A 461,373-nucleotide genomic window follows, 5' to 3' on the forward strand; every position below is an offset into this window, starting at 1 on the left:
TCAAATTCATAGATAGCCTCCATACCCAACTCTGGAAAAGCAATAACATCCGCTTTTTTGATCGCTTTCGAAACGAGGTAAGCGGCGCCACCAACTGCCATTAAATAAACAGCACCGAATTCTTTAATCGCCTCAATAGCAACAGGACCACGCTCAGACTTACCGATCATACCAAGAAGACCAGTCTTATCTAGAATTGTTCGGGTAAATTTATCCATTCGAGTTGCTGTTGTAGGACCTGCAGGACCAACCGCTTCATCTCTTACCGGATCAACAGGCCCTACGTAGTAAATAAAGCGTCCTTTCAAATCAACAGGAAGCTCTTCACCATTCGCCATCATTTCGACCATTTTTTTATGAGCAGCATCACGACCAGTTAACATTTTACCATTTAGCAAAATAGTCTCACCCGGTTTCCACTCTTTCACTTGCTCTGGGGTAATTGTATTCAAATCAACACGACGAACACTCTCACCTACTTCCCAAGTGATTTCTGGCCAATCATCAAGTGATGGTGGCACCAAGTCAGCTGGACCAGAACCATCAAGCACAAAATGCGCATGACGTGTAGCCGCACAGTTAGGGATCATTGCCACAGGCAAAGATGCTGCGTGCGTTGGGTAATCCATAATTTTCACATCAAGCACGGTCGTCAAGCCACCAAGCCCTTGAGCACCAATACCCAAGTTATTTACGGCATCAAAAATAGCAAGTCGAAGCTCTTCAACACGCGTTTGAGGGCCACGCTCTTTTAATTCATGAATATCGATTGGCTCCATCAGAGATTCTTTCGCCATAACCATGGCTTTCTCTGCCGTACCACCAATACCTATACCCAGCATACCTGGAGGACACCAGCCAGCTCCCATAGTAGGAACCGTTTTCTTAACCCACTCAACGATATCATCAGAAGGGTTTAGCATGGCCAGTTTGGATTTATTTTCTGAGCCACCACCCTTAGCCGCGACATGCACTTCAACAGTATCGCCAGGCACTACTTCCATATGAATAACAGCAGGCGTGTTATCCTTAGTATTTTTACGAGCGCCAGCAGGATCAGCAAGAATAGAAGCACGCAATACATTGTCAGGGTGAAGATAAGCGCGACGAACACCTTCATTAATCATATCAGTAACACTTTGCGTACCTTGCCACTGAACATTCATGCCGATTTTAACAAACACAGTAACGATACCTGTATCTTGACAAATCGGACGCTTACCTTCCGCACACATACGTGAGTTGATAAGAATTTGAGCCATCGAGTCTTTCGCAGCTTTACTTTCCTCACGTTCGTAGGCTTCATGCACCGCTTTTACAAAGTCTAAAGGGTGGTAATAAGAGATAAACTGTAGTGCGTCTGCCACGCTATCAATCAGATCATCTTCTTTAATAATGCTCATGCTTCTCTCCTGCCGAGTATTACGATTGAGTCGAAAATGAAATGGTAAAAGATGCTGCCCCGCAAAGAAAGCATTATGGCGACTTTTAAAGAAATATACCCTTCATCAATTTAATGAATAAAGGGCATACAAAGGAAAAATTTTCGACCGAAAAAACTTAACGATTTGCTTTTTGCTCTCGATCTGATTTAGGTTTTTGAACAGAGTGCTGAATGTACTCTTCGAGAATTTGCGCTGTAAACTTTTCGCGATCTGGCAGTGACGCAATTCGCTCAGCTTCCCAATTAATCAAACGGATAAAAACCGAATATTTTTTGATAAACCCATAGCCTATATCCCTTACCCCAACACCGTTGGTTTCCATCAAATAAATAACTTGCTCTAGGTTTTTCTGCGTTTCAAATTGGCCACCCTCACTCGCCGCAACCAATAGTCGCTGAATATGCTGGATAGGATTTTCAGACGCGCGTGTTTCTTTTTTGACCTGACTGGACGTAAGAAATTTATCCAACATCTCTTCCGTGTGTGTCTCACGCTCATGAACATCCGAAATAAGCGCAGACTCACGCTCCAGCAAGCGAATAAACAAACTTTTATTCTTAATGTCTGAGAACTCCAAATCCTTGAGCGAAAGACCATTTTCTTCCATGATCTCGATGACTTTTTCATAAGAGCCTGTCGCCTCTACGCCAACAGACACAGCAAGCACAAGATGACGACGCAACTCATGCATTATCTTGGCGGCTCTATAATCCTCTTTTCTTTGAAGATGTTGTTTTAGAGATTCCTTACTACTTGTTAGTGCGTGACTAACAGCATCGTAGCCTTGAACTGCTTCTTGCTCATCTCGCAGTCGAGCAATACGCACTTTAGTACATCCATCTTCCCACGCCTCATAAGACTTGGCCCTTGCTAGAAACGCTCTCTCTATGGCCTCTTCAAAGCTTTGCTCGATACGAGCACGCTCGGCGCGCTCAAGCACCTCCGCTTGCTCTTGCTCATGACGCTTCTGTTTTTTCAAAAGCAAACTCTCTTGAGCTAAAGAAAGTTGCTTATCCAGCGCTTCAATTTCAGCTTGCGCTTTCACCTCATCAAAATCAGCCAACTTGTCATATACACCTGACCAATACTGATCGTCCGAAAACGGCACATTTGGATCACTTGTCGCATACTGAGTTTTTAACGTTTCAGCAAAGCCTTGGCCAACCGGACGAAATGCTTGAGCAGCATTAATAACATTATCGTTCGAAGAGTAACTTGTAACATTGTCAAACTCCTGCTCAGGTGAAACACCAACCTCAACGTTATCACTATTAGTTATATTTTCAGCTGCCATATCACTCTCATCAACACCATCATCGTTTAAAGTTCCAACTTCAGATTCAGATACACCACAGTCAACCGAGTGACCAACACTCTCTTCCTCGACTATCCTATCAGAGCCATCAAAGCCGCCAAGCTCCATATCATCCAAAATTGTTCGTACAGACTCATAAGCTCTGTCCGCATCGTAACCCTTCTCACTAAATCGGCGCTGATAAACAGATGTATCAGATGACGACTTAACCAAGGTTTCTTTCAGAAAACGCGGCGCGGCACCACCCCAACTCACTCGGTAAAGCATCGAACGATCGCACAACTGCAAAATTGGTAACTCTCGTTGAGCTATCTCATATTGCCTAATCAGCGTTTCTGCATGGCGAAGAGCCATCGTCGATTCACTGGCATTAGAAGAAGTCGCTAAATTTAACAACTTAACCACTTTATGTATGGCCTTTTTTCTTTTGCGTATGCTCATAAAACATGCTTTCCGTGTTGGCTAAACGTCATCTATAGAAACCCCGCCCCCATCCAACTTTAGTAATAAAGATCGGCATCTCCGCCCGGCAGTCTCAAGTCATCACTTAGTAATGATTGAACCTTTTGCAAAATTTCAGCCAACTCTTCGTCTTTGTAAGAAATCGCATCCACCTTTCCCCAAATAGGCCCCGGCCAACACAGATCAGTCTTATAGCGAACAATATGATGAAGATGTAACTGAGGAACCTGATTACCCAAAGCGGCAATATTTAGCTTGGTGGCAGAAAATGCGTCATGCAGAACCTCTGCCAGCAGGCAACTTTCTGCCAGTAATTGCAAACGGTCTTCTTCAACAAGCTGATAGATCTCAGAAATATCATTGCGCTGAGGCACTAAAATAAACCAAGGAAAATTGGCATCATTAATTAAGCGTAACTGACACAAAGAGAAGTGCCCGACTAAGATAGAATCACGACTTAACACAGGATTTAACTCAAACATCTTTACATATTCCTATTTACAAGAAAGGCTTTCATAAGCACTATAGCACCCTATTTCTAAAAACTCTCAGAGACTTGGAGCTCGCATGACTGATGTGCAATGTGCTTTAGACGCACAAGCAAAATTAGCCGAATGTCCTCGTTGGGACGAACGTACTCAAACGCTCTATTTTGTCGATATAGATTCCTTCATTCTATATGCTTATGATACAAAATCAAAAAACCTAACAAGCCGAACATTTGATGAAGAGATTGGTTGTTTTTCTCTTGATAAAAACGGCGGTTTTATCGCTGCATTCCGCTCAGGCGTTTATACATTTGACAACATTAACGCGGAATTAAAGCCCTATTGGCTGGCAACATACGATCAAAAAACCACGCGATTTAATGATGGGCGATGCGATGCAAAAGGACGCTTTTTAGCGGGCACAATGTACTCTCCAAAAGACGCGTTCAAAGGTGCACTACATCAATTTAGCAAAGGGCACGAGTCCCTTTTAGATCAAGCTGCTTGGACATCAAATGGTTTAGCCTTCTCTCCCGACAACACAATCATGTACTACTCTGACACACCAAACCATGTGGTGTATCAGTTTGACTACAATATTGAAAATGGCGAAGCAAGCAACAAACGTGTTTTCATTCAGTTTCCTCATGGAAATGGCCGACCTGATGGTGCGGCAGTAGACAGCGAAGGAAATTACTGGTCCGCTCTTTATCAAGGGCAGCGAGTAGTAAAAATCAGCCCTAAAGGTGACATTCTCGAAGAGTTCCCAATTCCTGCGACCTACCCCACCATGGTTGCCTTCGGCGGACCTGAGATGAAAACACTTTATATCAGCACTTGTCGTGGCGCCCAAACAGCAGAAGAACTGGAAAAATTCCCTCAAGCTGGCGGTATATTCGCCCTTGAAACAAATGTAAAAGGCCAGATCGAACACCGTTTCGCAGGCTAAAATCGTATTTTTCGCAATTTAACTTACTTTAAAGAAACAGACATTATTATGCGCGCAAGCAACTATTTATTTTCTACCCTACGTGACGCACCAACCGATGCCGTCGTAACCAGCCATCAATTAATGGTTCGGGCAGGCATGATCCGTCAGATATCAAAAGGCCTATACACCTGGCTACCAACAGGACTCAAAGTTTTCCGCAAGGTAGAAAACATTGTTCGTGACGAAATGGAAAAAGCCGGCTCCCTTGAAGTCATCATGCCCGGCGTACAACCCGCAGAATTATGGCAAGAAACAGGACGCTGGCAGAAATACGGCCCAGAATTATTACGCCTCCAAGACCGCCACGGACGCGACTACTGCCTCGGCCCAACCCACGAAGAAGTTATTACCGATCTAGCACGCAACGAATTGACCAGCTATAAACAGCTGCCAATGAACTTCTTCCAAATCCAAACCAAATTCCGCGACGAAGTCCGCCCTCGCTTTGGCGTAATGCGTTCACGTGAATTTTGCATGAAAGACGCTTATTCATTTCACGTTGGCGCCGAATCATTGCAAGAAACATACGATGTGATGCATCAGGCTTATTGCAATGTTTTCGACCGCATTGGGCTGGACTACCGCCCAGTACGCGCAGACACAGGAAGCATTGGCGGTGCCTATTCACATGAGTTTCATGTGCTAGCCGACTCCGGTGAAGACGATATTGCCTTTAGTGACTCTTCTGATTTTGCTGCCAACATTGAGCTAGCAGAAGCGGTTTGCCTGAAAGAAAAAGCTGACGCACCCACCCAAGACATCGCTGAAGTCTTTACGCCTGACTGCAAAACCATTGCAAAAGTCGCCGAGTTTTTAAAACTGGACGTCACCAGCACTGTAAAAACCATGCTAGTAAAAGCGTTGGATGAAAACGAACAACCTACCATCGTAGCGCTTGTTCTTCGCGGCGATCACAACATCAACGAAATCAAAGTCGAAAAACTTTCTGGTGTCGTGTCGCCATTCGAGTTTGCCGATGAAGCCGACATTGTTGCGCAAATTGGTTGTGCCCCAGGATCTATCGGCCCTAAAGGCTTAGCAGAAAAAGGCATTCGCGTTATTGCCGACCGCTCAGCTGCCGTTATGTCTGACTTTTGTGCTGGCGCAAACAAAGACGACTACCACTACACCGGCCTTAACTGGGAGCGTGATTGCGCAGCCCTTGAAATTGCCGACATCCGCAACGTGGTTGAAGGCGACCCATCTCCAGACGGACAAGGCACCATCGTCATCAAACGCGGTATCGAAGTCGGTCACATTTTCCAACTTGGCCAGCAATACGCCGAAGCACTTAAAGCCACTGTTCTAGATGAAAACGGTAAGGCACAAGTTATGCACATGGGCTGCTACGGAATCGGAGTGTCACGCATTGTTGCCGCCGCTATTGAACAAAACTTTGATGAAAAAGGCATTTTGTGGCCGGAAAGCATCGCCCCATTCGACATCGCAATCGTCGCAATGAACTACGATAAATCTGAAGCCGTGCGCAATGAGTGCGATCGTCTGTACGCAGAACTAAAAGCAAAAGGCTTGGATGTATTGCTAGACGACCGCAAAGAGCGCCCAGGCGTTAAATTTGCAGATTGTGAACTACTTGGCATACCACACCGCTTAGTTGTAGGTGACAAAGGCCTAGAAAAAGGCACTTTAGAATACAAACACCGCAAAGCCGGAGAGAACGAAGATATCGCTATTGCTGACGCAATTGATTTCATTCTAAATAAGAAGTAACACTTTCACGCCTAAGCCTAACGAAAACATCCTTTTCGTTAGGCTTTTTACTGGCAAAAAAAGGAACCCAAATGACCACAATCTTCCACAACCCTCGCTGCTCAAAATCCCGCCAAACACTGCAACTTCTAGAAGAAAACGGCATTCACCCAGAAGTTCGCCTATACCTTCAAAACACACCAAGCATCGAGGAAATAAAAACGTTACTTGAGCAACTGGCGATAACCCCCGTTGAGCTCATGAGAACAAAAGAAGCCATTTATAAAGAGCTTGGATTAAACAAGGACTCCACTGACGAAGAACGTCTTCAGGCCATGCACACAAACCCAATATTAATAGAGCGCCCCATAGTCATACACAACAATAAAGCAAAAGTTGGCCGCCCACCGGAAGCCGTTCTGACTTTATTTAAATAAGCACTACTGAATAGGAGCCTCTTAATGACTCAGTCACCTTATGTATTGGTTTTATTTTACAGTCGACACGGATCAGTATCCGAAATGGCGAAGCATATTGCGCGTGGAATCAATAAAGTGAACGGCATGGAAGCAATGATAAGACAAGTGCCAGACGTGTCCGACACAACCAAAATGGCCTCACCAGCGCTACCTGAAAACGGCTCCCCCTATTGCACTCTAGAAGAATTGGCCGGATGCTCAGGCTTAGCCATTGGCTCCCCATCGTATTTCGGAAGCATGGCAGCACCACTAAAACACTTTATAGACCAAACATCGACGCTTTGGATGACGGGGCAACTGATAGACAAACCCGCCTGCGGTTTTACCAGCGCCAGCACTATGCACGGAGGTCAAGAGCAATGTATTCACAGTATGATGACGCCACTCCTTCACCATGGAATGCTCTGGCTTGGTCTGCCTTATAAAAACAAAGAACTCATCAGCACGCAATCAGGCGGCACACCATATGGTGCAAGTCATTTAGCCAACAGCACTTATGAAATATCCTTAACCAGCGATGAAAAAGTACTTTGCGAAGCTCAAGGTAAACGCCTTGCAGAAACCGCGTTAAAGTTAAAAAAATAACTCACTTATTTGATCCGTTTTAGAGACAAAAAAGCCGCAGCATCTAAACAGGCTGCGGCTTTAATAGCGCCTAACAAGCACAATCAGTGGCGAGGAAGCACAACATCTTTGAACAACAGCTCAACATCTTGTCGATTACCAGCCTCCATTGCAGCCATCACAACCTCTTTTGTGAGATGCGGAGCAAACGATTCAATAAACTTATACATGTAACCGCGAATAAACGTATTACTACGAATGCCGATTTTTGTGCAACTGTCCGCAAAGAGGTGGGATGCATCTAACGCAACCAAATCTGCATCTTGCATTTCATCATGAGCCATCGACGCAACAATCCCAACCCCAAGCCCCAACCTTACATACGTTTTTATCACATCGGAATCGGCGGCCGTAAACACAACATTAGGCTGCAACTCCGCCTCCTGAAAGGCCTGATCAAGCTGCGAACGACCAGTAAAACCAAATACATAAGTGACAATCGGGTATTCAGCCAACGCCTGCAAAGTTAACTTGCCAATACTGGCTAGAGGATGATCTTTTGGAACAACAACAGAACGATTCCATGTGTAGCATGGCAACATCACCAAATTCCCAAACAATTCCAGCGCTTCCGTTGCAATCGCAAAGTCAACCACGCCATCATTCGCCATTTCAGCAATTTGCATGGGTGTACCTTGGTGCATGTGCAAACTCACTTCAGGGTAACCATCAATGAATTGATTAATCACCTTAGGCAACGCATAACGAGCTTGCGTATGCGTCGTGGCAATATCCAAAGAACCTTTACGCTCATCACTAAATTCTTTGGCTACACGTTTGATGTTTTGCGTTTGATTCAGCACCTCTCCCGCTAATGCGATGATCTTCTCACCGGCAGGAGTGACGTGAGTTAGATGCTTTCCACTTCGGGCAAACACCTCAACACCCAACTCATCTTCCAAAAGACGAATCTGTTTACTCACGCCTGGTTGTGACGTATACAAGCTTTGCGCCGTGGCTGAAACATTTAAGTCATGACGCGCCACTTCCCATATATACCTAAGCTGCTGTAACTTCATCGCCTGCCTTATTCGAAAAAGAGTTAAAAACATAAGAAAATATTACTTTATAGAATAGTAAAAAACCTCTAGTGTTGCCAGCTTAAATCACTTTTATATGGCTTTTCGATGGATTTTCTTTGGTACATTTTTACTGGCGCAGCAGTGGGTTTGGCAGTAGGGATAACAGGTGTTGGAGGTGGCTCCCTAATGACCCCTCTTCTATTAATATTTGGCTTCCCACCGCACATCGCAATTGGTACGGATTTGATGTACGCGGGAATTGCAAAAAGTACCGGTGTGGTCATGCATGCCAAACGTGGGCATGTAAATTGGCGCATCGTTTTCGCGATGGCTGCGGGAAGCCTACCCGCATCATTTATTACTGTTTGGGCGTTATCACAATTTGAAAAGCCTGATCATTACCAAGAAATTCTAACCAGCACCTTGGGTGTCATGCTTGTACTGACCGCCATTGTCATTCTGTTTCGAACACGGTTAACAAAAGCACTTAATTTCTCAATCTCTGAAGACAAAAGCACTCGTATAATATTTGTTTGCGGCTTCGTTTTAGGCACGCTTGTTACCCTGACATCCGTTGGCGCTGGTGCATTAGGCACCGCTATTATGATGATTTTGTTTCCTGTCATGAGAGCAAAAAACATCGTAGGAACAGACCTCGCTCATGCCGTCCCTCTAACACTGGTTGCAGGCATAGGACACCTATTTTTAGGTAACGTAGATTACACACTACTTGCCGCCTTATTGATCGGCTCGATCCCCACAATCTATGTTGGGACGCGAATCGCAAGCCATGTCCCTAATCATGTTTTACAACCCGTACTAGCAACCGCACTGCTCTCATTTGGCGTGAAATATCTTTTCTTTTAAAAAATGAAAAAATGACGGCTCAGCGGTTCATTCAGATGAGAAAACACGATATTGTAAGCGGCTATAACTAAAAGCAAAAAAGCAGGAAACCCCGCAATGAGTAACAAACGTCTTGAAGACCTAAATATTGCCTCTTTTACCTCTTTGGTAACACCGAGCCAATTAAAAAAAGAGCTGCCCGTAAGTGACCACGTCAGCAGCCATGTTGCTGAATCTCGCGACATCATTAAGAACATCATGGATGGCAAAGATCACCGTCTTGCTATCGTCATAGGCCCATGCTCCATTCATGACCCTAAAGCCGCTTTAGATTATGCTGCACGTTTAAAAACATTAGCTGAAAAGCTAGACGACACATTGTATATCATCATGCGCGCCTATTTTGAGAAGCCTCGTACTACAGTAGGCTGGAAAGGCCTGATCAATGATCCAAATTTAGATGGCACCTTTGATATAGACAAAGGCATTCGCATAGGTCGTAAATTATTGATCGACCTTGCAGAACTTGGACTTCCGTTAGCAACAGAAGCTTTGGACCCAATTTCTCCGCAGTATATTCAAGATCTAATTAGCTGGTCTGCCATTGGCGCACGCACCACGGAATCACAAACTCACCGTGAAATGGCATCTGGCCTTTCTGGTCCAGTAGGATTTAAAAACGGCACCGACGGCGGATTAACCGTGGCTGTTAATGCCATGCAATCTGTATCGCACTCACACTCATTCTTAGGTATTAATGAAAGTGGTGAAGTTAGCATTGTTAACACCAAAGGAAATGCTTACGGACACCTTGTCCTTCGTGGCGGTAATGGCCAACCAAATTATGACGCCAAAAACATCGCTTTAAGCGAAGAAGCATTAACCGCGGCAAAATTGAAACACAACATCATGGTTGACTGCTCTCACGAAAACTCGAACAAAAAACCAGAGCGTCAAGTCAATGTAGTAGAAGATTCAACCCAACAAATCATTAATGGCAACCAGTCCATCATGGGATTGATGATTGAAAGTAATATTGGCTGGGGCAATCAAAAAGTGCCTGCCAATTTAAACGACCTTGAATACGGCGTATCTATTACAGACGCCTGTATCGACTGGGACACCACTGAAAAAGCACTGACAGACATGGCCAACGCTCTACGTGATGTATTGCCTAAACGCCAACGTGGATAACACTCTCTAGAGAACATCCACACACAAAAAAGGGGCGCCAGTACTGGCGCCCCTTTTTTCATCATCAAACAACACTTACATAAAAGCATTATCCGTAACACTGTGATCTGTAGAATCTTTAACCGCCGTCAGCGCCGGTACTTTTTCAATCAAGGTTTTCTCAACCCCTTCTTTTAGAGTCAAATCAACCGCACTACAACCTTGGCAACCGCCACCGAATTTCAATACGGCAACCGTACCATCAACAACTTCCAACAAGCTGACTTCACCACCATGAGCCGCCAAACCTGGGTTGATATCAGAATAGAGCACATAGTTAATCTGATCTTCAATTGGGCTATCTGCAGTCACTTTTGGCATCTTAGCGTTAGGTGCTTTAATCGTTAGCTGACCGCCCATTTTCTCAGTGGCGTAGTCAACAAATGCCTCATCCAGAAAATTCACCGAATTTTTTTCGATATAGACTTTCAGTTTCGGCAAATTCAAAATCTCGTCCGTCTCATTTACTTCATCAGGACGACAGTAGGCAAGGCATGTTTCGGCATATGGTGTGCCTGGCTGCTGGATAAAAATTCGCACAGCAATACCTTCTACTCCTTGCTTCTCAAGTAAAGAAGAAAGATATTCTTGGGCACCATCCGTAATTGTAATATTCATAATAACCCTTTCTAAATCTATACAACGATCAATGGGGGCTATATTACAGCAGATAATCCACAAAGCCAAAGACCAAGTAAAAAAGTAGGGTATTTTTCCTTTATCTATTTTTCATGGAGAAAAATATTTTCAAATAAGCCTTATTAGGAAAACCCCTAAAGATATAGATAAATATTCATTTTTAGAATAAAGGATATTTGCTAATATGCTTTCACTAAAATTTATTAACCATGGTTCATCCTACTATGTATCAATACGACGCCATTGACCAACAGCTTGTTGAAGAACGTGTAGCACAATTTCGCGATCAAACACGCCGTTACCTAAATAAAGAACTAAGCGAGCAAGAATTCTTGCCTTTACGCTTACAAAACGGCCTTTATGTTCAGCGCTATGCACCTATGCTACGTATTGCCATTCCATACGGCATGCTATCGAGCACTCAACTGCGTAAATTAGCAGACATCAGCTGCCGCTATGACCGCTCGTACGGTCACTTTAGTACTCGTCAAAACTTACAGCTTAACTGGCCTAAACTTGAAGACGTGCCAGATATCTTGGCGGAACTTGCTGAAGTACAAATGCACGCCGTTCAGACAAGCGGAAATTGCATTCGTAATACAACAACCGACCAGTACGCTGGCGTTATCTCTGATGAAATCGTAGACCCACGCCCATACTGCGAGTTGATTCGTCAATGGTCTACTTTCCACCCTGAATTCGCATTTTTGCCTCGTAAATTTAAGATTGCAGTGAACGCAACAGAATCTGCGGATCGCGCTGCAACACAAGTTCATGACATCGGCCTTCATATCAAGAAAAACGAAGCCGGTGAAGTTGGTTTTAAAGTTATCGTCGGTGGTGGTCTTGGCCGTACTCCAATGGTTGGTGTAACCATCAGCGAATTTATTCCACGCGCTGATCTACTTACCTATTTAGATGCCATTATTCGTGTTTACAACCAACAAGGTCGTCGTGACAACAAGTACAAAGCACGTATCAAAATATTGGTAAAAGCACTTGGTATTGAAGAGTTTCGCTCTCGCGTTGACGCTGAATGGGCCCACCTACGCGGCAAAGAAAGCACCGTACCAATGAGTGAGTTCGAACGCTTACAAGGCTTCTTTAGTGAGCCAAGCTACGAAGCGCTAGACAACAACCCTGCCAGCTTAACAAGCAAACTAGCAGACAGCGCAGGCTTTGCTCGCTGGTTCGAACGCAATACGTTTGAGCACAAAAAAGCAGGTTACCGCATCGTCACATTGACACTGAAAAAAGCAGGCCAAGCACCTGGTGACGCAACAGCAGAACAAATGCACAAAGCCGCAGACCTTGCCGACAAATACAGTTTTGGCGAATTGCGTGTTAGTCACGAGCAGAACCTTGTGCTTGCCGACGTACGACAAGAACAACTGGTCGATCTTTGGGAAGCAGCAAAAGAAGCGGGTTTCGCAACACCAACGCTAGGCTTACTAACGGACATGATTTGCTGCCCTGGCGGAGACTTCTGTGCACTGGCTAACGCCAAATCCATCCCTATCGCCGCACAAATCCAAGAAACGTTCAACGATCTTGATTACCTATACGACTTAGGGAATATCGACTTGAATATTTCTGGCTGCATGAATGCCTGCGGTCATCACCATGTAGGCAACATCGGTATTTTAGGTGTCGATAAAAAAGGTGAAGAGTTCTACCAAATTTCCATTGGTGGCGCTTCTGGTCACGACGCAAGCATCGGCAAGATCCTTGGCCCATCGTTTGCTCAAGAAGAAATTAGCAGTGTCATTCAAAAACTTATGAACGTTTATGTTGAAAACCGTTCAGAAGAAGAACGCTTCATCGACACTTATCGCCGCGTTGGCATCACACCATTTAAAGAGGCCGCTTATGCCAAAGCTAATTAAAAACGGCGAGATCATCGACAACAATAACCAATGGTTACAAGACGCAGACCAAGAAGTTACGGCCAGTAGCATTGTTGCCGCTCAAAAATGGCTTGCTGAAAAAGACAACATTGGCCATATTGCTGGCATTTGGTTGGAAGCTGGCGATGGCGTTGAATTTTTGAACGACGTAGACCTTAATCAGTTCGAAGTCATTGGCGTCCACTTTCCGGCATTTACCGATGGCCGAGGCTTCAGCTACGCTCGACTTTTAAGAGAACGCCTCAACTTTAAAGGTGACATAAGAGCACTGGGCAATTTTATCCCAGATCAATTAGGCTACCTTTTGCGTGTTGGATTTAACAGTTTCCAATTCAACGAAGACGTTGATCTTGAAAAGGCACTGGCACTGCATAAGCCCTTTTCAGTCGCTTATCAAGGTGACGTTGCAGACCCTAGACCGTTATTCTTACGTCGCTAGACAAAACATTTTCAATATAATCACGATAAAAGGCCATTACGATGGCCTTTTCTATTGCGTAATACTCCGCTCATGATTATCGTATAAAAAAGATAAAGTGATTGATTGTTAAAGGAACTTAACGTGTCTAAGAAGCGTATTACTGGCCTAATTGTTGGCTCACTACTTTCGGCCACTGTGCATTCTGCAACAGTGTATATTTCTGACATTCAATTTGTTGCTATTCGAGAAGGTCTAGACAACAGCACAAGAGCGGTAGAACGCGGTCTAAAAAGCGGCACCCCTTTGGAAGTTCTTGAACAAAGTGAAGGCTACACAAAGGTTCGAACTCCCTCAGGAAACGAAGGCTGGGTGGCTGATTACTTCCTTAGCGAAGACATGGTTAGCAGGGATCAATTAGACGCACTGCAGACTCGGCTGAATAAAAGCAACGAAACTCGAACTGAAATCGCCAATGCTCTCAATCTCAGCCAGCAAAAAATACAAAGCCTGAACAACATCAACACCAACCTTCAAAATGAAAACCAGCAACTCAAACTGAAACTTCAGAATGCCGCTGAACTTTCTGAAAAAGCCCAAGCCATTGTTTCGCAAAATGACGATGCCGGATATCAAATAGAAAGCCTTAAACAACAAGCAGCGGCTGCAGTAGCGAAGTCAGAAGAGCTACAAGACACAACGCAACAAAAATGGTTTATGCTGGGTGCATCAACCTTATTTGGCGGGTTATTATTGGGCATACTAGCACCAATGCTTAGACGTAAGAAAACCGGTACTGGATCTTGGTCTTAATATAGAGAGCACTGAATGGAAGCTTCGATAGTACACTCCTTTTTTCTCATCTTTGCTGGAGCCGCTGTCGTCGCTTCGGTTGCTTTATACACTAGGCAACCAATGATCATTGCTTATATAGCCCTAGGCATCTTATTTGGCCCTTCTGCATTATCGCTAATCAATGAACCTAAGCTGATGGATGAAATGAGCCATATTGGCATCATTTTTCTGTTGTTTTTACTAGGGCTGGACATGCAACCCAGCCACCTAATAAATATGCTCAAAAAAGCGTCTTGGATCGCCCTACTCAGCTCAGCTGTTTTTGCTCTGCTAGGCTACATCATTGCCTTATCTTACGGTTACAGCAATACAGAAAGCCTCATCATTGGCATTGCCATGATGTTTTCAAGCACCATTGTTTGCATCAAACTATTACCAACAACAGTATTGCATCACAAACACACTGGGGAACTGGTTGTAGGCTTATTGCTTTTGCAAGACATAATCGCCATTGCTGTACTGCTTGTTCTATACAGCATTTCTGACAACGACAACAATGGCGCCTTAGCGTATTTGAAACCCATTATCGGCCTACCTTTGGTAATCGCTGGCGCTTTCTTATTTGTAAAATACGTCTTATTAAAACTTATCGCTCGCTTCGACCGTTTTCACGAATACATATTTTTGGCTTCTATAGGCTGGTGCTTATCAATGGCCGTACTTGCTGAAACCACTGGGCTGTCCGCTGAAATGGGTGCATTTATTGCGGGTGTCGCCTTGGCGACTAGCCCCATATCGCAATACATCGCCACGCATTTAAAACCTCTGAGGGATTTTTTCCTTATCTTGTTCTTTTTCTCCATCGGTGCCAGCTTCAACCTAAATCTACTAGGGTTAGTGATTCTGCCAGCCTTAGTTCTGGCAATTAGCTCAATGCTCATTAAGCCTGTGGTCTTTCGCTACTTACTCAAAGGCATAAAAGAAGACGCCAGCACCTCTTGGGAAGTTGGCTTCCGTTTAGGGCAAGTGAGCGAGTTCTCATTACTGATTGCATACCTAGCAGCAAACATTGGCCTTATTGGCTCTGAAGCCTCTCATGTCATTCAAGCAACGGCCATTCTGAGCTTTGCCTTATCCACATATATTGTCATTTTAAACTTCCCCAATCCGATTGCCATTTCAGATAAATTGAGGCGTGATTAGCCTCCGTACTGGCTTACCACAAATTCACTTTATTAGGTTGATACACATTTATAAAATGCTTTTCGCTTTCCCCTTCCTTTGAACACATAAATTATAATAGAATAGCGCGAAATACTTGACTGCAAATGCAAAAAGTCTTGTATACTAACGCGCAAATTTCGTCCTCACTTATTTAGAGTAATGTAATGGCTGACTTATCAAAATACAGAAACATCGGTATTTTTGCTCACGTTGACGCGGGCAAAACAACCACAACAGAACGTATTCTTAAACTTACCGGTATGATCCACAAAATCGGTGAAGTACATGAGGGTGAATCTACTACTGACTTCATGGAACAAGAAGCTGAGCGTGGTATTACCATCCAGTCTGCGGCTGTTAGTTGTTTCTGGAAAGATCACCGCTTTAACGTTATCGACACACCTGGACACGTTGACTTCACAGTAGAAGTTTACCGTTCTCTTAAAGTTCTTGATGGTGGCGTTGGTGTATTCTGTGGTTCTGGTGGTGTTGAACCACAATCAGAAACTAACTGGCGTTATGCTAACGAATCTGAAGTTGCTCGTTTGATCTTCGTAAACAAACTTGACCGTCTAGGCGCAAGCTTTTACCGCGTTACTGAACAAGTACAAAAAGTACTAGGTGCAACTCCTCTTATCATGGTACTTCCAATCGGTACTGAAGATGAGTTCTGCGGTGTTGTTGACCTATTGTCTCGCAAAGCATACATCTGGGATGATTCTGGCCAGCCAGAAAACTACAGCATCGAAGACGTACCTGCTGACATGGAAGAGATCGTTGAAGAATACCGCGAGAAGCTAATCGAAACAGCGGTTGAGCAAGATGACGACCTAATGATGGCGTACATGGACGGCGAAGAGCCATCTGTTGACGATCTAAAACGTTGTATCCGTAAAGGTACTCGTGACCTAGCGTTCTTCCCAACGTACTGTGGTTCTGCATTCAAAAACAAAGGTATGCAGCTTCTTCTTGATGCCGTTGTAGATTACCTACCAAGCCCTACAGAAGTAGATCCTCAAGATCTTACTGATGAAGAAGGTAACCCAACAGGCGATAAAGCTATCGTATCTGCTGATGAGCCACTTAAAGCGCTTGCGTTCAAAATCATGGACGACCGTTTTGGTGCCCTAACTTTCGTTCGCGTATACTCTGGCGTATTGAACAAAGGCGACACTATCCTAAACAGCTTCACGGGCAAAACTGAACGTGTAGGCCGCATGGTAGAAATGCAAGCAGACGACCGTAAAGAAATCAGCACAGCGCAAGCTGGTGATATCATCGCGATCGTTGGCATGAAAAACGTTCAGACTGGTCACACTCTTTGTGATCCTAAGCACCCTTGTACTCTTGAAGCAATGGTATTCCCTGAGCCTGTAATCTCTATCTCTGTTACTCCTAAAGACAAAGGCGGTAACGAGAAAATGGGTATTGCGATCGGCAAAATGGTGGCAGAAGATCCAACATTCCGTGTTGAAACTGACCAAGATTCTGGCGAAACCATCCTTAAAGGTATGGGTGAGCTTCACCTAGACATCAAAGTAGACATCTTGAAACGTACTTACGGTGTAGATCTAATCGTTGGCCAACCACAGGTTGCTTACCGCGAGACTATCACTAAAGCAGTTGAAGATACTTACACTCACAAGAAACAATCTGGTGGTTCTGGTCAGTTCGGTAAAATCGACTACCGCATCAAACCAGGTGAAGTGGGTTCTGGCTTCAAGTTCACTTCTACTGTTGTTGGTGGTAACGTACCAAAAGAATTCTTCCCTGCTGTAGAAAAAGGCTTTAAGTCTATGATGGAGCAAGGCGTTCTAGCTGGCTTCCCAGTATTAGACGTTGAAGTTGAATTGTTTGACGGTGGATTCCACGCGGTTGACTCCTCTGCAATTGCCTTCGAAATCGCTGCTAAAGGCGCATTCCGTCAGTCAATTCCAAAAGCGGGCCCTCAGCTAATCGAACCTATCATGAAAGTTGACGTGTTCACTCCAGATGACCATGTTGGTGATGTTATCGGTGACCTTAACCGTCGTCGCGGCATGATCAAAGACCAAGAGAAAGGTTTGACTGGTGTTCGCATCAAAGCAGACGTTCCTCTATCTGAAATGTTTGGTTACATCAGTACTCTACGTACAATGACATCTGGTCGTGGTCAGTTCTCTATGGAGTTCTCTCACTACCTACCATGTCCATCTAACGTAGCTGAAACTGTTATCGCTGCAATTAAAGAGAAGAAAGAAAAAGAGAAGAACTAATTTCTCCCTATTCTTTCTGATCTGAAAAAACCCGATACATAAGTATCGGGTTTTTTATTGCCTATAAGAAGCCAAATAGCCGTTACAAAAAAAAGCGCCTAAGCGCTTTTTTTAAAGATGAAAGGCCTTCTATTTATCTGGATTAAAAAGGAACCGGATACTCTTTAAAGACTGCCATAATGTCTTTTAACGCTTCCTCTGACAAAGTCATATCAAATGCAGACATATCCTCTTTAAGCTGCTCTAAAGAAGTAGCACCAATGATTGTCGAACTGACACCATCAACCTGGTCACACCAAGCCAAAGCCAATTGAGCCGCTGTAAAACCATGCTTCTTTGCTACCTCTAGGTAGGCACTTACCGCTTTATCAACTAATGGCGTATCGCGAAAAATGCCGTTACGTTGCGCATAAGTCCAACGACTGCCTTCTGGTCGAGCACCACCAAGATATTTACCCGTCAATGCGCCCGCCGCCAATGGAGACCAAGGCAAATACGCTACATCTTCATGTACACAGTTTTCAATCAAGTAAGGCCAATCTTTCGCATGCAATAAACTAAATTCATTTTGAATGGAGGCAACACGCGGCAAATTATGCTTTTCACTTAAACGAATAAACTCGTTAATACCCCACGTAGTATCGTCAGACAACCCGAAATGACGAATCTTACCTGCCTTAATACACGCATCCAACCCCTGCAGAATATCCAACATTTGCGCCGATTGCTCATCACGATCGACGTGAGTAAAACCAATCGCCCCCGGGAAATGTTTGGCAAAATGTGGTGTCGTGCGATTAGGCCAATGCAATTGATATAAATCGATGTAATCCGTTTGAAGACGCTTTAAAGAAGCATCCACGGCCTCAATAACCGTTTTGCCAGAAATATTGCTGCCATCACGCACATAATGCAAACCTGGCCCGGCAATCTTGGTGGCTAAAATAAACTCTTTACGACGAGACGGATTACGCGAAAGCCAATTTCCAATAATCGACTCCGTTTTGCCGTAAGATTCAGGTGTTGGCGGTACGGAATACATTTCCGCTGTGTCAATAAAGTTCACGCCATTCGCTAAAGCATACTCAATTTGAACATCAGCATCAGCTTGGTTGTTTTGAGTGCCCCACGTCATGGTACCCAAACACACTCGAGAAACTTCTAAGCCGGTACGGCCAAGTGGTACGTATTTCATTAGATCAACCTTTTAAATTCAAACGGCACATACAAGATGTGAAAAATAACCAAAGGGTCAATGTAATAAAATTTTGTCTTTCTGACCAGTTTTATCAACGAAAACAATAAGGAGTTATATCTGAGCATTCAGAACAGCTCATCTATTCGCTGAACTACTGCCCATTAAGCAATGGCTCGTAACGCTGATCGGTTAAGGTCTTAAGAAAAGCCACGATCGCATCCACTCGCCTATCTGGTAAGGCAGGCGCCTTTTCCAACGTTGCCAAATCCACTTTCTCAGGCACCTCAGGCTCACCCCATAGCTGACCTGTTTCCGGGTTAATTACACGTTTCGGGTTGTTGTATTTATCATAAAAAAGCACAACAGTACGCAGATCTTGAAACACCCCGTTATGCATATAAGGCCCAGTCACAGCCACATTCCGCAAAGACGGCACTTTAAATTTACCCGCCTGTCTAGGGTCATTGATGGCAGGATTATCCAATAATCCGAAGTCTTTTTTATTGCCATTTTGCGCCATCAAATCGGGGTTGGCTGGCACACCAATATTCCGGTATTCGTAATTTGTAAATGTCTCTTGCGGGTTAAATGGTGACGAACTCAGTTGGTGACAAGCATTACAATTTGTAAATTGCTGAGAGAAGAACAAGGTCTTTCCCAGCTCCTCTTGCGGCGTAAGCTTAATTTCGCCCCGCAACGCCCGATCATACCGAGAATCAAACGGCATAAACATGGATGTTTTTTCAAACGTAGCAATTGCATCGGCAATAGCGGCATACCCCTTATCCGAGTCGTTTAAAACATCTTGCCCATAAATGGATCGAAATACATTGTCATAACGCGAGTTTTCTTTGACTCGACTCACTACAGCGGCGCTGTCTGGCATTGCCATTTCGACGGGATTTACTAATGGCCCCTCCGCTTGTTTAGCCAAACCAGAGGCGCGCCCATCTAGGAATTGCCCCCCCCCGATATTCGCCGTTAGGCATACGATGAAATGACGGAGAAAATGCCGCATACGCCGCTGTCGGCGTATTTCGACTCCCCATAGACAATCTATCACTGCCTAACGAGACAGCACCCAGCAGCGCATCCTGCCTTTTATCTACAAATCCATTTGCCAAGTCATGACAAGTAGCGCAAGACTGATTTCGCTCTTTAGACAAATTCACATCAAAAAATAACTGCGCCCCCAGCATCGCCTTTGGGTCAGTCATCGGAATAGGAAGTTCGGCAGAAAAATGCGCTGATTTAGGTTTCTCTGCTAAATGTTTGGGCTCACTACAAGCCGAAATAAGCAGAGCAACAGCAACAACCCCAAATGAAAAACGCAACATTAAAATGCACTCTATAAATCGATAATGAATGGGGTGAATTGTACACCGATGATAATAGTTCGCAAAAGCATGACCTTTCAATTTACCTAAATGATAAAAAGCAGCCGGGCCACTCAACAAAAAAAAGCGCCAGATAACACATGAAAAGTGTTATCTGGCGCCTTCCCAATCAATCCTTACCAGCAGAATTAGAACTAATTCTGCTCTGGCAAAGTAACATTCAACTCCAGAACCGAACAATCGTCCGTATTATCCAACTGGATCTGCACGTCCTCATTGCCAATGTTTACGTACTTCCGAATGACATCAATAATTTCTTGCTGCATCTGAGGCAAATAGTCTGGCTGATGGCGCTTACTGCGCTCATGGGCAACAATAATTTGCAAACGGTCCTTCGCAACAGACGCTGAGGTAGGTGCACTTTTACTTTTAAAATAATCAAAAATTCCCACTCTAACCCCCTAACAAACGTTTGATAAAGCCTTTTTTCTGCACCTCTAAGAAACGCAGAGGACGCTCTTCACCCATCAAACGATCAACGGCATCCATATAAGCCAAGCCCGCTTCCGAGTCTGTATCCAAAATCACAGGCGTCCCTTGGTTAGACGCCTTCAAAACTGCCTCAGACTCAGGGATCACACCTAATAATGGAATCGCCAAAATATCTTCCACATCAGAAACACTCAGCATTTCACCCAAAGCAACACGTCCAGGGTGGTAACGCGTTAGCAACAAATGCTCTTCTATCGGTGATCTTCCTTCTTCCGCACGTTTAGACTTACTCTGCAAAATGCCAAGGATACGATCCGAATCTCGAACAGAAGACACCTCAGGGTTAGTCACCACAATGGCCGCATCGGCGAAGTAAAGCGCCATCTGAGCGCCTTTTTCAATGCCTGCTGGAGAGTCACAAATGATGTAATCGAATTCTTTAGCAAGCTCTTCGAGAACCTCCTGAACCCCTTCAATCGTCAGTGCATCTTTGTCACGAGTCTGAGACGCTGGCAATATAAACAAATCTTTCGTGCGCTTGTCTTTAATTAACGCTTGAGACAACGTGGCTTCTTTATTAATAACGTTCACAAAATCATACACGACGCGACGTTCGCAGCCCATAATCAAATCCAGATTACGCAAGCCCACGTCAAAATCAATAATAACGGTTTTATGTCCTTTTAACGCAATTCCAGTCCCAATAGCAGCACTGGATGTTGTCTTGCCAACACCACCCTTGCCTGAGGTGACTACTATGATCTTTGCCAATGCTATATCCCCCGATAAACTCACCTGAGTTTATCCAAATAATAAAATAAATAATGAACCTTAAAGCGGTACGATTTCTAAGCTATCGTCAACTAATAACACTTGCGCGCTGTCTTTCCAAACGATATTTTGCAGCGCATCACTCAACATAAAATTACCCGCAATGGAAACCAACTCGGCCTCCATGCTTTTACAAAAAATTCGTGCGTCCACATCGCCTTTCACACCCGCTAAAGCTCGGCCTCTTAACGCACCATAAACATGTATATTGCCGTCTGCCAATACTTCAGCGCCCGCACTGACTTGCGCCAGAATAATCAAATCGCCTTCGGCATAAACTTGCTGACCCGACCGAATAGGTTTTGTGATCACCTTAGTCGCCTGCGGGACTAAACGCTCTTCAACAACCGTTTTTACTACCACATCAGGGCTAGCTTCTTCTTTCACTGTCGGCGCCGCGTTGATAGACCTCGCTTTGCTCGCGGGCAAAAGCGGAATAGTCACGGACGATTTCCATGCAGGAAGATTATCGGGATCGCAACGCCAACCAATCACTCCTAACCCAAGAGCACTGACGGATTGAATCAACGTTTCGAACTCATCAAGGATAATTCCTCTTTTCATTTTCGAAATATCGATAATGATCGGCGCTTGATGAAAGAAATGCGGCACTTGCTCAATCTTTTCTTTGAGATGAAACACAATGTCATCCAATGAAAACACCTGAACTTCTAACAAAACCGTTGTAACGACACTTCCTTTAAGCCGGAAGCCTGAGTCTGTCATGCAAACTGTCCTTTTTTAATACCTTAAATGGCTCTAAATACAACCAAGCCGTGCCAAACTTTCATCAACAGCAACGAAAAACCATTCTATCAAGCTGAACGATTAATGAAAGTCAGCACAACACTCTCTTTACAGTAATGAAAAGCAGTCACCTGCTCCCTTATAGTGCTAAGGATAACGTAAAATGCGCAATAATGAACGAAAGATTAACCATTTGATTTAGTTAATATTTTACAACTTACTTACATACTTGTTCCCATTAATCTGGGGAAAACTTTTGCACCATAACTAACCAGCAAAACACGCTTCAAAACAACCTACTCCTCTGCAGAACGCACCGCAAATTCAGCGGCAAGACGGCTCACCCCCAATCCACTCTGCTTGGTCAGTTTAATCTGCACCGGAATGCGCTCTTTAAGCGCACTGATATGACTAATAATACCAATGGTTTTACCTGAAGAATGCAAATTATCCAAGGCATCAAGAGCGGATTCCAACGTTTCGCTATCCAAGGTGCCAAAACCCTCATCCAAAAACAAAGAGTCAATGCTGGTTTTGTGGGACACCAAATCAGACAGCGCCAACGCCAACGCCAAACTCACTAGGAAAGACTCTCCACCAGACAAGGTTTTTGTGTCTCGTGAGGCGTTGGCTTGCCACGTATCCACCACCAACAAAGACAAAGCCTCTTCGTTTCGAACCAATTGATAGCGACGATGCAAGATATCCAAATGTTGATTGGCCAAATAGACCAAATGATCCAAGGTCAAACTCTGTGCAAAGCGGCGAAATTTTGCGCCATCCGCCGAACCGATCAAATGGTTCAAACGCTCTAAATGTATGAAAGCGTCTCGACGTACCTCTAACGCTTCCTTAGATTTCGCCACTTGCTCCCTGCGTTGCGTCTCCTCTTGAACCTGCTGAGTAATCCCCCCCCACTGACGATGCAATGCCTGACGTTCTGTATCAAGTTGGGCGTATTTCTCTTCTAGTTCTTCAAGCGAAAACTCACCAAAGGACAAACACTCCGCGCGTTTTTCAATATGCTTCGACAAAGAATCATCAGACTGAGTAAACAATGTCTGCAACCTAGAAACCGCTTCCTGAAGGTGTTTAAGCGTTGCTTGGTGCTGAGCGATTTCTTCTGTAGGCAAACTCGCCTGCTGCCAAGCCGAATCACTCTCGAACCCTTTCTCAGTCAGTAGTTTTTGCCAATGAACAAGCACAGCATCGTATTCTTCCGTCAACGCCAGACGGGTCTTATTCAATGCCTCTAGTGTTGCTTGGCTCGATGCCAACGCTTGAGCAAGCTGCAGTCGTTCCGCTTCGACTTTCTCTAACTTTTCCTGAGCGTGATCCGCCAGATGCTGCGTTTCTTGACGAAGTTCGCTAACACTCTTATCGCCTAGCAAGTGATACAACTGCTGAGCAATATCCGCCAGGCTCGCATCCAGCTTAGTCACCTTACCTTGCGCATCATCGCGTAACTGCTGATTCTCTTTGAGCGTGCTTTCTAAATTATTTCTTTCATAGCCAAACTGCTCACGCTGCTGCAACAAAGCATCATAACCCGCCTTGCTGTCACGCCATTGCTGCATCGCTTCTTGCAATTGCACTAACGACTCAGCCAGCGGCAAATCAAAATAGCCATCTGGCACACCTGCCTTTTGCATGTCGTGACGTAAATGCCCAATGATTTGTTCTTGCTCACTTTTCCTAGCAACCAAATTTTGTTGATTCGCTTCTAAGGTTTGCCAGAGCAATTGACATTGATTCTGATCTTGCGAAACCTGCTGTTGTGTCATTTGCTGCTGAGCCACTAGCTCCTGTAACTCAGCTTCTAAAGCCACACGAGACTGGTGTAAGGCTTCGAGCTTAGGCGCAATGTCTTGCAGCGCCAGCCAATCTTGCTCAACCTTTTGCACCAGAGCAGAGATCTGTTCTCTGTCAGACAAATTAACACCCTGATCTTGATTTAATGACGCCACCCATTCTTTCAGATCTTTTTCGGTTGCCAATAAACCCTCTATTAATGGCTGTCGTCGCGCTTGACCAGACGCCAACTCGCGTTGCATGGATTCCAAGTCAGCCGCCAACTGCATACCTTGAGCCTTCAAATTATCCAGCTCTTTGCCCAATACAGCGAACTCTTCTTGGCTGCCAGAATCTGTCTGATACAAGGCATTGGCAAGATTGTGCTCTTCGGCACCGCACAACGGACAAGCATCATGCTCACCTAACTCGTTACGCAGCTGCGTTAGAGCGACAATATGACGCTCCGCCTCAGCGAGTTTTTCAATTGTTTTTTGATGACGAAGCTTGTCTTTGTAGGTTTGTCTTTGTTGCTCTAACTGGCTTTGCTGTTGCTCAATACGGCTTGCCATTGCAGTCAAATTCGCATCCAGCTCGGCCAGTTGTGACTGCTGATCTTGGTAGTGATGAAACTGCTTCCAAAGAGATTTCGCGTTATACTGAGCACGTTCAGTTTGGTGATAACCTTTCTGCCAATCGGCATACTCACGTTGCGATGACATTTGCATGAAAGCACCCACTGCGCTTTGCAATGCTTGCTGGCGCTCACCTATACTGGCTTGCTCCTGCTCTAACTTGGCCTGATTATTTCCATGGACAGAGCGAGCGGCCTCATAGTTTTTTGAGCCTTGATCAATGCTCATCTCAAGCTCGGCAATAGCGCGTGCATTCACCTCTGTGCTTTGCACCTGATGCTGCCAATTTGCTAATTGAGCTTCAATTTTTTCGGGCGATACCCAACGATTCAAAATGGCTTTGGTTTCGTCACACGCCTTATCAATGTTCGCTTGCTTCTCAGTCACGGCTTTTAGCTGCGCCTGCTGATTATCGGCTTTTTCTGCCGCTTGCTGTAATCGAGCCACCCCATCCTGATGCTGAGCTTTCACACTTTCTTGGCGAGATAAGATAGGCTGAATGTCATCATTGATCTTATTATTCAAGGCCTCCAAATCCGCTCGCGCTCGCGACAATTTCTCTTTTGCTTGCTCAACGGACTCGGTCAATATCTGGCTTTGCTTCAGCTGTGCCTGTTGTGTTTCGGTGTATTGACTGACATCCGCCTGATTCTGATCCAAACGCGATTTTAAGCTCTGCTGCTTGTCATAATCTGGCTGCAAAACCTGCGCCGTGAGCGCTTGTTCAAGCTGCCATTGCAAAGGCGAAAAATCCGCCAACGCTTGCTTAGCCTCATCAACCTGTTGCTGATATTGAATCACTTGCTCTTGCAGTTTCTTTTCTGTACGCCGCCACTCTAATGCCGCTTGGTGTTGCTTTAACGCGTCAGCATTGGCTTTTTCATTCGATTCAAAACTCAGCTCGGCCTTTTTTAGCTCAGCAAAGGCATCTTCGGTTAATAGTTGGGTTTGCTCATTAAATTGCTCAAGTGACGCGATGGCTTGCTTCTCGAGCTTGTGCTTATCAAACACCCACTTGGATACATCACCATAAATTTCTGTGCCAGTGAGCTCTTCTAACAGTTCTGCCCTGTCATTGGCAGAGGCATTCAAAAAGGCCGAAAAGCCACCTTGAGCCAGCAACATAGACTTGGTAAAACGCGAAAAATCCAAACCTGTGAGGTCGGCTATCTTATCGATTTTCTCGTTGATTTTGGTGGTAATGATGGTGCCATCACGCTCGCACAATTCACACGTCATTGGCTGCAACTTACCATCGCTTTGGCCGCGAGCACGTCGCTGACTCCAAAAAGCACGATAGCCTTTGCCTTTTATTTCAAATTCCACTTCCGCCAAACATTCTGACGTGTGGCGCGTCATCACATCGTTCTGGCTTGGTGACACTTTTAAACGCGGTGTTTCATGGTACAAAGCCAAACAGATTGCATCCAACAAAGTCGACTTACCTGCGCCCGTCGGCCCGACAATGGCAAACACCCCAGCGTCATCAAACGGCGCTTTGGTAAAATCGATTTCCCATTCGCCTTTTAGGGAGTTCAAATTCTTCAGGCGCAGTTTGCAAATTTTCATGATTGCTTCTCCTCACCGTCTTGCTGATGCTCTTTCAGCTCCACCAAGCACGTATTAAACAGCTCGGTCAGGATGTCAGATTCGTCTTCGTCCAGTTCTAAATTGGATTTAAGACTCTGCTCAAACACATCACCAACGGTTAATTCCGACAAGGTTTTACGCGCCTCAAAGCCTTCATTCTTTTTCTCGATCGCACTGCGGCGCATCACGCGCAGCAACTCAATAGGTTTGCCGTCAATGACCTCCAGCAAGCGCTTATGCACATCACTCAAATACTCATCAGCGATCACAGTCACCTCTAACCAAAGGATCTTGTCTTCTGCCAATTCCAACGCTGAAATCTGCTTGATTACCTCTTTCAAATTCCCCTTCATACTCGCCATAGGCTGGAAATTCGGAATCGTTACCAACTGAACTGGGTCCACAGACTCAGCAAACAAATCTTCAACAAAAGTGTCTGCATCTAACAAAGCGGTATCGAATATCACCACGGTTTTGTCACGCCCTAATTCGTCAAAACTCAATGGAATCGGCGAACCGCTGTAACGAAATCGACCACTTTTACTGATTGGCTGAGCACGATGAATGTGCCCCAGCGCCAGATAATCAAACGCCGGAAACACCGATGTCGGCAAGGCTTCCAAAGTGCCAACGTAAAGGTCACGAACCGACTCGCTCACTTGCCCACCTACTGCGGTTAAATGCCCAGTACCAATAATCGGCACAGGTGTTTTCAGTGCGTTATTTTTCTCACAGGCAGCATCAAACACTCGTTGGTAAAAATCACCTATCATCTGCAGCAAACCAAGTTTCTTATCTTGTTCGGATTGCCCTGCAACGCTTTGCATCACGTCTTTTGGTCGTAAATACGGCACAGCACAAACCCAAGCGGAAACCTCGCCCTTCTTGTCTTTTAACGGAATGACATGTGAGTCGATATCGTCAAGATTGGCTTGGCTAGACACTTGAGTATCGAGATAGGTCAGCAAGCTCTTGGATTCGTTTAGCATACTGACCGAATCGTGATTCCCCGCGACAATCACCAACTGGCATTGGCGCGCTTTCATATCCAATACCAGCTGATGGTACATTTCTCGCGCGTAGCTTGGTGGCGAACCGGTATCGAAAACATCCCCCGCGATAATCACCGCATCAATAGACTCTTTGTCCACCAGCGCCAATAACCAATCAATAAAGGCTTTGTGCTCATCACGTCGGGATTTCCCCATGAAATGCTGACCAAGATGCCAGTCTGAGGTATGTAGAATTTTCATTTATAGAATCCGTTGAATATAAAAATAGACATAAAAAAAAACGGTCGAACTACCGAACAAAATGCAGCTGATTCGGATGAATCCGCAAAGGACGCAACACCCTATTCCAATCCTGAGCAGACACGTTTTGACCATGATAAATAAGCTGTAACGAAGCACCGCCAGAATTAGCCTGCGCCGTTTGGAGAAAAGCCGTCAACGCATCATCCGCCAAACTCTCGGCTAATGTCTCATTCGCCAGCAAGGTAAAATGCCCGAGAAACTTCGCCGTGTAATCCAACAAAGACTCGCGCCAATAAGATTCCAGCAAGGCATTGTCAGGAGAAGCGATCACCACCACGGGCGCATCGGCGATGTCCATTTCAAACAACAAACGCCCCTTTCTAATGCCCTTTGATAGCTGAACCGCCAACGGATCACCCGCAGACAACATCAAGGCTTGCAACCAATCCTCATCGGAAAGGCGTTCCTTCTGAAGCACAATTCTCAACGGCGCTCCCGCCGAGTTTAGAACCATGCACTCATAAACATTCGATGACTGGCGAAATAGATTTCGAGAGGATTCACAAAACGAAAAAGACACAACAACACGATCGCCAAACGATTCATCGCTAGGCCCTAAAAGAGTCAACTCGATAGAATCGCCATTAAGAGAAAGAGTGTTTAACACAGAAAAAGTAGAAGTCTCAGCCGGGATTTGCCGAGTTAATGACATAGACGAAGAAATCGCGGTTTGGCAAGACAGGATCGACTCGCCATTGCTCGTATCATAAAGACAACACGCCCCACACGCGCCAGCACAACAACCGTAACGAACATCCGCACCCTGAGAAAGCAACGACGACAACAAATTATCACCCAAAACCACCTCAAACGGCTCATCATCCAATTCTATTGTCAGCGACTGTGAATCCATCATTCCACCTCATCTTTGATCAGGCTATTATGACATATTCTAACGTTTCACCCTCGCCCTTTATTAAAATGCATCCCCAAAAAGAAAATCACTGTTTCACAGCATTTAAAACACGTTTGGCAGATCGTTCCATCTTGTTGTATAGGCTGGCGATAAATGCTCGCGCTTCATGACCCATTGCGATGAAACGCCTTGCGAAGCAAAAAAAACACTCCCAAGACCACTATGATTGATTTGATCCACCACATTCATGAACGCTTTTGATTTAATTTGGTGTGCCGCTGGCCGAAATAAATCTTCTTGGACAGCGCCATGTTCATAGAAGTCAGTGAGCATGACTCCTGCTTTCATATAGCGAAAACCATCACGCCAGAGTCGCGAAAACAGCACGCCAGCGACTTCTAATAAATCTCGCGTGTCATCGGTTGGATTAGGAAGTTCAGCAGAAAGCGTTTGCGAGTACTGCGGTTCGTTTGGGATAAACGGACTAGTACGAATAAACACACTCACTACTCGGCAAAGACGTTTTTCACCGCGCAATTTCTCGGCAGCGCGCGTTGTGTACTTGGCGATCGCTTCCCGTAGTTCTTGCTTATCCGTCACCTTATGACCAAAAGATCGACTGCAAATGATTTGTTGTTTGGTTGGCCTGACTAATTCCAAATCCAAGCACGACACGCCATTCAATTCTCGAATGGTTCGCTCCAACACCACAGAAAATTCGCTACGAATGGATTTCGGATCAGCATTAGCAAGATCCAACGCAGTATGAATGCCTCTCGCCTTTAGCTTTGCCGTAGTACGACGGCCAACGCCCCATACGTCACTCACATCTAACAAAGCCAGCAAGCGCCTTTGTCGCTCAGGGTCCGTTAAATCAACCACAGATCCGGTTGCAGGGTATTTCTTCGCGGCGTGGTTGGCGAGCTTCGCCAGCGTCTTAGTTGGCGCGATACCAATACCAACGGTAATGCCCGTCCATTGATCGACCTTGGCTTTTACATGCTTGCCAAATGCCAGCAAATCCGTCACGTGATCCACACCTGTTAAATCCATGAAAGCTTCATCGATGGAATACACTTCCAGGCGTGGTGCCTCCTCCTCCAAGATCGTCATCACCCGATTCGACATATCCGCATACAAAGCATAGTTGGATGAAAAGCACACAATGCCGTGTTTTCTTATCTCATCCTGCACCTGAAACATCGGCACCCCCATCTTAATTCCCAGCGCTTTCACTTCCTTAGATCGCGCCACAATGCAGCCATCGTTATTCGACAACACCGCAACAGGCGTATGCCTTAAATCTGGACGAAACAACTTTTCGCAACTGGCATAAAAATTATTACAATCAACAAGCGCAAAAACCGAAGCCATCAGCCACGCTCATACTTTCTAATCACACTAGTAACAACACCAAAAATCTCAAACTCAGACTCTTCCGTAATCAAAATAGCCTTGTAGGCTTTGTTTTTTGGGCGCAATAGAACATTGGGCTTCAGTTCCAATGTTTTCACCGTCATCTCCCCATAAATACAAGCAATCACAATATCCCCATGACGAGCCGTCAACGACTTATCCACCAACAAAACATCACCAGATAAAATACCAGCGTCCATCATAGAATCGCCTTGGGCACGCACATAAAAGGTCGATGCCGGGTGAGAGACACAAAACTCATTAAGATCTAAAGTACGCTCAACAAAATCTTGAGCAGGCGATGGAAAACCAGCAGAAACCCCTTCAACATAAAGAGGAATGCGGACACTGTTTGCCGCAATAAACGAAGCCGACTCAGAAACACCAAGATAAGAAACACGCATAAGCCACCATAAATACTGTATATTTATACAGTATAGTTTTAAGCGACACGAATGACCAAGTGAATTTTTGTAAGAAGAGCATTCAACGCAAAACAGCTGCCTATTCGGCAAACATAAAAAAACCACCCGAAGGCGGTATTTAAAAGGTATATAAGATTTTTCAGTTATTTCACTTAAGTATTTTTGTACATCCGAAAAAGGCAATAAAGGCGACCATAACACCTTTGACTCGCCCAATGATTTGGTCGACCCATGCGAGTTTGGTTGGGATTCTGGCGAGTTGTTGGTAGTTCAGATGGTTTAAATCATTTATATGGTATCGATGACGGGTACAACGGTGATGCTTTCTACTATGAAAAAGGGCTTGGCTGCATCGTTCACAATCAATTTTTCATCTGACCCCAAATTCACATAAAAGAAAGCTGCACTTTCACGGCAGACTGCGCTTCGCTTATCCTGCCCTACAAGTGATGTTGTTTAGGTTCAGCAGCGAGGGGCAAGGCAAGTTCGAGTCAGTGTAAAGGCACTAGAGACGTGACGGCACATCGTGAAAATATTTATAGAAACACAAAAGAATGAAATAAGTATTGGTGTAAAAAAAAGGAGATTTTAGAAATTTAGGGGAGATTAAGGTGGCATCTCTACCAGCCGCACCTCGGCACACAAGTCCACCGCTGTGGCTGCTTCCTTCCGGACCTGACCAGATTAACGGTTTATCGTTGCGAGGGGACCAGCAGAGACACCATAAAGGAGGCCTGTTGACCTTGGGGCGCAATTATACGCAGCCAATACGAAATATCAACCGCCTTTCTTATGTATTTTCAAATACTTAAATCTTTTTGCTTATCAAGCGCCCTTTCCTTCTCTTATCCTGTGCTTGCGCTTTTTAGCCTCAGCCTATAACGCGGGTAACATTTACGGTAAGATACGCGCCATTAAGAATCATAGGAGTAGCGAGTTGAAGCTATTTGTAAAAAACCTAACCCACGTGGATTTTTCCTACTTTGACGCCAAGCGTGGTTTGTTGGGCGAAAGCTGGCAGACAGACATTGTACTGACCGGCAAATTAAACGATGAAAGCATGATTTGTGATTTCAGTATCGTGAAAAAACAAATCAAAAAATGGCTGGATGACAATATCGATCACATGCTGGCGATTCCTGCCGTGCACAACGGATCTACTCTCACGTCATTGGCTAGTGATCGTGTTTCTTTTCATTTTGATCACAGTAAAGAAGCCGCTGACGACAAGCGTGTGTTTCAATGCGATGCGCCAACTCAGGCTATTTGCGTTTTACCCATGACAGAAATCACACCAGAAGCGGCGGCTAAATGGGTTGAGTCACAAATTCTTAATCTGCTGCCAGCGGAGTTAGAAGCCGTTAGCGTGCGTTTTACACCAGAGCACATCGCTGGCGCGCAGTATCAATACAGCCATGGTTTGAAGAAGCACGCAGGTAACTGCCAACGTATTGCTCACGGTCATCGCTCTACGGTAGAGATTTACGCCGATGGCGCACGTAATGCGGCAATGGAACACGATTGGGCAAAACGTTGGGAAGACATCTATTTAGGTACACAAGAAGACTTGATAAGCCAAGCGACTGAAAACGACGTGAGCTATCACTGTTTCAGTTATACCAGCCAGCAAGGTTTGTTTGAGCTAAAAATAGACAGTAATCAGGTTTACATGCTGGATTGCGATACCACGGTTGAATCGCTTTCCGCACACATTGCCGATGTATTAGCAGAAGAGAATCCAGGTGTGCACATTGAAGCTCACGGTTTTGAGGGTATTGGTAAAGGCGCAATTTCAGAAAAAGTAAAGGCAAGAGTATGAGCTTAAAAGAGTACGAGAACCTCGCTCAAGGCGAAAAGTTATCGCTAGACACGGTATTAGCCAATTTAAAAACAGACGAACATGGTTTGATCGCCGCCATTGCGCAGCAGCACGATACTGGTGAAGTGTTAATGCTTGCCTACATGAATGAGAAATCCATTCGTGAAACATTAGAAACGGGGCAAGTGTGTTACTGGTCTCGTTCACGCCAAACTTACTGGCGCAAAGGCGAAAGTTCTGGGCACCGCCAAACATTAGTGTCTATGTCATTTGATTGCGATGGCGATGCCATCTTGATAAAAGTTGATCAAAAAGGCCCTGCCTGCCACACCAACCGTCGGGATTGCTTCTTTTTTACCGTTGATGGGAAAGATGTCGTTATCAGTACTGCCCCAGAAAAAAACAAATAGTTGCAAAAAAACGCACAAAAATAGAGCATCCCAACAAAATAGCACTAGGCTTTTGCTAACCTTTCACGCTATCTTAAGAGTAGACTTCTTTTCTTGCACATTAAGAGCAGGAAAAGCGGTCAATAAAATAACAAAATAGATGACTCTTTCTGGAGCACTCTGCACTATTGCCAACATGCTCCCCCCAAAAGCTCACGCTTTCTAAGAGCTATAAATAAATGTTATTTCCGTAAAGTAATGTAACTTAATTGGCATAACTATTGCTGATCAATAGCCATTGACTTCCACTCTTATTCATTGGATTAGCTATGTTGAATCTGTCCGTAAGAACAAAAATACTTTCTCTCATTGCTCTGTTTTCGCTAGTGATCATCGGCGTGAGCGTTAGCTCTGCACTAACCAGTAAATCTGTTTCGTCCGAGCTACAAAGCCTTTCTTCGCAAAGCTTACAACTCGTCAAAAACCTAGAAAAAAGCCGTCAACTTCTTTTACAACAATCCGTAGAGTTTGAACGCGGTTTTTTTCAAGTATCCATTGCTAAATCCATTGGGGGATATGGCGTTGAGCAAATCACAGAATCCTCCGATAAATTTACCACTTATACCGCAGAGCTTCTTACCAGCATTGAAAATGTCAAAAACATTTTAGCCACCATGCCAGTGCATGATGGGCTGGATAATCTATTTACTCAGATCACGGCTCTAGAAGAGCAGCAAGCCATCTTCCTAGAGGCCAGCACCGAAACGTACAGCTGGTGGGTTAAATTAAATACATTAAAAGCCAACAAATCTCGCCGCGCGGCAGACGAAAGCCTGATAGCGGTTAATAAACAAATGGAAGACATTATTGCAGCCATTAATGATTACAGCACCGCCGTTGCTGACATTCAAAACCACAAATTAGACCAAACCATATACGCTAGCGGTGGACTTGCTGCGGCACTTATTATCATCGGCATTATTGTCAGCATTGTTATTGTTAACGGCATTTGCCGTCCGCTCATTCGTGCGGTTCGCAGAGCAGAAGAAATTGCGTCAGGCGACTTGGTCAAATCAAAAGTAGCAAGCAAGCGTAAAGATGAAATCGGCATGCTAGAAACAGCCATGGACAAATTAGTGATCCAGCTAAGCAGTATTTTGCATGATGTTGCCGAGTCCAGCACTATGCTGACCAAGGCAGCCAATGACCTAAACAAAATAACAGATGAATCATCTGAAATGGTCGAACGCCAACAAGAAGAGACCAATTTCATTTCGCAGGCAATACAAGAAATACAATCCACAGCGGTACATGTTTCAGAAGCGACCACGGACGCAAGTCAAGCGGCGCACAGTGCCGAAAGTGCTGCAAATGAAGGCACCGCCATTGCCACGAAGACGATCAACAGCATCCAAGAACTAGCATCTGAAATTGCCAGTTCAGCGTCCACTATTAACGAATTGCAATCTAACACCAAAGAAATCAGTAACATTTTGAATGTGATTTTGGGCATTGCAGAACAGACAAATTTACTCGCATTGAACGCTGCCATAGAAGCCGCTCGAGCAGGCGAACAAGGGCGTGGCTTTGCGGTAGTGGCAGACGAAGTCAGACACCTTGCACAAAACACGCAAAATGCGACCCAAGAAATCGAAAAAATGATCACCTTATTGCAAAGCGGTACCAGCTCTGCGGTGAAGGCAATGACCTCCAGTCACCAGCGCTCAACTGATGCGGTAAGCCAAGTGAAACACGAGGAAGAGTCATTGCGAAACATCAATCAGTCTGTCACTAAAATTCGCGACATGAACGACCGAATCTCAGCCACAGCAGAAGAACAAGCGTCGGTTACGGCGGACGTCAGCCGCAATGTGGAAAATATTACCGAGATCACGTCACGCACAACAAAATCCATCCATTCTATTAGCAACTCCGCTGGACAGCTGGCTTCGTTAGCCACACAATTGTCGGAGAAAATCAGTTACTTTAAAGTATAGTAACTGCATGGATTACCACCTTAAGGGGGAAGTCTTTACTTCCCCCTTTTTTATGACTGCTTTCATTTTTAGGAGAAAATCATGTGTCGTTGGATGGCGTATCAGGGTGATCCTGTTTACCTTGAATCGTTGCTTTTCAAACAAGAGCATTCTTTAATTCATCAAAGCCTGAGCGCGAGAAAATCCGAAGTCACGGTCAATGCCGATGGCTTTGGCTTAGGCTGGTACGATGAACGAGAAGAGCCCGGCTTATACCACGAGGTGTTACCGGCTTGGAGTGACAGCAACTTAAAAAGCCTAGCCAGACACATTAAAAGTGGCTTATTTTTCGCGCACGTTCGCTCTTCTACAGGAACAGAGACCAACCGCTCGAACTGCCACCCTTTCAGTTACAAAAACTGGCTATTCATGCATAACGGTCAAATTGGCGGTTACGAATCGTTGCGCTGGCAACTGGATCGTTTGATCCCAGAACACCTTTACAACCATCGGCATGGCGCAACCGATTCGGAAGTCATCTTCCTGCTCATGATCGCCAATGGATTAGAGCAAAAACCAGAACAAGCCATTGAAACAACCTTGGCACAAATTCTCGACATGATGAAACAAAAGAAAATACAAGACCCCTTGCGATTTACAGCGGTATTTTCAGACGGCGAAGAAATCACGGCCATTCGCTTCTCCAGCGACGAACACGCTCCTAGCCTGTACTGCAAACAGTTTGAAAAGCACATTGTGATTGGTTCAGAGCCTCTCGATCACTCGAGCGACAGCTGGACGCAAGTGCCAGCAGGACACATTGCGAAGATAAAAGGTCAAGAGTATCAAATTCAACCTTTGACTGAATTATTAAAAATGACCGCCTAGCGGTCATTTTATGCTTTAAATAATAAAATTATCTTTTATATCATTGAGCGACATCGTTACGCCCCCTTGCCCGGTCGCTTTAATTAAACAGGCTCTTTCTCTCTGTAAGCATACGTGGCGTCAAAACGAGACTGAATCCAGTCACCGCTCAAGATGGCATTGTATTTTGCTGGTGCATCAGCAGTAGCACAACTCGGCACACATTCAACATTCGTTTCGTAATCCGGCTCCACAAAAAAGGGAAACGAGTAACGATGCACGTCAGGCAATGAGGCTCGCACTCTGTGTGCAGTGGAGACGTATTCATCATTGGTCCAGCGTTGCATCAGATCGCCAATATTCACCACCAAAGCGTTGTCGATTGGCGTCGCATCGACCCACTCGCCTTGGCGATTTTTGACTTGCAAGCCACCAATCTGATCTTGTAACAGCAAGGTGACACAACCGTAATCGGTATGCGCTCCTGCGCCATTGTCATGGTCGTTGGCTGGACGTGGTGGATAATGAATCATGCGCAAAACCGTAACGTGATCTTTAAAGCAGCGGGTGAAAAAATCGTCTTCCAAAGACAAAGCCTGCGCCATAGCGGTCAACAATTTTTGAGCCACCTGAAAAGCTTCAACATAATAATCCTGCAACACTTCAACGGTTTTAGGGTCGCTTGGGTTCTGATTTGGCCCATACATGGTTGGGTATTTTGCAACCAAAGGATGATCTTTTGGAAAATCCAAGGCCATATCAAAAGTTTCTTTCCAATCTGCATGGCCAATTTCATCCAGTTGCTCTTCACCGATATTGCCATACCCTCGATGATTCACACTGCTTTTAATATCAATGGCATTTTTCGCGTCTTGTGGCTGATTAAAAAAGCGCTTGGCTTCTCGCATCAGTGCGGCCATCAATTCGCTCGAAATGCCAGTATTGGTCAAATAAAAGAAGCCAATTTCACGACACGCTTTGTCTAACGCGTTAATTTCACTTTGACGAATGGCACCGCTGTCATGGGTCAGTTTAGATAAGTCGATCAATGGAATAGACATTCATGCGTTCCTTAAGCTCTGGAAGATATTTTTATAAGTTGTGTGTGCTTAGGGTTGAAGCGTTTTAAACCCACCTCACCAAAATCCACAAAGATCATTTGTTTATCGTCACGCTCTTGTCGGACAACAATACCTTGCCCAAATTGATCGTGGCGCACCTTGTCTCCGGGCTGCAATGCACTTTTTCCTTCAACTCGATGACGAAAGGTCAAGGACGGCGAAGGATCAACGGCACGCAAATAACGCTGAAACACGGCGCCTTTTTCCGTAGCAATTGGTGTGCCAGTGTCTTCAGCATACCACGCCTCACAGATACGACTGACGGCATACGGCTGAGCTTCAAAAACAAAACGCGACAAAGACAAACTCTTTAACGCAGCACGAGGAATATCGCCTTGCTTCATGCGTTTATGCTCGTCAGTGCTTGGGGATTCAAGCAAGACTAACTTCTGTTTGGCACGGGTAATCGCCACATAAAACAAACGCCGTTCAGAAGCCAAATCACTGGAGGCTTGCTTGTCTATGGCGCTTAAATCCTCGTCATAATACGGAAAACGCCCTTCCTGTAAGCCAGACAACAACACCTGATCAAACTCCAAGCCTTTCGACTTGTGAATCGTCATCAAATGCACGCCATGACTGTCGTCTGTTTGCTTTTCATTTAAGGTCGCCAGTTGCTCCAAAATCGATTTCGCGTCACCGCCAACACCTCGTACATACGCCATAAACGCATCGCAGGTCGCGATTTTTTCTTGGGTCTGAATGTCTTTGCTGCTGGTGCTTTCGAAGTAGCGATAAATGCCCAACTTTTCCAACGTATGCGCCAAACCTTGCCCAGGATCAGTGCGATACTGCTTATTATAAGCGTCAGCTAAACTGCGTAACCAATCAGCACGTTCGTAGAGTTTTTTCGCTCGCCAACCTTCAGTAGCGTCCGCAACCGATTCAATAATTTGCGGCAATAAATGCGGAGATTGTTTGGCTTGTTGAATCAAGGTTTTACGCTGCGCCATGGAACCACCAAGACTCGGCACCGTCAGCAAATACTCAATGTCATCTGGATGAAAAAAAACACTTGGACTTTCCAAACCGCCAGCAATCACGGCAAGGTACGCCATTAGCATGCGAATTTGGCGATTTTCCAACAACGGAGAATCGCCATGCAATTGATACGGTACGCCTTTGTGCATCAAGGCGAGTTGCACTGGCACCATGTCGCTGTACAAGCGCACTAACACCGCGGTGTCGCTCAATGCACGACCTTCATCAACCCAAGATTTCAGCTCGCCCAACAGAGCTTTGCCCGTCTTCGGAGCGCGAGCAAAAGACACTCGCGTACGCTCACCCGCCCCGATTACTAAGGCGTCAGGATCGTTTTCGCTAATGACACTCGACGCCATGAGACCAACCGCATGGCCAAAACGAAAGCTGGTACTTAATGGATACGTCGCCACGTTGGCAAAGTCTTGGTCAAATTGCGTGGCCATAATGTCTGGACTGGCACCGCGCCATTCGTAAATACATTGCTGCACATCGCCGACAATCATCCATTGGCAAGGTGCAGGATAAAGCAATTTGAGCAATTCATATTGGCAAGGGTTAATGTCTTGAAATTCGTCAATCAACAGGTAACGAAAATCCGGCACCAAACCACGCACTCTCACGCGCTCCGCGTCGTCTAATTCGCTGATTAATTCGTAAGGATCGCTGAGTAAATCGGCAAAGAAACGTATGTTATTGCGCTTGCGCAGCTTCTCTAATTCGTCATAAAGGGCAGGGAAAAACTTACGTTCTTTCGACCAACCCAAAGCCTCAAAAACGATTTGTGCTGGTTGATCGGAGGCTTTGACTTGATCAACAAATAACAGCACGTCTTCAAGCCACTCTTTCTCGTCCAAAATCGCAATTTTCTCGCCACTTCGCACCAAACGTTGCAAGGCTTCGCGCAACATTTTCACCAAGCTAAAATCGTCGGTGACCAACTTCGCAGAAGTCAGCCAACCTTGCTGCTCCAAGCGTCGACAGAACTTCATACCAAAGGCATGAAAGGTCATCACGCTCGGGGAACGCAAATGCCCCGCCGCCATGAGTCGCTTACTTAAACGCTCAGAAAACTCTTCTTGGGCGCTTTTGTTAAACATAAACACGCCAATGTGAGACGGGTCCACGCCTTGTGCTAACAAATGCTCAATACGAGAAATTAACGTCGTTGTTTTACCTGCCCCCGCGACCGCAATGACTTTTGCTGGCGAAATGAGGTCATGAGCTACCACACAATGTTGTTCGTCTGTTAACGAGGTGGTTGACTCGATGTTAGGTTGTGCTTGTATCAAAATAGTCTTGCCTTATGAATCTTCGAAGCACTAGTCTTCAAATAAATGGCCAATTTCACGAAACGCAAGATGCTCTCTGCCGGCGATCTTAGCAATAGATTCGCCACATACGACTAAACGTCGTTGCACTCGCGCAAAAAATACGCCATTGGTGCGCGCAATCAGCGGGTAACTGGAGGTTTCCACGTCATCGTCCATTAGGTTCACGACTTCGCCAATCACCTCGCCTTCTTCTACTTCGTCGCCAATGGCTTTGTGATAACAAACAATGCCGGCGCACGGCGCTTTCACTAAATCCATAGCGTCTAATGGGTAATATTCGACATCGCTGTCATCAATCACTGGCGCTTTCCCAGAAATCACATCACGCAACACCAAATAATCAAACAGCGCTTGCGCGTCTTGTTCTGCAAAGTCGTTGGAAATGTCGTTTTCACCGCGCAACTCAAGTGTCAATGAACGGCTGCCCCAAGGAATTAAATGGGCATAATGGGCTTTTAAATCGCGCCACACACTGACATTGGTTTCGTCAAAAGACGCTGCGCCGGTTTCCAGTTCAGACAAACCGACTTTCGCCCCTAATAACGCCAATAATGGCTTAAAGTGGCTTTCAAATTCTTGCGCCACATAGGCGTGCATACTGGCTTCCCCAGAACAATGCAGGTCGAGCACTTCATCGGCGTCCATAGACAAAGCCAGTAGCGTTTTCTTCATGCCTTGCAGCTCGGTGGTTTCTGGCAACAACACCAACTCGTCGTGAATCGCTTGGCGAACCAGGTCAATATTGCTTTCAATATCCCCCGTCACATCCCCTTTGATGCGCTTCTCAACTTTTGCGCCTAACTGTGGCCAGTTGCGGTTAAAATTGCCACCGCCATCAGAAAACGCAAAGCGACCAGGAATATAGCCATGAAAGTTTTGCGCCAAACCAATCGGGTTTGCGACAGGCACGATCACAATTTCACCTTGAATCAAGCCTGCGTCATCGGCTTTCTTCAGCTTTCTCAACAGGGTATTCAGTACCAAAAAGCCCGGCCATTCGTCGGCGTGCAATCCCGCCTGAAAATACACCTTCGGCCGCGCACCAGTCTCGCCAAAATGGTGCGCCTTTAAAATTCGCTGGGTGCCCGGTGTCGCGCTTGGTAAAACATGAGAATAAATTTGATAAGACATAACACCTCGCATAATCCACTGAAACACTCGCCCAATTTTAGCCAGCACATGGTACGCTAAAACCCATTCTTAATAAAAAACAATTCCTTAAAGAAAAGGTTCTGTAATAAATTGCTATTAACTTACGTCTAATAACGACAACCCCACCCTAGCCCCTTGAAAGACATAAGGGGAGGGAAAACATACTAACTCCTCCCAAGCTAAATAAGGGAAGAGGTTAAATTGTACTTAGCTCCTCCCCAAACTAAATAAGGGAGGATGCTAAATTGCACTTAGCTCCTCCCCCTGTTAAGGGGGAGGCTGGGAGGGGGTCAATTGAAAACAAAACATTAGGAGAAAGGAATGAAAAAATCGTTAATCGCGGCGACGGTTGCAGCCAGCTGTATGCTAGCTAGCGTTTCTACCCAAGCCAGCTCGCTTCAGACGTGGCAGGACACACTTAATAAAGCCAAGGGCCAAACTGTGTATTTCAATGCATGGGGTGGAGCCGACAACATTAACGATTACATTCAATGGGCCGCCGATCGTATTAAAGAAGAGTACGATGTGACGTTAAAACAAGTAAAATTGACCGACACATCAGACGCAGTCAATCGCGTATTGGCTGAAAAAGCCGCAGGGAAAAACACCCAAGGTTCGATTGACCTTATCTGGATCAATGGCGAAAACTTTCGCGCTATGAAAGACAACAATTTGCTGTTCGGCCCCTTCTCAGAAACACTGCCTAACTACAAAACCTACGTAGACGCCTACGCGCACAAAAGTCTCACTCGTGATTTCGGTACATCCGTCGACGGTATGGAATCGCCTTGGGGAATGGCGCAAGTTATCTTTATGCATGACACCGCCACGTTAGACACGCCACCTAAGTCCATTGCCGAATTACTAAGCTACGCGAAAGAACACCCGGGACGCATCACTTACCCTGAGCCTCCGCAATTTCTTGGATCGACTTTTCTAAAACAGGCACTGTACGAATTAACACCGCATAGAAAAGCGCTGGCTCAACCGGCCGACAGTGTCGACTTTGACAAGATCACCGCCCCTTTATGGGCGTACTTAGATCAGCTTCACCAAGTTGCATGGCGCAATGGCCAAACCTTTCCCTCCAGCTCAGAAGAAATGATGCGCTTGTTGGATGACCAAGAAATAGATGTTGCACTGAGCTTTGACGTGTCCGCTGCATCGGTTCAGATAGACAAAGGCAATTTACCCGACACAGTTCGCTCTTATGTGTTTACTGGCGGCACAATTGGTAATACGCATTTTTTAGCGATTCCTTATAACAGCGGGGCGAAAGCCGGCGCTCAAGTCGTTGCCAACTTTATGTTGTCACCAGAAGCACAAATCAAAAAACAAACGCCGACCATTTGGGGCGATTTAAGTGTTTTATCTTACACAACGCTGAGCGCGAAAGATCAAGCAGCGTTCGATGCCTTGCCTCGCGGCATTGCCACCTTAAGCATTGAGCAGCTGGGTAGAACATTACCGGAACCACACAGTAGTTGGGTGGATGCTCTAGAAAAAGAGTGGCGTAAGCGTTACGCACAATAATTAGCAAGATAAGAAGTAGTATGCCGTTAAAACACGCGAAATGGATCACTGGGATAATTAGTCTGTTATTGGTACTTCCCATTGCCATTGGTTTGATCGGCACATTGCTTCCTGCGTTTGCGTATTTTCCGCCCCTTGGTGAATACGACCTTTCTCTCTCCCCTTGGCGTGACTTGTTTAGCCAAGGGGAATTTTACGCCAGTGTAAAACTCACTCTCATAACGGGAATTGCCGCGCCTCTGCTCGCCCTTTGGTTCGCTCTGTCGCTATTGGCTTGGGGTTATCAACGACCGTTTTTCCGCAAAATTGAAGCACTGCTGTCGCCAATTCTGGCGATTCCCCACGCCGCTATTGCCATTGGCTTGTTGTTTCTATTAAGTCCATCGGGCTGGTTGGTGCGTATATTTAGCCCTTGGCTGACAGGGTTTGATCGGCCGCCTAATTGGATTACTGTGCAAGACCCTTATGGGATATCGTTGATTCTTGCCTTGGTCGTCAAAGAAATGCCTTATCTTTTATTCGTCATGCTCGCCACGATGAAAAGCATCAAGGCGCAAAAAAGCTTACAAGTCGGCCAAGCCCTCGGTTACAGCCGCTTTACCTTGTGGCGCAAGGTGTTAATTCCTCAGTTATATCCAATTATTCGTTTGCCTATTTTCATCGTCATTGCCTTTAGTTTGACTGTAGTGGATTTGGCTTTGGTGATCGGCCCCAACACACCGTCAACGCTGGCGGTGACATTATTACGATGGTTTAACGATCCTGATTTATCCATGCGATTAATGGCCAGCGCTGGCGCAGTTACTCTTATGCTAGTCATTGTTGTTGTATTGGCGGGCTGGGAACTCTCGCACTTGTTGTTTAGCCGCTTAACTCGTGCCGAACGCAGTAATGGCAAGCGCTTTGGTTTAACTGACAGCGTGCTCAGATTGGGAGTTGTTCTAGGTATATTCGCCTTGCTAAATGCCTTTGTGGCTCTGGCTTTGCTGCCGATTTGGTCGCTTACTCGTCGCTGGCGTTTTCCCGATGCATTACCAAGCCAATGGACATGGGATAATATCGACCGCGCCACACCACTGCTGATGGAACTCACATCAAATACGCTAACCATTGCCTTAGTGGCAACTCTCATGGCGTGCGTGATTAGCCTTGTGATGCTGGAAACCAAACGCCATTCTCACTCCGCCGACCATGGCAAACAGCAAGTATTCGATTGGCTGATTTATGTGCCTATTCTTTTGCCCCAAATTGGCTTTTTGTTTGGTTTGCATGTGCTGCTGATTTATCTGAACCTTAATGGCGACCTGTGCGCCATTATTGCCCTGCATTTAATGTACGTTTTGCCTTATGTGTATCTAACCCTAAAAGGCCCCTATTTGGCCTACAATGAAGAATACTTATGGCAAGCCAATCGGCTGAATAATCGACCTTGGCGAAACTATCTCTCGGTCAAAATCGCCATGCTAAAACCCGCTATATTCACCGCCTTTGCGATTGGTTTTTCCGTCAGCATTGCCCAATATTTACCCACTCTTATTGCCGGTGAAGGCCGCTACAGCACGTTAACAACAGAAGCCGTGGCACAAGCTGCATCGGGCGATAGAAAACAAGTCGGCAGCATGGCCATGCTGCAAGCGTTCTTTCCCATCATGGTATTTTGGCTCGCACAGTTCATTCCGCCACGCTGGACAAAATGGCGACTGGCATTAAAAAAGGTGTTTAGCAAAAGGAATACATCGTGCTCAGTGTAAACGCGTTCTCTCTGTCATTGGACGGCAAGACATTCATCAAAGACCTAAGCTTCGAGATTGCCAATGGCCAAGTCTTGTCCATCATGGGGCCAAGCGGCATTGGCAAATCCAGTCTATTGCACTTTCTCAGCGGCTCAATGTCACCAAATTTGACCATCACAGGTGAGGCCTTTTTAAACGACCACGCCTTACACACAAAAGCCACCCAAGATCGAAAAGTCGGTTTATTGCAACAGATGCCTTTGTTGTTTCCACACATGAGCATCATGGAAAATCTACTCTTTGCCATCCCTGCCGACATCAAAAAATCGGCACGAATAGACATGGCGCAACACGCCTTGGAAAAACTCGGCATTCCCGACAAAGCCAACGCTTTACCGAAAACGCTTTCCGGCGGACAACAAGCCCGCGTTGCCCTGCTCCGCACACTTCTCTCCAAACCCGACTATCTGCTTTTGGACGAGCCTTTCAGCAAGCTCGACCCAGCCCTACGACGTGACGTAAGAGCCTTCGTACTTAGTGAAATACAAAAAGCCAACATACCCGCGCTGCTGGTCACACACGATCCTGAAGATGCGAAAGCCATGGAAGGGGACTGTTTGGAATTAAAAAAAGAGGCTATTTAACCAAACCCAAAAAAACAATAGTGAAAAACGCATCACCAGATGCGTCCACATAAGAACAACATTCACAAACGATGTATAAGGACAATCACCTACTGCCTTCATGGCCAATCTGAAAAATCAGGGGGATTTTCGCCGTTTTTAATGACGTCTTTTTCTGTGTGATTACGCTTGAACTGGCTAGGTGAAATGCCCGTTTCTTTCTTAAAAAAGTGACTAAACTGACTGCCGTCGCTGTAGCCCAAATCATTTGCAATGGCTTGTATCGACCCTGCTGATTTTTTTAGCCTCGACGTGGCTTCAATTAACACTCGGTTATTAATCAGTTGTAAAGGCGACTTTTTCAGGTTGCGCTGGCAAATGGCGTGCAGCCGATCGTAGGTCATGATCAATTCCTGACAATAGTAAGATACCGATCTTCTATTTCGATATTCCACTTCAACAAGTTGACGGAACTGTTGCAACACCAGCTCATCAGGAGAATGCGTCAATCGAATGGATTCGATATTACTCAGTCGATAAATGCCAATCAGCAACACACGGATAATCGAACAAATCACCGTACGTGAGCGCTTATTGGCTGAAGAGATCTCAGCCTTTAACAACCTCAGCAGCGGCAAAAACTCGTCATCTATATCCTGCTTTGAGCAAGATGTGATGGTGAACTGTCGCATCAAGGTTTCTAATTTAGCGCTGTCCAAGTCCGAACCTGTCACCAAAGAACCAAGCTCATCTCGATAGCCTAACAACCACACCTGACTGCCTGCAGGCACCAATACCTTGGCGTTTTTTTTATGCGGAATACAGAAAATTGAAGACTCTAATACCGGATGCCTTTCTTCCATCAATACGGTCGCCTCGCCTCTCTGAATGAGGCCGATCAAATTGAAGTCAGAAAAATTGTCATTGCCCGTACTGAATACTCTAGATTGTAAACCGGGCTGAATAGACTCAAACCGCACCATCGAGCCAATGATATTCGTCAACATCGTATTCCCTTATAAATCACCAAATAAACCAGAATTTAACAAGATTAAGCCATAATTTAACATGTTGATAGGAAAGATAGCTGTTAATCTCTTAAAGGTTACTCATCGACCGATAACAAATCTAATAACGGCAAGGTGAAATTTTGAGCATTATGTACAACAACACAGACCTATCGATAACCCCTGAGGTGAACTTATTCATTGGTGGCGAATTCACCCCAGCCATGGCTGGTGGCTATTTTGATAGGTTAGACCCAAGTACCGATTTGGTAGCCTCTCGCGCGGCATCCGGTCGTGCAGAAGACGCTGAGCACATGGCAGCCGTAGCGGCGGCTAACTTTTCAAAATGGTCAACTACCGACGTCACCGAGCGTGCTAACATTCTGCGTCGTGCTAAACAACTCATGCCAAAATACAGAGATCGCTTTGCTCAATTAATGCTCAAAGAAATTGGCGCGGTTAATGACTGGGTCGATTTCAATATCAAAGTAGCGGGCGAAGCGATTGAAGCCGCGGTGGCGCTCGCACTGAAATACCCGACCATTCGCCCTATCGATGAAGCATCCGATTCTTATACTGTCCGCCAACCCGTTGGCGTATGCCTTGCTATTGCGCCTTGGAATGCACCAATTGTGCTGGCCATGCGTGCGGTCGTCTTCCCATTGGCCTTTGGCAACAGCGTTATTCTTAAAGCCTCTGAATTGTCCCCTGCAACGCATTCGCTAATAGCGGAAGTACTGAACGAAGCTGGCGTTCCAAAAGGGGTTATTTCGGTGATGACCAATGCGCCAGAACATTCAGAAGAAGTGATTGCGAGTTTGATTGCCAACCCATCAATACGACGCGTTAATTTCACAGGCTCAACTCGCATTGGGAAAGTCATTGCGGGGCTGGCGGCACAACATCTCAAGCGTTGTCTCTTAGAGCTGGGTGGTAAATCGCCGCTGATCGTATTAAAAGACGCCGACTTACCATTAGCGGCCAAAGAAGCCGTTTACGGTGCGTTTTTAAATCAAGGTCAGATCTGCATGGCAACAGACCGAATTATTGTCGAACAAGCCATCGCTGAAGAATTTATCGGCATTTTAAAAGGTATGGTTGCAGAGCTGGTCTCAGGCGACCCTCGTCGAAAAGGCGTTAAACTTGGCCCGGTTGCCAGCCCTTCTATCGCATCGCGGTTGTCTGCACTGATTGAAGATGCGCTAGACAAAGGAGCCACTCTCATTTCAGGCACCCAGCGTAGAGGCCAGTTTATTGACGCAACGCTGCTAGACCACATTACTCCCATGATGCGAATTTACTCGGAAGAATGCTTTGGGCCCATTGCAGGAATATACCGAGTTGATTCACCAGAAGAAGCCATTACCGTCGCGAATAATTGTGAATACGGCCTTGCGGCTGCCATTTTTACTCGCGATCTGGCGCTTGCCAGAAGCATGGCAAATCAGCTGGAATCCGGCATGTGCCACATTAATTCCGCCACCGTCAAAGACGACCCCGCGATGCCGTTTGGCGGGCTTAAATCCAGTGGTTACGGCCGCTTTGGTGGTGACGCATGCGTGGACGAATTCACCGAAGTGCGCTGGATCACGGTCGCCCCACCCTAACACTCACTCCACTCCCTATCATTTAAAACCACAACAATAAAAAGAGGTTCTTATGAAAGCACGTCTACTAGCTCCGTTCGCGCCAAATTTGGCGAAGTTAGCCATTTGCACAGCCATCGCAGGCGGTGTCATCTTGTCTGGTCAGTTATACGCTGCCGTAGACGATGACACCATCCGCATTGGGTTTATCAGCCCAAGAACCGGCCCATTGGCCAGTTTTGGTAAAACCGATGGTTTTATTTTAAAGCAAGCTCGTCAAGCCTTAGCCAGTGGCATGACCGTCGGTGGTAAACATTATCAGGTTGAAATCATTGATCGTGATAGCCAATCGGATCCAGCTCGTGCCTCGCAATTGGCAAAGGAGTTAATTAACCAAGATGTCGACTTGATGTTGGCCATCTCGACTCCTGAAGTCATCAACCCCGTAGCGGATGCCAGTGAGGCTGCAGGCATTCCATTTATGTCCACAGTTATGCCTTGGGAAGCTTGGTACTACGGTCGAGGAGCAAAACCAGGTGAAGCAAGTCCATTCAAATGGACGTATCACTTTGGCTTCGGTGCGGGGGAGTTTTATCGCACTTACATTTCCCAGTGGTCTCTGATCGACACCAATAAAAAAGTGGGCGTTATGTATCCTAACGATGCCGACGGAAATGCGATTCGTGCGGTTCTTGCTCCGCGTCTTGCAAACGCCGGCTACACCATCATCGACCCAGGCGCGTATGAAACCGGCACGTCTGACTTTTCGAGCCAAATAGCCTTATTTAAACGAGAAGGCGTTGAGATTATTAACTCTTTCCCGATTCCACCGGACTTTGCCGCTTTTTGGCGACAAGCCGCGCAACAGGGCTTACACCGCCAAGTCAAAATCATTCAAATTGCAAAAACTGGTTTATTCCCTGCGGATATTGAGGTGCTAGGCTCACTGGGACCGAAAATTGCCTCTGCCGCTTATTGGCATAAAACCTTCCCATACACCTCTCCCTTAACTGGATTGAATGGCGAACAATTAGCCAACATGTGGGAGACAGAAACCGGCGAACAGTGGACACAACAGTTAGGTGCCACCTTGTCGCTGCTTGATGCAGGCACAGAAGCGTTGAAACAATCGACCAATCCACTATCGCGCACCTCAGTACGTGACGCCATTGCCAAACTGAATGTAACGACCATTGGCGGTCAAGTGGATTTCACTTCTGGCCCAGTTCCGAACGTCGCCTCCGGCCCAATTATTGGCGCCCAGTGGGTTAAGGGAACAGGGAAATTCAAGCTTGATTACGTGATTACAGAAAACGTCACCGATCCTAACGTTCCCGTCACGCATAAGTTGCTTCAGTACAATGCTAAATAGGAGCAACAACGTGATACAAACACCATATTCACAACTACAAGCAACCGGGATCCACAAATCCTTCGCGAGCGTGCAAGTACTGAATGGGATTGATTTTTCTATGGACACCAACGATGCCATTGGCATCGTTGGACCCAATGGCGCAGGAAAATCGACACTACTCAGTGTTTTGTCTGGCGCTCAAGCTCCCACAAGCGGCCAGATCATTCTCAACAACCACGACATTACCTCATTGCCTGCTCGTGAAAGAGCCAAGCAAGGGTTGGTCAGAACACATCAAATTCCAAAACCCTTTTCGGGCATTAGTGTCTTCGAGAATGTCTTCGTAGCGGCGATTCATTCGGCGACAAACAATCGTGAAGCGGCCTATGACATTGCCCTTGAATCCATCACCTTATGCGGCATGTTGCCCTTAGCAAACCGTGAAGCCGACAGTATCGGACTGCTTGATCGCAAACGATTAGAACTCGCCCGCGCGTTAGCTACGCAGCCAACATTGCTGTTTCTGGATGAAATTGGTGGAGGTCTTACTGATGCTGAAGCCTTGCAGCTCGTTGATACCATTCTCACCCTACGCGAACGTGGCATTGGCATTGTCTGGATCGAGCACATTGTCCATATCCTGCTCCGTGTTGCAAAAACACTCATTTGCATGGACAGCGGTCGCATTATTGCTCAGGGCGACCCTCACGACGTGATGTCAAATCAACAAGTAATGAAAGCCTATATGGGAGGTACAGACCATGCTGTCGGTGAGTAATTTAGACGTGCGCTACGGCCAGTTTCGTGCTGTACAAGGCGTGTCAATGAACATTGACCAAGGTGATATTGTGTCACTTATCGGTGCCAATGGTGCGGGGAAATCCACTTTACTAAGAGCCATAGCAGGCGCACTGCCGATCCATTCAGGAAGGGTGTCATTCAAACAACACGATGTGACCACGACCTCGTCCAGTGCGCGCGTAAAACAGGGGCTGTCATTGGTGCCAGAAGGCCGCCGTTTGTTTGCAGACATGACGGTGGAAGAGAATCTCTTACTAGGCACCACGGTTAAGCGTTCAGGTGATTGGAGCATAGAACGGATTTTTGCCACCTTTCCCAATCTGGTCAAACGTCGCCATGCCAAAACAGGCAACCTCTCTGGCGGCGAACAACAAGCCACTGCCATTGGCCGTGCGCTTATGTCGAACCCTGACTGTTTGATTTTAGACGAAGTCAGTCTAGGTCTTTCGCCTCTGGTCGTTGATCAGGTCTATGCCTCCATCGACAGTCTGAAAGACGCAGGTACGACTATTTTGCTGGTAGAACAAGATTTAGAACGTGCTATTCGTTTTTCTCACCGAGCGATTTGCATGTTAGAAGGCAAAATTGTCCTCGACAAACTAACGAGTGATACCAACAAAGAAGAAATTACCCACGCGTATTTCGGTCTACAGCAATCGAAACACCAGGAGGCATCACAATGATGAACAGTCTGGTACAAGCCATATTGCTCGGCGGTTATTACGCTTTAATCGCCTGTGGACTGGCCTTTATGTTCCAAGTTATGCGCATCATTAATTTAGCGCATGGGTCATTGGCAATTTTGAGCGCTTACCTAGTATGGGAAATCACAGATGCCTTGGCGCTGTCGCCTTTTATCAGTGTGTTGATGATTCTTCCTATCATGGCCATCATCGGATTACTGCTACAACGGGTAATCTTAGAAAGAGCCACCAAAGGCGGAGAGTTACTTCCCGTATTAACCACCTTTGGCCTCGCCATCGTCATTGATAATTTATTGTTCCAACAATTTGGGGCGAATACTCGTTCTTTGTCGCCTTATCTTGGCGATTTAAGCTGGGAATCGTATGAAGTATTCGGCTTATGGATTGGCAAACTGCCCGTTATTGTCTTGATAACGGCTATCGTGATCATTGGTGGATTGGATCTTATTCTGCGCTTTACACCGCTTGGCCGCCAAATAAGAGCCACCGCATTTGACCCTGACACAGCGGGATTGGTTGGCATTGATGCTCGGAAAATAGCCGGTATTTCCGCCGCCATCGCCATGATGACAGTGGCCATTTCTGGCACAGCACTGGGGTTAAGAGGCACCTTTGATGCTTACGCTGGCGGCCCCCAACTCTTGTTCGCTTTCGAAGCCACCATCATTGGCGGCGCAAGCTCCCTATGGGGCGTATTTATGGGCGGAATCATTCTTGCCATTGCACAAAGCATCGGGGCGCTTATTCATCCTCAGGGTTTTTTACTGGGTGGCCATTTCATGTTTTTGATCTTTTTGTTTGCTCGAATTTACTTCAATAGTGATGTTTTTTCGCTAAAACATTGGCTCTCTAAACGCAATGAAAAGGAAAACGCCGCATGAAAATACAACGCTCTAATGCTTATTCAAAAATGACGTTATCTGTTGTGGTCATCGTTTTCATTTTGCTGATCCTAGCTCCTTTTATTGCTTCCGATAATGCAATAGAAAGGCTTACGGTGCTGTTCATTTACATCATCATGGCCGCCATGTGGAACACACTGGCTGGTTTTGGCGGTCTGATATCGATTGGCCAACAGTTGTTTTTTGGTTTGGGCGCGTACGCCACAATTCGCATCACTAATATGGGCGTATCCCCTTTTGTCGCGCTGTTGATGGCAGCCTGCTTAGTTGGGTTGCTCAGTTGGCCGATTTCGAGCTTTATGCTGCGGCTGAAAGCTGGTGAATTTGCGATCGGCATGTGGGTACTTGCTTCCATTGGGCATTTGTTGGTTAACCTGGACCCCTTGATTCAAGGCGAAACAGGCATCTCACTGATCGCACTCAATCAGTATTCCATTGAACACCGTCGTCAGTTCATTTACTTGGCCGCATTGATCGGCATGTCAGGACTATTGCTAGGATTGTTTTACGTGCTGCGCTCCAAAGCAGGTATCGCCATGCAAGCCATACGTGACAATGAAGAGGCTGCTGATTCGATCGGCGTAGACGCTGAAAAAGTCAAAAAATGGTTCTTCATTTTCGCCGCATTTGGCACCGCATTGGCGGGTGCTTTATGGCTGGCACAAGCTTCATCCTTTCAACCTAAAACCTACTTTTCAGTGCAATGGACAGCCTACATGATTTTCATGGTGCTGGTTGGTGGGTTAGGTCGCTTTGAAGGTGCCATTTTAGGCGCTCTGCTGTTTTTCGCCGTGGAAACTTGGTTTGCGGCCACAGGGGTTTGGTACCTCGTTGGTTTAGGTGCGGTTGCTATGTTGTGCTCTCTATTCCTGCCAAAAGGTATTTGGGGAGCGATTGAAACTCGTTTAGGTATCACCTTAATTCCTGTGGGTTACCAGGTCACAGGGCTGATATCTGACACTCATTCAAAACACAAATAAGGAGATCATCATGCTATTTGGTAAAACCATCGTTGTTACGGGTGTCGCCAGTGGAATTGGCCAACGCACCGCAGAACTGGCCGCTCAAATGGGCGCTGATGTTATCGGTATTGATGTGGTAAAGCCTGCTCACCATATCGGCACGTTTTTACAAGGCGATATTTCAAACCAAAGCGGTGTTGATCAAATTATCAACGCCCTACCTAATGGTATTGACGCGCTATGCAATGTCGCGGGTGTATCAGGAACGGCTGGCGCAGCGGTTACGCTTGCTATTAACTTTTTTGGGCTGAAAGCACTCTCTGAAGGCTTAGCAACCAAGATTCGTACTGGTGGAAGCATCATTAACGTAGCGTCCATGGCCGGATTTGGATGGCGACAAAACGCCCAACGCGCCGCTGCAATCGCCAAGTTAAATGGCTTTCCAGATTCCACACAATTATTAAAAGACTTTTCTATACCAAACGAGCTTGGCTACCCTATTTCCAAAGAAATACTCTTGGTTTGGACCATGCTCGCGGCTCATCAACCCATGTTTAAATCACGCAACATTCGCGTCAATGCCGTGTCACCGGGCCCTGTCGAAACACCTATTTTGACCCAGTTCCGTCAGGTTCTTGGTGATAAACGAGTCAATTCAGACGTAGAACGAGTGGGTCGCGCGGGTACCGCCGCCGATATTGCGCCGGTTATTTTGTTCCTCTGCTCAGATGCTGCACGCTGGATTAACGGAAACAACATCGCAACAGATGGAGGATTAGAAGCCTCCGTAACCATTGAAGAATTGAATCTATAAAAACAAGGAGAAATACCATGACTGTTTTATTAAGCCTTGGTGGAAATGACCTAACAGCCAGTAACCACAAAGAATATCATCGACTTGACCCTGTCACAGGACAAGTCGCCTCGACCTCAGCGGCCGCCACGCTGGAAGATGTCAAGACAGCGACCAAAGCCGCGCACAACGCTTTCCCTGCTTGGGCGCAATCGGGTCCGGCTGAACGTCGCCACTTACTCAACAAAGCGGCAGAAATTATGGAAGCTAAACAAGAGGAGTTTATTGCGGCCATGATCACCGAAACCGGAGCAACTGGACCTTGGGCTGGTTTTAACGTGATGCTGGCCGCTGGGCATATCCGTGAAGCCGCCGCTTTGACCACACAAATGGGAGGCGAGGTGATCCCATCGAACAAACCGGGAACATTGGCCATGTCAGTGAATAAACCCAAAGGCGTGTGTTTGGCTATGGCACCATGGAATGCACCCATTATATTAGGCGCCAGAGCCATTGCGACACCTTTAGCCTGCGGCAATACTGTGATTCTAAAAAGCTCGGAGTTTTGCCCCCTTACCCACCGCTTAATCATCGATTGTTTTTTAGAAGCGGGCTTCCCCGCTGGCGTTGTAAATCTTATTTCGAACGACCCAAGCGATGCGGCTAGCATCGTCAAAGCGTTAATAGAAGCGCCTGAAGTGCGTCATGTGAACTTTACTGGTTCTAGCCCTGTTGGCCGCATTATCGGCCGCCTTGCGGGTGAAAACCTGAAACCCGCTTTGCTGGAGCTTGGCGGCAAAGCACCGCTTGTCGTACTGGCGGATGCCGATATAGACGGGGCGGTCAATGCCGCTATTTTTGGTGCGTTCATGAACCAAGGTCAAATTTGTATGTCCACCGAACGCGTCATTGTTGATGAAGCGATAGCGGACGAGTTCGTGGCAAAATTAGTCGCTCGCGCATCAGCACTACCATGGGGAAACCCGAGAGACGCAGTGGTTTTAGGCTCTCTCGTCAACCCAGAAGTTGCCGATAAAATGCACGCCCTGATCGATGACGCTGTCTCTAAAGGCGCCAAACTGGTGTGCGGCGGTGAAAACGACGGCGCGATATTCTCAGCAACACTGTTAGACGGTGTAAACCAAACCATGCGAATTTACGCAGAAGAAAGCTTTGGCCCCGTCAAGTCAATCATTCGCGTCAATGGCGATCAAGAAGCGATCAAGGTGGCTAATGACAGTGAATATGGCCTATCCGCGGCGGTCTTTTCACAAGACATTAATCGAGCGCTGGCCTGCGCCAATGCTATTAAAAGCGGTATTTGCCATATCAACGGCCCAACCGTCGGCGATGAACCACAAATGCCATTTGGCGGTGTCGGTGATTCTGGCTATGGTCGTTTTGGAGGGAAAGCGGGCATCGCCGAATTTACCGATTCACGCTGGATAACAATAGAAGACCCAAAGCAGCATTATCCAATATAAAAACACCGTTTTTTAATTAACTCTAAGCCAGTCTATTACTTAATGGACTGGCATTTTTATGCTCAATTAAAAAAACAGCTCTATATAAAACCTTAGATATATAATCTTTATCTCATCCAATCCTTACGTTACTAATCATTAGACATAACAAGGGTTTCATAAAATAAATTTGACGGCGAAACGCTTATTTTTAGGACGTTTACGCGCTTTTTTAGCGCGCAAAAAAATTCACATTATATTGATTAAATTAATGTTTTTTAATGGCCATACCGCGACTCTGTTGGCAACAGCGCGGTGGCTAAAACAATTTGAAGCAGAGTTACCTCAGCCCGTGGTACTTATCTTTCAGCCAGCCGAAGAAGGTTTTCACGGTGCGCGTGAATGAAACAAGGTAATTCGGCGATGCTAAAAGCCGTTGCGGTTTCGCTACGGGAAAACAAACAGGAACTGGCCGATTTAATGGCGCTGGAACTAGCAAATGACACCGAATACGGACTTGGCGCGAGTATTTGGAGCAGCAGCCAAGTGACCATAGATAGAGCCATTGAAACCCTAGAATCCGGACAAATCGCCGTAAGCGGTATCGTAAAAAGCGATCCCAAATTGCCATCTGGCGGGATTGGTGAATCCGGTTATGGCCGTGAACTTGGCCCGCAAGGCATAAGGGAATTTGTCAACGTACAACAGATTTGGATTGCGTAGCCATTCGTGCCTTTCACAGACAGCAAAAGAGCCTCATGTTAGGCTCTTTCTTCATATCAAAGTCTAAAAAACTGGCTGTATTTTATTCGCTAAACTTTTAAAGTGTGGCGGTAAATACTTTAGAGAAACTGGTTTTTTCTTGAATATCGATATTAAGACGCAGTCTGCGCGAAATATCACTGGCAGAGAAAATGCCGCGAATCTTGTGATTCTCACGGTCCATAACAAGACAGTGACGTTCACCATCATTTTTAAGGGCGGTGATGACATCAGAAATACTGGCTTTGGAAATGTCCTGCCAATCCAATGCTTTTAAATTCTTTTTAGCTGTCATTAGGTCAGCAACGACGATTTCAGATCGCTCTAAGCCTTCCGATACTTTTTGAACAATTTTTCGTTCAATAATATCATCAGCACTAACAACACCAATAAAATGCTTATTTTCATCAATGACAAATTTTAAGCGCACGTGCTCTTTTTGCATCAGCTCTTTTACGTTTAATACAGACCATGTGGACTCAACAATCAAAGGTTTGTTGCTTTGAAAATCAGTAAAAAAACTCAGTGCTGGGGAATCGATAGTAAGGTCGTAATTTTCTTCAGGCCAAGCCAATTCGTCGATGTCAGTTGTTGGGTAAAAGTCTAATGTTTTCATATAAAGGCACTCCGTAGCGCGGTCTTGTCGTAAATCTAAAAGGCAATGAGACTGCTAATAAGCATATCTAATCATTTTACATAGAGTAATAGATTGGTACTAAAAATAACAATTACAAGGCTAGGAAGTACGCCAATTCCATATTCCGTGCTGTTTTCCTCGGATACCAATTCGTTCTTTCTCAACAGGCACACTGCCAAAATTGCCATAGGAAATTGCTAGTGGAAAACAGTCGAGCTCAAGCACCGGCTAATGCTAAAGTGACCCACAATAAACAGGGCGACACCAAGATAACGGAGAGAAAATGAACGCTGCAAAAAAGCAATACAAGATGAAAGGCATGCTCATTACTGAATTCGAATTAGAGGTTCCTTTGGATTGGCATTCCTCTGACAGGAACCATAACGCCCCCATTAAACACCGTCCAACGATCTCTGTGTTTGCGCGTGAAGTGGTAGACGTGAACCACGCGAGTGATGAGCTGCCTTTATTGCTGTTTTTACAAGGTGGCCCCGGTGGTAAATCCCCTCGCCCAATGCCGGGCTCTCCTTCTTGGATGGCGGAAGCGTTAAAAACCCATCGCATCATTTTGATCGACCAGCGTGGCACTGGCCGCAGCAGCCGGATCGATACGAACCTCATCAGAAAAATGTCTGCCGAAGAAGGCCGAGATTATCTACTTAACTTTCGTGCCGACAGCATTGTCGCCGACTGCGAATATTTAAGAAAAACCGTTTATGGCGGCCGTTTGTTCGAAACCTTAGGACAAAGCTACGGTGGCTTTATCACCTTAACGTATCTATCCCAAGCACCAGAAGGCCTAGCGGCGTGCTATGTAACAGGCGGTTTAGCTGGATTGGAAGAACCCGCACAAGAGGTGTATCAGCTAACCTATCAGCGCGTGATCGAAAAAAACCAAGACTATTATGCGCGCTATCCAGAAGATGCCAACGTCATGGCAAAAATTGCTGACTGTTTAACCAACAACAAAGTGCTGCTGCCTGATGGCGATCAACTGACTCTAGAACGATTCCAAAGTATTGGCATTCTCTTGGGCATGGGGCCTGGAATTGACCAAGTACATTGGTTAATTGATGAGGCCTTTGCGGGCAGTGATAAGACACAACTCAGTGATGTGTTTTTGGAGCAAGTGATGAACCTCACAACTTACCACGAAGGCCCACTTTTTGCGGTAATTCATGAGAGCATTTACGGCCAACCAAACAAAAGCACCGCGTGGTCGGCTCAACAATTGCGTGCGCAATTTGGTGAGTTTGACGCAACACACTCGCCTTTGATGCTTACTGGCGAAATGATCTATCCATGGATGTTTGAGCAAATCGCTTCATTGCGCCCTTTTGCTGGGGCAGCAAACGCACTAGCGGAATACCAAGACTACGCGCCACTTTATGATCTTGAAAAACTTGCTAAAAACAAGGTGCCCGTCGTAGCCGCGGTGTATCAAAACGACATGTATGTGCCGCGCGAGCTGTCATTAAAAACAGTGAAGCAAGTTGCCAACACGCAAATTTGGCTAACCAACAGCTACGAACACGACGGCGTTCGTCAATCGCCAGAAGTCTTCTGTAAATTACGTGAACTATTGCTAGACCAAGGCGGCCCATTAAAAGTCTCGAAATAAGACAATCACAATGTTATGCAATTTTTCCGCATTGTTTAGACGACAAACCGCTAAGATCGTCAAATCGAACCTACATTGATAAGGAATTTTTATGAGCCATCCATTGAACCTAACCGTTAATAACATCCAAGGCAAAAGCGTTGATCTATCAGCCTACCAAGGCAAAACCGTTTTGGTGGTTAACGTTGCGTCAAAATGTGGTTTAACACCACAGTACGAAGGCCTTGAAGCCTTGTACAAAAAATACCACGAGCAAGGCTTGGAGATTTTAGGATTCCCTGCCAACGACTTTGCAGGTCAAGAACCAGGTAGCGATGAAGACATTCAACAGTTCTGCAGCCTTACCTACGATGTAACCTTCCCCATGTTCAGCAAAATTGTTGTGACGGGTGAAGACAAGCATCCCCTGTACAAGAACTTAATTGAAGCAGCGCCAGTGACACCCAATCGAGATGCTATGGTTAACATGTTGGCAGGTCATAAAATCGAAGCCACAAAAGCACCAGAAGTGGTTTGGAACTTTGAAAAATTTTTGATCACCAAAGATGGCAAGGTTGAGCGCTTCTCTCCTGATGTGACACCAAAAGACGATGCACTGGTTGCATCGATTGAAGCCGATCTATAAGCGTTAAAGCAAAGCCTAGACAAAAAAGAGTCACGCCAATAACGTGACTCTTTTTTTTGGTTATGAAGACCGGATTTGTCTAAATATCTTCATGCGGTTCCATTTCTGTCGATTCAGTTTTTTATACATCCACAAACAGCCAATATCAAACCCAAAGTAAAACACACTAATACCACTCGGCGGATTGCTACTCACAATGAAAGGCACCTTACCGAACCAAGTGTCGGGCCAAAACCAGCACTGGTAATAGGTTCCCAACAGTTCCAAATACACCACCATGAAAAACATAATCAGAAAAAACAGCTCGTTACCGGTTTGCTTTCTTAATAGCAATACAATCACCAGCGTACAAAGAAAGCCAAAAACATCCTGATCGAACAGCAGCCAAAGGCTTGAATAGCCAATCATTGCCCAATATAAAATCGAAATGACACGCGCCTTGTTACGCTGAATGATGTTTTCCTTTTGAATATAAAACACAGCAGCGTAGATCAGACTGTGACCAAGCGGCACATAAATAGGGACATTCTCAAGCCGATATTCGTACATGCCCAAAAAAATGGAAAAGATCACCTCCCCAATCAGCGCCAGCGCAACACCATAAAGCATCAGCTTTTTTATTTTTGCGGTAACACGCAAATAGACCCAAACAAAGCAGATCAATACCAAGAAATTAGTAGTCCACTGATTAAACAGAATGTGCTCGGCCACCATGCTGCTATCGAGAAACAAACCAAGCCAGAGAACCATAAAGACAGGAAAATAAATCGATGAATAACGAAGTGTCGGCATTGTCACAAAAAGCAGTCATTGGATGAGGAGAGAGTATTAAAACGGAAAAAACGAAATAAAACACGCTTAGCGCGCTTTATTTCGTTTTGAAAGGGCAATCTTTATCAATCAGCGAACAAACTGTTCAGCCCAAAACGCCACGGGCGAAGCGATGAGAATCGTTAAGGCCACACGCTGATACCAAACGATCAGCATTTGTTTAATACTCAGTGGGATCTCGGTCGACAAGATACACGGGATTGAAGCAGAGAAAAAAAGTATGGATGAAATAGACACCACACCAACCACGAACTTCACAACGAAGACGCTTTTCGCGGCGATTAAGGCTGGCAAGAACATTTCAGCCAAACCCGTTGCCGAGGCCGTCGCCACCATCATTGGGTCTGGCAATTGTGCGAGCCATGCGAACGGGTAAAACAGGTAACCAATCCATTCAAACACTGGCGTGTACTTCGCCAATAACAAACCACATAAACCCACCGACATAATAGAAGGCAAAATACTCATTGCCATTAACATGCCTTCTTTGATGTTTTGCAGGATATTCCGACCAATGGGCGCGGCGTTGCTTGCAACTTCAAGCCCTTCCAACGCAGCATGTTTGAAGCGCGAATGCTCGAATTTTTCGACTTCACGGCTTTCTGCCGTGTCGTCCATTTTGCTAAGCGGAAAAATGCGTACTGTGATTGCCGTCACCACAAAAGTGATCAATAAAGTGGCCCAGAAAAAAACATTCCAAACATCCATCAAACCCAGTGTTTTCGCCACGATAACCATAAAAGTAGCCGAGACAGTAGAAAAGCCAGTCGCAATAATCGCCGCTTCTTTTGCGGAATACTGACCCGACTTATACACTCGGTTGGTGATCAACAAACCAATAGAATAACTGCCAACAAAAGACGCAACCGCATCAATTGCTGATTTACCTGGCGTTTTAAACAGAGGCTTCATAATCGGCTGTAAAAGCACGCCAGCAAATTCAAGCAATCCGTAACCAATCAAAAAGGCAAGAAACACCGCGCCAATCGGCACGATCAGACCAACCGGCACCACCAATTTACTAAACAAGAACGGCAACATGTCTTTTTCGAATAAAAAAGCCGGCCCCACTGAGAAAAATGCCATGACAGCGGTTACCACGCCCAATACTTTAAAAATAGACAAGACGGTTTGGGTTTTACTGGCACGCCAGTTACCCGAAACGAAAGGGTAAGCGCCACCCGCCAGAACAACTAAAATCGCGTACACCTCAGCCATTCCGGCAAAGTCTTTACGTAACCAAGAAACAATATGATCCAGCGGGATTGTCGTTTTTCCGCCAATATCGATCGGAATGAAAAAGACAAAAATACCAATGCAGCTATAAGCAATAAGTTTGAGAAGAGACAGCGGCGTGACAACGCCAGTCTTTGAGTCTGTAACGTTCATATTAGGCTTCCTATAAGAAGGTGAGTAGTCAAAAAGAGAAAAAGCAAAAGACATACCAACATGTATATACATATAAAAATGGGGCAATAAGCTCTTTTATCTGATGACTTCTCGTATGTTGTTTTTATTTTAAAGCACCTGAATCGCCAATATCGCACAGAATAAGCGCAATATAAAGCCCTCAGCACGCATTTAGGTCATTCTGATAGTGGGGAATTAAAAGACGGTTAAGAAAAAACGTTTAGGAAGAAGTTCCACTCAATCGAACAGCTTGTATATACATAGATTTTGATTTATTCATAATGAACTCAACAGCGTATCGTACTGGTCAAGTAAGTTTTCGGCATAAAATGCTCTGACTGAGGGCGCTTCGGTGTTTTCTGTCGCATGTCGCTGAATCAAATTCACCGCGTATTTGGCTTCATTTTCAATGTTCTTTAAGTCACTCTGATACAGATAAGACTTTGCGCTCAACGACTCACCAAACAATTCAGGATACACCTGTCGATTAGGAAGCACAGGCACGCAACCCAAGGCCACGGCTTCGAGAACGGCAAGACCTTGAAACTCATGCAGCGCAGTCGACAACACCATATCTGACGAAGCCAGAAAAGCCAAATAATCCGCTCGGCTTGGGGCAAAGCCAAATTGCGTGATTCGATGAGAAAACTTGGCTTGGATCTGATCAAACTCTTTTGGAACAGAGCGAAACTGCTCACCAAGGATGGCAATTTCGTAGTCTACATCGCGGCGCTCTAGTTCTTCTAAAATAGCCAACAGTCGATCAGGCCCTTTGTCGAATTCCCAACGCGCAGACCAGACCAATTTGATTCGTTTCGACGCTTTTGTATTCACGCCCTCTTCTGGCATGAAAACCTCAATCGAAGTGGACATTTCTAATGGCACAGGAAGCACTTGAGCGTTGGATTCTGTGCCATGCAACCAATCTGGTGAGACATAATCAGGCAGCTTTTTTAGTAAAGCACGCGCACCACCAAAGAAAGTGTCCTTATTAAATTGGCTATTAAATACACAGACATCTGCAGCCAATGCGCTGTACATAGTCACCATCTGCATTTCCACCAAGCCTTGCTGCTTGTCGCTGGCCGGATAGGCAAATTGATTTTCGTGGAAATACAGCAGCCAAGGAATGTTCTGTAAGTTTGGGCAAAAGGCTTTCAGCCCAACAACGTCTGTCATAGACGTCGCAATCACGACATCGTATGACTGCTCTATCACGGACTTAAATTGCGGATCAAACGCAAAACTCATGGCGTTACCGCGAATCCGCCACGCAAAGTGTCGAGCAGGCAAAGACACATACTCCCAATCATGCTGACTCATTCCGCTCATTAAAGTCTTCGCCCACGCTTTATGGCTGCTGGCTTCGTAAGCACTGATCAATAAAATTCGCACGATTGAGGTCTCATTTGTTGGTTTAATTTGGTCTTTGTCGCTGGCTCAACGGCCATGGGTCGAATATCATGTAGGAAAATAACGAATCCTTTAAGGAATAACATGATCATTCAACGTCACGATCAAGATATTAACACGCCAACAGGCCTGATGCGCTGCACCGTTTACCGCCCTCAAGCAGAAGGTCGCTTTCCGTGTGTCTTCTTTTATTCTGAAATTTTCCAACAAACTGCTCCGATTGCTCGCTCCGCTGCCATCATGGCAGGACACGGTTTTGTGGTTATTGTGCCTGAAGTGTTTCATGAACTTAACCCGATCGGTACCGTATTAGGTTATGACGACGAAGGCAAAGACAAAGGCAACGCAGACAAATTTACCAAAACACTGGAAGCCCACGACAGCGACACGGTTGCGATGCTCGAATACTTTGAACAACAAGAGTATTGCACAGGACAATTTGGCAGTATGGGCGTTTGTTTAGGTGGTCATTTGGCGTATCGTGCGGCGTTAAACCCTCGCATCCAAGCGTCCTTTTGTTTGTACGCAACAGACATTCATTCGAATACCATTCCATGTGACGAAGGCAATGACTCTTTCACTCGCACCAAAGAGATTCAAGGGGAATTGACCATGGTGTGGGGCAAACAAGATCCGCACGTATCAACAGAAGGTCGTCAGAAAATTTACCAGCAATTAATCGACACTGACCGTTTATTCACTTGGCATGAATTCAACGGCCAGCATGCGTTTATGCGCGACGAAGGCGATCGTTACGACCCTGCCCTCGCCTTAGAGTGTTACAACAAAGCCGTTGCGCTGTTCCAACGCACCTTGCATAAAGCCTAATACGCTAATTTTTCGTTTCGTGGTCGTCGGGGTGAGCTTATTGCTCGCCTCGCCACATTGGCGTCATAGCACACTCGCCTAGCTCACCAGAGATCCACATTTCGCTGTCTTGAATAGTCACGTTCAATTGCATAGAACGAGTGCAGATTTTTGCCAAGGCTTCGACTTGAGACTCAGGGAATTGCAATACTCTTAGGTTATCGAAACGACTATTCTTGCCTTTGTTCTGTTCCCACCAGATGTCAGATTTGTCGTTGTAATTCACAACGATCACTTGTTGAGCTCGACCGCAAGCTTTGCGTAAACGCTTTTCATCGGGCTGACCTAACTCCACCCAAAGCAAAATTTCATCGGAATAATTCTTTTGCCAAAGATCCGGTTCATCTTCTGTGCTGATGCCTTTGGTAAAACTTAATTGTTCGCCGCCTTCTTTTTCATCAGCTAATAGCGCAAACGCCGCCAAACGCACCATCATGCGCTCTTCGGTTTCAGAGGGATGTAACGCCAAAGTTAACTCATAACTTTGATAATGATTTCGATCCATATCAGACACTTGAACCGATGCTTTATAAACTGTTGCTTTCGTCGCCATGAGCTCACTTACTACGTTATTGCCTACAAAAAATTAACCACAAGAGTTAACTGCAAAAAGTTGACTACAAAACTTACTAAAAAGAAGCCAAGAAAATCGCGACGAATTGTACAGCAAAAAACACTCACCATACCCTTATATGCAGACTGTTTTTCGTCATTATGCAAACGGCGTAATGTGTGCAAAAAAAGAATGATTATTTCGATATAAGCAATTGACATAAGACACGAAAAAAGGCTCAATCAAGAAGCTCATTCGAGCAAATATTACACAATTGACACCAAACAACGTTAAGGAGAAGCACCATGATCACATTTATTCGCAATCATTCTACTTACTCCATGACGACTCGCTGTAATAACCGAGTTCGCTCAACGTTGCCTGCGCGTTCAATGCCTGTGTAATTCACCATTGACCGCGGAATTTACGCGGTCACCTCTATTAGACACAACCCCGTAAGTTCCGCCAAAAAAGCACCATTAAAACGACTATTTTGGAGAAAACTTATGAGTATCATCGCCCTATTCAACGCCGCTAAAGAATATTTTGAAGCGCGCCGCACCAATCAACTGTTTCGTCAATTGGACGACCATTACCTAAAAGACATTGGCTTCTATCGCGACAACGGACACATTCGTCCATTGGCAGGGAAAAAAGACCTCGAGAGCCAACCTTTAGAACACGCTTACATACCGCCGGGAGAACAACCGAGCGACGGGTGACCCGATTGTCACCTTAGATGGCTCTAAGGTGACGGTAAGCAATGGGTAGGATAACCACAACGCCTTTCGTTACTTAGTAGCGAAAGGCGTTTTTGTAGGAATGCTCATGTTGGAGTAAATGGCTTGGAATAAGCCAATGGAAAATTAAGGCAATGAACGTTGGTTAAATTCACAACCTATTTTCATCTGACCCCAAATTCGCCAAATTCGAACTTTAATGTTCGATCAGACGCTTAGAAATCTTGTAATTTTATGACATAATGTTGTGCATCTGTCGCAGAGCGTTTTAGCTCTTTATCGCGGCGCTTTTTTGAACTTATTCGATAGCATAACAATGTCACTAGATAATGGGGCTGCCCCAGTAAATTCAAGCGCTGAGCTTGATCGTCGATTCTCCATCGCACCCATGATGGATTGGACCACCAGCGATTACCGTGTTTTTGCGAGAACGTTAACTAGGAATACGCTGCTTTATACCGAGATGGTGACAACGGGTGCTTTGCTGCAAGGCAATCATCCTGAAAGATTCTTACGATATGATGGTTGTGAACACCCTATTGCGTTGCAGTTAGGTGGATCTGACGCGGTTGCGTTGGGTAAATGCGCAAAAATGGCGCAGCAAGCGGGCTTCGATGAGGTTAACCTTAATGTGGGTTGCCCAAGTGACCGAGTACAAAACAGTTTAATCGGTGCGTGTTTGATGGCTTACCCAGATAAGGTAAAAGACGCCATGCGAGCAATGCAAGATAACTGCGATATTCCAGTAACGATCAAACACCGCATTGGTTTAGATGACCAAGAAGATTACAGCGTGGTGCGCGATTTTGTTGGTGATGTGGCGACCACGGGCGTGAGTACTTTTATCGTCCATGCTCGCAATGCGATTTTGGAAGGCTTAAGTCCAAAAGAAAACCGTGAAGTACCGCCACTGAAATACCACTATGTCCACCAACTAAAGAAAGATTTCCCAGACCTTGAAATCATTGTGAACGGTGGCATTAAAACCCTAACAGAATGCAAAGACCAATTAGCTCACGTGGATGGCGTTATGGTTGGCCGCGAGGCTTATCACAACCCTTGGTTATTAAGCCAAGTGGACGAGCAACTTTTTGGTAACCCAGCGTTAGTGACGAGTCGCTACGAAGCACTAGAGGCTTTCGTTCCGTATGTGGAGCGCAAGCTAGAAGAAGGCGAACGATTATTGCACCTCACCCGACATATTTTGGGTATTTTTCAGGGGGAAGCCGGCGGCAAACAGTTCCGTCGTTATCTTTCTGAAAATGGTCATAAAGCCGACGCAAAGATAAATGTATTATTAGAGGCCATCGATTTGGTCAAACATCATCAACACAAAGGATAAGAGCAATGAGCAATAAGTTATCTCAGTTAAAAGAGTTCACGACCATTGTGGCCGACACCGGTGATATCACAGCCATCAAAGACTTTTTACCAGAAGATGCAACGACCAACCCATCTTTGATGCTAAAAGCGGCACAAATTCCTGAATACGCGCCTTTCCTTGACCAAGCGGTTGCTTGGGCAAAAACACAGAGCGATGACAAAGAGCAGCAAATTCTAGACGCTGGCGACAAGCTTGCGGTTATTGTTGGTACGGAAATTCTAAAATACGTTCCAGGTCGCATTTCCACTGAAGTCGATGCGCGTTTGTCTTTTGACAAAGAAGCGACTCTGGCGAAAGCCCGTAAATTGATCGCACTTTATGAAGAAGCTGGCGTGTCTCGTGACCGCGTTCTAATTAAAGCCGCGTCTACTTGGGAAGGCATTAAAGCCGCAGAAGAACTAGAAAAAGAAGGCATCAACTGTAACCTGACTTTGCTGTTCTCTTTCGCTCAAGCACAGGCTTGTGCGGAAGCGGGCGTTTACCTGATTTCTCCATTCGTTGGTCGTATTCTTGATTGGTACAAAAAATCGACTGGCCAAGAGTACACGGCAGAAACCGATCCTGGTGTGGTTTCTGTGACTGAAATCTACAACTACTACAAGCAACACGGTTACAAGACTGTTGTGATGGGCGCGAGCTTCCGTAACATCGGCGAAATCGAGCAGCTTGCTGGTTGTGACCGTTTGACGATCAGCCCTAACCTGCTTGAAGAATTGAAGAAAGATGAAGGCAAACTAGAGCGTAAATTGACACCAACAACGGATGTGAAACCTGCGCCGGCGGCGATCACTGAAGCGGCGTTCCGCTGGGCGATGAACGAGGACGCTATGGCAACTGAAAAGTTGTCTGAAGGCATTCGTAACTTCGCAGCGGATCAACGCAAACTAGAAGTCACTTTGGCGTCTATGCTTTAATCGTAGCACCATAACGATTTAACGCTTCGGCGTACTAAAAAACGCGGCCTTGGTCGCGTTTTTTTTAGTTTCCACAAAAAAGAACGCATTATGACCGAAAGAACAGAGTTAGAAAAAATGATCCAAGGCGAGCCGTTTAACGCGATCGACCTCGATCTTCGCCTACGCAGAGAAGCGGCTCGTCTTGCCTGTGCTAAATTCAATGCGCACCCAAGCAAGGGCAACCTTCGCCATGTGACTCGTTTGTTTGCGGAGTTTGGCAGCGTGGTGATTGAACCCGGTTTTCAATGCGACTATGGGTCACAGATTCACCTTGGTGAACGTGTCTTTATTAATTTCCAATGTATTTTCTTAGACAGTGCCAATATCTATGTTGGTGATGATGTATTAATTGGCCCCGGCGTTCATCTCTATACGGTAGATCACCCAAGGGATGCAGACCAACGCGCGTCTGGCGAATGTTTTGCACGCCCTATTACCATAGGCAATAAAGTCTGGATTGGCGGTGGTGCCAAAGTTCTCCCCGGCATTGAGATTGGCAATAACGCCATTATCGCCGCTAATGCGGTAGTAACGCGAAATGTCGCGGAAAACGAACGCTTCTTCGGCTAATCTATTGTCACTTTTTGTCGGTAATATTTGTGCATAATTCCATCAATATACACGCGTTGAGACCTTAATTAAGGCCTATCTGAATACTTCATCCAACTAGGCAAGCATTCCGCAATTGTTGTGGAAATAGCCTCGCACATCCTCTTCTTTCGACTATTTTGTATATACTGCACGCAAATTCGCGAGAATGAGGTCGCCTTATGAAAACACTAATTTTATTTCTAGCTAGCCTGTTGGCGCTCAATGCTAGCGCCTCTGATACGGTCGTGGATGAAGCATTAAGCATCAAAAACATCACACAGTTTGATGGTATCCCTTGGGGGATCGCCATGATCAATGATAACGAAGCGATTATTACGATCAAAAAAGGCACAGCGTTTAAAGTCAATCTTAATAATGGACAGAAACAACCGCTTTTGGGCTTACCAAAGGTTGATAATCGAGGCCAAGGTGGCTTGTTGGATGTGGCTAAATCGCCACAGTTCAAAGAACACAATTGGCTGTATTTTACCTACGCTAAGCCAACTGACGACGGTTCAAAAACCACACTAGCCAGAGCCAAATTGCTCGGAAATACACTCGCTGACTGGCAAGATCTGCTGGTCACTGACTCTGCCACAAAAGAGTCCAAGCATTATGGTGGACGCATTGCCTTTGACGATAATGGCCATGTTTTTTTCTCCGTGGGTGATCGTGGCGTTCGAGAAAATGCACAGGATTTAACCAATCACGCAGGGAGCGTCATCCGCCTGAATTTAGATGGAAGCATCCCTACAGATAACCCATTTGTGACCCACGCTAATATCCGAAATGAAATCTGGAGCTACGGACATCGTAACCCTCAAGGATTATTTTACGATACAAATAGCCGCACGCTGTGGTCCAATGAACATGGCCCACGAGGCGGCGATGAGATCAATTTGATCCGCCCAGGCGCGAATTATGGTTGGCCTATTGTGTCCTATGGTAAAGAGTATTGGGGGCCGATTAGTGTGGGAGAAGGCACAGAAAAAGACGGCATAGATAACCCGGCCAAGGTGTTCATTCCATCAATCGCACCCAGCAGCTTAATTCGCTATAAAGGAATGCTATTTTCTAACTGGAACGGTGACTTTTTGTCTACTGCGTTGGCGTTAAGGCATCTAAACAGAATTAAAATCGAGAAAGATGGCGAAACAACAGAAACACGTTACTTGCAGCATTTGAATGAACGCCTTCGATCGATTGCTCAAGATTCTGAAGGCGCTCTTTACATCGGGACAGATTCGGGAAAGCTTTTAAAGATAACACTGGATATCTTGCCTGAAGAACACTAAAACCGTCGCGTCAAAGATTGCCTTTATTGCTGTAAACATAATACCAATTTTCCAGCTCATCCAAGGTCATTGGTTTCGATAACCAATAGCCTTGGAAGAAATCACAACCTGCCTCTCTTAGATTCTTATACTGAGAGGTGTTCTCTATGCCTTCCGCGGTCACAACAATATCTTGCAAGTGACACAGCTCGATGAGTGCAGGCAACAACTTTGCGTATTCGGGCTTGGTCACTCTTTCGGTGAGAACCTTGTCTAGCTTTACCTTATCGACTGGATAATCGATCATATGAAGAAGCGGCGTATAGCCTACCCCAAAGTCATCTATCGCAATACTGAAGCCCGCCTTTTGCAATCCATTCAATACATCAAATACGGAACTCGTTTGCACATAACTGAATGTTTCGGTCAACTCAAGTTCAATACTTTTGTCTTCAATGCCATATTGTTCCTTCAGCTCAATAAGGCGGTCTAGTACAACATGATGACCCAGTTCAGCCGCTGAGATGTTAATCGATAAAACACACTCTTCACCGAAAACATCACGAATTTTGGGAAGGCTTTTAAACGCGGTTTCAAACACCCAATGGTCTATTTTAGCGTAGGTTCCGGTTTGCTCTGCGATGGGAATAAATTCATCCGGATGAATCTCACCTAGCTCCGCAGAATGCCAGCGAATCAGCACTTCAAAGCCTTTAATTTGCATGTTCGCCGACGTGTAAGGCATGTACACAAGTGAGAACTCTTTATCGCAATCGATCATTTTCAGCTGTGTTTCGATGCTTTTGGTACGGCGCGCAGCGGAAGCGATGTTTTCGGAATAATGTTTGTAGCGATTTTTTCCTGAACGTTTTGCGTTGTACATCGCCATGTCTGCATTAGCGATCAACTCTTTTAAGTTATGGCCATCTGCAGGGTAAGTGGCAATACCCATGCTCGCAGAAACAGGAAAATAGTAATGATCTGACTGGTAGCCCCCCTCGAAAAGAGCGACCACAGACTGAGCCAAGTCATCCGCCTCATCCACGGCAACTTTATGAGTCAGCACAATGGCAAACTCATCGCCAGACAAGCGAGACACCATGCAACCACCTTGGCTTTGTAAAATTGGTTTAATCAACCGCTGCAAATCGTTTGCTAAAAAACACAAGAGGTCATCGCCCGCTTCGTGACCTAACTTATCGTTTACAAATTTAAAGTTGTCTAAATCAATGTATATCAAGGAGACAAATCGTTTGTCTTGCTCTGCTTTAATCAATGCACTTTTTGCATACTCATAAAAACGAAAACGATTTGGTAAGGACGTCAAGGTATCCGTAATGGCCATCTCGTGGTTTTTTTTCAAGTTATTTTGCAACTGCTCAAATAACACGTAAAACTTCTTACTTAACTGGCCAATTTCACTTCTACTTTCGGTGGGGGAAATGTTTTCTTTTTGGTACTCCATCACCTGCGTGAGTTCGTTATCAAGAGCGCTAATCGGCGCGGTGATGAATCGAGAAATCAAATATATTAATAATCCGTAAGTTATCACGCCAAGAAAAAATGCGACAAATATAAGCTGTATCCGTAAATTCAATAACGGCCTTGCCAATACCGAAGCATTTGGCTTAATAGTAAGAAACTGGTTAGGCGAAAGCTGTATCGAGTGAGCGAATACATTCTCAACGGGTAAAATCTGATTGGACCAAACAAGCGTTGCGTTGTACGACTGTTCCAACGTCGACAAATAGTCGGAAAACTGATCCATACGAACTGCAAAAGACAGCTGAACACTGTCATTAATATCACGACCTTTAAATGGCAGAAGCGCCACCCTGTCCAATAAGCGCCCCTTCACTACGCTTATATCTGAGCTGTTATGAAACAGCTCCCAGCTAGACGTTATGTGATGAGCAATCATTTTTTGGGTTACCCCAAACTGCTCATTACTTATGGTGGCAAAAGGGTCAGCGCTTCGCTCATAATAAAATAATTCGTCGCCACTTCCGTTGTATAAAGCAAACGAAAGTCGGCTATTGGGTTTATTAGACAAAATCTGGGAGGTCAGTACATTCAACCCCTGACTGAGTGCAATATCACGATAACTAGAAGAAGCCGAGGTTAAAAAGTCCGATAAATACCCGCCCTCCAAAAAGAGGGCCATTGCATTGTCTACAGCAGAAGATTCTTCTTTAAAGACACTTTGCAGCTGAAACATGCGTTGCTCTAGTTTCGCTTGTTCTAACTCAATTACGCTGCTTTTTTGGTATTGATACACAAAAAAAGTAGCGATCCCGTACCCAAATAGAATGATTGGGAAGAGTAAAAGAACCAATCGCTTATTTAGATTCATGAATAACCTTGATCGCTTCTTGTATTCGAATGCGTTTTCTTATGTTCGCGTCTGATAACATTTGAAAAGAATACAAGCCATCTAAAACCTCTTGTGATGGATAAATTAATTCATCTTCTCGCATTTCTGAGCTTTGTAATTGGTAAGCTCTTAGGTCTACTGTGGCAACGCCGATGCTTTCAGAGTTCGCAGCGGCAACATCAGCTCGGCCAATATAATCAATAAATGATTGAGCTAACACCTTTTTTTCGGAGTTAGCGGGAATCACCCAGCAATCCAACCAGAGAAAAGAGCTTTCTTTGGGTAGCACATACTTCCAAACGTCTTTTCCAATGCTGTCGTTCATGGTGTATTGATCACCACTGTAAACAACTGCTGCGTACATATCGTCTTTGTTTTCCGCGTCCAGTAGATAGGAAGGAGCGTAATCATAGGTGAGAACATCATCACTTTGCTGCTTTAAAAGTTCATACATTTTTTTTAAATCTTGTTCTTTGTCTGTATAAGGCGACAAGTTCAAATGTATTAAAGCGGGTGCGCTCAGTCCGTAATAATCGCCCAACATTGCGATATGACCTTTTAGGTCTTGTCTAGAAGAAAACAAGTCCGCCCACGAATCGACAGGAGAAGTGACTTTATCGGTTCGGTATGCAATGCCTAACGTTCCCCATAAATACGGGACAGCATGATCACCACATGTTTCGAGCCATTTCGGTTCGATATTGCCTTTAAACTGCGCAACATTCAGATCAAACAAGTAGCCCAAGTTCGCTAATTTATTGGCGGATTGAACATCCACAATCGCAAGGTCAATTTGATGCTGTTTGGTGTCCGTGAGAAGCAAATCTCTCATGTCTTCATTGTCATACGTTATTAGTCGTATTTTTGAATCAGTGAGTTTTTCCCATTCGTTGATGGTTTGCTCTGAAAGATAGTCATCCCAATTCAAAATATTCAGCGTTGGCTGCTGACTGTGGGCGTCAAATGATAAAACCAATGAGGTATACAGAAAGAAAGAACCAAGATGTGATGTCGCGATCATACGTAATTTCTTCATGGGTTCTCTCAAAAATATAAAGTAAAAAAGTATCGTATCTAGATCAGATTAAATACACAAAAAGGGTAAACCTTTGTTAAAAATCATACAATCTTTCAATAACAATACATAAACCTCACCCATTCATGGTTTTTCGATCACAACACACGGCGATCAATAATCGGCTTCCTCACCCCAGCTAGAACCACTGTCCGCTTCCTCACCCCAACTGTCTTCCGCCCAGCTGTCATCCCCCTGATTCGCATCCTGAGCCACGGGTTTGCTTGGGACATTACCATCATAGACTTCGTAAGCGCGATTTTGCAGATAGATATCACGAATAAAGCTATAGCGGTCCCCGACTATCATGCCTTCAGCATTAAGATAGCGAGCCCGCGTATCAATCACTTTCAGCCCTAATAAGCCCAACTCTTCATCACTATTCAAATCCAAAAGCCCCGTTTCATCGACATAAGTGTATTCCACGACAAAAGCAGAACCATCCCGTACCGTGGACGGGCCAAAGAACGGCATAACCAGGTATGGGCCCGACGATACCCCCCAATAACCTAAGGTTTGCCCAAAGTCTTCATCGTACTTTTTCAGACCCATTTCACTGGCCACATCAAAAATACCAAACCAACCCGCGGTACTGTTTATCAAAAAACGAAAAGTTGAAGACGCCGTACCATCCCACTTCCCTTGCAATAAGTTATTGGCAATATTGCTTATTTCCCCCAAGTTAGAGAAAAAATTACTCACGCCTTTTTGCACCGGCGTGGGCGTGATCGCCTTGTACCCTTGCGCCACGGGTTTAAGCACAGCGCCATCGATGGTGTCATTAAACGCGAACATGGATCGGTTAAACCCTTCCCAAGGGTCTTCTTCTGTCGCTGCAAAGACCGACTGAGAAAACAAAAAACTCATACTTAGCAACCATGTAGCCATTACTTTCAGCATTCTTCACTCTTCCTTATTATCTATCATCGAATACCAGACAGCCGCCCGATCCAATCACTAAACCAGTTTTTTCACTTCGCTCCATTGTTTCGCCAAGCGCTTTTCAGAAATGGGTTCCAAAGTGCCCACGGACTGCGCAAACAAGGAGATGCGATACTCTTCTAACATCCAACGGTACTTCACCAATTCTGGATCATACAATGCTTTGTCTTCGTGTGCCTTTCTCTGTTGGGTATATTTCAACCAAAGTGCTTCCAATTCAGACACAGCGGCGTTTTCTTTGTTCAAATGATTTTGAAAACGCTCCAACCGCACTTCGATGCCTTTAAAGTATCGTGGCAATTGCCCCAACCAAAAAAGCGGCGTATTGCCAATAAAACCGGGGTAAATAAGCTGCTCTAATTGCACCTTTATGTCCCCATACACTCGCGTCCAAGGCAGTGGAATAGTGCCTTTCATTTTTTTCGCAACCCCTTGATAAGAGGATAAGACACGATACAGCTGCTCTGCCATTTCGTTGGCAACACTGATTAATCGAGGTTTATGAGTGCTAACGCACGATTCAAACTCCGTTCTGGTACGCGGCAGCGCACGACCTTCCAGAAATACTTTTTCTAGTACTGCATTAAGCAAATCCTCTAGCAAGGTTTCTTTCTGCCCCAACGGGGAAAAGATCAGCATAGATTCTTTTAGGTGAGGTAAGTTTTTCTGCATGTAACGCATGTCTTTGCTGAGCGTCAATTTCAGTAACGTCACCACGCCTTTACGATGCGTGTCCAGCGCGGTGTTCAGATCGTCAAACATTTTAAGAGACACACTGTCACCTTGGGAAACCAAGGCAGGAAACGCGGTCACTTTGATGCCCGCTTGCTTGATCTCCTGACGCTCTGGAATGTCTTGATCCGGCCAAGCGCTTAGCCCTTCTTGCTCATGCTGCTTCGTGCCAAATTTGGCAAAGCTCTCTTCCACCAGATCGCTAAACTGCGCCTGTAGCTGCGCTAGATTCTTCCCAACACCTAAAATTTTTCCGCGCTCGTCCACCACTTCTAAATTGAGTGTCAAATGCGAATCCAGTTTTTCAGCATTCCATTCGTTTAATGGAATATCGATTAAGGTTTCGCGCTTAATCTGCAAACTCAGCTGTTCGAGCAAATCGCCTTTGTCTTTCGACAAATTGGGGTACACACGCTCAACAAACTGCGGAATTGGCACAAACCGACGACGCAACGCTTTTGGGAGACCACGCAATAACGCCTCACAACGCTCTTTAATAAAACCGGGAACCGCCCATCCCAAATCGTCTAAGCTCAACTGGCGCAACAAACCAACAGGCACTTTTAAGGTAGCACCATCACTGGCTTGGCCGGGGTCGAACTTATAATCAATCGGCAAAGCAACGCCATTCAAACCAAAAGAATCTGGAAACGCAGCCGCGTCGACATTTACGTCTTGCTGAACCAGATCCTCACGAGTCATGAGCAGCGCTTCAGGCGAGGTTTTTACAAAGTGCTCTAAACTTTTTAGATTGCGCACATGATCAGGCAGCCTAGCGTGATAAAACGCAAAAACTGTCTCGTCATCCACCAAAATATCGCGAGTCCGCAGCTTGGCTTCTTGCGTCTCTAGCGATTCAATCAGGGCTTTATTCTTACGAAAAAACGCTTGCTTCGTTCTAAGCTCGCCTTCCACCAGCCCAGAGCGGATAAATATCTCACGCGCGTCCTCTGGATTGACGTGGCCATAATCCATACGACGTTTCGCAACAATCACCAAGCCATACAAAGACACTTGTTCATTGGCCATGACACGACCTTGATTCCGCTCAAAATGCGGATCGAAGTATTGTCGTTTAACAAAGGGTGCGGCGTATTCTTCAATCCAAGCAGGATCAATACGAGCGGCAACGCGCGCGTACAATTTGCTGGTTTCCACCAGCTCTGCGGCCATGATCCATTGTGGTGGTTTTTTAAATAACATGGAGCCTGGAAAGATAGACAGCTTACGAGATCGACAACCCAGCATGTCTTTACTGTCTTCCATTTTATTCGCCACGTGCGTAAACAACCCCGCCAGCAATGAACGATGAATGGCTTCGTAATGACGTTCTTCGTGCTGAACTTCTTTAAAACCAAGCTGCTTACAAGCGATCATGATTTGTCGATGAATATCTCGCCACTCACGCATGCGCATGAAATTCAAAAACTGTTTTCGACAATACTGACGCAGCTGATTCTGCGACAAGGCTTGGCGCTGCTCTTCAAAACGTTCCCACAAGTTTAAAAACACGGCGAAGTCTGAATCTTCGTCTTTGTCGACGGCATGCGCTTGATCAGACTGGGTTTTCTTATCTTGTGGGCGCTCACGAGGATCAGGAATAGACAAGGCACTGACAATAATCGCCACTTCTTTGAGCACACTGTGTTGTTCAGCTGCGATCAAAATCCGCCCTAATTTTGGGTCAATTGGTAATTTGGCGAGCTGACGACCAATCGGAGTCAATCGGTCTTTGTGCAACGCGCCCAACTCGGTTAATGCGCGATAACCGTCATTGATCATGCGTTTTTCGGGCATTTCAACAAATGGAAATTTTTCAACTGCGCCCAGTTTCAAGTTGGCCATTTGCAAAATAACCGACGCTAAGTTGGTGCGGAAAATTTCCGGATCGGTAAATTCTGGTCGATTGTTAAAATCGTTTTCATCATACAAACGAATGCAAATACCGTCGGCCACACGACCACATCGCCCTGCTCGCTGATTGGCACTGGCTTGGCTGATTTTCTCTATTGGTAGCTGCTGAACTTTGGAGCGCACACTGTAGCGGCTAATTCGCGCTAAGCCAGGGTCAATGACATAGCGAATGCCCGGCACCGTTAACGAGGTTTCCGCGACGTTCGTCGATAACACAATCCGACGACCTGAATGGGATTTGAAAATGCGTTGTTGCTCGCTGGCGCTCAAACGCGCATACAGCGGCAGCACTTCAGTGCCACGTAGCTCAGCTCGTCGTAGAATCTCCGCTGTCTCACGAATCTCTCGCTCACCCGGTAAAAACACCAAAATATCGCCCGCTCCGCGATATCCTGACTGCCGTTCTTCGGCAATAAGCAGCTCAACCGCATCTAAAACGCCTTGCTCCATGCTTTGGTCTTCGTCTAACTCCTCTGAGTCGGACTTGCTTAACAAGGGCTGGTAACGGATTTCAACCGGATACGTTCGACCCGATACTTCAATGATCGGCGCGTTTTCAAAATGCTGGGAGAAACGTTCAATATCAATGGTTGCCGAGGTCACAATCACTTTTAGATCTGGGCGTGCGGCCAAGACTTGCTTTAAATACCCAAGCAGGAAGTCAATGTTCAAACTGCGCTCATGGGCTTCGTCTATGATGATGGTGTCGTATTTATACAGGCGTTTATCTTGTTGAATTTCAGCCAACAAAATACCGTCGGTCATCAACTTGATCAGTGTTTCTTCGTTACTTTCATCACTAAAACGAACCTGAAAACCCACTTGTTCGCCAAGGTTAACCTGCAACTCATCACTGATACGTTCCGCTACGCTGCGCGCCGCAATACGTCTTGGTTGCGTATGGCCGATCAGACCCGCGATGCCTCGTCCGGCTTGCAAACACATTTTCGGCAACTGTGTGGTTTTACCTGACCCCGTTTCACCCGCAATAATAACGACTTGGTTTTCTTGGATCGCTTTGATGATTTCATCCGCGCGTGCGGCAACAGGCAAACTTTCGTCGTAGGTGATCTTTGGCAGACGAGACAAACGAGCTTGGTGTAGTGTCTCCGATTTTTCGATAAGTTCGTTCAATTCAGATTGCATGCGATCAAATGGCAAACCGTCTTTTTGACGTTGTCTCAGTTGACCTTGTTTTTGATGGATAAGATGACGATCGCGCGTCATTACAGCATGTGTCGGCATGATAGCTAAACTAGTATCCTTTTGCTTGTCGCAGAGAAAGTATGGGCAAGCACAATTGTTGTGCAAAGGTCTCTATCTATATAGTTGTAAATTCTAACATCAATCCCAACCTAAGGGTTATAGTGAACGACATTCGCAAAGTGTCTTATACGGCGCTATCACTCAAACAGACCAAAAAAAAGGAAATGGTATGTCTCATCAAGTCTTTGAAGATAACTCTCTTACCATTGGCAACACGCCACTTGTACGTTTAAACCGCATTGGAAATGGGAATATTTGGGCGAAACTTGAGTCTCGCAATCCCGCTTTTTCCGTTAAATGCCGTATTGGCGCCAACATGGTGTGGGACGCTGAAAAACGCGGCGTTCTTACCAAAGGAAAATCGTTAGTAGAACCATCCAGTGGCAACACTGGTATTGCCTTGTGTTTTGTTGCGGCTTCTCGTGGTTATCCGATCACCATTACTATGCCATCAAGTATGAGCGTCGAGCGTCGTCAAGTGATGAAAGCCCTGGGTGCAAACATCGTCTTGACGGAGCCTGCCAAAGGCATGAAAGGCGCAATCGAAAAAGCACAAGAAATCGCCCAAGATGACAATTTCGTTTTATTGCAGCAGTTTGATAACCCAGCCAACCCAGAAATTCACGAAAAAACCACGGGACCAGAAATCTGGCAAGACACCAATGGTGAAATCGATGTATTCGTAGCAGGCGTTGGCACTGGCGGTACCATTACTGGCGTAAGTCGATATATTAAAAACACTCAGGGCAAAGCGATTGTCAGTGTGGCGGTAGAGCCAACCAGCTCTCCGGTTATCACGCAAACACTTAACGGTGAAACACCCGCCCCTGCCCCACATAAAATCCAAGGCATTGGTGCGGGATTCGTACCAAAAAACCTTGATCTTTCTATCGTAGATCGCGTTGAGCAAGTGTCCAATGAAGACGCGATAGCTATGGCGAAACGTTTAATGCGTGAAGAAGGCATTTTGTGTGGTATTTCATGTGGCGCTGCAGTCGTTGCGGCTGAGCGTTTAAGCCAACTTGACGAATTTAAAGATAAGAAAATCGTTGTTGTATTACCCGATTCTGGTGAGCGCTACTTATCTACTGCGTTGTTTGAAGGTGAATTCACCGACAACGAATTGGTACAATAAAAACACGCGACACCCATAGAAAACAAAATCCCCGCTTAGGCCACAACCTAGCGGGGATTTTTTATGCCTTTACTCTCGCCTTTTTGAATGAGAACGGAGAGGCACCTCATTAGTTAGACGATTAATGCGGTTTTTTCGCGCCATAGCGCACGATGTCTTTGCCATTTTCAAACACATCGGCCGTTACCCAACGTCCCAGTACTAACTGCTGGTTGTCGTCCAAAACCGCGACAAAAGGGCGACCATTCGCATTGTTAGTTGCCAGTGCCACACCCGACACGTTATCCAGACCTAAACCGCCCATTTCAACCAAACGCAAAAAGGTTTCTAGTTCATCTAAGGTTTCGATCACATCGTTATCATTAATCATTTATTTTACTCTGTTACATCAATAATGGCCTTAGAATAACAGGTCTCGAAGCCAGTGAAAAATACCGTGACCGCCAAACCTAAACTGTACAGATACGCTAAAGCCGAAAACGAGCATAACCTACACGAGCGTAGCCTACAAAGCGGTGGTTAAATGCGCCGCTTTGATCTGACAAACCACTTCGCCGCCTTCAAACACACAAAGTTCACCCTCTTCCATTTGCTGCCACTGTTCATCATGCGTCAGTGGCTGGGTTGCAATGACGGTCACAACGTCTTTGTCTGTGGTGACTTCTTTAAAGTCGACGATCACATCTTCATCGGACAGGGTGGCCTTTTTAAACGGCGCCCGTCGGGTAATCCAGTGCAATTTTGTGGTACAAAAGCAGTATAAACGCACGCCATCAGACAACATCATATTGAAGACACCACGCGATTTCAGCTGTAATGCTAAATCTGATAACGCTTCTGACACCGCGACGACGCTTGGCTCTTGATCACCAAAACGAATTTGCAATTGCTCTACAATCCAACAAAAAGCACGCTCTGAATCTGTACTACCTAATGGATGGTAATGTTCGATTGGCAACGATTCCGATGACTCAAGTTGCCCATTATGGGCGTAAGTCCAAGTCTTGCCCCACAACAAACGATTAAACGGGTGGGTGTTTAATAGACTTACCGCGCCGACGTTTGCTTGACGAATATGACTGATCACAATGTCACATTTTAGTGATGTGTTACTGATGACTTCTGCCATGTCCGAATCGGCACTTGGCCTTGGATCGTGGATCGCCCAGACATAGCCGTCACGGTACATGGCCATTCCCCAGCCATCTTTATGGGGACCTGTTCGACCACCGCGGGCTCGCAGCCCCGAAAAACTAAAACAAATATCCGTTGGCACATTGGCGCTCATGCCTAATAACTCACACATCGTTTATATCGTCTCTGTCTGTGGATTTATGTTTTAAGCGACGATATAAGAAAATACCGCCCGCTATTGCGATAATGCCGCCAACGTTTAACAAGGCATACAAGATCCATTCTTGCTCTGATAAATTGCCCGTATTCTCTGTCACTGGCGAGCTTTCTTGATCGGGTTTTAATCCCTCTGATTGTGTTTCTATCTGTTCTTGGGCATCCGTCACAATGGAAATAGCCGGTGGAACCATGACCGGCATCGCGTCTTTTTCTAAAATGGGAGCCGACAATAAAACAGCACCCACACTAGAAACTTGCCCTAATCCAACTTCTAACGAGTTATCCGCTTGTTTATTAAAATGCCAAAAAGGCGTCCAGTATTCGAACTCAGATCCGGTTTGTGTAACGCCAGATAACTGTGCACGAACCTTGACGGTATCGCTTGTTTCAACGGGTATTATTTTTTCCCAATAACCTTGCCCCACTAAGGGCATCTCTTCCATTTTGGTGGTGCCATTATTGTAGGTAAACTCAAGCATGATGTGCGAACTCAGGACATCCAATCGCAAATTCACAGGCTTAGCTGAAAAAGCAATCAAGTTCCCACTCGGGTTCGTTCCGCTAAATTCGATCGCAGGATTCACGGTAAAAAACTGACTCATCTGTCGAGAAAACGTTTTACCGTCCACCAAACTAATCAATTCATAATTGCCTGGCTCAGAAATGGCACCAATGGTCTGAACAAACGTATCGTCTTTAAGCGCCATGTTATGAATAAACACTGTCTCCTTTTGCTCCCCACTTAGACGAACCAAGGTCTGTTCTACGTTAAGCAAGCCAAGCACGTCTAAATCTTGAATAAGAGCATTTTCTTGAAACACGCCAACCGAGGACGCTGTTGCCTCGCCTTGAAATACAATCGGCGGAATAGTCGAAGCCTGTATGCCTAAATCCGTCATTACTCTGACACTGCTTCGCTCTAAATCCACGTTACTGACCGTCCAATTCCCAGCGGCTGGACGACGCACCGTGAGCAATGTGTAATGCTCAGCCGCCGATACAGACACGCTATTACTGTTCACCAATGCCAACGCACTACCGTCTGGTTTGGTGATACGAGGTTGACGCCCTCCGTCATGAAACACGACCAAAGTCAGCTCATCGATTGCGTCATCAACTAAAAAGTGGTCACCATCAAACGGCAGCTCATCAGAAGGCGATGCTTGTGAAAAAATACGATCAAAGGTATCGAGTAAATCTTCTGGAATGGCCACTTCCGTATGGGTCGCGTTGGTTCTAAGTGACAAGGATTCCAGCAGCGCTTTGTCTGTGTAACCCGTCATAGAAACGGTATGAAGATGAATCCCTCTGTCTTCCAGTTCAGAAGTAAGTTGATTTAAAATTCGATCTCGCGAGGCTTTATTAACGCTGTCTTCTAAGCTGATGTCCACCATGCCATCGGTTACCAATATCCAGTGACGGCTGAAACCAGACGCCAAATTACCACTATCGGGTGTTTTCAAAAGCAGCTTAATAATGGCTTCCAAGTCGGTTTTCACGTCTTGTGTAACGTAACTGTTCACGTAGCTTGCTAACTTGGCTTTCGTGGCTTTATTGACAGTGGATTCGGGCAATAAGACTCTCGGCTCCTCACCAAATAGCCAAATGCCGAGCGTAGCTTGCTCTTCTGGGGCGAGATTTGAAATAAGACGTAATGCCTCAGACGTCAGCTTATCAGGGTCGCTGATCAGCATACTACCAGAGGCATCAACAATGACACGGAATTGTGTATCCGCTTGGCTTACCGGCATCCAAAAGGATAAAACAGCCACCAACAACACAGTATTTATTTTCAACCACTTCACGTTTGCGAACTCCTTGAACTACTTTACTTTGCTGAGATTAGCGACCGTTCGCTGTATCACGTTATATCATACGGCTCCGGCATACCATGTACCCATTTTATAATATGAGTTTCCCAATCTTCTTCATCCACCGACTGCTCATTGATCGCATAATGTCGAACCGTTAAGCCCTGACGTAGCATCTCTTTGTCATTACCCACCACTAATGGGTGCCAGTTAGGCAGCTCTTTCGTTTCATATAAAACACGATAACTGCATGTGTCTGGCAACCATTGAAACTGATCAATTTGATCCGCTGTCAAAGTAATGCAACTTGCGACTTTTGCTTGGCGAGTGTCGTAGACTTTGCATTGGCACGAGGTAATATTCAACTGATGACACGCAAGATTGGTGTAAAAGACCTCTTCAGTGTCATCGTCTTGTAATTTCTGTAGACAACATTTGCCACAGCCATCACAAATCGACTCCCACTCGGCTGGCGACATTTTTTCCAGCGGCGTGGTTTTCCAAAACGGTTCGTAACGCTTTGCAATCATTCTTTCAATCCAACTCGTTAATAGACAGCTTCTGTTGGCGTCTTATAAAGATCCAATAAATAGTCGTCTTTCGCTGGTGGTAATTGCAAATAAAAGCCTTTTTCACGAATCCCTTCAATCACTTTCTCTGGGGTAGCGCGAGCCAATTTACTTTCGTTAGTCAATAACATTGTCATTGCACTGATACCTTTGCCAAAACGGGCCATTAGCTCTTCTGGTATGTCTTTCAGGCCTTTACTTTTTTCCACATACAAGTACATGCCATCATGTTTACTAGAGCGAAATACTTCTACGATTAAATGCTGTTTCATAATGTTCTCTTGGCGTGTCACGCCATGTTTTGCCTTTTAAAATTAAGACTTCTTAAATTTTTCTAACACTGGATCTACAATGACGTCACGTCGCCATCCCGTAATGGCTGGGTTTTGCCAATCCACATCAGTACCATCAAACAAATGACGCACCAATGGATCCAGTAATTTTCGCTTCATCATGGCTTCTGGAGCGATATTTAATGCTTCCGCCTTTTTACGAACGAACGCTTTAATGGATTTCGTTAATTCCCCAGCTTGTGATGGCAGAGGCGCTTCCAAAGGCAATTGATATTCATCCGGAGACAGTTCATTTACCAAAGCCACTTGCTCTAAAATCACTTCTCCGTACAAACGATGTTGACGGCCTGTTAACTCTTCTGCTTCTGACACCGCTTTATGATGCGTGGGCAATGTTTTCGCCAACGACCACAACGTGCGATCCTTTAAAATTTGGCCTTTAGGGACATTTTCTTTGCGTGCTTGGCCATCTCGCCAAATAAACAACAAGCGCAATAACGTCAGACCTGCAGGAGACAAACGCCAAGCGGTTTTTATGCCATCCCAGTTCTGCTCAGGATCCGAGTTCATTTGATATTGCCACTTAAGCGATTCGCAATCTTCCAACACCCATTCAAGCATGTCTTTTTCTTGCAAACGGGCCACTTGCATTGGGTACACTTTCGCAAGATAAACCACATCTAAAGCCGCATAACGCTTTTGCGCATCCGTTAATGGGCGTTGTGTCCAATCGGAGCGCGTCTCATCTTTGGCGACTTCAATTTGCAAATACTCATGAATCAACTTCACGTAACTTAACGACCATTGTGCGCTCGCGTACGCCTCACCAATTTGCGTGTCGTAAAACGGCGTCGGTAGTACCCCTAGCAATCGGTCAAACACATCTAAGTCTTCTGAACAAGCATGGAAAACCTTCATCACAGAAGGGTTTACCATCAAGCTACGCAGCGGCTCCCATTCATCAATACTCAAAGGATCAATCAATACCGCTTTATCGCCTTCGCTAATTTGAATCAGCCCCGTAATTGGAAAATACGTTGTACGACGAATAAACTCAGTATCGACAGCGATTACAGGCAGCTCTGCCCAGTAATGACACCAGCTCGATAGCGATTCATTGTCAGCAACCCACACAATATTCAGGGCATCATCATTTAGAGCATCATCTTGATCATTCATCTTAGAGTTTTTTCCGTCCCTCTAGCGCCAAGGCCAGAGTGTTACCATCAACGTATTCCAATTCGCCGCCCATTGGCACACCATGAGCAATACGGCTCACGTTGATGTTTAATGTTTTTAATTTTTCGGCGATATAATGACAAGTCGCCTCGCCTTCCACCGTTGAGTTAGTGGCAATAATAGCTTCTTCCACTTCGTTATGCTGAACCAGTGCCTCTAAACGATCCAAACCAAGCTCTTCTGGACCAATACCGTCAATCGGTGACAAATGCCCCAACAATACAAAATAACGCCCAGTAAACGTACCCGCAGATTCTATTGCGACCACGTCGGCAGGCGTTTCGACAATACACAAACGCGTTGCGTCCCGTTCTGGGTCTTGGCAAAGCTCGCACTCTGACTCTTCCGTCAAAATGCGACAACTTGAACATCGACCTACCTTATCTAGTGCTTCACGTAAGCCGTTCGCCAGTCTATCCGCCCCTTGATGATCTCGTTCTAATAGATACAACGCCATCTTTTGCGCCGACCTTGGCCCAACACCAGGTAAACAACGCAGTGATTCAATCAATTCTTTTATTAAGGGACTAAACAAAGCTCGCTCCTAGAAAGGCATTTTAAAGCCAGGTGGCAACGACATTCCCGCCGTTGCTGACGCCATTTTTTCTTTTTGTGTTACTTCAATGTTACGAACAGCATCGTTTACTGCCGCGGCAATCAAGTCTTCCAACATTTCTTTATCGTCAGCAAACAATGAGTCATCAATAGACACTCGTTTCACATCATGACGGCCTGTCATTAGAATTTTGACCAGACCAGCACCCGCTTGACCTTCGACTTCCATGTTGGCGATTTCTTCTTGCGCTTTTTGCATGTTTTCTTGCATCTGCTGCGCTTGGCGCATCATGTTACCCATACCACCTTTGAACATAACTTTTTCTCCAATTTAAGCTTTAACTTTAACCGTATCATAAACCAATTGTGCGCCCATCGTTGCCGATAACGCTTGCACAACTGGGTGTGAATTTAAATGTTCTATAGCCACTTGCAGAGCCTCTGCTCGCTTGCTGGCAGCAAATTCTTCTGCAGTGACGCCATTCGTGTCTTCCACCGTATCAATAATTAGGGGCACCGTCATTGCGAAAAAATCGCTCAGTGCGCCTTGTATTTGCTCGTAACGCATTTGATTAAGCATGTGGCCGTATTCTAACGGCACCTCGAGACGAATACCCTGATCACTGGCGTCTACTAAGCTGGAATTCATTAGTATGTTTTGCACCAAGCCCTTCAAGGGCAATCGAGGTGCCACCAGCCACCAAAGCTTCATGGTCAATTCATTATAATGACTCATTTCTGGCAACGGCATGCCCATTGCAGGCTGGGCAATCGTGTCTGGTACTTTTGCTAAACGCGTGTCTGCTTCTGAATTGTCGTCACTGTCAGGAGCATCCACCGGATCTGCCGCTAAGGCATCCACCAAATCTGCCGCAGGGTTGAATGGGTCAACGATGTCGGCAATCGCACGCTCTTCTGCTTCGTCCTCGTCTTCATCATCATCGTCACTCTCATCCAGAACACCGTTTACAAACGGAGTGTCTGTGACAGCGGACGGTTTAGACTGGCCTTGATCGACGGGCTCAGCGGTTTCGACAACGTCACCGAAGTCTGTAGCTGGCGAATCGACAGCTTCTTGAGCCTCGTCATTTGGATTTGATGTGTGTTCAACCACAGCTGGCTCAGCTGCTTCACCACCAAAAGAGCCATTATCTAAAGTGCTCTTGTCTAAAGTGCTCTCTTCTAAACTGGTTTCTTTTAAAGAAATATCATCTACATAGCTGTTTTCTATAGAGTCATGTTGAACATCGCTTTCTGCATCAACAACATGCTCAACCGCTCTTTCAACCGAACTTTCAACCTTTTCTTCAATAACGTCAGCATCAGGTGCGTCTTCCCATGGTGGGCGCTCCTCCTGAGACATCACTTGTACCGGTTCGTCAACGATGGGCGTTTTTTTTTCTGTGCTTTCTTCCGGCACCTGAGTGGCTTTCGGTTCAGCAGGCACAATTGGTTGTGCTATGACTACAGGAGGCGCATCATGATTCACCATCATAGGCGGTGCAGGACGGAAGGCAATCAGCCTTAGCATTAACATTTCAAAGCCTGCTCTCGCAGAATGCGCAAGATACAAATCTCGACGCCCTATTAACAAGCTTTGATACATCATTTGAATTTCTTCCGCGCTCACATTGGCCGCCATTGCCTGAATGCGCGCCAAATCCCCTAGCTGATCAACTAAGGCTCCAGGCACTTGCTGCTCTATTGCAATGCGATGCAAAACATCCAATAAACTGCCACAAATCGCCGTAAAATCCGGCTGATAATCTGCCAATTGTTCAATACGGCTCAAGACTTGCGCCGCATTTTTAGAGGCAACACTTTCTAGTAAATCCAATACTTGCGCTTGATTCACCAAGCCCAGCATCGCCGTTACACCCGACTCTGAAATGGTACCATTACCAAAGGCAATGGCCTGATCCGTTAAACTCAAGGCATCACGCATACTGCCATTCGCCGCTTGACCAATCTGCCACAATGCTGGCTGATCAAAGTTAACCTGCTCAGTGTTCAATACCGTTTGTAAATAATCGACCACACGTTGCGGTGACATATTTTTGAGATTGAATTGCAAACAACGGGACAAAATCGTGACAGGTAGTTTCTGCGGATCTGTGGTGGCCAACAGAAATTTAACGTGAGCGGGTGGCTCTTCTAATGTTTTTAATAAGGCGTTAAAGGAGTGAGTCGACAACATGTGTACTTCGTCTATTAGATAGACTTTGAAGCGACCACGAGTTGGCGCATATTGTACGTTTTCTAATAATTCGCGAGTGTCTTCTACTTTGGTACGAGAAGCCGCATCTACCTCAATTAGGTCAACAAAGCGGCCTTCAGCAATTTCGCGGCAACTATCACAGGTACCACAAGGCTCTGGTGAAATCCCATTGGTTTCACAGTTTAAGCATTTAGCGAAAATACGCGCAATGGTGGTTTTACCAACACCGCGTGTTCCGGTAAATAAATAAGCGTGATGCAAACGCTGCTGGCGCAACGCATTGACCAACGCTTGAAGTACATGGTCTTGCCCAGCCATTTCAAGGAACGTCTGTGGGCGCCATTTACGTGCTAAAACTTGATAACTCATGATAGATACTGGCTGATAAAAAGCGATTTTTTATTGTACGGCAGTACGAACAATTTCGAAACCACTCTTAGTGCGCTGTGAGGTCGGTTATGAGATGAAATACCAAAAAACTTCGCGATAAAGATCAATAGGTTAAATTTACAACACCGAACCGTGTATATCGCCCATGAATTTTTCAGCGACATACACAGAGTTCGGCTTAGTGTTAGTTGACTTTGGCTTCTCGCACTTTGCGTTGACGTTCTTTTTCTAACGCTTTCTCTAAACGGTGTTTTTCCACCGCATCCAAAACTTCTGCGCCAATGTGCTCTTCACCACGAGAACGAGCAAGCTGAACCTGACGTTCGCGTTCAATAAAACGCTGACGCTGCTCATCAGTGAATTTGTCAACACAATGCACGCAGCTTACGCCCTGAATATAGTGCTCGCTCTGTTTTTCTTCTTCGGTAATTGGCATACGACAAGCGTGGCACTGATCGTACTCACCCTTTTGTAGGTCATGATTAACAGACACACGATTATCAAAAACAAAGCACTCACCTTCCCATAAGGTTTCTTCTTTTGGCACTTCTTCTAAGTACTTCAAGATACCGCCTTCAAGGTGATAAACCTCTTCAAAGCCTTGCTCTAGCATGTAGGCCGTCGATTTTTCACAGCGGATTCCACCAGTGCAAAACATGGCAACTTTTTTGTGTTTTGCAGGATCCATGTTTTCTTTCACGTAAGCAGGAAACTCACGAAAAGTATCCGTTTTTGGGTTGACCGCATTTTTGAATGTGCCTATCTGCACTTCGTAATCGTTACGAGTGTCCACCAAAACCACATCAGGATCGGAGATCAAAGCATTCCATTCCGTCGGCTTTACATAGGTGCCAACAACACGTTTAGGGTCAATTCCCTCAACGCCCATGGTCACGATTTCTTTCTTCAATTTTACTTTGGTGCGGTAGAAAGGCATGTCTTCGTCATAAGACTCTTTGTTAACGATTTTATCTAAACCAGGCTGCTGATCTAACCATGACAACATGGCGTCAATGCCTTCGCGCGTTCCCGCTACAGTGCCGTTGATTCCTTCACTGGCAAGCAACAAAGTACCACGAATACCATTGTCTTCTAAGGTTTTCTGAAGAGGCTCTCGAAGAGATTCGAAATGAGGCAGTTCAACAAATTTATAAAGGGCACACACTACGACTTTTGACATATCTTTCTCCTATGCGATCTGGAACGTAAAACCAGAGCAATTAAACAAGGCGCGCATTATAAAGACTCTAGCCATAAAAATGAAGAGAACACCCACAGGAGAATTTACTGGTCTGGATCAAGTGTCGCCCCAGTTGTATTATTGACACGAAACCAGCCAGCAATACTGTGGCGAGTGCGTTTTGCAACAACGACTTCATGATAAAAGCATTCGCTCAAGAACACCGCCAGCCGCCCTTTCTTTGGAAAAAAGCGACCGACCTCAACAGAAGGGTCATGCTCGTCATAAATCACCAACTCGCCACCATCGCCGTCTTGCCAATCTTCATTCAAATACAACACGGTAGACAAAATGCGGTTACTTTCCCCTTTAAAAGCATCAATGTGCTTTTCATAAAAAGCGCCTTCTTCGTAACGGGCAAAGTGCGCCTCATAATCAAATAAGCCAAGAAACAGACGACGATTTAATGCAACACGCAATTCCGCCATCATTTTCAAAAAATCGGTTCGAATTGGTTTATCTGGATCAATCCACTGAATGTAATCACGGCGCGCATCCAATACAATTTGATGATCTTGTTTTCGACCAATACCAGCCTGCAACATAAACGCATTTTGTATGCTTTCTGCTTCATCCACCAAGGCTTGGGTGAAATCCGTTGAAAAAAAGTCATCCTGAACACTCCAGCCTTTTGTCTGCAGATCCATTAGCAAATTAGAAAATGGCTCCTCTCGACTAAAAGCAGGAATCGAATTTTCAACATACAGACGTTTAGCAGGCAGGACTTCGGTAGACATAGATAGGGTCGTCACTTATAAAAAATCACACAAAAAGGCAAAATCACTTAGAGCGCTATGATACTGTAGCCCCCGGCACAACACATCATGAATTCACCAGATAGATTTAAATAAAATGACGCCAGCCTTCCAATTACGAGATTACCAAGTTCACGCCGTCGAGGCGTCTTTGACACATTTTCGTAATAGCAACGACCCTGCCGTTATCGTCCTTCCTACTGGGGCAGGAAAAAGCCTAGTCATTGCCGAATTAAGCCGACTGGCTAAAGGCCGTGTAATCTGTCTCGCCCACGTAAAAGAACTGGTTGAACAAAACCACGCGAAGTTTCTCGCAACTGGCGCTTCCGCAGGTATTTATTCGGCAGGGCTCAAGCAAAAGTCCAGCACAGAGAAAACCACGTTTGCCAGCATTCAATCTCTGTCAGCCAATCTTGAAGACTTTAATGAACCTGCCAGCCTCATAATCATTGACGAATGCCACCGTGTCGGCATGGAAGACGGTGGCCAATACAACAAAACCATCGAACATTTTCGGGCACTAAACCCCACCGTAAAAATTCTTGGTTTAACCGCGACACCTTATCGATTAGGCAGTGGCTGGATCTATCAAACCCATTACCATGGCTACGCCAGACATTGCACCCACTCACTTTTCAAAAAGTGCATCTTTGAATTACCACTGCAACACATGGTGAAAAAAGGTTTTCTAACTCCCCCAATCCACTACGATGCGGCCATTGCGCATTATGATTTCAGCTTACTGACCGAAAGTTTGGATGGTGAGCAAAACACCGACGACATTGCATTAAACGAACTCATTCACAAACATCCTCGCGTCACAAAGGCGGTCACCGAACAAATATTACAGCTCAGTGAGAATCGCCAAGGTGTGATGATTTTTGCGGCGACGATAGATCACGCCAAAGAAATCGTCAGCTACTTACCAAAAGAACAAACGGCTTTAATCACCGGAAAAACAAAACTGCAGCAAAGAGACAGGTTAATTGCCGCGTTTAAATCCAAACAAATTAAATACCTCGTCAATGTTTCGGTATTGACCACAGGATTCGACGCGCCACACGTGGACGTGATTGCGATATTACGCCCAACACAATCCATCAGCCTATTCCAACAAATTGTCGGGCGCGGGTTGAGACTCAGCCCAGGAAAAAAAGACTGCCTAGTATTAGACTACACCAACAATGGCTACAATATTTTTCAGCCAGAAATAGGCGAAAAACGACCGACCCAAGATTCCGTTGCCGTACAAATACACTGCCCAACTTGTGACTTTGCCAATACTTTTTGGGGACGAAAAGACGCCGAAGGGAACATTTTGGAACATTTTGGACGTCGATGCCACGGACTAGTAGAAAACGAAGAAGGTGAAGAACAACAATGCACGTATCGCTTTCGCTTTAAACGCTGCCCTCACTGCAATGAAGAAAACGACATCGCCGCTCGACAATGCCAACATTGTGCCGAAAAGCTCATCGACCCAGATGACCTATTAAGAAGCGCACTCAACCTAAAAAACAACAAAGTCCTTCGTTGCTCTGCCATCACCCCTACGCTTAATGTCAAAGACAAAAGCATACAAATCACTTACCACGATGAAGATGGCCTAACACTATCCGAAACCTTTCGTTTTAATTTCAAGAAGTCTCGGCAAGCATTTAATGACCTATTTGCCCGTAGAATCGCCAACGGTATCCAATCTGTTGAGTTTGATCACATTGAAGAAGTCGAACGGTTTCTTCCGTATCTGCCAGCCCCAGACTTTGTGATCGCAAAAAAACAAAAACAACATTGGCAAGTAACAGAACGACTGTTTGACTATCAAGGCCCTTACCGAAAAGCCAACGAGCTCCGCTAAGAGTACTAACGAGCTCCACTAAGAATACTATGCGGAGTTTTTTAAGGCGTTTCTGTATGACACCTCAAATGGCAAATTCATTCGCTTAAGGTGGTCAATGGCCGCCTGTCCTAAAACACCTTTTGGTACGCCCGTTAATAAAACAAACCAATAATTAGAAATCATATTTTCCGCAAAGACATTGGCCGTTTTTTCATCGACCTTTACTTGTCTAAAACGCTTAACAATTCCATCTGTGATCACAGACATTTGATTAGTATGGAAGCCACCTTTAGCCAAGCTATCCAAAAGCACCAAACGTGAAAACTCAGCGTACTCGTCATAAAAATCGAACAAGACCTGAGCCGTCTGCAAAAGATAATCAATAGGAGACGCACTGGCTTTTTGCGCCGCCGCTGCCGCGCGCAATGCAGCATCCATTTCATCAAAGAAAATATCTTTTACTAAAGAGAGTTTATCCGGGAAATGAACGAACAAGGTACCAACCGCAATGCCGGCTTTATCACTCAAATAGCGCGTACTGGTTGACTCTATTCCTTGTGTAAGAAAGGCGTGTTTTGCAATCGTTTTAATTTTGGCGCGCGTATTGGCTTTTTGCTGTTGTCGAAGACTCACCCTACATTCCCTCTGAGAAAGATATCTGAGGAGTCTAGCGTGTCTGAATTTCGATGACGAGTGGTAATTTAGCGGAGCGTACTGACACTTGGCATGGAAGAACGATGTAAGGCTTCAGACAAATCCGCCATGAAAGACTCGATACGTTCAGCGTTCACGCCATAATCCCCTCGACCAACTCGAGAGCAAGAGCGCATATCAATACGAACTTTATTTGGAGCCAACTGAGTCACTCGGATAATAACGTCATCTCTAAAGCCAAATATTGGCGTGCGCGCCGTCGCCTCAACAATGCCAGCCCCTGAGTAGGTAGCAACCACATCCCAGCCACGCTCACTGACTAATTCAGACACGGTGGCAAATACGACAGATTTGCTTTTGGTAGAAAAAAGAGGTCGAACATCTGGATAGAACTTATGCTGAATAGAGGCCCATTCGTCATTATAAGCAAGATCATTTTCTTTGGACTTTCGAATAAAATTCACATTGAGGAACGCAGGAGGAATATCAGTATCGGTCGTTATGTCGTTAATATCGGGCAGCCCGGCTCGTTGAAAATAAAAGCCAATCCACATAACACTGTATAAAAATGACACCATTAGGACGAGAATAAAAAATCGCTGCACCCCAATGTTTTTTTCCTTACGACAAGCGCCCAATGAAATCGCAGCTAGCAGAGACAAAACCAAAGACGCAAACACACTTTTGCGCAACATGGAGAAACCTGTCAACGGCTCAAAAATCCCCACTCTTACTCCGGCAATCGATATAAACGCAACACATCCGACCAGCATGAGGAGAATGTATAAAACCGGGGAGATATAACGACTCATAAACAACTCATAGTGAAAAAATAATATCTCACACCTTATCGTGACTTGATGACAACGAACAGCAGCAACAAGCCCGTTTCAACTCATTCCTTTGTATTTGCATATTTTCTGTAAGGTTTTTGATAAGAAGGATAAAAGATGTGTCTGATTTACCTTTAAAAACAAGCCGAAGGAGTCGTCAACATGATAATCCCACCCCTTCAAAAAAACACCCTCGAACTAGATATATTTCACGAATCATCGATAATAGCGCGACCAATCCAAGAGCCATATTTTCCATGAAGCACGAAAGCCAAAAACACTGCGTCGATCAACTGCGCGAGGCGTGTAAAGCCACATCCAAGCGCCCTTTTATCGCCAGAGGCGCCAACGCCGTACGATGCGACCACTGCTTAATGGCTGAGTTCGCCTGCTTTTGTCATCATAGAAAGGCAACGTCATCGCCTGTTGATTTTATTCTGCTCTATCACCGAGATGAGATACACAAGCCGACCAACAGCGGTAGATTAATCGCAGATCTGTTTCCCAATAACACCCAGGCTTTCCTTTGGAGCAGAACCGAGCCAAACGAGGCGCTGTTACAGACGCTCTCACAGAAACGAAACCGCTGCACTGTGCTGTTTCCAAATACAGAAACGGCGCAACGGCAAAGCCGGCCACTCAGGGCACACACTGAACTTGTCGACGCCATACAAGAGCACACTTTTATCATTCTGGACGGCACTTGGAAGCAAGCCAGCAAAATGTTTCACCAGAGCGAATGGCTAAAAAACATCCCTCACTTTGAAATCAGCAGCGAGGCTCAACGCTCTTTTTTGGTACGTCATTCAAGTCACGACATGCAATTTGCCACCGCAGAGGTCACAGCCATGTTGTTGGATGCATTAGGCCACCATTCAGAAAGCCGGCGTTTGATTAGCTATTACCAAACATTTAACCAACACTGTTTGCTCAGCCGTCATCGCGCTAACAAAGAGCAAACATGAAATTAAATTACATAAAAACCAGAATACAATGCAAAAACAAGCGACACTAAGACTCTCGAAATAACAAATTAGCCCACCCATTTGAATGAAATTGTGCGGCTTGTTTCTTTTTCTTACCCACCAATACAGGACCATTATCTAAGAACAAAAACGCTTTCCAAGTACGCTGAAACACGCCCCAATTCATTTCAAATACCAGCTCATTATGGCAACAAAAAAACACGGTCGTATCCGCACCCCACACAGAAAAATGTGCCCGCATTTCATCAGGCAAAGATGCATCGTCGCGATCCCATGCTTTTTCCCATTGAAACTTGCCGTCCGGCGCTTGAGCGCTATTCTTCTTTAACCAATCTCGGTCAGAAAAATGATCCGGATGCACCTGCTCATCACTAATATAATCACGCCACACTTGCGAGGCACGAGACTCATCTAACAAGCGAATACCTTGCAAATCTTCATCTGCCACTTTTGGGTCATTACGCTTAAAAATCCAATACTTTGAAAACTGTTCTAACGGTTGGTACAAGTGGCGCTTCCTATAGAAATATAAAGGGTGAAATAAACTAATCTAACAAGTGAAAAAGGATCGTTTGTTCAATTCCCTAAGCTTAACTAATATTTGCATTGTTGTAATAAAACAACATTTTAAAACATCAGTCAGTTAGGAGTACATTATGGATTCTCAAGAACAATACGAAGCATTACTAGCAAAATGGGGCTATGCGGACAATTCTGTCGAAAACCACGCTCGCCGTCAAAGACGTGCTCGCCGCGTAAAAGCCGTTGTATCATTCATGAAAGCAACACTGAAAAACATCAAAAAAATGAGTGCTCGACCACAACAAATCAGCCAAGCAAGCCACTAAATCGATACAAAACATCCCATCATAATAGCGGATAAGGCTATCGTAAACAGCGTTTTTTAAGGGGAGAAAAATAATAAACCCCCTCCCTTCCTTAACCCCATTAAAATTCGTTATGATCAAACTTCACTCACAACGAAGTTCTATCTATGATTTTTCCCTATAAAGCCATTATTTTCGATTGCGATGGTGTCATTGTCGACACAGAAAACATATCCAATACCATTCTGAAAAACATGTTAAGCGAATGTGGTTTAGAGCTGGATGACGACACTTTGCATGCGAAGTTTACCGGATTCACCAACCAAGAAAACTTGATCAACGCGGAAAAGCTGCTTGGGCGACCACTGCCTACCCATTTCGACGAAGAATATAGACAGCGCTTTCACGCTATTATTGACGCCGAATTGGAGCCAATAGACGGCGTTAGAGAGCTGCTAAGTAAAATTAGCGCCCCGATAGCAATGGCAACCAATGCACGCCGCAAAGAAATGAACTTCAAGCTCGACAAAATACAGCTATCTGAACGTTTCGCTACTCGGTTTTGCGTTGACGACGTGCAGCATGGCAAGCCTGCCCCTGACCTGTATCTAACCGCTGCAAATGCGTTAAATATTGATCCTAAAGATTGTTTGGTAATTGAAGACTCTATTGCGGGTATTACAGCAGGAAAAGCAGCCGGAATGCGCGTGCTTGCATTCAGCGAAACCCTTGATGAAAACATGCAAATGGCCGCGGGCGCGACCCGTTGCTTTAAAACCATGAAAGAACTAGAGGGTTTGTTAGGTCTTTAACAACCCCCTCTCGCATTTGTTCAGGCAAACCAAGTGTAGTGCGCTGGTTTAATTAGACATAGCTTGTAATTGTTTTAGCAGACTCTTTGGTAAATCTTTAATCGTCAACGTACCAGTGTCAGCATCAAAGGCAATGGACTCATTCAGCAACTCACTGTCAAAGCTGATGGTTAACGCGCGCGAACTGCCAGATAAACGCGTCAGTTTTTTCAAAGCTGCTTTTTCAACGAAGATTTCTTTTTCCATCTTGAAACTGTCAGAGTCAGCTATTTCAAGAAACTTATTTGCTTGTTCAACTGAGAATCGAGACTCAACCTGAGAGGCAATTTCTTTAATGGCTAACGGTTCACGATCCTGGGCTTTGGCCTGACAATGTTCAGAAACTACTTTTTTAAATTCATTCGCTTGCTTGGAAGGCAACCCTTCTGACTGACAAAACGCGGCAGTAAGATCCACCAATTTCCGAGTTTCTTTTGCAGCCACTTTCGGCTCATCGCAACCAATAAACTGAGTAAAATATTCACTTTCAAATTTTGGCGCACGCCCAAAACGGAAAGAAATATAGCGCCCTTCATCACCAGATTGCCATGCACTCAAATTAATGCGCAATGACATGTGTAGCTTTTCCATCTCAATCTGTTCTATTTGAGACAAACTAAGATCCGCGCCAAGGCCAATGCCTTTTTTACGCTTTAACATAACGATGTACAAAAAATGCGTATCGTGCAGTTCGTAATGATTAAACCATAACAGACCACCCTCTGCCTCTTCCACTGGCTCTAGGTATTTAAGGTATTCCGCCGCACAATCTTTAGTGAACCCGGCAAAATCGACAAAGGTATCGTTCTTAAAATGCTTAAACAACAGAGCGGGCAATTGCGCGCCCTCTTCGCTTCCTTGAGGGTTAACAAAACGCCCAGTGTTCATACCAGAACGGTTAAATAAGTTCGTTACCTGAGCGGATAATGCCTCGGCTTGCCCATCCACTGGGTTTTCATTTGGACGTGCGATCAGTATCGCCTTACGCTCGCCTTCATGTTTTTGAATTTCATGGACAATTAAGTTGCTAATAGACACCAGCTACCTCTTACGTTTAATATGGAAAATTACGGTCAAATTTTAACCCATCGACTTACAGGATAATCCCCGACTAAAACACTATGATCAAACCCAAAACCACAAAAAGAGACACACGAGAAGAACTCGAATCTCTGGTAGATCAATTTATCAAGAAAAACGGAACGATCCAGCAAATCAATATGGGCGAATCCGGCTTGATTGATGGCAAGTATAACATGAGCCACATAGGCTTTAACGAGCCAAAACAAGACCGCACACCATTAAATCATGTTGTTGCTGCGATACAACAACGAAAGCAAAACAAAACCACCACTACGCCCCCTATAAAAAAGCGCCCGAAAAAGAAAGTTATATACGATGATTTCGGCGACCCTATTCGATGGATTTGGGAAGAATAAGAAGATAAAAAGGCAGTTTCGCCTACCGCTTTGAATTGCCTCAGTAATACTGCAATAATGCCTCCCTATCATTTAATCTTATTCGGGAGTTGCTATGTCCATTAAATATCTACACGCCATGATAAGAACAGACAAACCAGAAGAAAGTCACACATTTTACACTGACGGTTTAGGACTGATTCAAACAAGACGCATGGACAGCGAAAAAGGCCAATTCTCACTTATTTACTATGCAACAGAACAAGGCGCTCCAGAAGTAGAGCTAACCCACAACTGGAGCGACAGAAGCTACACAGGCGGAGACCAATTTGGTCATTTAGCGTTTGAAGTAGAAAACATTTACCAAGTCTGTGAAACACTACAATCGCTTGGTGTTACTATTTTACGCCCACCTCGCGACGGCCACATGGCATTTATAAAGGACCCCAATGGCATCTCCATTGAGCTTCTTCAAAAAGGCGGTTCTCTCGAAACCCAAGAACCTTGGGCATCCATGGAAAATACGGGTAGCTGGTAATTACAAAAAATTACAAAACGGCCCAATTGTTAAACAACGCTACAAAAATACGGTAGTTATCTTGATGGCTTTTTCCTAAGCTGATTAAATAATGTATTTTTATAAGGGAAAGATTGAAGGTAATGAAGACATTCATCAAAACCATCAGCCTGATTGCAGCATTATTTGCTTACAATCAGTCACTAGCCGCAGAAAGCCTGTACGCTGCAAATGTACAGTCGCGCCTTGCTGATAGTGATAAAGATGGTGTCATTGATGCTCGCGATCTTTGCCCTGATACAACAGAAGGGTCAGCTGTAGACAACTACGGCTGCCCAAATGAAAGCACCAAGCTACTCTCAATCGAACTGAATGTACTTTTTGATTCGGGTAAATCCGACATAAAACCCCGCTTTTATACGGAATTAAAACAGTTAGCTAAATTCTTGCAAGATCACCCAACAAGCAATGTGGTCATTGAAGGACACACTGACAGCAAAGGCTCGGCAGAACTTAACCGCGAATTGTCACAAAGACGGGCTACCGCAATAGCGGATGTTTTGGTTGATAGTTTTAGGATCAAAGCAGACAGAGTAAAAGGCATAGGTTACGGTGAAACACGCCCTATCGCTGATAACGACACAGAAACAGGTCGAAAGCTGAACCGACGAGTGGTTGCTGAAGTCTTTGCAAAACAACAATTTGCAAATGAACGCTGGACAATCTATAGCGTAGATAAAAACAGCAGCACGGCTTTGAATAACAGAAATTAAAAACGTCAAAACGCTCACAGTATAAAAGCCAGTCATTTTCATGATTGGTTTTTATGCTTTCATCATGGCACTCCTTCTTAATCCTCATATGTAAACGCACCATAGTGCTGTCAGTCAAACTTTCAAGCAACTCTGTTCTTTCTATTTGATACACTGTCTGAAATAACATCAAAAAGAGAGAACAATATGAAAAGCATAGGTTTTTTGGGTTTAGGCATCATGGGCAACGCCATGGCAGCCAATTTAATAAAAGCGGGATTTGACGTCACTGTGTGGAACCGAAATTCTGCAAAATGTGCTGAGCTAGTGTCATTAGGCGCACACCAAGGCGACTCCCCTAAAGCCGTTGCCGCAAGTTGCGATATGACCTTCGCCATGGTGTCCGATCCAGAAGCCGCCCTAGCACTTTGCCAAGGCCCAGATGGGGTTATGGCAGGCATTGGTGATAATCGTGGTTATGTTGACATGTCTACCGTAGACGATAAAACCTCAAAAACTATTGCCGCGTCAATCACCCAAGCAGGCGGACGTTATTTAGAAGCACCTGTTTCAGGAACCAAAAAGCCAGCCGAAGATGGCACACTGATTATTCTCGCCGCTGGGGATCAATCTCTTTATGACGACGCTAAGCCCGCGTTTGAGGTAATGGGTAAAATGTCACCCTACCTTGGTGACGTCGGTCAAGGTGCGAACATGAAGCTCGTCGTTAACATGATGATGGGCGGCATGCTGAGCATATTTAGCGAGGGAATGTCTTTAGGACAAAAAGCCGGTTTAGACGGTCAGCAGATTTTAGACATCGTCGATGCTGGCGCCATGGCAAATCCGATGTTTAAAGGCAAAGGAGCCATGCAGCTAAAGGAAGACTACACAACCAGTTTTCCACTAAAACACATGCAAAAAGACCTGCGCCTTGCCATTGCCCTAGGCGATCAACTTGATCAGCCTTTGCCAACCGCCGCGATTGCCAATGAAGCATTCAAACAAGCAATAAAGGCAGGCTTTGCAGACGAAGACATTGCCGCAGTTTATAAAGCGATCAGATAAAGAATAAGAAATAAAGGTAGCCGGATTATTTGGCTACCCTTACTCAACTTTACTCTTCACACATACTGTCCAGCACAAAAGCCACTCGCCCACGCCCATTGGAAATTATAACCACCAAGCCATCCCGTTACGTCGAGTACCTCACCTACAAAGTAAAGTCCGTTTTGTTTTTGTGATTCAAAGGTTTTAGAGGAGACTTCGTTGGTGTTTACGCCACCAAGGGTCACTTCGGCAGTGCGATAACCTTCTGTGCCATTAGGCGCAATGTTAAAATTGACCAGATACTGAAACAAGCTGTCGATCTGCTCGTTAGAGGTTTGCGCACTGCGTTCAGTCAACCAAGGAAATTCTACTTTAATCAGTTCCACCAATCGCTTTGACAATAAGTTTGACAGGAAGCCTTCATAGCTTTTTTTCGGAGTGCTTTGCCGAACCTCAAGTAGCTCGTCTAACGATAAAGTTGGGGCGATATTAATCGTAAGCGCTTCGCCCGGTTGCCAAAAATTGGTTATTTGTAAAATAGATGGACCGCTAACGCCGCGGTGAGTAAATAGCATTGGCTCCTGGAAGGTAACCCCACTTGCTGTGGCGGCTATTTCACAAGCAATACCTGATAGCTCAGCCAATTGCATTTTTCGGTTTGGCTGTATTGTAATTGGTACCAAACTAGCACGAGTAGGTAAAATTTCGTGTCCAACTTGTTTGGCAATGTCGTAACCAAAGCCAGTTGCCCCCATGGTTGGAATCGACAACCCACCCGTGGCAACCACTAGGGATTTGCATGTAAAACTCCCTTGGTTAGTTTTGACAACGGTCTGTCCGTCTTGAAAATCAATATTATAAATTTTGGTGTTTAATTTTAATTCGGCACCAGACCATTCAAGCTCTGTCAGCAATATTTCCAGTAAATCTTTGGCAGAATGTTCGCAAAATAATTGACCGGGAGCTTTTTCAACATAATCCAGTCCGTGACGATCCACCAAATCCACAAAGTCTTGCGAAGAAAATCGTCGGAGTGCGGAAATGCAAAAATGAGGGTTGTCCGATAAGAAATGTTTCGGAGCAGCGTCCATGTTAGTAAAGTTACAACGACCTCCACCCGACATGAGAATTTTCTTACCTGCTTTATTTGCGTGATCCAACACCACCACTTTTTTACCTCGGTAGCCTGCTGTCGCTGCGCACATCAAACCCGAAGCACCCGCACCAATCACTACCACATCCACGTTATCCACAACCGACCTCACCTCTTTCTGATGGCTGCATTATAGTGGCTAGCTGATTTATTACCATCGAATAAGGCGAGTTTTGTATCAATTTCAAGCAAAATAACAATGACAGAATCTTGTCCACAGAAACCGTTAAGAAGGTTGTGGGAATCACGTTTTTTTCCTTTAAATACAACGAACTAAATAAAATCAAACATTATTTATCAAATTTCCAAAAAACTTTTCATAGCCCATATCCAAAAATTTTTTAATAAATTGCAAACAATTTTTGAAAAAAAGCACTATACAAATAAACTGTTCAGATATACAGTACTGTATAAATAAACAGTAAATATTTTTTAAAGGATGTGAATATGATTAAGCTATTAAGCCCTTCTCGCAATATTCATAAAATTGCATTATTGGTTATTATCGCTCTGGCCATTTACGCTCCTGCTAAAGACCTTATTAAGTTTGCAGAAGCACAACTTGCAAAAGAAAGCATCCAGATTGTTGATGCTTCTTTTGGTACCAACATGCCTTGGCAAGAAGCCACTTCCTCTTATGTCAAAGTGAACCAAAATGCACAAACAAGCTTAGCTCGGTCACAAATTATTTATACAAAGCTGCGCTTTACCAATCCAACAGCGGAAACACAGACCTATCGAAAAATTTGGTTAAACTTCTCACACGCCAATGGTGATCAGGAGTACACCACAGATTACACGTTATACAACACTGAAACGCGTCAGAGACTGATCGGTCAATCAATACAATTAGGACCAAATAGCACGATAGATGTTGTGGCTGCTTATCGCTTTATTCCAAGTTACAAAAATGCATCACCAGTTAGTATGAGCGTTTCTTGGGAGGGGCAAAACCTTCTAAGAGACAAAGCATGCGAGTACAGCTTACACAATGCAGCTGGCAGTACCTTTCAATATCAATGTGGACTATGACACTGATTCTTTGTGAAGATTAAATAAATGCGCGACCCAAGTCATTGATAATCGTTTTCATTTCTAATACTATGTTTACACAAAACAATATTGGAGCCATAGAAAATGAAACGATTGTTAACCCCTGTCGCCATTTGCATCACTGGTGCGATGCTTGCAGCTTGTAGTTCATCAACTGTTAAAAATGAATCCAGCGAAGTAACCGCTGATTCAGTCGTTGTTCATTATGCCGATATTGCAGAAGCGGTATACAGTGACTCACTTACAACAGCACAAACACTTCGATCTTCAATCGACGCCTTGTTAAACAATCCTACTGAACAAACTTTAAAAGCAGCTCGTACTGCTTGGATTGCTGCTCGTGTTCCTTATCAGCAAAGCGAAGTATATCGTTTTGGTAATGCGATCGTTGACGATTGGGAAGGTAAAGTAAATGCGTGGCCATTAGATGAAGGTTTAATTGATTACGTTTCAAAAGATTCATATGGTTCAGAGTCTGACCTTAACCCACTGTATGCAGCCAATGTTATTTCCTCAAAAAGCTTGATGATCGGCGGACAAAAGGTCGACACTTCCGAGATCACTCCGGAACTGATTGCTGAAAGCCTTCAAGAAGCCGATGGCGTAGAAGCGAATGTGGCAAGTGGTTACCACGCCATTGAATTTTTATTATGGGGCCAAGATCTACATGGAACCAACCCAGGAGCGGGTGAACGACCAGCCACGGATTTTGACCTAAATAACTGCACAAACGGCAACTGTGACCGTCGTCGCGACTATTTGGTTGCCGCTACAGATTTGTTAATTTCTGACTTGGAAGAAATGGCAAATAACTGGAAAGTGGGCGGTGATGCTCGTGTCGCTCTTCTTGAGCAATCACCAGAAGAAGGGCTATCGACCATTCTTACCGGTATGGGCAGCTTAGCCTACGGGGAATTAGGTGGAGAAAGAACAAAACTTGGTCTCATGCTTCATGATCCAGAGGAAGAACATGACTGTTTTTCTGACAATACTCACTGGTCTCATTATTATGACGCCAAAGGCATTAAAAACGTATATTTAGGTGAATACCATCGCGTTGATGGCAGCTGGTTAAAAGGCGCATCTTTGTCAAAATTGGTTGCAACACAAAACCCTGAGCTTGATTCAGAAATGCAGCAAAAGCTAAACAACACAGAAGCCGCCGCTCAGGCAATGGTTGATGCTGCTAGCCAAGGCCAAACGTTTGATGTTCTTATTGCTATGAACAACACGAAAGGCAACCAGCTTATCCAAACATTTGTTGATTCCTTGGTTGATGAAACACGCACTACAGAATCTATTATTCATCAGCTAGACCTGCAAGGTATCGCACTTGAAGGCTCTGATAGTTTAGATAACCCAAGTGCCGTATTTGAATAAGCTCAATCGTTAAATAATAATTACATAAATGAGCAGCAAGGAAGTCAGTGTCATTTAGTCAGTTAATGGTATTTGTCTACTTATGACAGAAAATTTGAGAAATGGTTTTTTTTTCGTAGCTGGCGTTTTCGCCAGCTTTTTTTGTTTTCAGAATACAGTCTTCGCCAGTGATTTTTCGACACCACTTAGCAATCTATCTAACAACGAAAAATTTGAGTTTTATATTGGTGAAAATGTTTTCAAAAAATTTTGGGTTCCATCTCCCTCTTCAACTACTGCCAGTGATGGATTAGGCCCGCTATTTAATACCCGCTCTTGTAATAACTGCCACATCAACAACGGGCGAGGCCATGCGCCAGAAGCCAATATAAATGGCATTAGCGTTCCCTCTTTTCTGATTCGTTTAGGGAAGTCGTACCCAAATCAAAATACGCCTTCCAACCATGTTTATCCCCATATTGGCGATAAAACATATGGCCATCAGTTTCAAAGCCAAAGCACAACGGGTATTTCACCAGAAGGCGATTACTATCTGACCTATCAAACACATACTGAAGTGTTAAGCGACGGAACCAAGATAGAATTGCGCAAACCCCAACTTCACTGGCGCACTTTGCATTATGGTAACTTTGAAGAAAGTACCGGATTTACCATGCTTACTTCGCCAGTTCTCGTTGGTATGGGACTGTTAGACAGCATTCCAGATAAATCAATCCTGGCGAATGCCGATCCCAATGACAGCAACAATGATGGCATTAGTGGACGTGTAAATTGGTTAGACGAAGAACAAACCGTTATTGGACGATTCGGCTATAAAGCGTCTGTTGAAACGGTGGATCAGCAGAACCAATCCGCATTTCATACAGATCTTGGCTTGTCCACTCCTCTTAACCCAACCGCTTCGGGGGACTGCACTTCACGCCAACGTGATTGTTTAAATAGCCCGAATGGTAATAGTCCGCACTTAGATAATTTAGAAGTTGATGAACAACAAATGAGATTGGTCAATCTATTTGTGTCATTATCATCGCCACCAGCCATGCGGAATCTTAAGACGACAGCATTTCTGGAAGGCAAACGCGTGTTCGATGCGGCTGGCTGCGCTGGATGTCATACACCAAAAATGAAAACGGGAAATGACTCCCCTTTGAAGGCATTAAATAACCGTACATTTTATCCCTTTACCGATCTACTTTTGCACGATATGGGGCCTGAACTCGCCAGTGGCTTCCCCAGTTTTTCGGCTTCACCCAGTGAGTGGAGAACCGCCCCATTGTGGGGATTAGGGTTATCGGAACAGATCTCTGGTCGCTCAGGCTTTTTGCACGATGGCCGAGCAAGAAACATAGAAGAAGCCATTTTATGGCATGGCGGCGAGGCAACCTCAAGTCAACGACATTTCAAAGCATTAACACGCGAGAACAGACAAAAACTCATCTTTTTTTTGGAGTCACTTTAAATGAAATATGCACCTAAACTGATGGCTTTGGCAATTAGCGCCACGGCCCCTTTATTTGCTTCTGCCGGCCAATGGGCTGGCCCTCTTGATGGTATGGTGAATAATGTTGTTAAGCAGGGTTACGAATCATACTCTGAGTCCTCTAAAACATTACAGCAAAGCACGCATGCGCTTTGCTCTGCCCCTTCCGAAAAAACACTAAAATCGGCACAAGATGCTTTCCAAGCAAACGCCTTAGACTGGCAACAAGTGCAATGGTTAAACTTTGGTCCTGTCACCTATTTCATGCGCTATTACGCATTTGAATACTGGCCTGATAAAAAAGGCGTGACTCAACGACAGTTAAGAGCATTAGTTCAAGGTGATCCTGCCGTCATGGAAGCCAAAAAGTTTTGGACTTCTGCCAGTATTGCAGTTCGAGGACTAACCGCCATCGAAAGCCTACTTTACCACCCAGACTTTGAGCCAGTGCATTCTGCAGACCATTGTCACCTTTTAGAAAAAGTCACCGCGCACCACCTTGAAAGCGCTAATGCTGTATCAGAGCAATGGAAACAAGGAACCGCCCAAGATTGGGTCTTTGATGAAGAAGGTACTGGTTTTGATCCAGAGGAAGTCGCATTAGAGCTATTTTTGCAGCAGTGGATAGAACACATGTCCGCGGTAAAAGACTCCAAATTAGAAACACCGATTGGTTACAATAGTCGAGAAAACTTAAAGCTTGCTGAATTTTATCGAAGCGATTTATCACTTCGATCCATTCAAAAGAACCTTCAAACTTACCGACGAATGTATCATGCAGGTTCGCCATCCCTGTATGACATAGCAAAACAAAACAATCCAGAATTGGCTACGCAGTTTGATGAGCAATTGTCACAGAATATAAAGTTGGCATTGCAATTACCAAGCGATTTTTTCCACACAAACTACACGCAAGAAAATAGGATTACCTTAGCAAAGCCTTTGGTTAAATCCATTTCGAACAGCCAATCCTACTTGGCCAGCATGGTCACCCAACTTGGCTTCCAAATTGGATTCAACAGCAGAGATGGGGACTAATCATGCTATCAAGACGGTCTTTTCTCACGCTAACCGGCGCAGCACTCACTGTGCCATCGTGGGCATCGATAACACTGCAAAAAAACGGCACTCAACTCTATGCTTCTGCGTATTCGACTAACAAACAAGAACACTACTTTGGTTTATTTGATGAAACTGGCAGCGTGATCTGGAATACCCAACTTCCAGCTCGTGCGCATGCCCCCGTTGTGCACCCTAGTCAAAGTATTGTAGGAATAGTCGCAAGACGACCTGGTTTCTTTATGGACTTTTTTGACGTTTCAACACATCAAACAATCTTGCGTATAGAACCCGCGAAGGACCATCATTTTTATGGGCACGCTGTGTTTACCGACACAGGTGATCGGCTTATCACTCAAGAAAACCACTACCCTTCAGGGCAGGGTAAAATCTTCATTCGCGAATGGCCTAGCGGAAAAATACTGCATTCTTTTAGCAGCAATGGTATTGGCCCTCACGAATCGGTTTTGTTCAATAAAAATACATTGATTATTGCCAACGGTGGCCTAAAGACTCACCCCAACGAAGATCGAAAAATTTTAAACTTGGACACAATGAAACCTAACGTGACGTACTTAGATATAAATGACGGGAGGGTCTTACATCAAGCGGCTAACAGCGAAGACTTACATCAATTAAGTATTCGTCACCTTGATGTTAATCAACAGGGCATCGTAGCTCTTGGTTTTCAATATCAAGGTGAAATATGGGATCAAGTACCCCTTGTTGCGTTATCTCGTTATGGACAAAATGAGTTGGAATATCTTCCAATTCCTGAACAAGTGAGAGTGCGCTTTAAACAATATTGCGGCAGTGTTTGCTTTGATAAATCAGGAGAAATCCTTGCTATCAGCACACCAAAAGGAGGCTTGGTTGCATACTGGCATGTCAATTCAAAGACCTTTATAGGCGTTGAAAACTGTCGTGATGTGTGTGGAGTAGTTGCAACGACTGAGTCGCATGAGTTTTTACTTACCAGTGGCACAGGTACTCAACTTAGAAGCAACCCTGTGCAAAACACAACCACCACGATCAAAAATCAAACAAATCTACACTGGGATAACCATTTGCGACAAATAACCACGTGAATTTTTCAACTAAATGAAAATCCCTGAATTCAAGTCCGAAGTGCGACACTTTCACTTCAAGCAACTAAGCACATTTCTTTAAACACTACGGCTGGTTGCTTGAACCCTAAACACTTCCTTGGACGATTATTTATTCGTCTCATTGCGAAGTGTATTCTCTCTTCTGTAACACGTCTTAAATCGGTACCTTTGGGCACATATTGCCTTAGGAGTCCGTTGCTATTTTCGTTTGCTCCACGTTCCCAAGAACTGTATGGATGAGCAAAATACACTGTCGTTTCTAATGCTTCGGCTATCTCAGCGTGATACGCGAACTCTCGACCATTATCTGCTGTGATCGTGTGAACATGATCTTTAAAAGGCAGCAATAGCTCTATGGTTGCTTGAGTCACATCTTTGGCTGATTTCGAATCCACTTTCTTTATAAGGTAAAAACGTGTCTTTCTTTCTAGCAAGGTGACAATTGAGCCTGAGCCGTGCTTACCTAAAACAGTGTCTATCTCCCAGTCTCCAAAGCGCTTTTTGGTATCAACAATCACAGGCCGATCATCAATGGATACCTTATTCTTGATCACTTCAGCTTTTGTTCTCTGGCCTTTCCGGTAGCGTTTTCTTCCTTGCCTCAAATGGCGGTAAAGTGTCCCTTTGTTTCTTTTGTCATCATGGATATATTGGTAAATCCATTGATGACTGACGGGAACACCGCAGTTTTTGAGTACGTTAGAGACTTGCTCAGGACTCCAGTCGATTTCAATTAAAATACGAATAAAATCAATTGTCTTTGATGATATGCGATATTTTGCCGCTGTCTTCCGCCTTATCAAACAGGCTCTTTGGGCTTTGTCAGGGCAATATTCTGTTACTTTTTTATTCCGCTTTAACTCACGGTAAATCGTAGCTCTATGACAATTCAGGATGAGTGCAATATTTGCCACTGATATTTCTTGCCCTAAAAGAGCGGAAATCTGGTATCTTTTGCCTTCGGTCAACTGCTGATAATTCATGTTGGTACTGCTTTATCTGTGGTAAGAAGAAGTGTATCAACTTCAGCAGTTGGCTTCTTCTACACCTGATTTGCAGTGTCGCACTTATTATCTGAATTTAGGATCTAACGTAGTCAACCTAAAGCTTTTTAGGTAATGTTTATTACGAGCCGCAAATAACTGCGGCTTCTTTTTTCTTATAATGAAGTTAATTGATGTTTATTGATTTCCTTAAAAAATATTTTTTTGTAGATTCTCATTCTTCGTTTGGAGAAGACGAAAAGACATTTCAACAAAGCGCCTTACGAATATTACTCGCGCTTACCATCAGTATTTTTGCCATATCAGAGCTGCATTCTCTGCTTACACAGAGTGATCTTGTTCTGCTTGGCGCCAATAGCGTTTACCTTGTCTTGTTAGTGGGCTTGTTAGCATTAAGCCACCGCCATACAAAAGTTTCTGCCGTCTTGTTTCTTACCGCTCTTGTTACAACCAGTTTTCTGCTACTCACCCTGAGCAATGAACCGTACGCAGAAAAGTACGCACTGGTTTCTTTGTATTCATTGCCACTGATTACTCGTCTGTTATTCAGCTTTAAAGCATCGCTAGCGGCCATGGCCATTAACATCTTTCCATTTTGTCTGATGGCAATAAATAGCTCCGACTTTGGTCAAATAGACACGTCCTCTTTTTACTTTCAGCTACTGACCTTTGTGACGTTAAACATAGGGCTACCGCTGGCGGTCTCCAGAATCATTCAGACACTCGAAAACAACGCCTCTCACATGAAGCTACTGTATAAGAAGCTCAACAATAACTACGCCATGTATGAAGAGTTTTTTGAAAACACAGGCACACCAACGTTATTGTGTGATCAGCGTGGCAAAATTTTAAAGGCCAACCAATTGGCACGTGACTTATTGACCGATTCTGGGCAGCACAATTTTACAGACAGCAGAATCGTAGATTGGCTTACTCCCGCCAACGATACGAAAGGCTTATTTTGGCAATCTAACTTAGCGGAATGCACATTAAAACAGCGAGCAGAGGTACACATACAAATTCGTAGAGTCGCTCTTAATCAACATGGCCATTATGCGCTTCACCTACAAAACAACACGCAATTACACGCCATCCAGCAAGAGCTCGAAAGCACACAAGAAACCAATAATCGACTCGCACGCTTAGATCTTTTGACCCTTTTGCCAAATCATAGGCACTTTTGTTGTCAGATAAACCAACGTATAGCAGAGCAAGATCAGCACTTAACGGGCGCAATGTTTATTATTCGCATCAGTCAGTTCAAATTGCTTAATAAGCAATACGGAAAAGACAGCGCCAACAAAGTGATTCTAAATTTTTCGAAAACACTCCAGAAGAAACTTTCTGAACAAGCCATTATTGGCCGTTTACGCGGGGTTAAATTTGCCTGTTTCGTACCATTGGGTCAGACTTACCTAATCCAGAAAAATTTATCGACGCTTATTCGCTCTGTACTTCCTAGCCAAGTAACCGTAGATGGCAGTCGATTAAACATGGATTATCAGGTCGGCATCGCCTACTACCATACCGATGGGAAATCGGCCGAAGAACTGCTTGAACACTGTGAAATGGCATTAGAGTATTCAACCAGCACTGACCGTTTTTCATACTACAATCATAGCCTTGAAAATAAACTTATCGAAGAACATAAGTTAGGGCTAAAACTCAGCTCAGCCATTAAAAATAAAGAGATCAAGATTTGGCTTCAGCCTCAGGTGTCACCCAATGGCCAAATTTGCTCTTTCGAAGCGTTAGCAAGATGGCAAAATAATGGCACATTTGTTCCTCCTACCAGTTTTATTAAAATCGCAGAAAAACTCGGCTTACTGCCTCTATTGGCTGAAAACTTAGTAAGAGAGCTTGTGGCAACGCTCACAGTCTGGCACGAAGAGCATATCTACACCCCAATTGCCTTTAATTTAGCCGGCCAAGAATTGATGAATGACGGTTTCTTTGCATTATTAATGTCGCTAATTGCTGACAATCCATGGCTAGCAAGCATGCTTGAGTTAGAAATCACAGAAACAAGCCCTGTAATGACTCACCCACTGATACACAAACGCTTAAGAAGCTTGTCTCAATATGGTTACTCTATTGCCATTGACGATTTTGGTACCGGTCAAGCCTCCCTCGGGCAGTTAATCGACATTCCAGCTAACATCCTAAAAATTGATCGTCGCTTTGTGTCCCCTCTACCGGAAGACCAACGACATATAGACATAGTAAAATCCACGATACAGTTAGCCGACTCTCTTGGCATGAAAGTCATCGCAGAAGGCATCGAAACCAAAGAACAAGCCAACCTTCTTACTGCTTTAGGCTGCCAAACACTGCAAGGCTATTATTTTGGTAAACCTTCCCCACTTACCGACTGGACTGCAAAAGACAATGCGAAAGCCAAAGATCTGCGCATGGTGTATTAGTTTTTGGTTAAGACAATCACACGCTATAAAAAAACACCTCAAAAATCAGACATAAAAAAGCCAGAGTTCATTATGAACTCTGGCTTTTTTAAGCAATCATTCTAAAAGGGCTAGATTAGAACGCCATGTTCATAGCGACTGAGATTACATTTGCAGACGATTTGTAATCAGCATCCAAAGTACCGCGCCCAGCATCCTCTTCGCCCGATGCAGTGAAATCACGATCTACCGATACGTCATCAATCATCACATGAGTAAACGCGAATGTCGCTGATGTCATGTCATTAAAGTCATAAGTCCCACCAATAGATATCCACTTACGATCGCCATCAGGCGTTCGCGCAGAGCGGTATTCATCCGTAACAGGGGAATTGTCCATTGCCACACCCGTGCGTAATGTTAGCTTGTCTGAATAAGCGTAGGTTAAGCCCGCAGAATACATCCACTGATCTTCAAAGCCGAAAGTAAGTTTAGAGTTTGGCTGATCGCTATCAAAGTCAATATTAATGCCATCCATTGACCCCCAGCCCGTTCTTATTGCAGTAAGACCTAGAGTCACTTTGTTACTTAAATCATGCTCAACACTCAAAGTTAACACCGATGGAAAGGTGATAGAGTCAGTTACATCTGCATTAACCAATTGGTAACCTGCACCTAAGGCACTAAGACCACCGTTAACACCCGCAACATCGGTGTATTTGACATCGCCTTCGAAATCAAACTCCACTTCACTACGGTAACCCGCACCAAGACGAGTCCCTTTAACGGGTTCAAACATTACACCAAGACTGAAACCAAACCCTGTAGCATCAGCTTCAATACGGCCAATACCCTCGCTTCCTGATCGACCAACAGCTGATTCCAACACTACCTCAGCACTGTGTAACTGAACACTGGCACCAGCTGACAACTTATCAGATACTCGATGAGCCAAAGCAAAACTCAAAGCGATATCTTGAATACCTGTCTCTGTCGCATGGAAACGACCCGCCCACTCTTGACCATAGTCACCAGATAAGCCAAAAGGGACATTTAAAGCAATACCAGCCACCGTTTTATCGGAAAGTGGTTTAGCAAAATACAATGACGGCACTAAAGTATCATCAACAGAATCTTGCGTTGCCCCATCGCTGGTGATATCGACTGGACCTGTCAGACCAAAAGCAGGAACAGTAGGTGTCGCATCACTAGCAGAATTAACCGTCACATCCATACTCGGCATAACATAAGCACCCGATACATAGACGGTCGTTTCTTTCGCATTCACAAATAAAGCAGGGTTCCAAAAACTCGCTGAGATGTCTTCGTTTGATGCGGCTACGCCCGCTAACGCTTTACCAGACGCGGTCGCACTGTGGTCATTTAAAGCAAATCCTGCGGAGAACGCAGAAGACGCCGCCGCCACGGAAACCGTGACAAGGCTTACTTTAAATAAGGATTTTGAAGGTGTGGTCATAATAGGCTCCATTGTTATTTTTATTGGGACTTATGTTTTTTTATACGTTATATCAATTATACGCCTCAAGTATAGAAGCACATAACCTGATATTACCAGTAAGTATGTCTTACGCAATACCATATTTGTAAATCATTGCATCAAAATAAAAAAGGATGAACACCTCCACAACGAGATGTTCATCCTAAAATGATGGCAACGCAAACCACCGGTTTACTCACCCATCAAAACGCCATTTAATGACTGCCCTACTATATGTAGCCAAATAACCTTGGCAAATACAGCGCTAAAGGCGACCAATAGGTTGTTACCAACATCACTGGTAAAGCCGCAAAAAACATAAAAAACAAAGCCGGTTTCATAACCTGACTCATCCCCACCCGACCAACGACTCAACAAAATACACCAAGCGGGAGGCCATGCCACCTGCCCGCATTAGGTACCGCGTCATAACAAATAACGGTAACACTAACAAAATAATAGAGTTAACTGACCAAAAACCAGTTTTCATCAAAGATGATGACATCAACTTATTAAACCTTGGCAAGCTCCCTCTTCTTTTGATTCGCTGTTTCATTACTTAATGAAAGAATCCAATACTTTTAGGAAGCATTGTTTTGATCATGGGAAGTTGGATGATTTTGCGGACTCTGCGCAGTCATGCACATTACCATCATCACTTACATGAACATGAGACAGAGGAAATCAAACAGCGCGTTGAACATAAACTTGCAACTAACCTGCAGGTCCCTATTTTCGGCCTGACAGGAGAGCTTATTCCATTTCCAACTGCTGCGACAGTGCTTGTAATCTGATCGCGACCCGTGCGCCCTATCTTTCAGGCACACTGCTCTGTGTGGTGACTAGCGCCAGCGTACTATTTTTTTAATGCGTCTTTGACTTGCTCTGCTGGTGCTTCGATCAAGGCTTTTTTACGCTTTGGTCGAAGCTCGCTAAGCAGCAGTCCAATCACTACCAAGACGCCCCCTAGTAATGCCATCGCAGGTAAGCGTTCTCCCGCTATGCGGCCGATGATACCGGCCCAAACAGGCTCACCCGCATAAATAATGGCAGCGGTAGAGGAATCCACACTGCGTTGTGCCCAGTTCATGGTGAGCTGAATACAAGCGCTGGCCAAACTTAATCCACCAATAATGCCCACTAACGCCCACGAGAACTCCGGAAGTTCTCTTTCCCCGACGATTGGCATGCTGATAAAGGCAAACACAGCAGCAAAGAACAATTGTAGAATCGTGACGTTTTTAAGGTTCACGCTGGGTGCAAAGTGACTAATTAAAATAATCTCAATCGCTAGTGCGATGGTGCTCAGCGCCGTAATAATGTGACCAAAGTTCATAGATTGAGAGCTTGAACCACCGCCGGATAACATCACTAATCCCATAAAGGCCACCAACGCACCGATACACGTCATGTAATGGGGGACTTTTTTGAACACCAGAAACAAGATAAATGGCACCAAAGGAACATACAGAGCCGTAATAAAAGCGGATTCGCTACTTGTTATGTATTGCATCCCCACGGTTTGAGAGCCATACCCCGCTGTGATAGAGAGCCCAATGGCTATTGCAGCAATCAGATCAGCTTTTGTCGTACGTTTTAACGACTGATAGGACAACAGCCCAATCGCCAAAGCGGCTACGAGAAACCGGCACGCCACAAAAAACATGGGAGAGCTCAAAGTCAGGCCAAATTTCACCACCACAAATGTCCCACCCCAGACCACTGTCACCATAAGCAAAGCGGTTTTAGGGCCTATCCAACGTGCCAACAATGGCAATACTGTGTTTTGAAACATAGCTGTTAACTCTTATTGATTTGTGTAATATAGTGCACAAATTAACACTCATTAACGGATTGTGCAATATACTGCACACGCAATTTATGGAGTTTGCTTTGTCCAACTCACACCCTACCGAAGCCCCCGCTGTATTGGAGTTCGTGGCTGAAAATGTAAAGCGCCTTCGCAGCGAGCGCCATTTGACCCAACAACAACTGGCCGACCAATCCGAGGTCAGCCGCAGAATGGTGGCTTCTATTGAAAATGGTCAAGCCAACATCAGCCTCGCAAAATTAAACCAACTGGCAGTAGTGCTTGGCGTGACGTTCTCTGAAATTGTTCGTCCTGCTATCGACAACACGACTCAGCCAGAACAGATTTTGACTTGGAAAGGTGCGAAAGCTGGCAGCGAAGCCTATTTGGGTTGCTCAGTCATCTCACAAAATGAAGTGGAATTATGGTCTTGGAAACTCGCAGCAGGCGACTTTTACCAAGCAGAGCCAGACCCACAAGGCTTCTATGAAATGCTTTACATCATCGAAGGTGTTTTGCATCTAGAGCTTAGCGATCAAACCCATGTTCTTCAGGCGGGTCAATCCATCAGCTACCCGAGTGACCAATGCTATCGCTATGTTAATCAACAAACGTCCCCTGCTCGCTTTATCCGTAATGCGATAGTCGTTCGCTAGTCAGTACTGTACTCGTTGGTCATAGTGTATCGCTCCGATTCAACCCCTACTTTTGCTTTAGGCATGGCCACTAGTGAGATGGAATGGACTACGCCAACCAATCTCAGCATCTTATATTGTATTAAAAACGAGTTAACCAATCGAATCGCTCAATTATATAATTTACGTTTTGCTCAGAAACACTTAACAATTGAAACTTTGGTTGGGTAAATAGACATTAATCGCCACTAGTTCCTCATCCTCTGCCCGAGGCCTAGCCAGACAGCCAACAAATTCAATAACGCCCTCAAGAAATTTCGTAATTGAAGCAATCGCTCAAAAAACCAATCATTCATAGGAACAAAAATAACAACAATCAGGAGATCTGATATGAGTGAGTTTTTTAAGAACGTGCCGCAAATAACGTACGAAGGCGCAAATTCAACTAACCCTTTTGCTTTCAAACATTACGATGCGAATAAGGTGCTAATGGGCAAAACCATGGCAGAGCATTTGAGAATGGCGGCCTGTTATTGGCACAATTTCTGTTGGCAAGGAAGCGATGTCTTTGGGGCAAATACCTTTGATCGACCTTGGTACAAAGCGGCATCCGAAATGGATGCAGCGAAGCTAAAAGCCGATGCGGCGTTTGAGTTCTTCACAAAATTGGGCATTTCTTATTACAGCTTTCACGACATTGATGTCAGCCCAGAAGGCCGTTCGTTAAAAGAATACATTAACAACTTCGCAGAAATGGTTGATGTCCTTCAAGCTAAGCAAGAAGCTACTGGCGTGAAGCTTTTATGGGGAACGGCAAATGCCTTTTCCAACCCAAGATACATGTCTGGCGCCGCTTCCAATCCTAACCCTGAAATTTTTGCCTACGCGGCGACTCAGGTGTTTCATGCGATGAATGCAACCAAAGCATTAGGCGGTCAAAACTATGTTCTATGGGGCGGTCGTGAAGGTTATGAAACCTTACTAAATACCGATTTGAAACGTGAACGCGCCCAACTTGGTCGCTTTATGCAAATGGTGGTTGAACATAAATACAAAATCGGCTTCAAAGGCACCTTATTGATCGAACCAAAACCGGCTGAGCCAACCAAACATCAGTACGATTACGATACCGCGACGGTGTACGGTTTCTTAAAAGAGTTTGGTCTTGAAAAAGAGATCAAGGTCAACATCGAAGCCAACCACGCCACATTAGCGGGTCACAGTTTCCATCATGAAATCGCCACGGCATGCTCTTTGGGTCTTCTCGGTTCTGTCGACGCCAACCAAGGTGACGCGCAACTCGGTTGGGACACAGACCAATTTCCAACCAGTGTTGAAGAATATACTTTAGTTACCTATGAGATTCTGAAAAACGGCGGTTTCCAAAACGGCGGCTACATGTTCGACACCAAGCTACGTCGTCAATCGATGGATTTGGAAGATTTATTCCACGGTCACATTGGCGCCATGGACACTTTGGCGTTGTCATTAGAACGGGCGGTGAAAATGATCGAAGATGAAAAACTGGCGAAGTTTGTTGATCAGCGTTATGCGAAATGGAACGACTCTTTGGGTGCGGATATTTTGGCTGGTAAGCATACACTGCAAGATCTTGCTGAATATGCAGAGAAAAACAATATTGACCCTCAACCTGTTTCTGGTCGTCAAGAGATGCTAGAAAATATAGTGAACGGTTTTATCTATAAATAACACCTAAACAGTCAGTACAAAATAAAAAACACAGGCCAGTGACACTGACCTGTGTTTTTTTATGTTTGATCTTATCGTCTCATTTATTTTTCAAACGCATTAAGCGTCTTTACCAAGCCGCGACGACACTCTGTATTCCCCTGGCGTCATGCCTAAGTTTTTCCGCGATACCGTGTACATGTATTGTACGGAAGGGTAACCACAAGTGCGGGCGATTTCGTCAAATGGGAGATTGGTCGAGGTGATCAATTCGCACGCTCGATAAAACTTGGTCATGTGCAATTGCTCATGCATGGAGCAGCCGATTTCGTCGATAAAGCGAGTTTCTAGGTTGGTTCTGGAAATGCCTATGTAATCCACCACTTGCGCGACTTTCACACCTCGACAGGCGTTATGACGTATAAAATGCATGGCTTGAATCACATAAGGATCACGCAACGCTCGATAGTCAGACGACTGCCTTTCTTCTACACCAATCGGATCGACCACCACCAACGAGTCTTCCACAGGGTAACCCAGCAACATGCGATGCAGCATCTTCGCGGCTTCATAGCCCATTTGCTTGCAGCCCTGTTCGACAGAAGACAGCGCGGTGCGATTTAAATAGCGCGCCATGTTTTCATTGTCGATCCCGACAATGGCAACCTGTTCCGGCACCATAATGTTCAAATGGTCACAGGCTTGCAGTAAGTGACGCGCTCGGGAATCCGTCACCGCGACAATGCCAATCGGCTTAGGTAGCCCTTGCAGCCACGTTTCTAGATCGTGTTGCGCTGTTTCCCAAAGCTCTGCAGTGGTAAACAAGCCTTGGTGAACATGGGGTTCAAAACCATCAGAACCCACTTGCTCGATAAATGCGTGTTCGCGCTCGCTCGCCCAACGACTGTAGTCTGTGCTTGGCACACCATAAAACGCGAACTGCGGCAGACCTTTGCGCTTTAAATGCTCATACGCGCATTTCACTAACGCCGCGTTGTCTGTGGCAACGTAAGGCAAACGGGGATAGTCACTTTTATGATGATAAGAACCACCAACGGCGACGGTCGGAATGTCGGTATTTCTTAACAGTGCTTCTACTTCAGGGTTATCAAAGTCGGCAATAATGCCGTCGCCCTTCCAATGGTTTAAACCATCCAAACGATGGCGAAAGTCATCTTCAAAGTACACATCCCAATCACATTGAGCGGCTTGCAGATATTCGCCAATACCTTCAATGACTTGTCGGTCGTAGACTTTATTGGCATTGAACACAAGGTTAAGGCGGTAGCGTTTTTCAAACATACAAAGGCATCTCTAATTTTTATTTTTACAATCAGAATCATAACCTCAGAAGGTTCAGCCGTCCTAGGGAATAGCAAAAATCAGAAACAAATTAATAAAAATCGTAATTTTGAATACACAGACCATCGGGAAGGGAAAGGGGGAGGAAAAAAACACCGTGGTAAAACAGTGAAAAAGCGGTACAAGGCGGTACCGCTTTTCGTGATTAAAGACCTTTTAGTCTTTGGTATAAATCATGAAAACGCTCTCGTTTTTTCGCATAACGCGCCGAGTTCTCTAGGTTTGGCTGATACCGTTTGATCAAGGTAGGCTTCACACAAATTTCGTTCAACGCCTGCTGACCTTGATGACCCAACGCGGCCAACCGTGCGGCACCTAATGCAGGGCCAACCTCTCCGCCTTCGCGGTAATCCATCGGAACAGCAAATACATCCGCCAGCAATTGCAACCAATAGGTACTTTTTGCACCACCGCCAATCACATCAATACTGTCATGAATATTCTGAGCCGAGCGCACGGCGTCTAAGCCATCGAGCAAGGCAAAGGTCACGCCTTCTAACACCGCATGAACCAGATCCGCTGGCGTAGTTTCATGGGTCATCCCCCAAAAAACCCCCTTTGCATTGGCATCATTATGAGGGGTTCGTTCTCCGCTTAAATAAGGTAAAAACGTCACGTTACTCGCATGATCAACACGGTTTTCGGCGGACAATAACGCGGCTTCCACACTGTTAAATTGCGTCAATTTAGTAACCCAATCAATGCAGCTCGCCGCACTTAACATCACCGACATGGTGTGCCATGTATTTGTAATCGCATGGCCAAAACTGTGCAACGCAACCGCAGGATTCGCTGTAAAACCATCGCTTACCGAGAAAATCACGCCAGACGTACCAAGCGACAACATGGTTTCTTCCGGTTTGATAATCCCCATGCCAACCGCGCCTGCAGCGTTATCACCACCGCCCGCCGCCACAGACACAGCCGACATAGACCAACGTTTCGCTAAGGCCTCGTTGATCGTGCCCGTGATTTCTGACCCTTCATACACCTTTGGCATTTGTTGTTCATTTAGACCTGTTGCTTGCAACATGGTGTCGCTCCAAGCTCGTTGTTCCATGTTCAACCAAAGCGTGCCTGAGGCATCCGAGACATCCGTCGCAAAATCGCCGGTCATTCGAAATCGCAGATAATCTTTTGGCAGCAACACTTTATCAATTTGCGCAAAAACATCTGGCTCGTGTTGTTTCACCCACAATAATTTCGGAGCGGTAAAACCTGGCATGACCAAGTTCCCCGTGATGGATTGCACTTCTGGACAACGCCTTTGCAGCAACAAACATTCTTCATAGGAACGGCCGTCGTTCCAAAGAATCGCCGGACGCAACACCTCGCCCAGCTTTCCTAGCAAGGTCGCGCCATGCATTTGCCCTGATAAGCCAATGGCTTTCACCTCTTGGAGGTTATTTTCTGCAGCCAGTTGTAACATGGCCAAATCCGTTGCTTGCCACCAGTCTTCTGGGTTTTGCTCAGACCAGAGATCAAAAGGACGCGACACCGAAAGAGGTGACGAACAGCTCGCTACGACATGTCCCTCTTTCGCCATAAGAATGACTTTTACGCCTGAGGTGCCGAGATCTATACCGATATACATACATTACCTATCCATAAATTCGCTATGATGAAAGACCGTCTTACTGCGCTTTTTTGGTCTTAACGTCCAACCAAACCGCGAGCAATAAAATCATGCCTTTGACGATCAATTGCCAAAACGTCGGCACGTCCAACATACTCATACCATTGTCCAAACTCGCCATGATCAGTGCGCCCATAATGGCACCGAATACCGCACCGACACCGCCAGCCAAACTGGTTCCGCCGATCACACAAGCGGCGATTGCATCCAACTCAGCCATGTTACCAGCTGCTGGCGAACCCGCGCCAAGACGAGAGGTTAGAATCAAAGCGGCGACCGCCACCATCATGCCGTTAAAACCAAACACCAACATTTTGGTACGCTCAACGTTGACGCCAGACATGCGAGTCGCCTCGATGTTGCCACCAATCGCGTACACTCGACGACCAAATGAGGTGCGTTTTGCCACGTAAGTGGCGATAAGAATTAGCCCGCCCATGATTAAAATTGGCGTTGGAATACCACGATAGCTTTCCAAGATGAACAACAAGCCCATCAACACAGACACCGCAATCGTGGCTTTGGCGTATTCAAATTTCGCCGATTGATTTTCCACACCGTGCTTTTGTCTTGCTTGACGACGAGTATAAACACGCGCGACCAGACCAAGGCACAATAACGCCACGACACTAATGCCCCAACCGGAAGGTATGTAACTTTGCCCAACAATGGCAAGTGAACTGGACGTTGGAGCGACGGTCGCACCATCTGTTAACCCCACCAAGATGCCACGGAACGCTAACATTCCAGCCAAGGTCACAATAAACGACGGCACTTTTTGATACGCAACCCACCAGCCGTTAAACAAGCCCAAGACTAAGCCAGACACCACGGTGATTAAGATTGTGAATAAAATGGGAAAGTGAAACCAAACATCCAAAATCGCCGCAATGCCACCCAATAACCCCATCATGGAACCAACAGACAAATCGATTTCGGCGCTGATAATCACGAACACCATACCAATTGCCAACACACCCACAATGGCCGTTTGACGTATTAAGTTAGAAATATTTCGCGGTGACACAAAGGCACCGTCCGTCGCAAATGAAAAGAAGACGACGATCAACAACATGGCCGCCAACATAGCAAACAGTTGTAATTGACTGGTTTTTATTGTTTTAAACATTCGCTGTATCCTCTTTGATCGCGCAATTCATTATCATTTCTTGAGTCAAACCTTGGTGGTCAAATTGACCTTTTAGTCGTCCTTCGTGCATCACCAATACTCGGTCACTGATCCCTATGACTTCGGACAATTCAGACGACACCATGATGATCGACATACCTTGTTTGACGAGCGTAAACATCAGTTTATAAATTTCGTATTTGGCGCCCACATCAATGCCACGAGTCGGCTCGTCTAGTATCAAAATTTTGGGATGCGTTAATAAACATTTGGCGATGATGGCTTTTTGCTGATTACCACCACTCAAATTTTTAATAGACAGTTCAGACGACGCCGTTTTTACTTTCAGTTGCGCAATATAATTATCGATGTCTTGGCTTTCTTGATCTTCATTGATCGCACCAAACCATGACGAATATTGACTTAAAACCGAAAGGGTGATGTTTCGTCCAACGCTCATAATAGGAACGATGCCGTGACGCTTTCGGTCTTCTGGCACCATGGCAATACCGGCTTCTAACGCTGTGCGCTGAGAACGAATTGCTAACGACTCGCCATGCAACTCAATCTCTGCTTCGTAGTTACCATCGTAAGAACCATACAAACATTGCATCAGCTCTGTTCGACCAGAACCGATCAACCCTGCGATGCCAAGAATTTCACCTTGCCGTAATTCAAAACTTACGTCTTCTACTTGAGCACGCGAGGCACCGGCTTGTTTCGCCGTCGCGTGATTCACTTTCAGTATGACGTCGCCAATATCGTGCTCTTCCCGTGGGAAAAGCTCGTCTAATTCGCGTCCGACCATCATGCTGATAATGTCATTTTGCGTCAGATTCTCAGCGGATCGCGTGTCGATATGGTCGCCATCACGAATCACTGTGACCCAATTGGATAAGGCCAGCACTTCTTCCAATTTATGAGAAATATAAATGCAAGCGATGCCCTGTTGTTTCAGCTCGCTCACAATGTTCAATAGGATCTCGATTTCTGTGGTGGTCAGAGAAGACGTTGGTTCATCCAGAATCAATAACTTCACGTTTTTGTTTAACGCTTTGGCAATCTCGACCAATTGCTGCTGACCCACACCAAGATCTCTGATAGGCGTATCGGGCAATACATCCAGTTTGACCCGTGCCAAAAGTTCCGAAGTACGACGATGCATTTCTTCGTCATTGAGTCGTGCAAACGAGCCAAGTTCGTTGCCAAGAAAGATATTTTCTAAGACGGTCAATTCTTTAACGAGTGCCAATTCCTGATGGATAATGACAATCCCTAGCGCTTCGGTATCTCGAATGCTGGATGCCTTGACGAGATTCCCTTCAAAATAGATTTCGCCTTCATAAGAACCAAAAGGCCAAACGCCGCTGAGTACCTTCATCAATGTGGATTTGCCAGAACCATTCTCGCCACAGATAGACAAGGCTTCACCAGGATCAAGCTGGATACTCACGCCATTTAATGCACGGACACCGGAGAAACTTTTTATAATCCCACGCATGTCCAATAATGGTTGCTTCATATTTACACCTTTATGAAAAGCAAATGGCACTCTTTCGAGTGCCATTAATAGGAATGAACTAAGGATTGTAAACAGCGTTACGCGTGTGGTAACCGTCAGCAATAACGGTGGAATCTAGGTTATCTTTAGTGACAGCGATTGGCGTTAACAATAAAGCATCTACATCTTTCTTGCCGTTATTAACGTGGCCTGTAACCTGGATTTTTTCCCCACGAGCCAGTTTAACCGCCATTTCAGCACTGGCTGTTGCCAGTTTAGAAATCGGTTTGTACACCGTCATGGTTTGAGTACCAGCGACAATACGGCGCATGGCAGCGAGATCCGCGTCTTGACCAGAGATAACCACTTTTCCACTCAAACCTTGAGCTGCTAATGCTTGAATCGCACCGCCCGCGGTGGAATCGTTGGACGCCACAACCGCATCGATTTTATTGGCGTTGGCGGTTAGACCATTTTCCATAATGTTCAATGCCGCTTCAGCAGACCAACCCATTGCCCATTGATCGCCAACAATCTGAATTTGTTTCGCATCAATAGCTGGTTGAATCACGTTCATTTGCCCTTGACGGAACATTTTCGCGTTGTTGTCAGTTGGAGACCCACCCATTAAGAAGTAGTTTCCTCTTGGCTTACGCTTAAGCAAAGCTTCGGCTTGCATCTCACCCACTCGGATGTTGTCAAAAGACACATACAGGTCGATGTCAGCAAATTTGATCAATCGGTCATACGCCAAGACTTTGATACCTTCCGCTTTCGCTTCCGCCAACACATTACCTAGCACTTCGCCGTTTTCAGGCACGATAACCAACACATCTACGCCACGCGAGATCATGTTTTCGATTTGGGAGATTTGAGTAGTGACGTCACCATTTGCAGATTGAGTATAGACTTTTGCGCCCATGGCTTCTGCTGCGGAAGTGAATATATCTCGGTCTTTCTGCCAGCGTTCTAAACGCAAGTCAGACATTAACAAACCGATCTTTTCACCAGCGGCCAAAACAGGTAGTGAGGTCGCTGCGCAAAGGGTGGCAAGTAAACTCATAGATACGATTTTTTTCATCTTGTCATTCCTTGTTATTTTTATTAAGTGAACGAGCTCCTGTATGGAGTCAGTAGAATGTAAAATGATGACTCAAGAAGCGGTATTACCTTTTTTTGTTTGCGTGTAGCGTTTTTTATAAAAAAAACATTATGGATATTTTTTTCATTATCAGGCATCTATTGTTGCTCATCTCTTAGGAATATGAGATAGATTCCCCAACGACATTCTTGAAATAATATTGATAAACAGGGGTAGCCAAAACAAAATTTATTGACATGTTTGTAGTATCTTTAGTTGACTAACAAAAAACATGTCTATCATTATTTTTGAAAGGACACTTCCGTGAACCTAGCTCCAGACTTAAACCAAGTTCAATCTATCACGCTAAAAAACGCACAGCTTAAAGTGTCCATTCTGACACTAGGTGCAAGCATTCAATCTATATATCTAAATGGCTACGAACATTCTTTAGTTTTAGGCTCACCAAAGCTTAGCGATTATATTCAAGGCGCAAAATACTTCGGTGCAATCGTTGGGCGAGTGGCAAACAGGACTAATAAAGGCCATGCGATAATTGACGGTAAAACTTATCAATTACCACCCACCTTACCTGAATCTCACCATTTGCATGGAGGGCCAACTGGTACTGGTAGTAAGAATTGGTCTGTTATTGAGCAAATCGACGACATGGTGCAGCTGCAAACTAAACTTGCTGACGGTGAAATGGGTTATCCAGGAAATATGACTGTCGATGTGTTTTATCGTCTACTCGATAGCACTTTAGAAATGGAAATTACCGCCACCACCGACAAGCTAACTATTTGCAATTTTGCTGGTCACAGCTATGTTAACCTTGATGGCAAAGGTTCTATTTTAGATCATCAACTAAGCATCAAAGCCAATCATTATTTGCCAGTCAATAACGAGCTAATTCCAACAGGAGAAGTCACCCCAACCGCTGGCAGCGCTTTCGATTTCCATCAGCTTCGCACCATAGGCCGTGAAGACTACCCAGGACTAGACACGAACTTCTGTCTTTCTCTTAATAGTAACCGCCCAGTGCAAACAGTTGCGACACTCAAAGGCCCAATTACTGGGCTAACGCTCAACTACCAAACAACTGAACCGGGTATACAAGTTTACGATGGCCGTCATATTCAACTCGACGCGCAATCAAATATAAACCAAGGGCCATTAACAGCTTACGCTGGCCTTGCTCTTGAAGCTCAACATTGGCCAGACGCCACTAATCAATCTCACTTCCCTCCTATCTCACTTGCACCTGAAGATACTTACCGACAAATTACGCGGTATGTATTCGGTTAACACTTAAATTCAAAGATTGAATCGCCACTAGTTAGCTAGTCGCTGTGCACCATATCTCAATTGTTGAGATACTTGGCTTCGGTTCAATAGGTAACAGCTCAAGTATATTGATGTATCCTATAACAGAGTTCATCTCAATGACCAAATTTTACTTTTAAAAAAGCAACAATACATCACTTGGTAAATATCATCCATAAACGGTACTAGAAGAAGCCACAAGACGTATAAACGTAATTATCACGTCTCTATTAGAGGCGATGACTTTTAACACTATAAAGCGTCATATCACTTAATAGAATAAAAATACAATAAGGTACAACAAGGTGTATGAACGAGAAGAAATATTATAAGTGGGGCTGTTCTGGATAAATTTCAAAATCAGCAAGATGCAAACAGAAAAATCGAGCTAACATGAGGCCATATTGATCAATAGAGTCACAAATCGGTCACACCAAAGTCACAAACGGAACTAGTGAAATTGTGAAATTGTGAAATTGTGAAATTGTGAAATTGTGAAATTGTGAAATTGTGAAATTGTGAAATTGTGATCAAAAAATGGTCGCAAATTAAATAAGTGTCTATATAGCAAGAAATGCTGTTAAAACAATGAGATAGGAGACTTTAGAAAAATCTAAACGATGGTGGGTGTGGAGAGGTTCGAACTCCCGACATTCGCCTTGTAAGGGCGACGCTCTCCCAACTGAGCTACACACCCAAATCGTAGTTTTACATCTTATCGAAAGATGGCGGAATGGACGGGACTCGAACCCGCGACCCCCTGCGTGACAGGCAGGTATTCTAACCAACTGAACTACCACTCCAACATGGTCTAGTACTTTTGCTTCTACCTGAGTAAAAGCCCACTGTCTAGTTAGTGGTGGGTGTGGAGAGGTTCGAACTCCCGACATTCGCCTTGTAAGGGCGACGCTCTCCCAACTGAGCTACACACCCAAATCGTAGTTTTACATCTTATCGAAAGATGGCGGAATGGACGGGACTCGAACCCGCGACCCCCTGCGTGACAGGCAGGTATTCTAACCAACTGAACTACCACTCCAACATGGTCTAGTACTTTTGCTTCTACCTGAGTAAAAGCCCACTGTCTAGTTAGTGGTGGGTGTGGAGAGGTTCGAACTCCCGACATTCGCCTTGTAAGGGCGACGCTCTCCCAACTGAGCTACACACCCAAATCGTAGTTTTACATCTTATCGAAAGATGGCGGAATGGACGGGACTCGAACCCGCGACCCCCTGCGTGACAGGCAGGTATTCTAACCAACTGAACTACCACTCCAACATGGTCTAGTACTTTTGCTTCTACCTGAGTAAAAGCCCACTGTCTAGTTAGTGGTGGGTGTGGAGAGGTTCGAACTCCCGACATTCGCCTTGTAAGGGCGACGCTCTCCCAACTGAGCTACACACCCAAATCGTAGTTTTACATCTTATCGAAAGATGGCGGAATGGACGGGACTCGAACCCGCGACCCCCTGCGTGACAGGCAGGTATTCTAACCAACTGAACTACCACTCCAACATGGTCTAGTACTTTTGCTTCTACCTGAGTAAAAGCCCACTGTCTAGTTAGTGGTGGGTGTGGAGAGGTTCGAACTCCCGACATTCGCCTTGTAAGGGCGACGCTCTCCCAACTGAGCTACACACCCAAATCGTAGTTTTACATCTTATCGAAAGATGGCGGAATGGACGGGACTCGAACCCGCGACCCCCTGCGTGACAGGCAGGTATTCTAACCAACTGAACTACCACTCCAACATGGTCTAGTACTTTTGCTTCTACCTGAGTAAAAGCCCACTGTCTAGTTAGTGGTGGGTGTGGAGAGGTTCGAACTCCCGACATTCGCCTTGTAAGGGCGACGCTCTCCCAACTGAGCTACACACCCCTTTCTTTTAACATCATTACCACTCTATTTATAAGTGGTGCCGCCACCAAGAGTCGAACTCGGGACCCTCTGATTACAAGTCAGATGCTCTACCAACTGAGCTATAGCGGCTTAACGCTAAAATCTTTTTAATTTACATGCTCAAAGCAAGTAAATGGTGCCGCCACCAAGAGTCGAACTCGGGACCCTCTGATTACAAGTCAGATGCTCTACCAACTGAGCTATAGCGGCATTACATGACGCAGTTTACTTTTAACACTTCCTAAGAAGTGGTGCCGCCACCAAGAGTCGAACTCGGGACCCTCTGATTACAAGTCAGATGCTCTACCAACTGAGCTATAGCGGCTTTAATAAAAGCCAAAATCTTTTTTTATTTCTCTTCAACACTTCTGATGAAAAGAAACTTTGACCAAAACTGGTGCCGCCACCAAGAGTCGAACTCGGGACCCTCTGATTACAAGTCAGATGCTCTACCAACTGAGCTATAGCGGCATTTCTCAAATTTTGGTCGGGACGGCAGGATTTGAACCTGCGACCACTAGCACCCCATGCTAGTGCGCTACCAGGCTGCGCTACGCCCCGAAACCAACAGCTAAAAAGTTAAACCTTGTCGCTGTCAGCGGGTGCGTATATTACTATAACGAATTGAAAAGGGAAGACTTTTATAAACTTTTTTTCGAATTAATCGTAGATCTATAATTTATAACCAAAACCGCTTAAACATTGATCTAAATATCATTCTAATCCAGCGATAACATCAATATCACTACCAAAACAAGACAATAGAACCTGCAAGCCACTTTCATAAGAAGCATCAACAGGTAAAGCGCCAAAATTAAAAAGCCACCCTGCAGGGTGGCTTTTAATGAACAAAAAGATCACATCATTCTTGCATATAATCTTCTACTTTCGACTTAAGCTTCTGTCCAGGTCGAAAAGTAACAACGGTTCGAGCCGTGATTGGAATCTCTTCCCCTGTTTTTGGGTTTCGACCGGGGCGCTGACTCTTCTCACGCACTTCAAAATTACCAAAGCCCGATAACTTCACTTGCTGCCTTTCTATTAGCGAACTGCGTACGACATCAAAAAAACCTTCAACAAGGTCTTTTGCATCTTTTTTACTCAGACCAATCGAATCTACTAAGTTTTCAGCAAGGTCCGCCTTCGTCAACGATCCCATAAATCTACCCCCTTACAACAGCCCCAAGTCTTACAGACAAAGCTGCGATAGTTTTCTCAACAGAGTTGTTCACTTCTTCATCACTAAGAGTGTGTGAAGGATGCTGCCACGTCAAGCCTAATGCGACACTTTTTTTCGTCTCATCAATACCTTGCCCTTGATAAACGTCAAAAACCAACACTTTTTTGAACCCCTCGCCTGCCGTTGTTGAGATCACCTTCTCTAGCTCACTTACCGGCACAGAACGATCCACTAGCAACGCAAGGTCACGACGCACCTCAGGAAAGCGAGACACCGCTTTATATTCAGGCAAAGTGGCTTTTAACACGGCATTCAAAGCAATATCAAAAACATAAATAGGCTGATTCGCACCCAATGTTTTAGACAACTGCGGATGCAGCTCCCCCATCAACCCCACAAACTGGCCATCTAAAAAGATATCAGCGGAACGACCAGGGTGTAAAAACTCGCAAGTTGAACGCTCGTAAGTTGGCTTACCACCATCATTGAGCGCAAACATAGCCTCGACATGCGCTTTAAGATCATAAAAATCGACCTTCTCACTACCGTGGTACCAAGCTTCAGCATGACGAGTGCCAGCAATTAAGCCTGCCACTTGCTGCTGTTGATCCAAATCGGCCAACGCATCAACAGAACCAATAAATCGACGACCTGTCTCAAACAAGCGAACGCGTGACTGCTGACGATTTTGGTTATAAAGATACGCTTTGACCAATCCTGGCACCAAACTTGGACGCATAACACCCATGTCTGCTGAAATTGGGTTAGACAATGGCACTGGGTCAATGTGAGGTAGAAACTGCTTACTTAATACCGGATCAATAAAGCTATAAGTTACAGCCTCTTGATAACCTTGAGAAACCAAGATAGAACGCAACACTTGAATCTGCGTTTTTGTCTCAGACAAAGGCGTAAAATTCACGGCCGCCTGAGGCATAGAAGATGGAAGGTTATCGTAACCATAGATACGCGCAACCTCTTCAATCAAATCCGCTTCTATCGCAATATCAAAACGATGGGACGGCGCTTTCGTCGTCCAAGCTTCGTCAGTTACCTCTATCATCTCAAGACCAAGACGCGTCAAAATATCTGTCACTAAATCTTTATCGATAGACACAGCCAAATACTGATCAAGTTTTTTGCGACGCAAGGTTACCAATGACGCAGATGGCAAAGTAGACTCATTAACCGTATGCGTAATCGGACCAACTTGGCCGCCGGCAATCTCAACAACCAGTGCCGTTGCTCGCTCAATTGCCCGCTCTTGCAAAGTAGCATCTACGCCACGCTCAAAACGATGAGAGGAGTCGGTATGCAAACCATAAGAACGCGCCTTACCAGCCAAAGATAATGGCGTAAAGAAAGCACTTTCAAGAAATATATCTTTTGTCTCTTCGCTAACGCCAGAACCTTCACCACCCATTACACCAGCGATGGCCAATGGCGTCTTCTCATCCGCTATCAATAACGTATCATCACGCAGCGATACTTCTTGGCCATCAAGCAGGACAATTTTCTCACCTTTATTGGCCATTCGCACAACAATTGAACCAGACAAATTCGCCAAGTCAAAGGCATGCATCGGCTGACCAAGCTCCAGCATCACATAATTAGTGATATCTACAATTGGATCAATTGAACGAATCCCACTGCGACGAAGCTTCTCAACCATCCACAGCGGAGTCTGAGCTTTAACATCAACACCACGCACAACACGGCCCAAATAACGAGGACATGCATCAGCCGCGTCCACTCTTACTGGAAAGGCGTCATCTATAGCAATATTAGCAGGAGCAACACTAACAGGTGTTACATCTGCCTTATTCAACACTCCCACTTCGCGGGCTAAACCCGCAATGCTTAAACAATCACTGCGGTTAGGTGTTAGGTCGACATCTATAATCTGATCATCAAGATTCAAAAAAGCACGGAAGTCTTCACCCGCTTTGGCAATATTGGGCAATTCCATAATGCCATCATGATCATCGCTCAAGCCTAATTCAGAAGCCGAACACAACATCCCAAAAGATTCTACTTGGCGAAGTTTCGCTTTTTTGATTTTAAAATCCGCACCTAGAACAGCGCCAATTTTAGCAAATGGAATTTTAATGCCTGGACGCGCATTCGGCGCACCACAAACAACCTGAAAGATCTCAGCACCATCAGACACCTGACAAACTTGCAGTTTATCAGCATTCGGATGTGGCTCAGCACTAACAATCTCACCTACCACAACTCCTGAAAATTCAGAAGCAACCGGCAAAACCTCATCGACTTCAAGGCCAGCTAAGGTTATCTGAGCAACCAAATCATCGCTACTGATGTCTGGATTGACCCACTCTCTTAGCCAATTCTCACTAACTTTCATAAAAACATCCTGGATTGACTGGTTACTTGAACTGCTTAAGGAAGCGTAAATCGTTTTCAAAGAACATACGCAAATCATCTACTTTATAGCGCAACATGGCAAAACGCTCTACGCCCATACCAAAAGCAAACCCCGTGTATTTCTCAGAATCAATTCCTGACATCTCAAGCACTTTTGGGTGAACCATGCCACAGCCCAACACTTCCAACCAAGACTCTTCACCTTTACTGTTCGTTCGCATGATATCCACTTCAATGGATGGCTCAGTAAATGGAAAATAACTAGGACGGAAACGTACCTTCAAATCATCTTCAAAAAAGACGTTCAAAAATTGCTGCAAAATTCCTTTTAGGTCTGCAAAAGAAATATTTTCGTCAATCAACAAACCTTCAACCTGATGAAACATTGGCGTATGCGTCTGATCCGAATCACAACGATAAACACGGCCAGGACAAATAATTCGAATGGGCGGCTGAGAGGTTTCCATCGTACGCACCTGAACAGGAGATGTATGCGTTCTTAGTACTGTTGATGGATTAAAGTAGAATGTGTCTTGCATTGCTCGCGCTGGGTGATGCGCAGGAATGTTTAGAGCTTCAAAGTTGTGATAATCGTCTTCGATTTCTGGCCCTGAGGCCACATCAAAACCAATACCACGGAAAAAAGTCTCGATACGCTCCATAGTACGAGTCACAGGATGCAAACCACCCACTTCTTGACCTTTACCAGATAGAGAAATATCAATGGTTTCAGTTGCCAGCTTCGCGTCAAGCGCGGCTTTAACAAGAGAAGCTTTGCGTTCAGTGATTTTCTCCTGAACTTGGTCTTTTGCTTCGTTGACCATTTGACCGAATTTCGGTCGTTCCTCTGCAGAAACATTACCAAGCTGTTTCAACAAAGCAGTCAGAGCGCCCTTTTTACCCAAATAATGCACACGTACATCATCCAGTGCGGACTCACTCTCAGACGCAGCCACTGCGCTCAGCGCATCAGCAAGAATCTGCTTTAGGTTCTCCATTTACACACTCCAAAAAATAAAATAGGGGAAGAACCAATGGCTCTTCCCCTATCAAAGACTGCATTGAGCAATTCGTTCTATTAAGACTAAATCCATCAAGATCGAATCACCCTAAGGCTACGTCAGAAATTAAGCCAAGCTTGCTTTCGCTTTTTCAACGATAGCAGCAAAAACTTCTTTCTCGTACACAGCTAGGTCAGCCAAAACCTTACGGTCAATTTCAATTGCAGCTTGTTTCAAACCTGCAATGAAACGGCTGTAAGATAGACCATTGATACGTGCAGCAGCGTTGATACGAGCAATCCACAGTGCGCGGAATTGACGCTTACGCTGACGACGGTCACGGTACTGATACTGACCAGCTTTGATAACAGCTTGTTTCGCTACACGAAATACACGACTACGTGCACCGTAGTAACCTTTAGCTTGCTTTAAAATCTTTTTGTGACGGCGACGAGCCTGAACACCACGTTTTACGCGAGGCATAATATAAACCTTATACTAATAAATTAATGAACTAAAAAAATCTAGACTTAGATGTATGGCAACATGCGTACAATTAACGCTTTGTCGCTTTGCGCAATCTGGTTCATAGAACGAAGATGACGCTTACGCTTAGTCGATTTCTTAGTCAAAATGTGACTAGTATGAGACTGCTTATGCTTAAAACCATTCGCGGTACGTTTGAAGCGCTTAGCTGCGCCACTGTGTGACTTAATTTTGGACATGATAAAACCACTCTCGCATTCGTTAATGTTAGTGTAATTTTTTAATACACATCACGTAACAAAAGCATTGCAATCATTACGTGCGTCTATTTAAAACTACTTCTTCTTTTTGGGGCCTAGCACCATAGTCAATTGACGACCTTCCATTTTCGCAGCTTGCTCTACTGCACCATATTCCTCTAAGTCTTGAGCGACTCGATTCATAAGTTGCATACCAAGCTCCTGATGGGCCATTTCACGACCGCGGTATCGTAGCGATACTTTGGCCTTATCCCCGCCTTCAAGGAAACGTATCAGGTTGCGGAGTTTTACCTGATAATCCCCTTCCTCCGTCCCTGGACGGAATTTCATTTCTTTAACTTGAATTTGCTTCGCATTTTTCTTTTGAGCAGCTTTTGCTTTCTTTGCTTCAAAAATATGCTTACCGTAGTCCATGATCTTACAAACAATCGGATCTGAATCAGCAATTTGCACTAGATCTAAAGCCGCTTCTTGAGCTGCTTTTAGTGCCTCTTCAAGAGAGACAACACCAACTTGTTCACCATCAGCTGCGATCAAACGCACTTCGGTTGCTCGAATGTTCTCGTTGATTAGAGGGCGCTGCTTACTAGCAGTACGTCCACGATTCATATTACCTTTTATAGTACTATCTCCACTTCTTGTTTACGGCTACGGCGAGCAACTTCTTTTTGAAGCAAATTCTCGAAATCGGATATACTCATCACACCAAGATCTTCGCCAGTACGAGTACGAACGGCAACTTGTTGCTGTTCAACCTCTTTATCACCAACTACAATCATATATGGTACGCGTTGAAGAGTATGCTCGCGAATTTTAAACCCGATCTTCTCGTTTCTCAAGTCAAGTTTTGCTCTAAAGCCATTTGAATTCAATCTTTTTGCCAAATCAGCACAATAATCTGCTTGGCGATCTGTAATGTTCATGATAACAACTTGTTCAGGTGCAAGCCAGACTGGAAATGCCCCTTCTGTCTCTTCGATCAAAATACCAATAAAACGCTCAAGAGACCCAACAATAGCACGATGCAACATAACTGGAGTTTGGCGAGAGCCATCTTCAGAGACATATTGCGCTCCCAAACGAGTCGGCATCGAAAAATCGACCTGAATAGTACCACACTGCCAAACGCGCCCGATGGCGTCTTTTAGTGAGAACTCAATCTTAGGCCCGTAAAACGCGCCTTCGCCTGGCAATTCTTCCCAATCCAACCCTGCTGAATCCAATGCTTCAGATAATGCTTTCTCAGCCTTATCCCAAACCTCATCGGAACCAACTCGTTGCTCAGGGCGAGTCGACAAACGATAAACGATATTATCAAAGCCGAAATCCGCATAAACCTCGTGCAACAGATCAATAAATTCAAACACTTCTTGCTGAATTTGCCCTTCTGTTACAAAGATGTGTCCGTCATCTTGCACAAAATTACGCACACGCATAATACCGTGCAACGCACCTGACGGCTCGTTACGATGACAAGAACCAAATTCAGCCATACGGAACGGTAAATCACGGTAACTTTTAAGACCTTGATTATATACCTGAATATGACAAGGACAGTTCATTGGTTTTACTGCGTAATCACGGTTTTCAGAATGTGTGGTAAACATATTCTCGTGATACTTACCCCAATGCCCTGATTTTTCCCACAACACCCTGTCAACTATCTGAGGAGTCTTAACTTCTTGATAGTTGTTATCAAGCTGTTTCTGGCGCATGTATTGCTCAACCGTTTGATATAAACGCCACCCTTTAGGGTGCCAGAAGACCATTCCTGGTGCTTCTTCTTGAACATGAAACAGATCCAATTTTTTACCTAACTTACGATGATCGCGTTTTTCTGCCTCTTCGATACGTGTCAGGTAGTTTTTAAGCTCTTTTTTATCATTCCAAGCTGTCCCATAGATACGCTGTAACATCTCGTTATTGGAATCGCCTCGCCAGTAAGCACCAGCCAACTTCATCAATTTGAAATGACGTAAAACACGTGTATTAGGCACATGTGGTCCGCGACACATATCCATGTATTCTTCATGATGGTATAGGCCAACCTCAGTTGTTGACTCATTCATATCATCAATCAAAGCAACTTTGTATGTTTCTCCACGATCAACGAATTGTTGGCGCGCTTCCGCTATCGGTGTCATTTTCTTAACAACATCGTAATCTTTCTTAACCAATTCAGCGATGCGTTTTTCAATGGCCACTAAATCATCAGGCGTAAAAGGACGTTCATACGCGATATCGTAATAGAAACCTTCATCAATCACAGGGCCGATTGCCATCTCAGCAGTCGGATACAGCTGCTTGACCGCATGACCAACAAGGTGAGCAAACGAGTGTCGAATAATTTCCACACCTTCAGGGTCTTTCCCCGTGATGATGCTCAATTTCGCGTCGTCAGAAATAAGTTCGCATGCATCGACAAGCTGACCATCTACACGACCCGCAATGGTCGCTTTAGCCAAACCAGGACCAATATCCTCGGCAACTTGCATTACCGACACGGCGTTTGAGAAAGAACGTTGGCTGCCATCAGGCAAAGTAATTACAGGCATTTTATTCCCCTATCGGAGTCAGTGGTGCTCCATACCAAAGAGCACATGTAAATTTCAGGGCATAAATTATCATTTTTCGATTATTCATGCGAATCTAATTTAAATAGGTGTTTTTTCTGCTAGTAATGGACATCCGCAAAAATCAAGCCTTTTTTCTGCCTTTAAGCCATAGACATTCTCTTCACGCAGAGTAAAATTGGCGTCCGTTTCACACAGACTTCAGTAATTAAAAGGCACTATGGATTTCAACGATCTTGACGACTACTGCATTGAGACCACTCAATCAGAACCCGAGCTACTTATCGAATTGGTTGAAAAAACCTATTCAGATATGGGCTACCCGAACAAGTTATCAGGAAAAACCATTGGTCGAACTCTGAAGCTTTTGGCAAAAATCGCCCAACCTAAACGCGCCCTAGAAATTGGCATGTTTACTGGTTATTCAGCCCTTTCTATTGCAGAAGGCATGCCGAGTGATGGCGAACTAATTTGCTGTGAAACCAATCCCCGAGCAATAGAGTTTGCTCAATCTTATTTTGATCGTAGCGAGTACGGCAGTAAAATCAAAGCCATCTTCGGCCCCGCACTCGACACAATCAAGTCACTTGAAGGTCAGTTTGACTTTGTCTTTATTGATGCAGATAAACGCAATTACCTAAACTACTACGAAGCGGTCCTACCGCTGGTTAGATCAGGCGGGCTTATCATTATCGATAACTCTCTATGGCAAGGAAGAGTGCTAGACCCAATAGAAAACAGCGATATCGCTGTCAACCAAGTCAACCGCTTAATTGCGAAAGACCTACGAGTTGAGAACGTTCATTTAAATGTTCGTGACGGTCTTAACATCGTCGTAAAACACTAACCCTATTTCTTATAGTCCCCATTCGCCTTTGATTCTACTCAGGCGAACGGGGGCTATGTGCTATTAAAAAGATATTACGTAAGAGGCAGCGATTTTGGTCGTTTTTAAAATCACAAACAACATTTCTGGAAAGCATTATATTGGCACTTCTTTCAACAGCGGCTTTCAACGATTCGAACAATACGTAGAAGCCACAAATGAAGGCCTTGATTTCCCCCTATACAATGACATTAGAGAAAATGGCATTGAGGCTTTTACTGTTGAAGAGCTTTTCGAAACAACCGACAAACAAGAACTGTACGAACTAGAAACCGACTATATCTCTATTTATAACGGCGAAAGTTTGCGCGGCTACAAAATCGCCCAAACGGCGGAAAAGTCGGCCAATTTAAGCTTTGGCAAAAAAGCACTGTTTGACGCCAATGGCGTATCGACGGCAGAGCAACCAAAGAAAACACGAAAAGCAGCCACAAAAAAAACCGTTGAATTACCTAAAAAAACAATTGAACCTAGCCCAACAGCAAAATCTTTTTTTGGCGAACTCATTGGCGAAGACAGAGTGGACGCACCACTCCCCCCCCCTGTTGTCGAAAAGAAAACCGCTCCAGCTCGCACCAAAAGCAAAGCAAGCATCCAAAAAATGCTAAGTGAAGCTGAAAAAATGTCGAAAAAAGAGCGTGAAGAAAAACTAAAATCACAACAACAAGCAGAAGCAGAAGAGATGGCCCTCATCATGGCAAAAATTGATGTGACATCCAAATCTGCCACCTCTGCATTTCGTCGCCGCAAAGGCTAACCCAAGAAACTAGACACAAAAAAGCTCAGTTAGGTATTTAACTGAGCTTTTTTAATGACTGAATTTTGTCTACCCGCAGATTGACAAAATAAACACATGAAAAATTAGGACCTTGCCTTCTTAAGCGTCTCAGAAATCATGAACGCCAACTCCAGAGACTGATCCGCATTTAAACGAGGATCACAATGCGTATGATAGCGATCCGCTAGATCCGCCTCAGTGACCTCGAAAGCACCACCAACACACTCTGTCACATTCTGACCCGTCATTTCAAAATGCACACCACCAGCGTAACTTCCTTCTGCGTTATGAACTTGGAAAAACTGCTGCACCTCTCTCAAAACATCATCAACTCGACGCGTTTTATAACCTGTAGAGGCCTTAACAGTATTACCATGCATTGGATCACTGCTCCAGACGACATTTTTACCTTCACGCTGAATCGCCTGAATCAGTTTCGGCATTCCGCTTTCTACTTTGTCAGCCCCCATACGCACAATAATATTCAGGCGGCCCGCCTCATTATTTGGATTCAAAACATCGCAAAGCCTCAATAAATCCTCTGGATCCATTGTTGGGCCTGCTTTAACCCCAATCGGATTCTGAACGCCACGCAAAAACTCAACATGCGCACCATCTAGCTGACGCGTTCTATCGCCAATCCATAACATATGAGCAGAACAATCGTACCACTCGCCAGTCAAACTGTCTTTTCGAGTCAGCGCTTGCTCATATGGCAACAAAAGCGCCTCATGCGAAGTGTAAAAATCCGTTTCTTTAAGTTGAGCTAGACCCGGCCCAATTCCACACGCTTCCATAAACTGCAAAGCATCATCAATTTTATCCGCAACACCTTGAAAACGACTACCTGCAGGGCTCGCATTCAAGAAATCTAAATTCCACTGGTGCACCTGATGCAAGTCGGCGAAACCACCTTGAGCAAAAGCACGAAGCAGGTTCATTGTCGACGCACTTTGATTATAAACCTGCACTAAACGATCTGGATCAGGAACCCTAGCTTGCTTTGTAAAATCAATACCGTTGATGATATCACCGCGATAACTCGGCAACTCAACACCACCAATAACCTCTGTTCCAGCAGAGCGAGGTTTAGCAAATTGCCCAGCCATACGACCTACCTTTACAACAGGGCATTTTCCTGCGTACGTTAATACCACTGCCATCTGCAGCATCACCTTAAACGTATCGCGGATATTATTAGCATGAAACTCAGCAAAACTTTCCGCACAATCTCCGCCTTGCAGTAAGAATGATTGACCATTCGCTACTTGAGCCAGCGCTTTTTTCAGCTGGCGCGCCTCCCCTGCAAAAACAAGTGGAGGCATTTTACCCAAAGTCTCTTCAACCCGAGACAAGTGCTCTGCATTTGGGTAAACCGGCTGCTGTAACGCCGTTTTTTCTCTCCAACTTGCTAATTCCCACTGTGACATAACCGTATACAACCTTTTTCTAAATATTTTCTGAAATTAACGAGCAACAACCCAGAGTATCTCTGCATCCTTAACTGACAACGAAACCACCGCATGCCCCATAGACGCATCATAATACACACTGTCACCCTCTTTTAACTCAATAGGTTCATAGAGCTCAGAGAAAAACGTAATTTTTCCCTGCAGCACAAGCAAAAACTCTTCACCGTCATGCCGAACCCATTCCTTAAACTCCCCAAACGACCTAGCTCTGACTGTCGTTTTAAATGGAACCATTTTCTTACGACTAATCGAGTAGTTCAACAGCTCATGCTCATAAGTCGCAGTTGGGTGTGGCTCACCCCGCCCCTTACGCGTAACGTCCCTGCGCCCAGCAATAGAGTGCTCACTTGCCTCAACAAACAGTTGAGGCAAGTCCATTTCTAAGCCATTAATCAGCTTTTGAACAATAGTAAAACTGGGGGAAACCTGGTCATTTTCAATTTTGGACAATGTCGAACGAGCAATTCCCGTTCTCTTTCCCACTTCCTCTAATGTCCAGCCCCTTGCTAGGCGAATCTCTTTTACACGCTTTCCCAATTCTAAAGGCTCAACAAATCGATCCGGATCTGAAGCGGTAGCTGTTTCTAGTGACGGACGACTAACCATAATTTACCAATACTGCCTATTTAAAACACTCAAGAGCTTACACGCTCCAGACCTATCAAAGAATAAACGCTATTTAGCCTTCAACAAAGGCGCCATCGCTGACGAGCAACGTGACAGATCAAAGCCTTTAGACGACACATAGGAAGTTAATGACTCGACCTCTTTACCTTGGCTGTTTTCAAGCAACACCCATAGCACCGAAGAGCGAGTTCCTGTGCGACAAAACGCCAAGGTTTTCTTATCACCATTAAGCGCTTTCTCTTGCAAATCAACCTCAACCTGAGACAACGAAGGAAGCGCTATTGGATTACTTATATACTCCAAGCCGAGCGCTTCAGCCACGACACGCAAACTCTCTCCGCTCGGCTGACCATCCGACTCCGCATCAGGACGATTATTAATAACCCTCTCAAACCCCATTGCTTTGAGCTCACTCAGGTCGTCAGCAACTATCTGAGGTGCGACAAAATACAACGCATCCAGTTGAATTGGACTCTCCATTTACACACCCCCTTTACGAACGATACAAGACTTTAATCAGGTGGAAACCAAACTGTGTTTTGACTGGCCCCTGAATTTTGTACAAAGGGCCACTAAATACCGCCTTATCAAAAGCGGGCACCATATCACCCTTACGAAACTCACCAAGATCACCGCCCTTCTTGCCAGATGGACAAGTAGAATACTGCTTAGCGAGCTTATGAAAATCGGCACCTGCATCCAATTTGGACTTTAACGATTCCGCCTCGGCTTTTGTTTTCACCAAAATATGACATGCGCTTGCCGTAGACATTACAACTCCTACCTTTCAAATAGACTAGATAAAACATGGTAACCTATTTAGTATAATCATATTAACTACTAAGCAACCATAAACCTTAAAATAGTCTGAGCAAAAGCAGTATTAACACCAACAAATAGGCGACCTTACAACATGAGTACTTACGCAGCGATAAATGACCTATCTTTCCTCCTAGTAGAACCGTCAGACATGCAAAGGAAAATAATCACCAAGGCGCTAGAAGATGCTGGTATTCGACAGATTGAATACGCAAACACAATCCAAGAAACTTTAGATTCATTAAGCCGCTTCCCTCCAGATCTCATTATCTCTTCCATGTATTTGCCTGATGGAACCGCAAACGACCTGATCGACAAAATCAGATCCAATGAAGACACCGAAAACCAGTGCTTCATGTTGATTTCAAGCGAGCGAAATCGCGAACATTTAGAACACCTCAGACAATCTGGCGTACTCGCGATTCTTCCAAAACCGTTCAACCAAAAAGACCTAAAAAGAGCCATTCACGCCACACTAGATTTAATTGTCGAAGAAGAAATCGATCTAGAGTTATTCGACCCAAAAACACTCAGAGTACTGGTGACAGACGATAGTCGCATGGCAAGAAAGCATGTCAGCAAGACCCTCAACACAATGGGGATTGAAGACATACAATTTGCGGAAAATGGCAAAGAAGCGATTTCGCTTCTCAATCAAATGGAATTCGACCTCATTGTGACCGACTACAATATGCCCGAAATGGATGGAAAAGAATTAACCGAAGCCGTCAGGCTCGATCCCGCAATAGCTCACATCCCTATTCTCATGGTCAGCTCAAATTCAGAAGACAGCCAACTTGCGAACATTGCACAAGAAGGCGTAGATGCCATTTGCGGGAAGCCCTTTGAACCAAGTGTCGTTAGAAAACTATTGGCCAAAATTTTAAACTAAGCGCAAAAAAAGAGCTTCAACTTGAAGCTCTTTTTTTTGAAAGGAAAACCTTATTTGGAAGAGGAAACTAATTCGTTCACAATTTGCAAGTTTGCATCAGGAAACTGATATTTCAATAAATCAGAAATCGCAACCCAGCGAACTTCTTGCCCCTCTTTACCCATTGGCTCACCATCAAACTCTGTTACTTTATAAAAACAGAGCTCAACTTTATTATCACCGTAATCATGAGAGATAACCTTAAAAAACGAGCAAGCCTTAACCAAAATACCACACTCTTCTTCAAGCTCTCTCACCAAAGCGGCTTCCGCAGATTCCGAGGGCTCACATTTACCGCCAGGAAACTCCCACATTCCACCTTGATGTTGACCTGCCTTCCTAAGCGCTAAAAAAACAAAGTCATTACGTAAAACAATACCTACCGCAACCTTTACTAACATTAGGTGCGATACTCAGCATTTATTGTCACGTACTCATGAGAGAAATCTGTTGTCCAAACCGTGTCAGACTCAGCCCCCATACCTAAATCCAATACAATATGAATTTCAGCAGGCGCCATTGCCTTCTTGCCATGCTCTTCAAGATAATCCGGCGAGCGGCCACCGTCACGAGCCACTTCAAAACCATTAATATGGAGTTGAACGCGGTCCACATCTAAACCCTGAACACCAGCACGACCAACAACAGCCAAAATTCGCCCCCAGTTCGGATCAGAAGCAAAAAGAGCCGTTTTGACCAATGGAGAATGCGCAATCTCAAAGGCTACTTTTGTTGCATCAGACTCAATCGCAGCACCAACGACTTCCACAGTAACAAATTTAGTTGCGCCTTCACCATCACGAACAATCGCGTGAGCCAACTCTTGCATCACTTCTGTAAAAGCAGTAATAAAAGCTTGAGCGAGCGGCTCATCAATCGAGGTAACTTGCTCGTTACCCGCCATGCCTGTTGCCACCGCGACACAAGAATCATTTGTTGAAGTGTCACTATCAACCGTTATGCGATTAAAGCTTTTATTGACAACGTCTTTTAGTATCGACTGAAGAACATCGACGTTCATTGCAATATCACTGCAAACATAACCCAGCATAGTCGCCATATTAGGGCGAATCATGCCTGCACCTTTAGAGATACCAGCAACAGTATAGGTTCGACCTTCAAAATCAAACGTTCTGACAGAACCTTTCGGTAAAGTATCCGTTGTCATAATACCAACACCGGCCGCATGCCAATTATTCGCAGATAGATTAGCAAGCGCCGCCGGTATGGCCGCTACTATTTTGGATACCGGCAAAGGCTCACCGATGACACCAGTAGAAAAAGGTAAAACGGACTCAACAGGGACACCAACACTGTCAGCAAGGGCTTCACATGTTTTAAGGGCTGTCTCTAAACCTGACTTCCCAGTACCAGCATTGGCATTACCCGTATTAATGAGCAGATAGCGACTACCAGCCAAACCTAAGTGCTTTTGACAAATACGCACAGGCGCAGCGCAAAAGGCATTCTGAGTAAACACACCAGCAACCGAAGCACCTTCACACAACTCGAAAATAACAACGTCTTTCTTGTTAGGTCTTTTAATACCAGCTTCCGCAACACCAATACGAACCCCTTTTATTTCAGGGATAATTGGAAAATCATGCAACCCTACAGCCATTTAAATTATCTCCACTTAAATCAGACTACCGTGACACTGCTTATATTTTTTACCAGATCCGCATGGGCAAGGCTCATTCCTGCCTACTTTGGGGTATTCTTGGACACTATCAGACGCCGCATCCCCATCATCAGCTAATGAATTAGCGGAATCATGAATCATGTTTACCGTGGTTTTTTCTTCCTGCTTTCGGCGTGCTTCTTCAATCTTTTCAGCTTCTTCGGCAGACTGAACTTTCACACGAGTAATAATTTGAATAACTTCAAATTTAATTTGCTCTAACAAACCTTGAAACAATTCAAACGACTCGCGCTTATATTCCTGTTTTGGGTTCTTTTGAGCATAACCACGCAAGTGAATACCCTGTCTTAGCATGTCCATCGTCTGAAGATGCTCTTTCCAAAGAGTATCTAGAACCTGAAGAAGAACTTGCTTTTCAAACGCTCTGAACGACTGCTCACCCGCAACCTCTTCTTTTGCCTTATAATCACTCACAAAGGCATCCAAGATTTTTTGGCGCAAAGGCTCTTCGTAAAGCTTCTTATCTTCTTCAACCCATTTTGAGACAGGAAGATCTAAGCCAAACTCATGACGCGCTTTTTCTTCAAGACCCTCAAGATCCCACATATCAAATATACTTTGCGGTGGAATAAACTCATCAATCAGTCCAGTGACAACCTCTTCTCGCATAGCAGAAATCGCTTCAGAAAGGTCTTCCGACACCATCATATCGAAGCGCTGACGATAAATTACCTGACGTTGATCGTTCGCAACATCATCGTATTCAAGTAACTGTTTACGAATATCGAAGTTGCGCCCTTCCACTTTTCGCTGGGCTTTTTCAATCGCGTTTGACACCATCTTATGCTCAATGGCTTCACCTTTTTCCATTCCAAGCGCGAGCATCATTTTTTTGATGCGATCAGACATAAAGATGCGCATCAAGTTATCTTCAAGAGATAAGTAAAAACGCGAAGAACCCACATCACCTTGACGACCTGCACGACCGCGCAACTGGTTATCAATTCGACGAGATTCATGACGCTCTGTACCGATAATATGCAAACCGCCGGCCGCCAATACTGACTCGTTACGAGACTTCCAGTCAGCCGTTAATGCATCAATGCTTTCTTGGCTAGCAGATTCACCAAGTTGCGCAATTTCAACTTGTAAATTACCACCTAGAACAATATCGGTACCGCGACCAGCCATATTGGTCGCGATAGTAACAGCACCAGGACGGCCAGCATCCGCAACGATTTCAGCTTCACGCTCATGCTGCTTAGCATTCAACACATTATGTTTTACATTCTTTTTAAGAAGGTAATTTGATAGGAGCTCGGAATATTCAATCGATGCCGTACCCACCAACACAGGACGACCTTGCTTGACGATATCTTCAATATCCAAAACAATGGCTTCAAATTTGTCTTCGGTAGACATATAAATCAAGTCATTGAAGTCTTTACGCTGAACTTGACGGTTTGTAGGGATTACAATAACGGATAAGCCGTAAATCTGCTGAAATTCAAACGCTTCAGTATCCGCCGTACCAGTCATACCAGACAGCTTGTCATACAAACGGAAGTAGTTCTGGAATGTCGTTGACGCCAAAGTTTGACTTTCCGCCTGAATGGTTACCCCTTCCTTCGCCTCTACAGCCTGATGAATACCTTCAGACCAACGGCGACCCGCCATCGTTCGACCAGTGTGCTCGTCAACGATAACAATTTGATCACCTTGAATAACGTAATCAACGTTCTTTTTGAATATAACATGTGCCTTCATGCAAGCATGGACGTGATGCAATAGCGACAAATTGCCAGCAGCATATAAACTTTCGCCCTCGCCTAACAACCCTTGCTCCACAAGCCACTCTTCTACAAAAGAGTGACCCGCTTCTGTTAGCTCAATGCTGCGCTGAGATTCGTCATAAACGTAATGACCTGTCTGCTCATCACCTTCTTCTGTCTCGTCTTGCTTAACCAGCAAAGGCGCTAATTTATTAATCTTACGGTATTGCTCAGAACTGTCTTCAACAGCGCCAGAAATAATAAGAGGAGTTCTCGCCTCATCGATTAAAATCGAGTCGACTTCATCCACCACAGAAAAGTTTAAATCTCTTTGCACACGATCTTCTAAACGAAAAACCATGTTGTCGCGAAGGTAATCAAAACCAAACTCATTATTTGTACCGTAGGTGATATCGCATAAATACGCCGCTTTCTTATCTTCACGGTCCTGACCAGAGAAAACGATACCAACACTCATGTCCAAGAATTCATACAACGGACGCATCCAATTCGCATCACGCTTTGCCAAATAATCATTTACTGTGACTACATGAACACCTTTAGAGGACAACGCATTCAAATACACGGCCAACGTTGCCACAAGTGTTTTACCTTCACCTGTGCGCATTTCCGCGATTCTGCCTTCGTTTAGCACCATGCCACCAATGAGCTGCACATCAAAATGACGCATTCCCATCACACGACGACTGCCCTCTCGAACAACCGCAAACGCCTCTGGCAGCATAGAATCGAGAGACTCTCCCGCATTAAAACGCTCGCGAAACTCACCCGTTTTCGCGGATAGCTCATCATCAGAAAGCTTGCTAAAAGATTCTTCGATTTGATTGATTTGCGAAACAATTTTTTTGTATCGTTTTACTTCTCGGTCATTCTTTGTGCCGACAATTTTTTTAATTACAGTTCCTAACATCTTGAACTCAACGTAGCCAATTAGTAATGAAGACAGTCTATCACGGTAATGTGTGACAAAACATGAAATATCAAGCCCCTAGAAACAAAAAAACCAGACATAAAGTCTGGTTTTTTGAATTGCGATCAAGAATTAATCACTTAATTATGCACCAACAAAAGCTGGCTCAACATAAGATATCGGGTTAGTTTGAGCTTCATCCTCAAAAACCACATATTCCCAAGCATCCTGATGCTCAAGTAGCGCCAATAACAATTTGTTATTCAAAGCATGACCTGACTTGTAAGCTTTATACTCACCAATCAAGCTATGCCCAAGAAGATACAAATCACCAATGGCATCAAGCACTTTATGGCGAACAAGCTCATCACGGTAGCGCAACCCTTCGTCGTTTAAAACGCGATAATCATCAAGAACGATTGCGTTCTCCATATTCGCGCCACGAGCAAGGTTGTTATTCTTGAAGTACTCAAGATCTTTCATGAAACCAAAGGTTCTCGCTCGACTAATTTCTTTTACGAAAGTAGTCGTTGAAAAGTCAAACGATGTACTCTGAACATCCTCGCCAATTGCAGGGTGCTGAAAGTCAATCGTGAAAGACAAACGAAAACCAGAATGAGGCTCAAGAGAAGCGAACTTATCACCTTCATCAACTCTGATCGGTTTCTTGACTCGTATAAATTTCTTCGGTGCATTTTGAGCTTCCAATCCAGCAGATTGAAGAAGAAACACAAAAGGACTAGCACTTCCATCCATTAAAGGAATTTCGCTAGCACTTACTTCTACGTAAGCATTATCAACACCCAAACCAGCCATTGCAGATAACAAATGTTCTACAGTACTAACCTTCACATCACCCTGACATAAAGCCGTAGCAAAATTTGTTGAACCGACCGCTTTCGCATCACCATGAATCTCTACAACTGGATCCAAGTCAGTGCGAACAAATACGATACCCGTATTTACAGGAGCAGGCTTTAGTGTCAAATACACCTTCTCGCCGGAGTGTAAACCCACCCCAGTTGCTCGAATAATGTTCTTTAGTGTGTGTTGGCGTACCATTTGATTCCTACATTTTTATGACTGGATACTATTCTTTACAAAATAATATCAATAACACATTTTTTATACAATCCAACATTTTAACATTGCATCGTTTTTGCTAAAACTAATCAGCTTGTCGACGCAAAAAAGCCGGAATGTCCAGATACGATAATTTATCGCCACTCGAAATAGAGGAGGAATCAACCGATTCACTCTTTTCATCCAAGTTTTTCTCTACCACTTCCACCTTTGGATTTGACAAAGGCTTCGACACTGGTTGAGGCGCTGCTACTTCATTTTTTTCAGCAGCTTGCTCCACCTTTGCCATCACTGGTTGAGAGACAACAGACTCACCAACAGCAGACTTCAACTCCACTGCAGAACGACCCTCTAAACCAGTTGCAACTACCGTAACTCGCATCTCATCCCCTACACTAGGGTCAATTGCACAACCAATTACGACAGTAGCATCTTCCGATGCATATTCTTCAATAATGCCACCAACCTCAGTAAACTCAGACAAACCCACTTCTTCGTTTGCCGTGATATTTACCAGTACGCCTCGCGCACCCCTCAGGTTAATGTCTTCAAGTAAAGGATTATGAATGGCCGCCTCAGCAGCCACTCTCGCCCTATCCTCGCCAGATGCAGAACCCGTACCCATCATCGCCATACCCATTTCGGACATAACGGTTCGCACGTCAGCAAAATCGACGTTGATTAGACCAGGACGCATAATCAAATCGGTAATACCTTGAACAGCATTAAATAAGACATTATTTGCCTCCCCAAATGCTTTCAATAAGGAGATATTCTTCCCTAATACAGGCAACAATCGTTCGTTCGGCACGGTAATCAATGAATCGACATTCTCACGCAATTCTTTAACGCCATCTTCAGCCACTCTCGCTCGACGACGACCTTCAAACGGAAAAGGTTTTGTAACAACCGCCACCGTTAAAATACCCAGCTCACGAGCCACTTTCGCAATCACTGGAGCCGCCCCCGTACCCGTACCACCCCCCATTCCTGCTGTGATGAAGACCATGTCCGCACCCGTTAGCAATTGAGTGATTTTTTCTTGATCTTCCAATGCCGAGTCGCGCCCAACCTCTGGATTCGCACCCGCACCTAGACCTTTTGTAATCGTTGAACCAAGCTGCAAAGAGACGCCTGTTTCAAAGCCAATCAGCGCTTTAGAATCCGTATTGGCACATATAAATTCAACACCTTCCAATCGATTCTCTAGCATGTGGCGAACAGCATTACCGCCACCGCCACCGACGCCTATTACTTTAATAACAGCATTATCTGATAAATTATCTTCGGCTAAATCAAAGACATTCATGGGCTTATCGCTCCTCAATAAATTCATAATCAATTCTGACTAAATATAACTTTGAAACCAGTGTTTTAATTTCTGCCACACCTTCGTTGCACTGAAGGATGGCCCGATTTCATTAGGAGCCAGAACTGACGTTTCTCGTTTAGTTTGCGCCTTAGACATCATCCGCTTCGAGATTTCGGTTACTTCCGCCTCTTTACTACCATAAGCCAATAATCCAACACTCGTTGAATATATAGGGTTATCGACAATGTCTGACATTCCTTTAATACAATCTGGCAAAGATAACCTAACGGGCATTTGAAAAACCTTTTCAGCCAGCTCAGCCGCCCCTTCCATTAATGACGTACCACCAGTAATTACAATACCTGCAGGGATTCGCTCTGCGTATCCACTACGCCTTAACTCATCCAAAACTAAATTGTAAATTTCTTCATAACGAGCCTCAACCACTTCAGTCAACGCATGACGAGTTATTGATCTCGGCTGACGATCACCAACACTGGGAACCTGCAACACTTGGTCTGCAGACGCCATGGATGACATCGCACATGCATATTTCACTTTAATATCTTCAGCGTGCTGAGTAGGAGTACGCAAAGCCATCGAAATATCATTAGTAACCTGATCACCTGCGACAGGCACAACCGCCGTATGATGCAAAGCACCATCAAGCCAAACCGCAATATCCGAAGTACCAGCACCGATATCAATCAAACAAACACCCAAGTCTTTCTCATCTTCACTTAATGAAGACTCGCTTGATGCAAGCTGAGACAAAATAACGCCATCCACACCCAAACCACAGCGTTTAATGCATTTTTCGACATTCATGACGGCATTCACTGCGCCAGAAATAAGGTGTACATTTGCTTCCAAGCGCACGCCAGACATTCCTAGAGGATCTTTAATCCCCTCCTGAGAATCAATATGGTACTCCTGAGGAAGAATGTGTATGACTCGCTGATCTGATGAAATAGGTACTGCTTGTGCTGCATCAATTACGCGATCAATATCTTCTTTCTGCACTTCACCATTTTTCACAGCAACAATACCGTGAGAATTCAGGCTTCTAATATGACTTCCCGCCACACTCACATAAACAGAGTGTATGTTGCAGCCCGCCATTAACTCAGCCTCTTCAACGGCACGCTGAATGGATTGAACGGTTGACTCGATGTTGATAACAACACCACGCTTCATACCCTTTGAACTATGAGAGCCAATACCGACAATTTCTAAACTACCATCAGCCAGAACTTCGCCAACCAAACAGATAACTTTCGATGTGCCTACATCCAAACCGACTATCATTTTACCTTCCCGGCATTACGTTTTGTTATGATTAGACCTTCACTTCTGTATAAAAAAGCAACAAACAGGCCAATATCATTTATTTTTTTTCCAACCCACAGCCACCCCATGGGGATAGCGAGCATCGACTGACGTTATCTGATCTATTCTACCCGATAAATCACTTTTATACACCGCTATAAAACGCTGTAATCTCTCTAAAATCTCATCTCGACCAAGCTTCACAACAACCCCATTCGTGAACCGAATACTCCACGCCCCTCTCGGCTCCAAGGTCAATGAAAAGACCCGTAAAGAAGAGGAGGCAAGCACCTGGCTTATTAACCCGAACTGCTCAAGCACAATATCGCTTGAGTCTTCCGGACCATACAGTCTAGTAAGCGGCAAATCCGGTACAGTCTTCGGCGTAATAACCACCGCAGAAGTGGAAATAATCTGCCCATCCCCCCAGTATGCTAGAGGCGTATGTTCATGAACAAGCACCTGCAATGTATTTGGCCAAACTTTACGAATCTCTGCATTTTCGACCCACTCAGAGGCCAAAGCAACAGACAGTGCATCGGACAAAGAAACACTTAACAAACTGCGCCCCAGCAAAGCGGAGTAGTCTGATTGCAGCTCATCAACTGTTGCGTTTTTTAAATCACCTTTTATCTCGATTTTCTGAATAGCAAACCAAGTATCGGGGGAATCATTCCCTTGAAAGATGGCAACTACGATCAACAACACAGCCCCAATGAATGCCGCTATCCTCATAAATCAGTCACACTCAGCCTTAGTCCACGCATTCTGAGCAATTTTTTCCACTAATGAAGCGTAGTCGATACCTACATATTTGGCCGCCATCGGCACCAAACTGTGAGACGTCATACCAGGCGCCGTATTCACCTCTAACACCCAGAACACACCATTGTGGTCACGCATAATATCCACACGCCCCCAACCAGAACATCCAAGAGAACGATACGCATCGAGCGCCAACATTTGCAGCTCATTCTCATCGTCTTCACTTAAGCCACAAGGCAGCAGATATTCAGTATCATCCGCTATATATTTTGCCTCATAGTCATAGAGCTTGTGGTCTGGAGCAGGTTTTAAACCTATCGCCGGATACGCTACATCATCAATGATCGTAATAGTAAACTCGGGGCCATCGACAAATTCTTCAACCAAAATATCAGAATCATACTCAAGCGCCTTCAGAAGAGCATCATCAAGCTCAGCCCTATTCATCGCCTTATTAATACCAATAGTAGAACCCTCTCTAGAAGGTTTAACTATCACTGGATAAGACATCTGCTCCTCGATTACATCCGCATTCGCATGATCGACAAAAGACAAATAAGCAGGAGTTGGAATCCCAATGCCATTCCAGAAACGTTTAGTTAAGACTTTATCCATAGCCAGACCGCATGCCAAAGGTGAACTACCTGTATACGGCTTACCCAACATCTCAAGTAACGCCTGAACGCGCCCATCCTCCCCTTCACCGCCATGCAGAGCAATAAAAGCAAAATCAAAATCAATGGATTGCAATTGAACCACAGGATCAAATGCCGCATCAGGACCATAAAGATCCAACTCAGTCACCTGATACCCTTTTGAACGAAGACCTTCAGCAACCAGCGGCCCACTTTGCATGGAAACGTCACGCTCAGCCGATCGACCACCATAAATGACGGCAATAACAGAGTCTTTTAGAGTTTTAGACATTTTAAATCCCGCTCACAGATAAATTTTTGGACACCATGCCAATGTCGCCAGCCCCTTGCGTGATCAACAAATCCCCCTCACGCAACACATTACTCAAAATGGAACGCAAATCCGACTCACTGCCTACGTGTATTGGATCAACATTACCTCGTTGACGAATACTGCCACATAAAGAACGACTGTCTGCGCCATTTATCGCCGACTCACCAGCGGAGTAAACATCCAGCAAAAGCAACACATCAACCTGCGACAAAACACGAACAAAATCTTCATAAAGATCACGCGTCCTAGTGTAACGATGCGGCTGATACACCATGACCAAGCGTTTTTCAGGCCAACCAGCACGAATGGCTTTGATCGTTGCCAATACTTCGCTGGGATGATGCCCATAATCATCCACAAACATGACATTCGATCCATTAGGAAGCGATAACGGTTTTTGCTCCTGAAAACGGCGCCCAACACCTTCAAAGCCCATCAAACCTGCCTGAATGGCTGTGGGCTCAACGCCAAGGTCAGTTGCCACAGCAATCGTCGACAAAGCATTTAATACGTTATGGCGCCCTGGCATGGGCAATCGAATTTTCAGCGGCTCACCCTCTGGTCGATGCGCCAGAAATTCACAGAAACGCCCTGTTTGAACAATATCAGTAGCATAAAAATCCGCCACTTGATCAATACCGTAAGTAAGCACTGGACGGCTTAAGGACGGGAGAATTTCACGCACATTTTCATCATCAATACACAACACAGCCAAACCATAAAACGGTAAATTATGCACAAACTCAATGAACGTGTGTTTCACCTTTTCGAAATCACCGTCATAGGTGTCCATATGATCGGCATCGATATTAGTAATGATCACTGTCTGTGGCTGCAAATGCAGAAAAGACGCATCACTTTCATCCGCCTCTGCAACAAGGTACGAACTGCTTCCCAATTGCGCATTGGCGCCTGCACTGGTCAATCGACCACCAATAACAAACGTTGGTGCCTCACCCGTTGCCGCCAACACAGACGCCATCAGACTCGTCGTCGTTGTCTTGCCATGCGTTCCAGCGACCGCAATACCATGACGATAGCGCATCAATTCAGCCAACATTTCGGCACGTCGAACGATAGGGATTCGGTGCTCTTTCCCCCAAATAATCTCGGGATTTTGTTCATTAATGGCTGTTGACACCACAATAACATGCGCGTCGTACACGTTTGCTTCCAAATGCCCTAGGTAAATTTTTATACCCAACTCTTCAAGACGCTCTGTGGTTGACGATGCTTTAAGGTCAGACCCTGACACCTGATACCCTTGATTATGCAATACCTCGGCAATGCCACACATTCCAACACCACCAATCCCAATAAAGTGGATATTTTGAATACGACGCATCGTTGGGATATCGTACTGAGCTTTATTATCAATCATGATTTAATTAACCTTAAACAATGTGCAACAACGTCTTGTGTCGCGTTTGGGTGAGCGACCAACTTAGCTTGCTCTCCCATTTTTAATAATGCGTCTTCCCTTTCCACAAATTCAGAAAGCAAAGAAATAATTTTTTCGCCATTCAATTGTGACTGAGGCAGCAAATACGCGGCTCCTACTTTTTCTAAGGAACGCGCATTGGCCGTTTGATGGTCATCAATCGCATGGGGGTAAGGCACTAAAATAGAAGGCAACCCTGCAATTGCCAATTCACTCACGGTCATAGCACCAGCTCGGCACAGAACCACATCCGCCCAATAATACGCTTTATCCATACTATCCAAATAGGCATCCACCCGAGCCTCAACGTTGGCCTCACGGTAAAGTGATACCACCGATTCATAATTGCGCACGCCAGTTTGATGCCAAACATCCAATCGCTGAGCAAAAGGCCACGCGGCTAAAACTTGGGGCAGTACATCATTAATCGCCTTAGCCCCTAAACTTCCGCCAACCACCAACAATCGCAATGGTCTTGCACTGTCTTTTCTCGAATCCCTGACAGTCTGTTTCAAAATATCACGTCGAACAGGATTCCCTACACTGACAGCATTTGGCAAGGCCCCATCAAACGCCTGAAGCTTTGCGCTGGCAACCTTCGCAAGTAACCTGTTAGTGGTTCCCGCAACTGCGTTTTGCTCATGAATAACTAGAGGAATACCCAAAAGGCGAGCTGCCACACCACCAGGACCGGCAACAAAGCCGCCCATCCCCAAAACAACATCAGGCTTAATTTTTTGCAACACCGCGACCGCTTGGCCAATTGCGTGCAATATTCTAAACGGTGCCGCCAAAAGTCCAGTCAACCCTTTCCCTCTGACGCCTTTGATAGACAACGAATGCAAGACAATATTGTGCTTTGCCACTAGCGACTCTTCCATTCCCCCTTTGGAGCCGAGCCACTGAACATCTAACCCCTTATCTTTAAAGCTCTGTGCACAAGCCAATGCCGGATAGATGTGACCGCCGGTTCCGCCAGCCATAATAATGACTTTTTTTATACTACTCATGCCGTACTCTCTTTCGCAGCAACGCCTTTCTCTGTTCTTTGGGATTGTTCAATTCGTCTGTTCTCAATATCCACTCGGGCAACCACAAACAAACTTCCCAATGTAATAATCAAGCTACTTCCACCATAACTAATTAATGGTAACGTTAACCCTTTAGTCGGCAAGAAGCCGGTATTTACGCCAATATTAATAATAACTTGAGCCAAAATCAGAATAGAAAAGCCAAAGCACATATAGGCGGCAAAAGGTCTGGACAGCGCCATGGCTTTATGACCAATTTTGAACGCACGACTTACCATCAGAGCGAACAGAAAAATCAAAAGAACGCCACCCACCATACCTGTTTCTTCCACCCAGATGGAAAAAACAAAATCCGTGTGCGCCTCAGGAAGATAAGAAAGCTTCTGTACACTATTGCCTAACCCCAGCCCAAACCATTCCCCTCTACCATATGCAATCAAGGCCTGACTCAGCTGATACCCTTCATTAAAAGGATCAGCCCAAGGATCAATAAAGTTCATCAAACGCTTCATCCGATAACTTTCAGAAACCGCTACACCCGCCAAGACAAGTACCGCCATCCCCATAAGAGCAAGAAACTGATAAAGCGGCGCACCACCTAAAAAAAGCAGCGCCATTACTGTACCAAGCAGCACAACAGACGCCCCGAAATCAGGCTCCAAGAGTAGAAAAAGTAGAAACACACCACATAAACAAAGCGGCAACATAAACCCAATCCAGCCTTGACGAAGGCGATCAGCACGGCGAACTAAATAGCCAGAGATATAAACCACCATACAGACTTTAGCCACTTCGGATGCTTGAAGGTTAAACACCACCAAATTAATCCAACGTCGACTACCATTCACACTCTTACCGATACCCGGTAGCAATACAAATATCAGCAACATAAGAGACAACCCCATCATCAGGATGCCCCATTTTTGCAACTGCTGGGTTGGTAATGACAGCAACACCCAACCAAACACCAAACCTAAAACAAGATAAAGTGCCTGACGCCCCATAAAGAAATAAGGGTGGCCATGAATTGTCTCGGAAATGGAAATTGAAGCACTTGAAACCATCACCATCCCAAGCGCTAGAATCGACACAACTGAAGCAACAAAAATAGCGTCTACTTGAGCAAACTCTTTTAAAGAAACTCGATCAAACAGCGACAGCCATGTCATAAAGCAGAAACCAAATCAGCAAAGTGCTGACCTCGCACCTCATAATTTTTATACATATCTAAGCTTGCGCAGGCAGGAGAAAACAACACAATGTCACCATCTCTAGCGTCTTCAGCAACACTTGCCACGATCTGATCAAGCGTATCAAAACGCCTAACTTCCGTATCCGAGGTTAATACGTCCGCAATACGATCCGCGTCCTTACCAAAGAGATAGACAATACGCACCAAATCACTCACAGGCTTGGTAAGAGCACTGAAATCCGCGCCTTTTCCTTCTCCACCAGCAATAAGCACAATGTTCTTCGCCGAAGCCGACCCCAACCCCTGAAGCGCCGCCAGCGTTGCGCCAACATTGGTTCCTTTGGAATCGTTAATGTAAGTCACACCATTTAGCGTTTGTACTGTTTCGCAGCGATGAGGCAAACCGCCAAATTCCAGCAACACTTTTTCCACGCCAGCCGATTTCACATCCATGCCCAGCAACTCAATCATGGCCAAAGCCGCCAAGACATTCGCGTGATTATGAGAACCTTTCAAAGCAATTTGAGACGTGTGATACAGTCTTTCAACACCACGACACAACCAAGCACCATCACTGTCCTTGAGCATGCCATACTCCTTCAGATCTGGACTCTTCGTAGTGAAGGCACGAACTGGCACACCTTCCGCTAACAAAGGTGCTGTCAAAATATCCTGTTTGTTGCAGACGGCCGCCTTACAGCCTCGATAGACTTTTTGTTTGGCTCGTTGATATTCATAAAGATCTTTGTAACGATCCATATGATCTTCAGAAACATTAAGAAGACAGGCAAGGTCAGCCTGTAGGGCATGAGTTGTCTCAAGCTGAAAGCTCGACAACTCAAGCACATAAAAATCAGTATTAGGAGAAAGCAAATCCAACGCTGGCAGCCCTAAATTGCCACCCGCTTTGGCATCTTTACCGCATGCTTGAAGCAACATCGCCACCAACGTCGTCACGGTACTTTTGGCATTCGAACCAGTAATAGCCACGAACGGAGCATCTACGTAGTCACAAAACAAATCAATGTCACCACGCATAGTAACGCCACGCGCAGCCAAACGCTCTAACACAGGCGTTCGAAGGGCAATACCTGGGCTAACAAACAGCTCCGTCACGCCCAGTGTTTCCAGCACCGCTAGGTCGCCAGTAAAAATCCGATCCTCCGAGCAAAACCCTTTGGCTTGCTCCAATCCCGGAGGATTCTCACGAGAATCAACCACATAAAACTCGATCCCTTTGCTTGCCAAAAAGCGTACGCAAGACAAGCCTGTCGCCCCCAAGCCGACAACGGCTCTAACCCGATCTGACCCGATCAACGACATTTAACACTCCTAACGTACTTTTAACGTAGCAAAACCAACAAGAACAAGACAAACGGTAATGATCCAAAACCGCACAATAACTTTTGGCTCAGCCCACCCCTTTAATTCGAAATGATGGTGAATCGGAGCCATCCTAAATATCCTGCGCTTCGTCAACTTATAAGACGCGACTTGCAAAATAACGGAAACGGTTTCCATTACAAAAACACCGCCCATAATAAACAACACCAATTCCTGACGAACGATAACAGCAATCGTACCTAAGGCAGCACCTAATGCCAAAGAGCCCACATCCCCCATAAATATTTGGGCTGGGTACGTGTTAAACCACAAGAACCCCAAACCGGCGCCAGCCAATGCGGCACAAAACACCAACAACTCACCAGAACCATGCACATACGGAATCAACAGATAATCTGCAAAACGAACATTACCGGTCAAATAGGCAAAAACGCCCAATGCACCACCCACCAACACAGTCGGTAGAATTGCCAATCCATCCAAACCATCCGTCAAATTAACCGCATTACTGGTTCCAACGATAACAAAATAGGTAAGCACAATAAAAAATGCCCCCAAAGGAATGGCCACATCTTTAAACAAAGGAACAATTAGCGCGGTTTCAGCTGGCGTACTGGCGGTGTAATACAAATACACAGCTGCCGCCAAGCCAAATATACTCTGCCAGAAATATTTCCAACGACCAGGAAGGCCACGTGGATTTTTTTCAACTACTTTTCGGTAGTCATCAACCCAGCCGACCACACCAAATGCCAACATCACCAAAAGCACAACCCAAACATACTGATTGCGCAAATCCCCCCAAAGAAGCGTACTGACTGAAATGGAAAAGATAATCAGCGCACCACCCATGGTTGGCGTTCCCGCTTTTGATAAATGCGACTGAGGGCCATCATTTCGAACAGCTTGGCCAATTTGCAAACGCTGCAATAACAAAATCACCTTATTGCCAATCAGTAAAGAAATAGCCAACGCAGTAAGAACACCCAAGATGGCACGTAGAGACAAGTAATTAAATACTGAGAAAAAAGTATGGTACTTACTTAAATAAGCCGTTAGCAGAAGTAACATTGTTAAGGATTATCCTAATTAATTAATGCTTCAATGACGTTTTCCATTTTAGCGGAGCGGGAGCCTTTCACTAAAATGGCGTGTTTTTTATCAAGAGGACGAACCACCGTTGCCGCCTCCTCATGGGTATTACAAAAAATAGCGTTACCACCCAACTCTTTAAACGCTTCACCCGCAATACCCGCTATAGGACCGACACAAATCAAATGCGAAACCCCCTTGTTTTTTGCATACACACCTAATCCATGATGTATCGCATCTCGTTGAGAGCCAAGTTCGCCCAGCGCACCCAAAACCAACCAGGTTTCATTAGCAGATTGCATAGACAGAACATCAATAGCGGCTTCAACCGATTTTGGGCTAGCATTGTAACAATCATTAATTAGCAGAGCGCCATTTTTTGATGTTAATCGCTCCAATCTACCTGACACCAAGACGGGCGCGGCTAATTTATCAGTCGCTCGTTTAAAATCAATCCCCATTAGCAACATAGCCAATACAACCGCCATGCCATTGGCAATTTGATGCTTCCCGGCACCAGCAATTACGACTGGCAATGAATGCCCGCCATAATGAAACACCGCTTCACTGAATTCGGCATCCAATTCAACCTCAGACGCGTAAAGATCAGCCGCACTCGAAAAGCCAAAAGAATACACTTTGCGACCAGAAGCCAAGCCGCACCAATATGAAAAATATTGATCATCCGCATTCAACACAATACTGGCGTTGGGAGCCGATCCTGAAATCAACCCACCTTTTTCTTGCGCAATGGCCTCAAGCCCACCAAGCCCTTCAAAGTGACTACCGCTTGCGTTGGTCAATATCACAATATCCGGAAATGCCACGTTGGCAAGCAAAGGTATTTCGCCAGTAAAACTGGTTCCAGCCTCGATTACTGCCACATCATAAACACTCTCTAATTCAAGAAGCGTTTGCGGCACACCCACTTGATTGTTCAAATTGGCGCGTGTTTTTAACACATTTCTGTCATCAAGTGATTGAGCCAGCCAATCTTTTACGGTTGTTTTACCATTACTGCCGGTAATACATACAACAGGCCCTTTAAATGCCTCTCTTACTAAGCGAGCAATCGCACCATAAGCCAAAACGGTGTCGGCAACCTTGATGTAATTTGACGAATCAACATCGCGGCTCACTACCGCAGCAACAGCACCATTTTGCATCGCTTGAGAGACATAATCATGACCATCGAAGCGATCGCCTTTTATAGCAACAAAGAGCGCCCCGGCAACTACTTTTCTAGTATCAGTCACCACAGACTCTAATACACGATCAGGCCCAAACAACTCACCGCCACAGGCTTTTGCAACATCCGATAACGTCAGCTTAATCAACATACGCTTCCACCGCTTTCAACGCCTCTTCTTTGTCATCAAAATGATGCTTCACGCCCTGAATATCCTGATAAGATTCATGCCCTTTTCCAGCAATTAGAATCACATCATTAACACTTGCAGATGCAACAGCATGGCGAATAGCCTTTCGACGATCTGGCTCAAAACTGTATGAGTCGCCAGATTTTGTCTCAGACAAAACGTCCGAAAATATTTGATCGATCGACTCAGTTCGCGGATTATCAGACGTCAGCCAAACATAATCGGCATATTGCATGGCCGCTTCCATCATCAATGGCCGCTTACCTCGATCCCTATCACCACCACAGCCAAATACACAAATAAGTCGGCCTTGGGAATGCTCCTTTAGCGCCTGCAGTGCGACTTTTAAAGCATCTGGAGTATGGGCATAATCCACCACCACCAGTGGTGCCCCTGACAACTGTACCTTGTCCATTCTTCCTGGCGCCCCACACAACATAGACAAGCCGGCAATCAACGTATCTTTATCGGTTACGTCATACCAAAGACTCGCCAATGCCGCCAACGCATTTTGCACGTTGAAGCGCCCTAGCAAAGGTAAAAAAACATCGCTCTCACCATCTGGGTGACATAAAGTAAAACGACAACCCGATGGCTCAAATGTCAGCCCTTTCACATAAAAATCAGCCTGGCTGTTTTGCTCGCTATAATAATGACACTCTGAACCAACAGCCGCTTCAGCCATAAAGCCAGCATATTCATCATCAAGGCAAAAAACAGAATGAGATAAACTGTCAAACGCAAACAATCGCTGTTTTGCTGCAGCATAAGACGCCATGTCTCCATGATAATCTAGATGGTCACGAGAAAGATTCGAGAATACCGCCGTTTGAAATGGCACACCGACAATTCGCCCCTGATCCAGCGCATGAGATGACACCTCAAAAGCCACAAAATTCACACCCGACTCAGCAAGAGACATTAACGTATTGTGCATTGACAACAGATCCGGTGTGGTTTGTTTCGCTTCCGACAACGCCCCCAGCGAACCAACGCCAAACGTACCCACTAAGCCACTATTAAAACCAACATATTTGGCTAATTGAGCAATATAAAAACAAATAGAAGACTTACCATTGGTACCTGTCACCGCCACCATTTTCTGAGGCATTGCACCAAAATATTGATGCAGGCAATCCACCAACAGCATTGCTGGATCAGCCACTGCCACAAGATCAATGTCCTGACGCGTCAAGTTTAATTCAGCAGGAACGACCGCAATCTTACAGCCAAGCGCCACCACCGCGTCCAAATAGTCCCAACCATTTGAAGAAACGCCAGGCAAAGCAAAAAAAACACTGCTAGCATCAACCTTTCGGCTGTCGGTTTCGAGTCGGCTATATAAAGCAGAATGCGGATTACCCTGTGAAGGATAACCCGCCAAATTAAGCAATTGCGTATGTGTTAATTGCCCCATCTAACCACCTTGTACAACTTGGTAAGGAACTTTCTTAGGTTCTAAGCGAACTTCTCGCAGACCTTCCGGTAGATCGGGATATATATTCAAGGTAGTCAATGCACCCTCCATCACGCGAGAAAATACCGGAGCCGCCACTTCGCCACCATAATATTCTCTCCCTTTAGGGTCATTAATCATCACCACCATAGCCAATCTTGGGTTTGATGCAGGCGCAACCCCAGCAAAAAGAGCGATATATTGATCATATTCATACCCTTTGGTGCCCACTTTATGCACAGTACCTGTCTTTCCAGCAACCCGATAACCTGGAATTTTCGCCGCTTTACCAGAACCTTTCTGCACAACAGATTCCATCATTTTCACAACATCTTGAGCAATTTTATGAGGTATCACTTGCTTTCCATCCGCCGGAACGTCCTGCTTAAAGATGGTAACAGGTACTCGGTAGCCTCCATTTGCCAATGTCATGTAAGCTTGAGCCAACTGCAACGTCGACACAGACAACCCATAGCCATACGACAAGGTCGCAATTTCTGATGGGTGCCATTTAGGATGAGAAGGAAGAACGCCAGATGCTTCGCCGGGAAAACCAATACCGACGGGTGAACCAATACCCAGTTCGTAGTCCATATTCCAGACCGCATCTTGGGGCAGGGACAGGGCAACTTTAGAAGCGCCCACGTTACTTGACTTAATCAGCAATTTTTCAAAATCAATGACGCCGTAATTAGCCGCATCACGAATGGTAAAACGACCAAATCGCAAATACCCCGGCGACGTATCGATTGTCGTTTCAGTACTGTACTGACCTGACATTAAAGCCGCTGATATAGTGAAAGGCTTCATGGTAGAACCAGGTTCAAATAAATCGATGACAGCACGATTTCGCAATTCTTCATATTCCAGTTTTGAACGATCATTTGGGTTGTAGGATGGCTGGTTCACCATCGCTAAAATCTCACCTGTTTTCACATCCAATATAACCGCAGAAGCCGAGGTAGCACGATGCTCTGTTACTGCAGCCTTTAACTCTCGATAAGCCAAATATTGCAACCTAAGATCAATACTCAACTCAATGTTTTCACCAGGATGCTCAGCCTCTTCGACCCCCACACCACGAATAATATTACCGGACAGGTCTTTCACATAGCTTCGACGGCCAGGTTGACCTTCTAGTGCTTGGTCATAGGCAAGCTCTATTCCCTCTTGACCTTTATCATCAATATTTGTAAACCCAACCACATGAGAAGCCACCTCTCCTGCTGGGTAAAAGCGCTTATACTCTTTCGTTTTACTGACGCCCACCACATCCGCCGCCATGATAGCATCCGCTTCATGAGGTGAGATTTGACGTCTTAGATACATGAAGGAACGCGTTTTATTGGCCTCAAACTTCTCTTGCAACCAAGCTCGACCCACCCCCATCACTTCCGCTAAGCGTTTGATCTCTTGCTCAGGCCCCATATTTGATGAAGGATCAACCGGCATTTTCCACAACGCTTTGGGGTTCGCAATAATCGTCCAGGTTGGCGTGCTAACAGCAAGAGGCTCACCCCGACGATCCAAAATCATCCCTCTTGTCGCGGGAATGGACTCCGTTCGCACAGCACGAATTTCACCTTGATTTTGCAAAAAAGCCTTGTCAACGACCGTCAAATAAAACAGACGACCACCTGCAACAAGAAACAGCAACAAAGCAATGCCATATACAAACCTAAAGCGCCATTTTCCTGGGGTGTGAACACTATTTTCAATATTCATGGCTTCACTATTATCAATTCATCCTGAGAGGGTGCATGCATGTTTAAATCTTTAATAGCCGCTTGCTCTAAACGACTAGGCTGGGTCAGCGCACTTTGTTCTAAAAGCAACTGCCCCCATTTCACTTCGTAATCCACTTCATCTTGTTTCAATGTCTGCAGATAGGAAAAATCTTTCCTAAAATCATACACTTGAATAACCACGCCGACAGACACCATCGACAAAAGCAAAACGCCGATAGCAAACAGCAACGGCGAAAAGCGAAACTTAATCACTCACTCGCTCCAAAACGCGCAATACAGCACTACGAGAGCGAACGTTCTCACTGACTTCCGATTTTGATGGCTTGATGGCCTTACCTACCGTTTTGAACTTGATATCCAAATGCGCGTTCTGAATGGGCAAATGTCTTGGCAACTCAGGCCCCTTCGATTTCAACTTCATAAAGCGTTTAACAATACGATCTTCAAGGGAATGGAAGCTAATAACCGCCAAACGACCACCCACTTTTAACGCTTCTGCCGCGGCATCAAGGCCAACTTCCAAATCACCCAATTCATTATTAATATGAATTCGAATACCCTGAAATGCGCGTGTTGCTGGGTTCTTGCCTTTCTCCCAAGCGGGATTTGCCTCTGCGACAATTTTAGACAGCTGGAGAGTGGTAAGGATGGGGGTATGAGCTCGATATTCGCAGATAGCTTTTGCAATACGACGAGAAAACCGTTCTTCTCCGTATTGGTACATCACATCCGCCATGTCTTTTTCACTTACGGTCGCAATCCACTGTGCTGCACTTAGCCCTTGATCTGGGTTCATCCGCATATCGAGGGGGCCGTCATTCATAAAACTAAAGCCGCGTTCCGCATCATCAATTTGGGGGGATGAAACACCCAAATCCATCATCACACCGTCCACTTTATCTACACCAAAGACGGCAGATATGTGTTCAGACATATTCGCAAAGCTGTCTTGCACAATAGAAAAACGACTGTCTTCTTGTTCTAACGCTCGACCATGACCAATAGCGACTGGGTCTTTATCAAAACCAAGCAACCGCCCTTGATCAAGTCGATCCAAAACCAAACGAGTATGCCCTCCTCGACCAAACGTCCCATCAACATAAAGGCCGTTGGTATCAGTAACCAGCATATCGACGGACTCATTAAGCATGACGCTAATGTGTTCTGCCATCGTCTTTGTCATAAAGAAATATCCATCATGGTTTCAGTTTGTAAGTCCTCAAGAGCATCTTGAGACAAGTAATCTTCACGCTGTGCTTCCCACTCTTCTTGGCTCCAAATCTCTAACTTTTTACCTTGGCCAAGGATCGTTATTTTTTTGTCTAATCGAGCAAATTCACGCAGAGGAGCAGGCAGTAAAATCCGTCCCGCTTTATCCACTTCTAAATCCGTTGCATGTCCCACCAAAAGACGCTGAAGACGGCGTGCTTGAGGCTGGAAAGTAGGCAACTTATCCAATTTCTGTTGAATCAACTCCCATTCAGACAAGGGATACAGCAACAAACATCGAGAAACAGGATCAATGGTCACAACAACGCCATCGTCATCATATTGGGCAAGATCATCGCGTAAGCGTGCAGGGAGCGACATTCGCCCCTTCACATCGACACTTACCTGATGAATCCCACGAAACATTTCCATATCCCACTTATCGACACTTTATCCCACAATTTAACACTATTTATGAAAAAGAGTAAAAAAAATCCAACCAAATAGGCAAAAATAGATGCAATGATTTTGTAAAGGAGATAAAAACCAGAAAAAGAGAGAAGCAAAACAACGAAAAAGCAGCCAAACATCCCCTAACGCTAAAAGGACATTTAGACAAAATATTTATAAGATAAGAAAAAGAAATACATACCAAGGAGTGGTATTTTCGAAAACCAGAAGAGTAACTAGAAATGAAAATGTGCAAGTTGGCCGATAAGCCGGGTTCTGTCGTGGACAGTCATTCATCTAATACGTACATCACTGCACGTCTTTAGCAACCTACCCGAACTCAGTGCGGGTCACACCAATGAGTTCCTATTTGGTCTTGCTTCAAGTGGGGTTTACCTTGCCACGAACAAGACCATCAATTATTCAGCAACACGTATTAACTAGGTAAAATTGTACCACTTTTTGTACTAAGCAAACAACGCTAGAAAAACATACGAAAAAGTCAAAAGACATCGCGCATCATTTATAAGCAGATAAATCATGTTGTAGCAGTTCAGCATACAAAGAATGCGAAGTATGATGGCAAGTAAATTGGGGCGAAGGCCGTCACTAGGCTTGAGATAGAAAGATTAACTCGTACTGTAAGTTGCTTTCATGAAATCAGTTCATTCATATAACCAGGCAATAGTTCTTTACGGTTTTACGACACTTACAGGTAAAGCAGCATCGACACATGAGAGATGATTCATAGTAGATTCGCCACTCTGATGAGCTTAAGTCGACATAATTAAACCATATTTAATTTGTTTCCTATTACCAATCTATTTAATATAAGCATAAATGGAGATCACCCATTTAAGTTTGACATAATTTTGTTAATGACAGTGAGATATGTGAAGGAAAACATGAAAATTTTAAACTTAGAGGCATTTTTAATCCAAGCCGGAACTGAAGTACCATACAAAAGAGATATGTCTGCTTACGATGGAAAGCCATTTCAGTGTGCATGTGGAAATGAGCATGAATTTCAATCCTACATGGATTACCGTAATTTTGGCGCATCTGGAGCGAACGCAAAAATGATTGTTGCTTGTCCAATGAACCCTAGCCTCTCGACATTGATTGAAACAAAATATAAATTTCTAGTTATTTTCGACAAATTTATATCGTTGGCCGGATGCAAGACTAATTGAGACAGAATTCAATGATTTACTGCCAATGCAGATGAGGGTGCACACCCACCTAAACAAATACAATTAGTTGATATGCGATTAAGTCAGCCAATTAACATTTAATTACAGCTGACTTAATTTTTACTAATCCCCCCTTAAACTTATTTTCCCAACCTCTCACTAATCTTAGAAAAAACGTCTTCTTTTTTTGCTACACTTATTGAAGTCGTGCCGTTTAACTGATCTCGCATCATCAGAACAAAAACATCTTCGCCATTTACCCTCATATCAAGGGAGAAGGAAGGAGGCTCGTTATAATAGCGTTTAACCTCAACCCCCCTATCCAAAGCAAACCTTTCCGCAGCCTCCCAATAAATAGGCGTATCAATCCAATCTCGCCCTAATTTAGTGTTAGCGATAAAAGCCCTACCTATTGCATCTTTTATAGTATGCTCTCTTCTTGCTCGACCAGTTGCTAACCGCCATAAAAACCAAACTACTACTAATCCAACAATCCACCACATCACTAAACGTCCTTATAAATATTATAACTTTTCAAAAATCAACACTTGGCATTTAAGATATTTACACAACGACATCAATTAATTAAAGTCGATTCGATTATCGCTTTCCTACCTAAAGGTTCACGATTCACTACCACCTCATACTCACTCCCTTTAACATTAGCTATAAAAGTAACCATTTCTCCTTGAACATCAATAATACTCTCACTACCCTGAGCATAAGCCACCACTTCGCTGTAAGGAATATTAACGCAACAATGCCCCCAGCCTTCACTTGCCACTTGAGCAATGACTGACTCGACCCTTAAATGTTTGGTATAAAACTTTATAAATAGATAAACAGCAAGCCCCAGAAGCGACAAGCCAGATGAGGGAATTAGAAAGACCAGAGACAGCACAACTACTATTACAGTGAACATATTCATCCTTAAAAGCTCAATAAACACACATCAACTTAAGTAGAATACAATGCATTTTACTGGTTTCCAATAACACTTTAATCTGAATATATTTTTTCGTCGCCACACCAACAAACCACCCCGAACAAGTCAACAACTGTAAGCAGACGTAGGTAAAATATCATTCATGCAACATCTCTAGCTGTACTCAACACTTAGTATCATGGATAGCCGACATCTTCTAATTGATACATGTTTACATACACATACCGCTAGCTCACGAAACATTTTGAACTAGGGAGACATTCACCACTCAAAAATTTACATTATAGTTAAATTAAATCAGAGAATAAATTCTGATAGTTTAAAATCAGAAACAGTGTGGGGGGATGGTGTAACGACATCTGAAGAAGAAACAAGAACTACGCCTTTAGAAAATTCAACCAGATCTCATATACCGCAAAGTGTACGCTCAAGTATGCAGCCTTAAACTCCACCCAAACTGCGAGACTGAAGGGAAACTAGGGGCGATTAAAGTACATTTGATCCAATCACCTAGATAAACTCGGACGGATGTATCTTTCCTAAAGAATATCCGTCCATCCATTTTATTTGCAGTGGAAGTCAAACAAATATGGGCATACCAACCCCCAACCGACACTAGCAAAACAAACAGTTACCACATTCACCACTAGATTGCCTTTAGCTCATCATTGAGCTTCAATTAGCTGCCAACCTAGCAATTAGACAAACTGAAATGACAATCAACATTAGGGATCTACTAAAGATCACAGAAGCATCTACAAAACACAAAAAAGAACCAAGAGACATACTCTTCGAAGCCCTAGAAGGAAATTGCTCGCTGTACGTCATTTCGGACAAAGACATCCGCGAGACATTAGTACCCTGCAGAGCTGGCGAGCTTCATCATGTCGTACCAGGCGAGTTCATAGACCAATATCAGCCAATGTTAAACCATCTACAGTACGTTGATATTCAGTTAGGCCAACCCTTAGCTCTCAATAAGACCGCTATCAAGCATTTAATCATCAACCAATGTTTCTCAGAAGTTGAGCTATTCCGTGAGCAAGCAACAGTGGTAGAAAACCAAGAATTTGATTTTTGGAAAACCGAGCGTGAAATTTATGACTGGGAAGAAAACCTACCTGAGTACGCTTCGATTACCCTAGATCATGTACTTGTATCCAAATCCGCACCAACTAGCCAGACACTCGGTAACAAGCCTACAACAAGCAACACAAGGGATAACGCGCCCAGAACAGCCCTCAAAGTTATAGCGTTACTTATGCATCATTTGGCAAAAAATCCAAAATACGCTTCTGGAAAATCTCCAAACAAAAGCCAAATCAAAGAACTGTTAATTGAACTAGCAGCAGATCTAGGAGTTAACAATTATGGTCTCAGCAAAGTGGACGAGCGCCTATTAACTGATGCAATGAAACATCTTGAGGAACAAAAGAACTAACAGAAATATCCCCACCTAGGGAATTACCTTTCCCCACCTGTGAGGGAGCAAAATTTTAAAAGCTTTGTAATGCACCTACGCCAACAGCGGCGCAACAATTAATTTAGAAGGTGCATTACATGACAAACAAAAAACCCATCCTTAAAACACAAAATCAAAAATACACACAAGCTGAATTAGTTCTTGCGGTACTTCAATCCAGAAAAACAGTTACAACGGACATACTTGAAGACCTTGGAATTAAGTGCCCTAGTGCAGTCATCTGCAAATTAAATAATTCAGGTTACCGCATTGAGTCAGAGTTGATCTGCAGCAATACATCAGGCTTATCCAACAAGAAACGCCAAGCTGAATATAAATTGATTACTAGCCCAGAGCCAACCAGCCAGACCTCTGACTGCACTAACAATGCGACGGAGGAAATGTAATGAACCAAGTTATTCACTACAACTTCATCAAGCTTAATGAACTATACAACCAACCTTTAGAAATCGACTGGTTGATCGAAGACATCATTCCAAGCAATTCTGTAGGTATGATTTACGGCGCTTCGGGCTCAGGTAAATCCCACATCATCCTGAGTATGGGTGCTATGATTGCCAACGGTCTTCCATGGTTCGACAAAGATACAAAGAAAGGTAATGTTTTGGTAATGGCTGGAGAGGGTCTTAGCGGCCTTGCTCGCCGCCTCAAAGCAATTGAAAAGGAATACAACCTAGAAATTGATCGTGAAAAGCTTCATATCTCTAACCGAGCCATTGGACTAGACACTTCCGATGGATACAAACTGGTTGAACAAGCAATCAAGGAACTAGAGACTCCGCCTGAAGTCATCATTATAGATACTCTGTCACGTCACTTGATGGAGAGTGAAGAGAACAGCAATGACGACATGGCTAGGTTTATTAACAGGCTTGAAGATATCCGCCTGAAGTATGGGTGTACCATCATCCTAGTTCACCACACAGGCAAATCCACTAGTAACGGAGCCAGAGGTGCCTCTGCTTTAAAAGCCAACGTAGACTTCAGCTTTGAAGTTGCCGGGAAGGATAAGAAATGCTCGTTTTCATGCGACAAAATGAAAGACGCTGACGATTCTATTTCTGTTAAACATTTCGAGATTAAAGCAGTTGATCTAGGACTAGTTAGCAGTAAAGGAAAATCTATTACAGGAGCTTGTGTGGTCACATCAACAGCCTCCACTAGCTCAAATGAACAGAAGCAAAGTAAGGAAGATTTAGCACAATCTTGCTTTAATTCAGATAAGAAGAAGTGGCAGCAGGCGTACATTGAAGCCTGTACAGACTCGATAAGTAATGAGTCAAAAGGAAAGCAGTACAGGGAAGCTCGCAAAAACCTAATTGCAGCCAACAAAGTTAGAGAGAACGAAGATGGCAGCTACTCAATAAATGAAGCAGCTTAAGTAAAAAACGGATGGATGGATTTCTATAAATAGTAATCCGTCCATCCGTTTTATGACTTACCAACAAAAGAAATCAGGCAAGAAAGACTTTACGTAGCTAAATTTAAGATCAACTTCATTTGTCCAATATTGAATTAACGTGATACATTCAATCACATCAAATTTTAGTATTGATAATAAAAGGAAGTTTTATGTTTGGTTTTTTTAAAAGCTCAAAATCTAGCGATGTAGCTGAACTAGTTCAATTAGGCTTATCTAACATTTCCATGGATGAGCATTGCCATATATCAGAACTGACCAAACCGGAAATAAGCACACTGGCAAAAAAATTAACCACTGCATGGATGAAATCCTTACCTAAAGAAGCAATCAATGACTGTCACATTAAAGTTCTAGCTGCATTTGTATTAGTAGGTGAGGCTAGGGTTTATGCAATTGAACTATCCCATACAGATCAAGCAGAGTTTTATATAAATGCAGCAAAGTTGGTTACTAAAGGAATTGGTCTACATGCCGCATCAAGAGGCCTTCATCAATCGGACTTAATTCTTTTAAAGTCCTGTGCTGAACTAGCAAAAGGTATAGGATTAGATTTTTACGAGCAATTATTGACTGTAAGGGCTTAGGTAACACACCATTAAGCTGATAACTTTGGATAATCTAAGGTTCACAAAAACGGATGGATCTCCCCTTCGAAATATCAGTCCATCCGCGTTTTCCCTTAAACTTTTAACCTGGCAGTATATCTAGCCTCCAGATCAACTAGCAGTCGACCATATCACACCCCAACTCAGGGCGAATTTTAAGCACTAAAGGACTCGATAACTGATCACATCACAGACTGACACTAAACTTCCCACAGTAAACCTATGCGTATAACGATCCGTTACACCTCCACCAGTTAGAGAATGCCCAACATACTGTTGAACTAAACTAGTGGATAGACCCGCCATCCTAGCCTTAGTGATAAAGGTGTGACGCAATGAATGAAACACCAGTCGATCTCCATACATATCCTTCGCACTAGGTACCAATGAGCCAAACAAATCAGTGACTCTGTTAGGGCTCCTGTATGCCGTATCAAACACCCTTTCCTGCTCAACTGATGACAAATATTCCATAAAGCCAGAATCTAATAGTTCACGGCCAAGTGGAACAATCCTGACAGAAGAAAGCGTTTTACCCTCCTTAATACGAAAATAAGCTCTTCCAGTATCTCGACACACATCAAAGTCAGACTTCATTAAACCTGCAATTTCTGACCTACGCGCACCGGTATAAGCCCCCATCATTGCGAACCAATAAAACCACTCAGGCTTTTCTTTGGCACCATCAAGGATTTCACTTACCTCCGAATCAGAAAATGAGCCAAATCGCTTAACTGCTGATTTGAATGTCACACCTTCAGTTGGCGATGTCACTAAGACCTTTACCTCTTTAACCAAATACTCAGAGAACAAACCAATCATGATCTTTAAATGCTCTTTTACAGTTTTGTCTGAAATTCGCAGCTCTTCAGGAACATACAGATCAATCATATCCTGCAAAGGCATTTCACTATACGGCTTGCGATTCCTCTGAGGCAGCTTTGCTATTGACGATAAGGCTTCAATAATGTCTGTCTGCCTATATGAATCAACAGGCTGATCACGCAAAAACAGCTGAATATTTAAGAACATCTGCTCAACATTTTTTCTATGCTTATCCTTCCAAGTCTTTCCTTGAAGATATTGCACCCAAGCTTGGCTTAAAGTCATGCAACTAGCAGGATGATTCTGAGTCCAAACCAGAGGGCTTTCAGTGACAGAAAATGTTGAGGATCCTAGTTGATCATAAAGCGACTCTAGTTCCATTAATGATGTTGCTATTGAAGCTTGCTCTATAAGAGCCCAGAAAGCCCCCAAACGAGTCACAGCAAGAGACTTGGAGTTAGTCCTAAGGCTTGTCTTTATCTGCTTAGGAATGCGCTGAGAGAGCCTTCTATGGCTTTGCGGAGGAACATATCTGAAGTAGAAAGTTTCATTCAACCTAAACAGATATCTGACACCTGTAGACTGTAGCGAGAACCTTCTTCGATTTGATTTTTGTACCACTTTTCGTCTTACCCAATATCATCACGCCATAAAAAAACACGTAACACACTGAATAAATTGATAAAAAATCAGAGGGAGAGAATGTGCAAGTTGGCCGATAAGCCGGGTTCTGTCGTGGACAGTCATTCATCTAATACGTACATCACTGCACGTCTTTAGCAACCTACCCGAACTCAGCGCGGGTCACGCCAAAGAGTTCCTATTTGGTCTTGCTTCAAGTGGGGTTTACCTTGCCACGAACTGTTGCCAGTCGCGCGGTGCGCTCTTACCGCACCATTTCAACCTTACCGGCAGTAAACTGCTTAGGCGGTGTATTTTCTGCTGCACTTTCCGTAGGCTCACGCCCCCCAGGCGTTACCTGGCACTTTACCCTGCGAAGCCCGGACTTTCCTCCCCCCAATAAATTGAGCGGCGACTGCCTGGCCAACTTGCGATGCGCATACTACTTAGGTAACAAGACAATGACAAGTGGTTTATCGAGAAGATCACTTTTGCCATTAAGCGACAGGCAATTGAAAACACACTTCCAAGCCGCCACCATCACGATTTCGTGCCGCTATTTGCCCCTTATGAGCTCGAATTATACGCTGAGAAATGGTGAGCCCGACACCAAATCCGCCACTGTTTGCCTCACGAGCCTCGGAGGATCGATAAAAAGCATGAAAGATCTTTTCCAGCTTATCGTCCGACACGCCTGGACCGTTGTCTCGCACGTAAATATAAGCCACACCCGACTTTTCTTGAGTTTCAACTTCAATAACACCACCACTGCCCGCGTAGAAACAGGCGTTACGCAGCACATTTTCAATGGCGTGCCTTAATTGAAGCGGGTCACCTAAAATAGTTTTTGGTACACGACCCAACTTAGTCACAGAGATCCCTTTTAGCTGACTCTCAAAACTCACATCATCCACGATGTCACCCAACCACTCCTGAAGATCCATCTCTTCTTTGATCAGTGACGCTGCCTCCAGACGACTCAAAGTAAGCACCTGACCAATCAGCTCATCAAGCTCATGCAATTCCGTACGAATTCGACACAGATAGCCCTTTTGGGACTCGATCGCATACTTGTCTTCTGCGATTGTTAGAGCCACCTCAATTCTTGCCAGCGGCGTTCTCAGCTCATGGGAAACATCTCGCATCAAACGCTCTTTCGATGATAATAAAGTCTCAATACGAACCGCCATCTCATTAAACTCACGAGCCAGCTTACCCACCGCATCACTGCGGCGAGCAAGTTTATTCTCAACTCGAGCAGACATATCGCCCTGCCCAAAAGAGCGCGCAGCACGCTGCAACTTAAGTAAAGGACCCAACAACCAATAAGCCAAGACTCCGCTGGACACCAATAAACCCAATAACGAAAACCCCACCACAACTTCAGGAGCTAGCGAATTAATCTCTGGATTTGGCTTAAAAATCAGCAAATATTGGATATTGTTGCCGCCAATCACCTGAATAAACTGACTGTGCAAAAAATCAGCCGCAGGACGACCTGAAACACTCGGTGCGTTTTGCTCCCTAAAGTTACGAGGCAATGGATTCAATAGAGGACGACCATTTTCCTGATAAAGATAGATAGTCCCGGACAAGCGCTTCTCGGCCTTTTTTGCCTCTTCCTTTAAGGAAGCAACACCAAACTTTTCATAACCAGCCACCAACTGAACACCGACATCACCTAATAAGTCAGCTGAAACCTGATTGCGTTTTTGGATAAATTGAACCATTCCCAATCCAATACTGACGACAACAATATTGGACAGCAACACCACCAAAAACACACGCAGAAAAGTATTTTTCATGAAAACCTAAGCACCTTGCTCATTTGACACAAATATATAACCAACGCCCCGTACGGTTTTAATGCGAGGATCACCATTGTCTAAATTACCAATTTTTTTACGCAAGTTACTAATGTGCATATCCAGACTTCGATCATACATAGTCAATTTACGACCCAACGCCTTCTCAGACAGTTCCTGCTTGGTCAAAACCTGCCCCGGCACCATCAACATACACTCAAGCAGTGTGTATTCAGACGTCGTCAACTCAACCAATTCACCTTCAAGATAGACCGTTCTATCTTTTCGACGCAACAACACACCAGACAGCTCAATATCCGCCGTTGGATCATCTTCACGCTCTTGACTTGCTCTTCGCAAAATAGCCTTTATACGAGCCAACAACTCACGAGGGTTAAATGGTTTAGATAAGTAGTCATCCGCTCCCATCTCCAAACCAAGAATGCGATCAATATCATCCCCCTTGGCCGTCAACATAATCACTGGAACAGCACTTTTATTACGGATCTGCTTTAGCGTTTCAAAGCCATCCAATTCCGGCATCATCACATCAAGAATCACAATATCTGGCATATCTGCAGCCATCAGCTCTAACGCTTCTCTACCATTCCAAGCATGAGTAACATCATAACCCTCACCATCAAAGTACTCTTTAATTAGATCAGACAAACGAGCATCATCATCAGCAAGCAACAACTTAACCATAAATATTCCCTCTTGATTTCCATTATTCAGACAGCAACCACGTTGCTATAAATTCAATTGTAAATATTACCCTAGCCCTCCTCAAACGCAGCCCCCTCTTTTCACTCTATTTACAAAGAATACTAATATGGTGAACTTAACCTGTAATATAAACAAAAAAAGCCGCTAAAAGCGGCTTTTTGAAAAACAAACAGTACCAATTAACTTATTGCTTGAACGGGTCACGTAAGACAATTGTCTCGTTGCGATCAGGACCCGTCGAAATAATATCAATAGGGACACCCACTTGCTCTTCCAAGAAGCGGATGTAGTCTTGAGCATTTTTAGGCAGCGCTTCAAAATTAGGCGCCCCAACAGTCGATTCAGTCCAGCCAGGTAACTCAACATAAACCGGCTTAGCCTGCTCATAACCCTCACTGTCCACCAAAGAACCAGCAACTGGGTTACCCTCTGCATCAGCGTATGAAACACATACTTTAATAACAGAAGAACCATCCAAAACATCAAGCTTGGTCAAACACATACCAGATACAGAGTTGATTTGAACAGCGTGGCGCAAAGCAACCGCATCAAACCAACCACAACGACGAGAACGCCCAGTAGTGGCACCAAACTCATGTCCGCGGCGACCTAAACGCTCACCATCCTCATCAAAAAGCTCGGTAGGGAAAGGACCTGAACCAACGCGAGTGGTATACGCTTTGGTAATGCCCAACACATAATCCAAGTACAACGGGCCAAAACCTGTACCAGCAGGAGCACCACCAGCCGTCGTATTTGAAGACGTCACATACGGGTAAGTACCGTGATCCACGTCCAACAACGACCCTTGAGCACCTTCAAACATAATGTTCGCACCCGCTTTGCGCAAATCATGCAACAAAGTAATGGTGTCAGCCACCATTGGACGCAAGAACTCAGCCATTTCCAAACCAGCAGCATAGACTTCATCAAACGAGATAGGCTCAACTTTATGATACTGAGTCAGTACAAAGTTGTAGTACTCCAACACTTCTTTTAATTTTGCTGCAAAGCGCTCAGAGTCCAACAAGTCGCCAACACGAATTGCTCGACGAGCCACTTTATCTTCATAGGCAGGCCCAATACCACGACCAGTAGTACCAATCTTTTTCTCGCCTTTCGCAAGCTCACGAGCTTGGTCAATAGCAATATGGTAAGGAAGGATTAGAGGACAAGCCGCACTGATTTTAAGACGGTCAACCGCTGGCACGCCCTGCTCAAGAAGCTCAAGAACCTCTGCTTTCAAAGCCGCAGGTGACAACACCACACCATTACCAATGATACACTGAACACCTTCACGCAAAATACCAGAAGGAATCAAATGCAAGACAGTTTTCTTGCCATCGATAACCAAAGTGTGACCAGCATTGTGACCACCTTGAAAACGCACTACCGCAGCAACGTCTTCTGTCAGTAAATCAACAACCTTACCTTTACCTTCGTCACCCCATTGAGTGCCTAGAATAACAACATTTTTACCCATAATTTCAGGTCTCATTTAGATAGTTCTTAAAGAAAAGTCTAGCTCTGAGCTGGCATCAACTGCCAAGTCTCACCAACAAATTCCAGCTTAAAATCAGCATCTCCAGTGTAAATGTCATCCAAAACCTCTACCACTCGATATCCCTCAGCACGCAAGGAATTTGCCTTCTGCCAAAGCTCATCACTTGAGCAAACTGGCGACAGAACCGTTTTTGGCTTATTAACCGTTACATCAGTCAAAGCCACCAAAGCCTTCACATCCGTACTAAAACCAGTTGCAGGACGAGATCGACCAAACACTTGCCCGATATTGTTATAACGCCCACCACGAGCAATCGCATTACCGTGACCAGGAACATAAGCCGCAAAAACAACACCAGTGTGATAGCTATAAGACACCAAATCACTCAGATCAAAGTGCAAACCAACACCAGGGAAACGCTGGCCAACCTTGCTGCTTATTTCCGTCAATAAAACAATCGCGTCTCTGATAGATTCATTAACATTGCCCAGTAGTTCCATTGCTTGTTGCAATACTTCCTTACCACCGCACAAACGGGGTAAGCCAACTAACCACTGTCTTTGGGCGACCGTCAGACAAGCAAGCTCTTCAACGTAACGATCAAGTTCTGGGAGGTCTTTCGCCTTATACAACTCAATCAATTTACCTTCTTGGTCCGCATTTAGATCACACGCAGCAAGAACACCACTCACAACATCAACATGCCCAAGATCAAGAACAAGACTAGACAAGCCGGCCGCGGACAACGTTTGCAACATCAAGGACAACACCTCAACATCACTCTCAACGCCACCATGACCATAAATTTCTGCACCTAACTGAATAGGGCTACGGGTACCATCCAAACCTGCAGGCATAGTCCGTAAAACACTGCCACAATAACTCAAACGTTGAACGCCATCATCTTTAAGGCAATGAGCATCAATACGAGCAACTTGGGATGTAAAATCGGCACGAATACCTAAGAGTCGACCTGATAACTGGTCAATAACTTTGAATGTTTCAATCTCTAGGTCTGAGCCAGCTCCCGTAAGAAGGGAGTCTAAATACTCTAAAAGAGGAGGTATTACTAAGTGGTATCCCCAACTTTCATGGAGATTAAGCAGAGTTCTTCTAAGGTGCTCGATTTTAGCGGCCTGCTCAGGCAACGCCTCATCAACCCCTTCGGGAAGTAACCAGCGATCTGCTAATGTCATTCAATTATCCTCTTAGCTTCGAGTCAGCAAAAGAAGCATTAATCCAAGAAACATACTAACCGCACCCAGAATACGCAAATTCAAATCCGAGCTAGCGATAGCTTTCACCATAATTTCCCGCCAAACATTTGGAACAAGAAATGGCAAAACTCCCTCTGCGATCAATAAAAGGCTGACGCCAACCAGCAGCGACTGCAACAATTCCTGCATAGATTCTCTTTATTTTGACCATTAAAAAACCGGGCCTGGCCCGGTTTGCGTAATAGTACCATGTTTCCCATTTTAACAAATAGGCCTCATGTACGATTATTGATGATTATCTACTCTATTTAGCATTACCAGTTGTAGAACTGTTCAAATACTTGAAGAATTCACTGTCTGGTTCAAGCACAAACAAATCGCTGCTTCCATTAAAGCTTTCACGATACGCCTGAAGGCTACGGTAGAACTCGTAGAACTCAGGATCTTGCTTGTAGACTTTGGAGTAAATCGCCGCTGCCTTTGCATCGCCATCACCGCGAATCATCTCCGCGTCTCGCTGCGCTTCTGCTTCTAGAACAACCTGCTGGCGGTCAGCGTCAGCACGAATACCTTCGGCCAGCTCCAAGCCTTTCGATCTATGCTCACGCGCTTCACGCTCACGCTCTGTTCTCATTCGCTGATAAACAGATTCACTTACATCAGGCGGTAGATCAATACGCTTGACTCGAATATCCACGATAGAGATACCAAGTTCATTCTGAGCAACTTTATTCAAGTCGTCACGCAACTCAGTCATTAGCTGATCACGCTCCCCAGAAACCACCTCATGCATCGTACGCTCACCAAACTTATTACGCAGTCCAGTATCAACACGAGAAGATAAGACACGGTTCGCTACAAACTCATCACCAGACGTTGCCTGGTAAAATTTTGCAACAGAATCGATCTTCCACTTAACGTACGAATCAACCACAACCGCTTTTTTCTCTAGCGTTAAATAACGCTGAGGACGCGAATCCATGGTTAAAATTCGAGCATCAAACGCTTTAACTTCATTCATAATTGGCAGCTTGAAATGAATACCAGGCTTTACATCATCCTGAACAATCTCACCAAACTTAAGCACCACAGCACGCTCTGTTTCGTTGACAACGAAAAGTGTCTGAGAGGCAACCAAAGCACCGAGAAGCACAACAAATAAAACTGAAAAAGAAAAACCTTTCATTAGTTTCTGCCCTCTCTACGGATGGTTGCACTTTGACGCTTACGAATCTCATCAAGAACCTGATCAGTCAACGCCCCAATATTTCCAGAATTCACAACACCAGCCCCTTTAGACGAGTCAGCTCGTTGCTTCATCAGCTGATCTAAAGGCAAATACATCATGTTATTTCCACCTTTCGTATCAACAACAACTTTATTCACATCTTTATAAACCGATTCCATCGTCTCGATATACAAACGACGACGCGTTACGTCTGGCGCTTTCGTATACTCACGATACAGTCGATCAAAACGATCCGCCTGACCACTGGCACGAGCAACAATCTCAGAACGATAAGCTTCCGCTTCCTCTCTAATACGCTGAGCACGACCGCGAGCTTCTGGAATAATGCCATTTGCGTAAGATTCGGCCTCATTGCGCACTCGCAACTCATCCTCTTTCGCTTTAATAACATCATCAAATGCCTCTTGAACCTGAGTCGGCGCTTGAGTATTTTCAACGTTCACTTTCGAAATCAGCAAGCCAGTACCGTAGGCATTGCTGTAATCCTGAATACGCGCTTTAACCTCTGTCGCCAACAACTCACGACCTTCCGTTAAAATCTGATCCATTTCAGAACTGCCCACAACATGACGAAGCGCACTCTCTGTAACCTGAGCTAGAGACTCCTCTGGGCTACGAACATTCAACAAGAAATCTTTTGGATCTTGAACAGAATATTGTACAGATACACCCACCTCGACAATCGCATCATCCACTGTCAACATCAGCGCTTTGTGATCATGAGAACGAACCTTAGTAACATTTACCTTACTAACCGTATCAATCATCGGTGGATTCCAATGAAGACCAGGCATCACGGTAGAATGGTATTTGCCCAAGCGAAGCACAACACCACGCTCTTGCTGATCGACCTGATAAACGCCCGTAGCCGCCCAAAGCGCAATCAAAGCCAATAAAATAACAACAATCAGACCACCACCAAATTTGCTAGGCAAATTAGAATCACCGCCATTCGAGCCGCCAGACTTGCGAGCTTTTTTCACTCCCAACATGTCCATCAACTTACGAAAGGCTTCATCCAAATCTGGTGGACTCTGATCACGACCGCCGGCTTTTCGCCCCCACGGATCATTATTAGTCTCTTTCTCACGACCCCCATCAGGGCGTCCAGCACCATTTTCACGGTTTTTATCTGGATTCCATGGGTCATTGTCGTTATTACCCGGTTCATTCCAGGCCATACTACATCTCCACTTTATTTTAATGATAATCCTGACAGCCTACACAGCCTCAATCTGATCCTCAGACATACCTGCGCGAGCCAAAATCTGCAAATAATCTTTTTTAGGCAACTTTACATCGAGCACAAACCGCCCCACTTCATCAAAGTGTTCCGACTTAACCGCCCCATGCTCAAACAACATGGCCCGTAAACGACCATATTGATTTGATAAACAAAGCGTTTCATTAAAAACATCTTCCGCCAACAGTTCAGCAATGGCCTGCTTAAGCAAATCAATTCCCTGACCATCACGAGCAGACAACCAAACACGCAAAGGGTTCCCGTCTGCATCACGATCAATTCGAGGCTCCGACGTTGGCAATGCATCAATTTTATTGAACACTTTAAGAGTTGGAACCTCATTCGCTCCAATTTCTTCCAACACCGAATCCACGTGCTTCATATTCTCATCACGTGAAATATCAGCGGCATCAACAACATGCAACAACAAATCGGCTTCAGAAGATTCTTTTAATGTAGCCTGAAATGCCTTAATCAATCGGTGTGGCAGTTGACGAATAAAACCAACTGTATCCGCCAAAACAACTGAACCAACTTGTTCAATATCTAAGCGTCGCAATGTTGGATCAAGCGTTGCAAACAACTGATCCGCTGCGTACACCTCCGCTCCAGTCGCTCGATTGAATAGAGTCGACTTGCCTGCGTTAGTATAGCCAACTATTGACACTGTCGGGACGGAAGATCTATCACGAGAACGACGATTTTGATCTCGCTGAGATCCTACTTTTGCCAATCGTTTTTGAATAGCTTTAATTCGTTCACGAAGCAAACGACGGTCCGTCTCTAACTGCGTTTCACCTGGGCCACGCATACCTATACCGCCTTTTTGGCGTTCTAAGTGCGTCCAACCACGGATTAGTCGAGTAGACATATGCTGAAGTTGAGCCAACTCTACTTGCAGTTTACCTTCGTGTGTACGAGCGCGCTGTGCAAATATATCCAATATCAGACCTGTACGATCCAATACTCGACACTGCAAAACACTTTCTAAGTTACGTTCTTGGGAGGGAGACAAAGCGTGATCGAAAAGAACCACTTGGGCTTCTTCTCGATCAACAATGTCTTTTATTTCTGCAAGTTTGCCAGTACCGATAAAGTACCTAGCATCAGGACGCTGACGCGACCCTGATACCACAGCTACAGGATCCGCACCAGCAGAAATAGCAAGCTCAACAAATTCTTCAGGCCCATAAGATTCACTCTGGTCATTAAAATCTATATGAACTAATACCGCTATTTCACCACTATCAGGGCGTTCAAAAAACAATCTAGTATTCCTCTGTTCGTCTCAATTCAGACAAACTATTCAGCGTCATCTTCCGGCTGATCAGGAGACGGGATGCGAATTGTACGGGAAGGTACAACTGTAGAAATGGCATGTTTATAAACCATCTGACTAACAGTATTTTTCAATAGAATCACAAACTGATCGAATGATTCGATTTGACCTTGAAGCTTAATTCCGTTTACAAGAAAGATAGAAACTGGCACTCTTTCTTTACGTAAAATATTCAGATAAGGGTCTTGTAATGATTGCCCTTTTGACATGGTGATCTCCTTAAACAAGCAAAAAATATTAAATTAAATATTGATAAAACAATACTGTAGATACTACACCAAATTTTTATCTATTTCCCCTATATAATCCTGCTTTCTATGTAATTCAAGGCCTCCGGCACAAGATCTTTTGACAAACTATCAAAAATCATTAAATCGTCCCATCCCCTCAACCAAGTAAGTTGCCTTTTCGCCAATTGACGAGAAGCAACCACACCTTTAAAGATAGCATCTTCCAGCAAATCGACACCGTCTAAATATTGCCACAGCTGTCGATACCCAACACAACGCATGGAAGGCATATCAGCAGTCAAGTCACCACGACGATACAACCCTTCTACCTCATCCAAAAAACCCTGATCCATCATGTCATAAAAACGCTGCTCAATTCGCTCATGCAAGACACTTCTTTCCTTTGGCATCACCGCCATATTGATCATATCGAAAGGCAGAGAAACAGCGTCTTGCTCAGCCCAATACTGCGTCATTGTTTTTCCTGTTAAACGATACACCTCTATAGCACGCTGAAGGCGCTGAGGATCATTAGGGTGAATACGTGACGCTGCATCGGGATCAAACCTCTGCAACTCCTCATGCAATGCATTCCAGCCCTTCTCAGCCGCCTCAGACTCAATCAATGCCCGAAGCTCAGCGTCAGCCTGAGGCATTTCAGCCAACCCCTTCTGTAACGCATTGAAATACATCATAGTGCCACCCACTAAAAGGGGGGTTTTCCCCTTAGCGAGAATCTCTTGCGATTGCTCAACCGCATCCAAGACAAAATCCGCAGCCGAATACGACTCCAAAGGGTCAATAATATCGATCAGTCGATGAGGTGCTTTAGCAAGCAACTGCGCATCAGGTTTAGCCGTACCAATGTTCATACCCTTATAAACTAAAGCGGAGTCCACACTAATAATTTCAAAATTATGGCGCTGCACAAGCTCAACAGCCAACCCTGTTTTCCCCGAAGCCGTAGGCCCCATTAAACAAACAACATGTGGTTTCGTCATGCCTCAACGCCCTCTTAAGAATAGTTTATCTAGGTCTGACATACTTAAATGCGCCCAAGTAGGCCGACCATGATTACACTGCCCACTGCGCTCGGTCACTTCCATATCACGAAGAAGGCTATTCATCTCAGCAATGGTCAGTTTGCGATTGGCTCTCACCGCACCATGACACGCCATAGAAGCCATAAGCTCATTCGCTCTCGACTCCATTAAGTCGGACACGCCATTTGTTGATAAGTCACTAATAACGTCACGAACCAGACCTTCAACATCCCCACGAATCAGTATAATAGGAACCTCACGAACCATCACACTTTCTAAGCCTGTCCTTTCCACACGAAATCCGAACGTCTCAAAAACATCACCGCTTTCTTCAACAAGATCCGCCTCACTTTGTGAGACAGAAACGTTAATCGGCACCAACAAAGGCTGAGACGCAATATTTTTTTGATAAAACGCCGTTTTCATCCGCTCATACACAATACGCTCATGAGCCGCATGCATGTCTACCAGTATTAAACCCTGCTCACTTTCAGACAGAATATAGACACCATGCAATTGCGCTACCGCAAACCCCAAAGGCGGCACTGCTTGATAATCGCCATCCGATCGCGCAAATGGATTTTCGGTCCCTCCCAATGAACTCGGAGGTGAAACCTCTCTAATTTCACCCGTGTCAGGATCAATCTCTTCTGTTTTAGACGCATAATCTTGAGCAAAACCCGACAGACGACGCATACCATCTAGCTGACCACGCACCTCTGACGCACCCAAAGAGCTCGAAGGAGAATTCGATTGCATCCACTCCATACCAGAAGCCGCAGGACGATTCGATAACTGCAAAGCAGATTGCTCTGTCATACTTGACCCGTATGAAGAAGGCTCACTAGCAGCAACGTCTTGCATACCCGTTGGCGCTCCATCCGATTCAGGACGCACATCAGCAATGGCCTTATGAATTCGACTAAACAGGAAATCATGAACCAATCGCCCATCACGAAAACGAACTTCATGTTTGGTCGGATGGACGTTAACATCAACAGTAGAAGGGTCCAGTTCAAGATACAAAACAAAAGTCGGATGGCGGCCATTGTATAAAACATCGCGATAAGCTTGACGAACAGCGTGAGCCACCAACTTATCCTTCACAACTCGCCCATTCACGAAAAAATACTGCAAATCGGCCTGAGAGCGAGAAAAGGTTGGCAACCCAATCCACCCCCACAAACGAAGACCTGCCGCCTCCACATCCAGCGTCAGTGAGTTTTCAATAAACTTTTTACCCAACAAGGTCGCCAGCCGATGTTCCGCGTGCAATTGGTCGGTCACTGGACGAAGGTCATACACCTGCTTGCCATTATGACTCAACCTGAAACCCGTCTCGTAGCGACTGAGCGCCAAACGCTTCACCACCTCTTCAAGATGGGCGAATTCGGTTTTTTCGGTTCGAAGGAATTTTCGTCGCGCTGGCGTGTTGAAAAACAAATCTCTTACATCTATGGTCGTTCCCTGCGGATGCGATGCTGGGCGAATGGCCGTCGCCATATCTTTCCCTTCTGCCTCAACACGCCATGCCTCTACTTCGTTTTCTGCCTGCGACGTAAGGTGCATCCGTGAAACAGAACTAATACTCGCCAAGGCTTCACCACGAAACCCCAAAGTACGCACAGCCTCAAGATCATCTAATGTGATGATTTTACTGGTCGCATGTCGACTTAGCGCCAATGACAAATCTTCTTTAACAATCCCAGTACCATTATCACGAATCTTTATTCGCCTAACGCCACCTTGCTCAACGTCAATGTCGAGCTGCGAGGCTCCGGCATCCAAGCTGTTTTCCAACAACTCTTTCACGACAGATGCAGGACGTTCAACCACCTCACCGGCGGCAATCTGGTTTGCTAATCGCGGTGACAAAAGATGTATTCTTTGCATGAATGACCTTTAATATATGCGCCCTTAAAATAAAGGGCTAAAGACTAACGCTGAATTCTAGCCGGCAGGAATAACAAGCTTCTGACCAATCCAAATAACATCATTACTCAAATTGTTCGCTTGCCTTAAAACCGGTAAGGAGACCTGATTACGTCGAGCGATTTCAGACAAGGTGTCGCCCTTATTTACAATGTATACGTAATCCGAATGTTTCTTTTGCTTCCAAGCAACCAACGTCCCGTCCGGTGCATTTCTAGTAAAATACTCGATCACACCTTTCGAAATGGACTCAGCCAACTTCACCCGATAAGTACGGCTAGAAAGATTTTTTGCTTCTGTCTTATTCGAAACAAACCCCGTTTCAATTAAGATAGATGGTATATCAGGCGATTTAAGAACGACAAAACCGGCTTGCTGCACGCTGTCTTTGTGCAAAACCGCCACACCTTTCATCTCACCTAAAACACTTTTACCAATATTCAGACTCATCTGAATCGTCGAGTTCATCGACATATCCAAAAGCACTTCAGCCAACAGCTGATCCTTATCATCCAAGGATATGCCACCCACCAAATCGGCCGAGTTCTCTTGCTGAGCCAACCAACGCCCCATTTCTGAACTCTTCCCACTCAATGACAACGCCCAAACAGAAGCCCCGCGCGCGCTCGATTTCGTAAACGCATCCGCATGAATTGAGATCATCAAATCCGCATTCGCTTCACGCGCCACACGGGAACGATCCCTCAACTGAAGAAAAGTGTCTGTAGAACGAGTAAGGACCGCCTTAAAGCCATCAACCGCATTAATCCGACTGGCCAACTCTTTACCGATGGACAAAACAACGTCTTTCTCTCTGACACTGTACTGCCCCAACGCCCCCGGATCTTTTCCACCATGCCCAGGATCGATCGCAATAACAATATCGCGCTTCTCCTTAGACAAGTTCGCTAAGCTTTTCACAACCGTAACAGGCTTCTGCACACCGTACTCAAGCTCAACCAGTATTCTTGGGCCGTAGGTTCCATTCGCAGCCAAAACAGTGCTTTTAGCCTTAGCCTTCTGCGCCAAATCCAAAACAAAACGAACACCATTCTCTCGCTTCGCGTAACGCACACGCATTAACACATCGGAAGACAGCGCTGACAGACCATTTACGACAGAGTTGTTCAGATCAACACCACTAATATCAAGAACAATACGCTCAGGATTAGAAAGTGGGAATATACGGTGCTCGGACGCATCAGAAAGTTCAAAAACCAAACGTGTCACCCCCTCTTGCTGGGCAACACGAATATCTCGAACGTCTGCAGCGAACGCGTTAACCGCCACCACAGACACAACAAAATGAAATAAAACGAATATAAAAGTATGAAATTTAGTATGCATATCAGACAGCTAGCTAGTATATCTGACACACTATAACTGCTGATCAAATGGATCTCAATCTTACTTATGGTAAAGAAGTCTATACATCAAGGTGTTATCACCCATTAAGCAATGACAAAGCCGCCAAACCCTTTTTCGAACCCGCCTCAATCACAACATGACGTCCCTGCTTAATCAAAGACAACGAAACAATCAAATCCGCCTCAGGCAAAATCGCACGCCCCATTTCAGCCCATTCAATAAGACACAGACTATCGTCAGTGAAATAATCACGAATCCCCATAAACTCCAACTCTTCTGCATCCGCTACACGATATAAATCAAAGTGATACACTTCTAATGCTGCCATCTCATAGGGTTCAACCAGTGTATAGGTCGGACTTTTTACCGGACCAGTATGACCAAGCCCGTGCAAAACACCGCGAACCAAGGTAGTTTTACCCATACCAAGATCCCCTTCTAGGTACACAACCCCACCACCCAACAATGCAGACGAAAGCGCACCACCCAATGCTTCCATCGCCTCTTCACCATACACATCTTTTTCTATTTGCATTACGCTCTAACCCTTCATATCGTTTATTTCAAATAAAAATAAACACCAACCACCAATGAATTTATCTCATTATTCTAATGCAGAAGCCTTTTGAAACAAGCCGCAATCCGCCATAATTCAAACCAATCAATAAAAACAACCGTTAAACCAGAGGCTATCTATGGATTGGCTGCTTATCTCACTTATCGCCATCGCTGTTTTCATAACAGGGATTTCCAAAGGCGGTTTTTCAGGCGCCTTCGGCATCATTGCCGTACCACTAATATCACTACAAACATCGCCCACTACGGCCGCCGCCATCATGCTGCCTATTTTATGCATCATGGACATTTTTACCGTGCAAAAATTCTGGAAAAAGTGGAACACAGAACAACTCATCAAATGCATACCCGCAGCCATTGCCGGAGTAGTGGTAGGAGGTTTAACGGCATCATGGTTTTCAGTGGATTGGCTTAAAATCATGGTAGGCATTATTGCCGTCGGATTTACACTGAACTCATGGCCAAGAAAAAACAAAACCGCTCAGTCAGCACCACTGCACGCACTCGCAGGAAAGCTATGGTGCGCACTCGGCGGATTTACCAGCTTCATCGCTCACGCAGGCGGCCCACCTATGAGCGTCTATTTGCTGAGAGCGAATCTCGACAAAACACAATACGTAGCAACCGCAGCGGTCATATTTACCGCCATTAATTATGTAAAATTGATTCCGTACGGCCTGTTAGGACAACTCAACAGCACCAATATTTTGCTGTCTCTTTGTTTTATACCCGTAGCATTTATCGGGGTTCAACTTGGCGCTTGGCTACATTACAAGCTACCCACAACACTCTTTTTCAAATACATGTACTGCTTTCTTTTCTTAACCGGCATCAAACTCATCTGGGATGGCGTTAGCGCCCTAAACTAACAAGCCCCCCTCGTTGGGGGGGGGGGGCTGTAATTATAACGAGAAAAACGTTTACCTAAACGTTATCGCACAAGCCAAACATGGTGCGACGATAGTGCTGCAGCTCTCCAATAGACTCTAAAATATCGTCCAGCGCCAAGTGAGAACCTGATTTACTAAAGCCTTCTAACGCTTCTGGTTTCCAGCGCCTTGCCAGCTCTTTAATCGTACTTACATCCAAATAACGATAATGGAAAAACGCTTCCAATTGGGGCATATAGCGATACAAGAAACGACGATCTTGACCCACACTGTTACCACAAATTGGTGACTTCCCTGCAGACACGTATTGAGATAAAAACTTGATAGTTTCTTCTTCCGCTTGCGCCATACTGATGGTCGAAGACAAGACTCTCGCCGTCAGCCCTGAATCACCATGATGCTGCGTACACCATTCATCCATGGCATCCATCACGGATTTTTCCTGATGAATCGCCAAATTCGGGCCTTTCGCTAAGACATTTAAATGCTTGTCTGTTACCACAGTAGCAATTTCAATAATTGTGTCCGTGTCAGGCTCCAACCCCGTCATTTCAAGGTCAATCCATATTAAATTTTCGTCATTTACACTCATAATCTTCCAAGTCCTTTATTATCAATGCCAAGCATTATACTCTATGCGCCTTACTATATGACCAGACGAATCTAATGTCGAAGCGAAAACTTACCAAGCAACAAACGTGGCGAATTGAAAGAATTCAAAAAGAGCGTGTAGAACGCACTCAGAAACGCGGTGATATTGCCGAAGAGCTACTCCAATCCTCGGATCTTGGCTCTGAAACGGAAGGCATCATCATCTCGCATTTTGGCACCCAAGTAGAAGTAGAAGGCACCCAAGAGCCCTTTATCGGCATTTCTACGCGCTGTAACTTACGCGCCAATTTGGGCCAACTGGTTACTGGCGACAAAGTGGTCTGGCGCCCAAAACAAAATGAAGGTGGCGTTGTTGTCGCTACCACACCTAGGCACACGTCACTGTCTAGGCCAGACATGCACGGCCGCTTAAAACCTGTCGCTGCCAATATCGATCATATTGTCGTGGTAATTGCAGCTGAGCCCGTAGCTCATGCCAACCTCATTGACCGCTATTTAGTGGCGGCCGAAACCGTGGGCATCCCCCCCGTCATATTGCTTAATAAATGCGACCTAATAGACGAAACAAACCAAGCTGATCTAAATGAGCTACTTAAAACCTACGAAGACTTAAACTACAACATCATTAGAACTTCGATCAAAAACCAAGCAGGAATGGAAGCGCTCTATAATTTCTTACAAGACAAAACGAGTGTTTTTGTTGGTCAATCGGGTGTAGGAAAATCGTCCTTGATCGGAACGCTGCTACCTGGCATCGACATCAGTGTGGGAGAGCTTTCTCAGAAACGCAAAAAAGGCGTACACACCACCACGACAGCCAGACTATTTCACATGCCTAAGGGCGGAGACCTCATTGATTCCCCCGGGATTCGTGAATTCGGATTGTGGCATATTTCAGAAGACGAACTGCTAAATGGCTTTATTGAATTCCGACCGCACATTGGTTATTGCCGTTTTCGTGATTGCGCACACGAAAAAGAACCGGGGTGCGCTATTCTAGACGCACTGGAAAAAGGCGAAATAACCGAACACCGGTTCCAAAGCTTTTTAAGAATCAAACACTCTATTAGAGAAAACCAAGCATTTTAGAACACCGTTTCAGGGGTAAGCTTTAAATCTGATTGCTGGGCAGGATTACCGAAAAAACGACGATTCTGATCCAGCAATTTTCGATACGCTTCATCCGTCAACAACGTAATACTAATACGGCGGTTTTCGGCGCTGTCTGTATCAAATCGATTGTATGGAATCGTATCAGATAGCCCGATAACTTGAGCGAATCGCTTATCAGCCACACCACCCTCTTCCAAGATCCGGCGCGCCGCATTAGCTCGTAGCGCAGACAAATCCCAATTATCCAATCTATCACCACTAAATTTAGATGAGTCAGTATGCCCGGTAATAACAATTGGATTAGTAATCCGATTAAATATAGGTGACATTGTCAGCAACGTATTTTCTATATCCGGCATCATACGCGCACTGCCACGCTCAAACATAGGCTTGTCTGGATTATCCAGCAAGGTAATACGGACACCAAGAGGGGTGATTTCAATGCGCAAATTTTGCTGCTGAGAAAGCAAAACGTTCGTATTGCTCATTGCCTCTTGCAACATATTATTCAAACTGTTTGATTCAGCTGAATCTGGCCCATTACCCAACAACTCATCCTTCATCGGCAAATCCGTACTGCCGGGATCGGGCAACTGCAAATCCAGTTTTTTCTCGGGACTTTTGGCTGGACTGCCACCAAGATCGATAGGGTTAGCACTAAAGCCCGCCGTCGAAGGCCCCATCGGATCATGAAAATAACCTTCAATGCTAGCAAGCTCTTCAGGGGAAGCCACGCTCAGCAACCACAGCACCAAAAACAACGCCATCATCGCCAAAGCAAAGTCAGCAAGCGCAATTTTCCACGCTCCGCCGTGATGTCCGCCTTTCTTAATTTTTTTGACTCTGCGAATGACCAAGCCATTTGTACCTAGAGCCATGACCTACTCTCCTTTTTCTTGGCGAACATCCACATTAGCGATACTGCTTAAGACCATCAGACAGCTCAATAAAGCTCGGTCTCATTTCAGGTGGCAATAATTTGCGACCCGTTTCCACAGCAACAGGCGGCGCATACCCAGACACAATCGAATTCAAGCACGCCTTAATACACAAATACGCCTTTAATTCGTGCGCCCCCAAACTTTCTAAATGAGAAGCCGCTGGCCCAACAAAGCCATAACCAAAAAAGATACCTAAAAACGTCCCTACCAAAGCCGCCGCAACATGAGCACCAATTTCTTCCAGTGGCCCACCAATCGATCCCATTGTGATCACAATCCCCAATACGGCCGCAACAATACCAAAGCCGGGAAGAGCCTCAGCCACACGAGTCAACGCATGGCTCGGAGCAACCAATTCCTCTTGTATTTGTTCTATTTCATTGTCCATGATGGCCTCAATCTCATAGGCAGGCAAACCCGTTAACGTGAAAATACGATAATTATCGGTTAAAAAGTTCACCACCTCATGGTCACGAATGACATCTGGAAAACGACCAAATAACTCACTTGTCATCGGCGATTCAATGTCTTCTTCTATTGATAAGAAACCCTGCTGTCGGCTTTTTTGAAAAAGACAATACATCAAGCCCAACAACTGCAAATAAAACGCTTTATTGTGACGGCTGCCAGAAAAAACTTGCGGCAACATCGTCAGCACTTTTTTCTGTACCACAAAAGGATTTGCCACCATAAATGCGCCCAATGCAGCGCCACAAATAATGAGCACTTCGAATGGTTGCCATAACGCCAGCATATTACCGTGAGACGCTAAATAGCCTGAAACAACACTGACGATAACCACTAGCAAACCCGCTAATGCAAACATATTACCTTCCTTAATACTGACAAAGTATGCTCTTACCTCAATATACAGTATGATTAATGAGATCAGAAATATAAGAGCATTTAATTAGTCACTTACTACGAGCCATCAATGTAACCAGCTATGAAAGACAAGTCACCATCTGGCCTAAATGAATGGCTACATTTCTTACAAAATAAAAAATTTCCCGTAAAAGCGGTAAATCTAACTCGTCTTAAGGCGCAAATTTCAAGAACAGAAGACACGCTTGATGACATGCAAAGTAATATCGCCTCAGATCCTTTGCTCGCGTTTGCCATACTGAATGAAGCAAACAGAGTCACTCCGAACAAAGACAACGAAATCAACACCCCTTTTCACGCAGCAGCCATGGTGGGCATGAACGGCATTGGGAAACTGTTTTCACGCTTTGAGTCTTACAGCACACAATCCAGACACACGCCTCCTCATATCGTCGCTTTTTTACATGAAATACAAACCAGCTACGAAGCAGCAACCATTGCAAGACACTGGTCCATCGAAAAACTGACCAGCCATGAAGACGATATTTTCTGGATCACCCTGTTTCGAGATGCCGCACGATGGTTACTGTGGTTTTACGCCTACCCAACCATGGTCGAGCTAAAACAAAAAATCAGCCAAGGCGAAAAACCGGGCCAAGCAGAACTCAGCATACTCGGCTGTCGAATTGATGAGCTGACCGTTCATTTATGCAAGCACTGGCATACACCAAGCAAGGTCATGGAGTCATTCCTAACTAAACACATACCAACATCCAAAGAACTGCAAACCTTGGCACACCTTGCACATCACCCTGATGAACTGCCGCATTTCCCAGAGGACAAAAGACTGACCATACTCATTAATAACCCGCTTATTTTCTCTTTCTGTGCAAATAAAGTGGCGCACGAAGTCAGCCTAATGGGATGGGATTCTAAAAACCTGCCTTTTTTCTATCGGGTCATCGCAACCGTCATGCATCGACACATTGGCGACATAATCCAAACCACACACCGCGCCAGTGTCGAAGCCGCAACGCTGTTTAATACCAAAGGAACGATCCCACTGGCCTTACAATTGCTTGACCCGTACCTATATACAGGAAAAAAAGCACCGAAGCCGAAATCAGACAAAATCTCCCCTATTGCTCAGCTTAAAAAAGCACTAGGAAAACACGATATTTATGATACAAAACAAAAAACAAATTTGGCTCTTCAGACAATAAAGCAAGCCATTCCAAACGCGCAACACTGCATCATTTTCAAAACCGTCAACCAGAAAACAACACCTCTGTATCAATTCGGATACCATGCCGACACGATTAAGAAGATCAAATGGAACGCGCCCTCTAGCGTCTTTAATAAACTCACCAACGCCCGATCCGCCGTCCATCTTTCTGGTAAAAAACTCAATGGGTTAGTAAAAGATTTACCGCACACTTCAGATCAAATAATCGATACCAATAGCCACCTCATTCTCGCGTCAACACCGACATCAGAAAGAGAAATGGCAATATTTTGGCTAGAAACACGAACCGAATTTAGCGACAAAGATTACAGCAAGCTAAAACAAATAGTGTCTTTAATAAGCCATCGCACAACATGACATTCTTTTTAACCACTTTATTTACATCAGGACAAACAGCGTGACTAAAGATCAACTTTTTGCATTTGCACAACACATCACCCCACAAAAACTACTGTCAAGAAGCGTCGGCAAAATTGCAGAGTGTGAAAACACCTGGGTGAAAAACATCTTCATCAGCCAATTCGTCAAGAAATACCAAGTAGATATGTCCGAAGCGGTAAACAGCGATGCGCTCTCTTATCGCAATTTCAACGACTTTTTCACTCGTGCCATTCGACCTGAATTACGCCCTATCTGCCCTGAAGAAAATGGCATTGCCTGCCCTGCAGATGGCGCAATCAGCCAGCTAGGCAAGATTGAACATGGCACATTATTTCAAGCAAAAGGTCACCATTACAGCCTAACCAGCCTACTTGGTGGCGACGCCTCTTTATCTAACCAATTTCTCGGTGGATCTTTCGCCACAGTGTATCTTTCACCAAAAGACTATCATCGTGTTCACATGCCATTGACTGGCAAACTGACCAAGATGATCCACATCCCTGGGAAGCTTTTCTCGGTAAACAAAGTCACTGCCGAACAAATTCCTAACGTTTTCGCCCGCAATGAACGTACTGTATGCCTGTTTGAAACAGAAGCTGGCCCTATGGCAGTGATCCTGGTTGGCGCCATGATTGTGGCCAGCATCGAAACCGTGTGGGCAGGTCAAGTCACACCATTTAATAAAAACGTTGTGACGTGGGATTATGATCAACTGAGTAACATCGAGATTAAAAAAGGCGAAGAAATGGGCCGCTTTAAGCTTGGCTCCACCGCTATCGTTTTATTTGGCAAAGACGCCATTCATTGGGAAGACTCCCTGCAAGCCGAAACCCCCACTCAAATGGGCATGCACTTCGGCAAAATAGCCGACAAATAAAGCAACTTGTCGTTTTTAAAATAGACAAAACAAAGCACCCAACAACAAAAAAAGCCTGCTTCAAAGCAGGCTTTTTTTGTTGTTCATCAAATACGAGCTGCCAAATTAAGGCAAATCGTCTTCTAACTCTTCTTTAGGCGCTGGAATCAAATCTTCTTTCTTTACATCCATTGCCAGCAATAAATTTGCCGCAACAAAAATAGAAGAATACGTACCAATCACAATACCCACAAGCAAAGCCATAGAGAAGTTATGAATAGCCTCACCGCCAGCCACAAACAAAACCACCAACACAAACAAGGTTGTCAAAGAGGTGATCAAGGTACGGCCCAGTGTTTGATTGATAGACTCATTAACCAAATCGTACGGCTCAGTATCGCGCATAATCCGGAAATTCTCGCGGATCCGATCACACACAACAATGGTATCGTTAAGCGAGTAACCCACTACAGCAAGCAACGCCGCCAGCACCGTTAAGTCAAATTCCACTTCAAAGATAGAAAAGAAACCTAATGTGATAATAACGTCGTGAATCAACGCCGCAACAGACGCCAAAGAGAACTTAAACTGGAAACGTACCGCCACGTAAATCATCACAATAGCCAAGGCAAGTAACATGCCCAACCCACCCTGTTCACGCAACTCTTCCCCTACTTGAGCGCCCACAAACTCAGAACGCTGAAGCGAGACCGTTGTTTCACCATGATTCTGCAAAGTAGATAACACTTCATCACCCAGCGTCGGGGTGTACGCGTTAGCCATTCGCACAACAACGTCTGTCGGTGAACCAAAGTTTTGTACCACGACATCGGAATAGCCATTGGCGCCCAGCACATCACGAACATCGTCTAATTTTGGCGCTTCTTCGTAAGCCACCTCAATCAAGGTCCCGCCCGTAAAATCAAGACCGAACTGCAACCCCTTCGTCGCCAAAGACCCAAGAGAGATAATGATCAGCGTGAGCGAAAAAACAGCGACGATTTTACGCATTGCCATAAACGGAATATTTGTCACTTTCATGGCACCCTCCTATATATACAGTTTCTTGTTTTTACGACCACCGTACACAAGATTGACTTGCGCACGCGTTACAACAATCGCTGTAAACATAGAAGTAATAATACCCAGCGACAAAGTAACGGCGAACCCTTTCACAGGCCCCGTCCCAACAGCAAACAAAATCACAGCCACCAACAAAGTCGTAATGTTGGCGTCAAAAATGGTTGTGAATGCACGGTTAAAACCAGAATGTATCGCCTGCTGGCTAGGCAAACCATTTGCCAATTCCTCTTTTATTCGAGAGAAGATCAGCACGTTTGCATCCACGGCCATACCCATTGTCAACACAATACCCGCAATACCCGGCAAGGTTAACGTGGCAGACAACAACGACATGCACGCCATCAACAGCACAATATTCAATGCCAACGAGATATTGGCAAAAATACCAAACACCTTGTAATAAACCAGCATGAACAACATAACCACTAACAAACCAATCTGAGCAGAACTCACGCCCAACTTGATGTTTTCAGCCCCTAGGCTTGGCCCAATTGTGCGCTCTTCCACAAAGTAAATTGGCGCAGCCAAAGCACCAGCACGAAGCAACAACGCCAACTCAGAAGATTCACGCGGACTGTCTAAGCCAGTAATACGGAACGAGTTTCCTAGCGTAGTTTGAATCGTTGCCAATGAAATAATGCCCTTTTCACTGTAACTGCGACGCACCTCTTCCATTTTGCCGTCTTTTTCGACAAAGCGACTACGAGATTTGTGTTCAATAAACACAACGCCCATATTTCGGCCTACCGCAGCACGAGTCACTTTGCTCATCTGCTTGCCACCCTTAGAGTCCAAGCTGATGTTTACTTGAGGTTGACCATTTTCATCAAAAGAGGAGCTGGCATCAGAAACACTGTCACCAGTAATAATGATATCGCGCTCTAAACGCGCGGTACGACCACTGCCATCGCGGAATGTCAGCGTTTCAATATCTGCACCCTTGTCGTCTAAACCAGCTTCCAAGTGGAATTCAAGGTTTGCTGTCGCACCGATAATACGTTTCGCAGCCGCAGTATCTTGCACACCAGGAAGCTCAACCACGATACGGTTACTACCCTGACGCTGAACCAGAGGCTCAGCCACACCCAACTCATTCACACGATTACGCAGGGTTGTTAAGTTTTGCTGCAACGCATAAGACTCAATTTCCTTCTTAGCGGCTTCAGTGAAGCTCACATCCAAGAAGAAGTCACTGCCCTCTTGTCGAGTCGCGTAACGATATTCAGAAAAATCACGCTTCAATAGCGTTTCAGCCAAATCAAGATCCGACTGCTGCAAGAAACGAATCGACAAAACACCGTTATCGACATCCACACTGCGGTAGCGAATGCGGTCGCTGCGCAATGCAGCTTTCATCTCACTAGAGCTAACATCCAACTTCTGTTTCAATGCCGCTGGCGTATCCACTTCCAACAAAAAGTGCACACCACCACGCAAATCAAGGCCCAATTTAGCAGGACCCGCTCCCAATGATGACAACCAATCTGGCGTCGTCGGAACAAGATTAAGCGCCGTTACAAAATCATCACCCAAAGCCGCCGCCACAACAGGCTTAGCAGCAAGTTGGTCCTCGCCACTATTAAAGCGCAAGGTACCACCAGCAGAAGTCAACTCTGCTTGTTTTAAATCTATATTAGCTTTCGAAAGCGCAGTTTTTGCTTTTTGCAACGTCTGCTCATCAACAACAGCCGTGCTTTTTTGGGTAGATAGTTGTAGCGCTGGATCATCCGGATAAAGGTTTGGGAAGGCATAGAGTAGCCCCAAAGCCAAAACGAGAAGAATTAGCAAATACTTCCACAAGGGGTACTTGTTAAGCATGAAAAATCCTTTACACCTAAAAAATTAAAGGGATCGATAAAGAAGAAAAGCGCCTAAAAAGGCGCTTTTCTGAGAAAGTTAAATAGACTTTAACGTTCCTTTAGGCAATACAGCAGCAACAGAAGACTTTTGGAATTTCATTTCAACGCCTTCAGCAACTTCAAGCACTACGTAGTTATCATCTACTTTAGATACTTTACCTAGAACACCACCGCCAGTTACGACCTCAGTGCCTTTCGCTAATGATGCAATCAAGTTTTTATGCTCTTTTGCACGTTTCGCTTGTGGGCGCCACATAAGGAAGTAAAAAATAACAACGAAGCCAGCAAGAAGTACTAGGTTAAAAATACCTGCATCTGCTGGTGCGCCGCCTTCAGCGTAAGCTGGTGAGATCAATGCGATCATGAGTTAACTCTCCAATGGTTTATGAAACTCTCGCCGTTCCTAACGTTAAGAACATGCATATTTTGTTTATTATTCACTCAAAGACGGCGTTTCTAAGCCGCGCTTTGCATAAAACTCGTCAACAAAGGCGTCAAATCTACCTTCATCGAGCGCCTTACGCAATCCCGCCATGAGCGTTTGGTAATATCGTAGATTATGAATGGTGTTTAATTGAGCACCGACCATTTCTTGACACTTATCCAAATGATGTAAATAAGACCGAGAAAAGTTTTTACAAGTGTAACAATCACATTCTTTGTCTAATGGCCCCACATCGTGACGATATTGCGCATTACGAATACGCACCACACCATCCGATGTAAACAAATGTCCGTTACGAGCATTACGCGTAGGCATAACACAATCGAACATATCAACACCACGACGAACACCCTCAACCAAATCTTCTGGTTTGCCCACGCCCATCAAATAACGAGGCTTATCGGCCGGCATTTTTGGTGTAGTGTGGTCTAACACCTTCATCATTTCGTCTTTCGGCTCGCCCACGGACAATCCGCCGATCGCATAGCCATCAAACCCAATATCAACCAAACCCTCTAAGGATTCATCACGAAGGTTCTCGTACATGCTGCCTTGAATGATCCCAAACAAAGCAGACGGGCTATCTCCGTGTTCGTCTTTCGAGCGCTTCGCCCAACGCAAACTCATGCGCATGGACTTAGCCGCCACTTCCGGTGTTGCCGGATAAGGCGTACATTCGTCGAAAATCATCACGACATCAGAGCCAAGGTCACGCTGAACTTGCATGGATATTTCAGGGCTTAAAAATACTTTAGAGCCATTTATTGGCGAACGAAAGCTAACACCTTCTTCCGTAATTTTACGCATTTCGCCAAGTGAAAAGACTTGAAATCCACCGGAATCCGTCAGAATTGGCTTTTTCCATTGGGTAAAATCATGCAAATCTCCATGGGCTTTCACCACATCTGTCCCCGGACGCAACCAAAGATGAAACGTGTTACCCAAAATAATATCGGCACCAATTTCTTCAATGTCTTTGGTCAACATGCCTTTCACCGTACCGTAAGTACCAACAGGCATAAAAGCGGGTGTTTCAACCTTCCCACGTGGAAACGTCAAAGTCGCTCTGCGCGCCTTCCCTGACGTAGTGTGAAGTTCAAAATCCATAAAACATTCTGGACGCTTATCAGACATACGTCTTATTCCTCACTTTGCGGGCCTTTGGCCTGCGCATTTCGTGTAATAAACATGGCATCACCATAACTAAAAAATCGATATTTCTGCTCTACTGCCGCTTTATAAGCCGCCATTACATGATCGTAGCCTGCAAACGCACTAATCAGCATAATCAACGTGGATTCAGGCAAATGAAAATTTGTCACCAACGCATCCACGGTTTTAAATTCATAACCTGGGTAAATAAAAATACTGGTGTCGTCCTTCATCGGCGCTATTTCACCACTTTGACTCGCCGATTCAAGGCTACGCACACTGGTCGTCCCAACCGCAATCACTCGACCACCACGCGCCTTTGTGGCTTTTACCTGTTCAACCACACTGGGCTCAACTTCCACATATTCAGCGTGCATTATATGGTCTTGCACATTTTCCACCTTCATCGGTTGGAATGTCCCAGCACCGACATGTAAGGTAACAAATGCCGTTTCAACCCCTTTTGCCTTCAGTTTTTCAAGTAACGCCTCATCAAAATGCAACCCCGCTGTAGGCGCTGCCACCGCTCCGGGTTTTTGATTATAAACCGTTTGATAACGTTCTTGGTCGCTGTCTTCATCAGGTCGCTCAATATATGGAGGCAGCGGCATGTGCCCCACTCGAGTCAACACATCCAAAACCGGCTCATTAAAAACAAGATGAAACAACGCGCCAGACCGAGCCACCATAGTGGCTTCAATTTGTTCGCCTTTATCTTGCCCCAAAATCAGCTTGCTGTTTTCTTTCGGCGATTTACTCGCACGAACATGCGCCAACGCCTCGTTGGTGTTAATCACACGCTCAATCAAGATCTCCACTTTTCCGCCGGATTCCTTTTGCCCAAAAACACGCGCCGCAATAACACGCGTGTTATTAAACACCATCAAATCACCAGGCTGCACCAAGTCCAGCACATCCGGAAACTGACGATGCGCAAGCTCACCACTAGGACCATCGAGATGCAATAATCGACTCGCGGTTCTATCTGGCGTGGGATAGTTGGCAATGAGAGAATCGGGTAAATCAAAGTGATAATCTGAAACGAGCATGAAAAGAAAACTACCTAGAAAAAATGACCCAGTATTCTAGCGAAAATCCGTTGAAAAAGGTACTTCCAAGCAACACCTTCGTAAAAAGATAAAATTATTTATAAAGATGTGTTGACTAATATTAAAAAAACATCTATTATACGCCTCACCTTTTTCAAGGCCAGTGTGGTGGAATTGGTAGACACGACGGATTCAAAATCCGTTGCCTTCGGGTGTGGCGGTTCGAGTCCGCCTACTGGTACCAACATAAAAAAGCCCTGATCGTTGATCAGGGCTTTTTTTTCGTTCCTTGAATGTCATTCTTGGACCATTAACAAGACAAGCCCCATGTGCTATTACTGTTGCGCATCGGTCTACAGCATCATTTTAGGAATACACATGAATCGCCGCAAAAAAATCAAAGACATTTACGACAAGCGTATGAAGCAGGCCAACCTAAAGGCGAACCCAAAAAAAGCAAAGCCTAAATACATTTCTAAAGCTGAACGCGCAAAAATGGAAGCCGAAGCCGCTGCCAATCAAACCGACGCAGCAGATATCCAAGCTATTGAAACAAGCGAAGCGTCAGAAACAATCGACACTAAACACGCTTAAAACCGCGCCCTAAAATGCCAGTCACCTTCGTTCATATCATTAGTGATAGACTGGCAAATATCTTCATCCAACTCGTCATCGTTAATGTCATACAACCCGCATTGAGCCACCGCACGCTGTTTGTTGATATTTTTACCTAAATATTCATACACCACGCGCACGCAACAAGGCGCTCTCTCGCCACTGCCCGACACCCCCAAACGCAAACCGGTCAAGCGCTCAACACGATTTCGAAACGATGGGTACAGAATCGTTTGCGTCATCTCAACGTGAGTCTGCACCTCATAATCGATTAAAAAAAGCCGATCTGACAACAGCTGAACCACACCTCGGTAAATACCATGAAACGACTTTTTTGCATTTCTGGGATTCAAACGTTCAGTACGCTGGTAATAGGTTTTGTCACCTTGTGACTCTATATGCACCAAAGTCCGTAGAATTTTCCCAGGGCAAGCCATGGAAAAATAATACTCAAAATAATAGCCACAATACTTTGATAGCCCGTGCTGACCAGACTCATTAAGCACATTAAATTGCTGCTGCTCAGGCGACACGGTTGTTATGTCGTCGTTCAGGCGGATTGGACGAGACTGTACCAATTGCGCGAACTCTGCACTTGACAGCATCATCTCAGCAGGTTCCACCCCGAAAAACTCACCAATACGTCGCAGCGTACTGTTACTGGGTACTGTGGTGCTATTTAAGTAACGATTGAATTGAGCACGATTAATATTCAAGCGCCGACATACATCTGCTACCGATTTGTAATAACTGCACAACAACTGCAAATTCGACGCTAGATTTTCAACCATGTTTTAATCCACCCCATTTCCACCACTAGAAAGCGTCAGTGTAATCAATAACCCTCTCAAAAACACGCCAAAAATGATGCTACTTGATACTCACAAAGCATCACATAGCATCACATAGCATCACAAAGTACCTTTTTACGAACTCCCTTTCTGACTGTTTTTTCGTTCCAATGAGCGCTCTAACAAACTCAGTTTTTCTCAATAATAAATCTAAAAATAGGAGCTCAACCTATCATGCTATCCCTTCTCACCGACTTGCTTTGGAGCAAGGTTCTTATCGCCGTATTAATCGGCATTGGTATCTGGTTCACCGTTGCGACCCGTTTTGTGCAATTTCGCTATTTTGGCAACATGTTTGGCATTCTGACGGCCAAACACCATGAAGCCGATGGCAAACACTTAAGCTCATTTCAAGCCTTAATCTTATCCGTGGCCGGCCGCGTTGGCGGTGGCAATATTGCTGGTGTGGCCGTCGCCATTACGATTGGTGGCCCAGGCGCGATTTTCTGGATGTGGGTGGTTGGCCTAATGGGCATGGCAACCAGCTTCGTGGAATGTATGCTGGCACAAACATATAAAAAGGCAGAGAACGATGGCACGTATCGTGGCGGCCCTGCTTACTATATTGAGCGCGGTCTAGGCAAAAATTGGAAATGGCTTTCTGTATTATATTCCATCTTGCTGTTGGCAACGTTTGGTATCGCCTTCACCACATTACAGTCGTATTCTGTCGCAACGTCATTAGAAGACGCTTTCGGCATCCAACCTTACTACAGCGGCATTGGTATGGCCCTCATTGTTGGCCTAATTATTTTTGGCGGCGTAAAGCGCATCGCGCAAGTTGCTGAAGTGTTGGTTCCTATTATGGCAGGCGGTTACTTACTGATTGCCCTGATTGTTCTAGCCATGAACCTAGAAGCCATTCCAGATACGTTACTTATGATAGTAAAAAGCGCCTTTGGACTAGAGCCTGCCTTTGGCGGCGGCATTGGTGCAGCGATTTTGATGGGCGTAAAACGTGGGCTTTTTTCTAACGAAGCAGGCCTTGGTAGCGCGCCAAACGTAGCCGCTGTGGCGTATATTCCGCACCCAGCTAACCAAGGTATTGTTCAAGCCTTCTCTGTTTTTATCGACACTATCGTACTGTGCACTTGTACCGCTTTGATCATTCTTCTTGGCAGTGCTTATGACCCAAGCAGTACAGACACCATTCAAGGCGTTGCACTAACGCAAGCCTCATTAGCGACGCACATGGGCGATTATGGGCGCATGTTTGTCAGTATCGCTCTGCTGCTATTTGGCTTTAGTACGATTTTATACAACTACTACTTGGGCGAAAACAGCGTAAGTTACCTAACCAAATCAGACAATCATGGCTTCTACATGAACGCCTTCCGCGTCATCATCATTTGCCTTTGCTGCACCGGCGCCATTCTTGACCTGGGCACAGTGTTCGCGTTTGCAGATTTAAGCATGGGCTTATTGGCACTGGTTAACTTATTCGCGCTCGCCTTGCTGTTTAAAGTCGCCAAACGCGTCATGAAAGATTTTGACGATCAACGTAAGCAAGGCAATAACATCCCCACATTTGAAGCAAACCGTTTTGCCGATTTGGATCTAGACCAAGAATCTTGGCCAAATAACGACAACACAAACAACCAACCATAATCCAACCTAGCAGACGTCTCACCGTACTTCGGTGAGACATCGGGAAAATCATCATGAATACTCGCTCTGAATACGATTTACTTGGCAATATGGACGTTCCCGTTGACGCCCTGTACGGCATACAAACATTGCGCGCTGCTCAGAATTTTTCGATCACTGGCGTCCCTATCTCGCATTTCCCTGAACTGATTAAAGCGCTGGCCATGGTAAAAGCGGCGGCGGCTCGAACCAACCAAGAAATGAAATTGTTGTCGGCCGAAAAAGCCGATGCGATTGTCTATGCCTGCCAAGATTTAATCCAAGGTCAATATCACGAACAATTCATTGTCGACGTTATTCAAGGCGGCGCCGGCACATCAACCAACATGAACGCCAATGAAGTCATTGCCAACATTGCCTTAATGAAATTGGGTCATGAAAAGGGCGAATACAAATACCTACACCCAAATGACGACGTAAACCGCTCACAATCCACAAATGATGCGTACCCAACGGCGGCATGCCTAGGCATTCAATTTGCGGCAGACAACTTTGTCCCCAGTCTTGCCTCACTAAAGGAAGCGCTAGAAGCCAAAGCGCGCGAGTTCGCGCACATAGTGAAAATGGGGCGCACGCAACTGCAAGATGCCGTACCAATGACATTAGGCCAAGAATTTGATGCCTTTGCCGTTACCCTTGGTGAAGACATTGATCGCATCAGCGAAGCTTGCACCCTACTTTGCGAAGTGAACCTTGGTGGCACCGCCATCGGCACCGGCATCAACACACCGGAAGGGTACGCTAAAATGGTCGTTGAGAAATTAGCCACCATTTCAACAAAACCCCTTGTCCCTGCCAGCAACCTAGTCGAAGCCACCTCCGACATGGGCGCATTCGTATTCTTTTCTGGGATTTTAAAACGCCTTGCGATCAAACTAAGCAAGATGAGCAATGACTTACGCTTGCTATCCAGCGGACCAAGAACCGGTTTAGGCGAAATCAATTTACCTCCTATGCAACCGGGCTCTTCTATTATGCCTGGCAAAGTAAACCCAGTGATTCCCGAGGCAATGAACCAAACCGCCTATCAAGTCATTGCCTCAGATCTTGCGGTGACACTGGCCGCTGAAGCTGGCCAGTTACAGCTAAACGCCATGGAGCCCATGATCATTTATAACGTACTCAATTCGTTAAAAATGCTCAAAGAAGCCTGCCAAATGCTGGAAACACGCTGCATACGCGGCATCACGGCCAACGAAGCAGTATGCGCAGGTCACGTTGAAAACAGCATTGGCATCATTACAGCGTTGGTTCCGCACATTGGTTACGCCAACGCCTCCCGCATTGCCAATACGGCACTGCATACGGGCAATACCGTGAAAGCCTTGGTCATCGAAGAAAGCCTACTTACCGAGGAGCAAGTGAACATGTTACTCAGCCCACAGTCCATGCTGTCGCCTAGCAAGGTGGTCATATGAGCGCTCAAGTTCTAATTTTATACACAGGCGGCACCATAGGCATGGTGCAAACAGAGCAGGGCTTGGCCCCTGCTTCTGGCTTGCAAGAGCGCATCGAAATGGCATTAGGGGTAAGCATAAACACACTACCCTCTTTTGAAGTGCTGGAAATTTCACCACTAATAGACAGCGCCAACATCACACCTCAGCACTGGACAAAATTGGCGTCTATTCTGGCGACACATTGGCAGGATTACGATGGCTTTGTGATTTTACATGGCACGGACACCATGGCTTACACTGCTTCGACGTTGTCTTTTATGCTAGGAGCTTGTGCGAAAAACATCATCTTAACTGGTTCGCAAATTCCGCTCGGCATGAACCGCAGCGATGCCACCTCCAACCTGCAAGCGGCGTTATCGCTGGCGGTTTCCCATAGAATTGCGGACGTGAGTCTGGTCTTTGATGGCAAACTCATGCGCGGTAATCGGATCCAAAAAATCAGCAGCGGCCGCTTTGAAGCGTTCCATACGCCAAATGACGATCTGCTTGGAGAACTTGCGATTGACGTTCAGCTATACCCAAATCGCATGACCCAGAGTGACACCACGACCCCACACTCATCACTGGACAACAACATTGTCAGTTTCAAAGACGGCGCCGTTGGAGTAATCACATTGCACCCTAGCCAGCCAGCGTCAATCTACCAAAGCGTATTAGACGATGACCATTGCAAAGCCATCGTGCTGATGACCTACGGCGCCGGCAATGTGCCCGATCAAAATCCGGCGTTTTTGTCGTTCTTAACAGAAGCCATGTTACGCAAGAAAAACATCGTCAACCTAACGCAATGCTTGCATGGCGGCGTATCCCAAGGTGCGTACGCTGCAGGATCGATTTTATCGTCGATGAATGTCTTAAGTGGCAGAGACATGACCTTAGAGGCCGCGTTCAGTAAGCTTCATTGGTTGATCGCAACAGGCGAACACTATTACAGCATATTGGAAAAGTGGAATATCAATTATTGCGGCGAATTCACACCGCAATAACGATTCAACATAATCATGTATGGCCTTTTCAATTGCGCGCAAAGGCCATTCTTTTTACTCGCTTGGCTCACTCCACACCGCCCATTCATTCCCACACGGATCAAGAAAGTGAAACCGTCGTCCGCCCGGAAAATCAAAGATCACCTGCTCTATCGTCCCACCCGCTGCCTGTACTTTTTCAAAGACAACCTCTAACTCATTGCTGTACAAAATCACCAACGCCGCGCCGTTTTGTGGCCTTGAGCAAAAATTTGCCTTAAAAAATCCGCCATCCAAACCAGCATTTTCAAAGGCAGAGTATTCCGCACCGTAATCTTTAAACCCCCAACCAAACACTTGACTGAAAAACGCTTTATTTAACGCCAAATCTCGTGCTGGCAGTTCTACGTAATTGATCTTATTAGGTTCCATGCATTCCTCACTTCACTGTCGATGTTACGACTAAAACAACGCTCATTAAAATCATAGCGCCGCCAACCCACTGTTGCTTTGTCATTTTTTCGGCAAAGCGCACTTTCGAATAGTACAGGGTTCCAATTATTTCAATCTGCCCTAACGTTTTCACCAAAGCCGGATTCACTAACGCAAAGCCTGTAAACCAACCAATAGAACCCAAAGAACTCAACACTCCTACTTTGCAACTTAGCGCAAATTCATGCTTAAAAGGAGCCAGCAAATCTTTGCTTTTATACATCTGAATACCGCATAGAATAATAGACTGCAACGCCAACACATACCAAAGCGTCACGCCAGCACTGGTTACTAACGACCCCGATAAGGCATGACTGGCCATCGACGCCGTAACAGACGTAATCGCAAAACAAAGCCCGCTTGCTAACCCAAGCAACAAAGAGATGTCTTTATGCGCTTGTCTAATATTCTTCCACTTCACACTCATGACAACCGCGCCCAATACACCTAAAAATATACCAGCCCACGACCCTATCGTCAGAGTGTAATGCAACAAAGGCAAGCCAATCAGCGCGGCGAGCACCGCTTCGGTCTTCGCCAGTAAAGTCCCCATTGCAAAACTGCCGGACTGAAACGCTCTTAACATAAAATACGTCGCCATAATCTGTGCAACAGCACACACACTGGCAGCAATAAAAAAGCGCGGGGGATTGCCCAATGATACCCAACCAAATAGCGACCAACAAATAACCAGATACACACTGACCAATGGCAAACCATATAAAGACCGCGCCATCGTGGCATGTAAGAAGCCAGCTTCACGAGCCAGAGTGTTTTGATACGCCGTTCGAACCGACTGACAACCCGCCGCAAACAGAGTAATAAAGATCCACATACCAACGCCTTATAGAGTCATTTGAAAGCGCTAGCATGCGGTTAAGAAAAGTATTTGTAAAAGGAATTAAACTTATATTTTGGATTCCTATTAGGAATCCATTTTGCTATTTTTTTCTCAATTCGGTGACCTGCTCGCCAGCAATCCCCCAGTTATCTGTGCTCACTTCATCAATCACCACCACCGTCGTCGCGGGATTTTTGCCAAGCACATCCACCAGCAAATCCGTCGTGCCTTTTATCAGTGCTTGCTTTTGTTCTTTGGTCACACCTTCATCAGTAATTCGTATATTTACATAGGGCATAATGGCTTCCTTGTTATTTTCAGCTCGTTAAATTTCATATTTTTTTAATATGCAGGCCTTTAGAATGGCATTATGCAGCGACTTTTTAAACACACTTTTATACGTTTTGCCCTTGTTGGCGGCATCGGCTTTTTGGTCGATCTTGCAAGTATGCTGCTGCTTTCCATTTGGCTGCCTCACATTGCCGCCCGTGCTCTGGCTTTTTGGGTTGCCGCTACCTCGAATTGGTGGTGGAACCGAACAATGACGTTTCGTCACACGACATCGCCCAACAACAAAAAAGCCGCCGTACTGCAATGGATGCAATTTATCGGCGGCTCTTTGATTGCCTTCATCCCTAACTGGGGGTGTTACCTTGCACTCATGGCGCAACCCCCTGCTTTTTCGGATTCCACACTGGACCAATTGTGGCCATATATGGCGATGGTACCCGGCGTGTTAATAGGCATGATACTGAACTATCTTTTGTCGCGCTTTTGGGTCTTTTCCCCAGCCAAACTAGACACGTAAACGCATCCGTTTACACAAAGAAAAACACCCAAGGCCATTATTTAAGACGCCTCGCCATGCTCAGCAAAACGGCCTTTTGACTTATCGTGCACTTGGTCGTGACGAGGCCAAGGCCAACCACCAAACTGCGTTCGTTGGTAGTCGTTAAAAGCTTGCTGAAGCTCCGCTCTGGTGTTCATCACAAAAGGACCATGTTGTTCGACATGTTCGCCAATAGGACGACCCTGCAACAATAAAAATCTGGCTTTTTTGCCCTTGTTCTTCAATACCAAGGACGCATCGCTTTTTAAGACAAACGCTTCATTAATAGGGGCATTACTCTCATTTAATGCCACCTTTTCACCTTCGAAAAAATACAGAGTACGACTCAGGTTCGCGGCAGCCGCTGGCAATGTCCACTCACCTTGTTCAGGTAAATCAATCAACCAAATAGCGACATCATTTTTACTATCCGCTGCCCATGAGTTTGGCGGACATGGTGACGGTTCAACATTTTGAAACGCCCCAGCCACGACTTTAACTTGAGTTTCTAGACCTTGACTGTCAGCCACACTCACCACTGGCGTGTCTTCATTCCACAGCATGGTAAAATGCGGCGGTACCATTTTATTCTTACTTGGCAGGTTTAACCAAATCTGAAAAAGCTCCAACGGATTAGGGCCTTCCTCATTCAGCAAAGGGAACATTTCAGAATGCTGTACACCTTCGCCCGCAGTCATCCACTGAGTGTCACCTTCGCCATAGCGCCCAGCGGCACCGATTGAATCCGCGTGGTCCACAAAACCTTTGTTTACGATCGTGACCGTTTCAAACCCGCGATGCGGATGCGCTGGAAAACCTGGAATACTTTTTCCGTGATACATGCGCCAGCCATCAATACCACCAAAATCTTGCCCCAAAGGACGGTTATTCAGCGGTGCATCTGGCCCCATAGACCCATTGGCTTTAGGGTAAGTATCGTTATGAAATGCACAAAATAGGAAAGGATCAAACGTTGGCCAAAACATTTGCAACGGAATACGCTTTAAAATTGGTGAACTCACAGAATCTTCTCCATCAACATCTTTATCAATATAAGAGAAATAATAACATCAAAAAACTTGATTGTTTTATGCTGATATTGGATCTAACTTATCTGTTATTTCAATATATTTACCAGCAAACAAGCGTTTTCCAGCGCCGTAAATCCACTTATGGGTACACAGGAAACACCACACTTGCAGTGCAACCGGCCAACTCATTATCTTGCAAACTAAACGTACATTTATATTTTTCGCAAATATCCCGAACAATCATCAGCCCCAGCCCATAGCTCTCGCCTCCTGGCTTACCACTGAGGCCGCAACCCGTATCAACAACAGACAAGACATTGTCTGAAACAACCAGATCAACCCGCCCCTCTTCGGTACACGCCAACGCATTTTTCACCAGATTTCCCACCAAAATATGAAAAGTCGGAATGGGGAGTTTCGTGATGATTTGCCCTTCCAGCACCACGTTCACCGACACATCAGCCGCCATCACGTAGCCCAAATGCATTTGCCGGATATTTTCTAGCTCACTCGGCTGTACCGTGCGTGTTGCGATGGTGTCCAAATCTTCATCACGCGTCAGAGACAACAAGGTCGTTATGTAATCTTCCATTTCTTGGCAGGCTTGAATCATTCGTGCGCGTTGACGCTCCAAAAAGGCTTTTGAATCGGATTTGCCAAGTAACGTCGTCGCACCTTTCATAACCATCAGAGGCGTTCGTAATTCATGGCTAGCGTAGCGATTAAACGCCCGCTCTCGCTCTATCAAATCACGAATTTGTATTTGATAGCTGTTCAAGCGATCCACCAATTGACGAATTTCCCGCGTCGCCGCTCCCTCTGGCAATTCGATCGCGCTTAGGTTAGCAGGACTGCGCTCGCCAAGACGTTGAGACAACAGGGAAAGCGGCTTGGTTAAGCGATCAGAAATTCGCATAACCACCCACAAACTGACAATCAGCAAAAGCAAAGACAGCATCAGCTGAGTACTTTGCGTTTCAAACATTTGCTCTTCGGATATTTCATAAATTTCGTCGTAATGAATGACGTAGATTTCTTTCATCTCACCGTTCAACATCACTTGCGAGCGCATGGAAAACATTTCTTCCGTGGTGTCAGAGTCTTCGTCTAGCTCAAACGGCTTGTCATCAATGATATTGGCGGCCAACACAATGCCGGGAGGCAAGTTTTCTTTCCCTACATACACTTCCGAAAATGGCGGAACGGACACATGCGTTTTTTGTGTTCCATTCAACAATGACACCGCCGTGTTTTTGTCTTTCAACATTCGATTTTCAGCGTAAATCATCTCTATGTTTTCTATCATCGACGTAAACATAGAAAAGTGAAACGCGATAATGGCAAACGCCACGATAGAAAAATACGTAAACGTCAGCTGTTTTGCGGTTTTAATTTGTTTCATTCATCACCTTCGGCGACCAAACGATAGCCTACTTTAGACACAGTGCGTAAATACGCATGGTCGAATGGGCGATCAATTAAGCTGCGTAATTGATAAATATGACTGCGCAGGACTTTACTATCCGGCTCCTCGTCCCCCCATAACGCATCACAAATTTCATCTTTTGACACCACATCAGGGGCTTTTTGAATCAGGCATTTCAGAATCGTGTACTGAGACGGATTCAATGAATATCGGCCACCTTCACGCTGCAACACACGAGTATTCATATCCAACGAAAGCTGACCAAAGCTCAATATACGATTGGCAACACTGCCTTTACGACGTCTGACCAAGGCTTGCAATCGAGAGTCCAATATTTCCAAATCAAACGGCTTTACCAAGTAATCGTCGGCTAAATGGTCGAAGCCCGCCACAATGTCGTCTTTAGTATCCCGCGCGGTGAGCATCAAAATGGGCGTGTCGATCCCCGCTTCTCTTAATGATTTGCATACTGTGAGACCGTCCATTTTGGGCAACATAACATCCAGAATGATCGCATCATAATGGGCGGATTTTGCCAACTCGTACCCTTGTAGGCCATTACTCGCATAATCCAAAACATAATCTTTGATCTCAAAATAATCAAAAATCACGCCAGCAATGTCCTTATGGTCTTCTACTAACAGTAATTTCATTTTTGTCTTAGCCCTGCATCATTTATCACTCAAATAGAAATGAGCTTATGGAATCAGATTGTCACATAAAGACATGAAAATAAAGTGAACGACCTTTTTGCGACACAGGCCACTTTACGATGCTCAAATGAATTTTCATCGTATCTGGAGGTCAATAAATGAGCGCCATTCCGTATAGACAATATGCACACAGTGAACCTGTAAAAAAGCCAGTAACAAAAGCGCAACCTTTGGTTACGGTGATTATTCCTTTTTTAAACGAAGCCGATGTACTCACCATTTGTCACCAACGCGTTTGTGACGCGCTTGATCAACTTCACCAACACTGTGAAGTCCTGTATATCGATGACGGCAGTCAAGACAACAGCTGGACATTGGTCAGCCAACTAAAACATCCATTGCACCAGATTCGATGCCTTCGCCTCAGCCGAAACTTCGGCAAAGAAGCCGCCATGAGCGCCGGCATGAAATCGGCCTCTGGACGCTGTGTTATTTTATTGGATGCCGATTTGCAAGATCCACCGGAATACATTCCTGCCATGGTTGAAGCGTGGCAAGCAGGCGCCCAAGTGGTTGAAATGCAACGTCGCGAGCGACACGGAGAAAGCTGGATCAAACGCACCACGGCCCATTGTTTCTATCGTTTTATGTCAAAAATAAGCGATCACCCCATCACGGAAAACGTGGGTGACTTTCGTCTTATGGATCAAAAAGTCGTCAACGTCATCAACACCTTGCCAGAACGCACTCGTTTTATGAAAGGGCTACTTGCTTGGCCAGGCTTCACCCGCAAAATATTGACTTTCGATCGTGACCCACGATTAGCGGGCGACACCAAATGGAATTATCCGAAACTCATCCATTTGGCACTGGAAGGCATCACCTCGTTCAGCACTAAGCCATTACGCTGGGCGACCATGGCTGGCCTAACAACATCCGCCATTGCGTTTGTCATGGCACTGGTCATTTTCACGAAAACCATTGTGTGGGGCGACCCAGTAGCAGGCTACCCTTCAACCATGTTAATCATTTTATTTTTGGGTGGCATTCAACTGCTGTCCATTGGCGTTTTGGGAGAATACATCGGCCGTTTGTTTATCGAATCCAAACAACGTCCTTTGTACGTCCTAATGGAAGACGCCACAACTAAACCAACTTTTCATACTGTGGACTCTGAGTAATGCCAAAAATGACGACACTAATGCCTTCAGTTAAATGGGCGCTAACCTTATTGATTAGCTGCCTAGTGCTACGATTTATTTCTTTATCTCTGTATCCGCTTATGGACACAACGGAAGCGCGCTATGGGGAAATGGCTCGCATCATGTTCGAAACCGGCAACTGGATCACGCCCATGTTCGACTATGACATCCCATTCTGGGGAAAACCGCCCATTTTCACTTGGCTAAGCAGCGTGGGATTCAGCCTATTTGGCATAAACGAATTCGCCGCACGCGTTCCACATCTTATTGTCGGTGTCGGTGTGATTTGGCTAACCTATCAACTGGCAAAAGACTACTTTCAGTCCACTCTCAGCGGCCTGTTTACCGCAGCGGTATTGGCGTCTACCGTGTCTTTCATCGTGCTAAGTGGTGCAGTAATGACAGACACCGCACTCACCTTTTCGATCGCGCTCAGCATGATCAGCTTTTGGCAAGCTTGGCGTAACAAAGGCAAACACTGGGGCTACCTGTTTTTCGTCGGCTTGGCACTGGGCATGCTATCCAAAGGCCCCTTGGCGATCGTATTAATCGGCATCAGCTTGACCATATGGCTGATCCCAAATGGTCGCTGGAAGCGACTCTGGGACATATTACCTTGGGGGTATGGAACGCTGGTGTTTCTGGTTATTTCAGTGCCATGGTACGCCATTGCAGAATACAGAACACCGGGTTTTTTAGACTACTTCATTGTCGGCGAACACATCAAACGCTTCATTGTCAGCGGCTGGCAAGGCGACCTGTATGGCACCGCTCACGAACGTACGCGCGGCACCATTTGGGTCTATGCCTTGATTTCAATGCTACCTTGGAGCCCATTACTCATTTGGCAATGGATCCGCTCTATAAAAGAAGACAAGGACATAGAAGAAAGCGCCGATGGATTTGGCAGCTATTTATTGTTTTGGATGCTGTCCCCAATGCTGTTATTCAGCTTTTCAGGCAACATATTGGCCAGCTACGTGATGCCTGCCTTACCAGCGATGGCGCTTTTGGTCGTGCATTTACACACTCAACGTCCGCTCGCGACTTGGCTTTATAAAGCAGGATTTATCACGCCGATCTTACTCATTGCTCTGATCAGTGCCATGCAGTTTGATTGGGTAACCAAACGCTCGGAAGACAAGATACTTGCCGTTTGGAAACAACAGCCAGAAGCCACACAAAGCGACTTGTTTTACCTACACAAACGCCCATTCTCTGGTCAATATTATTCGTCCGGCAAAGCAAAACAGCGCGTTGCGGATGTGAGCACTTGGCTGCCGTTGCAGGAAAAACCCTTTTTTATGGTTCAGTCGGCACAAGACACGACCCAATACGATCAATGGGACTGTGAACAACGAGGAAAAATTGGAAAAGAAGTATTAATCTACTGCCAGTAAGGTTTGCTTAGCAGCCGCTTACATCACACAAAAAAGCCTGACTCTTAACAAAGGGTCAGGCTTTTTTACGTCATAACACGCGGGACACCCTACACGACAACCGACCCATAGCTCGGCTCAGTATGTGATTGACTGAGCGCATCATGAGCATGGGGAATATACACAATGGCGTCACCAGACTCAGCGTTCACAGCAAGATCAGGCACCTCACCCTTCCACGCGGTTTTGCGCTCATCGCGAGGAGATACGCCAATGTGCTTACGATAACAGCGACTAAAATGCGGCGTCGAAATGAAACCACACGCCATCGAAATCTCCACAATGGACATGTTCGATTGCTTCAACAGTTTACGCGCTCGCTCAAGTCGCAAACGCAAATAAAAACGCGACGGAGAACAATCCAAATGACGATGAAACATTCGCTCAATCTGACGACGAGAAACGTCCACAAAGGTCGCCAATTCGTCCAACTCTATCGGCTCTTCCAAATTGTTTTCCATTAACTCAATCACATCCACCAACTTAGGCGTACACACTCCTACGTTGCTAAACTGGCGCATTGGCATGCGCTGCTGATCCGATTCATTACGAATGCGGTCACAGATAAACATATCAGAAATAGCGTTCGATAACTTAGGGCCATGCTGTTTCGTCATCATGTTCAAAAACATGTCCATGGGCGCACTGCCGCCAGACGATGTCATACGGTCTTTATCGATGGAAAACAGTTTGTTGTTGCAGTTCACTTTCGGAAAGGTTTCTTGCAGCGCCGTCAAACATTCCCAATGCACGCTGCATTGATAGCCATTCAACAACCCCGCATAGGCCAGCACATAAGCACCGGTGCAAATACCACCAAGCTGAACCCCTTTACGAGATTGCTTTGTCAGCCAAGACACTTGCTTCGCAGTAAAGGTTCGAGTGATATCGATACCGCCAGCCACGATAATAAGATCAAACTCGGCGCTGTTTTCAATGGACATATCTGGTGCCAAACTCAAGCCATCGCTAGCGGTTACTGATTTTCCGTCCTCAGAAATCAGACTCCAACTGTACAATTCCTCTGCCGATAACTGATTCGCCATACGCAGCGGTTCAATGGAAGAAGCAAGCGCAATCATCGTAAAATGATCGAGCAATAAAAAACCTACTTTTGTTGTGCTTCTTGCATCGAAAGCAAGACCAGAGCCATTCGCCATTACCATATTAGTGTCCTCATATGTGTACTCCCTTAAGCTAGGCAAAATCCAGACCACATTCACTTATGCTAACGAGAAATACTTTTATTATTTTTAAGGAGATACAAAATCCAAGGCATCATATCGTCTATTTACGCATTCAAAGCGGATGAAAAACGACACCGCGTTTTCCCCATTCGTAAAACTTAACACCATGCACTAATATAGAACAAGATTGCTCTTTTATTGAACGCTTATTTAATAAAAAATACATCATAGTGCCGATTAATATTCCACCACCACGTTCGACTTCGGCACAGTACAACATGACAGCACATACCCCGCTTCGACGTCGTCGTCTGTAATCCCACCATTATGATCCATCTGAGTCTCCCCTTCCTTCACCAAGACTTTGCACGTTCCGCAAATACCCATACCGCAGGCCTTAGGAATCATCAGATCCAGTTTAGCCGCCGCCGTATGAAGCGTTTCGCCCGCGGCAATCTGAATGCTCTTACCACTTCCAGTGAACTCAACACGGACTAAATCTTCCTGATTTACGGCATCGGCTTCAGCTTGGGCCACTTCCGCCTGCTCAATAGCGTCTTCCACCACACTTGCCGGTGTCGCACCAAAAGACTCCTCATGGTAGTGGCTCATGTCGAAGCCTCTGGACTCAAGCAGATTCCTCACTGCCCGCATGTACGGTGCAGGGCCACAGCAAAAGATCTCACGCTCCATAAAATCAGGCGAAATCATATCCAGCTTCGCCGCATCCAAGTAGCCACGATACCCCTGCCAAGGCAAGCCATTTTCCATGCGCTCGACAATCAAATACAACCCAAAGTTGTCCAAACGCGCCGCCATGTGGTCTAACTCACGGGTGTAAATCACATCTCGTGGGGAACGCGCACTGTGGATGAACGTCATATCCACATCCGCATTCGTATCAAACCACCAACGCGCCATCGACATCACCGGCGTAATGCCCACGCCACCCGACAACAACAACACTTTTTCAGCAGGGAAATCGATACAGTTAAACTGTCCAACAGGCCCATGAACCGCCAACTCTGAACCCACGGTCATGTTTTCATGCAACCAATTCGACACCTCGCCGCCAGGCACACGCTTCACCGTAATGGAAAAACTGTACGGCACAGAAGGCGAACTCGAAATCGTGTAAGAACGCATCACCTGCTTATTCTCAATCTCCAACTCTAAGGTAACAAACTGCCCCGGCTTGAAGAAAAACATCACTGGCTGCTGAGCCATAAAACAAAACGTTTTGACGTCCCATGTTTCATGAATGACTTTCACACAACGGACATTGTGTCGTCCGTTTACCCAAGTTTGAGTATTTACCGGCGCTAAATAATCAGCATTTACCATAGCAGTCGAAGAGTTGGTCATATTGAAATCTCTTAATTGAAGTAGAGTACCTAAAATGGCATAACACCTTTTCGAGCCATTTTGGGTGCAGTCGGATTAAGCAAATTAACTCTAAACGACAATTAGTTGCTCATAGCGACCAAACCTAGACCAGCCAAGCCATTGCGAGTCGATTTATGTATCACCCAATGTCGTGAATGGTCATTTTCTGAGGAGGCGATTAAGCGACTATAGCTTCGTCGTTCACACACAACGCAAATGCAGCCCATCAATCTTTTTGTCATGAAGGTCCAGAAAGATGAATCAACACGATTTACTGAATGTTCGTCACGCTTCCCTAAACGAAGCAAAAATCACCATGGCCGAGATCCTAGAAAAACGTCCTAGCAATTATTCACTAGACGCTCAGCTTTATAATGACCCACATATGTTCAGAATAGACATGGAAGAAGTCTTCCAAAAAGAATGGCTATTTGTTGGTATGACCAGCGAAATCCCAAAAAAAGGCGACTACTTCACCGTAGAAGTTGGGCAAAACCCAGTATTAATCGTGAGAGATGGCGAAGGTAACGTTCGCGCCTTTCACAACACCTGCCGTCATCGTGGCTCCGTTATTTGCACAGAACACCGAGGCAAAGTCGCCAACCTAGTCTGCCCGTATCACCAATGGACTTATGACTTAAAAGGCAACCTACTGTTTGCGGGCACCGAAATGAACAAAGATTTCGACATGAAGCAACACGGGCTCAAATCCGCATTCTGCAAAACCGGCGGCGGCTTCATCTACATCTGCCTAGGCAAAACCGAACCAGAAGACGGCTTTGACGACTACCTCGCCACGCTGGACGCTTACATGGAACCTTATGACGTTGAGAACACCAAACTCGCCGTAGAATCCACCATGTACGAACGCGCAAACTGGAAGCTGGTACTAGAAAATAACCGTGAATGCTACCACTGCGCCGGCAACCATCCAGAACTGCTGAACACACTATTAGAGTGGGACGACACCGAAGACCCGCGCGCACCGCAAGACTTTCACGACCATTACAACGCCCAAGCAGCAAAATGGGACGAAGAAGGCATTCCTCATAAACACCAAAGCTTCGGCGCCGTACAGCGTAACCGCATCGTGCGCATGCCACTGAAAAAAGGCACCGAAGTGATGACAATGGACGGCACCAAAGCCTGCACCAAAACACTGGGAAGAATACAAAACCGCGAGCTAGGCTCCATGCGTATCCTGCACCTACCAAACTCATGGAACCACATGCAATCTGACCACTTTATCGTGTTTCGCGTATTGCCTATTTCAGCCCAAGAATCCATCGTCACCACCAAATGGTTCGTCCACAAAGACGCCGTAGAAGGCGTTGACTACGACACCGACAACCTACGCAAAGTATGGGACGCCACCAACGAACAAGACAAAGTGCTGGGCGAGCGTAACCAACTTGGCATCAACTCCATTGGCTACCAGCCGGGGCCGTATTCAGAAACCTACGAATTTGGTGTCATCAACTTCCTAGACTGGTACTCCGCTACCGTACAGAAAAACCTAAAGGAGAAATAACACAATCGGCCAACTTTCACGATCTTGAACCACCAAAAAACACAAACCAAAAAAACAAAAAAAGCGAATCCTAGAATTCGCTTTTTTTGTTTTGCTGCCGAGCCGTTACAACGGCAATCACAACTACAGAATACGTTTTAACAATCGATCCGCCCGAGTACGAATGATCTTTTTCAGCAAACGCTGTGTCTTCAATGGATAATCCTGCATCGCCTCGAAATCAGCATAAGACGCCACACGCTGAGTGTGCTGATAAATATTGTCATATTCCGCCGTGAATTTACCCAACAAATGGCCATGAGGATCGTCCACCAACAGACCATTTTCCAAATCCAACGCCCACGCTCTTGGATTCACATTATTCCCCGTCAGCAGCATGGTTCGACGATCCGCCCACAACCCCTTCAAATGAAAACTATTATGGTCGTGTTTCCACAAATGAATAGACAAACCGCCCGATTGAATATGACGCTCATTGACCTGGGCGAACTTCCGCAAATTCATTTCATACAAATACGGCAAACCACCAATGGCTTTAAAAGGCTGATCTGGCGCGATATAAAAATCATTCGCCGTCTTATCACCCACAATAATACTCACCTTAACGCCACGACCAATGGCGCGTTTCAACTCTCTTAGCACCACTTTAGGCAGGTTAAAATACGGCGTGCATAGAACGAATTCGCTCTTCGCCTCAGCCAACATCGACACGATTTTCTGGTTTAGCTCATTACGACGTTTGCCAATCCCCACCATCGGCGTAACCGCCACCTTCGGATCGCCTTCGGATGAATTATCGGCTTGATGCCCTACAGCGCTTTCTACTTTGTAAAACGCCTTACCCAAAGACACACGAAACTGTCGAATCGCCGGTCTCAACTCCTTTGTCGTTGGTAACGCCGTTTGCGACAAATCCTTCACTGCAGGCTGCAAAATCATCCCATCACGAATAAACCCCACCATACTGTCCGCCAACGCCGAATGTTGAATCACATGGTAACGGTCAAAACGGTAACGGTCTTGCTGATGAAGATACACATTATTAAAACTGGCACCGGTGTAGATCACCGAATCATCAACAATGGATCCCTTAAGATGCAACACACCAAACACTTCACGGTTACGCACCGGCACCCCATAAACAGGAATGGCGTGCTCGTATTTCTGCGCAAACTCCTGATACATGCCCGCATTTCCTTTGGACTTCACCGCGCCAATCAAACCGCGTTGCGCACGATGCCAATCCACACAAATCGCAATGTCTAAATCAGGATTACGTTGCTTCGCCTCATACGCCGCGGTCAATATTTCTCGGCCAGCGTCATCCGCTTCAAGATACAAAGCGACAAGGTAAATTCGAGACGTCGCATTACGAATGGCGTCTAATAAATATTCACGAAAACGAACAGCAGATTGCAAAACATGGAAATGGTCAGGCTCAACCGCAAAAGTAGGCGAAGAACCGAATGGAGATCGAATGGGCATAATACAGAAATGCTACCTTATTTTTGACTAACGACAGACTGTAACAAATTCGCCGTGTATTTTCTAAAAAATAATTATATTGCAGGAAAAGTAGACAAAATGTCGATAAAACGTCGCGCCTAGACATGAACCTCCTCCATATCTGGGTGACGCGCTAAATACGTCGTCCAAGACGCATCAATCCCCTTCACCTCGCCTTCGATCCAGTGTTTAAACTTCACCACCTTCTCGTACTTAAAATGCGGCGCAGGCGCAACCAAATAAAAGTCATACTGTGACTTCATATAAATCGGCAACGGACAAATCAACTGACCTTTCTCGATCTGTTCATACACCAAACCATACCGCATCATGGCTATGCCTTGTCGAGACAACAGCGCCTCCACCAAAGACGTAGAATCCGCCACATGCAAATGCGACTTCATTGGCATATCGTACAGGTCTAAAAAACGCTGCAACACAGGCCACACATGCCGAACGTCTGGCCCAGTGTCGGTAATAATCGGAATATTGATCAACTGTTCTTTCATCGGCGCGTCCATATTAATCATCGACGGATGACACACCAGCACCAAATGTTCCTTGAACAACAGCTGCGACGCTAAACCAGCGTATTCACCTCGCCCTAAGCGAATGCACAAATCCAAATCACTGTCCGCAAACGTCGACAATTCAATACTCGGACTCAAACGAAGATTAATCTCCGGCTCTTGCGCTTGAAACCCACCCAAACGCGACACCAACCAACGGCTTGAAAACGACGGCACCGAACTGATCACCAAAGTACTGGGGTTCGGGTCTTCCGTAATGCCTTTCACACCTTCTTCTAATAAACCAAACGCCTTCTCAACGTAGTCAAACAAATACTGCCCTTCCGACGTCAACACCACTTGGCGAGTGTGTCGTTCAAACAACTCAACATTCAATGCCTGTTCCAAGGTTTTAATCTGCTGACTCACCGCCGCCTGCGTCACAAACAACGACTCCGCCGCCTTCTTAAAACTCAACGACTGAGCCGCATAACGAAACGCCTGCAAAGATTTAAGCGGCGGCAAAGCTCGACTGGAAGACATGAAACACACCTTTTATAAGTAAGATTTTCTTAACTATAAAACACTTTTTCTCGTTTGTCGCAGTGCAATGATTAGACGATTATTTACCTACAGAGTCTCAAAAACAGACAAACACAAGGAGCAACACCATGAGAAACGGCACGTCAGAAACACTCAGCAACAACCCATGTCACCAAATAGGCATAAGCCAATGCTGCAAAGCAACATTAGAAAACCTGAAAGAAAAGCCATGGAAAGCGATTATCAAGAAAATCGCCCACAACTGGCGCACGAGAAACCGACTCAGCCGACTGAACGACGCCCAACTGAAAGACCTCGGCCTCACCGCTGCCGACGTGGATCACGAAGTGAGAAAGCCGGTTTGGAAGTGATTTTTTTGGGTGGGAAAGGAATAAGGGCGCTTTGGGGAGTGCCCTTGTAGGAGGGTTAAATCTAAATTCCTTTTAAGTATTATCGCATTTTCAATGATTTATGCATTATTTGATGGTAACTTCGAATTAAAGCCATGGAAAAAGGATTAGAAGGTGAAATTATCAAATATATTATCTGTAGTGAATCAGGTAGAAAAATCGAAATTTATTAATTTCTTAGATCGTGTTTGTAGTGAAGCAATTGTTCATGACAAAGAACTAGCAAAGAGAGTAAATAACTTAGATGGACAAATTAAAAACGCTTCAAGCGGTGAGATTATCCAACTTTTTGAGCTAGTTCTGCCCTATTTCGAAAAAAGTGTTAAAGAGCAACTTGCTATGCTTGGTGCCCAGGCAACATTACTCACAAATATAGTTAGTCGAGATGGAAACTGTATTGCTCGCTTATCATGGATTGAAGCACTGTACATTAAAGAATGGAACGCAATAGACTCACAATCTAAAGAAGTTAAAAGTCTAATTCTTGAGTCATTGAATGCTGAAGAGTTTAATGCTTCAAAGCGACTTGAAACATATTACTCATGCGTCAAAGAAGCTTATACTAATGATGAAAAAAACAATCGTGAATCAAGAATTACCGATGATGAAAGAAGTATTTTAAATGTTTTGGCGAACAAATTAGACATTACAGCAGAGCATAGATCAGCTGTAGAACACTTAGTTGATGCTATCCCCCAAACCGGAGTACAGGACTGCCTTAACACTTTAAGAGAAGTTGGACTTGTCTTTGTAAGTCGAAAAAATCTCACAGTTTATGTAGCCGATGAAATAGTTTCAATGCTGAATAGGATGCAAGGTAAAGAATTAGCTGATAAGCATTTGTTACGTATTTTACGTACACTCAGTGATTCTGAGTTATCTAACATTTTAAAAACACATGGAAAGCGCATCCGTGGTAAAGAAAGAACGGAGAAAGTAGCTGAAATCATAAAGATGGGACTGCACACTTCCAAAATATTACAGCAAGATATTTTTAACCCTGACACCAATATTAATGACAGAAAAGAGCGCTTAAAAACTCTTATCTCAGACCTAGACCTTGGGCTAGAAAAAATAGGTACAACATTAGATGAGAGAACAGATTTAATAAAATCATCATTAAACTCCTCAGCAGATAATGAATTCAATGCACTAAGTGCAACAGGTTTCAAAGAACTATTCTCTACGTTGAAAACTCACTTCCCAAAATTAACATCTTTATTACACAAAGATTTTGAAATTGAGGAAAATGAAGAGCTAGACGTTGATAAGCTAAGAGCATTAAGCATTACACCACATGACATTCTCTATATGCTCTCTAATGAAGATATTAAATTAGTACGTGACAGTATGGGGGTTAGCAAACGAGGAAATCCACGTTTGATCATTCTTGAAAGCTTTGCTGATGCTACTGACAAATTAATAGAAAATTATGCTTTGTTAGCGAAAAGAGATCTAACTGGGTTAAAAAGTGAAGGCATAGAAATTGCGGAAACTGATATCGGAATCAAATTCGAAGAAGTTACAAAAGCAATATTTGAACAACTTGGTCTTGATGTGGACGAGGACTTGAGACGCTCAATAAACACCTCAAAAGATAAGGCAGATATCATTCTTTCATTGAGTGAAGATGACATCATAATTGGTGAAGCTAAAACCTGTAAGAACGGCGACTTTGCGAAATACTCAACAACCTCACGCCAGGTAAAAGCATATGTAAATCGATGCGAGTCTTCAGGAAAACGTGTTGCGCAAGTCTTAATCATCGCTCCATCATTTTCTACCGATTTCGTCGAATCTGCCGAAATGGATACAGAGATTAATATTTCCTTATTAGAAGCTGCTGGCCTTAAGCAGATATTAGATGCATTTAAATCAAGAAGAAATCCGAATTTTTCAGCTAAATTATTCACTAAAGGAGGGTTGTTAAAAGCAGATCTAATAGCTAAGAATGTTTAAGATCGGTATTACGACATTAGGGTCAGATAAAAACAATTTTTTATTTTTCATCTAATGGAATGGTCCACCCCGCCCCATATCGGCTTCAAATGAGCCATGATGAAGTGAGTTGTGTGAACAATGTCATTCATCAAAAGAAACGGAGCGAACCATGAACGAGCATAGCAAAAAAGGCCAGGTATGTACTCTCGGAGTTGATTTGAGCAAAACCAGCTTTCAATTGCACGGCGTAGATAACCATGGGAAGGTGGTTTTCAGAAAAAAGCTCAGCCGTAGCAAGCTGTTACCCTGCATCGCTAATCTTCCACCTTGTGTCATTGGCATTGAAGCCTGTGGCGGTGCGCATTATTGGTGCCGTCAATTTACGGCCTTGGGGCATTCGGTTCGTATTATTGCCCCTCAATTTGTTAAACCCTATGTCAAATCAAACAAGAATGATGCCGCAGATGCAGAGGCAATTTGTGAAGCGATCCAGCGCCCGAGTATGCGCTTTGTGCCTACGAAAAGTATTGAGCAACAGGACATCCAGAGCATTCACCGTGTGCGTAGCCAAGCGGTTGCCCGAAGAACGGCGCAAGCCAATCAGATCAGGGGGCTACTGATAGAATACGGCATTATCATTCCCAAGGGGATTTCTTATGTTCGAAAACACATCCCCCTTATTCTCGAAGAGAGAGACAATGGATTAAGTGATGTATTTCGGGCCTTGCTCAGCACGCTCTACGATGAGATGGTTCATTTAGATGATCGGATTGAGGCACTTGAGTTACAACTGGCAACCATCGCCAAAAACCATGACGATTGCCAACGTTTGCTCACCATTCCGGGCGTCGGCCTGTTGAGCGCCACCGCACTGATCGCGGCGATTAGTGATGTGACCGTGTTCAAAAACGGCCGTGAGCTGGCCGCTTGGCTTGGGCTGGTGCCTAGACAACATTCCACCGGAGGAAAACCCACCTTGCTCGGCATCAGTAAGCGAGGGGATACCTATCTAAGAACCTTGATGATCCATGGTGGCAGGACGGTTGTCAGGGTGGCCGACAAACATGATGATCGCCGTAATCGTTGGGTGAAGGAGCTTGATAACCGCCGTGGTAAGAATATTTCAGCCGTTGCGGTCGCCAATAAAAATGCGCGTATTGCTTGGGCGGTCTTGAGTAAAAAGGAATCTTATCAGGCAGCAGCCTGATCCCGACCGAGTTGGTCATGAGATGCAAAGAAAAGTTAAACAGAAAAGCGGTTAACAAGGTAGATCAGCAACGAGTTGCGTGGATAAAGTACAAGTGATGGCATAAAAGGTAAGACCTGCGTTCCTAAAACCTGCTAGGGTCTAGGGCTCATAGAGGCCGATCATCTGATGAGGTAGGAGCGAGCGAATTCCATCAGGGCCAGAGGTTACAAAAACCTCAGTTAAAGGCCGGATATATGGAAGCAATATCTTTCTGTCATACCAGTAACTTTATCTTGCATCGCGGGATGGACCATATATGACCCTAAATCCCTCACAATGAGTGCAAGGAAATGCATGGTGCTGATTTTTTTCACGCCCTAACGTAATCTTGAGAAGGTGCTTAGTCTTACATGTTGAGCATATGATGGAATGCGTAATTACCATTTAAAGTATCCTCAATATGATCGAAACAATTAGGAGTTAACGCTGCCATAATTTGCAGTTTTGGAGTGGAGACTTTTGTGCTATTTTTAAGCACAAAAGGCGTAACGGAAAAACTGTCAAATTGATGGCCTTGTTAGGCTATACCAGTCCCCATTCTTGATGAGCTTCGCGAGTGTAGTAACCATACCCATTTGTAGGATAATTTTTGTTGGTTATATCGAATTGACTCAAGGCATCTAAAACGGGTGCTTTTCTAAAAGGTATATGAATAGCTCTTGCTGAGCCGTTCTCGATTCTGGTTTTTAGTGCCGGAGGCCAATAATCGGATAATTCATCCGGAGCCATTATTGAATCGTAATCAGGGTATGCCAGTATTAATGGCAACTCACAATTGTCGACAGCATAGGCAATCTCGAATGGAACCCAATCTGTATCATTTTTTGTGGTTTTTGTGAGTATCAATAGAAATTGCTTAGAATTTCTAAGCCTTGTAATCAAGCTTCTTTTCAGAGTTTCTTTTTTTGACGAGTCTCGTACTGACGAAGTTTTTTCATGGCTATTACATAGGCTAAATTCAATATGCTTGCTAGCATCCCACATCTTCATTGTATTGTAATACTTTATATCTGACTTAGTTGGGTCTGTGGTTCCGCCTGCGTGAAAGGCCACATATGTTCCGTTACGATATGCCATTTTTAGCTCCAAATAATACGCTTAATCTATTCTTACAATGCTGCTACTATCTAAACTTAAATACCGTTTCTAGCCGACTTTATGTCCAGAAGATTAATTTTATCAATCTTGTCCTTGTGGATAATAATGGTAAGTCTGGCTGGGTATTTAAAACGCATTTCGCTAATCCTAAAGGTCCAGAGCATGATTTTAAGTAGGTCTTCATCACTTATATTTTTATGCCCTTGAATTCGTGTTATGCCTGATCCGAATATAGGTGTTGACACATTTTTTTGTGCATAAACTCTATTCACCCGATCCCAGAAGTTAATCAGAAACTCTAAATACTCTGGCATTGTAATTAATGCTTTGTTTGAATCATCAAACTTAGTAAAGGCTGTCAGCAGATAATCTTTGTAAATACAAATAGAACCAATTTGGTGCCGAAGTTTCTTGCCTTGCTTTCTGTTCTCATTAGCGCCCAAAATTTCATCTTTATCAAAATCATAAGCAGCAATATGTTCGTCCAGATCTGAAACTGCAATATCGAGATGCTCTTTAATAAATACTCCATTCAGCGAGCCTTCTGAAATTATTATATTATCTACCTGAGTATCGAAGTACTCATTGAAAGCAATAACCTTAAAATCAGGCTCTTGAAAAATGTCACCCACCTTTATAGTCACATCGCTTCCTTCGATAGTGACATTGATATTTGTAAGTTTATTTGACCAAACCCATATCCCAAAATAGATAAGCAACAAGCTTATTAAGAAAATCCCTCCATATACTTCCTTACACTCTTTTGGTATATCAACGAAAATTACAATCAATGATAAAGCAGTGCTTATGAAAGCGGTGACCTTGAGAAAGGTCTCAATTACTCTTCGATCAAAAAAGCTAACCTTAGTCATTAATGTATGCCCTTATCATTTCTATACATCTACATGTTCGGATTGTAGTCACAGGCTTGAGCCCTAACGCCTCAAACACCGGCTTGGTGAAGTTGGCGGCAATTTTGGAACAAAATTGATGACAGCTTTACCAAGTCCGCGTGCTTTGACTTGTTAGCCGATTTTAGTTTCCAAGCACTCTTTTAGAGTTGGTAATAAAGTTTGTTTTTGATAGTGGAGACTTGTAATAGTCTTCATCAAGGAAACGCAATAACTTCTTGAGGTCAGACTTATTGTCTGGAATTTTGATCAATTCATCACCGTTTTCGGTAACGGTAATAAAAGGAATGCTAAATTCTGTAGCAACAGCTTTCATTTCATTAATTGGTACATTTTGAAGAATACCACTTTGCTGAATGAGTGATATCTTTCGCCTAACCCATGAGTCTGACATTTCCAAGAGTTGATTATTATCTACGGATTTTATTAAATCCATATTTGAAAGCTCAATTACATCATCGTCGGTTGCTTCTTTGTAATATTCACTTAAATCAAAAACCTGTCTGGCATTATGGAAGCTAAAAAATTTTAGTTTACCTTCTTCTAGCGTAGCGGTTAGCTTATGGTCGATGGTGAGGCCAATACCCTCTATTTTTTTATATACATTAGCTGAGTGAAAAATTGATAACCCATTCGTAGATATGATTTTTCTTCTGTCGAAGTTTTGAAGTAGTACTTTAACTCCACCAGTTGCCAGTATATAACCAGAAAATAACGCCTTTATATCATGAAAAAAATCTTCACTTGGATCAACTAAATCCAAGCTAGTAGGGTTTCTTATGGCGCTTTCAAGATTATCAATGTCGTCATAGTTCTCAATACAAAGAACTTCACCTGCATCGGGCTTATATTTTCCATCAAAGACAATTTCATCTTGCTGAAGGTCAAACGAGGATTCTTGGTCTTTTAGGTATGCCGTGAGGTCAGCTTGCACATCATTGGAAAGGCTAAATTTAACAATTCTTTTGGCTGGATCACTGGTTAATGCAAAAAGGCTAAGCGCCATGTTCTACTCCATTAGCATGCTGTTTGATATTTGTTTTACTACGGTTATGTTTTTAGGGCTTCTAATTTCTCTTCTGGTTATCAACGTATATACCATGCCGCTTTCTGATTCGATTTTATAGAATCTAAATTTTGCGAGGTACAAAACTGGGTGAGATGGAATATTAGAAACAACCCAAGCCACTAAAAAAATCACACCCACTGTTAATAACATCAAGCCGAAGTCAATCTCTGCTATTTTCATTATTATTGGCGATGCATAACTTCCCAGAAAGACCAACAGATAATAATCGGCAGATTCAACTTTTTTGGCCGTGAAGTTAAGGGATTCTGTCTGACCCTTAACCCAAGATAATATCAAAAACGGAAGAGTTATCCCGATAAGAGAAATTACTATTAGCTGATACAGAAGTGCATCAACCATACCTGAATAGTACCTTACGCCAGCTAGTACAAGCAGCGTTGGTGAAAAAGCCGATACGAAGAGTATTGTTTTTAACCAGTTTCTCAAATTTATTCCTCATACGGCTAACGCTTCACATCAGTCGACCGGAAACCGCGTAGCGGTTTTTGGGTCGGTTGGATGTGATTGTTATGTGCTTTTCTCTCCAGGGAACATGCGATTAAGTCGGTAACATGAGATAATCTCGCCGACTTAAGACAACTACGACGCCTACCGATCATGAACCAGCTTTCCTTCGCCGACACCGAATTTACCAGCAAACGCCGCAAGACTCGCAAAGAACTCTTTCTTGGTCGAATGGATGAATTGATTCCTTGGCAGCAGCTTGAAGCCCAAATTGAACCCTTCTATCCAAAAGCAGGTAATGGACGTCGCCCATATCCTTTGTCTACCATGTTGCGCATTCACTTTATGCAGAACTGGTACAACATGGGAGACCCTGCAATGGAAGACGCTCTTTATGAGATTACCTCTATGCGGCTTTTTGCTGGGTTATCCTTAGAAGGTGCGATACCTGATCACACAACTATTATGAATTTCAGGCACTTACTGGAAAAGCATAAGCTTGGACGAAAACTATTTAAAGAAGTCCATAAATGGCTATCAGACTCAGGTATTTACTTCAAAGAAGGCACCATCGTTGACGCGACTATTATTGAAGCCGCTAGCTCGACCAAAAATAAAGCCAAATCACGTGATCCAGAAATGCACCAAACTAAGAAGGGAAACCAATGGTTCTTCGGATTAAAAGCACATATTGGAGTCGATGCTAAACGTGGCTTGGTGCATAGTTTCACCACCACTTCTGCCAATGAACACGACCTAAACCAAATCACTGAGCTCATGCATGGCGATGAGACGTTTGTCTCTGCTGACTCGGGCTACCGTGGCGTGGAAAAACGTGAGGAAACAAAAGATAAGACGTTGGAGTGGTTGATTGCGGAGATGCCAAGCAAGGTTCGGGAATGGAAAAAGCATCCCCGTATTAATAAAATCCCCATCAATACTGAGTACATAAAAGCGAGCATCAGAGCAAAAGTAGAGCACCCGTTTCGGATACTGAAGTGCCAGTTTGGCTTCCGCAAAGTGGTCTATAAAGGTCTATCAAAAAATGACAACAAGCTCGCGGTGTTGTTTGCACTGGGAAACATACTGCGAGTGGATCAGATGATAAGGTCTGCACGGGGTTAATCCGTCTTGATGGTGGTAGTTGGAGCTTTTAAGCCTCCAACTAGGGAATAAGACACACTAAAAACCGAGGTTTTTAGTAAATTAAAGAGCGAATCAGGCCAGCTGCGACTTAGTGCTAATAATCTGACTTAATCGCACGTTCCTTACAAGGGCCATGCCCACAGTAAAAAACCACCTATTACTAGTAACCAAATGCATATAATTATAATCCCTGCTCGCCAATTCTTTGGTAAAGATAAAGATTCTTTTTCAGCTGTGATTTGACATTCAAGCCAGACAGCATTGGGAATAATCTGGATAGCAAGCCAGATGCCTATTGGCAAAATGAGCAAATCGTCTAAATAGCCAATAACTGGAATAAAATCCGGGATTAAGTCTATTGGGCTTAAGGCATAAGCAACCACGAACCATATAATTATTTTCGCTGTCCAAGGTACTCGTGAATCTTTCGAGGCAAGATAGAGGGCATATGTATTCTTCTTTAATTCTCTTGCCCACTTCTTCCATGCACTTTGCTTCATTCATGCCCCATTGTCATTTCAGCACATAACATTTTAATAGTGCGCATGCGCATCTACACTGTTTTTGATTTCCATATAAATCCCTATAAAAAACTGATTCTATGGCACTTTTTAACCTTTCCCACAGGCTGATTAATTGGAAATCCGAGCGTGCGGGTTTACACATTTATTCACAGCCTGTTATTTCGTCTGCCAATATTCTTATCCATTGATACTAAAGGTCTTTCTGGATTGCTGCCAGTACAAACAGGCAAAGTTATGATTATTTTTTAGACAAACCGTGCCAATAATTGGTAATCACAAAAATAAACTGTATATTTGTACAGTTATAGGTCAATTATCCACAAGGAGTGTGTGATGTCTTCTAGCCCTTTTCTCAATTTTATTCGTCAAGAGCTGCGCCTACGCGGTTATAGCTTAAAAACAGAGAAATCTTACCTTTATTGGATTAAATACTTTATTCGTTTCCATAAGCTACAACACCCACAAAACATGGGCGCGGAAGAGGTAAGAGCGTTTTTATCGTTTCTGGCAGTAGAACAAAATGTCGCCATTAATACACAAAAATCGGCCTTGAATGCCCTGGCCTTTTTGTACAATAAGTTACTGGAACAACCATTGGGAGATTTAGGCTTTCAGCATGCTAAGCAAGGCCGACGCTTGCCCATTGTTTTGGCTCCAAATGAAACTCAAAAAATCCTAAACTGTTTGAATGAACGGGATCATTTGATTTTTTCGTTGCTGTATGGCTCGGGTCTTAGGATTAGCGAGTGTTTGCGTATTCGCATTCAAGACATTAATTTGGATCAAGGCAGTTTGGCTGTTCGGTGCAGCAAAATGATAACGCTAACGGATATGGTCCATCTTTACCCTTTGCGTTGTCTAGAAAGTACCCAAACGCCTTTCGTCAATTCAGTTGGATGTTTTTATTTCCTTCTACATCCATCAGCCCACACCCTTTAACAGGTGAATTATGCAGGCATCATTTACATGATTCTGTGCCTCGCAAAGCATTGAAAAGAGCGGTTAATGACACGGGGATTAACGAAAAAAGAGTAAATTGCCATACTTTTCGGCACTCCTTTGCGACCCATTTATTAATGGCAGGACGAGACATAAGAACCGTTCAAGAATTATTAGGCCATAACGATGTGTCGACCACACAAATTTATACTCATGTTATAGGTCAGCATTTTGCAGGAACAAATAGCCCGCTCGACCAAATCTTGTAAAGCATAAGAGAATAATTACGTTGTCGGACTAAAACCGCGATCTACAAAAATTGTTAAATCAATAACTTATAAGGTTAATGTGGAGTAAGGCGAACGCCAAGAGCAAACCTAATTGTTTTTATATACAGAAGATCTGTGTGCAACTTTAATCACGTTTATGATCAATACGTCATCTCTTATCTGATAGATGATCCGATATAAACCTTGCCTTACACGATAATTATCTAAACCCGATAGCTTGATGCAGCCTTCTGCTCTTGGGTTATCAGCTAGACTTTCAATTTTTTGAAGTATTTTGGGGACGTCTTTTTTAGGGATATTCTTAAAATCTTTGCTGACCGACTTTTTGAAAGTAATCTTATATTTTGCCATTCGCTTTCAGCTCGTTTAGAAAAACTTCATAAGTCACTTCTGGTTCATTCACTCGTTCTGACATGGCAGCGAGGTCTTCTTGATCTTCTCTCATAAGCAAACGGACCGCTTCATCAATTAGTTCTGAAATAGAAACATCTGATGATGCCGCTCGCATTTTTAGCGCTTGATGGATAGCAGGCTCAAAGTAAACGGTTGAACGTTTTGATAAATTACTCATGTTACACCTCGACGACTTTTGGAGTTTTAACATTGTAGCGCTATAGCGTTAAAACACCAAAGTAATAACCCCTCCCTAACCCTCCCCTTGGAAGACATAAGGGGAGGGAATCATTACGTTGATGCGGAGCAAGGCGAACCAAGAGCGAGGTCAAACGATAGTGTCGAGCGGTGGTGTTTGGTTTGCTCGCGTCTCCAGCGGAGGTCAGGGTCAAAGCTCCGAAGAGCCAAAGTAACAACCCCTCCCTCACCCTCCCCTTGGAAGACATAAGGGGAGGGAATCATTACGTTGATGCGGTGCAAGGCGAACACCAAGAGCGAGGTCAAACGGCAATGTTGGATATTAACGTCCGAGGGGGTGTTTGTTTATGTCTCATTATCTGTTAATTCAAGTTGTCTCTCACTTCGCCAGACGCGTATGAGTACAATCTCTTTGGCTTGTCTGAGGTAGACAACCCGAAATGGCGCGTGAATCAGTTCGCGAATGTGATCCATGTTGAATTCAGGAACAACTCGACCTGCATCAGGGTGAGTTGGAAGCATGCCGCAATGTTTCAATATAGCAGCGACGAAGTCATCACCGATATGCGGCACATCTTGTTCTCGGTAATACTCCTGAATAGCCTGTAAATCTTCAACTGCAGACTGTGCGATGCGCAATTCCATTTACTTAATTCCCAAGGTTTTCTTGGCGTCCTCCAAGGAGACAGTGTTACCTTCGCGGGCATCCATTAGTCCCTGCGCCACCGCTTTTACAAACCGCAATTCCTCTGCGGTTTTCTCATAATCTTCGAGCCCCTGAACAACCGCTACGCCGCGGCCGCGACTGGTAAGCAGAATTGGGCGATGCGTTTCCTGCGTTCGACCAACTACCTTTCCGGGATTGATCTTCAGGTCTGACAGAGGAATAACATCCTCGGAAAATTTAATCTGCATAGTGACTTCCTAGCGTGCAATCGAGTGCTATTAATAGCACCCGTTAACAGGTGCGGTCAAGGAGCATAATGCTCGTGGAAGTCAGGAACAAAGCTCCGAAGAGCCAAAGTAATAACCCCTCCCTCGCCCTCCCCTTGGAAGACATAAGGGGAGGGAATCATTACGTTGTCGGGCTAAAGCCGCGACCTACAGAAAATAGGTAAATCCATAATTTATAGGGTTGATGCGGTGCAAGACAAACGCCAAGAGCGAGGTCAAACGACAGTGTCGAGCGGTGGGGTTTGGTTTGCTCGCGTCTCAAGCGGAGGTCAGGGTCAAAGCTCCGAAGAGCCAAAGTAATAACCCCTCCCTCACCCTCCCCTTGGAAGACATAAGGGGAGGGAATAATTACGTTGATGCGGAGCAAGACGAACGCCAAGAGCGAGGTCAAACGATAGTGTCGAGCTGTGGTGTTTGCTTTGCTCGCGTCTCCAACGGAAGTCAGGGTCAATGGATCCCCGCCTTCGCGGGGATGACGGCGGTAGTCGCCTAGGACTGTTTGCTTTGCTTCTGCTACCAAACAACCTAGATGTGAGCCTTCTCTTCACTTAAAGCATTGTTGATTTCTTTCCAAGTCAGTCCACTGCCTTTTTTCGTTTCTGTTTTGGTTTGGGTGATTTGGATGATTTGCCCTGCGATGGAGATGGCGATTTCGAAGGGTTTCTTGCCTGCGATTTCGTTTAGCCCCACTGGGCAGTGAACCGAGTCGATTTCCGCTTGGCTGAAGGAAGCGCTGACGAGGCGTTTTTTGAAGCGCAGGGCTTTGGTTTTCGAGCCGATTAAGCCGATGAATCGGCAGTCTTTGCGATCCAATAACGCTTCCACTAGCTGATAGTCCAAGGCGTGGTCGTGGGTCATGACTAAGGCGATTTCGTTATGGCTCATGTGGTCGATGTGTTCCAACATGGATTCATACAAAAACGGCGTGACGTTGCTCGGTAGGCCTTGGATGTTGTGGTCTTGAGCTAGGTTCTCGCGGCTGTCTACCCATGAGATTTTCGCCTGCATGTTGCCCAATACATTCACCAAAGTGGTCGCCACGTGTCCCATTCCAAAGATAGTGATCTTTGTGGCGGGTTCTGGGAAGTACTCTAGCAACACGCTAACCGTACCGCCGCAGCATTGGTTGGTTTTGGCGGCGAGGGGAAAGTTTTCCAATACGTGTGAAGGCGACGCCGCATCTTGCAGCATGACACGGGCTTTCTGGCAGACCGCGTATTCCAGCTGTCCGCCGCCGATGGTGTCGAAGCTGTGTTCCTCGGTAATAATCATCTTGCTGGATGATTCCCGCGGAGCAGAACCTTGGGTGCCGATCACGGTGGCGATCACCCAAGCTTGCCCTGCCTTTTCCACTTCCTGTAACGCCTGAACCCAGCTCATAGAAGACATCATAGGCTGGTTTCCTTAGCCGCTTGCATGGCATAAAACACCGCCTCTGGTGTGGCTGGCACGGCCAATGGTGGCGAGATTTTATGATCGGCCACGGCAGCGCAGGCGTCTTTTAACGCACACCAAACGGAAATGCCCAGCATGAGCGGCGGTTCGCCTACGGCTTTAGAACGATAGACGGATTCTTCACTGTTAGGTCGATCAAACAGCTTAACGTTGAATTTCTCTGGAATGTCCGCCGAGGTGGGGATTTTGTAATTCGCCGGGCTGTTGGTGGTGATGCGCCCTTTGTCATCCCAGCTTAGCTCTTCTGACGTGAGCCAGCCCATGCCTTGTACAAACGCACCTTCAATCTGTCCGATGTCGATGTCAGCATTAATCGAATCGCCCACGTCGTGGAGGATATCCACCTGAGTGACTTTGTACTCACCAGTGAAGGTATCCACGATCACTTCGGACACGGCCGCCCCATTGGCAAAGTACAAGAAAGGTCGGCCTTTGGCGGCTTTGCGGTCGTAGCCGATTTTCGGGGTTTTATAAAACCCTGTCGACGACAAAGACACGCGGTTCATGTAGGCCAGTTTGATGAATTCAGGAAAGCTCATGGTCTCACTGCCTAGGATCACTTGATCGTCTTCAATAGCAAAGGCATCGGCGGCGATGCCGAAGTGTTCCATAGCGAATTCTTGCAAGCGGCTTTTGATCGTCATGGCCGCATCCAACGCCGCCATGCCGTTCAAATCCGTTCCTGCGGAAGCGGCGGTGGGTGATGCATTTGGCACTTTGTCAGTACGAGTAGAACCAACGTTGACACGTTGGTAATCGATACCAAAAGCCTTGGCGACAATTTGCGCTACCTTGGTATAAAGCCCCTGCCCCATTTCCGTTCCGCCGTGACTCACATGAACGCTGCCGTCCGTGTAGATGTGCAGCAAAGCACCGCCTTGGTTTAAGTGTTTTGAGGTAAAGGAAATACCGAATTTTACAGGCGTGAGCGCGAGACCTTTTTTCAGGAAAGGGTTTTTCTTGTTGAAGGCCTTTATTGCTTCACGGCGAGCGCGATAATCTGAGCTGGTTTCCAATTCTTCGATCAAGCTCAGCAAGACATCGTCTTCGATTTTTTGACCGTAGGGTGTGGTGTTCTTCTCACCTTGGTAGCAGTTCAACTTACGAATATCTAAAGCATCTTTACCGACCGCACAGGCGATTTCCTCAATGACGTTTTCAGCTAAGATCACGCCTTTTGGCCCACCAAAACCTCGAAACGCGGTATTGGATACTGTGTGGGTTTTCCCACGATAGCCACTGATACGAGCATTCGGTAAGAAGTAAGCGTTGTCCGCATGAAACATGGCGCGGTCAACAACGCCGTCGGACAAATCGGCGGTACAGCCACATTTGCCCACCATGTCGTATTCCGCGGCGATAATTTCACCCTCATTGGAAAAGCCTACTTCGTAACTGTTCCAGAAGTCATGGCGTTTGCCGGTTTGTACCATGTCGTCTTGGCGCGGCATGCGATATTTCACCGGACAACGGTTGCGCACGGCGAGTACCGCCGCCATACAGCCCAACACCGCGGCTTGGGATTCTTTACCGCCAAAGCCACCGCCCATGCGTCGTACTTCAACAAGCACTTGTGCCACAGGTAAACCCAGCACACGCGCCACCAGCTTTTGCACTTCAGCAGGATGCTGGGAAGACGCAAATACTTGCACGCCACCGTCTTCATTTGGGGTGGCCACACTGATCTGCCCTTCCAAATAAAAATGCTCTTGGCCTTTGATGTACATGTCCGATTTAAGCTTATTCGGCACGCTTTCCAGCGCGCCTTTGGCATCGCCACAGCTAATAGTGTGCGTCGGTAAAACGAACTCTTGGCGCTCTAAGGATTGGCGAGGATGCAAGGTTGCTTCTCGCGGTTTGTACTCTATTTCCGCCAAGGCAACGGCTTGTTTCGCCGCACGTAAGCTAGTCGCCGCGACCGCAAAAATGGCTTGCCCAATGAAGTGAACAAAATCGCCCGCCAAGAGTAAATCACCGCTCAATACAGGCGATACATCCACTTCACCGGGAATATCGGCCTGTACAATCACGTCCACAACACCAGGATAAGCGCGAACTTTGTCCAAATTGATCGACACAATATCCGCATGGGCTTCGGTCGATAATCCCGTTGCCACATGCAATTCATTTGGCCATTCTGGCATGTCGTCAATATAAACCGCTTGGCCTGTTACGTGCTTAATCGCCGATTCATGAACAGGCAGAAGCCCCTTTTTAAAGGCTTTTGTGTCGAGAGTAAAATCTTGTGGAAGTTTACGCATGAGTGCTGCCCTCCAAACCGGTCGATAAAATGGAATCGCTGACAGCGTGACCAGAGAAAGTCACCACGTCGGTGCCGTTTAGTTCCAACCATGCTTTGCGAATCAGGTTGCAGGCCATATCCAAACGGTATTTCGCACTGGCTCGCATGTCGCTCATGGGCGTTAATTCACTGCGTAATGCGTCGATGGCTTGGTTTAAGGCTTGCTCGTCGTTAATGGCTCTGCAAGTCAGCGCTGCTTCGGCATTTAATCCGCGAATCGGTGTGGCTGCCATGCCGCCAAATGCAAAGCGTACATCGCTTAACGTGCCGTTATCGACTTCAAATCGAACCGCTAGCATGACGCTGGAAATGTCGTCTTCCATGCGTTTTGATACTTTATAAAAGCGATGAAATTGCGCCAGCTTGTCGAGAGACAATTCGAAGGATGCGATCATCTCATCAGCGGCTAATTGGGTTTGTTTGTAACCTTGGTAAAAGTCCGCGATGTTCACGGCTCTGGTGCTGCCGTCGTGTTTCAATAATTGAATATCGGCATCAAACGCCAGTAATAAAGGTGGTAAATCGGCAATTGGGGATGCGTTCGCTACGTTGCCACCGATCGTTCCACGGTTACGGATTTGTCTGGATGCGATGCGACTTAACAAGGCATTCACCTGCGGATAAAGTGTCTTACTAAAATCTTCCAACTCGCTGTAAGTTACCGACGAACCGATGGTCAACGACGTTTCACCAATGTGTAGATGTTTAAGCTCAGTCACACGAGACACATCGATCAAGGTGTCAAAGTCACGATAACGCTGAGTGTTTTCTAGCATCAAATCGGTTCCACCGGCTATCAGACTCGCCTCAGGGTAAGAGGTCAGCGCGTGAGCGAGTTGCTCTAAATCGATGGGTTGTAAATAGTTGCTGCTGTTATGACTATCAAACTGAATGTTTTCCAGCTGTGTTTTGATGCTGTCGTTCTTACTCATCAGCTCGACATAAGGTGTTTGTTTTGATTCTTGCACCTTGATCATGTGCTCTTTAGTCATGGACAAGCCCGCCTCAATGATCGGGCGGTAGCCAGTACAACGACATAAGTTGCCAGAAATTGCATCGCACACCGCTTCGCGGTCGATTGCTTGCTCGCTGCTCTGTTTGTTTTCATAAAGCCCAGCCAAAGACAGTACAAAGCCCGGAGTGCAAAAACCACACTGGGAACCATGTGATGCCACCATGGCTTGTTGAGCAGGATGCAATTCTCCCGATTTAGACAAATACTCCACCGAGACAATGTGCTTGCCCGCCAAAGATTGCATTGGCGTGATACACGAATTGAGTGTCGAATACGTCAGCTCACCGTCTTCCAATGCACCAACAAGAAGCGTACACGCACCGCAATCGCCAGATGCGCAACCTTCTTTTGTCCCTGTTAATCCACGCTTTTCTCTTAGGTAACGCAAAGCAGTAAAGTCGCTAGGGAGCGTGTTTTCGTCGATGAGCTCATCGTTCAGTATACATTTCAAAGCGCTCTCCTTATTTATTCGGCTTTTATGTTGGTTTATGTCTTTAGGATAGTAGCGTAAATGCAAAAACCTGACCAATCGTACAAAGTTTTATTAAAAACCAATCACGTTACCTTAACAATACTTTTTCGTTGTGGATTTTTTCACTCAATGTGCAGACAGACGTTTACGACCCTGTATATCTCAGACATTGATAATTTGCTGACAGGCAGGATAATGGCACGCTCTTTCCCATCGCCAGTTTTATTCATCATGCGTCTTGATAAGTTTGTTTGCAAAAGCACAGAATTCACCAAAGCAGAAGCCATCCGCTGCATTCATTCTGGGGAAGTGTCTGTCAATGACCAAACCATCATAGATGAAGCCACTCAGGTTCATGAAAACAATACGGTGTTGCTGCATGGCAAGCCGCTCACCGCCCGCCCATTTCGTTATCTTTTGATGAACAAACCGGCCGGCACCGTCTGTTCGAATATTGATGAAGTGTACCCTTCCTTGTTTCGTTATCTCGATATTGAAAACGTCTCCGAGCTTCATATTGCAGGTCGGTTGGACGCCGACACAACAGGGCTTGTGTTAATTACAGACGATGGACGTTGGTCTTTTGGCATCACTCAACCCACCCGTCACTGCCCAAAAGTGTATAACGTGACCTTATCCAGAGCATTATCTGCCACACAAGCGGACGATATTGCAAAACAGTTTCGCCATGGCATTGCATTACAGGGCGAAGCCAAGCTGACCCGACCGGCCATTCTAGACATCATTTCTGACAAGCAAGTTCGATTGACCATTACTGAAGGTAAGTTTCATCAAGTGAAACGCATGTTTGCTGTCGTGGGCAACCGAGTTGTGGCACTTCATCGTGAAAAAATCGGCGATGTTCGACTCGATGTGGACAGCGGCCAATGGCGATATTTGACCCAAGATGAAATACGGTCTTTTCTCTAACACCGACGCCTTTTTCCAACTGCGGATACTTTTTGCACCATTTTAGAAACGCCCACCGCGCTATTTTTGCGCGCTAAGAAAGCTCAAATTCAAACAGTTGTTTTACCAACCCCTTATCCTTTATTAATTTTTATTTAATAAATTCAATGCGTTAAAAAAATATCGGCAAAAAAATACAAATATGGAACAGTTGTTGCTCTAATTCAACACAGTGAAACAAGCGAATCTTTACTCACTTTCTATTACGCGGAGCCTACTTATGAGAACAGCAACAAAAACAAGCATTCGATTGACTCTTTTAGCCAGTCTTATTTCCAGCACTGCGGCGATGGCGGCAGACAAAGTGACGTTTCAATTGGATTGGCTACCGGGTGGTGATAAAGCGCCTGTTTATGTGGGGATTCAACAAGGCTTCTTTGCAGAAGAAGATTTGGACGTCAAAATTGCCAGCGGTCGCGGCTCCACCGATGCGCTAACCAAAATGGCAACGGGGCAATCGGATATTGGCAGTTCTGATATTGGCGCTTTGATGGCAGCGAAAGCGCAGGACAATGTCCCTGTTGTGGCGGTTTATCCTTACTTTACGCAAGCGCCACACGCGTTTTTCGTACTGAAAAGCAGCGGCATTAAGTCCATTAAAGATTTAAAAGGCAAAAAAGTCGCCACGTCGCCTTTTACCTCTTCTAACGCTTTTTTACCCTTGGTGCTAAAACAAAACGGTCTTAGTGAGAGTGACATCAAACTCGTAAAATCCGATCCAGGTGCGCTCGCACCAATGATGATCACCGGCAGCACAGACGCTATTATTGCATGGGTGACCAACACGGCACTTTATGACGCACAAGCCAAAGGCGCAGGCAAAGAATTGATCGAAATGCCGTGGTCAAACTCTGGCTTATCCTTGTACAGCTCGTCTGTTTTGGCGTCGGAAAAATTCTTAGAAGAACGCCCAGACGTTGCGAAACGCTTTATTAAAGCCTTTGCCAAATCCATTAAATTCACTTACGCGAATCCAGATCAAGCGGGTATCGACCTTCACAAAATGGTGCCTGAAGTGGATGCGACCATTGTCTCTGAGCAAATAAAAAGCATCTATAACTTGGTCTACAACGACGTGACCAACGAGGACGGCTTTGGTAATTTCACCGACAAACGCATTCAAAAAACCTGGGAATACGTGGCAGAAGCCAATGGCTTAGCACTGGATGCTTTAGACCCTGCAACAGCAGTAAACAACCACTTTAAGCCGGAGTAACGGCATGGATAACCAAAAACCAATAGACGACAACGGCAAAGCGGCTTACGTCAGCATGAAGGGCGTAGGTCATAAATTTGACCCTCGTCCAGAAGCCCCCATGGTGGTGCAAGGCATCGATTTAAACATTCACCGTCACGAGTTCGTGGCGGTGGTTGGGCCTTCTGGTTGCGGTAAATCAACGCTACTACGCATGGTCGCAGGCTTATTGATTCCGTCTCATGGTGAAGTGTCCGTATTCAATCTACCCGTCACCGAACCTCGTGATGACGTGGGGATTGTGTTCCAAAAAGCCAATTTACTACCTTGGTTAACAGTCCGTAAAAACGTCTTGTTTCCTCTTAAACACAAATACGGCAGCTATTCCGCCGGCGATGAAAAGCGCGCCAACGAATTGTTAGAAATGGCGGGCTTAACGCAATTTGCCGACAAAATGCCAGACGAGCTGTCTGGCGGCATGCAGCAGCGCGTGGGCATTGTTCGTGCCTTATTACTCAATCCAGACATTTTATTGATGGACGAACCCTTCTCGGCGCTGGATGCCTTAACGCGTGAGCAAATTGGTTTTGATTTGCTCGACATCTGGAAAGAGCATCCGAAAACCGTGTTGTTTATCACCCATTCCATCAGCGAAGCCGTGTTGTTGGCGGATCGCATTTTGGTCATGAGCAAACGCCCCGGCTCGGTGTTGGATTTGATCGAGGTGGATCTCCCTCGCCCTCGTTCATCGAAAACCATTAATTCTCCCCGCTTTGCAGAACTAACCGACAAAATTAGAGGCTACATTTATGAACCCAACGTACCAGCCTAAATCGTGGCTTGCTGAACAAGCGAATCGTTTCGCACCGGCGTTGTTTTTCATCGGCCTTGTGCTGCTTTGGGAATTGGTCTGTCGATTTGGCCATGTACCAAACTACATTCTGCCCTCTCCTTCGGCGATCTTTACGGCGTTTTTTGACGTGGAGTTTTCTCGTTGGCTGACGCACCTTTGGGCTACATTGCGTGTGGCCTTGATGGGCTTTGCGCTGTCTATCATCATCGCGATTCCCTTGTCTATCGGCATGATGCGTTCTGAGCTGATGAACCGCGTTCTGTATCCCGCTTTGATCGTGATTCAGTCAACGCCAGTGGTCGCGGTTGCGCCTTTGATCATCGTCTTACTTGGCACAGACGATCCGTCTCGCGTGCTGATAACCTGCCTGATCACCTTCTTCCCTTTGGTGGTTTCTACAACAACGGGCATGCTGGAAACACCGCCAGAAATGATCGAACTGAGCCAGTCGTTGCGTGCTCCGCGATACCGTGAAACGTGGCAGATCCGCATTCCTTATGCGATTCCTCATATTTTTAGCGGCCTTCGCGTCTCTATCACCTTGGCGATTATCGGTGCCGTGGTGGCGGAATTTGTCGCGGCAGAAGAAGGCTTGGGCTATTTCATCCAGTTCTCCACGTCGTTCTTTAAAATTCCACAAGCATTTGCTGGGCTGATCTTCTTGTCGGTTATTAGCTTGCTCTTGTTTAAATCGATCCAGTGGATTCAGGCGTGGTGGTTTCCGTGGAGCCTTCCTAAAAAGAAATAAAATAGAGACAGATATGACATTAAATACTAAAGACACAGACTTTTTGCGCCAAAGCTTTGCCTTGGCAGAGGAAGCCAAACAACAAGGTATCCACCCGTTTGCGGCGATTTTAGTCGACGATGAAGACAATGTACTAATGACGCAAGTAAACGGCTACTTGCCCGATTTCGATATGACAGGCCACGCCGAGCGCAAGTTAATGACGCGCGCTAGCAAGGCGTATCGTCCTGACTTTCTGGCGAAATGCACCCTGTACGTTTCTGCCGAACCTTGCGCCATGTGCGCAGGTTCCGCTTATTGGGCAGGATTAGGACGCCTTGTGTATGGATTGAGCGAAGACAGCTTGAAAGAGATCACAGGCAATCACCCAGAAAACCCAACCTTGGCGTTGCCTTGTCGCACCGTATTTGCATCGGGGCAACGAAAAGTAGAAGTGATTGGGCCTTGCCTTGAAGAAGAGGCCGCAAAATTGCATGAGGGTGTTTGGTAATATTCATTAAGCAATAGAAAACAATCGGAGTAGAAGCAGTCAGATGTATTTCATAGGAAATACATTCGGTCATTGCTCCATTTTCCACTAGGCAAAAACGCCTAGTTATTTTAAACCTAGGAGAATGGGAGAAACCATGACTGATTCATACTCACTGGAAGAACTGCAACGCGAAACCACTTTTGGCGGAGCTGGTGAAGACACCAACGACCGAGAAATTCGCATCATCGACATGAGCGATTTTGAACATCGCCGAGAAGAAATCACCGAGCAACTTTGGCTCGCGGCCACCGAGATTGGCTTTTTCCAATTAAGTAACCACGGCATCGATCCTGAAGAAATAAAAGCGGCCTTTAAAGAGTCCGAGCGTTTCTTTAACCTTCCAGAAAGCATTAAAAGCAAATACCCAAGACCAAAAAGCGTCAATGCAGGCTGGGAAAGTCGCAGCCAAATTCGCCCTTCTACTGGCACCAAAGATCAAAAAGAATCCTACCAAATCACTCAATACCACATGGATAATTTGTGGCCAACGGAAGAAGAACTGCCAGACTTTCAGGCGAATACGCTGCGTTTTGAAAAACAGTGCTGGGAAGTGGGCATGAAGGTATTATCTTGCTTTGCGGACAAGCTCGGCTTTGATCGAGACTTCTTTAGCAAAGCCCACGACCCACGTAAGCCCGATTATCAAAGCACCTTGCGCTTGTTGCATTATTACGCCACAGAAGGCGTCACCAAACAGGGCAATATGTGGCGTGCTGGCGCTCATACGGATTTCGATTGTTTAACGCTATTGTTCCAACACGAAGGCCACGGCGGCTTACAAGTCTGCCCCGGCGCCGAAGCTGACACTCAACGCTGGACCAGCATTCCGCCCCTTGGCGGCGTAATCACCTGCAACATCGGCGATATGCTCATGCGCTGGAGCGACGATCAGCTAAAATCCAACTTGCACCGTGTTCGTCAACCACGAGTCGGTGAATACTGCGGCAGTCGCCATTCCATCGCTTTCTTTTGCCAAGCCAACAAAACGCAGATCATCCAAGGCCCAGCAAAACGTTACCAACCGATCAGCGCAGCCGACTTTTTAACACAACGCATTCAAGCTAACTTTGTCGATAAATAAGCCTGCTATTTTCATTTCCCACTAAAAAAGCCGCCATCGGCATTTATACATCGATGGTGGTTTTTATATTACTAAGCATTCTAATAAAAATTTACGGACGCACACAGTAAACAAAAAAGATTACTTTTGATTTTACTTAGTAAACATTTTTGATTACTCTATATTCAGTTCATCAGCATGGAGGCAAGATGAAGCAAAGTGAATTCAGACGATACTTGGAAAGAATGGGCGTAGAGGTCAAACAAGGCACAAACCACTTAAAACTCTACTACGAAGACAAGCGATCTGTTATGCCAAGACACCCAAATAAAGAAATTGCAGAAGGCACTAGAAAAGCAATTCTCAAACAACTAGGAATAGACGATTGAAACCTATCTTAAAGGTACTCTTTCCAACAAGCTGGAGAAGAATATGAAATACCCAGTCATTATTGAAAAAGATGGAAATGGCTACAGCGTCAGCTTTCCAGATATCCCTGAGGCACTTACTTGTGCTGACACTTACGAAGAAGCGTTAGCCGAAGCTGCAGACGCCTTGATTACAGCTTTCGAGTTCTATTTTGAAGACGAACGCTCCGTTCCCTTGCCATCTAAAGTAAAAGGTGAATCTGTCAGCGTACCACTTAGTATTTGGAGTAAAGTACTATTGCTAAACACCATGCTTGAAGAGCACGTTTCGCAAGCAGAATTGGCGAAACGTATCGGTAAAAAGAAACAAGAAATGCAAAGAATTATCAACCTTGGTCACAACACAAAAATCGATACATTAGTCGCGGCACTAGAAGCACTAGGGAAAAGAATATCCTTCTCTGTTGTTTGAGCTTATTTTGTTTACCCAAGAAAAAATAGTAAAGATCAAACAACAAACCGCCATCGTTTCTTATAAAGCGATGGCGATTTTTATTTCAACAACGAAGTAATGTTTTACAAATCCGCCAATCTGAACCCTGCAATTTTATGAACTTCGCTCATGGCTCGGTCAAACTCAGTTTGCCAGTCATTGGGGGTTCGTTCGATAAAGCCTGCCAATATTTGCTCTTTGGTCGCGCCTTTCACAGCCATGATGAAGGGAAAACCAAACTTCGCTCGATAGGTATCGTTCAGCTGGAGAAAGTACGCAAGTTCCTCTTCTGAACATTGATCCAGCCCTGCCCCCGATTGCTCTGATGTGGATTCCTGAGTTAGCTCTCCCGCCAAAGCCGCTTTACCAGCAAGGTCTGGGTGGGCACGCAACAAAAGCAATTTTTGCTCTTCTGTACTTTGCTCAACGATCTCAATCATGGCCTCTTTAATCTTCTCAATTTGATCAAAGTAATCACTCGGATATTCCGATTTGTGACGCCAAAGCGCTTCAGCAACCCAAGCAGAATGCTCATAAATACGGCTAAACAACGAGACAAAATCCGCTTCATTCAGTTGACCGAACGCAGCTAACTGATCGCTCATAAGACTTCTCCAAATGTCAGTAACGCCATCGCAAACAGAAACAGATGGCACAAATATTGATAACAATGAAACAACATTTTCAAAAACATGTCACTTCCTACTGCAGCCTTTGCAAAAATTAGGCAAGATAAGACATATATTTAGACATCACATGAGGCAACACAATGGGATATTTAACCACACACATTTTAGACACGACACAAGGCATCGCCGCGGCAGGCGTTGAAATTCATCTTTATCGACATCTCGACAATGGCCAGCGTGAACGCATTCACCGTACTTTTTCAAACGATGACGGACGTTGTGATCAACCGCTGTTAGAAGGAGATCGCTTTACGAATGGGGTTTACGAGCTAGAATTTGTAATTGATGCCTACTTTTCAAAACAGTCCAGCAATGAAGAAAATTCTACTAGCACCGCTCCCCATTTTTTGAATACGGTAGTGATACGTTTCGGTATCAATGACGAGAACGCTCACTATCATATTCCGCTATTGGTATCGCCCTATTCTTACAGCACTTATCGAGGCAGCTAATTTCACCCCGGCAATGTCAGTCACGATACGAGCCGAAATAGCGCAAATATCTAAAAACCGCACCAAGATAAAACAAAACCTGCCCCATCGGTCAAAGAAGTCATTGATAGCTCACTTCTTTGGCCAACCGACTAAGATTCCACATCCCGCTAAAACAAAGGTTTCACAAAATAAATAACAGGTTCGTTTGTTTCATGGCATATTTATTGCGAATGCTCTCTCTTATTAGTCATTAAGAGTCTGAGGAAAACCCTATGAAAGCACTGATTATTGGCGCCGGTATTGGCGGCATGTCTGCTGCGGCAGCCTTAAAACAGCAAGGTATCGAGTGCGATATTTTTGAAGCCGTAAAAGAAATAAAACCCGTTGGTGCGGCGCTTTCTATTTGGTCTAACGGCGTAAAATGCATGAACCATTTGGGCATGGGCAGCATTATGGATGAGCTTGGTGGCCCGATGCACAACATGGCGTACCACGATGGTTTTACTGGCACCGTCATGACGCAATTCAGCCTTGCACCATTAGTGGATGCGGTTGGCGAACGGCCCTGTCCGGTATCACGGGCAGACTTACAAAGCCAAATGATCGATTGGTGGGGACGTGACAAAATCCAATTTGGCAAGCGCATTGAAAAAGTCGAGCAAAGCGAAACGGGCGTTATGGCGTATTTTACGGATGGTACCAGCGCCATTGGCGACTTTATGATCGCGGCCGATGGCACTCACTCTGCTGTGCGAACTCATGTGCTGGGCTATCAAACTGAACGCCGTTACGCTGATTATGTGAATTGGAATGGCTTGGTTGAAATAGATGAAAACATTGCCCCAGCCGACCAATGGACCACCTTTGTTGGTGATGGCAAACGTGTTTCCATCATGCCAATAGCCGATGGACGCTTTTACTTCTTCTTTGATGTGCCATTACCAAAAGGCCTTGAGCAAGATAGAAGCACAGTGATTGCAGACCTAACAGGTTACTTTGCGGGTTGGGCTGAGCCAGTGCAAAAGCTGATTGCCGCTATTAATCCAGAAACCACCAACCGTATTGAGATTCATGACATAGAACCATTCGATACCCTAGTAAAAGGCAACATCGCCCTACTCGGTGATGCAGCTCACAGCACAACGCCAGACATTGGCCAAGGCGGCTGTTCCGCCTTGGAAGACTCTGTGGTGCTTGGTCAATGCTTCGCGGATCAATTCAAAGGGAAAGGCAAAACGGTTTCAGGTGTGCTTGCTGCTTTGAAGCAATACGAAGAAGAGCGCCGTTTTCGCGTCAAAGACCTCGTTTTAAAAGCACGCAAACGCTGCGATGTTACTCATGGTAAAGACATGCAAGAAACCCAAGCGTGGTACGACGAACTAAGACACGAAACGGGTGAAAATATTATTGCAGGATTACGTACTACTATTATTGGCGGGCCATTGGCGTAGACGTTTTCTCGTCTGTTTTATATTGATCTCCCTGTTCCAGCCAGATAAATACGGCAAACAAAAAAGGCGTTCCACCGCATGGTAGAACGCCTTTTTGTTATTCAATAAGTCGCTTTATGCCTACTAAAATAAATGTCAATAACGCTTATAACGCGAGAACGAATGTCCCCTCCGGCGTTACAGGAAGGTATTTCTTATAGAAATCCATATACGCTTGTTCTGGGTTCAGATCGGAGAAAACCTCTGGATACATTGCTTTGGCGTAGAATTGGATCATGGCAGCGTCCAAAATTGTACGACATGCACCGTGGTACGCGCTGTATAAACGATTGTTTTTCACCGCTGAAATAGAAGACCAACCTAAGCGGTCTTTGTAGCCCGCTAGGCGCTTACGAGCTTCTGTTGCGTCTACGCCTTGACCCATAATCATTGAATCTGTGCCTTTACCCGTCTCATAACCCGTAATGACAACGATGTCAGGGTTTGACGCAATGACTTGCTCTGGGTTTAATTTACCCCACCATTCAACAAATGGAGCGGAAATGTTGTCGCCACCCGCCATGGTTGAAATCGCTCCCCACATGTTTTTACCAAAAGTGAAGCCCAGCTCTTGGATACCTGAGGCACCAAATTCTGTGTAAACCTTAGGCTTTGGAAGGTTCGCATCGGCCAATCGTTTGCTGATCGAGTCTACGGTTGCTTTGTATTCCGCGGCGATTTTCGCTGCACGTTTTTCTTGACCTGTGATCACACCAATCAACTCTGTGCTCTTGATGTGGCGTTCTAGCGTCTGTGCGTTGTAATCCACTACAACCACTTTAATACCGGCACTTTCAAGGCGCTCAATATCAGTTGCTAGACCTTTAAACTGCCAATCGGCCAACATCAATACGTCAGGATTCAAACTGATGACTTTTTCTACCGAAAATGTCTGTGTGTCCACTCGACCGATTCCAGGAATATCGTCTAAAGAAGGACGATGTTTTACATACATATCCCAGTTCGCTGAACGCGCCTGCCAAATGTATTTGGACATACCAACAACCTTGTCATAAGCGGCTTCCGTACCGATGGCCATGTAGTCTTCAGGATAGAACCCAACAATGACACGCTGCGCTGGCGCATTAAAAGTAACATCACGTCCCAATACATCTTGGACAGTGACTTGACCAGCCCATGCTGCACTCAAAGAAAAAGTGAACAGAAACATTATGAACGATTTAACCATACTGACACCCTATTAGTAAATTTAGGCGCTCATGATAATCGTTATCACTAAAGTTTAAAATAAAACATTCAAAAAAATGCAAATAAAAAGGCCGCAATAAAAGCGACCTTTTGGATAACTCAATACAGTATGAAAGAAAGCGCTTATTCGGTTCGGAAACGCACCACCATCACATGCAATTGCTTGCTTAATTCGTCTTGTTTACGACACAAGTCAGCCACATCACCCGAAATATCAGACACACGATGCGCCGATTCACTGATTGCATTGATGTTTTCATTCACCCCTTCAGTTACCGCTCTTTGTTCTTCCGCTGATGCTGCTGTTTGCATGGTCATATCACGCATTTGCTTAACAACTTCTTCGATCTGCTCAAAAGACACCAATGCTTGATCGGACAAGTTAATGGCATTTTCAGACTCAGACACACTGGTCATCATCGAATCCGACGCTTGCTTGGTACGATTCGCCAATAAACCCAAGATACTACTGATCTGCTCCGTTGACTCTTGCGTGCGCCCAGCCAAAGTGCGCACTTCATCCGCCACCACCGCAAAGCCTCGACCTTGTTCACCTGCGCGCGCCGCTTCAATGGCGGCGTTTAGCGCCAGTAAGTTTGTTTGCTCTGCAATCGCCTGAATGGTGGATAAAATTTGATTAATATTGACCGTTTCTTTTTGCAATTCGGTAATGATGTTATTGGACTCTTTTAAACGAGCACCTAGGCGATTGACCCCTTCGGCGCTGTTTTTAAGAAGCGTCTTACCTGCAATGGTGGTTTCTAGCCCTTTCTCAGAGAATTGCGCAGAATTCGCGCAGCTTTCTGCGGCCTCGTTGGAGGCGATTAACATCTGCTGCCCTGCTTCGGCAATCAACTCGATAGATTGCAATTGTTTTGTCGCCGACTGAGCCACCTCGCTGGCTTTTGCAGAGGTTTCTGCCGCGATCTTATCGATCTGAATACTGGATGTTTTGATGCCTAGAATCAGTTTTCGAGTGGTCTCTATAAATTGATTAAACCAATTCGACAAACTGCCTGTTTCATCATTGGTTTGAATGTCGATTTGCGACGTCAAATCTCCTTCACCTTCAGCAAGCGTACGCAAATGGTTAGAAACTGATTCAATGGGTGTAATAAAACCTTTCGCCATCAAGTAGGCCACAAAACCAAAAACAATCAAAAGCAACACACAAACAATCGCGGTGGTTTTGACCATTTCAACCGTGCTTAAGTAAATCTCAGACGCAGGCATCAAGCCAACAAACTTCCATTTTAGATTTGGCGAAGTGTAAATATTCGCGTAGTAGTTTTCGCCATCAAGCGAGAAATTCACCACGCCAGCCGATGATTTCGCAATCATCTGATAAGCATCGCCGTCTAATTCACCAATGGGTTTGAAATTATTTTCTGGATGAATGGCATCCACCAAAACGGTTCCCGTGTTCTCGATCACCATGATGCTGCCGGAACTGCCCAGTTTAGTTCGATTAGCCATTTCCGTTAGTGTTTTAATAGACACGTCCACGGCCACCACACCGCCGATTTTATTGCCTTTATTGTAGGTACGCACCGCCGATACATAGACAGCATCATCAGGCTCCCAATAATAAGCATCACGCAATACCACTTCACCCGGTGTTTGCATCGCTCTTGTGTACCAAGCGCGCTGTTTTGGGTGCCATTCATTGTAGCCGTAAGTACCTGGCCATTCTAAATAGCCATCAGCATCATCACCGATGTAAACGTAAACATAGTTGGGATTGTTTTTACCAATGTCTTCAAAAAGGTTAAAAACCCCTTCTTCACGTCCACCATTTTGTTTGGCGACTTTACTCGGGGCTTTGCCTTCTTTTTCATGGTAGGTCGTTAAAGGCTTGGCATTGGGGTCGGACACTAGGTCACTTTCCGCCATGAAGCCGACAACGTATTTAATATCGGTAAGAAATTGGTCAAACGTTTCTTCTACTGCACCTAACGTTTGACCACTGTTTTTAGCAAAGTCTTTCAGAGCTTGGTCAGAAGCAAGGAACCCCGTTATTGCACTAACGACCAAAACAGGCAACACAGTGGCAATTGAAAAAGCAATCAACAGCTTCGTTTTGATTTTCATAAACTTCGTCCAAAATGTCTCAATAGCATGAAAAGCAGTGGTGTAAAAATACTCGTTAAAAAACGATAGTTTTTAATACCATTTACCACTTTTAAACGACTATTAATCAGGGCTTTATACTTCCTTACTTTTTACTTAATTCCATCGATTTAGCTAAAATACTGTATTACTCTTATATTGACTATAGCTAATTTTGAAAAAACATAAGTAAAATTCTACAAGAAAAATGTATTAAAAATGTAGGAGGGAAAAACTAAAAAAACTGACAAAAAGCGCCCACTTAATGTCGTTAAGCGTGCTTTATTACCGTTGAAGAAGAATGGATAAAACAGAAGAAGAACAGACAGATAAATAAACAGTTAAAATAACTAACCAAAAGCGCTCATCACCCGATACACTTCTGGCAACACGGTGGTGTTGTCTTTTTGCATAGACTCGCATAGCTCTTTAATGAAGGGGGTTTGCTCAGGGTATGCTTGCAACCATGCCAACACGGCTTCTTGTACTTCCAGCAAACTCTGCTCGTGTGTGACGGGTGCACCTAGGGCAATAAGTTTTTCTTTAAAATCAACTTCATCAACCAAGTCTACAATCATCATAGCGTATACCTATTCTGCAAAATCTGCTCAAACAACCATCAGCGGGGTAAACAGCTTATACCCAAAACCCTGTTTAGCGCACCACTTTTTCTTCTAATAATAAATCCAAAATCGCTTGTGCCTTTTCAGCTGGCGTTTCGTTCTTCATGATTTTCCCACCACCGCCGACGGGTTTTGCGGTAGCGGCCTTCATTCGGTCTGCGGCGGTCTTGGCCTTCACGACTTTTAATCGTTTAGGGCGCGGTTTTGCGGCACTCATTTCCCATTGGATTGCGGCATCGTCCACAACACTGTCTACGGTTTCTACATGGAGTGTGGCACGCAGGCCCGGACCGAAAGCGGTTTGACGCGCCTCCTGAGCCGCATTGTCGACGCTGGCAATGAATGGCAAAGTCACTCGTACAGAACGTCGTTGACCGCGCGGCAGCGCCAACAGCACTTCGGCTTGGCCATCCTTGATGTGTAGAATTTCAGCCACGCGAGGCACCAATGGCCAACCCAGTGCTTCAGCCAACAAATACGGCAGCATGCCAGAAGATTCACCACTTTCAGATCGCACCCCCGTTAAAACCACGCTGGGCAATTGCGCTTTTAAAAACGACGTCAGTACAGGCAATGCGTCACATTCTTTTCCCTGTGACAAGACCGTCATCGAGGGCAACCCCATTCCTGCGTATTGTCGCAGAACAGGGTCTTGATCCTCCCCTACATGCACAACGGTTAACGCCTCACCCACCAATGAAAGCCCCAATTCAACGGCTCTGCCATCTTGTTCGGCACGACGTGAGCGGCCAGATTGAGGGTGACGACCAATGGATACCAAAGAAACCACATTCACGTTAGGCTGCATCACTTTCCTCCTCTTCCTTTGATAACTCTCGCTGTTGAGCCAATCTGGTTAACTCTGCCAAAATCGCCTCACTGTCTGCAATCACCGCTAAATCAGCCCGTTTCACCATGTCACAGCCTGCATCCGTATTAATAGCAACCACTTTGTCGCACTGACCAATGCCTTGCATGTGTTGAATCGCCCCGGAAATACCCACCGCCAAATACACGCGAGCTGTCACCCACGTACCCGAAGCGCCCACCTGACGCGAACGAGGCATAAAGCCGTCGTCGACCGCCACGCGACTTGCCCCTTCCGTCGCACGCAATGCGGCAGCGGCAGAATGGAATTGATCCCAGTTGTGAATACCATTGCCAGCAGACAAGATAAATTCCGCTTCGGCCAAGGGCACTGCATTCGAATCTACGTCAATTTGCCCCTGATCAATCAGTCGATGGTCCCCTTCTGCCATCGAGACGTCATACTCCAACGCCAATGGCAAAGCTTCATGACGCGTGTCTTCCACTGCATTCGCACATTCTTCCATCAGCATAAGAATACGGGGCGTTGTTCGGCTGATGTCTTGGCTGCCTGACGCGCCTCGGCTTATCGTTTTTTCGCTGGTCACTTGCCACGCTTGTGTCGCCGGTCTTTCACCTAATCGCGCCGCCAAACGGCTGCCCAAATCGCTTCCACCGTGTACGCTATCTGGAAATAACCAATGCATTGGCTGGTAGCTCGTTTCAATTTGCTGCAAGACGGACAGCCTGGCTTCGGGAGCAAACCCTTCAAAGACATTGTCTTCAAGATGAATCACTCGATCCACTCCAGCCAAATCGCATTGCGTTTCTTTGTTCTCTCCAAAACACACCAGCACAACAGCGACTTTGCTTTTCTCTGCAGCCAACTGATGTGCCAAGCCAAGAATGTCTTTGTCATGGCTGGTCAAACGACCACCAATCATGTCACCCACCACCATGATATAGCCTTCTGGATTTTCAACCAGGTGCAGCGGACGTTGTGAGTCTTTCGCGCTCGGCACGCGTTTCTTTCCGCCAATGGCAACAAAAGAGCCATTCGCTCTATCAATGCGTTTTAGGCCATTTGGCCCGATAAAACCTACTACATGAGGATTCTTACGCAGCAAACCCGTTGGGCCACGCACTTCACCACCCTGTTGAGCAGACACCACACTGTCATGCAAAGGGTGCAAACGGTTTCGAGCAATCCACTCGGTTCTTGGGTCTCGTCGAAACACCGAATGTAAAGCATCGTCATTAGAAGAAAAATTACTCATTAGTGCATCTCCTTCAGTTGACCGGCCAAAATCTCAGCAATGTCTTTTACCACCGGACGAGGTTCTACCACGCCTTCCAACATCGCCGTACATTGTTGACACCCTACCGCCACCATCTCAGCACCCGTACTGATCACGTCTTCCATACGCATGTCGGCAATACGGCGTTCGCCCGGTATATCGGTAATTGGCGCACCACCGCCACCGCCACAACAACGTGAGCGATAGCCAGAACGTTCCATTTCAGCGACCTCAATACCCAAGCTCGCCAACAATTCGCGTGGGGCGTCGTATTCGCCATTGTAACGTCCAAGATAACAAGGGTCGTGATACGTCACTTTGCCACCGCTAAAGGCGTCCAATTGCAAACGTCCTTCTTTGATCAAACGATTTAGGAACGTCGTGTGATGCAACACTTCTACGCCATCCAGCGCCGTCGATCCAAAGTCGCCGTATTCATTTTTTAAACAATGAAACGCATGAGGATCGGTTGTCACGATGGTGTTAAAACGGTACTGAGACAAGGTAGCCAAATTGCGCTTTGCCAAGCTTTGGAACGTCGCGTCGTCCCCCAAACGGCGAGCAACATCGCCACTGTCTCGTTCTTCGTCACCCAAAATTGCCACATCCACTTTAGCGGCTTTTAGCAGTGTCACAAAAGAACGCAATATCCGCTGACTGCGCATATCAAACGCACCATCCGAAACCCAAAACAGCACATCCGCTTGCTTTACCTCTTTCATGACATTCAAATTCTGATCAGCCGCCCAGTGAGTGCGACTCGCGGGGGAATAGCCATTGGGATTGTCTGTCGCGATAATATTTTCGAGTACCTGGGCGCCTTTGTTTGGTGTGTCGCCTTTTTCTAGCGTTAAAAAACGACGCATATCCACAATCGCGTCTACGTGCTCGATCATCATCGGGCACTCTTCCACGCACGCTCGACAAGTAGTACACGACCAAAGAGTGTCGGGATTGATCAATCCATTCGTGATAATTTGATCTTTTCCGCCCACGGCGTTACCCACGTCTTGAACACCACCTGAGCCATCAGGATAGGGGCTACCTGCGTATTTTTCGTCCGTGCCGCCCGCAAACCCCACCACCATATCTTGAATGAGTTTTTTAGGATTCAATGGCTGCCCCGCCGCGAACGCAGGACACACCGCTTCGCAACGACCACATTGCACACACGCGTCAAAGCCTAATAACTGATTCCACTTAAAATCCGTTGGTTTTGAAACCCCGTGCACATCGCCACCCAACACAGCAGGCTTTAGACCCGTTGAACGACCGCCACCAAAACGCTCTGGACGACGATGAAACGCAAGATGCAACGCCCCCGCGAAAGCGTGCTTCATTGGCCCGCCCCATGTCATGCCAAACAGCATTTCACCAAGACTCATTAAGATCAAAACGGACAAGACTACAGTAAGCAGCCAACCGCCAAAGCCTTCGGGCAATATGCCCGCCGCTGGCAAGGTCAGTACAAAAAAGGTAATGGAAAACGTCAGCAAGCTTTTTGGCAAACGCATCCACGGCCCTTTTGAAAGGCGTGATGGCGGATTCATTCGGCGCTTATAGACAAATAACGCGCCACAGAACATGATCACCAAAGCCGCCAATAGTGCCCAAGCGAGAATCTCGCTTCTCACCCCAAACAGGTGAACAAATACCACCAGCACCATCGCCAAAACAAAACCACCACCTGTCGCCACGTGGGTACGAGACATATATTTGTCCCGCTCCACCACATGGTGAAGATCATGAAGGTAGCGTTTTGGCATGGCCATTAAGCCCGCCAGAATATCGACATTTTCGGACTGCCCTGCGCGCCATAGATTGATGCGACGAACCGCACCAATCCCAGCCAGCACCAGTAGAACACCAATCAAGGTAGGAGGTAACCAATCAAGAGTCATGATCTATTACTCCTACAAATCCTTGCATAGACGCAAAGCATCATACATAGCCGCATGAACATTACGCTGCGACACACCGTCCCCCAAACGCCACAAGATCATGCCGTCATCAGAACCACCGCTCAGTACAGGTTGAGGCTTGATATCAAACAAGGCTTCATTATCAATTTGGCCTTTATTGCATGAGCTTGGTTTTAGTGCGTAATACAAGTCTTCATTTGGACGCGTGCCGTTTTCGACAACGATCTGATCCACGACGCGCTCTTCTTTTTGTGCGGTGTATTCGTTTTCCAGTACAGCGACCAATTTATCGCCTTCTCGGTAAACCTTATCCAGCAAATAATCCGACGTCATGATGACTTCTTTCTCATACAAAGAACGGTAATAAGTCGGAAAGGTTGTGCCACCAATGCCAACACCCGGTTTGATATCGTCGGTCACCAACTCCACTAACGAACCTTTCGAAGCCAAATAGTCTGCAGCCGACATACCAGAGAATTCACAAATCGTGTCGTAAACCAACACGTTTTTTCCTGGCTCTACTTTGCCACTTAGGATGTCCCAAGTAGATACCACCAAACCTTCTGCTGCGCCCCACTCTGGGTTTTGGTCAATAAATGGACGACCGCCCATCGCCAAAATACACACGTCTGGGTTCAGTTCTTTGATCAACGCTTCGCTGGCCGCTGTGCCTAAACGCACCTCTACACCCAAACGTTCTATTTCCATGACCAACCAACGAGTGATCCCCGCGATTTGATCACGCTGTGGCGCTTTGGCTGCCAAGACTAATTGCCCACCTAACTCGTCGGCTTTGTCAATCAAGGTGACTTTATGACCACGTTCTGCGGCAACACGCGCCGCTTCTAATCCACCAGGGCCACCGCCAACCACCACAACGTGTCGAATCGCGCCGGTGGTTTTTTCAATAATATGAGGCAAGCCCATGTATTCACGAGACGTTGCTGCGTTTTGAATACACAACACATCCAAGCCTTGATACTGACGGTCGATGCAATAGTTTGCGCCCACGCACTGACGAATTTGATCGACCTGATCCATTTTGATCTTGGCGATAAAATGCGGGTCGGCAATATGCGCGCGCGTCATGCCAACAAAATCCACATAACCCGCTTCGATAATGCGTTTCGCCTGATTCGGGTCTTTGATATTTTGCGCGTGAATCACCGGCACATTGACCACTTCTTTTATGCCCGCCGCCAAATACAAGAAAGGTTCAGGCGGATAGCTCATATTCGGAATCACGTTGGCTAAGGTGTTATGCGTGTCGCAACCCGAACCGACGACACCAAAATAGTCCACCATGCCCGTGGCATCGTAATATTGCGCAATTTTCTTCATCTCTTCGTGACCTAAGCCATCAGGATGAAATTCATCACCGGTAATACGCATACCCACAACAAAATCCGGCCCCACTTCGGCACGAACCGCTTTGAGCACTTCCATACCAAACTTCATGCGACCTTCAAACGTCCCGCCCCATTCGTCGGTACGTTTGTTCACTCGTGGTGACCAAAACTGGTCGATCAAATGCTGGTGAACCGCAGACAGCTCGACGCCATCCAAACCACCTTCTTTGGCACGACGCGCCGCTTGGACGAAATCGCCAATAATGCGCCACATTTCTTCCACTTCAATGGTTTTACAAGTCGCACGGTGAACCGGCTCACGAATGCCAGACGGCGACATTAGGTTCGGCCAATTTTCTCCGTCCCAACGAGAGCGACGCCCCATGTGGGTAATTTGAATCATGATCTTGCCGCCATGTTTATGCACGGCATCGGCCAAATTCTGGAAATGCGGAATAATGCGATCGGTTGATAAATTAACCGAGCTCCACCAGCTTTGTGGACTATCAATAGACACCACACTGGAACCACCGCAAATACAAAGCCCACAGCCGCCTTTGGCTTTTTCTTCGTAGTACTTCACATAACGATCGGTTGTCATGCCGCCATCAGTGGCGTATACCTCAGCGTGAGCCGTACTGACAATACGATTGCGAATGGTTAATTTATTAATGTTTAATGGCTCGAACAACGCATCATACTGGGACATAACATCCTGCCTTCTTGAAAACGACGTTTAACTGTTACGGTTGGCATCATCACCTGCCCGTGATGACACCATGTGTTTAAAAACGCTACAGTGGGGAAACTTGGAAGTAACCGACGTCACACCCATCTTCTGCTGCACTTTGAGTCTGAATGGCCTTGGTGCGGATCTCCAAACCATTGCTTTCTGCGATTTGATCCAATGCCCCAGCAAACCAACCCGTAAACATGTAATCCACTTTACGATTGACTTTTTTACCGTGAATTTTTTCGTAGTGATAAACAAAAGCGGAATTTTCCAAACGTACTTTTGCGGTGCCTTTTTCAATGTCTAACTCTTCGGTAATGAAAAAGCCCCAACCACGTTGCGATAGACGTTTAAGATAGTGGTGCCAAATCTCTTCGCCATAAATACCGTGACAAGCCGACTCTTGTTCGCACCAAAAATACGCCGATTTATAACCGGCTTTGTACAAAATTTCCGCGTAACGCTCTGCGCCAATTTCGTCTTCAATCCCCATGTGATTGTTAACAAAAAAGTGACGAGGCACGTACAACATTGGCAATGCGTCCGTGTTCCAAACACCGGTTTCATCATCCACTTCGATTGGCATTTCTGGCGCGTGAGTTCCCATCATCATTCTCCCCAAACTTCTTCTAATAGATTTACCCAATTCTCACCCATAATTTTGACCACTTGGCGCTCGCTAAAGCCATGCTTCAACAACGCCTCAGTCAAGTTCGGGAAGTCACCTACCGTGCGCATACCCAGCGGATTAATGATCTCGCCAAAGCGAGTCAAACGGCGGGCATAGCCTTTGTCGTGAGTGAGGTATTCGAAAAAGTCGTAACCGTGACCTTGCGTAAAATCGGTACCGATGCCAATCGCGTCTTCGCCCACGATGTTGTAGATGTATTGAATGGCTTCCACATAGTCATCAATCGTGGCGTTAATTCCGGCTTTTAAGAAAGGCGCAAACATGGTCACGCCAACAAAACCGCCATTGTCAGCAATGAATTTAAGCTCTTCGTCGGTGCGGTTGCGTGGGTGCTCTTTTAGTCCTGCAGGCAAGCAGTGAGAATACGCAACAGGCTTAGTGGATTCGATGATGACTTCTTTGGCCGTGTTGGGGCCAACGTGAGATAAATCACACAGCATACCGACACGGTTCATTTCTGCTACGATCTCACGACCATAACCAGACAAGCCGCCATCGCGCTCATAGCAACCTGTGCCCACCAAGTTTTGTGTGTTGTAGCACATTTGTACAATGCCCACGCCAAGGTCTTTGAAGACCTGCACGTAGCCAATTTGGTCTTCAAACGCATGGGCATTTTGAAAGCCCATCATCACACCCGTTTTGCCTTCGGCTTTAGCACGATGAATATCTTTTGTGGTACGGACTTTTAATAGCAAATCGCTGTTGGCTTCGATTAGCTGATTCATCTCAACCACGTTTCGAACCGTACCTTCAAAGTTTTCCCAAAACGACACAGTGCAATTGGCCGCGGTTAACTTCCCTTTGGCCATGTCTTCAAATAATTCACGGTTCCATTTCGCGCAAATCAAACCATCGATCACAATGGCTTTATCGTGTATCTCAGCTGCGTTCATCGATTTATCCTTTCAAGGTTAAGCAATGAACTCAGTGTAATTTTTCGGGTGATGGGGGAACTGGCTGGAAACGACTAGAGAAACACTAAAAGCGACTCAACGTCTTTAGGTTATCTAACGGGTAGGATGGGGCTGATCTCTTGTGAGCGTTTAATGAACAAGTCCCTTCCCCTTTTGTCTTCAAGGGGAAGGCGGAGGATGGGGTTAATCTCTGCTAATAGCTTGATAGCTGGGGCTATTTCTTAACAATTAAGTCTTCCAGTTTCAATCCAGTCGCTTTTTGGATGCTGCGCCATAGGTAATAAAATATCGCCATTAACATGATCATGGAGGGAATAGCGATCATTGGGTAGCTGTACAGCGTCATCTGTCCTAGTTCTTCATTAAAGGCTTCCGTTCCCGCTGGGCTGGTAACAATCCATTTCGCCAAGACGTAATTCATCGTCGCTGAGAAGACAAAAGAACCAGCAATAAAGTACGTGGCCTTCATGAGTCGCTTTTCGAACATTTCCGTACTGTTATTCTCTTCAAGCTTTTGCTTAATGGTATCAACGTCCATGATCGCGGCGTTGAAGAACATGGCCCGCACCAAAGGATAAGGTGTAAACGTCGAGATCAGAACAGCAATACCAATAACCGCAGGAATCGCCGCCTCTTTAATCGCCAGCCATTTATTGTCCAATTCGAACAACCCAATACTGCCCGTCAGTAACACACTCACCAAACCCAACAACGCAATAAAGTTAAACTTACGGTACTTAACTAATTCAAAAAGGCCCCAACCCAAAGGAAACGCCAGCGCGGCAATCAAACCGCCGCTGGTGCCTAATTTATCTTCTCCACTTAACTTCATCAAAATCAACGACGGCAAAATGACACTGACAATAAGATCCACCATCGGACGTGGCTTGTGTGTAGGCGTACTGTTCATAATTTTCAGGTTCCAACTTTAATTCAAATTCTAATGACGACTATCATAAAGGAAAAATGCACAAGGAAGTGAATAGACAGTGATTTTTGCTAGAAGTGCCAGAGGTTTGTGGATTTCATCGTCCTCGGAACCAATGGCTCCCTCCCCTTTTGTCTTCCAAGAGGAGGGTTAGGGAAGGGGTACTCCCTTCTTTGAATCTGAGGCTGACCTGCTTACGAAGCCGTCGTCGCGCAGAATAAAGCCCCTATGGTTTTTCTTTCAACGCCCGCGATCCCTGCTCGCTCACCAAATGCAAAGTTCGTTGAGGGAACGGAATCGTCAAGCCAGCGGCCTCTATCGACTCTTTGACGCGTTTGTTTAAATCCCAGTATGTCGGCCAATAATCATCCGTTTTTGCCCACGCTCTAAGCTGAATATTCACCGAACTGTCCAGCATAGAAACCACCATTGTCTGAGGGACTGGGTCTTCCAATAACCTAGGCTCACTTTCTGCCACTTGTTTAAGCACAGACAAACCAACCTCAATAGAATCCGAATAGGATATGCCAACCACAATATCCATGCGCCGCTTACCGTTTCGCGTGAAGTTCTTAATATTGTTTCCCCACAAAATACTATTCGGAGAAGCAATGTATAAACCGTCAACGGTTTCAAACACGCAGGTGAATAAATTAATTTCTTTCACCACGCCTTGTGTGGAGCCGAACTCGATAAAATCCCCCGCTTTGAAAGGTCGTAATATGAGCAACATAATCCCGGCAGCGATGTTACTTAGCGTGTCTTTCAACGCCAAACCGATCGCCAAACCAGCCGCACCAACCAAAGCAATCAGGCTGGCCGTGTTGACCCCAAATATGTCTAAAATAAACACACCACCAATCACATACACCGCATAACTGGCGACGGTTGAAAATATCGGTGCCAACGTGGCGTCCAGCTTATGCAGCTTAGAATTCGTATTCAGTATTGCCTTACGTACTGCTTTTGCAATAAACGAGCTGGCTAGATATATAACCACGGCCAATACAATCCGATAACCAAGCGTCACAATAGTAGTGGAATGACTTTGCCAAAATTGAGTGAATAACTCTTCCATAAACGTCTCTTCTTCGTTTAAACCTTAACCAATGATATCTCACATTACCCAATAACCGATGAGACTAACCACACATTATAAGCAGCAAAAGCGAGCAGCAACCCTGCGCCTTCATAGCGATTAATACGACCCGGTCGACGCAATCCATAAGCCATCATCAACAAAACAACCGTCATTACCATCATCACCAGCCAATCGCGCGACAACACATCGGCCGACAAGTTTTGCATCGGCGATATTACTCCCGCAATCCCGATTACTGCCAGTAGGTTAAACATGTTCGAACCAACCACATTACCAATGGCAATATCATGCTCACCTTTTCTAACGGCAATAATAGACGCCGCCAGTTCGGGTAGTGACGTCCCCAATGCAACAATCGTAAGGCCTATAATTAAATCACTTACACCAAACGCATGAGCGATATTAACAGCGCCCCATACAAGCACACGAGAGCTTATAATCAAAAGAACCAACCCAATAACCAACCAAAAAATGGCCTTTTTGATAGGCATCGCATGAGTAACCAACTCTTGTTCCATATCGTTTTCTAACGCATCGTTTTTGCCCCTCATGGCAGAGAAAATACTCCAACCAACCAAGGCAAAAAAACCAACCAGCAAGAGCACAGCCTCAACCCGCGTTAACGATCCATCCCAAATAAAATAGCCAAATAACAAACCAATCAGCAACAACAATGGCAACTCTTTTCGGACGATATTAGATTGCACCATGATCGGCGCAATCAACGCCGTAACGCCAAGAATAAGCCCAGTATTGACAATATTTGACCCCAACGCATTGCCCAATGCCAAATCCGGATTACCGTCCATCGCGGCCATGGCAGACACCACCATTTCGGGTGCAGACGTGCCGAACCCCACAATTACCATACCGATTAATAACGGCGGCATGCCCGCGTATTTTGCCGTCACGGCAGCGCCATCTACAAAACGATCCGCGCTCCACACCAACAAAACAAAACCGCCTAATAAGGCTAAAATAGCCAACATCATAGCGCCACCTCACGGAAGAAAGAAAAAAACGATGAGTAAAAAACAATGAACTGAGATCGTAATGATCTCGACAAATAAGACAGGAAAGCAAGAAAAGCAATGATTGGAAACACAGTCAGGTCCTCGGGTGGAAATGACAGAAGGCAAGAGCGGCCCTCCACCCGAGAACAACGCTTGCCTTAAGTCTTGTCAATCCATATAAAACAGGACATAACCACCACGAACGACTGTTCGGAGACTGTTGACGGTTATCTCAGACTAGACTGAGAGACTACTCCCCTAAGGTTTTGAGAATCATATTCCTATTTATATTACTTAACAATATACGCAGAACAAAAAGCCAGATAGGCAAATGAACGGTGTCACCCTCTGACAAAACCCCGTAAAATGCCGTTTTATTAGTACGTGTGTGCTGTTAAGTGAAATGAAATCAATCAAAGAGACCACAGAATGACCGAACCCGTTCAAGTAATCGCAACGCACAATGGCAACTTTCATGCCGACGATGTCTTTGCCGTCGCGGCACTTAAACACCTTTTTCCAGCGGCTAAAATACTCCGCACGCGCGACCTAGATGCCATGGCTAAGGCCGATATTGTGGTAGACGTTGGCGGAATATACGACGCAGAACAAGGCCGTTTTGACCACCACCAAAAAGGCGGTGCAGGCGCACGAGAAAACGGCATCCCGTTTTCATCCTTTGGCTTGATTTGGCAAAAATACGGCCTAGAAATATGCGCAGGTGACCAAGAAGTCACCAACTCATTGGACAAGAATCTCGTCTCCACCATCGACGCCATCGATTGCGGACACGTAGAAGGCGTACAAACCGGCATCAGCCTGAGTCAAACCATCTCCATGTTTAACCCAACATGGCAAGAAGAAGGCGATTTTGACGCCTGTTTCGATGAAGCCGTTGCCTTCGCATCTCGCATATTAACTCGCTTTATTGCGGCGGCAAGCGGCGGCGTAAACGCTAAAGCCATCGTCGCCAACGCCATCGAAAAAGCCGAAGACCCAAGAATCATCGTGTTAGAACAATACACACCGTGGAAAACCACCGTGCTTAGACTATCCAAAGACGCCTTGTTCATGGTTTACCCATCGCAAACCGGACAATGGCGCATACAAACCGTACCCGTTGAACTAGGCTCATTTGAAGACCGCAAAAAACTGCCTGCGCCATGGGCTGGATTATCGGATAAAGAACTGCAAGACGTAACAGGTTTGGACGATGCAATGTTCTGTCATAACGGCTTATTTATCGCAGGCTGTGCTTCGTTTGAAAATACGATGAAAATGGCAGAGATGGCGCTGGATTATTAGAGGTTTGAAGTAAGAAGGACCGATGTGATTTGCATAGCATCGGTCTTTTTTTGTCTTATGAAGATAGTGAGGTAAATAAAAACCACCCTGTTTTTATTTGATCCTAAAAATCATGAGTGAGTGGGACCCTGTAACAGATTCTGTGTAACTACCATTTAGTTAAGGTGCTTTTCGAGTCGCTCCTCGAACTCAATAATAAATCGACTCATCGCTTGGCGCCAGTTTTGAATGGGCATTGTCCATTTTTTACTGGCCTCTCTAATGGCAAGATAAACCATTTTCCTCGCAGAATCGTCGCTTGGGAAGACTTTACGTTTTTTAATGGCTCTACGGATGACACTGTTCAGTGATTCAATAGCGTTCGTTGTGTAGATCGCTTTGCGGATATCGTCAGGGTAACTAAACAGTGTATTAAGATTATGCCAGTGATTGCGCCACGATTTGGTGATTTGCGGGTATTGATCGTCCCAGACGCCTGCGAAACGATCTAACTCCAACAAGGCTTCTTCTTCCGTTGCAGAGCGGTAAACTTGCTTTAAGTCCGCCGTCACCGCTTTGTAGTCTTTCCATGATACATACTTCAATGAGTTGCGTACCATATGCACGATACACAGTTGAATGCTGGTTTGTGGGAAAACGGCATTGATGGCTTCTGGGAAGCCTTTTAGACCATCAACACAAGCGATGAGAATATCTTCTACACCACGCTGCTGAAGCTCAGTGAGGACGTTTAGCCAGAACTTAGCCCCTTCGTTTTCAGCAATCCACATGCCCATGAGTTCTTTATGACCGTCGGTGTTGATACCGAGTGCCAAGAAAATCGATTTATTGATAACACGCTTATCTTGGCGGATTTTCAACACAATACAATCAAGATACACAATGGGATAGATGGCATCCAAGGGGCGTGCTTGCCATTCAGTTACTTGCTCGATCACCGCGTTGGTAACACGTGATACCAGTGTCGGAGATATCTCAGCACCGTACCATTCATCGAAGGCATTGACGATGTCTCGGGTACTCATACCTTGCGCGTAGAGCCATAGGATTTTATCGTCCATGGAAGTAAAGCGGGATTGGTGCTTTTTGACCAGCTTTGGTTCAAAAGAACCTTCGCGGTCACGAGGCGTATCCAGTTCAAACTCACCATCTTCCGTCTTAATACGCTTACTGTTCTTACCATTACGACTGTTGGTTGACGAGGATTTTTGATGTCTCTCGTAACCCAGATGCTCATCCATCTCTGCATTCAAGGCCGCCTCAACGGTAATCTTCTTCAGCATTTGGCTAAATTCGTTAAGATCCTCAGGCGTTTTAATGCCTTTGGCGGCTTCTTTTGCGAAGGCTTCCAGTTCTTTTTGGTTCATTTGCATCTACCTATCCTTAATTCTCTATAGAATATGTTGTGATAGGTAGTTACACAAAATTAGTTACAGTCTCGTGAGTGGTTAACCTTGGATTCCCGCTGACAGTAAAAACTTCCGCAGGTCTCTTTCTTGCCTAAGCACATGCAGGATATAAACGGAGTCCTGTTCTACTTTGTAAAAAACACGACAAGGATTAACAACAACTTCTCGATAATTTAATGTCGAAATTTCTTCGGGTACTTTACCTGATTCTGGAAAAAATTCGAGTCTCTGCACCTGGCTGAACACATTTTCAACTAACTGCTTAGCGGCTTGTAGATGACTAACAGAAACATACTCAGCGATGTCGTTTAAATTATCTAAGGCGGGCTCAGTCCAAATTATTTGAGCCATTTACTCATCTTCTCTTTGGCATGATCCATGTCCATAATTCGACCATCTCGAATGGCCTGCTCTCCTTTCGCAATGCCTTCTAGAATCTTCATCCGCTCAACCATTAACTCGTAATCAGCAACATCTAAAAGGTAAGCAGACGGTTGGCCATGCTCTGTTATGAGAATAGGTTCTTTGGTTTCATGTAAATCGGCAAGCAGTTTTGTTGCTTGTCTCTTTAACGTAGTAACGACTTCCGTTCTCATAGTGACACCTTCATAAGTAAAAGTATCACTATAGTATCACTTCACACTTAAAAAACTAAGAGAGATGTTTAAGGTTAAGTAAGGAATGATCCTTCAGTTTGACTTGGTTAGCTCATGGTGGGCAAGCAACGGCCTTTTGCGCCGAAATAGCGTTAGAGTATGGGTTTGGAGAGATTAAATGTAGGGTGGTATAAAGTACCACCCAGTGGTGTTATGTGAACCTAGTTATCTATTTCTTGCTGCTAGCCTTTGTTCACGCTGCCTTTGTTTGTTCTGGCATTTCGCTTCTGCTTCTTACGGTCGTTTTTCTCAGTGATGATTTTGATGGCTTCCTCTTTGGTTAAATGCGGGTGTTTAGCGATCAATTCTTCCACTTTGGTATCAAATGCGGTCATTTATAAATCTCATGTATTAAAAAGTACGAACAAGGTTTGTATTTTAGCTCAGGAAGCGTATAGAAGATAACAATTCTTAGCGGCGACTGAGGTGAGTTTTTTGAAACTAGGTAAATAATAAGCCATCTATACAACCCAAGATTGCCGCTTGGTCACGAAAACATTAGGCTTAGGCAAGATAACCCGTCTTTTATGCATCAAGGTAAAAAATGAATATTGTCTTTCTTGGAACCTCGGCAGGCGTTCCCACCAAAACACGCAATGTAACTGGCATCGCGGTGCGCGAAGAAAGAGGCAGCGGCTGGTACCTTGTCGATTGTGGCGAAGGCACGCAACATCAGATACTTCATACCAATTTATCGATCAATGCCTTACAAGCCATCTTCATCACGCACATTCATGGCGATCACTGTTATGGCTTGCCAGGCATATTGGCAAGTGCCGCCATGAATGGTCGCAAGGCGCCATTGAAAATTATGGCACCAAGTGGTGTAAAAGAATGGGTGGAAGCGACTCAGCAACATACGCAATTGTATCTGCCCTATGACATTGAGTTTGTCTGTACTGATGATCTGCCATCTGTCGAATTCAGAAAGGTTCGTGTGGAAACGGTCGCCCTGTCTCACCGAGTCCCCTCTTATGCCTACCGTTTTACCGAAAAAGACATCAACCCGCGCTTGGATGTGGAAAAACTGGAGCAGCATAACATCCCCAGAGGGCCACATTGGGGGCAGTTACAAAAAAGGCAAGATGTTGAACTAAACGGCAAGCTAATCCATTGTGAAGACTATTTGCTCTACGATCAAAACCCGCAAAAAATCATAGTGGCAGGCGACAATGACCAACCAGAGCTATTGGCTCAAATAAGCCATGGCGCAAGCGTACTGATTCATGAAGCCACCTACACCAAAGACCTCGTTGAGAAGTCAGGCAACAACTACGGCCACAGTTACGCCGAGCTTGTAGCGACCTTTGCCGAGCAAGCTAACATCCCAAACTTAGTGTTAACCCACTTTAGCCCTCGCTACCAAGCCAACCCGAACCTATCCCCTTCCATCGCCGATATTTATCAAGAAGCCAAAGCCCATTATTCGGGCAACCTGTTTCTCGCCAACGACCTTGACGAATATCAGCTAAACAAAAGCAATGTATTAAAAAAGCTTTAAAGAGGGTTCACAGACTTGGGGTTTAAGGATCTAGAACCAGATGAAAAGGGCTAATTTTTATTTGGATCTAATTCCTCCTATTTCTAATATTCCCTATTTTTTATCTGAGCCTAATATTTGATTTAGTCTACGCTAGGCTATTGCTTTTTAGCTATCTGTGCTGCTTTTTTAATGTCATGTTAAACCATCTACGTCAAAAGCTAGTCACCACGCTTCAAAGTATGATTTACTTAATCTATACCTTAAAACATTAGAATAAAGGAATATCAATGTCTGAAACTACTGAGACTTACCACTTTGCTTGGGTAGTACTGGCACTATTGGCCTGCACCTTTTTTTTATTCGCAATATATACCCAAAGACAGAGTAAGAATCTCTTCATAAATGTCGATAAAAAGAAACAGGCTCTTGCAGACAACCCTGTCGAAGAAATTATTCAAAATCTGCAACGAGAATCTGATGATATCGAAAATAAAATAGAGCGAGGTCAACCGATTTACTTAAAGCTAAAAGACGAGTTAGCGCTTAAAAAAGAACAACTTAAATATATTGATGTAGGTCTTTATCCTCCAACCTTCAAATTTGATGATAGCCAATCACTAAAGAACAAAATTGCTGAATATATCGAACGTCAATACCAGGTTATCAAATCAGGCAGAGCGACAAGCGCCTTCTCAAACTGGGAATGGTTTGGCAGTAAGTCTAAAGGAACCCAGATGATCACTTCATATCAAGGCCTTCTTCTAAAAGCTTTTAACGCCGAATTCGATATGATTCGAAGAGTCATGCGTCATTCTAGCTATGATACCGCAATAAACAAACTCAGCCGATTAGAGCAACAATTAGCGAAACTCGGAGAAACGGCAAATGTCACAATTTCAAATGAGTACTTCAATTTAAAAGTAGAAGAGCTAACTATATGGCATCAAGAATTGCTGCACAAAGAAGCAATTAATCAACAAAAGAAACAGCAACAAGAACTACTAAGAGAGCAAGCTAAACAAGCTGGAACTGATACGGATGAACTTGAAGATGAAATTGATTACAAGAAGTCGGATTTGATAAAAGCGCAAAAACTCGCTAAAAAACTTCACGGTGCAAACGCATTGGATATGGAGCAAAAAATCGCCTTAATGCAAGAGGAGATCGAACAGCTCGAAAGCAAGTTTGAACGGGCCATTTCTCAGGCTCAAATTACAAAAGCTGGATATATATATGTAATTTCCAATGTTGGTTGTTTCGGAGACAACGTTGTAAAAATCGGAATGACTCGTAGACTAGAGCCAATGGATCGAGTAAATGAGCTAGGCGATGCCAGCGTTCCATTTAAATTCGATGTACACGCTCTAACATTTGTTTCAGATGCACCTCAAATAGAGAGAAAACTCCACAACAAATTTAATGAGAAACGAGTAAACACCGAAAATCACCGAAAAGAGTTTTTTAGAGTAACTCCTCAAGAGGTTGCTGAAGCCATGGCGGAGATCGGTGTTGAGTGTGATTGGTACTTTGAGGTAGAAGCAAAAGAATTTCGCGAGAGCCATCTGATTAGAGAAGCTCGCAAGCAAGGTTCTACAGAAACATTTTCTACTTACAAGCAGCTACCAGAGTCAATTTGAGGAGTCTTTATGTTCATTACTATAGCCTTAGCTGCATTTACATTGCTCTCATTAATTTTCCTAGTAAAGTCTCGATCTGCACTGAAACGAGCAAAAGCAATAGATAAGGAAGTTGAGAAAGTCTATGGCCCAGCAACTGAGAAAGAACAGTTACTTTTCGATATCACAAAGAGCTACCATGTTTTACAGGAAAACTATCAAACTGGAATGTCACAGCTGAAAGAATGTGAAAACCGTCTTTCCCATTACTACCTTAGCGTAGGCTCAACTGACTCTGTTTCTTACAGCAGTCTGTCGCAATTACATGATCTGGAAGACCTAGAAAATAAGCTATCCAAAACCAAACAAGCTATAAAGCAGCTAGTTAGCGATAAAAAAGCATGCACCTGTTCAATCGGTGATGACGTAGTGGTTAATGGTAAGAAATCAGAGGCTAAGAAGCTGTTCAATCGGGAAATAAAATTGAGACTTCGATGCTTAGATAATGAATTTAAAGCCGCCGCAGCCTTAGTTGATTGGAACAATATCAACCGTCTCATAGAACGAACAAAGGATACGTTTCAAGACATTAACTCTTCAGCAGATTTAGTGAAAACATATCTAACGAAAGAGTATTTGCAACTGAAGATTATGGAGCTAAGACTTGGTTACGAAATAAACCAACTTAAGCAAGACCTTAAGGAGGAGCAACGCCAAGAACTTCAGATACAAAGAGAGGCTGAACGTGAAGAGAAGCGTATAAAAGCTGCTGCTGAAAAGACTGAAAAAGAACGACTGATTATGGAGCGGTTAGTCGCTGAAGAGCTTAGTAAACTAGAATCTAGCACTGAAGAACAAAAAGCCTTGTATGAAGTTCATAAGCAAGAACTTGAAAAGCTTCGTGAAAAAGCGAAAAGAGCGATATCTCTAGCGCAACAAACAAGAGCTGGCTATGTGTATGTGATATCGAATAAGTTGTCATTTGGCGAAGGAGTAGTGAAAATTGGAATGACAAGACGCGCTGACCCTTACGATAGAGTAAAAGAACTAGGCGATGCCTCAGTCCCCGAACTATTTGATGTCCACGCATTCGCATTTACTGAAGATGCACCAACTTTTGAACGGTTCTTACATAGCAGATTTTCAGATCAGAGGGTAAACCTTATAAATGGAAGAAAGGAGTTCTTCTTCGCTTCGGCTGATGACGTTGTTGCGGAAATGAAGAACTATGAAGGTGAGTACGAGCTAAATGAAATAGCAGTCTCTATTTCGGCTAGTTGAGAATTTAGGGGCAGATTTAAAAATGCTATGCTTGATGAGATTAAAGGCTCTGAACCCCATCTTCCGTCTTCCCCTTGAAGAAAGGGGAAGAGACTTGGCAGCAGTATTGAATGAGTTATGCGTTTACGAACAACGGCAGATCACGCTTCGCTCATCGTGCCCTACGCTTTGGGTGTTTATGTTTAGCAGCGAGGAGCAAAGCAAACGCCAAAAGCGAGGTCAAACGTCAATTTATCAAAGTAACGTCGAACGGTGGTGTTTGGTTTGCTCGAAGCCGAACCACTTCAAAACCCCATCTTCCGTCTTCCCCTTGAAGAAAGGGGGAAGAGACTTGGCAGCTGTATTGAATAAGTTATGCGTTTACGAACGACGGCAGATCACGCTTCGCTCATCGTGCCCTACGCTTTGGGTGTTTATGTTTAGCAGCGAGGAGCAAAGCAAACGCCAAGAGCGAGGTCAAACGTCAATTTATCAAAGTAACGTCGAGCGGTGGCATTTGCTTTGATCCAAGCGCCATAATCCCTCCCTAGCCCTTGAAGAAAAGGGAGGGAACAGATCTGTTACAAATACCGTCCTTCTAGGTGTTTTCTAAAATGCACGGCGTTTAAGGTTTCACCTGTGGCGCGTTTGACGAGTTCATCGGTGGTGTGGAGCGAGGCTTGTGTCCAGATGTTGTCGCTTAGCCATTGGAAGATGGGACTTAGGTCGCCACTTTGGATGGCCATATCGAAATCACAGCCGAAGTCGACGTTTTGTATCAGGGTGGCTTTGTATTGAGCCGCGTACATGGCACCAAGTGTGTAGCTTGGGAAATAGCCAAAGGCGCCATCTGTCCAATGGATGTCTTGCATGCAGCCATTTTTGTAGTTGTCTTTGGTGGAGATGCCAAGGGCGGCTTTCATTTTTTCGTCCCACAATGCGGGTACGTCGGTGTGTTCTATGACACCGTTGATCAGGTCTCGTTCTATCTCGTAACGCAGGATGACGTGCGCTGGGTAGGTCAGCTCGTCGGCGTCAACACGAATAAAGCCTTTTTCCACTTGGGTGTAGATTTTATAGAGGTTGTCTTCGGCAAACACAGGGTCGTTGTGGGCGTTAAAAGCGTCGGCGGATAAGCGTGATAAGTGAGAGATAAAGGGTTTGCTGCGCCCTATTTGCATTTCGAAAAATAAGGATTGCGATTCATGAATGCCCATGGAGCGGGCTTCGCCCACTGGCAGGCCTGCAAAGGCTTTGGGTAAGCCTTGTTCATAGCGAGCGTGGCCTGTTTCATGGACGATGCCCATTAAGGCTTGTACAAAGTCTTGCTCATCATAGCGGGTGGTAATGCGCACATCGGTTGGTACGCCACCACAGAATGGGTGCACACTTTGGTCGAGTCGGCCACGGTCAAAGTCGAATTGCAGCAGTTTCATCACTTCTAAGCCAAGGGCTTTTTGAGTTGCAGTCGAAAACGTTCCAGACGGTAAAATGATGGATTCAGACTTCTGCTTTTCCAGTACGTTTTCAATCAGTTCTGGCAGCCAGGTTTTCACGTCAGTAAATAAGGTATTCAGCGACGCGGTTGTGGTGCCCGGCTCGTATTTGTCTAGCATGGCGTCATAAGGCGTAAGACCTAATGCAGCGCCACGAATTTTCGCTTCTTCGCGAGACAAAGCGACGACTTCTTTCCAGTTCTTCTCGAAGCCTGTCCAATCGTTTTCTTGACGCTGAGTGCGCCACGCATGTTCGCATTTGGAACCCGCGATGGATTGTGCTTGCACTAAGTCTTCTGGAACCATGGTCGCTTGCTGCCATTGGCGTTTCATCTCACGTAGGCTGGCTTTTTGTTCAGTGCTTAAGGATTCTTGCTCGGCGTTACCAAACCACTCTTCTAACTGAGGTTGTGTCGATAAACGGTGAATATGAACCGATAACTCGGCCATGGCATTGGAACGCGCTTCGCTACCACCCGATGGCATGTTCGCCGCCGCGTCCCAGCCAAGCATGGCTTGAGCATGATTAAAGTGGCTGAGTGTTTGGTAATGTGACGTTAACTTGTCGTAATGAGACATTTTCGTTTTTATCCTGTGCGGTTTTGGTTAACCGGAACGGTATCCATTTCAGTCATCTTATTACATTGGTATAAATGGGAATAGACAAAAAAACTACCTCATAACTCTATTCACAAGCAAATCTAGAGAGTTTACATCGTGAAAATATACTCTTGACAATATATACGTTAAAGCGTATTTTTAAAATCATAAAGACAGCAAGGATTGCTTATGATTTGGGAGATATTAATAACCGACGAATACGAACAATGGTTTCTTAGCTTGACGGACAAAGAGCAAGAAGACGTGCTATCAATGGTTGATGTATTAGAAATTAAAGGCCCTCAATTAGCACGACCTTATGCAGATTCTCTAAAAGGAACAAATAAGGTAAAGAACCTTAAAGAATTGAGAGTTCAGCATGCAGGAAAACCATATCGTGTCTTTTACGCTTTTGACCTAACAAGGAAAGCCATATTGTTATGTGGTGGACGCAAAGATGGGAAAAGAGATAAAACATTTTATGATAGATATATTCCGTTAGCTGAAACAGAATTCTTAAATTACTTGAAAAATAGTGATTCAGAAAAAACAAGATAGGAGGTTTAGTTATGGCTAAGTCGATCAACGAATTACGGAAGAAAATTAAACCAGAGGTTCAAGCCGCCGCTAGAGCTAAAGCTGTTGCAATTATTGCAGAGATGTCGCTTGCAGAAGTCAGAAAAAAAAGAGGCGTAAATCAGGCAGATTTAGCCAGCCTTATGAATATTGCTCAGCCAAACATCTCTCAAATTGAAAATCGTCCCGATGCCCTTATCAGTACATTGAAGCAATACATTGAAGCATTGGGAGGTAAGCTAGAAATACACGCCAAGTTTCCTGACGGACAAGATATAGAAATCTCTCAATTCGAAATGGTTAAGTAAAAAACGCCGAGACATCTTTCAAAGAAACGTCTCGGCTTTTTGAGTTTTACTCTAAGCTCTAAGAAAGCTTACTTATGACAACCACAACCCGTGTGTTCGTCGCTCAATTCTTGCCAATTTTTCAATTTACTGGTGCCGCCGATCCCTGAGTTGAAGCTGTTGGTTGGGTCGGTTTTTTGGTAAAACTCGCGTAACGCTGGTTTCGCTAGATATTCATGGCCAACGTTATGTTCAGCTGGATATTCCGCGCCACGAGCGTCGTAGCTGGATAGAATTTGTTTCTTCACCGCTTTGGCGTCGACGCCTTTTTTCATGATGTAGTTTTGATGCATGACGTGACAGAAGAAGTGGCCGTAGTACATTTTAACCGCGACTTTCTCTTCGATGTCTTGTGGTAACTCTTCAAACCAATCACGCTCATTACGAGGGAATGCCACGTCGATGGTCATGATGGAACCTAGATCTTTTTTGTTCATAATGTGATAACGCGTCAATGCACCACCTGTCACAAAACGATGCAAAATAGCTTGGTCAGCTTCACGCTTGGTACAAGCGAAGAAGTCGCCTTCGTTGTCTTTGAAGAAGTTCTCTAAATACGCTTGCGCTTCCGCAACGCCGTCGTTGCTCGTTTCCACAATCCAGTGATGTTCGTATTTTTCGCGGAAATCTTCCATGCGCTTTGGCAGGTGATTCGGGAAAAGCTGACTCGCGTATTGCATCATGATGTCAGAGAACTTGCTTGGCATGAACTTGAATTTGCCCGCCCAGCGATCGACCGTGCGCTTAAGGGCAAACATTTTCGGAATGTATTTGGTGCCGAGTTTGTCGATCACCAAATAGCTGTCTTTACCGTATTTTTTACTGATGTCATAGCTGCTGCTGTGCATGTATTCGCCAGACACTGGCAGATTTTTAAAGGTAGACAACATGTCGCGGCGCATTTGTTCCATGACCGCTGGGTCGTTCGTGCCGATGTAGAAAACTTGGTATTTTTCTGGAATCGGGAAGGTATCGATACGCACAGCGAATACTGCCAACTTACCCGCGCAACCGGATGCTTCGTATAGACGGCGCGGGTCGTTGTTGAAACGCGATGGTGTGTCGGCGTCAACGTCACGAATACGTTCGTGGTATTCGTTATCAGAGCCGCGTTTTTCTGGGAATTGAACGTCTTTTTCTTGGTACGTTTTGTTTTGCAAGTTGGTCAGAATTTCTTCTGGATCCGTTCCTAATTCAATGCCTAGGTTATTGACCAGTTGCAGTTCGCCGTCTTGGGTAACTTGAGCAAATAAAGACATTTCGGTGTACGCAGGACCACGCTGCACTAACGCGCCGCCAGAGTTGTTACACACACCACCGACAATAGAGGCACCGATACAAGAAGAACCAATCACAGAATGCGGTTCGCGCCCATACGGTTTCAGCGTATCTTCTAAACCAAATAACGTACTGCCTGCGAAGCCAACGATTTGTTTGCCCTGATCAAGCAACTGAATGTCGTCGATGCGCATGGTGCTGATGATAACGATAGGACGGTCATAGTCTGCGCCATTGGGTGTTGAGCCACCCGTCAAACCAGTATTTGCCGCTTGCATAATAACAATCACATCTGCTTTCACACAGGCTTGCAAACATTTCCAGATTTCAACCAAGCTACCAGGACGGACAACGGCATACGCCTTACCACCACCAAGGCGAAAACCTTGGCTGTAAGGTTTGGTCTTGTCTTCGTCTGTTAACGTGTACTGACTTCCTACAATGGCCTTTAACTCAGCGGCCAAATCTAAGTTGAAATTGGTGTCCGTCATACTGCTTGCTGTCATTGCGGCTACTTCACATCGTGTCGGGAAAAGAGGCCGCTATAGTAAACGTAACGAGGTGCAAAAAAAACTCCAGCTAAAGAATTAGGAATGACATTCATAAAGAATGCTTATGCCAGGAAACAGCTGCATAAGCATTAAAGATCGATTCTGTTTAGCGTTTTACTGTGTTTCTGCCCGCTTTATCTCATCTCTGATATCCATTAGCAGAGCCAAAGCACGCTCACCATTCATGTTATAGGGGTCGAAGTTTATACTTTTTGTATGCTGATAAAACAGTTCACGAAGGCTCGCTGTATTTTGTAGATAGCCCATATTCCAGCTATCAAACTCTTTGTAGGAAATCACTTCATAACTGATTATCTCAGGCTTTTTATGACGTGGATCCGTGGCGATTTTATGATAAATCTGATTCACCTCTTGACGTGTTCCCTCTAAACATTGAAGAAAGAACTGCCGATTAAAAGACAGCAAACCGGTCACATTAAGAGCTTTATTTTTGACTCGCGCCACTTTAAGAATACGAGCAATATCTTCCACCTCAAATTGCTCGGTGATGGTACTTGTATAAATAAGTCGAACTAAATCCACATTAAGCCCTTCTCTCGCAAATAAAGTTAAAACACGTCACACAGAGGTTATCGTTTTTCTGTGAAAAGATACTATGGATTTAAGTAATTTTTGTATGTGTTTGCTTATCTGATTAATGACCATTAAATAATTTCAACGCTATCCTGACCAAGCAAAATGTCAGTACACTTTAATCTTCCACTTTTATAGCGTTCGCCCCATGGCTTTGAAAGAAGTCGTTCACGTCTTCCAGTATTGGCGCTTTGCTTTTCAAAAACCACACAAGGCTAGATACCATGTCGGCATGACCGACACCATCATAGACTTTGCTTTCTACAGTGCCCTGCTCGGCATGGATTTTTGTGATGAGTTTGTCCATATTACTTTTGCCCACAATGGTGTCGTCCGCACCCCACAACAATAACATTGGCGGTTCTTTACCATCAATGAAGGTGGTTACTTGCATATTCGGGTAATTTTCTGGCGGGCCGAACATGTCCTTATAGTCGTCTTCGTAAGGCACAAAATCATAAGGCCCAGATAAGCCCGCAAAGGCGTTTATGATGGATGGCGTTAAGCCTTCGGCGCGCAAATATTGTTTGTCGGCCGTCACCATTGCACCAATGTGTGCACCAGCAGAGTGTCCCGCTATAAACAAGCGTTTAGGGTCGCCTTGGTATTCGGCGATATGACGATACGTCCAAGCAACCGCTTTGGCGCCGTCTTCTACAAAGGTAGGAAATTTTACTTGCGGGTATTTACTGTAATCCGCGATGACGGTGATATAGCCTTTTTTGGCAAACGCTTCACCGACAAACGGATACATGTCCTTTGAACCATCTTTCCAGCTACCGCCATAAAAAAATACAACGACCGGAAGCGGTTTATCAGCAGCGTGCGGCGGAACATAAATGTCTAATTTTTGCCAAGGCTCAGACCCATAGGCTAGGTCTTTTGTCGTTTCGGTATCACTAAATTGGTTCGGCAAGTTCGCCACACCCAACCCAATCTTGGTACAAGCGACAAGCAACAATGAACTCAGCGCCACGCATACTTTTGCTATCCTCAAAATCCACCTCTTGCGTTTGTTAAATGCATTCACTAGAAACCATACGCAGCAGACAGACAAACAGACCAGAGTTTTTAAAAGCGGATATTCAGAATAAAAAACGGGGACATCCTTTTTGATCTCCCCGCTGTCGGTTTTCTTATGTGGAAATCACTTCACTAGCCACCAAACACAACAGTACGTTTACCATTTAAGAATACGCGTTTTTCTACGTGGCATTTCACGGCGTTAAACAAGGTAACGCGTTCGATGTCTTGGCCTTTGGCAATCAGGTCTTCTGCGTAGTGAGCGTGGTTCACGACTTGAATGCCTTGGGAAATGATTGGGCCTTCATCTAGGTCGTTGTTCACATAGTGAGCCGTCGCGCCGACCATTTTTACGCCTTTTTCCCATGCTTGGTGATAAGGGCGTGCGCCTTTAAAGCCAGGCAACAAAGAGTGGTGAATATTAATGGCGCGGCCATCCAAGTATTCACACATACTCGGTGAAAGCACTTGCATATAGCGCGCTAGCACAACCAATTCGGTGTCGTATTCTTCAATCAAAGCGCGAACTTTGGCCTCTTGTTCTAGCTTAGTTTCAGCCGTAATGGGCAAATGGTAGTACGGAATACCGTGCCATTTTGCGAGATCTTCTAAATCTGGGTGATTGGAAATAATCACCGTGACGTCGATGTTCAACTGCCCTGTACGAAAACGGTACAAAAGATCATTCAAACAATGGTCGTACTTTGACACCATGATGGCGACTTTTGGCTTGTGATTTGGAGCGGTTAACGACCAATCCATCGAAAATTCAGCGGCGCGTTCTGCAAACTCAGCTTTAAAGGTTGCTTCATTAAAGTCCGCATTTTGTGGCAAAAATTCAATACGAATAAAGAAAAGACCCGACTCACGGTCATCAAAAGAATGAATTTCATCCACGTAGTTTCCGGCTTGCGCCATGTATCGCGTCACCACATCAACGGTGCCGATAATGCTTGGACAGCTGGCTGTAAAGATCCAAGGAGCGGTTTTTAGCTTCATACAATAGCCTCTTTTTTGGCTTCATTTTTTAGATCACGAAAAGGATTGACCACAAACGTGGTCAATCAAACCGTGCGATAACACAAAGGAATAACAATGATTTAAGCGGTTACAACCAAGCCGTATTCTCGGCTGGCGTCTTGGATCCACAACCAGAGATAGTCGGCAAAGCTGCGGCGAACCACGAGTTCGTAGTGATCTTCTGCCACACGACAAATCATCACACCACTTTTTGCAAACACCGTAGAAACCACTTTACCCACCGGAAACTCACTGTCGTGCAAATCCACTGGCGTCGACTTTTTCAACATATCCACCACATGGCTGCCAGAAACGTCAAAAATAGTGGTGCCGCCGCTGATGTTCACCAACGAAAAATGCCCCATGAGTTGCGCATTGAATTGTGTTTCCAATTCAAACGCCTGATCTCCTGACACAATAATCAGCCACTCATCAGGAGAAACCCAACGCACCGACACAGCGTCCGTAGTAACAGACGTTAATGGCTGCATTGGTAACGCCACGCCTAACAAAGACTGAATTACGTTTTGCTGTTCTGCGGTTGGCAAGCAACGCAAGGTTAACAAACCTTTCAGTTTGCGCTCATGAAAATGCACACCGCCTTGCTGCGCCCCTTTCTGGGCAACGCTTGCAAGATCCGCATGATGCAGCGGGCTTTCGCCCATAATATCAGCGGCTGGCAATTGCTTCGTCACCAATTTCGTTTCCGTTGCTGCTACTGTGACATCAGACATTTTGACGTTCCCCTTTTGGATCTAAGAATACTGGGCTACAAATTTCCGCTTCGATGACACGACCGTCTGCAAGTGGGTAGAAGACTTTCTCACCCATCTTATCTAAGCCACCTTTTACAAACCCCATGGCGACAGAGCGGTTCAAGTTCGCGCTCCAGTAGCTGGATGTGACATGGCCAACCATTGGCATTGGGATCGGTGCATTAGGGTCCAACACACCTTGTGCGCCTTCTGGCAACACGGCGTTAGGGTCTAATGTTTTCAAGCCAACAAGCTGTTTACGGTTTTCACGAACACAGTCTTCACGTTGCATGCCGCGTTTACCGATAAAGCTAAATGGCTTCTGCATAGACACCGCCCACGACATACCAAGGTCAAACGGATGCACAGAACCGTCTGTGTCTTGTCCGGCAATAATGAAACCTTTTTCAGCACGCAAAATGTGCATGGTTTCTGTGCCGTATGGGGTTAGGTTAAATTCTTCACCCTGCTCAAATAATGCTTTCCAAACATGCAAACCATAGTTCGCTTGTACGTTGATCTCGAAAGACAACTCACCCGTGAAAGAAATGCGGAAGACACGAGCCGGCACGCCAGCCACTGTCATCGGCTTCCAATCCATAAAGGCCATGTTTTCTTTTGACACATCGTAATCGGTCAGCTTTTCCAACAACTTACGGCTGTTTGGCCCAGAAATCGTCATGGTGGACCAATGATCCGTCACAGACGTGAAGAACACTTCCAACTCTGGCCATTCTGTTTGATGATAAATTTCCAACCAAGAAAGCACACGAGCCGCACCGCCTGACGTAGTGGTCATCAAGAAATGGTTTTCCGCCAGACAAGACGTTACCCCATCGTCAAATACCATGCCGTCTTCGCCACACATTAGGCCGTAACGACATTTGCCAACGGGCAATTTCGCCCAAGCATTGGTGTAAACACGACCAAGGAATTCGCGTGCGTCTTTGCCCTGAATATCAATTTTGCCCAAGGTAGACGCATCTAAAATGCCCACCGACTTACGCGTCGCTACGCACTCACGGTTTAACGCATCTTGCATGGTTTCGTTGCCTTGCGGGTAATACCAAGCGCGTTTCCATTGACCAACGTCTTCAAATTTCGCACCGCGTTCCACATGCCAAGCGTGCATGGCGGTGTAGCGTTTTGGATCAAACAATTCACCACAATCTCGCCCAGCAATCGCACCAAATGTCACCGGCGTGTAGTTTGGACGGAAAATCGTTGTGCCTGTTTCTGGAATGGTTTGATTGAGCATTTTTGCCGCAATCGCCATACCGTTGATGTTGCCCAATTTACCTTGGTCAGTACCAAAGCCCATTGCGGTATAACGCTTAACGTGTTCGATCGATTCGAAGCCTTCGCGACACGCCAACTCAATGCCCGCCGCCGTGACATCATTTTGATAATCCACAAACTGCTTAGGCGCTTTTGACGTTGGTTTAGTGTGTGGAATATGAAACAAAGCCATGGCTTTGCCTTCTTCTACAATCTGCGCTTCTGGCAATGTCACCGTAGGAACCGCCATACCCAAATGCGACAATGCGTCGGTTGCCGCTTTCAAACCTTCTTCCAATACTTTTACTGTGCTGAACGCACCATTGATGGCACCCGCAGTCAGCTGTTTTTGTACCGTAGCGCCAGGCACAAACCCCAGAATGTCATCGTTCCAAACAGGACGAGCCCCTGTGTGACAGGACAAGTGCACCACCGGACTCCAGCCGCCTGATGTCGCCACCGTATCGGCTGTTATTTTCACTGCTGGCCCCACAACGGCATCACCCGCCTCGTTCAAAGGGGCAATCGAAACACTGCTCACACGTTTATTGCCGTGTGCTTCAATCACACCCGAACCCACCATAATGTTGATGCCACGTTCACGCGCAGCGTCCACAAAGGTGCCTTGTGGGTTTTTACGAGAATCAACAATCGCCACGACCTTACGGCCAGCATCATGCCAATCCAGTGCAGTGCGATAGGCGTTGTCGTTAGACGTCATCAATATCAATTCATTACCCGGCACGACGCCATAACGATTAATGTAAGTCGATACTGCGTTTGCAACCATGCAGCCCGGAACATCGTTATTACCAAATACCAAAGGACGTTCATGAGCACCGGTTGTCAACACCACCCATTTTGCGCGAACGCGATGCAAGCGCTGTGCAATTTGCCCATTTGGCGCGCGGTCCGCAAACTGATCAGTACAATGTTGCTGGATCGTCAAAAAGTTGTGGTCGTGATAGCCGTTCACCTGAGAATTAGGCAGCAACAACACGTCTTTAAAACCTGACAATTCTTGAACGACTTCGGCTACCCACTCTGACGCAGGCTTGCCATTTAGGGTTTCGGTGCTGCTTAATAAGCTGCCACCAAATTCGTTTTGCTCGTCAGCAATAATCACACGAGCACCAGCCCGTGCCGCCGTTAATGCCGCCATAAGACCTGCAGGACCCGCACCTACAATGAGCACATCGCAATGCTGATTCATCTTGTCGTAAATGTCTGGGTCATTTTCTTTTGGCGCACGGCCAAGACCAGCGGCTTTACGAATATACGATTCGTAGGTTTCCCACATGGATTTTGGGTACATAAAGGTTTTGTAGTAAAACCCCGGTGGCATCATTTTCCCACCGACCTTACCAACCCAACCCATTACGTCCGTGTCCACACTTGGCCAACCATTGGTCGTACTGGCAACCAAACCATTGTAAAGTGATTGTTGCGTGGCTCGTACGTTTGGAATTTGCGTGGCTTCTGTGGCACCAATTTGCATGATCGCATTGGGTTCTTCGGCGCCCGCTGCAACAATGCCGCGAGGACGGCTGTATTTAAAGCTTCGCCCCACAAGGTCAACACCATTGGCCAATAATGCAGACGCTAATGTATCGCCATCAAACCCTTTGTATTGTTTGCCGTTATAAGTAAACGTCAACGGTTTAGAGCGATCAATACGACCGCCTTTTTGAAGGCGATTTGACTGCTTATTCAATTCTTGTGTCATTGTATCGCTCCTCTATTTCGCGCCATCGGCCACAACAGAGGGCTTTTCACCCACCTTGTAGACTTCTTTAATTTCGTAGGTTTGAGTGTTACGAGTGACGTTAAAATATTTACGACAACCCGCCGCATGAACCCAAAGTTCATGACGTATGCCTCTTGGGTTAGGTCGAAAATACATGAACTCACCCCACTCTTTATCGGTACATGCATCTGGGTCTAATGGGCGCGCAATGTGCGCCTGACCAGCAGCATGAAATTCTTCTTCCTCGCGATATTCACAACAATGCGGGCAATAAATATGAAACATGGTAATTCTCTCCTAGTTCGGCGTTAGCCCGCTTAGTGTGCTACGCCAGCGGCGCCGTGTTCATCCACCAGCGCACCATTATGGAAACGGAACATAGAAAAAGGTTTTGCTAATGGATGCATTTCGCCTTTTGCCAATGACGCCGCAAAAACATGACCAGATCCCGGTGTTGCTTTAAAGCCACCCGTTCCCCAACCGCAGTTGAAAAACAAATTCTTAACCGGTGTTTCACTGATGATCGGACAAGCATCAGGACACGTATCAACAATGCCGCCCCACTGACGATTCATGCGAACACGGCTAAACACAGGGAACATTTCAACAATCGCTTGAATAGTGTGTTCAATCGTCGAATATGAGCCGCGCTGACCGTAGCCGGTATAACTGTCAATACCAGCACCGATCACCAAATCGCCTTTGTCCGATTGCGACGCGTAACCATGTACTTGATTAGACATCACAACAGTATCTAGAATTGGCTTGATTGGCTCTGACACCAAAGCCTGTAACGGATGAGATTCTAATGGCAGTTCAAAACCGCCCATCTTCGCCAACACACTGGAGTTACCCGCCACCACACAACCTACTCGATCCGCTCTAATCTCGCCGTAACGAGCAGTACGTACACCGACCACTGTGCCGTCTTCGATAATTAAATCTTCCACTTCCGTTTGCTGGATAAGATCCACACCGTGGGCATCCGCACCACGAGCAAAGCCCCATGCCACCGCATCGTGACGCGCTACACCCGCGCGAGGCTGCCAAGACGCCCCCATGACTGGATAACGAGCACGATCGGAGCAATCCAATACGGGGACGATTTCTTTTACCTGCTGCGCATCCAAAACTTCGCCATCAATGCCATTTAAACGGTTGGCATTAACACGACGCTCAATATCGCGCATGTCTTGTAGCGTGTGACCAAGGTTCAAACAACCGCGCTGAGAAAACATCACGTTGTAGTTCAAATCTTGAGACAAGCCTTCCCATAGCTTCATCGAATGCTCGTACAAATGCGCAGCTTCGTCCCACAAATAGTTAGAACGAACAATGGTGGTATTTCGCGCCGTATTACCGCCACCTAAGAAACCTTTTTCAATCACAGCGACATTGGTCACGCCAAATTCTTTCGCCAAGTAATACGCCGTTGCTAATCCATGACCGCCACCGCCAACAATAATGACATCGTATTTTTTCTTAGGGGTTGGATTACGCCACACCCGCTGCCAATTCTCGTGATGGCTAAAACTGTGCTTTAACAACCCAAAGCCTGAATAATGCTGCATCAGATCAGCTCCTTACATAAATAATCGCTTCAACGATCATCGTGGTGTGGTTAAAAAAATGTCGTTGCCCTTCAACCAGCTAAGACGCCAGAGACCAAGCATTCACCGTGATAATAGAGAGAAAGATATGCTACCTAATGCTTGGAAGCGTCGAGCGGATGACAATTTACGACAGAGGCGAATTGACGCTTTTGGATAGGACAAAAAACACGCCCATAATGAGAAAAGGAAACAGACAAGCATAAACATGACGCAAAGCCACAAAATGCACATTAATATGGATGATGAAACCCACCATAGAGTTGCCTATAAACGGCTGTTAAACTGGCGAAAATTGACCATCGACAAGGCTTATATTGAATGTCTACTTCCATAAAACACGTAGTGAAAACATCGGTCACGCTGGGTATGAGCGCCCTTTTGATGACGACATTTTTAGTCGGTTGCAGCGAGCCTCCAAAGCTGGAAACAATTCAAGGTTATGCCCAAGGCACGACTTACCAAATTAGTTTTTGGTCTGAAGATGCGGTGCCAGTCACAGAAATACAAACCGCGTTTAACGATACCCTTGCGCAAATAGACAAAGAACTGTCTACCTATCGCCCCGATTCGTTTATCTCTGAATTTAATCGCAGCCCATCGACCGCATGACAACCCGTCTCACAAGATTTTGTCGACTTGGTAAACATTGCCCAAAACATACATGCCAACTCCGAAGGCTGTTATGACCCAACCATCGGGCCCTTGTTCGACTTATGGGGTTTTAAAACCGACAAACTTCATGTGCCAACGCAAGAAGAGCTAACCACACTGAAATCAGAACTGGGCATAGACAAGATCAAAGTTGACGAAGAAAACCTACGCGTTCGTAAAACGCGTCCTTTCTTGCAATTGGATTTTTCGTCCATGGGCGAAGGCTATACCATTGGCAGGTTAAGCCATGTCTTAGAATCCAAAGGCTATGAAAATTACATGGTGCAATTTGGTGGTGACATGAAGATCAAAGGGCACAAGCCCAACGGCGACCTATGGCGAGTGGCAATCCAAAGCCCTATTCCTGCTGCTGACGGCGCACCAAAAGTCTATAAAGTCATTACGGTGAAAAACGAAGACGGTATCACACTCGACACTTCGGGCACTTACAACCGCCACTTCGACGAGAACGGTGTGGAATATTCTCACATTATTAACCCAAGTACAGGCAAGCCCATTACCCACAACCTGATCTCCGCGTCCGTGTTTGGCACCGACCCTAGAATAAGCGATGCGTGGGCAACCGCCATGCTCTGCCTTGGCCCGGTTGAAGGCGCAAAAATCGCCAAACAACAAAACCTAGAGGTGTTCTTCATCGAAAGAGACAACGACAAATTGGTCAACTCAAGCAGTGAAGCTTTGCGCAAAACCGAGAAACTGGTATTTGATTAAGATGTGAATCATTTTATTTCCTGTTGTACTACTTAGCACTTCACTCCCTCTCCTTTTTGAGTCGTTGTAGCGGATCCAAATCCTCATTTGGTTTATTGCTGTTCCGTTGCTTTTGGTCTATCTATATAGAAGGCCTTCTTTACTAACGGATTATATGATGGATCATACTGAAGACGCTTATCATGCTCCTGATAAGCCATTAATACACAGTGATTTTCTGCAACAGTTGGTTGTCTGTCTGCCAATGGGCGCCATGGTGGTGAATACTGAAGCCCGCATACTGTTTGTCAATGATTCTCTTGTGGATATTCTTGGCTATTCTTCCGATGAATTACTGAATGCAGACATCGACATGCTGCTGCCAATCTCGTTTCGAGAAAACCACAAAAATCTCATGCAGCAATTCTTCAAACACCCAAGAAAGCGCCAAATGGGGGTGGGCCAGTCGCTGTTTGCACGCAAAAAAGACGGCGGGCACATTCCGATTGAAATTGGACTAAACCCCATAGAGCAAGATGGCCAGACGTTTGTATTGGCCACCTTAATTGACCTAACCACACGGCAACGAGCGAGCGACATGTTCCAACGCTCGATTCAAAGTGCGCCCCATGGGGTGTTGGTGGTCAGTTCAGAAGGCACCATTCGTTTGACCAATGAAGCCCTGTGTCAGTGTTTCGGCTATCAATCTGAAGCACTCATTGACCAGCCTCTCGACATGCTGTTACCTGAGCGCTATCGAAAACATCACGATCAGTTGCGCGATTCTTTTCATCAAAACCCAACACCCCGCATGATGGGCGTGGGTCGAGATCTCACCGCATTACACAAAGACGGCCGAGAGTTTCCCGTTGAGATTGGTCTAAGCCCCTTTGCCGATGAAGAAGGCAATGAAATGGTGTTGGTGTCTTTGCTGGATATCACTCTACGCAAACGCATGGAACAAGAGTTACGTGAAACCAATACCAATTTAGAAGAATTTACCTACGTTGCTTCACACGACTTACGCTCCCCTTTGCGCGGCATAGCCGATTTATTAGACTGGGTAAAAGAAGATTTAGGCCCAGATGCGTTGCCCGATGTGTCTCGGAATTTAGACCGTATAGAAGTGCGAATTCAGCGTATGGAGCAATTAATCGATAACTTACTGACCTACGCCAGAGCAGGGAAAATCGAGTCCAATACCCAAGACATCAACATCAACACCTTGCTAGACAATGTGATGGAATTGCTGGCCATACCGGCGGGGGTCACCATCACCCGAGACATTCAACTGGAACAATTTACCTCAGTATGGACGCCGTTAGAAACGGTGATCCGTAATTTGATCAGTAACGCGATCAAACATCACGACCAAGAAACAGGAAACCTGTTTATTCGCTGTGTTGCCGAGAACAATATGTGTCATTTTTCCATCTGTGACGATGGCCCTGGCATTCCCGAAGCGGCGTTTTCGCGTATTTTTCGGTTATTTCAAACGGTCACATCGAACGAACGAAGCGGCACTGGCATAGGACTTTCAGTCAGTCGGCGATTAGTCGAAACCCATGGCGGGCGGATTAGTGTGGAGTCGAACCAGCATCAAAGAGGCGTGACATTTCATGTTTGGTGGCCACGCTTTTTAAGGAAAGATACCCATGATTAATACGTTAAATGTGCTTATTGTAGAAGATGACGATGTCGCGGCAGAGTCTATTACACGTAGCCTAAAAAAATTCGCACCCGATATTTGCCTAGTGTACGCAGAGCATGGCAAAACGGCGATTGAGATACTTGAAAAGCGACATCCTACGCGCACGCTTCATCCTCCGTATCTGGTGCTGTTGGATTTGAATATGCCCGTCATGAACGGGTTTGAATTTTTAGAATACGTGCGAGATGACGCAACCCTGCAAGACACGGTGATTTTTATTCTTACTACGTCCAATGACGATAATGACAGATCACGAGCCTATGACAATAACGTTGCTGGTTATATGGTCAAATCCTCTGTGGGCCCCCAATTTGCCAAATTAGCCGTACTGATGGATGCGTATCGAAATGCTGTTGAACCAAACTGTTGAGTCTGGAGAAACTGTTGAATCTGGAGAAGCTATGGATGCCATACAAGCGTATGAGGGAACTTCGCTCAATCTGTTGATTGTTGACGATGATGACGTCGATCGTGAGCGTCTTCGCAGAATGCTGTCCAAATCAGACATTCAAACGCGCGTGTCTGAAGCCGCATCAGTGGAAGACTCTTTGGTGTATTTAAGCCGTGACGATTATGACTGCGTCATTATTGATTATCGATTGGGACTGAGCTCTGGATTAACCTTGCTAGACAATATTCGCACCACCATGGACAACCATTGCGCGGTGATTATGATCACCGGCTTAGGCGATGAAGAAGTGGCTGCCGAAGCGATGCGACTCGGCGCGAGTGACTATTTATTAAAAAATCAGCTCCAAAGCTCACAGCTGATCCATGCCATCGTAAATTCCATTCATCGAGCGGAGCTAGAAAAAAAGCTCCATGATATGGCCCACTACGATAATTTAACCGGATTGGCCAGCCGTCCTTTACTTCTGGAAAACTTACAATCGATTGTGACAAACAATGAAGCGGCTGCCGTTGCCTTTTTGGATCTAGACAATTTTAAACCCGTTAATGACAATTACGGTCACGATACGGGTGACTATGTATTAGTCACCATCGCAAACCGCCTGAAACAAATACTCCGCAAAAGTGACACATTGTCACGCATTGGCGGCGATGAATTTGTTTTGCTGCTGCGTGGCATATCGAATCAAAGAGAGTGCAATCGTTTTTTAACGCGCCTAATTCATTTGATCAATACTCCCATTGAATTACCGGAATTTGACTGTCAGGTACAAGTCTCTGCGAGCATTGGTGTCACTTTAGTCACAGACAACTGTTTAGATGCCGACACAATATTACGTCGTGCTGACCAAACCATGTACCAAGCAAAACACGCGGGTAATAATAAAATTCTTTTCTTCGACCCAGAAGAAGAGAAGCGTCAATACGACCGAAGAGCCATGCTCCAAGCCGCTGAGCGAGGCATTGAATGCAACGAATTTGAACTCTATTACCAGCCTCAAATAGACATGATCAACCATCGTATTATCGGGGCGGAAGCACTGATTAGATGGAACCACCCTACTTTGGGGTTCTTGCATCCAATGGAGTTTAGGGAAGCATTGGAGCACCCAAGTACGGGCGTTTTGATTGGCGAATGGGTTTTAAAAGAAGCGCTCAAACAACATGCTGCTTGGAATAAAAAAGACCTTGTTGTCAGCGTGAACATAGCGCCAGCACACCTTTTGAGTAAGCGTTTCTTCCAGCGGCTTGCTTTACTGCTAAAAAACGCCCCCGATGTCCCACCAGAATCACTGGAAATAGAAATCCTTGAGACGGTTTCGGTCAGTGACATAGACAGCGCGGTCGAGGTTGTGAAAGTCTGTCAGCAACTTGGCGTCCATGTTGCCTTAGACGATTTTGGAACGGGTTACGCATCGCTAAGTTATTTAAAACAGCTGCCACTGAATACATTAAAAATGGACAAGAGTTTTGTTCTAAACTTGTTAACCAATCCTGAAGATCGTGCGATTATTGCGTGTATCGTCGAGCTGAGTAAGACATTTGGGTACAAACTTATTGCCGAAGGCGTAGAGTCTCAGGAGCTTGAACAAGCACTGATCGGCATAGGTTGTCAGTTTGGACAAGGGTATTTTATCGCAAAACCCATGTCCGCAGACGCAATGAGCAGCTGGATGATATCGCATTAAACACGCTTTCTTTTTTCTAGCCATTGCGTTTCGTTCTGAGCGATTAACGCTCCTTTTCACCACTTGGCACCTCCTATTGTGGGTGCCATTTTCTCTTTTTTACGACAGGCAAATAGCGACAAAATATGCGCCCCACTGTGTAAAACATGGCAGATAAACACGTTACAAAAGTTTCAAAACCTCTTTTTAGTTTCATTAAGGTCAAAGTAACTTCCGCTTAGAAAGAAGGTTGGTAGACTGCGGCGCAATCAAAACAAGCAAAAAAAAGAGAGTCCACAATGATCACTAACGATGTTATGACAGTGCAAGACCAACGCGCTAGCAAAATCATATTGGCAATCGCCGCTATCACAATTGTATTGGCCACGTTCGCAGGCAAGATGCCAAGCGGTATGATTGGTGCTTTGGGTATTATGGTTATTATCGGTTTTGTTCTTAACTATATTGGAGACAGAACACCGATTATCAACCAGTTCTTCGGTGGCGGTGCCATCGTGGTGATTTTCGGCTCCGCTTACCTTTTTCACAGCGGTTTGTTTCCTTCTAGTGCAGAAAGCAATGTCACCACTTTCATGAAAAGCGGCGGCTTCTTAGCGTTTTATGTAGCAAGTCTTGTGACTGGCTCTATTTTTGGTATGGACACCCAAACGCTGAAAAAAGCGGCGCTAAAATACATTCCCGTTATTCTTGGTTCGGCTTTTTTTGCTTGTATCTTTACGGGCTTAGTTGGCATGCTCGTTAGCAAAGATTTTTACGACTCTGTCATGCTAATTGCGTTACCTATCATGGGTGGCGGTATGGGCGCTGGCGCTGTGCCTTTAGTAGAAATCATGTCTGGCAAAACAGGCATGAGCGCAGAAACATTGATGTCACAAATGGTTCCAGCACTGGCAATTGGTAACGCGATCGCCATCGTGATGGCAGGCTTGCTTAACAAGGTTGGTCAAATGGCGCCAAGCTTAACTGGTAATGGTCAATTGATTCGTGGTCAAAAGTCGGTTTCGGAAGAAGATCAAAAAGCATCAGCATTAAGCGTCACCACTTTGGGTGTGGGCGCATTGCTTGCTGTAAGCATGTATTTCCTTGGCACGTTATTGTCAAACTACATCAGCATGCACACCTACGCCTTGATGATTCTTTCTATTGCACTCATCAAAGTATCCGGCATCATGCCTGCGGCGCTAGAACAGGCTGCCCACTCTTGGTATAAGTTTGTGGTTGGCAACCTAACACCGGCTCTTTTAGTTGGTATTGGCGTGGCTTACACTGACCTAAACCAGATTTTGAATGCCTTGTCTCCAATGTATTTCTTGTTGGTGCTTATCACTGTTCTTGGCGCTGTATTTGGTGCCGGTTTGATTGGCTGGTTGATGGGCTTCTACCCTATTGAAGCGGCTATCACTGGCGGTCTTTGTATGGCGAACATGGGCGGTACTGGCGATGTGGCGGTTCTTGCGGCAAGTAAACGCATGGAACTGATGCCGTTCGCACAAATTTCTTCACGTATTGGTGGAGCCTTCATGTTGATACTGGCGACGCTAGTGGTTCAAGCTATCGCGTAACTTACTGAGCGTATTGATTACGCTACTAAAATTATTACGTTGCTAAAAAAAGAAGCCCTCATGAGTGAGCGGCTTCTTTTTTTACATCTGAAATCAAGGCATAAAAGACGAAAAACAGTTTAAGCCTCAGCCATTTCTTCAATGTATCTTCTTTCTTCATTAGTTATAAAGAATAACCCAGCACGATAAAAATACTGAAACTCACCACCGCACCAATAGCGGTATAAGGTAACTGCGTGAGGGCATGCGACATAGGAGAGCAGCCCGCTCCTTGCGCAGCGAGTACCGTAGAGTCACTAAAGAAGCAGGCATGGCTACCAAAAGAAGAAGCAGACAATAACGCCCCTATGACTAACGCCATATTAGCGTCCACACTCAGTGCAATGGGCACGACAATAGGAATCGCAATAATAAAAGACCCCCAACTGGATGCTGTTCCAAAGACAACCGCCGCCATTACGAGAAACACCAACGCAGGCATCAATTCAGCGGTCATAAAAGGCGACACCACTTCCACAAGATACTGTGTCATTCCCAACTGGTCATTCACAGACTTCAACATAAACCCAGCAATGACGGTTGAAAGTGGGTATAGCATTACTTTAAAGCCTTCAAAAATCCCTTTAAATTGCTCTTCTAATGTCAACAACCCTTGTAAGTAATACATAGCGACAGTAATAGCCAACGTCACTATAACGCCTCTTAACAAATCGATATCATAGTAGACGGTCGCCGCAATAAGAATGATCATCGGCAGAATAAAGTTGAGCATGCCAACAAAGTTGCTTGTTTGCTTACGGTCATTCGAAGGCGCGGCTTCCATATTATCGCCATCATAATCGTCCGGTAAGGGCTGGCCGGACAAGGCTCTGGCTTCTGCTTTTTTCATTGGACCAAAATTACCAACCACGCCCAAAGCGACCAAAAACACCAATACAAGAGCCACCCAGCCATAGACCATAAAAGGAATCGCTGAAATATAAACGCTTAAACCCGCACCATCCGCCGCTAGGCCGTTTTCTTCTAATAAACCAGAGAAGAATACAGCCCATGTCGATACCGGTACCAAAATACACATTGGTGCGGCGGTGGAATCGATAATGTATGCCAATTTTTCACGCGATACCTTGTAGTGATCGGTGACTTTTTTAACCGATGACGACACAGCCAAGCAGTTAAGGTAATCGTCTATAAACACCACCAAGCCAATGAAAAAAGTGGTGAGAAGAGACTGTCTACGAGATGTAATCTTGCCTTTTAGCCAATCGCTGAAATTACCTAAACAGCCACTTTTCTCTAAAAGAACAATCAATCCGCCCATCAAACCGCAGACAAGAACAATCCAAATAATAGTTTCGTTGCCCATTACTGTCGACAAGGAATCCGATAGAGACGACACCACATTGCTGTTATCGATCATGATCAAACCGGCGATCACACCAGTAAGCAACGATTCAAAAGGCGCGCGATAAATGATCGCAATAGCAAGCACAAACAAAGTGGGAAACAGTGCTTTCGCCCCCCAACTTTCACCCGTTTCATGCGTGGCTGAGAGAGACCAAAAGAAGCCAATTGTGGCGAGTGTGACCATAACCGATAAATACAGCGACCGTTTCGGACGGATGGTCGTCAACACTCGAATAACTTGTTCCATCAGGAATTCCTTACATTTAGTATATTTTTTATAAGATATTGAAAATACGCCTAAATGCAGTGACATTGATATATCCCCTGAGGGTTACCCCCAAGGGAATATCACTCTGGATTAATCTCGACATCACCGACGAAATTGCCCTACACCCGCCCTTCTTGTTTAGCCACTGTGACGTATGTTGTATACTCGCGTTTCTTCTAAGATGAATCATGACTCGCAAATGACCCTAAAGTCTTACCTCGCATTAATCACCGTTTCTACGATTACCATTATCATTGTGGCGGTTGCTTTGGTATTCGGCTACTCATTGCAAAAGGCGTATTTAGAAGGCATCAGTAAACGCGGACTTGAGCTTGCCAGAGTCATTGCTCATGATGAAAAAGTCATTAATGCGGTCAACGTCAGTAATAGCGGACGATACAGCTCTCTTGAGGAGCATATCGAAACACTTCGCCGACAAACAGACGCTTCGTATATCGTTGTGGTTAACCAGCACGCTATACGACTCAGCCACCCTAATGCTGACCTAGTGGGCAAAACCTTTATTGGGGATGACATTTACCCATCGCTGACCAAAGGGGTCGATTTTACCAGCGTTGCAAGTGGTTCACTCGGAGAGGCCATTCGAAATTTCACCCCTATAAAAGACAACAACATAGTGATTGGCGCCATCAGCGTCGGGTATTTATCTCAAACTACCAGTGAATTGATCTATCAACATCTGCAAGAAGCAGGCTTGTTGATGGTATTCGTTTATTTACTTGGGGTAATCATTGCCGTTATTTTGATCGCCAAATTGAAACGAACCTTTCTGTCTTTTGAACCCGAAGAAATTGTTCAACGCTTCAAAGAACATGAACTCATTTTAGACAGCATCCGTGACGGCATTGTGGCGATTGATCACGAACAGAACATCACCGCCATCAACAGCATGGCGCTGGAATGGCTAACTATGAATGTGGTGAGCCCATCACAAGTTATTAAAAAGCCATTGAGCGAACAGTCACAAAGCCTTTCGCACTTTGTTTTAGAGGCAAAAGGACAAATAACGCAAAACCGCTTTCATTTGGGCAAACTGGAGTTCATGGCCACACTCTATCCGATCAAAAGCACCAAAGGCGACGTAGGTTATGTCATCGTTTTCTTCCCTGATCATGGTGAAAAATCACTGGAACAAGAACTCACTGCCACCAAAAACTACGCCGATCTATTGCGCGCTAAAACTCACGAGTATTCCAACCGCTTAAACGTGCTATCTGGCATGTTACAGGCGGAACGCTATAGCGATGCCATTGAATTTTTACAACAAGAAAGCGATGGTGATCAAGCGGCACTGAGGCGCATAATCAGGACCATCGAAAACAGCGCTGTAGCAGGTCTGATTTTCGCAAAACACAGTAAAGCAAGAGATTTACAAGTCGAGATGTTACTAGAAAGCGATTGTCAGCTTGGGCAATACCCCGCCAGTACAAATGATGCATTGGTCACCCTAGTAGGTAATTTGATCGACAATGCTCTGCTGGCAGCGTGGTCAAACAGACAGCAGGTTCCTCCTTTTGTTAAGCTGTACATAAGCGACCGTAATGCGCACATTATGATTCAAATAGAAGACAGTGGCGCAGGTGTTGACGAAAAACTGGAAAGCCGCATTTTGGATTTTGGCGTCAGCAGCAAACACAACACAGAACAACATGGCATCGGGCTGTATTTGGTCAAAAAAATCGTTGACCAATACCATGGCAGCCTAGATTGGGAGCGCAGCGAAACGGACACGACTGTGTTTAGTATTTATTTAGACAAACGAGCACTCACCAGATGAATCGTATCCCTGTAATGATTGTGGAAGATGATCTACGTGCTAGCTATGTATTAGAAAGTACCATCAACCAGCATTCCGATTTTTACGTCGTGGCGGCTTGCGAAAGCATTGTCGAAGCCGAATTAAAAGCAGAAGCGTTCGAACCAGAGCTGATCATGGTCGACATCTCGCTCCCTGATGGCAATGGCATCGACCTCATTAAATCCCTGAAGCAACATGGGCGACACGCCTCTTTTATCATGACCACGGCGGAGCGAGAAACCGCAACCATCGAAACCGCCATCCAACTTGGTGTGATGGATTACCTTGTAAAGCCCATTCGAATGTCTCGTGTGTTGCAAGCGCTTGACGATTATCTGGACTTTAAAAAGCGTCTCACTAAGACGCAAAAAATTGACCAACAAGACATCGATGCTCTTTTTCGCAAAAGCGTCATTGCCGACCACACTCGAAAAACACCTAAAGGCATTGACGAAAATACCTTGGAAAAGCTCAACCAGTATTTACACACCATCAATGATGAGTCTTTCACGGCCGAAGAGATCGGAGACGCGATTCACCTCAGTCGCATTACTGCCAGACGTTATCTGGAATATTTAGAAGCCCAAGGACAGGTTTCCATGACCTTGGATTATAAAACGGGCGGCAGACCAAAACAGCGCTACACAAAAACGATTTAATTCATCATGATAAACACACTTTTTGCGCTCTTATTGACTTGGTTTCGCCCAACACCATCGCCGGTAAAGGTCATTTTTATCGGCATAGATTACGGCTGCTTTTCCTTAGCAGCCGCCTTACTCGACAATAAAAAAACGCCCCTTCCGACGATTGAAATTAGCGCATTTATCGACGATGAGCCATGGAACAACAGAACCCTCGTGCATGGGGTGACGGTGTATTCACCCAGCGAAATCTCAGCACTTGTTCGAAAACACAAGGTGTCGCTGATTGTTCAAATCGAAGACGAATCGATATACATTGCAGACAATATTTGGGAAGGGGTATTGAACACCAAAGTCGAAGTCATCACGCTAACACCGGACCAAACATTGGCAGACAGGCAAGCCGCCATTTACAAGGCGAGTATAAAACACGCGGATAACATAAAGACCACCAGCAAAAAAGACCGTTAAACCAAGGAAGAGTTGCCTTAGCTTAACGGTCTGATATTCCAATTCAGATAGACGGCCAGTCAACCATTAATAAGTACGGCCAAGGGCTAGCTGCTGAGTAGACATGCTCATTGCTGTCTCTAATGATTGCATAGAGGGCATCGCCGTCACTTGGAGTTGATCACCATAAATATCTTTTGGTAGTGACATATCGTTGCGTTGCGCCATCACGGATTTGAACGCTTCCACATCCACTGAATCTGGACCATTTTTAATCGTATTCATCTCGTCTTGAGTAAGAGTGGCTATGCCTCCACCGGGCAAATAGATGGTTCCTGTTATGAAGTCGACACCAAAGGCAACAACACCTGGGACAAAGAAAAATAGCAGGCCTATCGCGTCTAATGCGGCAACGCCAACATCGATCTGACCATTCGTTTGGCCACGACGCTCCGGATAAAGCAACGTACCACAGGCGGTTACTTGGGTGATTAGCAGCGCCGCTACCACCCCTTTAGTGATGCGAGTAACGCCTCTATTTTTCATAAAAACCATCTTCTACTCTCCTTATTTGTGATGACTGTCTTATCACTTTAGCTTGAACAAGCGTCAGAATACAAACCACGTCATGTTTGTTCCACAATGCTTGCGGACTAAATAGACGTAATCTGCTCATCCAGTTTGTCAACAATGTATTCACCAATTGGGAAAGCACTGGTGGCGGCCGGTGAGGGAGCATTGCAAACGTGCAACGTCCTCGCACTTTGGGCAAATAGGAAATCGTGTACCAGACTACCATCGTTCATGACGGCTTGCGCTCTAATACCAGCTGGATACGGTTGTAAATCGTCTAAGGTAACAAGATCACAATATTTTCTGACCTGTGCCAAATAGCCGGGCTTATACCAAGAATTTTTCGTTTCCGTTAACCCTGTTTTCCAATGATTTCGTAATAGCTTCCAAAAGCCAGGAAAACGAACCATGTCAAAAATATCGCGGAAATTAATATTGATACGGCCATACCCTTCCCTTTTCCAGCCTTGTACTGCATTTGGACCCACCGTAACAGATCCGTCAATCATGCGCGTAAGATGCACGCCTAGAAAGGGTAAGTCGGGATCGGGAATCGGATAAATAAGATGATTCACAATCTTGTTGTGCTTTGAAGGTAAGCGGTAATACTCACCCCGAAACGGGATGATTTGAAAATCAGTCTGGATATTCAGCATTTTCGTTAGACGATCCGCCATCAGACCACCACAACTCACCAAATAGGAGGTGCTCACGACATCATTATTTAACGTGATGCCAACACGTTCATTGCTCTCGTCTAGCGCAACCACCTCGGTACTTAGCCGTAATTCACCGCCTTTACTGATAAAAAGCTCCGCGAGCTTTTCGCAGATGCGTCGGTAGTTAACAATGCCGGTAGAAGGCACAAACAACGCCGCCACGCCCTTAACATTGGGCTCGCGTTCTTTTAACTGACCCTGATCCAGCTTGTACACTTCTAAATTGTTCTCTTGGCAACGCTGAAACAACACTTCCATGCGAGTGTGCTCTATGTCGTTGGTGGCCACCAGCAACTTACCACACTCATCGAAATCAATATTATGCTGAAGACAAAAGGCTTTTGTGGCTTGCGCACCGCGTTGGCAAAAATCGGCTTTTAGACTCCCCGGTGCATAATACACGCCCGCATGAATAACACCGGAGTTATGGCCTGTCTGATGTGTGCCGACTTCGGCTTCTTTTTCCACCAGTAAAATACGGTATGTGGGATATCGTTGAAGCAATTGCCACGCTGTCGACAAACCCACAATTCCAGCTCCAATCACGGTAATATCAAAGTGTGTCGTTTGTTCGTTTGCCATAATAGCCTCTTATATTTTTTTTGTATTATGGCACGCTACGAACAAAAAAAAACCAGAGCGAGAGGACTCGTTCTGGTTTTAATATAGATTGATCACGGTTTACTTTGCTTCAATGTTTGTCCAAAAGCCCCATACTGTAGCGTCGGTTACTTTTTACCCACTGAATACTGCATCGATACTTTTCGGCTCGCTTGAAATTGCGCCATCGTTTCTCCACGCATACTGGCATAGATTTCTGGATTCGATTTACCCATTACCGCCGATAGTTTTTCTAAACCAAAAAATATAGCACCGTATTGAATCATTTCGATCCATTTAAGCTCTCGCACCATGTCTTTTTCTTCCTTCGTCAACTGACATTCCGTCATCAGTTCTTCTTTTTCAGACAAAAAACGCTCACGATGCAATGGGTCAGAAAGGTTACGTAAAAACAGGTTCAATCGATACGCTTTATGACTTCTTTCTAAGGTGAATGGGTAGGTGCCTTGCAGTTTCTCCAAACCGTCTAATTGATGGGTCAGTTGCGTATCTTCAACAACAGGCTCAACGGATTCTGTGTCTTCATAAATCACCGTAGCGATGTTTGTCATAGACGGCAAATACGTACTGCGATGAACAGGCTTCACCTTATCAGACAATGCCCCGCGCATAATCAGCCACATGATGACTTCAGCACCTTCAAAGCCCCCTTTAGTCGCGTATTCAGCATGCGTTAATTTCGTTAAGGCGTCTGGGTTTGCTTCTAAAGCGTCCAGAAATTCATTGTCCCATGCTTCGTCGTTAAAGCCACAACGCTCTCCATGAACCTGATGCGACAACCCCCCCGTTGCCACAATAGCCACACGCATATTCTCATCGGGAAAACTTTGAATGGCTTTGCGGAGCGCTTTACCAAATTGGTAACAACGTTTTGCCGTTGGTGCAGGAAACTGCAATACACCAACCTGCAATGGAACGACCGTACCCTTCCACGCTGCACCGTCTTTTTCTGGTGCTATCATTGAAAATGGAGAAAAAAAGCCGTGATCTAATGGCTTTTTCTGGAAAGTAGCCAAGTCAAACTCTGCGTTCATCATAGATTGTGCAATATGACGCGATAAGGCCACATGGCCAGAAGCTGGCGGATAGTCTCGAGCACCACCACCCTCGTCTGCGGTCTGATAAGAATCATCCACACCTAAGGTAAATGGCGAATAATGATCAAAGAAGAACGACGTAATGTGATCATTGAAAATAAGGAACAACACATTTACTTTTTGATCATGCACCCAATTTTGCAGTACAGAAAAGTCATCAAAGATCGGCTTCCAAGCCGCGTCGCTGCCTTTATTTGTGTCTTTTGCAAACGCAATCGTGGGCGAATGGGAAGCACCGATGCCGCCAATAATTTTAGCCATTCTTTTTTCCTATATTTTTATAATTACTAGATATGAAAAGAGAATACTCATAAACTAAAAAAACAACAATCTGGCAAATTAAAACCAATCGTTTCCTTATGAAAACAATATATTCAAATCTACAGCGCAACCTCAGTGACATTCCCGCTTTCGTGCAAGTGGTTGAAACCAAAAGCATGTCGCTGGCCGCCATTCAGCTTGGGGTATCCAAATCCACCATCAGTAAATCCATTACCCGTCTGGAGGAAACACTCAAACTTCGATTGCTTGAAAGAAATTCTAGGAATATTTGGGTGACTGCTGAGGGGCAAACACTGTACCGCCATGCTTGTCAGATACTGCAGCTTGTTAATGAGACAGACTCAGCCATTACAGGTTTGCAATCAGAGCCTACCGGAAGAGTGAGGGTAGCCATGCCAATGGCGTTTTGCCGAGAGTTACTGGCACCTAATCTGAGTACATTTCAAAAAGCTTACCCAAAAATACAGCTCGACATTATGATGAACGGGCACTCGTTGGATATTTTTCATTACGAAATCGATATAGCCGTGATAGTTGGTGAGCTTGAAAACTCCGAATTGATTGCAATGCCCTTGTATTCAGGAACTTTAAAATGGGTCACAACACCGACTTATTTGGCTCAACAGGATACCCCCATCACACTGGACACCTTAACAAACCACATTCGCCTCTGCGAAACTCGCTACGGCATTGATCGCTTTCCTGTTCATCAGAACACTCAAAGAAGCCACCTAGACTTGCAGACCAATATTTCACACTGCAATGATCCACTCACAGTGCGAGAGGCACTGCTAACTGGCGGAGGCGTGTCACTTCTCCCTGAACAATACTGCCTGAAACATCTTCAAACGGGGCAATTGGTTGAGATTCTACAAGACATTCAACCGGAAACAGGGGCGGCCAAACTCACGGCACTGTACCCGAGCCGAAAAAATAGATCTCAGCGCGTCGATGTGGTTCTGAAATTTCTAAAAGAGCTTTGCCAGTCACTAGGCGCATAGCATGTTCCAGCCACTCTCAATTCCATGCAAAAAAAATCCCTGCCTTAGCAGGGATTTTTAGAATCAGTTGCCTGAAAGCGCTAACTTACCAGCCAGTGATTTCTTTAAGAGCGGCACCGATGTCTGCCAAAGAACGTACGGTTTTAACACCAGCGTCTTCTAGAGCAGCAAATTTTTCATCAGCTGTACCTTTACCACCAGAGATGATCGCGCCAGCGTGACCCATACGCTTACCAGCAGGTGCCGTAACACCAGCAATGTAAGACACAACAGGCTTAGTTACGTTTGCTTTGATGTAAGCAGCCGCTTCTTCTTCCGCTGTACCACCGATTTCACCGATCATTACAATCGCTTCAGTCTGTGGATCGTTTTGGAACATTTCCAATACGTCGATGAAGTTAGTACCAGGAATTGGGTCACCACCGATGCCTACGCAAGTAGATTGGCCAAAACCAGCATCAGTCGTTTGCTTAACCGCTTCATAAGTCAACGTACCAGAACGAGATACGATACCCACTTTACCTGGCAAGTGAATGTGACCAGGCATGATACCGATCTTACATTCACCTGGTGTGATTACACCTGGGCAGTTAGGACCGATTAGGCGTACGCCCAAGCTGTCACAAGCCACTTTACAGTCAAGCATGTCTAGAGTTGGAACGCCTTCAGTGATACAAACGATTAGTTTGATGCCTGAGTTAGCCGCTTCAAGAATAGAGTCTTTAACGAAAGGTGCTGGAACGTAGATAACAGATGCTTCAGCACCCGTTTGTTCAACAGCTTCTTTCACTGTGTTAAAAACAGGAAGGCCAAGGTGAGTTTGACCACCTTTACCAGGTGTTACACCGCCAACCATTTTCGTTCCGTAAGCAATCGCTTGCTCAGAGTGGAAAGTACCTTGGCCGCCAGTAAAACCCTGACAGATTACTTTAGTATCTTTGTTAATTAAAACAGACATTATTATTTGCCCTCCGCAGCTTTAACTACTTGCTCAGCCGCGTCTTTCAAGCTTGATGCAGCAATGATATCTAGACCAGAGTTCGCAAGAACTTCACGACCTAGTTCAGCATTTGTACCTTCAAGACGAACAACAACAGGCACGTTTACGCCTACTTGCTCAACCGCACCGATAATACCTTCAGCGATCATATCGCAACGTACGATACCACCGAAGATGTTAACCAATACCGCTTTAACATTGTCATCAGAAAGGATGATTTTGAACGCTTCAGCAACACGCTCTTTCGTCGCGCCGCCACCAACGTCTAGGAAGTTAGCTGGTTTGCCACCGTGTAGGTTAACGATGTCCATTGTACCCATCGCTAGGCCAGCACCGTTTACCATGCAGCCAACGTTTCCGTCTAGTGCAACGTAGTTAAGTTCCCACTGTGCAGCATGTGCTTCACGCTCATCTTCTTGAGATGGATCGTGGAACTCTTGCATTTTCTTCTGACGGTAAACCGCATTGCTATCAATGTTGATTTTGCCGTCTAGACAGTGAAGGTTACCTTCGTCAGTAATTACTAGAGGGTTGATCTCTAGTAGAGCGAAGTCGTAGTCGTGGAACATTTGAGACAAACCAAGGAAGATCTTAGTGAACTGCTTGATCTGTGCAGCGTTAAGACCCATTTTGAACGCCATTTCGCGCGCTTGGTAAGGTTGAGCACCTACTAGAGGGTCAATGATCGCTTTATGAATAAGTTCAGGCGTTTCTTCCGCTACTTTTTCAATTTCTACGCCGCCTTCAGTAGACGCCATGAAAACAACTTTGCGCGTAGAACGGTCAACAACCGCACCTAGGTACAATTCGTTTGCGATGTCTGTGCAAGACTCAACAAGAATCTTAGTAACTGGCTGACCTTTTTCGTCAGTTTGGTAAGTTACTAGGTTTTTACCGATCCAGTTCTGCGCAAACGCAGCAACTTCTTCATAAGAATCAACAAGCTTTACACCGCCTGCTTTACCGCGACCACCAGCATGAACCTGAGCTTTAACAACCCACTTGTCACCACCAATTTTCTTCGCTGCTTCAACCGCCGCTTCTGGCGTGTCTACTGCGTACCCTGTAGATACTGGCAGGCCATATTCAGCAAAAAGCTGTTTAGCCTGATATTCATGTAAGTTCATTTGATTCTTCCGCTCATCTGAATGGTTGACATAAGCTCTGCCCGTTAAGACAGAAATTGCCGGCTCATTGGCCGGCAAATCTAATTTTTATTAACGCTTTTTACGGTTCGCGATGTGGATCGCATGGTTATCTACCGCCAATGCTGCTTCATGCACTGCTTCACTTACTGTTGGGTGAGCAAATACAGTCAAAGCAATATCTTCTGCTGTAGAACCAAATTCCATTGCAATAACCGCTTGTGCGATCAAATCTGCCGCATGACCACCAATAATATGGCAACCAAGAATACGGTCAGTTTCTTCACAAGCAATCATCTTAACGAAACCATCAGTGTCATTAGCGGCCATTGCACGACCAGACGCTGCGAATGGGAATTTACCCACTTTGTACTTAACACCTTCTGCTTTAAGCTCTTGCTCATTTTTACCAACCCAAGCAAGCTCTGGGTGAGTGTAAATAACAGATGGGATGCAATCGTAATTCATTTGTGCTTTATGGCCAGCGATGATATCAGCAACCATCACACCTTCTTCAGATGCTTTGTGTGCCAACATAGGACCACGAACAATATCGCCAATCGCGTAAACACCAGGAACAGAAGTACGGCACTGCTCGTCAACAAAGACAAAACCACGCTCGTCTAGCTTCACGCCAGAATCTTCTGAGAAACAACCTTGAGTGAATGGCTTACGACCTACAGCAACGATCAACTTATCAAACGTTTGCTTTTGTTCTTCGCCTTTAGAATCAAGGTAAGTCACTTCAACTTCTTCACCCTTGATTTCGCTTCCCGTAACACGAGCGCCAAGACGAATGTCTAAATGCTGTTTCTTGAAGATTTTAGCGGCTTCTTTAGCAAGATCTTGGTCGCATAGGCTCAAGAAAGAATCTTGCGCTTCAAGAACAACCACTTCAGAACCCAAACGAGCCCATACAGAACCCAACTCTAGACCGATAACACCTGCACCGATAACGCCAAGACGTTTTGGCACAGCGCGGAAATCAAGGGCACCTTCGTTATCAACGATAATATCGCCAGTGCGAGGAGCTGGTGGGATGTTTACTGGAACAGAACCGGTAGCTAAAATGACGTTTTCAGCTTCGATAACAGTCACGCTGCCATCATGGGCAGTGAATTCCACTTTCTTGTTCGCTAAAACTTTACCGAAACCTTCAAAACTAGTTACACCGTTGGCTTTGAAAAGGCCAGTAATACCACTGGTCAATTGGTCTACGATTTTGTCTTTGCGATTAACCATCGCATCAACGTCCATAGACACATCACCAACGCTAATGCCGTGAATGCCATACGCTTCTTTTGCATCATGGTATTTGTGCGAAGAATCCAACAACGCTTTTGAAGGAATACAGCCAACGTTCAAACAAGTTCCACCTAAGCGAGCCTTGTTGTCTTTGTCTAACCATTTTTCGATACACGCTGTTTTCAGACCTAACTGAGCAGCACGGATTGCAGCCACATAACCACCAGGGCCACCACCAATTACAACAACATCAAATTTATCAGACATAAGATATCCCATTTATCAGTCAAACTAAGCAACGCTGTTTAAAGCGTTGCTTAGTAGTCAATTCATACAAGTAAATTGGTACGAATGTTTAGATTTCAAGTAGAAGACGAGCTGGGTCTTCTAGCAACTCTTTGATTGTCACCAAGAATTGAACCGCTTCTTTACCATCGATCATACGGTGGTCATAAGAAAGAGCCAAATACATCATTGGTTGAATCACAACTTGACCATTTACAGCCATTGGGCGATCTTGGATTTTGTGCATACCCAAAATTGCTGTTTGTGGTGGGTTGATAATCGGCGTAGACATCAATGAACCGAATGTACCACCGTTAGTGATAGTGAATGTACCACCTTGCATGTCATCCATACCTAGCTTGCCATCACGACCGCGAAGTGCGAAATCCATAATAGTAGATTCAATATCAGCAAGACCCATCGCTTCTGTGTTACGAAGCACTGGCACCATCAAACCGCGATCAGTAGACACCGCAACACCAATGTCTTGGTAACCATGGTAAACCATATCGTTGCCATCAATAGAAGCGTTCACTGCTGGGAAGCGTTTAAGTGCTTCAGTCGCCGCTTTCACGAAGAAAGACATAAAGCCTAATTTGGTACCGTTATGTGTCTTCGCAAACAAGTCTTTGTACTTTTTGCGAAGTTCCATGACAGGACCCATGTTTACTTCGTTGTAAGTAGTCAACATAGCGGCTGTTTGCTGAGCTTCTACAAGACGCTTAGCGATGGTTGCACGCAAACGTGTCATTGGTACACGTTTTTCAACTCGACCGTCAGCACCCAATGCTGGCATCGCAGCAGGGGCTGCTTTTGCTGGTGCCGGCGCAGACGCAGGTTTTGCTTTTACAGCGGCATCAACGTCTTCTTTGGTAATACGTCCGCCTTTGCCTGTGCCTTTTACTTGAGCCGCAGTCAAACCCGCTTCAGAAAGTGCTTTACGTGCGGCAGGACCAGCTACACCATCTTCATCAGACTCGGAGGCTGCAGGAGCGGCAACCGCAGCAGGCGCTGCTGCTTCACCAGACGCGCCAACTAAAAAGTTAGCCAATACTTCATCGCTAAGAACCGTGTCACCTTCATTTTTCAAGATGTCACCGATAACACCATCAGCAGGCGCAACCACTTCTAAAACAACTTTATCTGTTTCGATGTCAACAATGTGCTCATCACGGGCACAAGCTTCACCTGGCTGTTTATGCCAAGCTGCAACCGTACCGTCTGCAACAGACTCAGGGAAAGTCGGTGCTTTAATCTGAACGGTTTCTTTTGCTGCTGCAGAAGCAGGAGCGGCAGCAGGAGCTGCGGCTTTTTCAGCTGGTGCTGCAGATGCTGCTGCACCCGATTCAAACACCGCCAACACTTCATCGCTCAATACGATGTCGCCTTCCGCTTTTAAGATTTCTTTCAACACACCATCAGCAGGTGCAACCACTTCTAAGACAACTTTATCTGTCTCGATGTCTACAATGTGCTCATCACGTGCACAGGCTTCACCTGGCTGCTTGTACCAAGTAGCAACGGTGCCGTCTGCTACAGATTCTGGAAAAGTAGGTGCTTTAATTTCAATGCTCATTTTATACCCTTATCTCTCTGACAGGCTATGGTACTAACCAACTAATGCGTCGTTGACCAGCGCTTCTTGTTCTTCAACATGGATTGACATGTAACCCGCTGCTGGTGCAGCAGAAGAAATTCGACCCGCAAAGCGGATTTTCAGTTCTGGGTACAGTTTTTCCAATACACGATTCATACGGTGACGGTTGGCATGCCAAGCACCTTGGTTTTTAGGCTCTTCTTGACACCATACCAAGCTCTCAACATTTTTGTACTGTTCCAATACAGACTCAAGGTCAGCGTATGGGAATGGGTACAACTGCTCCAAGCGAATCACAGCAACATCATCTTTTTCTAGCTCTTCACGACGATTAATCAAGTCGTAGTAAACCTTACCGCTACAAAGAACAATGCGTTTTACTTTATCCGCTGTAACTGTTTCAGATGATTCCGGCAATACTGTTTTAAAGCTTCCTTCCGCCAAGTCTTCTAATGTTGAAATTGCTTGTTTGTGACGCAGCAAACTCTTAGGAGACATAATGATAAGCGGACGACGCATTGGACGAATCGCTTGACGACGAATGATATGGAAGATTTGTGACGGTGTTGTCGGCACACACACTTGAATATTGTATTCGGCACACAGCTGTAAGAAACGCTCAAGTCTTGCAGAAGAGTGCTCTGGGCCCTGACCTTCATAACCGTGAGGCAACAACATAGTCAAACCACATAGGCGGCCCCACTTATGCTCACCACTGGTAATAAATTGGTCAATAACCACCTGCGCACCATTGGCGAAATCACCAAACTGCGCTTCCCAGATTACCAAGCCTTTCGGTGATGTACTTGCATAACCATATTCAAACGCCAATACCGCTTCTTCTGAAAGGTAAGAGTCGTACAGATCCAATGTTGGTTGATCTTCAGACAAATGCTTCAGTGGAATATAAGTACTGCCATCTTTTTGGCTATGAATCACAGCGTGACGATGCGAGAAAGTGCCACGACCAGAATCCTGCCCCGTAATACGAATCGGGTAATCCTGTTCTAATAAGGTAGCAAATGCTAGCGTTTCTGCGTAACCCCAGTTTAGAGGCAAAGCACCCGCTGTCATTTTATCGCGGTCTTGATAAATTTTCTGAACTTGGCGCTGCATCACCACACCATCAGGAATGCTCGTTAACTTTTTAGCAACTTCCTGCAGTTTAGCAAGTGGGTACGTTGTGTCACCCGCATCCGTCCATTCAACGCCAAGATATGGTTTCCAATCAACAAACGCACCTGACTGAGATTCCAGAACAAGGCTCTTAGATACATGACGAGCATTGTCTAGATCTTCACGGTTTTCGTTAACCATTTGATCGGATTTATCTTGAGTAACAACCGACTCAGCAACCAAGCGCTCTGAATATAGAGTACGTGTGGTTTTAAGGTTGTTGATCACACTGTACATTAACGGTTGAGTACCAGAAGGCTCGTCTGTTTCGTTGTGACCACGGCGACGGTAACACACCATATCGATAACAACATCACGACCAAACTCGTAACGGTAATCCAAAGCCAACTGAGTCACAAACAACACAGCTTCTGGGTCATCACCATTTACGTGGAAAATCGGCGCCTGAATAATTTTAGCAACGTCTGTTGCGTATTCAGTAGAACGCGAGTCTTCTTGGCGGTTTGTTGTAAAACCAACTTGGTTGTTAATAACGATGTGAACCGTACCACCTGTGCGATAAGCGCGAGTTTGAGACATCTGGAATGTCTCCATAACCACACCTTGTCCAGCAAAGGCAGCATCACCATGAATGGAGATAGGAACGACTGTCTTACCGGTCGTGTCTTTACGGCGGTCTTGACGAGCACGAACAGACCCTTCCACTACAGGAGATACGATTTCTAAGTGAGACGGGTTAAATGATAGGGCAATATGAACTTCCCCACCCGCCGTCATCACATTTGATGAGAAACCTTGGTGGTATTTAACATCACCAGACGTATTAACAAGTTTTTTACCTTCAAACTCATCAAACAAATCTTTTGGATTCTTACCCAACGTATTAACCAATACGTTTAGACGGCCACGGTGAGCCATACCAATCACGACTTCTTTTGCACCCAGTGCACCAGAACGCTGGATCAGCTCATTGACCATTGGGATTAAGCTCTCGCCACCTTCAAGACCAAAACGTTTTGCACCTGGATAACGACTAGCAAGGTATTTCTCTAGGCCTTCCGCTGCAGTCAAACGCTCTAATAAGCTTTCACGGGTTTCTTGAGAGTATTCTGGGCGAGAACGAACAGACTCTACACGTTGTTGAAGCCACGCTTTTTCTTGCGTATCAACAATGTGCATAAATTCATAACCTATGCTTCCACAGTAGGTTTTTTCAAGTTCAGAGACGATTTCACTTAACTTCAATGACTCTTTATTAAAAAACAAAGAACCAGTGTTAAATGTAGTGTCTAAATCTGCGCCTGTTAATTGATGATAACCAATATCTAAATCAGCTACCTTCTCACGTTTTTGCAATCCAAGTGGATCCAATGTTGCATGCTGATGCCCTCGAACGCGGTAGGCATTAATCAACTGCAAAACACCGATTTGCTTCTGCTCATGATCAGAGCTCGCCACTTGACCTGAAGAAACAGGCATAGAGCGGAACTTATTCTTACCAATTTGCAAAAACTGTTCTTGAATCACGGAATGAGGAAGATCAGTTGACTGCGCTTCGCTTACACGAGGCAATTGATCAAAACATTTACGCCATTCTTCCGACACAGAGTTCGGATCGACGAGGTAGCTTTCAAACAACCCCTCAACATATTCCAGGTTTCCACCTGAAAAATGAGAGGTGCTCCACAGCAACTCCATTAAACTTTCGTGCATTCTCGATCACCCTTATGTTCGAGCCAGCTACCGGGGTCCCGGTATCGATCTATGAAAAAATCGATCATTTTATCAGGCCCGTAAGGCTATTAAAGCCTCGATTTTTTGTTTATTTCCAGCTACTTTCGCCCTTCTACGGTTAATACCAAGCCACTAAAAGCACAACATTAAAATAACATCATACTTTGAATCCATAATCACAGAGTTAGTGACTTCTCTTTGTGCTTCCTTGCCCGTAAAGATCGAATTTTAAATTCTTTTTGTTGCATTCTCTACCTTAGAATATGCAAAAATGGCGGCATTGAAGCAAAGTTCAAGCCGCCGATTCGGGTGGTCACGCTAAATTATCTCTACAGACCACACCAGCTACCATCAGGTCGCTCTTTGTAACAGCATAGTACGAATATTACCAATTGCCTTAGTTGGGTTTAACCCTTTAGGACAAACGTTTACACAGTTCATAATACCGTGACAACGGAATACACTGAACGGATCATCAAGATCACTTAAACGTTCTTGTGTCGCTGTATCACGGCTATCCGCCAAGAAACGATAAGCCTGCAGCAAACCAGATGGACCAACAAACTTATCAGGGTTCCACCAGAAAGACGGACAAGCTGTAGAACAACATGCGCACAAGATACATTCGTAAAGTCCGTCAAGCTTCTCGCGCTCTTCTGGGCTTTGCAAACGTTCAATTGCTGGCGCTGGCGCATCATTAATCAAGAACGGACGAATTTTTTCGTACTGTTTGTAGAACTGTCCCATATCAACAACAAGGTCACGAACAACAGGCAGACCAGGCAATGGACGCAAGACCAATTTCCCTTTCTTAACCGCTTCAGACACTGGAGTGATACAAGCCAAGCCATTTTTACCAGACATGTTCATACCATCAGAACCACACACACCTTCACGGCATGAGCGACGGTATGAAATGCTAGGGTCTTTAGCTTTCAACAAATTCAATACATCAAGTACCATCAGGTCTTTACCTTCTGGTAGCTCAACTTCATAGTCCTGCATGTAAGGAGCGTCGTCCACTTCAGGATTATAGCGATAAATACTAACCAACATTGATATAACTCCTTAGTATGAACGAATCTTAGGTGGAAAAGCTTCCATTGTTTTTGGAGCAAAGTTAACGTCACGTTTAGTTACGTTTTTACCTGCTGGGTGGAACAAAGAATGCTTCAACCAGTTTTCGTCATCACGTTCAGTGAAGTCGTTACGAGCATGCGCGCCACGGCTTTCTTTACGGAATTCCGCTGGAATAGCTGTTGATTCGGCAACTTCTAATAGGTTCTCAAGTTCCAACGCTTCAATACGCGCCGTATTGAATGCCTGGCTCTTATCTTCCAAGTGCAAATTTTCAACTCGAGCACGAATTTCTTTCAATTGAGCCAAGCCTTTTTGCATTGCTTCACCATCACGGAATACACCAAAGTAAAGCTGCATTACACGTTGAAGGTCTGCACGAACAGCCGCAACACTCTCACCACCAGTGGAGTTATTAAGACGATTCAAGCGAACCATGGCTTTTTCAATGTCTGTATCGTTTGCACTTAAAGAGTCAAAACCTTCATCCAAAGATTTCTTAACATGCAAACCGACCGCGCGACCAAAAACAACCAAGTCTAGCAGCGAGTTACCGCCAAGACGGTTTGCACCATGGACAGACACACAAGCCGCTTCACCACAAGCATACAAACCATCGATTACCACGTCTTCACCAGCATCATTCTGCTTCAGAGCTTGACCGCCGATGTTCGTAGGAATACCACCCATCATATAGTGACATGTTGGGATAACTGGGATTGGCTCTTTTACTGGATCAACGTGCGCAAAGGTACGTGAAAGTTCAAGAATACCTGGCAAACGCTTGTTAAGAGTTTCCTCACCCAAGTGATCAAGCTTGAGCAATACATGGTCGCCATCAGGACCACAACCACGGCCTTCAAGAATTTCAAGAACCATAGAACGAGCCACAACGTCACGACCTGCAAGGTCTTTCGCATTAGGCGCATAACGCTCCATGAAACGCTCGCCGTCTTTATTGATCAGGTAACCACCTTCACCACGACAACCTTCCGTTACCAACGTACCCGCACCATAAATGCCTGTTGGGTGGAATTGCCACATTTCCATGTCTTGCATAGGGAAACCAGCACGCAATGCCATACCAACACCATCACCGGTATTGATATGCGCATTGGTTGTAGATTGGAAAATACGACCCGCACCACCAGTCGCAATAACGGTTGCTTTGGCTTTAAGGTAAACGGTTTCACCCGTTTCGATACAAATTGCAATGACACCAACAACAGCATCTTCGCTGTTTTTCACAAGATCCGTAGCGTACCACTCGTTAAAGAAAGTAGTACCGCCTTTAAGGTTGCCTTGATAAAGCGTATGAAGCAAAGCATGTCCGGTACGGTCAGCTGCAGCACAAGTACGAGCAGCCTGCCCGCCTTTACCAAAGTCTTTAGATTGACCACCGAATGGACGCTGATAAATACGGCCTTGCTCTGTACGAGAAAATGGTAAGCCCATATGCTCTAATTCAAATACAGCCTGTGGACCAACAGAACACATGTACTCAATCGCGTCTTGGTCACCAATATAGTCTGACCCTTTTACGGTGTCATACATGTGCCAGCGCCAATCATCATTTGGATCATCACTTGCGATCGCACAGGTGATACCACCTTGCGCAGAAACAGTGTGTGAACGTGTTGGGAATACTTTAGTAACACAAGCCGTATTTAAACCAGATTCTGTTAACTGAAGTGCAGCACGCATACCTGCGCCACCACCACCGATAACAATGGCATCAAAAGAAATAGTACGAATATTTGCCATTACTTATAGCCCCCAAAGAACCTGAACACCCCATACGATGTAAACAAACATTACAAGACCGCATAGAGATTGAAAGAAAAAACGAGCACCTGTTGCTTTAATATAGTCAGTCGAAATAGACCACAAGCCAATCCAAGAATGCATACCGATAGACAAAAGAACCATCAAGCTGAATATGCGCATCCAAGTTGCTTCAAATAAAGCACTCCACTGATCGTATGTAAGATCAGGGTTTAGCAACAAATAACCGATAATAAAAACAGTGTACAAAGACAATACAACAGCAGATACACGCTGCATCATCCAGTCATAAAGGCCAGAGCGACCAAAACTTGTGATTTGAGTTACCATATCCAAACTCCTGCTAACACAATAAGAACGACAGCAATCACAATGTTTGCGATAGCAGCACTACGTCCACTTTCTAATTCTTCAAAGTACCCCATATCCATAAACAAGTGTTTTACACCCGCTACAAAGTGGTACATCAATGCAGAAACAACACCCCAAATCACAAATTTCACAAGGAAATTAGTTTGCAATGCATTCACTACCTGATCAAACCCTTCTTGAGACTCTAAAGAAAGATCGAACGCATAAAACAAGAAAGCCAACCCTACAAAAAGGATGATTCCTGTTACACGGTGAAGGATAGACACGATTGCTGTGACGGGCATTGATATTGTTGAAATATCAAGGTTGACTGGTCTTTTTTTATTCACGACTTTTTACACCATTTTGTATTGATTGAATGGTCAATCACGACCCAATGTCTATACGTGCTATTCTTACAGTTAGATCATAGTATAGCGACGTCATAGGCCTACTTTGAAAATCTCATCGATTTGCAAACAAATGCTTAAAAGCGACTCTCTTTTATTCATTAGCAACAACAAATCAATGAAATCGTCTGAGGCGCAATTATAGACCAGCGAAAAATACTAAGACAAATAGACTGAACATGAGGTTTTCAATGGTCACCATTCATCAAATGAATGTAGCCATAACCTCAAACAATAATGGTATAAAATTACATAAATTTTAGCCTTCAAAAAAACAATTAAATCCATATATTTCAATAAGATAGAACCAATACGCCTTCACCTTAACTTCACTCACCTTCACTGTTTTGTCAGTAAATTACAAAATATCGCACCATAATGTAAAAAGAGTGCAAGTGAACAAGATTGACTTTTATAGTCTAGAGACAGTATTTTTTCCGCACCTTCTGGACTAGATAGAGTCAACCTACGACCTTTTAGCTCAGAACCGGAATACGAAGGAGACCATAAATGGCTGATAAAAAAGCGCTACTCAAAGTGGATGGGATCGATAAAGCTATCGAACTTCCTGTTCTTTCAGGTACTTTAGGCACAGACGTTATAGACGTTCGTAGCTTAGGTGCTAACGGTGTATTCACCTACGATCCAGGATTTATGTCTACCGGCTCTTGTGAATCCTCTATTACTTACATAGATGGCGACGCTGGCATTCTTTTGCACCGAGGCTACCCAATTGCCCAGCTTGCAGAACATTCAGACTATCTAGAAACATGTTACTTGCTGCTTTACGGAGAACTTCCTGATAAAGAGCAAAAAGCAAAGTTCGAAAAAACGGTTGGTAAACACACTATGGTGAACCAATCGATGCACAAATTCATTGAAGGCTTTCGAAATGACGCCCACCCAATGGCGATCATGTGTGGTTTAGTTGGTGCACTGTCTGCTTTCTACCAAGACCACATGGATATCAACAATCCAAAGCATCGTGAAATTGCGGCGTTTCGCTTAATTTCAAAAATGCCGACTTTGGCCTCGATTTGCTACAAATACTCTAAAGATCAGCCTGTTATGTACCCACGTAACGACTTATCTTATGCAGAAAACTTTTTGTACATGATGTTCGCAACCCCTTGTGAAGACTACAAGGTCAACCCAGTGTTTGCTAAAGCAATGGATCGAATCTTTATTCTTCACGCTGATCACGAACAAAACGCGTCTACGTCCACAGTACGTCTAGCGGGTTCGTCTGGCGCGAATCCATTTGCCTGTATTGCTGCTGGTATTGCAACGCTTTGGGGGCCTGCTCATGGCGGCGCAAACGAAGCGGTTTTGACAATGCTTGAAGAGATCGGTGACGTAGAAAACATCGATGAATTCATTGCAAAAGCAAAAGACAAAAACGATCCATTCAGACTAATGGGCTTTGGTCATCGCGTTTATAAAAACTTTGACCCTCGTGCCAAAGTGATGCGCGAAACTTGCGACCAGGTGCTGGCTGAACTAGGCATGTCTAATGACCCGCTGCTTAAAATTGCCAAACGTCTTGAGCAAATTGCCCTAGAAGACCCTTATTTCGTAGAGCGTAAGCTTTATCCTAATGTGGACTTCTACTCAGGCATCATCATGAAAGCAATTGGTATCCCAACCAGTATGTTTACTGTGATTTTTGCTATGTCACGCACCATTGGTTGGATTTCTCATTGGAATGAAATGATCAGTGGACCATACAAAATCGGCCGTCCTCGCCAGTTGTATGTTGGTCAGCCTGAGCGCGACTACCCAACTAAATAAGTAGAGCCTGCTCAGAAAATAAAAAGCCCCGACCATATCTTTCAAATGGCTGGGGCTTCTTTATTTAGCGCATTAAATTTTAGGTAACTAAATCGCTAAGGCCAATAAAACTACTCGTCGTCTTCAACAATTTCAGTAACGGTAGTGTTTCCGCACTTTACACATTCACCCTCAATCCAAATGCGATCTTTCGACTCAAATTCTTTAGGATTTACCATACCAAGATCAATTTCCTGACAGTGATTGCACCACGTTTGCGCCAAAAAATCTTCTTGCTCTTCCGCTGAACGAGCATAGAAATCCCTTGGTACAACCTGCTCTTCTAATAATTCCGTCATCTACTTCACTCCACCATATTGATATGACACAACTCGATTAGCATCTGGGTCTAATGCATTTAACGGCGCATCAATCAGCAACCGACTTAACGAGATACTGTTAAATAATTTTTGCTTGTCGCCGTCAATCTCTACAGAGAACTCCACTTTTTCACCATCAACCTGCACTAACATCACATCACGAACCAAACCAATGCTTTCTAAGTAAGATTGCACTTTGCTCATGATCGCATAATTTGTCACACCAACGACCTGAATATTTAATCGACTTGCGGATCCACCATTGCGAACAGAAGCGTATCGAGACGAAAACACTTTTGCCAAATAAACACTGGCCTGATCGATCACACCTTCAAGTGAATCGCCATGTAAAGAAAAGCGTTCTGTTTCACCATTTTTCAAAAGCACCAACAAATTACCGTCCATTTGGCCTGCGTAGTTACTGACTCGCAAAGCCACAACTGAATCGGTCTGATATCGCTTGCTGGCCGACAATATGCTGTCTTCAAAAAAGCCCCAAACGTCCGACACGGACAAATTCTTTTGATCCACCTCATCAAATAAAGGCGCGTAAACAGGCACCCCCATCACACTGGCTGAATGAGCAAACTGATTCAATGCATCAGAGGGCGCTCTTGATCCCGACAAAGTACGCACACCGTTAGTTTCACTCACCAACCAGACCAAGACAGAAGGACGATTATCCCCCCATACAGAGAGATTGTTTTGAGATAAAAAGCGGTCTATCGACTCCTGATAAAAAGCCACCTTGACTTTTTTCCCGGGGACCAAACCATCTTCAGATGGCAACAATTCACTCAAAGAAGCGACAGAATGCTGGGCAACCCATGTTGACGCACTTTTTTTAGCCTGTGCCAATAACGCACCCGAAATGGCGTTTTTGTCACCTGACACTTTAATCAACACATCTTCAGCAGCCAAACTAAATGCATCATTTAACATTTTGGCTTCCGACTGCGTTGCCGGTAGATTAATTTCAGCACTATAAAGACCCTGAACGGGGACAGCATTGGCCAAAGACGTACAAAAAACACTAATAAGTAATAAAAATATACGAGAATTCATAACCCTTCCTTCGTTTATTTGCCTATTCTACTGTCTTAATTGCAAAGAACCATAGCCCTAATGCGCGACTATGCTAAAATGCCTTTTTTCCTCGTACCATGATAAGGCATAGGCAATGACCAAGTCGGATAAACCCTCCATTAGCTATAAAGACGCAGGCGTAGATATTAACGCAGGCAATCAACTTGTTGAACGTATTAAAGGCGTAAGCAAAAAAACTCGTCGCCCTGAAGTCATGGGTGGTCTGGGTGGATTTGGTGCCTTGACGCGTCTTCCAACAAAATACAAAAACCCTATTCTTGTTTCTGGCACAGACGGTGTTGGTACAAAACTTCGTTTGGCGATGGATCTTAACCAGCACGACACCATTGGTATTGACCTTGTGGCTATGTGCGTCAACGATCTAGTTGTCGCAGGTGCTGAGCCTCTACTTTTCTTAGATTACTACGCAACAGGCAAATTAGATGTTGATGTTGCAGCAAACGTTGTAACGGGTATTGGTGAAGGCTGTTTGCAAGCAGGCTGTGCACTGGTAGGCGGCGAAACAGCAGAAATGCCAGGCATGTACCATGATGGCGATTACGATTTGGCCGGCTTCTGCGTTGGCGTAGTTGAAGAAGATGCCATTATTGACGGCAGCAATGTTAAAGCAGGTGACACCCTTCTTGCACTCGGATCGTCTGGTCCACACTCCAATGGCTACTCGTTGATCCGTAAGATTCTTGAGGTTAGCAACGCCGACTTGAACCAAGACATTGATGGTGTTGCATTAAAAGACGCGTTAATGGAACCTACTCGCATTTATGTAAAATCCATTCTTACGTTAATGGAAACCATTTCTGTGAACGCACTGGCTCACATCACCGGTGGTGGCCTACTTGAAAATATTCCACGTGTTCTACCAGAAGACGCGGCAGCCTACATCGATGCCAACAGCTGGAAACGCCCTGCTGTGTTTGACTGGTTGCAAGATCAAGGAAATGTCGAGCAAGAAGAAATGTACCGCGTATTAAACTGTGGTGTTGGTATGGTACTGTCTATTGATGCCGACAAAGCAGAAGAAGCGCTTGCGATTCTAAAAGCAGAAGGCGAAAACGCTTGGATTATTGGTGACATTCGTCCACGCAATGGCGGTAAAGACGTTGTGATCTCTGATCTAGAGGGCAACGCATGAGTTATCCCATCGTTGTCTTAATTTCTGGCAGCGGTAGCAACTTGCAGGCTTTGATAGATCAAAGCCTGCAAGGACAACTCAATATCGATATCTGCGCAGTCATCAGCAACAAAGCAGAGGCTTATGGCTTAGAACGTGCAAAACTGGCTGGAATCCCCACCCACACGCTGAGCCATAAATCATTTGATAGCCGAGAAGCGTTCGATGCAGAGCTACAAGCACTCATTGATCAATATCAACCAAAGCTGGTTGTTCTCGCTGGTTTTATGCGTATTCTCACTGAAACGTTTGCGAAACATTACGAAGGTAGAATGCTCAACATTCATCCTTCCTTGCTTCCAAAATACAAAGGATTGAATACGCACCAACGTGCTATTGATGCCAACGAAAAAGAGCATGGCGTATCGGTGCATTTTGTGAGTCCAGAACTGGATGCAGGTGCTGTCATTCTTCAAGCAAGTACAGAGATTACAAGCGAAGAAACGGCAGACACACTGGCAACAAAAGTCCATGCACTTGAACACATAATCTATCCACTAGCGGTAAAATGGTTTAGTGAAGAGAGATTAACATTCCATGACGGAAACGCTTTTCTAGATAAAAAACCACTACCCGTAAACGGTGTGCTTTATCAAGAAACTCTAACATGATGTAGGAGAAAGTATGAGACCACATAAAACCCCAACGTGCTTAACGGCTGTTTTTATGGTTCTTTTTATGTGTTATCCCATACTTTCTTTTTCCTCCGAAACAGCATCAAAAGACACCTTTCTTGAGCCCTATTCCGCGGTGTACAGCACTATTTGGAAAAAAGGCATTAGCCTAAAAGTGGAAGGCAAACAAACCTTAACAAAGCAAAATAACGACCAATGGAAGTTTGTCTTTTCAGCGGACAGCATGATTGCTTCCCTCGATGAATCATCCACGTTTCATGTAAAAAACCATCAAATCATCCCTATCAAATACCAATACAGAAGCTCAGCCCTTGGTAAAAAAAGAACCGCAACCCTCACTTTTGATTGGGACAACAACCTTGTTCGGAACGATGTCAAAGACAAACCTTGGAATCTGGCAATCAACCCACAAACACTCGATAAACTCTCAATACAATTGCAAGTAAGACAAGACCTAAAGCTAGGGAAAAGTGAATTCGATTACCAAATTGCCGACGGTGGTTATATTAAGAATTGGCGTTTCAAACGGGACAAAATGGAAACAATCGACACTAAAATCGGCCGACTGTCCGCCATCAAAATCATTCGTACCGATAATCTGGAAAAAGGAAAAAAGACGTCTTTTTGGTTTGTCCCCTCACTCGATTACCTTCTGGTTAAACTTGAGCACAAAGAAGACGGTGAATCTTACCACCTAGACATCGAATCCGTTAAACAGCCACTCTGAATCAACGCAGCAGCTGCTGGGGAGTGTTGACGTTTAACAATTGATCGCTGTACTTCCACTCCACAGATTCACAACCAAAATAATCATAAAACGCCATAACACTGTGGCGATTTCCAGTGCTCAAAAAAACTGACAAAGACGCCCGCGCCGAGGCCACAGGCAGAATGGCATGCAGTGGATGAATACCCAAAGAGTCACTTAAATAATAAATACTTTCTGGGGCGGATATACACACTTGTTGTAACAAGGTAAACGCTTCATGAGTGATACAAGGGGTATCGCAAGGCGATATCAGCAGATGTGACGAATTCGCCGTGTTTAAACACGCCATCAAACCCGATAACGGCCCCATTCCTAGATACGCCTCTTCATCGGCGACAACATCAAAACCCAGTTCACTATATTGCTCATAGTTTCGATTGGCATTCACAAACACATGGTCCGCCACATGTCGCAATGCCTGACCAACCAGCAAAGCCATCGGCGTCCCTTGGTAGTGCATTAGCCCCTTGTCTTGATGGGACATTCTCTCAGCTTTTCCACCCGCCAATATGGCGGCAGACAATGACATTAGCGCCACTTTACCCTCGTTTCTTTAATTAACGCAGTGCAATACCGTTTTGTCACGTCGAGACCAAATATCGTCAGCCAATGCCAAACACTCGTCATGGGAGTCTATCGAAAATAACAACCCAGCAACAGACGCCATTGTTTGACGTACTGCTTGTTCACCGAATTGATCCAATTGATGCCCACACCAATGATCGGTGAGTCGAGACAAATCCAAGCAATCTTTCAGCCGCTTATGTTCCTTTTCCGCTTTCGCCCAAGTCGACCAACTTGCGAGCCCATTTTGCCATTTGCCCAGCGTTACGTCTCGCTCTGGATTCACTTCCGCTTCACCATTTCCTCCTCGGAAAACCAACACAGATTTATCCTCCAACTGCTTGCAAGCAGAAAGATGCAGCAAATCGTACCCGCGATGAAACACACCATGCACACTGTGCTCTGCAAAAAAAGGATTCATCATACGAACCACCGTATTTACTGGTGAGCGCAGCCCCAAAATGTATTTCAAGTCCATCATCGCACCTAACGTGGAGTCTATTTTTTCTAATGGAATATACGCAAAATTTAGGTTGGCCAGCGAGACCTCTACCTCTGCTAGCGATTCACAGAGGTTGATTCCTAATTGAGAAATGGCAAATTCAACGTACATTCGGTCTTCTTCCACAAAGGAATGCCCATGCATCACAATTTTTACCCCTGAGTTTGCCAACGCCAACGCCGCCAATAAAAACCAAGGCAACTCATTGCGTTTTCCAGCATACGCAGGCCAATCCAAATCCACCGATACATTTAATGCCGTTTTTGAAGATAAATAGCGACGTGCCGCCTTAGTGAAGCCCACCGTTTCTTCCACTGTCTCTTCACGAATGCGAATCAGCATCCAGAATGCTCCCGACTGCTCCGGTGCCACAGCACCAGAAAGCATCAAGCTCATCGCATGTTCTGCTTCATCAATCGTTAAGCTCCGGGCGCCTTTTTTTCCTCTTCCCAAGATTTTGACGTATTGAGTAAATTCATTTCCGGTGTAAATCGTCATACTGCTAACTCCGTGTTCAAGGGAATAAACCTTTTTAATTCAGGTAAACAAGATCCACAATTTGTGCCACATTTCAACTTGCCTCCCAACTCATCAACAGAACACACTCCCGACGCAATGGCTTTTTCAATTTGCTTACTGCCTACCTGAAAACAAGAGCAAATAATCTCACCTTTTTCTTCAATATTGGCCGGCGTGCCCACCAAGATGGCCAAGCGATCTTGCATAGACAGTGTGGTATTTATGGCTAATTGCGAAATCAGCCAATCGGCCATAATGGACTCTGGTTGCGGATGCGCATACACCAACAATGACAGCCTTTGATTGACAACTTTCGCCAATCGAATTTGCTGAGTAATGGGGTTCGAATACTCTAACCATTCCGCCACATCATGAGATTGATCAGGCAATTTAAGGTCCATGGCTTTTAACGTCGCTTGCGTTTGTCCCTTCGGCCAAACCACTTCGTAATGATAACCTTGCTCAGAAGGCACTTGGCACCAATACAAGCAATCAGACAAGGTCAACGGTACCGCGGAAATCACCAAGCCGTAGCTGATGTCGGCCACCGCTTCTAGCCTCACTTGAGCGTGTTTGGATTCTGGCTGTCCAGACAAGGGATCCACCACCTGTGGAATAAGATTCGACACCACAGACGCATTGGCAAATTGTTGAGTCCAATGAATTGGCGCAAACACATTGTCTGGTGCAACCGCTCGGCTCAGTTTTGCTTTTAGCAATACCTGCCCTAAAGGGGAAACCAGACGAACCAAGGATTTATCTTCGATACTAAGACGCTTTGCATCTTTTGGATGGATCTCAACATAAGGCTGCGCTGTGTGCTTTGCCAAAGACGCCGCATCACCGGTTCTCGTCATAGTATGCCATTGATCGCGAACCCGACCGGTATTCAGTGTAAATGGCCACGCTGGCGAAGCTTGATGCTGAGGTAAGCTTGGGGAAATGGCAACAAATCGCGCTCGACCGTCAGAGGTAAAAAAGCGCCCGTCTTCGAACATGCGCTTCGTGCCTTCTGGACGCCCTTTAGGTACAGGCCATTGCACAGGCACCAAGGCGTCGTATTCTTCCTGGGTCATTTGGCTAAAATGACCAATATCAAAATCACGTCGACCATTATTCTCAAACGCCGATAAGGCCGCATGCTCATTAAAAATCTCGTGGACATTTCGGTAAGAAAAAGCCGATTGAAACCCCAGACTCTTTGCGACTTCACAAATCGCCCACCAGTCATGCTTCGCCTCGCCTGGCGCTGGCAACAATCCACGCTGACGTGAAATACGTCGCTCTGAATTGGTCACCGTACCGTCTTTTTCACTCCAACCTGTTGCAGGAAACAAAACATCAGCCATCGCAGTGGTATCAGTGTGCGCCTTGCAATCACTGACAATCACCAGTTCACACTTTTCCAGCGCGCGTCGAACTTGAGCCGTATCTGGTAAGCTCACCATTGGGTTGGTGGACATAATCCACACCACTTTCACTTTACCCTCTTCCATCGCTTGGAATAAATCTACGGCTTTTAAGCCATTTTCCGTTGCCATATTGGGCGCTTGCCAAAAGCGCTGCACCAACTCTTGTGCGCCCGGTGTCGCGAAATCCATGTGCGCCGCCAATTGATTCGCCAAACCGCCCACTTCACGTCCACCCATCGCATTGGGTTGTCCAGTAATTGAAAAAGGCCCTGCGCCCTCCACCCCAATTCGACCTGTCGCCAAATGACAATTGATGATCGCGTTGCATTTATCCACGCCAGATGAGGATTGATTTACTCCTTGAGAATAAAACGTCACTGTCTTCGGCGTATCATTCCACCAGCCTACAAGACGATTAAGATCCTGTTCGCTGACGCCACAAAAGGCGGCCGCAGAGGACAACGTGGGGGTTGAAGATTTGGCTTGAGCGAATGCCTCGTCAAATCCATTTGTGTGATTGGCGATAAAACCCTCATCCAAAATACCCGCTTGAGCAGAACACTTTAATAAGTAAGAAAACACCGCGGCGTCACTGCCCGGCTTAATCGCCAAATGCATATCGGCAATATCGCAGGTCGCCGTTTCTCGTGGGTCAATCACCACGATTTTCATCTCAGGGCGCTGTTTTTTCGCGGCCGCTATACGTTGATATAAAATCGGGTGTGTCCACGCCGCGTTTGAACCAACCATAATCAACAGATCACAGCGCTCTAAATCTTCATAGTTACAAGGCACAGTGTCCGAACCAAAAGCCCGCTTGTAACCAACGACAGCGGACGCCATACACAAACGTGAGTTTGTATCCACGTTCGCCGTACCAATAAAACCTTTGGCGAGCTTGTTCGCCACATAATAATCTTCCGTTAAAATTTGGCCTGAAAGATAAAAAGCAAACGCATCAGGACCATGATCTTTCACAACCTGAGCAATTTTATCCGCAACCGTCTCTACTGCTTCATTCCACGATACAGCCTGCCCTGCCACCATGGGTGTTAATAAGCGATCATCCGAACGCAGGGTTTGAGCAAGACTGCTGCCTTTTACGCATAAGCGACCAAAATTAGCAGGGTGCTCCAGATCTCCAGATACAGGCGGAACAATGTCGTCTACTGAGTGTGGAATCGTGACATTAACGCCACACCCAACACCACAATATGGACAAGTTGTTTTTTTGCTGGTTGCCGTCATGGGTCTTCCTCACGCTGCTCACTTTGTTGAAAACAAAAAAAGGCCCAATCACTTTTCTTAGAAAAGTGATTGGGCCTCGTTGCCTTTTGTAATATCTGACTGCTTTATGTGTAAGCCATCGTCGGTTTACGGTGCATCAGTACTCTATACAAAGCAATAAGCAGGCCAAGTTCTAGAAAAAAGGCATTTCCCGCTAACGCCTGCTCTTACTATAGATTCGATGCCACAGTCGGCTCGCCGTATTCACACACAAAAATCAATAACGCACTTAAACAGTGCAAAAAAACCACCAAACGCACTGTTTTAAAGTGAAGCAATATACACACTGCCCCCTTCGAGCTTGGCCTGCCAATGAGGCACACTGAGCTCTTCTTCTAGACACTGCCCCGTCGACAAAACGAAATGCTGTTTATAAAGCGGACTTGCTACAACCCACTCTCCTTGAAGATGTGCAATCAAACCACGCGACAAAACATTTGCTTTACCAACAGGGTCCCAGTTTCCAAGAGCAAAAACCTTGTTGTCCGATTCTGGCACATAAAAAAGCGCCACCTGCTCGCCATTAACCATGGCTGCAACACCGGCATCCACAACCAAATCACTCTGCTTACACACTAATTTCCACGGCATCGTCATCGTATTAACCCACCTTTGCGATTAATTGCTGTTTTTCTAGGTCCGTTGCAGGGCGCATTTGATTGCGCTCTTCCACAAACACTACGTTGCTGTCTTCACCGTCGTAATTCACAAATTGGCGAAAGGTTTTCAACGCTTCTTGGTCTTCTAGTGTGGTTTTCCATTCGCATTGGAAGGTATCAACCACATGCTGCATACGCGCTTCCAACTCGGCACACAGGCCTAGTTTATCGTGAATAACCACGTCTTTTAGATAATCCAAACCACCTTCTAAGCCTTCCATCCAGACGGAAGTACGCTGCAATCGGTCGGCGGTTTTCGTGTAAAACATCAGCACGCGGTCAATGTATTTCACCAAGGTTTCATCGTCCAAATCTTTGGCAAACAAATCACCATGACGGGGCTTCATACCACCATTACCGCACACGTACAAATTCCAACCGCCTTCGGTGGCAATGACCCCAATGTCTTTACTCTGTGCTTCTGCACATTCTCGGGTACAACCCGATACGGCGAATTTAATCTTATGAGGCGAACGCAGCCCCTTATAACGGTTCTCTAAATCAATCGCCATTTTCATACTGTCATTCACGCCGTAACGACACCAAGTGCTGCCAACGCAAGACTTTACGGTACGCAAAGACTTGCCATAGGCCTGACCAGTCTCAAATCCCGCTGCGATTAATTTCCCCCAAATTTCGGGCAACTGTGGCAAAGTAGCACCAAATAAATCAATACGCTGACCGCCGGTTACTTTTGTATAGAGTCCGTATTCTTTGGCCACTTCACCTAGAACGATCAATCGATCGGGCGTAATTTCGCCGCCGGGAATACGCGGAACAATAGAGTAGGTGCCGTCTTTTTGCATGTTGGCAAGGAAACGATCGTTGGTGTCTTGCAAGCTGATGTGCTCTTTTTTCAGCACATAGTCATTCCAAACACTCGCCAAAATGGAGCCGACAGCGGGTTTGCAGATTTCGCAACCGTGCCCTTTACCATGTGTTTTTAACAACTCAGCAAAGCTTTTAATCTCGCCTATTTTGACCAAGTTATACAAATCTTGACGTGTGTACGCAAAGTGCTCACAAATGTCAGTACTGACCTCAACACCCAACGCCAACAATTCATTGTCGACCACCTTTTTCAGCAACGCGGCACAACCACCACACCCGGTTGCCGCTTTGGTGACGCCTTTTACATCGCCAACCGACAACGCACCACAACAAACCGCATCGCTAATGTCTTGTTTAGAAACGTTATGACAACTGCAAATCGACGCCGTTGCGGGCAACGCATCAACTCCCAACCCAACAGGCGCTCCCTCCATTGCAGGCAAAATCAGCGACTGCGCTTGTTCCGGTAAATCAATGGCGTTTAAGTAATACTGTAACAGCGTATCGTAGTAGCTGTTGTCGCCAACCAAAACCGCACCTAATAACTTTTTACCGTCTTCGGACACCACCATTTTGCGGTAGCTCTGGCTCAATTCATCTTGATAAACAAACACTTTACAGCCCTGTGACTGAGCATGAGCATCGCCAACAGAGCCCACATCGCAGCCAAGCAACTTCAATTTCGTGCTCATATCAGCACCAGTAAAGGTCACACTCGCGTTGCCCATTAAATGACCTGCAGCGGCCTTTGCCATCGCGTAACCTGGTGCCACCAAACCAAAAATACGGTTATTCCACAGCGCGCATTCACCGATCGCATAAATGTCTTCATCGCTGGTTTGGCAGTGATTATTGACACTGATGCCACCTCGTTCACCCACGGCCAAACCAGATTGATGCGCCAACGCATCCTGAGGACGAATCCCCGCAGAGAACAAAATCAAATCCGTCTCAAGATGGGAACCATCGGCAAAGTTCATTCGATGAAAAGCCGATTCCCCATCAACAATCTCTTTGGTCGCCGTATCGGTGTACACCTTTACACCAATGCCTTCGATCATCTCTTTAAGAACAGAACCGCCTTTATCGTCTAACTGAACTGGCATAAGACGCGGAGCGAATTCCACGACGCTGGTTTCGAGACCCAAATTTTTCAACGCATTGGCCGCTTCGAGCCCCAACAAACCACCGCCAACGACCGTGCCTCGCGTGACTTCTTTTGCACAAGCACGAATGGCATCCAAATCGTCTAATGTACGATACACAAAAGTATTATCACGTTTATGACCGGGAATGGGTGGAACAAAAGGGTATGAGCCAGTGGCCAGAATCAACTTGTCGTATGATAGTGCCTCACCGTTATGCAACATCAAACGCTTCGCATCGCGATCGATCTCTGTCACCAAACTGTTTGTAAAATAGCGAACGCCATTGTCGGCATACAAAGAGCCGTCCGTCATGGCCAAATCCGCGGCGCCTTTCCCCGTGAAATATTCGCTTAAATGCACTCGGTCATAGGCCAAATACGGCTCTTCACCAAAAACCGTAATATTAAAGGCATCATGCCCACCTTGAGCGATCAGCTGCTCGACACAGTGGTGACCGACCATACCATTGCCGATCACGACTAAATGAGGTTTAGAATTAAGAAAAGACACGGTAGAAGTCATTTTATTCCCCTTGCAATAACTTTTATTGAAGTAACATGCCTAACGGCTAGCAACGTCCGAAACGACCTAATTACGCGACTTTGGGGCAGCAATACGCTTCGCCAAATATCAGCAAATCAAGCATGTCAGAGACATTGGTCTTATTTTGTATTAACTGGAAATACCAGCTCCCATCGGCGACGTTGCCATAAAGAATTGCTCCAACCAGCAAGCCATCATTGACTACCAGTTTGCGGTAATGGTTTACGCTGACATCCTTAAAAAGGAGGCAGCTGTCTCCACTGATGGGCTGAATCCTTCCTACAGAAAAAAGATTCACACCCGACACTTTTAATTTTGTTGGCGTTGGCTCTATAGAAAAAGCCGCTTCCGATCCCGATAAAACACTCAATAACACAGTAATTTGCGTCCAAATCGGCGCGACCAACCCAAAGGTCTGTTGGTTGAACTCACAGCACTCGCCAATCGCAAACACATCCGCGTAAGAGGTTTTCATTTGCTTGTCCACTAAAATAGCGCGATCAACCGCCAGTCCAGCCGTGCTCGCCAAGCTGGTTTCAGGTGAAATCCCCGCCGCCATCACAACCAAGTCAACACCCAGTTGGTCACCATTTTGACAAACCACCTGTTCGACTTGACCGTCGTCAGATTGCACAAAGGACACAGGCGACTCACCCAGTCGAAACGCCACTCCCATCTCTACCAAACGTCGTTGCAGTAATGCGGCGGACTCTTGATCAAGCTGACGATTTAGTAACCAATGAGAACGATGAAATACCGTTACCTTATGTCCGCGTTTCGCCAAACCAACGGCCGCTTCTAACCCCAAAAGGCCACCACCCACCACACAAATAGACTGGTTAGGCTTCATTTGGGTCATGACATTGACGTCATTCCAAGTCCGAAAGCCCATCACGTTGGGCGCATTCGCCCCGTCTATTGGCAAACGACTTGCCCGCGAGCCAGTCGCCAACACCAATTGGTCGTAAGCCACTTGGTGTCCGCTGGATAACATCACGTTTTTTTCAGCCACATCAACACGAACTACTGGGTCATTAGCGACGATTTCGATACCGTCGTCTTGCATTTTTTGCGCATCCACCAGCTTCATATCAGCATCGGCAATATCATTTGCCAGTAAAGACGACAGCAGTATGCGGTTATAACCAACCTGAGCCTCTTCACCGATCAAAATAATATGATATGCATCGCCATACGCGATTTTTGCATCGTGTGCCAATTTACTACCGGCCATACCTGCACCCACAATCACCAGCCGACGTTTCATTGTCTGGTTCATGGTATTACGCCTGCGCAGCCTTGGTGGTAGCAGGCGTGGCTTTGTTTTTAGCCACACTATGAATGGGTTCGACTTTGCGCTGTTTTTCGTACAAAAAAGTCAGCACTTGAGCACGGTAATCCACATATTTTGGGTCATTCGCCAGCGCCAAACGGTCTCTTGGGCGCTCCAAATCTACATGCAAAATTTCACCAATTGTGGCTTCTGGACCATTCGTCATCATCACAATGCGATCTGATAGCAAGACCGCTTCATCCACGTCATGCGTGATCATGATGACGGTGTTGTTTAAATCTTTCTGAATTTCCATCAACGAGTCTTGTAAGTGCGCACGCGTCAGGGCATCAAGCGCGCCGAAAGGTTCATCCATCAACAAGACACTTGGCTCCATGGCCAATGCTCGGGCGATGCCAACACGCTGCTTCATACCACCAGAAATTTCAGCTGGGCGCTTATCGGCCGCATGCGTCATGTGCACCAATTCAAGGTTGTGCATGATCCAATCGTGCATTTCTTTCTTAGATTTTGTTTTGCGAAACACTTGTTTAACAGCCAACTCAACATTCTGATAAGACGTTAACCAAGGCAATAAAGAGTGATTCTGAAACACCACCGCTCTTTCTGGGCCCGGCCCTTTTACCTCTCTGCCGTCCAACAAAATGCCGCCTTCGGTGGCATCATACAAACCCGCCACAATATTCAGTACGGTTGACTTGCCGCAACCAGAGTGACCAATAAGCGAAACAAATTCGCCTTTCTCTATTTTCAAACTAACGTTATCAAGCGCTTTAAACGAGCCTTTTGGCGTTGGAAACTCGATGGAAACATGGCTGATATCTAAATGTGTTGTCATACTTTTCTCCGATTCGCGTATTTTCATTACTCTATTTTTGACAAATGGCCTACTCGCTGAATCCCTTCAACTAACGCAGCACCTGAGTTTTGTCCCAAGAAACAAAACGCTGAATCGCCAACATAACTCGGTCTAATAAATAACCAATAAAGCCAATCATCAACACCGCCACCATAATTCGGCCTAGCGAATTTGAACTGCCATTTTGGAATTCATCCCACACAAATTTCCCTAACCCTGGGTTTTGCGCCAACATTTCTGCCGCAATCAATACCATCCACGCAATGCCAAGCGACAAACGCAAACCGGTAAACATCAACGGAATCGCAGACGGCACTACAATTTTCACCACGTGTGTCATCCAACCAAGACGCAACACTTTTGATACGTTAAGCAAGTCTTTTTCCACCGCAGCCACACCCACCGCGGTGTTAATCAACGTGGGCCACATGCAACACAGAGTCACAGTGAACATGGATGTCAAAAATGACTTTGAAAACATCGGATCATCAGAAACATAACTCGCGCTCACCACCATGGTTACCAAGGGCAACCATGCCAATGGCGACACAGGTTTAAAGACTTGAATTACGGGGTTCAAGGCGCTGTAAACCGACCTGTTAAGGCCTATCAAAATACCGACAGGAATCGCAATCAAACTGGCCAACCCAAAACCTGCTAAAACCGTATACAAGCTGGTAAAAATTTGATCAAAAAACGTTGGTTTACCGGTGTAGTCTCTTATTGTTCCAACATAACTAGGGTCTTTGGCTTGTCTTTGGGCAATACGCTCCTCTTGTCTGGCGTAAAACTTATCCGCCTTGATGCGCTCATTTTGATGCTCAGCCACCAGACTGTTCCATTGTTCATACACCACCACAGGCCCTGGAAACTCTCCCAATGAGGTATGCACACGACTTGCTCCGACTTGCCACAACAAGATGAAAACCAAGATGCCAAAGACAGGCAGCAGCATTCCTTTCACAGAAAATGCGCTGATCTTATCCTTCAAAGACGCCATCGTTATGTTTGAAATCATCATCTTTCTCTCACTCTATTTCTTGGAACGTGGCCACGGTATGTGACCACTTTGGACTGACTCTTTGTGTTTGATCTTCTTAAATCTGATCATCACCTTTCAGGCCGATTTTGAAGCGTTTCAAATAGTCATTCGGGTATTTTCCGTCATACAAAACGCCATCGATGAAGTCACTTTGAGGTGGTTTGAATCCATCTTCTTTGTCAAAGTCAGGGAATTCAGACGCCATCATGATGCCATCTTCGATCAATGAATTAGCCGCTTGCGCATAGATGTCAGGACGGTAAACTTCTTTAGCGATATTCATGAACCATTCGTCAGACTTAGGTTCCGCAATCTGCCCCCAACGACGCATTTGCGTTAGGTACCAGATGGCATCGCTGTAATACGGGTAAGTCGCGTGGTGACGGAAGAAGACGTTGAAATCAGGAATCTCGCGCTTGTCACCTTTTTCGTATTCAAATGTCCCCGTCATACTGTTGGCGATAACATCGTAATCGGCACCAACGTATTGGCTGCGTGAAAGGATTTTCACAGCCTCTGGACGGTTAGCGTTATTGTTATCATCCAACCATTTCGCAGCACGGATCATCGCTTTCACCACACGAATATGTGTGTTTGGATACTGCTCCGCCCAATCACTGCTCACACCAAATACTTTTTCTGGGTTGTTCTTCCAGATTTCATAATCGGTAATCACTGGCACGCCAATACCTTTAAATACGGCTTGTTGGTTCCATGGTTCACCCACGCAGTAACCAGAAATAGTGCCGGCCTCCATGGTGGCTGGCATTTGTGGTGGCGGCGTTACAGACAACAGAGCATCTGCATTGATTTGGCCACTGGTATCGCCTCGTGCTGGCGCGTAGTAGCCAGGATTGATTCCACCTGCAGCAAGCCAATAACGTAATTCATAGTTGTGAGTGGAAACTGGGAAAACCATGCCCATTTGGAATGGCTTGCCCTGCGCTTTATAACCATCAATGACCGGCTTTAGAGCACTTGCACTAATAGGATGAACTGGCTTTCCATCGGGGCCATTTGGAATGTTTTTCTTCATTTCATCCCAAACATCGTTTGATACAGTTATGCCGTTCCCGTTCAAATCCATGCTAAACGCCGTCACAATGTGTGCTTTGGTACCGTAGCCGATGGTGGCGCCCAATGGCTGTCCCGCCAGCATGTGAGCACCGTCTAATTGCCCATCAATGACTCGATCCAACAGCACTTTCCAATTTGCTTGAGCTTCTAACGTGACGTACAAGCCTTCATCTTCGAAGTAGCCTTTTTCATAGGCCACCGCCAATGGCGCCATGTCTGTTAACTTTATAAAGCCAAATTTCAACTCTTCTTTTTCCGGATAACCAAGCTCTGCATGAGCAATGCCAGACAAAAGAACAGAGCCGACCAACACAGACGCACGGACTTTCTGTACTGCCATTGCAGTCACAGGCAGGGGAATTACGGCTTTCAAAAATCTAAGGTTCATCGTCATACTCCGCTTCTAAAGACAGGTTTAAAAAGTAGAAAAACAAAAAAGGCGCATGCAATCACAACAAAATGTGTTCACAGGCGCCTTTGCCATTCAAAGAAAATCCTACATTGGATATTCAGTAATGTGGGTGACAATTCAGCATCGTTGCTAATTTCACCAAAATTTTTTAGCTAACTCTTTTTCAATGTATTTAATAAAGCACGCAACGTGCCAACATAATTAACCATATGATTTATATAATATTTATATATTTAACACCGCCACGAATGACGTATGAGCCCGCTGGAAAACCTTTTTTCGCCCAATCATTACGCACAACGCACTAAAACATGACATGTTCAAATACCACTCACTCAAAACGATCAAACCCTTTTAATATGCCTTCTGGGTGCAAACGGATCTTTCCTGAAGCAACAGAGGAAAGCCAAGTGGACTCTTCTTTTGCAGATAATCGCCACTCTGATGCCTGATTCCTTTGCGCTAAGCCCAGCGCCTCATAAAACAAGTCCTTACGATAAACTTGCTCCGCCAAATCGTTCAGCGACGTGACATGATCCAGTTGATGCCAACGATGCATCTGCGCCATGATCCATAATGCATAACTTGGAAGCGGCTTATTAATATCACTGCCTGAAAATCGCTGATAGGCGTCCATTGGCCAATCGAACTGCCCCTTAGGCTTTACCGATCCGAAACCATAGACCAGCTGCTCAACCGTGCAATTTAAATAATCAGATTGGCTTAAAATATTAAGCAGCTCTGTCTGATTCGCCGGATTATCCACCCACTTACATGCCTGCTCTAGCGCTCGTATCACCGCAAGATACGACCCGCGATTTTGCTCAGCCCAAGTCGAGTTCACACCAAACACTTTCTCTGGTGTGCTTCCCCAAATTTCGAATCCCGTGACCAACATATGCCCAACACCTTGCTCCACAGCAAGACTGTTCCATGGTTCGCCAACACAGTAACCGTCTATGTCTCCTTGGCGAAGACTGTCCACCATTTTGACCGGAGGCACCACCACGATCTGCACATCATTATCCGAATCAATACCCGCTCGACTTAACCAATCCCGCAACTGGTAATTATGCGATGAATAAGGGTATACCATCGCAAACCGCAGTGGCGCAGTCCCCTTACCTCGACTTTCAATCAACTTTTTCAGCGCGGCACCCGATCGAATGTCTGCCGATGACACAGCAAACCGCTGTAACTGTTTGTACAATTCATTCCCAATGGTGATGCCATTACCATTGTGGCTGACCGTAAAGCTCGTTTCCATGGATGTCTTTATCGTGCCAATACCCAAACTGGCCGCAATTGGCATGGACGCCAACATATGAGCACCATCCAGTAAATTAAACGTCACCTTGTCACGAATACTCGCCCAAGACGCTTCCTTGGAAAGCACCACATCCACGCCTTCTTGTAAGAAGAAACCTTTCTCATGAGCAATGACAAAAGGAGCGCAATCAATCAATGGAATAAACCCAATTCGAATAGGCTCTGCATTTTGAATAACTGTATTTGGCTGCATCAAGATCATTTTGAGCCTCCCATTAATTCCATCACAGAGATAATATTTCGAGCTACGTCGGTCATACGCTGACTACGATCCATAGCCAATTTGCGCAGAGCTTGATAAGCGGCGGGTTCATCACACTTCTGATGTTTCATTATCAAACCTTTTGCTTTGTCTATTAGCTTGCGGTCTTCAAGCTGGCTTTTCACTGACTCTAATTCAGATCGAAGCGCCTGAAACTCCCTAAATCTTGCGATGGCCACTTGAAGAAGCGCCTTAACGCTGCCACTGTTCACGCCGTCAACAACATAAGCACTTACACCAGCACGAATAGCGGCTTCCACATGTCTGGAATCGTCTTCTTCGGCGAACATAACAATCGGGCGTGGGTTATCTTGAGTAAGTCGAGACATGTTTTCTAACATATCCCGATCGGGTGATTCGATGTCAATAATGACCATATCCGGCTGAAACTCTGCCACGGCTTCCGTGAGGTTTTTAGCACTCTCCAAGCGCCTAATCACACGATAACCACTGTCGACCATCGCCTGTTCAACAATGGCCGCTCTTGCTGGTTCATTGTCTACCAACATCACAGTCAGTTCTTTTTCTGGGGGAGCAAGCATGGTGCATTCTCTTAAAAAACGTAAAGTAAGCACCAAACAAAATGCAAGATATGCGCCATTTAGACACACATAAAATGGAATAATAAACAGGTAAAAGGCCCGTTTTAGGGCCTTTAAGAAGAAAAAAACGTCAATTTAATAGCGGAAAGACATCAAAAAAGTAAAACGCGAACCAAAAAAGCGCAAACTAAGACTCGATGAGCGAGTTTAATGCACGACAGATTGCGGCTTAACCAAAAGCGCCAATGCCAAACGATCTTTTGTCTGTGTTTTCTTAAAAATCGACGTCAAATGGGCTTTCACTGTACGCTCAGTAATATTCAATTCAAGGGCAATTTGCTTATTAGATAAGCCTTTAGAGACGCATTGCGCCACGCTTAACTCGCGTTCAGATAACTCATCTAACGCACTATTCGGCTGAGCGACAGGCAAAGCAGATTGCTGAATAAGCTGCTGAATAAAGGCTTTTCCACCCCAAATCTCACCAGACTCAATGACCGACAAAACCAAGGTCAATTGCTCTTTACCAATATAGGGCGCGCACTGCCCGTTTACACCGACAGAAAAAAGCCGTAATGCCGCCGATTGACTATGCTGGCTAGGGAAAACCACCACTTTTTGTTGAGGAAGCTCAGCGCAAACACTGGCCACATCCTCGACGTGCTTTGCAAAAAATTCCTTATCCAAATAAAAGAAGCAGTATTCAAATTCAGACGGCTTTGCACGCAGTATTTGGCGCACTTCTTCCAAGGTATCAACACGAACTAATGAGACACCACGGCTTATCACTTGATTCCAATGCTTCCATACGGCGTTATCTGTATTCCAACACAAAATTTTCAAAATTGATCTCGTCCTATCAAGTGCGATCTTGCTATTCTAACCAGCAAATAATAACGGTTTGTTAACATTTGTTACTCGTCATCAAACCTGCCATTTTTTTTGTAATTAGCGCTCACGAAGCGCATTTTGTTTTGCCTTCAGAATCGGTTTTAGCAAATAGTCTAATAATGTCTTTTTGCCCGTAATGATGTCTACCGTTGCTTGCATACCAGGAATAATAGGCAATGGCGCTTCTTCACGGCCTAAATGGTTTTTATCTGTCCTCACTCTCACCAAATAAAAGCTGTTGCCTTCTTCATCTAAAATGGTGTCCGCACTGATGTTTTCAACCACCCCATGTAAGCCGCCAAAAATAGCAAAATCATAGGCCGATAGTTTTACCACCGCGCTCATATCTGGTTGAATGAAACCAATATTTTCTGGACGAACTTTCGCTTCGATCAACAAGGAATCTTCAATCGGAACTATTTCCAGCAAGCTCATTCCTGGTTTAATAACACCACCAACGGTATTGATCTGCAGCTGCTTGACTATCCCTTTAACCGGCGATCTCACTTGAGTTCTGGAAACCTTATCTTCAAGAGACACATTGCTCTCGCGGAGTTGGTCTAACTTGCTTTTTACTGTTGTTAAATCTTCTTGTGCATCCGCACGAAATTTCGCATCGCTTTCTTCTAATTTACTTTGCGCTTCTTTTAAAGCCGATCGCGCGCGAGGAATCGCCAATTGCGTTGCTTCTAGATCCCCTTGCAACTGGTTTACTTGACGCTCCAACTGCAATAGTTCAACCCGAGAAACCGCCCCCTGCTCAAACGCGGGGCGCGTTAATGACAACTCCTCTTTCGAGAACGCATAACTTTGTTTTAAATTGTCTAACTTGGCTTGTAACTCGACAATTTCCTGTTTTCGCTGCTCTATTTGCTGCTGGAAACTGGACTGATTCGTGCGTAATGACTCTAGGCGGTTTTTATACAAGTCCATCTCTCGACTCACCACTTGCGGATACTCTTTCATCACCTGTGCATCGAACTCTGGCTTAACTCCGTACGATTCGGCTTGCAGACGTGTGGCACGCACCCGCAAGTTAATCGATTCCGCTTGCTGTTCACGCAATGACGACAAAGCTTCTGTATTTTCAATAGTCATCAGCACCTGACCACTATCGACCACTTGCCCCACCTTAACATTGATCTCTTTTAAAATACCCCCCTCAAGGTTTTGTATTTGCTGAACCTGACTGGATGGTATGACTTTCCCTTCACCAACGGTAACTTCATCCAACGAGGTATAGTGCGCCCACACCAAAGCGACCGTCACAAAAATAAAAATAACCCATAAAATAATTCGACCACCACGAGGCGTTTTCAGCATCAATGCTGCATTTCGGTTCGTCAAATATTCTAAATCGTTTTGAGATATCTGGTTTTTATTGCTCATTATTAACTGACCTTCAATTTGCCTTGGCGAAGCGCTTCATGCACTTGTGCTTTTGGACCATCAGCAATCAAGCGACCGTTATCCATGACGATAATACGATCAACCATGTCTAGCATAGAGGCCTTATGTGTAATTAAGATGAGGGTTTTGTCTTTAATCCCTTCCATTAATCGACGTTTCATCCGAGCCTCAGTGGTGTTGTCCATAGACGCCGTCGGTTCGTCCAAAATAAGAATCGGCGGATCAAAAAGTAACGCTCTTGCGATCGCGATACTTTGGCGTTGCCCTCCAGATAACAAGGCACCACGCTCACCAACATTGCTGTCCAGCCCGCTTGGCTTACGATTAGCAAACTCAGACACACCGGATAAATCCGCCGCTCGAATGATCGCGTCATCTTCCATGTAAGGCACACCCATGACGATGTTGTCTTTAATGGAACCATAAAATAAATTCACGTCTTGCGACACCGCGCCTACATTGCGACGCAAATCGGTCGGGTTTACTTGCCGCAAATCGACACCATCTATGCGTATGGCGCCAGAGCCTGGTGTATACAAGCCCGTCATTAATTTGCCTAGTGTTGACTTACCCGAACCAATACGCCCAATGATGGCAACTTTCTCACCTTGCTGAATGGTGAAGTTTATCGAACTTACCGCGGCTTGTTCTTGATCTGGGTAGGCAAAGTCTACCGCTTCAAATTGAAAAGACCCTTTAAATGAAGGACGGTGCACAAATTTCACGTTATCTGGGTTTTCTACCGGCGAAGACATGATCTCATTCAATGATGAAAACGCTGACTTAGCCTGATTGTAACGAGTCGCCAAACTGGCCACTTGCGCCATTGGACCAAGCGCTCTTCCTGTCAACATGACTGACGCCACCAGCGCCCCCATGCTCATATTACCTTCTGATATTTGATACACACCGACAATAACAATAATCACGGTTGTCAGCTGTTGGGCCACCATTGCAAATGACGAAGAAGACTGAGACAACTGACGCGTTTTTACCCCCCAATCGGCAATATTGCCTACGGCATTTTCCCATTGTTGCTGCATGACGCCTTCCGCATTATTCAACTTCACACTTTCAGCGTTGTATAGGCTTTCGATCAATACTGCGTTTTTCTGAGACGCGGTTTTTTGACTTTCCTCAATGGAACGTCGTAGCGGAATTTGAATAATAAGACTGTATAAGACAATAAGCGCAATGGTCACAATCGGAATGTAACCAACCGGGCCACCTATCAGCCATATTACGCCAATGATCAAAAACATGAACGGAATGTCCACCAAGGTGGTGATGGATGCAGACGTGATGAAGTCTCGAATGCTTTCGAACTCTTGCAAGTTCTTTGCAAATGCGCCAACCGACTTAGGACGAGATGCCATCGTAATGTTATTCACTTTGGAAAAAATCGACGCGGATATCAAGATATCTGATTTTTTACCGGCAATATCAATAAAGTACGCTCGCAGCATACGCAGTAAAAAATCGAATAAATACACCGCCGCGGCACCAATTGCCAAAACCCATAGGGTATCAAACGCGTTATTTGGCACAACACGATCATAAACATTCATGACAAACAAAGGGCTGGCTACGGCAAAAATATTAATTAATAACGACGCGATGAAAACATCACGATATATTCGCCAAGACCCAGTAACGGTTCCCCAAAACCAATGACCTTTTTTGGTTTCTTTTTCGTCACTTTTCTCGGAACGTTTGTCAAATTGATACAAGGGACGAACAAAAAAGCAGTAACCCGAAAACGATTCATTCAGCTGCTCTATGGTTATTGTTAATTCGCCTTCACCGGATTCTGGTCGGAGAATTTTAGCGCTTCCGTTTTTTCTATCTAACTCCAACAACACACAGGCTTGCTTTTCTTTTAAGAGCAAAACAACCGGCATGACCATATCAGGAATTTTTGCCAAAGAACGCTTAACAAATCGGGTGCTGAGGCCAATCCGCTGTGCAGCACGTTGGAAAAGCTCTGGAGACATGGCATTGTCAGTAATAGGTAACCCCGCTGCGATGCCATCGGCAGTATAGGGGTTATAGAAACCTAAATTCAGATAATAAGTGCGACACTGCAAATCAGGTGTAGAAGAAGCCAACTGCTGAAGTTGATACACTTCTTCTTACCACAGATAAAGCAGTACCAACATGAATTATCAGCAGTTGACCGAAGGCAAAAGATACCAGATTTCCGCTCTTTTAGGGCAAGAAATATCAGTGGCAAATATTGCACTCATCCTGAATTGTCATAGAGCTACGATTTACCGTGAGTTAAAGCGGAATAAAAAAGTAACAGAATATTGCCCTGACAAAGCCCAAAGAGCCTGTTTGATAAGGCGGAAGACAGCGGCAAAATATCGCATATCATCAAAGACAATTGATTTTATTCGTATTTTAATTGAAATCGACTGGAGTCCTGAGCAAGTCTCTAACGTACTCAAAAACTGCGGTGTTCCCGTCAGTCATCAATGGATTTACCAATATATCCATGATGACAAAAGAAACAAAGGGACACTTTACCGCCATTTGAGGCAAGGAAGAAAACGCTACCGGAAAGGCCAGAGAACAAAAGCTGAAGTGATCAAGAATAAGGTATCCATTGATGATCGGCCTGTGATTGTTGATACCAAAAAGCGCTTTGGAGACTGGGAGATAGACACTGTTTTAGGTAAGCACGGCTCAGGCTCAATTGTCACCTTGCTAGAAAGAAAGACACGTTTTTACCTTATAAAGAAAGTGGATTCGAAATCAGCCAAAGATGTGACTCAAGCAACCATAGAGCTATTGCTGCCTTTTAAAGATCATGTTCACACGATCACAGCAGATAATGGTCGAGAGTTCGCGTATCACGCTGAGATAGCCGAAGCATTAGAAACGACAGTGTATTTTGCTCATCCATACAGTTCTTGGGAACGTGGAGCAAACGAAAATAGCAACGGACTCCTAAGGCAATATGTGCCCAAAGGTACCGATTTAAGACGTGTTACAGAAGAGAGAATACACTTCGCAATGAGACGAATAAATAATCGTCCAAGGAAGTGTTTAGGGTTCAAGCAACCAGCCGTAGTGTTTAAAGAAATGTGCTTAGTTGCTTGAAGTGAAAGTGTCGCACTTCGGACTTGAATTCAGGAATATTTACTTAATAAGACCAAACAATCTAATAACGGATTAGGATATTCTAACGACGCACTTTGGACATTCCACTGATTGGCCTCGGCTTGTAATGCCTCTTCACTCACCGTATCGGTTGCGCCATCTTCTGCTTCATTTGTGATTTCATTTTCATCATAAGACTCATTCTCTGCCGATGACGAAGAGTTCTGCTCTGGACGACCAGTGTCAGACATGCTCTATATTCTCCTAAACAACCCAAATTTGGCTTATAAACATACAATACAATGATGACAGTTATGGTCTAGAATAGTGGTTATTAGGTAAGATGGGAAGTGAACAAATCACTTACTCACACATTGAGAGATTAGAAGGAAATCAATATGCTATATGCAAAAGTCGATGCGGATGGCGTCATTGTTGACGTAGCAACATCCCAATCAAACGAATACAAATTACTTGTTGCACCAAACGATCCGACTGTTGCCAGCATACTAGAAAAAAAGTTCACTTCTGCAAGCACCAGCACCCAAGAAATACTGTCAAGTTCCGATGGCGAAATGATGCGTATTTTAGAAGACTTAGTCGATCTTCTTACAGAAAAACGCTTAATTCAGTTTACTGAACTGCCACTTGCCGCACAGAAAAAACTACTCGGAAGAAAGTGGGTTCGTGGCGTTCACAGCAATAACGATGAAAGCTTAATGATAGAAAACGATCATCTTGGCGAAGACAGTGGCGACTCATTAATCTGAAGACCTACAAATTCATCGGTAGCAAGATACGTAAACCAACCGCTTACATATCTTGCGCTCGACCCACAAAATACCCCTGCACACCCGTCACATCAAAACGTCTTAATGCGGTTAATTGCCTCTCATTCTCTACACCCGTTGCAATGACTTCAATGTTTAAACTGTTAAACATTTTACACAGCGTATGCATGAAGAAGGATTCTGACTCCTTTCCTGCCGCCATACGGGTATAGGACGAGTCCACTTTCACATAATCTGGCATCAGTGTTTGTAAGTACTGAAAGGCTGAGAATTGCTTACCCACGTTATCAATACCAAATAATACACGCTGAGATTTCAGCATTTGCGCCAACACATTGGCTTGGGTTTCTTCCAGCAAAACACTCTGCTCAGTCACTTCAAACATTAATTTACTTTTCACCTCAGCGGTCTGCTGAGCAAGAATCTGTTTCAACCAGTCAATGAACTCTGGTTTTGCATACGCTGACGCAGATAAGTTTACCGTCAGAGGCACAGAAGGGTGTTTCGATTTAATGTAATGTATGACTTGAGACACAATCACCTTATCGATCTGATCACCCAAATCAAACTGTTCAGCCAAACCAATAAAATACCCCGCGTGATATTCTTTGCCCGCGTGCTCCAACCCCATAAACACTTCTTCTTGTGAAGTAACCGGCGAATCATCTAACGTACTCACTTTCTGCTTTTTCAATTTAAACGCTTGGCGTTTAATCACAGATTCTAAAATGTCTTTCCATTGCGTTCGGTTAATCGATACATTCCGACTCACATTCAAATCAAATACTTTGTAGGTATTCGCACCTTCACGCTTCGCTTCACGCAACGCGGTATCCGCTTGTGACATTGCACTTGCGCGCTCAACACTGCCGTCGATGGTCACCGCGCCGATATTTGCCACGGCGATGGAATAACTGATGCTGGCGGTGTTTAGCTCCATTAAATCCGACATAATATCTTGCACTATATGCTTTAACTGACTGTGATCTACATTCGGAATAAGCAGTACAAAGTCGGCACCAGACAAACGCGCAAGCGTTGTAAAAGACGAAATCATTGCGACCTTCTTCGACAATATATCCGCCGTAGCCTGAATGAACATATCCGCTGATTCATAGCCTCGCTCATTATTCAGTTTGCCCAAGTCCGCCAAGCTCACAAAAACTAAGCCATCAGTACCGCGTTCCCGTTCCGCAAAGTGAGACTTTATCTGGCTTTCAAAAAAACTTCGGTTACCTAATCCACTAACAGGGTCTTTAAAAGCCTTGGCCTGCAACCATTGTGCGGTTTCTACTTCAGAAGCAAACTCTTTTTCCAGCTTTTCGGCCATGCGATTCATGGATAAAACTACGGATTTTAACTCGCGAGTTTTAGGGACATTGGTCATTTTCATAAAGCGACGCTGTTGAATCGCTTCCGCTTGCTTCTCCAGTTCAACCAAAGGCTGAAATAAGTAACGCAGAGCAAAGCTCCCTACAATGAGTGTAATCGCGCCGATGACAAAAAAGGATATCAATAAATCTCTCGTCGCCAGCCAAAGTTGGTTATAGCCATAGCCAGCACTGCCGGTAATGTACACTTGCCCAAGCTCACTCCAGCCATTTGAAATGACGGCTTTCGCAACAGGTACTTTAAAATCTATCAGCTGTATAAACCAACTTGGCACACCATTAATGATGGTTTCATTAGAGCGAGAAATATCCTTATCCGTGTCGTAAACGTGAATACGAACTTCCGAAAAATACCCACTGTCAAAAACCGCATTGATGCTGCTTTCCACCGAGGCGTAATCTTCTAGCGCCATAAAATCAGACACGGACATACTGAGTGACGTGGCAGAATCTTGTGTTGTTGATTCTAATTGACCGATTAAATACCCCTTTGTGGTATTGAAATTAATCCCCATCACCACAGCAAGCATCAATGAAAAAATGGCGATTATCGTCAACATTAATTGGCGGAACAGCGTCATCCACGTTCTCCTAATTTGTCATCGTATTAAAACGACTGTTTAAATCTGTCCACAAGCTCAATCTAGATGAGCCACCAACCAAGACACCGCGCCCTTTTTCCTTAGAAAGCCACAAGTTTTCTGCATTAAAAGAATAAATTGGCAAAAGATCATTGCGCTTTGACGCGGGTTTTAATTCTTTATCAAGGTTATCAAGCAAAACAGGAACGGAAGTCGGCTTATGATAATACGCCAACACCATGTGATGCTGATTCAACTTCAACGCTTTTACGTACACTAATCTTAGTTTTTCATCAGGCACGCCTAACTCACGCAGAGTGAAGTATTTGGCAATGGTAAAGTCTTCACAGTCCCCTGCTTGCATGCCTAAAAATTCAATGGGCGTCGCCCAATAGTCTTCTTTACCCCATAATGTCATATCGTCAACAAATTCCATTTGATTGAAAAAATTATTCACCTGAGTAAGTTGATCAACGATCGATAAGGATTGGCTGTCATCCACTAACTTGCGCCATGCTAAAATTCGTTTCTCAGCGCTCGCACCGTACACTGCTGCCGCCTGCTTAGCCAACTTACGATATTTATCCGATACATCAGCGTACAACAGCCAATGCGGCATCAAGCACACAACAAGCAACATGGACACCATGCGCTTGTTGTGGCCTAAAAACAAAAAAAACGATTCAAATCGTTTTTTCACGTTCACTCTACTTTTTTGACTCTGATTTGGCGTTGAAAGTCGCCAATTGTTCAGGCGTGGCTTCAGGCTGATATTTCGCCTTCCAAGTGTCATAAGGCTCGCCATAGACAAATTCACGCGCCTTATCGTAATCCATTGCAACGCCTTGCTCTTGTGCTTCGGCCATATACCACTTACTCAAACAGTTACGACAAAAACCCGCCAAATTCATCAGGTCAATATTTTGCACAGATTTGTTCTCGTCCAAGTGTTTTAATAATCGGCGCAGAACAGCGGCTTCGATTTCAGTTTGTTTACTCATAGCAAGACTACATCTCTCTGTTAGTAATAGGGTTTTATGACTCGTTTTTATGTCGATGGTTCAGTGGTTGTTGTCGCCATTGCCACTCTTGTGCTGCCGCCATAAAGACTCTTAACGGCTGCATATTTTCGCCAGTCACCTGCTCTATGGCATACGCACACGCTTCGAGTGTCGACAGAGCATGTTCGTTAGGCGATTTTCGGATCGTATACCGTCCTAATGGCGGCTGAGCAAAACTCACTGCACCGAATTCACGCAAAATTGGCTCCGTTAAATAAAGCTTCTTTGCTTTTCGCCATGTTGCATCAATGAGAATGAGCCCTTCAACATCTGCCTTTTTCGTTGAAGTACTCGACTCGATTGGCACCGCATCCTCACATGGAAACACCAGTTTCCATGCCGTTCGATCTTTTTGAGACAACAAAGCCTTCATCTCGTCATGGCTTGATATTGAAAGACAAACCACAGACGGCAACGCTAAAGACAACAATGACACGGTGTTTTTAGCGTGCTTCGCTTCTTTTGGATCTTGTAATATTAGAACCTGCAATTTAGTGGATAAATGAGGTATCCACGGACAAACACATTGTTCCACTAAAAAACAACAGGCTTCACAACGTGCTCGTTTTGCAGTCTCCACTGTATTAAGCCAGTTTAGCTAAATACGCTTTCACTACGTTGTTCCAACCTTGCTCCAAGGCCTCAACCGTAAGTGCATGACCAATGGAGACCTCCATGATTCGTCCCTGCTCGCACAAGGCTTGCACGTTGTTCAAATCTAAGTCATGTCCAGCGTTCACATCCAAACCGGCATCTAATGCCGCCTGTGCCGCTTGCTGATAGGTTTCAAGCACTTGTTCAAAACCGGCTTTCCCAAATGCATTGGCGTACGCTTCTGTGTACAGCTCAACTCGATCCGCACCAATGTCTTTAGCAAGCGCCATATTTTCTGGTTCAGGGTCCATAAACAACACAACGCGAATACCTTTCGCTTTTAATTTAGCAATCACAGGGCGAAGCGCGTCTTGATCACGGGCAATGTTCCAGCCATGGTCAGAAGTGAGCTGATTTGGGTCATCAGGCACCAGCGTACATTGATCGGGTTCAACGTCGAGCACCACATCCAAAAACTGGGCGTCAGGAAACCCTTCAACATTTAATTCAGCGCCAGGAAAACGCTTCAGCAAGACTTTCAAATCATATGCGTCTTGGTACGTTGCGTGTCGTTGATCCGGTCTTGGGTGAATGGTGATACCAAACGCACCAAGCTCTAGTGTTCGCTCCGCCATCGCAATTAAGTTTGGATAATCTCTTCCACGTGAATTTCGAAGTAAGCCTATTTTGTTCAGGTTAACGCTCAAATGTGTCATTCAACTTCTCTCGACAGGGTCATTTATTGGCATTATAGGACAAACACATAGCGTCCATCACTAAAATAGCAAACAAGATATTGGTTCAATCCATTATATGGATCAAGGGTTATGGTAAACTGCGCCCACATACTAGGAGTCCAAGATGACATACGAACTCTTTCAATCAATTTATGACCGCGCAGCACTTCGACATGGAGGGTCAACACAGTTAGAACAAAGACTGTCTCGACCACTCAGCACCTCGCAACTCAGTCAACATACTGATGACAGATGGCTAGCCGCATTCACTCAAAAAGTATTTCAATCTGGTATTAACTGGCAAGTAGTACGCAACAAATGGCCCGGCTTTGAAACTGTCTTTTTCGAGTTTGATATTGAAAAAATGCTGCTGATTCACGATGAAATGTGGGAAGAAAAAGCCAAAGACGTGCGCATCATTCGCAATTTCGGCAAAGTCATGACCATCCGAGAGAATGCACTCATGATTAACGAATGTCAGGCCAGTCACGGATCGTTTTCGAATTTTGTCGCTAAGTGGCCTAATGACGACATTATTGGCTTATGGGCTTACCTAAAAAAGCACGGCGCTCGCTTAGGTGGCAACACGGGACCATACACATTAAGAGCAATGGGCAAAGATACGTTTATGCTAACCAGAGATGTTGAAGGCTATTTACGACAACATGAGATCATCACAACAGGAAGAGACACTCAGTCCGCTTGGAAAGCAGCACAAGCAGCATTTAATCATTGGCATAAAGAAAGCGGACGCTCGTACACAGAAATCAGTCAGTGCATTGCTTTAAGCATCAATTAACCCTTTCAGACATTCAGTAACCGTACAATATTTTAGGAGAACTCATGGCCGATCTGCGTATCGACATTATTTCAGATGTGGTTTGCCCTTGGTGCTATCTAGGTTATTCACGCCTTAAACAAGCCATTGAACAATTGGGTGACGATTATAGAATCGACATTCGTTGGCAGCCATTCGAACTGCACCCAGATATGCCATTATCAGGCGCTGACCGAGAAATCTATCTAGGCGAACGATTTGGTAGCCCAGAGAAATTGAATGAAGCCACGCACGCTATACAACAAGTTGGCATTGAAGCGGGTATCCAATTCAATTTTTCAGAAAAAGATCGAATCCCAAACACCAAACTTGCTCATCAATTTGTGCTTTCCGCGACCAAGTCTGGGTTAGCCACGCCGTTTGTGATCGCGCTTTTTCATGCGTACTTTACCGACGGAAAAGACATTGGCTCACAAAGTGTATTAGAAGAGTTATCCCTAAGCATTGGCCTAAAACCAACCGACATTGAATACGCCTTAAGCTCGACCGCCCAGCAACTGACAGAGAAAAAGCTGCAACACCTGCGAGACCTAGACATTCAATCTGTCCCAACTTATGTCATCAATGACAAATACATGATTCAAGGCGCACATGATCCAGAATCTTTTCTGAAAGTCCTAAACGACATCGCCGAAAAAGAACACTAAAGCTTCTGGGCTTTCTTCTCTCTCACACCAATAAAAACGCTTTTTTAAGGCGCTTTTATTGGTGTCTTCTATAAAAAACTATCAAACCTTAAAAATAGATTAATTTTTATCTATTGATAATCATTACCATTAAAAATAGAATCGCATGATTGGAATATTAGTGAGAGTGATTTTCATTTATGTACGTATGTATTTGTAATCGAGTATCAGACAAGACAATTAAGGCGTCGATTCAGGAAGGCGCTACAACCATGCGCGAACTTTACAAAGAACACAGTATTGGAAGTCAGTGCGGGAAATGCTGTCAGTGCGCAAAAAAGCTACTGAACAGTGAGCTTATCAAAATTGCTGAAACTCAAGTTCAAGTAGCTTAATCACAAAGCAAAGTATTACATTTGAGATTGCAGGTAATTTTCTATTCCAGAACTTGCAATCAAGTGCTGTTGAGTCTCAAGCCAGTCAATCTGCTCTTCTTGCTCTTCTAATATTTTTTCCAATGCATCACGGCTCATAAAGTCCTTTTTCTGCTCACAAAGGTCAATAGCGGCCTTCAGCGCAGGCAATGTATCCAGTTCAAACTCTAGATTCGCCGAAATCATCTCTTCGCTGTTTTCACCAATACGCAAACGACCTAGATCTTGCAGGTTTGGCAACCCCTCCAAAAACAAAACACGCTCAATCAAACGATCGGCATTTTTCATTTTCTGAATGGAAGTTTTATAGTCCGCTTTATCCAACGCACTAAAGCCAAAGTCCTTGAACATACGCGCGTGAAGAAAGTACTGGTTAATACCCACTAGTTCATTCGCTAACACTTTATTTAGGCTAGCAACTACGTCACGATCCCCTTTCATACAAACTCTCCTTAGTTACCCATTTGTGACTGATAGTAGTTTTGCATGCCAATTTTTTCCATCAATCCGAGTTGCTGCTCCAACCAATACACATGGTCTTCTTCCGTATCAAACAACAACTTTTCAAGGGTTTCACGCGTTTGATAATCGCCTTCCGCTTCACAAATAGCGATGGCATCACGCACACAGCTAACCACTTCTAATTCCAGCGTTAAATCATTTGTCATCATTGATTTAACATCAGAACCAATCAGTAAATCGCGACGTTTCGTCATGCAAGGCACACCTTCCAAGAACAAAATACGCTTAATTAGCCAGTCAGAATGTTGCGTTTCTTCTTCCATCTCATGATTCAAACGCTCATAAAGCTTATTCAAGCCCCAATCATCGTACATACGAGAATGAATAAAATACTGATCAATCGCCGCCAGCTCGTTCGCTAGCAACGCATTCAAACTATCTATTACCTTTTTACTGCCTTTCATGTTTTTTCCTCCTGCTGGAAGCAAGTCCATTTTCTGAACGAGCACAGTATTCAATACTTAAGGTGAAACAGTTGAGCTTAGACACAGTCTAGACCCAACGATCATATTATTCACTATTAAAACAAATCTTGATTAGACGCGCCGTCGACTTTCGCTTGTTTACCTTCACCCACTTTGACTTCAAGACTGTCAATGCGCTGGAAACCTCTTGGCAACTTAAGACCTCTTCGGCCTCGTTCACCAAGGTATTCTTCTAAGTCTTTTTCTGCAAAAGAAATAAAGCGCTTGCCAGCGTACGCCGTCAATAAGTCCGTAGGTTGCACACACGCCAACGCAATCACTAGCTCTTCTCGCTCAGCTGCGCGTGCGCTAGGAATGCTCAACATTTTATTGCCTTTCCCCTTTGCCATTTGAGGCAAAGAAGCCACATCAAAGGCTAGCATACGTCCTTCATTAGACACCGCCACAACACGGCCAGATTCTGGATTTTGTACCAGTACAGGCGCCATCACTTGAGCGCCCTGAGGCAGAGTCAATGTCGCTTTGCCTGCTTTATTTTTTGCATAAAGGTCACCCAGCTTTGCCACAAAACCATAACCAGCATCACTGGCAATTAAGTAATGAGCATCTTCATTGTCCAAAACCGCAGACACAATCGTAGCGTCTTTTTCAAGAGAAATTCGACCCGTAATAGGCTCGCCCTGACCACGAGCAGAAGGCAAGGTATGCGCTTTGATAGAGTAGGTTCGACCGTTGGAAGCCAGCAGCACCAATGTCTGATTTGAGCGACCTTTCGTACTAACCAAGAACTCATCGCCAGACTTATAGCTTAGTCCATTGACATCAATGTCATGCCCTTTTGCCGCTCGGATCCAGCCTTGTTTAGAAATCACCACCGTAATGGGGTCATTCGATAACAAATCTTCTTCACTGAACGCTTGGGCTTCTTTACGAGCCACAATGGGCGTGCGTCTATCATCACCAAACGCATCAATCGCTTCTTGGATCTCCTCCGTAATCAGCTTTTTCAATTTACGATCTGATGATAGCAAGCCTTCTAGCTGTTTACGCTCTTTTTCAAGCTCATCTTGCTCACCTTTGATGCGCATCTCTTCCAATTTGGCAAGGTGACGTAATTTCAGCTCTAAAATGGACTCCGCTTGCATGTCACTCAAGCCAAATCGCGCCATCAATTCCACTTTTGGCTTGTCTTCAGTACGAATGATCTCGATAACTTCATCAATATTAAGGTAGGCAATTAATAAACCTTCCAAAATATGCAAACGGTTCATGACCTTATCAAGTCGGAATTGCAGACGACGGCGAACCACATCAATACGAAAACGTAACCATTCCGACAAGAAACTCTTCAGTGGTTTGACCTGAGGCAACCCATCCAAGCCAATTACGTTCATGTTGACACGATACGATTTTTCAAGATCTGTCGTAGCAAACAAGTGTGTCATCACCGCATCGATATCAACACGATTAGACTTAGGCACGATCACCAGACGGGTCGGGTTTTCGTGATCAGATTCGTCGCGTAAATCCACCACCATAGGCAGCTTTTTGGCCTGCATTTGCGCCGCAATTTGCTCTAATATTTTACTGCCAGACACCTGATGAGGAAGCTCGTTTACAACGATTTCGCCTTCTTCAATGGTAAAGCGCGCTCTGGCTTTAATTTGCCCCTTGCCGGTCTCATAAAGCCTAACAATATCGCCACGCGGAGTAATGATTTCTCCACCAGTAGGGAAATCAGGACCTTGGACGAAATTAAGCAACTCATCCAAGTCAGCATTTGGGTTGTTCAACAGATGAATACACGCCCCACCTATCTCTCGCAAATTGTGCGGCGGAATGTCGGTCGCCATACCAACAGCAATGCCGGTTGTGCCATTGAGCAACAAATTCGGCAGTCGAGAAGGCAGTACGGAAGGCTCTTGAAGCGTGCCATCAAAGTTAGGTACCCAATCCACCGTACCTTGGCTCACTTCTTTCAGTAAAACATCAGCGTATTTGGACAAGCGTGATTCGGTGTAACGCATGGCAGCAAAGGATTTTGGATCGTCTGGCGCTCCCCAGTTTCCTTGTCCGTCGACCAGTGGATAACGGTAAGAAAATGGCTGAGCCATCAGCACCATGGCTTCATAACATGCACTGTCACCATGCGGGTGAAATTTACCTAACACATCACCCACAGTACGAGCGGATTTTTTGTATTTTGCGGTGGCTTTAAGTCCCAACTCGCTCATCGCGTAAATAATACGACGCTGAACTGGTTTTAACCCATCACCAATGTGCGGCAAAGCTCGATCCAAAATAACGTACATAGAGTAATTTAAGTACGCTTTTTCTGTGTAGTCTTTTAATGAAAGGGTTTCATTCGACTCGAAATTTGACAACTCACTCAAGGAAACTTTCCTTCTACAATCATTTGAATGTGTAAATTATCGACACATACGGATTTCAAAACTAATATGGGGTCAACTATAAAGAAACTTCCCAACACACTGCAACACTCAGCGTAAGATTATCATGGAAAGGCCTGTATTCCCGTGCTTCAATATGGGCAAACATTAAAAAGGTAGCGGATGGTGAACGTAAGCGATCAAAATATACTCGATCCTCTGGATTACGATCTTGGTGCCCCCAGCAAACACCTAATCATTCATCAACAAGACGATCTGCGCATTGCTCACGAGCATCTTTTCCAAAGCGCGACACCGGTCCGTTTTTACCATTACCCTGCTAATACGTTTTTATTTGTGATGAAAGGCGAGTTGTATTTACAACACCACCAACAAGACACAGAAAGCCCCTCTCAAGAAACAGCGCTTAAAAAACACCAGGGAATTTGGTTGGCTGCCAACAGCATCAACTGTGTGAACTTATTAAGCGCCAGCGCAGAGGTTTGCTTGGTGCAATTTTCACCATTACATGACCTCAGCGACACACCACCACCCTTCAAAAAAATGTCTTCGGGCAGCGTTGAGTCTCAGACAGGTAGAGGCCAAATCAAAACCTGGCCTCTTTGGGAGGGGGAATCGGGACAAATTTGCTTAGAACTGTATCCACCTCAGTACAAAGAAACGCTTTATTATCACAAAAAAGCGACCCAATATTTTTTACCGTTAAACGGGACCGCATTCTTATCCGACAAAACCAAACAAACCGAAGTTTGCCCAATCTTTGGAAAAATCATTCCGCACAAACAACCGCGCGCCGTCATAAACCCGAACAAAGACAGCATAACCATGCTGTCCGTCATGACGCCTCAATCAACGAAAGGCCGCGTGCTTTTGCTAACAAGATCGACCTAAAAAACACTAACTAACGCAACACCAGAGCGGTGAGAATATGGTCTTCCCATTGACCATTAATTTTCAGATAGTCTCTGGCAACACCCTCTTTATCAAAACCAAGCTTTTTCAGCACCGCCGCACTGCGTGCATTTCGAGGCATATAACTGGCTTGTATGCGATCAATGTGCAGTTCTTTAAACAGATAGTCCAGACCCGCTTTTAACGCTTCATGCATGATGCCTTTTCCCTGCTCACTCTCTCGCAAGCTGTAACCTAGGTTACAGGCTTGGAAAACACCTCGGATAATATTCGAGTAATTGGTATAAGCGAGCATCCTGTCTTCATTTGGAGATAGAAAACAGAGCACCACCCCTTTATCTTCCAAGAAATCACGACGCATTTCTCGAACCCGCAGCATACAAGTTTCAAGAGAATAATAGCCTTCACTTCTCAACGGCTCCCACGGTGCCAGGAACGTCTTTTCTTGATTAATATAGTCATGCAGTAACGGCGCTTGCGATTCATCCAGTATGCGCAGCACCCCTCTTTCTGTCTCAATTCGCGGAAAACGAGACGCATGTACAGTTTGATCAGAACACTTAAAGCGCATGTCTTTCATCACTTCAAACAACTTTAACGAATAATCTTCATACCAGAAATTTTCACCAATCGATAGAATCCGACGCAACATGTCATGATTCAACCATGCGTCGGCGGCTTTTCTTGTGCTCCAATACGTCACCAACAGATCCATTTCTCCAGAGCCACACTCAGCGCCGAGGAAGCCGGGTTGCTCCTTAGCCAACTCAAGCGTTTTTTCAGCCATGATTCGGTACGTCAAATCATTCAACATAAGCTTGCTGGATAGCATTATCGCAAAATAAGGTGTCGATTCTGGGGAACTAAATACGCTCATGGACTCTCTGATACGTTGGAGTGAATTGCTCATAAACACACAAATACAAATTATATCCGCACGAATGTAAAATCTACGGCTATAGTTAGTATCTACGTTTTGGACAGATCTATACTGACGAAAGCTCTCTTTCTTATTGAAGGCTGGAATTACGTATTTAAACATCGTCAGAGGTACTGAGAAAGTACCGTATACACTATTTTTATATTTTGTTTAGGCTTCGAAAAGCCAAGTGTTAATAGATCTTCCCTATTGATATTCCCCTTTATATCAATAGGGATATGGAAAGCTTTGTGCCCGCATCATGCGGGCACTTTTTTTGTTTATAAATTACTTTTCCCAAGTAATGCCAGCACCTGAGGTAATGGCATGGTATTGATCAGGACGACGGTCTCTGAACAAACCAAACGATCGGCGCGCTTTACGTATCGCCTCCAGATCGTACTCAGAATACAGAATAGTATTTTCATCACGACCCGCGACACACTTCATAGCGCCCATTTCATCGGTCATAAAAGACGAACCGTAAAACTGGATAAAGCTATTCTCACCGTCTTCTCGACCAACCCGATTCGCGGCGATCACCGGCACCATATTTGCCGCAGAATGCCCCTGCATCGTACGCTGCCAATGATCTTTTGAATCCCATTCAGGGTAAGGCGGCTCAGAACCGATGGCAGTTGGATAGAAAATCAGCTCGGCTCCCTTCAAAGCCAACTCACGAGCCAACTCAGGAAACCACTGATCCCAACAAATACCGCACCCAATGCGTCCGAATTGGGTATCCCATACTTTCACACCAGTGTTCCCTGGTGTGAAGTAGTATTTTTCTTGGTAACCAGGACCATCAGGAATGTGTGTTTTACGGTATAAATCCATCACGTCTCCGTTGGCATCAATCATAACCAACGAGTTATAAAACACATTACCATCGCGCTCAAAGAAGCTAATGGGTAAAACCACGCCCAGCTCTTTAGCAAGCTGGCTCATGGTTTGAATGGCCAAACAATCGTTCACTGGTTGGGCCCAGTCAAAATAGGCAGGCTTTTGATCTATACAAAAATACGGCCCCATGAACAATTCTTGCAACAAAATAATGTTGGCTTGATTCGCTGCCGCTTCTCTAACTTGCGCCACAGCATTGTCTAAATTCGCTTGAAAATCCGTACCAACCGACATTTGCACACACGCGACTTTTACATTACTCATAATTCAATACCTCCAATATTTCGAAATGCACAACGATTATTACTACCGTCCAACTTAAACCTGCGTTAAATACGTTGTGCCTTCGAGTACTTTTTTATAGGTTGCCATTAAGGTCACCTGCTCTTCCTGAGTCAGCGGGCTAGCAGCGACTTTGTCTTGGTAACGTTTAAGCAGCTCATTTTCGTTATAGCTAACAGATTTAAGAACATCTTGAACGCTGTCACCTTTCAATACATGGTCAATCTTAAAACCATCTTCAGTCAGGTAAACATCCACGGAGCAAGTGTCACCAAACAAGTTGTGCAAATCTCCCAACGTCTCTTGGTACGCGCCCACCAAGAAGAACCCCATCAAATAATCTTCACCTTTTGGTGGCGGTGGAGGCAAAGGCAAAGAAGACTCAATTCCTTGACCATCAACATAACTGTATAAACAGCCATCAGAGTCACAGGTTACATCTTGGATTTTTCCTCTAAAAGAAGGCGCTTGATCCAAACCTTGCAAAGGCAATACTGGGAACAATTGGTCGATTCCCCACGCATCTGGCATGGATTGGAAAACCGACAAGTTAACAAACAACTTTTCAGCCAAACGCTCATTAAGCTCATCTATGACCGCCCGATGACCTCTGTTTCGGTTATCTAAGCGTGGCAATAGATTGCGACACGCAGACAAGAAAAGATTCTCGGCTTGCGCACGTTGTGAAAGGTTAAGCTGACCATGATTGTACAAGGTCAAACTGTCGTTAAAATCATCCAGTAAATCATGATAAATTTCGACTAAAGATCGGCTTTCATCATCATTCTGGCCTTTCAAGCTTTGGTAAGAAGCCCAAAGTCGTTGCAATTCAAGCTCACTGTCCTCTGCTGGCTCTTCAATCGGCAACAGCTCTGCACCGTGTGAAAATACATCCGCAATCATCATCGCATGGTGCGCTGTGACCGCGCGGCCAGACTCAGAAATAAGGTGCGGATGTGGAAGTTCGTATTGTTCACACACGTTATGGAATGCAAACACTACGTTATTCGCGTACTCGCCAATGCTGTAGTTCGCAGAGAAATCATTTTGACAACGAGTTCCTTCGTAATCCACGCCCAATCCGCCACCAACGTCGACCCATTTCACCTTAACATCCATCTGATGCAATTCGGCATAGTAACGGGCACATTCTTTCAAGCTGTTTTGGATGTCTCGGATACGAGTAATTTGTGAGCCTAAGTGGAAATGAATAAGTTCTAGGCAATGCAACAGATCCAACTCACGCAGTCGATCAATGGCACGTAATAACTGAGACGTCGTTAAACCAAATTTAGACTTTTCACCGCCACTGTTACCCCAGTGCGTGGTACAAGTTGACGCCAATCGAATACGGATACCAATTCGCGGCTGAACATTGATTTTGGCTGCTTCTTCTAGAATCCAATCCAGTTCGTGCATTTTCTCGACCACGATAAATACTTGGTGTCCCATTTTTTCAGCCATCAATGCAAGATGGATGAACTCACGGTCTTTGTAGCCATTACAAACAATAATACCATCCGCATTTTTATGCATAGCCAGTACTGCCATCAACTCTGGCTTACTTCCGGCTTCCAAGCCAACTGTCGATGCATTATCAGGCTGACACGCTGCAATTTCCTCAACCACTCGACGCTGTTGGTTTACCTTGATAGGGTACACGATCGCGTATTTGGCCTGATAATCATAGTGATCTATCGCCTGCTGAAACGAGTTCGTAATTTTCTCAATGCGCGAATGCAGGATATTAGGAAAGCGAACAAGACAAGGGTATGGAATACCTTGCTCCTTCAACGCAACAGAAAGCTCAGTCAAATCAATACTGTTTTCTCTATCAGGTAAAGCAATCGCCCTGCCTTTGTCATTAATTGAAAAAAAACCACTGCTCCAATGACCAACATTGTATAGTTCCATTGAATCTTTGATTGACCAAGGCTTCATATTATCTCCAAAAGTCTAATGACTTATAAATCCATACTGTGTGAATATAAGGTATGGCATTGTAAAATACAGATATATATTTTACGTTTCAAACGAATAAAAAAAAGCGGGGCTAAGACGCATCTTAACTCCGCTTTATTATAACGCATCCAAAAATTAAGAAACGCGCTCACCATGAGCCTGCTTATCTGCATGATAAGAGGAACGAACCAAAGGTCCACAAGCGGCGTGTTTAAACCCTAATTCTTTTGCAACTTCTTCGTAACGAGCAAACTCTTCAGGCGGAACAAAACGCGCCATAGGGAAGTGATGCTTAGATGGTTGCAAATACTGACCGATTGTTAGCATATCAACATTATGTGCTCGCAAATCTTTCAATACTTCAACAATCTCTTCGAATGTCTCACCCATACCAACCATCAAACCTGACTTAGTTGGTACATCTGGACAACGATCTTTGAAGTTCTTCAACAAATCTAACGACCATTGATAGTCAGAACCCGGTCTCACTTGACGATATAAACGCGGAATGGATTCTAAGTTGTGATTGAACACATCCGGTGGAGCAATCGATAAGGTATCAACAGCCACTTCCATACGACCACGGAAATCAGGAACAAGTGTCTCAATTTCAATATTTGGACTTTCTGCACGTGTTTCTCTAATGCAGTCCACAAAATGCTGCGCACCACCATCACGAAGGTCATCACGGTCAACAGACGTAATAACAACGTACTTAAGCTTCATATCTCGAATCGCTGCAGCCAACTCTTTTGGCTCATCAGCACTCAATGGATTAGGGCGACCATGAGCCACATCACAGAAAGGGCAGCGACGCGTACAAATCTCACCCATAATCATGAATGTTGCCGTTCCGTTACTAAAACACTCACCTAGATTAGGACAGTTCGCCTCTTCACAAACAGAAGCCAACTTGTGCTCTCGTAAGGTTGCTTTAATGCGTGCAATCTCAGGAGAAGCCGGCATACGAACACGTAGCCAATCTGGTTTGCGAGGAATTTCTTCTGTTGGAACAATTTTAACGGGAATACGCGCCATTTTATCGGCACCGCGTAGCTTTTCCCCTTGGACAACGCGTTTGCGTTCTGCTGTCATTCTAACTCCACCCTTGTTGGATAGTCGGATTGGAATATCCGAGATGCTCAGCAAGCTGATTAGCCAGCTGAACCTTTACATTCGATAAATTAGCGTTCTGATTAAGACGCTTCATATCAACCATCTGTAAACCTTGATAGCCACACGGATTGATACGATTAAATGGGGTGAGATCCATATCAACATTCAAAGCCAACCCATGAAATGAGCAGCCTCTGCGTACACGCAACCCCAATGATGCTATCTTTTGCTCGGTAACATACACACCAGGCGCATCCGGTTTCGGATAAGCATCAATGCTGTTCATTGCTAAGACACCGACTACCGAGTTTTCCAGTACACTGACTAGATCACGTACACCAATGCCAAGACGCTTTAAGTCAACCATGACATAAGCAACCAGCTGGCCAGGGCCATGATACGTGACCTGACCACCACGGTCGACTTGAATTACAGGAATATTTCCTGGGGCCAAAAGATGCTCTTCTTTGCCTGCTTGCCCTTGAGTGAACAATGGCGGATGTTCTAATAACCAAATCTCATCCGCATCGTCTTTTGAACGAGTTTGAGTAAACTCCTTCATTCGTTCCCATGTATCGGCGTAGTCAATGACACCCAAATCACGGCAAATTAAGTCTAGCTGCATTTACATAACCATCTTAACGGCTTCAATCGACATTAAGTCGCGGTGCAAAGCCGATAATTGGTCTTCGCTTTGAGCCACAATGCGAAAGCTAAAGCTAATAAAACGACCTTTGCTAGAACGGTTAATGTTTTCAGCCGAGGTGTTCATTTCAGGAGCATGAGTCAGTAGACATTGTGTAATGTCAGCGTGAACACCTTCCACATCTATAGAGACCACCTTAATAACATAGTTTTCACAAGGGAACTCAATTTTGGGTGCGTCTACTGCTTTTTCAGCCTGATCGCCGTCTTTCGTAATTAGTGCCATTACTCTACCATTCGCCACTAAGGGCTTAAAATAAGTTCATAAAAAAGAGTTTAATTTTATCAAACATTCGCTTGAAGAAACCACCCTCTTCTACAGCCTCTAGAGCAACAACAGGACGCTCCAATAGAATATTTTCACCCGAACCAACCACAATTTTACCCAACACATCGCCAACAGCAATCGGAGCAACAATTTCTTTTTGCATGTCTAGCGTAGTTTGAATGGAATCGCCTTGTTGACGTGGCATGGTTACCAAAACATCTTCTGAAAAACCGACTTTCACATTAGACTGGCTTCCGCCCCACACACGAGCATTGTTAACAACTTGACCACGACTATATAACTTACGTGTCTCGTAATATCTGAACCCATAATCAAGTAATTTTTGCGATTCGACAGCTCGCGCTGTATCAGACTTTGTGCCCATAACAACGGTAATTAATCGAGTGCCATTTCGAACTGCCGATGCCGCTAGACAGTAACCAGCCGCATCAGTGTGACCTGTTTTCAGGCCATCGACCGTCTTATCACGCCACAAGAGTTTGTTACGGTTTGGTTGGCGGATGTTGTTGTAAGTAAATTCTTTCTCAGAATACATGGCGTAGTTTTCTGGAAAATGCAGGATGGTCGCTCTGGCCAATTTAGCCAAATCGTGGGCACTTGAATAATGATCTTCTGCAGGAAAGCCCGTTGCGTTTACGAAATGAGTATTTTCCATTCCAAGCAATTGAGCATGCTGGTTCATAAGATCTGCAAACGCAGATTCACTTCCCGCCACATATTCAGCAGCCGCGACGCTGGCGTCATTGCCAGATTGAATGATAATGCCACGCATTAAGTCTTCTAACTTAACTTGAGTTCCCTCACGAATAAACATTCGCGAGCCTTCCATGCGCCACGCTTTTTCACTGACACTAACTTTATCTTCAAGAGATAAGTTACCGCGAGCAAGTTCATATTCTACGATATAAGCGGTCATCAACTTTGTTAAGCTTGCCGGTGGTAGAGCTTGATCTGCATTATGCTCTACCAATATATCGCCCGTGTACGCATCCATAAGAATATAGCTGCTCGCAGACAACTGTGGCGGTGTCGGAATTAATGAAGGAGCGGCAAAAACAGAGCCACTAACAAAACTGACTATTAGGGATAGTGTTACTAGGAGTTTTTTCATACTCAAAAATATCGTCTTCTAAAAAAAATGTTAGCAAATCATACTAGAGCACTCTGTGAATCTCTAGCCCAAAAAAAGTGTACTTACGGGATCAAGGCAACTCTCACCGGATTACCAAACCCCTCCTGTTGCAATTTCGTTTGCCATTCTTGCAATTCGTTTGCACCATTAAATGGCCCAACAAACACTTTATATAGGCCGTCATTTTGTTTGTTAACGACCACGTTAACACGGGTATCAAATGCTTCGAAAAGTCGCTGCTTGAGCTTATCTGCCGAATCTTCTGCACTAAACGCCCCCAGTTGAAGATGTGAAAACACCAACCCAGAAGAGTCTATTTTTACCTCAGCGCCACCATCATCTGAAGCCTTTATTGGCAAGGTCTCCGGCGGCTTTACAGACTCTACTGACGGCGTATTAGGTGCAGAATAACGTTGCCCCTGTGACGGCGTTATGGCCTCTATTCTCACTCTAGCCAACCCTTTTTTATGATAATCCAAGCGGGCCGCAGCAGCGTATGAGAGGTCGATCAACCGGTCGCCATGAAATGGCCCGCGATCATTCACCCTAACAATAACCGATCGCTGATTATCAAGGTTGGTTACTTTGAGATAGGTTGGGAGCGGCAGTGATTTATGAGCGGCTGAGAAGCTGTACATGTCATATGTTTCCCCATTTGAGGTTTTATGACCATGAAATTTTTTGCCGTACCAGGATGCCGTCCCTTCTGCGACGTAACCCTGTGCCGAATCCATCACCCAATATTTTTTACCCCAAACCTCATAAGGACTCTTGTTCCCACCCCGACTTTTTTGTTCCCACTTTGGTACTAGGTCAGGTAGATGGTCAACTTTAATGTCCCCTGTTGGCGCATGGTCCTGCAAAATAGTATAACGACCACCACCAGAGGCCTTTTCATAATCAATGTCGTCTTTGCCTAAAACATGGCGAGTACTCATACATCCACTTAGTACCAGCGTGCAAACACTGGTTACTAACAGTATGTTAATGACTTTCATAACGCCCTATACTCTCAGCGAGTTCCAATACTGACATGGCGTATCGTCTACTCGGGTTATAATCCATAATCGTAAAAAAATTCTCATAAGCAAGCCAGTACGACACTGTCTCTGGAGCGGTACGCAATGCGATCAAACCTGTTTTTCTGGGAATAAACGGTTGAGTCGGCAAAACATCCAAAGCAGACCAATCCGACATTTCGGTACTCGCTTTACGGCCATAATTGACCAAATCTGTCACTTTTTCAGGGTCAGAAACATACGCCATAACATACCAAGGCTGCTTTGACTGCCAGCCGTGGTGCTTTAAGTAGTTTGCGACGCTACCAATGGCATCTGCTTCGGAACCCCATAGGTCAATGTGGCCATTTTTATCATAATCAAGTGCCAGCTTTTGGTAATTGCTCGGCATGAATTGCACCATGCCCATCGCACCACTGTATGACCCTTTCGTTTCACCAATGTTCCAACCTTCTTTACGGGCTAGCAATAAATACGCTTCTAGTTCGCTTTGAAAATACTCCTTTCGCCTTGGGTAATCAAAAGCCAACGTGGTTAACGAAGTAAAAACATCTTTGGATCCTGTTATACGACCATAATAGGTTTCGACACCAATTAAAGCGACGATCACCCGCGGCTCAACACCAAACTCTTGCTCAGCTTTACGCAACCAATATTCATTCCGTTTCGCAAACGCCTGACCTAGCTTCGCTCTGTCTTCTGTTACGAAACGTGTCTTATACTCATAATAAGGGGTAATGACTTCCGGTTGATTGTCCGATTTTTCAATGACTTTCGGACGCAGCTTAATGCGTGAAAACGCCAATTCTAAGCGTGACTTGTCGTAATTATATAAGCGTACGAGACGCTCTATAAAAAGTTGAACCTCAGGATTACCCGCATAAGAGTCAGCCCATTCTTCAGGCATTTCCTCCAGCAGAGCATCACTGACACCAGAATTGGAAGGCAATGTAGAATGATCCGTACTACTACATGCAGTCAGACCAAGCGCTAAAAACAACCATGCAGCTTGCTTAATCATCATCTTGCTCTTTTATGTGTTTGTATTGACATTAGAATCCCAAATGTCGCCATGATGGTAATAATCGAAGTACCACCGTAACTGACAAGCGGTAAGGGTACCCCAACCACAGGCAAAATACCTGACACCATCCCAATATTTACAAACATGTATACGAAAAAAGTAAGCGTCAAACTGCCCGCTAATAACCGCGCATAGTTATCCTCTGCATTCGCCGCTATGTACAAACCACGAGCAATAACCAGTAAATACGCCAATATCAAAACACCACACCCCAGCATGCCAAACTCTTCGGCAAGCACGGCAATAATAAAATCAGTATGACTTTCAGGGAGAAAATCTAACTGCGCTTGCGTGCCTTCTAAAAAGCCTTTCCCATACACTCCACCAGACCCTATCGCCGTTTTGGATTGGATAATATTCCACCCAGAACCCAAAGGGTCACTTTCAGGGTTTAAGAAGGTCAACACCCTTTGACGCTGATAGTCGTGCATAAACTGCCATAATGCATAACCAGCAACCGGAGCCATCGCGGCAGCGCCAAGAATATAACGCCACCCTAAGCCAGCAAGAAAGAGAACAAAAATGCCGGACACTGCCACCAACAGCGATGTCCCTAGATCAGGCTGTTTCGCTATCATTAATACGGGCACAACAATTAAGCCAAGCACAGATAAAATTTGTTTTATGTTCGGCGGTAATTGCCTATCCGAAAAGTACCACGCAATCATCATTGGCATGACGATCTTCATGATCTCAGAAGGCTGAAATCGCAAACCGCCGGGCAAAGCTAACCAACGTTGCGCCCCTTTGGCCCCGACGCCAAAGAGCAACACACCAATCAACAAAACGGTAATAAAAATGAATAAACTTGGGGATGCGCGTTTCATATACTTAGGCGGCAACTGAGCCAGCGCTAAACACACCAATAGACCTATGGCCAATCGAAACACTTGGCGCTCGACCATTGCGACATTTTGACCGGATGCGGAATACAAGACGAAAAGGCCACCGACAATTAATAACAGCAATGAGGCCATCAGCAAGACATCGATGTGCACCAACTTCCACAAACGAGCATTAGTAAAAGATAAGACTCTACGATACACACTATCTGACATTGTTGTTCCCTTTTAAGTAGTCGTATCGCTCGGGGTAATCATTGTATAGATACGCGTCAAACAGGGCTTTGGTTAAATCAGCAGGCTTTGAACTACTACCACCATTTTCAAAAATAGCAAAAACAGAAATTTTAGGATTCTTCGCCGGCGCAAAACCAATAAATAAAGCGTGATCATGCAAGCGCTTTTCCAGCGCATCCGCATCGTATTCTTGGTCTTCTTGCAAACTAAACACCTGACCCGTTCCTGTCTTCCCTGCGATATCATACTCAGTACCTTGCAAGCGTCTTGCTGTACCATGAGAATCTGTTACCACTTTTCGCATGGCATCTATCATCCGCCCCCAGTTTCTCTGATCTTTCAATACGATGTCGTGCTCATCACCCAATCCATTCTCAAACGTGGCAGCTTGCTCACCAATCGTACGAGCCATGCGTGGATAGAAATAATGACCTTTACTGGCTAATGCAGAGGTCGCAGAAGCAATTTGAACAGGAGTGGCCACCATAAACCCTTGACCGATACCGACGTTAACAGAATCCCCCGGATACCAAGGTTCTTTATACTTGGCCTTTTTCCACTCATTGGAAGGCAATAAACCATTGCTCTCGCCATTTAAATCCAACAAATTACTTTGCCCAAAACCAAAACGGGTTAAAAAATTATGAATGGGCGTGATACCCATTTTATTCGCTAATTGATAATAGTAAGTATCAACCGATTCGATAATAGAGCGCTCTAGATCAATCCATCCATGCCCCGTTCGTTTCCAGTCTCGATAACGACGCCCGTCCGGGTTAATTTGGTAATAGCCTTTGGCAAAATATCGTTCCGTCCAAGAAGCAAACCCATATTCAAGGCCTGCAAGTGCCATAAAGGGCTTGATTGTCGATGCCGGCGGATAACCACCACGCAACGCACGATTGAAAAGGGGGAGTTTTTTAGATTGACGCAGCGCACTGTAGTTAGCAACAGAAATGCCACGAACAAATAGATTGGGATCATAACCTGGCTTAGAAACCAGCGCCAAGATCCCACCTGTAGTTGGGTCAATGGCGACAACAGAGCCCGTATAATCACCTAACAGATCATAGGCGTACTGCTGCAATCTAGCATCTAAATACAGATGCAAGTCTTTACCTGGTGTGGGGTTTTGCCGATCCAATTCTGACATTATTCGACCACGCGCATTCACCTCAACTTTGCTGAGGCCAGCTTCGCCAAATAATGTTTTTTCGTAATAACCTTCGATGCCCGTTTTACCGATAAATAAAGCCCCTTGATAGGCTTGTCGGTCAACGGTTTCTAAATCTTTTGAAGTAATACGGCCAACATAACCAATAGCATGAGCAAACGCCTCGCCATATGGGTAGTATCTCGTCAGCTGCGCCTCAACCTGAACACCATCCAATCGGTACAGATCAACAGACACTCTAGCCCATTCTTCATCGGTCAGTTGAGGCTTTAAGGTTAAAGACTGATATGGTCTACGATATTCTTTAAGACGGTCTTCAAAGTCTTCCCACTCATCATCACTTATCTCGATAATGTCAGAAAGCGCTGTTTTTAACTGAGGAAGACTGTCAATACGCTCAGGGGTTACCGTCAAACTGTGAATAGGCCGATTGTCTGCCAGAATAACGCCATTACGGTCGTAAATTAGCCCGCGAGGTGGCGGCTCGGTCACCAGCATTACCCGATTGTCGTCCGCTTTCGTTTGGTATAAATCGTGTTCTATGACTTGCAGGTAAAAAAGTCGAGCCATCAAAATAATAACAAGCACCAAGACAAAAACGGCGGCGGCGATCAGACGGTGCTGAGTGAGCCGCTGCTCTTGGCGATAATTCCGAAAATTTTGATGTCGACGACTCACCTGTCTACCTTACCTATGATACGGGTGATTATTCATAAGCGTCCAAGCACGATAAATCTGCTCCGCTAAAATAATTCTCACCATGGGGTGTGGCAAGGTCAAACGAGACAAAGACCACACTTGGTCAGCTCGCGCAGTACACCTTGGGTCAAGTCCATCTGGGCCACCAACCAACAGACTGACATTATATCCATCCATTCGCCATTGCCCAGTTTGGTCCGCTAACTGCTCAGTAGACCATTCTTTACCCAACACCTCCATGGCAATAACCTTATCGCTTGGAGGAATCGCCTCTAGCATGAGATCGCCTTCCTTTCGAATGGCTTTTGCAATGTCAGTATTTTTCCCCCGAGGTGACATCGGGATCTCTAAAAGCTCTAATGCAAAATCTTTTGGAAGGCGTTTTGAGTACTCATCATAGCCTTCTGTCACCCATTTGGGCATTTTACTGCCAACAGCAATCAAACGAACACGCATTAAAAAGAGCCTTAAATTTGTTCTGGTTTAATGTCCCACAATTTTTCAAGGTCATAAAATGCTCGTGCTTCTTCTGTCATCACATGCACAACAACATCATGCAAATCAACCAAAACCCAGTCACTTCCCATACCACGACCTTCAGAACCTAGTGGCTGAAGACCTTTTCCTTTCAAGTGTTCAAATACATTTTGACCCAGCGCATTCACATGACGCTTAGAAGTACCCGTACAAATCACCATGTAATCCATCATATCGGTATGACTACCGACATTAAGCACAGTGATTTTATCACCCTTGACATCTTCCAATGCTTCAACAGCAAAAGCTAAAATTTGATCTGCTGTGAGATTAAGTTGACTCATATAATTACGTTTTCCTATCGATATAATTGATGTTGCTCTATGTAATTCTGAACGGGCTCTGGTAAAAGGTAAGCAATAGACTCATTTTTTCGAGCTAACCCTCTGATCATACTAGAGGATATTCCCAAAGGAGTGAGTGTTTCAAACCAGATTCGCCCTGAGGGCGCGCATTGTAACTCATGCGGTGAGGCGGCACGATAGTTTTCGCAAAAACCACTCAATTCAGAGATTAAATCGGGCTCCCAACCTGGACGAGACACCACCAAAAAATGCGCATATTGAATAATTTTTTGCCAATCATGCCATGTAGGAAGGGACAAAAAGCTGTCCATTCCCAACACCATAATAAGTGGCTCATTTGGCCCCATTTCTACCCTAAGGTCACGTAACGTATCAATACTATAGCTAGGACCTTCGCGATCAATTTCTCTAGAATCAACACTTAAACGAGCATCACCAGACATGGCCAGCTTTACCATATCAAGCCTTTGCTGAGGCATGACACTTGGCCGATCTTTATGCACTGGCTGAAAACAAGGAATCAACTTCAAAGCCGAATAATGATAACGGTCCAAAATCTCAACCGCTGTTCTAAGATGGCCATTATGAACAGGATCAAATGTCCCCCCCATAATGGCCAACCCAGCCGTTTTCACATTTCCTTTTGCGTTAATTGTCACGAGTATGACCGTCACCCAACACTATATACTTTTGACTGGTTAAACCAATCAGCCCAACTGGCCCACGAGCGTGTATTTTATCCGTTGAAATACCAATTTCCGCACCCAAGCCATATTCAAAACCATCCGCAAAGGCCGTAGATGCGTTAACCATGACAGAAGAAGAATCCACTTCGGTCATGAACGCACGCGTTTTTGAATAATTACAGGAAACGATGGCGTCCGAGTGATGTGAGCCATACTGATTAATGTGCGCAATGGCTTCATCAATATCAGACACGACTTTCACAGACAGTTTTGGCGCGAGGTATTCGGTAAACCAATCCTCCTCCGTCGCTCTTCCAATTGCGGAAGAAAAAGCCTGTGAAGCCTCACACCCAACTAACTCGACCCCTTTTTCTGTGTAGGCAGCAACCAGCCTTGGTAAGATATCGCCAACAACCGATTGATGAATCAACAACGACTCCATTGCATTACACACACCATAGCGACGTGTTTTGGCGTTTAACGCAATGTTAAACGCTTTTTCTAAATCTGCTTCATCATCAATATAGACATGACAATTGCCATCAAGATGCTTAATAACAGGTACCCTTGCATCCTTACTAATGCGCTCAATTAATCCTTTGCCACCTCGCGGAACGATCACATCCACAAATTCAGGCATAGTGATCAATTTACCAACCGCATCACGATCTGTCGTGTTCAAGACTTGTACGGCAAACTCTGGTAAACCAACGGCTTTCAATCCTTCAGACACCGCCTCTGCGATGGCCTGATTTGAATGAAATGCTTCTGAGCCACCACGCAAAATAGTCGCATTACCCGATTTCAGACACAAACTAGCGGCATCAATGGTGACATTAGGACGAGACTCATAAATAATCCCCACCACACCTAAAGGAACACGCATTTTACCCAACTGAATACCAGAAGGACGGAATACCATGTCTGTGATTTCACCGACAGGATCCGGCAAAGCAGCGACTTGACGCAAACCTTCAATCATTCCATCAATACGCGCATCATCCAGACGCAATCGATCAATCAACGCCGCATCAAGGCCTTTCTCTTCGCCGCTCTCTAAGTCTTTAGCGTTCTCTAATATCAATCGAGGTCGTGCAACTTCCAAAGCATCAGCCATGGCAAACAAAGCCATATTTTTTTGCTTTGTGGATGCTTTAGCAAGAAGACGCGAAGCCGCCCTAGCTTGCTGACCAATTTGATTCATATAAGATTCTAAGGACATTTTTAATCTCTATTAAAAGTAAAAAAACAGACAACAGACCAGCAAATAAATCGCGATCTCTTAAACCAAGTCAGTATACTACCACAATATTTTTATTCATTTAGTGCCGTTTTTTACGAAAGGATCTTCCATTGCCACCCCCTAACTCTTTCACCCTGTCTACCATTGGCATCGTTCACTCCTGTTACAAAGAAAAGTTTGGCATCCCTCGCCAACCAGGTTTAGTGACAGAGGCCACCGCAAAAATAGAACTTCTTCCGCCTTACAATCGCCTTGATGTATTAGATGGACTTGATGGTTTTTCACATATCTGGATACAGTTTATTTTCCATGCCTGCATAACCGAAAATTGGAAAGCAAAAATACGCCCTCCCCGCTTGGGCGGGAAAATAAAAATGGGGATATTCGCCACTCGCGCTACACACAGACCCAATCCAATAGGCCTGTCCGTGGTAAAAATAGGTCGTATATATCAAGAAAAACAAAAAATATTCATCGATTTGCACGGAGCAGACTTACTTGATGGAACCCCCGTTCTAGACATTAAACCCTACCTGCCCTACGCAGACAGCATCACTGATGCCAAAGGTGGCTTTGCACCAACACCAAGCCAGTCACCCAAGAAACCCATAATCTTTTCAGAACAAGCAAAAACACAATGCGAGCAGTATCAAAGTTTGCACAAAAGAGAGATAAGCACTTTAATTGAACAAATAGTAGAGCAAGATCCAAGACCTTCTTATTTGTCAGAGCAGACACACAGAGAGCATGGCATAAAACTTTGGGACATTAATGTAAAATGGTGCGCAAGAAACGATCACTTTGAAATTCTTAGAATTGAACAAGAGTAAGAGAGCATGACATGCATAAAAAGCAGTTTTTGAACACATATAAAACGGTCGATAAATTAAATAAAGAAACCCAAAAAACTGCCGAAAAACCGTCACTTTACCGTTCTAAAGACGATGAGCGCCTTATTAAAGACTTTCATTACGCAAAATTCCAAAAAAACCTACACAACACACAGCAAAGCAATGCATTAAAAGCACTACTGAATAAAAAAGATTGGAGCGAAGAGGATACCGAAACATTACTGGCGGCATTGCGTTAACAAAACATACACAGCAACTATACCCATGGTTATCCACATGTTATGTGTATAGTTTTCCTGTCAATAATTTCAAAAAAATATGTAAAAAAAAGCGGACCTAAGTCCGCTTTTTTATAACAGCAAGAATCAAAACTTAGTTTTGGTTCTCTAGTTGCGCTTTGATCAAATCACCGATAGTGGTAGGACCATTTGCTTCAACTTGTTGTTTCTCAGAGTGAGATTTCAACGCTGCTTTTTCTTCAGTAGCATCTTTCTGCTTGATAGAAAGAGTGATAGTGCGAGCCTTACGATCAACGTTGATGATCGCCGCTTCTACTTTATCGCCTTCTTTCAATGCAGTTGTTGCATCTTCAATACGCTCACGGCTGATTTCAGATACTTTCAAAGTAGCTTCAACGCCTTCAGCAAGAACAACAACAGCGCCTTTTGCATCAATTTCAGAAACAGTACCGTTTACGATAGTGCCTTTGTCATTTTCAGCAACGAAAGCTAGGAACGGATCTTCTTCTAGTTGTTTAACACCTAGAGAAATACGCTCACGCTCAGCATCAATAGACAATACAACTGTTTCTAGCATATCGCCTTTCTTGTATTGACGAACTGCTTCTTCACCAGTTTCGTCCCAAGATAGGTCAGATAGGTGAACAAGACCGTCGATACCGCCATCAAGACCAATGAACACACCAAAGTCAGTGATAGACTTGATTGCGCCAGAGATTTTGTCGCCTTTGTTGAAAGAAGTAGCAAACTCTTCCCATGGGTTCATTGTGCACTGCTTGATACCCAAAGAAATACGACGACGCTCTTCATCGATGTCAAGAACCATAACTTCAACTTCATCACCAATCTGAACAACTTTAGATGGGTGAATGTTTTTGTTAGTCCAATCCATTTCAGAAACGTGTACTAGACCTTCTACGCCTTCTTCAAGCTCTGCGAAGCAGCCGTAATCAGTCAAGTTAGTTACTTTAGCAGTTACTTTAGTGTTTTCTGGGTAACGAGCTTTGATAGCCACCCATGGATCTTCACCCAACTGCTTAAGACCTAGAGATACACGGTTACGCTCGCGGTCGAATTTAAGAACTTTAACGTCGATTTCATCGCCAACAGCAATGATTTCGCTTGGGTGCTTAATGCGTTTCCAAGCCATATCAGTGATGTGCAGAAGACCATCAACACCACCAAGATCAACGAAAGCACCGTAATCAGTAAGATTCTTAACGATACCTTTAACTTCTTGACCTTCTTCAAGAGAAGCAAGCAATGTTTCGCGTTCAGCGCTGTTAGTCGCTTCCATAACGGCACGACGAGAAACAACAACGTTGTTACGTTTTTGATCAAGTTTGATAAGTTTGAACTCTAGATCCACACCTTCTAGGTGAGACGTGTCGCGGATTGGGCGAACATCTACCAAAGAGCCAGGCAAGAAAGCACGGATATTAGCGATATCAACTGTGAAGCCACCTTTAACTTTACCGTTGATAACACCGTGAACGATGGCATTTTCTTCGTAAGCTTTTTCAAGAACAGACCAAGTTTCTGCACGTTTAGCTTTTTCACGAGACAATTTAGTCTCACCGAAACCATCTTCAACAGCGTCAAGTGCAACTTTAACTTCGTCACCGATGTTTAAGTTGAACTCACCACTTTCCGTTAGGAACTGAGAACGAGGAATTACGCCTTCAGATTTAAGACCTGCATGAACAGTTACCCATTCACTGTCAATATCAACAATGATACCAGTAACAATTGAGCCTGGCGCCATTTCGACGGTTAACAGGCTTTCTTCAAACAGTTCTGCGAAGCTTTGAGTCATTGTATTTCCTATATAGTCGGCCTATTAAAAGAGCTAGGCCTTATCCACACTGCCAGCAAATGTGGGTCAATTTTTTTGGATGATGCGACAAAGGCTTGCTGGCACCCTTGCCGACTTGAACAACATTTAATCTATTCTAGCACAATTTGGCTAAAAAAAAGTAGACGCAAAAAAGAACAGATTATACAAGACCGGCTTTTACGGTTTCCGCAAAAATCATCTCGACAACCTGCTCTATCGTCAAATCTGTACTGTCGATAACTAACGCGCCTGCCGCTGGGACAAGAGGAGCAATAGCTCTATTGGCGTCACGCTCATCACGTTCTTTAATCGTTTTTACAAGTTCTTCTAGGTTAACAGCTTCGCCTTTTTGCTGCAATTGCTGCAAACGTCTTTGTGCTCGTTCTTCCGCTGAAGCGGTTAAAAATACTTTTATTTGAGCAGAAGGAAAAACCACTGTCCCCATATCTCGTCCATCAGCCACCAAACCTGGCGCTTGCGAGAAAGCGCGTTGACGCAACAACAACCCTTCACGAACCTCTGGAATAGCCGCTAACTTAGACGCTGAGTTGCCAACTTCCTCCGTTCGAATGGCTTGTGTTACCACTTCGCCTTCCAAAATAATATCAACACGGCCTTCTTCAGATTGCTTAAACTGAATATCCAAATGCTCTGCAAGAACTTTCAACATATCCACATCATCTGCAGACATGCCATGATGCGACACAGCAAGAGCAAGCAATCGATACAAAGCACCACTATCAAGTATGTGCCACCCCAGCTTTTCTGCGATTAATTGACTTACAGTGCCCTTACCCGCACCACTTGGACCATCAATCGTAATAACTGGGCCTTGGTTGATCATAACTATTCCTCTTAAAAAACTACTGCGTTACCGAGCAATGAAAACCTAATTGCATCGCAACGCTCTCCAACTCATTAAATTCTTCTAATAATTTTTGACAATCATTTACTTTTGTTACGGACTGACTACGCGCACCCAATAAAAACATGGCAAGAGCCAACTTATCATCGCCCGCACAGTCCAATTCACCACCCTGTGGAAGACCTCCTGTAATTAATAAATCACCCTCATCATGAGCACAAACAATGTTCATCTGCTCTAGCGCGTCAACAATCGCCAATACCCTGTCTTCACAATAATATGGCAATGCGCCGATACCCTTAATACGACTCTCACCCTTGGCGTACGCTGCAGCAACACACAGTAAAGGAAGCTCATCTCTAAACTGATAACACTGTTCAGTCGACAATTCAAAGGCATGCAACTCAGCAAATCCAGCTCGCACTTCACCTTCATAAAGTCCTGATTGCCCCCGCACGGGAAGCGTCACATCGGCACCCATAGATTTCAAAAGAGACAAGAAGGCAAAGGATACCGAGTCCAATCCAGCATTGCTTATCATCAACTCAGAGCCCGGCAGCAAATTGGCTAGTAGCACCAACCATACGGTTTCATATTCATCGCCCGATAAAACAACATCCACCCCCTGCAAAGGCATTGGCTTAATGTCGAAGCCATCCTCCAAAGCAGACATATTTGCACCGAAGTACCGGAAAAGCACATCACTATGAGAAAGCGAACGCTGCGGTTGAACAACTCGACCTTTTTCAGGCGAATACAAAGCCGCTAAAAACGCCGCCATACGCAAACTTCCAGAAGCAGTTTTCAAGTATACCGACACATCCAACGACACGTTTGGCGACAATGACACAGGCAAACAATCTGCAACCTCCGAGACCACTTCCCCCCCCATCTCACGAATCAAGGAGAACAAATCACCCATCGGCTGATTAAGCAGCCCCCCTTCCGCCACCACAGTGACAGGAAACTGCTGGCCAGCCAAAACCGGCAACAACAAATACAAGCTCTCACGTGATTGATGGACATTGATTGGTGCGATCGGCGCTTTCAAACCGCGAAGGCCCACGCCGTGAATTCGCAAAGAATCAACGGACGACTCCTCAATAACCACACCCATATCGCGGAAGGCCTGCATTGTAATGCGAACATCTCCCGTCAAATCGATGTTTCTTATCTCACTCAACCCACTTGAAAGCGCCGCTATAGTAATGACTTTATGTGACAAAGATTTGTCACCCAGCAAAGAAATATCACCCTTGACCACAGAAGCAGGCAAGACAGAAACCGATACTGGCCGAACTTCTTTTGATGAACCGATTGTACGTTGCTCTAACAATCGAAGAAAATGATCTCGCGCAGACTTTGCACGGGTAAACACACCAAACATACTCGCGCCATCGCCCTGCTCAATCGCAGCACGCATGTCAGCAAGACGATCGGTAAAATGATCCAATGTCGCTAATGTGGCCTCTTTATTTGCCATAAAAACATCACGCCACATGACCGGATCACTGGACGCTATTCGAGTAAAGTCTCGAAAACCACCGGCGGCGAATTTAAATATGTCTTGGCTGCGCTCCCCATTGGCCAACGCATCCACCAAAGTATACGCCAGCAAATGCGGTAGATGACTCGAGGAGGCAAGCACATGATCATGATGAACAACATCCATGCTCACCACATCCGCCCCGACTGAACGCCACAAGCGATGAAGACGATCCAATAAAACAGGATTACTGTCAGGCAAAGGAGTCACTATTGCCATGTGCTTTTCAAATAACAAAGAATTGGACGCTAAAACACCACTTTTCTCAGCACCAGCTATCGGATGACCTGGAATAAAGTTCGCAGGAACAGTTCCAAAAACTCGGCGTGCCGACTCAATCACACTGCCTTTTGTCGACCCAACGTCCGTCAATAACGTATTTTCAGATAAAAGAGGCTTTAACTCTGTTAAAACCGACTCCATCGCTCTGACAGGAGTCGCCAGAATAATGACATCCATCTTAGAAATATACGTTTCCGTTAGCTCTGCTGGGTAATCAATCACACCAGTAGAAACCCCGAGCGCCAACTCACTCTCACGGCGATCCACACCATAAAGCGTTGCCAGACCTCGCTCTTTTAATGCCTTAGCGAAAGAACCACCAATCATGCCAAGACCGATGATCATGACATTCCCAAATTTCTTTTTTTCAGTTGACGTCACATCTACAGACATCCGAAATTCATTTTCACCAGTCAAAGCACAACACTCTTTTTCAAATTACTACAGTACCGCCACAGGGTAAGACCCCAACACTTTCACTTCCGAAGCTCGCTCGCGCAGCTCATCAATTACCGCACGGCACTCATCATCCAAATAATGCCCCACGAAATCGATGTAGAAAATATACCCCCAACGACTCATCAACGAAGGACGAGTTTCTAGCCGAGTCATATCCACACCGTGACGCTCAAACGCTTCGAGCAATCGATACAAAGCACCCGGCTCATTTTTCGCACTGATCAATAATGACGTTTTATCTTTACCGCTCTGTGGAACCTCTTGATTGCCGACAATTAAGAATCGAGTGGTGTTATCAGGACGATCCTCAATGTTTGCGGAGACTTTTGTCAAACCATAAAGCTCACACGCCACTTCTCCCGCAATGGCCGCAATGGCGCGACCACTTCGGCCAGCCTCAGCCGCCAGACGCGCCGCCTCCGCATTAGAGCTTACAGCAACACGCTCTACATGAGGCCAGTATCGATCCAACCAAGCGCGACACTGAGCCAATGACTGCTGATGAGAATAAATATGAGTGACGTCTTCTGAATTGATATTCGGACTCACTAGCAAGTGGTGGTGGATACGCTCTTCCACTTCACCACAAATTTTCAAACGCGAGTCACGAAAGCTATCCAAAGTATGATTAACAACACCTTCAGTCGAATTCTCAACAGGAACAACGCCATAATTTGCCGCGCCAGACTCAACCTCACGAAAGACTTCATCAATTGCGGCCATAGGCGCACTGATAATAGACTTACCAAAGTGCTTTAGTGCCGCCTGCTGCGTGAACGTACCTTCTGGCCCTAAAAACGCAATACGCATAGGCTTTTCAAGCGCTAAGCATGAAGACATGACCTGACGAAATATCTTCGCCATCTCTTCATTACCCAAAGGGCCTTCGTTGCGCTCCATCACTCTACGCAACACTTGTGCTTCACGCTCTGGGCGATAAAAGACAACCGCCTCACCACCTTGTTCAGCCAATTTCACTTCGGCCACTTTTTGAGCGCAGCGAGCGCGTTCGTTGATCAACATCTGTATTTGCGAATCAATCGAGTCGATACGATCGCGCAACAATGGCAGCGTATCTGGTACTGCTTGCTTAGAATTCGACATGCTATTTATTATCCGTAGAGGTTATTATCTTTAAAAAGTGTTATCCGTGACGCTGTTCAAAGCCACGCATAAAATCAATCAAAGCCTCAATCCCTTCCATAGGCATTGCGTTATATATACTTGCACGCATACCACCAACAGAGCGATGACCAGCCAAAGTACGAAGGCCAGCGGCTTCAGACTCCTGCAAGAAAAGCGACTCAAGAGACTCGTCAGCCAAAATAAACGGCACATTCATACGAGATCGATACGCAGGCTCAACCGGATTTGAATAAAAATCACTAGAATCAATAAAATCGTATAACGCTTTTGCCTTACGAATGTTGACCGCCTCAATCGCCTCAACCCCCCCTTGCGCTTCCAACCATTCAAACACTAAATCAGCCAAATAAATGGCAAACGTTGGCGGAGTGTTAATCATGGAGTCATTCGCTGCCAAATTCGCAAAATTCCAGATTGACGGCAACTCGTCACTACTGCGCGCCAACAAATCTTTGCGAATGATGCAGATCACAACACCAGCAGGACCAACATTTTTCTGCGCGCCCGCATAAATAACGCCATACTTACTGACATCAATTTTACGAGACAAAATAGTAGAAGACAGATCAGCAACGATGGGCAACGTCGTTTCAGGAAGATCAGCAAACTCCACACCACCAATGGTTTCATTTGGACAAATATGAAGATAAGCCGCACTCTCATCCAGTTCAAGTGTAGAAAACTCAGGAACGGTCGTGTAGTTCTGCTCTTTAGAAGAACCGACCACTTTTACATTTGTGTATCTTTTCGCTTCTTTGATTGCTTTTGTGGACCAAGCGCCCGTATCCAAGAAACAAGCCGAGTCATAGCCGTTTGCTAAATTTGCTGGAATCTGAGCAAATAAAGTTGACGCCCCACCTTGAACAAACAACACTTCATAATCATCGTTAATATCAAGCAAACGTTTTAAACGTGCTTTTGCTGATGCCAAGATAGACATAAATTCATCACTGCGATGACTCATTTCCATCACAGACACACCAGCACCGTGCCAATCCAACATTTCAGCCTGCGCTTTTTTCAAAACGGCTTCTGGCAAGGCGGCTGGACCAGAACAAAAATTATATACTCGGCTCATCCTGCTTATTTACCTCTAGTATTTTCAGGAGTTACTTTACAAGAACAATTTACAAGAACGATCTACAACAAAAGCGACGCACCTAAGTGCGTCGCTTTATTATTTATTCCGCCTCGTCATCAATGACATCAGGAGATTCGTCGCCATCGCTTGGCGCCTGATCAACAACAGCGTCATCCGCTTCATCAATCTCAACATCTTCTTCATCATCTTCAACGACACGTTCAATACCGACCAAATGTTCATCATTGGTCAATCGAATCAAAGTAACCCCTTGAGTATTTCGACCCTGACACGACACTTCTGTCACTCGAGTACGAACCAAGGTCCCTTGATCGGTAATCAAAATAATCTCATCGGTCTCATCCACCTGAGCCGCACCAACCACTGGCCCATTACGCTCGGAAACTTGAATACCGATAACACCTTGACCACCACGACCGTATACAGGGAAGTCTTCAACCAACGTACGCTTACCGTAGCCGTTTTCACAAGCCATCAATACCGCAGAACCCTCTTGTGGAACAATAAGAGAAACCACTTTAGCGCCTTCACTCAAGCGAATACCACGGACACCTGCCGCAGTTCGACCCATAGCGCGAACATCTGACTCTTTGAATCGAATCGTCTTACCAGAAGAAGAAACCAACATGATATCGTTGTCACCATTGGTAACCGACACACCAACCAATTCATCTGTTTCGTCTAGGCTAAGCGCAATCAACCCCGTCGAGCGCGGACGAGCAAAATGCTGCATTGCTGTTTTCTTAACTGTTCCGTTTGCCGTCGCCATAAAGATATAGCTACTTGCTTCAACCATTGCGTCATCAGCGACGTCATCGTCTGTTTCCGCTTCATTTTCAGTCACTTCAACAACCGGCAAAGGTAATAGCGCAGAGATAGATTCGCCTTCTCTCAACGGCAACAAGTTGACAATAGGACGACCTTTCGCACTGCGGCTCGCCACTGGAATTTCGAACACACGCAACCAGTAAACCTTACCGAAGTTACTAAATAGCATGATGGTGTCATGACTGCTGGTAACCAACAAATGCTCAATGTGATCTTCGTCTTTCATGCTGGCAGACGATTTTCCACGGCCACCACGACGTTGCGCTTGGTACTCTTCCAACGGCTGAGATTTTGCGTAGCCGGTATTTGAAATTGTGACAACCATAGGCGCTTCATCAATCAAATCAGCAATGGTCAGGTCTTGGCGAGATGTCAAAATTTCAGTGCGACGCGCATCACCGAAAGTGTCACGCACTTCTTCCAACTCTTCACGAATGACTTCCATCAAACGATCTGGGTTAGACAAAATATTTAGCAATTCGCCGATCAAATCAATCAGGGATTTGTACTCGCCAAGCAACTTATCATGCTCTAACCCGGTCAAACGATGCAGGCGCAAATCCAAAATCGCTTGCGCTTGGTCAGGTGACAAATGATATGCACCGTCTACAAACCCATACCCCGCTTCAAGATCATCCGGACGACACGCATCCGCACCAGCACGCTCAAGCATGGCAACCACATTACCTGGCTGCCAAGACTCGCCAACTAGTTTTTCTTTTGCTTCAGCCGAGGTAGGAGACGTTCGAATCAACTCAATGACGCGATCGATATTGGCAAGAGAAACCGCCAAACCTTCAAGAATATGGCCGCGCTCACGCGCTTTACGCAATTCAAATATAGTACGACGCGTTACCACCTCTCGGCGGTGTTTAACAAAGCATTCTAGAATCTGCTTAAGGTTTAGCAACTGAGGTCGACCATCAACCAAAGCCACCATATTCATACCGAATACAGACTGTAACTGAGTTTGTGAAAAGATATTATTGACAACCACATCTGGGTTTTCACCGCGACGCAATTCAATAACGATGCGCATGCCGTCCTTATCGGACTCATCGCGAAGTTCACTGATGCCTTCCAGTTTTTTCTCTTTTACAAGCTCAGCGATTTTTTCAATCACTTTCGCTTTATTTAACTGATATGGAATTTCAGTAAAGACGATAGATTGGCGGTTGCCTTTTTCCATGTCTTCAAAATGATGGCGAGCACGCATATAAATGCGACCACGACCTGTTTTGTAGGCCTCAATGATCCCTGCACGACCATTTATAAACGCCCCCGTTGGGAAGTCTGGTCCAGGAATGTGGTCAATCAGCTCATCAATAGTGATGTCTGCATTATCAATAACAGCAAGACAACCATCGATAATTTCGCCAAGGTTATGAGGTGGGATGTTAGTCGCCATACCAACCGCAATACCAGCTGAGCCATTTACCAACAGCCCCGGCACGCGCGCAGGTAACACTTCAGGCATAAACTCCGTACCATCGTAGTTAGGTACGAAATCAACGGTCTCTTTCTCAAGGTCCATCAAAAGATGATGGGAAATTTTCGCCATACGAATTTCGGTATAACGCATTGCTGCTGCACTGTCACCATCGACAGAACCGAAGTTACCTTGACCATCGACCAAGGTGTAACGCATTGAGAAAGGCTGCGCCATACGAACAATCGTATCATATACGGCGGAATCACCATGCGGGTGATATTTACCGATTACATCACCGACGATACGCGCCGATTTTTTGTACGGTTTATTCCAATCATTTTTAAGTTCATTCATCGCAAATAGAACGCGACGGTGAACAGGTTTTAACCCGTCTCGCACATCAGGCAATGCTCGACCTACAATTACACTCATGGCGTAATCTAGGTAAGATCCCTTTAGTTCATTTTCGATACTGACGGGAATAATTTCTTTGGCTAATTCACCCATAGATACAATCGATCCTTATGCCTCGGAGTCAAAAAGACCCCTTAATATCTTTTTATAAGCGCCGCATTGTACCATAAGGAAATAAATAACACCCCTTCAGGAGCATGTTTTGTTGCCCTATATTGCATTTATAACGACTCCCAATCCCGACACCGGAAACATCAGGTATACTCAACTAAGACAAAGTAAGTTTGCTATTGGTCGACCCTTGGGTTGGCGCTATACTAGAAAAAGCATGAATCCAATTAAATGTGAAAGCACGTACAAATTCACAGAAGAAAAACACGCAGCGCAACTCAATACATCGAGCCTGCCACCTTCAGCAACACAAAGACGGACACCGCATAAATGACAACAAATCAACAAGACAACGTAGACTTAAATGAAGTAGCCAAGTTTGAAGCGCTGGCCAGTCGCTGGTGGGACACTGAAAATGAATTCAAACCACTGCACGACATCAACCCATTGCGCACGCAATACATCAACGAACGCGCCGAAGGACTACAAGGCAAAAAAGTCATTGATGTGGGCTGCGGCGGAGGCATTCTTTCTGAAGCCATGGCAAAACTGGGCGCCAACGTCAAAGGCATCGACATGGGAGAAGCCCCTCTGGCTGTAGCCAAACTCCACAAAGAAGAATCCAAACTTGACATCGATTACGAAAAAATCACAGCAGAAGAAATAGCCCAACGCGAAGCCGGACAGTACGACGTAGTCACTTGCCTAGAAATGCTAGAGCACGTTCCAGACCCTTCGTCAGTCATCAAGGCCTGCATGACATTAGTCAAACCGGGGGGGCACGTATTTTTCTCTACCATTAACAGAAACCCGAAGGCCTATCTTTTTGCGATCATTGGCGCGGAATACATTCTTAACATGCTGCCAAAAGGAACACACGATTACGCAAAATTCATCCAGCCTGCAGAACTAAACAATTACGCAAGAGCGGCTGGATTAGAAGTTAAGCACATGACAGGAATGACCTATAACCCACTTACCAAAATCTACAGACTTAACGACAAAGACGTGTCCGTTAACTATTTAATGCATACCCAAAAAATAGAAGCCTAATAAAGGCACAAGGAGGAGATATGTTCGACTATCAAGCCCCAAGCCAACTACTAACAGGCAAGGTCATTCTTGTTACAGGCGCTGGTGACGGCATAGGTAAAACCGCCGCCATTACTTATGCCAAACACGGTGCAACCGTCATCCTACTAGGCCGCACAACCAAAAAACTTGAAGCCGTATATGACTACATTGAGCAACAAAAATACCCTCAGGCAGCCATCGTTCCATTAAACTTGGACGGTGCCGCCGAGCACGATTACATTGAACTTGCCAACACCATCGAAAGTGAATTTGGGCACCTTGATGGCATCCTGCACAATGCCAGCTTGTTAGGCGAAAGAACCAGTCTCGCCACCTACGACCCAACACTATTTGAGCAAGTTATGCGCGTAAACGTAACAAGCCAACTACTGCTCAACCAAGCACTGCTTCCACTTCTACAAAAAGCAGAAAGCGCCTCTATTATTTTCACATCTTCGGGCGTTGGTAGAGTAGCAAAACCAAATTGGGGCGCCTATGCTGTTTCAAAATTCGCAACCGAAGCCATGATGCAACTTTTCTCCAGCGAGCTTTCCGAACTGTCTCCCAACATCAGAGCAAACGCGATCAACCCCGGCGCAACCAGAACCAACATGCGCGCCAGCGCGTACCCAGAAGAGAACCCAGACACTCTTGCAACAACCGAAGAGATCATGCCGCTCTATCTATATCTAATGGGCAAAGACAGCATTGACATAAACGGTCAGTCCATTAACGCCCAGTAACAATAAGATGCAATGGGTTGCACACTACCCATTGCATCACATCACGCGCTTCAGTTAACCTGAACACATGATCAAAACCAGAAAAAAACTCACTGTATTTATCCTGCTATTTAGCGCATTTCTTACCATGTCAACTCATGCGGACAACACACATCCAACCAAAGACAATACGAATACCATGATCAACAGTCCAATTTTGACCATTCAAAATAAAAGCACCAGTGACAAAAACAGTTATCACCTGATCACCCTCCCTAACCATCTAAAGGTATTACTGGTCAGCGACCCTCAAGCCGAGCGTTACTCCGCGTCACTGTCTGTGAAAGTGGGCAGCTTCCAAGACCCCAAAAACCAACAAGGGCTAGCCCACTTCCTCGAACACATGCTTTTTTTAGGCACGGAAAAATTTCCAGAACCCGGCAACTATCAGTCCTATATCAACACACACGGCGGCTCCCATAACGCTTATACAAGCACAGACACTACGAATTATTATTTCGACATTACGCCTTCCGCCTACGAAGGCGCGCTGGATAGGTTTTCCCAATTTTTCATTTCGCCACTATTCAGCGATGAATTGGCTCAAAGAGAGAAAAACGCGGTTGATGCCGAGTACAAAGCCAAATTAAAAGACGAAAATCGCCGTAACAACCAAGCTTTAAAAACACTCATAAACCCAGACCACCCCTACAGCCGCTTCACCGTAGGCAGTCTTGAAACCCTTAAAGATAGGCCAGGCAGCCCATTACGAAAGCAACTACTCACACTGTATAAAAATAACTACTATGCCGAAAACATGGCGCTTGTTTTGGTTGCAAATTTACCTTATAGCCAACTGGCAGCACTGGCAAAAGACTACTTTTCAGGCATTTCAAACCACCACACACCGCATAATGACCACCTTCCAGAGCTCATTAATTCAAACAAAACCAAGTTACAATTTGTTCGCTCGTTAATCGACAACAACACTCTGAATCTCTATTACCAGATCGATGCACAAGGGAATAACTACAAAACTCAACCCTCTCGCTACCTCTCCTACATTCTTGGGAATGAAAACAAGGGATCCCTTTACGCATCACTAAAATCTGAAGGACTGATCAGTGGTTTGTCAGCAGGTATTAGCACAGACTACGGCAATCACGCCTTCTTTCAGCTGAAAATTCGCCTAACAAACGATGGCCTAACTCAAATAGAGACCGTTGCAAGACGCACCTTCGCCACCATCAGCCTACTCAAGTCCTCACCGGTAAACCCACTTTACTTACAAGAGGGACTAAAACTCAGCCAACTCATGTTCAATCATCAGAACTATGTTGACCCACAAAACCTAGCAAGAACACTCTCCGCCAAAATGCTCAACGTACCAACCGAAGACATATTGAGCAGCTTTCGCCTAGAAACCGCCGCCAGCGATCAACAAGTTCAAACACTGCTGCAACAGCTCAACCCAGACAAATTACTCATACAGCTCGTCACAGACAAAACGTTCCCAGAAAGCTGGACAAAAAAGACTCCGACGTGGCAAATAGAACCTTGGTATAACAGCGAATACAGCAATAACAACATCAGCCAATCACTGGCAAATATCATTAACCTATCGGTAAAAAACACTCACGTCAGCCTTCCCGAAAAAAACCCTTTTATTCCAGAGTCACTAGCAATAGTGACCGAACAAGACACCGAGCCAAAAATCATCTTTGAAAAAAAAGGCATCACGTATTGGAATAAATCTGACCCGAGTTTTGCCAAACCAACCGCAATGAACTTCCTTGCCATCAGGTTCGATCACGCCGCTGACACAGCCAAACGCACACTACTCAACCGCCTTTGGACTCGTTTATTTAATGACAGCATCAGTGAACTCACCTATGCTCCTTACATTGCTGGCCTAGGCTATTCCTTTTATCCGCACAGCAATGGCGTAACTTTACGAACCAGTGGCTATTCAGACAAACAGAACAACTATGAAATCTGGCTAATCGACCAATTATTCCTGTTTCGCCCCACATTAGAACGCTTTAACCTTGCCAAAAAACAGCTTGAGACAGATCTAAACAACCAAAAAAGCCGACAAGCTTACAACAACGCCAACAGCGCATTGAATATACTCATCACCAAAAACAGCTTCACCACAGAACAACTCAAAGAAGCGCTAGATTCATTGACATTACAAGATCTACAAGCCTTTACAAAGCAGGCAAGAGAAAAGTTTGACATCGTTGGATACAGCACAGGCAACACCACGAAAGAGCAGTCTATTCAACTTGCACAGTCCATCTTCCTTCGCTTCAAAGACAGACTAATTTCAAGAAAACCTTTGGAAATCGAAACCAAACCCTTAACGCCACAAGGAAGACATCACTACCAATTTCCGTCAACAAGTGACGATTGTGCCGTCCTCTACGCCCTAATTGATACAAGCAGCCAGACAAAGAACAAAGCCATCACAGAAAAGGCGTATTTTTCTATCTTGCGAACGCTAATAAGTAGCCCTTTTTATCAAGAATTACGCACAGACCAACAACTGGGCTACATTGTGGGCGTTCAAGACCTGAGCACCCGCAATACGCCAATTCTAGGATTACTGGTACAATCCCCCAATAACGACACATCAACCATTATCAACGCCATGGAAGACTTTCTTACTGAGCAAAGAGAAAGGTTACCCAACGTCTCCACTTCGGAATTCGATAACGCTAAAAAAGCGTTATTACAACAACTCAGAAGAGAAGCTAAGAATTTAAGCGACAACGCTATAGAGGAATGGCACCAAATAGCCAAGCCAACCTCGCCAGACTTTCAAACGAAAGAAGATTGGATTCACCATGTGGAAAAAATACAGCGAGAAGACTTTCTTGAATTTATAAAGCGCAAGCTTCAATCAAAAGACACAGCAAAAATAATCATACACAACCAAACATTTCCAACCACTTTGACAGAACAACAGAGTTGGAAAGAAACCACGCCAACCAGCAATAACCTCTAATGCCAACATCGCACACAACAACGAGAACACAGCGGATAGAACACGAGACATTACCCGCCGATCAGGCGCTCCAATTTCTCGGCGTCGGTCGCCGGCGCTCCCTTTGCACCGCTTTCTGCCGTTGGCGATGCACTTTTACCGATAGGTGAAAAGTCACCAACATCCGGCTTCACATTGTCAGAGGCTGCGTCATTTGCTCTTGCTTGATCACCAAAAATACCCACCTCAGGCAGCATTCGTAATCGCTTAGCCTGAATATCTTCTGGTATATTCCCCGTGAACAAAACCGTAAAAGGCGCCTCTTCTGTTCGCTTATTCACCTCATCGTAAATGGCTTGCTCACGCTCCGCAATGGCATTCTCTTCCAGATAAGACATCCCTTTACTGTCTGCCGTGATGACAATATTAGGACCCAAAGTGGTTTGGGCTTTTTCAGCAGGAATAACAGCCACTTCCTCTTGGGAGCTCATCACAACTTGATGTTGAGAATGGATGACCTGATTGCCATAAATAATATCCACAGGCTGACGAACGACAGTCTGAGCACTCACGCATAGCGGCAGAATCGCAGAGCAAAACAATAAGTATTTCATAATGACCTCGAAATAAGACCCTACTCACTATAAGAGATAAAAACACATAAAAAAAGGAGCTCAAACTAAGTTTGAACTCCTTTCCGTTACCTAGACAGCAAACTAAAGCGTGATAACATCAAAATCCGCTTCAGGATTGGCTTCCGCATCGTAATCAACACCGTCTACGCCAAAACCGAACAACTTCAAAAATTCATCTTTATAAAGCTGGTAATCTGTTTCAGCAAAAAGGTTTGCATCATTCACCTGCGGCCAAAGTTCACGACACGCCTGCTGAACATCTTCACGCAACTCCCAATCGTCTAAACGCAAACGGTTTTTATCATCCGTCAATTCAGCCGGGTTATGATTATTGTATAAACGCTCAGAGAACATGCGATAGATCTGATCCATACAACCTTCATGAATGCCTTTTTCACGCATCACTTTGAACACCATTGCCAAATACAAAGGCATCACAGGAATCGCAGATGAAGCTTGAGTAACAACAGACTTCAATACAGCAACATTCGCGCCACCGCCAATTTTAGCCAGTTGCGCATCAATCGCCGCTGAAGCACGATCCAAATCTTCTTTCGCCTTACCCAACGCACCATGCCAATAAATCGGCCAAGTGATATCAGAACCAATATAAGAATAAGCAACCGTTCGAGCGCCTTCCGCCAACACGCCCGCTTCTTGCAAAGCCGACATCCAAAGCTCCCAGTCTTGACCGCCCATTACCGTCGTTGTTGCCGCCACTTCTTCTTCTGTTGCTGGCTCAATCTCAGCTTCAATGATCACATCTTTGTTCGTGTCAATTGCCGTGGAGCGGTATGGCTGACCGATCGGCTTAAGCACAGAGCGGATCACTTCACCCGTTTCAGGCATTTTACGAACAGGGGAAGCCAAAGAGTAGACAACCATATCCACTTGACCAAGGTCTTGCTTGATCAGATCAATCACTGTGTCACGCGCTTCGTTTGAGAAAGCATCACCGTTAATACTTTTCGCGTACAGACCTTCTTCTTTAGCCACTTTGTCAAAAGCCGCTGAGTTGTACCAACCCGCTGTACCCGTTTTTTTGTCAGTACCAGGCTTTTCAAAGAACACACCGATAGTTGCCGCACCAGAACCGAATGCCGCTGCAATACGAGAAGACAATCCATAACCACTTGACGCGCCAATCACAAGTACTTTTTTAGGGCCATTTTCAATCGCCCCTTTGCTTTTAGTAAAAGCGATTTGATCTCTTACGTTTTGCTCACAACCAACTGGGTGTGTTGTTGTACAAATAAATCCGCGAATCTTTGGTTTAATGATCATAATATCTTCTCAACGTCATGTTTTGCTTACGTCTTGCCTGACAATTACATCAAATATGACAAACAAGACAAATCTACTCGCCATGATACAATAGCAAGACGAATATGTCCTGATTCTGCTAAAAATACAGAACTAAAAGCCTCACATTATTGAGAGAACACACTTTGCATCTACTTGTCATCGGCTACGTCTGGCCAGAACCTAATTCATCGGCTGCTGGCAGTCGAATGATGCAGCTGCTCAACAGCTTTCACAAAGCACAATGGAAAATATCTTTTGCAAGTCCTGCTCAACAAACAGAGCACATGACAGACTTATCTCAATTGGGCATAGAAGCAGATCACATTGCACTGAATGACCCATCATTCGATACTTATATCGCAGACAAAAAACCAGACATTGTGATGTTTGATCGATTCATGATGGAAGAACAATTTGGCTGGCGCGTCGAAAAATTTAGCCCTGAATCCTTGCGAGTACTAAACACGGAAGACCTGCACTCACTAAGACAAGCGCGACACAATGCGCTTAAACAAAACAGAAAGTTTTCCATAGAAGACTTGTATTCCGACCATGGTATTCGAGAGATCGCTGCCATACACCGCTGCGATCTAACCTTGATGATTTCTGAAGTGGAAGCCAAACTTCTAATAGACGAGTTTCATGTTCCAGACACTCACGTCTTGCACCTGCCTTTTATGCTACCAACACCGCAAGGCACCGACACCCTACCGCGTTTCGAAGAACGACAGCATTTCATTAGTATCGGTAACTTTCGTCACGCACCCAACTGGGATGCCGTACTGCAATTAAAAACAGAAATCTGGCCCAAGATCCGCAAACGACTCCCTAAGGCAGAAATGCATATTTATGGCGCCTACCCACCACCAAAAGCCACCCAATTACACAATGCCAAAGAAGGCTTTTTAGTAAAAGGCTGGGCAGAAAATGCTCACCAGGTAATGCAACAAGCAAAATTGTGCTTAGCACCTCTTCGCTTTGGCGCCGGCATCAAAGGCAAATTAGTCGAAGCCATGCAAATGGGAACACCCAGTATCACCACGGCGATTGGAGCAGAATCCATGCACGGTGAACTTCCATGGAATGGCGTTATCACAGAGGACATAGACACTTTTGTTGATGCGGCCGTTTCCCTGTATGAAGACAAAACAAGCTGGTTAGTCATGCAACAGAATGGCCATAGAATTTTACAAGCTCGCTACCAAGCCGAAGAATGGGAACCTAAATTAATCAACCGATTAAAACTACAGGTTCGACTAAGGGAAAGCTTGAGAAAGAAACATTTCTTAGGCTTGATGCTGCGACACCACAGCCTCAAAAGCACGCAATACATGTCTCAGTGGATAGAGCTGAAGAACGCAAAAGACGATAAATAACAACACTCTCGCGAGCGAACATACAAAAATCAGTGGTGACTGACAAACTGACTTTTGGCCTCACGCTCGCGGACTTTTTTCATCACTGCCTGCTGTGACGCTTTATTCATACTGCCCCACTGGCTAATCTCTTTACCCGTTCGATAACACCCGACACATACGTCATTATCATCTAACAGACAAACATTAACGCAAGGGGATTTAACTTGTGGTCTATGTTGTGACATTTTCTATCTACTTAATTTCGCAGCCAAAAAGCAACGCACTGGCAGAAAAAAGTCTCTACCAGTACGTAAACACTCAGTATTCTGCGTTATGGTAAACGCGCTGAACGTCATCAAGATCGTTCAAAAGGTCTAAGAAACGGTCAAACTGCTCCACTTCTTCACCTTGAATTTCAGTTGTGTTTTGTGCAACAAATTGAATTTCATCGACATCAAATTCGATTTCACCAAACGCATCCGTTAGAGCGGTTTTGGCTTTGCTGTAATCGGTATGCGGTGCAAACACGGTCACTTTGCCATCTTCTAGCTCAATGTCTGTCACATCCACGTCCGCCATCATCAAAGCTTCTAGAACCGCTTCTTCATCGGTTCCAGCGAAAACAAAAATTGCACTGTGGTCAAACATGTGACTCACACTGCCTTGGCTACCGATTTTGCATTTCACCTTGTTAAAGCAGGTACGAACATCACCAAAAGTTCGGTTTGGGTTGTCCGACAAACAGTCCACAATCACCATCGTGTTACCAGGACCAAAACCTTCGTAACGTGCTGTGTCAAAGTCTTCTCCACCGCCACCTTTCGCCTTATCAATTGCTTTATCGATAACGTGAGTTGGCACCTGATCTTTTTTAGCTCGGTCAATCAGAGAACGTAAAGCCAAGTTACCATTCGGGTCAATACCACCGGATTTAGCACACACATAAATCTCACGGCCGTATTTGCTATACACCTTGGCTTTTTGATCAGACGTTTTTGCCATGGACTCTTTGCGGTTTTGAAAGGCTCTGCCCATTACGTATTCCTATTCTATACAGTCTTAAAAGTGAGATTCTAACGTGTCGCCTGAAAAGAAGGAACTGCTAGCCCAGTATAAATGCGATAAAAAGCCATTCTTGGCCCCAATAAAGCACTTATAAAACCCTCGCACAAACGAGTATTTATTGTTCTAGTGGAGGCGCATCAATATCAAATCAGTCGCCTGAAAGCGCCAGCAAGAATCACAATGGCATGGAAAAAATGGCGTACCACCAACGGGCTCAGAGAATTGGATAAGGCCAGCAAGCTGAGAACTCAATGAGGATACAGAGAAAACCAACTGACTGTGCATGTAGATTAAAAGCAAACCGTCTAATCTAAAGAAGTAACAAGCAAGTCAAACTGAGCGTCTTTCTGCTGCCATAAGGTATTCACCCATTGCTGGAAATGCGCCCTGTATTCAGGGTCATTGTGATAATCACCCAACAGCGCCGCGTCAATCGGCAGGACTCGTATATGCACCTTTATGTTTGCGACCTTCCCACAAAGATAATCAAAAAAGCGAGGGGCTCCATTCGGATACACGATAGTCACGTCTATTAACTGATGCAATTTACCGTTCATTGCATTTAAGGCAAACGACAGGCCGCCCGCCTTGGGCATCAATAAATGCTTATAATTGCTTTCTTGCTGTGCTTGTTTTTGATTTGTAAAACGCGTTCCTTCCAAGAAGTTCATAATCGACACTGGGAAATGTTGAAACCTTTCACACGCTTTCTGAGTAACCTCGATGTCTTTTCCTTTTAGTTCAGGGTGTTTTTTGAGTCGATCTTGGCTATAGCGCTTCATAAATGGAAACTCCAAAGCCCACCAAGCCAGACCAATAAAGGGCACCCAAATAAGCTCTCGTTTTAGAAAAAATTTAATGAATGGAATGCGGCGATTAAACAAGCGCTGAAGTATCAGAATATCAACCCAAGACTGATGATTGGCCGTTATCATGTACCATTCATTTCGTGCGAAGGATTGCCCCCCAAAAACACGTATATCGGATCGTCCGAGAAGGCGTTGATTTAGATTGTTAACCGCAATCCAAAAAGTCGCAATCTGATCTAAAATAACATTCAGCACAGCGCGGACAGCTGGAAAAGGCAAAAAAAGCTTACCCACCGCCAATACCATAACTGGCACAAAACACGCCAATGTGTTCAGGACAATTAAAATAAATGAAAGCACACCGCGAAGAACAAACAACACAGGCATAAATACGCTCAAAACCATCAAAATTAACCCATTATACTAACGGAAATCCTCATTATTTACACGCAAGCTAAGTAGCCAGCTTTCCCAATAAAACTGTATAGTAAACAGACGATTAGAATGACCAATAAACACACAGAAAGAATACGACATAATTGACATCATTCATCATTAACCCTTGTTAAGGAAAGTTCGAGAAAATCCTTCCTTACCAATTAACAAGAACGCAATAGGACAACTATTTCAGCTATGCCAATGACCAAAGGGTTAAAAATCCGCCATAAACTGTTTGCCGTTTTTGTTCTGAGTAACATATTGCTCATCGTCTCTATGTGGCAGGTATTTCAATGGAGTTTTGACCGTGGTTTTGTTTCCTACGCAACAGAGCGCGATCGCGACTTTCTAGAGCAAATGGCCAATAGAACCGCCAACCTCTACATTTATTACGATGATTGGTATTTTTTGGTTCAAGAAAGTCGAATGGAATCAGAATGGCACCAAGCAAAACTCGAAAACCTTCGAGATTTGATTCCGCCACCAAGTACGCCCAATTTAGATTTGATTTATCCGTCACAGTATTACCGACAACGCTTTTTGCTGTTTGATGCGCAACAGAAACCCATCATAGGAAAAGTGCACTTTACCGACGCCGAGACTCATGCGGTTGTGGTCAATAAAAAAACCGTAGGATACGTTGGTCTGCGTTCAATTCGTGAGCTGGTACAAGATCAAACCTTGCGCTTTGTAAGACAACAAGGTGAAGCCTTTTTACTGATTTCCGCCTTTATGCTGGCTATTGCGGCACTGTTAACATGGCCTTTGGCTCAATGGTTGAGTCGGCCTATTACATCAATGCAACGCGCCACAAAAAAATTGGCCGCAGGAAAATATGAGACTAGAATCACAGTAAAAGGCTCAGACGAACTTTCCAGACTGAGTTGTGACTTTAATAATCTAGCCTGTACTTTAGAGCACACCAGAGAAGCCAGAAAAAGATGGGTTGCCGATACCGCCCATGAACTGCGGACACCTGTTGCTATATTGCGTGGGGAAATTGAAGCCATGCAAGACGGAATTATTAAAGTAACGCCTGACAGTTTGGCCTCGTTACAACAGGAAACGCTTCATATCGCTCGCCTTATTGATGACTTAAACCAGCTATCCATGCATGATGTAGGAAGCTTAAGTTATGAGATGGACGACATTCTGGTCAATGACATTATTGAGCAAACAGTGCAGTCAATGAATCTTCCTTTTAAAGAAGCCGGAATAGAACTGATATTTGAATACTCTCAGAAAAAACCGATTGTGATGACAGGAGACTCAGATCGTTTACATCAATTGTTTTCGAACCTGATGAACAACTCACTGAAATACACAAACTCGCCCGGAAAACTGACGGTTAAGCTCGAAAAAGCACAGAAAAAAGCCATTATTCTCTTTGAGGATTCAGCACCAGGAGTCAGTGATGAGGACAAAAATAGAATTTTCGAACAGTTTTTCCGAGTGGAAAATTCAAGAAATAGAGCTACTGGAGGAAGAGGCTTAGGTCTTGCCATATGCTCTAATATTGTAGATGGACATCAAGGAACTATTAGCGCTTATCATTCACCGGATGGTGGATTGGGTATAAAAATAGAATTTCCTTTAAATTAGCCTCTTTTAACAAATAGGAACGAATAACATTATGAGTAAAGTACTGATTATTGAAGACGAACCAAAATTAGCAGAACTAATGAGCGCGTATTTGGAACAAGCCGGTTACGAGCACCATCACCTTGATCGTGGTGACATTGCCGTCAACTACATTAAAAACAACGCCGTTGACATTATTTTGCTGGATCTCATGTTGCCAGGACTAGACGGCGTAGAAATCTGCAAGCAAGTGCGTCAATTTAGCGGTGTCCCCATCATTATGGTGACTGCGAAAGCAGAAGAAATCGACCGATTGATCGGCCTAGAAATGGGTGCTGACGATTACGTTTGCAAGCCTTTCAGCCCTCGTGAAATTGTAGCGCGTGTAAAAGCCAATTTGCGTCGTGTTGAATTAGATCAAGCAGAATCGCCTCGAACTGATGGCTTTGACTTGGACGTTGATCGCCTACGCGCTACCTACAAAGGGGAATTGATCGACCTAACCACAGTTGAATTCCAACTGCTTCAACTACTAATCAAAGAGCCTGGCCGAGTGTTTGGTCGAGATCTCATCATGAAAAGCATCTACGCAGACAGCCGCGTGGTGAGTGACAGAACCATCGACAGTCACATCAAAAAGCTACGTAAGAAAATTTCTGCTGTCGCACCAGAATTAAACGTTATTCACTCTGTCTACGGTGCTGGTTACCGATTCGAAAATAACGATCAATGATCTCTTGCTAAGGAACGGCGTTGGATAATTTTTTAGACGTATTAGCCTTTTCTTTCTCCATCACTATGCCAATATTTTTGATATTGGCATTAGGAGTATTGCTGTACAGAATACGCATCATCAATGACAATTTCATCGATGTTGCGTCTAAATTAGTATTCAACGTCACCCTTCCTGCTCTGCTGTTTATCAGCATATCAAAATCTGACATTGGCCAAGACACGGATTTGTCACTGGTTATTTACGCCATGGCGGCAGTTACTGTCACCTATTTTGCTTTGGAATTTTTCCTTTCTATATGGGTTTCTGACAAAGCAGAACGGGCGGTATTAGTACAAGGCGCTTTCCGCTCAAATATGGGAATCATTGGCTTAGCGTATTGCGTGAATGCCTATGGGAACGGTGTTTTTTCCGTTGCGTCTGTCTATTTAGGTGGTGTCACGGTGCTGTTTAATATCCTCTCAGTCATTGGACTCAGCCGTGCATTGGGAAAAAATACCAACGCATTAAGCATACTCAAAGGCATTGCTAAAAACCCGCTTATCATTGCCATTGTTGCGGCGTTCCTTTCGTCTTTAACAGGGTTGTCCCTCCCCTCCACCCTGTACAAAGCCGGTGACTATTTTGCGCAGATGACACTGCCATTGGCATTACTTTGTGCTGGTGCCTCATTGAGCTTCAGCTCCCTAAAAAACGGCATGATTGGCGCACTCATCGCCTCTGTTGGCAAACTGGTTTTTATTCCTTTTGTTTTGACGTTTGGTGGGTATTTATTAGGTTACCGAGGCATGGAACTTGGCGTACTTTTCCTTATGTCTTCCGCCCCAACGGCTTCAGCAAGCTACATCATGGTGCGGGCAATGAATGGCAACTCGGCGCTAGCGGCTAATATCATCGTGATTACCACCATCGCCTCCTTGATTAGTACCAGCATTGGCGTTACTTTGCTACGAAGCTTTCATCTAATCTAACGGTAAGACCGTCTCTCAAAAAACAGTCTTGCCCAAGTGCGGTTGATGTGTCTTCACTAACTAAAGGCCAGCGAGACCTATTTGATTTCACAATTTCGTAAACATCGTCTTTTTTTTATATCCCTTGGCTGCACAGTGCTTACCTTGCTTTTTTTTGGTGTCAATACCATTGCATACCAAGCACTCATCATAGACAAGCATTCGGAAGGACAAAACCAGTTACTGAATTACGTTATTGAACTGCGTAACGAGCTAAAAAACTACCACATTCTGCCGTATGCTCTCGCCGATAATCCAACCCTGCTGGCGTTTATGAATCACCCAAAGGACACCGCACTCACTAAGCAACTGCAACGACAACTAGAAGACCTAACGCATGTTTCGAAAACGCAAGACTGGTTTATTCTCTCTGCTCAGGGTGACCTGCTCGTGTCCAGTGAACAGTCTCCGCATTTTAATTTGGATGATTATTTCAGCAAACAGCATTTAAGCCGCGTCTTAAAAGACCAACAAGGGGAATACATACTGGTTTCAGGATACAACCCTCAGCAATCTCAATCTGCTCACCTTGTATTGGCGCCAGTTTATACGTCATCAGGCTTGGCTGGCGCTGTCGCCGTTCGGATTAACGTCAGTGATTTAATTGAACGCTGGAATATATCGGATGATTTGGTCGTTATGACAGATCAAAACAGTTTGATTTTTTTAGCCAGCAAACTGAATCGACTAAGAGTCAGTAATTGGTTAGACAGCCATACCGACGTGCAATTTTTAAACAACACTCGTTCAAAAATATACCACCTCAATGATGAAAACTACCTTTTGCAAAATGTCACCTTAGACGATTTGAAATGGCAAATTCACTATTTGTCCAACTTAAAAGGCATCCAGAAAAAAGCCCAAAATATCGCCTTTATTAGCTTAGGACTGTTTGCCCTAGTATTTTTATTCTGGCTCTACCGACGAGAACGTGCGCTAAAAATAGCCTCTAAACTGGAAAATGAAATACTCATTGCTGACAGTGCGCAACGCCAGCGAGTACTTATAGAAAACACCCATGTTGGATTATTACAACTGTCGAAATTTGGTGAAATTTCATTCGTCAATCCAATGGGCGTTCGTTACTTCGGACAACGGGCTCAACTTAACGCGCATTATTTACATGAATTTTTGCCCGAATGCCCCGAAAACCAAACCGCGTTGTCGTTTATGCATTCATTGCAAGAAACGCCAACCGCCAACCAGGCGCTTGCCAGTAACTTGCTAGAACAAGAAGTCATTTTACAGAAGAACAGCGGTCAACTTTTTCCAGCATTATTGTCGGTATCATCACTGGAATGGAGCGACTCCCAAGGCTATCTCGTTACGTTAATCGACATAAGCAAACGTAAAAGAGCCGAACTCAACTTGCTGGAAGCCAACACCCGTCTTGAGGAGCGAGTTCTAGAGCGGACCAAAGCCCTCGAAGCCGCCCAGAAGGAACTCTTAAGAACTGAAAAGCTGGCTGCGATAGGACAAATGTCCACCGCAATTGCCCACGAGCTCAATCAGCCATTAACCGGTATCCGCACACTTGCATACAGCACAGAGCTGTTATTAAAGCGCCAAGACGCTGAACAAGCGCTAAAAACTTTACTTGATCTGGAATCCCTTGTTGTGAGAATGCAAAAGTTGACCAGTGAATTAAAAGTATTGGCGTACCGAAGGCCCGAACAACTCACCCCCACCTCCGTCCAAGATTGCGTCAAGCGAGCCATCGAAAGCCTAGGTGAGGACGCTCACGATCTGCAGTGGCACATCCACCTAAACCAACTGGATAGCGTCATTGCTGAACCAACACGATTGGAAAGAATATTTGCCAATCTCATCAGTAATTCCGTCCAAGCATGTACTGGCGCAAAAACAACACCCACTATTGACATATCGCTACACGAAGAAAAAGACCACATCGTCATACATTACCAAGACAACGGCCCGGGCATAGACAAAGCGCAATTAGCCCATATCTTTGAGCCATTTTTTACGACCAAACCAATAGGAAAAGGGCTAGGCCTTGGACTTGCCATCAGTGCTAACTTAGCAAAAGATATGAATGGAACATTAAAAGCAAGCCACAATACTGACTCACAATTGGTCTTCCGATTAACACTGTTAAAGGCTTAACATGGAAAACAACACCCAAAACAATCACATTGAAATCTGGTTATTGGATGACGATGACATTGTTCGTTCAACCACCGCTCAATGGTTGCGCTTATCAAATTACACGGTAAGAGAGTTTCAAGAAGGCCACGAATTACTTGATCACTTCCGTGTTGGATTGCCTTGCATCATTGTCAGCGATATTCGCATGGCACCTTTGGATGGACTGACTCTGATGAGCCATTGTTTGTCGCAAGAACATGAGCTGCCATTCATACTCATTACTGGACATGGCGATGTAGACACTGCAGTAAATGCCCTACGCGATGGCGCCTTTGATTTTCTCGAAAAGCCATTTGACCCAAACCGCCTTTTACAGACCGTTGAAAAAGCCATTCAGCTGCGAAAAGTACAATTGCAACACGCGAATCAATCTCAATATTTGGGTGAGTTACATGGACTTGAAGAAACCATCATTGGGCAAAACGAACAAATCATTCGCGTAAGACAGCAAATCCGCACCTTTGCTAGCATGGACACTCACGTCATTGTGTATGGCAAAACCGGTTGTGGCAAAGAGCTGGTTGCCAAAGCACTACACGACTGCAGCCCAAGAAGCACCAAGCCTTTTGTTGCCATCAACTGCGCGGCCATCCCAGCCGATCTATTTGAAAGCGAATTATTTGGGCATGAAGCCGGCGCGTTTACCAGTGCCAACAAACAACGTGTTGGCAAACTCGAACACGCGAGCGGCGGAACTCTTTTTCTTGATGAAATAGAAAGCATGCCACTTGCAATGCAAATTAAATTGCTGCGTGTACTCCAAGAAAATCAACTTGAACGTGTGGGCAGCAATCACACGATACAAATAGATCTTAGAGTGGTTGCGGCTGCAAAAAATGACCTTCAAACCTTAGAGAATTTTAGGCAAGACTTATTTTTTCGTCTTAACGTGTCCCAAATACATCTGCCTGATTTGCACAACCGAGGCGCAGACATCCCTTTATTGTTTGAGCATTTTTGTCGCATGGCCGTTAAGGAGCGCGGTGGCGATTTCAAACCACTCAGCCCAATAGATCACGAAACGCTTACGCTGTATGGATGGCCGGGGAACGTACGCGAACTGAGAAACGTCGCGCTGCGCTATGCGCTAGAACCCAATACCAGTGTGGCGAAAATACTCGCTGGATACCAAGCTCAAGACGATATAGACACCATAACTCCCCTGCCATTAAGCGTGAAAGTACAAGAATTCGAGCGCAGTTTAATCGAAGCAAGCATTCGCCAACAAAAGGGCAACATTCAGCTTGTACTAGAACAACTTCAACTGCCGCGAAGAACGCTGAACCAGAAAATGCAGAAATACGGGCTAAACCGAGTAGACTATCTCGACTAGCCATTTCGCCCCACCATCGAATAAGCATATCAACTCGGTGATTCTCATATAATTTATTTAATGAGAATCACTTGCATTAAATCCCTAAAAATATTTTAATGATAACCATTATCAAATTTGAGGCGAGATACAATGCAAATTGACATGCAAAATGTGTACGACCACACCGGAAACATTAGCGAACAAGCAATGCCATGGCTATCCGGTCATAAACAGCACCTTGCACTATTGCCACATTTGCACTTGCTTAACCAACATTTAAGCAGCAAAAAAGCCGTATCTGTATCAGAAACCGCGCAATCGGGTCTCTATTTCTCCTTTTTAGGAACCGGAGCCATCAATACGGTAGAAGACATTAACGAAATACAAATCGCATACCAAGCGAAAACAGTAAGCGGTGAGTTTACTCTTGAAAAAGATCAACAACTCAGCCTGCTGCAAGCGCACATTAGTCCTTCGCTGCTTGCGTCCATTCTTGGCGAAACGGAACAACACATCATTCAGCATTTTATGAATATGCAAGAAAAATTGGCCAATGACAGCGGCGTAATCTCTCTGCCTTTGACCTATAAAAACCGACTGATGATCAAACCCGTTTTACAGCATCGCGGCCATTCCATTAGTCTCGCAGGGCATGTGTATTCGCTGATATTTACATTAATTGAGCAGCTGCAAATGCTCAGTCATTTATCACACTGCGAAGATTGTCAAAGTAAGCTGTTTAATGCTCAAAACTTGCTAGAAACACCCGAATTAGACACGCTAAATATAGAACATTTAGCGCATCAAGTAGGCCTCAACACGGAAGCCCTTACTATTGGATTTCACCATTTAACAGGGCAACCAATAGAACATTATTTCGTACACAGTCGCATCCATTCTGCGGCCGCCAAACTGAGACAGAACCCTAAAGAGAAAAACCATATTGTTGCTCAAAGTGGTTTTTCAGAAGATCAGTTTGAAGCCGCATTCAGAAAACATTTTGGTGTCGGCAGTCACCAATACGGACAAATTCATTAAGTAATAGGAATCAAATTAACAATGGCTCAATCATCCATCGCCCTCATTTATGGCACAGACACAAATAACACAGAAGAAGTCGGCCACAAAATTGCTAAACAATGGGAAGAATTAGGCGAACAAGTAGACATATTTAATATAAAAGACATTGAACTCGGTCAGTTAGAACACTACAGCATGCTGATATTAGGCATACCGACTTGGGACTTTGGTGGTATTCAGTCTGACTGGGAAGACATAGGTGACAGCCTAGCTGAACTGTCTTTAGAAAATACCGTCATCGCTCTGTATGGCTTAGGGGATCAATTCGGCTACGGCGATTATTTTGTTGATGCCGTTGGTTGGCTATATGAAAAACTGCTACCAACAAATGCGACATTTATTGGCCAATGGTCAACAGAAGGTTATGAATTTGAAGCGTCAAGAGCATGCGTTCATAACAAAGAATTCTTTATCGGCTTAGCCATCGATGAAGATCAACAGTTTGAACTTACTGATCAACGAGTTGAGCAGTGGGTTATCCAACTTTACGCAGAAAGAGCTGTAGAAGCCGCCTAAATTACCGCCTGACTGGCCATTGAAAAAAAGCTAACGACTCAAATTTGGTTACCCAAACATTCGCTGCCCCGAATGCCCAAATTTAGCTTTATCAATGAGGTAATTTTGCCGCTTTCTCTTAAATGCGTGAAGAACGTGACTACCTCTTCTTTCTCTCCTGCTTGGAGGTAGTCACGTATTTTTCTTTTCTTCTAGGGCCTATTCGTTATGATGTAAAAGAATTTTCACTCCGTCTTTTACATACAGTGGTCCCGTATGAACCTTCAACTCTCCGATATCGTTATTCTTCTCTGCATTATGGCTGTTGTTTACGCTTGGTGGTGCAACAGCTCAATTCGCGAACAGGCATTAACCCATGCTAAGCGACATTGTGAAAATCTTAATCTACAATTACTGGAGGACAGCGTTTCCGGTTCCGAATGGAAACCTATTTGGCATCATGGCCAACTCAGAATAAAACGAAGTTACAAATTTGAATTTAGTTCAAGTGGCATGGCTCGTTATCCAGGAAAAATCAGCTATATTGGCAGTCATAGACTAGACATTTGGTTAAGTCCTCATGACTTCTAATAAAGATCGACCATAGCAAGCGTTACACGGCGACAAACAACATAAAGAAGGCGTAAAAACACATTTATTCACATTGATACAACAAGATAAATCTATATTTTTGTGTCATTTAATTGCAAATAAGACCATAGTAGAAATAGAATTTTTAGGTAAAGTTTTGTAATACCCTGATAGACGTGATTATGCGAGAAAAAGTCAGCGTATCCTACGCTCACTAAAGGTCTATCTGCTCCATCTATAATAAAAAAGTGCAGGATATATTATGTTGGCAAATCTTAGTTTTCGTACCAAATTAGTTTCTTTACTCATAGCTGCTATTCTTGGATTCGTTGTCGTCACCGCGGTTGCCTTGCAAGGATTAAACGTTCAAGAAACAGCCTCTTCAAAGTTCGAGCGTCTTACTAAAGTAGATAAAGACCTCGCCACCTTAATCATTACATTAATGGAAGAATACGAATCATTATCTGGTGTAGATAACAATTCATACGAAAGTTATCTCGAACAACTGAACACCAGTAATGACGCTTTTATGTCAATCCTAAACCAAGACATGGAGTTACTAAAAGAACCAGAAGCTCAAGACAGCTTGTCAGGCATCATCACGTCTTTGAATAACTACAATAACGCACTAAGCCAGCTGGTTAACCAAAGACAAAAAGTCGGCTTTAACGGCTCGTCTGGTTTAAAAGGTGATATTTCAGTGCTGGGTGAAAAAGTTACCGAAGAGATTTCTTTTTTAAGCTTGGTAAAGCAAGAGTTTCTGCCTGTACGTGAAGCGGAAAAGAACTTCATTTTCGAACCTGTTGCCGCCAATAAAGCCGCCTTCATGGAGCGATATGAAAAGTTCTACAAGCGCGTAACCAATTTTGGTTTAGAAGAGCGCTTTGGCGAGATCATCAATCAATACTTCACAGCCGTTGAAAACTTCGACAAAGAAAACCAACAGCTGATTGAGCTTCAATCCAACTTCATCGCGGCAAAAGCCAACTTTAGCGACATGCGTCTCGTGGCAGTTAATTACATGCAACAAGCGGTAATAGATGCTCGCACACAGGCATCTCAAAGTTCACAGCAAGCCAGCATCAGCCTAATTATTGTGAGTATTGTTGTGGCCGTAATTGCTGCCCTTATGATGATGGGAATTGGTAGCAGTGTTAACAAAACACTTAATCAGATCATTAAAGACCTAGGCAAAGTCAAAGGCGGCGATCTGACGGCTCGCCTTCATGTTAACCACAAAAGAAACGATGAATTCGATTCGTTATGCAGCTCTGTCAATGAAATGACAAATGGACTAGGCACGGTTATTGGTGAAGTGGTTGATACTACTCAAGGCGTGAACAACATGGTCTCCGAGCTGAACACCTCTGTTGTCAATATTGCTCAAAGTAACCGCTCTGTTAGTGAACAAACCAATTCGCTGGCGGCCGCTACTGAAGAAATCTCAACCACTATTTCGAGCATTTCGAGCACAACAGAAGACCTAAGCAGCCAGTCTCAACATACGTATGAGTCCGCTAAAGTGGGCGCAGAAACCATAAAAGGCGCGCTGTCGAATCTGTCCAGCACCATAAGCGTGGTCAACAAAACCAGTCAGCAACTGAACGAATTAGGTCAATTATCTAAAGACATTGATAACGTCATTGCAATGATCAATGACTTGGCGAATCAAACCAACTTATTGGCATTAAACGCTGCGATTGAAGCCGCGCGTGCTGGCGAAGCGGGTCGAGGCTTCTCCGTTGTTGCCGACGAAGTTCGCTCTCTTGCCGAAAAAACCGTGGATGCCACAGCAAAAATCACTGACATTGTCAGTACAATTCAATCCTCTACTCAAACAGCCATCGAAACCATGCACAGTGGTCAAGAAAGTTTGCATGCGATTGAAGAGTTCAGCGAAAAAGCAGAATTGGCCATCCGAGATATCGAACAAAACGCACAAACCAGCTCCGCTTCTTCTATTGATATGGCGCGCTCTATTCAAGAAGTTGCTAAAACTGCCGTACACATGAGTGAAGAAATGGACAAAATTGCTCAGCAATTACAACGAGACAATAGCTACATCAATAGCATTGAAGGCAATACGCGTGACATCCATAGCCAAGTTAGCAACTTGGATAAGAAAACAAGCGTCTTTACGACTCGTTAAAACATACCACGACGGTAACTTTCTTTAGGGCGAGTCAAGCAAAACAAAAAAACCGGCAATGCCGGTTTTTTTATTCTCATTTTTTTTAACTTTGTGCCGTCGACAAAAAGCGCAGCCTCATTACAGGTCTGCGTACTCTTTCTCCCAACGCTTAGCTTCTTTCTTAGAAGGTCCACCAAGAACATTCACGGCGGTACGCATACGAGCACGTGAAATATCAGACCCTAAAATTGCCATGGAATCAAAAACAGAAACCGATGCCGTAGTACCGGAAATGGCAACAAACAAAGGAGCGAAGAAGTCTTTCGGCTTAATACCCAGTGTCTGTGCCAATGTTTTCATTTCGTTAAAGATTTCATCTTTTTCCCATTTGCTCAAGGCTTCTAAACGCCATAACGCAAATTGCATGGCTTTGCGTAACGTTTCTTCTTCCATTTTAATGGTAGCAAAATCTTCTTTCGTAATCGGCAACATGCCTTTAAGGAAAAAGCCAGCGACGTCCGCCACATCCGAAAACGTTTCCACTCGCGGCATTACTAGGGGAAGGATCTTCATAAGATACTCAGGATTCAACGCCCATTCCACGTATTTCTGAGCAAAAGCCTCAGGCGATAAATTCTCACGAATCCACATGCCATTCAGCCAGCTCAACTTTTCAACATCAAATACTGGGCCGCCTAAAGAAACACGTTGGATATCAAAGTGCTCAATCATGTCATCTAAGGAGAATTTTTCTCGTTCATCTGGCATAGACCAGCCCATACGACCGAGATAGTTAATAACTGCTTCAGACATGTAACCCATACGCTGGTAATACAAAATGCTCGTCGGATTCTTACGTTTTGATAGCTTTGATTTATCAGGATTACGCAACAAAGGCATATGGCACAATGTCGGCATATCCCAACCAAAATATTGATACAACAAAATATGCTTTGGTGCAGAGTTGATCCACTCTTCACCACGAATAACGTGGGTGATTTTCATCAGGTGGTCATCAACGACGTTTGCCAAATGGTAGGTTGGCATACCATCGGCTTTTAAAAGCACCTGCATATCGACTTGAGCCCAATCGATTTCGATGGTGCCTCGAAGCATATCCTGAACAACACACACACCTTTTTCAGGAATTTTCATGCGAATTACATAAGGTACACCCGCATCAAGCTTCGCCTGAATTTCTTCTTGGGTTAACTTAAGTGCGCGACCGTCGTACTTCTGCGGCAAACCTTGTTCTTTTTGCTCAATGCGCATTTGATCCAACTCTTCGGTTGTTTCAAACGCATAAAAAGCGTGGCCTTTATCAATCAGCTCTTGTGCGTATTGACCGTAAATATCACCCCTTTCACTTTGACGGTAAGGGCCATATTCACCACCCACATCAGGGCCTTCTGCCCAATCTAGGCCTAACCAACGCAAGGCATCTAAAATCATTTTTTCAGATTCTGGAGTGCTGCGAGTTTGATCCGTATCTTCGATACGTAAAATAAATTTCCCGCCCATTTTACGAGCAAATGCCATATTGAATAGCGCAATATAAGCCGTGCCTACATGCGGGTCACCCGTTGGTGACGGCGCAATACGTGTTCTTACCTCTGACATAACAATCTCATTTATCCGTTGCCTGAAATACCGCTATTATAAGCCTCTGAACGCCTATGGGTAAGAGGCTCACACGATCTTTTCTAAGGAGAAGTTTGATATTCCCTCAACTTTACTTCACCTTATCCCCAACGCACTAAAAACAAGCAGTGCAATTTATCCATGCAATCCAAAAGCGCACAATAAAAAGCCCCCGTCAAAATCGCCAGCGGTTTACCAGCGTTAGTTCGTCGCATAACGAATATAAGAGCACTCAACTGCCTAATGGCTCATTTATTGCTCTTTAGAGTAATGCCTTAGCTTTTTAATGATTATCAGCAATAAGGATCTATCTATTATGCTACTAACTCCAGGAAGAATATTAATTGCCGCTCTTCCCTATTATGCTCGCTTACTTCTGGCGACATTATTGGGAAGCATCACGTTATTGGCTCTTTTTGTTCCAGACTTTTTTACACAACCAACAGTCCCAATTGCATTATGCACTTGCCTCTTGGTGTATTTTTTCATGTCGAACAGTGAACTCACAAAGCGACGTATAAACGAGCTTACCCAACAGATAAACAGTACAGAAGAGGCATCCGTTGTAACACTTTCCTACCACGACACTGAGTTTAATAAACTGGCCCATCACATTAATACGTTACTCAGAACGCTTAATCGCAAAGAGCATTTACTCCAAAGTTGCTCCCAAGAAACCCGATACACCGCCACCGAATTACAGAACTCGTCGAATGCCGTTGCTGTCGGCGCCCAAGAAGAATATTTGGCTCTCGACGCACTGCTCTTAACCAGCAAAGAAATGAGCATGACCATTGAAGAAATACTAGCAAGAACCAACACCACATCAGAGATGGCCAGCGTAACAAGACAGCAATCTGAATTGGGTCAAAGCACATTGGAAGAACTTAAAAACCACATAACCACTATGGAATCAACTGTCAGTGACAACCAAACCCAGATGACGCTGCTTATCAAAGCCACTCAAAACATCAGTAGCTTTGTTACCACGATAGAACAAATTACCTCGCAAATTAATTTATTAGCACTAAACGCTTCAATAGAATCAGCACGGGCAGGTGAAGCTGGCAGAGGATTCGCCGTCGTCGCAAATGAGGTACGGTTGCTGGCAGAACACACTGAAAATGCCGCCCAAGATATCGGTAGACTGGTCACCTCAATCAATGCGCAAGTAACAACCTCTGAGAAAACCAGCTTACAACTAATCGACTATGCGACTACAGCGGCAAACAGCTCAGATAAAGTATCAGCCACACTCACCGCCATCCACAAAGCAGCTCAATCCACGCAACAAGAAATACAACACTCAACGGCGTTAATTGCCGAATTTGGACTGGCTAACACCAAAATGTGCGATCGACTGCAAGACATCACCAGTGTCAGCGAACAACATAGCCAAGCAAGTAAAGACACTAAAAATATGGTCAAGTACATGAAGTGGTTGTCGTCGAGATTAGAGCAAAAGGAAATTGAAGCATGATATCAATCAGCATTTTTATCGGAACCTGTTTGGGGATAATCACACTGGCCTTAGCTCGGCAGATTTGGTCTAGAAAAGCCGCCAAAGCCCGCTCACTTAGCGGCGTAACCGGCATTAGAGTATTTATCGATTTGATCAAACTGACTCAACAACATAGAGGCGTTCACTCTGGTTTTTTGAATGGAAAACAGGATTTCCAAGAAAAGCTCAATGCATTGGAAAAAGACATCAATAAGCATTATTCAGACTTAATACTGTTCGAGAAACGCCACTCCTACCCTAGCTCACTGAGCGTAAGCTACCCTTTTAAACAGTGGCAGCGCATTATCAACCATACTTCCATTCAAAGCGCAGAAAGTTTTCGCTTTCACTCCGGACTGATCGCTCGTCAATTGGACGCCGTATGGGACATGTCTGATGAGTTTTCGTTAACGTCTAATCAACATGAAAACATACGACATCGCGCTGAACAGTTAGTAAAAACATTACCAGAGCTTGCCGAAGCCCTTGGACAAATTCGAGCCTTGTCCGTCCAAGTTGCCGCAAAAAATGACATCAGTTCGGATAAAAAATTGCAGTTGCTCTTTACGCTTGGAAAAATCGAAGACTATCAAACAAAGTTAACCACACCACTGCCACCAGCCAGTAATCAACAGCTAACCCAGTTTGTAAGCGAAATAAAAGAAAGCGTTCAAAACCAACACCTCAGCACCCAAGATCCAGACCTACTTTTTAATAATGCCACACAGGTTATTGATGAAATCTATACGGTCATTTACGCTGGGTTTGAATCACTAAAAACCACCATATCGGAGGACAAATCTCTATTTTAATCCATCGATTCAGAGTGTTAAACATAACGTAATTGCGAAAGCCGTACACCAATATCAACGTCTGTTTTTAATGCGACCAAAGAGCGAGACAATAAACATTGGTCATATCCGCCCGCCAGCATTTTCTGAATACGCTCAGGGAACGACGCTAAATTGGCGTAAATGTCTTCAATGGTGGAAAAATCACGGATAATCGTCAGCGCTGTTTTTGGACCAATCCCTTTAACGCCAGGAATGCGGTTGGTGGTATCTCCAACCAACGCCCAATACTCCATTAATTGATGAGGTTCCACCCCATATTTTCCCGGCACCCACACTTTGTCATAACCCAATTTGGCAAAATAATCGTACTGTAAAATATGGTCGTTACCCAATAACTGAGTGAAGCCTTTGTCGGTCGATATTATGTAGGATTTGACATTACTATTCGCCGCCTTCACTGCCAGCGTCGCAATTAAGTCATCGGCTTCCCAGCCCTCTATTCTTAAACATGGCAAACGATTAAATCGAAAAACACGAGCAAAATCAGGCAACGACTCAAGCAATTTATCGTCCATTGGAACCCGACCAAGTTTGTATTCTGGGTAGACGTTGTGGCGCCACGTTTTGCCATTGGAATCAAAAACAATCACCGCGTAATCGGGATCAAACTGATGCGTGAGTTTGGCAAGCGCCTCTATTGCAATACTTTGCGTGCGCTCGACGCGACGTTCCAAATCTTGCTCTGATTCCAGTGCAGCATAAAGCCGTCGAATCAAGTTCAGTCCGTCAATAATCAGTAATTTTTTATCCACTCCAAACCCTTATTTTTACTACTTTGCTTTAAAAATACGACAAATTGTTAGAGTACCATGTGTACACGCGCATCACGATAATTAGAATGATGATCTATCATTAAGCCAAAAGGACACCGCTATGACGAAACCAACGGCCTACCTCTGTTTCAGTCTTGTTTTGGGAGCCGCTTCTCCTGTAACGCTTGCCACGCCAATCAGCGCTGTGATCGGTTTAAGTGACAGTCAAATAGTAGAAGCAAGCCCAGCCCAGAGCCTGACACCCATTTCCGGCACATGGCAACCACTGACGAAAAACTTCATGCCTATTACGCACACACAAAGTGGTTCAGTCGGTAATTGGTTAGAAGAAGTCGGACTAAAGATTAGACTTGAACACAAACAAAGGGATTTAAGTTTTACCGGCACTTTAACGAAAGTAGATCAAAACAGCCGCACGGTTTGGCTGTCCATTAATGATCGCCCTACTCAGTTTCCTTTAGACGATTTTTACCTAATCCCGTTAGAAAAAAACACACCAAAAAACGAACACAATACAATTCCTTATCAGGTCAGCTATAAGACAAACCAATTAACTTGGTCACCACAACAAAGCCTGATATTCGAAAATGGTCAGGTTACATTGTCTCAGCAAGCCTTAATCAGCAACAACGCCAACACACAAATCGACATTCAAAACGGCTTACTTCACTACTCAAGACGCGCTACGCCCATGCTGTTCAAAGCCGAACGCAGCAGTCTTGCCATGAGTGATGCTAAACCAGACATCCACTACCAAGACAATGAAATAACCTACCCATTAGAAGACAACACGATTTCTATTCCGGCCTATTCCACAACATTGATTGCGCTACCAAGCCACCAAAGCAAAATTGAACAGCAAACTCAAAAAGCCAGTTTGCATACCTATAGCAATACCTCAGGGGAAATCGATCTACGCTTCTACAACAATGTCCGGTTTTCATTACCAAGTGATGGTTTTCCTGGTGAGTACAACACCTTTTGGAAAAAAGGAGACCTACTTATTCCAAGTAACTCTGTCGTACTTAATAACGTTCGAGCCAAGTCACCTTTAACCATTGCAACCAATAAAAGCCATGACATTACAGGGTATTTAACGCTGGTCAGTGCATCGTCTGAAAAATTACCTAATACTCAGGTATGGAAAGCCATCATTGAAAACCACTCTGATCAGACGCACGCGTATTCTATTGAGCACAGCATGAATGGTATTGTGGAATTATTAGAAGGCGAGCAAGTAACACAACCAAATGCAAAAAGCCTATTAATAGAAGGAAAGGTCAAAGCTGGCTCTATAAACACAGTGACCTATAAAGTGACGCTGAAAAATTAAAGAACCCAAAAAGAGAAATGAGGCAAAAATCTCATTCCTCTTGCATTAACTTTCCACAATAAAGGCCTATTTAAAATATTTCGTTATGATATGGTCAATAGTCATAATAGATATAGCAAGAATGGCACTGCCGCAAGCTAAAAACTTGAGGTACTATTATAACTATATTTCATACTACGAGCCCACAGAGATCTATGAAAAAGCATATTATACCATCACTTATCGCTGCAGCCGTCCTAAGTAGTACGACTGCCCATTCAGAAAGTATCTACGAAGTCTACAAATTGGCCAAGCAGCACGACCCAGGCTTAAGAGCGGCGGCGGCAACTTACCAAGCGCAAAAAGAAGGCGTAACCGTTACCAAAGGTAATCTGTACCCAAGTATTAGCTTTAGCGGTAGCCTAGGTTACAGTGACATCGATGCACCTTCTGCTGACTATGACAACATGTCGAACTCATTGGCCTTGTCACTAGATTATCCTATTTATTCTCCTGCGCTTAATTACGCCGTTGATGCGGTTGAAATCAGCTCTGAAAGTGCGGGTATTAGCTTCAACAACGAAGAAGAAGACTTAGCGTTAACCACATTGACCGAATACTTCAATTTGTTGATTGCTCAGTCCACATTGCAAACAACTGAAGCCCTAGTAAAAAGCACAGAAAGCCAGCTTGACCGTGCTAAAAAGCAATATGAAGTGGGCCTAGCGTCCATCACTGACTTACAAGATGCTCAAGCAGAATATGACTCTGTTCGAGTCACTGCATTGAGTGCCCGCTCAAGCGTATCCTATGCCCAAAAAGCGCTTTTCCAACGAACAGGACAAGAAATAAAAAGCATTCCGCAGTTAGCGAAAGACTACCCAATTCGTCTGGATTCCAATGTTACGGTTGATTCTTTGATCGCTAAAGCGCACCGCGACAACAAAGAGTTGCGTATATTGGATCTGTCTGTGAAAAGCGCAGAAAATAATATCAGCATTCAAAAATCCAGCGGACGCTCTCCAACCGTCTCAATCACAGGGTCTTTATCACGAGCGGACAACAACTACAGCGGCAATACCTCCAATACGGATGGCGTAACCAATACGTCTTCTATCGCTTTAGGCGTAAGCATTCCGTTATACAGCGGTGGCGCTATTAATGCGTCTGTTCGCCAAGCGGTTTCTCAAGCTGAGTCAGCTACCGAGACACGAGCAAGCTCATTACAAACCATTGAACTTAGCATTCGTAGTTTGTACCTTGACCTTCAAACGGCCGTAGCGCAAATTGAAGCTCAGCAACAGCTTATCCGCTCTCGCACCAGTGCATTAGAGGCAACAAAAGCTGGATACGATGTTGGCACTCGTAACCTAGTTGAATTACTGGACGCCCAATCTAATCTGTATGATGCGCAAAACACCTATGAGCAATATCGATACAACTTTGTGTTGAAAAAACTCAATCTATTAGAAGTCACAGGCGATCTAACAGAAGACAAGATCAAAGAGCTAGATAAATGGTTAGTTGCTAAAAAATAATCAATAGCCATTAATAAAGACCATAAAAAACCCGTAAAAACACTGTTTTTACGGGTTTTTTGCTTTTACTGACACAAACACATTTAACGAGTAATCAACTTATCTCGCTTAGTAAAGCGCGCCAATACCTTATATAAACCATACGCATCACGACTACCCGCCAATTCACGGATTGAATGCATCCCAAACGTCGGCAAACCAATATCAATGGTAGGCACGCCAATTTCACCTGAGGTGATCGGCCCAATGGTGCTGCCACACGCCATATCACTGCGCACAACAAAGCATTGCACCTCATAGTTTTCTTCGGCCGCAATATCGCGATACACACTTGCCGTCTCACTGTTCGTGGCATATCGCTGATTCGCGTTCACCTTAATAACCGCCCCTTTATTAATTGCAGGTGCATGATTCTTATCGTGTTTATGAGCATAATTTGGATGTAATGCATGGGCATTATCTGCTGAAACCAACATAGAACGCTGCATGGCCTGCACATATTGCTCTGGATTAGGAGTTAAACGGCGCAACACATCGTCTAAAAATGGACCATTTGCACCACACGCAGACAGACTGCCGATTTCTTCATGATCCGTACAAACAAGCAAACTGGGTCGTTGCTGATCTGACTCCAGTAACGCCTGCAGACCAACAAAGCAACTCAACAAATTATCCAATCGAGCTGAGCAAATATACTCTTTGTGCAAACCAACCAAAGCCGCCGGTTGCGTGTCGTACAAGCTTAATTCGAAGTCCAAAATGCTGTCGACTTGCAATTCGCTGTACTGTTTTTTAAGTTGCGACGTTAATAATTCGTGAAGATCAAACTCATTTTCCGCTCCGCACAAAATAGGTAAAATTTCTTCTTGCGGATTCACCGAAAAGCCTTCATTAGCCTGACGGTTTAAGTGAATCGCCAAATTAGGAACCACAGCGATTGGCTCTTTAAAGTCCACCAAACGACTTACTATGTCACCCGCTTTTGTTTTCAGAGTGATTCGCCCAGCAATCGATAGGTCACGATCTAACCATGTGTGTAGCAATACACCGCCATACACCTCGACACCCAATTGGTGGTAACCAAAACGATCTACTTGCGCATTGGGTTTTAGCTTTAAACAAGGGCTATCTGTATGAGCCCCAATCATCCGCCAACCACTCTGACTCATGGTCAACTGTGGCGTTGTAAACGCAATTAAGGAAGATTCATTGCGCGTAACAAAATACTTACCGCCTTCCTCGATTACCCAAGTATCTTCTTCTAGTAGTTCAACAAAACCGTGAGAAAGTAAAGCGCTGCGCATACTAGCCGTGGCGTGAAACGGGGTGGGAGACGACTGCAAGAATGACAGCAACGTGTCATTAAAATTTGAAAAATCCATAATATCCTATCAGCACAATGCTTTAAAAAAGTGACTTTTTAACACTTTGGCTAGCCTTACAGCCCAGTGTCTAATATGATTTTACCAATGATGTATTAAATAGACCGAGAGAGCCCATTCCGGATGAACTATAAACGCCTTTTGCTTTGCCTTTTAACCGGCTACACCTTTGCTTCTACCTCTGTGTCTGCTTATCAGGAGCTTCAGCCTCCTCATGAATATGACAAGGTATCCAAAGAGCTTGTCGAAATGCTTGAAGGCATCCATTATAACAGACCTCATATTGATGATACCATTTCAGAAAAAGCCTTTGACAATTACATCAACGCGCTTGATCCAAGCAAAAGCTTCTTTCTAAAAAGCGACATAGACAGATTATCACAATACAGAAATAGCTTTGACGACGCCCTAAGAAATGGCGATGCCCAAGTCGCCTACACTATTTACAACCTGTATCTAGAGCGCCTGGAAAAACGCCTGCTTAACTTACAAAACCAGTTACCAGAAATGGTCAAAGGCTTTGACTACACCATCGACGAAACCCTTAATGCGAATCCCGAAAAACAACAATGGGCGAAAACAGAGGCCGAACTTGATGACTACTGGCGCAAACGCCTTAAAAATCGTGCACTCACCCTTAAACTGAATGACGAAAGTGAAGAAAAAATCATCTCTGCACTTGAACGTCGCTATAAAAACCAACTAAAACAGGTTGACCAAACCAACGCTGTCGACGTGTATCAGACGTTTGCAAACTCTATTACTGCCGCGTTAGATCCACATACCAGTTATTTCGCACCACGCGCATCAGAAACGTTTAACATCAACATGAGCCTTTCTTTAGAAGGTATTGGCGCCGTACTGCAAATGGAAGACGATTACACCAAAGTGGTACGTTTGGTTCCTGGTGGTCCAGCGGCGACGCAAAGCGATCTATCTCCTAACGACAGAATCATTGCCGTTGGTCAAGAAGGCAAGCCAATGGTTGATGTGGTCGGAATGCGCCTTGATGATGTGGTCGATATGATTCGAGGTGAACGAGACACAACCGTCACACTTGAAATCACCCCAAGCAAGGGCGATACCCAAACCAGTAAAAAAATCAGCATCGTGCGCAAAAAAGTAAAATTAGAAGACCAATCTGCGAAAAAAGAAATCGTGGAGGTCGAACGAGATGGCGAAAAGTACAAAGTGGGCGTCATTACCCTACCAACGTTTTACTCTGACTTTGCAGCCATTCAAGCCGGTGACAAAAATTACAAAAGTTCTACCAGAGACACCAAACAGCTGATAGAAGAACTGCGCAAAGAAGACATTTCAGCCTTAATTCTAGACTTACGCAATAACGGTGGCGGCTCATTGCAAGAAGCCAACGCATTAGCAGGACTGTTCATTCCATCAGGACCAACAGTACAAATCCGTGATCAAAGTGGACGCGTTACCCCATTAGGGGATTCCGACACCGCCATTACGTACAGTGGCCCCATGGCTGTTTTGGTCAATCGCATGAGTGCGTCAGCCTCTGAAATCGTAGCAGGGGCACTTCAAGACTATGGTCGCGCATTGATATTGGGCGATCAGACGTTTGGTAAAGGCACCGTCCAAGTATTACAGGACATGGACAAAGGACAACTGAAAGTCACACAAGCAAAATTCTATCGAGTGTCTGGCGAAAGCACTCAACACAAAGGCGTCATGCCTGACATCGCTTTTCCGTCTTTGATTGACAAAGAAACCATTGGCGAAAGCGCTTTGGACAATCCGCTTGCGTGGGATAAAATCCATGAAACCCGTTACCCAGTGTATTGGAATATGCCAGCCTACTTACCTATTCTAGAGCCGCGTCACGAAGCCAGAATGGCAAAAGACCCCAACTTCATTGCCATTAACGAGCAAATAGAAGAGTTTAAAGACCAAGTAGAAACCTACAAAACCATATCTTTGAAAGAAAGCACAAGAGTACAACAGCGCGAAGACAGTAAAAAGCGAGAGCTTGAGCGTGAAAATACCCGCCGTAAAGCCCTCGATTTAGAGCTACTAACGTCCGTTGACGATATCGAACCGGTTGAAGAAGATACCTACGCCAAAGAAGCGTCAGAAATTCTTTTAGACTTCATTGCAACCAATCAAATGGCGCAAGAACAAGCCGAAAAGAAAACCGCACAAAACTAAAAAACGTCAAGGGCAAGTCGCATCACTGGGTGCGACTTGCCCTTTTTTTCACAACAACACAAACGTAACTAAGACCATGGCAAAAGCGTCATCCGACCGCAATACAATCGATCTATTTGGAAAATCCCCAGGCCGCCCCAGAACGCAGCCACTAACACGAAAAGATCAACTAAAAATAAACAAACGCGCACAACGAGAGAAAGAAAAGGCCAAAGGTTTAAAACGACTGGAGCTGCTGATTGAACAAAACACACTCGATAAGCTGGATTTATTGTGTGAACAAAGCGGCTTAAAACGTGCTGAATGGTTAACCTTGCAAATTCATAAAACCATCACCAAAAGTAAAACCGCAAAAAGCAAAAAAGCCGTAACAACACCACTCAATCATGTGGACACAATATCACCATGAAAAAGAACCACACATTATGGTGATTTGCTATACTAGCCAGCCATTTCAAACAGCAAGCTAGCAAACAGACTCAATATGGCCAAACTGTACTTTTATTACTCCGCAATGAACGCAGGAAAATCAACCGTTCTGCTGCAATCCGCTCACAATTACCAAGAGCGGGGCATGCGAGTGCTACTCCTTACAGCATCGATAGACGACCGCTATGAAACCGGACAAATCGCCTCTCGAATTGGCATATCCGCTGAAGCGAGCGTGTTTGATAACAGTACTGACCTATTGGCTCTAATCAAAAATGACGCCGACGCAAAAAAATTAAGCTGCATCCTAATCGATGAAGCCCAATTTTTGACCAAAGAGCAGGTGTACGACCTATCAGAAATTGTTGATAAACTGCGCATCCCTGTTCTTGCATTTGGTATTCGCACCGACTTTCAAGGCGAATTGTTCGAAGGCAGTCAAGCGCTGCTCGCCTGGGCAGACAAACTGATCGAGCTAAAAACCGTGTGTCATTGTGGCAGTAAAGCCACCATGGTCATCCGACTTAATGCCAAAGGAATTCCCGTTAAAGAAGGCGCGCAAGTAGAAATCGGCGGCAATGACCGCTACTTGTCCGTTTGTCGAAAACACTTTAAAGAAGCCGTGAGAGAGTAAATATGTGGTTCAAGAACGCCCAAATATTCCAGTTAAAAGACACAGAATCACTAGACACGAATGAATTGATCGACAAAATCCCTGAATTTCCGCTCAAAGAATGCGGTTCTCAGGAAGAGTTCTCTTTCGGCTGGTTACCACTTATCCGCAACAGTGAACAATGGAGCCTTGCCAGTGATCGCTGCCTACTGTTCCGTGCTGGCAAAGAAGAGAAAGTACTGCCTTCTGCTGTTGTCCGCGAAGAACTTGAAGCCAAAGTCGCTGAAATTGAGCTGATCGAAGGCCGCAAAGTGGGCCGTAAAGAAAAGTCAGACATGAAAGACGAGCTTGTGTTTACACTGCGTCCAAAAGCCTTTTCCAAGCGCACAGACATTTGGGCCTACATTGATTTACAAGCAAAAATCTTGGTTCTCAACAGCACCAATGCCAGCATGACAGAATTGCTGTTTAAACACCTACAAACCACATTGGGCAGCTTCCCAATGACACCATTACAGGCACAGGTCGCCCCTTCTTCTTTGATGACAGATTGGCTAGTGAAAAACGACGTTCCCGCCAGCCTAGAAACCGGCGACGAATGCGAAATCCAAGACGGTTCAGAAGACAAAGCAACCATTCGATTTAAATCCCTAGAGCCTTTGTCAGAAGACGTTACACGCCACCTGCAACAAGGCATGGCTGTGAAAAACCTTGGCTTACGCTGGACAGACAAGTTGAGTTTTGTACTTCATGACGATCTAACTCTACGCAAAATAAAATTTGATGATGCACTAAAAGAAGCGGCTTTTAACGATTCTCAAGGCGGTGGTTTGTCTGATATGGACGCGAATTTCTCGCTCATGTCTCTTACAATGAGAGAGTTTTTCGCTTCATATTGCCTGTGGTTCGAGATTAATTAGCCCAAGACCTTCCTAAGCTTTTCCACAGTTTTCGTGGATAAGCTTGGGGAGAACATTCGGGAAGCTAGACAACAAGGCAATCTAGCGGAATAATTCAAAATCTACAAAACACGCTGAACAATAAACCGTCTCTCTTTGACAAAATAGACATCATCACTTTTCAATAAATACACAGAAAATCAATACCTTAATAAACGCTTAATACAACGCAAGTAAAATAACCAACCGAAAACACCCACATATTCTCGAACCCAAAAAGAGCGACACACAAGATGACACAACTGATCCAAGAGCAAGATATCGCCAAAAGAGTGACTCTCGTTGGTGCCGTCTGGGATGCCTTATTAGGGGTAGCAAAAATAGCTGCAGGCTACTTATCCCAATCGCAAGCGCTTATGGCGGACGGGATTCACTCATTGTCTGATTTAGTGACCGATGTGTTTGTGTACTTTGCCTCTGCCAATTCCCGCCAAGGCCCAGACGAAAACCATCCATATGGTCATTTGCGTTTTGAGACATTAACGACGGTCTTTCTTGGTATGGTGCTCATCCTTGTTGCGCTTGGCATCGCTTACGAATCGTTGATGGCTGATTCATCACAAGCCGAATTTACCTGGTACGGTTTGGCGGCGCTGATTGCGACCATCGTCATAAAGGAAGCCATCTTTCATTACACCAAAAAAGCGGGAGACAAGATTGGCAGCAAAATGCTGATTGCGAATGCATGGCACAGCCGTAGTGATGCCCTATCGTCAGTGGCAGTGCTTATTGGATTAATCGGTGTGTATTTCGGCTACGGGTGGGCAGACATGGTGGCGTCTATTATCGTAGCCCTATTGATCGGCAAAATGGCCGTCAGCATGGTATGGGAAAACTTAGCTGAACTGGTAGACACAGCACCAGACCCAAAACTCATTGCACAAATCAAAGAAACGGCCAACAGCCTAAAACACGTCATGGCACCTCACGATGTAAGAGCCAGATCCATGGCAGGCAAAATCTATTTAGATATGCACATCCATGTACCGAGTCATGCCAGTGTCAGCGAAGGTCATTACCTTGGAGATTTGGTCGCTTACACCATCAAAAAAGCTCACTCGCAAGTGCAAGATGTCATGGTTCATATTGACACAGACGATAAGATTCAAACGGAAAGTTTTATTCTCGAATCAGGCAAACCACCGCATTTAAAACTGCCCGCACGTCATCAAATATTGGCGGACTTAGGCTTTTTATTGCGACAGCATACAAACTACGTGGACATCCCAAATACCCGTTTGCATTATTTAAACAACTGTCTCGACTTAGAGATTATCGCCAACTCTTTGAAAACACCCGAAGGCAGCGATCTAAATCAACTCACGGCTCGAATATTACAAGAGCTAAAAACAACCAATTACATCAACAAAGCCAGCGTTCTTTGGGTTTTCCCAGAATAATAAGAACGCTAGTCACTAGACTCGTCAGTGAGGGTATCGTCGTTAAGATACTCCACTGGCAGCGCCTTACTGGTCTTCGCTCCCATCATTTTTAGCTTCTCCGCTCTGGCGACCAAATTACCACGACCTGCCGTCAATTTTTTCAAAGCCGCATCGTGCGTGCGACTCACTGCCTCTAGCTTGCTACCAATGTCGTCCATATCCTGCACAAAACCAGAAAATTTATCGTACATAGCGCCAGCTTGACGAGCGATTTCGATAGCGTTCTGGCTCTGTTTTTCGTTGCGCCAAATATTTTGAATTGTTCGTAAAGTGGCCAATAAATTAGACGGACCGACGATAATAATATTGTGTTCAAACGCCTCACTAAACAGACCATTATCACCTTGCAACGCCAAACCAAATGCCGCTTCAATAGGAATAAACAGCAACACAAAATCCAGCGATGTAACGCCTGGCAAATCGTGATAAGACTTGGCGCTTAGTTCCTTCATATGACGACGAACCGCATCCAAGTGCTGTTTTAGCGCTCGATTTCTGTCTTCATCGGTTTCGGCTTCCATATAAGCCAGATAACTGATCAGCACCATTTTGGAATCGACAATGATTTGTTTGCCTTCAGGCAAGTGAATCACCACGTCCGGTTGCAAGCGACGCCCTTCCGCCGTTTGGTAGGAGGCCTGCGTTTCATATTCGCGACCTTTTTCCAGTCCAGAACGTTCTAAAATTCGTTCTAGAATCACTTCACCCCACCCACCTTGAAGCTTGTTTTGACCTTTCAAAGCGTGTGTCAAACTCACTGCATCGTCACTGATCTTTTGGTTCAATTGCTGAAGACCTTTGATCTCTTTTACCAAAGAAAAACGCTCGCGGGCTTCTTCTTGATAACTCTTTTCCACACTTTCTTGAAACTTCTGAATTTGTGAACCCAGTGGCGTTAGCAAGGACCCTAACTGGCGTTCGTTTTCTTTTGCCAATTGCTGGCCTTGATGGCTCATAATGTCATGAGCCATTTGTTTAAATTCGGTTTCGTTTTGCTTTTTTTGTTCTCGATAAAAAGCCTCTTTTTCCTGCCAGACACTTTGCGCCGCAGCGAATTGCTGCTCTAGAGTCAGGGACTCTTTTTCCAAATAATGTATTTGCTCTTTCGATTGCTGTAAAAGACGCAGTAATTCCTCATTTTGTTGCTGCATTTTTTCCTGTGTGATCTGCCACTGACGGCGCATAGCCTGTACAATACCACCAGCAATGCCAGACAGAAGAATCGCGCCGATACAAAAGCCCGATAACACCCAAACTGATTGCGAAAGCCAATCTGTCATATAAATTTAAACCCGCTATTTTAAATGTCTGTTTTTAACAAAGTAAGGCATTTGCATGACGTCACGAGCAAAGCCAAGACGGGGCAAAAATAGACGAAAAAGCGGAGTTTATAGGTTATAAATGAGCATTTTGAGTCTGTTTTTAACATTGTATTGGCGCGCAGCAGTCATGCTAAGGTCTCGATAAGTTTACATGGATTACTACCTAAGCCCAACACACACGCAACGCTTTGATCTAGAAATAAAAAACAGTCAGTTCATCACACACGTTTGTCGTACAAATGGACGTGATGCAGCTAAGGCTTTTATTGAAGAAATGCGTCAGCGTTACCCCGATGCCAACCATCACTGCTGGGCATTTATTGCTGGGGTACCGAACAACGCGCATTTATGGGATCAGAGTGATGACGGTGAACCAAAAGGCACCGCTGGGAAACCCATGCTCAATGTGTTGCAGCATTCAGACTTTGGCGAAACCACCGTTGTGGTAACCCGCTTTTTTGGTGGCGTAAAACTGGGGGCAGGCGGCTTAGTCAGAGCCTATAGCCAAGCGGTGCAAGAAGCGCTTTCGCAAACAGAATATGAAAATGTGTACCCGCGTTGCCCTGTTCAGCTAAAAATCGCCTACCCTTTACTGGGTAAAGTAGAATATTGGCTAGAACAGAGCGACATAGAAATAACCAACAAAACCTACAGTGACAGTATAGTGATTGATCTTGCTGTTATTGAACGTACTTGGCCCGAACATAAACTCGCATTGACGGATTTATGCCAAGGCAGCTTAACTTTAATTGAACCGGACAACGCATAACTATGTACCAAACTGGACAAAGATGGAGTAGCCGCAACGAGCCTGATCTCGGCGTAGGCATGATAGTAGACACACAAAATAAGTCTTTTACCTTGCATTTCCCAGATGCGGAAGCAGATCGTCAATACTCAAATGACCAGACCAGTCTTGTTCGACGTACTCTCACCGTCGGCGATCAATTGCACTTCCAAGATGACACCTTTACCGTATTGGAAGTAGAAGAAATCAACGACCTGATCGAGTACCGCATCAGCGAAGACGACGATTGGCTAGAAGAATCCATCATCCAATTTCCACGTAACGACAAAAACGAGTTAGATTCTTTATTGGCGCTGTCGCCAGCTCGTCGCATGTGGTTCGACTTACGTCGTCATACACTCGAACACCAAGCGGCCAATGCCGCATCACCAGTACGTGGTTTAATGGGTCTGAAAGCCGAACTGCTACCACACCAGATTTATCTGGCGCATGACATCGCAAACCGCCCGAAAGCGCGCGCCCTTTTATGTGATGAAGTGGGTATGGGTAAAACCCTAGAAGCCGGCTTGATCCTGCATCAACGTTTACTGAATGGCCTGTGCAAGCGCGTCTTAATTTTGACGCCAACCAACTTACAACATCAATGGTTAGTAGAAATGCTCCGCCGCTTCCACCAGCCCTTCTCATTGATCAATGAATCCGTGTACGAAGACTTCATGGACGGTGACGACAACCCATTTGAACAGCAACCGTTTGTTATCTCGCCAATCGATTGGGCGAGTCAGCACCCGAAAGCCACACAGCACATGCTGGATGCAGAATGGGACATGGTGATTGTCGACGAAGCACACCACCTTGCTTGGCACCCAGAAACACCCAGTATCGGTTATCAAGTCGTCGCTCGTTTAGCGGCAAAAACCGAATCCCTATTGCTACTCAGCGCCACTCCAGAGCAAACGGGCGAGCGCGAACACTTCTCTCGTTTACAACTCTTGGATGCCGACCATTATCACGATTTTGATCACTACCAAGCGCAGCAAAAAGCATTCAAGCAAGCCGCAGAGTTAGCCGAAGCGCTATTACCCTTCAGCCAAGAAGACAGCACACCAGAAGCCTTGGATTGGAATTCAGCTTTTGGGGCTTACCTAAACGAAGTGAGCGCTAAAGACTGGTTCCAGACACTAACAACACAAACAGGCGCTACACGAACTGAAGCCGCGAAAGAAGCCATTAGTTGGCTGATCGACCGTCACGGTACAGGCCGCGAGATGTTCCGTAACACCCGTGCGGCGGTGGGTGGATTCCCTGATCGTTACATTCACTCTTATCCACTGGATAACAACGAATTCTTCGAATCGGCCAATCGCCACGTGCAACCAGAAACCGAAGTCGCGGATGGCTTATGGGAAAAAGACCCTCGTTGGAGCTGGCTGAAAGAATTTCTAGAATGCCAAGCCGATAAAGTTTTGGTGATTTGTCACACGGCTGACATGGCACAATGGCTAAACGATCAACTAACATTTGCGGGCTTCCAAAGTGCCGATTTCCACGAGCAGATGCCACTAATCCATCGCGACCGTGCTGCCGCCTATTTCGCTGACGAAGACGGCGCACAAATTCTAGTGTGTTCTGAAATAGGCAGCGAAGGCCGTAACTTCCAGTTCAGCCATCACATCGTCATGTACGATCTGCCGGAACACCCTGATTTACTCGAACAGCGTATTGGTCGTCTAGACCGTTTAGGACAACTAAACGATGTTCAAATCCATGTGCCGTTCATTAAAAACAGTGTTCAAGAACGCCTATTCAACTGGTATCACCACGCCCTAAATGCATTTTGCCGCACCACGGGATCGGGTGATAAAGTCGAAGAAGCATTTGGCGACAGCTTGCACGCCTACTTGCATGGCCAAGACGACGACACAGACTTGCTAAAAGAGGCGCACGTTTATCACGAAGCATTGCTAAAGCAAATGGAAGAAGGCCGTAACCGCCTATTAGAAATGAGTTCGTGCCGCCCGGAACAAGCCCAAGCGTTGATTGCGCAAATCAACCACCAAGCCACCAAAGGGCTACACAACTACATAGAACAAGTGACTCATGCGTTTAACATCTACGCTGACTGCATCAACGACGACCCAGATCGTGCCGCTTGGTTCTTACGCCCTTCAACCGACATGATGCTTGAAGCTCTGCCAGGTATCGAAGAAGAAGGCAAAATGCTCATGCTTGATCGCCGTCAAGCAAGCCAGCGTGAAGACGTGGCGTTCGCAACGTGGGAACATCCACTGATCACCATGCTTATGGATGAAGTCCAAGGTTTTGACTCAGGCAAGCTTACATCGGCTATCTTACCCATATCAGCACTGCCTGAAGGCACTGTGTTGGTGGAAAGTATGTTCGTCATCGAAGCAACCGCTCACCCACGCTTAAAATTGGCACAATCTCTGCCCATGACACCCATGTGGCAATTGTCAGACTCCAACGGCAAATTTCTCCATCAGCAATTTACAGCTGACAAATGGGCAGAAAAGCTGAAAGGCGTACCAAACAGAGTCGCGGAACAATGGGTTGCAGCGTTGCGCAAAAACCTCATCGAAGTGCTACAAGCTCACCAGCTCAATGCCCAAGACCAAGCACGCCCGATCGTTCAAGCGGCGAAAACGTCTTACCAACATCGTTGCCAAAATGAAATCGAACGTTTAGTGGAATTGAAAGCCTTCAACGACACCATTCGTGATGAAGACATAGAACGCCTCGAAACCAACATGCAAGAAGGTTTGACTCGTATTGACGAGCACCAAATCCGCTTGGATGCGATTCGTATTATCCTAACCACTAAGCCGGAATAACGTCCTGTGCAGGATGCCGTGCCAAGTTTAGAACTATCTCGCTTAGAGATATTGTACGAAGATGAATGGTTTGCCGTCATTAATAAACCTGCTAACTGCTTATCTGTGCCTGGTCGCGGTCCAGATAAGCTTGATTCTATCTTGCATAGAGCAGACTGTTTATTTGGCGAAGCCTTTGCGATTCACCGCTTGGATGAAGCCACCTCAGGCTTGATCCTCGTGGCGAAGACCCACGAATGTCAAAAGCGCATGTACGCGCATTTTCGCGAACGAGAAGTCAAAAAAGAATACCGCGCCTTGCTGCGCGGTCATCTTTTAGGAGAAAAAGGCGAAGTGCGAAAACCACTGCGCTGCGATTGGCCAAACCGCCCAAGACAGATTATTTGCACTGACGAATGGAGCAAAGACTCCATCACCTACTGGGAAATAATGGCTTACGAGAACAATACCACTCGTGTTCGACTCGTGCCCTTTACGGGTCGCTCCCACCAACTTCGCGTCCACATGCAAAGCCTAGGACACTCTATCATTGGTGATGAATTCTACGATCCAGAATTCCAGAACAACCCTCGCCTGCTACTTCACGCCTATCGGCTCGAGTTCAGGCATCCGTTTACCAAAGCATGGATTGCTTTTGTCGCGGCCTGTCCTTTTTAACTCACGCCCACCACCCTATAAGTGAAGGGCGTAGATCAGATGAGACGGGACACGAGGCGTAATCTGACGCTGAAAGCGAAGCTTTCACTTTGTAGGACAAAAAATAAATAGATAACTGGCGTCCATCTATGTTCAATCCAATCAAATAGTATGATATTATCATACTTTGACTTTACTCGGAGCCCTATTATGAGCATGCATCGAAAAACTGTCACACTAACTAAACAGCAGGATGACTGGATAAAAAGCCAAATTGAGAGTGGTAATTTTGGCAATGATAGTGAATATATCCGCGATTTAATCAGAAAAGATCAACAAGCCAAAGAACATCTCGCAACGTTAAGACAAGCTCTTATCGAAGGAGAATCAAGTGGAGAAAGTAAGCCTCTCCATATCGCAGCCATTAAAGCGGCTGGCCGTAAACAAATAAAAGCGGAGTAGTGAATGTTTAAGCTGCTCGTCACACCAAAGGCGGAATCTGATCTCACCAAGATATGGCTATACACCTGTGAAAAATGGGGAGTTGATCAAGCAGATCGCTATTTAGATCAACTTGAGGCAGGAGCCCATCAGTTAATCAATCATCCTTCATTGGGCACGAACTATGCTCATGTTTTGCCTGAATATCGTAGATTACTAGTAGAGCACCATGCTATTTTCTATAAAGTGTTAAAGCAAGAGATCTGTATTATTCGAGTACTCCATGAAGATATGGATGCATCACATAGGCTTTTGGGTTAACGACGTCTTTCTTTGTTCTACCGACGTCTTTGCAGCGTCGATCAATTAACACTATGGAATAAATGAAAAATATACATGAATGTGACAGTATTCCGTCTAAATCAGTTCTCATTACTAACCTATCAGATGATGGTGATTATGAAGAAGGTCAAGAATGGTTAATGGCTTTAACCCATCAATTAAAAACTGGGAAAATTATAGGACTGCATTCCATAACCTGGAGATCGACCTGGATGAGTTTTCAGGGCTAGAGGATTTCACCAGGAAACATTTGTAGAATAGCAAAATTAATAAGCCTCCCAATTTTGGAAGCCTGTCATATAAAATATCGAGATAGCTGGCTAGTCTGATATAAGCTTGCACTCTTCAAACTGGTTATACACGCAACACTTCTTCTTTTCCCACCACCAAAGGCTTTACCAGCTTCGCCTCCTCTTGATAGCGGTTTCTTGTATCCCAAAGATCGACGGCGTTTTGTTTTACGCATTTGCTGCTACCTTAATATAGGGGTGTCGTTCAAAAAATATTTCTGCCAAATCTGACTCGCGGCTTGATGAAGTAAACTGTGTCGCCATGCGACTTTTTCTTCTTGTCTGTCGTAACCTCCGCCAATGACACAGGCGGTAGGCAGTTTTAGGCTAACGCAGGTTTCGATGACGTATGTATCCCTTTCTAGAATGCCTTGGTCAGTTAGGTTAACGTAGCCAAGCCGATCGTCTTGGTGGACGTCGACGCCAGCGTCATAAAAGACAAAGTCAGGTCGATGTTCAGCGAGTATTTTAGGCAGGGTATCTTTTAGAATGGATAAGTATTCTTGGTCATTCGCGCCTTTGGGGATGGCGATGTTAATGCCATCAGTTTGCTTGGTCTGCGGGTAGTTTTCTTCGCAATGCCAAGAAGCAGGAATGATGTCACTTCTGTCTTTAAAGAAGGCAATTGTGCCGTCGCCTTGGTGGACGTCACAGTCAATAATGAGAACTTTCTTAGCTTTGTGTGACTGAATTAAGGCCAATGCCGCGACCGCCAAATCATTAAAGATGCAAAAGCCAGAGCCATAAGAAGGGTGAGCATGATGCGTTCCACCCGCAAGGTGGCAAGCCAGCCCATGCTCAAGCGCTAATTCGCTGGTTAATATTGTACCGGAAACCGCCCTTAGGGTTCGCTCGACGAGCCATTCAGACCACGGCAAACCAATGTCTTTTTCTTCTTTTATTGTGAGTTCACCACGAATAAAGCGCTGTACGTATTCTTTTTGATGAGCGGCCATTAATACGGAAAGGGACAAAGGCGCAGGCGTGTATTCGTTTTCGTCCGTTAGAATCCCTTGCTCCCGTAAACATTCGGCAAGCAAACCAAATTTGCGCATAGGAAAGCGATGCCCGGCCGGAAAAGGAATACTGTAGTGGGGGTGAAAAACAAGGGGTAGCAAAGTGACATCCATCGATAATCTAGCGTGATCAATTTATACGAACACAATGCTAACAAGGCTTACTGGTTTTTTGCGACCAAAACTTTTCTTATTGCTGCGTTAAATGATTCAATTAGATGCGGAGGAAAACCTTTACCGCTTTCAAAGTTCACCATTTGCACTGCTCTCATGGCACTTTTGCGGTATTCGATGCCAGATTTACCCCACACGATATCAATAAACATCACCGCCATGGAAAGAATAAATGCCCCTTGCGGTATTAGTGACCCCACTAAACTTTCAGGAAAACCAGTACCATCAAATCGCTCTTTATGTGATTTCACCATAGCGACAGCGTCTTCCCACCCTTCGTGTTTGGCCAACAACTTGGCACCGACCATAGGATGATTGTGTTCAGCTTGTCGTTTTAATTCTTCATCGTCTTTACAACTTAAAATCGGCGCCATGCCCATATTGTGCATATACGCCGCTGCACTGAGTTGTGCAGGGTCAACCGGTGTCACGCATTCGGCATTGATTAATTGGCACAGTTTCAAAATACGTTCACTTCGCTCAGAAGAATACCCAAGCAAACGATTCAGCTTCTGGCTAAACCCAATAAACAAATCAATATCGGCTTGTTGCGATTCCGTAAATTCTACTTTAATTATGACAGATGCTGGCAATGCCTCTTCTGGGACATCCTCTGTTTGATTGCACTTACGCAATAAACCCGCCGCCATATCAGGGCGTTTCGAGTCGTCTTCTTCCGCGTATATGGCGTCTAAACCTTGCTGAAGTTCGTCTCTCACGGCACTTTCAGCGACATGGGACTGATAAATTTGTTTCAGCAGGTCGTACACTTTCTCAATGACAACAATGATCAATTCACCCAGGTAGTGGTGATATTGAATGTATCCGCCACGCATGCCATCGATAATTTCCTCAAGTTTGTGCAACACACCAACCAAAGGGTCTAGAAAGCAAACGGAGCAGTTGCCTTTCATGCTGTGGAGCGAACGAAATAGTTTGTCCAACTTATCGAAAGAGAAACCTTCACTTTCGATGCTGTTGATAATGTCTTCTATTTCTTGCTGAGCTTCCACGTAGCATTCTAGCAAATCGTCCTTGAGCTCTTTTTCCAACGCTGAAAACGCTTTACAAGCAAAGTGGCTCATTTTTTTCTTCCATTACAAGGAGCTAAGTAACTCAAAAAAGCATTGAGGCTATTCAAGTCATTCGGTAGTCTCGTATCCTCACTCTTATTATTGTAGATAGAATATTTGTAAGCGTGAACATATAGTGTGTTTCATTGTGAAAACGAGGTCCCAATGCCAAATTATTGGCTCATGAAATCCGAGCCGGATGCTTTCTCCATCGATGATCTAAAACGGCTAACGCAATCTCCTTGGGACGGCGTAAGAAATTACCAAGCCAGAAACTTTATGAAAGAAATGAAAATCGATGATTTGATCTTTTTCTATCATTCTAGCTGCTCGCCCGCCGGCATTGTTGGTGTCGCCAAAGTCTGCAAAGAAGCGTACCCAGATCACACCAGCTGGGACCCAAATAGTGCTTATTTCGATGCCAAATCGACGCCAGAAAAACCAAGATGGTTTATGGTCGACGTGGCATTTGTCGAAAAGTGGTCAAGTATTCTAACATTAGCAGAATTAAAGCAAAGCCCTGCACTGGCCGATATGGTATTAACACAAAAAGGAAACCGATTGTCGGTGATGCCCATTTCCAGTGATGAATGGGACTATATCACTGCCATATTAAAAAAATAAATTTCGCTTATCTCTTTTAATTCTAGGAAGAATAGGACATTCGCCCTAACATGGCGCCCTACAAGAAGTAAGCAACACATAGAGTATTTGAAAATGGTTCGCACGATAGCAAGGATGGCTATTATATTGTCTGGCTTATACAGTGGATTAGCACTCTGTCAGGCGTTATACCCAAGTAGCCTCATTAGCTCATTAAAAGATTCAGACCAAGACGGTGTAATAGACGCCAGGGATTCATGCGCTAATACATCGCTAGGCAGCAAAGTTGATAACCAAGGCTGCCCAATCACGGAATTGGAATACCACAATTTTGACTTTGATGTTCAGTTCGATACCGCTCACTACCAACTCTCCTCCGATTTTTACCCTCAGCTACAAAGCCTAGCGTCCTTTTAAAAAAAAAACACCCAAAACGCGGGTTTTAATTGAAGGTCACACAGACAACACTGGACAAGCTCGTTTCAATTTAATGCTGTCCAAAAAGCGGGCAGACGCCATTGCGGAAAAGCTCGTTACCCATTTCGATATTGAAACCGACCGACTGAAAACCTTTGGTTATGGACAAGAGCGCCCTATTACATCGAATGATACAGAACAAGGTAGGATGCGAAATCGCCGAGTGAGTGGCGAAGTGGTTGTTCCTTTTCGACAACCCCAAAATACCAACTCAGCGTTAACCAAAGACGCTAATCAGAAACAGCCCTTTGTAGACCTGCACGAGCTAACCATTCCATTTAGTCGCAATCAATACCGTGTAAAAACCAATTATCGCCCTTCTATACAGAGCATTGGGCAAATATTGCGAGACAATCCGAACACGTTGGTGATCATTGAGGGTTACACGGACAACTCCGGTAGCCGAGATTACAATCTGGCGCTGTCGATCGAACGTGCCAATAAAGTGGCTGACATCATTCAATCTGAATACACTATCTCAGCGGATCGATTCAAAGTTATTGGCTACGGACAAGATTTCCCTATCGCTTCAAACCTGACATTGGAAGGTAGAATCAAAAACCGCCGAGTCAACACCAGCATTGTACAGACGTTTAAAACATCACAAGAAGTGATTCTGCCGAAGTGGACAATATGGAGCGTGGATCGGCTGGAAAAATAGCCCAGCGATAAAGAACGCTATTAGTGAAATTCACGCTCTCGCTGCTTTAAAGAAACCGCATAATCAAAATAGTATTGAACGACAGCACCAAAATAATCGTAGTCATCACCGGTTCTGGCAATAATCCCAACACTGCCCATTTGATGGTATTTTTTGGGCTGGTAGTAGGCTTCAAGACGCCAACCTATATCATCAATATTGTATTTTTCTCGATAAAGTGAAGTTCGCAAGTCGTCATCAAAGTAGTAACTGATCCCAATGCGCGAACTGGTTACATTGCTCAATGTGGTATCTGCTGAAATATAATTCGTCGTTAAAGAAAATGATCCTAGAAACACCTCTCCAAGGAACTGACCAATAATGTCTCGCTCAGAATCTTGCGACGTGTTCATGGGCTCCAACTCAGTAACCCCAAGACCAATACCTAAGCGGCCATATTCATTTCTCAGGAACCAGTTTGAAGACAATTCAGACTGAGCAAAGCTGTCTTTTGTCGACCCTGTCACCAAATAATTGCTGTTTAGCAGCACCTGTGTAGACAAATAATCGTTAATGGGAATATTCACTTTAAAGTCAATATTCATCAAAGACTTCTCAGTTAAAAGCCCATAACCCAGCCCAAAAGCAAAATTAGGCAAGTCACTGTCAGCATAGGCGTTGCCACTTACCGCCACTGCCAATACAAGAACTCGAGAAAATACGGTCAAAACATGTCCACGCTAAAATTTACATCGTAATGCTATTGTGACTGGTCTTTGGCAAAAGCTCCAGCCACAAAAACGACGACTATTTTTGCATAAAATGAAGGGAATTCAGAACACCTCTGGGATTCGGAAGCAAAGCCCAATATAATAGTCGCAAAGTCGATTAGACGAACACATTTTAGGTTTATACGTTACATGGCAAAAAAACTTTTTATCCAAACTCATGGCTGTCAAATGAACGAATACGATTCCTCTCGTATGGCAGATTTACTTGGCGAAAGCCATGAAATGGAACTCACAGACAACGCAGAAGAAGCAGACGTATTATTGCTCAACACCTGCTCTATCCGCGAAAAAGCACAAGACAAGGTCTATCACCAATTAGGCCGCTGGAAAAAGCTCAAACAAAAAAATCCTAACCTAGTCATCGGTGTTGGCGGTTGCGTGGCGAGCCAAGAAGGCGACGCAATTCGCAAGCGCGCGAAACATGTGGATATGATTTTTGGCCCTCAGACACTGCACAAACTGCCAGAGATGGTCAATGCTGCTGGAAAACACATTCCTATTACGGATGTGACTTTCCCAGAAATTGAAAAATTCGACCACCTACCCGCTCCGCGTGTTGATGGCGCAGAGGCGTTTGTTTCCATCATGGAAGGCTGCAGCAAATACTGTACGTTCTGTGTTGTACCCTACACTCGCGGTGAAGAGGTGAGCCGTCCATTCGACAGCATCTTAGTGGAAGTCGCACAATTGGCCGAGCAAGGCGTACGTGAAATCCATTTATTAGGACAAAACGTAAACGCTTATCGTGGTGAAACGGCCGAAGGTGACGAAGCCGATCTGGCAGACATTATTCACGCTGTGGCACTGATCGATGGTGTCGAGCGCATTCGCTTCACAACGTCTCACCCAGTGGAATTCAGCGACAGCTTGGTAGAAGCCTTCCGCACAGAACCAAAACTGGTTAGTCACTTACATCTACCAGTGCAAAGCGGTGCAGATAACATTCTGAGCGCGATGAAACGTGGTCATGACCGCCAATATTACATTGATAAAATCAATCGTATTAAAGAAGCCCGTCCAGGCATCAGCTTGTCTTCTGACTTCATCATTGGCTTTCCAGGTGAAACAGATGATGACTTTGTTGACACGATGAATCTGATTCAAGAGATTGGCTTTGATCACTCTTTCAGTTTTGTCTACAGCCAGCGCCCAGGAACGCCTGCGTCAAATTTAGAAGACGACACGCCAGAAGAATTGAAGAAAGAGCGCCTTGCGATATTACAGCGTCGCATTAGTCAGCAAGCCTATGACATTAGCTTGTCCATGGTGGGTGAAGTGCACCGCATTTTAATCAGCGGCTACTCTCCTCGTGATCCTGGACAACTTCAAGGCCGAACAGAAAACAACCGTATTGTTAATTTCCGTGCGGTCGACCCTCAGTTGATTGGTAAATTTGCAGACGTGGTTATCACTGACGCTTACCCTAACTCTTTATTGGGTGAGTTAGTCAGCACCGAGCTCGACGCCGACTTTGTCTTACAATAAAAGCTCCGTTTCATACAACGTGCTTCAATAATAAAAGGTAAATCTTGGAAACAACACAGACAACTCAACAAATCCGCCTTATCCCAGCCGAAGCAGATGCTTTGGCGGGACTGTGCGGTCAACTCGACGAGAACATCAAGTTAATAGAAAAGCGACTTGATGTTTCTATTAAATACCGCGCAGAACTGTTCGACATTTCTGGTGAAGACTCTGAGCATGTGGCCGCAACCAAAACGCTACTAGAGAACCTTTACCGCGAAGCGCTTGCCAATACGAATGTCACACCCGAAACTATTCACTTATATTTGCAAGAATCCGCAATCGAATCATTGTCGAGCAGCAAAAGGGAAAAAAGCGATCAGCTTGTTATAAAAACTCGCAAAGCTTTTATCAAACCCAAGGGCAAAAACCAACAAGGCTACGTCAAACAGATCCGCAAACACGATATCAACTTTGGTATCGGGCCGGCTGGTACAGGCAAAACCTACCTTGCCGTAGCGTGTGCGGTCGAAGCGCTAGAAGCGGATCGAGTTGAGCGCATTATGCTGGTTCGCCCTGCGGTAGAAGCCGGTGAAAAGCTGGGCTTTTTACCAGGTGATTTGTCACAGAAAATCGACCCTTACTTACGCCCTCTTTACGATGCCTTATACGAAATGCTGGGCTTTGAATTGGTCGACAAGTTAATCGAAAAAAATGTTATCGAGATCGCTCCGCTGGCCTTCATGCGTGGTCGTACATTAAACAATGCATTCATCATTCTAGATGAGAGCCAAAACACGACGAAAGAACAAATGAAAATGTTTTTGACCCGCATTGGTTTTGGTTCCACGGCGGTCATCACTGGCGACACGACTCAGGTCGACTTGCCTCGTGGTACCAGCTCTGGTTTGGCGCAAGCCATGCACGTTCTGAAAGACGTGAACGGCATCAGTATGACGCACTTTAGCTCGTCTGACGTTGTTCGCCATCCGCTGGTGCAGCGCATTGTAGAAGCGTACGATAAGTTTGACGTTGAAGTGGAAGCCGAGAAAAAAGCACGTACTGAAGCTCGTCTTGCCGCGCAATCTGAATCATCAACGGGTGACAAATAATGGCCACTGTTGAGCTGGATTTACAAATTGCTACGCAGGAAACCGACCAACTTCCCAGTGAAGCAGATTTTAGACTTTGGGTCGAAAAAGCCTTAGAGAATTCAGATGAAGAATTCGAAGTCACCATCCGCATTGTTGAGGAAGAAGAAAGTCATGCTCTAAATCATGAGTATCGCGGCAAAGACAAATCAACCAATGTTTTATCTTTCCCGTTTGAGTCCCCTCCGGGTTTAGAGTTGCCATTATTAGGCGATTTGGTCATCTGCGCCCACGTGGTGGAAAAAGAAGCCCAAGAACAGAATAAAGAGTTACTTCATCATTGGGCTCATATGACCATTCATGGCATCTTGCATTTATGCGGTTATGATCATATAAATGATGAAGAAGCAGATGAAATGGAATCGATAGAAACAGGGCTACTGGCTTCCCTATCGATTTCCGACCCTTATTTGATTAAAGAGTGAGCTAACACCCCAATGAGTGACGACCGATCGAGTTTATCCAACGATCAACAAAAATCCTGGTTTGAGCGTTTAACGCAAGCCTTCAACGATGAACCTCGCAGCCGCGGAGACATTGTTAAACTACTAGAAGCCGCCGTGAAGTCCGATATTATAGATCGCGACGCCTTTACCATTGTAGAAGGCGCACTGGAAGTTTCTGAAGTGCAAGCACGAGACATCATGATTCCGCCATCTCAGATGGTGGTGATTAAGTCCGAAGACGACCCAAAAACATCACTCCGTAAGGTCATAGATTCCTCTCACTCGCGATTCCCAGTCGTTGGTGAAGACTCCGATGAAATCCTCGGTGTTCTATTGGCAAAAGACTTATTGCCGTTGCTTTTCAAAGATGGCGACGTGACCATTGACGACATTTTGGCTCGCCTACGCCCCGCCAACTTTATTCCAGAAAGCAAACGACTCAATGTTCTGTTAAACGATTTTAGAACCAAGCGCTACCACATGGCGTTAGTGCTAGACGAATACGGCAGTGTTTCCGGTCTGGTAACGATTGAAGACGTGCTTGAGCAAATTGTGGGTGAGATCGAAGACGAAACCGACAAACTCGATGACGAAGGCATTCAGATCACAACCGAACCGGGTGTTTATCTCGTTCCGGCCTTGTGTACGGTGGAAGATTTTAATGAGTTTTTCAAAGCCGACCTGAATGAAGAAGAATTTGACACTATTGGCGGCATTCTAGTCCAACAATTTGGTCACGTTCCGTTACGTGATGAAGAGTTATACTTTAATAACTTCCATTTCCGTATCGTGAAATCCGATGGTCGACGCATCAAAACGATCCAAGTATCAAAACCTACACCAAACACACCTGAATAAGATGACCATGCCCTACCCCGACTTAGCCAATTCAAAAGCGGGGTGGGAGCCTCGTGTGTCAGCAAAGATAAACAAACTCCCTTCTTTCGTAACTCATTTCCTTGCCATTCTCACGGGTGCGGTAGGTGTGACCAGTTTTGCACCGTTTCATTTCTGGCCTGGTTACTTCATCAGTCTGATCGCTTTTGGCGTTCTAGTGATTAGCAGCACAACAGCCAAATCCGCTTGCTGGCGCGGCTTCTTTGTCGCGTTGGGATTTTTTGGAGCTGGAGTTTCTTGGGTCTATGTCAGCATTGCTGAATATGGGCAAGTTGGCGCTTTCATCGCTGGGCTGATTACTTTTGCCTTTGTGGCTGTGCTTTGCGCATTTTGGGCTTTGTCTGCCTGGGCTTCATGGCGCCTTATTAAACGCTTCCCCAATCTTTCCGCCAGTATGTGGATCACATTGTGTTTCTTGCTAGGAGAGTTTTTACGCAGCACCTTATTCACAGGGTTCCCTTGGTTATTACCGGGCTACGCAATTGAAAACACATGGCTATTTGAACTCTTGCCAATTGGCGGCATCTGGCTGACAAGCACCGGCGTTGTCTTCACCGCGAGCGTACTTGCCGGCCTATTATTACGAAGAGACAATCCATTCCCGCTGTTGGGCATGCTACTGATGATTTGGGCAAGTTCCGCCTATTTGCACTACTTTCCCATTGCATGGGTGCAACAGACTGGCACGCTAAAAACCACTCTCGTCCAAGGCAATGTAAAACAAGATGAGAAATGGTTAACGCAAACCGCTGGCAAGTCTCTCGCCTATTACCAACAAGCCACCATTGAGCACCTAGACAGCGAATTGGTGGTTTGGCCCGAAACAGCGATCACCTACGTTTACCCGCAAATAAAGCCTTACCTGACCTCTTTCAGCGAAGAGTTAGCTAACAGCAACACCACACTCATTACTGGCGTACCGGATATCAGTGAAGACAGAAAAAATTACTACAACGCAATCTGGGCAACAGGCAACGGCTTTGGCCTTTACTACAAGCAGCATCTTGTTCCTTTTGGCGAGTACATTCCATTTTCAGACTATATTGGCCCAATTTTGGATGTGTTTGGCATGCCAATGTCCAACTTCAAGCAAGGCGATGACAACCAACCTGTTCTGCAAGTAGGTGAATGGGGCGTTGCGCCTTTTATCTGTTATGAAATTGTGTATGCCGAACAGGTAAGACGCATGGTAAGAGACAGTGATTTCCTTATCACCATCAGCAACGACGGTTGGTTTGGCACGTCTTTTGGACCTTGGCAACATTTGCAAATTGCACAGTTCAGAGCAAAAGAGTCAGGACGTTATGTGATTCGCGCCACAAATACGGGCATTACCGCGTTTATCAATGAAAAGGGGGAAATTGAATCTCAAGCGCCGCAGTTTGAAAGAACCACGTTAACCGCCGAAGCAAAAGCGTTCACGGGGAACACGCCCTACGTTAACTGGGGGTACTGGCCAACCCTATGGCTGCTGGGAATGTGCGTGATTCTGTCTTACTGTCACACCCTCATTTTAAGCCGAAAAAAATCCAGCTGAATCAAAAACACCACAACAGAATCGTTGTGGTGTTTCTTTAAAGAGCGTTATGTTATTCGGCGCTATCGCCCTTCTCGTCATGCGTCGACATTAAGCCATAATGGCAGATTTCACATGGCTCTAATGTTTGTTCTGTTTCGACGTCGTTGTCATGGCCACACGACATACATCGATAACGACCTGGCGCTACGACTGCCCCCACAACATGACAATCTTCAAGCGGTACAGGATTGTTGTTCGCGTGATTAATAAGCCACAACAGCGCGGCGTCTTCTTTTTCGTCCAGCTCTTCAACCAACTCATGCCCTTCATCCAAGACATAGTGCCAATTGGCGTCTACCCACGCTTCGGTATAGCCCATTTTATCGTGCCAATAAGCGGTCATAAGTGCGACATCTTCTAAAAACCAGTCTTTCGCGCCAATCAATGTTTTACGCGCTTCTTCCACTAAATTGGAATCGCTCTCACGTTTTGACGAATCTTTTTTCATAGAATTCATAACTCCTCCTCAATGCACCTTCTATTTAGGGCTCCATCTCTATAAAATAGCGGATATTTTCAGACTCTGTTGGCCATTACAGCAATATCTTGTGCTATGTCGCTATTTAGCCTTTCTTTTAATGAAAAAGAGAATACAGGTCTACCAACCTTACGTCGATAATGGGATAAGAATACATCATGCAAGAGCAATATAATCCGCAGCAAATCGAACAAGCTGCTCAATCTTTTTGGGACGAGAACAAAGTCTTCAAAGCGGTCGCCGATTCCAACAAAGAAAAATTCTACTGCCTGTCTATGTTCCCATACCCAAGTGGCCGTCTGCACATGGGTCACGTTCGCAACTACACCATCGGCGATGTGATTTCTCGCTACCAACGCATGCAAGGTAAAAATGTCCTTCAGCCGATGGGTTGGGATGCATTTGGTCTTCCTGCAGAAAACGCCGCAATCAAACACAAAACAGCACCAGCCAAATGGACCACTGAAAACATTGCTTACATGAAAGGCCAGTTAAAAGAGCTGGGCTTTGGCTACGATTGGGATCGTGAAATCGCGACTTGCACGCCTGAATATTACAAATGGGAACAGTGGTTCTTTACTCAGTTAGTCGAAAAAGGCTTAGCGTACAAAAAAACCGCGGCCGTAAACTGGTGTCCTGAAGACCAAACCGTATTAGCAAACGAACAAGTAGAAGAAGGCTGCTGCTGGCGTTGTGCTACAACGGTTGAGAAAAAAGAAATTTCTCAGTGGTTTATCCGCATCACTGATTACGCAGAAGAACTATTAAACGACCTAGATCAGCTTGATGGCTGGCCAGAAAAAGTAAAAGCCATGCAGCGTAACTGGATCGGCCGCTCTGAAGGTCTAGAGTTCAGCTTCGCCGTAGAAGGCAAAGACGAACGCCTATCTGTTTACACGACTCGCCCAGACACCATCATGGGTGTGACTTACGTTGCTGTCGCAACTCAACACCCACTGTCTTTGGAAGCGTCTGAGCAGAATGCAGATTTGGCCGCTTTTATTGCTGAAAGCAAGCTAATGTCGACGACAGAAGCAGACTTGGCTACGGTTGAGAAAAAAGGCATGGACACTGGCTTCAAAGCCATTCACCCAATTACGGGCGAAGCGGTGCCTGTTTACGCTGCCAATTTCGTATTAATGGATTACGGTTCTGGGGCGGTGATGTCTGTTCCTGCTCACGACCAGCGAGACTTTGAATTCGCCAAAAAATACAATTTGGCCATCAAACAAGTCATCCAATCCTCTGATGACAGCGTGATTGATTTGGAAAAAGCCGCCTTCACTGAGAAAGGAACACTGTGCAATTCTGGTGAATTCGACGGATTGGCTTTCAAAGAAGCTTTCGATGCGATTGCTTCATGGATGGTAGAACGCAACCTAGGCGAAGTAAAAGTAAATTATCGTCTACGTGATTGGGGCGTTAGCCGTCAGCGTTACTGGGGTACGCCTATCCCAACCATCAACCTAAAAGACGGTTCGGTTGTGCCTGTGCCACAAGATCAGCTTCCTGTTGAGTTACCAACAGATGTGATCATGGACGGTGTGAACTCCCCGATTAAAAACAACCCAGACTTCTCATCCATTATGTTTAATGGCGAAGAAGCAGAACGTGAAACAGATACTTTCGACACCTTTATGGAATCGTCTTGGTATTTCGCTCGCTACTGCTGCCCAGAAGCCACGGATGCGATGCTAACAGAAGAGGCAAACTACTGGCTTCCTGTTGACCAATATGTTGGTGGTGTAGAGCACGCGATCCTTCACTTATTGTACTCACGTTTCTTCCATAAATTGCTGCGTGATGCGGGTCTTGTGAACTCTGATGAACCATTCAAACGTCTACTGACGCAAGGTATGGTAAACAAAGATGGCACCAAGATGTCTAAATCCAAAGGCAACACAGTCGACCCACAAGAAATGATTGAGAAATACGGTGCCGATACCGTTCGTTTATTCATGATGTTCAGCGCGCCACCAGAACAGTCTCTAGAATGGAACGATGCTGGCGTTGATGGTGCATCACGCTTCCTACGCCGTTTGTGGGCGCTATGCTACCGTCACAACAATGCTGGTAAAGTAGGTGAACTGACGGTTGCTGAATTAAATGGCGCTCAAAAAGCCTTGCGTCGTAAAACACATGAAACCATTCAGAAAGTATCAGACGATATTGAACGTCGTCAAACATTCAATACAGCCATTGCCGCTGTGATGGAACTGTGTAACGACATCAGTAAATTTGAAGATACGTCGGAATTAGGACTTGCTGTCGAGCAGGAAGCACTAGAAGCCGCAACGTTATTGCTGTCTCCTATTGTGCCTCACATTGCCCATCAACTTTGGAGTGAACTCGGCCACAATGACAACGTTGTGAATACTCCTTGGCCAACGCTTGATGAAGACGCTTTGGTAAAAGATGAGTTGACGATCGTTGTCCAAGTGCTGGGGAAAAAACGCGCTGAATTGACCGTTTCCGCTAGTGCGGACAGCAAAACAATAGAAGCGGAAGCACTTGCTCACCCAAGTGTGGCTAAGTTTCTAGAAGGCAAAACGGTCCGTAAAGTGATCGTCGTGCCAGGTAGATTGGTGAACATTGTCGCCAACTAATCAAGGCGTAATAAGGGATGGCTAAGCCATCCCTTTTCCTTTTCAACAATACAGAGATCTTGGATATGACTGCCGCCTTTACGCACACTACTCGTCTATTTTTATTACTCGTGATGACTATGAGTATGGTCGCTTGTGGCTTCCATTTGCGAGGCGAAGCCAATATCCCTGCTCAATTACACGTCTTGACGTTAACCTCTGACAGCGGATCGGACAGCTTTGATCGCGCTCTTAGAATTGCGCTAAGCAAAGCGGGTGTCGTAGTAATAGACAAAGACAGCGCCAACAACAAAGTATTGAACCTAAAAATTAACGCCATTGCTGTTGCTGATACGCAATTGGCTCGTGACGCTGACAACGATGTCTCTCAAATCCAGCGCCGATTAAGCAGCCACTACTTTATCCGCCAGGCTGACGGTAAATCCCTGTATGGCCCTCGCGCCATTAGCACAACGAAGACCCTTACCAATCAAAACGCGGAAGAAAGCGCCAAGCTTTCCTACAACCAGACGCACACTGAAAGCATGTACGATGACCTCGCAAACCAGTTAGTAAGCGATTTAAGCTACGCGCCTTTATAAACTGACATTACGTTTAGGCCCATGCTATGAAAGTCCGCGCGGATCAACTAATACAGCAGCTGAAGAAAAATTTAGCCCCTATTTATATTATTTCGGGTGACGATGTGTTGTTGTGCCAAGAAGCCGCAGACAGCATTCGAAAAGCCGCACAACATCACCAAATCGATGAACGACTTCGTTTTGTTGCCGATGCGCAGTTTGACTGGCAAGACGTTATTAATGAAAACCAAAGTCTGTCTTTATTTTCAAGCCGACGCTTATTCGATATACAAATAGATAAAATGGGCGAAAAACACAGCAAAGCTTTGGCTCAATTAGGTCAATCCCTTAGCGAAGACAATACCATTTTACTAACGTTGCCTAAAATCGATGCTCGAACGCAAAAAGCAAAATGGTTCACACAACTTGAGTCTCAAGGTGTATTTGTACAAATTTGGCCAATCGAAGCCAACCGATTGCCTGCATGGGTACAGCAAAGAGCGCAATCCCTTGATCTATCACTGACTCGGGATGCCGCCAGTGTGATCTGTGAACGCGGCGAAGGTAACCTTCTGGCGCTTTCTCAGGAGTTAGAAAAGCTCGCCTTACTTCATGGCCAAGGCGCCCAAATAGATGCCGAAAAAGTCGTTGAGTCAGTTGCAGACAGCAGTCGCTACTCTATCTACGATCTTAGTGACAGGCTGTTAATGGGCAAAGCCAAAGACGCCATGCATTGCTTAAATCAATTGCTTGGCGAAGGTGTCGAGCCCAGCATTATCTTGTGGCTGTTTAATCGCGAAGTGCAAACATTGGCCAACCTCCTTCAAAGCATGCAATCCTCGAGCTTCAGACAAGCTTGCCAAAGTGAAAAAATCTGGGACAAACGCGTGCCTTTTTATGAAAGCGCCATGTCACGCCACAATAAAGTCACCCTACCTTACATGCAGAATTACCTAGCATTGATAGACAAAAGCATCAAAGGTTTAGAGGGCCCAGACAGTGCAACAGGCTTTCGGAATTTGGTGATGATGTTCTGCGGATACAAACCGACTTGCACAGAACTCGACATCCCATAAATTTTAATTATCATAAAATTGATTTGTATCAATAGGTTACGATTTTAAAGCAATAGACACATAAAGCCGACATTGTTCTATCCTTATTAGAGGGATAATAACGAAAACAAATTGGCCCTATGGAGACGTCTATGTCTTGGTTCAAACGAAAAACATTAACGCAATCTGATTCCGCAGCACACAGTGACGGCGTTAGAATTCTTCAAGTAGCGCAGTCCGAACTGTCTGAATCTAGTCTATCGGCTCTGAAATTCCCCGAACACAAAACACAACTTATTTTAGCGTTCGTTTCTTCCAATCTGGATTTTGAAAGCACCGTTGAAAGCATTCAACGTTACACGCCCTTTTGTGACAAAGTAGTCGCTGTTATGACCTCAGGTGAACTCAACAGTCAACAAGCCAACTTTTACCAAACAACGGATGGCAAATGGGATTCCATAGTATTACAAAGTTACAGCGATGAATTATTCGATGCCATCGAGATAAAGACCGTCGCGTTACATTGTGAAGATTTAAAGCAAGGCAAAACATCAAAAAGCAAACCAGAACGAATTCTAGCGATTCGGTCAGAAATTGAAAAAATAAACCTAAAAATGGCGGTCAATTATCAAGACACCATCGCCATCACCTTCATTGATGGACTATCGTCCAGTGAAAACTTCTTTATGAAGGCATTGTACGACAGCCAACGTTTTCCCTGCCATTTCATTGGCGGCTCAGCCGGGGGGAAATTAGACTTTAAACAAGCGTCGGTTTACGACGGCAGCAAAGTAGCGCACAACAGCGCCGTTGTGATCTTCACTAAGCTAGCTGACAATATCCGCTATGGTATTTTGAAAACGCACAACTTCCAAAAGACCAAACGCTCATTCTACATTGCAGAATCCGATCCACAACGTCGTACAGTTACCACCGTTATTTCCAAATCCACGGGAAATATAGTGAATATTGTCGATCATTTGTGCGACTACTTTAAATGCCAACCTCATGATCTAAACACAAAACTGAACAGCCACTCCTTTGCCGTTGAAATCGGCAACGAGTTATTTATTCGATCAATCGCCAGCATCGATTTGGAGAAGAAAGTGATTCACTTCTTTTGCGATTTGGACTTCGGTGACGAGCTTATCCTAGTGGAGGCCAAAGGGTTTGCAGACAGCACCAAGCAAGCGTTTGATGAGTTTATGAAAGGCAAACCAAAGCCGGTTGCCATGCTGGCAAACGACTGTATTTTACGCCGCCTGAACAACGCCAACGCGCTGAAAGACCTCACCGCTTTTCAAAACATCAAAGCCGCAGGATTCTCCACATTTGGTGAACTCTTAGGTGTACACATGAACCAAACACTGACCGCACTCTTCTTATTTCGAGTCGCCAAAGACGAGCCTTTCTCAGACCCCATTGTTGATAATTTTCCGATCCATTACAGCTATTTCAAAGAGTTCTTCACACTGTCAAAATTGAACAGCTTGATGCAAATCAACCGTTTACAAGCGGATCTTATTAAGTACCTTTCTGAATATCGCCCTTTGCTTGAAAAAGTAGTGAGCAGTTTTAATCAAATCACTGAATATTCTCAACAGACAGAAGCCATTATTAGTGATGTCAGCGGCACATTTCACGACTTAAAAAATGACATAACCGCTCAAGAAGACGGACGTAAAGCCCTGAGTGGTAACGTTGCCCAGCTTAAAAACAACTCAGAACAGGTACTGGCCATTCTTAAAGTCATTTCAGGTATAGCAGACCAAACCAACCTGCTCGCTCTTAACGCTGCCATTGAAGCCGCGCGTGCCGGTGAAGCAGGCAGAGGTTTTGCCGTGGTGGCGGATGAAGTGCGTCAACTGTCTAAGAACACTCAAGACAGCCTGAACAAAACAGGTGACACCATTTCATCTGTGACTAAGTCCACAGGCTCTATCAGCCATTCGATTGAAAGCATGGAACAGTTTATGGCACGACTCACCGGCAACACCAGTGAGCTGACCGCGCAAATTCAATCTCTTGGTGATGCTTCCGCGATGGCCAGTCGTGACGTCAATGAAAGCATTCGCGCCATACGGGAAATGACCACCCGGATGGAAGAAATCGACAAAGAAGTCACCGTCATAGAAAGTCTTAAACAAGCTAATAATTTGTAGCCCCATAAAGTGAAGCCTGCCCAGCAGGCTTCACTTATTTTGGCAGGCTGCTATCATGCGGCTCCCACTTACACTTGGTGAAAAACAGCATGCAGAATGAATCTCTTATCCTAGAAGAACTGACCGTTTGGAGCACGCCGCTGTTCGTCACACAAATGCCAGATCATGACTTTTTAAAAGACGCATTATTGAGCGCGGTTTACCAGCAAAAAAACCAACAAACCACCGCCATTGAAAGCCAAATCGCCCCTAAAGCAAAACACGCGCTGCATGAAAGCACCCTAGACTTTTTGGATCTTGCTGATGCGAATGTGATGGAAGCCAAGCGAGCATTGGAAGAACTCATCCTTGAGATCGCAGCAACCGTGAATCACGCTTTTTGGCCCGAAGACATGCAAGCCGATGCTCACATCATTGAATCTTGGTATCACGTCACACAAAAAGGTGGCTATCACGATGCCCATTCGCACCCTAATTGTTCTTGGTGTGGCATTTACTACCTAGAACCTGGTGATGCTCAGCACGAAGGCAACGGCGGCCTGAACCGCTTTTATGACCCTAGAATCAACGCCGAACACTACGCTGACCCTGGTACCGCATATCTTGGTGGACAAGGCGTGTGGGACTTTACCCCTACGGACGGACAGGTCATTATTTTCCCATCCTACTTGAAACATTCAGCCCTGCCCTATTTTGGAGAAAAAGACCGAGTTGTGATCGCGTTCAACAGTATTATTGAAGCGTATTAGCGGCACTTCTCGCAACGCATCTCCTACCAAGCCAGTATCAATAAAACATTACTGGCTTAGCCTAACCGCTTCGATTACGCTGTTCACTCATGTTTTTACAAGAAATTTCATAAGTTTCCATTCAAACATTCACAATAGATCGTTATTTGTAGTAATTTAACAAGCTATGATCTTTATGCAATGTGGCCATCACTATGGGGAAGTCTATGCGTTTCCAGTTTGATCAACTCAGCGCGAATCAACGCTACCACCTGATCACTCAAACTATCACTCCACGCCCAATTGCGTGGATTCTAACCAAAAACGAAAACGAGAGTTTCAACCTAGCTCCCTTCTCGTATTTCGCACCTGTCTCCTCGGACCCAGCACTGGTCATGGTGTCCATTGGCAACAAATCCGCCGATCAAGCAAAAGACACAAAACACAATTTGCTGCGAGAAAAGGAATGCGTTTTGCATATTCCCAGTGAAGCACTGATGAACGCCGTAAACGAAAGTGCGGCCAATTTACCTTATGGTGAATCTGAGCTACCTAACACGCATGTCTCGCTGGCCGACTTCACTAAAACACTACCGCGTATTCAACAAGCCAACGTGGCCATGCACTGTCGGTTGTTTGACATACATTCGCTGGGCAACGCCTCTTTTCAAGCGGTGTATTTAGAGATACTGGACGTGCATGTTGAAGAAGACCTGATCACAGAAGCAAATTCTCGAATTTATATTGATAACAAAAAGCTTAACCCGCTTGCCCGACTCGGTGGCGATGACTATGCACTCGTTGGCAAGACAGTGACGATGAAACGTCCTAATTAGGGCATCACAGATTTGAGGTAAACAAAGATGGACGTAAAAAACCACATAACAACTTTTCCCTTCATGGCCGATGTAGACGCTGAGCTGATGTCATCCCTTACGGATTTGGCCAGCATAAAAACACTAAAAGCGGGAGAAATATTGGCCAAACAATTTGAAATAGGTCAGCACATCTATTTTTTACTTGAAGGCGAAGTCGCGATTTCTGTACCGCTTCAGGACACAGGAAAATCTTACAATGTCGGCATGATCAGCAACCTCCTTTCCCCTATAGGTTGGTCAGCCTTTCGTCATCCGTCTCGTTATGCCACTACTTTTACGGCAACCAAATCGTCCAAACTCATCCTATGGCCGATTGTCGAATTGCAAAAAATACTCGACGCTAATTTATCGTTTGCCTCCCGTTTTCTGCAATTTGTGTATCAGGAATCATTACCCGTCCTTACTAACGTGCAAAACCAGACACGACCATTCTTTTCAAACGAGTCCTTGGCATTTGAAGAAACGCGTCCCTTGCTGGATTCCGAAACACAAGTACATGCACTCAAAGACGCAATTGGCTTGCTCAATTACGCCCCTTTTTGTGAAACCTTTACACAAGCTGAAATCCATACGCTTGCTAAAAAATCATCCATTTTATTGGCTCACCAAGGGGACATTCTTAGCCAACAGGATCAACCTGCCGACGGCTTATATTTACTCATCAAAGGTAAGGTCGTGGTGAGTTATCAAACCGATTCTGGCGACATCATTACAACCCGCACCATCGCACGTGCAGGAACTGTATTAGCTTGGGCGACCCAAGATAACGAGATGAAAAACCGCACTTCAATCATCTCCTCCAGAGACAGCAGCATCTTGTTTATTAAACGAGATGATCTACTCGAAATGTTTCAAGACAGCCCAAAATTTGCGGTGAAATACTTATATCGCCTGATTTGGCTGATCGGTGCCCATTTGCTCGCGGCGAGAATGCGCTATTTATCACAGATAGCCAATGACGAAGTGCTGGCAGTCAGCAATGTCATTGAACAGAATGCCGCGTTATTACCGGTTAGTTCACCACTTTATAAAGTCAGTGAGTTGCTTAAAAGCGCCATCACCACCGACGAAGCCTTCGGTGTACTGTATAAATGTTTGCACTTTGGCTGCGTTCTAGAACGCACAATATCCGGCATGTGTCTGGATATTTTAAAAGACCTGCAGAGGGAGAATGCGTTTTATCGACATCTGCAAAATGTCTATGACACCATCAACAACTTACCGAAGGACACCCCAGCACTTGATGCACGACGCCTTGGAACAGAGCTGTTCAAGCAAGCATTCCAACAGGTGCCTTACGTCATAAAAGGCCTGGAAAACTTACCCAAGAAAGCCGGCTCCTTATTTATCTACAACCATTTATTGGGTTCACCAACAAACAGACTACCGAACGGCTTTCGCTTTTCTATGGACGCTCAATTCATCAGCGCCATGCTGATCGACAATGAATACGGTATTTCAGGGCAACGAGTCGTTCGTCGCAGTAAAGAAAGTGAATTCTGGCGCGACGACTTCTATGGTCGCTTTGGCAATATATTCATCAATAGTTGGGAAGACCTCACCAAAGACACTCCTGAATACGATGCCTTTATCCAACAATCACAAGAAACCTTACGCCAAAATTTCCCTTTGATGATTTCACCAGAAGGGCAAAGTTTCAGCACCCAGCAATCTCCGGGGGCACTACTGCCACACGCCTTTGAGCTAGCAGGTTCAATGGGAAGTGAAGAGCCTTGGATTGTCCCGATCGTCGTTGCAAACTTTGATAAACGTGCCGATCACAACATCTATACGGTCATCATCAAACCCGCGTTTAAACTGTCCAGTAAAGTCGATTACCAAGACAAAGGTGCCTTTCATCAATTCTTGCTTTCCTACCAAGAAGAATACAAAGATTATGTAAACGAAGCGGTCGAGCTGTCACGAGAAATTCGTCAGTACCCCATTTTCAGTGGTAAAAATGGTTACCGATCCAATGTTATGAGCCTGAATCAGATCGATGTGGAATTTGAGTCGGATGTACGAGAGCTTGAGTTTCATCTCGCCCATCAGATTTACAAGGAGCGCCCTGTCGCTTTTTACGGTTCCTCAACCATGCGGTTATGGAGTGACTTTAGCCATAACTTCCGAGAAAAAGACGGCATCAATTTAGGCTTTGGGGGAGCGACACTCGAAGCGTGCGTCTACTATTTTGAACGCATCATTTTACCGCATAACCCACGATCGCTGGTCATCTACGCTGGGGACAACGACATCGGCAATCATTGCGACACGAACAAAGTGGTTGAGTTGTATATTGAGCTATTACAGAAGATCGATCGGCATTTGCCTGGCATTCCAGTGACGTTGATTAGCATAAAATGCAGTCCAGCACGTCTAAAAATGCGCAACACCATCGAAAAGACCAACACCCTATTAGCGCGTTTGGCCAAAACACGCCCTAATACGCAATACATAGATCTTTTCTCCACCTTGCTAGACAAAAACGCTGAGATAAAAGAAACCTTATTCGAAGGTGATCGCCTGCATCTCAATGAAAAAGCGTATGCGTTATGGACAAAACAATTACTGGAAACCGAAGACTTTATTTTCCAAAAATAACACGTCGTTAAACCTCGCTATAAAAACCAACGTTGCTTTTCAACATTGAAAAACAACGTTGGTTTTTTCGAAACTTGGGTGCGTCTTTACGCAATACCGTGCTTATGAAACAAACGAGCCAATGGCGACTTTTAGCCCCAATAAAATTAATACTGTTCCCATGCCTCGGTCTACCCAAACAATGTGGCGGCGCAACCATGCTAAAACAGGCCCACCAGCCAACAGCAGCGCGACAATAATGTACCAACCCGTATCAATCACAAAGACCGTTGCCCACAATTGAAACTTAATCAACGCATCCATATTATGCGGGATTAACTGACTAAATAAGGCTAGGAAAAACAAGGCCGCTTTTGGGTTCATTAACGAGATCATCAACCCATCACGCGCAGATTCCCAATAAGAAGATTTAACCCCCTCAACGTTTACGTCACTTCCCTGACCTGCATAACGCCACGCTTTAACGCCTAACCAAGCCAAATACAAACCACCTAACACGGTAAGTACAGCAAAAATATCTTGATGCTGAGCCATCAAAATAGCCAAGCCTTGCAACGTCAGAAATGCCCAAAAACCGATTCCTAAACCATGTGTAATTGCCGCAAGCACGCCATGTAAAGAAGACTGAGAAATCGATACGCGTAAAATTACCGCCAAACTTGGTCCAGGTGAAATGGCCCCCATTACGCAAACAGCAACCAATGACAACCACGTAGTTAAATCCATAAACGCTCTCTTTATTAAATTTATTAAGAAGTCAAATAACAGAAAATTGACCGCATATACTAGCGAATAAAGCCTTGAAAAACGAATGCGATTGTAGCGTTCATCATCTGCATAAAAAAAGTGCTAACGTATTGACCTTTGAAATAAAAAAGGTCAGCATACAAAAATGTTTTCACATTAAGCGACACAAGAATCTCTATTACTTTATGAATAACTCTATCTTAAATAAACGCAACGGCGATAAACGTAAGGCTAAGAAGCTTTGCGGCGCTGACGTGTGGAATTAAGATTCAAACAACTCCCCGGCAGCATTCTCGCTGACGGTTTATCTCTCTTCTCAGCAGAATGCATACCGGCCTAAATGAGGCAAAAGTATGTTTTACGGCGCAATTACAGCATTAATCACTCCATTTCGTGACGGTCAATTAGACGAAGACGCATTACGCAATATCGTGCGTTGGCAGATAGACCAAGGAATCAACGGCCTTGTACCTGTTGGCACCACGGGTGAATCCCCAACACTGAGCGAACATGAACACAAACGAGTCATTGAAATCACGGTGCAAGAAACCAACAAAGCTGTGCCAGTCCTAGCGGGTGCAGGTTCAAACAACCCAATGGAAGCCGTAAATTATTCTGAATACGCATACCAAGCTGGTGCGGACGCAACACTTCACGTCGCTGGTTACTACAACCGCCCAAACCAAACGGGTCTGTTCGAGCATTTCAAATACGTCCACGACAACAGCAAACTGCCAATCATCCTTTACAATATCCCACCTCGCTCTGTGGTTGGCTTAGAAGTCGCCACCATGGCGCGCCTTGCTGAGCTACCTAGAATCATTGGCGTTAAAGACGCCACAGGGGATTTAACACGTCCGATACGCGAACGCGCGCTTATCAACAAACCCTTTAATTTCCTTAGTGGTGACGACATTACCACAGTGGCTTACAACGTTGGTGGCGGAAATGGCTGTATTTCGGTTACCTCGAACGTCGCACCAAAACAGGTTGTTGAATTGCAGCGTTTATGTCGTGAAGGCAAATATGTGGAAGCGGCTCAACTACAAGATAAACTGTTTGCTTTGCACAATGCCTTGTTTATAGAGCCCAACCCTGCAGGCCCTAAGTACGCTATGTCTCTGCTCGGCCTTTGCACCGAAGAATGTCGTTTGCCTATGGTGCCATTACAAGACAGCACAAAAGCCACGATTCGTCGCATTATGGAAGAACTAGAGCTTATTTAGGCCTTAGGTTAAAGAACACACACAAAAGCCCGCATTCAAAAGCGGGCTCTTTTATAAACATTTTCATTGCTACGATTTAGCAAGCCGAACGACATAAAGCAAAATAACGGCACCCACGGTTGCAGTAACAAGAGACCCAAGAAAACTACCGGCATACAGTCCAAGCAGCTGGAAAGTAAATCCGCCAACAAAAGACCCAACAACCCCGATCACGATATTACCAACCAAGCCAAAGCCGCTACCTTTGACCAATTGGCCAGCCAACCAACCAGCCAGAGCGCCAATAAATAAAAAAGCTATGATCTCCATAAAATGATCCTTATATTATGTAATTAACAGTGATTCAGACTAGCAGCTATTTGTTTAAGTCACTAGAAAAGCCTCTCACCCCCCTATACTACTAACCCATTCATTCTTTTTTCTGTTACTTTGTCATGAAAGTGCCAAGCTTTTTCAAATAATATTGGTAGGATGTATTTGATATAAAAAAGCTTTCAATAAGCCTTTAAAATAGGGTCAAGTTAATTTTTAGTGAGGGAATCTAAATGGGTAAGGTACATTTTGTAGGCGGTGAGAAAGGTGGTGTCGGGAAATCGATGACGGCACGGGTTTTAGCGCAATATTATATTGATAATAATCAGCCCTTTTTAGGCTTTGATTGCGACGCTTCTCATAGTACTTTTTCACGTTTTTACAGTGAGTTCTCTTCACCTGTTCTGATTGGCGAAGAAGACAGTTTAGATGGCATGCTCGCCGCGATTGAAGAATACCCAGACAGAGATCTTATTATCGACCTTGCTGCACAAGCGGCTCAACCACTGGGAAAGTGGATAGAAGAAACCGATGTATTTGGTCTCTTAGATGAAATGGGATACCAAGTATGCCTTTGGCACGTTATGGACGATGGCGCGGATTCCGTGGCGTTACTGGATGCCCTGTTTGAACGCTACCAGCAACCGTCTGTAGACTTTGTGGTTGTTCAAAACCTCGGCCGTGGGACAGATTTCTCTCGTTTCCAAAAATCTACCACCTATAAAAAAGCCATTGAACGAGAAGCCTTGATCCTTGAATTGCCAAAGCTTCAAAGTAAGTTAACGCAAAAAATCGACTTTAATAACAGCAGTTTCTGGGCCGTTGCAAACGACAAAGGCATCATGAATATTGCAGAACGCCAGCGCATGAAGGTCTGGTTGCGAAACACTTACGAACAATTAGCTCAGCTCGGATAATCACCGTTTCAAATATAAAAGAGGCCAAAAAATTGGCCTCTTTTGTATATTCATATCGTTCAACACACTCTGTCATTCACGGCATTACACATTACGTTCCGCTGAGGAATTGAATGAAAACATACGCACTTCATCCCGCGCAAACCAGCCCATGGACTCATAAAAGCCCTGAGCAGATTGGTTATCGGTATGAACAAATAAATGTGTTTTGGCAATCCCCTGCTGCGCCAACAACGCGGCGATCACCGCTTCGACAAGCTGTTTACCCAAACCTTGGCCTCGGTAACTAGGATTCACCGCTAAATGCTGAAGGTAGCCTCGTCGACCATCTGTTCCGGCCAATACAGCACCAATGACAGTTTGCCCGTCTTCAATCACAAAGCTCAATGCCGGGTTTTTATCCAAATAAATGGCAATGTTTGCCTTCGAATCGGCGCCACGCAAACTCATGGATTCGGTATTGCCCCACAATGCCATCACTTGCTCGTAATCATTGATGACCATTTCTCTCAGCATCATCCGTTCATCCTTATCAGCATCACATCGTTGTGTATTATTATTCCTGCACATCCATGTATTTGTTTGCCCAAACTCGGTTTTCTTCCAATGTAGAATATCGAGTCGATAACTCAGACGCATTTAATGTGCCTTCTGCAATACCGCGCTGCTCACGCAAACAATCGTAGGTGGCTTTAATGGCTGCAAAATACGCAGCGTGGCCATTCACCACGATACGCACACCGTTCGCCGCTAAACGTTCACGGTCACGTAATTCAGGATTGTCATAAGCCACCAACATAATAGGAATAGAGATATGCTGGCTAATTTCCTCAAGATGCGCAAAATCACGAATACCGACCATACAAATACCATCTACGCCCACAGCTTGGTAAGCTTTCACACGGGCTATGGTTTCTTCCGTCGTCAACTGACCAGCATTGGTACGCGCAATAATACTCATAATAGGGTCAATACGCGCTTCTAAAGCCGCTTTTAATTTACCCACGGCTTCTTCTACTGGTATCAAATCGGTCGATTTATGTCCGTATTTTGCTGGCAACAAGGTGTCTTCTATCGTTAGTGCGGCCACACCAGCACGCTCAAGCTCAACAATAGTGCGCATCACATTTAAGGCATTTCCGTAGCCATGATCCGCATCGGCAATAATCGGCAAACGAGCCACACGACCAATTCTAGTCGCTTGTTCTGTAAACTCACTCAGTGTGATCAAAGCAAAATCCGGTGCGGCAAGCACCTGCAAAGAGGCAACAGATCCCCCTAAAATCCCCACTTCAAAACCAAGATCTGCAGCAATACGAGCCGACATAGGGTCGAAGGTAGAAGCAGTGTAATAACACTTACCGCTTGCTAATAATGCTCGAAAATCATTACGCAAATCGTGTTGGGAAGGTGTTGCCATAAATATTCTCCTCAAAGATGTCACTAAATTTCATATAGTGTAATGGCGGGAGATTATACTCGTGTTGCGGCTTTCCTTCATTAGAATCAAACCATTTGGTTAGGTTTTGTAAGTAAATTACGGAAAAAAAGCCATCCCTACTCACTACAATTAAGGGATTCAGCAACTAAGAAAAAATGAGGGATCTTACATTCAATCCCCCATGTCCAGACAACACACGAAATAGACATGTCCGTTAAACAGTAAATGTGACAGATACCTATAAAAAAGCCTGCTTAAATAATCAAGCAGGCTGAGGGAGGGATAAATAGTAATAGCTCTATTTTAACGGCACTTCACAAGCAAAACTCTTCGCGCTTTCAACATTCCCGTTACCGTCATAGGTTGCCACGCTTGGGTACGGACATAATGGACGCGTGCGTGTGGCGCTCCAAGATACTGGCAGTTCTTCATTTACGCCACCTGGATTGCCCTCTCCACGCGCAGTAGCAATCACTTGCGTCGGTTTTTCGCCCTTTTCAACCCAAGCAACCAAAGGTGTCAACATATCAAACTGATCTGTTGCTTGACCTCCGCGACAGTGCCCCATTCCTGGAACAGGATAAAACTGTGCGAAATCACTAGCATGCCCATTATTCTTCGCGTTCAAAGCCTGATACCAAGTTTCGGTATCTTGCACTGAAAAAATCGCATCAGACACACCGTGATACACCATAATTTTGCCACCGCTATCGCGCAACGCAGACATATCTTCAGGGTTCGGCGGCGTCATAAAATCCATCGCCGACTCTATATAGACACTACTTCTGGTGCTCACTTTTTTAACAAGATCGTCAATATTGCTCTGCCAGACAAAATTATCGCCGTTAAAGTTACGAATATTATGGTCTTTCAGTTCCACTGGCGGAGTATTAAAAATCATTGCCACCGCCCCAGAATCACGTTGTATTGGGGCAGTGTACTCCCACATCATGTGGTCGCTGTTATTTATCCCTGCATCATAAGGAAACGACGAATAAAAATGCACCCCTTTACTGGTGGTCACCCCTTTAAAAATGGTGTCAACCGCGTCTTTTTGGGGATGGGTCAAACAAGCACCATCACGCTCAGCCTTACAGGTTGGCACATCGTCTTGTAAGCTAAATGCCGTCTGACAAGCGCGAAAGTTTTGGATCATACCGTCACTGACACCATCTAGCCCATCACATTTCGCCAAAATAGCCTTAGACACTGTCGTTCTTTCAGCTAAGGTAAACGCCGTCTTCAGATCCGCTTTATCTGTGTCCGGTATAGACGCATAAACTTGTGCCCCCGCAATGCTTGCTACAGCCGCCAATGGCAATCGATACCCTGGCGCTCCAACTAAAATGCCATCGTAGTCATTTGCGTAGCGCGTGGCCGCGATCATGGCATGACGACCGCCATTCGAGCACCCGGCAAAGTAACTTCGATCCGGTCCACGACCATACACTTGATGAATCACTGTTTTGGCCATAGGTGTGAGCTTGGCCACGGCCTGATAACCATAATCCAGCCTAGCCTGCGGATCATAAGCAAACGTCGGAATCCCTCGACTGTGGCCAGCATCGGAGCTGATAACGGCAAAGCCTTGCAATAAAGCCCCTGTTATCGGCCCTCCTCCCAACGCACCTTCTGCTGTTTTTACCGCGCCGTCTAAGCCACCATTACCTTGATATAAAAAACGGCCATTCCATTGTTTAGGCAAACGCATCTCAAAGCCAATGGCATACGCTTTACCATCTACCTCACCAACGCGTTCATACATTTTTCCTTTTACTAAGCAATGTTCTTCGACATCACTGCTTGCTAATTTCAGCCCCCCTTTTGCCACCGTTTCGATGGAGTCTATGACGGTATTTTTCGCCGTCAAAAGAGACGAAAGCCCCTCGCAACTAGACGCCAGAACCGACGGTTGTGCAGGACTCAATTGAGGCATATCCGAGGCGGTTGCGACACCACCATAAAGGGCAAGACCGCTGATTGTGGCGGTAAGTAAATGATGCTTAGAGGAGCGATGACGCATAACAGAAATCCTTATTCTTGTTGTTATAAATTATAGATAAATATAATTGTTTAAACTAACAACAGAATAGGTAAGTTAGCACCAAAATGAGAATAAAATTTCTGCTCGAGGTATTCAAAAAAAGCACAGCACCACCCCATTTGAGTGGTAATTTTCCTACACAAAAAACAGAAATCAGCAAAAAAATCAGCGAAAAAGATAGATTTTGAAATTAAATTTCCTGTTTTTGATCAAATTTGCCGATCAGGGTCAATTTTCATACAGGGAAACAGTGACAGAGCGAAATTCTAGGGATAACATACTGCCCCAGCATCCCCCGTGCACCCCTTAAACTCCCAACAATAATATTGAAAATGTTAAGGTTCTCGAATGAACGCTTGGTATCTCATCTGTTTTTTATCGGCATTAGCGGTCTTTATTGCTTTTACCAACCAATACATACTAAAAATGCAAACAACCATTGCCATCACAACTGGCTCTGTTGTTATCTCCCTACTTTTGATTCTAGCGGTAAAAATGCTGGGCGATGAGACCGCTCTGTTTATTACTCAAGTTGTCTCCGGAATAGACTTTAATCAGCTTTTATTAAAAGGCATGTTAGGGTTTCTTCTGTTTGCAGGCGCTTTAGAGATCGACCTCGCAGCACTGAAAAGGCAACGCTGGGAGATCACCGTACTGGTGCTATTCTCCACATTAGTGTCCACTTTTCTTGTGGGCTACATGAGCTATTTCACATTTGAACTACTCAACTTCCCTGTTCCTTTTATCTACTGTTTGTTGTTCGGCGCGCTCATCAGCCCAACCGACCCGATTGCAGTATTGGCGATTATCAAACAAATGAGCGCCCCACAAGGCATATCCATTCAAGTAGAAGGTGAATCTTTGTTTAACGACGGCGTGGGATTGGTTATTTTCACCACTATTTTTGCCGTTGCTTTTTACGGAACAGAAGCCAGCTTCAAAGAAGTAGCGGAACTGTTTTTAGTGGATGCCATTGGCGGCATAGTTTTCGGCCTTGTTATTGCTTTGGTTGGCCACTTCGTCATCATCAATTGCAAAGACATCAATACCCGTTTGCTCGTTACCTTAACCATACCGTCTGCAGGTTTTGCTCTGGCAAACATTTGGGAAATTTCCGGGGCGTTAGCAATGGTGACCAGCGGCATTTTGCTCGGTAACATCACACGAGCGACCGCATCAAAGCGCCGTGGCCCAGATGGAACACGTTATGTGAAAGATTTCTGGCATGCGACAGACAGCTTCTTAAACGCCTTACTTTTCCTAATCATAGGTATGTTGATCGTTACCATGCCGCTAACATGGGAAATAGTTGGCATTGGCCTAGTCATGGTGCCCATCGTCCTTTTGGCTCGATTCATCAGTGTAGGAAGCCCTTACCTGGTCTTCAAACGTTACCGTGAATACGATAAGCACTCTGTAAAAATCCTAACATGGGGCGGGTTACGAGGCGGCCTTGCACTGGCAATGGCGGCAGCGATTCCATCCAATCAACTTTTCATTGAAGGGTTAGATCTGCACGACATCATGGTCATCATTACCTACGTGGTGGTTATTTTCTCTATCATTGTTCAAGGTTTGACTATTTCGCCACTTATTCAGAAAAGCATTCAAGCAGCGAAAGAAAAGCAGAATAACTGAAAACCGCATTAACGAAAAAATCAAAAGTAAAAAGGGTCGACTTAGGTTGACCCTTTTTACTTTATCGTCACAAATCCCTTATTCCCTCAACAATCCTTGTCATAGATCACGAAAACAAAAACGCCTCTGCTATAAAATAGCGTTATAACAATAATTATCTATACACAAACTACGCCATCAACGCGTAGCACGACGGCGAGTATTAGCCTCCATCCGAATTGTATCGAGAGATAAACATTGTGACATCCACTCTGCATAATGAACACACGGCTTCTGTAAACACAGCAAAACGCAATAACCTACACATCACAGGCAGCGGTGAAAAGATCATCATTTTGGCCCACGGTTTTGGCTGTAACCAAACCATGTGGCGCTTCCTTTTACCTGAATTAGAAAAGAATTATCGCGTTATATTGTTCGACTATGTGGGTTGTGGTAGCTCAGACTTTACCGCGTATGAGGCCGATCGCTATCAGCGTTTAGAAGGTTACGCGTTAGATGTTATTGAAATTTGTGATGACTTAGACATACAAAACGTAATCTTTGTTGGGCATTCTATCAGTAGCACCATTGGCTGGATTATCGCAGACCAACGACCAGAGCTTTTTTCCCACCTTATCTCGATCTGTCCATCACCCTGCTTTTTGAATTGCGACCCACAGTACCAAGGTGGTTTTGACCGTCAGGATTTAGAAGGATTGGTCGAGCTTATGGATAAAGATTACATTGGCTGGGGAAACTATTTAGCACCGCTTGTGATGGGAAGTGATCTCGCTCCCATAGGACCAAGCATGAACGACAGCGACGCGTTGGTACATCACTTGTTAACCAGCTTTTGTTCTACAGATGTGACCTATTCAAAACCATTTGCCGTCGCGACTTTCTTTTCCGATTACCGAACATTGTTGCCTAAAATCACGCACCCTTGCTTGCTATTGCAAAGCTCTAACGACGCCTTAGTGAAGGTATCGGTTGGAGAATATACCCAGCAACACCTCAGCAATGCGACACTGGAAATCATTGAAGCGAAAGGGCATTGTTTGCATATGACACACCCAATTCATGTCCTCAATCACATTCAGTCTTTCCTAGCACAACACTAGAGCCCCTAAACGCTTAGGTATTTTTAGGGATGAAATACCTTAGCCATTTCTTTAGCCATAGGATCAATGACCTTATCAAACCAGCTGGCCGACAAAGTTTGTACCATGGTCGAATAACCGTCAGACGTGAGTTCGCTTTGCACGTAAAAGGTATTTGATGCCGATAACTCGCCATTGGCGGAAATCATCTGCCAACGCCCAGAAATGTGCACAATACCCTCTAAATCCGCATAAAAATCATCCACCTCTATGTTCAACAAAGCAATGGCATAAGACGGTAAGCGCTGCCCTCCAAACCAGGTAATATTTGGTAAGGTTTTTTCCAACCGTTGTTGAGTCAAACGCGTCAGCTGAGGCGATAATGTTTCAGCCCAAAGATTACTTTGTGAGCGATGAACATCACCTTGCTTCGTAACGAGTACAATTTCATTTCCTGCCAGATAATTCGCAACCACAATCGGCATTAATTGCACCGAAATACGACGGGTTGACTGCGGCTGCGTACTTTTCAGCCCTGCGTCCATAAGCAAATACTCATGACTTTGTACCGCCGGTGTTGAACACCCAGCCACAAAACTACAGACTAACAATAACCACAGCGCTTTCACGCTCATCTTGTTCATTCATGTTCCTCTGTGAATACTCTACTCAACCAAGCCGTTATGGATTATCGTGCCGCTTTTGGCTGTACATCGCCGCGCGGTTTAGTGTCAAAAATCAACGTATTTGGATTCTCCCTTAGCTGACGCAATAAAGGCTGTAACTCGTTCAAAGCACGGCCTAACGACACCATGTTTTCTCTTAATGGCCGACCTATCTGACCATTCGCTTGATACGTCTCCAGAGTTACATTCAACTCATTAATAGTAGCGATTAGCTCTGTAGGGATCTGCTGAGTGTCTGCATTATTCAACAACTGCGCCACACTTTTACTGACGGCTTGGAGTTGATGTAATGTTTCGTTGGCCTCATTCATGGTCCTATTAAGCTGTTCAAACGTACTGTTCAACGGTAGCTGAGACAAATTATCAAGAATGCCGCCCACTTTGCTTTCAATATTCGCGAACGCATCGGGCGCAGTTGGAAACACTTTATAGCCCGAAAACTCCTTCCACCTTACTGGCGGCGGATTGTTCACAAAGTCGATATTAATGACCTTGGCGGCATTAAGGTAATTGCCAATTTTTAGTGTCGCGCGCACACCGTTATTAATACGATCGTCAATAAACGCATTCCACTTTGATAACGACATCGCACCAGAGGTATTCAAAGAGTTTAAACGCTGAGGTTCAATGCGAGCGCGAACTGGAATCAAAGGCGTGTCTAATGAGGTTAATGAATCCATAGGAATGCCACTAAAAGGCACGTCTAACACCGTTCCTATTCGCACACCACGAAATTCAACCGCAGCACCAGGGGTCAATCCACTTACATTGCTGTCAAAGAGAAACACATAGTTGATAAATTCATTATACATGTTGTTCGTGGCGCTCTCTTTGGAAGAGTACAAACGAAATGACGTCATATCCTCCACAGGTTTACCCGCTGTTCGTCCTTGCGGCAAACCAAAAGAAATACCACCAGAAATCAAGGTTTCTAATGAGTCTAAACGTACCTCAAAGCCACTGGCGGAACTCTTAAACGACAACCCTGGCGTCATCCAAAACTGCACATCGCTGTTCACCAAGGCATCATAAGGAGAACGAATAACCACACGATAGGTAATCGTGCCTCTGTCCGTGTCAAATCCTACTTTCTCGACATACCCCACTTCATAGCCACGGAAATGCACAAGCGCCCCAACGTCCAATTTTGAGCCTTCTGTACTCGATAAAACCAACCGAACGCCTTCATTCTCTGTCGACAATGGCGGTTGGTTTAGCAACGTGAAATCGGTCTGTAAACGCCCTTTAACGCCCGGCGTCATATCAATATAAGCACCCGACAACAAAGTCCCAAGGCCACTCACACCCTCTTTCCCTACTCTTGGTTTCACCACCCAAAATTTGGCATCACTGCGCAACATTTGTTGCGTGCCTTGGTTCATTCGGATTTTTATAATGGCGTTTTCATAGTCATCGCTCAAACGAATATCGATCACTCGTCCAACATCAACATTTCGGGATTTCAGTTTCGTTTTTCCCATTTCTAGACCGTCAGCGTTGGCCGCCACCAAAGTAATAATTGGGCCTTGGCTTGACCAATTCTGGTACAGCATCCAACCGGCCACCATCAGTGCGATTAAAGGCACCAGCCAAATAGAGTTAAACCGAACCTTGCGTAAATTTTCGACCTGTGTATTTTGTTCGCTCACTCTTCTCCCCCTTCTAAAGACGCCCCAGTTACATCGTCTTTGTCCCATAACAATCTGGGGTCAAACGCCATAGCGGCTAACATAGTCAGCACAATAACCGCCGTAAATGACAACACAGCGGGGCCGGGTAAAATCGACATAAAATTGCCCATTTGCACTAAGCTGGTCAAAATCGCCACCACAAAAACATCGATCATTGACCAACGCCCCACCAATTCAGTCAAGCGATACAAGGTGATTTTTTGCTTGGTAAGACGGCGGCTAGGGTAACGGCTCTGCCAACACAACCAGCCTAATGACAATACTTTCGCGATAGGGATAACCACACTGGCGAACAAGATAATCAAAGCCACAGGGTAGGACCCTAACGACCACAGCAATAAAACGCCTCCCATAATAGTGGACGGCTCAGTACTGCCTAAAAACGTAGTTTGCATAATGGGGAAAACATTGGCAGGAATGTACATCACCAAAGAAGCGACCAACAAGGCAACCGTCGTATTGATACTTCGAGGTCGACGACTGTAAACCGAATGCCCACACCGATTGCAATGGGTCGCATGGCCCGATAAAGTCGCGCCGCAAAAATGACAACCAATCAACCCTTGCTTCTTCGCCGTCATCGCCAACGCAGAATGCTCAGCAGAACGCCCCGCGACTTTATTCCAAAGCCAACGTTTATCGACCAAAACCATGGTTTTTAATAACAAAATAACGTAGCCGCAAAACGCCCAAAAAGACAGTTCCAAAGAAATGTCTGCCAAGCTACTCATTTTCACCAGAGCGACCAAAATGCCCACCAGAAAGACATCAACCATCAACCAAGGCTCAATCACCAACAGCCAACGCACGCAGTAACGCTGCACAAACTTTAAAACGTATTGATGTTGAAATGACCAGACGAGAAATAAGATAGCCAACAAATACACGACCGGAAAAACAAACAACGCCAAACTGAGCAGAATACTCAGCACAAGGTAGCCTTGGCTTAGTAACACACTCAAGGTATCAAACAAACTAACCGTTCGTTCAATGCCGTTACTCGAAAATCCCAAAAAGGGAAAACTCAGCGACATCGCCAGCATCAACAACGCCGACAAACCTGACCCCATAATCCTAACGGAAACATGTTTATGAACATTAACCAAGACGTGAGCACAGCGCTGACAACGAAAACGTTCTCCACGACGCAGTGGTGGAATGCTATTGACAAAATCGCACTCTTCACAAGTCGTTATATTTTCATAAAACACAGGAAGACTCATATTCAGGCCAACTACCACCACAGATAAAAATCACGCTTAATCAGGGAAAAAAACCGCCGGTTATTAATAGGTTGTTCATCCACTTCCCTTTTCCTAATAATAGGCCATCCGACACAAAACACGCAGCGTTAACCTAGATTAGCCGCGGGTAAATACCCTCGTATACGCGCTGGCAATCGTGCTAAAAACATTCTGCGCACGGCTTGCCAATAGATAGACAGCATCAACAAAGACACCCCCATAACCACACCCGTCACCGCCAAACTGTACCCCACACCGCCGTAATTCTCGATCAGGCTAGACAAGGCATACATAACGTACATCAGCGAAGACACCATGAAAGCACGACGATCAATAGAAATCGACAACACCGTCATGAAAACGTACAACACCACAATCAACACCATAATGTTCAGACTGTCGTTTCCATCCAACACACCCAGACTGGAAAAAACCGGATGAATCATCAAAGGCGCGGCCAATAAATGCAACCAAAACGCCACATCCGATTTACGTGTCACACGACGCGTATCTGCAGCATCCCAATACATAGCAAATAAAAAAGCTAAGCAACCGCACACAAACAAGGATGAAAGCAACACGGTAGGACTCTGCGGAAACACACTAATAGCAATCGACGCCAATAACGCCAACGCCGCACCCGTGCCGACAGCAACCGTGATAGGCACCTGAAAGCGACGCCAATGAAGATAAGCGGCTAAGGTTGAAAGTGACGTTGAAATAATCGCAGAGGAAGGCATATCGCCACCCAATAACGACTCAGAAAACGCAAACACACCACCCACAAATCCAAGCAATAACACAATCGCAGGCAGCGCCATTTTTCGCTTCAACACGAACACATCCGACAACCCCCAAGACAAGGCAGCGAACACAAGATACCCCAAACTGTCGTTAAACGCTTGAACCACCCACAACGAAGAAAACAGCAACAGCCCGCACGCAATCACAATAAAAATATCATTAAAGCCACCGACCAATCGGAAGTTTTCTTCATCGACCAAGGGCGCCCCCTTCGTCGACGACATAAGACGGCGAAACTCGTCAACCGACGAATCGCTAAAAACGCCCTGCTTAACGGCCAAATTCAAATCTTCATCGGTATACATATTCATCCTTACAATAAAACGGGAGACTCAAACATTGAACTTACTGCGAAACGCAAAATACACAGCGCCCACTAGACACAAGCCAGCCCAAAGGTAATCCAACTTAAGTGGCTCCTTTAAGTAATACACAGAAAACGGCACAAAAATCATCAACGTAATGACCTCTTGCATGATCTTTAACTGTCCCACATTTAACGCCGTATAACCAATGCGATTGGCAGGCACTTGCAACAAATATTCAAATAACGCGATGCCCCAACTGACCAAAGCCGCAATGATCCATGGCTTGTTATTAAGCTCTTTTAAATGAGCGTACCAAGCGAATGTCATAAAAATGTTACTGCAAATCAATAAAGACACACTCAACGCGATTGGGTTCATACACACTCTCAAAATGATGAATAACGAAAGCGAAATTTAACACCATACGCAAGCATTACAGAATAGCATTCGACCCAAGGGTTCGGTTATTTTTGCCGTCTTAGGAACAAAATTTGTCATTTTTAAAAACAAAAAAAGAGGAACGTTTTCACGTTCCTCTTGCTGGAAAGCCTTTGGGCCTAAGGATACATCATTGGGCCACCGGGCATCGTGTATTTATGTAGATTTCTAACCATAGCGACACCCTCTTTTACCCTAAAACCATCTTAAAAATTTATTGCCTAAAACAAACCACCTGAGGTAATTACCAGCAAAGATTCACAGTCTGACGGAAAAACAATCACAATACTGACACAAGCAAAATACCAGATAATCCAGCGTGAAATGTGAACACGGCGCTCTCAGCTATGGCCGATTTGAGCGTTGCGGTGCTTTACCTCTTGCTGGACGCTTGCCATTCTTCGCCGGCTTTCCATGACCTTTTGGCGCGCCGCTTGGTTTACCGGATGGCTTCTTACCATCACCAAAAGGGCGTCTGTCTTTCGTCCGAGAAGTGGGTGGCTTCCGCCCTTCTTCTTTAGGAAACTTAGTATTGCCTTTTGAGGGCGTGGATTTTTTGGGCGTTGCTGTGGCACGTGTGTTTTTGCGCGGCGCATTACGTGACTTTTTCGCTGGTGCACTGGCTTCCGAGGAAGAATCTTCAATCGATTTAAGCAATACCGACAGCTCTTTTTGCGTCAAATCTCGCCATTCACCAACAGGAATGCCTTTTAGACTCACATTCATAATACGAGTACGTTCAAGCTTCATGACTTCATAGCCAAAATGCTCGCACATACGACGAATCTGACGATTCAAACCTTGCACTAACGTGATGTTAAACACATTCGCCGTGACTTTTTTAACCGGACACTTCTTCGTCATTGTCCCCAGAATCGGCACACCGCCCGCCAAACCAGCAATAAAGTCATCCGTGATCGGTTTATTCACGGTCACTAAATATTCTTTTTCGTGATTATTGCCCGCTCGCAGCACCTTGTTAACCAGATCCCCGTTATTGGTCAGAAAGATAAGGCCTTGAGAGTCTTTATCCAAACGGCCAATAGGAAAAATCCGCACACCATGGCTAACAAAATCGACAATATTGTTTCTTTCAGAACTTTCAGTGGTACTCACAATGCCGACAGGCTTATTCAGCACAATAAAAACAAAATCATCCGCGTCTTGCGGCTCGATGATTTGCCCATTCACTCGCACCGTATCACCGGCAACCACCTGATCACCCACAGAAGCGCGCTTGCCATTGATGAACACATTACCTTGCTCAATAAAGCGGTCAGCGTCCCTTCGTGAGCAGATACCACTTTCGCTGATGTATTTATTTAAACGAGTAGAAGAAGCATTAAACATAAAGTGCTGTTTTACCTAATAGAAAGCCTTTCAAACCAAGAAAGTACCAAAACTGAATGAATCGTCAACAACGAGATGGCGCACATTATATAGGAAACGCCATGAGCATTTTAGGGAGATAGGCAGAAATCTAAAAAATATACTCAATGCATTCGTCGTTAAGAAAACCTTAATCTTGCCTCGCTAAAGTTCACTGGTAAAAGCGCAGCCACTGCATCAACAGCTTAAAAATGGAGATTTAAAATGCAAAACCAAGAAAGAACCTACAACACAGCACAAATACTACTGCACTGGGCCATTGCAGCCTTAATTATTTTCAACTACTTCGTTAGCGAAGGAATGGGACGCGCTTTTCGTCAACATCTAGACGACAGCACAGCAGGCTATAATTTGGTTGCTTCTCTGCATGTCTACGTTGGCTTAGCCATTATTGCTCTGGTTCTACTCCGAATTATCGTTCGCTTCGCGTCTAAAAAAACCAAAACAGCCGCAACGAACTTACTCGACCGAGCGTCTCGTATTGTCCATGAAATCTTATATTCACTGATGTTTTTAGTGCCTGTATTTGGCGCAACTGCTTGGTACTTAGGCATTCACATCATGGGCGATGTCCACGAAATCGCCATGAACATCATGATGACATTAGTCTTGCTACACGCCGCGGCGGCACTGTTTCATCAATATGTATTAAAAGACGGGACATTATTGAAAATGCTAGGGCAAAAATAACCGCTAAAGAGGATCATTGATGCGTCTCTAGATAGTATCTCTCCTGTTCAAGAATACGATCCGTATTAAGAGACGCGATACTCACTTCATGGGAATGAGGCAACATACCAATGGTTTGCAAATGCAAATAGCGCATCGCACACACTCGCAGAAAAGACGTGAAATTATCCAAATTATGACCCGCATCCAAGGCTTCATGATTGAGCTTGGCAATCATCTGCGACAAGGACAACTTATCGCGCTGAGCTATCTCTTCCAGCGTAAACCAAAAGAAACTTTCCAAACGAATACTGGTGACCATGCCATCAATACGCAAAGAACGAGTGACATTTTCCCACAGACTAGGATCTGAATTCACAAAGAGCTTACACATTGTATTTTCCCTATCGAATGACGTTTTTTATTATTGGAATGAAATGACTCAATGCAAACAGTCTAGTCGAAGGTGCGAAAAAAGAGTCGGACGAATTTAACGTTTACTGTCTGATGACAAAATCAAATCCGCCCTAATAGACTCACCAAGTCTCAGCGTTTTACTTGTCTAGCAAAACATAAAACTGGGCAAGCCATGCTGGATGCGCAGGCCACGCTGGCGCCGTTACCAAGTTACCGTCCGTAACCGCCTGATCAACGGGAATCTCCATAAACTCCCCTTTCGCAAGCTCCACCTCTGGCTGACAAGCAGGATACGCAGAACACTTCCTGCCCTCCAAAACACCTGCAGCCGCCAACAACTGCGCACCATGACACACCGCCGCCACAGGCTTGTTGGCATCAAAGAAATGCTTAACCATAGCAACGACAGCTTTATTCAAACGAAGATACTCAGGCGCTCGCCCACCGGGAATCACCAAAGCATCGTAATCTTCCGCCTTGATATCCGCAAAAGTCGCATTCAACGCAAAACGATGCCCCGGCTTCTCCGTATAAGTTTGATCGCCTTCAAAATCATGAATCGCCGTCGCCACCGTATCGCCAGACTTCTTATCTGGACACACCGCATGCACCGTATGACCCACACTCATCAACGCCTGAAACGGCACCATAGTTTCGTAATCTTCCGTGAAATCACCCGTGATCATTAAGATTTTTTTATTAGACATGACACCTTCTCCTGTTTTGATTAAAACGTCCTATGTTGTAACAGCTAGAGAAAGCAAAAAGGTATTAATGGGTTATTACATTGAACCCTTCCCCTTTTCGAAACCAAAAACCGTAGGTCTGATGAGACGAGGAACGAGGCGTGATCTGACGCTGAAAGCGAAGCTTTCATCTTGTAAATCGTGCTTTGATTCCGCTCGATGGAACAGAGCTAAGTCCCTTCCCCTTTTGTCTTCCAAGGGGAAGGCGGAGGATGGGGTTGTTATTTGGCACCACTCAAACGCTTTGTATTCCCAGTCATTCCCGCGAAGGCGGGAACCTATTTCCTCTTTGGCACCACTCAAACGCTTTGTATTACCAACCTTTATTCCGCTCTGCTGAGCGGGTAACTTCGTCGCGTCTAACTGACTTCATAATGGAACCAAAGACCGTAGGTCTGATGAGACGAGGAACGAGGCGTGATCTGACGCTGAAAGCGAAGCTTTCATCTTGTAGATAGAGCCTTTAAGTCGACACGGAATGAAGCCAACCGCTGCTTTTTACAGGGACAAGGCTGGATAATACTCTTACGCTGAACCATAGCTTGCTGCCAGAGCATGTATTGAAGTAAACGATAAATACATAACTGCATGGGTGATCACTAGACATTCAGCCCAAACTTTGGATTGCGATGCACCACGAATAAATAACACCAAAGAAACAATCATCGAAACGAGTGACAATAGAATAAACACAGCGCCAAGCAAAAGCTCAATGATGTCTGATATCCCATAAGGTTCGTCTGGAGCGATATACATGTCTGCGTATATAAAAGCACGAAAATAAAGCACGTATAAAAACAACGCTATTGAAAGCACGTCTAATACAAGGACAACTTTACTTCCTTTAGTAAGATTCATAATTACAGTGCCTAACTTGTCCATAACTCTATCAGGACGATCCGATAGATATTCATTTCCGTGAGCAGCTAACGATAATAATTGAACTATTGTTCTTAACATCAGCACTCAATGAGAGGGTCAACGCCAAGCTCACCGGCACATACTGCGGAGAGCGGTTTTGTATAAAATGGAGCTAAGCGCGACATACACAAAAACGAGCATAGCAGTATGTGTCAGCGTGCAGGAGACTGTAACTAATTTTGTGTAACTACCTATCACAACATATTCTATAGAGAATTAAGGATAGGTAGATGCAAATGAACCAAAAAGAACTGGAAGCCTTCGCAAAAGAAGCCGCCAAAGGCATTAAAACGCCTGAGGATCTTAACGAATTTAGCCAAATGCTGAAGAAGATTACCGTTGAGGCGGCCTTGAATGCAGAGATGGATGAGCATCTGGGTTACGAGAGACATCAAAAATCCTCGTCAACCAACAGTCGTAATGGTAAGAACAGTAAGCGTATTAAGACGGAAGATGGTGAGTTTGAACTGGATACGCCTCGTGACCGCGAAGGTTCTTTTGAACCAAAGCTGGTCAAAAAGCACCAATCCCGCTTTACTTCCATGGACGATAAAATCCTATGGCTCTACGCGCAAGGTATGAGTACCCGAGACATCGTCAATGCCTTCGATGAATGGTACGGTGCTGAGATATCTCCGACACTGGTATCACGTGTTACCAACGCGGTGATCGAGCAAGTAACTGAATGGCAAGCACGCCCCTTGGATGCCATCTATCCCATTGTGTATCTTGATTGTATTGTGTTGAAAATCCGCCAAGATAAGCGTGTTATCAATAAATCGATTTTCTTGGCACTCGGTATCAACACCGACGGTCATAAAGAACTCATGGGCATGTGGATTGCTGAAAACGAAGGGGCTAAGTTCTGGCTAAACGTCCTCACTGAGCTTCAGCAGCGTGGTGTAGAAGATATTCTCATCGCTTGTGTTGATGGTCTAAAAGGCTTCCCAGAAGCCATCAATGCCGTTTTCCCACAAACCAGCATTCAACTGTGTATCGTGCATATGGTACGCAACTCATTGAAGTATGTATCATGGAAAGACTACAAAGCGGTGACGGCGGACTTAAAGCAAGTTTACCGCTCTGCAACGGAAGAAGAAGCCTTGTTGGAGTTAGATCGTTTCGCAGGCGTCTGGGACGATCAATACCCGCAAATCACCAAATCGTGGCGCAATCACTGGCATAATCTTAATACACTGTTTAGTTACCCTGACGATATCCGCAAAGCGATCTACACAACGAACGCTATTGAATCACTGAACAGTGTCATCCGTAGAGCCATTAAAAAACGTAAAGTCTTCCCAAGCGACGATTCTGCGAGGAAAATGGTTTATCTTGCCATTAGAGAGGCCAGTAAAAAATGGACAATGCCCATTCAAAACTGGCGCCAAGCGATGAGTCGATTTATTATTGAGTTCGAGGAGCGACTCGAAAAGCACCTTAACTAAATGGTAGTTACACAGAATCTGTTACAGGGTCGCGTGCAGCTTTTTGTTATATTTATTCAATCAAACCCTGTTTTCGCAGTTGTTCGTCAGTAACCCCAAAAACAGAAAATGGATTTATACCTTCTGAGAACTCAATTCCATAAAATGGATTAAATGGATACTCCCGATATGATGGGTAATCTACTTTATCCGCCGCTGACATGATTTTTGTTATCGACTCAATTTCCAGAGCCCCCGAATAATAGTTATTTGCAGAAGACAACATAAATGGTATTTGAGGAAACACACCGAGAGTCTGGAGTGTCATATGGCTAACTGCAGGGCTATTATCCTTCTTAGCAACAATTATTGATGAGCTCGTAGACTTTAAGAGCTCAAAATTAATGCTCCATGCATCCCCCTTTTCCAGCTGCAGGAAGACTTGCTTTGGAAACGGTAACTCCATACCTTTGGGAAGTAAAATTGTTTCAACTGCTGAACAAGCAACGAAGCATAGCTCAGGAGTCAAAGGATAAAATATAGTGGTTGTAGGGTTATTAAGAAAGCCCGTCATGTACACAGGATTATCTGTACGGATAAATAAGTCGTCTTCGTGAGCTTTGAGTATTACCCAGTTTCTTGCTGCAATATATTTGTTCTCTTCGCACCCGGCACAACCTAAAATTGTGTCTTTATAGGAATAATCCTCGCCATTTAAATTTTCCACATAATCTCGGTATTTTAAAAAGCTGGGCGTCCGAATTGCTTGCGTGACAATAAATTGGCCCCATTTCATTCGTTCATCAGCAGTTAAGGCTACACCTTTAATTATTTTCTCATAAAGTATTGAACTTTCGTTTTCTAACTCACGGTCAAGACGATCTTCCAGCTCTTGCGAGTACAGGTTTAACTCATACCCCCATGCTGTTTTTCCCTTATCTTTATTCGAATCAATAACACACTGTCTATGCTCACAGAAGTAATAATACTTGTATTTCCATCCGGCTTCTTCATTAGTCCAATACTTGTTCGCAAATACCGGACTGAAGTGATTTTTTTGTGTATTTTTCGACATAAATTAAATTTAGCACCTAGCTCGCTGAGAAATATAACGTCCGCATTTGCGGCTGATTTGAAGCGCAGTGGAAAAGCAGTCCGACAACATGCGTTTGTTAAGCATCGGTGGCATCAGCGGGCTCGGGCTCTTCCGGTAATAAGTCATTACTGTCAGTAACAAGACCTATGAGAAACCGTACAGGCTTTGTCAGTGCTTTATGAACTTTTAGCGCTTTAGCTGTGAATGAATCAACCTTATCAATTAGCTTTCCCAATCTCTCAATAACATCTGGATTCGAATTAGCCACGTTTGATAATTCTGTTTGGTTTGCTACTACCATGCCTATGGTTGATTGAAGAGATTGCTTAAGACCCTTAGCACCTTTAATTTTGTACATAGAAAGGGCTGTTCGTAAGCGCTCGATCTCTTCTAAGAGGGTAATTCTAATGCCGCCTTCCAACGAGCTTTCTAGCACCGTGCTAAATAGTTCGTCAATCAGATTAGTAACTTGCGCTAGATCATCATCTTGCAACTGCTCTTCAGTATAGATAGATGATAATAGTTCTGAGCAAAACTGCAGCCTTGTCATGACGCCATCATTTAGCTGTTGCTTTTGTCCTTTCCATGTTGTGTTAAGATTTAGAGGAAATATTGCTCTCTCAATTTGGGGAAATGAGGAAAGATACAGTTCTTTATTGACACCTTCACTCATACCAATAAGGCCTTTAACCTCTTCTCCAAGTTGGTATACCTCGATTATCTTTTTGGTAATTGAAGAATCGTCACCTTCCTCTTCATCTAGAACCTGAGCCCACACTTGGCGAACTTTAAGGTCATCTCCTTTGCCCTTCGCTTTACGCAATATTTCGTAATAGCGACCGGCTGGGTTATTGATATCTATCACTTTATCTCCTTCGTGATTCTAGATGCTTAACGCTTAAATCAGCCGACGCTTTAGCGGTCGGCTGCATTTACTTGTTATATCCAGTTATTTCCGGACTCTACAGACACTAAATTCATATGGTAGAACTTCCTTAAAAGTTGGAATCGTTAGCAACTGGCTTTTATGCAACTTATCTGTCGTTTTTACTTCGATGAATCTGACTTCGCTACCTTTTACTATTATCAAATCAGGCCAACCACTTCTATATGAGTATGGATCTTCAGAAAACTTCTTCGCTACTGCTATGAAAGTTTCTATTTCTATGGCATCAAATAAAGCTTCGCAGCATTCAAAGGAAAGACTTGGATATTCTCTTTGTATAAATGACTGATCAAATATTTCTCTTAAGTTACTCAGATATTTTTTCCTAGATGTACTGCGAATTGAATTAATAATTTCACTCAATTTATTTTGATGAATGGTAAGCTGCGCTTCGAGATATCTTGTACAAGCATCATTTCTATCATTAAAAGTATTTAGCTCGGCCAGCTTATCAAGCATCAATGCTTTTAAAATTGTAAGAAAAGTATAGCCTTCAATAAATGAGCCAACGTAACCTAGATTCTCGAAATGCTCGAGTAATGCAGGCTCTGGTTTTCCTTCATAGTCTAACTGAATTTCTTCCAGCGGCAGGGACAGTTCTTCACATTGCTTCTCTAAAGACATTGGTTTCACTGAGCCCACCTCTCCCTACTTGGCATATAACGCCCGGCACACACGCCGGTTTGGAGCCGCGAAGCGGCGGAAAAGCGGTCGCTGTGATGCCGCTTGTTATGCGGAATCAATCAACCACCCTGAGTTGAATTTCCGCCCCATCAGGAAGGTCTTTAATCTGTTTTGCGAGATCACCTGAGAAACGAACTAGATCGACAAGGGGCGCGGTTTTGATGTTCGAGATTCCGTATTCCCCTCCTAGCGCACCAGGAATGACGAGACAGTATTTTCGGCCCTCCGGAAGTTCACAGAAGCTTTCTTTTGCTTGCTCAACCAACGTCTGCATATACCAATCTTCTAAAAAATCTTGGTCTTGAGACAGTCGATCTAAATCACTTCGGTCGTTGGCCACCACCTCGCAATAGACATCCTCAGGACTAAGGCGCCAATACTTACCGTCCACGTCTTCAATCATAAGATTGCCAAAATCGTTTTCGCCTACAATTGTGAGCGGTTCGATTCCGATCCAACCCCATGAATCTTTCACTTCCTGAATGATGCTCGTGACTGCCTTACCGCATAACATCTTAATAGTCCGCATGCATGTTTAAACATATTTAAAACCTTCTTAATATCCTTGTAAGCCTTTGACTTTAAAGCCATTAATAGAGATGCTAGCAAAAATCAAAACCGGAAAAACGAGCATGCGTGTTTTTTCATTTATCCACTGCGCGTTATTTCCTAAAAAAGAGCACACGGTAGATCCTTATTCATTGATATTAGGAAACTTTTTTACTTTCTACCAGTACAAAACGCGCACAACGGTTTTATTTGAAATGGCTAAACGCGCAAAAGTGCGTTTATTTCAAAAATAGACTGTATATACCGTCATAATCAGCTGATTGTCGGCCTAAAGGCGCGACCTACATGTGAAAGCTTCGCTTTCAACGGCGGATCACGGTATCGGGTATAAATGTGCAGACGATTAGCTACGATGAAGTCAGTTCGACGCGACGAAGTTGCGCGACTTTATGGCGTTTAAGCAACGGAAAAAAGTTACCCATTCAGCTTTTTGCTGAACGAAAGAGCTTAGTCTTTCTTAAGATACCGGCCTCGCGGCTCGTCGCTTTCATGCAATACCATTTCTGAATGCAAAAATTCAGCGGCAGCGGCGGAGTCCTTTACCTTGACCGCACTGCGTTCCAGCATATCCGTTTCATAGGCGGCTAATACACTGTGACGAATGCCCTTTTCACGCCAACCGGACGAAGACCAGCAACCTTTAGTGATCTCTCTGGCCAAGGCTAATGCGTCTAATATTGCCTGATTCGCGCCCTGCCCCTTGAATGGGCTCATTGGGTGGGCGGCATCGCCAATCAAGGTGGCTTTGCCAGCCAGGTTAAAATCCGCCGGTGTTAGCAATGCTCTATCGTACACAGGATAACCTGACACCATGGATGCATGAGTCGCGGTCATTATTTGAGGAATGGGATCATGCCATTGAGTTCTGCGACACGCTTCTTCTTTTAATGCTTGAGCACCTTGGCTACTCAAGGCCTTCGCCTCGTCCTCTGACATGGGAAAGCTCAACTGCCACATCACAGAATCTGCGGCATAGGGCATAATGTAGATTCGTTCATTACCGTTGGCGGTTTGAAAAACGGTCGCGGAATCCAATAAGTCGCTTTTAACGCCATCAAGATCGCTTAATGAACAAATGCCTAGAATCACGATACAGCCAAGATAACGCAGTGGGCTGGCTTCATCGCCGATCAATTGCTTGCGTACAGCACTTCGAATGCCATCAGCGCCTACAACAAGGTCTGCTGTGCTGCGTTTAATTTCATTACCTACTTTAAAGGTTAGCTCAACCGCGCCATCGGATTCTGTAAATTCAACGAGCTGATGATTCCACTGCACTGCACTAGTTTCACCGAGTTGATCGAGTAGCGCTAAACGCAGTGATTGGCGAGCGATATGGACATTGGTGCGCTTTACCGAACTTGGCTGTTCAGCCGATGCCATCCATTTTCTCATTCCCCATTCAGCAACCACTTTACCTTGTGTGGTGTGAACAAGATGTCGAGTGGAAATAACACCTTCTTTTAAGGCAAAAATTCCCAAGCCTTCTATTGCCTTGCTCGCCTGTTGCAGGGTTAGACCATAGCCTTGGGAGCGCTCATTAAAGCTGCTGTCACGTTCGTATAACGTGAAAGGAATGCCTCTATGCAAGCACGCCACCGCCAAGGCAACGCCACCTATACCGCCACCAATAATCGCGACATGAGGGTAATTGTCTGTGTTAGCAACAGGAAATGAAGCGCTGGAAACCAACCCAGACCCAGCACAATGCGAACACGACTCAAGATGCCCTTTGGGGCGGTCAGGAGCCTCACCATCGCCGTTTGATTGTTCAAATGCGTCCAACGCTTTTTGATAATTCAATCGCACTTTTTTGCGCAGTCGGCGGCTTTTTTTACCCCGCCCTTGGCAATCGGGGCACGCTGCCCAGTACGAATTACTCACCAATGTGCCAACCATTGGTAATCGGGTAACGACGATCTCGTCCAAAACCACGAGCGGTAATACGAACACCGGTTGGGGCTTGGCGACGTTTGTATTCGTTGACGTCAACAAGACGAAGTACGCGATATACGGTTTCTCGGTCGAATTTCTTGGTCGCAAGAATAGCGTCTGCACTTTGATCTTCTTCGATGTACATGCGTAAAATTTCATCGAGGATGTCGTAGCTCGGTAAAGAGTCTTCGTCTTTTTGATCTGGCGCCAATTCAGCAGAAGGCGGTCGTGTGATGACGCGTTCAGGAATAACGTAGCCCAAAGTATTGCGGTAGCGGCAAAGTTTGAATACCAAGGTTTTGAAGACATCTTTTAGTACGGAATAACCACCGACCATGTCGCCATAAAGAGTGGCATAGCCTACCGCCATTTCACTTTTGTTGCCTGTGGTGAGTACCATGTAGCCTTTCTTGTTAGAAATCGCCATTAGGGTCACGCCACGAGTACGCGCTTGTAGGTTTTCTTCTGTGGTGTCTTTGCCGTAGCCTTCGAATTCTGGGGCTAACACGTCGGTAAAAGCAGACACCATGGATTCAATGGGTAAAACGCTGTATTTCACACCCAGCAGAGTGGCTTCTTCTTCCGCATCGTGCAAGCTAATGGAAGACGTATAAGTGTAAGGCATCATCACCGCTTGAACTCGGTCGGCACCGATGGCATCGACGGCCACCGCCAAAGACAAAGCAGAATCAATACCACCGCTCAAACCCAGCACAATCCCTTTAAATCGGTTCTTAGTAATGTAGTCACGCAAGCCAAGCACCATAGCTTGGTACACGCTGGCTTCCACACCCAAGGCAGGAGCAATCGCGCCAGCGACAGGCTCGACCTTGTTAGGCTGGCTGTCATCAACGATCATATCAATGCAATACAAACCCGCTTCAAACCAAGGCGCTTGCATGATTTTCTCGCCTTTGGCGTTCACCACAAAAGAGCCACCTTCGTACACCAATTCGTCCTGCGCGCCCATGTAGTTCACATAGACAATTGGTAAAGTAACTTCGGTCGCACGCTGGTGAAGCAGTTCTTCACGCTCGCCCATTTTTTCAATGTGATAAGGCGAAGCGTTCAAGTTAAGAATCAGTTCAGCGCCCGCCGCTTTGGCTTGGGCAATCGGCTCTGGATGCCAAATGTCTTCGCAGATACTGAGGCCGACTTTGACCCCTTTAATGTCGACAAGTCCCGCTTCACGGCCTTCGCTAAAGTAACGTTTATCATCAAATACAAGGAAATTCGGCAGCTTTTGCTTAGCGTATTCCACCAGCAATTGACCTTGATAAATCACACCCGCGCAGTTAAATAATTCGCCATCAATGCGTCGTGGGTATCCCACCACAACATAAATGTCACGAACTTCGGCTAATATCTTCGCCAATGCAGATTCAATACGTGGGTCTAAACTGGCGCGCAACAATAAGTCTTCTGGTGGGTAGCCCGTTAAGGTTAACTCAGGAAAAACCACCACATCGGCACGTTCGTGATCGCGGGCTTGATTCGCCGCATCTATAACGGATTGGGTGTTTTTAGTGATGTCACCGACCAGCATATCCAGCTGTGCCATTGCAATTCGTAATGTCATACAGTTGCTATCTCATGAACTCTGTTAGAATATGCCCGTTATTGTCTGGAATAACCCAAGCTAGGTAAAGTGTATGATCGTACGTTTGATCGTTTTTGTTGCTATTTTCTTTATTGGATGGTGGTTATACCGCCAATTTATCGCGTTTAAACGCAGTCAGTCGCCAGCGGAAGCCAAAAAACAGGATTCGACTAAGCAACATGAGAATCAGGAAAATATGGTTCGCTGTGAAGAATGCAAAACTTTCACGCCACGTTCTCATGCGATTCATGACCAAGAAGCGCGTCCATTTTGCAGTGCTGAACATTTGAAAGCCTTTAATCAGAAGCACTGACCCAGCCGTTCGAAAGCAAACGATTTTCTTGCCACCACCAGCAGCGATACTGTTGCTGGTTTTGTGTGGCGCAGAGTCGATAAAAAGTGGCTGAATTCTCATCTTCATCTGGCAACGACTCATAACGTTCCCAACGATAACGCAGAGATGCGTCACCACTTTGCCAAGTCTGCTCTGAGACGATGACTTGCAAATCGCAAAATCCTATACATTCGCTAAGCACGGATAATGCAAAACTCGGAGACAAAACCAAGGCTTTTTGAAAATCCGCCCATAGGCTTTGCTCCTCGGTTACCTCCGCTACGTGCCCCTGCCACAGATAAGACGCCAATTGCTTTTCTTGAAACTGCATAGACAAGCTCGACAGCGCAATAAGCAATGCAATAATAGGCAATGAAATCCAACCCTGCTGTTGCCTTCTTCGCCGCACTCTACCTTGATTCCTCACAGACAATGCCATTCTGCATCGACCTCCCTTTCAAAACCGCTACTGACTTTACAACACAACAATATGATTACCGACGCCCTGACAAGGCGAGGAATAGCGCCATATATCCCCTCTCATGGAACGATACTCTTGTTCAATCAACGTACTCGTTTCGAGCTTGCAATCGTCCATTCGATACAAGTACTCGACCCACAAGCCTCGTAATTGCGTCACTGGAAACGCGCCATATTGAGTGTCCAGCGTATCAACCATGCCATTACCACTGTTGTCCAATAGCGGGAAAAACGATAAACGCTCAATACCATTCCACAACTCCAATGACGTACCGCTCACGTCAGGGGTCCGCCAAAGTGCTTTCCTACCTTGCATTCCTTCTGACAAGTACCAGTAAAAGCCGTCTTCGCTTTCAATAATGCCAGACTGACCAATGACCAGATCGTTTTCCAGTTTGATCACACTTTTTCTGGCGGACGTACTAAATACTTGCCCCTTTACATTCGATTCGCATGACGCAAAGCTAACGTTATCACCCGCGTTCCAATGGCAATCCAGAGTGACATCAAGAGGGTTTTCTCGAACGGTTGTCGTTCCTCTACACAAGCCATAATCCACTCCCATTAACCAGTCTGATGTTTCATCGACATCGCGAGCCGCCAAGCGTGATGGTGCGGACGTCCCTGAACCAATCATCACTAATAGCGTTGCATCAATACGACAACTCGCCGGTCTCAAACGCGCCCACTGCGCCTGAAAATGCGCATCAATTGCCGCCTTAATGGCGCGTTGATCTTGATGTGTTTGCGCTAAAAGGTGTCGCTCTTGCATCTGGGCAAATGCCGTTACCAACAAAGGAAGAAACAGAGCAATTAAAGCACACACCACCAGCAACTCGATCAGCAAACTGCCCTGTAATTCACGAATCCGTTTCATTGGGCATCCTCTTCTGCAAGCGCTAAAACCGTCGACTCAGGAAAAAAATATTGGGTCGCATAAAACCAGTTTTGCAATTGGCTCCCCGTGCACTGCAGGCAATCTGGGTACTCAATTTTAACCACCTCTGGAGAACCTTCTAGCCAAGATACCGAACCGACCAATTGCGCCATTGCGGCTTGCTTTAATGTGTTGTCATAACTCTTGCGCCGTTCTTCTGCCCGTTGAACAGACTGCCATTGTCCTTGGGTTTGTTGCTGTGACACCCGCAACACCACGGCAAACAATACCAAACACAACATCACTTCCAGCAGAATCCACCCGCTTTGTCGGGATTTAGAATGAATAGACAATCTATGCAAGAACGTCATTCGCACGCTCCTTCATCTATGGCTTTGGGGTCAGTCAGATAAAAACGGCCGCTTTGATTCAAAATTAAATCCGCCTGCCAGTCACCCAGACAAAGCTCAAAGGTGCCATTTTGATAACTGGATAAGCCGTTAGAGTGAAATTCTATTTGCTGTTTTTTCGCAGGAAAGCCACGCCATGAAACCCTTAATGCTTTATCAAAAGCCATCTGGCGAAACCACTTTTTTACCCTGTCGTCTTCTAGCAAATTCGGGGTAACAGGCTCCGTTTGATAAAGTGAAAACCCTGAAGACCAAACGCCATCACACGTCACACCACCGCACAAAAAACTGGCCTGGCCGCTGATCACCGCCAGCTGTCGCGCTTGAGTTAACGCCTCACCCAAGCGCTTCATCTCGTTTTTGAGCGTTTGCTTGTCTTGACCGGATTGACTCACACTAAGAAACTGCATCGAACCGACGTGCGCTAAGATGCTCAAAATGGCGAGCACGCACATCAATTCCAGTAGTGAAAAACCGTGCAGACGGTTCATTGACAACCTCCTTGTTGCTTTGTTGAAAATGGGCATCCTTGCCCATTAGTTATTTTTTACAGTATGACTTAATTCGAACGCACGACATAATTCAAACAGGCTACTTAACTGGAACCCTCTATAAACCACTGGTTTATATGATTGGCAATTTGTCTGGGCTTTTGAAACGGCAGCGAATGGTCGCAGGCGCTCATGGTTTTATGCTGCCAAGTCGGGTTCTGAACACTCAACAAGTCATAATGCTGCTTTAGAGCATCATGACTTAATTCTCCCGAAAACAAAAACACCTGTTCGGACGCATCAATCATAGCCTGACGACGATGTGGTTCGTTCGCCATCAGAGCAACATGATCCGTCACCGCATCCAACGCATAAGCAAACCCAAACGGTCGATGAGCAAGACGAGACTGCGTAGTGGCTTCTGCCACAGGGTGTTTGCGACGGTTTGGCGACACACCGTCCATAAAACACGCCACACCCAGTTCCACATCTCCCGTGTCACGGATCAATTTAGACGCATTACGATACTTTTGGCGAACATCCATCAAGGTGGACAAGTCTTCACGATCTAACGATGCGGGCTCTAACAACGCCATTTTCACTGACTTTTTGCCTTTCAGGCTACGCTGATGATTCAAATTCAACGCAACTAGCCCACCAAGCGAATAGGCGACCAAGTCAAAATCGTCCCATTTGACATGAGCCAGCAATGCTTCCACTTCGCTGGTCAATTCGTCAATCGATACGGCGCCTTCTTCCCCATGATGATGAAACGAGTCCCCCATGCCTTTTAAATCTGGCACAAGCATCCAACGCCATTGCGTAAAATACGGCATCATAGGAGCAAAAGTGATCTCCCCTGCCACCCCCGCACCGTGCAACAAAATACAAACACGATCGGTTTGTGCGTTGGGATTTTCATACAAACGATAGGCAACACGCGCATTGGGCAAAGAAAGAAAAAAAACGTCAGACACTTGTAATTAACCTGTGAGGACCCTTATTAAAAGAATACAATGCTTGCTCTTCGCAAGAATGCATATTTACACCTTTTCACGATGGCGCCAAAAGCACCGCCGAGGAAAGCGATCATATTACTAGGTATTGGAATAAATGTCAGAAATCAAACAGGTTAATCTCCCTTATCAGACATCATTACTGTCCTTCTTTTCTGCGGTACGCGACTTACCTTATCCCGCTTTACTCGACAGCAATCATGAGCATTTCCCTGATACCAACTTCGACATTTTAGTCGCCAACCCACTGGCTCGTATTCATCCTAAACACAGCGGCCAGCCCATAACCTGGTACAGCAAACCACGTTATGAATTGAGCGACACACACAATCCAATGACCTTGCTAAACGAACTCATGAGCCTAATTTGCCAAGAACCTTGGGCGCAATCTGCCCCAAAAGACTTGCCATTTATCGGCGGATTATTGGGGTATTACGGGTACGAAAGTGGTCATTTTGTCGAACAACTTCCTGACACCGTCAACCACGACATTGACTTAGAAACGCTCAATCTTGGCTTGTACTCATGGGCGGTGGTCACAGCCCATCAAACCAAAACCACTCAGCTAATTATTTCCCCTTGGTGCGACCAAACAGAGACGGCCGACTTAATCAACCGCTTCACCAGCGCGTGTGATGATGTATTGGTAAAACACGAACTCCACCATGCTCATAGCTTCGCATTAAACACGCCCTTTACATCAAATATGACAGAAGCCGACTACGCGCAAAAATTTGCCTCTGTGCAAGCTTACATTCAAGCGGGTGATTGTTATCAAGTGAATTTAGCGCAGCGTTTCTCTAGCACATACCAAGGCGACACCTTCACCGCGTACCTCGCTTTAAGAAACGTCTGCCCAACGCCGTTTTCGGCGTACCTGCAACTGTCGCCAGAGCAAAGCTTGCTGAGCCATTCTCCAGAACGTTTTTTGCTGTGCGATCAAGGCCGAGTGGAATCCAAACCGATCAAAGGCACGGTAGCGCGCGGCCGCACACAGGAAGAAGACAAAGCCAATGCTGATTGGCTATTGGCCTCGGAAAAAGACCGAGCAGAAAATCTCATGATCGTCGACTTACTGCGCAATGATTTGGGTCGTACTTGTTTAACGGGCAGTATCAAGGTGCCTAAAATTTTCGCCTTAGAAAGCTACGCCAACGTGCATCATCTGGTTTCCACAGTTGAGGGGCGCATTGATCGAGCCGATCAAGCCATTCGCGTTTTTCATCAAAGCTTTCCCGGTGGCTCCATTACAGGCGCCCCGAAAATTCGCTCAATGGAAATCATCGATGAGCTAGAGCCACACGAACGCTCAGCGTATTGCGGCTCCATTGCCTACTTCAGCGCCAATGGCCAAATGGACTCCAGCATCACCATTCGCACCTTAGTAGCGGACCATGGCAAGCTGCATTGTTGGGCTGGAGGCGGCTTAGTCGCCGACTCGAAATGCCAAGAAGAATATCAAGAAACCTTTACCAAAGTGGGCAAATTAACCCATACTCTAGAACAAGACTTTTTGAAATAGGCCGTATCATGTCTGACATAGAGCAGTTTTTAAATGCTCCCCCCATTGATTTAAGTTTGGATGACATTCGTGCAGCATTAGACAAAGAACCGTATGCCCAACAAATTCATAACCCCGACGAGGAAATGTTCCCCAGCGGTTATGACTTGCATTATCGGTCGGCAGCGGTACTTATACCGATTTGGCGCGAACCTGAAAACGGAGAACTGTATGTGCTTCTCACGCAGCGCGCGTTGCACATGCGTAATCACCCAGGGCAAATCGCCTTTCCTGGTGGCAAACACGACCCAGACGATGCCAGCATCCAATACACCGCTTTACGCGAAACCTTAGAAGAAGTTGGATTATCGCCTGACTGTTTTGACCTACTGGGAGAACTCGGTGAGTATTGCACTGTCTCTGGCTACTGCATTAAACCCATCGTTGCCGAAATGACACGCCGGAGCGAACTTAGCCTGTGCGAAGACGAAGTAAAATCCGTACATTGGGTACCATTACGTCACCTACTGACGCCGCAAAACTACCGATTTAGAAAAAAGAAACTCGACACCATTTCACGTGGCTACTTCGAAATAGACTACGAAGAAATCCGCATTTGGGGGGTGACCGCGGGCATTTTATATGGCCTTTACCAAACGCTCGCCAAACACATTCGTTAGGCACGTTTTCAAGCATTATAAGGTTAGTGTTCTTTCGTCTTTTCTTTCAGCGCTGCAAATTGTTATGGTACAGCTAACGTAACTTAGAACAGGGTAAATTATCCTATGTCAGCATTTGATTTAGCGTCTTTTATTGCCAACAACAAAGAAGACGAAGCGCAAAAGATCATCCATAACGCGATGAAAGAATTCGACAACATCGCCATATCCTTTAGTGGCGCAGAAGATGTTGTCCTGATTGACATGGCTGTCAAAGCCAAAAAAGACATTCACGTGTTTTCATTGGATACTGGCCGCCTTCATGCGGAAACGTATCGCTTTATCGAACAAGTTCGCAAACACTACAAAATCAACATCGACATCCTTTCTCCAGACCGTGAAGCTCTAGAAAACTTCACTCGCGAAAAAGGCTTGTTTAGCTTTTTCGAAGACGGTCACAAAGAATGCTGTGGAATTCGTAAAGTGCAGCCGCTCAAGCGCAAATTAGGCACGCTTGATGCGTGGATCACCGGACAACGCAAAGACCAAAGTCCTGGCACACGCAACGTGTTGGCTTTTG

424 protein-coding genes, 17 tRNA genes, 2 other RNA genes and 2 pseudogenes (2 of these 445 only partly in view) are annotated in these 461,373 nt (G+C 45.0%); 172 read left to right on the plus strand and 273 right to left on the minus strand.

Annotated elements, in window-relative coordinates:
- The 3 genes from AABA11_RS08690 to AABA11_RS08700 form a co-directional block, all read right to left on the minus strand.
- Positions 1 to 1,403: the 5' portion of a fumarate hydratase gene (locus AABA11_RS08690; RefSeq protein WP_338267074.1), read on the minus strand. 115 nt of this gene lie to the left of the window's left edge; the window shows 1,403 of its 1,518 coding nt (coding positions 1-1,403); it begins with the start codon at positions 1,401 to 1,403; its stop codon lies off the left edge, out of view.
- Positions 1,404 to 1,560: 157 nt separating this feature from the next.
- Positions 1,561 to 3,201, minus strand: coding sequence for a DUF2786 domain-containing protein (locus AABA11_RS08695; RefSeq protein ID WP_338267076.1), 1,641 nt, complete (start codon positions 3,199 to 3,201; stop codon positions 1,561 to 1,563).
- A 59-nt stretch (positions 3,202 to 3,260) separates the two neighbouring features.
- A complete protein-coding gene (locus AABA11_RS08700; protein ID WP_265730094.1) occupies positions 3,261 to 3,704 on the minus strand; it encodes an HIT domain-containing protein in 444 nt (147 codons plus the stop codon).
- Between the two features lie 85 nt (positions 3,705 to 3,789).
- Here AABA11_RS08700 and AABA11_RS08705 point away from each other — a divergent pair, with 85 nt between their 5' ends.
- The 4 genes from AABA11_RS08705 to wrbA all read left to right on the plus strand — a co-directional run bounded on the left by AABA11_RS08705 (position 3,790) and on the right by wrbA (position 7,475).
- Positions 3,790 to 4,659 carry an SMP-30/gluconolactonase/LRE family protein gene (locus tag AABA11_RS08705; RefSeq protein WP_265730095.1) on the plus strand — a complete coding sequence of 290 codons (870 nt, stop codon included), beginning with the start codon at positions 3,790 to 3,792 and terminating at the stop codon, positions 4,657 to 4,659.
- 48 nt (positions 4,660 to 4,707) lie between these two features.
- Positions 4,708 to 6,432, plus strand: coding sequence for a proline--tRNA ligase (locus AABA11_RS08710; protein WP_338267079.1), 1,725 nt, complete (start codon positions 4,708 to 4,710; stop codon positions 6,430 to 6,432).
- Between the two features lie 71 nt (positions 6,433 to 6,503).
- A complete protein-coding gene (gene arsC / locus AABA11_RS08715) occupies positions 6,504 to 6,848 on the plus strand; it encodes an arsenate reductase (glutaredoxin) (RefSeq protein WP_338267081.1) in 345 nt (114 codons plus the stop codon).
- A gap of 24 nt (positions 6,849 to 6,872) precedes the next feature.
- Positions 6,873 to 7,475, plus strand: coding sequence for an NAD(P)H:quinone oxidoreductase (gene wrbA, locus AABA11_RS08720; RefSeq protein WP_338267083.1), 603 nt, complete (start codon positions 6,873 to 6,875; stop codon positions 7,473 to 7,475).
- 83 nt (positions 7,476 to 7,558) lie between these two features.
- On the opposite strand, the gene cysB is transcribed toward wrbA, so the two are convergent.
- Positions 7,559 to 8,533, minus strand: a complete 975-nt coding sequence (gene cysB / locus AABA11_RS08725) for an HTH-type transcriptional regulator CysB (RefSeq protein WP_338267086.1) — start codon at positions 8,531 to 8,533, stop codon at positions 7,559 to 7,561.
- 108 nt (positions 8,534 to 8,641) lie between these two features.
- On the opposite strand from cysB, the gene AABA11_RS08730 reads away from it, so the two are divergent.
- Positions 8,642 to 9,403, plus strand: coding sequence for a sulfite exporter TauE/SafE family protein (locus AABA11_RS08730; protein ID WP_338267088.1), 762 nt, complete (start codon positions 8,642 to 8,644; stop codon positions 9,401 to 9,403).
- A 96-nt stretch (positions 9,404 to 9,499) separates the two neighbouring features.
- A complete protein-coding gene (locus tag AABA11_RS08735) occupies positions 9,500 to 10,576 on the plus strand; it encodes a 3-deoxy-7-phosphoheptulonate synthase (RefSeq protein WP_265730101.1) in 1,077 nt (358 codons plus the stop codon).
- A 75-nt stretch (positions 10,577 to 10,651) separates the two neighbouring features.
- Here AABA11_RS08735 and nfuA read toward each other — a convergent pair whose 3' ends face one another.
- The gene (nfuA, locus tag AABA11_RS08740; protein ID WP_265730102.1) at positions 10,652 to 11,233 is read right to left on the minus strand and encodes a Fe-S biogenesis protein NfuA; all 582 of its coding nucleotides are present in this window, start codon (positions 11,231 to 11,233) and stop codon (positions 10,652 to 10,654) included.
- 245 nt (positions 11,234 to 11,478) lie between these two features.
- On the opposite strand from nfuA, the gene AABA11_RS08745 reads away from it, so the two are divergent.
- The 5 genes from AABA11_RS08745 to fusA all read left to right on the plus strand — a co-directional run bounded on the left by AABA11_RS08745 (position 11,479) and on the right by fusA (position 17,853).
- Positions 11,479 to 13,140, plus strand: coding sequence for a nitrite/sulfite reductase (locus tag AABA11_RS08745; protein WP_265730103.1), 1,662 nt, complete (start codon positions 11,479 to 11,481; stop codon positions 13,138 to 13,140).
- Positions 13,124 to 13,600 carry a DUF934 domain-containing protein gene (locus AABA11_RS08750; protein ID WP_265730104.1) on the plus strand — a complete coding sequence of 159 codons (477 nt, stop codon included), beginning with the start codon at positions 13,124 to 13,126 and terminating at the stop codon, positions 13,598 to 13,600. The genes AABA11_RS08745 and AABA11_RS08750 overlap by 17 nt, the downstream gene beginning before the upstream one ends.
- Before the next feature lie 123 nt (positions 13,601 to 13,723).
- On the plus strand, positions 13,724 to 14,392 hold the full coding sequence (locus AABA11_RS08755) for a TIGR04211 family SH3 domain-containing protein (RefSeq protein ID WP_338267093.1): 669 nt from the start codon (positions 13,724 to 13,726) through the stop codon (positions 14,390 to 14,392).
- 15 nt (positions 14,393 to 14,407) lie between these two features.
- Entirely contained in the window at positions 14,408 to 15,577 is a 1,170-nt protein-coding gene (locus AABA11_RS08760; protein WP_338267095.1) for a cation:proton antiporter domain-containing protein, read from the plus strand.
- Between the two features lie 185 nt (positions 15,578 to 15,762).
- Positions 15,763 to 17,853 (plus strand): elongation factor G, encoded by a 2,091-nt coding sequence (gene fusA / locus AABA11_RS08765; protein ID WP_265730107.1) that lies wholly within the window; start codon positions 15,763 to 15,765, stop codon positions 17,851 to 17,853.
- Between the two features lie 142 nt (positions 17,854 to 17,995).
- On the opposite strand, the gene AABA11_RS08770 is transcribed toward fusA, so the two are convergent.
- The 11 genes from AABA11_RS08770 to umuD all read right to left on the minus strand — a co-directional run bounded on the left by AABA11_RS08770 (position 17,996) and on the right by umuD (position 30,466).
- A complete protein-coding gene (locus tag AABA11_RS08770; protein ID WP_265730108.1) occupies positions 17,996 to 19,048 on the minus strand; it encodes an aldo/keto reductase in 1,053 nt (350 codons plus the stop codon).
- A gap of 154 nt (positions 19,049 to 19,202) precedes the next feature.
- Entirely contained in the window at positions 19,203 to 19,985 is a 783-nt protein-coding gene (locus AABA11_RS08775) for a cytochrome-c peroxidase (protein ID WP_338267098.1), read from the minus strand.
- Complete coding sequence (locus tag AABA11_RS08780) at positions 19,978 to 20,388, minus strand: cytochrome-c peroxidase (protein WP_338267100.1); 411 nt, start codon at positions 20,386 to 20,388, stop codon at positions 19,978 to 19,980. Before AABA11_RS08780 ends, AABA11_RS08775 begins: the two co-directional genes overlap by 8 nt.
- Before the next feature lie 194 nt (positions 20,389 to 20,582).
- Complete coding sequence (gene minE, locus AABA11_RS08785) at positions 20,583 to 20,840, minus strand: cell division topological specificity factor MinE (protein WP_265730111.1); 258 nt, start codon at positions 20,838 to 20,840, stop codon at positions 20,583 to 20,585.
- 1 nt (position 20,841) lies between these two features.
- A complete protein-coding gene (gene minD / locus AABA11_RS08790) occupies positions 20,842 to 21,651 on the minus strand; it encodes a septum site-determining protein MinD (RefSeq protein ID WP_338267103.1) in 810 nt (269 codons plus the stop codon).
- 60 nt (positions 21,652 to 21,711) lie between these two features.
- Positions 21,712 to 22,437: a septum site-determining protein MinC gene (gene minC / locus AABA11_RS08795; RefSeq protein WP_265729838.1), complete on the minus strand. Its 726-nt coding sequence runs from the start codon at positions 22,435 to 22,437 to the stop codon at positions 21,712 to 21,714.
- Between the two features lie 317 nt (positions 22,438 to 22,754).
- Positions 22,755 to 26,453, minus strand: coding sequence for an AAA family ATPase (locus AABA11_RS08800; RefSeq protein WP_338267107.1), 3,699 nt, complete (start codon positions 26,451 to 26,453; stop codon positions 22,755 to 22,757).
- Positions 26,450 to 27,727: an exonuclease subunit SbcD gene (gene sbcD, locus AABA11_RS08805; protein ID WP_338267109.1), complete on the minus strand. Its 1,278-nt coding sequence runs from the start codon at positions 27,725 to 27,727 to the stop codon at positions 26,450 to 26,452. The genes AABA11_RS08800 and sbcD overlap by 4 nt, the downstream gene beginning before the upstream one ends.
- Before the next feature lie 49 nt (positions 27,728 to 27,776).
- Positions 27,777 to 28,646, minus strand: coding sequence for a 2Fe-2S iron-sulfur cluster-binding protein (locus AABA11_RS08810; RefSeq protein WP_338267111.1), 870 nt, complete (start codon positions 28,644 to 28,646; stop codon positions 27,777 to 27,779).
- Positions 28,647 to 28,748: 102 nt separating this feature from the next.
- Positions 28,749 to 30,020 carry a translesion error-prone DNA polymerase V subunit UmuC gene (umuC, locus tag AABA11_RS08815; RefSeq protein ID WP_338267113.1) on the minus strand — a complete coding sequence of 424 codons (1,272 nt, stop codon included), beginning with the start codon at positions 30,018 to 30,020 and terminating at the stop codon, positions 28,749 to 28,751.
- Positions 30,020 to 30,466, minus strand: a complete 447-nt coding sequence (umuD, locus tag AABA11_RS08820) for a translesion error-prone DNA polymerase V autoproteolytic subunit (RefSeq protein ID WP_265729833.1) — start codon at positions 30,464 to 30,466, stop codon at positions 30,020 to 30,022. The genes umuC and umuD overlap by 1 nt, the downstream gene beginning before the upstream one ends.
- Positions 30,467 to 30,718: 252 nt before the next feature.
- Here umuD and AABA11_RS08825 point away from each other — a divergent pair, with 252 nt between their 5' ends.
- The gene (locus AABA11_RS08825; RefSeq protein ID WP_338267117.1) at positions 30,719 to 30,865 is read left to right on the plus strand and encodes a hypothetical protein; all 147 of its coding nucleotides are present in this window, start codon (positions 30,719 to 30,721) and stop codon (positions 30,863 to 30,865) included.
- 240 nt (positions 30,866 to 31,105) lie between these two features.
- Here AABA11_RS08825 and ffs read toward each other — a convergent pair.
- Positions 31,106 to 31,202, minus strand: an RNA gene (gene ffs, locus AABA11_RS08830) — signal recognition particle sRNA small type.
- A gap of 222 nt (positions 31,203 to 31,424) precedes the next feature.
- On the opposite strand from ffs, the gene AABA11_RS08835 reads away from it, so the two are divergent.
- From AABA11_RS08835 to AABA11_RS08850, 4 genes are all read left to right on the plus strand, one after another.
- Positions 31,425 to 32,306, plus strand: a complete 882-nt coding sequence (locus AABA11_RS08835) for a 6-carboxytetrahydropterin synthase (RefSeq protein ID WP_338267120.1) — start codon at positions 31,425 to 31,427, stop codon at positions 32,304 to 32,306.
- Positions 32,303 to 32,716, plus strand: a complete 414-nt coding sequence (hisI, locus tag AABA11_RS08840) for a phosphoribosyl-AMP cyclohydrolase (RefSeq protein ID WP_265729831.1) — start codon at positions 32,303 to 32,305, stop codon at positions 32,714 to 32,716. Before AABA11_RS08835 ends, hisI begins: the two co-directional genes overlap by 4 nt.
- A gap of 308 nt (positions 32,717 to 33,024) precedes the next feature.
- The gene (locus tag AABA11_RS08845) at positions 33,025 to 34,692 is read left to right on the plus strand and encodes a methyl-accepting chemotaxis protein (RefSeq protein ID WP_338267124.1); all 1,668 of its coding nucleotides are present in this window, start codon (positions 33,025 to 33,027) and stop codon (positions 34,690 to 34,692) included.
- 81 nt (positions 34,693 to 34,773) lie between these two features.
- Positions 34,774 to 35,559: a class II glutamine amidotransferase gene (locus AABA11_RS08850; protein ID WP_265729829.1), complete on the plus strand. Its 786-nt coding sequence runs from the start codon at positions 34,774 to 34,776 to the stop codon at positions 35,557 to 35,559.
- A gap of 83 nt (positions 35,560 to 35,642) precedes the next feature.
- On the opposite strand, the gene AABA11_RS08855 is transcribed toward AABA11_RS08850, so the two are convergent.
- From AABA11_RS08855 to AABA11_RS08865, 3 genes are read right to left on the minus strand one after another with little or no spacing between them, the layout of a single operon-like run.
- Positions 35,643 to 36,599 carry an isopenicillin N synthase family dioxygenase gene (locus AABA11_RS08855; RefSeq protein WP_338267127.1) on the minus strand — a complete coding sequence of 319 codons (957 nt, stop codon included), beginning with the start codon at positions 36,597 to 36,599 and terminating at the stop codon, positions 35,643 to 35,645.
- Between the two features lie 11 nt (positions 36,600 to 36,610).
- Positions 36,611 to 38,932, minus strand: a complete 2,322-nt coding sequence (locus AABA11_RS08860; protein ID WP_338267129.1) for an ATP-dependent helicase — start codon at positions 38,930 to 38,932, stop codon at positions 36,611 to 36,613.
- A 30-nt stretch (positions 38,933 to 38,962) separates the two neighbouring features.
- Positions 38,963 to 40,105, minus strand: a complete 1,143-nt coding sequence (locus tag AABA11_RS08865; RefSeq protein ID WP_338267131.1) for a succinylglutamate desuccinylase/aspartoacylase family protein — start codon at positions 40,103 to 40,105, stop codon at positions 38,963 to 38,965.
- 342 nt (positions 40,106 to 40,447) lie between these two features.
- Between AABA11_RS08865 and AABA11_RS08870 the strand changes: the two genes are divergently transcribed.
- Genes AABA11_RS08870 through AABA11_RS08880 form a run of 3 tightly spaced genes read left to right on the plus strand, consistent with a single transcriptional unit; the run spans position 40,448 to position 44,036 of the window.
- Positions 40,448 to 41,659: an ABC transporter substrate-binding protein gene (locus AABA11_RS08870; protein ID WP_265729824.1), complete on the plus strand. Its 1,212-nt coding sequence runs from the start codon at positions 40,448 to 40,450 to the stop codon at positions 41,657 to 41,659.
- Between the two features lie 20 nt (positions 41,660 to 41,679).
- Positions 41,680 to 43,410, plus strand: a complete 1,731-nt coding sequence (locus AABA11_RS08875; protein WP_338267135.1) for an ABC transporter permease — start codon at positions 41,680 to 41,682, stop codon at positions 43,408 to 43,410.
- Complete coding sequence (locus AABA11_RS08880) at positions 43,398 to 44,036, plus strand: ATP-binding cassette domain-containing protein (protein ID WP_265729821.1); 639 nt, start codon at positions 43,398 to 43,400, stop codon at positions 44,034 to 44,036. The genes AABA11_RS08875 and AABA11_RS08880 overlap by 13 nt, the downstream gene beginning before the upstream one ends.
- A 98-nt stretch (positions 44,037 to 44,134) precedes the next feature.
- On the opposite strand, the gene AABA11_RS08885 is transcribed toward AABA11_RS08880, so the two are convergent.
- Positions 44,135 to 45,022: an AraC family transcriptional regulator gene (locus AABA11_RS08885; protein WP_338267138.1), complete on the minus strand. Its 888-nt coding sequence runs from the start codon at positions 45,020 to 45,022 to the stop codon at positions 44,135 to 44,137.
- A gap of 152 nt (positions 45,023 to 45,174) precedes the next feature.
- Here AABA11_RS08885 and AABA11_RS08890 point away from each other — a divergent pair, with 152 nt between their 5' ends.
- From AABA11_RS08890 to AABA11_RS08935, 10 genes are all read left to right on the plus strand, one after another.
- Positions 45,175 to 46,629 (plus strand): aldehyde dehydrogenase, encoded by a 1,455-nt coding sequence (locus AABA11_RS08890; protein WP_265729843.1) that lies wholly within the window; start codon positions 45,175 to 45,177, stop codon positions 46,627 to 46,629.
- A gap of 52 nt (positions 46,630 to 46,681) precedes the next feature.
- Positions 46,682 to 47,980: an ABC transporter substrate-binding protein gene (locus tag AABA11_RS08895; protein ID WP_265729819.1), complete on the plus strand. Its 1,299-nt coding sequence runs from the start codon at positions 46,682 to 46,684 to the stop codon at positions 47,978 to 47,980.
- 10 nt (positions 47,981 to 47,990) lie between these two features.
- Complete coding sequence (locus tag AABA11_RS08900; protein ID WP_265729818.1) at positions 47,991 to 48,740, plus strand: ABC transporter ATP-binding protein; 750 nt, start codon at positions 47,991 to 47,993, stop codon at positions 48,738 to 48,740.
- On the plus strand, positions 48,724 to 49,446 hold the full coding sequence (locus AABA11_RS08905; RefSeq protein WP_338267142.1) for an ABC transporter ATP-binding protein: 723 nt from the start codon (positions 48,724 to 48,726) through the stop codon (positions 49,444 to 49,446). The genes AABA11_RS08900 and AABA11_RS08905 overlap by 17 nt, the downstream gene beginning before the upstream one ends.
- Positions 49,443 to 50,348, plus strand: a complete 906-nt coding sequence (locus AABA11_RS08910; RefSeq protein WP_338267145.1) for a branched-chain amino acid ABC transporter permease — start codon at positions 49,443 to 49,445, stop codon at positions 50,346 to 50,348. Before AABA11_RS08905 ends, AABA11_RS08910 begins: the two co-directional genes overlap by 4 nt.
- A complete protein-coding gene (locus AABA11_RS08915; protein WP_338267147.1) occupies positions 50,345 to 51,349 on the plus strand; it encodes a branched-chain amino acid ABC transporter permease in 1,005 nt (334 codons plus the stop codon). Before AABA11_RS08910 ends, AABA11_RS08915 begins: the two co-directional genes overlap by 4 nt.
- A 10-nt stretch (positions 51,350 to 51,359) precedes the next feature.
- Positions 51,360 to 52,145 carry a coniferyl-alcohol dehydrogenase gene (locus AABA11_RS08920; RefSeq protein ID WP_265729813.1) on the plus strand — a complete coding sequence of 262 codons (786 nt, stop codon included), beginning with the start codon at positions 51,360 to 51,362 and terminating at the stop codon, positions 52,143 to 52,145.
- Positions 52,146 to 52,162: 17 nt separating this feature from the next.
- Entirely contained in the window at positions 52,163 to 53,608 is a 1,446-nt protein-coding gene (locus tag AABA11_RS08925) for an aldehyde dehydrogenase (protein ID WP_338267149.1), read from the plus strand.
- 250 nt (positions 53,609 to 53,858) lie between these two features.
- Positions 53,859 to 53,993: a M20/M25/M40 family metallo-hydrolase gene (locus tag AABA11_RS08930; RefSeq protein ID WP_338267151.1), complete on the plus strand. Its 135-nt coding sequence runs from the start codon at positions 53,859 to 53,861 to the stop codon at positions 53,991 to 53,993.
- On the plus strand, positions 53,990 to 54,310 hold the full coding sequence (locus AABA11_RS08935; RefSeq protein WP_338267153.1) for an aldehyde dehydrogenase family protein: 321 nt from the start codon (positions 53,990 to 53,992) through the stop codon (positions 54,308 to 54,310). Before AABA11_RS08930 ends, AABA11_RS08935 begins: the two co-directional genes overlap by 4 nt.
- A 97-nt stretch (positions 54,311 to 54,407) precedes the next feature.
- On the opposite strand, the gene AABA11_RS08940 is transcribed toward AABA11_RS08935, so the two are convergent.
- Positions 54,408 to 54,965, minus strand: a complete 558-nt coding sequence (locus AABA11_RS08940; protein ID WP_338267155.1) for a CBS domain-containing protein — start codon at positions 54,963 to 54,965, stop codon at positions 54,408 to 54,410.
- Positions 54,966 to 55,269: 304 nt separating this feature from the next.
- On the opposite strand from AABA11_RS08940, the gene AABA11_RS08945 reads away from it, so the two are divergent.
- On the plus strand, positions 55,270 to 56,607 hold the full coding sequence (locus AABA11_RS08945) for an alpha/beta fold hydrolase (protein ID WP_338267157.1): 1,338 nt from the start codon (positions 55,270 to 55,272) through the stop codon (positions 56,605 to 56,607).
- A gap of 91 nt (positions 56,608 to 56,698) precedes the next feature.
- A complete protein-coding gene (locus tag AABA11_RS08950; protein WP_265729808.1) occupies positions 56,699 to 57,232 on the plus strand; it encodes a glutathione peroxidase in 534 nt (177 codons plus the stop codon).
- 60 nt (positions 57,233 to 57,292) lie between these two features.
- Here the strand turns inward: AABA11_RS08950 and AABA11_RS08955 are convergent, their stop codons facing one another.
- From AABA11_RS08955 to AABA11_RS08965, 3 genes are all read right to left on the minus strand, one after another.
- Positions 57,293 to 58,024, minus strand: coding sequence for a hypothetical protein (locus AABA11_RS08955; RefSeq protein WP_338269649.1), 732 nt, complete (start codon positions 58,022 to 58,024; stop codon positions 57,293 to 57,295).
- A 108-nt stretch (positions 58,025 to 58,132) separates the two neighbouring features.
- Positions 58,133 to 59,452: a YjiH family protein gene (locus AABA11_RS08960; protein WP_265729807.1), complete on the minus strand. Its 1,320-nt coding sequence runs from the start codon at positions 59,450 to 59,452 to the stop codon at positions 58,133 to 58,135.
- A 297-nt stretch (positions 59,453 to 59,749) separates the two neighbouring features.
- The gene (locus tag AABA11_RS08965; RefSeq protein WP_338267161.1) at positions 59,750 to 60,868 is read right to left on the minus strand and encodes a tRNA-queuosine alpha-mannosyltransferase domain-containing protein; all 1,119 of its coding nucleotides are present in this window, start codon (positions 60,866 to 60,868) and stop codon (positions 59,750 to 59,752) included.
- Positions 60,869 to 60,970: 102 nt separating this feature from the next.
- On the opposite strand from AABA11_RS08965, the gene AABA11_RS08970 reads away from it, so the two are divergent.
- Positions 60,971 to 61,714: a dienelactone hydrolase family protein gene (locus AABA11_RS08970; RefSeq protein WP_338267164.1), complete on the plus strand. Its 744-nt coding sequence runs from the start codon at positions 60,971 to 60,973 to the stop codon at positions 61,712 to 61,714.
- Positions 61,715 to 61,751: 37 nt separating this feature from the next.
- Here AABA11_RS08970 and AABA11_RS08975 read toward each other — a convergent pair whose 3' ends face one another.
- On the minus strand, positions 61,752 to 62,306 hold the full coding sequence (locus AABA11_RS08975) for a YaeQ family protein (RefSeq protein ID WP_265729804.1): 555 nt from the start codon (positions 62,304 to 62,306) through the stop codon (positions 61,752 to 61,754).
- A gap of 506 nt (positions 62,307 to 62,812) precedes the next feature.
- Here AABA11_RS08975 and AABA11_RS08980 point away from each other — a divergent pair.
- The 5 genes from AABA11_RS08980 (at position 62,813) to AABA11_RS09000 (ending at position 67,272) form a co-directional block, all read left to right on the plus strand.
- A complete protein-coding gene (locus tag AABA11_RS08980) occupies positions 62,813 to 63,028 on the plus strand; it encodes a DUF1127 domain-containing protein (RefSeq protein WP_265729803.1) in 216 nt (71 codons plus the stop codon).
- Positions 63,029 to 63,362: 334 nt separating this feature from the next.
- Complete coding sequence (gene dusA / locus AABA11_RS08985) at positions 63,363 to 64,388, plus strand: tRNA dihydrouridine(20/20a) synthase DusA (RefSeq protein WP_338267167.1); 1,026 nt, start codon at positions 63,363 to 63,365, stop codon at positions 64,386 to 64,388.
- A 5-nt stretch (positions 64,389 to 64,393) separates the two neighbouring features.
- On the plus strand, positions 64,394 to 65,344 hold the full coding sequence (tal, locus tag AABA11_RS08990; protein WP_265729802.1) for a transaldolase: 951 nt from the start codon (positions 64,394 to 64,396) through the stop codon (positions 65,342 to 65,344).
- A 90-nt stretch (positions 65,345 to 65,434) separates the two neighbouring features.
- The gene (locus AABA11_RS08995) at positions 65,435 to 65,956 is read left to right on the plus strand and encodes a sugar O-acetyltransferase (RefSeq protein WP_265729801.1); all 522 of its coding nucleotides are present in this window, start codon (positions 65,435 to 65,437) and stop codon (positions 65,954 to 65,956) included.
- 200 nt (positions 65,957 to 66,156) lie between these two features.
- Complete coding sequence (locus AABA11_RS09000) at positions 66,157 to 67,272, plus strand: PQQ-dependent sugar dehydrogenase (RefSeq protein ID WP_338267170.1); 1,116 nt, start codon at positions 66,157 to 66,159, stop codon at positions 67,270 to 67,272.
- A 10-nt stretch (positions 67,273 to 67,282) separates the two neighbouring features.
- On the opposite strand, the gene AABA11_RS09005 is transcribed toward AABA11_RS09000, so the two are convergent.
- From AABA11_RS09005 to hrpA, 4 genes are all read right to left on the minus strand, one after another.
- The gene (locus AABA11_RS09005; protein WP_338267172.1) at positions 67,283 to 69,604 is read right to left on the minus strand and encodes an EAL domain-containing protein; all 2,322 of its coding nucleotides are present in this window, start codon (positions 69,602 to 69,604) and stop codon (positions 67,283 to 67,285) included.
- The gene (locus tag AABA11_RS09010) at positions 69,591 to 70,661 is read right to left on the minus strand and encodes an ABC transporter substrate-binding protein (RefSeq protein WP_338267175.1); all 1,071 of its coding nucleotides are present in this window, start codon (positions 70,659 to 70,661) and stop codon (positions 69,591 to 69,593) included. The genes AABA11_RS09005 and AABA11_RS09010 overlap by 14 nt, the downstream gene beginning before the upstream one ends.
- Positions 70,662 to 70,814: 153 nt before the next feature.
- Positions 70,815 to 71,600, minus strand: coding sequence for an MlaA family lipoprotein (locus AABA11_RS09015; RefSeq protein ID WP_338267176.1), 786 nt, complete (start codon positions 71,598 to 71,600; stop codon positions 70,815 to 70,817).
- 57 nt (positions 71,601 to 71,657) lie between these two features.
- Positions 71,658 to 75,533 (minus strand): ATP-dependent RNA helicase HrpA, encoded by a 3,876-nt coding sequence (hrpA, locus tag AABA11_RS09020; protein WP_338267179.1) that lies wholly within the window; start codon positions 75,531 to 75,533, stop codon positions 71,658 to 71,660.
- Between the two features lie 190 nt (positions 75,534 to 75,723).
- Here hrpA and cysK point away from each other — a divergent pair, with 190 nt between their 5' ends.
- A complete protein-coding gene (cysK, locus tag AABA11_RS09025) occupies positions 75,724 to 76,689 on the plus strand; it encodes a cysteine synthase A (RefSeq protein ID WP_338267182.1) in 966 nt (321 codons plus the stop codon).
- A gap of 121 nt (positions 76,690 to 76,810) precedes the next feature.
- Here cysK and AABA11_RS09030 read toward each other — a convergent pair whose 3' ends face one another.
- From AABA11_RS09030 to AABA11_RS09080, 11 genes are all read right to left on the minus strand, one after another.
- Complete coding sequence (locus AABA11_RS09030) at positions 76,811 to 77,059, minus strand: hypothetical protein (RefSeq protein ID WP_265729793.1); 249 nt, start codon at positions 77,057 to 77,059, stop codon at positions 76,811 to 76,813.
- Positions 77,060 to 77,194: 135 nt separating this feature from the next.
- Complete coding sequence (locus AABA11_RS09035) at positions 77,195 to 77,995, minus strand: class II glutamine amidotransferase (RefSeq protein ID WP_338267184.1); 801 nt, start codon at positions 77,993 to 77,995, stop codon at positions 77,195 to 77,197.
- Positions 77,988 to 79,847 carry a VWA domain-containing protein gene (locus AABA11_RS09040; RefSeq protein WP_338267186.1) on the minus strand — a complete coding sequence of 620 codons (1,860 nt, stop codon included), beginning with the start codon at positions 79,845 to 79,847 and terminating at the stop codon, positions 77,988 to 77,990. Before AABA11_RS09040 ends, AABA11_RS09035 begins: the two co-directional genes overlap by 8 nt.
- A 56-nt stretch (positions 79,848 to 79,903) precedes the next feature.
- Positions 79,904 to 80,383 (minus strand): YcgN family cysteine cluster protein, encoded by a 480-nt coding sequence (locus AABA11_RS09045; RefSeq protein WP_265729790.1) that lies wholly within the window; start codon positions 80,381 to 80,383, stop codon positions 79,904 to 79,906.
- Between the two features lie 17 nt (positions 80,384 to 80,400).
- Positions 80,401 to 80,694, minus strand: a complete 294-nt coding sequence (locus tag AABA11_RS09050) for a YcgL domain-containing protein (RefSeq protein ID WP_265729789.1) — start codon at positions 80,692 to 80,694, stop codon at positions 80,401 to 80,403.
- Between the two features lie 42 nt (positions 80,695 to 80,736).
- Complete coding sequence (gene rnd, locus AABA11_RS09055; protein ID WP_338267190.1) at positions 80,737 to 81,894, minus strand: ribonuclease D; 1,158 nt, start codon at positions 81,892 to 81,894, stop codon at positions 80,737 to 80,739.
- 1 nt (position 81,895) lies between these two features.
- Entirely contained in the window at positions 81,896 to 82,489 is a 594-nt protein-coding gene (gene recR / locus AABA11_RS09060; protein ID WP_338267191.1) for a recombination mediator RecR, read from the minus strand.
- A gap of 9 nt (positions 82,490 to 82,498) precedes the next feature.
- Entirely contained in the window at positions 82,499 to 82,825 is a 327-nt protein-coding gene (locus tag AABA11_RS09065) for a YbaB/EbfC family nucleoid-associated protein (RefSeq protein WP_265729786.1), read from the minus strand.
- Positions 82,826 to 82,840: 15 nt separating this feature from the next.
- On the minus strand, positions 82,841 to 85,096 hold the full coding sequence (dnaX, locus tag AABA11_RS09070; protein WP_338267195.1) for a DNA polymerase III subunit gamma/tau: 2,256 nt from the start codon (positions 85,094 to 85,096) through the stop codon (positions 82,841 to 82,843).
- Positions 85,097 to 85,301: 205 nt separating this feature from the next.
- Complete coding sequence (gene trhO / locus AABA11_RS09075) at positions 85,302 to 86,297, minus strand: oxygen-dependent tRNA uridine(34) hydroxylase TrhO (RefSeq protein WP_338267197.1); 996 nt, start codon at positions 86,295 to 86,297, stop codon at positions 85,302 to 85,304.
- Positions 86,298 to 86,401: 104 nt separating this feature from the next.
- Positions 86,402 to 87,094 carry a 2OG-Fe(II) oxygenase gene (locus AABA11_RS09080; protein WP_338267202.1) on the minus strand — a complete coding sequence of 231 codons (693 nt, stop codon included), beginning with the start codon at positions 87,092 to 87,094 and terminating at the stop codon, positions 86,402 to 86,404.
- 115 nt (positions 87,095 to 87,209) lie between these two features.
- Between AABA11_RS09080 and radD the strand changes: the two genes are divergently transcribed.
- Entirely contained in the window at positions 87,210 to 88,970 is a 1,761-nt protein-coding gene (gene radD, locus AABA11_RS09085; RefSeq protein ID WP_338267203.1) for a DNA repair helicase RadD, read from the plus strand.
- Positions 88,971 to 88,997: 27 nt separating this feature from the next.
- Here radD and AABA11_RS09090 read toward each other — a convergent pair whose 3' ends face one another.
- Both AABA11_RS09090 and AABA11_RS09095 read right to left on the minus strand, forming a co-directional pair.
- Positions 88,998 to 89,585 (minus strand): TetR/AcrR family transcriptional regulator, encoded by a 588-nt coding sequence (locus AABA11_RS09090; RefSeq protein ID WP_265729781.1) that lies wholly within the window; start codon positions 89,583 to 89,585, stop codon positions 88,998 to 89,000.
- A 68-nt stretch (positions 89,586 to 89,653) separates the two neighbouring features.
- Positions 89,654 to 90,418, minus strand: a complete 765-nt coding sequence (locus AABA11_RS09095) for a DUF1499 domain-containing protein (RefSeq protein ID WP_265729780.1) — start codon at positions 90,416 to 90,418, stop codon at positions 89,654 to 89,656.
- 278 nt (positions 90,419 to 90,696) lie between these two features.
- Here AABA11_RS09095 and AABA11_RS09100 point away from each other — a divergent pair, with 278 nt between their 5' ends.
- Positions 90,697 to 91,404 (plus strand): tRNA-uridine aminocarboxypropyltransferase, encoded by a 708-nt coding sequence (locus tag AABA11_RS09100; RefSeq protein ID WP_338267206.1) that lies wholly within the window; start codon positions 90,697 to 90,699, stop codon positions 91,402 to 91,404.
- A 46-nt stretch (positions 91,405 to 91,450) separates the two neighbouring features.
- On the opposite strand, the gene AABA11_RS09105 is transcribed toward AABA11_RS09100, so the two are convergent.
- Positions 91,451 to 91,933, minus strand: a complete 483-nt coding sequence (locus AABA11_RS09105; RefSeq protein ID WP_338267209.1) for a DUF2947 family protein — start codon at positions 91,931 to 91,933, stop codon at positions 91,451 to 91,453.
- A 148-nt stretch (positions 91,934 to 92,081) separates the two neighbouring features.
- Here AABA11_RS09105 and AABA11_RS09110 point away from each other — a divergent pair, with 148 nt between their 5' ends.
- Both AABA11_RS09110 and AABA11_RS09115 read left to right on the plus strand, forming a co-directional pair.
- Positions 92,082 to 92,273, plus strand: coding sequence for a hypothetical protein (locus AABA11_RS09110; protein ID WP_265729777.1), 192 nt, complete (start codon positions 92,082 to 92,084; stop codon positions 92,271 to 92,273).
- Positions 92,274 to 92,419: 146 nt separating this feature from the next.
- Positions 92,420 to 93,064 (plus strand): HAD family hydrolase, encoded by a 645-nt coding sequence (locus AABA11_RS09115; RefSeq protein WP_338267211.1) that lies wholly within the window; start codon positions 92,420 to 92,422, stop codon positions 93,062 to 93,064.
- Positions 93,065 to 93,112: 48 nt separating this feature from the next.
- On the opposite strand, the gene AABA11_RS09120 is transcribed toward AABA11_RS09115, so the two are convergent.
- The gene (locus AABA11_RS09120) at positions 93,113 to 94,141 is read right to left on the minus strand and encodes a nucleoid-associated protein (protein WP_265729775.1); all 1,029 of its coding nucleotides are present in this window, start codon (positions 94,139 to 94,141) and stop codon (positions 93,113 to 93,115) included.
- Between the two features lie 83 nt (positions 94,142 to 94,224).
- Between AABA11_RS09120 and AABA11_RS09125 the strand changes: the two genes are divergently transcribed.
- The 4 genes from AABA11_RS09125 to AABA11_RS09140 all read left to right on the plus strand — a co-directional run bounded on the left by AABA11_RS09125 (position 94,225) and on the right by AABA11_RS09140 (position 96,858).
- Entirely contained in the window at positions 94,225 to 94,542 is a 318-nt protein-coding gene (locus tag AABA11_RS09125) for a hypothetical protein (protein WP_338267212.1), read from the plus strand.
- Between the two features lie 94 nt (positions 94,543 to 94,636).
- The gene (locus tag AABA11_RS09130; RefSeq protein ID WP_338267214.1) at positions 94,637 to 95,059 is read left to right on the plus strand and encodes a VOC family protein; all 423 of its coding nucleotides are present in this window, start codon (positions 94,637 to 94,639) and stop codon (positions 95,057 to 95,059) included.
- A 122-nt stretch (positions 95,060 to 95,181) separates the two neighbouring features.
- A complete protein-coding gene (locus tag AABA11_RS09135) occupies positions 95,182 to 95,811 on the plus strand; it encodes an OmpA family protein (protein WP_338267216.1) in 630 nt (209 codons plus the stop codon).
- A 186-nt stretch (positions 95,812 to 95,997) separates the two neighbouring features.
- Positions 95,998 to 96,858: an NAD(P)-dependent oxidoreductase gene (locus tag AABA11_RS09140; RefSeq protein ID WP_338267218.1), complete on the plus strand. Its 861-nt coding sequence runs from the start codon at positions 95,998 to 96,000 to the stop codon at positions 96,856 to 96,858.
- Positions 96,859 to 96,914: 56 nt separating this feature from the next.
- Here AABA11_RS09140 and AABA11_RS09145 read toward each other — a convergent pair whose 3' ends face one another.
- Positions 96,915 to 98,093, minus strand: a complete 1,179-nt coding sequence (locus AABA11_RS09145) for a BaiN/RdsA family NAD(P)/FAD-dependent oxidoreductase (protein WP_338267222.1) — start codon at positions 98,091 to 98,093, stop codon at positions 96,915 to 96,917.
- Positions 98,094 to 98,440: 347 nt separating this feature from the next.
- On the opposite strand from AABA11_RS09145, the gene AABA11_RS09150 reads away from it, so the two are divergent.
- The 5 genes from AABA11_RS09150 (at position 98,441) to AABA11_RS09170 (ending at position 104,053) form a co-directional block, all read left to right on the plus strand.
- On the plus strand, positions 98,441 to 99,025 hold the full coding sequence (locus AABA11_RS09150; protein ID WP_338267224.1) for a hypothetical protein: 585 nt from the start codon (positions 98,441 to 98,443) through the stop codon (positions 99,023 to 99,025).
- Between the two features lie 105 nt (positions 99,026 to 99,130).
- Entirely contained in the window at positions 99,131 to 100,426 is a 1,296-nt protein-coding gene (locus AABA11_RS09155) for an imelysin family protein (protein WP_338267225.1), read from the plus strand.
- Between the two features lie 82 nt (positions 100,427 to 100,508).
- On the plus strand, positions 100,509 to 101,885 hold the full coding sequence (locus AABA11_RS09160) for a di-heme oxidoreductase family protein (RefSeq protein ID WP_338267228.1): 1,377 nt from the start codon (positions 100,509 to 100,511) through the stop codon (positions 101,883 to 101,885).
- On the plus strand, positions 101,886 to 102,944 hold the full coding sequence (locus AABA11_RS09165; RefSeq protein ID WP_338267230.1) for an imelysin family protein: 1,059 nt from the start codon (positions 101,886 to 101,888) through the stop codon (positions 102,942 to 102,944).
- A gap of 2 nt (positions 102,945 to 102,946) precedes the next feature.
- Positions 102,947 to 104,053, plus strand: coding sequence for a DUF1513 domain-containing protein (locus AABA11_RS09170; protein ID WP_338267231.1), 1,107 nt, complete (start codon positions 102,947 to 102,949; stop codon positions 104,051 to 104,053).
- A 56-nt stretch (positions 104,054 to 104,109) separates the two neighbouring features.
- Here AABA11_RS09170 and AABA11_RS09175 read toward each other — a convergent pair whose 3' ends face one another.
- Positions 104,110 to 105,057: an IS30 family transposase gene (locus tag AABA11_RS09175; protein ID WP_114413812.1), complete on the minus strand. Its 948-nt coding sequence runs from the start codon at positions 105,055 to 105,057 to the stop codon at positions 104,110 to 104,112.
- A gap of 194 nt (positions 105,058 to 105,251) precedes the next feature.
- Between AABA11_RS09175 and AABA11_RS09180 the strand changes: the two genes are divergently transcribed.
- A complete protein-coding gene (locus tag AABA11_RS09180; RefSeq protein ID WP_338267233.1) occupies positions 105,252 to 107,501 on the plus strand; it encodes a GGDEF domain-containing phosphodiesterase in 2,250 nt (749 codons plus the stop codon).
- Positions 107,502 to 107,616: 115 nt separating this feature from the next.
- Here the strand turns inward: AABA11_RS09180 and AABA11_RS09185 are convergent, their stop codons facing one another.
- The 4 genes from AABA11_RS09185 to AABA11_RS09195 all read right to left on the minus strand — a co-directional run bounded on the left by AABA11_RS09185 (position 107,617) and on the right by AABA11_RS09195 (position 110,773).
- Complete coding sequence (locus AABA11_RS09185; protein ID WP_338267236.1) at positions 107,617 to 108,957, minus strand: OmpP1/FadL family transporter; 1,341 nt, start codon at positions 108,955 to 108,957, stop codon at positions 107,617 to 107,619.
- A gap of 213 nt (positions 108,958 to 109,170) precedes the next feature.
- Positions 109,171 to 109,383 carry a hypothetical protein gene (locus AABA11_RS09190; protein WP_338267238.1) on the minus strand — a complete coding sequence of 71 codons (213 nt, stop codon included), beginning with the start codon at positions 109,381 to 109,383 and terminating at the stop codon, positions 109,171 to 109,173.
- Positions 109,328 to 109,534 carry a TRAP transporter large permease subunit gene (locus tag AABA11_RS16685; protein ID WP_420915693.1) on the minus strand — a complete coding sequence of 69 codons (207 nt, stop codon included), beginning with the start codon at positions 109,532 to 109,534 and terminating at the stop codon, positions 109,328 to 109,330. The genes AABA11_RS09190 and AABA11_RS16685 overlap by 56 nt, the downstream gene beginning before the upstream one ends.
- Before the next feature lie 300 nt (positions 109,535 to 109,834).
- Entirely contained in the window at positions 109,835 to 110,773 is a 939-nt protein-coding gene (locus AABA11_RS09195; protein WP_338267240.1) for a DMT family transporter, read from the minus strand.
- 98 nt (positions 110,774 to 110,871) lie between these two features.
- Between AABA11_RS09195 and AABA11_RS09200 the strand changes: the two genes are divergently transcribed.
- Positions 110,872 to 111,444 (plus strand): helix-turn-helix domain-containing protein, encoded by a 573-nt coding sequence (locus AABA11_RS09200; protein WP_338267243.1) that lies wholly within the window; start codon positions 110,872 to 110,874, stop codon positions 111,442 to 111,444.
- Positions 111,445 to 111,813: 369 nt separating this feature from the next.
- Positions 111,814 to 113,133 (plus strand): xylose isomerase, encoded by a 1,320-nt coding sequence (xylA, locus tag AABA11_RS09205; protein ID WP_265728025.1) that lies wholly within the window; start codon positions 111,814 to 111,816, stop codon positions 113,131 to 113,133.
- 99 nt (positions 113,134 to 113,232) lie between these two features.
- Here the strand turns inward: xylA and AABA11_RS09210 are convergent, their stop codons facing one another.
- From AABA11_RS09210 to xylF, 5 genes are all read right to left on the minus strand, one after another.
- The gene (locus AABA11_RS09210; RefSeq protein WP_338267247.1) at positions 113,233 to 114,414 is read right to left on the minus strand and encodes a XylR family transcriptional regulator; all 1,182 of its coding nucleotides are present in this window, start codon (positions 114,412 to 114,414) and stop codon (positions 113,233 to 113,235) included.
- Between the two features lie 205 nt (positions 114,415 to 114,619).
- The gene (xylB, locus tag AABA11_RS09215; protein WP_338267249.1) at positions 114,620 to 116,068 is read right to left on the minus strand and encodes a xylulokinase; all 1,449 of its coding nucleotides are present in this window, start codon (positions 116,066 to 116,068) and stop codon (positions 114,620 to 114,622) included.
- Positions 116,069 to 116,108: 40 nt separating this feature from the next.
- Positions 116,109 to 117,239, minus strand: coding sequence for a sugar ABC transporter permease (locus tag AABA11_RS09220; protein ID WP_338267252.1), 1,131 nt, complete (start codon positions 117,237 to 117,239; stop codon positions 116,109 to 116,111).
- Entirely contained in the window at positions 117,232 to 118,761 is a 1,530-nt protein-coding gene (locus AABA11_RS09225; RefSeq protein WP_338267256.1) for a xylose ABC transporter ATP-binding protein, read from the minus strand. The genes AABA11_RS09220 and AABA11_RS09225 overlap by 8 nt, the downstream gene beginning before the upstream one ends.
- A 58-nt stretch (positions 118,762 to 118,819) precedes the next feature.
- A complete protein-coding gene (gene xylF / locus AABA11_RS09230; protein WP_114413200.1) occupies positions 118,820 to 119,821 on the minus strand; it encodes a D-xylose ABC transporter substrate-binding protein in 1,002 nt (333 codons plus the stop codon).
- 324 nt (positions 119,822 to 120,145) lie between these two features.
- Between xylF and AABA11_RS09235 the strand changes: the two genes are divergently transcribed.
- Positions 120,146 to 121,129 (plus strand): aldose epimerase family protein, encoded by a 984-nt coding sequence (locus AABA11_RS09235; protein WP_338267259.1) that lies wholly within the window; start codon positions 120,146 to 120,148, stop codon positions 121,127 to 121,129.
- Positions 121,130 to 121,768: 639 nt separating this feature from the next.
- On the opposite strand, the gene AABA11_RS09240 is transcribed toward AABA11_RS09235, so the two are convergent.
- The 23 genes from AABA11_RS09240 to thrS form a co-directional block, all read right to left on the minus strand.
- Positions 121,769 to 121,844 (minus strand) — tRNA-Val (locus AABA11_RS09240).
- Between the two features lie 29 nt (positions 121,845 to 121,873).
- Positions 121,874 to 121,950 (minus strand) — tRNA-Asp (locus tag AABA11_RS09245).
- Positions 121,951 to 122,004: 54 nt separating this feature from the next.
- A tRNA-Val gene (locus AABA11_RS09250) sits at positions 122,005 to 122,080 on the minus strand.
- Between the two features lie 29 nt (positions 122,081 to 122,109).
- Positions 122,110 to 122,186: transfer RNA gene (locus AABA11_RS09255), tRNA-Asp, on the minus strand.
- A 54-nt stretch (positions 122,187 to 122,240) separates the two neighbouring features.
- A tRNA-Val gene (locus AABA11_RS09260) sits at positions 122,241 to 122,316 on the minus strand.
- Positions 122,317 to 122,345: 29 nt separating this feature from the next.
- Positions 122,346 to 122,422 (minus strand) — tRNA-Asp (locus AABA11_RS09265).
- Positions 122,423 to 122,476: 54 nt separating this feature from the next.
- Positions 122,477 to 122,552 (minus strand) — tRNA-Val (locus tag AABA11_RS09270).
- Positions 122,553 to 122,581: 29 nt separating this feature from the next.
- Positions 122,582 to 122,658, minus strand: a tRNA-Asp gene (locus AABA11_RS09275).
- 54 nt (positions 122,659 to 122,712) lie between these two features.
- Positions 122,713 to 122,788: transfer RNA gene (locus AABA11_RS09280), tRNA-Val, on the minus strand.
- A gap of 29 nt (positions 122,789 to 122,817) precedes the next feature.
- A tRNA-Asp gene (locus AABA11_RS09285) sits at positions 122,818 to 122,894 on the minus strand.
- 54 nt (positions 122,895 to 122,948) lie between these two features.
- Positions 122,949 to 123,024, minus strand: a tRNA-Val gene (locus AABA11_RS09290).
- Positions 123,025 to 123,059: 35 nt separating this feature from the next.
- Positions 123,060 to 123,135 (minus strand) — tRNA-Thr (locus AABA11_RS09295).
- Positions 123,136 to 123,179: 44 nt separating this feature from the next.
- Positions 123,180 to 123,255 (minus strand) — tRNA-Thr (locus AABA11_RS09300).
- Positions 123,256 to 123,294: 39 nt separating this feature from the next.
- A tRNA-Thr gene (locus AABA11_RS09305) sits at positions 123,295 to 123,370 on the minus strand.
- A 70-nt stretch (positions 123,371 to 123,440) separates the two neighbouring features.
- Positions 123,441 to 123,516, minus strand: a tRNA-Thr gene (locus AABA11_RS09310).
- Between the two features lie 13 nt (positions 123,517 to 123,529).
- Positions 123,530 to 123,606: transfer RNA gene (locus AABA11_RS09315), tRNA-Pro, on the minus strand.
- 301 nt (positions 123,607 to 123,907) lie between these two features.
- On the minus strand, positions 123,908 to 124,204 hold the full coding sequence (locus AABA11_RS09320; protein ID WP_012070280.1) for an integration host factor subunit alpha: 297 nt from the start codon (positions 124,202 to 124,204) through the stop codon (positions 123,908 to 123,910).
- 4 nt (positions 124,205 to 124,208) lie between these two features.
- The gene (gene pheT / locus AABA11_RS09325) at positions 124,209 to 126,593 is read right to left on the minus strand and encodes a phenylalanine--tRNA ligase subunit beta (protein ID WP_338267263.1); all 2,385 of its coding nucleotides are present in this window, start codon (positions 126,591 to 126,593) and stop codon (positions 124,209 to 124,211) included.
- Between the two features lie 22 nt (positions 126,594 to 126,615).
- Entirely contained in the window at positions 126,616 to 127,611 is a 996-nt protein-coding gene (gene pheS, locus AABA11_RS09330; protein WP_265728017.1) for a phenylalanine--tRNA ligase subunit alpha, read from the minus strand.
- A 129-nt stretch (positions 127,612 to 127,740) separates the two neighbouring features.
- Entirely contained in the window at positions 127,741 to 128,097 is a 357-nt protein-coding gene (gene rplT, locus AABA11_RS09335) for a 50S ribosomal protein L20 (protein ID WP_112139413.1), read from the minus strand.
- Positions 128,098 to 128,144: 47 nt separating this feature from the next.
- Positions 128,145 to 128,339 (minus strand): 50S ribosomal protein L35, encoded by a 195-nt coding sequence (gene rpmI, locus AABA11_RS09340; protein WP_012070284.1) that lies wholly within the window; start codon positions 128,337 to 128,339, stop codon positions 128,145 to 128,147.
- A 96-nt stretch (positions 128,340 to 128,435) separates the two neighbouring features.
- Positions 128,436 to 128,969 (minus strand): translation initiation factor IF-3, encoded by a 534-nt coding sequence (gene infC / locus AABA11_RS09345; protein ID WP_265728016.1) that lies wholly within the window; start codon positions 128,967 to 128,969, stop codon positions 128,436 to 128,438.
- Positions 128,970 to 128,977: 8 nt separating this feature from the next.
- Complete coding sequence (gene thrS / locus AABA11_RS09350; protein WP_338267272.1) at positions 128,978 to 130,915, minus strand: threonine--tRNA ligase; 1,938 nt, start codon at positions 130,913 to 130,915, stop codon at positions 128,978 to 128,980.
- Positions 130,916 to 131,153: 238 nt separating this feature from the next.
- On the opposite strand from thrS, the gene AABA11_RS09355 reads away from it, so the two are divergent.
- Both AABA11_RS09355 and AABA11_RS09360 read left to right on the plus strand, forming a co-directional pair.
- Positions 131,154 to 131,780 carry an O-methyltransferase gene (locus AABA11_RS09355; protein WP_338267273.1) on the plus strand — a complete coding sequence of 209 codons (627 nt, stop codon included), beginning with the start codon at positions 131,154 to 131,156 and terminating at the stop codon, positions 131,778 to 131,780.
- A gap of 94 nt (positions 131,781 to 131,874) precedes the next feature.
- The gene (locus AABA11_RS09360; protein WP_338267274.1) at positions 131,875 to 132,576 is read left to right on the plus strand and encodes a GIY-YIG nuclease family protein; all 702 of its coding nucleotides are present in this window, start codon (positions 131,875 to 131,877) and stop codon (positions 132,574 to 132,576) included.
- Between the two features lie 104 nt (positions 132,577 to 132,680).
- Here AABA11_RS09360 and AABA11_RS09365 read toward each other — a convergent pair whose 3' ends face one another.
- The 4 genes from AABA11_RS09365 to ppiC all read right to left on the minus strand — a co-directional run bounded on the left by AABA11_RS09365 (position 132,681) and on the right by ppiC (position 135,468).
- Entirely contained in the window at positions 132,681 to 134,027 is a 1,347-nt protein-coding gene (locus tag AABA11_RS09365; protein WP_338267275.1) for a class II 3-deoxy-7-phosphoheptulonate synthase, read from the minus strand.
- A 36-nt stretch (positions 134,028 to 134,063) separates the two neighbouring features.
- Complete coding sequence (locus AABA11_RS09370; RefSeq protein ID WP_265728011.1) at positions 134,064 to 134,675, minus strand: helix-turn-helix domain-containing protein; 612 nt, start codon at positions 134,673 to 134,675, stop codon at positions 134,064 to 134,066.
- 69 nt (positions 134,676 to 134,744) lie between these two features.
- Positions 134,745 to 135,176 (minus strand): protein tyrosine phosphatase family protein, encoded by a 432-nt coding sequence (locus tag AABA11_RS09375; protein ID WP_338267280.1) that lies wholly within the window; start codon positions 135,174 to 135,176, stop codon positions 134,745 to 134,747.
- Positions 135,177 to 135,189: 13 nt separating this feature from the next.
- Positions 135,190 to 135,468, minus strand: a complete 279-nt coding sequence (gene ppiC / locus AABA11_RS09380; protein ID WP_265728009.1) for a peptidylprolyl isomerase PpiC — start codon at positions 135,466 to 135,468, stop codon at positions 135,190 to 135,192.
- Positions 135,469 to 135,609: 141 nt separating this feature from the next.
- Between ppiC and AABA11_RS09385 the strand changes: the two genes are divergently transcribed.
- Complete coding sequence (locus AABA11_RS09385) at positions 135,610 to 136,407, plus strand: response regulator transcription factor (protein ID WP_338267284.1); 798 nt, start codon at positions 135,610 to 135,612, stop codon at positions 136,405 to 136,407.
- Between the two features lie 50 nt (positions 136,408 to 136,457).
- Here AABA11_RS09385 and mutT read toward each other — a convergent pair whose 3' ends face one another.
- The 19 genes from mutT to mraZ all read right to left on the minus strand — a co-directional run bounded on the left by mutT (position 136,458) and on the right by mraZ (position 158,567).
- Positions 136,458 to 136,847 (minus strand): 8-oxo-dGTP diphosphatase MutT, encoded by a 390-nt coding sequence (gene mutT / locus AABA11_RS09390; protein WP_338267286.1) that lies wholly within the window; start codon positions 136,845 to 136,847, stop codon positions 136,458 to 136,460.
- Positions 136,847 to 138,067 carry a bifunctional glutamate N-acetyltransferase/amino-acid acetyltransferase ArgJ gene (argJ, locus tag AABA11_RS09395; RefSeq protein ID WP_265728006.1) on the minus strand — a complete coding sequence of 407 codons (1,221 nt, stop codon included), beginning with the start codon at positions 138,065 to 138,067 and terminating at the stop codon, positions 136,847 to 136,849. The genes mutT and argJ overlap by 1 nt, the downstream gene beginning before the upstream one ends.
- Before the next feature lie 15 nt (positions 138,068 to 138,082).
- On the minus strand, positions 138,083 to 140,791 hold the full coding sequence (gene secA, locus AABA11_RS09400) for a preprotein translocase subunit SecA (protein ID WP_338267287.1): 2,709 nt from the start codon (positions 140,789 to 140,791) through the stop codon (positions 138,083 to 138,085).
- Positions 140,792 to 140,935: 144 nt separating this feature from the next.
- Positions 140,936 to 141,853, minus strand: a complete 918-nt coding sequence (lpxC, locus tag AABA11_RS09405) for a UDP-3-O-acyl-N-acetylglucosamine deacetylase (protein WP_338267289.1) — start codon at positions 141,851 to 141,853, stop codon at positions 140,936 to 140,938.
- Positions 141,854 to 141,959: 106 nt separating this feature from the next.
- Positions 141,960 to 143,183 carry a cell division protein FtsZ gene (gene ftsZ / locus AABA11_RS09410; protein WP_265728003.1) on the minus strand — a complete coding sequence of 408 codons (1,224 nt, stop codon included), beginning with the start codon at positions 143,181 to 143,183 and terminating at the stop codon, positions 141,960 to 141,962.
- A 39-nt stretch (positions 143,184 to 143,222) separates the two neighbouring features.
- Positions 143,223 to 144,494 carry a cell division protein FtsA gene (ftsA, locus tag AABA11_RS09415; RefSeq protein WP_338267292.1) on the minus strand — a complete coding sequence of 424 codons (1,272 nt, stop codon included), beginning with the start codon at positions 144,492 to 144,494 and terminating at the stop codon, positions 143,223 to 143,225.
- A gap of 75 nt (positions 144,495 to 144,569) precedes the next feature.
- Complete coding sequence (locus AABA11_RS09420) at positions 144,570 to 145,250, minus strand: cell division protein FtsQ/DivIB (protein ID WP_338267294.1); 681 nt, start codon at positions 145,248 to 145,250, stop codon at positions 144,570 to 144,572.
- 3 nt (positions 145,251 to 145,253) lie between these two features.
- Positions 145,254 to 146,207 carry a D-alanine--D-alanine ligase gene (locus tag AABA11_RS09425; RefSeq protein WP_265728001.1) on the minus strand — a complete coding sequence of 318 codons (954 nt, stop codon included), beginning with the start codon at positions 146,205 to 146,207 and terminating at the stop codon, positions 145,254 to 145,256.
- 1 nt (position 146,208) lies between these two features.
- On the minus strand, positions 146,209 to 147,630 hold the full coding sequence (murC, locus tag AABA11_RS09430) for a UDP-N-acetylmuramate--L-alanine ligase (protein WP_338267296.1): 1,422 nt from the start codon (positions 147,628 to 147,630) through the stop codon (positions 146,209 to 146,211).
- Positions 147,627 to 148,700, minus strand: a complete 1,074-nt coding sequence (murG, locus tag AABA11_RS09435; protein ID WP_338267299.1) for an undecaprenyldiphospho-muramoylpentapeptide beta-N-acetylglucosaminyltransferase — start codon at positions 148,698 to 148,700, stop codon at positions 147,627 to 147,629. The genes murC and murG overlap by 4 nt, the downstream gene beginning before the upstream one ends.
- Complete coding sequence (ftsW, locus tag AABA11_RS09440) at positions 148,697 to 149,890, minus strand: putative lipid II flippase FtsW (RefSeq protein WP_338267301.1); 1,194 nt, start codon at positions 149,888 to 149,890, stop codon at positions 148,697 to 148,699. The genes murG and ftsW overlap by 4 nt, the downstream gene beginning before the upstream one ends.
- Complete coding sequence (gene murD / locus AABA11_RS09445; RefSeq protein ID WP_338267304.1) at positions 149,887 to 151,236, minus strand: UDP-N-acetylmuramoyl-L-alanine--D-glutamate ligase; 1,350 nt, start codon at positions 151,234 to 151,236, stop codon at positions 149,887 to 149,889. Before murD ends, ftsW begins: the two co-directional genes overlap by 4 nt.
- Before the next feature lie 9 nt (positions 151,237 to 151,245).
- The gene (gene mraY / locus AABA11_RS09450) at positions 151,246 to 152,328 is read right to left on the minus strand and encodes a phospho-N-acetylmuramoyl-pentapeptide-transferase (RefSeq protein ID WP_338267305.1); all 1,083 of its coding nucleotides are present in this window, start codon (positions 152,326 to 152,328) and stop codon (positions 151,246 to 151,248) included.
- Positions 152,329 to 152,342: 14 nt separating this feature from the next.
- On the minus strand, positions 152,343 to 153,689 hold the full coding sequence (locus tag AABA11_RS09455) for a UDP-N-acetylmuramoyl-tripeptide--D-alanyl-D-alanine ligase (RefSeq protein ID WP_338267307.1): 1,347 nt from the start codon (positions 153,687 to 153,689) through the stop codon (positions 152,343 to 152,345).
- Positions 153,679 to 155,145: a UDP-N-acetylmuramoyl-L-alanyl-D-glutamate--2,6-diaminopimelate ligase gene (locus tag AABA11_RS09460; protein WP_338267309.1), complete on the minus strand. Its 1,467-nt coding sequence runs from the start codon at positions 155,143 to 155,145 to the stop codon at positions 153,679 to 153,681. Before AABA11_RS09460 ends, AABA11_RS09455 begins: the two co-directional genes overlap by 11 nt.
- Positions 155,146 to 156,909, minus strand: a complete 1,764-nt coding sequence (locus AABA11_RS09465; protein WP_338267311.1) for a peptidoglycan D,D-transpeptidase FtsI family protein — start codon at positions 156,907 to 156,909, stop codon at positions 155,146 to 155,148.
- Positions 156,906 to 157,184: a cell division protein FtsL gene (ftsL, locus tag AABA11_RS09470; RefSeq protein ID WP_265728216.1), complete on the minus strand. Its 279-nt coding sequence runs from the start codon at positions 157,182 to 157,184 to the stop codon at positions 156,906 to 156,908. The genes AABA11_RS09465 and ftsL overlap by 4 nt, the downstream gene beginning before the upstream one ends.
- The gene (gene rsmH, locus AABA11_RS09475) at positions 157,177 to 158,115 is read right to left on the minus strand and encodes a 16S rRNA (cytosine(1402)-N(4))-methyltransferase RsmH (RefSeq protein WP_338267314.1); all 939 of its coding nucleotides are present in this window, start codon (positions 158,113 to 158,115) and stop codon (positions 157,177 to 157,179) included. Before rsmH ends, ftsL begins: the two co-directional genes overlap by 8 nt.
- On the minus strand, positions 158,112 to 158,567 hold the full coding sequence (gene mraZ / locus AABA11_RS09480) for a division/cell wall cluster transcriptional repressor MraZ (protein ID WP_265728233.1): 456 nt from the start codon (positions 158,565 to 158,567) through the stop codon (positions 158,112 to 158,114). Before mraZ ends, rsmH begins: the two co-directional genes overlap by 4 nt.
- Before the next feature lie 929 nt (positions 158,568 to 159,496).
- Between mraZ and AABA11_RS09485 the strand changes: the two genes are divergently transcribed.
- Positions 159,497 to 159,784, plus strand: a complete 288-nt coding sequence (locus tag AABA11_RS09485) for a hypothetical protein (protein ID WP_338267316.1) — start codon at positions 159,497 to 159,499, stop codon at positions 159,782 to 159,784.
- 140 nt (positions 159,785 to 159,924) lie between these two features.
- Here the strand turns inward: AABA11_RS09485 and AABA11_RS09490 are convergent, their stop codons facing one another.
- Complete coding sequence (locus AABA11_RS09490; RefSeq protein WP_338267318.1) at positions 159,925 to 160,290, minus strand: hypothetical protein; 366 nt, start codon at positions 160,288 to 160,290, stop codon at positions 159,925 to 159,927.
- Positions 160,291 to 160,361: 71 nt separating this feature from the next.
- Positions 160,362 to 160,706: a hypothetical protein gene (locus tag AABA11_RS09495; RefSeq protein WP_338267320.1), complete on the minus strand. Its 345-nt coding sequence runs from the start codon at positions 160,704 to 160,706 to the stop codon at positions 160,362 to 160,364.
- Positions 160,707 to 161,442: 736 nt separating this feature from the next.
- Between AABA11_RS09495 and AABA11_RS09500 the strand changes: the two genes are divergently transcribed.
- The 4 genes from AABA11_RS09500 (at position 161,443) to AABA11_RS09515 (ending at position 164,220) form a co-directional block, all read left to right on the plus strand.
- A complete protein-coding gene (locus AABA11_RS09500; protein ID WP_338267323.1) occupies positions 161,443 to 162,171 on the plus strand; it encodes a hypothetical protein in 729 nt (242 codons plus the stop codon).
- 119 nt (positions 162,172 to 162,290) lie between these two features.
- Entirely contained in the window at positions 162,291 to 162,599 is a 309-nt protein-coding gene (locus AABA11_RS09505) for a helix-turn-helix domain-containing protein (protein WP_338267325.1), read from the plus strand.
- Positions 162,599 to 163,594: an AAA family ATPase gene (locus AABA11_RS09510; RefSeq protein ID WP_338267327.1), complete on the plus strand. Its 996-nt coding sequence runs from the start codon at positions 162,599 to 162,601 to the stop codon at positions 163,592 to 163,594. The genes AABA11_RS09505 and AABA11_RS09510 overlap by 1 nt, the downstream gene beginning before the upstream one ends.
- 191 nt (positions 163,595 to 163,785) lie before the next feature.
- Positions 163,786 to 164,220: a hypothetical protein gene (locus AABA11_RS09515; RefSeq protein ID WP_338267329.1), complete on the plus strand. Its 435-nt coding sequence runs from the start codon at positions 163,786 to 163,788 to the stop codon at positions 164,218 to 164,220.
- A gap of 183 nt (positions 164,221 to 164,403) precedes the next feature.
- Here AABA11_RS09515 and AABA11_RS09520 read toward each other — a convergent pair whose 3' ends face one another.
- The 15 genes from AABA11_RS09520 to tsaE form a co-directional block, all read right to left on the minus strand.
- A complete protein-coding gene (locus AABA11_RS09520) occupies positions 164,404 to 165,507 on the minus strand; it encodes a tyrosine-type recombinase/integrase (RefSeq protein WP_338267331.1) in 1,104 nt (367 codons plus the stop codon).
- Between the two features lie 262 nt (positions 165,508 to 165,769).
- Positions 165,770 to 166,118: RNase P RNA component class A (gene rnpB / locus AABA11_RS09525), an RNA gene on the minus strand.
- A gap of 66 nt (positions 166,119 to 166,184) precedes the next feature.
- On the minus strand, positions 166,185 to 167,492 hold the full coding sequence (locus tag AABA11_RS09530; RefSeq protein ID WP_338267333.1) for a HAMP domain-containing sensor histidine kinase: 1,308 nt from the start codon (positions 167,490 to 167,492) through the stop codon (positions 166,185 to 166,187).
- A gap of 6 nt (positions 167,493 to 167,498) precedes the next feature.
- Complete coding sequence (locus AABA11_RS09535; protein WP_265728218.1) at positions 167,499 to 168,197, minus strand: response regulator transcription factor; 699 nt, start codon at positions 168,195 to 168,197, stop codon at positions 167,499 to 167,501.
- A gap of 205 nt (positions 168,198 to 168,402) precedes the next feature.
- A complete protein-coding gene (locus AABA11_RS09540) occupies positions 168,403 to 169,701 on the minus strand; it encodes an adenylosuccinate synthase (RefSeq protein ID WP_338269651.1) in 1,299 nt (432 codons plus the stop codon).
- A 38-nt stretch (positions 169,702 to 169,739) separates the two neighbouring features.
- Positions 169,740 to 170,918, minus strand: coding sequence for an ATP phosphoribosyltransferase regulatory subunit (locus AABA11_RS09545; protein ID WP_338267336.1), 1,179 nt, complete (start codon positions 170,916 to 170,918; stop codon positions 169,740 to 169,742).
- 12 nt (positions 170,919 to 170,930) lie between these two features.
- Entirely contained in the window at positions 170,931 to 171,128 is a 198-nt protein-coding gene (locus tag AABA11_RS09550; RefSeq protein WP_114411119.1) for a DUF2065 family protein, read from the minus strand.
- 115 nt (positions 171,129 to 171,243) lie between these two features.
- Positions 171,244 to 172,125 carry a protease modulator HflC gene (hflC, locus tag AABA11_RS09555; protein ID WP_338267340.1) on the minus strand — a complete coding sequence of 294 codons (882 nt, stop codon included), beginning with the start codon at positions 172,123 to 172,125 and terminating at the stop codon, positions 171,244 to 171,246.
- Complete coding sequence (hflK, locus tag AABA11_RS09560; RefSeq protein ID WP_338267343.1) at positions 172,125 to 173,369, minus strand: FtsH protease activity modulator HflK; 1,245 nt, start codon at positions 173,367 to 173,369, stop codon at positions 172,125 to 172,127. The genes hflC and hflK overlap by 1 nt, the downstream gene beginning before the upstream one ends.
- Before the next feature lie 39 nt (positions 173,370 to 173,408).
- Positions 173,409 to 174,698: a ribosome rescue GTPase HflX gene (gene hflX / locus AABA11_RS09565; protein ID WP_265728222.1), complete on the minus strand. Its 1,290-nt coding sequence runs from the start codon at positions 174,696 to 174,698 to the stop codon at positions 173,409 to 173,411.
- A gap of 35 nt (positions 174,699 to 174,733) precedes the next feature.
- Positions 174,734 to 174,979, minus strand: coding sequence for an RNA chaperone Hfq (hfq, locus tag AABA11_RS09570; protein WP_012070321.1), 246 nt, complete (start codon positions 174,977 to 174,979; stop codon positions 174,734 to 174,736).
- Positions 174,980 to 175,068: 89 nt separating this feature from the next.
- Positions 175,069 to 176,001 (minus strand): tRNA (adenosine(37)-N6)-dimethylallyltransferase MiaA, encoded by a 933-nt coding sequence (gene miaA / locus AABA11_RS09575; protein WP_338267351.1) that lies wholly within the window; start codon positions 175,999 to 176,001, stop codon positions 175,069 to 175,071.
- Between the two features lie 3 nt (positions 176,002 to 176,004).
- Positions 176,005 to 177,936, minus strand: a complete 1,932-nt coding sequence (gene mutL, locus AABA11_RS09580) for a DNA mismatch repair endonuclease MutL (RefSeq protein ID WP_338267353.1) — start codon at positions 177,934 to 177,936, stop codon at positions 176,005 to 176,007.
- A gap of 57 nt (positions 177,937 to 177,993) precedes the next feature.
- Complete coding sequence (locus AABA11_RS09585) at positions 177,994 to 179,322, minus strand: N-acetylmuramoyl-L-alanine amidase (protein ID WP_265728224.1); 1,329 nt, start codon at positions 179,320 to 179,322, stop codon at positions 177,994 to 177,996.
- A gap of 97 nt (positions 179,323 to 179,419) precedes the next feature.
- A complete protein-coding gene (tsaE, locus tag AABA11_RS09590; RefSeq protein WP_338267356.1) occupies positions 179,420 to 179,878 on the minus strand; it encodes a tRNA (adenosine(37)-N6)-threonylcarbamoyltransferase complex ATPase subunit type 1 TsaE in 459 nt (152 codons plus the stop codon).
- A gap of 160 nt (positions 179,879 to 180,038) precedes the next feature.
- Here tsaE and AABA11_RS09595 point away from each other — a divergent pair, with 160 nt between their 5' ends.
- On the plus strand, positions 180,039 to 180,788 hold the full coding sequence (locus AABA11_RS09595) for a sulfite exporter TauE/SafE family protein (RefSeq protein WP_338267358.1): 750 nt from the start codon (positions 180,039 to 180,041) through the stop codon (positions 180,786 to 180,788).
- 55 nt (positions 180,789 to 180,843) lie between these two features.
- On the opposite strand, the gene orn is transcribed toward AABA11_RS09595, so the two are convergent.
- Positions 180,844 to 181,401 (minus strand): oligoribonuclease, encoded by a 558-nt coding sequence (orn, locus tag AABA11_RS09600; protein WP_338267360.1) that lies wholly within the window; start codon positions 181,399 to 181,401, stop codon positions 180,844 to 180,846.
- Positions 181,402 to 181,475: 74 nt separating this feature from the next.
- Between orn and rsgA the strand changes: the two genes are divergently transcribed.
- Positions 181,476 to 182,510, plus strand: coding sequence for a small ribosomal subunit biogenesis GTPase RsgA (gene rsgA, locus AABA11_RS09605; protein WP_338267361.1), 1,035 nt, complete (start codon positions 181,476 to 181,478; stop codon positions 182,508 to 182,510).
- Here the strand turns inward: rsgA and AABA11_RS09610 are convergent.
- Both AABA11_RS09610 and motA read right to left on the minus strand, forming a co-directional pair.
- Positions 182,507 to 183,412, minus strand: a complete 906-nt coding sequence (locus AABA11_RS09610) for a flagellar motor protein MotB (protein WP_265728227.1) — start codon at positions 183,410 to 183,412, stop codon at positions 182,507 to 182,509. The two genes, rsgA and AABA11_RS09610, sit on opposite strands and share 4 nt — an antisense overlap.
- A gap of 34 nt (positions 183,413 to 183,446) precedes the next feature.
- Positions 183,447 to 184,301 (minus strand): flagellar motor stator protein MotA, encoded by an 855-nt coding sequence (gene motA / locus AABA11_RS09615; protein ID WP_338267364.1) that lies wholly within the window; start codon positions 184,299 to 184,301, stop codon positions 183,447 to 183,449.
- 120 nt (positions 184,302 to 184,421) lie between these two features.
- On the opposite strand from motA, the gene AABA11_RS09620 reads away from it, so the two are divergent.
- Together AABA11_RS09620 and asd are read left to right on the plus strand one after the other, a co-directional pair.
- Positions 184,422 to 185,903 carry an HDOD domain-containing protein gene (locus tag AABA11_RS09620; protein ID WP_338267367.1) on the plus strand — a complete coding sequence of 494 codons (1,482 nt, stop codon included), beginning with the start codon at positions 184,422 to 184,424 and terminating at the stop codon, positions 185,901 to 185,903.
- Positions 185,904 to 185,943: 40 nt separating this feature from the next.
- A complete protein-coding gene (asd, locus tag AABA11_RS09625; RefSeq protein ID WP_338267369.1) occupies positions 185,944 to 186,804 on the plus strand; it encodes an archaetidylserine decarboxylase in 861 nt (286 codons plus the stop codon).
- Between the two features lie 105 nt (positions 186,805 to 186,909).
- Here asd and secF read toward each other — a convergent pair whose 3' ends face one another.
- The 5 genes from secF to queA form a co-directional block, all read right to left on the minus strand.
- Entirely contained in the window at positions 186,910 to 187,824 is a 915-nt protein-coding gene (gene secF, locus AABA11_RS09630; protein ID WP_338267372.1) for a protein translocase subunit SecF, read from the minus strand.
- A gap of 9 nt (positions 187,825 to 187,833) precedes the next feature.
- Entirely contained in the window at positions 187,834 to 189,684 is a 1,851-nt protein-coding gene (gene secD / locus AABA11_RS09635) for a protein translocase subunit SecD (protein WP_338267374.1), read from the minus strand.
- A gap of 78 nt (positions 189,685 to 189,762) precedes the next feature.
- Positions 189,763 to 190,089, minus strand: a complete 327-nt coding sequence (gene yajC / locus AABA11_RS09640; RefSeq protein WP_338267376.1) for a preprotein translocase subunit YajC — start codon at positions 190,087 to 190,089, stop codon at positions 189,763 to 189,765.
- A 69-nt stretch (positions 190,090 to 190,158) separates the two neighbouring features.
- Positions 190,159 to 191,277: a tRNA guanosine(34) transglycosylase Tgt gene (tgt, locus tag AABA11_RS09645; protein WP_338269653.1), complete on the minus strand. Its 1,119-nt coding sequence runs from the start codon at positions 191,275 to 191,277 to the stop codon at positions 190,159 to 190,161.
- A gap of 32 nt (positions 191,278 to 191,309) precedes the next feature.
- Positions 191,310 to 192,371: a tRNA preQ1(34) S-adenosylmethionine ribosyltransferase-isomerase QueA gene (gene queA / locus AABA11_RS09650; protein WP_338267378.1), complete on the minus strand. Its 1,062-nt coding sequence runs from the start codon at positions 192,369 to 192,371 to the stop codon at positions 191,310 to 191,312.
- A gap of 159 nt (positions 192,372 to 192,530) precedes the next feature.
- On the opposite strand from queA, the gene AABA11_RS09655 reads away from it, so the two are divergent.
- Together AABA11_RS09655 and AABA11_RS09660 are read left to right on the plus strand one after the other, a co-directional pair.
- Positions 192,531 to 192,615, plus strand: a tRNA-Leu gene (locus tag AABA11_RS09655).
- Positions 192,616 to 192,749: 134 nt separating this feature from the next.
- Positions 192,750 to 192,965, plus strand: coding sequence for a DUF2986 domain-containing protein (locus tag AABA11_RS09660; protein ID WP_338267380.1), 216 nt, complete (start codon positions 192,750 to 192,752; stop codon positions 192,963 to 192,965).
- Here the strand turns inward: AABA11_RS09660 and AABA11_RS09665 are convergent.
- Positions 192,962 to 193,777: a helix-turn-helix domain-containing protein gene (locus AABA11_RS09665; RefSeq protein ID WP_338267383.1), complete on the minus strand. Its 816-nt coding sequence runs from the start codon at positions 193,775 to 193,777 to the stop codon at positions 192,962 to 192,964. The genes AABA11_RS09660 and AABA11_RS09665 overlap by 4 nt on opposite strands.
- A 234-nt stretch (positions 193,778 to 194,011) precedes the next feature.
- Between AABA11_RS09665 and AABA11_RS09670 the strand changes: the two genes are divergently transcribed.
- From AABA11_RS09670 to AABA11_RS09680, 3 genes are read left to right on the plus strand one after another with little or no spacing between them, the layout of a single operon-like run.
- Positions 194,012 to 195,445, plus strand: a complete 1,434-nt coding sequence (locus AABA11_RS09670) for an alanine/glycine:cation symporter family protein (protein WP_338267386.1) — start codon at positions 194,012 to 194,014, stop codon at positions 195,443 to 195,445.
- A gap of 53 nt (positions 195,446 to 195,498) precedes the next feature.
- Complete coding sequence (locus AABA11_RS09675) at positions 195,499 to 196,902, plus strand: aspartate ammonia-lyase (protein WP_338267389.1); 1,404 nt, start codon at positions 195,499 to 195,501, stop codon at positions 196,900 to 196,902.
- Positions 196,899 to 197,930 carry an asparaginase gene (locus tag AABA11_RS09680; protein WP_338267392.1) on the plus strand — a complete coding sequence of 344 codons (1,032 nt, stop codon included), beginning with the start codon at positions 196,899 to 196,901 and terminating at the stop codon, positions 197,928 to 197,930. Before AABA11_RS09675 ends, AABA11_RS09680 begins: the two co-directional genes overlap by 4 nt.
- Before the next feature lie 54 nt (positions 197,931 to 197,984).
- Here the strand turns inward: AABA11_RS09680 and AABA11_RS09685 are convergent, their stop codons facing one another.
- The 3 genes from AABA11_RS09685 to AABA11_RS09695 form a co-directional block, all read right to left on the minus strand.
- Complete coding sequence (locus tag AABA11_RS09685; protein ID WP_338267396.1) at positions 197,985 to 198,341, minus strand: VOC family protein; 357 nt, start codon at positions 198,339 to 198,341, stop codon at positions 197,985 to 197,987.
- A 7-nt stretch (positions 198,342 to 198,348) separates the two neighbouring features.
- A complete protein-coding gene (locus AABA11_RS09690) occupies positions 198,349 to 199,236 on the minus strand; it encodes an EamA family transporter (RefSeq protein WP_338267398.1) in 888 nt (295 codons plus the stop codon).
- 106 nt (positions 199,237 to 199,342) lie between these two features.
- Positions 199,343 to 199,540 carry a 4-oxalocrotonate tautomerase family protein gene (locus AABA11_RS09695; protein ID WP_265730197.1) on the minus strand — a complete coding sequence of 66 codons (198 nt, stop codon included), beginning with the start codon at positions 199,538 to 199,540 and terminating at the stop codon, positions 199,343 to 199,345.
- A 72-nt stretch (positions 199,541 to 199,612) separates the two neighbouring features.
- Here AABA11_RS09695 and AABA11_RS09700 point away from each other — a divergent pair, with 72 nt between their 5' ends.
- Complete coding sequence (locus AABA11_RS09700) at positions 199,613 to 200,050, plus strand: GtrA family protein (protein ID WP_338267402.1); 438 nt, start codon at positions 199,613 to 199,615, stop codon at positions 200,048 to 200,050.
- 41 nt (positions 200,051 to 200,091) lie between these two features.
- Here the strand turns inward: AABA11_RS09700 and AABA11_RS09705 are convergent, their stop codons facing one another.
- The 3 genes from AABA11_RS09705 to AABA11_RS09715 all read right to left on the minus strand — a co-directional run bounded on the left by AABA11_RS09705 (position 200,092) and on the right by AABA11_RS09715 (position 203,181).
- Entirely contained in the window at positions 200,092 to 201,093 is a 1,002-nt protein-coding gene (locus tag AABA11_RS09705; RefSeq protein ID WP_338267405.1) for a pirin family protein, read from the minus strand.
- A 148-nt stretch (positions 201,094 to 201,241) separates the two neighbouring features.
- The gene (locus AABA11_RS09710; protein ID WP_338267407.1) at positions 201,242 to 202,504 is read right to left on the minus strand and encodes a sensor histidine kinase; all 1,263 of its coding nucleotides are present in this window, start codon (positions 202,502 to 202,504) and stop codon (positions 201,242 to 201,244) included.
- Positions 202,501 to 203,181 (minus strand): response regulator transcription factor, encoded by a 681-nt coding sequence (locus tag AABA11_RS09715; protein ID WP_338267409.1) that lies wholly within the window; start codon positions 203,179 to 203,181, stop codon positions 202,501 to 202,503. Before AABA11_RS09715 ends, AABA11_RS09710 begins: the two co-directional genes overlap by 4 nt.
- A gap of 158 nt (positions 203,182 to 203,339) precedes the next feature.
- Here AABA11_RS09715 and AABA11_RS09720 point away from each other — a divergent pair, with 158 nt between their 5' ends.
- Together AABA11_RS09720 and AABA11_RS09725 are read left to right on the plus strand one after the other, a co-directional pair.
- Positions 203,340 to 204,362 (plus strand): glycosyltransferase family 2 protein, encoded by a 1,023-nt coding sequence (locus tag AABA11_RS09720; RefSeq protein ID WP_338267410.1) that lies wholly within the window; start codon positions 203,340 to 203,342, stop codon positions 204,360 to 204,362.
- Between the two features lie 20 nt (positions 204,363 to 204,382).
- A complete protein-coding gene (locus AABA11_RS09725; protein WP_338267413.1) occupies positions 204,383 to 205,783 on the plus strand; it encodes an ArnT family glycosyltransferase in 1,401 nt (466 codons plus the stop codon).
- An 89-nt stretch (positions 205,784 to 205,872) separates the two neighbouring features.
- On the opposite strand, the gene gbdR is transcribed toward AABA11_RS09725, so the two are convergent.
- A complete protein-coding gene (gene gbdR / locus AABA11_RS09730) occupies positions 205,873 to 206,988 on the minus strand; it encodes a choline metabolism transcriptional regulator GbdR (RefSeq protein ID WP_420915694.1) in 1,116 nt (371 codons plus the stop codon).
- 258 nt (positions 206,989 to 207,246) lie between these two features.
- Positions 207,247 to 208,374 (minus strand): FAD-binding oxidoreductase, encoded by a 1,128-nt coding sequence (locus tag AABA11_RS09735; RefSeq protein WP_265730189.1) that lies wholly within the window; start codon positions 208,372 to 208,374, stop codon positions 207,247 to 207,249.
- 277 nt (positions 208,375 to 208,651) lie between these two features.
- Between AABA11_RS09735 and AABA11_RS09740 the strand changes: the two genes are divergently transcribed.
- The gene (locus AABA11_RS09740; protein WP_338267416.1) at positions 208,652 to 209,926 is read left to right on the plus strand and encodes an aromatic ring-hydroxylating oxygenase subunit alpha; all 1,275 of its coding nucleotides are present in this window, start codon (positions 208,652 to 208,654) and stop codon (positions 209,924 to 209,926) included.
- 123 nt (positions 209,927 to 210,049) lie between these two features.
- Here the strand turns inward: AABA11_RS09740 and pssA are convergent, their stop codons facing one another.
- On the minus strand, positions 210,050 to 211,411 hold the full coding sequence (pssA, locus tag AABA11_RS09745) for a CDP-diacylglycerol--serine O-phosphatidyltransferase (protein WP_338267419.1): 1,362 nt from the start codon (positions 211,409 to 211,411) through the stop codon (positions 210,050 to 210,052).
- 119 nt (positions 211,412 to 211,530) lie between these two features.
- Entirely contained in the window at positions 211,531 to 212,484 is a 954-nt protein-coding gene (locus tag AABA11_RS09750; RefSeq protein ID WP_338267421.1) for a LysR substrate-binding domain-containing protein, read from the minus strand.
- 128 nt (positions 212,485 to 212,612) lie between these two features.
- On the opposite strand from AABA11_RS09750, the gene AABA11_RS09755 reads away from it, so the two are divergent.
- From AABA11_RS09755 to AABA11_RS09765, 3 genes are all read left to right on the plus strand, one after another.
- Complete coding sequence (locus AABA11_RS09755; RefSeq protein WP_338267424.1) at positions 212,613 to 212,855, plus strand: DUF1127 domain-containing protein; 243 nt, start codon at positions 212,613 to 212,615, stop codon at positions 212,853 to 212,855.
- 153 nt (positions 212,856 to 213,008) lie between these two features.
- Entirely contained in the window at positions 213,009 to 214,853 is a 1,845-nt protein-coding gene (locus AABA11_RS09760; RefSeq protein WP_338267426.1) for a hypothetical protein, read from the plus strand.
- Between the two features lie 151 nt (positions 214,854 to 215,004).
- Complete coding sequence (locus tag AABA11_RS09765) at positions 215,005 to 216,042, plus strand: IS110 family RNA-guided transposase (RefSeq protein ID WP_148832222.1); 1,038 nt, start codon at positions 215,005 to 215,007, stop codon at positions 216,040 to 216,042.
- A 564-nt stretch (positions 216,043 to 216,606) separates the two neighbouring features.
- Here AABA11_RS09765 and AABA11_RS09770 read toward each other — a convergent pair.
- The 4 genes from AABA11_RS09770 to AABA11_RS09785 form a co-directional block, all read right to left on the minus strand.
- On the minus strand, positions 216,607 to 217,161 hold the full coding sequence (locus tag AABA11_RS09770; protein ID WP_338267428.1) for a TIR domain-containing protein: 555 nt from the start codon (positions 217,159 to 217,161) through the stop codon (positions 216,607 to 216,609).
- A gap of 56 nt (positions 217,162 to 217,217) precedes the next feature.
- Positions 217,218 to 218,054 (minus strand): macro domain-containing protein, encoded by an 837-nt coding sequence (locus AABA11_RS09775; RefSeq protein ID WP_338267432.1) that lies wholly within the window; start codon positions 218,052 to 218,054, stop codon positions 217,218 to 217,220.
- A 163-nt stretch (positions 218,055 to 218,217) separates the two neighbouring features.
- Positions 218,218 to 219,099, minus strand: a complete 882-nt coding sequence (locus AABA11_RS09780) for a Kiwa anti-phage protein KwaB-like domain-containing protein (RefSeq protein ID WP_338267435.1) — start codon at positions 219,097 to 219,099, stop codon at positions 218,218 to 218,220.
- A 3-nt stretch (positions 219,100 to 219,102) separates the two neighbouring features.
- Complete coding sequence (locus AABA11_RS09785; protein ID WP_338267437.1) at positions 219,103 to 219,609, minus strand: hypothetical protein; 507 nt, start codon at positions 219,607 to 219,609, stop codon at positions 219,103 to 219,105.
- Positions 219,610 to 219,777: 168 nt separating this feature from the next.
- Between AABA11_RS09785 and AABA11_RS09790 the strand changes: the two genes are divergently transcribed.
- Positions 219,778 to 220,752, plus strand: coding sequence for an IS5 family transposase (locus tag AABA11_RS09790; RefSeq protein WP_338269637.1), 975 nt, complete (start codon positions 219,778 to 219,780; stop codon positions 220,750 to 220,752).
- 143 nt (positions 220,753 to 220,895) lie between these two features.
- On the opposite strand, the gene AABA11_RS09795 is transcribed toward AABA11_RS09790, so the two are convergent.
- A complete protein-coding gene (locus AABA11_RS09795) occupies positions 220,896 to 221,273 on the minus strand; it encodes a YkvA family protein (RefSeq protein WP_338267439.1) in 378 nt (125 codons plus the stop codon).
- A gap of 357 nt (positions 221,274 to 221,630) precedes the next feature.
- Between AABA11_RS09795 and AABA11_RS09800 the strand changes: the two genes are divergently transcribed.
- Together AABA11_RS09800 and AABA11_RS09805 are read left to right on the plus strand one after the other, a co-directional pair.
- The gene (locus tag AABA11_RS09800) at positions 221,631 to 222,236 is read left to right on the plus strand and encodes a phage integrase N-terminal SAM-like domain-containing protein (RefSeq protein WP_338267442.1); all 606 of its coding nucleotides are present in this window, start codon (positions 221,631 to 221,633) and stop codon (positions 222,234 to 222,236) included.
- On the plus strand, positions 222,194 to 222,505 hold the full coding sequence (locus AABA11_RS09805) for a tyrosine-type recombinase/integrase (protein ID WP_338267444.1): 312 nt from the start codon (positions 222,194 to 222,196) through the stop codon (positions 222,503 to 222,505). The genes AABA11_RS09800 and AABA11_RS09805 overlap by 43 nt, the downstream gene beginning before the upstream one ends.
- A gap of 108 nt (positions 222,506 to 222,613) precedes the next feature.
- Here the strand turns inward: AABA11_RS09805 and AABA11_RS16690 are convergent, their stop codons facing one another.
- From AABA11_RS16690 to xdhA, 7 genes are all read right to left on the minus strand, one after another.
- Positions 222,614 to 222,877 carry a type II toxin-antitoxin system RelE family toxin gene (locus AABA11_RS16690; protein ID WP_420915695.1) on the minus strand — a complete coding sequence of 88 codons (264 nt, stop codon included), beginning with the start codon at positions 222,875 to 222,877 and terminating at the stop codon, positions 222,614 to 222,616.
- Positions 222,864 to 223,097, minus strand: a complete 234-nt coding sequence (locus AABA11_RS09810) for a ribbon-helix-helix domain-containing protein (RefSeq protein WP_072840504.1) — start codon at positions 223,095 to 223,097, stop codon at positions 222,864 to 222,866. The genes AABA11_RS16690 and AABA11_RS09810 overlap by 14 nt, the downstream gene beginning before the upstream one ends.
- A 365-nt stretch (positions 223,098 to 223,462) precedes the next feature.
- Entirely contained in the window at positions 223,463 to 223,762 is a 300-nt protein-coding gene (locus AABA11_RS09815; protein ID WP_338267450.1) for a type II toxin-antitoxin system RelE/ParE family toxin, read from the minus strand.
- The gene (locus tag AABA11_RS09820; RefSeq protein ID WP_012070385.1) at positions 223,763 to 224,032 is read right to left on the minus strand and encodes a type II toxin-antitoxin system Phd/YefM family antitoxin; all 270 of its coding nucleotides are present in this window, start codon (positions 224,030 to 224,032) and stop codon (positions 223,763 to 223,765) included.
- A gap of 564 nt (positions 224,033 to 224,596) precedes the next feature.
- Entirely contained in the window at positions 224,597 to 225,463 is an 867-nt protein-coding gene (gene xdhC, locus AABA11_RS09825; protein WP_265728072.1) for a xanthine dehydrogenase accessory protein XdhC, read from the minus strand.
- Positions 225,460 to 227,787, minus strand: coding sequence for a xanthine dehydrogenase molybdopterin binding subunit (gene xdhB, locus AABA11_RS09830; protein ID WP_338267454.1), 2,328 nt, complete (start codon positions 227,785 to 227,787; stop codon positions 225,460 to 225,462). The genes xdhC and xdhB overlap by 4 nt, the downstream gene beginning before the upstream one ends.
- Positions 227,780 to 229,294 (minus strand): xanthine dehydrogenase small subunit, encoded by a 1,515-nt coding sequence (xdhA, locus tag AABA11_RS09835; RefSeq protein ID WP_338267456.1) that lies wholly within the window; start codon positions 229,292 to 229,294, stop codon positions 227,780 to 227,782. The genes xdhB and xdhA overlap by 8 nt, the downstream gene beginning before the upstream one ends.
- 216 nt (positions 229,295 to 229,510) lie before the next feature.
- Between xdhA and AABA11_RS09840 the strand changes: the two genes are divergently transcribed.
- From AABA11_RS09840 to AABA11_RS09875, 8 genes are all read left to right on the plus strand, one after another.
- A complete protein-coding gene (locus AABA11_RS09840; protein ID WP_338267459.1) occupies positions 229,511 to 230,245 on the plus strand; it encodes a pseudouridine synthase in 735 nt (244 codons plus the stop codon).
- 259 nt (positions 230,246 to 230,504) lie between these two features.
- On the plus strand, positions 230,505 to 231,500 hold the full coding sequence (locus AABA11_RS09845; RefSeq protein ID WP_338267461.1) for an ABC transporter substrate-binding protein: 996 nt from the start codon (positions 230,505 to 230,507) through the stop codon (positions 231,498 to 231,500).
- 4 nt (positions 231,501 to 231,504) lie between these two features.
- Positions 231,505 to 232,311: an ABC transporter ATP-binding protein gene (locus AABA11_RS09850; protein ID WP_265728067.1), complete on the plus strand. Its 807-nt coding sequence runs from the start codon at positions 231,505 to 231,507 to the stop codon at positions 232,309 to 232,311.
- Positions 232,289 to 233,080, plus strand: coding sequence for an ABC transporter permease (locus tag AABA11_RS09855; protein ID WP_338267465.1), 792 nt, complete (start codon positions 232,289 to 232,291; stop codon positions 233,078 to 233,080). Before AABA11_RS09850 ends, AABA11_RS09855 begins: the two co-directional genes overlap by 23 nt.
- Before the next feature lie 13 nt (positions 233,081 to 233,093).
- On the plus strand, positions 233,094 to 233,570 hold the full coding sequence (locus AABA11_RS09860; RefSeq protein WP_338267469.1) for a nucleoside deaminase: 477 nt from the start codon (positions 233,094 to 233,096) through the stop codon (positions 233,568 to 233,570).
- 136 nt (positions 233,571 to 233,706) lie between these two features.
- Positions 233,707 to 234,693, plus strand: coding sequence for an isopenicillin N synthase family dioxygenase (locus tag AABA11_RS09865; RefSeq protein ID WP_338267471.1), 987 nt, complete (start codon positions 233,707 to 233,709; stop codon positions 234,691 to 234,693).
- Between the two features lie 188 nt (positions 234,694 to 234,881).
- On the plus strand, positions 234,882 to 235,061 hold the full coding sequence (locus tag AABA11_RS09870) for a type II toxin-antitoxin system HicA family toxin (protein WP_338267474.1): 180 nt from the start codon (positions 234,882 to 234,884) through the stop codon (positions 235,059 to 235,061).
- A 43-nt stretch (positions 235,062 to 235,104) separates the two neighbouring features.
- Entirely contained in the window at positions 235,105 to 235,512 is a 408-nt protein-coding gene (locus AABA11_RS09875) for a type II toxin-antitoxin system HicB family antitoxin (RefSeq protein WP_338267477.1), read from the plus strand.
- A 104-nt stretch (positions 235,513 to 235,616) separates the two neighbouring features.
- On the opposite strand, the gene uraD is transcribed toward AABA11_RS09875, so the two are convergent.
- The gene (gene uraD / locus AABA11_RS09880) at positions 235,617 to 236,138 is read right to left on the minus strand and encodes a 2-oxo-4-hydroxy-4-carboxy-5-ureidoimidazoline decarboxylase (protein WP_338267479.1); all 522 of its coding nucleotides are present in this window, start codon (positions 236,136 to 236,138) and stop codon (positions 235,617 to 235,619) included.
- Positions 236,139 to 236,302: 164 nt separating this feature from the next.
- Between uraD and uraH the strand changes: the two genes are divergently transcribed.
- Together uraH and hpxO are read left to right on the plus strand one after the other, a co-directional pair.
- Positions 236,303 to 236,674: a hydroxyisourate hydrolase gene (uraH, locus tag AABA11_RS09885; RefSeq protein WP_338267481.1), complete on the plus strand. Its 372-nt coding sequence runs from the start codon at positions 236,303 to 236,305 to the stop codon at positions 236,672 to 236,674.
- A 254-nt stretch (positions 236,675 to 236,928) separates the two neighbouring features.
- Positions 236,929 to 238,107 (plus strand): FAD-dependent urate hydroxylase HpxO, encoded by a 1,179-nt coding sequence (gene hpxO, locus AABA11_RS09890; RefSeq protein ID WP_338267484.1) that lies wholly within the window; start codon positions 236,929 to 236,931, stop codon positions 238,105 to 238,107.
- 145 nt (positions 238,108 to 238,252) lie between these two features.
- Here hpxO and AABA11_RS09895 read toward each other — a convergent pair whose 3' ends face one another.
- The 12 genes from AABA11_RS09895 to AABA11_RS09950 form a co-directional block, all read right to left on the minus strand.
- Positions 238,253 to 239,335, minus strand: coding sequence for an ABC transporter substrate-binding protein (locus AABA11_RS09895; protein ID WP_338267486.1), 1,083 nt, complete (start codon positions 239,333 to 239,335; stop codon positions 238,253 to 238,255).
- Positions 239,336 to 239,478: 143 nt separating this feature from the next.
- Entirely contained in the window at positions 239,479 to 241,446 is a 1,968-nt protein-coding gene (locus AABA11_RS09900) for a methyl-accepting chemotaxis protein (protein WP_265728055.1), read from the minus strand.
- A 368-nt stretch (positions 241,447 to 241,814) separates the two neighbouring features.
- Entirely contained in the window at positions 241,815 to 242,045 is a 231-nt protein-coding gene (locus tag AABA11_RS09905) for a hypothetical protein (RefSeq protein WP_338267490.1), read from the minus strand.
- A gap of 73 nt (positions 242,046 to 242,118) precedes the next feature.
- On the minus strand, positions 242,119 to 242,895 hold the full coding sequence (etfB, locus tag AABA11_RS09910; protein ID WP_338267494.1) for an electron transfer flavoprotein subunit beta: 777 nt from the start codon (positions 242,893 to 242,895) through the stop codon (positions 242,119 to 242,121).
- The gene (etfA, locus tag AABA11_RS09915) at positions 242,885 to 244,171 is read right to left on the minus strand and encodes an electron transfer flavoprotein subunit alpha (protein WP_338267497.1); all 1,287 of its coding nucleotides are present in this window, start codon (positions 244,169 to 244,171) and stop codon (positions 242,885 to 242,887) included. Before etfA ends, etfB begins: the two co-directional genes overlap by 11 nt.
- Positions 244,171 to 246,093: a (Fe-S)-binding protein gene (locus AABA11_RS09920; RefSeq protein WP_338267501.1), complete on the minus strand. Its 1,923-nt coding sequence runs from the start codon at positions 246,091 to 246,093 to the stop codon at positions 244,171 to 244,173. The genes etfA and AABA11_RS09920 overlap by 1 nt, the downstream gene beginning before the upstream one ends.
- Positions 246,094 to 246,105: 12 nt before the next feature.
- The gene (gene dgcA / locus AABA11_RS09925) at positions 246,106 to 248,172 is read right to left on the minus strand and encodes a dimethylglycine demethylation protein DgcA (protein WP_338267503.1); all 2,067 of its coding nucleotides are present in this window, start codon (positions 248,170 to 248,172) and stop codon (positions 246,106 to 246,108) included.
- 85 nt (positions 248,173 to 248,257) lie between these two features.
- On the minus strand, positions 248,258 to 248,803 hold the full coding sequence (locus tag AABA11_RS09930; protein ID WP_338269657.1) for a DUF5943 domain-containing protein: 546 nt from the start codon (positions 248,801 to 248,803) through the stop codon (positions 248,258 to 248,260).
- A 2-nt stretch (positions 248,804 to 248,805) separates the two neighbouring features.
- On the minus strand, positions 248,806 to 249,783 hold the full coding sequence (locus AABA11_RS09935) for a dipeptidase (protein ID WP_265728049.1): 978 nt from the start codon (positions 249,781 to 249,783) through the stop codon (positions 248,806 to 248,808).
- Positions 249,784 to 250,018: 235 nt separating this feature from the next.
- Positions 250,019 to 250,714, minus strand: coding sequence for a VC0807 family protein (locus tag AABA11_RS09940; protein WP_338267506.1), 696 nt, complete (start codon positions 250,712 to 250,714; stop codon positions 250,019 to 250,021).
- A 244-nt stretch (positions 250,715 to 250,958) separates the two neighbouring features.
- Positions 250,959 to 251,810 (minus strand): mechanosensitive ion channel family protein, encoded by an 852-nt coding sequence (locus AABA11_RS09945; RefSeq protein ID WP_338267508.1) that lies wholly within the window; start codon positions 251,808 to 251,810, stop codon positions 250,959 to 250,961.
- 44 nt (positions 251,811 to 251,854) lie between these two features.
- Positions 251,855 to 252,826 (minus strand): calcium/sodium antiporter, encoded by a 972-nt coding sequence (locus AABA11_RS09950; RefSeq protein ID WP_338267510.1) that lies wholly within the window; start codon positions 252,824 to 252,826, stop codon positions 251,855 to 251,857.
- 450 nt (positions 252,827 to 253,276) lie between these two features.
- On the opposite strand from AABA11_RS09950, the gene AABA11_RS09955 reads away from it, so the two are divergent.
- Entirely contained in the window at positions 253,277 to 254,152 is an 876-nt protein-coding gene (locus AABA11_RS09955) for an MYG1 family protein (protein WP_265728045.1), read from the plus strand.
- Positions 254,153 to 254,307: 155 nt separating this feature from the next.
- Here AABA11_RS09955 and AABA11_RS09960 read toward each other — a convergent pair whose 3' ends face one another.
- The 4 genes from AABA11_RS09960 to AABA11_RS09975 all read right to left on the minus strand — a co-directional run bounded on the left by AABA11_RS09960 (position 254,308) and on the right by AABA11_RS09975 (position 256,552).
- A complete protein-coding gene (locus AABA11_RS09960) occupies positions 254,308 to 255,519 on the minus strand; it encodes an IS256 family transposase (RefSeq protein ID WP_338269659.1) in 1,212 nt (403 codons plus the stop codon).
- Positions 255,520 to 255,600: 81 nt separating this feature from the next.
- Positions 255,601 to 255,912 (minus strand): type II toxin-antitoxin system RelE/ParE family toxin, encoded by a 312-nt coding sequence (locus tag AABA11_RS09965; RefSeq protein ID WP_265728044.1) that lies wholly within the window; start codon positions 255,910 to 255,912, stop codon positions 255,601 to 255,603.
- Entirely contained in the window at positions 255,900 to 256,157 is a 258-nt protein-coding gene (locus AABA11_RS09970) for a type II toxin-antitoxin system Phd/YefM family antitoxin (protein WP_265728043.1), read from the minus strand. The genes AABA11_RS09965 and AABA11_RS09970 overlap by 13 nt, the downstream gene beginning before the upstream one ends.
- A 242-nt stretch (positions 256,158 to 256,399) precedes the next feature.
- A complete protein-coding gene (locus AABA11_RS09975; protein WP_265728042.1) occupies positions 256,400 to 256,552 on the minus strand; it encodes a hypothetical protein in 153 nt (50 codons plus the stop codon).
- A 209-nt stretch (positions 256,553 to 256,761) separates the two neighbouring features.
- On the opposite strand from AABA11_RS09975, the gene AABA11_RS09980 reads away from it, so the two are divergent.
- From AABA11_RS09980 to AABA11_RS09990, 3 genes are all read left to right on the plus strand, one after another.
- Positions 256,762 to 257,718 carry a ribonuclease Z gene (locus AABA11_RS09980; protein WP_338267519.1) on the plus strand — a complete coding sequence of 319 codons (957 nt, stop codon included), beginning with the start codon at positions 256,762 to 256,764 and terminating at the stop codon, positions 257,716 to 257,718.
- Between the two features lie 269 nt (positions 257,719 to 257,987).
- On the plus strand, positions 257,988 to 259,337 hold the full coding sequence (locus AABA11_RS09985; protein WP_338267521.1) for an SNIPE associated domain-containing protein: 1,350 nt from the start codon (positions 257,988 to 257,990) through the stop codon (positions 259,335 to 259,337).
- Between the two features lie 9 nt (positions 259,338 to 259,346).
- Complete coding sequence (locus AABA11_RS09990; RefSeq protein WP_338267524.1) at positions 259,347 to 260,597, plus strand: SNIPE associated domain-containing protein; 1,251 nt, start codon at positions 259,347 to 259,349, stop codon at positions 260,595 to 260,597.
- Positions 260,598 to 261,157: 560 nt separating this feature from the next.
- Here the strand turns inward: AABA11_RS09990 and AABA11_RS09995 are convergent.
- The gene (locus AABA11_RS09995; RefSeq protein WP_338267528.1) at positions 261,158 to 262,651 is read right to left on the minus strand and encodes a carboxypeptidase M32; all 1,494 of its coding nucleotides are present in this window, start codon (positions 262,649 to 262,651) and stop codon (positions 261,158 to 261,160) included.
- A 210-nt stretch (positions 262,652 to 262,861) separates the two neighbouring features.
- On the opposite strand from AABA11_RS09995, the gene AABA11_RS10000 reads away from it, so the two are divergent.
- Positions 262,862 to 263,230, plus strand: coding sequence for a type II toxin-antitoxin system RelE/ParE family toxin (locus AABA11_RS10000; protein WP_338267530.1), 369 nt, complete (start codon positions 262,862 to 262,864; stop codon positions 263,228 to 263,230).
- Between the two features lie 11 nt (positions 263,231 to 263,241).
- On the plus strand, positions 263,242 to 263,556 hold the full coding sequence (locus AABA11_RS10005; protein WP_338267532.1) for an XRE family transcriptional regulator: 315 nt from the start codon (positions 263,242 to 263,244) through the stop codon (positions 263,554 to 263,556).
- A 68-nt stretch (positions 263,557 to 263,624) separates the two neighbouring features.
- Here the strand turns inward: AABA11_RS10005 and dld are convergent, their stop codons facing one another.
- From dld to AABA11_RS10045, 8 genes are all read right to left on the minus strand, one after another.
- The gene (dld, locus tag AABA11_RS10010; RefSeq protein ID WP_420915713.1) at positions 263,625 to 265,364 is read right to left on the minus strand and encodes a D-lactate dehydrogenase; all 1,740 of its coding nucleotides are present in this window, start codon (positions 265,362 to 265,364) and stop codon (positions 263,625 to 263,627) included.
- A gap of 174 nt (positions 265,365 to 265,538) precedes the next feature.
- Positions 265,539 to 265,967, minus strand: a complete 429-nt coding sequence (locus AABA11_RS10015; protein ID WP_265728034.1) for a BLUF domain-containing protein — start codon at positions 265,965 to 265,967, stop codon at positions 265,539 to 265,541.
- A gap of 169 nt (positions 265,968 to 266,136) precedes the next feature.
- Positions 266,137 to 266,994, minus strand: coding sequence for an alpha/beta hydrolase (locus AABA11_RS10020; protein ID WP_338267538.1), 858 nt, complete (start codon positions 266,992 to 266,994; stop codon positions 266,137 to 266,139).
- Positions 266,995 to 267,173: 179 nt separating this feature from the next.
- On the minus strand, positions 267,174 to 268,040 hold the full coding sequence (gene purU, locus AABA11_RS10025) for a formyltetrahydrofolate deformylase (protein WP_265728032.1): 867 nt from the start codon (positions 268,038 to 268,040) through the stop codon (positions 267,174 to 267,176).
- Between the two features lie 101 nt (positions 268,041 to 268,141).
- The gene (locus tag AABA11_RS10030) at positions 268,142 to 268,795 is read right to left on the minus strand and encodes a sarcosine oxidase subunit gamma (RefSeq protein WP_265728031.1); all 654 of its coding nucleotides are present in this window, start codon (positions 268,793 to 268,795) and stop codon (positions 268,142 to 268,144) included.
- Positions 268,788 to 271,820 carry a sarcosine oxidase subunit alpha gene (locus AABA11_RS10035; protein ID WP_338267542.1) on the minus strand — a complete coding sequence of 1,011 codons (3,033 nt, stop codon included), beginning with the start codon at positions 271,818 to 271,820 and terminating at the stop codon, positions 268,788 to 268,790. Before AABA11_RS10035 ends, AABA11_RS10030 begins: the two co-directional genes overlap by 8 nt.
- A gap of 12 nt (positions 271,821 to 271,832) precedes the next feature.
- Positions 271,833 to 272,126 (minus strand): sarcosine oxidase subunit delta, encoded by a 294-nt coding sequence (locus tag AABA11_RS10040; protein ID WP_338267544.1) that lies wholly within the window; start codon positions 272,124 to 272,126, stop codon positions 271,833 to 271,835.
- 32 nt (positions 272,127 to 272,158) lie between these two features.
- Positions 272,159 to 273,412 carry a sarcosine oxidase subunit beta family protein gene (locus AABA11_RS10045; protein ID WP_338267546.1) on the minus strand — a complete coding sequence of 418 codons (1,254 nt, stop codon included), beginning with the start codon at positions 273,410 to 273,412 and terminating at the stop codon, positions 272,159 to 272,161.
- Between the two features lie 423 nt (positions 273,413 to 273,835).
- Here AABA11_RS10045 and AABA11_RS10050 point away from each other — a divergent pair.
- The 5 genes and pseudogenes from AABA11_RS10050 to AABA11_RS10070 all read left to right on the plus strand — a co-directional run bounded on the left by AABA11_RS10050 (position 273,836) and on the right by AABA11_RS10070 (position 280,188).
- Positions 273,836 to 274,837: pseudogene (locus AABA11_RS10050) on the plus strand (FAD:protein FMN transferase).
- Positions 274,838 to 274,991: 154 nt separating this feature from the next.
- Entirely contained in the window at positions 274,992 to 276,479 is a 1,488-nt protein-coding gene (locus AABA11_RS10055) for a sensor histidine kinase (RefSeq protein WP_338267548.1), read from the plus strand.
- Positions 276,472 to 276,897 carry a response regulator gene (locus AABA11_RS10060; RefSeq protein WP_265727606.1) on the plus strand — a complete coding sequence of 142 codons (426 nt, stop codon included), beginning with the start codon at positions 276,472 to 276,474 and terminating at the stop codon, positions 276,895 to 276,897. Before AABA11_RS10055 ends, AABA11_RS10060 begins: the two co-directional genes overlap by 8 nt.
- Positions 276,875 to 278,626 (plus strand): putative bifunctional diguanylate cyclase/phosphodiesterase, encoded by a 1,752-nt coding sequence (locus AABA11_RS10065; protein ID WP_338267551.1) that lies wholly within the window; start codon positions 276,875 to 276,877, stop codon positions 278,624 to 278,626. Before AABA11_RS10060 ends, AABA11_RS10065 begins: the two co-directional genes overlap by 23 nt.
- Before the next feature lie 278 nt (positions 278,627 to 278,904).
- Positions 278,905 to 280,188, plus strand: coding sequence for a 2-hydroxycarboxylate transporter family protein (locus AABA11_RS10070; protein WP_338267553.1), 1,284 nt, complete (start codon positions 278,905 to 278,907; stop codon positions 280,186 to 280,188).
- 163 nt (positions 280,189 to 280,351) lie between these two features.
- Here the strand turns inward: AABA11_RS10070 and AABA11_RS10075 are convergent, their stop codons facing one another.
- Positions 280,352 to 281,842 (minus strand): Na+/H+ antiporter NhaC family protein, encoded by a 1,491-nt coding sequence (locus AABA11_RS10075; RefSeq protein ID WP_338267555.1) that lies wholly within the window; start codon positions 281,840 to 281,842, stop codon positions 280,352 to 280,354.
- Between the two features lie 220 nt (positions 281,843 to 282,062).
- Here AABA11_RS10075 and AABA11_RS10080 point away from each other — a divergent pair, with 220 nt between their 5' ends.
- The 3 genes from AABA11_RS10080 to AABA11_RS10090 are packed head-to-tail and all read left to right on the plus strand — an operon-like array spanning position 282,063 to position 284,797.
- Positions 282,063 to 283,661, plus strand: a complete 1,599-nt coding sequence (locus AABA11_RS10080) for an ATP-binding protein (protein WP_265727601.1) — start codon at positions 282,063 to 282,065, stop codon at positions 283,659 to 283,661.
- Positions 283,658 to 284,341 (plus strand): response regulator, encoded by a 684-nt coding sequence (locus AABA11_RS10085; protein WP_265727600.1) that lies wholly within the window; start codon positions 283,658 to 283,660, stop codon positions 284,339 to 284,341. The genes AABA11_RS10080 and AABA11_RS10085 overlap by 4 nt, the downstream gene beginning before the upstream one ends.
- Before the next feature lie 6 nt (positions 284,342 to 284,347).
- Positions 284,348 to 284,797, plus strand: coding sequence for a nucleoside-diphosphate sugar epimerase/dehydratase (locus AABA11_RS10090; RefSeq protein ID WP_265727599.1), 450 nt, complete (start codon positions 284,348 to 284,350; stop codon positions 284,795 to 284,797).
- A 66-nt stretch (positions 284,798 to 284,863) separates the two neighbouring features.
- Here AABA11_RS10090 and AABA11_RS10095 read toward each other — a convergent pair whose 3' ends face one another.
- The 3 genes from AABA11_RS10095 to AABA11_RS10105 form a co-directional block, all read right to left on the minus strand.
- Complete coding sequence (locus tag AABA11_RS10095; protein WP_265727598.1) at positions 284,864 to 285,322, minus strand: hypothetical protein; 459 nt, start codon at positions 285,320 to 285,322, stop codon at positions 284,864 to 284,866.
- A 107-nt stretch (positions 285,323 to 285,429) separates the two neighbouring features.
- On the minus strand, positions 285,430 to 286,650 hold the full coding sequence (gene lhgO / locus AABA11_RS10100; protein WP_338267558.1) for an L-2-hydroxyglutarate oxidase: 1,221 nt from the start codon (positions 286,648 to 286,650) through the stop codon (positions 285,430 to 285,432).
- A 146-nt stretch (positions 286,651 to 286,796) separates the two neighbouring features.
- Positions 286,797 to 288,047, minus strand: a complete 1,251-nt coding sequence (locus tag AABA11_RS10105) for a gallate dioxygenase (RefSeq protein ID WP_338267560.1) — start codon at positions 288,045 to 288,047, stop codon at positions 286,797 to 286,799.
- 98 nt (positions 288,048 to 288,145) lie between these two features.
- Here AABA11_RS10105 and AABA11_RS10110 point away from each other — a divergent pair, with 98 nt between their 5' ends.
- Positions 288,146 to 289,069 carry a LysR family transcriptional regulator gene (locus AABA11_RS10110; RefSeq protein ID WP_338267563.1) on the plus strand — a complete coding sequence of 308 codons (924 nt, stop codon included), beginning with the start codon at positions 288,146 to 288,148 and terminating at the stop codon, positions 289,067 to 289,069.
- 85 nt (positions 289,070 to 289,154) lie between these two features.
- Here AABA11_RS10110 and sucD read toward each other — a convergent pair whose 3' ends face one another.
- The 9 genes from sucD to sdhC form a co-directional block, all read right to left on the minus strand.
- Positions 289,155 to 290,027 (minus strand): succinate--CoA ligase subunit alpha, encoded by an 873-nt coding sequence (gene sucD, locus AABA11_RS10115; RefSeq protein ID WP_265727594.1) that lies wholly within the window; start codon positions 290,025 to 290,027, stop codon positions 289,155 to 289,157.
- 2 nt (positions 290,028 to 290,029) lie between these two features.
- Entirely contained in the window at positions 290,030 to 291,196 is a 1,167-nt protein-coding gene (sucC, locus tag AABA11_RS10120; RefSeq protein WP_265727593.1) for an ADP-forming succinate--CoA ligase subunit beta, read from the minus strand.
- Positions 291,197 to 291,286: 90 nt separating this feature from the next.
- Positions 291,287 to 292,726 carry a dihydrolipoyl dehydrogenase gene (lpdA, locus tag AABA11_RS10125; RefSeq protein ID WP_265727592.1) on the minus strand — a complete coding sequence of 480 codons (1,440 nt, stop codon included), beginning with the start codon at positions 292,724 to 292,726 and terminating at the stop codon, positions 291,287 to 291,289.
- A gap of 88 nt (positions 292,727 to 292,814) precedes the next feature.
- Entirely contained in the window at positions 292,815 to 294,320 is a 1,506-nt protein-coding gene (odhB, locus tag AABA11_RS10130) for a 2-oxoglutarate dehydrogenase complex dihydrolipoyllysine-residue succinyltransferase (protein WP_338267566.1), read from the minus strand.
- Between the two features lie 33 nt (positions 294,321 to 294,353).
- The gene (locus AABA11_RS10135; protein WP_265727590.1) at positions 294,354 to 297,191 is read right to left on the minus strand and encodes a 2-oxoglutarate dehydrogenase E1 component; all 2,838 of its coding nucleotides are present in this window, start codon (positions 297,189 to 297,191) and stop codon (positions 294,354 to 294,356) included.
- A gap of 372 nt (positions 297,192 to 297,563) precedes the next feature.
- Complete coding sequence (locus tag AABA11_RS10140) at positions 297,564 to 298,268, minus strand: succinate dehydrogenase iron-sulfur subunit (protein WP_265727589.1); 705 nt, start codon at positions 298,266 to 298,268, stop codon at positions 297,564 to 297,566.
- A gap of 12 nt (positions 298,269 to 298,280) precedes the next feature.
- A complete protein-coding gene (gene sdhA, locus AABA11_RS10145) occupies positions 298,281 to 300,053 on the minus strand; it encodes a succinate dehydrogenase flavoprotein subunit (protein ID WP_338267569.1) in 1,773 nt (590 codons plus the stop codon).
- A 3-nt stretch (positions 300,054 to 300,056) separates the two neighbouring features.
- Positions 300,057 to 300,404 (minus strand): succinate dehydrogenase, hydrophobic membrane anchor protein, encoded by a 348-nt coding sequence (sdhD, locus tag AABA11_RS10150; protein ID WP_072839974.1) that lies wholly within the window; start codon positions 300,402 to 300,404, stop codon positions 300,057 to 300,059.
- Positions 300,398 to 300,775 carry a succinate dehydrogenase, cytochrome b556 subunit gene (gene sdhC, locus AABA11_RS10155; protein ID WP_110571769.1) on the minus strand — a complete coding sequence of 126 codons (378 nt, stop codon included), beginning with the start codon at positions 300,773 to 300,775 and terminating at the stop codon, positions 300,398 to 300,400. The genes sdhD and sdhC overlap by 7 nt, the downstream gene beginning before the upstream one ends.
- A 570-nt stretch (positions 300,776 to 301,345) precedes the next feature.
- On the opposite strand from sdhC, the gene gltA reads away from it, so the two are divergent.
- Entirely contained in the window at positions 301,346 to 302,626 is a 1,281-nt protein-coding gene (gene gltA, locus AABA11_RS10160) for a citrate synthase (RefSeq protein ID WP_265727588.1), read from the plus strand.
- 110 nt (positions 302,627 to 302,736) lie between these two features.
- Here the strand turns inward: gltA and AABA11_RS10165 are convergent, their stop codons facing one another.
- Both AABA11_RS10165 and AABA11_RS10170 read right to left on the minus strand, forming a co-directional pair.
- Complete coding sequence (locus AABA11_RS10165; protein WP_338267576.1) at positions 302,737 to 302,964, minus strand: hypothetical protein; 228 nt, start codon at positions 302,962 to 302,964, stop codon at positions 302,737 to 302,739.
- Entirely contained in the window at positions 302,965 to 304,050 is a 1,086-nt protein-coding gene (locus tag AABA11_RS10170) for a DUF2066 domain-containing protein (protein ID WP_338267577.1), read from the minus strand. It abuts the gene before it with no gap.
- Positions 304,051 to 304,165: 115 nt separating this feature from the next.
- Between AABA11_RS10170 and purM the strand changes: the two genes are divergently transcribed.
- Genes purM through AABA11_RS10185 form a run of 3 tightly spaced genes read left to right on the plus strand, consistent with a single transcriptional unit; the run spans position 304,166 to position 306,625 of the window.
- Positions 304,166 to 305,224 carry a phosphoribosylformylglycinamidine cyclo-ligase gene (purM, locus tag AABA11_RS10175; RefSeq protein ID WP_265727586.1) on the plus strand — a complete coding sequence of 353 codons (1,059 nt, stop codon included), beginning with the start codon at positions 304,166 to 304,168 and terminating at the stop codon, positions 305,222 to 305,224.
- Positions 305,221 to 305,874: a phosphoribosylglycinamide formyltransferase gene (gene purN, locus AABA11_RS10180; protein WP_338267579.1), complete on the plus strand. Its 654-nt coding sequence runs from the start codon at positions 305,221 to 305,223 to the stop codon at positions 305,872 to 305,874. Before purM ends, purN begins: the two co-directional genes overlap by 4 nt.
- Positions 305,875 to 305,887: 13 nt before the next feature.
- The gene (locus tag AABA11_RS10185; RefSeq protein ID WP_338267581.1) at positions 305,888 to 306,625 is read left to right on the plus strand and encodes a DUF3108 domain-containing protein; all 738 of its coding nucleotides are present in this window, start codon (positions 305,888 to 305,890) and stop codon (positions 306,623 to 306,625) included.
- A gap of 1 nt (position 306,626) precedes the next feature.
- Here AABA11_RS10185 and mobA read toward each other — a convergent pair whose 3' ends face one another.
- The 14 genes from mobA to AABA11_RS10255 all read right to left on the minus strand — a co-directional run bounded on the left by mobA (position 306,627) and on the right by AABA11_RS10255 (position 325,358).
- Positions 306,627 to 307,196 (minus strand): molybdenum cofactor guanylyltransferase, encoded by a 570-nt coding sequence (gene mobA, locus AABA11_RS10190; protein ID WP_338267582.1) that lies wholly within the window; start codon positions 307,194 to 307,196, stop codon positions 306,627 to 306,629.
- A gap of 24 nt (positions 307,197 to 307,220) precedes the next feature.
- Positions 307,221 to 308,231, minus strand: a complete 1,011-nt coding sequence (locus tag AABA11_RS10195; protein ID WP_338267583.1) for a glycosyl transferase family protein — start codon at positions 308,229 to 308,231, stop codon at positions 307,221 to 307,223.
- Positions 308,228 to 310,912 carry a nitrate reductase gene (locus tag AABA11_RS10200; protein WP_338267585.1) on the minus strand — a complete coding sequence of 895 codons (2,685 nt, stop codon included), beginning with the start codon at positions 310,910 to 310,912 and terminating at the stop codon, positions 308,228 to 308,230. Before AABA11_RS10200 ends, AABA11_RS10195 begins: the two co-directional genes overlap by 4 nt.
- 303 nt (positions 310,913 to 311,215) lie before the next feature.
- On the minus strand, positions 311,216 to 311,548 hold the full coding sequence (gene nirD, locus AABA11_RS10205; protein WP_338267587.1) for a nitrite reductase small subunit NirD: 333 nt from the start codon (positions 311,546 to 311,548) through the stop codon (positions 311,216 to 311,218).
- A 4-nt stretch (positions 311,549 to 311,552) separates the two neighbouring features.
- Positions 311,553 to 314,111 carry a nitrite reductase large subunit NirB gene (nirB, locus tag AABA11_RS10210; protein ID WP_265729981.1) on the minus strand — a complete coding sequence of 853 codons (2,559 nt, stop codon included), beginning with the start codon at positions 314,109 to 314,111 and terminating at the stop codon, positions 311,553 to 311,555.
- Between the two features lie 70 nt (positions 314,112 to 314,181).
- Entirely contained in the window at positions 314,182 to 315,411 is a 1,230-nt protein-coding gene (locus AABA11_RS10215) for an NAD(P)/FAD-dependent oxidoreductase (RefSeq protein WP_265729982.1), read from the minus strand.
- Between the two features lie 4 nt (positions 315,412 to 315,415).
- Positions 315,416 to 316,264 carry an ABC transporter ATP-binding protein gene (locus tag AABA11_RS10220; protein WP_265729983.1) on the minus strand — a complete coding sequence of 283 codons (849 nt, stop codon included), beginning with the start codon at positions 316,262 to 316,264 and terminating at the stop codon, positions 315,416 to 315,418.
- 70 nt (positions 316,265 to 316,334) lie between these two features.
- Positions 316,335 to 317,306, minus strand: a complete 972-nt coding sequence (locus AABA11_RS10225; RefSeq protein WP_265729984.1) for an ABC transporter permease — start codon at positions 317,304 to 317,306, stop codon at positions 316,335 to 316,337.
- 76 nt (positions 317,307 to 317,382) lie between these two features.
- Complete coding sequence (locus AABA11_RS10230; protein WP_338267597.1) at positions 317,383 to 318,792, minus strand: CmpA/NrtA family ABC transporter substrate-binding protein; 1,410 nt, start codon at positions 318,790 to 318,792, stop codon at positions 317,383 to 317,385.
- A gap of 355 nt (positions 318,793 to 319,147) precedes the next feature.
- Positions 319,148 to 320,347, minus strand: a complete 1,200-nt coding sequence (locus tag AABA11_RS10235; RefSeq protein ID WP_338267599.1) for a CmpA/NrtA family ABC transporter substrate-binding protein — start codon at positions 320,345 to 320,347, stop codon at positions 319,148 to 319,150.
- Positions 320,344 to 320,949, minus strand: a complete 606-nt coding sequence (locus AABA11_RS10240; protein WP_265729988.1) for an ANTAR domain-containing response regulator — start codon at positions 320,947 to 320,949, stop codon at positions 320,344 to 320,346. The genes AABA11_RS10235 and AABA11_RS10240 overlap by 4 nt, the downstream gene beginning before the upstream one ends.
- A gap of 207 nt (positions 320,950 to 321,156) precedes the next feature.
- Positions 321,157 to 321,792: a response regulator transcription factor gene (locus AABA11_RS10245; protein ID WP_338267603.1), complete on the minus strand. Its 636-nt coding sequence runs from the start codon at positions 321,790 to 321,792 to the stop codon at positions 321,157 to 321,159.
- Positions 321,793 to 321,897: 105 nt separating this feature from the next.
- Positions 321,898 to 323,229, minus strand: a complete 1,332-nt coding sequence (locus tag AABA11_RS10250; RefSeq protein WP_338267605.1) for an HlyD family type I secretion periplasmic adaptor subunit — start codon at positions 323,227 to 323,229, stop codon at positions 321,898 to 321,900.
- A 2-nt stretch (positions 323,230 to 323,231) separates the two neighbouring features.
- Entirely contained in the window at positions 323,232 to 325,358 is a 2,127-nt protein-coding gene (locus tag AABA11_RS10255) for a type I secretion system permease/ATPase (protein ID WP_420915714.1), read from the minus strand.
- Between the two features lie 49 nt (positions 325,359 to 325,407).
- Between AABA11_RS10255 and AABA11_RS10260 the strand changes: the two genes are divergently transcribed.
- Positions 325,408 to 326,355 carry an IS30 family transposase gene (locus AABA11_RS10260; protein WP_114413812.1) on the plus strand — a complete coding sequence of 316 codons (948 nt, stop codon included), beginning with the start codon at positions 325,408 to 325,410 and terminating at the stop codon, positions 326,353 to 326,355.
- Between the two features lie 29 nt (positions 326,356 to 326,384).
- Here AABA11_RS10260 and AABA11_RS10265 read toward each other — a convergent pair whose 3' ends face one another.
- Positions 326,385 to 326,606: a hypothetical protein gene (locus tag AABA11_RS10265; RefSeq protein ID WP_338267610.1), complete on the minus strand. Its 222-nt coding sequence runs from the start codon at positions 326,604 to 326,606 to the stop codon at positions 326,385 to 326,387.
- Between the two features lie 147 nt (positions 326,607 to 326,753).
- On the opposite strand from AABA11_RS10265, the gene AABA11_RS10270 reads away from it, so the two are divergent.
- Entirely contained in the window at positions 326,754 to 327,125 is a 372-nt protein-coding gene (locus AABA11_RS10270; RefSeq protein WP_265729992.1) for a hypothetical protein, read from the plus strand.
- 43 nt (positions 327,126 to 327,168) lie between these two features.
- On the opposite strand, the gene AABA11_RS10275 is transcribed toward AABA11_RS10270, so the two are convergent.
- Genes AABA11_RS10275 through AABA11_RS10295 form a run of 5 tightly spaced genes read right to left on the minus strand, consistent with a single transcriptional unit; the run spans position 327,169 to position 331,489 of the window.
- Positions 327,169 to 329,118: a bifunctional diguanylate cyclase/phosphodiesterase gene (locus tag AABA11_RS10275; protein WP_338267613.1), complete on the minus strand. Its 1,950-nt coding sequence runs from the start codon at positions 329,116 to 329,118 to the stop codon at positions 327,169 to 327,171.
- A gap of 10 nt (positions 329,119 to 329,128) precedes the next feature.
- The gene (locus AABA11_RS10280; protein ID WP_338267615.1) at positions 329,129 to 329,818 is read right to left on the minus strand and encodes a transglutaminase-like cysteine peptidase; all 690 of its coding nucleotides are present in this window, start codon (positions 329,816 to 329,818) and stop codon (positions 329,129 to 329,131) included.
- Between the two features lie 7 nt (positions 329,819 to 329,825).
- On the minus strand, positions 329,826 to 330,119 hold the full coding sequence (locus AABA11_RS10285) for a DUF1244 domain-containing protein (RefSeq protein WP_265729996.1): 294 nt from the start codon (positions 330,117 to 330,119) through the stop codon (positions 329,826 to 329,828).
- A gap of 34 nt (positions 330,120 to 330,153) precedes the next feature.
- The gene (locus AABA11_RS10290) at positions 330,154 to 330,759 is read right to left on the minus strand and encodes a tRNA-uridine aminocarboxypropyltransferase (protein ID WP_265729997.1); all 606 of its coding nucleotides are present in this window, start codon (positions 330,757 to 330,759) and stop codon (positions 330,154 to 330,156) included.
- A gap of 4 nt (positions 330,760 to 330,763) precedes the next feature.
- The gene (locus AABA11_RS10295) at positions 330,764 to 331,489 is read right to left on the minus strand and encodes a pyridoxine 5'-phosphate synthase (protein WP_338267618.1); all 726 of its coding nucleotides are present in this window, start codon (positions 331,487 to 331,489) and stop codon (positions 330,764 to 330,766) included.
- 145 nt (positions 331,490 to 331,634) lie between these two features.
- On the opposite strand from AABA11_RS10295, the gene AABA11_RS10300 reads away from it, so the two are divergent.
- The 3 genes from AABA11_RS10300 (at position 331,635) to AABA11_RS10310 (ending at position 333,369) form a co-directional block, all read left to right on the plus strand.
- Positions 331,635 to 332,309 (plus strand): DNA-3-methyladenine glycosylase I, encoded by a 675-nt coding sequence (locus tag AABA11_RS10300; RefSeq protein WP_338267621.1) that lies wholly within the window; start codon positions 331,635 to 331,637, stop codon positions 332,307 to 332,309.
- Positions 332,310 to 332,353: 44 nt separating this feature from the next.
- Positions 332,354 to 332,995 carry a DsbA family oxidoreductase gene (locus AABA11_RS10305; RefSeq protein WP_338267623.1) on the plus strand — a complete coding sequence of 214 codons (642 nt, stop codon included), beginning with the start codon at positions 332,354 to 332,356 and terminating at the stop codon, positions 332,993 to 332,995.
- A gap of 179 nt (positions 332,996 to 333,174) precedes the next feature.
- Positions 333,175 to 333,369 (plus strand): (2Fe-2S)-binding protein, encoded by a 195-nt coding sequence (locus AABA11_RS10310; RefSeq protein ID WP_338267625.1) that lies wholly within the window; start codon positions 333,175 to 333,177, stop codon positions 333,367 to 333,369.
- A gap of 15 nt (positions 333,370 to 333,384) precedes the next feature.
- On the opposite strand, the gene bfr (AABA11_RS10315) is transcribed toward AABA11_RS10310, so the two are convergent.
- The 3 genes from bfr (AABA11_RS10315) to parC all read right to left on the minus strand — a co-directional run bounded on the left by bfr (AABA11_RS10315) (position 333,385) and on the right by parC (position 336,748).
- Positions 333,385 to 333,849 carry a bacterioferritin gene (gene bfr / locus AABA11_RS10315; protein WP_338267628.1) on the minus strand — a complete coding sequence of 155 codons (465 nt, stop codon included), beginning with the start codon at positions 333,847 to 333,849 and terminating at the stop codon, positions 333,385 to 333,387.
- 11 nt (positions 333,850 to 333,860) lie between these two features.
- Positions 333,861 to 334,334 carry a bacterioferritin gene (gene bfr, locus AABA11_RS10320; protein WP_265730003.1) on the minus strand — a complete coding sequence of 158 codons (474 nt, stop codon included), beginning with the start codon at positions 334,332 to 334,334 and terminating at the stop codon, positions 333,861 to 333,863.
- Positions 334,335 to 334,450: 116 nt separating this feature from the next.
- Positions 334,451 to 336,748, minus strand: a complete 2,298-nt coding sequence (gene parC, locus AABA11_RS10325; RefSeq protein ID WP_338267635.1) for a DNA topoisomerase IV subunit A — start codon at positions 336,746 to 336,748, stop codon at positions 334,451 to 334,453.
- Between the two features lie 180 nt (positions 336,749 to 336,928).
- Between parC and AABA11_RS10330 the strand changes: the two genes are divergently transcribed.
- A complete protein-coding gene (locus AABA11_RS10330; protein ID WP_265730005.1) occupies positions 336,929 to 337,657 on the plus strand; it encodes a hypothetical protein in 729 nt (242 codons plus the stop codon).
- A 10-nt stretch (positions 337,658 to 337,667) separates the two neighbouring features.
- On the opposite strand, the gene AABA11_RS10335 is transcribed toward AABA11_RS10330, so the two are convergent.
- The 15 genes from AABA11_RS10335 to AABA11_RS10405 all read right to left on the minus strand — a co-directional run bounded on the left by AABA11_RS10335 (position 337,668) and on the right by AABA11_RS10405 (position 352,791).
- Positions 337,668 to 338,588, minus strand: coding sequence for a GNAT family N-acetyltransferase (locus tag AABA11_RS10335; protein ID WP_338267639.1), 921 nt, complete (start codon positions 338,586 to 338,588; stop codon positions 337,668 to 337,670).
- Positions 338,589 to 338,885: 297 nt separating this feature from the next.
- Positions 338,886 to 339,764 carry an N-carbamoylputrescine amidase gene (aguB, locus tag AABA11_RS10340; RefSeq protein ID WP_265730007.1) on the minus strand — a complete coding sequence of 293 codons (879 nt, stop codon included), beginning with the start codon at positions 339,762 to 339,764 and terminating at the stop codon, positions 338,886 to 338,888.
- A gap of 54 nt (positions 339,765 to 339,818) precedes the next feature.
- A complete protein-coding gene (speA, locus tag AABA11_RS10345) occupies positions 339,819 to 341,723 on the minus strand; it encodes a biosynthetic arginine decarboxylase (RefSeq protein ID WP_338267642.1) in 1,905 nt (634 codons plus the stop codon).
- A gap of 156 nt (positions 341,724 to 341,879) precedes the next feature.
- On the minus strand, positions 341,880 to 342,839 hold the full coding sequence (lipA, locus tag AABA11_RS10350) for a lipoyl synthase (protein ID WP_265730009.1): 960 nt from the start codon (positions 342,837 to 342,839) through the stop codon (positions 341,880 to 341,882).
- Position 342,840: 1 nt separating this feature from the next.
- Positions 342,841 to 343,485, minus strand: a complete 645-nt coding sequence (gene lipB / locus AABA11_RS10355) for a lipoyl(octanoyl) transferase LipB (protein WP_338267645.1) — start codon at positions 343,483 to 343,485, stop codon at positions 342,841 to 342,843.
- Positions 343,486 to 343,791 carry a YbeD family protein gene (locus AABA11_RS10360; RefSeq protein WP_265730010.1) on the minus strand — a complete coding sequence of 102 codons (306 nt, stop codon included), beginning with the start codon at positions 343,789 to 343,791 and terminating at the stop codon, positions 343,486 to 343,488.
- A gap of 25 nt (positions 343,792 to 343,816) precedes the next feature.
- On the minus strand, positions 343,817 to 344,965 hold the full coding sequence (locus tag AABA11_RS10365) for a D-alanyl-D-alanine carboxypeptidase family protein (protein ID WP_338267648.1): 1,149 nt from the start codon (positions 344,963 to 344,965) through the stop codon (positions 343,817 to 343,819).
- An 83-nt stretch (positions 344,966 to 345,048) separates the two neighbouring features.
- Positions 345,049 to 345,924, minus strand: a complete 876-nt coding sequence (locus tag AABA11_RS10370; protein ID WP_338267650.1) for a septal ring lytic transglycosylase RlpA family protein — start codon at positions 345,922 to 345,924, stop codon at positions 345,049 to 345,051.
- A 46-nt stretch (positions 345,925 to 345,970) separates the two neighbouring features.
- On the minus strand, positions 345,971 to 347,029 hold the full coding sequence (gene mltB, locus AABA11_RS10375) for a lytic murein transglycosylase B (protein ID WP_338267652.1): 1,059 nt from the start codon (positions 347,027 to 347,029) through the stop codon (positions 345,971 to 345,973).
- Entirely contained in the window at positions 347,026 to 348,147 is a 1,122-nt protein-coding gene (rodA, locus tag AABA11_RS10380; protein WP_265730014.1) for a rod shape-determining protein RodA, read from the minus strand. Before rodA ends, mltB begins: the two co-directional genes overlap by 4 nt.
- Positions 348,137 to 350,020 carry a penicillin-binding protein 2 gene (mrdA, locus tag AABA11_RS10385; protein ID WP_338267654.1) on the minus strand — a complete coding sequence of 628 codons (1,884 nt, stop codon included), beginning with the start codon at positions 350,018 to 350,020 and terminating at the stop codon, positions 348,137 to 348,139. Before mrdA ends, rodA begins: the two co-directional genes overlap by 11 nt.
- A gap of 9 nt (positions 350,021 to 350,029) precedes the next feature.
- Positions 350,030 to 350,497, minus strand: coding sequence for a 23S rRNA (pseudouridine(1915)-N(3))-methyltransferase RlmH (gene rlmH / locus AABA11_RS10390; RefSeq protein WP_265730016.1), 468 nt, complete (start codon positions 350,495 to 350,497; stop codon positions 350,030 to 350,032).
- 11 nt (positions 350,498 to 350,508) lie between these two features.
- On the minus strand, positions 350,509 to 350,862 hold the full coding sequence (rsfS, locus tag AABA11_RS10395) for a ribosome silencing factor (RefSeq protein ID WP_265730017.1): 354 nt from the start codon (positions 350,860 to 350,862) through the stop codon (positions 350,509 to 350,511).
- 14 nt (positions 350,863 to 350,876) lie between these two features.
- Positions 350,877 to 351,542 (minus strand): nicotinate-nucleotide adenylyltransferase, encoded by a 666-nt coding sequence (gene nadD / locus AABA11_RS10400; protein ID WP_338267657.1) that lies wholly within the window; start codon positions 351,540 to 351,542, stop codon positions 350,877 to 350,879.
- Positions 351,532 to 352,791, minus strand: coding sequence for a glutamate-5-semialdehyde dehydrogenase (locus AABA11_RS10405; protein ID WP_338267658.1), 1,260 nt, complete (start codon positions 352,789 to 352,791; stop codon positions 351,532 to 351,534). Before AABA11_RS10405 ends, nadD begins: the two co-directional genes overlap by 11 nt.
- Before the next feature lie 131 nt (positions 352,792 to 352,922).
- Between AABA11_RS10405 and tsaA the strand changes: the two genes are divergently transcribed.
- A complete protein-coding gene (tsaA, locus tag AABA11_RS10410) occupies positions 352,923 to 353,642 on the plus strand; it encodes a tRNA (N6-threonylcarbamoyladenosine(37)-N6)-methyltransferase TrmO (protein ID WP_338267659.1) in 720 nt (239 codons plus the stop codon).
- A gap of 11 nt (positions 353,643 to 353,653) precedes the next feature.
- The gene (locus tag AABA11_RS10415; protein WP_338267661.1) at positions 353,654 to 353,902 is read left to right on the plus strand and encodes a hypothetical protein; all 249 of its coding nucleotides are present in this window, start codon (positions 353,654 to 353,656) and stop codon (positions 353,900 to 353,902) included.
- Between the two features lie 133 nt (positions 353,903 to 354,035).
- Here AABA11_RS10415 and rpsA read toward each other — a convergent pair whose 3' ends face one another.
- The 6 genes from rpsA to gyrA all read right to left on the minus strand — a co-directional run bounded on the left by rpsA (position 354,036) and on the right by gyrA (position 363,906).
- The gene (gene rpsA / locus AABA11_RS10420; RefSeq protein WP_338267663.1) at positions 354,036 to 355,718 is read right to left on the minus strand and encodes a 30S ribosomal protein S1; all 1,683 of its coding nucleotides are present in this window, start codon (positions 355,716 to 355,718) and stop codon (positions 354,036 to 354,038) included.
- Between the two features lie 181 nt (positions 355,719 to 355,899).
- Positions 355,900 to 356,583 carry a (d)CMP kinase gene (gene cmk / locus AABA11_RS10425; protein WP_265730023.1) on the minus strand — a complete coding sequence of 228 codons (684 nt, stop codon included), beginning with the start codon at positions 356,581 to 356,583 and terminating at the stop codon, positions 355,900 to 355,902.
- Between the two features lie 19 nt (positions 356,584 to 356,602).
- Positions 356,603 to 358,825 (minus strand): bifunctional prephenate dehydrogenase/3-phosphoshikimate 1-carboxyvinyltransferase, encoded by a 2,223-nt coding sequence (locus AABA11_RS10430; protein WP_338267666.1) that lies wholly within the window; start codon positions 358,823 to 358,825, stop codon positions 356,603 to 356,605.
- Between the two features lie 48 nt (positions 358,826 to 358,873).
- Positions 358,874 to 359,995: a prephenate dehydratase gene (gene pheA, locus AABA11_RS10435; protein WP_338267668.1), complete on the minus strand. Its 1,122-nt coding sequence runs from the start codon at positions 359,993 to 359,995 to the stop codon at positions 358,874 to 358,876.
- 40 nt (positions 359,996 to 360,035) lie between these two features.
- Positions 360,036 to 361,115, minus strand: coding sequence for a 3-phosphoserine/phosphohydroxythreonine transaminase (gene serC, locus AABA11_RS10440; RefSeq protein WP_338267671.1), 1,080 nt, complete (start codon positions 361,113 to 361,115; stop codon positions 360,036 to 360,038).
- Between the two features lie 103 nt (positions 361,116 to 361,218).
- Positions 361,219 to 363,906: a DNA gyrase subunit A gene (gene gyrA, locus AABA11_RS10445; protein ID WP_338267675.1), complete on the minus strand. Its 2,688-nt coding sequence runs from the start codon at positions 363,904 to 363,906 to the stop codon at positions 361,219 to 361,221.
- A 348-nt stretch (positions 363,907 to 364,254) separates the two neighbouring features.
- Here gyrA and ubiG point away from each other — a divergent pair, with 348 nt between their 5' ends.
- From ubiG to AABA11_RS10460, 3 genes are all read left to right on the plus strand, one after another.
- Positions 364,255 to 364,977 (plus strand): bifunctional 2-polyprenyl-6-hydroxyphenol methylase/3-demethylubiquinol 3-O-methyltransferase UbiG, encoded by a 723-nt coding sequence (ubiG, locus tag AABA11_RS10450; RefSeq protein WP_338267678.1) that lies wholly within the window; start codon positions 364,255 to 364,257, stop codon positions 364,975 to 364,977.
- A 20-nt stretch (positions 364,978 to 364,997) separates the two neighbouring features.
- A complete protein-coding gene (locus AABA11_RS10455) occupies positions 364,998 to 365,741 on the plus strand; it encodes a YciK family oxidoreductase (RefSeq protein WP_338267680.1) in 744 nt (247 codons plus the stop codon).
- A gap of 127 nt (positions 365,742 to 365,868) precedes the next feature.
- The gene (locus AABA11_RS10460; RefSeq protein ID WP_338267683.1) at positions 365,869 to 368,730 is read left to right on the plus strand and encodes an insulinase family protein; all 2,862 of its coding nucleotides are present in this window, start codon (positions 365,869 to 365,871) and stop codon (positions 368,728 to 368,730) included.
- Between the two features lie 50 nt (positions 368,731 to 368,780).
- On the opposite strand, the gene AABA11_RS10465 is transcribed toward AABA11_RS10460, so the two are convergent.
- Entirely contained in the window at positions 368,781 to 369,323 is a 543-nt protein-coding gene (locus AABA11_RS10465; RefSeq protein WP_338267685.1) for a hypothetical protein, read from the minus strand.
- Positions 369,324 to 369,425: 102 nt separating this feature from the next.
- On the minus strand, positions 369,426 to 370,628 hold the full coding sequence (gene fabV, locus AABA11_RS10470; protein ID WP_265730029.1) for an enoyl-ACP reductase FabV: 1,203 nt from the start codon (positions 370,626 to 370,628) through the stop codon (positions 369,426 to 369,428).
- 164 nt (positions 370,629 to 370,792) lie between these two features.
- Here fabV and AABA11_RS10475 point away from each other — a divergent pair, with 164 nt between their 5' ends.
- Positions 370,793 to 372,025: a glycosyltransferase gene (locus tag AABA11_RS10475; RefSeq protein ID WP_265730030.1), complete on the plus strand. Its 1,233-nt coding sequence runs from the start codon at positions 370,793 to 370,795 to the stop codon at positions 372,023 to 372,025.
- 29 nt (positions 372,026 to 372,054) lie between these two features.
- On the opposite strand, the gene AABA11_RS10480 is transcribed toward AABA11_RS10475, so the two are convergent.
- The 3 genes from AABA11_RS10480 to AABA11_RS10490 form a co-directional block, all read right to left on the minus strand.
- Entirely contained in the window at positions 372,055 to 372,252 is a 198-nt protein-coding gene (locus AABA11_RS10480; RefSeq protein WP_265730031.1) for a DUF1289 domain-containing protein, read from the minus strand.
- Between the two features lie 73 nt (positions 372,253 to 372,325).
- Complete coding sequence (locus tag AABA11_RS10485; RefSeq protein ID WP_265730032.1) at positions 372,326 to 373,042, minus strand: YebC/PmpR family DNA-binding transcriptional regulator; 717 nt, start codon at positions 373,040 to 373,042, stop codon at positions 372,326 to 372,328.
- A 335-nt stretch (positions 373,043 to 373,377) separates the two neighbouring features.
- Positions 373,378 to 374,286 carry an acyltransferase gene (locus AABA11_RS10490; protein WP_338269662.1) on the minus strand — a complete coding sequence of 303 codons (909 nt, stop codon included), beginning with the start codon at positions 374,284 to 374,286 and terminating at the stop codon, positions 373,378 to 373,380.
- Positions 374,287 to 374,514: 228 nt separating this feature from the next.
- On the opposite strand from AABA11_RS10490, the gene AABA11_RS10495 reads away from it, so the two are divergent.
- The 9 genes from AABA11_RS10495 to AABA11_RS10535 all read left to right on the plus strand — a co-directional run bounded on the left by AABA11_RS10495 (position 374,515) and on the right by AABA11_RS10535 (position 385,439).
- Positions 374,515 to 375,921: an ATP-binding protein gene (locus AABA11_RS10495; protein WP_338267690.1), complete on the plus strand. Its 1,407-nt coding sequence runs from the start codon at positions 374,515 to 374,517 to the stop codon at positions 375,919 to 375,921.
- Positions 375,922 to 375,952: 31 nt separating this feature from the next.
- Complete coding sequence (locus AABA11_RS10500; RefSeq protein ID WP_114412794.1) at positions 375,953 to 376,633, plus strand: response regulator; 681 nt, start codon at positions 375,953 to 375,955, stop codon at positions 376,631 to 376,633.
- 20 nt (positions 376,634 to 376,653) lie between these two features.
- Positions 376,654 to 377,604 carry an AEC family transporter gene (locus tag AABA11_RS10505; RefSeq protein ID WP_265730034.1) on the plus strand — a complete coding sequence of 317 codons (951 nt, stop codon included), beginning with the start codon at positions 376,654 to 376,656 and terminating at the stop codon, positions 377,602 to 377,604.
- A 135-nt stretch (positions 377,605 to 377,739) separates the two neighbouring features.
- A complete protein-coding gene (locus tag AABA11_RS10510) occupies positions 377,740 to 379,767 on the plus strand; it encodes a PAS domain-containing sensor histidine kinase (protein ID WP_338267696.1) in 2,028 nt (675 codons plus the stop codon).
- 1 nt (position 379,768) lies between these two features.
- Positions 379,769 to 381,142: a sigma-54-dependent transcriptional regulator gene (locus tag AABA11_RS10515; RefSeq protein ID WP_265730036.1), complete on the plus strand. Its 1,374-nt coding sequence runs from the start codon at positions 379,769 to 379,771 to the stop codon at positions 381,140 to 381,142.
- A 132-nt stretch (positions 381,143 to 381,274) separates the two neighbouring features.
- Positions 381,275 to 382,162 carry a helix-turn-helix domain-containing protein gene (locus AABA11_RS10520; RefSeq protein WP_338267698.1) on the plus strand — a complete coding sequence of 296 codons (888 nt, stop codon included), beginning with the start codon at positions 381,275 to 381,277 and terminating at the stop codon, positions 382,160 to 382,162.
- Between the two features lie 21 nt (positions 382,163 to 382,183).
- A complete protein-coding gene (locus tag AABA11_RS10525) occupies positions 382,184 to 382,720 on the plus strand; it encodes a flavodoxin (protein WP_265730038.1) in 537 nt (178 codons plus the stop codon).
- 255 nt (positions 382,721 to 382,975) lie between these two features.
- Positions 382,976 to 383,290, plus strand: coding sequence for a DUF3301 domain-containing protein (locus AABA11_RS10530; RefSeq protein WP_265730039.1), 315 nt, complete (start codon positions 382,976 to 382,978; stop codon positions 383,288 to 383,290).
- A gap of 262 nt (positions 383,291 to 383,552) precedes the next feature.
- Positions 383,553 to 385,439: a methyl-accepting chemotaxis protein gene (locus tag AABA11_RS10535; protein WP_338267700.1), complete on the plus strand. Its 1,887-nt coding sequence runs from the start codon at positions 383,553 to 383,555 to the stop codon at positions 385,437 to 385,439.
- A 120-nt stretch (positions 385,440 to 385,559) separates the two neighbouring features.
- On the opposite strand, the gene gltX is transcribed toward AABA11_RS10535, so the two are convergent.
- Complete coding sequence (gene gltX / locus AABA11_RS10540) at positions 385,560 to 387,041, minus strand: glutamate--tRNA ligase (RefSeq protein WP_338267701.1); 1,482 nt, start codon at positions 387,039 to 387,041, stop codon at positions 385,560 to 385,562.
- Positions 387,042 to 387,378: 337 nt separating this feature from the next.
- On the opposite strand from gltX, the gene AABA11_RS10545 reads away from it, so the two are divergent.
- Both AABA11_RS10545 and AABA11_RS10550 read left to right on the plus strand, forming a co-directional pair.
- Entirely contained in the window at positions 387,379 to 388,542 is a 1,164-nt protein-coding gene (locus tag AABA11_RS10545) for a methyl-accepting chemotaxis protein (protein ID WP_338267704.1), read from the plus strand.
- The gene (locus AABA11_RS10550) at positions 388,539 to 389,375 is read left to right on the plus strand and encodes a nitrate- and nitrite sensing domain-containing protein (protein ID WP_338267707.1); all 837 of its coding nucleotides are present in this window, start codon (positions 388,539 to 388,541) and stop codon (positions 389,373 to 389,375) included. Before AABA11_RS10545 ends, AABA11_RS10550 begins: the two co-directional genes overlap by 4 nt.
- Positions 389,376 to 389,392: 17 nt before the next feature.
- Here AABA11_RS10550 and xni read toward each other — a convergent pair whose 3' ends face one another.
- The gene (gene xni / locus AABA11_RS10555; protein WP_338267709.1) at positions 389,393 to 390,169 is read right to left on the minus strand and encodes a flap endonuclease Xni; all 777 of its coding nucleotides are present in this window, start codon (positions 390,167 to 390,169) and stop codon (positions 389,393 to 389,395) included.
- 121 nt (positions 390,170 to 390,290) lie between these two features.
- On the opposite strand from xni, the gene AABA11_RS10560 reads away from it, so the two are divergent.
- Positions 390,291 to 391,523, plus strand: a complete 1,233-nt coding sequence (locus tag AABA11_RS10560; protein ID WP_338267712.1) for a hypothetical protein — start codon at positions 390,291 to 390,293, stop codon at positions 391,521 to 391,523.
- A gap of 194 nt (positions 391,524 to 391,717) precedes the next feature.
- Complete coding sequence (locus AABA11_RS10565) at positions 391,718 to 393,040, plus strand: TolC family outer membrane protein (RefSeq protein ID WP_338267715.1); 1,323 nt, start codon at positions 391,718 to 391,720, stop codon at positions 393,038 to 393,040.
- An 83-nt stretch (positions 393,041 to 393,123) separates the two neighbouring features.
- On the opposite strand, the gene AABA11_RS10570 is transcribed toward AABA11_RS10565, so the two are convergent.
- Positions 393,124 to 394,422, minus strand: a complete 1,299-nt coding sequence (locus tag AABA11_RS10570; protein ID WP_338267717.1) for a M18 family aminopeptidase — start codon at positions 394,420 to 394,422, stop codon at positions 393,124 to 393,126.
- A gap of 123 nt (positions 394,423 to 394,545) precedes the next feature.
- On the opposite strand from AABA11_RS10570, the gene AABA11_RS10575 reads away from it, so the two are divergent.
- The 5 genes from AABA11_RS10575 to AABA11_RS10595 all read left to right on the plus strand — a co-directional run bounded on the left by AABA11_RS10575 (position 394,546) and on the right by AABA11_RS10595 (position 399,995).
- Positions 394,546 to 396,594 (plus strand): carboxy terminal-processing peptidase, encoded by a 2,049-nt coding sequence (locus AABA11_RS10575; protein WP_338267720.1) that lies wholly within the window; start codon positions 394,546 to 394,548, stop codon positions 396,592 to 396,594.
- A 76-nt stretch (positions 396,595 to 396,670) separates the two neighbouring features.
- Entirely contained in the window at positions 396,671 to 397,003 is a 333-nt protein-coding gene (gene ybfE, locus AABA11_RS10580; RefSeq protein ID WP_338267722.1) for a LexA regulated protein, read from the plus strand.
- Positions 397,004 to 397,078: 75 nt separating this feature from the next.
- Entirely contained in the window at positions 397,079 to 397,657 is a 579-nt protein-coding gene (locus AABA11_RS10585) for a thymidine kinase (RefSeq protein WP_265730049.1), read from the plus strand.
- 2 nt (positions 397,658 to 397,659) lie between these two features.
- Entirely contained in the window at positions 397,660 to 398,556 is an 897-nt protein-coding gene (locus tag AABA11_RS10590) for a recombination-associated protein RdgC (protein WP_265730050.1), read from the plus strand.
- Between the two features lie 272 nt (positions 398,557 to 398,828).
- Positions 398,829 to 399,995 (plus strand): cation diffusion facilitator family transporter, encoded by a 1,167-nt coding sequence (locus AABA11_RS10595; RefSeq protein ID WP_338267725.1) that lies wholly within the window; start codon positions 398,829 to 398,831, stop codon positions 399,993 to 399,995.
- A gap of 8 nt (positions 399,996 to 400,003) precedes the next feature.
- Here the strand turns inward: AABA11_RS10595 and AABA11_RS10600 are convergent, their stop codons facing one another.
- On the minus strand, positions 400,004 to 401,317 hold the full coding sequence (locus AABA11_RS10600; protein ID WP_338267727.1) for a DNA recombination protein RmuC: 1,314 nt from the start codon (positions 401,315 to 401,317) through the stop codon (positions 400,004 to 400,006).
- Positions 401,318 to 401,510: 193 nt separating this feature from the next.
- On the opposite strand from AABA11_RS10600, the gene AABA11_RS10605 reads away from it, so the two are divergent.
- From AABA11_RS10605 to AABA11_RS10625, 5 genes are all read left to right on the plus strand, one after another.
- A complete protein-coding gene (locus tag AABA11_RS10605) occupies positions 401,511 to 402,128 on the plus strand; it encodes a YigZ family protein (protein WP_265730053.1) in 618 nt (205 codons plus the stop codon).
- 2 nt (positions 402,129 to 402,130) lie between these two features.
- Entirely contained in the window at positions 402,131 to 404,959 is a 2,829-nt protein-coding gene (gene rapA / locus AABA11_RS10610; RefSeq protein ID WP_265730054.1) for an RNA polymerase-associated protein RapA, read from the plus strand.
- A gap of 6 nt (positions 404,960 to 404,965) precedes the next feature.
- Positions 404,966 to 405,616 (plus strand): RluA family pseudouridine synthase, encoded by a 651-nt coding sequence (locus tag AABA11_RS10615; RefSeq protein ID WP_338267729.1) that lies wholly within the window; start codon positions 404,966 to 404,968, stop codon positions 405,614 to 405,616.
- A 189-nt stretch (positions 405,617 to 405,805) separates the two neighbouring features.
- On the plus strand, positions 405,806 to 406,057 hold the full coding sequence (locus tag AABA11_RS10620; RefSeq protein ID WP_265730056.1) for a type II toxin-antitoxin system ParD family antitoxin: 252 nt from the start codon (positions 405,806 to 405,808) through the stop codon (positions 406,055 to 406,057).
- 3 nt (positions 406,058 to 406,060) lie between these two features.
- On the plus strand, positions 406,061 to 406,357 hold the full coding sequence (locus AABA11_RS10625; protein WP_338267732.1) for a type II toxin-antitoxin system RelE/ParE family toxin: 297 nt from the start codon (positions 406,061 to 406,063) through the stop codon (positions 406,355 to 406,357).
- A gap of 493 nt (positions 406,358 to 406,850) precedes the next feature.
- Here AABA11_RS10625 and AABA11_RS10630 read toward each other — a convergent pair whose 3' ends face one another.
- Together AABA11_RS10630 and AABA11_RS10635 are read right to left on the minus strand one after the other, a co-directional pair.
- The gene (locus tag AABA11_RS10630; RefSeq protein WP_265730058.1) at positions 406,851 to 407,786 is read right to left on the minus strand and encodes a histone deacetylase family protein; all 936 of its coding nucleotides are present in this window, start codon (positions 407,784 to 407,786) and stop codon (positions 406,851 to 406,853) included.
- Between the two features lie 59 nt (positions 407,787 to 407,845).
- Entirely contained in the window at positions 407,846 to 408,943 is a 1,098-nt protein-coding gene (locus AABA11_RS10635; RefSeq protein ID WP_338267734.1) for an HD domain-containing phosphohydrolase, read from the minus strand.
- 153 nt (positions 408,944 to 409,096) lie between these two features.
- On the opposite strand from AABA11_RS10635, the gene AABA11_RS10640 reads away from it, so the two are divergent.
- From AABA11_RS10640 to AABA11_RS10655, 4 genes and pseudogenes are all read left to right on the plus strand, one after another.
- Complete coding sequence (locus tag AABA11_RS10640; RefSeq protein WP_338267735.1) at positions 409,097 to 409,555, plus strand: EVE domain-containing protein; 459 nt, start codon at positions 409,097 to 409,099, stop codon at positions 409,553 to 409,555.
- A gap of 93 nt (positions 409,556 to 409,648) precedes the next feature.
- Complete coding sequence (locus AABA11_RS10645; RefSeq protein WP_338267736.1) at positions 409,649 to 409,951, plus strand: hypothetical protein; 303 nt, start codon at positions 409,649 to 409,651, stop codon at positions 409,949 to 409,951.
- A gap of 19 nt (positions 409,952 to 409,970) precedes the next feature.
- A pseudogene (locus tag AABA11_RS10650) lies at positions 409,971 to 410,159 on the plus strand (OmpA family protein); the annotation flags it as partial.
- The gene (locus AABA11_RS10655; RefSeq protein WP_338269664.1) at positions 410,160 to 410,672 is read left to right on the plus strand and encodes an OmpA family protein; all 513 of its coding nucleotides are present in this window, start codon (positions 410,160 to 410,162) and stop codon (positions 410,670 to 410,672) included. It begins immediately after the preceding pseudogene.
- 20 nt (positions 410,673 to 410,692) lie between these two features.
- Here AABA11_RS10655 and AABA11_RS10660 read toward each other — a convergent pair whose 3' ends face one another.
- A complete protein-coding gene (locus AABA11_RS10660) occupies positions 410,693 to 411,379 on the minus strand; it encodes a hypothetical protein (protein WP_338267738.1) in 687 nt (228 codons plus the stop codon).
- 192 nt (positions 411,380 to 411,571) lie between these two features.
- Between AABA11_RS10660 and miaB the strand changes: the two genes are divergently transcribed.
- The 5 genes from miaB to lnt are packed head-to-tail and all read left to right on the plus strand — an operon-like array spanning position 411,572 to position 416,937.
- Positions 411,572 to 412,927, plus strand: a complete 1,356-nt coding sequence (gene miaB / locus AABA11_RS10665) for a tRNA (N6-isopentenyl adenosine(37)-C2)-methylthiotransferase MiaB (RefSeq protein WP_338267740.1) — start codon at positions 411,572 to 411,574, stop codon at positions 412,925 to 412,927.
- A gap of 44 nt (positions 412,928 to 412,971) precedes the next feature.
- Complete coding sequence (locus tag AABA11_RS10670; RefSeq protein ID WP_338267742.1) at positions 412,972 to 414,018, plus strand: PhoH family protein; 1,047 nt, start codon at positions 412,972 to 412,974, stop codon at positions 414,016 to 414,018.
- Positions 414,018 to 414,482, plus strand: a complete 465-nt coding sequence (gene ybeY, locus AABA11_RS10675) for an rRNA maturation RNase YbeY (protein WP_338267745.1) — start codon at positions 414,018 to 414,020, stop codon at positions 414,480 to 414,482. The genes AABA11_RS10670 and ybeY overlap by 1 nt, the downstream gene beginning before the upstream one ends.
- A 12-nt stretch (positions 414,483 to 414,494) precedes the next feature.
- The gene (locus AABA11_RS10680; protein WP_265730065.1) at positions 414,495 to 415,361 is read left to right on the plus strand and encodes an HlyC/CorC family transporter; all 867 of its coding nucleotides are present in this window, start codon (positions 414,495 to 414,497) and stop codon (positions 415,359 to 415,361) included.
- Between the two features lie 55 nt (positions 415,362 to 415,416).
- Positions 415,417 to 416,937, plus strand: a complete 1,521-nt coding sequence (lnt, locus tag AABA11_RS10685; RefSeq protein ID WP_338267749.1) for an apolipoprotein N-acyltransferase — start codon at positions 415,417 to 415,419, stop codon at positions 416,935 to 416,937.
- A gap of 52 nt (positions 416,938 to 416,989) precedes the next feature.
- Here lnt and AABA11_RS10690 read toward each other — a convergent pair whose 3' ends face one another.
- Complete coding sequence (locus AABA11_RS10690; RefSeq protein ID WP_265730067.1) at positions 416,990 to 417,436, minus strand: zinc ribbon-containing protein; 447 nt, start codon at positions 417,434 to 417,436, stop codon at positions 416,990 to 416,992.
- Positions 417,437 to 417,615: 179 nt separating this feature from the next.
- Here AABA11_RS10690 and leuS point away from each other — a divergent pair, with 179 nt between their 5' ends.
- The 7 genes from leuS (at position 417,616) to AABA11_RS10725 (ending at position 428,047) form a co-directional block, all read left to right on the plus strand.
- Positions 417,616 to 420,063 carry a leucine--tRNA ligase gene (leuS, locus tag AABA11_RS10695; protein ID WP_338267752.1) on the plus strand — a complete coding sequence of 816 codons (2,448 nt, stop codon included), beginning with the start codon at positions 417,616 to 417,618 and terminating at the stop codon, positions 420,061 to 420,063.
- A 17-nt stretch (positions 420,064 to 420,080) separates the two neighbouring features.
- Positions 420,081 to 420,644, plus strand: coding sequence for an LPS-assembly lipoprotein LptE (locus AABA11_RS10700; protein ID WP_338267754.1), 564 nt, complete (start codon positions 420,081 to 420,083; stop codon positions 420,642 to 420,644).
- Between the two features lie 26 nt (positions 420,645 to 420,670).
- Positions 420,671 to 421,699, plus strand: a complete 1,029-nt coding sequence (gene holA, locus AABA11_RS10705) for a DNA polymerase III subunit delta (RefSeq protein ID WP_338267756.1) — start codon at positions 420,671 to 420,673, stop codon at positions 421,697 to 421,699.
- A 131-nt stretch (positions 421,700 to 421,830) separates the two neighbouring features.
- Entirely contained in the window at positions 421,831 to 423,840 is a 2,010-nt protein-coding gene (locus AABA11_RS10710; protein ID WP_338267758.1) for a methyl-accepting chemotaxis protein, read from the plus strand.
- 89 nt (positions 423,841 to 423,929) lie between these two features.
- Positions 423,930 to 424,589, plus strand: a complete 660-nt coding sequence (locus tag AABA11_RS10715) for a putative 2OG-Fe(II) oxygenase (RefSeq protein WP_338267761.1) — start codon at positions 423,930 to 423,932, stop codon at positions 424,587 to 424,589.
- A 206-nt stretch (positions 424,590 to 424,795) separates the two neighbouring features.
- Complete coding sequence (locus AABA11_RS10720; RefSeq protein ID WP_338267763.1) at positions 424,796 to 425,404, plus strand: flavin reductase family protein; 609 nt, start codon at positions 424,796 to 424,798, stop codon at positions 425,402 to 425,404.
- A gap of 27 nt (positions 425,405 to 425,431) precedes the next feature.
- Positions 425,432 to 428,047 (plus strand): cyclic nucleotide-binding domain-containing protein, encoded by a 2,616-nt coding sequence (locus tag AABA11_RS10725; protein ID WP_338267764.1) that lies wholly within the window; start codon positions 425,432 to 425,434, stop codon positions 428,045 to 428,047.
- Between the two features lie 102 nt (positions 428,048 to 428,149).
- On the opposite strand, the gene AABA11_RS10730 is transcribed toward AABA11_RS10725, so the two are convergent.
- Entirely contained in the window at positions 428,150 to 428,773 is a 624-nt protein-coding gene (locus AABA11_RS10730; RefSeq protein WP_265730075.1) for a LysE family translocator, read from the minus strand.
- A 374-nt stretch (positions 428,774 to 429,147) separates the two neighbouring features.
- Here AABA11_RS10730 and dapA point away from each other — a divergent pair, with 374 nt between their 5' ends.
- Positions 429,148 to 430,020 (plus strand): 4-hydroxy-tetrahydrodipicolinate synthase, encoded by an 873-nt coding sequence (gene dapA / locus AABA11_RS10735; RefSeq protein WP_265730076.1) that lies wholly within the window; start codon positions 429,148 to 429,150, stop codon positions 430,018 to 430,020.
- A gap of 69 nt (positions 430,021 to 430,089) precedes the next feature.
- Here the strand turns inward: dapA and AABA11_RS10740 are convergent, their stop codons facing one another.
- Positions 430,090 to 430,329, minus strand: a complete 240-nt coding sequence (locus AABA11_RS10740) for a GlsB/YeaQ/YmgE family stress response membrane protein (RefSeq protein ID WP_338267768.1) — start codon at positions 430,327 to 430,329, stop codon at positions 430,090 to 430,092.
- A gap of 236 nt (positions 430,330 to 430,565) precedes the next feature.
- On the opposite strand from AABA11_RS10740, the gene AABA11_RS10745 reads away from it, so the two are divergent.
- Positions 430,566 to 431,249 (plus strand): P-loop NTPase family protein, encoded by a 684-nt coding sequence (locus AABA11_RS10745; protein WP_265730078.1) that lies wholly within the window; start codon positions 430,566 to 430,568, stop codon positions 431,247 to 431,249.
- Positions 431,250 to 431,333: 84 nt separating this feature from the next.
- On the opposite strand, the gene AABA11_RS10750 is transcribed toward AABA11_RS10745, so the two are convergent.
- From AABA11_RS10750 to AABA11_RS10760, 3 genes are all read right to left on the minus strand, one after another.
- Positions 431,334 to 431,768: a GNAT family N-acetyltransferase gene (locus AABA11_RS10750; protein ID WP_338267771.1), complete on the minus strand. Its 435-nt coding sequence runs from the start codon at positions 431,766 to 431,768 to the stop codon at positions 431,334 to 431,336.
- Positions 431,769 to 431,805: 37 nt separating this feature from the next.
- Positions 431,806 to 432,669, minus strand: coding sequence for an isocitrate lyase/PEP mutase family protein (locus AABA11_RS10755; RefSeq protein WP_111638628.1), 864 nt, complete (start codon positions 432,667 to 432,669; stop codon positions 431,806 to 431,808).
- 319 nt (positions 432,670 to 432,988) lie between these two features.
- Positions 432,989 to 434,713 (minus strand): tannase/feruloyl esterase family alpha/beta hydrolase, encoded by a 1,725-nt coding sequence (locus AABA11_RS10760; RefSeq protein WP_338267772.1) that lies wholly within the window; start codon positions 434,711 to 434,713, stop codon positions 432,989 to 432,991.
- A gap of 369 nt (positions 434,714 to 435,082) precedes the next feature.
- On the opposite strand from AABA11_RS10760, the gene AABA11_RS10765 reads away from it, so the two are divergent.
- Together AABA11_RS10765 and AABA11_RS10770 are read left to right on the plus strand one after the other, a co-directional pair.
- A complete protein-coding gene (locus tag AABA11_RS10765; protein ID WP_338267775.1) occupies positions 435,083 to 436,372 on the plus strand; it encodes a cation:proton antiporter in 1,290 nt (429 codons plus the stop codon).
- 239 nt (positions 436,373 to 436,611) lie between these two features.
- The gene (locus AABA11_RS10770; protein WP_338267777.1) at positions 436,612 to 437,475 is read left to right on the plus strand and encodes an alpha/beta fold hydrolase; all 864 of its coding nucleotides are present in this window, start codon (positions 436,612 to 436,614) and stop codon (positions 437,473 to 437,475) included.
- A gap of 23 nt (positions 437,476 to 437,498) precedes the next feature.
- Here the strand turns inward: AABA11_RS10770 and AABA11_RS10775 are convergent, their stop codons facing one another.
- The 6 genes from AABA11_RS10775 to rluF all read right to left on the minus strand — a co-directional run bounded on the left by AABA11_RS10775 (position 437,499) and on the right by rluF (position 443,975).
- On the minus strand, positions 437,499 to 438,098 hold the full coding sequence (locus AABA11_RS10775; RefSeq protein WP_338267779.1) for a PqiC family protein: 600 nt from the start codon (positions 438,096 to 438,098) through the stop codon (positions 437,499 to 437,501).
- A gap of 44 nt (positions 438,099 to 438,142) precedes the next feature.
- Positions 438,143 to 439,789 (minus strand): intermembrane transport protein PqiB, encoded by a 1,647-nt coding sequence (pqiB, locus tag AABA11_RS10780; RefSeq protein ID WP_338267782.1) that lies wholly within the window; start codon positions 439,787 to 439,789, stop codon positions 438,143 to 438,145.
- The gene (locus AABA11_RS10785) at positions 439,786 to 441,054 is read right to left on the minus strand and encodes a PqiA/YebS family transporter subunit (RefSeq protein ID WP_338267784.1); all 1,269 of its coding nucleotides are present in this window, start codon (positions 441,052 to 441,054) and stop codon (positions 439,786 to 439,788) included. Before AABA11_RS10785 ends, pqiB begins: the two co-directional genes overlap by 4 nt.
- Positions 441,055 to 441,182: 128 nt before the next feature.
- Positions 441,183 to 442,184 carry a hypothetical protein gene (locus AABA11_RS10790; protein ID WP_338267786.1) on the minus strand — a complete coding sequence of 334 codons (1,002 nt, stop codon included), beginning with the start codon at positions 442,182 to 442,184 and terminating at the stop codon, positions 441,183 to 441,185.
- A gap of 27 nt (positions 442,185 to 442,211) precedes the next feature.
- Positions 442,212 to 442,565: a DMT family protein gene (locus AABA11_RS10795; RefSeq protein ID WP_265730089.1), complete on the minus strand. Its 354-nt coding sequence runs from the start codon at positions 442,563 to 442,565 to the stop codon at positions 442,212 to 442,214.
- A 405-nt stretch (positions 442,566 to 442,970) separates the two neighbouring features.
- Positions 442,971 to 443,975: a 23S rRNA pseudouridine(2604) synthase RluF gene (rluF, locus tag AABA11_RS10800; RefSeq protein WP_338267790.1), complete on the minus strand. Its 1,005-nt coding sequence runs from the start codon at positions 443,973 to 443,975 to the stop codon at positions 442,971 to 442,973.
- Between the two features lie 243 nt (positions 443,976 to 444,218).
- On the opposite strand from rluF, the gene AABA11_RS10805 reads away from it, so the two are divergent.
- A complete protein-coding gene (locus tag AABA11_RS10805; RefSeq protein ID WP_338267792.1) occupies positions 444,219 to 444,704 on the plus strand; it encodes a cytochrome b in 486 nt (161 codons plus the stop codon).
- 13 nt (positions 444,705 to 444,717) lie between these two features.
- Here AABA11_RS10805 and AABA11_RS10810 read toward each other — a convergent pair whose 3' ends face one another.
- From AABA11_RS10810 to AABA11_RS10820, 3 genes are all read right to left on the minus strand, one after another.
- Positions 444,718 to 445,077, minus strand: coding sequence for a ribbon-helix-helix domain-containing protein (locus AABA11_RS10810; protein WP_338267794.1), 360 nt, complete (start codon positions 445,075 to 445,077; stop codon positions 444,718 to 444,720).
- 160 nt (positions 445,078 to 445,237) lie between these two features.
- Positions 445,238 to 445,807, minus strand: coding sequence for a DJ-1/PfpI family protein (locus AABA11_RS10815; RefSeq protein ID WP_338267796.1), 570 nt, complete (start codon positions 445,805 to 445,807; stop codon positions 445,238 to 445,240).
- 564 nt (positions 445,808 to 446,371) lie between these two features.
- The gene (locus AABA11_RS10820) at positions 446,372 to 446,806 is read right to left on the minus strand and encodes a hypothetical protein (protein ID WP_338267799.1); all 435 of its coding nucleotides are present in this window, start codon (positions 446,804 to 446,806) and stop codon (positions 446,372 to 446,374) included.
- 197 nt (positions 446,807 to 447,003) lie between these two features.
- Between AABA11_RS10820 and AABA11_RS10825 the strand changes: the two genes are divergently transcribed.
- Positions 447,004 to 448,215 carry an IS256 family transposase gene (locus AABA11_RS10825; RefSeq protein WP_338269659.1) on the plus strand — a complete coding sequence of 404 codons (1,212 nt, stop codon included), beginning with the start codon at positions 447,004 to 447,006 and terminating at the stop codon, positions 448,213 to 448,215.
- A 52-nt stretch (positions 448,216 to 448,267) separates the two neighbouring features.
- On the opposite strand, the gene AABA11_RS10830 is transcribed toward AABA11_RS10825, so the two are convergent.
- The 6 genes from AABA11_RS10830 to AABA11_RS10855 all read right to left on the minus strand — a co-directional run bounded on the left by AABA11_RS10830 (position 448,268) and on the right by AABA11_RS10855 (position 455,004).
- Complete coding sequence (locus AABA11_RS10830) at positions 448,268 to 449,269, minus strand: DUF4238 domain-containing protein (protein WP_338267801.1); 1,002 nt, start codon at positions 449,267 to 449,269, stop codon at positions 448,268 to 448,270.
- 97 nt (positions 449,270 to 449,366) lie between these two features.
- Entirely contained in the window at positions 449,367 to 450,155 is a 789-nt protein-coding gene (locus AABA11_RS10835; RefSeq protein WP_338267803.1) for a hypothetical protein, read from the minus strand.
- Between the two features lie 84 nt (positions 450,156 to 450,239).
- Positions 450,240 to 450,860 (minus strand): VRR-NUC domain-containing protein, encoded by a 621-nt coding sequence (locus tag AABA11_RS10840; protein ID WP_338269666.1) that lies wholly within the window; start codon positions 450,858 to 450,860, stop codon positions 450,240 to 450,242.
- Positions 450,861 to 450,975: 115 nt separating this feature from the next.
- Entirely contained in the window at positions 450,976 to 451,323 is a 348-nt protein-coding gene (locus AABA11_RS10845; protein ID WP_338267806.1) for a T6SS immunity protein Tdi1 domain-containing protein, read from the minus strand.
- 614 nt (positions 451,324 to 451,937) lie between these two features.
- Positions 451,938 to 453,374, minus strand: coding sequence for an FAD-dependent oxidoreductase (locus AABA11_RS10850; protein WP_338267809.1), 1,437 nt, complete (start codon positions 453,372 to 453,374; stop codon positions 451,938 to 451,940).
- On the minus strand, positions 453,367 to 455,004 hold the full coding sequence (locus AABA11_RS10855; protein WP_338267811.1) for an NAD+ synthase: 1,638 nt from the start codon (positions 455,002 to 455,004) through the stop codon (positions 453,367 to 453,369). Before AABA11_RS10855 ends, AABA11_RS10850 begins: the two co-directional genes overlap by 8 nt.
- Positions 455,005 to 455,077: 73 nt before the next feature.
- Here AABA11_RS10855 and AABA11_RS10860 point away from each other — a divergent pair, with 73 nt between their 5' ends.
- Positions 455,078 to 455,338, plus strand: coding sequence for a PP0621 family protein (locus tag AABA11_RS10860; RefSeq protein ID WP_338267814.1), 261 nt, complete (start codon positions 455,078 to 455,080; stop codon positions 455,336 to 455,338).
- On the opposite strand, the gene AABA11_RS10865 is transcribed toward AABA11_RS10860, so the two are convergent.
- The 5 genes from AABA11_RS10865 to AABA11_RS10885 all read right to left on the minus strand — a co-directional run bounded on the left by AABA11_RS10865 (position 455,322) and on the right by AABA11_RS10885 (position 458,594).
- Positions 455,322 to 455,798, minus strand: coding sequence for a hypothetical protein (locus tag AABA11_RS10865; protein WP_338267817.1), 477 nt, complete (start codon positions 455,796 to 455,798; stop codon positions 455,322 to 455,324). The two genes, AABA11_RS10860 and AABA11_RS10865, sit on opposite strands and share 17 nt — an antisense overlap.
- 36 nt (positions 455,799 to 455,834) lie before the next feature.
- Positions 455,835 to 456,716 (minus strand): type II secretion system protein, encoded by an 882-nt coding sequence (locus AABA11_RS10870; RefSeq protein ID WP_338267819.1) that lies wholly within the window; start codon positions 456,714 to 456,716, stop codon positions 455,835 to 455,837.
- On the minus strand, positions 456,713 to 457,087 hold the full coding sequence (locus AABA11_RS10875) for a hypothetical protein (protein WP_338267820.1): 375 nt from the start codon (positions 457,085 to 457,087) through the stop codon (positions 456,713 to 456,715). Before AABA11_RS10875 ends, AABA11_RS10870 begins: the two co-directional genes overlap by 4 nt.
- Positions 457,084 to 457,617 (minus strand): GspH/FimT family pseudopilin, encoded by a 534-nt coding sequence (locus tag AABA11_RS10880; RefSeq protein ID WP_338267823.1) that lies wholly within the window; start codon positions 457,615 to 457,617, stop codon positions 457,084 to 457,086. The genes AABA11_RS10875 and AABA11_RS10880 overlap by 4 nt, the downstream gene beginning before the upstream one ends.
- Positions 457,618 to 457,721: 104 nt before the next feature.
- On the minus strand, positions 457,722 to 458,594 hold the full coding sequence (locus tag AABA11_RS10885) for an alpha/beta hydrolase (RefSeq protein WP_338267825.1): 873 nt from the start codon (positions 458,592 to 458,594) through the stop codon (positions 457,722 to 457,724).
- Positions 458,595 to 458,730: 136 nt separating this feature from the next.
- On the opposite strand from AABA11_RS10885, the gene pabB reads away from it, so the two are divergent.
- From pabB to AABA11_RS10900, 3 genes are all read left to right on the plus strand, one after another.
- Positions 458,731 to 460,155, plus strand: a complete 1,425-nt coding sequence (gene pabB / locus AABA11_RS10890; protein WP_338267827.1) for an aminodeoxychorismate synthase component I — start codon at positions 458,731 to 458,733, stop codon at positions 460,153 to 460,155.
- An 8-nt stretch (positions 460,156 to 460,163) separates the two neighbouring features.
- The gene (locus AABA11_RS10895) at positions 460,164 to 460,814 is read left to right on the plus strand and encodes a CoA pyrophosphatase (protein ID WP_338267829.1); all 651 of its coding nucleotides are present in this window, start codon (positions 460,164 to 460,166) and stop codon (positions 460,812 to 460,814) included.
- 105 nt (positions 460,815 to 460,919) lie between these two features.
- Positions 460,920 to 461,373, plus strand: the 5' portion of a protein-coding gene (locus tag AABA11_RS10900; protein WP_338267831.1) for a phosphoadenylyl-sulfate reductase. The gene runs 281 nt beyond the window's last position; only the first 454 of its 735 coding nucleotides appear in the window; the start codon lies at positions 460,920 to 460,922; its stop codon lies off the right edge, out of view.

It is taken from the genome of Marinomonas pontica (assembly GCF_036322735.1).
In the GTDB taxonomy this organism is placed as follows: Bacteria; Pseudomonadota; Gammaproteobacteria; order Pseudomonadales; family Marinomonadaceae; genus Marinomonas; species Marinomonas pontica.

Excerpts from the sequence above, each read along its gene's own strand:
- AABA11_RS10235 (WP_338267599.1), bottom strand. The coding sequence starts at position 320,347 with ATGATCTTGATGCAGCCAAATACAGTTATTCAAAATGCAGAGCCTATT.
- ubiG (WP_338267678.1), top strand. The coding sequence starts at position 364,255 with ATGACAACAAATCAACAAGACAACGTAGACTTAAATGAAGTAGCCAAG.
- AABA11_RS09840 (WP_338267459.1), top strand. The coding sequence starts at position 229,511 with ATGGCACGCTCTTTCCCATCGCCAGTTTTATTCATCATGCGTCTTGAT.
- dnaX (WP_338267195.1), bottom strand. The coding sequence starts at position 85,096 with ATGAGTTATCAAGTTTTAGCACGTAAATGGCGCCCACAGACGTTCCTT.
- etfA (WP_338267497.1), bottom strand. The coding sequence starts at position 244,171 with ATGAGTAATTTTTCTTCTAATGACGATGCTTTACATTCGGTGTTTCGA.
- AABA11_RS10500 (WP_114412794.1), top strand. The coding sequence starts at position 375,953 with ATGAGTAAAGTACTGATTATTGAAGACGAACCAAAATTAGCAGAACTA.
- AABA11_RS09155 (WP_338267225.1), top strand. The coding sequence starts at position 99,131 with ATGAAACGATTGTTAACCCCTGTCGCCATTTGCATCACTGGTGCGATG.
- AABA11_RS10690 (WP_265730067.1), bottom strand. The coding sequence starts at position 417,436 with ATGAATTCTATGAAAAAAGATTCGTCAAAACGTGAGAGCGATTCCAAT.
- AABA11_RS10535 (WP_338267700.1), top strand. The coding sequence starts at position 383,553 with ATGTTGGCAAATCTTAGTTTTCGTACCAAATTAGTTTCTTTACTCATA.
- infC (WP_265728016.1), bottom strand. The coding sequence starts at position 128,969 with ATGAATCGTGGACGTACTGCTAGTAAGCAGCGCCCTCTAATCAACGAG.
- AABA11_RS09515 (WP_338267329.1), top strand. The coding sequence starts at position 163,786 with ATGTTTGGTTTTTTTAAAAGCTCAAAATCTAGCGATGTAGCTGAACTA.
- AABA11_RS09740 (WP_338267416.1), top strand. The coding sequence starts at position 208,652 with ATGAATCAACACGATTTACTGAATGTTCGTCACGCTTCCCTAAACGAA.
- queA (WP_338267378.1), bottom strand. The coding sequence starts at position 192,371 with ATGCTCGTTTCAGATTATCACTTTGATTTACCCGATTCTCTCATTGCC.
- AABA11_RS10110 (WP_338267563.1), top strand. The coding sequence starts at position 288,146 with ATGAAAACAATATATTCAAATCTACAGCGCAACCTCAGTGACATTCCC.
- pabB (WP_338267827.1), top strand. The coding sequence starts at position 458,731 with ATGTCAGAAATCAAACAGGTTAATCTCCCTTATCAGACATCATTACTG.
- AABA11_RS09175 (WP_114413812.1), bottom strand. The coding sequence starts at position 105,057 with ATGAATTATCAGCAGTTGACCGAAGGCAAAAGATACCAGATTTCCGCT.
- tal (WP_265729802.1), top strand. The coding sequence starts at position 64,394 with ATGAGCAATAAGTTATCTCAGTTAAAAGAGTTCACGACCATTGTGGCC.
- AABA11_RS09970 (WP_265728043.1), bottom strand. The coding sequence starts at position 256,157 with ATGAGAACGGAAGTCGTTACTACGTTAAAGAGACAAGCAACAAAACTG.
- yajC (WP_338267376.1), bottom strand. The coding sequence starts at position 190,089 with ATGATCGCATTGATCTCACCAGCTTACGCTGAAGGCGGCGCACCAGCA.
- AABA11_RS10825 (WP_338269659.1), top strand. The coding sequence starts at position 447,004 with ATGAACCAAAAAGAACTGGAAGCCTTCGCAAAAGAAGCCGCCAAAGGC.
- AABA11_RS09530 (WP_338267333.1), bottom strand. The coding sequence starts at position 167,492 with ATGAAAAATACTTTTCTGCGTGTGTTTTTGGTGGTGTTGCTGTCCAAT.
- AABA11_RS10875 (WP_338267820.1), bottom strand. The coding sequence starts at position 457,087 with ATGACGTTCTTGCATAGATTGTCTATTCATTCTAAATCCCGACAAAGC.
- AABA11_RS10030 (WP_265728031.1), bottom strand. The coding sequence starts at position 268,795 with ATGTCTGATGTCACAGTAGCAGCAACGGAAACGAAATTGGTGACGAAG.
- AABA11_RS08925 (WP_338267149.1), top strand. The coding sequence starts at position 52,163 with ATGACTGTTTTATTAAGCCTTGGTGGAAATGACCTAACAGCCAGTAAC.
- AABA11_RS09385 (WP_338267284.1), top strand. The coding sequence starts at position 135,610 with ATGAGTACTTACGCAGCGATAAATGACCTATCTTTCCTCCTAGTAGAA.
- AABA11_RS09780 (WP_338267435.1), bottom strand. The coding sequence starts at position 219,099 with ATGGCGCTTAGCCTTTTTGCATTAACCAGTGATCCAGCCAAAAGAATT.
- nirB (WP_265729981.1), bottom strand. The coding sequence starts at position 314,111 with ATGACTTCTACCGTGTCTTTTCTTAATTCTAAACCTCATTTAGTCGTG.
- AABA11_RS10080 (WP_265727601.1), top strand. The coding sequence starts at position 282,063 with ATGACCCTAAAGTCTTACCTCGCATTAATCACCGTTTCTACGATTACC.
- AABA11_RS08770 (WP_265730108.1), bottom strand. The coding sequence starts at position 19,048 with ATGAAATACGTACCACTTGGCCGTACCGGCTTAGAAGTTTCTCGAGTG.
- AABA11_RS10250 (WP_338267605.1), bottom strand. The coding sequence starts at position 323,229 with ATGAGCAATAAAAACCAGATATCTCAAAACGATTTAGAATATTTGACG.
- sbcD (WP_338267109.1), bottom strand. The coding sequence starts at position 27,727 with ATGAAAATTCTACATACCTCAGACTGGCATCTTGGTCAGCATTTCATG.
- AABA11_RS10640 (WP_338267735.1), top strand. The coding sequence starts at position 409,097 with ATGCCAAATTATTGGCTCATGAAATCCGAGCCGGATGCTTTCTCCATC.
- AABA11_RS10330 (WP_265730005.1), top strand. The coding sequence starts at position 336,929 with ATGGTGAACGTAAGCGATCAAAATATACTCGATCCTCTGGATTACGAT.
- AABA11_RS10765 (WP_338267775.1), top strand. The coding sequence starts at position 435,083 with ATGAACGCTTGGTATCTCATCTGTTTTTTATCGGCATTAGCGGTCTTT.
- AABA11_RS10895 (WP_338267829.1), top strand. The coding sequence starts at position 460,164 with ATGTCTGACATAGAGCAGTTTTTAAATGCTCCCCCCATTGATTTAAGT.
- AABA11_RS08730 (WP_338267088.1), top strand. The coding sequence starts at position 8,642 with ATGGATTTTCTTTGGTACATTTTTACTGGCGCAGCAGTGGGTTTGGCA.
- AABA11_RS08945 (WP_338267157.1), top strand. The coding sequence starts at position 55,270 with ATGAACGCTGCAAAAAAGCAATACAAGATGAAAGGCATGCTCATTACT.
- AABA11_RS08845 (WP_338267124.1), top strand. The coding sequence starts at position 33,025 with ATGTTGAATCTGTCCGTAAGAACAAAAATACTTTCTCTCATTGCTCTG.
- AABA11_RS10170 (WP_338267577.1), bottom strand. The coding sequence starts at position 304,050 with ATGAATTCTCGTATATTTTTATTACTTATTAGTGTTTTTTGTACGTCT.
- AABA11_RS10700 (WP_338267754.1), top strand. The coding sequence starts at position 420,081 with ATGGCTAAGCCATCCCTTTTCCTTTTCAACAATACAGAGATCTTGGAT.
- AABA11_RS09455 (WP_338267307.1), bottom strand. The coding sequence starts at position 153,689 with ATGTTGATTAAGCTGACGTTATCGGATGTTGCAAAAGCCTGTGGCGGT.
- rsfS (WP_265730017.1), bottom strand. The coding sequence starts at position 350,862 with ATGAGTCAACTTAATCTCACAGCAGATCAAATTTTAGCTTTTGCTGTT.
- AABA11_RS08735 (WP_265730101.1), top strand. The coding sequence starts at position 9,500 with ATGAGTAACAAACGTCTTGAAGACCTAAATATTGCCTCTTTTACCTCT.
- AABA11_RS09845 (WP_338267461.1), top strand. The coding sequence starts at position 230,505 with ATGAGAACAGCAACAAAAACAAGCATTCGATTGACTCTTTTAGCCAGT.
- AABA11_RS09545 (WP_338267336.1), bottom strand. The coding sequence starts at position 170,918 with ATGACATTAGCAGATCGCTGGTTACTTCCCGAAGGGGTTGATGAGGCG.
- AABA11_RS10045 (WP_338267546.1), bottom strand. The coding sequence starts at position 273,412 with ATGCAGCATTATTCAGGCTTTGGGTTGTTAAAGCACAGTTTTAGCCAT.
- AABA11_RS10635 (WP_338267734.1), bottom strand. The coding sequence starts at position 408,943 with ATGAGCCACTTTGCTTGTAAAGCGTTTTCAGCGTTGGAAAAAGAGCTC.
- AABA11_RS09755 (WP_338267424.1), top strand. The coding sequence starts at position 212,613 with ATGAGAAACGGCACGTCAGAAACACTCAGCAACAACCCATGTCACCAA.
- ftsZ (WP_265728003.1), bottom strand. The coding sequence starts at position 143,183 with ATGAATGTCTTTGATTTAGCCGAAGATAATTTATCAGATAATGCTGTT.
- AABA11_RS09700 (WP_338267402.1), top strand. The coding sequence starts at position 199,613 with ATGCAGCGACTTTTTAAACACACTTTTATACGTTTTGCCCTTGTTGGC.
- AABA11_RS10655 (WP_338269664.1), top strand. The coding sequence starts at position 410,160 with ATGCGAAATCGCCGAGTGAGTGGCGAAGTGGTTGTTCCTTTTCGACAA.
- AABA11_RS09100 (WP_338267206.1), top strand. The coding sequence starts at position 90,697 with ATGAAGCACGAAAGCCAAAAACACTGCGTCGATCAACTGCGCGAGGCG.
- cmk (WP_265730023.1), bottom strand. The coding sequence starts at position 356,583 with ATGATCAACCAAGGCCCAGTTATTACGATTGATGGTCCAAGTGGTGCG.
- AABA11_RS09675 (WP_338267389.1), top strand. The coding sequence starts at position 195,499 with ATGAATACTCGCTCTGAATACGATTTACTTGGCAATATGGACGTTCCC.
- AABA11_RS16690 (WP_420915695.1), bottom strand. The coding sequence starts at position 222,877 with ATGGCAAAATATAAGATTACTTTCAAAAAGTCGGTCAGCAAAGATTTT.
- sdhA (WP_338267569.1), bottom strand. The coding sequence starts at position 300,053 with ATGGCAAATATTCGTACTATTTCTTTTGATGCCATTGTTATCGGTGGT.
- fusA (WP_265730107.1), top strand. The coding sequence starts at position 15,763 with ATGGCTGACTTATCAAAATACAGAAACATCGGTATTTTTGCTCACGTT.
- AABA11_RS09950 (WP_338267510.1), bottom strand. The coding sequence starts at position 252,826 with ATGATGTTGGCTATTTTAGCCTTATTAGGCGGTTTTGTTTTGTTGGTG.
- AABA11_RS10225 (WP_265729984.1), bottom strand. The coding sequence starts at position 317,306 with ATGATGATTTCAAACATAACGATGGCGTCTTTGAAGGATAAGATCAGC.
- AABA11_RS08885 (WP_338267138.1), bottom strand. The coding sequence starts at position 45,022 with ATGTTGACGAATATCATTGGCTCGATGGTGCGGTTTGAGTCTATTCAG.
- hrpA (WP_338267179.1), bottom strand. The coding sequence starts at position 75,533 with ATGCCGACACATGCTGTAATGACGCGCGATCGTCATCTTATCCATCAA.
- AABA11_RS09465 (WP_338267311.1), bottom strand. The coding sequence starts at position 156,909 with ATGAATATTGAAAATAGTGTTCACACCCCAGGAAAATGGCGCTTTAGG.
- AABA11_RS09170 (WP_338267231.1), top strand. The coding sequence starts at position 102,947 with ATGCTATCAAGACGGTCTTTTCTCACGCTAACCGGCGCAGCACTCACT.
- AABA11_RS10625 (WP_338267732.1), top strand. The coding sequence starts at position 406,061 with ATGTTTAAGCTGCTCGTCACACCAAAGGCGGAATCTGATCTCACCAAG.
- AABA11_RS09935 (WP_265728049.1), bottom strand. The coding sequence starts at position 249,783 with ATGAACGCAGCTGAGATACACGATAAAGCCATTGTGATCGATGGTTTG.
- AABA11_RS10240 (WP_265729988.1), bottom strand. The coding sequence starts at position 320,949 with ATGCTTGCTCCCCCAGAAAAAGAACTGACTGTGATGTTGGTAGACAAT.
- AABA11_RS08810 (WP_338267111.1), bottom strand. The coding sequence starts at position 28,646 with ATGATGGATTCACAGTCGCTGACAATAGAATTGGATGATGAGCCGTTT.
- rapA (WP_265730054.1), top strand. The coding sequence starts at position 402,131 with ATGTACCAAACTGGACAAAGATGGAGTAGCCGCAACGAGCCTGATCTC.
- AABA11_RS10515 (WP_265730036.1), top strand. The coding sequence starts at position 379,769 with ATGGAAAACAACACCCAAAACAATCACATTGAAATCTGGTTATTGGAT.
- AABA11_RS10095 (WP_265727598.1), bottom strand. The coding sequence starts at position 285,322 with ATGAAAAATAGAGGCGTTACTCGCATCACTAAAGGGGTGGTAGCGGCG.
- AABA11_RS10310 (WP_338267625.1), top strand. The coding sequence starts at position 333,175 with ATGTACGTATGTATTTGTAATCGAGTATCAGACAAGACAATTAAGGCG.
- bfr (WP_338267628.1), bottom strand. The coding sequence starts at position 333,849 with ATGAAAGGGGATCGTGACGTAGTTGCTAGCCTAAATAAAGTGTTAGCG.
- serC (WP_338267671.1), bottom strand. The coding sequence starts at position 361,115 with ATGAGCCGAGTATATAATTTTTGTTCTGGTCCAGCCGCCTTGCCAGAA.
- rsmH (WP_338267314.1), bottom strand. The coding sequence starts at position 158,115 with ATGACAAAGACGATGGCAGAACACATTAGCGTCATGCTTAATGAGTCC.
- AABA11_RS09150 (WP_338267224.1), top strand. The coding sequence starts at position 98,441 with ATGATTAAGCTATTAAGCCCTTCTCGCAATATTCATAAAATTGCATTA.
- AABA11_RS08920 (WP_265729813.1), top strand. The coding sequence starts at position 51,360 with ATGCTATTTGGTAAAACCATCGTTGTTACGGGTGTCGCCAGTGGAATT.
- rlmH (WP_265730016.1), bottom strand. The coding sequence starts at position 350,497 with ATGCGTGTTCGTTTGATTGCTGTTGGCAGTAAAATGCCCAAATGGGTG.
- AABA11_RS08970 (WP_338267164.1), top strand. The coding sequence starts at position 60,971 with ATGATCATTCAACGTCACGATCAAGATATTAACACGCCAACAGGCCTG.
- AABA11_RS09065 (WP_265729786.1), bottom strand. The coding sequence starts at position 82,825 with ATGTTCAAAGGTGGTATGGGTAACATGATGCGCCAAGCGCAGCAGATG.
- AABA11_RS09815 (WP_338267450.1), bottom strand. The coding sequence starts at position 223,762 with ATGGAATTGCGCATCGCACAGTCTGCAGTTGAAGATTTACAGGCTATT.
- AABA11_RS10370 (WP_338267650.1), bottom strand. The coding sequence starts at position 345,924 with ATGAGTACTCGCCATGTTTTAGGCAAAGACGACATTGATTATGAAAAG.
- AABA11_RS10730 (WP_265730075.1), bottom strand. The coding sequence starts at position 428,773 with ATGGATTTAACTACGTGGTTGTCATTGGTTGCTGTTTGCGTAATGGGG.
- AABA11_RS08745 (WP_265730103.1), top strand. The coding sequence starts at position 11,479 with ATGTATCAATACGACGCCATTGACCAACAGCTTGTTGAAGAACGTGTA.
- lpdA (WP_265727592.1), bottom strand. The coding sequence starts at position 292,726 with ATGTCTGATAAATTTGATGTTGTTGTAATTGGTGGTGGCCCTGGTGGT.
- AABA11_RS09855 (WP_338267465.1), top strand. The coding sequence starts at position 232,289 with ATGAACCCAACGTACCAGCCTAAATCGTGGCTTGCTGAACAAGCGAAT.
- AABA11_RS08865 (WP_338267131.1), bottom strand. The coding sequence starts at position 40,105 with ATGTCTTATCAAATTTATTCTCATGTTTTACCAAGCGCGACACCGGGC.
- AABA11_RS09005 (WP_338267172.1), bottom strand. The coding sequence starts at position 69,604 with ATGAATCTAAATAAGCGATTGGTTCTTTTACTCTTCCCAATCATTCTA.
- AABA11_RS09420 (WP_338267294.1), bottom strand. The coding sequence starts at position 145,250 with ATGAGGATAGCGGCATTCATTGGGGCTGTGTTGTTGATCGTAGTTGCC.
- AABA11_RS09995 (WP_338267528.1), bottom strand. The coding sequence starts at position 262,651 with ATGTCTCATTACGACAAGTTAACGTCACATTACCAAACACTCAGCCAC.
- AABA11_RS08895 (WP_265729819.1), top strand. The coding sequence starts at position 46,682 with ATGAAAGCACGTCTACTAGCTCCGTTCGCGCCAAATTTGGCGAAGTTA.
- trhO (WP_338267197.1), bottom strand. The coding sequence starts at position 86,297 with ATGTCAAAAGTCGTAGTGTGTGCCCTTTATAAATTTGTTGAACTGCCT.
- AABA11_RS09495 (WP_338267320.1), bottom strand. The coding sequence starts at position 160,706 with ATGTTCACTGTAATAGTAGTTGTGCTGTCTCTGGTCTTTCTAATTCCC.
- aguB (WP_265730007.1), bottom strand. The coding sequence starts at position 339,764 with ATGAGTAATGTAAAAGTCGCGTGTGTGCAAATGTCGGTTGGTACGGAT.
- AABA11_RS10605 (WP_265730053.1), top strand. The coding sequence starts at position 401,511 with ATGGATTACTACCTAAGCCCAACACACACGCAACGCTTTGATCTAGAA.
- lpxC (WP_338267289.1), bottom strand. The coding sequence starts at position 141,853 with ATGGTACGCCAACACACACTAAAGAACATTATTCGAGCAACTGGGGTG.
- AABA11_RS09620 (WP_338267367.1), top strand. The coding sequence starts at position 184,422 with ATGAAAGACAAGTCACCATCTGGCCTAAATGAATGGCTACATTTCTTA.
- AABA11_RS10855 (WP_338267811.1), bottom strand. The coding sequence starts at position 455,004 with ATGACATTACGAATTGCAATGGCACAGCTGGATATGCTGGTCGGTGAC.
- speA (WP_338267642.1), bottom strand. The coding sequence starts at position 341,723 with ATGAAGCCTTGGTCAATCAAAGATTCAATGGAACTATACAATGTTGGT.
- AABA11_RS08705 (WP_265730095.1), top strand. The coding sequence starts at position 3,790 with ATGACTGATGTGCAATGTGCTTTAGACGCACAAGCAAAATTAGCCGAA.
- AABA11_RS10075 (WP_338267555.1), bottom strand. The coding sequence starts at position 281,842 with ATGGAACAAGTTATTCGAGTGTTGACGACCATCCGTCCGAAACGGTCG.
- AABA11_RS10220 (WP_265729983.1), bottom strand. The coding sequence starts at position 316,264 with ATGACAACACATTTAGATATCAGCCATGTTTCCATCGAGTTTCCAACG.
- AABA11_RS09375 (WP_338267280.1), bottom strand. The coding sequence starts at position 135,176 with ATGGAGAGTCCAATTCAACTGGATGCGTTGTATTTTGTCGCACCTCAG.
- xylB (WP_338267249.1), bottom strand. The coding sequence starts at position 116,068 with ATGTATATCGGTATAGATCTCGGCACCTCAGGCGTAAAAGTCATTCTT.
- AABA11_RS09510 (WP_338267327.1), top strand. The coding sequence starts at position 162,599 with ATGAACCAAGTTATTCACTACAACTTCATCAAGCTTAATGAACTATAC.
- AABA11_RS09135 (WP_338267216.1), top strand. The coding sequence starts at position 95,182 with ATGAAGACATTCATCAAAACCATCAGCCTGATTGCAGCATTATTTGCT.
- AABA11_RS09820 (WP_012070385.1), bottom strand. The coding sequence starts at position 224,032 with ATGCAGATTAAATTTTCCGAGGATGTTATTCCTCTGTCAGACCTGAAG.
- AABA11_RS08960 (WP_265729807.1), bottom strand. The coding sequence starts at position 59,452 with ATGAACGTTACAGACTCAAAGACTGGCGTTGTCACGCCGCTGTCTCTT.
- AABA11_RS09140 (WP_338267218.1), top strand. The coding sequence starts at position 95,998 with ATGAAAAGCATAGGTTTTTTGGGTTTAGGCATCATGGGCAACGCCATG.
- AABA11_RS09920 (WP_338267501.1), bottom strand. The coding sequence starts at position 246,093 with ATGACTCTTGATTGGTTACCTCCTACCTTGATTGGTGTTCTACTGGTG.
- AABA11_RS09895 (WP_338267486.1), bottom strand. The coding sequence starts at position 239,335 with ATGGTTAAATCGTTCATAATGTTTCTGTTCACTTTTTCTTTGAGTGCA.
- AABA11_RS10820 (WP_338267799.1), bottom strand. The coding sequence starts at position 446,806 with ATGTTAAGAACAATAGTTCAATTATTATCGTTAGCTGCTCACGGAAAT.
- bfr (WP_265730003.1), bottom strand. The coding sequence starts at position 334,334 with ATGAAAGGCAGTAAAAAGGTAATAGATAGTTTGAATGCGTTGCTAGCG.
- AABA11_RS16685 (WP_420915693.1), bottom strand. The coding sequence starts at position 109,534 with ATGAAACAGCGAATCAAAAGAAGAGGGAGCTTGCCAAGGTTTAATAAG.
- AABA11_RS10845 (WP_338267806.1), bottom strand. The coding sequence starts at position 451,323 with ATGATTGAAGACGTGGACGGTAAGTATTGGCGCCTTAGTCCTGAGGAT.
- AABA11_RS10460 (WP_338267683.1), top strand. The coding sequence starts at position 365,869 with ATGTCAACTCATGCGGACAACACACATCCAACCAAAGACAATACGAAT.
- AABA11_RS09680 (WP_338267392.1), top strand. The coding sequence starts at position 196,899 with ATGAGCGCTCAAGTTCTAATTTTATACACAGGCGGCACCATAGGCATG.
- AABA11_RS10570 (WP_338267717.1), bottom strand. The coding sequence starts at position 394,422 with ATGGATTTTTCAAATTTTAATGACACGTTGCTGTCATTCTTGCAGTCG.
- gltX (WP_338267701.1), bottom strand. The coding sequence starts at position 387,041 with ATGTCAGAGGTAAGAACACGTATTGCGCCGTCACCAACGGGTGACCCG.
- AABA11_RS09865 (WP_338267471.1), top strand. The coding sequence starts at position 233,707 with ATGACTGATTCATACTCACTGGAAGAACTGCAACGCGAAACCACTTTT.
- AABA11_RS10085 (WP_265727600.1), top strand. The coding sequence starts at position 283,658 with ATGAATCGTATCCCTGTAATGATTGTGGAAGATGATCTACGTGCTAGC.
- AABA11_RS09660 (WP_338267380.1), top strand. The coding sequence starts at position 192,750 with ATGAATCGCCGCAAAAAAATCAAAGACATTTACGACAAGCGTATGAAG.
- AABA11_RS09010 (WP_338267175.1), bottom strand. The coding sequence starts at position 70,661 with ATGAAGAAATTACGTATGATCGCGACATCACATCTTGGTTCTTTCTTT.
- uraD (WP_338267479.1), bottom strand. The coding sequence starts at position 236,138 with ATGAGCGATCAGTTAGCTGCGTTCGGTCAACTGAATGAAGCGGATTTT.
- AABA11_RS09320 (WP_012070280.1), bottom strand. The coding sequence starts at position 124,204 with ATGGGATCGTTGACGAAGGCGGACCTTGCTGAAAACTTAGTAGATTCG.
- AABA11_RS10710 (WP_338267758.1), top strand. The coding sequence starts at position 421,831 with ATGTCTTGGTTCAAACGAAAAACATTAACGCAATCTGATTCCGCAGCA.
- AABA11_RS09035 (WP_338267184.1), bottom strand. The coding sequence starts at position 77,995 with ATGTGTGAGTTATTAGGCATGAGCGCCAATGTGCCAACGGATATTTGT.
- AABA11_RS09980 (WP_338267519.1), top strand. The coding sequence starts at position 256,762 with ATGAATATTGTCTTTCTTGGAACCTCGGCAGGCGTTCCCACCAAAACA.
- AABA11_RS10585 (WP_265730049.1), top strand. The coding sequence starts at position 397,079 with ATGGCCAAACTGTACTTTTATTACTCCGCAATGAACGCAGGAAAATCA.
- AABA11_RS10720 (WP_338267763.1), top strand. The coding sequence starts at position 424,796 with ATGCGTTTCCAGTTTGATCAACTCAGCGCGAATCAACGCTACCACCTG.
- xylA (WP_265728025.1), top strand. The coding sequence starts at position 111,814 with ATGAGTGAGTTTTTTAAGAACGTGCCGCAAATAACGTACGAAGGCGCA.
- dgcA (WP_338267503.1), bottom strand. The coding sequence starts at position 248,172 with ATGTCCCAGTATGATGCGTTGTTCGAGCCATTAAACATTAATAAATTA.
- secD (WP_338267374.1), bottom strand. The coding sequence starts at position 189,684 with ATGCTTAACAAGTACCCCTTGTGGAAGTATTTGCTAATTCTTCTCGTT.
- AABA11_RS10870 (WP_338267819.1), bottom strand. The coding sequence starts at position 456,716 with ATGAAACGGATTCGTGAATTACAGGGCAGTTTGCTGATCGAGTTGCTG.
- motA (WP_338267364.1), bottom strand. The coding sequence starts at position 184,301 with ATGTTTGCATTAGCGGGTTTGCTAGTGGTTATCGTCAGTGTTGTTTCA.
- AABA11_RS09220 (WP_338267252.1), bottom strand. The coding sequence starts at position 117,239 with ATGTTTAAAACAATAAAAACCAGTCAATTACAACTGTTTGCTATGTTG.
- AABA11_RS10070 (WP_338267553.1), top strand. The coding sequence starts at position 278,905 with ATGATCACTAACGATGTTATGACAGTGCAAGACCAACGCGCTAGCAAA.
- AABA11_RS09955 (WP_265728045.1), top strand. The coding sequence starts at position 253,277 with ATGACCGAACCCGTTCAAGTAATCGCAACGCACAATGGCAACTTTCAT.
- AABA11_RS10715 (WP_338267761.1), top strand. The coding sequence starts at position 423,930 with ATGCAGAATGAATCTCTTATCCTAGAAGAACTGACCGTTTGGAGCACG.
- AABA11_RS10185 (WP_338267581.1), top strand. The coding sequence starts at position 305,888 with ATGAGACCACATAAAACCCCAACGTGCTTAACGGCTGTTTTTATGGTT.
- AABA11_RS10740 (WP_338267768.1), bottom strand. The coding sequence starts at position 430,329 with ATGGAGATCATAGCTTTTTTATTTATTGGCGCTCTGGCTGGTTGGTTG.
- AABA11_RS08780 (WP_338267100.1), bottom strand. The coding sequence starts at position 20,388 with ATGTTGCGTTTTTCATTTGGGGTTGTTGCTGTTGCTCTGCTTATTTCG.
- AABA11_RS10805 (WP_338267792.1), top strand. The coding sequence starts at position 444,219 with ATGCAAAACCAAGAAAGAACCTACAACACAGCACAAATACTACTGCAC.
- etfB (WP_338267494.1), bottom strand. The coding sequence starts at position 242,895 with ATGCAGCCTAACGTGAATGTGGTTTCTTTGGTATCCATTGGTCGTCAC.
- AABA11_RS10060 (WP_265727606.1), top strand. The coding sequence starts at position 276,472 with ATGATTAATACGTTAAATGTGCTTATTGTAGAAGATGACGATGTCGCG.
- AABA11_RS10865 (WP_338267817.1), bottom strand. The coding sequence starts at position 455,798 with ATGGCATTGTCTGTGAGGAATCAAGGTAGAGTGCGGCGAAGAAGGCAA.
- AABA11_RS10305 (WP_338267623.1), top strand. The coding sequence starts at position 332,354 with ATGGCCGATCTGCGTATCGACATTATTTCAGATGTGGTTTGCCCTTGG.
- AABA11_RS10680 (WP_265730065.1), top strand. The coding sequence starts at position 414,495 with ATGAGTGACGACCGATCGAGTTTATCCAACGATCAACAAAAATCCTGG.
- AABA11_RS10270 (WP_265729992.1), top strand. The coding sequence starts at position 326,754 with ATGCTATATGCAAAAGTCGATGCGGATGGCGTCATTGTTGACGTAGCA.
- AABA11_RS10005 (WP_338267532.1), top strand. The coding sequence starts at position 263,242 with ATGGCTAAGTCGATCAACGAATTACGGAAGAAAATTAAACCAGAGGTT.
- AABA11_RS10230 (WP_338267597.1), bottom strand. The coding sequence starts at position 318,792 with ATGAACCTTAGATTTTTGAAAGCCGTAATTCCCCTGCCTGTGACTGCA.
- minC (WP_265729838.1), bottom strand. The coding sequence starts at position 22,437 with ATGACAGACTCAGGCTTCCGGCTTAAAGGAAGTGTCGTTACAACGGTT.
- mltB (WP_338267652.1), bottom strand. The coding sequence starts at position 347,029 with ATGATGATTAAGCAAGCTGCATGGTTGTTTTTAGCGCTTGGTCTGACT.
- AABA11_RS10215 (WP_265729982.1), bottom strand. The coding sequence starts at position 315,411 with ATGAACCAGACAATGAAACGTCGGCTGGTGATTGTGGGTGCAGGTATG.
- AABA11_RS09930 (WP_338269657.1), bottom strand. The coding sequence starts at position 248,803 with ATGGGAACTCACGCGCCAGAAATGCCAATCGAAGTGGATGATGAAACC.
- gbdR (WP_420915694.1), bottom strand. The coding sequence starts at position 206,988 with ATGGTAATGGCGAATGGCTCTGGTCTTGCTTTCGATGCAAGAAGCACA.
- AABA11_RS09945 (WP_338267508.1), bottom strand. The coding sequence starts at position 251,810 with ATGGAAGAGTTATTCACTCAATTTTGGCAAAGTCATTCCACTACTATT.
- AABA11_RS09425 (WP_265728001.1), bottom strand. The coding sequence starts at position 146,207 with ATGTCTAAAACTCTAAAAGACTCTGTTATTGCCGTCATTTATGGTGGT.
- AABA11_RS10595 (WP_338267725.1), top strand. The coding sequence starts at position 398,829 with ATGACACAACTGATCCAAGAGCAAGATATCGCCAAAAGAGTGACTCTC.
- AABA11_RS08905 (WP_338267142.1), top strand. The coding sequence starts at position 48,724 with ATGCTGTCGGTGAGTAATTTAGACGTGCGCTACGGCCAGTTTCGTGCT.
- orn (WP_338267360.1), bottom strand. The coding sequence starts at position 181,401 with ATGAGTGTAAATGACGAAAATTTAATATGGATTGACCTTGAAATGACG.
- AABA11_RS09125 (WP_338267212.1), top strand. The coding sequence starts at position 94,225 with ATGATCAAACCCAAAACCACAAAAAGAGACACACGAGAAGAACTCGAA.
- AABA11_RS10830 (WP_338267801.1), bottom strand. The coding sequence starts at position 449,269 with ATGTCGAAAAATACACAAAAAAATCACTTCAGTCCGGTATTTGCGAAC.
- AABA11_RS10480 (WP_265730031.1), bottom strand. The coding sequence starts at position 372,252 with ATGTCACAACATAGACCACAAGTTAAATCCCCTTGCGTTAATGTTTGT.
- AABA11_RS09050 (WP_265729789.1), bottom strand. The coding sequence starts at position 80,694 with ATGAAACAGCATTTAATCGTAGAAGTATTTCGCTCTAGTAAACATGAT.
- AABA11_RS10560 (WP_338267712.1), top strand. The coding sequence starts at position 390,291 with ATGACGAAACCAACGGCCTACCTCTGTTTCAGTCTTGTTTTGGGAGCC.
- murD (WP_338267304.1), bottom strand. The coding sequence starts at position 151,236 with ATGTCGTTGATCGGGTCAGATCGGGTTAGAGCCGTTGTCGGCTTGGGG.
- AABA11_RS10360 (WP_265730010.1), bottom strand. The coding sequence starts at position 343,791 with ATGGCACTAATTACGAAAGACGGCGATCAGGCTGAAAAAGCAGTAGAC.
- AABA11_RS09695 (WP_265730197.1), bottom strand. The coding sequence starts at position 199,540 with ATGCCCTATGTAAATATACGAATTACTGATGAAGGTGTGACCAAAGAA.
- AABA11_RS10335 (WP_338267639.1), bottom strand. The coding sequence starts at position 338,588 with ATGAGCAATTCACTCCAACGTATCAGAGAGTCCATGAGCGTATTTAGT.
- mobA (WP_338267582.1), bottom strand. The coding sequence starts at position 307,196 with ATGTCATTGTCTGCCGCCATATTGGCGGGTGGAAAAGCTGAGAGAATG.
- AABA11_RS09710 (WP_338267407.1), bottom strand. The coding sequence starts at position 202,504 with ATGAAACAAATTAAAACCGCAAAACAGCTGACGTTTACGTATTTTTCT.
- AABA11_RS08940 (WP_338267155.1), bottom strand. The coding sequence starts at position 54,965 with ATGAAAACATTAGACTTTTACCCAACAACTGACATCGACGAATTGGCT.
- AABA11_RS09535 (WP_265728218.1), bottom strand. The coding sequence starts at position 168,197 with ATGGTTAAGTTGTTGCTTGCTGATGATGATGCTCGTTTGTCTGATCTA.
- rluF (WP_338267790.1), bottom strand. The coding sequence starts at position 443,975 with ATGTTTAATGCTTCTTCTACTCGTTTAAATAAATACATCAGCGAAAGT.
- AABA11_RS10200 (WP_338267585.1), bottom strand. The coding sequence starts at position 310,912 with ATGACGGCAACCAGCAAAAAAACAACTTGTCCATATTGTGGTGTTGGG.
- AABA11_RS09115 (WP_338267211.1), top strand. The coding sequence starts at position 92,420 with ATGATTTTTCCCTATAAAGCCATTATTTTCGATTGCGATGGTGTCATT.
- AABA11_RS09210 (WP_338267247.1), bottom strand. The coding sequence starts at position 114,414 with ATGTTTGAAAAACGCTACCGCCTTAACCTTGTGTTCAATGCCAATAAA.
- AABA11_RS09180 (WP_338267233.1), top strand. The coding sequence starts at position 105,252 with ATGTTTATTGATTTCCTTAAAAAATATTTTTTTGTAGATTCTCATTCT.
- AABA11_RS10055 (WP_338267548.1), top strand. The coding sequence starts at position 274,992 with ATGATGGATCATACTGAAGACGCTTATCATGCTCCTGATAAGCCATTA.
- AABA11_RS10105 (WP_338267560.1), bottom strand. The coding sequence starts at position 288,047 with ATGGCTAAAATTATTGGCGGCATCGGTGCTTCCCATTCGCCCACGATT.
- AABA11_RS10265 (WP_338267610.1), bottom strand. The coding sequence starts at position 326,606 with ATGTCTGACACTGGTCGTCCAGAGCAGAACTCTTCGTCATCGGCAGAG.
- pheA (WP_338267668.1), bottom strand. The coding sequence starts at position 359,995 with ATGTCGAATTCTAAGCAAGCAGTACCAGATACGCTGCCATTGTTGCGC.
- AABA11_RS08825 (WP_338267117.1), top strand. The coding sequence starts at position 30,719 with ATGCGAGTTTGGTTGGGATTCTGGCGAGTTGTTGGTAGTTCAGATGGT.
- gltA (WP_265727588.1), top strand. The coding sequence starts at position 301,346 with ATGGCTGATAAAAAAGCGCTACTCAAAGTGGATGGGATCGATAAAGCT.
- AABA11_RS09860 (WP_338267469.1), top strand. The coding sequence starts at position 233,094 with ATGACATTAAATACTAAAGACACAGACTTTTTGCGCCAAAGCTTTGCC.
- AABA11_RS09130 (WP_338267214.1), top strand. The coding sequence starts at position 94,637 with ATGTCCATTAAATATCTACACGCCATGATAAGAACAGACAAACCAGAA.
- purN (WP_338267579.1), top strand. The coding sequence starts at position 305,221 with ATGAGTTATCCCATCGTTGTCTTAATTTCTGGCAGCGGTAGCAACTTG.
- AABA11_RS09000 (WP_338267170.1), top strand. The coding sequence starts at position 66,157 with ATGAAAACACTAATTTTATTTCTAGCTAGCCTGTTGGCGCTCAATGCT.
- AABA11_RS08930 (WP_338267151.1), top strand. The coding sequence starts at position 53,859 with ATGTTTTTTAATGGCCATACCGCGACTCTGTTGGCAACAGCGCGGTGG.
- AABA11_RS10545 (WP_338267704.1), top strand. The coding sequence starts at position 387,379 with ATGCTACTAACTCCAGGAAGAATATTAATTGCCGCTCTTCCCTATTAT.
- AABA11_RS10455 (WP_338267680.1), top strand. The coding sequence starts at position 364,998 with ATGTTCGACTATCAAGCCCCAAGCCAACTACTAACAGGCAAGGTCATT.
- dusA (WP_338267167.1), top strand. The coding sequence starts at position 63,363 with ATGTCACTAGATAATGGGGCTGCCCCAGTAAATTCAAGCGCTGAGCTT.
- AABA11_RS09225 (WP_338267256.1), bottom strand. The coding sequence starts at position 118,761 with ATGAAGCAACCATTATTGGACATGCGTGGGATTATAAAAAGTTTCTCC.
- mutL (WP_338267353.1), bottom strand. The coding sequence starts at position 177,936 with ATGCAAAGAATACATCTTTTGTCACCGCGATTAGCAAACCAGATTGCC.
- AABA11_RS10260 (WP_114413812.1), top strand. The coding sequence starts at position 325,408 with ATGAATTATCAGCAGTTGACCGAAGGCAAAAGATACCAGATTTCCGCT.
- hflK (WP_338267343.1), bottom strand. The coding sequence starts at position 173,369 with ATGGCCTGGAATGAACCGGGTAATAACGACAATGACCCATGGAATCCA.
- wrbA (WP_338267083.1), top strand. The coding sequence starts at position 6,873 with ATGACTCAGTCACCTTATGTATTGGTTTTATTTTACAGTCGACACGGA.
- AABA11_RS10090 (WP_265727599.1), top strand. The coding sequence starts at position 284,348 with ATGATAAACACACTTTTTGCGCTCTTATTGACTTGGTTTCGCCCAACA.
- murG (WP_338267299.1), bottom strand. The coding sequence starts at position 148,700 with ATGAGTAGTATAAAAAAAGTCATTATTATGGCTGGCGGAACCGGCGGT.
- AABA11_RS10600 (WP_338267727.1), bottom strand. The coding sequence starts at position 401,317 with ATGACAGATTGGCTTTCGCAATCAGTTTGGGTGTTATCGGGCTTTTGT.
- AABA11_RS10760 (WP_338267772.1), bottom strand. The coding sequence starts at position 434,713 with ATGCGTCATCGCTCCTCTAAGCATCATTTACTTACCGCCACAATCAGC.
- AABA11_RS08915 (WP_338267147.1), top strand. The coding sequence starts at position 50,345 with ATGAAAATACAACGCTCTAATGCTTATTCAAAAATGACGTTATCTGTT.
- AABA11_RS09485 (WP_338267316.1), top strand. The coding sequence starts at position 159,497 with ATGAAAATTTTAAACTTAGAGGCATTTTTAATCCAAGCCGGAACTGAA.
- AABA11_RS09795 (WP_338267439.1), bottom strand. The coding sequence starts at position 221,273 with ATGAAGCAAAGTGCATGGAAGAAGTGGGCAAGAGAATTAAAGAAGAAT.
- AABA11_RS10165 (WP_338267576.1), bottom strand. The coding sequence starts at position 302,964 with ATGACGGAATTATTAGAAGAGCAGGTTGTACCAAGGGATTTCTATGCT.
- AABA11_RS08870 (WP_265729824.1), top strand. The coding sequence starts at position 40,448 with ATGAAAAAATCGTTAATCGCGGCGACGGTTGCAGCCAGCTGTATGCTA.
- AABA11_RS08710 (WP_338267079.1), top strand. The coding sequence starts at position 4,708 with ATGCGCGCAAGCAACTATTTATTTTCTACCCTACGTGACGCACCAACC.
- AABA11_RS10065 (WP_338267551.1), top strand. The coding sequence starts at position 276,875 with ATGCTGTTGAACCAAACTGTTGAGTCTGGAGAAACTGTTGAATCTGGA.
- AABA11_RS09810 (WP_072840504.1), bottom strand. The coding sequence starts at position 223,097 with ATGAGTAATTTATCAAAACGTTCAACCGTTTACTTTGAGCCTGCTATC.
- AABA11_RS09185 (WP_338267236.1), bottom strand. The coding sequence starts at position 108,957 with ATGACCACACCTTCAAAATCCTTATTTAAAGTAAGCCTTGTCACGGTT.
- AABA11_RS09460 (WP_338267309.1), bottom strand. The coding sequence starts at position 155,145 with ATGGGGCAATTAACACATACGCAATTGCTTAATTTGGCGGGTTATCCT.
- nfuA (WP_265730102.1), bottom strand. The coding sequence starts at position 11,233 with ATGAATATTACAATTACGGATGGTGCCCAAGAATATCTTTCTTCTTTA.
- gyrA (WP_338267675.1), bottom strand. The coding sequence starts at position 363,906 with ATGGGTGAATTAGCCAAAGAAATTATTCCCGTCAGTATCGAAAATGAA.
- AABA11_RS10495 (WP_338267690.1), top strand. The coding sequence starts at position 374,515 with ATGCCAATGACCAAAGGGTTAAAAATCCGCCATAAACTGTTTGCCGTT.
- purM (WP_265727586.1), top strand. The coding sequence starts at position 304,166 with ATGACCAAGTCGGATAAACCCTCCATTAGCTATAAAGACGCAGGCGTA.
- AABA11_RS10785 (WP_338267784.1), bottom strand. The coding sequence starts at position 441,054 with ATGAGTCTTCCTGTGTTTTATGAAAATATAACGACTTGTGAAGAGTGC.
- AABA11_RS09770 (WP_338267428.1), bottom strand. The coding sequence starts at position 217,161 with ATGGCATATCGTAACGGAACATATGTGGCCTTTCACGCAGGCGGAACC.
- AABA11_RS10275 (WP_338267613.1), bottom strand. The coding sequence starts at position 329,118 with ATGACGCTGTTCCGCCAATTAATGTTGACGATAATCGCCATTTTTTCA.
- sucC (WP_265727593.1), bottom strand. The coding sequence starts at position 291,196 with ATGAACTTACATGAATATCAGGCTAAACAGCTTTTTGCTGAATATGGC.
- AABA11_RS09905 (WP_338267490.1), bottom strand. The coding sequence starts at position 242,045 with ATGATGATTGTAGACTTGGTTGATGAAGTTGATTTTAAAGAAAAACTT.
- AABA11_RS08700 (WP_265730094.1), bottom strand. The coding sequence starts at position 3,704 with ATGTTTGAGTTAAATCCTGTGTTAAGTCGTGATTCTATCTTAGTCGGG.
- AABA11_RS10485 (WP_265730032.1), bottom strand. The coding sequence starts at position 373,042 with ATGGGCAGAGCCTTTCAAAACCGCAAAGAGTCCATGGCAAAAACGTCT.
- mraZ (WP_265728233.1), bottom strand. The coding sequence starts at position 158,567 with ATGTTTCGTGGGATTCATCAGGTAAGTGTCGATGTGAAGGGGCGAATG.
- mutT (WP_338267286.1), bottom strand. The coding sequence starts at position 136,847 with ATGTTAGTAAAGGTTGCGGTAGGTATTGTTTTACGTAATGACTTTGTT.
- AABA11_RS10520 (WP_338267698.1), top strand. The coding sequence starts at position 381,275 with ATGCAAATTGACATGCAAAATGTGTACGACCACACCGGAAACATTAGC.
- AABA11_RS10755 (WP_111638628.1), bottom strand. The coding sequence starts at position 432,669 with ATGGCAACACCTTCCCAACACGATTTGCGTAATGATTTTCGAGCATTA.
- AABA11_RS08955 (WP_338269649.1), bottom strand. The coding sequence starts at position 58,024 with ATGCCGACACTTCGTTATTCATCGATTTATTTTCCTGTCTTTATGGTT.
- radD (WP_338267203.1), top strand. The coding sequence starts at position 87,210 with ATGACGCCAGCCTTCCAATTACGAGATTACCAAGTTCACGCCGTCGAG.
- AABA11_RS10880 (WP_338267823.1), bottom strand. The coding sequence starts at position 457,617 with ATGAACCGTCTGCACGGTTTTTCACTACTGGAATTGATGTGCGTGCTC.
- AABA11_RS10550 (WP_338267707.1), top strand. The coding sequence starts at position 388,539 with ATGATATCAATCAGCATTTTTATCGGAACCTGTTTGGGGATAATCACA.
- AABA11_RS09720 (WP_338267410.1), top strand. The coding sequence starts at position 203,340 with ATGAGCGCCATTCCGTATAGACAATATGCACACAGTGAACCTGTAAAA.
- xdhC (WP_265728072.1), bottom strand. The coding sequence starts at position 225,463 with ATGATGTCTTCTATGAGCTGGGTTCAGGCGTTACAGGAAGTGGAAAAG.
- AABA11_RS09715 (WP_338267409.1), bottom strand. The coding sequence starts at position 203,181 with ATGAAATTACTGTTAGTAGAAGACCATAAGGACATTGCTGGCGTGATT.
- AABA11_RS08995 (WP_265729801.1), top strand. The coding sequence starts at position 65,435 with ATGACCGAAAGAACAGAGTTAGAAAAAATGATCCAAGGCGAGCCGTTT.
- AABA11_RS09365 (WP_338267275.1), bottom strand. The coding sequence starts at position 134,027 with ATGTCACAGTGGGAATTAGCAAGTTGGAGAGAAAAAACGGCGTTACAG.
- rplT (WP_112139413.1), bottom strand. The coding sequence starts at position 128,097 with ATGCCTCGCGTAAAACGTGGTGTTCAGGCTCGTCGCCGTCACAAAAAG.
- AABA11_RS10860 (WP_338267814.1), top strand. The coding sequence starts at position 455,078 with ATGATCGTACGTTTGATCGTTTTTGTTGCTATTTTCTTTATTGGATGG.
- AABA11_RS08890 (WP_265729843.1), top strand. The coding sequence starts at position 45,175 with ATGTACAACAACACAGACCTATCGATAACCCCTGAGGTGAACTTATTC.
- lipA (WP_265730009.1), bottom strand. The coding sequence starts at position 342,839 with ATGACAGCAGAACGCAAACGCGTTGTCCAAGGGGAAAAGCTACGCGGT.
- xdhB (WP_338267454.1), bottom strand. The coding sequence starts at position 227,787 with ATGCGTAAACTTCCACAAGATTTTACTCTCGACACAAAAGCCTTTAAA.
- AABA11_RS10525 (WP_265730038.1), top strand. The coding sequence starts at position 382,184 with ATGGCTCAATCATCCATCGCCCTCATTTATGGCACAGACACAAATAAC.
- AABA11_RS10195 (WP_338267583.1), bottom strand. The coding sequence starts at position 308,231 with ATGACGATTTACACCGGAAATGAATTTACTCAATACGTCAAAATCTTG.
- AABA11_RS10285 (WP_265729996.1), bottom strand. The coding sequence starts at position 330,119 with ATGAGTAAACAAACTGAAATCGAAGCCGCTGTTCTGCGCCGATTATTA.
- umuC (WP_338267113.1), bottom strand. The coding sequence starts at position 30,020 with ATGGCTTCGGTTTTTGCGCTTGTTGATTGTAATAATTTTTATGCCAGT.
- pheT (WP_338267263.1), bottom strand. The coding sequence starts at position 126,593 with ATGAAAGTTAGTGAGAATTGGCTAAGAGAGTGGGTCAATCCAGACATC.
- AABA11_RS09500 (WP_338267323.1), top strand. The coding sequence starts at position 161,443 with ATGACAATCAACATTAGGGATCTACTAAAGATCACAGAAGCATCTACA.
- AABA11_RS09800 (WP_338267442.1), top strand. The coding sequence starts at position 221,631 with ATGTCTTCTAGCCCTTTTCTCAATTTTATTCGTCAAGAGCTGCGCCTA.
- AABA11_RS08760 (WP_338267095.1), top strand. The coding sequence starts at position 14,408 with ATGGAAGCTTCGATAGTACACTCCTTTTTTCTCATCTTTGCTGGAGCC.
- AABA11_RS10405 (WP_338267658.1), bottom strand. The coding sequence starts at position 352,791 with ATGTCCTTAGAATCTTATATGAATCAAATTGGTCAGCAAGCTAGGGCG.
- AABA11_RS08980 (WP_265729803.1), top strand. The coding sequence starts at position 62,813 with ATGAGTATCATCGCCCTATTCAACGCCGCTAAAGAATATTTTGAAGCG.
- hisI (WP_265729831.1), top strand. The coding sequence starts at position 32,303 with ATGAGCTTAAAAGAGTACGAGAACCTCGCTCAAGGCGAAAAGTTATCG.
- argJ (WP_265728006.1), bottom strand. The coding sequence starts at position 138,067 with ATGGCTGTAGGGTTGCATGATTTTCCAATTATCCCTGAAATAAAAGGG.
- AABA11_RS10575 (WP_338267720.1), top strand. The coding sequence starts at position 394,546 with ATGAACTATAAACGCCTTTTGCTTTGCCTTTTAACCGGCTACACCTTT.
- AABA11_RS08975 (WP_265729804.1), bottom strand. The coding sequence starts at position 62,306 with ATGGCGACGAAAGCAACAGTTTATAAAGCATCGGTTCAAGTGTCTGAT.
- AABA11_RS09805 (WP_338267444.1), top strand. The coding sequence starts at position 222,194 with ATGTTTTTATTTCCTTCTACATCCATCAGCCCACACCCTTTAACAGGT.
- AABA11_RS10365 (WP_338267648.1), bottom strand. The coding sequence starts at position 344,965 with ATGAAAAAACTCCTAGTAACACTATCCCTAATAGTCAGTTTTGTTAGT.
- dld (WP_420915713.1), bottom strand. The coding sequence starts at position 265,364 with ATGACGGACACCAATTTCAACTTAGATTTGGCCGCTGAGTTAAAGGCC.
- AABA11_RS10840 (WP_338269666.1), bottom strand. The coding sequence starts at position 450,860 with ATGTCTTTAGAGAAGCAATGTGAAGAACTGTCCCTGCCGCTGGAAGAA.
- AABA11_RS09985 (WP_338267521.1), top strand. The coding sequence starts at position 257,988 with ATGTCTGAAACTACTGAGACTTACCACTTTGCTTGGGTAGTACTGGCA.
- hpxO (WP_338267484.1), top strand. The coding sequence starts at position 236,929 with ATGAAAGCACTGATTATTGGCGCCGGTATTGGCGGCATGTCTGCTGCG.
- secA (WP_338267287.1), bottom strand. The coding sequence starts at position 140,791 with ATGTTAGGAACTGTAATTAAAAAAATTGTCGGCACAAAGAATGACCGA.
- AABA11_RS10725 (WP_338267764.1), top strand. The coding sequence starts at position 425,432 with ATGGACGTAAAAAACCACATAACAACTTTTCCCTTCATGGCCGATGTA.
- AABA11_RS10775 (WP_338267779.1), bottom strand. The coding sequence starts at position 438,098 with ATGAACAAGATGAGCGTGAAAGCGCTGTGGTTATTGTTAGTCTGTAGT.
- AABA11_RS08695 (WP_338267076.1), bottom strand. The coding sequence starts at position 3,201 with ATGAGCATACGCAAAAGAAAAAAGGCCATACATAAAGTGGTTAAGTTG.
- fabV (WP_265730029.1), bottom strand. The coding sequence starts at position 370,628 with ATGATCATTAAACCAAAGATTCGCGGATTTATTTGTACAACAACACAC.
- AABA11_RS09165 (WP_338267230.1), top strand. The coding sequence starts at position 101,886 with ATGAAATATGCACCTAAACTGATGGCTTTGGCAATTAGCGCCACGGCC.
- tsaE (WP_338267356.1), bottom strand. The coding sequence starts at position 179,878 with ATGCAAATAGAAAAAGATGTGTATGGTGAAGAGGCGATGGAAGCATTG.
- ftsW (WP_338267301.1), bottom strand. The coding sequence starts at position 149,890 with ATGACATGGCTGTCGCTGTTTGATCGAGTTTCTTTAAAAGAGTTTGCT.
- AABA11_RS10795 (WP_265730089.1), bottom strand. The coding sequence starts at position 442,565 with ATGAACCCAATCGCGTTGAGTGTGTCTTTATTGATTTGCAGTAACATT.
- secF (WP_338267372.1), bottom strand. The coding sequence starts at position 187,824 with ATGAAAGTGACAAATATTCCGTTTATGGCAATGCGTAAAATCGTCGCT.
- miaB (WP_338267740.1), top strand. The coding sequence starts at position 411,572 with ATGGCAAAAAAACTTTTTATCCAAACTCATGGCTGTCAAATGAACGAA.
- AABA11_RS09160 (WP_338267228.1), top strand. The coding sequence starts at position 100,509 with ATGACAGAAAATTTGAGAAATGGTTTTTTTTTCGTAGCTGGCGTTTTC.
- arsC (WP_338267081.1), top strand. The coding sequence starts at position 6,504 with ATGACCACAATCTTCCACAACCCTCGCTGCTCAAAATCCCGCCAAACA.
- AABA11_RS10815 (WP_338267796.1), bottom strand. The coding sequence starts at position 445,807 with ATGTCTAATAAAAAAATCTTAATGATCACGGGTGATTTCACGGAAGAT.
- miaA (WP_338267351.1), bottom strand. The coding sequence starts at position 176,001 with ATGACGAAACCACATGTTGTTTGTTTAATGGGGCCTACGGCTTCGGGG.
- AABA11_RS09080 (WP_338267202.1), bottom strand. The coding sequence starts at position 87,094 with ATGTCTACCGAAGTCCTGCCTGCTAAACGTCTGTATGTTGAAAATTCG.
- AABA11_RS08910 (WP_338267145.1), top strand. The coding sequence starts at position 49,443 with ATGATGAACAGTCTGGTACAAGCCATATTGCTCGGCGGTTATTACGCT.
- AABA11_RS08750 (WP_265730104.1), top strand. The coding sequence starts at position 13,124 with ATGCCAAAGCTAATTAAAAACGGCGAGATCATCGACAACAATAACCAA.
- AABA11_RS09685 (WP_338267396.1), bottom strand. The coding sequence starts at position 198,341 with ATGGAACCTAATAAGATCAATTACGTAGAACTGCCAGCACGAGATTTG.
- pheS (WP_265728017.1), bottom strand. The coding sequence starts at position 127,611 with ATGGAGAACCTAAAGCAGATTCTTGCTGATGCGCTGAGCGCAGTGGCT.
- AABA11_RS09540 (WP_338269651.1), bottom strand. The coding sequence starts at position 169,701 with ATGGGTAAAAATGTTGTTATTCTAGGCACTCAATGGGGTGACGAAGGT.
- AABA11_RS10300 (WP_338267621.1), top strand. The coding sequence starts at position 331,635 with ATGACATACGAACTCTTTCAATCAATTTATGACCGCGCAGCACTTCGA.
- AABA11_RS10565 (WP_338267715.1), top strand. The coding sequence starts at position 391,718 with ATGAAAAAGCATATTATACCATCACTTATCGCTGCAGCCGTCCTAAGT.
- AABA11_RS09015 (WP_338267176.1), bottom strand. The coding sequence starts at position 71,600 with ATGCTGAAAGTAATGGCTACATGGTTGCTAAGTATGAGTTTTTTGTTT.
- AABA11_RS08855 (WP_338267127.1), bottom strand. The coding sequence starts at position 36,599 with ATGTCTATTCCATTGATCGACTTATCTAAACTGACCCATGACAGCGGT.
- AABA11_RS09370 (WP_265728011.1), bottom strand. The coding sequence starts at position 134,675 with ATGGTTAGTCGTCCGTCACTAGAAACAGCTACCGCTTCAGATCCGGAT.
- AABA11_RS09550 (WP_114411119.1), bottom strand. The coding sequence starts at position 171,128 with ATGCAGGAATTGTTGCAGTCGCTGCTGGTTGGCGTCAGCCTTTTATTG.
- mraY (WP_338267305.1), bottom strand. The coding sequence starts at position 152,328 with ATGTTACTTCTGCTAACGGCTTATTTAAGTAAGTACCATACTTTTTTC.
- AABA11_RS09990 (WP_338267524.1), top strand. The coding sequence starts at position 259,347 with ATGTTCATTACTATAGCCTTAGCTGCATTTACATTGCTCTCATTAATT.
- AABA11_RS10745 (WP_265730078.1), top strand. The coding sequence starts at position 430,566 with ATGGGTAAGGTACATTTTGTAGGCGGTGAGAAAGGTGGTGTCGGGAAA.
- ftsA (WP_338267292.1), bottom strand. The coding sequence starts at position 144,494 with ATGATAGTCGGTTTGGATGTAGGCACATCGAAAGTTATCTGTTTGGTT.
- AABA11_RS10465 (WP_338267685.1), bottom strand. The coding sequence starts at position 369,323 with ATGAAATACTTATTGTTTTGCTCTGCGATTCTGCCGCTATGCGTGAGT.
- rsgA (WP_338267361.1), top strand. The coding sequence starts at position 181,476 with ATGTCGAAGCGAAAACTTACCAAGCAACAAACGTGGCGAATTGAAAGA.
- dapA (WP_265730076.1), top strand. The coding sequence starts at position 429,148 with ATGTTTTACGGCGCAATTACAGCATTAATCACTCCATTTCGTGACGGT.
- AABA11_RS08935 (WP_338267153.1), top strand. The coding sequence starts at position 53,990 with ATGAAACAAGGTAATTCGGCGATGCTAAAAGCCGTTGCGGTTTCGCTA.
- AABA11_RS10430 (WP_338267666.1), bottom strand. The coding sequence starts at position 358,825 with ATGTCTGTAGATGTGACGTCAACTGAAAAAAAGAAATTTGGGAATGTC.
- AABA11_RS09900 (WP_265728055.1), bottom strand. The coding sequence starts at position 241,446 with ATGAAAATCAAAACGAAGCTGTTGATTGCTTTTTCAATTGCCACTGTG.
- cysB (WP_338267086.1), bottom strand. The coding sequence starts at position 8,533 with ATGAAGTTACAGCAGCTTAGGTATATATGGGAAGTGGCGCGTCATGAC.
- AABA11_RS10810 (WP_338267794.1), bottom strand. The coding sequence starts at position 445,077 with ATGTGTAAGCTCTTTGTGAATTCAGATCCTAGTCTGTGGGAAAATGTC.
- purU (WP_265728032.1), bottom strand. The coding sequence starts at position 268,040 with ATGAAGCTAAAAACCGCTCCTTGGATCTTTACAGCCAGCTGTCCAAGC.
- AABA11_RS09960 (WP_338269659.1), bottom strand. The coding sequence starts at position 255,519 with ATGAACCAAAAAGAACTGGAAGCCTTCGCAAAAGAAGCCGCCAAAGGC.
- AABA11_RS09670 (WP_338267386.1), top strand. The coding sequence starts at position 194,012 with ATGCTATCCCTTCTCACCGACTTGCTTTGGAGCAAGGTTCTTATCGCC.
- AABA11_RS09750 (WP_338267421.1), bottom strand. The coding sequence starts at position 212,484 with ATGTCTTCCAGTCGAGCTTTGCCGCCGCTTAAATCTTTGCAGGCGTTT.
- AABA11_RS09850 (WP_265728067.1), top strand. The coding sequence starts at position 231,505 with ATGGATAACCAAAAACCAATAGACGACAACGGCAAAGCGGCTTACGTC.
- AABA11_RS09975 (WP_265728042.1), bottom strand. The coding sequence starts at position 256,552 with ATGACCGCATTTGATACCAAAGTGGAAGAATTGATCGCTAAACACCCG.
- AABA11_RS10645 (WP_338267736.1), top strand. The coding sequence starts at position 409,649 with ATGGTTCGCACGATAGCAAGGATGGCTATTATATTGTCTGGCTTATAC.
- AABA11_RS09610 (WP_265728227.1), bottom strand. The coding sequence starts at position 183,412 with ATGGCTCTAGGTACAAATGGCTTGGTCATTCGCAGAGTCAAAAAAATT.
- tgt (WP_338269653.1), bottom strand. The coding sequence starts at position 191,277 with ATGGATTTTGAACTTCACACTACGTCAGGGAAGGCGCGCAGAGCGACT.
- nirD (WP_338267587.1), bottom strand. The coding sequence starts at position 311,548 with ATGACGATGCCGTGGAAATTAGTGTGTAAGCAGAGTGATTTGGTTGTG.
- AABA11_RS09735 (WP_265730189.1), bottom strand. The coding sequence starts at position 208,374 with ATGACCAACTCTTCGACTGCTATGGTAAATGCTGATTATTTAGCGCCG.
- AABA11_RS09585 (WP_265728224.1), bottom strand. The coding sequence starts at position 179,322 with ATGCATACTAAATTTCATACTTTTATATTCGTTTTATTTCATTTTGTT.
- AABA11_RS10590 (WP_265730050.1), top strand. The coding sequence starts at position 397,660 with ATGTGGTTCAAGAACGCCCAAATATTCCAGTTAAAAGACACAGAATCA.
- AABA11_RS10295 (WP_338267618.1), bottom strand. The coding sequence starts at position 331,489 with ATGACACATTTGAGCGTTAACCTGAACAAAATAGGCTTACTTCGAAAT.
- hfq (WP_012070321.1), bottom strand. The coding sequence starts at position 174,979 with ATGTCAAAAGGGCAATCATTACAAGACCCTTATCTGAATATTTTACGT.
- murC (WP_338267296.1), bottom strand. The coding sequence starts at position 147,630 with ATGATTGATAATAAAGCTCAGTACGATATCCCAACGATGCGTCGTATT.
- ybfE (WP_338267722.1), top strand. The coding sequence starts at position 396,671 with ATGGCAAAAGCGTCATCCGACCGCAATACAATCGATCTATTTGGAAAA.
- AABA11_RS10135 (WP_265727590.1), bottom strand. The coding sequence starts at position 297,191 with ATGCACGAAAGTTTAATGGAGTTGCTGTGGAGCACCTCTCATTTTTCA.
- AABA11_RS09595 (WP_338267358.1), top strand. The coding sequence starts at position 180,039 with ATGGATTGGCTGCTTATCTCACTTATCGCCATCGCTGTTTTCATAACA.
- rpmI (WP_012070284.1), bottom strand. The coding sequence starts at position 128,339 with ATGTCCAAAATTAAGTCACACAGTGGCGCAGCTAAGCGCTTCAAACGT.
- AABA11_RS09030 (WP_265729793.1), bottom strand. The coding sequence starts at position 77,059 with ATGATTAATGATAACGATGTGATCGAAACCTTAGATGAACTAGAAACC.
- AABA11_RS09195 (WP_338267240.1), bottom strand. The coding sequence starts at position 110,773 with ATGTTTCAAAACACAGTATTGCCATTGTTGGCACGTTGGATAGGCCCT.
- odhB (WP_338267566.1), bottom strand. The coding sequence starts at position 294,320 with ATGAGCATTGAAATTAAAGCACCTACTTTTCCAGAATCTGTAGCAGAC.
- lipB (WP_338267645.1), bottom strand. The coding sequence starts at position 343,485 with ATGCAGCTAGACTTAATTTGCCGTGATTTGGGTGTCATTGACTACGCC.
- AABA11_RS10750 (WP_338267771.1), bottom strand. The coding sequence starts at position 431,768 with ATGATGCTGAGAGAAATGGTCATCAATGATTACGAGCAAGTGATGGCA.
- rodA (WP_265730014.1), bottom strand. The coding sequence starts at position 348,147 with ATGTCAGATAGTGTGTATCGTAGAGTCTTATCTTTTACTAATGCTCGT.
- lhgO (WP_338267558.1), bottom strand. The coding sequence starts at position 286,650 with ATGGCAAACGAACAAACGACACACTTTGATATTACCGTGATTGGAGCT.
- AABA11_RS10530 (WP_265730039.1), top strand. The coding sequence starts at position 382,976 with ATGAACCTTCAACTCTCCGATATCGTTATTCTTCTCTGCATTATGGCT.
- AABA11_RS09110 (WP_265729777.1), top strand. The coding sequence starts at position 92,082 with ATGGATTCTCAAGAACAATACGAAGCATTACTAGCAAAATGGGGCTAT.
- AABA11_RS09875 (WP_338267477.1), top strand. The coding sequence starts at position 235,105 with ATGAAATACCCAGTCATTATTGAAAAAGATGGAAATGGCTACAGCGTC.
- ybeY (WP_338267745.1), top strand. The coding sequence starts at position 414,018 with ATGGCCACTGTTGAGCTGGATTTACAAATTGCTACGCAGGAAACCGAC.
- AABA11_RS09045 (WP_265729790.1), bottom strand. The coding sequence starts at position 80,383 with ATGATTGCAAAGCGTTACGAACCGTTTTGGAAAACCACGCCGCTGGAA.
- AABA11_RS09775 (WP_338267432.1), bottom strand. The coding sequence starts at position 218,054 with ATGACTAAGGTTAGCTTTTTTGATCGAAGAGTAATTGAGACCTTTCTC.
- AABA11_RS09725 (WP_338267413.1), top strand. The coding sequence starts at position 204,383 with ATGCCTTCAGTTAAATGGGCGCTAACCTTATTGATTAGCTGCCTAGTG.
- AABA11_RS09355 (WP_338267273.1), top strand. The coding sequence starts at position 131,154 with ATGGATTTCAACGATCTTGACGACTACTGCATTGAGACCACTCAATCA.
- thrS (WP_338267272.1), bottom strand. The coding sequence starts at position 130,915 with ATGCCTGTAATTACTTTGCCTGATGGCAGCCAACGTTCTTTCTCAAAC.
- sdhD (WP_072839974.1), bottom strand. The coding sequence starts at position 300,404 with ATGGTAACTCAAATCACAAGTTTTGGTCGCTCTGGCCTTTATGACTGG.
- rpsA (WP_338267663.1), bottom strand. The coding sequence starts at position 355,718 with ATGACTCAAAGCTTCGCAGAACTGTTTGAAGAAAGCCTGTTAACCGTC.
- sucD (WP_265727594.1), bottom strand. The coding sequence starts at position 290,027 with ATGTCTGTTTTAATTAACAAAGATACTAAAGTAATCTGTCAGGGTTTT.
- hflC (WP_338267340.1), bottom strand. The coding sequence starts at position 172,125 with ATGAAAGGTTTTTCTTTTTCAGTTTTATTTGTTGTGCTTCTCGGTGCT.
- umuD (WP_265729833.1), bottom strand. The coding sequence starts at position 30,466 with ATGCGTGTTTCTTATCTTGGTGTTTCTGAGTCGGCTTCGTTTATTGCG.
- AABA11_RS08800 (WP_338267107.1), bottom strand. The coding sequence starts at position 26,453 with ATGAAAATTTGCAAACTGCGCCTGAAGAATTTGAACTCCCTAAAAGGC.
- AABA11_RS09940 (WP_338267506.1), bottom strand. The coding sequence starts at position 250,714 with ATGAACAGTACGCCTACACACAAGCCACGTCCGATGGTGGATCTTATT.
- AABA11_RS08850 (WP_265729829.1), top strand. The coding sequence starts at position 34,774 with ATGTGTCGTTGGATGGCGTATCAGGGTGATCCTGTTTACCTTGAATCG.
- holA (WP_338267756.1), top strand. The coding sequence starts at position 420,671 with ATGAAAGTCCGCGCGGATCAACTAATACAGCAGCTGAAGAAAAATTTA.
- AABA11_RS10790 (WP_338267786.1), bottom strand. The coding sequence starts at position 442,184 with ATGTATACCGATGAAGATTTGAATTTGGCCGTTAAGCAGGGCGTTTTT.
- AABA11_RS10040 (WP_338267544.1), bottom strand. The coding sequence starts at position 272,126 with ATGTTTCATATTTATTGCCCGCATTGTTGTGAATATCGCGAGGAAGAA.
- xylF (WP_114413200.1), bottom strand. The coding sequence starts at position 119,821 with ATGAAAAAAATCGTATCTATGAGTTTACTTGCCACCCTTTGCGCAGCG.
- AABA11_RS08950 (WP_265729808.1), top strand. The coding sequence starts at position 56,699 with ATGAGCCATCCATTGAACCTAACCGTTAATAACATCCAAGGCAAAAGC.
- AABA11_RS10415 (WP_338267661.1), top strand. The coding sequence starts at position 353,654 with ATGCATAAAAAGCAGTTTTTGAACACATATAAAACGGTCGATAAATTA.
- uraH (WP_338267481.1), top strand. The coding sequence starts at position 236,303 with ATGGGATATTTAACCACACACATTTTAGACACGACACAAGGCATCGCC.
- AABA11_RS09765 (WP_148832222.1), top strand. The coding sequence starts at position 215,005 with ATGAACGAGCATAGCAAAAAAGGCCAGGTATGTACTCTCGGAGTTGAT.
- AABA11_RS09965 (WP_265728044.1), bottom strand. The coding sequence starts at position 255,912 with ATGGCTCAAATAATTTGGACTGAGCCCGCCTTAGATAATTTAAACGAC.
- AABA11_RS10035 (WP_338267542.1), bottom strand. The coding sequence starts at position 271,820 with ATGACACAAGAATTGAATAAGCAGTCAAATCGCCTTCAAAAAGGCGGT.
- rnd (WP_338267190.1), bottom strand. The coding sequence starts at position 81,894 with ATGAATGATCAAGATGATGCTCTAAATGATGATGCCCTGAATATTGTG.
- AABA11_RS09095 (WP_265729780.1), bottom strand. The coding sequence starts at position 90,418 with ATGAGTCGTTATATCTCCCCGGTTTTATACATTCTCCTCATGCTGGTC.
- AABA11_RS08875 (WP_338267135.1), top strand. The coding sequence starts at position 41,680 with ATGCCGTTAAAACACGCGAAATGGATCACTGGGATAATTAGTCTGTTA.
- AABA11_RS10140 (WP_265727589.1), bottom strand. The coding sequence starts at position 298,268 with ATGTTGGTTAGTATTTATCGCTATAATCCTGAAGTGGACGACGCTCCT.
- pssA (WP_338267419.1), bottom strand. The coding sequence starts at position 211,411 with ATGCCCATTCGATCTCCATTCGGTTCTTCGCCTACTTTTGCGGTTGAG.
- AABA11_RS10620 (WP_265730056.1), top strand. The coding sequence starts at position 405,806 with ATGAGCATGCATCGAAAAACTGTCACACTAACTAAACAGCAGGATGAC.
- AABA11_RS09505 (WP_338267325.1), top strand. The coding sequence starts at position 162,291 with ATGACAAACAAAAAACCCATCCTTAAAACACAAAATCAAAAATACACA.
- AABA11_RS10000 (WP_338267530.1), top strand. The coding sequence starts at position 262,862 with ATGATTTGGGAGATATTAATAACCGACGAATACGAACAATGGTTTCTT.
- AABA11_RS10490 (WP_338269662.1), bottom strand. The coding sequence starts at position 374,286 with ATGGTTTTGAGCGTATTTATGCCTGTGTTGTTTGTTCTTCGCGGTGTG.
- leuS (WP_338267752.1), top strand. The coding sequence starts at position 417,616 with ATGCAAGAGCAATATAATCCGCAGCAAATCGAACAAGCTGCTCAATCT.
- AABA11_RS09665 (WP_338267383.1), bottom strand. The coding sequence starts at position 193,777 with ATGGTTGAAAATCTAGCGTCGAATTTGCAGTTGTTGTGCAGTTATTAC.
- AABA11_RS09870 (WP_338267474.1), top strand. The coding sequence starts at position 234,882 with ATGAAGCAAAGTGAATTCAGACGATACTTGGAAAGAATGGGCGTAGAG.
- cysK (WP_338267182.1), top strand. The coding sequence starts at position 75,724 with ATGTCTCATCAAGTCTTTGAAGATAACTCTCTTACCATTGGCAACACG.
- ppiC (WP_265728009.1), bottom strand. The coding sequence starts at position 135,468 with ATGTCTACGGCAAGCGCATGTCATATTTTGGTGAAAACAAAAGCCGAG.
- AABA11_RS09690 (WP_338267398.1), bottom strand. The coding sequence starts at position 199,236 with ATGTGGATCTTTATTACTCTGTTTGCGGCGGGTTGTCAGTCGGTTCGA.